General features: G+C 53.6%; 411 protein-coding genes, 2 tRNA genes, 1 riboswitch and 1 other annotated feature (1 of these 415 only partly in view). Of the genes, 218 read left to right on the top strand and 195 right to left on the bottom strand.

The genetic code is table 11. The features are described from left to right. The first annotated feature begins 2 nt into the window (after positions 1 to 2). Entirely contained in the window at positions 3 to 752 is a 750-nt protein-coding gene (gene cutC / locus WN53_RS22725; RefSeq protein WP_037413230.1) for a copper homeostasis protein CutC, read from the top strand. A 230-nt stretch (positions 753 to 982) separates the two neighbouring features. Here cutC and WN53_RS29060 read toward each other — a convergent pair whose 3' ends face one another. Continuing rightward, positions 983 to 1,117 carry a hypothetical protein gene (locus tag WN53_RS29060; protein ID WP_261464878.1) on the bottom strand — a complete coding sequence of 45 codons (135 nt, stop codon included), beginning with the start codon at positions 1,115 to 1,117 and terminating at the stop codon, positions 983 to 985. Between the two features lie 359 nt (positions 1,118 to 1,476). Between WN53_RS29060 and WN53_RS22720 the strand changes: the two genes are divergently transcribed. Beyond that, positions 1,477 to 1,974 (top strand): hypothetical protein, encoded by a 498-nt coding sequence (locus WN53_RS22720; RefSeq protein WP_024486442.1) that lies wholly within the window; start codon positions 1,477 to 1,479, stop codon positions 1,972 to 1,974. Positions 1,975 to 2,032: 58 nt separating this feature from the next. Here WN53_RS22720 and cmoB read toward each other — a convergent pair whose 3' ends face one another. From cmoB to WN53_RS22695, 5 genes are all read right to left on the bottom strand, one after another. Continuing rightward, positions 2,033 to 3,004 (bottom strand): tRNA 5-methoxyuridine(34)/uridine 5-oxyacetic acid(34) synthase CmoB, encoded by a 972-nt coding sequence (cmoB, locus tag WN53_RS22715; RefSeq protein WP_024486443.1) that lies wholly within the window; start codon positions 3,002 to 3,004, stop codon positions 2,033 to 2,035. After that, positions 3,001 to 3,744, bottom strand: coding sequence for a carboxy-S-adenosyl-L-methionine synthase CmoA (cmoA, locus tag WN53_RS22710; protein ID WP_024486444.1), 744 nt, complete (start codon positions 3,742 to 3,744; stop codon positions 3,001 to 3,003). The genes cmoB and cmoA overlap by 4 nt, the downstream gene beginning before the upstream one ends. A 95-nt stretch (positions 3,745 to 3,839) precedes the next feature. After that, positions 3,840 to 4,235 (bottom strand): MAPEG family protein, encoded by a 396-nt coding sequence (locus WN53_RS22705; RefSeq protein WP_024486445.1) that lies wholly within the window; start codon positions 4,233 to 4,235, stop codon positions 3,840 to 3,842. A gap of 101 nt (positions 4,236 to 4,336) precedes the next feature. Beyond that, positions 4,337 to 5,152: a DUF72 domain-containing protein gene (locus WN53_RS22700; protein ID WP_024486446.1), complete on the bottom strand. Its 816-nt coding sequence runs from the start codon at positions 5,150 to 5,152 to the stop codon at positions 4,337 to 4,339. A gap of 246 nt (positions 5,153 to 5,398) precedes the next feature. Then, on the bottom strand, positions 5,399 to 5,971 hold the full coding sequence (locus tag WN53_RS22695) for a hydrolase (RefSeq protein WP_037413233.1): 573 nt from the start codon (positions 5,969 to 5,971) through the stop codon (positions 5,399 to 5,401). Between the two features lie 199 nt (positions 5,972 to 6,170). Between WN53_RS22695 and WN53_RS27710 the strand changes: the two genes are divergently transcribed. The 7 genes from WN53_RS27710 to ruvB all read left to right on the top strand — a co-directional run bounded on the left by WN53_RS27710 (position 6,171) and on the right by ruvB (position 11,868). Then, positions 6,171 to 6,401 carry an FmdB family zinc ribbon protein gene (locus WN53_RS27710; protein WP_021181142.1) on the top strand — a complete coding sequence of 77 codons (231 nt, stop codon included), beginning with the start codon at positions 6,171 to 6,173 and terminating at the stop codon, positions 6,399 to 6,401. A gap of 82 nt (positions 6,402 to 6,483) precedes the next feature. After that, a complete protein-coding gene (aspS, locus tag WN53_RS22690) occupies positions 6,484 to 8,268 on the top strand; it encodes an aspartate--tRNA ligase (RefSeq protein WP_046808306.1) in 1,785 nt (594 codons plus the stop codon). Beyond that, on the top strand, positions 8,268 to 8,714 hold the full coding sequence (gene nudB / locus WN53_RS22685; RefSeq protein WP_024486545.1) for a dihydroneopterin triphosphate diphosphatase: 447 nt from the start codon (positions 8,268 to 8,270) through the stop codon (positions 8,712 to 8,714). The genes aspS and nudB overlap by 1 nt, the downstream gene beginning before the upstream one ends. Before the next feature lie 21 nt (positions 8,715 to 8,735). Beyond that, positions 8,736 to 9,479, top strand: coding sequence for a YebC/PmpR family DNA-binding transcriptional regulator (locus WN53_RS22680; RefSeq protein ID WP_024486544.1), 744 nt, complete (start codon positions 8,736 to 8,738; stop codon positions 9,477 to 9,479). 67 nt (positions 9,480 to 9,546) lie between these two features. Next, positions 9,547 to 10,068: a crossover junction endodeoxyribonuclease RuvC gene (gene ruvC, locus WN53_RS22675; protein WP_021181146.1), complete on the top strand. Its 522-nt coding sequence runs from the start codon at positions 9,547 to 9,549 to the stop codon at positions 10,066 to 10,068. A gap of 159 nt (positions 10,069 to 10,227) precedes the next feature. After that, complete coding sequence (gene ruvA / locus WN53_RS22670) at positions 10,228 to 10,842, top strand: Holliday junction branch migration protein RuvA (protein ID WP_021806658.1); 615 nt, start codon at positions 10,228 to 10,230, stop codon at positions 10,840 to 10,842. Positions 10,843 to 10,860: 18 nt separating this feature from the next. Next, entirely contained in the window at positions 10,861 to 11,868 is a 1,008-nt protein-coding gene (ruvB, locus tag WN53_RS22665; protein WP_024486543.1) for a Holliday junction branch migration DNA helicase RuvB, read from the top strand. A gap of 42 nt (positions 11,869 to 11,910) precedes the next feature. Here ruvB and znuB read toward each other — a convergent pair whose 3' ends face one another. Beyond that, entirely contained in the window at positions 11,911 to 12,696 is a 786-nt protein-coding gene (znuB, locus tag WN53_RS22660) for a zinc ABC transporter permease subunit ZnuB (protein WP_024486542.1), read from the bottom strand. Next, positions 12,693 to 13,451: a zinc ABC transporter ATP-binding protein ZnuC gene (gene znuC, locus WN53_RS22655; protein ID WP_021181151.1), complete on the bottom strand. Its 759-nt coding sequence runs from the start codon at positions 13,449 to 13,451 to the stop codon at positions 12,693 to 12,695. Before znuC ends, znuB begins: the two co-directional genes overlap by 4 nt. A 78-nt stretch (positions 13,452 to 13,529) precedes the next feature. Here znuC and znuA point away from each other — a divergent pair, with 78 nt between their 5' ends. The 3 genes from znuA to lpxM all read left to right on the top strand — a co-directional run bounded on the left by znuA (position 13,530) and on the right by lpxM (position 17,098). Then, complete coding sequence (znuA, locus tag WN53_RS22650; RefSeq protein WP_024486541.1) at positions 13,530 to 14,471, top strand: zinc ABC transporter substrate-binding protein ZnuA; 942 nt, start codon at positions 13,530 to 13,532, stop codon at positions 14,469 to 14,471. Between the two features lie 21 nt (positions 14,472 to 14,492). Further along, positions 14,493 to 15,815 carry a murein DD-endopeptidase MepM gene (mepM, locus tag WN53_RS22645; protein ID WP_037376005.1) on the top strand — a complete coding sequence of 441 codons (1,323 nt, stop codon included), beginning with the start codon at positions 14,493 to 14,495 and terminating at the stop codon, positions 15,813 to 15,815. A 314-nt stretch (positions 15,816 to 16,129) separates the two neighbouring features. Beyond that, a complete protein-coding gene (gene lpxM, locus WN53_RS22640; RefSeq protein WP_024486540.1) occupies positions 16,130 to 17,098 on the top strand; it encodes a lauroyl-Kdo(2)-lipid IV(A) myristoyltransferase in 969 nt (322 codons plus the stop codon). A gap of 222 nt (positions 17,099 to 17,320) precedes the next feature. Here lpxM and WN53_RS22635 read toward each other — a convergent pair whose 3' ends face one another. The 7 genes from WN53_RS22635 to WN53_RS22610 form a co-directional block, all read right to left on the bottom strand. Further along, on the bottom strand, positions 17,321 to 17,473 hold the full coding sequence (locus tag WN53_RS22635; RefSeq protein ID WP_046808305.1) for a Hok/Gef family protein: 153 nt from the start codon (positions 17,471 to 17,473) through the stop codon (positions 17,321 to 17,323). Between the two features lie 419 nt (positions 17,474 to 17,892). Then, entirely contained in the window at positions 17,893 to 18,018 is a 126-nt protein-coding gene (locus WN53_RS27700; protein WP_071845661.1) for a Hok/Gef family protein, read from the bottom strand. A 318-nt stretch (positions 18,019 to 18,336) separates the two neighbouring features. Next, complete coding sequence (locus tag WN53_RS22630) at positions 18,337 to 19,218, bottom strand: leucine-rich repeat domain-containing protein (protein WP_024486461.1); 882 nt, start codon at positions 19,216 to 19,218, stop codon at positions 18,337 to 18,339. A gap of 127 nt (positions 19,219 to 19,345) precedes the next feature. Then, positions 19,346 to 21,328, bottom strand: coding sequence for a YadA-like family protein (locus tag WN53_RS26925; RefSeq protein ID WP_052754328.1), 1,983 nt, complete (start codon positions 21,326 to 21,328; stop codon positions 19,346 to 19,348). Positions 21,329 to 21,766: 438 nt separating this feature from the next. After that, complete coding sequence (locus WN53_RS22620; RefSeq protein WP_024486463.1) at positions 21,767 to 22,618, bottom strand: hypothetical protein; 852 nt, start codon at positions 22,616 to 22,618, stop codon at positions 21,767 to 21,769. Between the two features lie 258 nt (positions 22,619 to 22,876). After that, on the bottom strand, positions 22,877 to 24,319 hold the full coding sequence (gene pyk / locus WN53_RS22615; protein WP_024486464.1) for a pyruvate kinase: 1,443 nt from the start codon (positions 24,317 to 24,319) through the stop codon (positions 22,877 to 22,879). Between the two features lie 189 nt (positions 24,320 to 24,508). Next, on the bottom strand, positions 24,509 to 25,375 hold the full coding sequence (locus tag WN53_RS22610; protein WP_024486465.1) for a MurR/RpiR family transcriptional regulator: 867 nt from the start codon (positions 25,373 to 25,375) through the stop codon (positions 24,509 to 24,511). Positions 25,376 to 25,767: 392 nt separating this feature from the next. Here WN53_RS22610 and zwf point away from each other — a divergent pair, with 392 nt between their 5' ends. From zwf to mdtI, 11 genes are all read left to right on the top strand, one after another. After that, the gene (gene zwf, locus WN53_RS22605; RefSeq protein ID WP_024486466.1) at positions 25,768 to 27,243 is read left to right on the top strand and encodes a glucose-6-phosphate dehydrogenase; all 1,476 of its coding nucleotides are present in this window, start codon (positions 25,768 to 25,770) and stop codon (positions 27,241 to 27,243) included. A 334-nt stretch (positions 27,244 to 27,577) separates the two neighbouring features. Continuing rightward, entirely contained in the window at positions 27,578 to 28,219 is a 642-nt protein-coding gene (locus tag WN53_RS22600) for a bifunctional 4-hydroxy-2-oxoglutarate aldolase/2-dehydro-3-deoxy-phosphogluconate aldolase (RefSeq protein WP_021181159.1), read from the top strand. Positions 28,220 to 28,411: 192 nt separating this feature from the next. Further along, positions 28,412 to 31,222, top strand: coding sequence for a transcriptional regulator DagR (gene dagR, locus WN53_RS22595; protein WP_046808304.1), 2,811 nt, complete (start codon positions 28,412 to 28,414; stop codon positions 31,220 to 31,222). Positions 31,223 to 31,359: 137 nt separating this feature from the next. Next, complete coding sequence (locus tag WN53_RS22590) at positions 31,360 to 31,776, top strand: PTS sugar transporter subunit IIA (protein ID WP_024486791.1); 417 nt, start codon at positions 31,360 to 31,362, stop codon at positions 31,774 to 31,776. 5 nt (positions 31,777 to 31,781) lie between these two features. Beyond that, positions 31,782 to 32,267 (top strand): PTS sugar transporter subunit IIB, encoded by a 486-nt coding sequence (locus WN53_RS22585; protein ID WP_021806650.1) that lies wholly within the window; start codon positions 31,782 to 31,784, stop codon positions 32,265 to 32,267. A 32-nt stretch (positions 32,268 to 32,299) separates the two neighbouring features. Continuing rightward, positions 32,300 to 33,046: a PTS mannose/fructose/sorbose/N-acetylgalactosamine transporter subunit IIC gene (locus WN53_RS22580; protein WP_021806649.1), complete on the top strand. Its 747-nt coding sequence runs from the start codon at positions 32,300 to 32,302 to the stop codon at positions 33,044 to 33,046. Then, entirely contained in the window at positions 33,046 to 33,906 is an 861-nt protein-coding gene (locus WN53_RS22575) for a PTS system mannose/fructose/sorbose family transporter subunit IID (protein WP_161629439.1), read from the top strand. The genes WN53_RS22580 and WN53_RS22575 overlap by 1 nt, the downstream gene beginning before the upstream one ends. A 10-nt stretch (positions 33,907 to 33,916) precedes the next feature. Beyond that, positions 33,917 to 35,041 carry a D-glucosaminate-6-phosphate ammonia lyase gene (dgaE, locus tag WN53_RS22570; RefSeq protein ID WP_024486792.1) on the top strand — a complete coding sequence of 375 codons (1,125 nt, stop codon included), beginning with the start codon at positions 33,917 to 33,919 and terminating at the stop codon, positions 35,039 to 35,041. Further along, the gene (dagF, locus tag WN53_RS22565; RefSeq protein WP_024486793.1) at positions 35,028 to 35,774 is read left to right on the top strand and encodes a 2-dehydro-3-deoxy-phosphogluconate aldolase; all 747 of its coding nucleotides are present in this window, start codon (positions 35,028 to 35,030) and stop codon (positions 35,772 to 35,774) included. Before dgaE ends, dagF begins: the two co-directional genes overlap by 14 nt. 553 nt (positions 35,775 to 36,327) lie before the next feature. Continuing rightward, positions 36,328 to 36,696 carry a multidrug/spermidine efflux SMR transporter subunit MdtJ gene (mdtJ, locus tag WN53_RS22560; protein ID WP_021181165.1) on the top strand — a complete coding sequence of 123 codons (369 nt, stop codon included), beginning with the start codon at positions 36,328 to 36,330 and terminating at the stop codon, positions 36,694 to 36,696. Beyond that, a complete protein-coding gene (mdtI, locus tag WN53_RS22555; protein WP_021181166.1) occupies positions 36,683 to 37,012 on the top strand; it encodes a multidrug/spermidine efflux SMR transporter subunit MdtI in 330 nt (109 codons plus the stop codon). Before mdtJ ends, mdtI begins: the two co-directional genes overlap by 14 nt. Positions 37,013 to 37,075: 63 nt before the next feature. On the opposite strand, the gene WN53_RS22550 is transcribed toward mdtI, so the two are convergent. After that, complete coding sequence (locus WN53_RS22550; RefSeq protein WP_021181167.1) at positions 37,076 to 37,420, bottom strand: RidA family protein; 345 nt, start codon at positions 37,418 to 37,420, stop codon at positions 37,076 to 37,078. Positions 37,421 to 37,553: 133 nt separating this feature from the next. Between WN53_RS22550 and yoaA the strand changes: the two genes are divergently transcribed. From yoaA to rnd, 5 genes are all read left to right on the top strand, one after another. Further along, on the top strand, positions 37,554 to 39,455 hold the full coding sequence (gene yoaA / locus WN53_RS22545) for a DNA repair helicase YoaA (protein WP_021181168.1): 1,902 nt from the start codon (positions 37,554 to 37,556) through the stop codon (positions 39,453 to 39,455). A 72-nt stretch (positions 39,456 to 39,527) separates the two neighbouring features. Further along, entirely contained in the window at positions 39,528 to 40,229 is a 702-nt protein-coding gene (tsaB, locus tag WN53_RS22540; protein ID WP_024487104.1) for a tRNA (adenosine(37)-N6)-threonylcarbamoyltransferase complex dimerization subunit type 1 TsaB, read from the top strand. A gap of 105 nt (positions 40,230 to 40,334) precedes the next feature. Next, complete coding sequence (locus WN53_RS22535; protein ID WP_046808505.1) at positions 40,335 to 40,925, top strand: Slp family lipoprotein; 591 nt, start codon at positions 40,335 to 40,337, stop codon at positions 40,923 to 40,925. Between the two features lie 230 nt (positions 40,926 to 41,155). After that, entirely contained in the window at positions 41,156 to 42,844 is a 1,689-nt protein-coding gene (gene fadD, locus WN53_RS22530) for a long-chain-fatty-acid--CoA ligase FadD (protein ID WP_046808303.1), read from the top strand. An 89-nt stretch (positions 42,845 to 42,933) separates the two neighbouring features. After that, positions 42,934 to 44,055, top strand: coding sequence for a ribonuclease D (rnd, locus tag WN53_RS22525; protein ID WP_024486630.1), 1,122 nt, complete (start codon positions 42,934 to 42,936; stop codon positions 44,053 to 44,055). Between the two features lie 233 nt (positions 44,056 to 44,288). Here the strand turns inward: rnd and minE are convergent, their stop codons facing one another. The 3 genes from minE to minC are packed head-to-tail and all read right to left on the bottom strand — an operon-like array spanning position 44,289 to position 46,080. Further along, positions 44,289 to 44,558 carry a cell division topological specificity factor MinE gene (gene minE, locus WN53_RS22520; protein WP_021181173.1) on the bottom strand — a complete coding sequence of 90 codons (270 nt, stop codon included), beginning with the start codon at positions 44,556 to 44,558 and terminating at the stop codon, positions 44,289 to 44,291. A gap of 3 nt (positions 44,559 to 44,561) precedes the next feature. Next, the gene (gene minD, locus WN53_RS22515; protein WP_024486629.1) at positions 44,562 to 45,374 is read right to left on the bottom strand and encodes a septum site-determining protein MinD; all 813 of its coding nucleotides are present in this window, start codon (positions 45,372 to 45,374) and stop codon (positions 44,562 to 44,564) included. 25 nt (positions 45,375 to 45,399) lie between these two features. Next, on the bottom strand, positions 45,400 to 46,080 hold the full coding sequence (gene minC, locus WN53_RS22510) for a septum site-determining protein MinC (RefSeq protein ID WP_024486628.1): 681 nt from the start codon (positions 46,078 to 46,080) through the stop codon (positions 45,400 to 45,402). Positions 46,081 to 46,215: 135 nt separating this feature from the next. Between minC and WN53_RS22505 the strand changes: the two genes are divergently transcribed. From WN53_RS22505 to WN53_RS22490, 4 genes are all read left to right on the top strand, one after another. Next, positions 46,216 to 46,488 (top strand): YcgL domain-containing protein, encoded by a 273-nt coding sequence (locus tag WN53_RS22505; protein WP_021181176.1) that lies wholly within the window; start codon positions 46,216 to 46,218, stop codon positions 46,486 to 46,488. 96 nt (positions 46,489 to 46,584) lie between these two features. Further along, complete coding sequence (locus WN53_RS22500; protein ID WP_235167066.1) at positions 46,585 to 47,604, top strand: lytic murein transglycosylase; 1,020 nt, start codon at positions 46,585 to 46,587, stop codon at positions 47,602 to 47,604. A gap of 90 nt (positions 47,605 to 47,694) precedes the next feature. After that, on the top strand, positions 47,695 to 48,351 hold the full coding sequence (locus WN53_RS22495) for a fumarylacetoacetate hydrolase family protein (protein ID WP_024486626.1): 657 nt from the start codon (positions 47,695 to 47,697) through the stop codon (positions 48,349 to 48,351). A gap of 212 nt (positions 48,352 to 48,563) precedes the next feature. Then, positions 48,564 to 49,010, top strand: coding sequence for a YcgN family cysteine cluster protein (locus tag WN53_RS22490; RefSeq protein ID WP_021181179.1), 447 nt, complete (start codon positions 48,564 to 48,566; stop codon positions 49,008 to 49,010). A gap of 203 nt (positions 49,011 to 49,213) precedes the next feature. Here the strand turns inward: WN53_RS22490 and WN53_RS22485 are convergent, their stop codons facing one another. The 4 genes from WN53_RS22485 to nhaB form a co-directional block, all read right to left on the bottom strand. Further along, positions 49,214 to 49,651, bottom strand: a complete 438-nt coding sequence (locus tag WN53_RS22485) for a universal stress protein (protein WP_024486625.1) — start codon at positions 49,649 to 49,651, stop codon at positions 49,214 to 49,216. Between the two features lie 140 nt (positions 49,652 to 49,791). Next, complete coding sequence (gene kdoO / locus WN53_RS22480) at positions 49,792 to 50,691, bottom strand: Kdo hydroxylase KdoO (RefSeq protein ID WP_024486624.1); 900 nt, start codon at positions 50,689 to 50,691, stop codon at positions 49,792 to 49,794. Between the two features lie 656 nt (positions 50,692 to 51,347). Continuing rightward, positions 51,348 to 51,878 carry a disulfide bond formation protein DsbB gene (gene dsbB / locus WN53_RS22475; RefSeq protein WP_021181182.1) on the bottom strand — a complete coding sequence of 177 codons (531 nt, stop codon included), beginning with the start codon at positions 51,876 to 51,878 and terminating at the stop codon, positions 51,348 to 51,350. Between the two features lie 122 nt (positions 51,879 to 52,000). Beyond that, positions 52,001 to 53,575 (bottom strand): sodium/proton antiporter NhaB, encoded by a 1,575-nt coding sequence (nhaB, locus tag WN53_RS22470; protein WP_046808302.1) that lies wholly within the window; start codon positions 53,573 to 53,575, stop codon positions 52,001 to 52,003. A gap of 243 nt (positions 53,576 to 53,818) precedes the next feature. Here nhaB and fadR point away from each other — a divergent pair, with 243 nt between their 5' ends. Beyond that, a complete protein-coding gene (fadR, locus tag WN53_RS22465) occupies positions 53,819 to 54,538 on the top strand; it encodes a fatty acid metabolism transcriptional regulator FadR (protein WP_021181184.1) in 720 nt (239 codons plus the stop codon). Between the two features lie 67 nt (positions 54,539 to 54,605). On the opposite strand, the gene WN53_RS22460 is transcribed toward fadR, so the two are convergent. Continuing rightward, the gene (locus WN53_RS22460) at positions 54,606 to 56,141 is read right to left on the bottom strand and encodes a SpoVR family protein (protein WP_046808301.1); all 1,536 of its coding nucleotides are present in this window, start codon (positions 56,139 to 56,141) and stop codon (positions 54,606 to 54,608) included. 526 nt (positions 56,142 to 56,667) lie between these two features. Here WN53_RS22460 and WN53_RS22455 point away from each other — a divergent pair. Both WN53_RS22455 and dadX read left to right on the top strand, forming a co-directional pair. Next, positions 56,668 to 57,972, top strand: a complete 1,305-nt coding sequence (locus tag WN53_RS22455; RefSeq protein ID WP_024485408.1) for a D-amino acid dehydrogenase — start codon at positions 56,668 to 56,670, stop codon at positions 57,970 to 57,972. Between the two features lie 23 nt (positions 57,973 to 57,995). Next, the gene (dadX, locus tag WN53_RS22450) at positions 57,996 to 59,072 is read left to right on the top strand and encodes a catabolic alanine racemase DadX (RefSeq protein ID WP_024485407.1); all 1,077 of its coding nucleotides are present in this window, start codon (positions 57,996 to 57,998) and stop codon (positions 59,070 to 59,072) included. A gap of 2 nt (positions 59,073 to 59,074) precedes the next feature. On the opposite strand, the gene WN53_RS22445 is transcribed toward dadX, so the two are convergent. The 3 genes from WN53_RS22445 to WN53_RS22430 all read right to left on the bottom strand — a co-directional run bounded on the left by WN53_RS22445 (position 59,075) and on the right by WN53_RS22430 (position 61,729). Continuing rightward, positions 59,075 to 60,268, bottom strand: a complete 1,194-nt coding sequence (locus WN53_RS22445) for a multidrug effflux MFS transporter (RefSeq protein ID WP_024485406.1) — start codon at positions 60,266 to 60,268, stop codon at positions 59,075 to 59,077. Positions 60,269 to 60,390: 122 nt separating this feature from the next. Continuing rightward, positions 60,391 to 60,951 (bottom strand): 3'-5' exonuclease, encoded by a 561-nt coding sequence (locus WN53_RS22440; protein WP_024485405.1) that lies wholly within the window; start codon positions 60,949 to 60,951, stop codon positions 60,391 to 60,393. A gap of 295 nt (positions 60,952 to 61,246) precedes the next feature. Further along, entirely contained in the window at positions 61,247 to 61,729 is a 483-nt protein-coding gene (locus WN53_RS22430) for a hypothetical protein (RefSeq protein ID WP_024485403.1), read from the bottom strand. A gap of 324 nt (positions 61,730 to 62,053) precedes the next feature. Between WN53_RS22430 and WN53_RS22425 the strand changes: the two genes are divergently transcribed. Continuing rightward, positions 62,054 to 64,171, top strand: a complete 2,118-nt coding sequence (locus tag WN53_RS22425; protein ID WP_024485402.1) for a TonB-dependent siderophore receptor — start codon at positions 62,054 to 62,056, stop codon at positions 64,169 to 64,171. Between the two features lie 45 nt (positions 64,172 to 64,216). On the opposite strand, the gene WN53_RS27695 is transcribed toward WN53_RS22425, so the two are convergent. Then, positions 64,217 to 64,393, bottom strand: a complete 177-nt coding sequence (locus WN53_RS27695; RefSeq protein ID WP_021181193.1) for a GhoT/OrtT family toxin — start codon at positions 64,391 to 64,393, stop codon at positions 64,217 to 64,219. Positions 64,394 to 64,752: 359 nt separating this feature from the next. Between WN53_RS27695 and cspE the strand changes: the two genes are divergently transcribed. From cspE to lysC (WN53_RS29175), 7 genes are all read left to right on the top strand, one after another. Next, a complete protein-coding gene (gene cspE / locus WN53_RS22415) occupies positions 64,753 to 64,965 on the top strand; it encodes a transcription antiterminator/RNA stability regulator CspE (protein ID WP_024485401.1) in 213 nt (70 codons plus the stop codon). Between the two features lie 411 nt (positions 64,966 to 65,376). Next, entirely contained in the window at positions 65,377 to 65,937 is a 561-nt protein-coding gene (locus tag WN53_RS22410; protein WP_021181194.1) for a fasciclin domain-containing protein, read from the top strand. Between the two features lie 60 nt (positions 65,938 to 65,997). After that, on the top strand, positions 65,998 to 66,552 hold the full coding sequence (locus WN53_RS22405) for a sigma-70 family RNA polymerase sigma factor (protein ID WP_024485399.1): 555 nt from the start codon (positions 65,998 to 66,000) through the stop codon (positions 66,550 to 66,552). Further along, the gene (locus WN53_RS22400) at positions 66,549 to 67,211 is read left to right on the top strand and encodes an anti-sigma factor (protein ID WP_024485398.1); all 663 of its coding nucleotides are present in this window, start codon (positions 66,549 to 66,551) and stop codon (positions 67,209 to 67,211) included. Before WN53_RS22405 ends, WN53_RS22400 begins: the two co-directional genes overlap by 4 nt. Before the next feature lie 97 nt (positions 67,212 to 67,308). Further along, positions 67,309 to 67,560, top strand: coding sequence for a hypothetical protein (locus WN53_RS22395; RefSeq protein WP_024485397.1), 252 nt, complete (start codon positions 67,309 to 67,311; stop codon positions 67,558 to 67,560). Between the two features lie 363 nt (positions 67,561 to 67,923). Beyond that, positions 67,924 to 68,358, top strand: coding sequence for a DUF2570 family protein (locus WN53_RS22390; RefSeq protein ID WP_024485396.1), 435 nt, complete (start codon positions 67,924 to 67,926; stop codon positions 68,356 to 68,358). Beyond that, positions 68,261 to 68,479, top strand: coding sequence for an Rz1-like lysis system protein LysC (lysC, locus tag WN53_RS29175; protein WP_071784983.1), 219 nt, complete (start codon positions 68,261 to 68,263; stop codon positions 68,477 to 68,479). Before WN53_RS22390 ends, lysC (WN53_RS29175) begins: the two co-directional genes overlap by 98 nt. Before the next feature lie 93 nt (positions 68,480 to 68,572). Here the strand turns inward: lysC (WN53_RS29175) and WN53_RS22385 are convergent, their stop codons facing one another. After that, positions 68,573 to 69,841 carry a YeaH/YhbH family protein gene (locus WN53_RS22385; RefSeq protein ID WP_024485395.1) on the bottom strand — a complete coding sequence of 423 codons (1,269 nt, stop codon included), beginning with the start codon at positions 69,839 to 69,841 and terminating at the stop codon, positions 68,573 to 68,575. A 117-nt stretch (positions 69,842 to 69,958) separates the two neighbouring features. Further along, entirely contained in the window at positions 69,959 to 71,893 is a 1,935-nt protein-coding gene (yeaG, locus tag WN53_RS22380) for a protein kinase YeaG (protein ID WP_024485394.1), read from the bottom strand. A gap of 493 nt (positions 71,894 to 72,386) precedes the next feature. Between yeaG and WN53_RS22375 the strand changes: the two genes are divergently transcribed. After that, positions 72,387 to 73,091, top strand: a complete 705-nt coding sequence (locus tag WN53_RS22375; RefSeq protein WP_037412700.1) for a MipA/OmpV family protein — start codon at positions 72,387 to 72,389, stop codon at positions 73,089 to 73,091. Between the two features lie 125 nt (positions 73,092 to 73,216). Here WN53_RS22375 and WN53_RS22370 read toward each other — a convergent pair whose 3' ends face one another. Further along, positions 73,217 to 74,092 carry a D-hexose-6-phosphate mutarotase gene (locus WN53_RS22370; RefSeq protein ID WP_046808300.1) on the bottom strand — a complete coding sequence of 292 codons (876 nt, stop codon included), beginning with the start codon at positions 74,090 to 74,092 and terminating at the stop codon, positions 73,217 to 73,219. Positions 74,093 to 74,175: 83 nt separating this feature from the next. Continuing rightward, on the bottom strand, positions 74,176 to 75,171 hold the full coding sequence (gapA, locus tag WN53_RS22365; RefSeq protein WP_029987603.1) for a glyceraldehyde-3-phosphate dehydrogenase: 996 nt from the start codon (positions 75,169 to 75,171) through the stop codon (positions 74,176 to 74,178). A gap of 347 nt (positions 75,172 to 75,518) precedes the next feature. On the opposite strand from gapA, the gene msrB reads away from it, so the two are divergent. Continuing rightward, positions 75,519 to 75,932 (top strand): peptide-methionine (R)-S-oxide reductase MsrB, encoded by a 414-nt coding sequence (gene msrB, locus WN53_RS22360; protein WP_024485390.1) that lies wholly within the window; start codon positions 75,519 to 75,521, stop codon positions 75,930 to 75,932. 64 nt (positions 75,933 to 75,996) lie between these two features. Next, the gene (locus tag WN53_RS22355; RefSeq protein ID WP_021181206.1) at positions 75,997 to 76,269 is read left to right on the top strand and encodes a YeaC family protein; all 273 of its coding nucleotides are present in this window, start codon (positions 75,997 to 75,999) and stop codon (positions 76,267 to 76,269) included. Positions 76,270 to 76,310: 41 nt separating this feature from the next. Here WN53_RS22355 and chiD read toward each other — a convergent pair whose 3' ends face one another. The 4 genes from chiD to sppA all read right to left on the bottom strand — a co-directional run bounded on the left by chiD (position 76,311) and on the right by sppA (position 81,447). Further along, on the bottom strand, positions 76,311 to 77,591 hold the full coding sequence (gene chiD / locus WN53_RS22350) for a chitinase ChiD (RefSeq protein WP_024485389.1): 1,281 nt from the start codon (positions 77,589 to 77,591) through the stop codon (positions 76,311 to 76,313). Between the two features lie 242 nt (positions 77,592 to 77,833). Next, positions 77,834 to 78,466 carry a bifunctional nicotinamidase/pyrazinamidase gene (gene pncA, locus WN53_RS22345; protein ID WP_024485388.1) on the bottom strand — a complete coding sequence of 211 codons (633 nt, stop codon included), beginning with the start codon at positions 78,464 to 78,466 and terminating at the stop codon, positions 77,834 to 77,836. Positions 78,467 to 78,484: 18 nt separating this feature from the next. Continuing rightward, positions 78,485 to 79,501, bottom strand: a complete 1,017-nt coding sequence (gene ansA, locus WN53_RS22340) for an asparaginase (protein ID WP_024485387.1) — start codon at positions 79,499 to 79,501, stop codon at positions 78,485 to 78,487. A 92-nt stretch (positions 79,502 to 79,593) separates the two neighbouring features. Next, positions 79,594 to 81,447 carry a signal peptide peptidase SppA gene (gene sppA / locus WN53_RS22335; protein WP_024485386.1) on the bottom strand — a complete coding sequence of 618 codons (1,854 nt, stop codon included), beginning with the start codon at positions 81,445 to 81,447 and terminating at the stop codon, positions 79,594 to 79,596. Positions 81,448 to 81,628: 181 nt separating this feature from the next. Between sppA and WN53_RS22330 the strand changes: the two genes are divergently transcribed. The 5 genes from WN53_RS22330 (at position 81,629) to WN53_RS22310 (ending at position 86,717) form a co-directional block, all read left to right on the top strand. Next, positions 81,629 to 82,180 (top strand): NAD(P)H nitroreductase, encoded by a 552-nt coding sequence (locus WN53_RS22330; RefSeq protein WP_024485385.1) that lies wholly within the window; start codon positions 81,629 to 81,631, stop codon positions 82,178 to 82,180. Between the two features lie 172 nt (positions 82,181 to 82,352). Then, positions 82,353 to 83,396 carry a selenide, water dikinase SelD gene (gene selD, locus WN53_RS22325; RefSeq protein ID WP_021806611.1) on the top strand — a complete coding sequence of 348 codons (1,044 nt, stop codon included), beginning with the start codon at positions 82,353 to 82,355 and terminating at the stop codon, positions 83,394 to 83,396. Beyond that, complete coding sequence (mnmH, locus tag WN53_RS22320; RefSeq protein ID WP_046808299.1) at positions 83,396 to 84,514, top strand: tRNA 2-selenouridine(34) synthase MnmH; 1,119 nt, start codon at positions 83,396 to 83,398, stop codon at positions 84,512 to 84,514. The genes selD and mnmH overlap by 1 nt, the downstream gene beginning before the upstream one ends. Then, on the top strand, positions 84,514 to 86,439 hold the full coding sequence (locus WN53_RS22315) for a DNA topoisomerase III (protein ID WP_024486969.1): 1,926 nt from the start codon (positions 84,514 to 84,516) through the stop codon (positions 86,437 to 86,439). Before mnmH ends, WN53_RS22315 begins: the two co-directional genes overlap by 1 nt. Next, on the top strand, positions 86,436 to 86,717 hold the full coding sequence (locus WN53_RS22310; protein WP_024486970.1) for a DUF1496 domain-containing protein: 282 nt from the start codon (positions 86,436 to 86,438) through the stop codon (positions 86,715 to 86,717). Before WN53_RS22315 ends, WN53_RS22310 begins: the two co-directional genes overlap by 4 nt. A gap of 50 nt (positions 86,718 to 86,767) precedes the next feature. On the opposite strand, the gene WN53_RS22305 is transcribed toward WN53_RS22310, so the two are convergent. From WN53_RS22305 to WN53_RS22275, 7 genes are all read right to left on the bottom strand, one after another. Further along, on the bottom strand, positions 86,768 to 87,220 hold the full coding sequence (locus WN53_RS22305; protein WP_024486971.1) for a pyrimidine (deoxy)nucleoside triphosphate diphosphatase: 453 nt from the start codon (positions 87,218 to 87,220) through the stop codon (positions 86,768 to 86,770). A gap of 44 nt (positions 87,221 to 87,264) precedes the next feature. Continuing rightward, the gene (gene xthA / locus WN53_RS22300; RefSeq protein WP_046808298.1) at positions 87,265 to 88,068 is read right to left on the bottom strand and encodes an exodeoxyribonuclease III; all 804 of its coding nucleotides are present in this window, start codon (positions 88,066 to 88,068) and stop codon (positions 87,265 to 87,267) included. 102 nt (positions 88,069 to 88,170) lie between these two features. Continuing rightward, positions 88,171 to 88,743 (bottom strand): LOG family protein, encoded by a 573-nt coding sequence (locus WN53_RS22295; protein ID WP_024486669.1) that lies wholly within the window; start codon positions 88,741 to 88,743, stop codon positions 88,171 to 88,173. Positions 88,744 to 89,385: 642 nt separating this feature from the next. After that, positions 89,386 to 89,470 (bottom strand) — tRNA-Tyr (locus tag WN53_RS22290). Positions 89,471 to 89,696: 226 nt separating this feature from the next. After that, positions 89,697 to 89,781, bottom strand: a tRNA-Tyr gene (locus tag WN53_RS22285). Positions 89,782 to 89,993: 212 nt separating this feature from the next. After that, positions 89,994 to 90,842: a formyltetrahydrofolate deformylase gene (gene purU / locus WN53_RS22280; RefSeq protein ID WP_024486670.1), complete on the bottom strand. Its 849-nt coding sequence runs from the start codon at positions 90,840 to 90,842 to the stop codon at positions 89,994 to 89,996. Positions 90,843 to 90,879: 37 nt separating this feature from the next. Continuing rightward, positions 90,880 to 91,338 carry a YchJ family protein gene (locus WN53_RS22275; RefSeq protein WP_024486671.1) on the bottom strand — a complete coding sequence of 153 codons (459 nt, stop codon included), beginning with the start codon at positions 91,336 to 91,338 and terminating at the stop codon, positions 90,880 to 90,882. A 146-nt stretch (positions 91,339 to 91,484) separates the two neighbouring features. On the opposite strand from WN53_RS22275, the gene rssA reads away from it, so the two are divergent. The 4 genes from rssA to WN53_RS22255 all read left to right on the top strand — a co-directional run bounded on the left by rssA (position 91,485) and on the right by WN53_RS22255 (position 96,262). After that, positions 91,485 to 92,396: a patatin-like phospholipase RssA gene (rssA, locus tag WN53_RS22270; protein WP_024486672.1), complete on the top strand. Its 912-nt coding sequence runs from the start codon at positions 91,485 to 91,487 to the stop codon at positions 92,394 to 92,396. Between the two features lie 105 nt (positions 92,397 to 92,501). Further along, positions 92,502 to 93,515 carry a two-component system response regulator RssB gene (rssB, locus tag WN53_RS22265; protein ID WP_024486673.1) on the top strand — a complete coding sequence of 338 codons (1,014 nt, stop codon included), beginning with the start codon at positions 92,502 to 92,504 and terminating at the stop codon, positions 93,513 to 93,515. 383 nt (positions 93,516 to 93,898) lie between these two features. Continuing rightward, positions 93,899 to 95,242 (top strand): UDP-glucose dehydrogenase family protein, encoded by a 1,344-nt coding sequence (locus tag WN53_RS22260; RefSeq protein ID WP_046808297.1) that lies wholly within the window; start codon positions 93,899 to 93,901, stop codon positions 95,240 to 95,242. Positions 95,243 to 95,251: 9 nt separating this feature from the next. Then, the gene (locus WN53_RS22255; RefSeq protein WP_024486693.1) at positions 95,252 to 96,262 is read left to right on the top strand and encodes an NAD-dependent epimerase; all 1,011 of its coding nucleotides are present in this window, start codon (positions 95,252 to 95,254) and stop codon (positions 96,260 to 96,262) included. Between the two features lie 169 nt (positions 96,263 to 96,431). On the opposite strand, the gene hns is transcribed toward WN53_RS22255, so the two are convergent. Continuing rightward, positions 96,432 to 96,839, bottom strand: a complete 408-nt coding sequence (hns, locus tag WN53_RS22250) for a histone-like nucleoid-structuring protein H-NS (protein WP_024486694.1) — start codon at positions 96,837 to 96,839, stop codon at positions 96,432 to 96,434. Between the two features lie 878 nt (positions 96,840 to 97,717). Between hns and WN53_RS22245 the strand changes: the two genes are divergently transcribed. Then, positions 97,718 to 98,302, top strand: coding sequence for a thymidine kinase (locus WN53_RS22245; protein WP_024486695.1), 585 nt, complete (start codon positions 97,718 to 97,720; stop codon positions 98,300 to 98,302). 164 nt (positions 98,303 to 98,466) lie between these two features. Here the strand turns inward: WN53_RS22245 and adhE are convergent, their stop codons facing one another. Then, positions 98,467 to 101,142: a bifunctional acetaldehyde-CoA/alcohol dehydrogenase gene (adhE, locus tag WN53_RS22240; RefSeq protein WP_046808296.1), complete on the bottom strand. Its 2,676-nt coding sequence runs from the start codon at positions 101,140 to 101,142 to the stop codon at positions 98,467 to 98,469. A gap of 519 nt (positions 101,143 to 101,661) precedes the next feature. Between adhE and WN53_RS22235 the strand changes: the two genes are divergently transcribed. The 7 genes from WN53_RS22235 (at position 101,662) to oppF (ending at position 110,338) form a co-directional block, all read left to right on the top strand. Then, positions 101,662 to 102,306, top strand: a complete 645-nt coding sequence (locus WN53_RS22235) for a YchE family NAAT transporter (RefSeq protein WP_021181228.1) — start codon at positions 101,662 to 101,664, stop codon at positions 102,304 to 102,306. A 680-nt stretch (positions 102,307 to 102,986) separates the two neighbouring features. After that, the gene (locus WN53_RS22230; protein ID WP_024486729.1) at positions 102,987 to 104,624 is read left to right on the top strand and encodes an ABC transporter substrate-binding protein; all 1,638 of its coding nucleotides are present in this window, start codon (positions 102,987 to 102,989) and stop codon (positions 104,622 to 104,624) included. 153 nt (positions 104,625 to 104,777) lie between these two features. Continuing rightward, positions 104,778 to 106,415 carry an oligopeptide ABC transporter substrate-binding protein OppA gene (gene oppA, locus WN53_RS22225; protein WP_024486728.1) on the top strand — a complete coding sequence of 546 codons (1,638 nt, stop codon included), beginning with the start codon at positions 104,778 to 104,780 and terminating at the stop codon, positions 106,413 to 106,415. 82 nt (positions 106,416 to 106,497) lie between these two features. Beyond that, the gene (gene oppB / locus WN53_RS22220) at positions 106,498 to 107,418 is read left to right on the top strand and encodes an oligopeptide ABC transporter permease OppB (protein WP_021181231.1); all 921 of its coding nucleotides are present in this window, start codon (positions 106,498 to 106,500) and stop codon (positions 107,416 to 107,418) included. A gap of 15 nt (positions 107,419 to 107,433) precedes the next feature. Continuing rightward, positions 107,434 to 108,339: an oligopeptide ABC transporter permease OppC gene (gene oppC, locus WN53_RS22215; RefSeq protein ID WP_021181232.1), complete on the top strand. Its 906-nt coding sequence runs from the start codon at positions 107,434 to 107,436 to the stop codon at positions 108,337 to 108,339. An 11-nt stretch (positions 108,340 to 108,350) separates the two neighbouring features. Beyond that, positions 108,351 to 109,343 (top strand): ABC transporter ATP-binding protein, encoded by a 993-nt coding sequence (gene oppD, locus WN53_RS22210; protein ID WP_046808295.1) that lies wholly within the window; start codon positions 108,351 to 108,353, stop codon positions 109,341 to 109,343. Continuing rightward, complete coding sequence (gene oppF / locus WN53_RS22205) at positions 109,340 to 110,338, top strand: murein tripeptide/oligopeptide ABC transporter ATP binding protein OppF (RefSeq protein WP_046808294.1); 999 nt, start codon at positions 109,340 to 109,342, stop codon at positions 110,336 to 110,338. Before oppD ends, oppF begins: the two co-directional genes overlap by 4 nt. Positions 110,339 to 110,399: 61 nt before the next feature. Here the strand turns inward: oppF and WN53_RS22200 are convergent, their stop codons facing one another. Both WN53_RS22200 and cls read right to left on the bottom strand, forming a co-directional pair. Then, positions 110,400 to 110,723, bottom strand: a complete 324-nt coding sequence (locus WN53_RS22200) for an HI1450 family dsDNA-mimic protein (RefSeq protein WP_021181235.1) — start codon at positions 110,721 to 110,723, stop codon at positions 110,400 to 110,402. Between the two features lie 56 nt (positions 110,724 to 110,779). Continuing rightward, positions 110,780 to 112,240, bottom strand: a complete 1,461-nt coding sequence (gene cls, locus WN53_RS22195; protein WP_024487022.1) for a cardiolipin synthase — start codon at positions 112,238 to 112,240, stop codon at positions 110,780 to 110,782. A 236-nt stretch (positions 112,241 to 112,476) separates the two neighbouring features. Between cls and WN53_RS27680 the strand changes: the two genes are divergently transcribed. Further along, positions 112,477 to 112,653, top strand: coding sequence for a YciY family protein (locus WN53_RS27680; protein ID WP_004945296.1), 177 nt, complete (start codon positions 112,477 to 112,479; stop codon positions 112,651 to 112,653). A gap of 48 nt (positions 112,654 to 112,701) precedes the next feature. Here the strand turns inward: WN53_RS27680 and WN53_RS22190 are convergent, their stop codons facing one another. Continuing rightward, complete coding sequence (locus WN53_RS22190) at positions 112,702 to 113,193, bottom strand: Dps family protein (protein ID WP_021181236.1); 492 nt, start codon at positions 113,191 to 113,193, stop codon at positions 112,702 to 112,704. A gap of 604 nt (positions 113,194 to 113,797) precedes the next feature. Between WN53_RS22190 and ltrA the strand changes: the two genes are divergently transcribed. Beyond that, on the top strand, positions 113,798 to 115,150 hold the full coding sequence (gene ltrA / locus WN53_RS22185; RefSeq protein ID WP_024487021.1) for a group II intron reverse transcriptase/maturase: 1,353 nt from the start codon (positions 113,798 to 113,800) through the stop codon (positions 115,148 to 115,150). A 109-nt stretch (positions 115,151 to 115,259) separates the two neighbouring features. Here the strand turns inward: ltrA and WN53_RS22180 are convergent, their stop codons facing one another. Next, complete coding sequence (locus WN53_RS22180) at positions 115,260 to 116,744, bottom strand: MFS transporter (protein WP_046808293.1); 1,485 nt, start codon at positions 116,742 to 116,744, stop codon at positions 115,260 to 115,262. 121 nt (positions 116,745 to 116,865) lie between these two features. Between WN53_RS22180 and WN53_RS22175 the strand changes: the two genes are divergently transcribed. Further along, positions 116,866 to 117,423: a TetR/AcrR family transcriptional regulator gene (locus WN53_RS22175; protein WP_024486856.1), complete on the top strand. Its 558-nt coding sequence runs from the start codon at positions 116,866 to 116,868 to the stop codon at positions 117,421 to 117,423. A gap of 115 nt (positions 117,424 to 117,538) precedes the next feature. On the opposite strand, the gene WN53_RS22170 is transcribed toward WN53_RS22175, so the two are convergent. Then, entirely contained in the window at positions 117,539 to 117,835 is a 297-nt protein-coding gene (locus WN53_RS22170) for a YciI family protein (protein WP_024486857.1), read from the bottom strand. A 319-nt stretch (positions 117,836 to 118,154) separates the two neighbouring features. Between WN53_RS22170 and tonB the strand changes: the two genes are divergently transcribed. Then, entirely contained in the window at positions 118,155 to 118,901 is a 747-nt protein-coding gene (gene tonB, locus WN53_RS22165; RefSeq protein WP_024486858.1) for a TonB system transport protein TonB, read from the top strand. A 48-nt stretch (positions 118,902 to 118,949) separates the two neighbouring features. On the opposite strand, the gene yciA is transcribed toward tonB, so the two are convergent. Both yciA and WN53_RS22155 read right to left on the bottom strand, forming a co-directional pair. Further along, positions 118,950 to 119,372: an acyl-CoA thioester hydrolase YciA gene (yciA, locus tag WN53_RS22160; protein WP_021181241.1), complete on the bottom strand. Its 423-nt coding sequence runs from the start codon at positions 119,370 to 119,372 to the stop codon at positions 118,950 to 118,952. Beyond that, positions 119,372 to 119,911, bottom strand: a complete 540-nt coding sequence (locus WN53_RS22155; RefSeq protein WP_024486859.1) for a septation protein A — start codon at positions 119,909 to 119,911, stop codon at positions 119,372 to 119,374. Before WN53_RS22155 ends, yciA begins: the two co-directional genes overlap by 1 nt. 222 nt (positions 119,912 to 120,133) lie before the next feature. Here WN53_RS22155 and WN53_RS22150 point away from each other — a divergent pair, with 222 nt between their 5' ends. Further along, entirely contained in the window at positions 120,134 to 121,837 is a 1,704-nt protein-coding gene (locus tag WN53_RS22150; RefSeq protein ID WP_046808292.1) for a SulP family inorganic anion transporter, read from the top strand. A gap of 49 nt (positions 121,838 to 121,886) precedes the next feature. On the opposite strand, the gene WN53_RS22145 is transcribed toward WN53_RS22150, so the two are convergent. Together WN53_RS22145 and WN53_RS22140 are read right to left on the bottom strand one after the other, a co-directional pair. Next, the gene (locus WN53_RS22145; protein ID WP_024486831.1) at positions 121,887 to 122,681 is read right to left on the bottom strand and encodes a YciC family protein; all 795 of its coding nucleotides are present in this window, start codon (positions 122,679 to 122,681) and stop codon (positions 121,887 to 121,889) included. A 41-nt stretch (positions 122,682 to 122,722) separates the two neighbouring features. Continuing rightward, complete coding sequence (locus tag WN53_RS22140; RefSeq protein ID WP_024486832.1) at positions 122,723 to 123,163, bottom strand: YkgJ family cysteine cluster protein; 441 nt, start codon at positions 123,161 to 123,163, stop codon at positions 122,723 to 122,725. A gap of 295 nt (positions 123,164 to 123,458) precedes the next feature. On the opposite strand from WN53_RS22140, the gene ompW reads away from it, so the two are divergent. After that, complete coding sequence (gene ompW, locus WN53_RS22135) at positions 123,459 to 124,091, top strand: outer membrane protein OmpW (protein ID WP_024486833.1); 633 nt, start codon at positions 123,459 to 123,461, stop codon at positions 124,089 to 124,091. 45 nt (positions 124,092 to 124,136) lie between these two features. Here ompW and WN53_RS22130 read toward each other — a convergent pair whose 3' ends face one another. From WN53_RS22130 to WN53_RS22100, 7 genes are all read right to left on the bottom strand, one after another. Next, positions 124,137 to 124,451 (bottom strand): BON domain-containing protein, encoded by a 315-nt coding sequence (locus WN53_RS22130; RefSeq protein ID WP_024486834.1) that lies wholly within the window; start codon positions 124,449 to 124,451, stop codon positions 124,137 to 124,139. A gap of 224 nt (positions 124,452 to 124,675) precedes the next feature. Beyond that, on the bottom strand, positions 124,676 to 125,482 hold the full coding sequence (gene trpA / locus WN53_RS22125) for a tryptophan synthase subunit alpha (RefSeq protein WP_021806584.1): 807 nt from the start codon (positions 125,480 to 125,482) through the stop codon (positions 124,676 to 124,678). Continuing rightward, positions 125,482 to 126,672 (bottom strand): tryptophan synthase subunit beta, encoded by a 1,191-nt coding sequence (gene trpB, locus WN53_RS22120; protein ID WP_024486835.1) that lies wholly within the window; start codon positions 126,670 to 126,672, stop codon positions 125,482 to 125,484. The genes trpA and trpB overlap by 1 nt, the downstream gene beginning before the upstream one ends. 38 nt (positions 126,673 to 126,710) lie before the next feature. Then, on the bottom strand, positions 126,711 to 128,072 hold the full coding sequence (trpCF, locus tag WN53_RS22115) for a bifunctional indole-3-glycerol-phosphate synthase TrpC/phosphoribosylanthranilate isomerase TrpF (protein ID WP_174469091.1): 1,362 nt from the start codon (positions 128,070 to 128,072) through the stop codon (positions 126,711 to 126,713). 3 nt (positions 128,073 to 128,075) lie between these two features. Further along, entirely contained in the window at positions 128,076 to 129,074 is a 999-nt protein-coding gene (gene trpD / locus WN53_RS22110) for an anthranilate phosphoribosyltransferase (protein ID WP_021181251.1), read from the bottom strand. A gap of 16 nt (positions 129,075 to 129,090) precedes the next feature. Then, positions 129,091 to 129,672, bottom strand: a complete 582-nt coding sequence (locus tag WN53_RS22105) for a glutamine amidotransferase-related protein (protein WP_024486391.1) — start codon at positions 129,670 to 129,672, stop codon at positions 129,091 to 129,093. After that, on the bottom strand, positions 129,672 to 131,231 hold the full coding sequence (locus WN53_RS22100) for an anthranilate synthase component 1 (RefSeq protein WP_024486390.1): 1,560 nt from the start codon (positions 131,229 to 131,231) through the stop codon (positions 129,672 to 129,674). Before WN53_RS22100 ends, WN53_RS22105 begins: the two co-directional genes overlap by 1 nt. A 28-nt stretch (positions 131,232 to 131,259) precedes the next feature. Next, positions 131,260 to 131,364 (bottom strand) — a sequence feature (Trp leader region). Between the two features lie 240 nt (positions 131,365 to 131,604). On the opposite strand from WN53_RS22100, the gene rnm reads away from it, so the two are divergent. From rnm to rluB, 3 genes are all read left to right on the top strand, one after another. After that, a complete protein-coding gene (gene rnm, locus WN53_RS22095) occupies positions 131,605 to 132,492 on the top strand; it encodes an RNase RNM (RefSeq protein WP_024486389.1) in 888 nt (295 codons plus the stop codon). Between the two features lie 48 nt (positions 132,493 to 132,540). Further along, positions 132,541 to 133,161 carry an L-threonylcarbamoyladenylate synthase gene (locus WN53_RS22090; protein WP_021181255.1) on the top strand — a complete coding sequence of 207 codons (621 nt, stop codon included), beginning with the start codon at positions 132,541 to 132,543 and terminating at the stop codon, positions 133,159 to 133,161. Positions 133,162 to 133,314: 153 nt separating this feature from the next. Next, positions 133,315 to 134,223 carry a 23S rRNA pseudouridine(2605) synthase RluB gene (gene rluB / locus WN53_RS22085; RefSeq protein WP_024486388.1) on the top strand — a complete coding sequence of 303 codons (909 nt, stop codon included), beginning with the start codon at positions 133,315 to 133,317 and terminating at the stop codon, positions 134,221 to 134,223. A 47-nt stretch (positions 134,224 to 134,270) separates the two neighbouring features. Here rluB and cobO read toward each other — a convergent pair whose 3' ends face one another. Further along, positions 134,271 to 134,861 (bottom strand): cob(I)yrinic acid a,c-diamide adenosyltransferase, encoded by a 591-nt coding sequence (gene cobO, locus WN53_RS22080; RefSeq protein WP_024486387.1) that lies wholly within the window; start codon positions 134,859 to 134,861, stop codon positions 134,271 to 134,273. Between the two features lie 13 nt (positions 134,862 to 134,874). Continuing rightward, on the bottom strand, positions 134,875 to 135,636 hold the full coding sequence (locus tag WN53_RS22075) for a YciK family oxidoreductase (protein WP_024486386.1): 762 nt from the start codon (positions 135,634 to 135,636) through the stop codon (positions 134,875 to 134,877). 382 nt (positions 135,637 to 136,018) lie between these two features. On the opposite strand from WN53_RS22075, the gene sohB reads away from it, so the two are divergent. Further along, positions 136,019 to 137,065 carry a protease SohB gene (gene sohB / locus WN53_RS22070; RefSeq protein ID WP_024486385.1) on the top strand — a complete coding sequence of 349 codons (1,047 nt, stop codon included), beginning with the start codon at positions 136,019 to 136,021 and terminating at the stop codon, positions 137,063 to 137,065. Between the two features lie 49 nt (positions 137,066 to 137,114). Here sohB and WN53_RS22065 read toward each other — a convergent pair whose 3' ends face one another. Further along, complete coding sequence (locus tag WN53_RS22065; RefSeq protein WP_021806572.1) at positions 137,115 to 137,366, bottom strand: YciN family protein; 252 nt, start codon at positions 137,364 to 137,366, stop codon at positions 137,115 to 137,117. Between the two features lie 426 nt (positions 137,367 to 137,792). On the opposite strand from WN53_RS22065, the gene topA reads away from it, so the two are divergent. The 3 genes from topA to acnA all read left to right on the top strand — a co-directional run bounded on the left by topA (position 137,793) and on the right by acnA (position 144,641). After that, on the top strand, positions 137,793 to 140,402 hold the full coding sequence (gene topA / locus WN53_RS22060) for a type I DNA topoisomerase (RefSeq protein WP_046808290.1): 2,610 nt from the start codon (positions 137,793 to 137,795) through the stop codon (positions 140,400 to 140,402). A 363-nt stretch (positions 140,403 to 140,765) separates the two neighbouring features. Further along, positions 140,766 to 141,740, top strand: a complete 975-nt coding sequence (gene cysB, locus WN53_RS22055; protein ID WP_021181263.1) for an HTH-type transcriptional regulator CysB — start codon at positions 140,766 to 140,768, stop codon at positions 141,738 to 141,740. A gap of 228 nt (positions 141,741 to 141,968) precedes the next feature. Further along, on the top strand, positions 141,969 to 144,641 hold the full coding sequence (acnA, locus tag WN53_RS22050; RefSeq protein ID WP_046808289.1) for an aconitate hydratase AcnA: 2,673 nt from the start codon (positions 141,969 to 141,971) through the stop codon (positions 144,639 to 144,641). A 33-nt stretch (positions 144,642 to 144,674) separates the two neighbouring features. Here acnA and ribA read toward each other — a convergent pair whose 3' ends face one another. Next, the gene (ribA, locus tag WN53_RS22045) at positions 144,675 to 145,268 is read right to left on the bottom strand and encodes a GTP cyclohydrolase II (protein WP_024486958.1); all 594 of its coding nucleotides are present in this window, start codon (positions 145,266 to 145,268) and stop codon (positions 144,675 to 144,677) included. A gap of 277 nt (positions 145,269 to 145,545) precedes the next feature. Here ribA and pgpB point away from each other — a divergent pair, with 277 nt between their 5' ends. Then, positions 145,546 to 146,310, top strand: coding sequence for a phosphatidylglycerophosphatase B (pgpB, locus tag WN53_RS22040; protein WP_024486959.1), 765 nt, complete (start codon positions 145,546 to 145,548; stop codon positions 146,308 to 146,310). 42 nt (positions 146,311 to 146,352) lie between these two features. On the opposite strand, the gene WN53_RS22035 is transcribed toward pgpB, so the two are convergent. The 8 genes from WN53_RS22035 to WN53_RS22000 form a co-directional block, all read right to left on the bottom strand. Continuing rightward, positions 146,353 to 147,771, bottom strand: coding sequence for an L-fucose/L-arabinose isomerase family protein (locus WN53_RS22035; protein ID WP_024486960.1), 1,419 nt, complete (start codon positions 147,769 to 147,771; stop codon positions 146,353 to 146,355). A 20-nt stretch (positions 147,772 to 147,791) separates the two neighbouring features. Beyond that, on the bottom strand, positions 147,792 to 149,282 hold the full coding sequence (locus WN53_RS22030; protein WP_046808288.1) for an FGGY family carbohydrate kinase: 1,491 nt from the start codon (positions 149,280 to 149,282) through the stop codon (positions 147,792 to 147,794). Between the two features lie 2 nt (positions 149,283 to 149,284). Continuing rightward, entirely contained in the window at positions 149,285 to 150,229 is a 945-nt protein-coding gene (locus WN53_RS22025; protein ID WP_024486495.1) for a transketolase family protein, read from the bottom strand. Beyond that, positions 150,222 to 151,052: a transketolase gene (locus WN53_RS22020; protein WP_024486496.1), complete on the bottom strand. Its 831-nt coding sequence runs from the start codon at positions 151,050 to 151,052 to the stop codon at positions 150,222 to 150,224. Before WN53_RS22020 ends, WN53_RS22025 begins: the two co-directional genes overlap by 8 nt. 86 nt (positions 151,053 to 151,138) lie before the next feature. Further along, a complete protein-coding gene (locus tag WN53_RS22015; protein ID WP_024486497.1) occupies positions 151,139 to 152,239 on the bottom strand; it encodes an ABC transporter permease in 1,101 nt (366 codons plus the stop codon). Between the two features lies 1 nt (position 152,240). Next, positions 152,241 to 153,761, bottom strand: a complete 1,521-nt coding sequence (locus WN53_RS22010) for a sugar ABC transporter ATP-binding protein (protein ID WP_024486498.1) — start codon at positions 153,759 to 153,761, stop codon at positions 152,241 to 152,243. After that, complete coding sequence (locus WN53_RS22005) at positions 153,758 to 154,360, bottom strand: DUF2291 family protein (protein ID WP_024486499.1); 603 nt, start codon at positions 154,358 to 154,360, stop codon at positions 153,758 to 153,760. The genes WN53_RS22010 and WN53_RS22005 overlap by 4 nt, the downstream gene beginning before the upstream one ends. 13 nt (positions 154,361 to 154,373) lie before the next feature. After that, positions 154,374 to 155,315 carry a D-ribose ABC transporter substrate-binding protein gene (locus WN53_RS22000; protein ID WP_024486500.1) on the bottom strand — a complete coding sequence of 314 codons (942 nt, stop codon included), beginning with the start codon at positions 155,313 to 155,315 and terminating at the stop codon, positions 154,374 to 154,376. Between the two features lie 209 nt (positions 155,316 to 155,524). Between WN53_RS22000 and WN53_RS21995 the strand changes: the two genes are divergently transcribed. From WN53_RS21995 to lapB, 3 genes are all read left to right on the top strand, one after another. Beyond that, on the top strand, positions 155,525 to 156,469 hold the full coding sequence (locus tag WN53_RS21995; protein WP_046808287.1) for a sugar-binding transcriptional regulator: 945 nt from the start codon (positions 155,525 to 155,527) through the stop codon (positions 156,467 to 156,469). A 367-nt stretch (positions 156,470 to 156,836) separates the two neighbouring features. Then, entirely contained in the window at positions 156,837 to 157,139 is a 303-nt protein-coding gene (locus WN53_RS21990) for a LapA family protein (protein WP_024486501.1), read from the top strand. A gap of 6 nt (positions 157,140 to 157,145) precedes the next feature. Continuing rightward, positions 157,146 to 158,318 (top strand): lipopolysaccharide assembly protein LapB, encoded by a 1,173-nt coding sequence (lapB, locus tag WN53_RS21985; RefSeq protein ID WP_046808286.1) that lies wholly within the window; start codon positions 157,146 to 157,148, stop codon positions 158,316 to 158,318. A 466-nt stretch (positions 158,319 to 158,784) separates the two neighbouring features. Here lapB and WN53_RS21980 read toward each other — a convergent pair whose 3' ends face one another. Further along, positions 158,785 to 159,072 (bottom strand): Arc family DNA-binding protein, encoded by a 288-nt coding sequence (locus WN53_RS21980; protein WP_024487006.1) that lies wholly within the window; start codon positions 159,070 to 159,072, stop codon positions 158,785 to 158,787. Positions 159,073 to 159,225: 153 nt separating this feature from the next. On the opposite strand from WN53_RS21980, the gene WN53_RS21975 reads away from it, so the two are divergent. Then, on the top strand, positions 159,226 to 160,155 hold the full coding sequence (locus tag WN53_RS21975; protein WP_024487005.1) for a LysR family transcriptional regulator: 930 nt from the start codon (positions 159,226 to 159,228) through the stop codon (positions 160,153 to 160,155). Between the two features lie 79 nt (positions 160,156 to 160,234). Here WN53_RS21975 and bhsA (WN53_RS21970) read toward each other — a convergent pair whose 3' ends face one another. Then, positions 160,235 to 160,495, bottom strand: coding sequence for a multiple stress resistance protein BhsA (gene bhsA, locus WN53_RS21970; protein WP_024487004.1), 261 nt, complete (start codon positions 160,493 to 160,495; stop codon positions 160,235 to 160,237). Positions 160,496 to 160,822: 327 nt separating this feature from the next. Between bhsA (WN53_RS21970) and pyrF the strand changes: the two genes are divergently transcribed. Further along, positions 160,823 to 161,551, top strand: coding sequence for an orotidine-5'-phosphate decarboxylase (gene pyrF, locus WN53_RS21965; protein ID WP_024487003.1), 729 nt, complete (start codon positions 160,823 to 160,825; stop codon positions 161,549 to 161,551). Positions 161,552 to 161,561: 10 nt separating this feature from the next. Next, positions 161,562 to 161,888 carry a stress response translation initiation inhibitor YciH gene (gene yciH, locus WN53_RS21960; protein ID WP_024529279.1) on the top strand — a complete coding sequence of 109 codons (327 nt, stop codon included), beginning with the start codon at positions 161,562 to 161,564 and terminating at the stop codon, positions 161,886 to 161,888. A 152-nt stretch (positions 161,889 to 162,040) separates the two neighbouring features. Here the strand turns inward: yciH and osmB are convergent, their stop codons facing one another. Continuing rightward, positions 162,041 to 162,259: an osmotically-inducible lipoprotein OsmB gene (gene osmB / locus WN53_RS21955; RefSeq protein WP_024487131.1), complete on the bottom strand. Its 219-nt coding sequence runs from the start codon at positions 162,257 to 162,259 to the stop codon at positions 162,041 to 162,043. Positions 162,260 to 162,635: 376 nt separating this feature from the next. Here osmB and araD (WN53_RS21950) point away from each other — a divergent pair, with 376 nt between their 5' ends. Further along, positions 162,636 to 163,331: an L-ribulose-5-phosphate 4-epimerase gene (gene araD, locus WN53_RS21950; protein ID WP_046808285.1), complete on the top strand. Its 696-nt coding sequence runs from the start codon at positions 162,636 to 162,638 to the stop codon at positions 163,329 to 163,331. Positions 163,332 to 163,363: 32 nt separating this feature from the next. On the opposite strand, the gene WN53_RS21945 is transcribed toward araD (WN53_RS21950), so the two are convergent. Genes WN53_RS21945 through WN53_RS21935 form a run of 3 tightly spaced genes read right to left on the bottom strand, consistent with a single transcriptional unit; the run spans position 163,364 to position 167,498 of the window. Next, on the bottom strand, positions 163,364 to 164,110 hold the full coding sequence (locus WN53_RS21945; protein ID WP_024486514.1) for a DeoR/GlpR family DNA-binding transcription regulator: 747 nt from the start codon (positions 164,108 to 164,110) through the stop codon (positions 163,364 to 163,366). 48 nt (positions 164,111 to 164,158) lie between these two features. Continuing rightward, positions 164,159 to 166,591, bottom strand: coding sequence for a formate C-acetyltransferase/glycerol dehydratase family glycyl radical enzyme (locus WN53_RS21940; RefSeq protein WP_024486515.1), 2,433 nt, complete (start codon positions 166,589 to 166,591; stop codon positions 164,159 to 164,161). 4 nt (positions 166,592 to 166,595) lie between these two features. Continuing rightward, complete coding sequence (locus tag WN53_RS21935) at positions 166,596 to 167,498, bottom strand: glycyl-radical enzyme activating protein (RefSeq protein ID WP_024486516.1); 903 nt, start codon at positions 167,496 to 167,498, stop codon at positions 166,596 to 166,598. A 146-nt stretch (positions 167,499 to 167,644) separates the two neighbouring features. On the opposite strand from WN53_RS21935, the gene fsa reads away from it, so the two are divergent. Then, positions 167,645 to 168,310: a fructose-6-phosphate aldolase gene (gene fsa / locus WN53_RS21930; RefSeq protein ID WP_021806558.1), complete on the top strand. Its 666-nt coding sequence runs from the start codon at positions 167,645 to 167,647 to the stop codon at positions 168,308 to 168,310. An 88-nt stretch (positions 168,311 to 168,398) separates the two neighbouring features. Here fsa and WN53_RS21925 read toward each other — a convergent pair whose 3' ends face one another. Both WN53_RS21925 and WN53_RS21920 read right to left on the bottom strand, forming a co-directional pair. Beyond that, complete coding sequence (locus WN53_RS21925) at positions 168,399 to 170,465, bottom strand: carbon starvation CstA family protein (RefSeq protein WP_024486517.1); 2,067 nt, start codon at positions 170,463 to 170,465, stop codon at positions 168,399 to 168,401. Between the two features lie 240 nt (positions 170,466 to 170,705). Then, the gene (locus tag WN53_RS21920) at positions 170,706 to 172,640 is read right to left on the bottom strand and encodes an exoribonuclease II (RefSeq protein WP_046808504.1); all 1,935 of its coding nucleotides are present in this window, start codon (positions 172,638 to 172,640) and stop codon (positions 170,706 to 170,708) included. Positions 172,641 to 172,833: 193 nt separating this feature from the next. Here WN53_RS21920 and WN53_RS21915 point away from each other — a divergent pair, with 193 nt between their 5' ends. Beyond that, positions 172,834 to 173,793 (top strand): SDR family NAD(P)-dependent oxidoreductase, encoded by a 960-nt coding sequence (locus WN53_RS21915; RefSeq protein ID WP_024486893.1) that lies wholly within the window; start codon positions 172,834 to 172,836, stop codon positions 173,791 to 173,793. A gap of 91 nt (positions 173,794 to 173,884) precedes the next feature. Here the strand turns inward: WN53_RS21915 and WN53_RS21910 are convergent, their stop codons facing one another. Then, positions 173,885 to 176,191 carry an FdhF/YdeP family oxidoreductase gene (locus WN53_RS21910; RefSeq protein WP_024486892.1) on the bottom strand — a complete coding sequence of 769 codons (2,307 nt, stop codon included), beginning with the start codon at positions 176,189 to 176,191 and terminating at the stop codon, positions 173,885 to 173,887. A 204-nt stretch (positions 176,192 to 176,395) separates the two neighbouring features. Here WN53_RS21910 and WN53_RS21905 point away from each other — a divergent pair, with 204 nt between their 5' ends. Continuing rightward, positions 176,396 to 177,292 carry a LysR family transcriptional regulator gene (locus WN53_RS21905; RefSeq protein WP_046808284.1) on the top strand — a complete coding sequence of 299 codons (897 nt, stop codon included), beginning with the start codon at positions 176,396 to 176,398 and terminating at the stop codon, positions 177,290 to 177,292. On the opposite strand, the gene WN53_RS21900 is transcribed toward WN53_RS21905, so the two are convergent. After that, complete coding sequence (locus WN53_RS21900) at positions 177,281 to 178,459, bottom strand: CMD domain-containing protein (RefSeq protein ID WP_046808283.1); 1,179 nt, start codon at positions 178,457 to 178,459, stop codon at positions 177,281 to 177,283. The genes WN53_RS21905 and WN53_RS21900 overlap by 12 nt on opposite strands. A 102-nt stretch (positions 178,460 to 178,561) precedes the next feature. Between WN53_RS21900 and WN53_RS28735 the strand changes: the two genes are divergently transcribed. After that, the gene (locus WN53_RS28735) at positions 178,562 to 178,711 is read left to right on the top strand and encodes a hypothetical protein (protein WP_158645292.1); all 150 of its coding nucleotides are present in this window, start codon (positions 178,562 to 178,564) and stop codon (positions 178,709 to 178,711) included. 1,036 nt (positions 178,712 to 179,747) lie between these two features. Here the strand turns inward: WN53_RS28735 and sapF are convergent. From sapF to WN53_RS21870, 6 genes are all read right to left on the bottom strand, one after another. Further along, positions 179,748 to 180,560, bottom strand: coding sequence for a putrescine export ABC transporter ATP-binding protein SapF (gene sapF, locus WN53_RS21895; RefSeq protein WP_046808282.1), 813 nt, complete (start codon positions 180,558 to 180,560; stop codon positions 179,748 to 179,750). Position 180,561: 1 nt separating this feature from the next. Then, a complete protein-coding gene (gene sapD, locus WN53_RS21890) occupies positions 180,562 to 181,554 on the bottom strand; it encodes a putrescine export ABC transporter ATP-binding protein SapD (RefSeq protein ID WP_021806551.1) in 993 nt (330 codons plus the stop codon). Then, positions 181,554 to 182,444, bottom strand: a complete 891-nt coding sequence (gene sapC / locus WN53_RS21885) for a putrescine export ABC transporter permease SapC (RefSeq protein ID WP_024486758.1) — start codon at positions 182,442 to 182,444, stop codon at positions 181,554 to 181,556. The genes sapD and sapC overlap by 1 nt, the downstream gene beginning before the upstream one ends. After that, positions 182,431 to 183,396 (bottom strand): putrescine export ABC transporter permease SapB, encoded by a 966-nt coding sequence (sapB, locus tag WN53_RS21880; RefSeq protein WP_021806550.1) that lies wholly within the window; start codon positions 183,394 to 183,396, stop codon positions 182,431 to 182,433. Before sapB ends, sapC begins: the two co-directional genes overlap by 14 nt. Continuing rightward, the gene (gene sapA / locus WN53_RS21875) at positions 183,393 to 185,045 is read right to left on the bottom strand and encodes an ABC transporter substrate-binding protein SapA (protein WP_024486759.1); all 1,653 of its coding nucleotides are present in this window, start codon (positions 185,043 to 185,045) and stop codon (positions 183,393 to 183,395) included. Before sapA ends, sapB begins: the two co-directional genes overlap by 4 nt. Positions 185,046 to 185,395: 350 nt before the next feature. After that, complete coding sequence (locus tag WN53_RS21870) at positions 185,396 to 186,172, bottom strand: NAD(P)H-dependent oxidoreductase (RefSeq protein ID WP_046808281.1); 777 nt, start codon at positions 186,170 to 186,172, stop codon at positions 185,396 to 185,398. An 88-nt stretch (positions 186,173 to 186,260) separates the two neighbouring features. Between WN53_RS21870 and WN53_RS21865 the strand changes: the two genes are divergently transcribed. After that, positions 186,261 to 187,154, top strand: a complete 894-nt coding sequence (locus WN53_RS21865; protein ID WP_046808280.1) for a LysR family transcriptional regulator — start codon at positions 186,261 to 186,263, stop codon at positions 187,152 to 187,154. On the opposite strand, the gene pspF is transcribed toward WN53_RS21865, so the two are convergent. After that, the gene (gene pspF / locus WN53_RS21860) at positions 187,151 to 188,158 is read right to left on the bottom strand and encodes a phage shock protein operon transcriptional activator (RefSeq protein ID WP_024487049.1); all 1,008 of its coding nucleotides are present in this window, start codon (positions 188,156 to 188,158) and stop codon (positions 187,151 to 187,153) included. The two genes, WN53_RS21865 and pspF, sit on opposite strands and share 4 nt — an antisense overlap. Positions 188,159 to 188,342: 184 nt before the next feature. Here pspF and pspA point away from each other — a divergent pair, with 184 nt between their 5' ends. The 8 genes from pspA to WN53_RS21820 all read left to right on the top strand — a co-directional run bounded on the left by pspA (position 188,343) and on the right by WN53_RS21820 (position 195,403). Next, positions 188,343 to 189,008, top strand: coding sequence for a phage shock protein PspA (gene pspA / locus WN53_RS21855; protein ID WP_021182065.1), 666 nt, complete (start codon positions 188,343 to 188,345; stop codon positions 189,006 to 189,008). Positions 189,009 to 189,065: 57 nt separating this feature from the next. After that, entirely contained in the window at positions 189,066 to 189,293 is a 228-nt protein-coding gene (gene pspB / locus WN53_RS21850) for an envelope stress response membrane protein PspB (protein ID WP_046808279.1), read from the top strand. A gap of 128 nt (positions 189,294 to 189,421) precedes the next feature. Beyond that, on the top strand, positions 189,422 to 189,730 hold the full coding sequence (pspC, locus tag WN53_RS21845; RefSeq protein WP_046808503.1) for an envelope stress response membrane protein PspC: 309 nt from the start codon (positions 189,422 to 189,424) through the stop codon (positions 189,728 to 189,730). Between the two features lie 88 nt (positions 189,731 to 189,818). Then, entirely contained in the window at positions 189,819 to 190,085 is a 267-nt protein-coding gene (gene pspD / locus WN53_RS21840) for a phage shock protein PspD (protein ID WP_024487070.1), read from the top strand. Next, on the top strand, positions 190,066 to 191,463 hold the full coding sequence (locus WN53_RS21835) for a YcjX family GTP-binding protein (protein ID WP_021806545.1): 1,398 nt from the start codon (positions 190,066 to 190,068) through the stop codon (positions 191,461 to 191,463). Before pspD ends, WN53_RS21835 begins: the two co-directional genes overlap by 20 nt. Next, positions 191,460 to 192,518 carry a YcjF family protein gene (locus WN53_RS21830; RefSeq protein ID WP_024529301.1) on the top strand — a complete coding sequence of 353 codons (1,059 nt, stop codon included), beginning with the start codon at positions 191,460 to 191,462 and terminating at the stop codon, positions 192,516 to 192,518. Before WN53_RS21835 ends, WN53_RS21830 begins: the two co-directional genes overlap by 4 nt. Before the next feature lie 276 nt (positions 192,519 to 192,794). Next, positions 192,795 to 193,988, top strand: coding sequence for a M20 aminoacylase family protein (locus WN53_RS21825; protein ID WP_037412976.1), 1,194 nt, complete (start codon positions 192,795 to 192,797; stop codon positions 193,986 to 193,988). Positions 193,989 to 194,119: 131 nt separating this feature from the next. Continuing rightward, positions 194,120 to 195,403 carry an MFS transporter gene (locus tag WN53_RS21820; RefSeq protein ID WP_024486017.1) on the top strand — a complete coding sequence of 428 codons (1,284 nt, stop codon included), beginning with the start codon at positions 194,120 to 194,122 and terminating at the stop codon, positions 195,401 to 195,403. A 123-nt stretch (positions 195,404 to 195,526) separates the two neighbouring features. Here WN53_RS21820 and WN53_RS21815 read toward each other — a convergent pair whose 3' ends face one another. Next, the gene (locus tag WN53_RS21815; RefSeq protein ID WP_024486018.1) at positions 195,527 to 195,892 is read right to left on the bottom strand and encodes a hypothetical protein; all 366 of its coding nucleotides are present in this window, start codon (positions 195,890 to 195,892) and stop codon (positions 195,527 to 195,529) included. Between the two features lie 357 nt (positions 195,893 to 196,249). Between WN53_RS21815 and tyrR the strand changes: the two genes are divergently transcribed. Further along, positions 196,250 to 197,821 (top strand): transcriptional regulator TyrR, encoded by a 1,572-nt coding sequence (gene tyrR, locus WN53_RS21810; RefSeq protein ID WP_024486019.1) that lies wholly within the window; start codon positions 196,250 to 196,252, stop codon positions 197,819 to 197,821. 65 nt (positions 197,822 to 197,886) lie between these two features. Here tyrR and tpx read toward each other — a convergent pair whose 3' ends face one another. Then, complete coding sequence (tpx, locus tag WN53_RS21805; protein ID WP_021806539.1) at positions 197,887 to 198,390, bottom strand: thiol peroxidase; 504 nt, start codon at positions 198,388 to 198,390, stop codon at positions 197,887 to 197,889. Between the two features lie 167 nt (positions 198,391 to 198,557). Between tpx and ycjG the strand changes: the two genes are divergently transcribed. Beyond that, positions 198,558 to 199,529, top strand: coding sequence for an L-Ala-D/L-Glu epimerase (gene ycjG, locus WN53_RS21800; RefSeq protein ID WP_024486020.1), 972 nt, complete (start codon positions 198,558 to 198,560; stop codon positions 199,527 to 199,529). Here the strand turns inward: ycjG and mpaA are convergent. Continuing rightward, a complete protein-coding gene (gene mpaA / locus WN53_RS21795) occupies positions 199,526 to 200,233 on the bottom strand; it encodes a murein tripeptide amidase MpaA (RefSeq protein ID WP_024486021.1) in 708 nt (235 codons plus the stop codon). The genes ycjG and mpaA overlap by 4 nt on opposite strands. Before the next feature lie 148 nt (positions 200,234 to 200,381). Here mpaA and WN53_RS21790 point away from each other — a divergent pair, with 148 nt between their 5' ends. The 3 genes from WN53_RS21790 (at position 200,382) to zntB (ending at position 203,652) form a co-directional block, all read left to right on the top strand. Continuing rightward, the gene (locus tag WN53_RS21790) at positions 200,382 to 200,732 is read left to right on the top strand and encodes a hypothetical protein (RefSeq protein ID WP_024486022.1); all 351 of its coding nucleotides are present in this window, start codon (positions 200,382 to 200,384) and stop codon (positions 200,730 to 200,732) included. A 160-nt stretch (positions 200,733 to 200,892) separates the two neighbouring features. Beyond that, on the top strand, positions 200,893 to 202,527 hold the full coding sequence (locus tag WN53_RS21785) for a peptide ABC transporter substrate-binding protein (RefSeq protein WP_021806536.1): 1,635 nt from the start codon (positions 200,893 to 200,895) through the stop codon (positions 202,525 to 202,527). Positions 202,528 to 202,668: 141 nt separating this feature from the next. Next, positions 202,669 to 203,652 carry a zinc transporter ZntB gene (gene zntB, locus WN53_RS21780; protein WP_024486024.1) on the top strand — a complete coding sequence of 328 codons (984 nt, stop codon included), beginning with the start codon at positions 202,669 to 202,671 and terminating at the stop codon, positions 203,650 to 203,652. A 328-nt stretch (positions 203,653 to 203,980) separates the two neighbouring features. On the opposite strand, the gene WN53_RS21775 is transcribed toward zntB, so the two are convergent. Both WN53_RS21775 and ttcA read right to left on the bottom strand, forming a co-directional pair. Then, positions 203,981 to 204,379: a VOC family protein gene (locus tag WN53_RS21775; protein ID WP_024486025.1), complete on the bottom strand. Its 399-nt coding sequence runs from the start codon at positions 204,377 to 204,379 to the stop codon at positions 203,981 to 203,983. A gap of 140 nt (positions 204,380 to 204,519) precedes the next feature. Then, positions 204,520 to 205,461, bottom strand: coding sequence for a tRNA 2-thiocytidine(32) synthetase TtcA (gene ttcA, locus WN53_RS21770; protein WP_024486026.1), 942 nt, complete (start codon positions 205,459 to 205,461; stop codon positions 204,520 to 204,522). Between the two features lie 148 nt (positions 205,462 to 205,609). Here ttcA and WN53_RS21765 point away from each other — a divergent pair, with 148 nt between their 5' ends. Beyond that, entirely contained in the window at positions 205,610 to 206,185 is a 576-nt protein-coding gene (locus WN53_RS21765; RefSeq protein WP_024486027.1) for a hypothetical protein, read from the top strand. Between the two features lie 94 nt (positions 206,186 to 206,279). On the opposite strand, the gene nifJ is transcribed toward WN53_RS21765, so the two are convergent. After that, positions 206,280 to 209,813: a pyruvate:ferredoxin (flavodoxin) oxidoreductase gene (gene nifJ / locus WN53_RS21760; RefSeq protein ID WP_046808278.1), complete on the bottom strand. Its 3,534-nt coding sequence runs from the start codon at positions 209,811 to 209,813 to the stop codon at positions 206,280 to 206,282. A gap of 250 nt (positions 209,814 to 210,063) precedes the next feature. Between nifJ and WN53_RS21755 the strand changes: the two genes are divergently transcribed. Together WN53_RS21755 and WN53_RS21750 are read left to right on the top strand one after the other, a co-directional pair. Further along, the gene (locus WN53_RS21755) at positions 210,064 to 210,396 is read left to right on the top strand and encodes an SMR family transporter (protein ID WP_021806525.1); all 333 of its coding nucleotides are present in this window, start codon (positions 210,064 to 210,066) and stop codon (positions 210,394 to 210,396) included. Positions 210,397 to 210,648: 252 nt separating this feature from the next. After that, positions 210,649 to 210,906 carry a putative hemolysin gene (locus WN53_RS21750; protein ID WP_024486552.1) on the top strand — a complete coding sequence of 86 codons (258 nt, stop codon included), beginning with the start codon at positions 210,649 to 210,651 and terminating at the stop codon, positions 210,904 to 210,906. A 110-nt stretch (positions 210,907 to 211,016) separates the two neighbouring features. Here WN53_RS21750 and hslJ read toward each other — a convergent pair whose 3' ends face one another. Both hslJ and WN53_RS21740 read right to left on the bottom strand, forming a co-directional pair. Continuing rightward, positions 211,017 to 211,448, bottom strand: coding sequence for a heat shock protein HslJ (gene hslJ, locus WN53_RS21745; RefSeq protein ID WP_024486551.1), 432 nt, complete (start codon positions 211,446 to 211,448; stop codon positions 211,017 to 211,019). An 86-nt stretch (positions 211,449 to 211,534) separates the two neighbouring features. Then, positions 211,535 to 212,527, bottom strand: coding sequence for a 2-hydroxyacid dehydrogenase (locus tag WN53_RS21740; RefSeq protein ID WP_024486550.1), 993 nt, complete (start codon positions 212,525 to 212,527; stop codon positions 211,535 to 211,537). Between the two features lie 267 nt (positions 212,528 to 212,794). Between WN53_RS21740 and WN53_RS21735 the strand changes: the two genes are divergently transcribed. Genes WN53_RS21735 through WN53_RS21725 form a run of 3 tightly spaced genes read left to right on the top strand, consistent with a single transcriptional unit; the run spans position 212,795 to position 215,933 of the window. Next, entirely contained in the window at positions 212,795 to 215,407 is a 2,613-nt protein-coding gene (locus WN53_RS21735) for a YdbH family protein (RefSeq protein WP_024486549.1), read from the top strand. After that, on the top strand, positions 215,404 to 215,601 hold the full coding sequence (locus tag WN53_RS21730) for a YnbE family lipoprotein (RefSeq protein ID WP_024486548.1): 198 nt from the start codon (positions 215,404 to 215,406) through the stop codon (positions 215,599 to 215,601). Before WN53_RS21735 ends, WN53_RS21730 begins: the two co-directional genes overlap by 4 nt. Before the next feature lie 8 nt (positions 215,602 to 215,609). Continuing rightward, positions 215,610 to 215,933, top strand: coding sequence for a YdbL family probable chaperone protein (locus WN53_RS21725; RefSeq protein ID WP_024486547.1), 324 nt, complete (start codon positions 215,610 to 215,612; stop codon positions 215,931 to 215,933). 118 nt (positions 215,934 to 216,051) lie between these two features. Here WN53_RS21725 and azoR read toward each other — a convergent pair whose 3' ends face one another. After that, positions 216,052 to 216,657, bottom strand: a complete 606-nt coding sequence (gene azoR / locus WN53_RS21720; RefSeq protein WP_024486546.1) for an FMN-dependent NADH-azoreductase — start codon at positions 216,655 to 216,657, stop codon at positions 216,052 to 216,054. Positions 216,658 to 216,970: 313 nt separating this feature from the next. Here azoR and hrpA point away from each other — a divergent pair, with 313 nt between their 5' ends. Continuing rightward, entirely contained in the window at positions 216,971 to 220,858 is a 3,888-nt protein-coding gene (hrpA, locus tag WN53_RS21715) for an ATP-dependent RNA helicase HrpA (RefSeq protein WP_071845660.1), read from the top strand. On the opposite strand, the gene WN53_RS21710 is transcribed toward hrpA, so the two are convergent. Continuing rightward, complete coding sequence (locus WN53_RS21710) at positions 220,843 to 221,979, bottom strand: MFS transporter (protein WP_024486538.1); 1,137 nt, start codon at positions 221,977 to 221,979, stop codon at positions 220,843 to 220,845. The two genes, hrpA and WN53_RS21710, sit on opposite strands and share 16 nt — an antisense overlap. A gap of 94 nt (positions 221,980 to 222,073) precedes the next feature. Between WN53_RS21710 and WN53_RS21705 the strand changes: the two genes are divergently transcribed. The 7 genes from WN53_RS21705 (at position 222,074) to WN53_RS21675 (ending at position 228,505) form a co-directional block, all read left to right on the top strand. Beyond that, complete coding sequence (locus tag WN53_RS21705; RefSeq protein ID WP_024486537.1) at positions 222,074 to 222,862, top strand: AraC family transcriptional regulator; 789 nt, start codon at positions 222,074 to 222,076, stop codon at positions 222,860 to 222,862. 286 nt (positions 222,863 to 223,148) lie between these two features. After that, complete coding sequence (locus tag WN53_RS21700; protein WP_024486536.1) at positions 223,149 to 223,595, top strand: PTS sugar transporter subunit IIA; 447 nt, start codon at positions 223,149 to 223,151, stop codon at positions 223,593 to 223,595. A gap of 25 nt (positions 223,596 to 223,620) precedes the next feature. After that, the gene (locus WN53_RS21695; RefSeq protein ID WP_024486535.1) at positions 223,621 to 225,015 is read left to right on the top strand and encodes a PTS mannitol transporter subunit IIBC; all 1,395 of its coding nucleotides are present in this window, start codon (positions 223,621 to 223,623) and stop codon (positions 225,013 to 225,015) included. Then, entirely contained in the window at positions 225,012 to 226,280 is a 1,269-nt protein-coding gene (locus tag WN53_RS21690) for a zinc-binding dehydrogenase (RefSeq protein WP_024486534.1), read from the top strand. Before WN53_RS21695 ends, WN53_RS21690 begins: the two co-directional genes overlap by 4 nt. 6 nt (positions 226,281 to 226,286) lie before the next feature. Beyond that, the gene (glpX, locus tag WN53_RS21685; RefSeq protein ID WP_046808277.1) at positions 226,287 to 227,258 is read left to right on the top strand and encodes a class II fructose-bisphosphatase; all 972 of its coding nucleotides are present in this window, start codon (positions 226,287 to 226,289) and stop codon (positions 227,256 to 227,258) included. 16 nt (positions 227,259 to 227,274) lie between these two features. Beyond that, on the top strand, positions 227,275 to 227,802 hold the full coding sequence (locus tag WN53_RS21680; protein WP_024487034.1) for an MltR family transcriptional regulator: 528 nt from the start codon (positions 227,275 to 227,277) through the stop codon (positions 227,800 to 227,802). Continuing rightward, on the top strand, positions 227,780 to 228,505 hold the full coding sequence (locus tag WN53_RS21675; RefSeq protein WP_024487033.1) for a nucleoside/nucleotide kinase family protein: 726 nt from the start codon (positions 227,780 to 227,782) through the stop codon (positions 228,503 to 228,505). The genes WN53_RS21680 and WN53_RS21675 overlap by 23 nt, the downstream gene beginning before the upstream one ends. On the opposite strand, the gene WN53_RS21670 is transcribed toward WN53_RS21675, so the two are convergent. The 8 genes from WN53_RS21670 to folM all read right to left on the bottom strand — a co-directional run bounded on the left by WN53_RS21670 (position 228,488) and on the right by folM (position 235,548). Further along, positions 228,488 to 229,309 carry a trypsin-like serine peptidase gene (locus tag WN53_RS21670; RefSeq protein WP_024487032.1) on the bottom strand — a complete coding sequence of 274 codons (822 nt, stop codon included), beginning with the start codon at positions 229,307 to 229,309 and terminating at the stop codon, positions 228,488 to 228,490. The genes WN53_RS21675 and WN53_RS21670 overlap by 18 nt on opposite strands. Positions 229,310 to 229,434: 125 nt before the next feature. After that, positions 229,435 to 229,515, bottom strand: a complete 81-nt coding sequence (ydgU, locus tag WN53_RS29210; protein ID WP_455567118.1) for a small membrane protein YdgU — start codon at positions 229,513 to 229,515, stop codon at positions 229,435 to 229,437. 91 nt (positions 229,516 to 229,606) lie between these two features. Next, on the bottom strand, positions 229,607 to 229,897 hold the full coding sequence (gene asr, locus WN53_RS21665; RefSeq protein WP_046808276.1) for an acid resistance repetitive basic protein Asr: 291 nt from the start codon (positions 229,895 to 229,897) through the stop codon (positions 229,607 to 229,609). A 412-nt stretch (positions 229,898 to 230,309) separates the two neighbouring features. Next, positions 230,310 to 231,110, bottom strand: coding sequence for an MBL fold metallo-hydrolase (locus tag WN53_RS21660; RefSeq protein ID WP_024486878.1), 801 nt, complete (start codon positions 231,108 to 231,110; stop codon positions 230,310 to 230,312). Positions 231,111 to 231,181: 71 nt separating this feature from the next. Then, positions 231,182 to 232,678, bottom strand: a complete 1,497-nt coding sequence (locus WN53_RS21655; RefSeq protein WP_024486877.1) for a carboxypeptidase M32 — start codon at positions 232,676 to 232,678, stop codon at positions 231,182 to 231,184. A gap of 46 nt (positions 232,679 to 232,724) precedes the next feature. Further along, entirely contained in the window at positions 232,725 to 234,029 is a 1,305-nt protein-coding gene (gene rstB / locus WN53_RS21650; RefSeq protein WP_021806503.1) for a two-component system sensor histidine kinase RstB, read from the bottom strand. Next, positions 234,026 to 234,754 (bottom strand): two-component system response regulator RstA, encoded by a 729-nt coding sequence (gene rstA, locus WN53_RS21645; RefSeq protein ID WP_046808275.1) that lies wholly within the window; start codon positions 234,752 to 234,754, stop codon positions 234,026 to 234,028. The genes rstB and rstA overlap by 4 nt, the downstream gene beginning before the upstream one ends. 71 nt (positions 234,755 to 234,825) lie before the next feature. After that, positions 234,826 to 235,548, bottom strand: a complete 723-nt coding sequence (folM, locus tag WN53_RS21640; RefSeq protein WP_024486780.1) for a dihydromonapterin reductase — start codon at positions 235,546 to 235,548, stop codon at positions 234,826 to 234,828. 120 nt (positions 235,549 to 235,668) lie between these two features. Between folM and WN53_RS21635 the strand changes: the two genes are divergently transcribed. Continuing rightward, a complete protein-coding gene (locus tag WN53_RS21635; protein WP_024486779.1) occupies positions 235,669 to 236,085 on the top strand; it encodes a hypothetical protein in 417 nt (138 codons plus the stop codon). A 123-nt stretch (positions 236,086 to 236,208) separates the two neighbouring features. Here the strand turns inward: WN53_RS21635 and WN53_RS21630 are convergent, their stop codons facing one another. Then, a complete protein-coding gene (locus tag WN53_RS21630) occupies positions 236,209 to 237,600 on the bottom strand; it encodes an amino acid permease (protein ID WP_024486778.1) in 1,392 nt (463 codons plus the stop codon). Between the two features lie 229 nt (positions 237,601 to 237,829). Beyond that, positions 237,830 to 238,780, bottom strand: coding sequence for a DUF1471 family protein YdgH (ydgH, locus tag WN53_RS21625; RefSeq protein ID WP_024486777.1), 951 nt, complete (start codon positions 238,778 to 238,780; stop codon positions 237,830 to 237,832). Positions 238,781 to 239,318: 538 nt separating this feature from the next. Here ydgH and pntA point away from each other — a divergent pair. Next, positions 239,319 to 240,845: a Re/Si-specific NAD(P)(+) transhydrogenase subunit alpha gene (gene pntA / locus WN53_RS21620; RefSeq protein ID WP_024486776.1), complete on the top strand. Its 1,527-nt coding sequence runs from the start codon at positions 239,319 to 239,321 to the stop codon at positions 240,843 to 240,845. A gap of 12 nt (positions 240,846 to 240,857) precedes the next feature. Further along, positions 240,858 to 242,249 carry a Re/Si-specific NAD(P)(+) transhydrogenase subunit beta gene (gene pntB / locus WN53_RS21615; RefSeq protein WP_046808274.1) on the top strand — a complete coding sequence of 464 codons (1,392 nt, stop codon included), beginning with the start codon at positions 240,858 to 240,860 and terminating at the stop codon, positions 242,247 to 242,249. A 118-nt stretch (positions 242,250 to 242,367) separates the two neighbouring features. On the opposite strand, the gene araD (WN53_RS21610) is transcribed toward pntB, so the two are convergent. From araD (WN53_RS21610) to WN53_RS21555, 12 genes are all read right to left on the bottom strand, one after another. Continuing rightward, the gene (gene araD, locus WN53_RS21610) at positions 242,368 to 243,069 is read right to left on the bottom strand and encodes an L-ribulose-5-phosphate 4-epimerase (RefSeq protein ID WP_021177868.1); all 702 of its coding nucleotides are present in this window, start codon (positions 243,067 to 243,069) and stop codon (positions 242,368 to 242,370) included. Next, positions 243,063 to 243,923, bottom strand: a complete 861-nt coding sequence (locus WN53_RS21605; RefSeq protein ID WP_046808273.1) for an L-ribulose-5-phosphate 3-epimerase — start codon at positions 243,921 to 243,923, stop codon at positions 243,063 to 243,065. The genes araD (WN53_RS21610) and WN53_RS21605 overlap by 7 nt, the downstream gene beginning before the upstream one ends. 1 nt (position 243,924) lies before the next feature. Beyond that, positions 243,925 to 244,581, bottom strand: coding sequence for a 3-keto-L-gulonate-6-phosphate decarboxylase UlaD (ulaD, locus tag WN53_RS21600; RefSeq protein WP_024486653.1), 657 nt, complete (start codon positions 244,579 to 244,581; stop codon positions 243,925 to 243,927). Continuing rightward, a complete protein-coding gene (locus WN53_RS21595; protein ID WP_024486652.1) occupies positions 244,578 to 246,071 on the bottom strand; it encodes an FGGY-family carbohydrate kinase in 1,494 nt (497 codons plus the stop codon). The genes ulaD and WN53_RS21595 overlap by 4 nt, the downstream gene beginning before the upstream one ends. Beyond that, positions 246,068 to 247,366 (bottom strand): MFS transporter, encoded by a 1,299-nt coding sequence (locus WN53_RS21590; RefSeq protein WP_024486651.1) that lies wholly within the window; start codon positions 247,364 to 247,366, stop codon positions 246,068 to 246,070. The genes WN53_RS21595 and WN53_RS21590 overlap by 4 nt, the downstream gene beginning before the upstream one ends. Positions 247,367 to 247,448: 82 nt before the next feature. Further along, positions 247,449 to 248,441, bottom strand: a complete 993-nt coding sequence (locus tag WN53_RS21585; RefSeq protein WP_024486650.1) for a DUF4862 family protein — start codon at positions 248,439 to 248,441, stop codon at positions 247,449 to 247,451. Between the two features lie 61 nt (positions 248,442 to 248,502). Then, positions 248,503 to 248,982, bottom strand: coding sequence for a NanQ anomerase/TabA/YiaL family protein (locus WN53_RS21580; protein ID WP_024486649.1), 480 nt, complete (start codon positions 248,980 to 248,982; stop codon positions 248,503 to 248,505). 9 nt (positions 248,983 to 248,991) lie between these two features. After that, complete coding sequence (gene yiaK, locus WN53_RS21575) at positions 248,992 to 249,990, bottom strand: 3-dehydro-L-gulonate 2-dehydrogenase (RefSeq protein ID WP_046808272.1); 999 nt, start codon at positions 249,988 to 249,990, stop codon at positions 248,992 to 248,994. Between the two features lie 256 nt (positions 249,991 to 250,246). After that, positions 250,247 to 251,095: an SMP-30/gluconolactonase/LRE family protein gene (locus tag WN53_RS21570; protein ID WP_037412982.1), complete on the bottom strand. Its 849-nt coding sequence runs from the start codon at positions 251,093 to 251,095 to the stop codon at positions 250,247 to 250,249. A 13-nt stretch (positions 251,096 to 251,108) separates the two neighbouring features. Continuing rightward, on the bottom strand, positions 251,109 to 252,209 hold the full coding sequence (locus tag WN53_RS21565) for an ABC transporter substrate-binding protein (protein WP_024486031.1): 1,101 nt from the start codon (positions 252,207 to 252,209) through the stop codon (positions 251,109 to 251,111). A gap of 14 nt (positions 252,210 to 252,223) precedes the next feature. Next, positions 252,224 to 253,309, bottom strand: a complete 1,086-nt coding sequence (locus WN53_RS21560; RefSeq protein WP_024486032.1) for an ABC transporter permease — start codon at positions 253,307 to 253,309, stop codon at positions 252,224 to 252,226. Further along, entirely contained in the window at positions 253,299 to 254,840 is a 1,542-nt protein-coding gene (locus WN53_RS21555) for a sugar ABC transporter ATP-binding protein (protein WP_024486033.1), read from the bottom strand. Before WN53_RS21555 ends, WN53_RS21560 begins: the two co-directional genes overlap by 11 nt. A 373-nt stretch (positions 254,841 to 255,213) precedes the next feature. On the opposite strand from WN53_RS21555, the gene WN53_RS21550 reads away from it, so the two are divergent. After that, positions 255,214 to 256,032 (top strand): IclR family transcriptional regulator, encoded by an 819-nt coding sequence (locus WN53_RS21550; protein WP_024530145.1) that lies wholly within the window; start codon positions 255,214 to 255,216, stop codon positions 256,030 to 256,032. Between the two features lie 155 nt (positions 256,033 to 256,187). After that, complete coding sequence (fabV, locus tag WN53_RS21545) at positions 256,188 to 257,381, top strand: enoyl-ACP reductase FabV (protein ID WP_024486034.1); 1,194 nt, start codon at positions 256,188 to 256,190, stop codon at positions 257,379 to 257,381. A 64-nt stretch (positions 257,382 to 257,445) separates the two neighbouring features. Here the strand turns inward: fabV and uspE are convergent, their stop codons facing one another. The 5 genes from uspE to dalD all read right to left on the bottom strand — a co-directional run bounded on the left by uspE (position 257,446) and on the right by dalD (position 263,917). Continuing rightward, complete coding sequence (uspE, locus tag WN53_RS21540) at positions 257,446 to 258,408, bottom strand: universal stress protein UspE (RefSeq protein WP_024486035.1); 963 nt, start codon at positions 258,406 to 258,408, stop codon at positions 257,446 to 257,448. Positions 258,409 to 258,534: 126 nt separating this feature from the next. Further along, positions 258,535 to 259,299 carry a fumarate/nitrate reduction transcriptional regulator Fnr gene (locus WN53_RS21535; RefSeq protein WP_024486036.1) on the bottom strand — a complete coding sequence of 255 codons (765 nt, stop codon included), beginning with the start codon at positions 259,297 to 259,299 and terminating at the stop codon, positions 258,535 to 258,537. A 409-nt stretch (positions 259,300 to 259,708) separates the two neighbouring features. Beyond that, positions 259,709 to 260,998, bottom strand: coding sequence for an MFS transporter (locus WN53_RS21530; RefSeq protein ID WP_024486037.1), 1,290 nt, complete (start codon positions 260,996 to 260,998; stop codon positions 259,709 to 259,711). A gap of 57 nt (positions 260,999 to 261,055) precedes the next feature. Continuing rightward, positions 261,056 to 262,519, bottom strand: coding sequence for a xylulokinase (gene xylB, locus WN53_RS21525; protein ID WP_024486038.1), 1,464 nt, complete (start codon positions 262,517 to 262,519; stop codon positions 261,056 to 261,058). A 12-nt stretch (positions 262,520 to 262,531) separates the two neighbouring features. Continuing rightward, positions 262,532 to 263,917, bottom strand: a complete 1,386-nt coding sequence (gene dalD, locus WN53_RS21520) for a D-arabinitol 4-dehydrogenase (protein ID WP_024486039.1) — start codon at positions 263,915 to 263,917, stop codon at positions 262,532 to 262,534. A gap of 188 nt (positions 263,918 to 264,105) precedes the next feature. Here dalD and WN53_RS21515 point away from each other — a divergent pair, with 188 nt between their 5' ends. Continuing rightward, positions 264,106 to 265,053, top strand: coding sequence for a sugar-binding transcriptional regulator (locus WN53_RS21515; protein WP_021177886.1), 948 nt, complete (start codon positions 264,106 to 264,108; stop codon positions 265,051 to 265,053). Here WN53_RS21515 and ogt read toward each other — a convergent pair. The 11 genes from ogt to WN53_RS21460 form a co-directional block, all read right to left on the bottom strand. Then, the gene (ogt, locus tag WN53_RS21510) at positions 265,050 to 265,574 is read right to left on the bottom strand and encodes a methylated-DNA--[protein]-cysteine S-methyltransferase (RefSeq protein WP_046808271.1); all 525 of its coding nucleotides are present in this window, start codon (positions 265,572 to 265,574) and stop codon (positions 265,050 to 265,052) included. The two genes, WN53_RS21515 and ogt, sit on opposite strands and share 4 nt — an antisense overlap. 212 nt (positions 265,575 to 265,786) lie before the next feature. Further along, positions 265,787 to 266,098 carry a hypothetical protein gene (locus WN53_RS21505; RefSeq protein ID WP_024487000.1) on the bottom strand — a complete coding sequence of 104 codons (312 nt, stop codon included), beginning with the start codon at positions 266,096 to 266,098 and terminating at the stop codon, positions 265,787 to 265,789. A 341-nt stretch (positions 266,099 to 266,439) separates the two neighbouring features. After that, a complete protein-coding gene (locus WN53_RS21500; RefSeq protein ID WP_024486999.1) occupies positions 266,440 to 267,294 on the bottom strand; it encodes a tagatose bisphosphate family class II aldolase in 855 nt (284 codons plus the stop codon). 9 nt (positions 267,295 to 267,303) lie between these two features. Then, positions 267,304 to 268,467 (bottom strand): SIS domain-containing protein, encoded by a 1,164-nt coding sequence (locus WN53_RS21495; protein ID WP_024486998.1) that lies wholly within the window; start codon positions 268,465 to 268,467, stop codon positions 267,304 to 267,306. Between the two features lie 885 nt (positions 268,468 to 269,352). Next, complete coding sequence (gene agaR / locus WN53_RS21490; RefSeq protein ID WP_024486608.1) at positions 269,353 to 270,123, bottom strand: transcriptional repressor AgaR; 771 nt, start codon at positions 270,121 to 270,123, stop codon at positions 269,353 to 269,355. Between the two features lie 333 nt (positions 270,124 to 270,456). After that, a complete protein-coding gene (locus WN53_RS21485) occupies positions 270,457 to 271,365 on the bottom strand; it encodes an ROK family protein (RefSeq protein WP_024486607.1) in 909 nt (302 codons plus the stop codon). An 18-nt stretch (positions 271,366 to 271,383) separates the two neighbouring features. Continuing rightward, the gene (locus WN53_RS21480; RefSeq protein ID WP_024486606.1) at positions 271,384 to 272,667 is read right to left on the bottom strand and encodes a Gfo/Idh/MocA family protein; all 1,284 of its coding nucleotides are present in this window, start codon (positions 272,665 to 272,667) and stop codon (positions 271,384 to 271,386) included. Between the two features lie 17 nt (positions 272,668 to 272,684). After that, complete coding sequence (locus WN53_RS21475) at positions 272,685 to 273,821, bottom strand: ABC transporter ATP-binding protein (protein WP_024486605.1); 1,137 nt, start codon at positions 273,819 to 273,821, stop codon at positions 272,685 to 272,687. A gap of 24 nt (positions 273,822 to 273,845) precedes the next feature. Next, positions 273,846 to 274,664: a carbohydrate ABC transporter permease gene (locus WN53_RS21470; RefSeq protein ID WP_021806473.1), complete on the bottom strand. Its 819-nt coding sequence runs from the start codon at positions 274,662 to 274,664 to the stop codon at positions 273,846 to 273,848. Between the two features lie 10 nt (positions 274,665 to 274,674). Next, on the bottom strand, positions 274,675 to 275,616 hold the full coding sequence (locus WN53_RS21465) for a carbohydrate ABC transporter permease (RefSeq protein ID WP_024486604.1): 942 nt from the start codon (positions 275,614 to 275,616) through the stop codon (positions 274,675 to 274,677). Between the two features lie 78 nt (positions 275,617 to 275,694). Next, positions 275,695 to 276,948, bottom strand: a complete 1,254-nt coding sequence (locus WN53_RS21460) for an ABC transporter substrate-binding protein (protein WP_024486603.1) — start codon at positions 276,946 to 276,948, stop codon at positions 275,695 to 275,697. Between the two features lie 461 nt (positions 276,949 to 277,409). On the opposite strand from WN53_RS21460, the gene WN53_RS21455 reads away from it, so the two are divergent. The 4 genes from WN53_RS21455 to WN53_RS21440 all read left to right on the top strand — a co-directional run bounded on the left by WN53_RS21455 (position 277,410) and on the right by WN53_RS21440 (position 282,628). Continuing rightward, complete coding sequence (locus WN53_RS21455) at positions 277,410 to 279,071, top strand: DUF4091 domain-containing protein (RefSeq protein ID WP_046808270.1); 1,662 nt, start codon at positions 277,410 to 277,412, stop codon at positions 279,069 to 279,071. Between the two features lie 126 nt (positions 279,072 to 279,197). Beyond that, positions 279,198 to 280,898, top strand: coding sequence for a bifunctional ornithine lipid synthase OlsF (olsF, locus tag WN53_RS21450; RefSeq protein WP_046808269.1), 1,701 nt, complete (start codon positions 279,198 to 279,200; stop codon positions 280,896 to 280,898). 164 nt (positions 280,899 to 281,062) lie between these two features. Continuing rightward, entirely contained in the window at positions 281,063 to 281,845 is a 783-nt protein-coding gene (locus WN53_RS21445; RefSeq protein ID WP_024486615.1) for an N-formylglutamate amidohydrolase, read from the top strand. Positions 281,846 to 281,917: 72 nt separating this feature from the next. Further along, positions 281,918 to 282,628 (top strand): flagellar brake protein, encoded by a 711-nt coding sequence (locus WN53_RS21440; RefSeq protein WP_046808268.1) that lies wholly within the window; start codon positions 281,918 to 281,920, stop codon positions 282,626 to 282,628. 37 nt (positions 282,629 to 282,665) lie between these two features. On the opposite strand, the gene WN53_RS21435 is transcribed toward WN53_RS21440, so the two are convergent. Further along, positions 282,666 to 283,505: a PfkB family carbohydrate kinase gene (locus WN53_RS21435; protein ID WP_024486613.1), complete on the bottom strand. Its 840-nt coding sequence runs from the start codon at positions 283,503 to 283,505 to the stop codon at positions 282,666 to 282,668. 373 nt (positions 283,506 to 283,878) lie between these two features. Between WN53_RS21435 and WN53_RS21430 the strand changes: the two genes are divergently transcribed. From WN53_RS21430 to licT, 3 genes are read left to right on the top strand one after another with little or no spacing between them, the layout of a single operon-like run. Further along, positions 283,879 to 285,747, top strand: coding sequence for a beta-glucoside-specific PTS transporter subunit IIABC (locus WN53_RS21430; RefSeq protein ID WP_024486612.1), 1,869 nt, complete (start codon positions 283,879 to 283,881; stop codon positions 285,745 to 285,747). Beyond that, positions 285,744 to 287,159, top strand: a complete 1,416-nt coding sequence (locus WN53_RS21425) for a glycoside hydrolase family 1 protein (protein ID WP_024486611.1) — start codon at positions 285,744 to 285,746, stop codon at positions 287,157 to 287,159. The genes WN53_RS21430 and WN53_RS21425 overlap by 4 nt, the downstream gene beginning before the upstream one ends. A gap of 12 nt (positions 287,160 to 287,171) precedes the next feature. Beyond that, complete coding sequence (gene licT, locus WN53_RS21420; protein ID WP_024486610.1) at positions 287,172 to 288,011, top strand: BglG family transcription antiterminator LicT; 840 nt, start codon at positions 287,172 to 287,174, stop codon at positions 288,009 to 288,011. Positions 288,012 to 288,018: 7 nt separating this feature from the next. Here the strand turns inward: licT and WN53_RS21415 are convergent, their stop codons facing one another. Next, complete coding sequence (locus WN53_RS21415) at positions 288,019 to 288,930, bottom strand: LysR family transcriptional regulator (protein WP_046808267.1); 912 nt, start codon at positions 288,928 to 288,930, stop codon at positions 288,019 to 288,021. 99 nt (positions 288,931 to 289,029) lie between these two features. Between WN53_RS21415 and WN53_RS21410 the strand changes: the two genes are divergently transcribed. Then, on the top strand, positions 289,030 to 289,599 hold the full coding sequence (locus WN53_RS21410) for a chromate transporter (protein ID WP_024486659.1): 570 nt from the start codon (positions 289,030 to 289,032) through the stop codon (positions 289,597 to 289,599). Beyond that, entirely contained in the window at positions 289,596 to 290,117 is a 522-nt protein-coding gene (locus WN53_RS21405) for a chromate transporter (RefSeq protein ID WP_024486660.1), read from the top strand. The genes WN53_RS21410 and WN53_RS21405 overlap by 4 nt, the downstream gene beginning before the upstream one ends. A 732-nt stretch (positions 290,118 to 290,849) precedes the next feature. Here the strand turns inward: WN53_RS21405 and WN53_RS21400 are convergent. After that, positions 290,850 to 291,257 (bottom strand): cupin domain-containing protein, encoded by a 408-nt coding sequence (locus tag WN53_RS21400; protein ID WP_024486661.1) that lies wholly within the window; start codon positions 291,255 to 291,257, stop codon positions 290,850 to 290,852. Positions 291,258 to 291,475: 218 nt separating this feature from the next. On the opposite strand from WN53_RS21400, the gene WN53_RS21395 reads away from it, so the two are divergent. Next, positions 291,476 to 292,072, top strand: a complete 597-nt coding sequence (locus tag WN53_RS21395) for a histidine phosphatase family protein (RefSeq protein ID WP_024486662.1) — start codon at positions 291,476 to 291,478, stop codon at positions 292,070 to 292,072. A gap of 92 nt (positions 292,073 to 292,164) precedes the next feature. On the opposite strand, the gene WN53_RS21390 is transcribed toward WN53_RS21395, so the two are convergent. Beyond that, entirely contained in the window at positions 292,165 to 292,938 is a 774-nt protein-coding gene (locus WN53_RS21390) for an AraC family transcriptional regulator (protein ID WP_024486663.1), read from the bottom strand. A 61-nt stretch (positions 292,939 to 292,999) separates the two neighbouring features. Between WN53_RS21390 and WN53_RS21385 the strand changes: the two genes are divergently transcribed. After that, complete coding sequence (locus WN53_RS21385; RefSeq protein ID WP_200865481.1) at positions 293,000 to 293,809, top strand: alpha/beta fold hydrolase; 810 nt, start codon at positions 293,000 to 293,002, stop codon at positions 293,807 to 293,809. Between the two features lie 549 nt (positions 293,810 to 294,358). After that, a complete protein-coding gene (locus WN53_RS21380; protein WP_024486665.1) occupies positions 294,359 to 294,667 on the top strand; it encodes a colicin V family bacteriocin in 309 nt (102 codons plus the stop codon). 109 nt (positions 294,668 to 294,776) lie between these two features. Here WN53_RS21380 and WN53_RS21375 read toward each other — a convergent pair whose 3' ends face one another. Continuing rightward, on the bottom strand, positions 294,777 to 295,682 hold the full coding sequence (locus WN53_RS21375; RefSeq protein ID WP_024486666.1) for a DMT family transporter: 906 nt from the start codon (positions 295,680 to 295,682) through the stop codon (positions 294,777 to 294,779). A gap of 178 nt (positions 295,683 to 295,860) precedes the next feature. On the opposite strand from WN53_RS21375, the gene WN53_RS21370 reads away from it, so the two are divergent. Together WN53_RS21370 and WN53_RS21365 are read left to right on the top strand one after the other, a co-directional pair. After that, positions 295,861 to 296,730: a helix-turn-helix domain-containing protein gene (locus tag WN53_RS21370; RefSeq protein ID WP_046808266.1), complete on the top strand. Its 870-nt coding sequence runs from the start codon at positions 295,861 to 295,863 to the stop codon at positions 296,728 to 296,730. Between the two features lie 18 nt (positions 296,731 to 296,748). Further along, on the top strand, positions 296,749 to 297,192 hold the full coding sequence (locus WN53_RS21365) for a VOC family protein (RefSeq protein WP_024487095.1): 444 nt from the start codon (positions 296,749 to 296,751) through the stop codon (positions 297,190 to 297,192). Positions 297,193 to 297,246: 54 nt separating this feature from the next. Here the strand turns inward: WN53_RS21365 and WN53_RS21360 are convergent, their stop codons facing one another. Then, positions 297,247 to 297,528, bottom strand: coding sequence for a YjcB family protein (locus WN53_RS21360; protein ID WP_024487094.1), 282 nt, complete (start codon positions 297,526 to 297,528; stop codon positions 297,247 to 297,249). Positions 297,529 to 297,835: 307 nt separating this feature from the next. Between WN53_RS21360 and mrdA the strand changes: the two genes are divergently transcribed. Both mrdA and WN53_RS21350 read left to right on the top strand, forming a co-directional pair. Continuing rightward, entirely contained in the window at positions 297,836 to 299,761 is a 1,926-nt protein-coding gene (mrdA, locus tag WN53_RS21355) for a penicillin-binding protein 2 (protein WP_046808265.1), read from the top strand. 101 nt (positions 299,762 to 299,862) lie between these two features. After that, on the top strand, positions 299,863 to 301,581 hold the full coding sequence (locus WN53_RS21350) for a penicillin-binding transpeptidase domain-containing protein (RefSeq protein WP_046808264.1): 1,719 nt from the start codon (positions 299,863 to 299,865) through the stop codon (positions 301,579 to 301,581). Positions 301,582 to 301,588: 7 nt separating this feature from the next. Here the strand turns inward: WN53_RS21350 and WN53_RS26920 are convergent, their stop codons facing one another. Next, positions 301,589 to 302,707, bottom strand: a complete 1,119-nt coding sequence (locus WN53_RS26920) for an OmpA family protein (protein WP_052754327.1) — start codon at positions 302,705 to 302,707, stop codon at positions 301,589 to 301,591. Between the two features lie 881 nt (positions 302,708 to 303,588). Between WN53_RS26920 and acpS the strand changes: the two genes are divergently transcribed. The 16 genes from acpS to WN53_RS21260 all read left to right on the top strand — a co-directional run bounded on the left by acpS (position 303,589) and on the right by WN53_RS21260 (position 319,534). Beyond that, a complete protein-coding gene (acpS, locus tag WN53_RS21335; protein ID WP_024486291.1) occupies positions 303,589 to 303,957 on the top strand; it encodes a holo-ACP synthase in 369 nt (122 codons plus the stop codon). 21 nt (positions 303,958 to 303,978) lie between these two features. Next, positions 303,979 to 304,734 carry an SDR family oxidoreductase gene (locus tag WN53_RS21330; RefSeq protein ID WP_024486292.1) on the top strand — a complete coding sequence of 252 codons (756 nt, stop codon included), beginning with the start codon at positions 303,979 to 303,981 and terminating at the stop codon, positions 304,732 to 304,734. Between the two features lie 16 nt (positions 304,735 to 304,750). Continuing rightward, on the top strand, positions 304,751 to 305,338 hold the full coding sequence (locus WN53_RS21325) for a 3-hydroxyacyl-ACP dehydratase FabZ family protein (RefSeq protein ID WP_024486293.1): 588 nt from the start codon (positions 304,751 to 304,753) through the stop codon (positions 305,336 to 305,338). A gap of 21 nt (positions 305,339 to 305,359) precedes the next feature. Continuing rightward, positions 305,360 to 305,683: an acyl carrier protein gene (locus WN53_RS21320; protein WP_024486294.1), complete on the top strand. Its 324-nt coding sequence runs from the start codon at positions 305,360 to 305,362 to the stop codon at positions 305,681 to 305,683. Continuing rightward, positions 305,680 to 306,876: an aminomethyl transferase family protein gene (locus tag WN53_RS21315; protein ID WP_024486295.1), complete on the top strand. Its 1,197-nt coding sequence runs from the start codon at positions 305,680 to 305,682 to the stop codon at positions 306,874 to 306,876. Before WN53_RS21320 ends, WN53_RS21315 begins: the two co-directional genes overlap by 4 nt. 92 nt (positions 306,877 to 306,968) lie before the next feature. After that, positions 306,969 to 309,527, top strand: a complete 2,559-nt coding sequence (locus WN53_RS21310; protein ID WP_024486296.1) for a beta-ketoacyl-[acyl-carrier-protein] synthase family protein — start codon at positions 306,969 to 306,971, stop codon at positions 309,525 to 309,527. Then, positions 309,524 to 310,759, top strand: coding sequence for a beta-ketoacyl synthase N-terminal-like domain-containing protein (locus WN53_RS21305; protein WP_024486297.1), 1,236 nt, complete (start codon positions 309,524 to 309,526; stop codon positions 310,757 to 310,759). Before WN53_RS21310 ends, WN53_RS21305 begins: the two co-directional genes overlap by 4 nt. Next, entirely contained in the window at positions 310,746 to 311,825 is a 1,080-nt protein-coding gene (locus WN53_RS21300) for a hypothetical protein (RefSeq protein WP_024486298.1), read from the top strand. Before WN53_RS21305 ends, WN53_RS21300 begins: the two co-directional genes overlap by 14 nt. After that, the gene (locus tag WN53_RS21295; RefSeq protein WP_037413124.1) at positions 311,822 to 312,535 is read left to right on the top strand and encodes an ABC transporter ATP-binding protein; all 714 of its coding nucleotides are present in this window, start codon (positions 311,822 to 311,824) and stop codon (positions 312,533 to 312,535) included. Before WN53_RS21300 ends, WN53_RS21295 begins: the two co-directional genes overlap by 4 nt. Next, entirely contained in the window at positions 312,516 to 313,178 is a 663-nt protein-coding gene (locus tag WN53_RS21290; protein WP_024486300.1) for a hypothetical protein, read from the top strand. Before WN53_RS21295 ends, WN53_RS21290 begins: the two co-directional genes overlap by 20 nt. Further along, the gene (locus WN53_RS21285) at positions 313,175 to 314,500 is read left to right on the top strand and encodes an ABC transporter permease (RefSeq protein WP_080949249.1); all 1,326 of its coding nucleotides are present in this window, start codon (positions 313,175 to 313,177) and stop codon (positions 314,498 to 314,500) included. Before WN53_RS21290 ends, WN53_RS21285 begins: the two co-directional genes overlap by 4 nt. A gap of 21 nt (positions 314,501 to 314,521) precedes the next feature. Beyond that, the gene (locus WN53_RS21280) at positions 314,522 to 315,274 is read left to right on the top strand and encodes an SDR family oxidoreductase (RefSeq protein WP_046808263.1); all 753 of its coding nucleotides are present in this window, start codon (positions 314,522 to 314,524) and stop codon (positions 315,272 to 315,274) included. Between the two features lie 23 nt (positions 315,275 to 315,297). Next, on the top strand, positions 315,298 to 316,116 hold the full coding sequence (locus WN53_RS21275) for an outer membrane lipoprotein-sorting protein (RefSeq protein WP_080949248.1): 819 nt from the start codon (positions 315,298 to 315,300) through the stop codon (positions 316,114 to 316,116). Next, the gene (locus WN53_RS21270) at positions 316,116 to 317,522 is read left to right on the top strand and encodes a hypothetical protein (RefSeq protein WP_046808262.1); all 1,407 of its coding nucleotides are present in this window, start codon (positions 316,116 to 316,118) and stop codon (positions 317,520 to 317,522) included. The genes WN53_RS21275 and WN53_RS21270 overlap by 1 nt, the downstream gene beginning before the upstream one ends. Continuing rightward, positions 317,497 to 318,480 (top strand): ACP S-malonyltransferase, encoded by a 984-nt coding sequence (locus WN53_RS21265; RefSeq protein WP_052754326.1) that lies wholly within the window; start codon positions 317,497 to 317,499, stop codon positions 318,478 to 318,480. The genes WN53_RS21270 and WN53_RS21265 overlap by 26 nt, the downstream gene beginning before the upstream one ends. A 7-nt stretch (positions 318,481 to 318,487) precedes the next feature. After that, complete coding sequence (locus WN53_RS21260) at positions 318,488 to 319,534, top strand: hypothetical protein (RefSeq protein ID WP_152526638.1); 1,047 nt, start codon at positions 318,488 to 318,490, stop codon at positions 319,532 to 319,534. Between the two features lie 47 nt (positions 319,535 to 319,581). Here the strand turns inward: WN53_RS21260 and WN53_RS21255 are convergent, their stop codons facing one another. After that, on the bottom strand, positions 319,582 to 319,872 hold the full coding sequence (locus WN53_RS21255) for a hypothetical protein (protein ID WP_024486950.1): 291 nt from the start codon (positions 319,870 to 319,872) through the stop codon (positions 319,582 to 319,584). Positions 319,873 to 320,096: 224 nt separating this feature from the next. Here WN53_RS21255 and WN53_RS27675 point away from each other — a divergent pair, with 224 nt between their 5' ends. The 3 genes from WN53_RS27675 (at position 320,097) to WN53_RS21245 (ending at position 321,830) form a co-directional block, all read left to right on the top strand. After that, positions 320,097 to 320,954: a hypothetical protein gene (locus WN53_RS27675; protein WP_024486949.1), complete on the top strand. Its 858-nt coding sequence runs from the start codon at positions 320,097 to 320,099 to the stop codon at positions 320,952 to 320,954. After that, positions 320,947 to 321,348, top strand: a complete 402-nt coding sequence (locus WN53_RS27670) for a DUF1240 domain-containing protein (protein WP_071845659.1) — start codon at positions 320,947 to 320,949, stop codon at positions 321,346 to 321,348. Before WN53_RS27675 ends, WN53_RS27670 begins: the two co-directional genes overlap by 8 nt. A gap of 74 nt (positions 321,349 to 321,422) precedes the next feature. Beyond that, positions 321,423 to 321,830 carry a DUF1240 domain-containing protein gene (locus tag WN53_RS21245; RefSeq protein ID WP_024486947.1) on the top strand — a complete coding sequence of 136 codons (408 nt, stop codon included), beginning with the start codon at positions 321,423 to 321,425 and terminating at the stop codon, positions 321,828 to 321,830. A gap of 37 nt (positions 321,831 to 321,867) precedes the next feature. On the opposite strand, the gene WN53_RS21240 is transcribed toward WN53_RS21245, so the two are convergent. Next, a complete protein-coding gene (locus tag WN53_RS21240) occupies positions 321,868 to 322,347 on the bottom strand; it encodes an Hcp family type VI secretion system effector (RefSeq protein WP_046808260.1) in 480 nt (159 codons plus the stop codon). Positions 322,348 to 322,766: 419 nt separating this feature from the next. Between WN53_RS21240 and WN53_RS21235 the strand changes: the two genes are divergently transcribed. Continuing rightward, positions 322,767 to 323,372, top strand: coding sequence for a nitroreductase family protein (locus tag WN53_RS21235; protein ID WP_024486460.1), 606 nt, complete (start codon positions 322,767 to 322,769; stop codon positions 323,370 to 323,372). 97 nt (positions 323,373 to 323,469) lie between these two features. Here the strand turns inward: WN53_RS21235 and WN53_RS21230 are convergent, their stop codons facing one another. Genes WN53_RS21230 through WN53_RS21220 form a run of 3 tightly spaced genes read right to left on the bottom strand, consistent with a single transcriptional unit; the run spans position 323,470 to position 329,812 of the window. Beyond that, positions 323,470 to 325,692, bottom strand: a complete 2,223-nt coding sequence (locus WN53_RS21230) for a virulence factor SrfC family protein (RefSeq protein WP_024486459.1) — start codon at positions 325,690 to 325,692, stop codon at positions 323,470 to 323,472. Continuing rightward, entirely contained in the window at positions 325,689 to 328,619 is a 2,931-nt protein-coding gene (locus tag WN53_RS21225) for a virulence factor SrfB (protein WP_024486458.1), read from the bottom strand. The genes WN53_RS21230 and WN53_RS21225 overlap by 4 nt, the downstream gene beginning before the upstream one ends. Further along, positions 328,619 to 329,812: an SrfA family protein gene (locus tag WN53_RS21220; RefSeq protein ID WP_024486457.1), complete on the bottom strand. Its 1,194-nt coding sequence runs from the start codon at positions 329,810 to 329,812 to the stop codon at positions 328,619 to 328,621. The genes WN53_RS21225 and WN53_RS21220 overlap by 1 nt, the downstream gene beginning before the upstream one ends. A gap of 316 nt (positions 329,813 to 330,128) precedes the next feature. Here WN53_RS21220 and WN53_RS21215 point away from each other — a divergent pair, with 316 nt between their 5' ends. Beyond that, the gene (locus WN53_RS21215) at positions 330,129 to 331,100 is read left to right on the top strand and encodes a GGDEF domain-containing protein (protein ID WP_046808259.1); all 972 of its coding nucleotides are present in this window, start codon (positions 330,129 to 330,131) and stop codon (positions 331,098 to 331,100) included. Between the two features lie 371 nt (positions 331,101 to 331,471). After that, positions 331,472 to 333,451 carry an alkyl/aryl-sulfatase gene (locus tag WN53_RS21210; protein WP_046808258.1) on the top strand — a complete coding sequence of 660 codons (1,980 nt, stop codon included), beginning with the start codon at positions 331,472 to 331,474 and terminating at the stop codon, positions 333,449 to 333,451. Positions 333,452 to 333,562: 111 nt separating this feature from the next. Here WN53_RS21210 and WN53_RS21205 read toward each other — a convergent pair whose 3' ends face one another. Next, a complete protein-coding gene (locus WN53_RS21205) occupies positions 333,563 to 334,579 on the bottom strand; it encodes a LacI family DNA-binding transcriptional regulator (RefSeq protein ID WP_024487057.1) in 1,017 nt (338 codons plus the stop codon). A 577-nt stretch (positions 334,580 to 335,156) separates the two neighbouring features. Between WN53_RS21205 and WN53_RS21200 the strand changes: the two genes are divergently transcribed. Further along, on the top strand, positions 335,157 to 335,903 hold the full coding sequence (locus tag WN53_RS21200) for an SDR family oxidoreductase (protein ID WP_046808257.1): 747 nt from the start codon (positions 335,157 to 335,159) through the stop codon (positions 335,901 to 335,903). A gap of 12 nt (positions 335,904 to 335,915) precedes the next feature. Next, positions 335,916 to 337,532, top strand: a complete 1,617-nt coding sequence (locus tag WN53_RS21195; RefSeq protein WP_046808256.1) for an FGGY-family carbohydrate kinase — start codon at positions 335,916 to 335,918, stop codon at positions 337,530 to 337,532. 35 nt (positions 337,533 to 337,567) lie between these two features. Here WN53_RS21195 and WN53_RS21190 read toward each other — a convergent pair whose 3' ends face one another. Beyond that, positions 337,568 to 338,443 carry a LysR family transcriptional regulator gene (locus WN53_RS21190; protein ID WP_024487129.1) on the bottom strand — a complete coding sequence of 292 codons (876 nt, stop codon included), beginning with the start codon at positions 338,441 to 338,443 and terminating at the stop codon, positions 337,568 to 337,570. A gap of 132 nt (positions 338,444 to 338,575) precedes the next feature. Between WN53_RS21190 and WN53_RS21185 the strand changes: the two genes are divergently transcribed. Further along, entirely contained in the window at positions 338,576 to 339,463 is an 888-nt protein-coding gene (locus WN53_RS21185) for a class A beta-lactamase FONA-1 (protein ID WP_046808255.1), read from the top strand. A gap of 187 nt (positions 339,464 to 339,650) precedes the next feature. Here WN53_RS21185 and WN53_RS21180 read toward each other — a convergent pair whose 3' ends face one another. The 3 genes from WN53_RS21180 to WN53_RS21170 form a co-directional block, all read right to left on the bottom strand. Continuing rightward, positions 339,651 to 340,754 carry a baeRF11 domain-containing protein gene (locus WN53_RS21180; protein WP_024487064.1) on the bottom strand — a complete coding sequence of 368 codons (1,104 nt, stop codon included), beginning with the start codon at positions 340,752 to 340,754 and terminating at the stop codon, positions 339,651 to 339,653. Positions 340,755 to 340,910: 156 nt separating this feature from the next. Then, positions 340,911 to 342,185: an arginine deiminase gene (gene arcA / locus WN53_RS21175; RefSeq protein WP_046808254.1), complete on the bottom strand. Its 1,275-nt coding sequence runs from the start codon at positions 342,183 to 342,185 to the stop codon at positions 340,911 to 340,913. 15 nt (positions 342,186 to 342,200) lie between these two features. Beyond that, positions 342,201 to 343,721, bottom strand: coding sequence for an amino acid permease (locus WN53_RS21170; protein ID WP_046808253.1), 1,521 nt, complete (start codon positions 343,719 to 343,721; stop codon positions 342,201 to 342,203). Positions 343,722 to 344,287: 566 nt separating this feature from the next. Between WN53_RS21170 and WN53_RS21165 the strand changes: the two genes are divergently transcribed. Continuing rightward, on the top strand, positions 344,288 to 345,256 hold the full coding sequence (locus WN53_RS21165; RefSeq protein WP_051346400.1) for an acyltransferase family protein: 969 nt from the start codon (positions 344,288 to 344,290) through the stop codon (positions 345,254 to 345,256). Here the strand turns inward: WN53_RS21165 and WN53_RS21160 are convergent. The 4 genes from WN53_RS21160 to WN53_RS21145 all read right to left on the bottom strand — a co-directional run bounded on the left by WN53_RS21160 (position 345,218) and on the right by WN53_RS21145 (position 351,845). Next, positions 345,218 to 346,723, bottom strand: a complete 1,506-nt coding sequence (locus WN53_RS21160) for a Na+/H+ antiporter NhaC family protein (RefSeq protein ID WP_046808252.1) — start codon at positions 346,721 to 346,723, stop codon at positions 345,218 to 345,220. The genes WN53_RS21165 and WN53_RS21160 overlap by 39 nt on opposite strands. A 111-nt stretch (positions 346,724 to 346,834) precedes the next feature. After that, positions 346,835 to 347,809, bottom strand: coding sequence for a helix-turn-helix transcriptional regulator (locus WN53_RS21155; protein ID WP_024487053.1), 975 nt, complete (start codon positions 347,807 to 347,809; stop codon positions 346,835 to 346,837). A 307-nt stretch (positions 347,810 to 348,116) separates the two neighbouring features. After that, positions 348,117 to 350,468 carry a beta-glucosidase family protein gene (locus WN53_RS21150; protein WP_024486989.1) on the bottom strand — a complete coding sequence of 784 codons (2,352 nt, stop codon included), beginning with the start codon at positions 350,466 to 350,468 and terminating at the stop codon, positions 348,117 to 348,119. A 15-nt stretch (positions 350,469 to 350,483) separates the two neighbouring features. Further along, the gene (locus WN53_RS21145) at positions 350,484 to 351,845 is read right to left on the bottom strand and encodes an MFS transporter (RefSeq protein WP_046808251.1); all 1,362 of its coding nucleotides are present in this window, start codon (positions 351,843 to 351,845) and stop codon (positions 350,484 to 350,486) included. A 287-nt stretch (positions 351,846 to 352,132) separates the two neighbouring features. Here WN53_RS21145 and WN53_RS21140 point away from each other — a divergent pair, with 287 nt between their 5' ends. From WN53_RS21140 to WN53_RS21130, 3 genes are all read left to right on the top strand, one after another. Then, entirely contained in the window at positions 352,133 to 353,554 is a 1,422-nt protein-coding gene (locus tag WN53_RS21140; protein ID WP_024486276.1) for an MFS transporter, read from the top strand. A 100-nt stretch (positions 353,555 to 353,654) separates the two neighbouring features. Further along, entirely contained in the window at positions 353,655 to 354,236 is a 582-nt protein-coding gene (locus WN53_RS21135) for a flavin reductase family protein (RefSeq protein ID WP_046808250.1), read from the top strand. 94 nt (positions 354,237 to 354,330) lie between these two features. Beyond that, entirely contained in the window at positions 354,331 to 355,647 is a 1,317-nt protein-coding gene (locus tag WN53_RS21130; protein ID WP_046808249.1) for a ferredoxin reductase family protein, read from the top strand. A gap of 100 nt (positions 355,648 to 355,747) precedes the next feature. On the opposite strand, the gene WN53_RS21125 is transcribed toward WN53_RS21130, so the two are convergent. Continuing rightward, entirely contained in the window at positions 355,748 to 356,626 is an 879-nt protein-coding gene (locus tag WN53_RS21125) for a DMT family transporter (RefSeq protein ID WP_024486433.1), read from the bottom strand. A 95-nt stretch (positions 356,627 to 356,721) separates the two neighbouring features. Here WN53_RS21125 and WN53_RS21120 point away from each other — a divergent pair, with 95 nt between their 5' ends. The 14 genes from WN53_RS21120 (at position 356,722) to bhsA (WN53_RS21055) (ending at position 380,181) form a co-directional block, all read left to right on the top strand. Beyond that, complete coding sequence (locus WN53_RS21120) at positions 356,722 to 358,059, top strand: aminotransferase-like domain-containing protein (protein WP_024486432.1); 1,338 nt, start codon at positions 356,722 to 356,724, stop codon at positions 358,057 to 358,059. A 304-nt stretch (positions 358,060 to 358,363) separates the two neighbouring features. Continuing rightward, positions 358,364 to 362,239, top strand: a complete 3,876-nt coding sequence (locus WN53_RS21115) for a DUF4132 domain-containing protein (RefSeq protein WP_046808248.1) — start codon at positions 358,364 to 358,366, stop codon at positions 362,237 to 362,239. A gap of 59 nt (positions 362,240 to 362,298) precedes the next feature. Then, entirely contained in the window at positions 362,299 to 363,399 is a 1,101-nt protein-coding gene (locus WN53_RS21110) for an ATP-binding protein (protein WP_024486431.1), read from the top strand. Between the two features lie 12 nt (positions 363,400 to 363,411). Further along, entirely contained in the window at positions 363,412 to 365,796 is a 2,385-nt protein-coding gene (locus WN53_RS21105) for a DUF5682 family protein (RefSeq protein WP_046808247.1), read from the top strand. Next, positions 365,796 to 366,920 carry a VWA domain-containing protein gene (locus WN53_RS21100; RefSeq protein ID WP_046808246.1) on the top strand — a complete coding sequence of 375 codons (1,125 nt, stop codon included), beginning with the start codon at positions 365,796 to 365,798 and terminating at the stop codon, positions 366,918 to 366,920. Before WN53_RS21105 ends, WN53_RS21100 begins: the two co-directional genes overlap by 1 nt. Next, positions 366,917 to 368,971 (top strand): SWIM zinc finger family protein, encoded by a 2,055-nt coding sequence (locus WN53_RS21095; RefSeq protein WP_046808245.1) that lies wholly within the window; start codon positions 366,917 to 366,919, stop codon positions 368,969 to 368,971. Before WN53_RS21100 ends, WN53_RS21095 begins: the two co-directional genes overlap by 4 nt. A 33-nt stretch (positions 368,972 to 369,004) precedes the next feature. Continuing rightward, positions 369,005 to 369,101: riboswitch (yybP-ykoY riboswitch) on the top strand. A 150-nt stretch (positions 369,102 to 369,251) separates the two neighbouring features. Further along, a complete protein-coding gene (locus WN53_RS21090) occupies positions 369,252 to 370,268 on the top strand; it encodes a sodium:calcium antiporter (protein ID WP_024486815.1) in 1,017 nt (338 codons plus the stop codon). A 232-nt stretch (positions 370,269 to 370,500) separates the two neighbouring features. Further along, positions 370,501 to 371,616 (top strand): efflux RND transporter periplasmic adaptor subunit, encoded by a 1,116-nt coding sequence (locus tag WN53_RS21085; protein ID WP_280513693.1) that lies wholly within the window; start codon positions 370,501 to 370,503, stop codon positions 371,614 to 371,616. Then, positions 371,613 to 374,789, top strand: a complete 3,177-nt coding sequence (locus WN53_RS21080; protein WP_024486817.1) for an efflux RND transporter permease subunit — start codon at positions 371,613 to 371,615, stop codon at positions 374,787 to 374,789. The genes WN53_RS21085 and WN53_RS21080 overlap by 4 nt, the downstream gene beginning before the upstream one ends. Continuing rightward, on the top strand, positions 374,786 to 376,255 hold the full coding sequence (locus WN53_RS21075; RefSeq protein WP_046808244.1) for an efflux transporter outer membrane subunit: 1,470 nt from the start codon (positions 374,786 to 374,788) through the stop codon (positions 376,253 to 376,255). Before WN53_RS21080 ends, WN53_RS21075 begins: the two co-directional genes overlap by 4 nt. A gap of 76 nt (positions 376,256 to 376,331) precedes the next feature. Then, complete coding sequence (locus WN53_RS21070; protein WP_046808243.1) at positions 376,332 to 378,887, top strand: heavy metal translocating P-type ATPase; 2,556 nt, start codon at positions 376,332 to 376,334, stop codon at positions 378,885 to 378,887. Between the two features lie 249 nt (positions 378,888 to 379,136). Then, the gene (cueR, locus tag WN53_RS21065) at positions 379,137 to 379,646 is read left to right on the top strand and encodes a Cu(I)-responsive transcriptional regulator (RefSeq protein WP_024486781.1); all 510 of its coding nucleotides are present in this window, start codon (positions 379,137 to 379,139) and stop codon (positions 379,644 to 379,646) included. Between the two features lie 56 nt (positions 379,647 to 379,702). Next, complete coding sequence (locus WN53_RS21060) at positions 379,703 to 379,900, top strand: heavy-metal-associated domain-containing protein (RefSeq protein ID WP_024486782.1); 198 nt, start codon at positions 379,703 to 379,705, stop codon at positions 379,898 to 379,900. A gap of 20 nt (positions 379,901 to 379,920) precedes the next feature. After that, on the top strand, positions 379,921 to 380,181 hold the full coding sequence (gene bhsA / locus WN53_RS21055; RefSeq protein WP_024486783.1) for a multiple stress resistance protein BhsA: 261 nt from the start codon (positions 379,921 to 379,923) through the stop codon (positions 380,179 to 380,181). Positions 380,182 to 380,254: 73 nt separating this feature from the next. Here the strand turns inward: bhsA (WN53_RS21055) and WN53_RS21050 are convergent, their stop codons facing one another. Together WN53_RS21050 and WN53_RS21045 are read right to left on the bottom strand one after the other, a co-directional pair. Next, entirely contained in the window at positions 380,255 to 380,791 is a 537-nt protein-coding gene (locus WN53_RS21050; protein ID WP_024486784.1) for a dihydrofolate reductase family protein, read from the bottom strand. A gap of 128 nt (positions 380,792 to 380,919) precedes the next feature. Beyond that, a complete protein-coding gene (locus WN53_RS21045) occupies positions 380,920 to 382,098 on the bottom strand; it encodes a hypothetical protein (RefSeq protein WP_024486785.1) in 1,179 nt (392 codons plus the stop codon). A gap of 297 nt (positions 382,099 to 382,395) precedes the next feature. Here WN53_RS21045 and WN53_RS21040 point away from each other — a divergent pair, with 297 nt between their 5' ends. Further along, positions 382,396 to 383,286, top strand: coding sequence for a hypothetical protein (locus WN53_RS21040; RefSeq protein ID WP_390901739.1), 891 nt, complete (start codon positions 382,396 to 382,398; stop codon positions 383,284 to 383,286). 71 nt (positions 383,287 to 383,357) lie between these two features. Here the strand turns inward: WN53_RS21040 and WN53_RS21035 are convergent, their stop codons facing one another. Both WN53_RS21035 and WN53_RS21030 read right to left on the bottom strand, forming a co-directional pair. Beyond that, a complete protein-coding gene (locus WN53_RS21035; RefSeq protein ID WP_024486787.1) occupies positions 383,358 to 383,879 on the bottom strand; it encodes a DUF4240 domain-containing protein in 522 nt (173 codons plus the stop codon). Further along, entirely contained in the window at positions 383,876 to 384,136 is a 261-nt protein-coding gene (locus tag WN53_RS21030; RefSeq protein WP_152526630.1) for a hypothetical protein, read from the bottom strand. The genes WN53_RS21035 and WN53_RS21030 overlap by 4 nt, the downstream gene beginning before the upstream one ends. A gap of 688 nt (positions 384,137 to 384,824) precedes the next feature. On the opposite strand from WN53_RS21030, the gene WN53_RS21025 reads away from it, so the two are divergent. The 3 genes from WN53_RS21025 to WN53_RS21015 all read left to right on the top strand — a co-directional run bounded on the left by WN53_RS21025 (position 384,825) and on the right by WN53_RS21015 (position 387,993). Then, complete coding sequence (locus tag WN53_RS21025) at positions 384,825 to 386,555, top strand: anti-phage dCTP deaminase (RefSeq protein ID WP_046808497.1); 1,731 nt, start codon at positions 384,825 to 384,827, stop codon at positions 386,553 to 386,555. Between the two features lie 156 nt (positions 386,556 to 386,711). Then, positions 386,712 to 387,485, top strand: a complete 774-nt coding sequence (locus tag WN53_RS21020) for a DUF5677 domain-containing protein (protein ID WP_046808242.1) — start codon at positions 386,712 to 386,714, stop codon at positions 387,483 to 387,485. 40 nt (positions 387,486 to 387,525) lie between these two features. Then, on the top strand, positions 387,526 to 387,993 hold the full coding sequence (locus WN53_RS21015) for a GrpB family protein (protein ID WP_024486768.1): 468 nt from the start codon (positions 387,526 to 387,528) through the stop codon (positions 387,991 to 387,993). A 69-nt stretch (positions 387,994 to 388,062) separates the two neighbouring features. Here the strand turns inward: WN53_RS21015 and WN53_RS21010 are convergent, their stop codons facing one another. The 3 genes from WN53_RS21010 to WN53_RS21000 are packed head-to-tail and all read right to left on the bottom strand — an operon-like array spanning position 388,063 to position 390,187. Continuing rightward, positions 388,063 to 389,109 (bottom strand): NAD(P)/FAD-dependent oxidoreductase, encoded by a 1,047-nt coding sequence (locus tag WN53_RS21010; RefSeq protein ID WP_024486767.1) that lies wholly within the window; start codon positions 389,107 to 389,109, stop codon positions 388,063 to 388,065. Positions 389,110 to 389,168: 59 nt separating this feature from the next. Next, a complete protein-coding gene (locus WN53_RS21005) occupies positions 389,169 to 389,723 on the bottom strand; it encodes a GNAT family N-acetyltransferase (RefSeq protein ID WP_024486766.1) in 555 nt (184 codons plus the stop codon). A gap of 59 nt (positions 389,724 to 389,782) precedes the next feature. Next, positions 389,783 to 390,187: an NUDIX hydrolase gene (locus tag WN53_RS21000; protein WP_071785018.1), complete on the bottom strand. Its 405-nt coding sequence runs from the start codon at positions 390,185 to 390,187 to the stop codon at positions 389,783 to 389,785. 149 nt (positions 390,188 to 390,336) lie between these two features. On the opposite strand from WN53_RS21000, the gene WN53_RS20995 reads away from it, so the two are divergent. After that, positions 390,337 to 390,720: a VOC family protein gene (locus WN53_RS20995; protein ID WP_200865484.1), complete on the top strand. Its 384-nt coding sequence runs from the start codon at positions 390,337 to 390,339 to the stop codon at positions 390,718 to 390,720. A 320-nt stretch (positions 390,721 to 391,040) separates the two neighbouring features. Here the strand turns inward: WN53_RS20995 and WN53_RS20990 are convergent, their stop codons facing one another. Together WN53_RS20990 and WN53_RS20985 are read right to left on the bottom strand one after the other, a co-directional pair. Continuing rightward, on the bottom strand, positions 391,041 to 391,361 hold the full coding sequence (locus tag WN53_RS20990) for a hypothetical protein (RefSeq protein WP_024486763.1): 321 nt from the start codon (positions 391,359 to 391,361) through the stop codon (positions 391,041 to 391,043). Between the two features lie 181 nt (positions 391,362 to 391,542). After that, complete coding sequence (locus tag WN53_RS20985) at positions 391,543 to 392,241, bottom strand: RluA family pseudouridine synthase (protein ID WP_024486762.1); 699 nt, start codon at positions 392,239 to 392,241, stop codon at positions 391,543 to 391,545. A gap of 95 nt (positions 392,242 to 392,336) precedes the next feature. On the opposite strand from WN53_RS20985, the gene WN53_RS20980 reads away from it, so the two are divergent. Next, positions 392,337 to 392,954 (top strand): histidine phosphatase family protein, encoded by a 618-nt coding sequence (locus WN53_RS20980; RefSeq protein WP_046808241.1) that lies wholly within the window; start codon positions 392,337 to 392,339, stop codon positions 392,952 to 392,954. 76 nt (positions 392,955 to 393,030) lie between these two features. Here WN53_RS20980 and WN53_RS20975 read toward each other — a convergent pair whose 3' ends face one another. Then, positions 393,031 to 393,927, bottom strand: coding sequence for a PhzF family phenazine biosynthesis protein (locus tag WN53_RS20975; protein ID WP_046808240.1), 897 nt, complete (start codon positions 393,925 to 393,927; stop codon positions 393,031 to 393,033). Positions 393,928 to 394,183: 256 nt separating this feature from the next. Between WN53_RS20975 and blaSFDC the strand changes: the two genes are divergently transcribed. After that, positions 394,184 to 395,332 carry an SFDC family class C beta-lactamase gene (gene blaSFDC / locus WN53_RS20970; protein ID WP_024486825.1) on the top strand — a complete coding sequence of 383 codons (1,149 nt, stop codon included), beginning with the start codon at positions 394,184 to 394,186 and terminating at the stop codon, positions 395,330 to 395,332. A gap of 33 nt (positions 395,333 to 395,365) precedes the next feature. On the opposite strand, the gene WN53_RS20965 is transcribed toward blaSFDC, so the two are convergent. Further along, positions 395,366 to 396,691 carry a glycoside hydrolase family 10-like protein gene (locus tag WN53_RS20965; protein WP_046808239.1) on the bottom strand — a complete coding sequence of 442 codons (1,326 nt, stop codon included), beginning with the start codon at positions 396,689 to 396,691 and terminating at the stop codon, positions 395,366 to 395,368. 121 nt (positions 396,692 to 396,812) lie between these two features. Here WN53_RS20965 and WN53_RS29170 point away from each other — a divergent pair, with 121 nt between their 5' ends. Both WN53_RS29170 and WN53_RS20960 read left to right on the top strand, forming a co-directional pair. Next, complete coding sequence (locus WN53_RS29170; protein WP_261464887.1) at positions 396,813 to 397,007, top strand: DUF4354 family protein; 195 nt, start codon at positions 396,813 to 396,815, stop codon at positions 397,005 to 397,007. A gap of 14 nt (positions 397,008 to 397,021) precedes the next feature. Next, a complete protein-coding gene (locus WN53_RS20960) occupies positions 397,022 to 397,372 on the top strand; it encodes a hypothetical protein (protein ID WP_024486823.1) in 351 nt (116 codons plus the stop codon). Between the two features lie 132 nt (positions 397,373 to 397,504). Here the strand turns inward: WN53_RS20960 and WN53_RS20955 are convergent, their stop codons facing one another. The 4 genes from WN53_RS20955 to WN53_RS20940 are packed head-to-tail and all read right to left on the bottom strand — an operon-like array spanning position 397,505 to position 401,161. After that, on the bottom strand, positions 397,505 to 398,854 hold the full coding sequence (locus WN53_RS20955) for an NAD(P)/FAD-dependent oxidoreductase (RefSeq protein WP_080949247.1): 1,350 nt from the start codon (positions 398,852 to 398,854) through the stop codon (positions 397,505 to 397,507). Continuing rightward, the gene (locus WN53_RS20950) at positions 398,851 to 399,099 is read right to left on the bottom strand and encodes a (2Fe-2S)-binding protein (protein WP_024487116.1); all 249 of its coding nucleotides are present in this window, start codon (positions 399,097 to 399,099) and stop codon (positions 398,851 to 398,853) included. Before WN53_RS20950 ends, WN53_RS20955 begins: the two co-directional genes overlap by 4 nt. Then, positions 399,096 to 400,211 carry an NAD(P)/FAD-dependent oxidoreductase gene (locus tag WN53_RS20945; RefSeq protein ID WP_024487115.1) on the bottom strand — a complete coding sequence of 372 codons (1,116 nt, stop codon included), beginning with the start codon at positions 400,209 to 400,211 and terminating at the stop codon, positions 399,096 to 399,098. Before WN53_RS20945 ends, WN53_RS20950 begins: the two co-directional genes overlap by 4 nt. Beyond that, complete coding sequence (locus tag WN53_RS20940) at positions 400,211 to 401,161, bottom strand: 4-hydroxyproline epimerase (protein WP_046808238.1); 951 nt, start codon at positions 401,159 to 401,161, stop codon at positions 400,211 to 400,213. The genes WN53_RS20945 and WN53_RS20940 overlap by 1 nt, the downstream gene beginning before the upstream one ends. Before the next feature lie 352 nt (positions 401,162 to 401,513). On the opposite strand from WN53_RS20940, the gene WN53_RS20935 reads away from it, so the two are divergent. The 6 genes from WN53_RS20935 (at position 401,514) to WN53_RS20910 (ending at position 409,181) form a co-directional block, all read left to right on the top strand. After that, a complete protein-coding gene (locus tag WN53_RS20935) occupies positions 401,514 to 402,359 on the top strand; it encodes an AraC family transcriptional regulator (protein WP_046808237.1) in 846 nt (281 codons plus the stop codon). 197 nt (positions 402,360 to 402,556) lie between these two features. Next, on the top strand, positions 402,557 to 403,477 hold the full coding sequence (locus tag WN53_RS20930) for a dihydrodipicolinate synthase family protein (protein ID WP_024487071.1): 921 nt from the start codon (positions 402,557 to 402,559) through the stop codon (positions 403,475 to 403,477). 60 nt (positions 403,478 to 403,537) lie between these two features. Next, the gene (locus WN53_RS20925; protein WP_046808236.1) at positions 403,538 to 405,157 is read left to right on the top strand and encodes an aldehyde dehydrogenase (NADP(+)); all 1,620 of its coding nucleotides are present in this window, start codon (positions 403,538 to 403,540) and stop codon (positions 405,155 to 405,157) included. A gap of 16 nt (positions 405,158 to 405,173) precedes the next feature. Next, positions 405,174 to 406,739 carry an APC family permease gene (locus WN53_RS20920; protein ID WP_046808235.1) on the top strand — a complete coding sequence of 522 codons (1,566 nt, stop codon included), beginning with the start codon at positions 405,174 to 405,176 and terminating at the stop codon, positions 406,737 to 406,739. Positions 406,740 to 406,759: 20 nt separating this feature from the next. After that, positions 406,760 to 407,773 carry an Ldh family oxidoreductase gene (locus WN53_RS20915; protein WP_046808495.1) on the top strand — a complete coding sequence of 338 codons (1,014 nt, stop codon included), beginning with the start codon at positions 406,760 to 406,762 and terminating at the stop codon, positions 407,771 to 407,773. Positions 407,774 to 407,945: 172 nt separating this feature from the next. After that, entirely contained in the window at positions 407,946 to 409,181 is a 1,236-nt protein-coding gene (locus WN53_RS20910; RefSeq protein WP_024487010.1) for an MFS transporter, read from the top strand. A 19-nt stretch (positions 409,182 to 409,200) separates the two neighbouring features. Here WN53_RS20910 and WN53_RS20905 read toward each other — a convergent pair whose 3' ends face one another. Further along, a complete protein-coding gene (locus WN53_RS20905; RefSeq protein WP_024487009.1) occupies positions 409,201 to 410,109 on the bottom strand; it encodes a LysR family transcriptional regulator in 909 nt (302 codons plus the stop codon). A gap of 119 nt (positions 410,110 to 410,228) precedes the next feature. On the opposite strand from WN53_RS20905, the gene WN53_RS20900 reads away from it, so the two are divergent. Both WN53_RS20900 and WN53_RS20895 read left to right on the top strand, forming a co-directional pair. Further along, entirely contained in the window at positions 410,229 to 411,422 is a 1,194-nt protein-coding gene (locus WN53_RS20900; protein ID WP_046808234.1) for an MFS transporter, read from the top strand. Positions 411,423 to 411,499: 77 nt separating this feature from the next. Continuing rightward, entirely contained in the window at positions 411,500 to 411,904 is a 405-nt protein-coding gene (locus WN53_RS20895; protein WP_024486747.1) for an ASCH domain-containing protein, read from the top strand. 168 nt (positions 411,905 to 412,072) lie between these two features. On the opposite strand, the gene lysC (WN53_RS20890) is transcribed toward WN53_RS20895, so the two are convergent. Beyond that, positions 412,073 to 413,434 carry a lysine-sensitive aspartokinase 3 gene (gene lysC / locus WN53_RS20890; protein ID WP_024486748.1) on the bottom strand — a complete coding sequence of 454 codons (1,362 nt, stop codon included), beginning with the start codon at positions 413,432 to 413,434 and terminating at the stop codon, positions 412,073 to 412,075. Positions 413,435 to 414,037: 603 nt separating this feature from the next. On the opposite strand from lysC (WN53_RS20890), the gene WN53_RS20885 reads away from it, so the two are divergent. From WN53_RS20885 to WN53_RS20870, 4 genes are all read left to right on the top strand, one after another. Next, positions 414,038 to 415,423 (top strand): diaminobutyrate--2-oxoglutarate transaminase, encoded by a 1,386-nt coding sequence (locus WN53_RS20885; RefSeq protein ID WP_024486749.1) that lies wholly within the window; start codon positions 414,038 to 414,040, stop codon positions 415,421 to 415,423. A 15-nt stretch (positions 415,424 to 415,438) separates the two neighbouring features. Then, positions 415,439 to 416,902, top strand: coding sequence for a pyridoxal phosphate-dependent decarboxylase family protein (locus WN53_RS20880; protein WP_046808233.1), 1,464 nt, complete (start codon positions 415,439 to 415,441; stop codon positions 416,900 to 416,902). A 124-nt stretch (positions 416,903 to 417,026) separates the two neighbouring features. Then, positions 417,027 to 417,416 carry a nuclear transport factor 2 family protein gene (locus WN53_RS20875; protein ID WP_024487156.1) on the top strand — a complete coding sequence of 130 codons (390 nt, stop codon included), beginning with the start codon at positions 417,027 to 417,029 and terminating at the stop codon, positions 417,414 to 417,416. Between the two features lie 285 nt (positions 417,417 to 417,701). Then, the gene (locus WN53_RS20870; RefSeq protein ID WP_046808232.1) at positions 417,702 to 419,105 is read left to right on the top strand and encodes an ISNCY family transposase; all 1,404 of its coding nucleotides are present in this window, start codon (positions 417,702 to 417,704) and stop codon (positions 419,103 to 419,105) included. 32 nt (positions 419,106 to 419,137) lie between these two features. On the opposite strand, the gene WN53_RS20865 is transcribed toward WN53_RS20870, so the two are convergent. The 3 genes from WN53_RS20865 to WN53_RS20855 form a co-directional block, all read right to left on the bottom strand. Further along, positions 419,138 to 419,770, bottom strand: a complete 633-nt coding sequence (locus WN53_RS20865) for a DUF6904 family protein (RefSeq protein ID WP_024486527.1) — start codon at positions 419,768 to 419,770, stop codon at positions 419,138 to 419,140. Between the two features lie 386 nt (positions 419,771 to 420,156). Further along, the gene (locus tag WN53_RS20860; protein WP_037413284.1) at positions 420,157 to 421,899 is read right to left on the bottom strand and encodes a UvrD-helicase domain-containing protein; all 1,743 of its coding nucleotides are present in this window, start codon (positions 421,897 to 421,899) and stop codon (positions 420,157 to 420,159) included. Beyond that, positions 421,896 to 423,803 (bottom strand): ATP-dependent nuclease, encoded by a 1,908-nt coding sequence (locus WN53_RS20855; RefSeq protein WP_024486529.1) that lies wholly within the window; start codon positions 423,801 to 423,803, stop codon positions 421,896 to 421,898. The genes WN53_RS20860 and WN53_RS20855 overlap by 4 nt, the downstream gene beginning before the upstream one ends. Before the next feature lie 251 nt (positions 423,804 to 424,054). On the opposite strand from WN53_RS20855, the gene WN53_RS20850 reads away from it, so the two are divergent. The 5 genes from WN53_RS20850 to WN53_RS28715 all read left to right on the top strand — a co-directional run bounded on the left by WN53_RS20850 (position 424,055) and on the right by WN53_RS28715 (position 426,424). Further along, positions 424,055 to 424,270, top strand: coding sequence for a hypothetical protein (locus WN53_RS20850; protein ID WP_024486530.1), 216 nt, complete (start codon positions 424,055 to 424,057; stop codon positions 424,268 to 424,270). A 360-nt stretch (positions 424,271 to 424,630) separates the two neighbouring features. After that, positions 424,631 to 424,873, top strand: coding sequence for a hypothetical protein (locus tag WN53_RS28720; RefSeq protein WP_152526629.1), 243 nt, complete (start codon positions 424,631 to 424,633; stop codon positions 424,871 to 424,873). A 30-nt stretch (positions 424,874 to 424,903) separates the two neighbouring features. Further along, positions 424,904 to 425,647, top strand: a complete 744-nt coding sequence (locus tag WN53_RS20840) for a hypothetical protein (protein WP_024486532.1) — start codon at positions 424,904 to 424,906, stop codon at positions 425,645 to 425,647. Positions 425,648 to 425,692: 45 nt separating this feature from the next. Beyond that, complete coding sequence (locus WN53_RS27665; protein ID WP_071785012.1) at positions 425,693 to 425,956, top strand: protein L; 264 nt, start codon at positions 425,693 to 425,695, stop codon at positions 425,954 to 425,956. Positions 425,957 to 426,250: 294 nt separating this feature from the next. Further along, positions 426,251 to 426,424 (top strand): hypothetical protein, encoded by a 174-nt coding sequence (locus WN53_RS28715; RefSeq protein WP_158645290.1) that lies wholly within the window; start codon positions 426,251 to 426,253, stop codon positions 426,422 to 426,424. Between the two features lie 774 nt (positions 426,425 to 427,198). Here the strand turns inward: WN53_RS28715 and WN53_RS20835 are convergent. From WN53_RS20835 to WN53_RS20815, 5 genes are all read right to left on the bottom strand, one after another. Next, positions 427,199 to 427,858 (bottom strand): DUF2931 family protein, encoded by a 660-nt coding sequence (locus WN53_RS20835; RefSeq protein WP_046808231.1) that lies wholly within the window; start codon positions 427,856 to 427,858, stop codon positions 427,199 to 427,201. Between the two features lie 6 nt (positions 427,859 to 427,864). Further along, entirely contained in the window at positions 427,865 to 428,527 is a 663-nt protein-coding gene (locus WN53_RS20830; protein ID WP_024486794.1) for a DUF2931 family protein, read from the bottom strand. 6 nt (positions 428,528 to 428,533) lie between these two features. Then, positions 428,534 to 429,199 carry a DUF2931 family protein gene (locus WN53_RS20825; RefSeq protein WP_024486795.1) on the bottom strand — a complete coding sequence of 222 codons (666 nt, stop codon included), beginning with the start codon at positions 429,197 to 429,199 and terminating at the stop codon, positions 428,534 to 428,536. Beyond that, positions 429,196 to 431,094: a PAAR domain-containing protein gene (locus WN53_RS20820; protein WP_024486796.1), complete on the bottom strand. Its 1,899-nt coding sequence runs from the start codon at positions 431,092 to 431,094 to the stop codon at positions 429,196 to 429,198. The genes WN53_RS20825 and WN53_RS20820 overlap by 4 nt, the downstream gene beginning before the upstream one ends. A gap of 368 nt (positions 431,095 to 431,462) precedes the next feature. Beyond that, positions 431,463 to 431,885 (bottom strand): DoxX family protein, encoded by a 423-nt coding sequence (locus WN53_RS20815; protein WP_024486797.1) that lies wholly within the window; start codon positions 431,883 to 431,885, stop codon positions 431,463 to 431,465. Between the two features lie 828 nt (positions 431,886 to 432,713). Between WN53_RS20815 and WN53_RS20810 the strand changes: the two genes are divergently transcribed. The 7 genes from WN53_RS20810 (at position 432,714) to WN53_RS20780 (ending at position 442,603) form a co-directional block, all read left to right on the top strand. Beyond that, positions 432,714 to 433,172 (top strand): sugar dehydrogenase complex small subunit, encoded by a 459-nt coding sequence (locus WN53_RS20810; protein WP_046808230.1) that lies wholly within the window; start codon positions 432,714 to 432,716, stop codon positions 433,170 to 433,172. Beyond that, positions 433,169 to 435,004 (top strand): GMC family oxidoreductase, encoded by a 1,836-nt coding sequence (locus tag WN53_RS20805; protein WP_046808229.1) that lies wholly within the window; start codon positions 433,169 to 433,171, stop codon positions 435,002 to 435,004. Before WN53_RS20810 ends, WN53_RS20805 begins: the two co-directional genes overlap by 4 nt. Continuing rightward, positions 434,991 to 436,775, top strand: a complete 1,785-nt coding sequence (locus tag WN53_RS20800) for a GMC family oxidoreductase (RefSeq protein WP_046808228.1) — start codon at positions 434,991 to 434,993, stop codon at positions 436,773 to 436,775. Before WN53_RS20805 ends, WN53_RS20800 begins: the two co-directional genes overlap by 14 nt. A 1-nt stretch (position 436,776) precedes the next feature. Further along, complete coding sequence (locus WN53_RS20795) at positions 436,777 to 438,429, top strand: ferritin-like domain-containing protein (protein WP_046808227.1); 1,653 nt, start codon at positions 436,777 to 436,779, stop codon at positions 438,427 to 438,429. A gap of 11 nt (positions 438,430 to 438,440) precedes the next feature. Beyond that, on the top strand, positions 438,441 to 439,319 hold the full coding sequence (locus tag WN53_RS26910) for a hypothetical protein (RefSeq protein ID WP_024486706.1): 879 nt from the start codon (positions 438,441 to 438,443) through the stop codon (positions 439,317 to 439,319). A gap of 66 nt (positions 439,320 to 439,385) precedes the next feature. Further along, on the top strand, positions 439,386 to 440,960 hold the full coding sequence (locus WN53_RS20785; RefSeq protein WP_024486705.1) for a GMC oxidoreductase: 1,575 nt from the start codon (positions 439,386 to 439,388) through the stop codon (positions 440,958 to 440,960). Continuing rightward, the gene (locus WN53_RS20780; RefSeq protein WP_024486704.1) at positions 440,957 to 442,603 is read left to right on the top strand and encodes a UbiD family decarboxylase; all 1,647 of its coding nucleotides are present in this window, start codon (positions 440,957 to 440,959) and stop codon (positions 442,601 to 442,603) included. Before WN53_RS20785 ends, WN53_RS20780 begins: the two co-directional genes overlap by 4 nt. A 42-nt stretch (positions 442,604 to 442,645) precedes the next feature. Here the strand turns inward: WN53_RS20780 and kch are convergent, their stop codons facing one another. From kch to WN53_RS20765, 3 genes are all read right to left on the bottom strand, one after another. Next, entirely contained in the window at positions 442,646 to 443,830 is a 1,185-nt protein-coding gene (gene kch / locus WN53_RS20775) for a voltage-gated potassium channel protein (protein ID WP_024486703.1), read from the bottom strand. Positions 443,831 to 443,906: 76 nt separating this feature from the next. Next, on the bottom strand, positions 443,907 to 444,515 hold the full coding sequence (locus WN53_RS20770; protein WP_046808226.1) for a class I SAM-dependent DNA methyltransferase: 609 nt from the start codon (positions 444,513 to 444,515) through the stop codon (positions 443,907 to 443,909). Positions 444,516 to 444,528: 13 nt separating this feature from the next. Continuing rightward, complete coding sequence (locus WN53_RS20765; protein WP_024486827.1) at positions 444,529 to 446,955, bottom strand: DUF3772 domain-containing protein; 2,427 nt, start codon at positions 446,953 to 446,955, stop codon at positions 444,529 to 444,531. 554 nt (positions 446,956 to 447,509) lie between these two features. Here WN53_RS20765 and WN53_RS20760 point away from each other — a divergent pair. Both WN53_RS20760 and WN53_RS20755 read left to right on the top strand, forming a co-directional pair. Further along, on the top strand, positions 447,510 to 449,237 hold the full coding sequence (locus WN53_RS20760; protein ID WP_024486828.1) for an ABC-F family ATP-binding cassette domain-containing protein: 1,728 nt from the start codon (positions 447,510 to 447,512) through the stop codon (positions 449,235 to 449,237). A 970-nt stretch (positions 449,238 to 450,207) separates the two neighbouring features. Continuing rightward, the gene (locus tag WN53_RS20755) at positions 450,208 to 450,651 is read left to right on the top strand and encodes a GNAT family N-acetyltransferase (RefSeq protein WP_046808225.1); all 444 of its coding nucleotides are present in this window, start codon (positions 450,208 to 450,210) and stop codon (positions 450,649 to 450,651) included. 226 nt (positions 450,652 to 450,877) lie between these two features. On the opposite strand, the gene WN53_RS20750 is transcribed toward WN53_RS20755, so the two are convergent. Then, entirely contained in the window at positions 450,878 to 452,341 is a 1,464-nt protein-coding gene (locus WN53_RS20750) for an alpha/beta hydrolase (protein WP_046808224.1), read from the bottom strand. Between the two features lie 262 nt (positions 452,342 to 452,603). Further along, positions 452,604 to 453,149 carry an Ail/Lom family outer membrane beta-barrel protein gene (locus WN53_RS20745; RefSeq protein WP_024487065.1) on the bottom strand — a complete coding sequence of 182 codons (546 nt, stop codon included), beginning with the start codon at positions 453,147 to 453,149 and terminating at the stop codon, positions 452,604 to 452,606. 467 nt (positions 453,150 to 453,616) lie between these two features. Between WN53_RS20745 and fusA the strand changes: the two genes are divergently transcribed. Beyond that, positions 453,617 to 455,722 (top strand): elongation factor G, encoded by a 2,106-nt coding sequence (fusA, locus tag WN53_RS20740; protein ID WP_046808223.1) that lies wholly within the window; start codon positions 453,617 to 453,619, stop codon positions 455,720 to 455,722. Between the two features lie 223 nt (positions 455,723 to 455,945). Here fusA and WN53_RS20735 read toward each other — a convergent pair whose 3' ends face one another. The 5 genes from WN53_RS20735 to WN53_RS20715 form a co-directional block, all read right to left on the bottom strand. After that, positions 455,946 to 456,911: a DMT family transporter gene (locus WN53_RS20735; RefSeq protein WP_024486739.1), complete on the bottom strand. Its 966-nt coding sequence runs from the start codon at positions 456,909 to 456,911 to the stop codon at positions 455,946 to 455,948. Between the two features lie 107 nt (positions 456,912 to 457,018). Next, positions 457,019 to 457,843, bottom strand: a complete 825-nt coding sequence (locus tag WN53_RS20730) for an AraC family transcriptional regulator (RefSeq protein ID WP_024486738.1) — start codon at positions 457,841 to 457,843, stop codon at positions 457,019 to 457,021. Between the two features lie 129 nt (positions 457,844 to 457,972). Beyond that, complete coding sequence (locus tag WN53_RS20725; protein ID WP_024486737.1) at positions 457,973 to 458,890, bottom strand: alpha/beta hydrolase; 918 nt, start codon at positions 458,888 to 458,890, stop codon at positions 457,973 to 457,975. Beyond that, a complete protein-coding gene (locus tag WN53_RS20720; protein ID WP_024486736.1) occupies positions 458,877 to 459,776 on the bottom strand; it encodes an alpha/beta fold hydrolase in 900 nt (299 codons plus the stop codon). The genes WN53_RS20725 and WN53_RS20720 overlap by 14 nt, the downstream gene beginning before the upstream one ends. Positions 459,777 to 459,791: 15 nt before the next feature. After that, positions 459,792 to 460,847, bottom strand: a complete 1,056-nt coding sequence (locus WN53_RS20715; RefSeq protein ID WP_024486735.1) for a sugar phosphate isomerase/epimerase family protein — start codon at positions 460,845 to 460,847, stop codon at positions 459,792 to 459,794. Positions 460,848 to 460,985: 138 nt separating this feature from the next. On the opposite strand from WN53_RS20715, the gene WN53_RS20710 reads away from it, so the two are divergent. Next, positions 460,986 to 461,373, top strand: the 5' portion of a protein-coding gene (locus WN53_RS20710) for a TetR/AcrR family transcriptional regulator (protein ID WP_046808222.1). The gene runs 209 nt beyond the window's last position; the window shows 388 of its 597 coding nt (coding positions 1-388); it begins with the start codon at positions 460,986 to 460,988; its stop codon lies off the right edge, out of view.

Here is a 461,373-nt window from a genome sequence, read left to right as displayed (position 1 = left end):
CAATAATGAAGCTGGAAGTTTGTTGCTATAGCGTCGACTGTGCCATGACAGCAGAGCATGCGGGCGCTGACCGCATAGAATTGTGTGCCAGCCAGAGTGAGGGCGGGTTGACGCCGAGCTTTGGATCGTTGCGGCTGGCTCGGGAGCGGGTAACGATACCCGTTCATCCAATAGTACGACCACGCGGGGGCGATTTCTGTTACAGCTCCGTCGATTTTGAGATTATGAAGAACGACGTGGCGCAAATCCGCGAGATGGGTTTTGCCGGTGTAGTCATCGGCATGCTGGACGACGAAGGGCATATCGATCTTGCGCGGATGCGCGAGGTGATGAAATTAAGCGGTAATATGGCGGTGACCTTCCATCGTGCGTTCGATATGTGTCAAAACCCGATGGTGGCGCTGGAACAACTGACCCAACTCGGCGTGGCGCGCATTCTGACCTCTGGGCAGCAGCAAAATGCCGAGTTGGGCTTACCGCTGTTGCGCGACTTGGTACATGCCAGCAAGGGGCCGGTGATTATGGCCGGTGCAGGTGTCCGTTTGAGCAATATGCATAAGTTTGTGGATATCGGTATTCAGGAATTGCATAGCTCGGCCGGGCATACGGTGCCTTCCACCATGCGTTACCGTAAGGCGGGTGTCACCATGTGTGCCGATAATGAGTTTGACGAATTCAGCCACTACTGCGTGGATGGTGAAACGGTCGAGGCGATGAAGAACGCGTTGGCCATGCTGACTCCTGCCGAGTGAGTTCGTAGGGGCCGCATGCTGCGCCCGGTTGCGAGACCAGTCTGAAGCCCCGAATCTTCGGGGCTTTTTTCATCTGTGCGCAAAAAAAGCCCTGAACAGGGTAGAGGTGCTCAGGGCAAACAGGTTCATACTTCTCTGGTGTTGGCGCGATACCAACACTTTAACTTTAGTTAACGATGAGCCACTGCCTTAAATTTAAATATTGATAAAATGTAACCGGCAGCCGTGGCTTATCGCAGACCCTCCACCCAGTGAAAAATGGCCGAGAGCATTTGCACGGTGCCGCCGATATTGAATATGACGGCAATCCCTATGCCGGTCATGATGGTAAGCAAGGTCATCAACAGCCTGTCCATACCTCGCATTAACCACCCTTATGAATTTATCCAATCTACCACGTCAGAGAAAGTGTTCAATCCTCAGTGCTGAGCCCCGATTGGGTTCCCCACGATTGTATTGCCAGCGCTGACACACCTGACAGGAAGCGACATCTTGATGTGGAGAAGATACCGTTTGATGGTGCTGTTACTAAACAAGTTCAACCGCTTTTGGTCAGGAGGATACATGAGAGTTTATGTTGTGTGGTTAATGTTGGTTTGTTGTTCATTATCGGGCTGTGTTGCAGCCTATTATCGTTAACGGAGGAGGGGCGATGCGTTATTTACTGATTGTCGGCCTTGTTATGTCGTTAACGGCCTGTGCCACGCTGTATTACAGGTGAGCGATGAGACATTTTATTATTTTGCTGGCATTGGCATTGAGTGGTTGCGTCTCGGTGTATGGGCCAACCAAAACCGGTAACCAGCCCGGCAGTGCGGCTGAAACTGCCACTGGTGAACCGACGGCTGCTGAGAAGCCCACCTTGATAGGCAACCGTAAGCCGGATGAGCTGTTAACCCGTGCCGAGGCAATTTTTGCGCAGAAAGGGTTAAAGGCCACGGTTGTCGACCCACATCTTGGGATTGTTGGCACGACGGGCAATGATACTGAACTGGCCAGTCTGTATCTGACTTGTTCAGACCAGCCTGGGCCGTCTAATCTGAATGTTACCTACCGGATCCTGGTGCAGATTTTTAGCGCCGGAGAAGGGACTAACGTGATGGTGCAAGTCAATGGCGTTGCGGGGCTAGTCGCGGGGGATGGCAACGATAAGGTCAAGCCTTTCGAGTGTTCATCCAGCGGGGTGTTTGAAAAGGATCTGCTAGAGGCTTTGAGAAAATAACAAGGCAACTAAAAGGGCGTAGAATTGCTACGCCCTTACATAATAAGTCGGTTAAGGCTTACGGTTTTTTGGCGATCAGCACGGCGCGGATTGGTGCCGGGTAGCCTTCAATCGTTTTGGTTGGATCCTGAGGATCGAGAAACTCAGCCAGTGACTCGCTGGTCATCCAGTCAGTCCGGCGCTGCTCTTCAGTGCTGGTCGGGCAGATATCGGCAATTCTAACGTCCACAAATCCGCATTTCTCCAGCCAGCACTTCAGCGCTTCGGCAGACGGAATAAAGTAGACGTTACGCATCTGCGCATAGCGGTCGCCCGGCACCAATACCTGATGACGATCGCCTGGCACTACAAGCGTTTCCAACACTAGCTCACCCTCGGAAACCAGCTGGTTTTTCAACTGATACAGGTGGTCCAGCGGGGAGCGGCGGTGATAAAGCACGCCCATCGAGAAAACGGTGTCGAAAGCGGCCAGCTCGGGCAGTTGTTCGATACCCAGCGGCAACACATGGGCGCGTTGATCGCCACCCAGCAATTTACGCACCGCTTCAAACTGGCACAGGAACAGCTGCATCGGATCGATACCGACCGCCAGATGCGCTCCGGCACCGACCATGCGCCACAGATGGTAACCGCTGCCGCAACCCACATCCAGAATGGTACGGCCGGCCAGTGGGGAAATATGCGGCAGCACTCGATCCCACTTCCAGTCGGAATGCCATTCGGTATCGATATCAATGCCGTAAAGCGAGAAGGGCCCTTTGCGCCACGGCATCAGCGTACGCAGCATTTTCTCAATGCCTTCGAGCTGGCCAGGTGACAGCGGTTGTTCCATCTCGGCACGTACGCCATGCAATAAATCCAACTGGGTCGGCGTCAGGGAAGGTAGGTGCTCTACCGAATTGAACCACTGCTTGAATTTGCCATGCAGCGATTCGCGCTGCCAGGCGGTGATTTGCGCCGGCAGCGTATCCAGCCAGTGGCTCAGCGGGCTTTTGGCAATGCGCTGGTAGAAGTCTCCAAACTCGATCATGCGGTTTCTCCTGATTTCAGGGCGATCAACGAGCCGAAGTTGAAACATTGGAACCAGACTTCTGCATGTTCAAAACCGGCTTGCCGGAGGCGCGCTTTATGCGCCTCGACCGAATCGGTCAGCATCACGTTTTCCAACATGCTGCGCTTTTGGCTGATTTCCAATTCGCTGTAGCCGTTGGCGCGTTTGAAGTCGTGGTGCATGTTGAACAACAGTTCACCGACGTCCGCATCCTCAAAGCTGAATTTCTCTGACAGCACCAGGGCGCCGCCCGGACGTAGCCCGCGATAAACCTGTTCGAGCAGGCGCAGCCGATCGGTCGGTTCAAGAAACTGTAGGGTGAAGTTCAGCACCACCATCGAGGCGTTTTCGATGGTAATGTCTAAAATGTCCGCCTCAATGACATCGACCGGCGTATCGGCACGGAACGCATCAAGATGGCGGCGGCAGCGCTCTACCATCGCGGGGGAATTATCGACCGCAATAATCTGACAACCTTCGACGCTGATGTTCCTGCGCATCGATAGCGTGGCCGCGCCGAGCGAGCACCCCAGGTCATACACCCGGCTGTGTGGCTGGACAAAACGTTCGGCCAGCATGCCAATCATCGAAATGATATTGGAGTAGCCCGGAACGGAACGCTGGATCATGTCTGGGAAGACTTCAGCAACGCGCTCGTCGAAGGTCCAGTCGCCCAGTTTGGCGATCGGGGCGGAAAAAAGAGTATCGCGGTTTGGCATAGCGGCAAATCAGGTCAGAATTCGAAGGGGCGTATACTAACAGAAAAGCGACGCAGGCAGAAGCAGGCGGCGTGGCCGCCTGAACAGAGGGGATATCAGTGCAAACTGAAGATAATGTCCCACGGCAGATAAACGATATTAGCTATCACCATCAGTATCAAAGAAAGATAGGTAGCCGCCATACCCGAACGGCGCCAGCGGACTTCACGGTTACGTAAACCGTAGTAGTGAACCAGCCGGCCTGCCATCAGCAGCAAACCACACAGATGCACCATCCAGACTTCGGCACCGTTCATCTCCATGATCACCAACAGGATGGCGGCGATCGGGATGTATTCCACGGCGTTACCATGTACGCGGATCGCGGTTTGCAGCTCGTAGAACCCGCCGTCACCGTAGGCGACCCGGTACTGCATCCTCAACCTGACCACGTCATAAGAGAGTTTGATCAACAACAATGCGCCAAGCACCACATAGAGCGCGCTTACCATTTTTAACTCCATTCGTAACCAAATCTGGCAACGAGCATCATAACTGCCATCATCGCGACTGTCGCGAGGAAATATCCGATAGGACCCATCAGATTAATAGGTTAAAACAAGGTTTCTTGCTCTGGCCAGTCTGGAGGCATCGCTAAATTCGGAATTATGCCGTGTAGCCCTTGCCAGATTTTCTGTGCCTGCTGCGGTGAATCGCTGTTATCTGGCGTGTGAATAAACAGATAAGGCTGATGTTGCTGCGACCAGTCAGGCAACCTCTGTTGCCATGACTCAAACCAGCGCTGATTGTCCGCCAGCACGTCACCGCCGATAAAGCGGATCAGCGGGTTGTTAGCCGTTACCACTGCATGCACCGGCAGTTTGGGCTTTTTCTGTTGTGCATCGCGGATCGCTGGGCTGTGCGGTTTGGCATGGTGCAGCGGGCGGCTATCGAGGATGGTCCGGTTAATGCCGCGTTGGTGCAAACCCTGATTCAGTTGACGTTCTGCCTCACCCTTGGCGAAAAATTCCAGATGACGGACCTCGACTCCGTAGGTGAACTCCGGTGGTAACGCATCAAGAAATGCCCACAGAATGCCCAGATGCTCGGGTGCAAAGGCGGCGGGCAACTGCAACCACAGCTGCCCGATACGCCCTTCAAGGGGGCGCAGGCAGTCATAAAACGCCTTGATATCGACTTCACAGCCGCGCAGTGCTGCTTTATGGCTGATCGCTGAGGGGAATTTAAAGCAAAAACGGAAATCATCTCCGGTCATGTCGCGCCAGCGATGCACAATTTCCGCCTTCGGCAAAGCGTAGAAGGTGGTGTTACCTTCCACACAGTTGAAATAGCGGCTGTAGTCCGCCAGATCGCGCAGGCCGATGCGGTTCCAGGCCGGATGTTGCCATTGCGGTAGTCCGATATACATCAAACGCTCATCTTCCCTGTTTTACATTTTGGCAACAACGGTAGCGTCATACTGCCTTGCTTTCAAGTGCCTAAAACTGCGTTTACCGCCGCAACACCTGAGCTTGAGGCGGGGGGAGGTCAATGCAGGTTAGCCGACCGTTGAGCGTAGGGATGCGCGATACGAGCCTCCATGGACGGATTTACGGCGTGTCGGCGTTCTGCATGACTTCCACCTGTTACTCTTTATCAACAGCTAGATGAGATTTTACAGCGCAGCAAGGATCTCACTGGTGCTGCGCACACGGGCAATACGCGGGAAGATATTGTCGAAGGCGAATTGGTGCGCCTCGGCGCTGTAAGTGCTGCACATGTCTTCGGCGATCACCAACTCGTAGCCATGTTCCCAGGCCGCACGAGCGGTAGACTCCACGCCTATATTGGTGGCGATACCGCCCAATACCACCGATTTGATACCCCGACGGCGCAGTTGCAGGTCCAGATCGGTGCCATAGAATGCGCCCCATTGACGTTTGGTGATCAACACATCGCTGTCTTGTACCGCCAGTTCTTCGGGGAATTCCCACCAGGACTCTGGCAGCCCGCCGACCGGAGACGGTGAAGGTTTATCTACCGGCTGCTTGAGCGCTTCGGCAAAGGAATCAGACCAACCGACGCGAACCAGAAACACGGGGGCATTCAGCGCGCGAAAGCGCCCTGCCAGATGGGCTGCATGGGTGACGACTTGGCTAGCACTATGCGGGCCAGCGGCGTAAGGTAAAATGCCGTGTTGCAGATCGATCAGGACCAGGGCGGTAGTTTGGGCATCAAGTTTCAGCATTGGGAGCGTCTCTGGGTTAAAGTGGATTAGGTTGCGTCACTAGCATTTGAAAGACGACGGGTATACAGGCTACGTGATAAAACTGCTGCTGGTTAATGGGAAATTTGTTAACCGATGTGTTGTTTCTTGGCGCTTGGCACCATTTAGCATTGCAACAATGCCGTGTTCGCTCTTATCTGGCGCATGAATTTCCTTTATAATGACCGCCTTTTTTCACCAATCTTTAATCCAGCGATCTATGCCGATTTATGAATATGCATGTGGCTCATGCCAACATCGATTAGAGAAACTACAAAAATTTTCCGACGCGCCGTTGACTCAATGTCCGGCGTGTGGGCAGCCCGCATTGACCAAGTTGATCTCTGCCAGCGGTTTCCAGTTAAAGGGCACCGGCTGGTATGCAACAGACTTCAAACCGGGTGATAAATAACAATTCGTCAGATAATAGCCGTGCGGAAACAGCAACTGCTGCCAACCTCCGGCCGAATCGGCTTAAGTCAAAAGGATAGCGTATGCGTACTGAATATTGCGGGCAGTTGAATCTGGCCCACGTCGGCCAGGAAGTCACTTTGTGTGGTTGGGTCAACCGCCGCCGCGATCTGGGTGGCCTGATCTTTATTGATATGCGTGACCGCGAAGGCATCGTGCAGGTGTTCTTCGATCCGGATCAGAAAGCGGCCTTCGACAAAGCCTTCGAACTGCGTAACGAGTTCTGCATCCAGATCGTCGGTACCGTGCGTGCGCGCCCGGAAAGCCAGACCAACAAGGATATGGCGACTGGCGAAGTTGAGGTGTTTGCTCATCAGCTTGAGATCATCAACCGCTCCGAACCGCTGCCGTTGGACTCTAACCAGACCAACAGCGAAGAAGCGCGTCTGAAATATCGCTACCTGGATTTGCGTCGCCCGGAAATGGCCGACCGCCTGAAAACCCGTGCCAAGATCACCAGCTTTGTGCGCCGCTTTATGGACAGCCACGGTTTCCTGGATATCGAAACCCCAATGCTGACCAAAGCTACGCCGGAAGGTGCCCGTGACTATCTGGTACCAAGCCGCGTACATAAAGGTAAGTTCTACGCATTGCCGCAGTCCCCACAGTTGTTCAAACAGCTGCTGATGATGTCTGGCTTCGACCGTTACTACCAGATCGTCAAGTGCTTCCGTGACGAAGACCTGCGCGCGGATCGTCAGCCGGAATTCACCCAGATAGACGTGGAAACCTCTTTCATGAGCGCCGAGCAAGTGCGTGAAGTGATGGAGCAACTGGTGCATGAACTGTGGCTGGACGTGAAGGGCGTCGATCTGGGTAAATTCCCGATCATGACCTTTGCCGAAGCGATGCGCCGTTACGGTTCCGATAAGCCAGACCTGCGTAACCCGCTGGAACTGGTGGACGTTGCCGACCTGGTTAAAGACGTTGAGTTTAAAGTGTTCTCTGGCCCGGCGAACGATGCCAAAGGCCGCGTGGCCGCGATTTGTGTTCCGGGTGGTGCACAGCTGACCCGTAAACAGATCGATGAATACGGCGCTTTCGTTAATATCTACGGTGCCAAAGGTTTGGCATGGTTGAAGGTTAACGATCGTGCTGCAGGTATGGAAGGCGTGCAAAGCCCGATTGCCAAATTCCTCAGTGCCGAAGTGCTGGAAGCGATCCTGGCGCGCACCAATGCGCAAACCGGTGACATTTTGTTCTTCGGTGCCGACAGCTTTAAAATCGTTACCGACGCCATGGGCGCGCTGCGCTTGAAAATCGGCCGCGATCTGGGCCTGACCAAACTCGACAGCTGGGCACCGCTGTGGGTGGTCGATTTCCCAATGTTCGAAGAAGATGGCGAAGGTGGCCTGGCGGCGATGCACCATCCGTTTACCGCTCCGCGCGATATGAGCCCGGAAGAGCTGCAAAAGGATCCTACCTCGGCCATCGCCAATGCCTACGATATGGTGCTGAACGGCTATGAAGTGGGTGGCGGTTCCGTGCGTATTCACCGCAGTGAAATGCAGCAAACCGTTTTCGGTATTCTTGGCATCAATGAGCAAGAACAACGCGAGAAGTTTGGCTTCCTGCTGGATGCGCTGAAGTACGGCACTCCTCCGCACGCCGGTTTGGCCTTCGGTCTGGATCGTCTGGTAATGCTGGTAACCGGTACCGAGAACATCCGTGACGTTATCGCCTTCCCGAAAACCACCGCGGCAGCCTGTCTGATGACCGATGCACCAAGCTTCGCCAACCCGGCTTCGTTGCAGGAACTGGCGATCAGCGTAGTGAAGAAAGCCTCAGCCGAACAAGAGAGCGAGTGATGAATTACAAGCGGCCCGAGTCTATTCTGGTGGTGATTTATGCAAAATCCAGTGGCCGGGTGCTGATGTTACAGCGGCGTGACGATACGGAGTTCTGGCAGTCGGTCACCGGCAGCCTTGAAGACGCTGAATCGCCGCCGCATGCCGCACAGCGCGAAGTCATGGAAGAGATTGGCATCGATATCGCAGCAGAGGGTCTGCCGTTGCTCGATTGTCAGCGCTGTGTGGAATTTGAACTCTTTGTCCATTTGCGACACCGCTATGCGCCGGGAACCACGCGTAATAAAGAGCACTGGTTCTGTCTGGCGTTACCTGATGAGCGCGATCCGGTCTTGACCGAACATCATGCTTACCAATGGCTTGAGGCGTCCGAGGCGGTCAAACTGACCAAGTCCTGGAGTAATCAGCAGGCGATTGAAGAGTTTGTGATCCATTCTGTCCAGTAGTTCTTTTTGGAGATATTTTTTATGGCAGGTCATAGTAAATGGGCCAACACCAAACACCGCAAAGCTGCACAAGATTCTAAACGCGGTAAGATTTTCACTAAAATTATCCGTGAGTTGGTGACTGCCGCCAAATTGGGCGGCGGCGATCCGGGTTCGAACCCGCGTCTGCGTGCGGCTATCGATAAAGCGCTGTCCAACAACATGACGCGCGATACCCTGAACCGTGCTATCGCCCGTGGTGTAGGCGGCGATGATGATACCAATATGGAAACCATCATCTATGAAGGTTACGGCCCTGGCGGCACTGCGGTAATGATCGAGTGCCTGAGTGACAACCGTAACCGTACCGTGGCAGAAGTGCGCCATGCCTTCACCAAGTGTGGTGGCAACCTGGGTACCGACGGTTCCGTGGCCTATCTGTTCACCAAAAAAGGCGTGATCACCTATGCACCGGGCCTGGATGAAGACACGGTGATGGAAGCCGCGCTGGAAGCGGGTGCCGAAGACATCCAGACCTATGACGACGGTGCTATTGACGTCTTCACCGCCTGGGAAAATCTGGGTGAAGTGAAAGACGCGTTGACCGCCGCAGGCTTTGAGGCAGACTCGGCCGAGGTTTCCATGATCCCGTCCACCAAAGCGGATATGGATGCGGAAACTGCGCCTAAGTTACTGCGCTTGATCGACATGCTGGAAGACTGTGACGACGTGCAGGAGGTTTACCATAACGGTGAGATCTCCGACGAGATCGCTGTAACGCTGTAATGCGGCTGAACGATGGCGTTGCCAACCGGCAACGCCAGGCAACAATCAATGCAGGGTGGTGGTAGCAATGGCGATCATACTGGGTATCGATCCCGGCTCGCGCGTCACCGGCTATGGCCTGATCCGCCAGCAGGGCCGCCAACTGACCTATGTTGCCAGCGGTTGTATTCGTACCGTGGTGGATGATATGCCAACGCGCCTGAAGCTGATTTATGCCGGCGTGAGCGAAATCATCACCCAGTTTCAACCGGACTTCTTCGCCATCGAACAGGTGTTTATGGCCAAGAACCCGGACTCGGCGCTGAAGCTGGGGCAGGCGCGGGGGGTGGCGATCGTTGCCGCCGTCAATCAAAACCTGGAAGTGTTTGAGTACGCGGCGCGTCAGGTGAAACAGACGGTGGTCGGTACCGGTGCGGCGGAAAAGTCTCAGGTGCAGCATATGGTTCGCTCACTGCTGAAGCTGTCTGCCAATCCACAGGCGGATGCCGCGGATGCGTTGGCTATCGCCATTACTCACTGCCATCTCAGCCAGAACGTGCTGCGTATGAGTGAAGGGCGGTTGAATTTGGCGCGCGGGCGTTTGCGTTAGGGATCTGTAACGTAGGGGCGCTGCATGCTGCGCCCACCGAGGCATGGCCATTTTGTTATCAATGGGAGGCTGGATATTCATCCAGCCTTTTTTATGGTATAAGCTGTATCAATACTGCGTGGCAGTGCGCCGCGTACAGGGATCCATTCAGGAGGGGTAATGATAGGTCGTCTCAGAGGAATTATTCTGGAAAAGCAGCCACCGCTGGTGTTACTTGAAACCAATGGCGTCGGGTATGAAGTGCATATGCCGATGACCTGCTTTTACGAGCTGCCGGAGCTGGGGCAAGAGGCTATCGTGTTTACCCAATTCGTGGTGCGTGAAGATGCACAGCTGCTGTATGGGTTCAATGATAAGCAAGAGCGAGCGCTGTTCCGTGAGCTGATTAAAGTGAACGGCGTAGGGCCAAAACTGGCGTTGGCGATCCTTTCAGGCATGTCTGCCCAGCAGTTTGTCAGCGCGGTAGAACGTGAAGAGATTACTACGTTGATCAAATTACCAGGCGTGGGCAAGAAAACCGCCGAGCGTCTGGTCGTCGAAATGAAAGACCGCTTCAAAGGCCTGAACGGCGATCTGTTCAACAACAGCAGCGAAATCCCTCTGCCGGCCAGTGCGGCCAAAGCGGCGGAGATGGATATTGAAGCCGAAGCGGCCTCTGCGCTGGTGGCCTTGGGCTATAAGCCGCAGGAAGCCAGCCGGATGGTCAGCAAGGTTGCCAAGCCGGGTGCGGATTGCGAGGCATTAATCCGCGAAGCATTACGTGCCGCACTGTAGACCGGAAAGGGGTAGACCATGATTGAAGCCGACCGCCTGATCTCTGCCGAGCCGTTCAATGAAGAAGAGGTGCTGGATCGTGCGATCCGCCCCAAGCTGCTGACGGAGTATGTTGGCCAGCCGCACGTGCGTGAGCAGATGGAAATCTTTATTCAGGCTGCCAAACAGCGCGGCGATGCACTGGACCATCTGTTGATTTTCGGGCCGCCTGGGCTGGGTAAAACCACCTTGGCCAACATCGTGGCCAATGAGATGGGCGTTAACCTACGTACCACTTCTGGTCCTGTGCTGGAAAAGGCTGGGGATTTGGCGGCAATGCTGACCAACCTGGAGCCCCATGACGTCCTGTTTATCGACGAAATCCACCGTCTTTCACCGGTGGTGGAAGAGATCCTGTATCCAGCGATGGAAGACTATCAGCTGGATATCATGATCGGTGAAGGTCCGGCGGCACGTTCGATCAAGCTCGACTTGCCACCGTTCACTCTGGTTGGGGCAACCACCCGTGCTGGCTCCTTGACCTCCCCGTTACGCGATCGTTTCGGTATTGTGCAGCGTCTGGAGTTCTATCAGGTGGCCGATCTGGAACATATCGTTTCCCGCAGTGCCAACTGCCTGGGTCTTGATCTGTCTACCGATGGGGCGCATGAAGTGGCACGTCGCGCCCGCGGTACGCCACGTATTGCCAACCGCCTGCTGCGCCGCGTGCGCGACTTTGCCGAAGTACGTGCCAACGGGGTGATCAATGGCGAAGTGGCCATGCAGGCGTTGGATATGCTGAACGTCGATGCGGAAGGTTTCGACTATATGGACCGCAAGCTGTTGCTGGCGATCATCGACAAATTTACCGGTGGCCCGGTGGGGTTGGATAACCTGGCGGCGGCGATCGGTGAAGAGCGTGAAACGATAGAAGACGTGATCGAACCCTTCCTGATCCAACAAGGGTTTATTCAGCGAACTCCGCGTGGGCGAATGGCGACCAATCATGCCTATAAGCACTTTGGTATCGAGCGGGAAGAGAAGTAGCAATCCAGGAGTTACGCCAGGGGAGACCCTGGCGTAATGAGATCAAGCCTGCTGCTTTTTCGACAGGCTCAGTACAAACAGCACCGCAGCGCTTAACACTACCGAAGGCCCAGCTGGCGTATCGTAGAACGCTGAGAAGGTTAGCCCGCCGGTGACCGCAATTATCCCTATCAATACCGCATAACCGGCCATTTGTTCAGGAGTGCGGGCAAAACGCCGTGCGGTTGCCGCCGGGATAATCAGTAGCGACGTAATAATCAGCGCGCCAACAAACTTCATGGACAGCCCGATGGTCAAGGCGGTCACCAGCATCAAAATGGTACGTGCGCGGGGCAGGTTAACGCCATCGACATGCGCCATCTCCGGGCTGATGGTCATCGACAGCAGATCGCGCCATTGCCACCAGAGCACCAACAGCACAATCACCACGCCAGCACCGATCATCCAGATATCGCTGATCGTCACCGACAGCAAATCCCCAAACAGATAAGCCATCAGATCTACGCGCACGTTGGACATCAGTGCGACCACCACCAGACCCAGTGATAGCGCACTATGCGCCATAATGCCGAGCAGCGTATCGATCGACAACTGTGGACGGCGCTCCAGCCAAACCAGCACCAAGGCCAACAGCAGCGTAACGGCAATCACTGCATAAAACGGATTCACGTCCAGCAATAAGCCGAAGGCCACGCCAAGCAACGAAGCATGTGCCAGCGTATCGCCAAAGTAAGACATCCGGCGCCAGACCACAAATGAACCCAGCGGGCCCGCCGCCGCAGCCAACAGCACACCGGCCAGCCAGCCGGGCAATAACAGTTCAATCATGCCTCACGGCCCCCGGTTTTTTTCAGCACAATTCTGCCTTGCAGGTCGTGACGGTGATTATGGTGATGGCGATAGATCGCCAACTGCTCAGCGCCCCGGTTACCGAACATGGCGATAAACTCCGGGTGCATTGACACCACTTCTGGCGTGCCGGAACAGCAGATATGTTGATTCAGGCACAGGACGTCGTCGGTTTTGGCCATCACCAGATGCAGGTCATGGGAAACCATCAGTACCGCGCAGCCCAGCTCTTTGCGTAATTGGTCGATCAAGTCGTATAACGCCAACTGGCCATTAACGTCTACCCCTTGCGTGGGCTCATCCAGTACCAGCAACTGCGGTTGATTCAACAGCGCTCGCGCCAGTAACACCCGTTGGTTTTCGCCGCCGGACAGCTTTTGCATGGGCTGATCCAACAGGTGCGCAGCATGTACGCGTTTGAGCGCGGGCAGGATGTCTGCCTTTTTCACCCCAGGCTTGAGCCGCATAAAGCGGTTGACGGTCAAGGGCAGGGTGGCATCGAGATGCAGCTTTTGCGGCACATAGCCAATGCGCAACCCTGGCAGGCGTTCCAGCGTACCTTCAGTAGGGGCAATCAGGCCTAGCACCACACGAACCAGCGTTGACTTGCCAGCCCCGTTAGGCCCGAGGAGCGTCAGAATACGACCCGGTTGCAGGTTGAGAGAGATATTTGTCAGTACCCGCCGGGTACCAAAAGAAACAGAGATATTTTTTAGCGTTGCCAGTGTAGACATATCGTGATTACATTTTGCAGAACTAACCGAATGTTATAATATCACGCTTCTTTGCTGAAAACGACGGGATTACTGATGATGGTACAGAAAAATAAATGGCTGCAACGCACTCTGCTGGCGGCGGCTTTGGTAATGGCTGGCAATGCGACGGCCGCCGTAGTGACCTCTATACGCCCGCTGGGATTTATCGCCTCCGCAATTGCTGATGGGGTAACGCCTACCGAGATATTACTGCCGGACGGTGCTTCACCTCACGACTTCGCCTTGCGCCCGTCGGACATTCAGCGGCTGCGTAGCGCCGACCTGGTACTGTGGGTAGGGCCAGATATGGAGGCTTTTCTGACCAAATCCCTGACGCAGTTGCCCGCCAATAAGCAGCTTGCGATTAGTGAACTGCCTGCGGTACAGCCGTTATTGATGAAAGGCGATGACGATCATGACCATGATCATGCAGCCGAAGCGCATAGTCATGCGGATGGTGACGATGGACATGACCATCATCACGGTGACTATAATATGCACGTTTGGCTGTCGCCAGAGGTGGCAAAAGTGACCGCGATCGCGATTCACGACAGATTATTGGAACTTATGCCGCAAAAGAAGGACAAATTAGACGCAAACCTGCGCCAGTTCGAGGATCAGCTAGCGCAAACTGATAAAAATCTTGTTAAGATGCTAACGCCTGTGCAAGGTAAGGGATATTTTGTTTTTCATGACGCTTATGGCTACTTTGAAAAACACTTCGGCTTGAGCCCACTGGGTCATTTTACCGTTAATCCCGAAATTCAACCTGGCGCACAGCGTTTACACCAAATTCGAACACAGTTGGTTGAGCAGAAAGCAGTCTGCGTTTTTGCTGAGCCACAATTCAGACCGGCCGTAATTAATGCCGTTGCCAAGGGTACCAATGTGCGTTCTGGAACGTTGGACCCGCTGGGCACCGGCATCGAACTGGGGAAAGACAGCTACGGGAACTTCCTGACAGCGCTGTCCAACCAGTACGTGAGCTGCCTGAAGTAAAGATTATGAGGATATTATTGAGTGCAGAAGATAGTCCGAACTATCACTCTGGCGTATAACAACCTGCCTCGGCCCCATCGCGTAATGCTAGGGTCGTTGACAGTCGTTACGTTGGCCGTCGCTGTTTGGCGGCCTTCCGTTTATCACCCAGAACATAACCCTATTGTTAAAAGCGTCGAGTTGGAAGCCAACCAGTTAAGGGCATTGCAGCCCGAAGCCAGTGAACCTATTGATGCCGACCAACCTACCCCCGATGATGACATCCCTGAGGATGAGCTGGACCAGAAGGTCGCCGGAGAGGAAGGTGTGCATGAATATGTGGTTTCTACCGGTGACACGCTCGGCAGTATTCTGACCCAGTACGGCATCGAAATGTCGGATGTTTCGCTGCTGGCTTCGCAGAACCGCGATTTGCGTAACCTGAAAATTGGCCAGCAACTCTCCTGGACACTTACCGAAGATGGCGATCTTAAGCGCCTGACCTGGGAGGTTTCACGCCGTGAAACCCGCACCTATGATCGTGTGGGCAACTCCTTTAAAGAAACCAAGGAAACCCAGAAGGGTGAATGGCGCAACAGTGTACTGACCGGCAAGCTGAATGGCAGCTTTGTCAGCAGCGCCTCGGCGGCTGGCCTGAGCCGTGCCGAGATCAATGCGGTGATCAAAGCCCTGCAATGGCAGCTTGATTTTCGCAAGCTGCGCAAAGGCGATCAGTTCGCGGTGTTGATGTCGCGCGAAGAGTTTGACGGCAAGAGCGAGCAAAGCCAACTGTTGGGCGTACGTATGCGCAGCAGCGGCAAAGACTACTTCGCCATCCGCGCCGATGACGGCAAGTTCTACGATCGTCAGGGTTCCGGGCTGGCACGTGGCTTTATGCGTTTCCCGACCATGAAGCAGTTCCGTATTTCTTCCAACTTTAATCCACGCCGCGTAAATCCGGTGACCGGGCGCATTGCACCGCATAAAGGCGTCGACTTTGCCATGCCGGTCGGCACGCCAGTGTTGGCGGTGGGTGACGGTGAAGTGGTGATCGCCAAGCGCAGTGGCGCGGCAGGTAACTATGTGGCGATCCGCCATGGCCGCCAATACACCACGCGCTATATGCACTTGAAAAAGCTGTTGGTCAAGCCAGGGCAGAAGGTGAAACGTGGCGATCGCATTGCGCTTTCCGGTAACACCGGCCGCTCTACCGGCCCACATTTGCATTATGAAATGTGGACTAACCAGCAAGCGGTAAACCCATTGACGGCTAAGTTGCCTCGCTCTGAAGGGCTGATGGGGAAAGATCGTAGCGATTACCTGGCACAGGTGAAGGAAGTGGTGCCACAGCTGCAGCTGGATTAACCATCGCTATCCCTTATGACTTCCCATCGGCCTGATTTCGGGCCGATGTTTTTATTAGTGTCTGCTCGAGGCAACAAATACCTTATGTTGTCAGCGTACGGTTGCGGTTCTAACCTGGCACGTTGCTTGACAGTAATTAGGTGTATAGTTTTATACCCTATGGATTTCAAGTTGCAGCTAGGCGACAAGCTTGTTCATCCCAGGAGCTTACTTTTAGTAAGTGACTGGGGTGAACAAGCGCAGGTAACAACGCTGCAGCTTGAAAGACGACGGGTATATATTTTGCGAGCAGATGCGTTGAATGAGAGCAGCTCATGCAAAACGAGAAGAAATCGAACGTAGAGTTCATTCCACAATTTGATAAAGCCTTCTATCATCCGCGCTACTGGGGCGTTTGGTTGGGAACCGGGCTGATGGCCGGTATTTCTCTGGTCCCTGCTCGAATGCGAGATCCATTACTGGGTGCGATTGGTAAACTGGCTGGCAAGGTTGCGAAAGGGGCACGACGCCGCGCCCGTATCAATCTGCTCTATTGCATGCCGGAACTGCCGGAACAGCAACGCGAACAAATTATCGATGAGATGTTTGCCACCGCACCGCAATCGATGATCCTGATGGCGGAACTGGCCTGTACCAAACCGGAGAAAGTACTCAAGCGCGTACGTTGGCACGGTGAAGACGTGCTGGATAAAATCCGTGAGGAAGGCCGCAACGTGATTTTCCTGGTGCCGCACGGCTGGGCCGTCGATGTGCCAGCGATGCTGATGGCTGCGCGCGGGCAACCCATGGCAGCGATGTTCCATAACCAGAGCAACCCACTGGTCGACTATCTGTGGAATAGCGTGCGCCGCAAGTTTGGTGGCCGTATGCACGCCCGCAACGATGGCATCAAGCCTTTTATCAGTTCGGTGCGCCATGGTTATTGGGGCTATTATCTGCCTGACCAGGATCACGGTGCCGAGCACAGTGAATTCGTGGATTTCTTTGCGACCTATAAAGCCACATTGCCTGCGGTCGGCCGCTTGATGAAAGTCTGCAAAGCGGCGATCGTGCCGCTATTCCCGGTTTATGACGGTAAAACCAGCATGCTGGACATTTATATCCGTGAGCCGATGGATGATCTGGCCGAAGCCGACGACCTTCGCATTGCGCGCCGCATGAACGAAGAGGTGGAAAACCTGGTGGGTCCTAATCCGGAACAATATACCTGGATTTTGAAGCTGCTGAAAACACGCAAAGAAGGTGAGATTGAACCTTACTCGCGGGACGATTTATATCGTTAAGGTCGCTTATCAACTCTCTACCGGGCGTTACACGCTGCTAAATGGGCGCAGCATGCAGCACCACTATTCTCTAACCTGTTCTTTTCCTAAAATTTCAGCAGCTTTTAACAAACTGTAACGACGGGCTATAACCCGTCGTTTTTTATTGGTAGGAGAAGGGTGCTCGTAGATCTACACGCCAACAACCAACGGGCGGGAGCAGGCCCCCGCCGTTGGGTTGCCTTACCGTTCGGATTCGTAGGCCAAAATGGCCGCAACCTCCGTGTTGCCCGATCGAATACGCAGCTCACAAAGTTTGCTGCGCGTTAGCCATACCAGCAAGATAACGGTGGTACAGATAACGACCAGTTTGACGGTGTTTCCTTTATTCAACATTGCGTTTCCTTCTCCTTGCCTCTCGGCAGGTAAGAAGCTAACCTAACGTTGTCTGGCGTTAGAGTTGGCCTCGGGTTGATGTTATCGACTCGGGGCTTTTCTCTTTGTATCCATCACCTTGGCTTTTGGCTCCAGATACAAAGATCCAGAGCACCCACGCGTAGTATATTCTTCACACCCATCTGGCTCGTGTCTGTTTTAACCCCAACTATCGACTTTGCGCAGCGTTACGCAATGCTCTGCAACAGCCTGAAAAGCAGCTATGACGGATTTGGCTAAGAAATAGCAAGCCAGGCGTGGCTAATAAAGTAAAAACGACGGGCTATAACCCGTCGTTTTTTATTGGTAGGAGAAGGGTGCTCGTAGATCTACACGCCAACAACCAACGGGCGGGAGCAGGCCCCCGCCGTTGGGTTGCCTTACCGTTCGGATTCGTAGGCCAAAATGGCCGCAACCTCCGTGTTGCCCGATCGAATACGCAGCTCACAAAGTTTGCTGCGCGTTAGCCATACCAGCAAAATAACGGTGGTACAGATAACGACCAGTTTGCGATGTTTCCTTTATTCAACATTGCGTTTCCTTCTCCTTGCCTCTCGGCAGGTAAGAAGCTAACCTAACGTTGTGTGGCGTTAGAGTTGGCCTCGGGTTGATGTTATCGACTCGGGGCTTTTCTCTTTGTATCCATCACCTTGGCTTTTGGCTCCAGATACAAAGATCCAGAGCACCCACGCGTAGTATATTCATCACACCCGTCTGCCTCGTGTCTGTTTTATTCCCAAATACCAACTCTGCGCAGCGTTACGCAATGCTCTGCAACGGCTTGAAAAACCAACTGTTCACCATTGCAGATTTTAGTCAGGCAATTAGCAATGAACCATACAGCCCTGCTGGATTAGCGTTTCAAGCACCGCTGGATAATGGTCGAAGTCATTCCAACGCAGGTCCAGTCGCCGTAGGTTTTTCATTTGCGCCATGCTTGTCGGTAATTCACTTAATCGGTTTGCACGTAAGTCCAATGAAACCAGTGAACTCAATGCCCCAAAGTCATCAGGCAGCCGGGATAACTGGTTGAAACGTAGATTGAGGGTGCTCAGCTTGGGCAATTGGCAGAATTGATCGGGTAAGTACGCAATGGCGTTGTTTTCCAAATCCATCACCTGTAACTCTGACAGTTGAACGATCTCATTGGGCAGGGTTGTGAGACGGTTTTTCATCAGGTGTAATTCACGCAACTGGCCTAACAAACCGATCTCGGAGGGTAATGCGGTGATGGCGTTATTGTAGAGACGCAACTCTTGTAGCGCCGCCATGGCGCAAAGCGCTGAGGGGAGTTCTACTAGCTGATTATCCGTCAGATTCAGATAACACAACGCCTGCAACTGACGAAGTGAATCGGGTAGCTGGCTGAAGCCGTTATCACTTAAATACAGATACTTTAATTCACGCAATTCCCCGATTTCGGCAGGAATTGATGCTGCTTGGTTGTGGCCAAAATCGAACATCTGCAACTGGCTTAGCAAGCCGATTTCCCTTGGCAGTTCGGCGATCTGGTTGCAGGAGATATTGAGTACTTTCAGCTTACGATGGTGAAAAATCTTCTCGGGGAAGCGGGGCAGGCAATTATTGTACAGGCTGATTTTTTGCAGGGAGGTGCCGCTCAAGCTTGCTTCGTTCAGGCTGTCCAGTTGCTGGTTATCTAGGTCCAGCGAATCCTGAGTATGTTGCCGATGATGCTGGTGTAGCATGCATGGTGCTCCAAAAAATGGGGGATATCGGCCGATGGTACGCAAGCGGGGAAGGTAGGGGAATACAAATCTGGCGGAGCTGACCCCGAGAGCTAAATGCTCCCGAGGTTTTGGTAAAGGCTATGGCTTAAAAGTTTGAATGGAAACCAACTCCGGCGCCCGTGGCATTGCCATCCCAGCTGACCTGAACGGTGACGGCACTGTCTTGTGACGTACGGAATTGCATACCGCCAGCGATGGAGGCTTCACTATCATATTCTCCGGCGGCAACGGCGTAGCCTGATTCATTGCGGTTGTAATGCAGCGAACTTACCGCTTGAGCCATGGCGCCTACGCGCTTGATATCTTTGCTGTTCTCATCAATATCTTTGCGGTTGGCGGCAATATCATGTGAGTTCTGATTGATTGCGGCGCTGTTGCTGGCAATACGTGCGCGGTTAAGGGCAACGTTGGCGCTGTTTTGTTGGACGTAAGCACCCTGTACGGCCTGTTCGTTACGTACGCTGCGCAGAGCAAAAACATTGGCATTCACCAGCGTCATATCCGCATCTTTGCCTTTGGCACCTGTTTTACCGGTGATGGATTGTCCGTCTTTACCATCGACACCGTTCTTGCCGTCAATACCGTTATGGGGGGCGGCATTAGCGTCGGCATATTTCTCTGCGGTCAATACGCGCTGCTCGCTTTGGCGGGGACCGGTCGGAGTTAACGTTTGAGCGACATTGTGCTCTCCATCCAGATGGGGGGCAGGGGCAGTCTGGTGAGTCGGGTTCCCTTCTGGATTGTTGTGCTGGTAAGCGGCATCGCGTACGGCATTACGCTCGGCGTCGGTGACGTTACTGTCGAGATGGGCAGAGCGATCAATCACCGGCGCATCGAGATGGGGGGTAACCAGTGGCTGATGGGTGCCATCCAGATGCGTGGCAGGCCCAGTCTGATGTGTCGGGTTGCCTTCGGGATTGTTATGGTGATAGGCAGCGAGCTCCTGTGCGGCAGCTTTGGCGGAATCGCGTTGTTCCTGCGTCACGTTGCTGTCCAGATGTGAGGAGCGATCAATCACCGGCGCATCGAGATGGGGGGTAACTAGCGGCTGATGGGTGCCATCCAGATGCGTGGCAGGCCCAGTCTGATGTGTCGGGTTGCCTTCGGGATTGTTATGGTGATAGGCAGCGAGCTCCTGTGCGGCAGCTTTGGCGGTATCGCGCTGTTCCTGCGTCACGTTGCTGTCCAGATGTGAGGAGCGATCAATCACTGGCGCGTCCAGATGGGGGGTAACCAGCGCCGGGTGGGTGCCATCCAGATGCGTGGCAGGCCCAGTCTGATGTGTCGGGTTGCCTTCGGGATTGTTGTGGTGATAGGCAGCGAGCTCCTCTGCGGCAGCTTTGGCGGTATCGCGCTGTTCCTGCGTCACGTTGCTGTCCAGATGTGAGGAGCGATCAATCACCGGTGCATCGAGATGGGGGGGTACCGTGTCCTGATGAGTACCATCCAGATGGGTAGCCGGACCGGTCTGGTGAGTCGGGTTGCCTTCGGGATTGTTGTGGTGATAGGCAGCGAGCTCCTGTGCGGCAGCTTTGGCGGAATCGCGTTGTTCCTGCGTCACGTTGCTGTCCAGATGTGAGGAGCGATCAATCACTGGTGCATCGAGATGGGGGGTTACCGTGTCCTGATGAGTACCATCCAGATGGGTAGCCGGACCGGTCTGGTGAGTCGGGTTGCCTTCGGGATTGTTGTGGTGATAGGCAGCGAGCTCCTGTGCGGCAGCTTTGGCGGTATCGCGCTGTTCCTGCGTCACGTTGCTGTCCAGATGTGAGGAGCGATCAATTACTGGCGCATCAAGAGGGAGCGTGATCATAGCCTGATGGGGTGAGGTATCTACCGTCGGGCCGGTGTAGGTTAAGCCGAAGTCTGCTAACACTCCTTTGATATTTGTGCCATCAGGAGCACGCTCGATGAAGCGTTGAATTTTCTGGTTTATTTCTTGCTGACTCATGCCAGATTGGATGGTTTGCAGCTCGGTCAGCGCACCCGCTAAACTATCCGCATGGGCGATACCGCTAATCGCGGCCAGCGTGATTAAAGAAGCAAGCAGGGTTTTCTGGATGGTCATTTTTACTACCTATCATTAAGTCATTAAGGTTGGGAGCTTGATATGACCATCCATAGTCTTTCTTGCTTCTATAGACTTCGCATAAACAATCACAGTCTTTGTGTTGTGTTTGCAGTCTTTGTTTTTAGCCATTCTATGTTTTTGTTCAGTCTTTTTATTGACTATTGTCAATTTTAAATGACTTATCAAGTAGTGTTGTTTTGATGACTTTCAATCGAAGACTTAAGGTGTTTCAAGTGAGGTGGATCACGCTGGGATGGTGATTGCTAGCAGGTGTGGAGTGTATCCATGAGCAATGAATTTTGTGAAGGTCTGGCAGATTAGGTGTATTAGGGACGGAAGCAGTGCGAGATGAGAGAGGTAGGGTGGAGACTAGTAGGTTAAGTTGCGCCGGACCGTTTTCAAAACCTCGGGCAGCGCAACTGACTATGTTATGACTTACTGATAGTGAAAATCAAAGTCTGCGATGGTGCAGTCACCGGCCAGGCCGATCGCGGCTGATAATTTGGCATAGTAGCTATCAAGCCCAACGGCTTCAACCGCTTCAATCGCGGGTTTGATCCGCATGCAGTAGAGCTCAGGGTAACCCTTTTCAACCACCTTGTTGTTAGGGATCTGCTCGCCACACACCGCTTTATAGTAGGTTCTAACGGCCTGCTTGACGCTGGCTGGGGCCTGATTAACCGACACCTGCTCGCCAAGATCCATCAGTTTTTGCAGCGTGGGGAAGGTGTCTGTGGTTACGCATTCGCGTAGTCTGGCGAAGAAGTTAAGGAAATACTCCACCGAACCCAAGTCCGAAATCTTGGGTTTGGTTGATTTACCATTGCGGTTGCCTGCAGTTGATCTTGTACCTACTGAGGGTATCAGCTTGTCTAGATCAAGATTAAACAGATTGTCGGCAATCTCGCGCCGCTCTTTTAGCGGTATTTCCAGCATTTTGGCTATCAGTGCCTTAGCGGGGGCATCGAGCAGACCATGGTTGGTGAGCCATTGTGTGCGTGAATATTCTCTTTTGGTCCGCGCCCAATCTGGCGGGTTATCTGAGTGGAACAGCGTGGATTTACCTTTGCTGTCAAAGGCGATATAGGTGCCATCGGCAAACTGAAAACGGGTGTTTTTAAAGCTGCCGATAGTGGTGTTAATGACCAGTGCGTCTTTGACAAATTTGGCGACTTCAGGGGCCATGACAAAACTTGTCGAGCTATCACTGTTGATGACTTCCTTCAGTTTGCTGACGTCGGTCACCTTGGCTGGCAGTAAGGGGAATTCAAAAAATGCGTGTATCATTTATCTGATTGTCCTTTGATTAACCTTTGTCTAATCCAATACTTATTGGAGTTTATCACCTCTTTAGGCTGTCTGTTGCTACTAATTATGATAGCTAGCGCACAGATGGCTTGATTAACCGTTTTTTAGTCTAGGGAAAGGAAGGGAAGAAAAGCTGAAAGGTCAGTTACAAGGAGGCGGAAAGCGTTATCCAGGCATTAAAAAAGCCAGCCGATAGAGTAACCGGCTGGCCTATAACAGCGTGTCGAAATGACTAAATCAGTCTACACGCAGGATACGGTTGGTATTGGTAGTGCCCACGGTGCCCATAACGTCACCTTGGGTAACCAGCACCAGATCGCCAGACACCAGATAGCCTTTATCACGTAGACGGGCTATTGCATCATTAGCGGCGACTACGCCATCACTGTGGCTACCGAAGTAGACCGGGGTGACACCACGATACAGCGCTGTCAGGTTCAGCGTGTGTTCATGGCGTGACATAGCGAAGATCGGCAAACCGGAGCTGATACGTGACATCATTAGCGCGGTGCGGCCAGATTCGGTCATGGCGATGATGGCGGTAACCCCTTTAAGGTGGTTAGCGGCATACATGGTCGACATGGCGATGGCTTCTTCGATATTGTCGAACTGCACGTCCAGACGGTGCTTGGACACGTTGATGCTTGGGATTTTCTCTGCGCCCAGGCAAACACGCGCCATGGCGGCTACCGTTTCGGCAGGGTACTGGCCCGCAGCGGTTTCGGCAGACAGCATGACCGCATCGGTACCATCCAGCACGGCGTTCGCCACGTCCATCACTTCGGCGCGAGTCGGCATTGGGTTGGTGATCATCGATTCCATCATCTGCGTGGCGGTGATCACCGCACGGTTCAGCGTACGGGCGCGACGGATCAGTTTCTTCTGGATGCCCACCAGCTCCGGATCGCCGATTTCGACGCCCAGATCGCCACGGGCAACCATGACCACGTCGGAGGCCAGGATGATGTCATCCATCGCTTCGTCGCTGCATACGGCTTCGGCACGTTCTACTTTTGATACGATTTTGGCGTTGCAGCCTGCGTCACGTGCCAAGCGGCGAGCATAGTTCAGGTCTTCGCCGGTTCGCGGGAAGGAGACGGCCAGGTAGTCGACGCCAATTTTGGCGGCGATCAGGATATCGGCTTTGTCTTTCTCGGTCAGGGCTTCGGCAGAGAGGCCACCGCCCAGTTTGTTGATGCCTTTATTGTTCGACAGCGGGCCACCTACGGTGACTTCGGTGAACACTTTCATGCCCTGAACTTCCAGCACTTTCAGCTGTACGCGGCCATCGTCCAGCAGCAGTACATCGCCAGGAACCACGTCAGCAGGCAGGCCTTTATAGTCGATACCGACTTTTTCTTTATCGCCTTCACCCTTGGTCAGGTTGGCATCCAGCAGGAATTTATCGCCGATGTTAAGGAAAATCTTGCCTTCCTTAAAGGTGGAAACGCGGATTTTTGGCCCTTGAAGATCGCCCAGGATAGCGACATGACGCCCCAGCTTGGCCGCAATCTCACGCACTTTATCTGCCCGTGCCTGATGGTCTTCTGCATTGCCGTGGGAAAAGTTAAGCCGAACTACGTTCGCACCAGCAGCAATAATCTTTTCCAGATTATTGTCGCGGTCGGTAGCCGGACCCAGTGTGGTAACGATTTTGGTTCTTCTGAGCCGTCTGGTCATGTATTACTCCGTTGACTTGTGACGCAAGTATTGGTGTTGCTGAACGTCAGATAACGAAACCGGATGAGGGGGCCGACGCTTTTCGCCTACCCAATTTTCATCTGGGTTATCTGTATGAACGAGCTATCAGGGTACAACTATAATCCCGTGGGTCACTTGTGATCTGACCGGCGGTTTTTAAATCCGTTTTCAGTCGAAACTATTGGGGACGATCCCTTTATCAAAGCGCGATTCTTTCAACGCTTCCTTGACCCGCTTCAAGTTATCTCTGAATTTAGCCCCTCGACGCAAGGTAAATCCGGTAGCCAGTACGTCAATCAGGGTTAACTGTGCAATTCGGGACACCATGGGCATGTAAACATCGGTATCTTCCGGCACGTCCAGCAGTAGGGGGAGGGTCGCAGCCTGGGCCAGTGGTGTATCTTTCGAGGTGATGGCGATGACCGTGGCGTCATTCTCTCGTGCCAGATGCGCCATCTCGACCAGATTCTTGGTGCGCCCGGTATGGGAGATCAGCACTACGACATCCCCCTCGACAGAATTCATGCAGCTCATGCGTTGCATGACGATATCGTCAAAATAGACCACAGGAATATTGAAGCGGAAAAATTTGTTCATGGCATCGTGCGCTACGGCGGCAGAGGCCCCGAGCCCGAAGAACGAGATTTTTTTTGCCTGGGTAAGCAGATCAACCGCACGATTGATTGCGGTAATGTCGAGATTTGCCTTTACTGTATCCAGGTTGGCCATCACCGACTCAAAGATCTTACTGGTGTAAGCGGCAACGGTGTCGTTTTCTTCGACATTGCGGTTTACATAGGGTGTACCGTTGGCCAGGCTTTGTGCCAGATGCAGTTTGAAGTCGGGGAACCCTTTGGTTTCCAGGCGGCGGCAAAAGCGGTTAACGGTCGGCTCACTGACATCGGCCAGTTTGGCCAGCCGGGCGATGCTGGAGTGAATAGCGGTTTGTGGGGAGGCCAGGATCACCTCGGCGACTTTCCTTTCCGATTTGCTCAGGAGCTCCAGATGGCTCTGGATTTTTTCCAGCGTATTCATATAACGAGAGTCACTCATGGTTTATACCTGCCGGACACCGGCTGTCACTGGCGATCCATAGGGTATGTCGATTTCAATCAAAGGAGAAATCAATCCGGTTTAATGAAAATATACTACGTGCTGGTAAGCGTTGGCAGTGTCGACAAGGGATAAGCTGGCTTTTTTCACCAGAACATGACCTGTGTCTAACTTTCATAATGGTAAAAGAGTGTCAAAAAAGACAGAAAATTACAGTTTCCCCCGTTGCCAGCAGCGTTAGCGCCGCGCCAGGGATAACGCTGTAGTTTCTGGGGCTTTTTTTCTGCTTTTGATCCGGGTTTACTGGCTGTAGCGAAAGAGAGTACATTAGTAATGTAAGAAAATTACAAATATCCTGCATCGAGGAGATGAACATGGCGGTAACCTCTACAGCCCAGGCCTGTGACCTGGTTATTTTCGGCGCAAAAGGCGATCTGGCGCGTCGTAAACTGCTGCCTTCCCTGTACCAGTTAGAGAAAGCCGGTCACATCCACCCGGATACCCGTATCATCGGGGTAGGCCGTGCCGAGTGGGATAAAGAAGCTTATACCAAGGTGGTCAAGGAAGCCTTGGGCACCTTTATGAAAGAAAAGCTGGACGATGAGCTTTGGGCCACGCTGAGCGCACGCCTGGACTTCTGCAATCTGGACGTCAACGACAGCAAGCACTTCGCCGAGTTAGGCAAGATGCTGGACCAGAAACATCGTACCACCATCAACTATTTCGCCATGCCGCCAAGCACCTTTGGCGCCATCTGCAAGGGTCTGGGCGAGGCCAAGCTGAATAAAGATCCGGCGCGCGTGGTGATGGAAAAGCCACTTGGTACTGACCTGGCATCCTCACGGGTGATCAACGATCAGGTTGCTGAGTACTTTAACGAATCCCAGGTTTACCGCATCGACCACTATCTGGGCAAAGAGACGGTACTGAACCTGCTGGCACTGCGCTTTGCCAACTCCCTGTTTGCTTCCAACTGGGATAACCGCACCATCGATCACGTGCAGATCACCGTGGCGGAAGAAGTGGGTATTGAAGGGCGTTGGGGTTACTTCGATCAGGCCGGGCAGATGCGCGACATGATCCAGAACCACCTGTTGCAGATCCTGACCATGATCGCCATGTCACCTCCGGCGGATTTGACCACTGACCGTATCCGTGATGAGAAAGTGAAAGTGCTGCGCTCGCTGCGCCGTATCGATCAGACCAATGTCCGGGAAACCACCGTGCGCGGCCAGTACACCGCAGGCTTCGTGCAGGGTAAAAAAGTGCCGGGCTACCTGGAAGAGGAAGGGGCAAACAAGAGCAGCAACACCGAGACTTTTGTGTCCATCCGCGTCGATATCGACAACTGGCAATGGGCCGGGGTGCCGTTCTATCTGCGCACCGGTAAGCGTTTGCCGACCAAATGTTCAGAAGTGGTGGTGTACTTTAAAAACCCACCGCTGAACCTGTTCCGTGACTCCTATCAACAGCTGCCGCAGAACAAACTGACCATTCGCCTGCAGCCGGACGAAGGGATCGAAATCCAGGTACTGAACAAGGTGCCGGGTCTGGATCACAAGCATCGTTTGCAAACCACCAAGCTGGACCTGAGCTTCTCGGAAACCTTCAATCAGGAGCACGTGGCCGACGCCTATGAGCGCCTGCTGCTGGAAACCATGCGTGGCATCCAGGCGTTGTTCGTGCGCCGTGACGAAGTTGAGGAAGCCTGGAAGTGGGTTGACTCAATCATGGATGCCTGGAAAGCGGACAACGAAGCACCTAAGCCTTACCAGTCTGGGACTTGGGGGCCGGTGGCTTCCGTCGCGATGATCACACGCGATGGCCGTTCGTGGAACGAATTCGAATAAGCAGTATTAACCTGTTCCCTCACCCTAACCCTCTCCTAAAAGGAGAGGGAACCGATCGAGTTCGCCGCTACCCTGGTGTTTTTCTGGGGCCAGAGGTCGATTGAGACCGATTTATCATCGGAGCGGTAGAGGCTTATTGAGATCACCGTTTAGCTCCCTCTCCCTTTGAGAGAGGGCTGGGTGAGGGGCTGGTAACCAGTCAACAGAATTAGCCTAGGTGACCGGCGTCAGCCTGTCTGCTGGCTTTTAGCGGTGCGATCGGAATCTGCAGCGATGCGGAGCCCTGTGGCAGGGGCGTGCCATACACCAACCGAAAGTAATGGAGAGAATGACGATGAAAAACTGGAAAACCAGTGCAGAGCAGATCCTGACGGCAGGCCCCGTAGTTCCGGTGATTGTGATTAACAAACTGGAACACGCCGTGCCGTTGGCGAAAGCACTGGTTGCGGGTGGCGTGCGCGTGCTGGAAGTGACGCTGCGTACCGCCTGTGCGATGGACGCGATTCGTGCGATCGCCAAAGAAGTTCCTGATGCCATCATTGGTGCTGGCACGGTGATCAATCCACAACAGCTGCAGGAAGTGACCGAGGCTGGCGCTCAGTTTGCCATCAGCCCTGGCCTGACCGCCGATTTGCTGAAAGCCGCCACCGCAGGCAGCATTCCGTTGATCCCGGGTATCAGCACCGTTTCCGAGCTGATGTTGGGGATGGATTATGGCCTGCGCGAGTTTAAATTCTTCCCTGCGGAAGCCAACGGCGGCGTCAAGGCGCTGCAAGCCATTGCTGGGCCGTTCTCACAGGTGCGCTTCTGCCCAACCGGTGGCATCACGCCGAACAACTACCGTGACTATCTGGCACTGAAAAGCGTGCTGTGCATCGGCGGTTCCTGGTTAGTGCCTGCGGATGCGTTGGAAAGCGGCGACTATGCTCGTATCACCGAATTGGCGCGTGAAGCCGTCAAGGGTGCTACCGCCTAAACCCGCGTTCGCTCCTGCTGATGCCAATCCTCTGTGATTGGCATTTTTTTTGCCTGTAAATACCACAGCTTCACATTTTGCGGTGGTTGTTTTCCCTAACCCTGTATTAGGATGACTTTTGTTTAGATTGGTTGCCCGCTTGCCAATCACCCTCTTTTTCTTCTTTATAATCAATAATAACAACAGGTTAAAATGAAACGTAAAGATGCAGTTCGCCAGGAGCTGGAACGTCTTACCCTTACGCTTAGCCGGGAAACGCTTGAACAAAGCGCTGGCGGTTTCGCCGCGGAAACCATCGCTTTCAACCTGGGATTGGCACGTAACTCCGTCAGTAAAGATCTCAACGAGCTGCACGGTGAGCGGTTGGTCATCAAGATTAAATCCCGTCCCGTGCTGTTTTTGCACCGGGCAGTCTGCGAGCAGTTGATTGAGCAGTCGCTGCCAGATGACAGGCTGGAAGCCAAAGATTTGCTGGATCTATTACCCGCCAAATCCTTGCCGCAGCCAGCCAGTGATGACCCTTTTCATACGGTAATTGGTTATGACCGCAGTCTGCGGTTGTCAGTAGAGAAGGGCAAGGCGGCGGTGCTTTATCCCGGTGGATTGCATGTGTTGCTTACCGGGCCTTCCGGGGTGGGGAAAACCTTCTTTGCCGAGGTGATGCACCAATTCGCCACGGTGCAACAGCCACAGCGCCAAATCCCGTTAGTGTATTTCAACTGCGCCGAGTATGCCCATAACCCGGAGCTGCTTTCATCCCATCTGTTTGGTCACAAACAGGGCGCGTTTACCGGTGCGATTGAAAGCAAACGTGGTCTGATCGAACAGGCGGACGGCGGCTTTCTGTTGCTCGATGAAGTTCACCGCTTGCCCTACGAAGGGCAGGAGAAACTGTTTTCGATCCTCGATAAAGGTGAATATCGGCCACTGGGTTCAAGCGATAAAGCCCGACCCATCAGCGTACGGCTGATTTGCGCCACCACCGAAAGCCCAGACTCAACGCTGCTACGCACTTTCCTGCGACGTATTCAGGTGTCGATTGCCATACCGGCACTGCGGGAACGATCGCTGGAGGAACAGGTAGAAATCATTACCGGTTTCTTACAGCTCGAGAGCCGCAAAATTGGCCGTATTATCCGCCTGGATAAGGGATTACTGCTCTATCTGTTGGAGAAACCGCTGAGCGGCAACATCGGCCAACTCAAAAGCGATATCCAATTCCTCTGTGCCCAGGCTTGGGCCAGCGGGATGGGACACAGTAGCCCAAGGCTGTTGCTGGATAAGCGGCTGATGGATGTCCCGCACTCTGCCAGCGCAAGCAGCCGCCTGCTGGTGGATGCGCTATTTGGTCAGCAGGAGTATCTGGACATCAGTTCACAGCCGCTGGAGCAACTCAAGCAGCATCTGAGCGCCTTAAGCAGCGAGCAGGACAGCGATCTGTTTTATACCTATCTGACGCGCGAATACGTCAACCTGCGCAACAGCAACGTGCCGCCGCAGGAAACCCTGTCGATCCTGAAGAACAAGCTACGCACCATTTTTGAATATGGGCTGTACAGCCGCAACGGTGGGGAAAGTGAGGAACGCTATTATGGCGGCCAGGTTGAGCAACGCATCACCCTGTTGATCGGCTGTATCGAACAGGTGTTGGGATTCCCGCTGCCGCAGAATATGGCAGGCCATCTGCGTAAACACCTACTGGCGCTGCTTTCCTACGTGCAGAAAGGGCTGATCCCTAACCTGTACTCCTCCAGCCTGATCCTGGATTACTGTAAGGATGAGTACGATAACGCCAACCAGCTATGCCGCAAAATCAATGAAATCTTCCACATCCAATGCCCATCGACGGAAATCGTCTACCTGTGTCTGTTTTTGAAGGAGTGCCGTAGCTTCCGCCAGCGCAAGGAGGTTAATCCTGACTGCGGTGCCATGTTGATCGGCCATGGCACCACCACGGCCAGCAGCATGGCGCACTATGTCAATCGTGTGCTGGAATGTGAGCTGTTTACCGCCATCGATATGCCGTTTGAGCAGTCGGTGCATGACACATTGGAATTACTGATCGCCACACTGCGGGAAAAGCGCTATCAGCGCTTGATCCTGATTGTGGATATCGGCTCGTTGGTGCACTTTGCCAGCACCGTCAGCAAACTGTTCCACATCGATGTGCTGCTGATCCAGAACATCACCATGGGGGCGTTGCTGGAGATTGGGCTGGATTTGACCTATGAAACCAGTGATTTCGCCCCCTTGATGCAACTGATGGCCAGCAAAGGGATAGCCCATCAGCTTTACGACCAGCGTGAAGATGAGACCGGCAAGGTGTTGGCAATCTCCTGTATCACCGGGATGGGCACGGCGGTGAAGATCAAGAAAGTGCTGGAGGAAAGCTTCGGTGAGCTGATGGCGGAAGACACCCGTATGGTATTGGTGGATTACAACGAAGTGCGCAGCCTGGAGCGGTTGCGTCAGGCGATAGGCGGTAACGAGCGGCTGGTGGGGATCGTGGGCACCTTCCAGCCTGGCTTGCCGGATATTCCGTTTATCGCGTTGGAAGAGCTGTTCTCCGAACAGGGGCCGGAACTGGTGCTCAGCCTGTTGAACCCGGACCTTGGCAGCGCAGAACGGCAGTTGCAGGTGGAGCGCTGTTCAATGCGCTTTATCAGCGCGCTGACGCTGGAGAGCATCATCAACCATATTTCCGTACTCAATCCCCAACGTATCCTGCAAGAGATCCAAGCGGTGTTGCATCAGATTTGCCGCACGCTGGATCTGCAGCCCTCAAGGCAGGTGACACTTCGCTTCCTGATCCACTGCTGTTGCATGGTGGAGCGTATCGTTTTAAGCCACAAACCGTTACAGATTGCCCTGGATGCCCAGCAGGATATCGACCAACAGGCGTTTTCTGTCATCAAAGACGCGTTTTCGCCGATTGAACGTGCCTATTCTATCCGCCTGTCCGATGCGGAATATTTTTATATCTACGAGCTACTCTACCGCTAAACCCCTCCCTGGCGGGCCTTGAAGGCCCGCTCTCCACAGACCTCCTCCCGGCGTGCCACAAAGTTGGCACAGGCATTGCTATATCTCTAGGGAACGGAAATTTTCGATGACTTTCAATAGATTGCCAGGAGGCCATTTTGGCTGCATTACCACAGATTTTACTACTGACCCACGGCGGCTGGGGCCAACAACTGCGTGAAAGCGTCCGCATGGTGATTGGCGAAACCAGCGGGGTGTTCGATATCGCGCTGATGCCGGTCGACACGCTGGCGGAGTTCCATGAGCGTGTTGAACAACAGGTGAAAACCATGCCGGAGGGCTCATTGATCCTCACCGACTTTATCGGCGGCACCACCTCCAACGTGGCGGCACGCTTGAGCCGCGACTACGCCATTGGCGTGATTTCCGGCCTGAACGCCACCTTGCTGCTGGCCGCCATCGATTTACGCGAACAGGGCAATCTTCTCAACCATCTCGATGAGTTGGTTGAACTGGGGCGCAACAGCTGCCTCGACGTAGTTAAACAAATCAAATCAATAACATCAGGGGAATAATCATTATGGCCAATATCGTTTTATGTCGCATTGACAGCCGTTTGATCCACGGCCAGGTCGTTACCAAGTGGGTTGGGCAGTCGCAGGCTAACCGTATCGCGGTAGTGAGTGATGAGCTGGAAGCCGATCCGTTTATGAAAAGCATCTATCTGATGGCTGCTCCGCCGAATGTGAAAGTGGATTGCTATGGCAACCAGAGCTTTGCGGCGGCTTGGCGGGAGAATCAACTAGGGGAGGGCAACGTATTGGTTCTGTTCCCGAACCTGGTTACGGTGCAACAGGCGGTAGTCGACGGGTTTGACGTCAAAAATATCCAGGTAGGTGGCCTAGGCGGAGGGCCGAACCGTAAAGCGGTATTCCAGAACATCACGCTGGATGAGGCTGATGTGGCGATCCTGCGAGACCTACAGCAACGCGGTGTGACGGTGTTCTTCCAGACCATCCCGGAAGACAAGCCGCAGGCACTGGCAGATATTTTGAAGAAGTTCTGATATTCGGCATCTGATCGATTAGGAGCAATACCATGGATAACTTGACCGTTGCCATTTGTATGGGGCTGTATTACTGGTTTGCCCGCCTGCGCTTGGGCTACACCCTCTCGGGGATGTTGGTGCAACCCATCGCCATCGCGGTATTTGTCGGCTTCCTGCTGGGGGATATGAAGACGGCGATGATTATCGGCGCCGGGATGCAGTTGGTGTATCTGGGCGTCACCTCTACGCCGGGTGGGAACGTCCCTTCAGATCCGGCGCTGGCGGCCTGTATCGCGCTGCCGATCGCCGTGAAAGCGGGGATGGATCCTAACCTGGCGATCGCGTTGGCAATCCCGTTTGGGGTGATTGGCGTGTTCGTTGACCAGTTACGCCGTACCGTGAATGCCGTTTGGGTGCATATGGCCGATAAGCATGCGGAAGAGGCTAATATCAGCGGGATCATGCGCTGTGCCTTCCTGTATCCGGCACTGCTTGGCCTGGTGATCCGCTTCCCGGTGGTGTTTGCCGCCAACTATTTCGGCCAGGGCGTGGTCGAGAAATTCCTGGCGCTGATGCCACATTGGCTGACCCACTCGTTCGAAATCATGGGCGGCATCCTGCCTGCGCTGGGCTTTGCGATCACCATCATGGTTATCGGCAAGAAAAGCCTGCTGCCTTACTTCATTGCCGGGTTCTTCGCGGTGCTATACCTCAAGGTCGACATCATGGCGATGGCCATCTTCGGTACCTGCGCGGCATTCCTGGTTAAAAACATGGCCAAAGGTGAGGGAGCCTGATCATGAGCAGCGACATCATGCAACACGAACTGGTGGAAAGAGCACGGCAAACCAACGTGCTGACCAAGCGGGACATCACCAAGGCCTGGTTTATTTACTGGCTGGGAGCCGAAGTTTCCAACTCTTATGAACGTTTACAGAGCCTGATTTTCTGCGCCTCAATGACGCCGATTATTAAAAAGCTCTATCCGCAGAAAGAAGAGCAGGTTGAGGCGCTGAAACGCCACCTGAACTTCTTCAACAGCGAACAGACCTTCGGTGCGGTGATCCAGGGCGTTGCCATTGCCATGGAAGAGCAGAAGACCCGTGGCGAGCCAATTTCCGATTCGTCCATCACCGGGATCAAAACCGGCCTGATGGGACCGCTGGCCGGGATTGGTGACTCGGTGGTTTGGGCGGCAATCATGCCGCTGTTGATCGCCATCTTCATTCCCTTTGCGGCCAACGGCAGCGCCATGGGTGGCATCATGCCGGTGGTGTTGTATACCGTGATCACCATGGCGATCAGCTACGGTTTAGCCCACAAAGGGTACACGCTGGGACGGGAATCGATCATCGGTCTGCTGCAAGGGGGCAAGATAAAAGAGCTGATCTACGGGGCCAACGTGCTCGGGCTGATCATGATGGGGGCGTTGTCTGCCAGCTACGTCAAGATCACCTCACCGCTGAAAATCAGCGCGTTGGAAGGTTCCGAGGTGGTGGTGCAACAGATCCTGGACTCCATCGCCCCCGGCCTGTTGCCGCTGGCTGCGGTGTTCTCGATCTACTTCTATCTGGTCAAAAAAGGGCCGCGCTATACCACCATTCTGCTTTCGGTAGTGGTACTGAGCGTGGTGTGTTCCCTGTTGGGTATTCTGTAACGGAGCAGCGATGAATATTTATCAACGGCTCGGATTGAAACGGGTGATCAACGCCAGCGGCAAGATGACCATCCTTGGTGTTTCTTCGGTGCCGCATGAGGTGATGGCGGCTACGGCCGAGGCGGCGTCAGCCTTTGTGGAAATTGATGCGCTGGTGGATCGCGTTGGCGAGCTCATCTCTCAGCATACCGGTGCGCAAGACAGCTATGTGACCTCCTGCGCCTCCGCCGGGGTGGCTATTGCGGTCGCGGCAGCCATTACCCGTGGGGAGCCGGAACGGGTGGCTCAGATGCCGTGCAGTGAAGGTTTGGCGAATGAAATCGTCATGCTGCGTGGCCACAATATTGACTATGGTGCGCCGATCACCACCGCTATCCGGCTGGGTGGCGGTAAAGTGGTTGAGGTAGGGCAAAGCAATCTGGCGGCCCGCTGGCAATTAGCCAAGGCCATCACGGCGCAGACGGCGGCACTGTTTTACGTCAAGTCGCATCACTGCGTACAAAAGGGCATGGTTGCGCTGAGCGATTTTGTCGCCGTGGCCCGTGATGCCGGGCTGCCGCTGATTGTGGATGCGGCCGCAGAGGAAGATTTGCGGGCCTATGTGGCAGCCGGGGCCAACATGGTGGTGTATAGCGGGGCTAAAGCGCTGGACGCACCGACCTCCGGTTTTGTCACCGGCGATCGGCAATGGATCGCCTGCTGCAAGGCCCAGCATAACGGTATTGCGCGAGCGATGAAGATCGGTAAAGAGAACATGGTGGGGCTGGTGATGGCGCTGGATCATTATCAGCAACATCAGCCGGACTGGAGCCGCCAATTACCCGCGTTGCGCGATCTGGCACAGCAGATATCCGCGTTGCCTGGTCTACAGGCTGAAATCGAACAGGATGAGGCCGGGCGAGCGATTTATCGGGTGCGGGTAAGCGTGGACGCCTCCCGATTAGGATTAACCGCCTATCAGGTGGAAGAGCAACTGCGCACTGGCGAGGTGGCGATTTACACCCGCCATTACTGGCTGAATCAGGGCGTCTTCAGCTTCGATCCACGAGCGCTGCGCGACGACGATTTTGCGTTGATCGTGGCGCGGTTGACGGAAATTGTGCAACAGGCCAGGGGGCAACATGCAACAGCTTGATTTTTACCAGGGACGCGTGGCCATCAACGTGCTGGCCAAAGATATCCCCAATGCGTTACAGGTACACCATGCCGCCGAAGGGCATGCCGCAATTGGGGTGATCTCGGCGCAGTTCACCAACGTTGAGCAGGGCGTGGCCGAGGTGAAACGCTGGATGGAGCAAATCCCGGCAATTTCCGTTGGCTTGGGGGCGGGGTCGGCGGCACAGTTTTATAAGGCGGCAATGATTGCGGCAGCCACCGCACCCGCACACGTTAACCAGACCTTCACCGGCTGTGGTTTTGCCGCGGGTGCATTGGCAGCCCGAGGTATCAGCAATACCTGCATTAATGCCTTGATCTCGCCCACCGGAACGCCAGGGAAGGTGATCATTTCCACCGGAGTTCACAGTAGCCAGGGCGAGCCCGCCGTGGTGAGTTGTGACAGCGCGGTGCGTATGATCCTCGATCTGGGGGGGCATGCGGCCAAATTCTTCCCAATGGGGGGCTTGTCGTCGCTGGCAGAACTGCGCGCATTGGCGGAAAGTTGCGTACGCAATGGCATGACCATGATCGAACCCACCGGCGGGATCGATACGCGAAATTTCCTGCCAATACTGGAAACCTGCCTTGACGCCGGAGTCGCAAAGGTGATGCCGCACGTTTACAGTTCCATCATCGATCCACACAGCGGAGAGACCCGTGCCGAAGAGGTCGCGTTGCTGCTGGAAGGCATCAAACAGATCCTGCGCTAAGGCGCGTGGCGCCTGAATCTGCCGCACTTACCGGCTAGCGAAATTCTCACAAGGCTCAGGTGTAAATCCGAGCCTTTTTTTAATTTTTAAAAACATTAAGGCTCTTATTTATAACTCATTTTTTTTCGCTAAATGTGAAAACAGCGGTTTGCTTTCTGATTTTCGCTATGGTAAAACTAATGCAGTTGAAAATTTTACATTCATGAGGATATTGGGCAAATCGCACGGTGTGCGGCTGAAGATAGAGAATAATTATGATGAAACTTAATGGAACGCCTCTCAGAACATCTTGTTGCCAACTTTTCCTTTCTGCCATTCTTGCCAGTGAGCATCACTGGTGCAGCGAGCTATAGCGTCTTTCTCCCTTAACCGGTGCTGATGACTGGGTTCACTTCCCGTCGTTTGGCGTTGCCGGGCAAACTTCTTTAATACGTTTGGGTAGGTTTATCCCCAGAGATTTCTATATCTCAAGCGCCACCGTGCGCCTGTTTGATGAGATAGATTGGGATAAATACGCCTTAGCGTGCGTGATTCGCCGTTTGGGAGAAAAATTATGATTTATTGGATCTTTTTAGGCTTTGCCATTACCGCCGAAATTATCGGCACCCTGTCCATGAAATACGCTAGCGTCAGCGGCGGTATGACCGGACACATCGTCATGTACGTGATGATCACCCTGTCTTACATTATGCTGTCATTAGCGGTAAAACGCGTGGCCTTGGGCGTTGCTTACGCCCTATGGGAAGGGATCGGCATCCTGTTTATTACCCTGTTCAGCGTGATGCTGTTTGATGAGCCAATCTCTGCGCTGAAAGTGCTGGGCTTGGTAGCGTTGATTGCCGGGATCCTGCTGGTGAAATCCGGTACCCGCAAGCCACGAAAACAGGTCAGCCCGCGAGGTAACAACCATGCAACAGCTTGAGTTGTACCACATTGGGTTTCTGGCCTTGGCCATTGTACTGGAGATTGTGGCCAACATCTTTCTGAAGATGTCGAACGGTTTTAGCCGAGTTTGGCTGGGGCTGTTGTCTCTGGTGTCGGTATTAGGGGCGTTCAGCGCGCTGGCGCAGGCGGTGAAGGGGATCGATCTTTCAGTCGCTTATGCGTTGTGGGGCGGTTTCGGTATTGCTGCCACTATCGCTGCCGGTTGGATCCTGTTCGGTCAACGGCTCAATGCCAAAGGCTGGATGGGGCTGGCCCTGTTATTGACGGGTATGGTCATCATCAAACTGGCTTAACGGCCAAATAAAAACCGCAGGTTTCTACTCTTGGATTAAGGGTATGACCTGCGGTTTTTTGTTTTACAGTGCCGCGATGATCTTGATTTCAACTTTGTATTTAGGATTCATCAGACGTGCTTCTACGGTACAACGTACCGGCGCGCTGCCTGCAACAACCCAGGCATCCCAGGCGGCATTCATGGCGGCAAAATCATCGCCGTTGGCCAGGAAAATGGTGGCGTCTAAAATCCGGCTCTTGTCCGAACCCACTCGCTCCAACAGCACATCGATAGCGGCCAAGGTGTTGGCGGTTTGCGCCGTAGCGTCATCGTCCAGATTTTCCGGGACGCTGGTGTAATAAACGGTGTCATTGTGGATCACCGCTTCTGACCAGCGCTGTGCCGGATCAATACGTTCGATATTCATGCAATTATCTCCTTATCATCAACGTCATAAGCGTATCACAGCCGGGAACGGAAGTGTGTGCGGATAAAGTCGGTGGTAGCGGCGTGGCAGGCTTGGCATAATCACCGCTGAATGATACCGGCAGAGAGATAGCGTGGCAGACGATTTCGCACCAGAAGGCGCATTGGCGCAGGCAATTAAAGGGTTCAAACCCCGTGAACCGCAAAGATTGATGGCAGAGGCGGTAACGGAAGCCATCAATTTCAAACAGGAACTGGTCGTCGAGGCAGGAACCGGCACCGGTAAAACCTACGCCTATCTGGCACCGGCGCTGCGTTCAAAGCGCAAGGTAATTATTTCCACCGGCTCCAAGGCCTTGCAGGATCAGCTTTACGCCCGCGATCTGCCCACCGTGGCCAAGGCATTAAAATATAAAGGCAAGCTGGCGCTGCTGAAGGGGCGTTCCAACTATCTGTGCCTGGAACGTCTGGAGCAGCAATCCATGGCCGGTGGCGATCTGGCTGGCCAGACGCTGATCGATCTGGTGCGGCTGCGCAGCTGGTCAACCCTGACGGAAGAAGGGGATATCAGCTCCTGCAGCGATGTGGCGGAAGACAGCTTTGTCTGGCCATTGGTGACCAGCACCAACGATAACTGTCTGGGAAGCGATTGCCCGCTGTATAAAGAGTGCTTCGTGGTCAAGGCACGGCGCCGGGCAATGGATGCCGACGTGGTGGTGGTTAACCATCATCTGTTTCTGGCGGATATGGTGGTCAAGGAGGGCGGCTTTGCCGAACTGATCCCGGAAGCGGACGTGATGATCTTCGACGAAGCGCATCAGATCCCTGATATCGCCAGCCAATATTTCGGCAAGCAGCTCACCAGCCGCCAACTGATGGATCTGGCTAAAGACATCACCATTGCCTACCGTACCGAGGTGCGCGATAGCGCACAGTTGCAAAAGAGTGCCGATCGCCTCAGCCAGAGCACGCAGGATTTCCGTTTAGCGCTGGGGGAACCGGGTTTTCGCGGTAACCTTCGTGAGGTGCTAACTCAGCCTAACGTCCAGCGCGCCTTGCTGTTGCTCGATGATGCTTTGGAACTGTGTTACGACGTGGTCAAGCTTTCCCTGGGCCGTTCGGCGTTGCTGGATGCTGCCTTTGAACGTGCTACGCAGTTCCGCGCTCGCCTGAAACGGCTTAAAGAGGTCAACGAACCTGGCTTCAGCTATTGGTATGAATGCAACTCACGCAGTTTTGTGTTGGCGCTAACGCCATTGACGGTATCAGACCGCTTCCGCGAAATGCTGGATGAAAAACCGGGTAGCTGGATTTTCACCTCGGCAACGCTGTCGGTGAATGAGCAAATGGGTCACTTTACCGACCGCTTGGGGCTGAATAAGGCCAAAACTCTACTGCTACCCAGCCCGTTTGACTATGCCAATCAGGCGCTCCTATGCGTGCCACGTTTCCTGCCTTCGCCGAATCAACCCGGTGGGGCACGACAGCTGGCCCGAATGCTGCGGCCAATGATTGAGGCCAACCAGGGCCGCTGTTTCTTCCTCTGCACCTCGCATCAGATGATGCGTGAACTGGCCGAAGAGTTCCGCGCCACCTTGACGCTGCCGGTGCTGCTGCAAGGGGAAACCAGCAAGGGTCAACTGTTGGCGCAGTTTGTCGAAGCGGGCAATGCGTTACTGGTGGCAACCAGCAGCTTCTGGGAAGGGGTTGACGTGCGCGGTGATGCGCTCTCTTGCGTGATTATCGATAAGCTGCCGTTTACCTCGCCGGACGATCCGTTGCTGAAGGCGCGCATTGAAGATTGCCGTTTACGCGGTGGTGACCCGTTCAACGATGTGCAACTGCCTGATGCAGTGATTACGCTCAAGCAGGGCGTTGGCCGTCTGATCCGCGATACCGACGATCGGGGTGTGCTGGTGATTTGTGATAACCGCCTGGTGATGCGCCCTTACGGTGAAGTATTCCTTAACAGCTTGCCGCCAACGCCACGTACCCGCGATCTGGCACAGGCTATTGCCTTCCTCAAGGGTGAATAGGCGCGACTTCTGGGGTGTGCTACAATGCGCGCCCTGTATGAAACCACTGATATTTCCCGCCTGAGGTTTGGCATGTCCACGCGAATTTTAGCGATCGATACGGCGACGGAAGCATGTTCTGTCGCTATCTGGAATCAAGGCGAAGTTCACGCCCTGTTTGAGCTGTGCCCGCGCGAGCACACACAGCGCATTTTACCGCTGGTGCAGCAGGTGCTGGCCGAATCCGGATTATCCCTTTCACAACTCGATGCCTTGGCCTTTGGCCGTGGCCCAGGGAGCTTTACCGGCGTGCGTATCGGCATTGGTATTGCCCAAGGGCTGGCGCTCGGCGCCGAACTGCCGATGCTTGGGATCTCCACGCTGCAAACCATGGCGCAAGGTGCCTGGCGCATGACCGGCGCGCAGCGAGTGTTGGCAGCGATCGATGCCCGCATGGGTGAGGTCTATTGGGGCCAGTTTGAACGCCAGCTTGATGGCCAGTGGCTGGAAAGTGCAGGGGAAGCGGTGCTGTCTCCACAGCAGGCTCTGGAGCGTGCGCAACACTTGCAAGGTGATTGGGCCCATGTGGGGACCGGTTGGCAAACCTACCCAGATTTGGTTGCTGGTTCCTCACTGAACGTTACCGACGGGCAAATGCTGTTGCCACAGGCTGAGGATATGCTGCCTCTGGCACTACAGGCCTGGCAACAAGGCCTGGCGGTTAGCGTGGAAAATGCCGAGCCGACCTATTTGCGTAACGAAGTCACCTGGAAGAAGCTACCGGGACGCGAATAGTTTCCTATAGTTAATCTAAAGTTGCCGCCGATAGAAAACAGCTCCGCCTGCAACTTGCACTGATGAACGTTGTCGAAGTTACAGCTAATTCAGGAGATTGCGATGATCTTAACCCGTACTGTGAGTAAAAAGCTGTTAACGCTGGCAATCGCAAGCAGCGTATTGGCACTCTCTGGCTGTGTGACCATTCCTGATGCCATCCAAGGCACCAGCCCCACGCCGGTCGATCGACTGTCGGTGGTGCAAAACGCGCCGAAACAGTTTACCGGCGCGGAGGCACGCTTCGGCGGTACCGTGGTTGCGGTGGCTAATGAACGTGGGCGTACCATTCTGGAGATTGCGGCGGTGCCGCTGGATTCTGGCGCTCGCCCGATATTGGGGGAACCTTCGCAAGGCCGTTTGCTGGCTTCGGTTAACGGCTTCCTCGACCCGGTCGACTTCAGAGGGCAACTGGTCACCGTAGTTGGGCCGATCACCGGCCTACGGGACGGTAAGATTGGCATGACGCCTTACCGCTTTGTCACCATGGATGCGACCGGTTTCAAGCGTTGGCGCATCGCTCAGCAGATTGTGATGCCACCACAGCCGATGGGGCCGTGGGGCTGGCATAATGGCCCATGGGGCCCAGGTTGGGGCGGGGGTTATGGCTGGTATAATCCAGGTCCGGCGCAGGTGCAAACTTTCGTTACGGAGTAAGGACGCAGATCTGAGGCTTCGGCAAGTAGGATAGTTTTTATACTTTAGGGCGGCTTAATGGCCGCCTTAACTTTTTTTGTTGTGCGGTTGCGTCGGCAATTAGTGACGCACATCGCAACCTGAATATTGTTTAAAACCCAAACTGGTACGCTGAGTTAAAATATTGTTAAAGTTTGGCTGCAATTTTGGGGGCTGCGATGATAATTAGTAATGATTTCAGGAGTAATAGCTTGGAAAAGGTCTGGTTAAAACGTTACCCGGCGGATGTTCCGGCAGAAATCGATGCCGATCAATACTCATCCCTGATCGAAATGTTTGAGAATGCGGTTGCCCGTTACGCGGATCAACCCGCTTTTATCAACATGGGTGAGGTGATGACCTTCCGCAAGCTGGAAGAGCGCAGCCGAGCGTTTGCCGCCTACCTGCAAAACGAGTTGGGGCTGAAAAAAGGCGACCGTGTGGCGCTGATGATGCCCAACCTGTTGCAATACCCGATCGCCCTGTTCGGTATTTTACGGGCGGGGATGGTGGTGGTTAACGTCAACCCGCTGTATACCCCTCGCGAGTTGGAACATCAACTGAACGACAGCGGTGCCAGCGCGATTGTCATCGTTTCCAATTTTGCCCACACCTTGGAAAAGGTGGTGTTCAAAACCCAGGTTAAACACGTTATCCTGACCCGCATGGGCGACCAGCTCTCCACCGCCAAAGGCACGTTGGTCAACTTTGTGGTGAAGTACATCAAGCGACTGGTGCCCAAGTACGACCTGCCGGACGCCATCTCGTTTCGCAGCGCGTTGCAGCGTGGACGCCGCCTGCAATACGTGAAGCCAGATATTATCAATACCGATCTGGCGTTCCTGCAGTATACCGGTGGTACTACCGGCGTGGCGAAAGGCGCGATGCTGACCCACCGCAACATGCAGGCCAACCTGGTACAAGCCAAGGCGGCCTATGCTCCGTTGCTGCGTGATGGGCAAGAGCTGGTGGTCACCGCCTTGCCGCTGTATCACATCTTTGCGTTGACGGTGAACTGCCTACTGTTTATCGAGTTGGGTGGCCGTAGCCTGCTGATCACCAACCCACGTGATATTCCGGGCTTGGTGAAGGAGCTGGCAAAATACCCGTTCAGTGCCATGACCGGGGTAAATACCCTGTTTAATGCGCTATTGAACAATGAAGATTTCCAGAAGCTCGACTTCTCCACATTGCGGCTTTCGGTTGGCGGTGGGATGTCGGTACAGAGATCGGTGGCGGAAAAGTGGGAAAAGCTGACCGGCCATCATTTGCTGGAAGGTTACGGGCTGACGGAGTGCTCTCCGCTGGTCTCTGGCAACCCGCATGATTTGAATCACTACAGCGGCAGCATCGGCCTGCCGGTGCCGTCTACCGATATCCGGCTGGTGGATGATGACGGCAAAGAGGTGCCGGTCGGTCAACCCGGTGAACTTTGGGTGAAAGGGCCGCAAGTTATGTTAGGCTATTGGCAACGTCCTGAAGCGACGGACGAAGTGTTGCGCGATGGCTGGCTGGCGACTGGGGATGTGGTTACCGTGGATGAAGAGGGCTTTATCCGCATCGTTGACCGTAAGAAAGATATGATCCTGGTTTCTGGTTTTAACGTCTATCCGAACGAGATCGAAGAGGTTGTCAGCCAGCATCCGAAAGTGCTGGAATGTGCGGCCATCGGGGTACCCAGCGATGCTTCGGGTGAAGCGGTGAAGATTTGTGTGGTGAAGAAAGATCAGACACTCACCAAAGAAGAGTTGCTAACCCATTGCCGTCGGCACCTGACAGGGTATAAAGTGCCAAAAATTGTTGAGTTCCGTGACGAGTTGCCGAAGTCGAACGTCGGCAAGATCTTACGACGGGAACTGCGTGACGAACAGAAAAAGCCCAAGGCTGACGATGCCGCCTAGGCCAATCGTTGCTCCCCTTTTCAACAGCGCCGGTGAATAAGCCGGCGTTGTTGTGTTTGAATCCTAAAAATGACCAAGAGAATGATGTTTTGAATTATCAGTTGATCACTACCGACGCCGGATTGCAGCAGGTCTGCGAGCAGGCAAGAAACTACGCCCAGGTGGCGCTGGATACCGAGTTCGTTCGCACGCGTACCTATTATCCGCAGTTAGGCCTGATCCAGTTATATGATGGTGAACAACTTTCCCTGATCGATCCGCTCCCCATCAAGCAGTGGCAACCCTTTATCGACCTGCTGGCCGATACCGCCGTAGTGAAATTTCTGCACGCCGGTAGCGAAGATCTGGAGGTGTTTCTGAATGCCTTCAAGACGCTGCCGACACCGATGGTCGACACCCAAATCCTGGCGGCCTTCAGCGGCCATACGCTGTCCTGTGGCTTTGCCAAGTTGGTGACGGAGTATATGCAGGTCGATCTCGATAAGAGTGAATCGCGTACCGACTGGCTGGCGCGGCCATTGACCGAGCGCCAATGCGTTTATGCCGCGGCTGATGTGTTCTACCTGTTGCCGATGGCCAAGCAACTGGTGCAGGAGACCGAGGAGGCGGGTTGGACCGCTGCAGCCGATAACGAGTGCCGTTTGCTCTGCCAACGGCGCAGTGAAGCGCTGGCGCCGGAATTGGCCTATCGCGAAATCACCAATGCCTGGCAGTTACGTCCGCGCCAGTTGGCTTGCCTGCAAAAACTGGCCGAGTGGCGTTTACGTCTGGCGCGTGAACGCGATCTGGCGGTGAACTTTGTCGTGCGTGAAGAGAACCTATGGGCCGTGGCGCGCTATATGCCGGGTTCGCTGGGTGAACTGGAGGCGCTGGGGCTGAGTGGCCCGGAGATCCGCTATCATGGTAAAACCCTGGTGGCGCTGGTGGCGGAAGCGAATGCTCTCGAAGAATCAGCCTTGCCAGCACCGTTGAGTAACCTGGTCGATCATCCTGGCTATAAGAAAGTGTTCAAGGAGATTAAGGCTGCCATTACGTTGGTGAGTGAGCAGAGTGGCCTTAGCGTCGAACTGCTAGCTTCGCGGCGGCAGATTAACCAGTTGCTGAATTGGCACTGGAAATTGAAAGAGAGCGAGTCACAGCCTGAGTTAATCAGTGGTTGGCGTGGTGAGCTATTGGCCGCGCCGTTGCAGGCGATCCTACAGGATTATTAATCGTTAAGATCGGGCGGGGCAGTTTAAATCAAACTGTTCCGTTTTATCTCGCTAAAAATAAGGCGAAGAAAATATTAATCGCCAGCCTTCATCATAAAGAAAGTGGTGTCAAAAAGAACTGAGAGTAGTCTCAATAGCGCGGAGTTTTTATTTTTGCGCGCGCGTTTATAACTGGACGAATATACAGTTGCCCCCTGTATAAAAATATACAGGGGGCACTCATTGCATCGCAATCATTTAGGCGTTTCTTCCGATTCCGGTAGCGTCACGTTAAGTTCAAGTACCGAAATATCGTCCCCTTTCTGCTCGAATTGCACGTGCAGCATTTCGGGGTCGATCTGAATGTATTTACAAATTACCGCTAGAATATCGCGCTTTAAATCAGGCAGATAGTGGGGTTCGCTGTCCCCACGACGACGTTCTGCGACGATAATCTGCAGCCGTTCCTTGGCTACACTGGCTGTTGATTTTTTGCGGGACAGAAAGAAGTCTAACAGAGCCATGGTTTATCCCCCAAAAAGGCGTTTCAGGAAGCCCTTTTTCTCTTCTTCGATGAAGCGGAACGGGCGTTCTTCCCCTAACAGGCGGTGAACGGTATCGTCATAGGCCTTACCGGCATCGGACTCACTATCAAGAATAACAGGTTCACCCTGGTTAGAGGCACGTAATACCGACTGATCTTCCGGGATCACGCCAAGTAGCGGGATACGCAGGATTTCCAGCACGTCTTCCATGCTCAACATATCGCCACGGCTGACGCGGCCCGGGTTGTAACGGGTTAGCAGCAGATGTTCCTTGATCGGGGATTCCCCTCTCTCGGCACGGCGCGATTTGGAAGCCAGAATGCCCAGGATACGGTCGGAGTCACGTACTGAGGACACTTCCGGGTTGGTGGTGATGATGGCTTCATCGGCAAAATACAGCGCCATCAAAGCACCGGATTCGATCCCTGCGGGTGAGTCGCAAACCACAAATTCGAAGGCCATCTCGTCAAGATCGCCGAGGATTTTTTCCACGCCTTCACGGGTCAGTGCGTCTTTGTCACGGGTTTGCGAAGCGGGCAGAATGTAGAGGTTGTCGGTGCGCTTGTCTTTGATTAACGCCTGGTTCAGCGTGGCGTCACCTTGGATAACGTTCACGAAGTCGTAAACGACCCGGCGTTCACATCCCATGATGAGGTCAAGATTACGCAGACCGATATCAAAGTCGATCACCACGGTTTTCTTGCCTTTCTGGGCCAAGCCGGTCGCAATGGCCGCACTTGATGTGGTCTTGCCAACGCCCCCTTTACCCGATGTAACAACAATAATGCGTGCCATGAAATGGATTCCTTGTCAAAAGGGCTTAATTTAAAGGTTGTATGGTTAAAGCATTATCCAACAGGCTGAGCCTTGCTGCCTGCCCGAGGTACTCGGACGGGATCTGATCGCTCAACCAGTACTGCCCTGCGATAGAGACTAGCTCAGCACCCAGGTGCGTGCAAAAAATCTGACACTGGGTATCGCCAGAGGCGCCAGCCAGTGCGCGGCCACGCATGTTACCGTAAATATGAATATTGCCGTCGGCTATCAGTTCGGCACCGGCACTGACGCTGCTGGTGACGATCAAATCGCTGTTACGGGCGTAAATCTGTTGGCCTGAACGGACAGGAGTACTGATGATGCGCGTTTTGGCTGGGGCATTATCAGGTACCGGCGCCTGCGGGGCCGCCTTCTGGCCTTTACCTTCATTGAGCAGTGGCAAACCGGCGCGGGCGATGGACCGTTTCTGCCGCTCATCTTTGCAACCGCTGATGCCGACCACGCGCAGCCCAGCCGCAGTGACAGCCCGTTGAATTTCTTTCCAGTCTGCGTCGCCGTTCAGCGTAGCAACATTAATAACAACAGGGGCATTTTTGAGAAAAGCTGGCGCTTGTTCCACCTTTTCTTGCAGTGCCTGGCGTATTACCTCGGGGTCGCAATTATGTAAATGAACCACCGATAGGGTAAAACTGCTGCCTTTTAGCTCAATTGGCGATTGTGACATCTATCCTGACTCAGTCTCAGCAACTTAAATCCCCGGAATACCACTCGGGGTGCGATATTCCGAAGTACTATAAGCATGTTATAGTCAGAGTTATATCCAGGCAAGACGCTGCCTCAATTAAATAGAGTTTTAAAAATGTTTTGTGTCATCTATAGAAGTGCCAAGCGCGACCAGACTTATCTTTATGTCGAAAAAAAAGACGATTTCTCTCGGGTGCCGGAAGATCTGATGAAAAGTTTTGGCACTCCGCAGTATGCCATGATGCTGTCGCTCGACGGGCGTAAGAAATTGGCCTCAGCGGATATCGAGAAGGTGAAAGAAGCCCTAAAGCAGGAAGGGTTTTATCTGCAGTTCCCACCGCCGGTGGAAAACCTATTAAACCTTCATTTGTCTGACGCCAAAAAATAACCGGGCGTCGATTTTCAACCCTGTGTTAACGCCAGCTTTTAAGCATCATCTGCATCTGGCGACAGGTCGTCACAGGTAGGGAAAATCATGAAGAAGATGTCGATGATGCTAACGCTGCTCCTTTTGGCTGGCTGCGTTAAACAGGTGGGGGCAGCTCCCGCGCCAGCTACGCAGCCAACCGGGAGCACGCTGGCAGAAACCGGGCGTGATCCGGCGGAGTTCCCGGCCTATGTGGAACAACTGAAGCGGCAGGCCATCAAGCAGGGTATACCTGCGGCTACCGTTGAGGCAGCCTTTGCCAACGCGCATTTTGTCGATCGGGTGATTAATGCCGATCGCAATCAGTTGGAAAAGAAGATCACGCTGGATGATTACCTCAGCCGTGTGCTGCCCGCGTGGAAGATCCAGCGGGGCCGCGAGATGCTTCAGCAATATCAGCCACAGCTGGCGCGAGTGACGGCGCGTTATGGCGTTCCGGAACAATACATTGTCGCGCTATGGGGTATGGAAAGCGCCTTTGGCAAGATACAGGGTAAGGAAGATGTTGTTTCTTCGTTGGCGACGCTGGCATTTGAAGGCCGGCGCGAAGCGTTCTTTACCAAACAGCTGATGGCGGCCTTACAGATTATTGACCAGGGCCACGTTGATGCGGGCAACCTGAAAGGGTCCTGGGCGGGGGCGATGGGGCAGAGCCAGTTTATGCCAACCTCGTTTTTGACCTATGCCGCAGATGGAGATGGAGACGGTAAAATCGATATCTGGAATAATCTCGACGATGTGTTTGCCTCTACGGCCAACTATTTGGCTACCGAGGGTTGGCAGGCTGGGGTTGGCTGGGGCCGTGAAGTCAAACTGCCCGCGCAATTCAATGTTGACCAACTGGGGCTGAAAGACGCCCAGGGGCATCGCGAGGAACGGTGGGCGGCAAAAGGAGTGGTGTTAGCGGATGGTTCACCCTTACCGGCCTCTGGTTTGCGTAGTTGGGTGATCGCTCCAGATGATATGCAAGGACGCGCATTCTTGGTTTATGATAACTTCCGTACTCTCATGCACTGGAATCGTTCGTATTATTTCGCGATCAGCGTGGGAATGATGGCCGACGATATCGGTCAATAGGTCGGTAACTACCAGGTGCCTGGAATGGCACCCCGTACGTATCATGGGCTGAGGTTATCTGGCCCCTACACTGTGGTTGGGAGAGGCGGTATGTATCAACATAGAGACTGGCAAGGAGCGTTGCTTGATTTCCCGGTAAGCAAAGTGGTTTGCGTAGGCAGCAACTACAGCGATCACATCAAGGAGATGGGGAGTGTCACCCCGCCTGAGCCGGTGTTGTTTATCAAACCTGAAACAGCATTGTGTGATATTCGTCAACCGGTAGCGATCCCCAAGGGGCTGGGGTCGATTCATCATGAAGTCGAGTTGGCGGTGCTGATTGGTACCCCGTTAAAGCAGGCCAATGAAGATCGCGTGGCCCGTGCCATTGCGGGCTATGGCGTGGCACTGGATTTGACCTTGCGCGATCTGCAGGCCGGGTTCAAGAAGGCGGGTCAACCTTGGGAAAAAGCCAAGGCATTTGATGGCTCTTGCCCGATCTCCGGCTTTATTCCGGTGGCTGAGTTTGGCGATCCGCAAAATGCCGAGCTGTCTTTGTCGATCAATGACGAACTGCGCCAGCAGGGCAATACCCGCGATATGATCAACCCCATTTTGCCGCTGATTGCCTATATGAGCCGTTTCTTTACGCTGCGTGCGGGCGACATCATTCTGACCGGTACTCCTCAAGGGGTCGGGCCAATGGTTTCCGGCGATATGCTGAAAATCTCGCTTAACGGTAAGACCCTGAGCACCCGAGTGATTTAATCCCGCTTTATTTTTCTGCCTGTCGGGCCTTCTGAGGGTTGCAGGCAGAAACCTCTTTGGTACCTTACACTGTTATTATCCACGCTGGATGTCGTTGCGGCAGGCAGGGGCAGCCGGGGAAACGTTTCCTTTTGCGCTGAGTGTCTATATAGTGTGCCCCCTTGAACCTGCTTGCAGGTGGTTTGTTCATTTACCTATTTTCGGAAGTCGATATGTCACAACTCCCTTTTTGGCAACAGAAGACGCTGGACGAAATGTCTGAGGCAGAGTGGGAATCGCTGTGCGACGGATGTGGGCAATGCTGTCTGAACAAGCTGATCGATGAAGATACCGATGAGATTTACTTCACCAACGTGGCCTGCGATCAGCTCAATATCAAATCCTGCCAGTGCCGCAACTACGAGCGCCGCTTTGAGCTGGAAGAAGACTGCATCAAGCTGACGCGCGAAAACCTCACCACGTTCGACTGGCTGCCGCCAACCTGCGCCTATCGCCTGATCGGCGAGGGTAAACCCTTGTTTGACTGGCACCCGTTGGTCAGCGGATCAAAAGCGGCAATGCACGGTGAGCGTATTACCGTACGCCATATCGCGGTGCGTGAAAGCGAAGTCGTAGATTGGCAGGACCATATCCTCAACAAACCTAGCTGGGCCAGGTAAGCGATGGTATGTGGGAATAAACTAAGTAGCTGTATCGAATAGTGTTACAGGTGGGAGTCATGCAGAACGCCGACACGCCGTGAACCCGTCCATGGGGGCTCGTATCGCGCATCCCTGCGCTCAACGGTCGGCTAACCTGCAATGACTCCCACCTGTCTCAAGCTTAAGGTGTCGCGGTATTAAAGGCCGTCTGGGCAGTAGGCTTATCGCACCACCAAAACCGAGGTTTTGGCATACCTGACGACCGATGATGCCGTTGTGCCAAGCAAGTAAGTAGTGATACTGGGTCTGCGCGAACCGACAACGATCAGATCGGCGTTGATCTCATCAGCAAAATTCAAAATCCGATCCCGTGGCGCGCCGATCTCTACCGAACAGTGCACTCGGCCTTCCGGAATATCAAATGCCGTAACGGCTTTCTTTAACTCCGCTAGCGCAATCTGTATCCGCTCATCATCGCTGGGCAGTAACCGCTCGGGGTGCGACAGCCCATATTCATAATAAGAGAGCATAGGGGAGAGTACGGCGAGGAAATGGATATGCGGGTAATCGATGTTTGCCAATGAATTAATCGTGGGAATGACTTTCTGTGTTAACTCGATTTCAGCCAAATCAATGGGCGCTAAGATAGTCTTGTACATACAACCTCCATAATGAGTAGGTGATGTGCATACTACTGCGTGATTAATATACCAAATTTGCTGCCCCAATGGGGTGACACAGATCGAAGTTATGGCCGACCCAGCGATTAACCCGCGGATCGGCTGAAAAGCCAGGCTTTCTATATCAATGGCTTGTGTAACAACTCTTGCAAGACGTTCAGCGGCGCATGCTGCGGGGTTTTCATGGCGCTCACCGGTAAAATAAAGGTCTGTTCCAGCATATATTGGCCAGCCATAGCAGCATGGGGAGTTTGATCGGAAAAACAGATCCAGCTGCTTCCAGGGGGGAATTCCACTGCCTGCTGGGGGCCGCTTTCCTGGTAGTCTTTGTCTGCCTTCATCGCATCGTGCATTTGCAGCATCAGATGATCGTAGTGACTACGGCGCGTTTTGGTAATACCCACTTTATCCAGCAACCAACTGGCAAAGGGCGAATAACGTTTCAGGCGTGGCAGAAAACGTTGCGCCAATTGAGGGAACGGCTCCCCGACGCGCCACTGGCGGCTTTCACCATGAGGGTTGATGTTGGTGAAAATGCGTAAAATACGGTTGCCATAATTGGGGCGCGAAGGGAACGCATCGACATGCAGGCGGCTGTCGTCCTTGCGCCATGAAGTCGAGGCTGTCCATGCAGCGATCGGGTGCAGACGCAGGCTATTGGTGGGCATTTGCACTGCGTGCCGATATTCGGGCAGGACGGAATCGATTAAATGCTGGCAGGCTTGATAGTGCCGAGCCATTAATTTATGTACCGCTTCGAGTTTGGCCTCAAGGGCAACCCCGGTCAGCTTTTGCTGTTCTGGCTGATAGCTAATATTTTTGCGTTTGGGATCGACCAACTCTGGGGTGAGTAAGGTTTTTTCCGCGTCGGTCAGATTAAAGGCCAGATGAGGGAAATAGAGCACCTTGCCGCTTTCCAACTCGGCTACGGCATCCAGAGTAGCAGAGGAGGTAGCATTCCAGTCTAAATAGGGCAGCGTCGTGATGGCCGATTGCAGATTGATTTTATTTTCTGACATAGTGATCCCTTGCTCAAAATACCCTGTCTATCTTATTGGCTGCGACTGTTCATTGGTTGAGCGCCTGAGGCCTTGGTTGACGTAGGCGTTTTATCATGCAGAGCATAGCCGAAATCGCGTGCTAACCGGGCGGTCAGGTTAAACAAAAGCTAAACGAGGGGGGAAATAAATCAGGGCGGATGAGGGGAGTGGCTTATATACGTCATCATTTTATTAATATCTGCCCTAAAGTATTAATACGGTGAATGAAAAACGGCCAGTCAATGATTAAGTGTAGCCAAAATATCGGTGCTTGAAAGGGGAGGATTGCCAAAGATTGGGCGGTATATCGGCGGGGAACCGCAACAAAACTTAATGTTATGTAAATTACGTCGTAATCGCCTGGTGGACGCTTCTTTTTAAACAAAATCTTAGGTAGCTTGTCGGCACCTCCGCCTGTGATGAGAATGTGATGATGAAAATGGTACGCCTATTTGCCGTGGCCGGAGTACTGATCGTGCTCGTGTATTACTTTACCCATACTTGATGTTGCTTGCCTACTACACACGATGCCATTGATTACCCAAACGGACGCAGCATGTAGCGGCCCTACTCGGTAAGCCTCAGTAGCAATAAAAAACGGCGCCCTCAGGCGCCGTTTTTGCGATGTTTTAGCGTTAGCGGCCAAACAGATCGCGTTTACGTTGGCGGACAAATTGGCTGAGCAGAACCACAATCCCGATCAGCAAATAGGCAGCAAAAATCCCCACCAACCACTGAGGCATTTCCAACGACAGGAACTGCCACTGGCGCACCGAGCAGTCACCTGAAGCGTGGAACACCGCAGGCGCCCATTTGTCTAACGGCAGCCAGGATGGGAAGCTGACAAAGAAATCACAGGTATTAAACGGCGATGGATGCAGCTGGATCATCGTGTGTTTCCAGGCTAACTGCAGGCCTTCCCAGGCACTGTAAATCCACAGCAGGATCGCCACATAGCGTAGCGGCGACTTCGGCGCCAATGCACCAAGCAGTGACGCTCCCAAAATCCCGAACAGCGCGACACGTTCGTAGATACACATTACGCAAGGCTGTAACAGCATCACGTGCTGAAAATAGAGGGCCGCCAACTCCAGTACCAATGCAGTCAGAGCCAACAACAGCCAAGCACCGCGCCCCTGCGAGCAGCGGTTAAAGAATTGCAACATATCTATATTCTTCCATGCAGTAAGCAATTGAACCGGCAGTGTAAACCAATTCATCCCCGCTGCCAGCTATCTAACGACGATTCAGTGAAAAATATCGTCGTTTGCAGGGACGGTTATGGCGGCTAATGTGCAGCGATTGGGGCCGTTGCGTCAAGCGGTAGCGGCATTAACCACTGCCATTGGGTAAACAGGTCCGTTACCGGTGCCAGAGTATGCTGCACACACAGCAGACCAACCAGGGTCAACACTACCGTGTAAGGCAACGCCATCCAGACCATACGGCCATAAGACAGACGTACCAACGGTGCCAGGGCAGAGGTCAGCAGGAACAGGAAAGCAGCCTGCCCGTTGGGTGTAGCCACCGAAGGCAGATTGGTACCGGTGTTAATCGCTACCGCCAACAGTTCGAACTGTTGCAGTGAAATTGCTCCGTCCGCCAGTGCCGCCCGAGCTTCGTTAATGTAAACCGTACCGACAAAAACGTTATCAGAAACGGAAGAGAGCAGACCGTTGAACAGATAAAACAGGGAAAGCTGTGAGCTCGGCGGTGCTTGTAGCACATAGTGGATCACCGGAGAAAACAGCTGCTGTTCAATGATCACCGCCACGACGGTGAAGAACACCGTCAGCAGCGCGGTAAAGGGCAGGGCTTCCTGGAAAGCCTTACCGATCGCATGCTCATCGGTTACGCCGCACAGAGAGGTTGCCAAAATGATCACTGAGAGGCCAATCAGGCCCACTTCCGCCAGGTGGAAGGCCAAGGCAATCACCAACCAGAGGCCGATTAACGCCTGTACCACCAACTTCATTTTTTCCTGGCGGCTACGCTTGGCCGTTGCCTGGCGATCGAACTCTTTTAGGACGCTACGCACCTGGTCCGGCAGTTTGGTGCCGTAGCCAAATACCGCAAAACGTTCAACCAGCAGACAAACCAACAGACCGCAAACGAACACCGGTAGCGTGACGGGGGTCATGCGCAGGAAAAATTCGCCAAAGCCCCACCCGGCGCTTTTGGCGATGATCAGGTTCTGCGGCTCGCCTACCATGGTCATCACGCCCCCGAGAGCGGTGCCGACGCCCGCATGCATCAGCAGGCTGCGCAGAAAGCCGCGGAACTGTTCCAGCGTCTGTTTATGGTCGGCATCTTCCAGGTGACTATCGTCACTAATATCGATTTTCTGATTGGAGGCGACGTTATGGTAGATCGAATAAAAACCCGTGCCGACGCTGATCACCACCGCGACCACGGTCAGGGCATCCAGGAAGGCAGAGAGCAGTGCAGCGGCAACGCAGAAGGACAACGATAGCAGCATCTTTGAGCGGATGTTCAGCAGCAGTTTGGTAAACACAAACAGCAGCAATTGCTTCATAAAGTAGATGCCTGCCACCATAAACACCAGCAGCAATAACACCTCAAGATTACTGGCAATTTCCGCGCTGACGTGTGCGGGGCTGGTCATGCCGATCAACACTGCCTCAATGGCCAGTAGTCCGCCGGGCTGTAGCGGGTAGCATTTCAGCGCCATCGCCAGCGTAAAGATAAACTCGATAACCAGGAGCCAGCCTGCCACGAAAGGGCTGACCAGGAAAAATACCAAGGGATTGATCACCAGAAAACTGATGATGGCCAGTTTGTACCAATCGGGGGACGCCCCGAGAAAGTTCTTTACCAATGCCGAGCGTATTGTCATATCCATGCTTGTTTTTGCGAAACCTTAAAGTGAGTTGGCTCGTCATACCCTAACAACGGCAGTGGGGCTGATGCAAACAAGGAAGCCCTAATAGCCTGAAATTTCGGCGAAGTGGTTTTTTTCATCTTTTTGCCAGCTTATGCACACTTTCGTTTATTGTTTTTGGCTCGCGCTATGTGATGCCCCGGCGATCTGGTATGATCTGCCGATTACAATTACTGATTATCGTCGTTACGGAACATCAAACACATGGTTATAAAGGCGCAGAGTCCTGCCGGTTTCGCGGAAGAGTATATTATTGAAAGTATTTGGAATAACCGCTTCCCTCCCGGCTCTATTTTGCCCGCGGAACGTGAGCTTTCAGAACTGATTGGCGTCACGCGCACCACATTACGTGAGGTTCTACAGCGACTGGCCCGTGACGGCTGGCTGACTATTCAGCACGGCAAGCCGACCAAGGTGAACAATTTTTGGGAAACCTCCGGCCTTAATATTCTGGAAACCCTGGCCCGGCTCGATCATAACAGCGTACCGCAGCTGATCGATAATCTGCTGTCAGTGCGGACCAATATTGCCTCGATCTTTATCCGTGCGGCGGTGCGTAACCACCCGGAGCAGGCGCAGGAAGTGTTGGCGAAAGCGGCGTTGGTTGACGATCAGGCGGATGCCTTCAACCAGCTCGACTATGAAATTTTCCGTGGCTTGGCCTTTGCCTCGGGCAACCCGATTTACGGCCTGATCCTCAATGGCTTGAAAGGGCTGTATACCCGTGTTGGCCGTTATTACTTCTCCAACCCGGAAGCGCGCAAACTCGCACTGACCTTCTACAACAAGCTGTCTAGCCTGTGTCATGAGAAGATGTATGATCAGGTGATGGATTGCGTGCGTAACTACGGTAAAGAGAGTGGGGCTATTTGGCAGAGCATGCAGGGCACTATGCCAAGCGATCTGACCGAAGCGCGTCGTTAATTCGCGTTATTCCCGTAATCAGATAGTTGAAGGGGCGCTGCATGCGCCCCTTTGTCATATTGCCGCTTTATAACGCGTTGGGTCTTGGTGGGCAGCGGTCCAGCAACTCAACGCTGCCATCTTCGTTTTGCTGCTCCAGAATAATGTCGAACCCCCATAGACGATGCAGATGTTTCATCACTTCTCTGCGGCTTTTATCCAATGGAGCCCGGTCCTGCGGAATGTAGCGCAGCGTTAATGAACGGTCGCCACGCAGATCCACATTCCAGATCTGAATATTGGGCTCGTGGTTACTCAGGTTGTACTGAGCCGACAGCTCCTGACGTATCGCCCGATAGCCCGCTTCGTTATGGATCGCTGAAATCTCCAGATAATTGTTGCGATCGTCATCCAGCACGGTAAACAAGCGGAAATCACGCATCACCTTCGGTGACAGGAACTGGCTGATAAAGCTCTCATCCTTGAAGTCACGCATGGCGAAGTGCAGGGTGTCCAACCAGTCTTTGCCGGCGAAATCCGGGAACCAGTAGCGATCTTCTTCGGTCGGCGACTGGCAGATCCGTTTGATGTCCTGGAACATGGCAAAGCCCAGCGCGTACGGGTTGATGCCGCTGTAATATTGGCTGTTGTACGGTGGTTGGTAGACCACATTGGTATGGCTGTGCAAGAACTCGAGCATAAAGCGATCCGTCACGCGCCCTTCGTCATACAGGTGGTTAAGGATGCTGTAGTGCCAGAAGGTGGCCCAGCCCTCGTTCATCACCTGCGTCTGTTTTTGCGGGTAGAAATACTGGCTTACCTTACGCACTATGCGCAGCACTTCACGCTGCCAGGATTCCAGCAACGGGGCGTTTTTCTCCATAAAATAGAGAATGTTTTCCTGCGGCTCCCGAGGAAAACGCACGGCCTGTTCCGGCAGGGCTTCGCGATCGACTCGCGGCAGGGTTTTCCATAGCGAGTTGACTTGGCTTTGCAGATACTCCTCACGGCTCTTTTGGCGGGCTTTTTCTTCCACCAGCGAGATTTTTTGTGGCCGTTTGTAGCGATCGACCCCGTAATTCATCAGCGCATGGCAGGAGTCCAGCAGCTTTTCTACTTCTTCCACGCCATAGCGTTCCTCACATTCACTGATGTAATGGCGGGCAAACAGCAGATAATCGACAATCGAACTGGCGTCGGTCCAACTGCGGAAGAGATAGTTATTTTTGAAAAACGAGTTGTGCCCATAGCAGGCATGAGCCATAACCAGTGCTTGCATGGTGATGGTATTTTCTTCCATCAGATAGGCAATACACGGGTTGGAGTTGATCACGATCTCATAGGCCAACCCCTGCTGACCATGCTTATAGCGCTGCTCGGTTTCGATGAACTTTTTACCGAATGACCAGTGGGTATAGTTGATCGGCATCCCGACGCTTGAATAGGCATCCATCATCTGTTCGGAGGTAATGACCTCGATCTGATGCGGATAGGTGTCGAGCCGGTAATGTTTGGCAACCCGGTCGATCTGTTCCAGATACACCTGCAACAGGTCGAATGTCCAGTCCGGTCCATCGCTCAGACGTTTATCTTCCTTAACCTTTTTCTGTGTCGAAGTAGTCATCAGCGCACCCTCGTTATGAACGGCGTCGGCTCTTTTGGCAGACCCTTTAACAATGATAGTCCAAGTCGTAATAAATCGTTTGGAATCATCCGTGCTGAGCACTGATAACCACTTGGGGTAGCTACGCTTAAACCCGCTTTGCGGCCTGTGGCGGTACTCAACCTGGCATTCGGACCGTGAGGCAGAGGAAACTGATGTGCAATGGGCGTGGCTGGAATTATTAGCCTGAAATATTTAATTAAACAGATTTATATTCCAGATTGTGAAGATTGTTATTCCATATGGCGCTGGTTGTTTTCGCTGATGTTTTTGGCGGGTGAATAGCCTGATTTTTCGTCAAAATGCGCTTTAACAGCATCTTATCGTTATTTTTTAACCACTATTGCCAAAGCCTGGCGCATCAACGATAAAATAATTGTGAATATTGTCACGATTAATAAACGATTTGTTGAGTAGTTTTTTCCACTGAGTTAATTTCCTGTTATTGGTAGATTGTGCTTTATCGATCCTTGGGCTGGAGTCAGCGATGAGAGTGGTTATTTTAGGTAGCGGAGTGGTAGGGGTTGCCAGTGCATGGTACTTGGCAAAAGCGGGCCATGAGGTGACGGTGATCGATCGTCAACCCGGGCCAGCCTTGGAAACCAGTGCGGCCAATGCCGGGCAAATATCTCCGGGTTACGCCGCACCTTGGGCAGCACCTGGGGTACCGTTGAAGGCGATTAAATGGATGTTCCAGCGTCACGCGCCGTTGGCAGTCCGCCTAGACGGCAGCAGTTTCCAACTGCGATGGATGTGGCAGATGCTGAAAAACTGCGATACCGCCCACTATATGACCAATAAAGGCCGTATGGTGCGTCTGGCGGAATACAGCCGCGACTGCATTAAAGCTCTGCGTCAGGAAACCGGCATCCAGTACGAAGGCCGTCAAGGCGGCACGCTGCAACTGTTCCGCACCCAGCAGCAGTTTGACAGCGCGGCCAAGGACATCGCCGTGCTGGAGGACGCCGGAGTGCCTTACAAACTGCTGGAGGCCAGCCAGTTGGCGACGGTTGAACCGGCGTTGTCGCAGGTTGCCCATAAGCTGACTGGCGGTTTACAGCTGCCGAATGATGAAACCGGGGACTGCCAACTGTTCACCCAGCAGTTGGCCAAGCTGGCTAAGCAGGCCGGAGTCAACTTCCTGTTTAACCGCAACGTTGAACGCTTGCTGGTGGAAGGAGATAAAATTACCGGCGTGCAGTGTGATGGTGAAATCATTACTGCCGATAGCTATGTTGTGGCGTTCGGCGCCTATTCTACCGCGCTACTGCGCGATCTGGTGTCCATTCCGGTTTATCCGTTGAAAGGTTACTCATTAACCATCCCGATAACCGATGAAGCGGCCGCGCCATTCTCTACCGTGCTGGACGAAACCTATAAAATTGCCATTACTCGCTTCGATAAGCGCATCCGCGTGGGCGGTATGGCGGAGATTGTTGGCTTCAATACCCAGTTGGAGCAGAAGCGGCGTGAAACGCTGGAAATGGTGGTACGCGATCTGTATCCGAACGGTGGGTGTGTTGAGGAGGCAACATTCTGGACGGGGCTGCGCCCGATGACACCAGATGGCACGCCAATCGTGGGGCGCACTCCGCTGAAAAATCTCTATTTGAATACCGGCCATGGCACCTTAGGTTGGACGATGGCCTGCGGCTCCGGGCAGTTGCTTGCCGACTTGATCTCTGGGGTCACTCCGGCCATTGCTTCAGACGATCTGGCGGTGGCGCGTTACCGCGCAGACTTTCGGCAGGGACCTGTTGTTCCCTTGAATGACGTGCACCCGGCACGCTGAAACCCAATCTGATAGGAGAGCTCATGCCTCGCCCGATTACCGCTACGCTGCATTTGGCCGCGTTGACCAATAACCTGCAGGTAGTTCGTCGTTTTGCGCCTACGGCTAAAATCTGGGCCGTTGTTAAGGCCAATGCCTATGGCCATGGTTTGCAGCACGTCTGGCGCAGCCTGGGCGAGAATAGTGATGGTTTTGCCTTGCTCGATCTTAACGAGGCAGTGTTACTACGCGAATCTGGCTGGCAGGGGCCGATTCTGTTGCTGGAGGGCTTTTTCCAGCCAGCAGACCTGATGCTGATCGATCGTTACCGGTTAACCACTGCGGTGAACAGCGACTGGCAACTACAGGCGATTGCCGAAGCGCGTTTACAGGCACCGCTGGATGTTTATCTCAAATTGAACAGTGGTATGAACCGCCTAGGGTTTGCCCCGGAGCGGTTGCACAGCGCTTGGCTAGCCGCAAAGGAGCTGCGTAATATTGGTTCGATAACGCTAATGAGCCACTTCGCCACCGCCGACGGTGCTGAAGGCGTAACGGAGCAAATGGCCGTGATTGAACGCGCGACTGCTGCGATTGATCTGCCTCGTTGTCTGGCCAACTCGGCGGCCACCTTGTGGCACCCACAGACGCAGGGGGAATGGGTGAGGCCGGGGGTTATACTTTATGGCGCATCACCCAGCGGCCACTGGCAGGACATCGCCGCTACTGGTTTGCAACCGGCGATGACGCTGAGCAGCAAGATCATTGGCATCCAACAGCTGCAAGCGGGAGACCGGGTAGGGTATGGCTGGCGCTATGCCGCTGGTGGGGCGCAGCGTATCGGCGTCGTAGCCTGTGGTTATGCGGACGGCTATCCTCGTCATGCGCCCACCGGGACTCCAGTCTGGGTGGACGGTGTGCTGACGCACACGGTAGGTTCGGTTTCCATGGATATGATGACGGTGGATTTGACGCCGTGCCCGCAGGCAACCATTGGTACTGATGTCGAACTCTGGGGAAGGAAACTGCCGGTCGATGATGTGGCTGCCGCAGCCGGAACCTTGGGTTACGAACTGCTGACAGCCTTGGCGGCACGGGTGCCTATTGTTGTAGAAGAATAGACTCAGCCGATCTTTTTCAACTGCCCTTTGATTTGCTTGCTGCGCTGCCGTGCGTGTAGCGCCAGCAGGCAACCTACCAGCATCACCAACGCCAGCGACATTTTCGGTTGCAGTGGTAACGCCATCGCGATCAGGCCCAGCGCGGCACCCCCGGCCATCTGAATAAAACCTACCAGTGCCGAAGCCACACCAGCTTCGTTAGAATAAGGCTCCAACGCATAGCTGGTTGACGGCCCCATGACAAAAGCCAATCCGGCACAGGCGCAGGCCACGGGCAGGATATACGCCAACCAATGGCTTTGTGCAGCGTCACCCAGTAGTGCCACGCCCAACACTAACGCGAGACAGCCTAACCCCATTAGTATGCCGCCGGTTGCCAGGCAGAAAGGGCGGCCAATCTTGTGAATGATGCGGTTGGCGACAAAGCTGACCAGCATGATCCAGAAACCGTTGGCACCAAATACCAAAGAGAACTGGAGCGGTGATAGCCCGGCAGTGCCCATCAGCACGTTAGGTGCCAATGAAACATAAGTTAGCGCCATCCCCATCGCCCCTGCATTGACCACAGCAAAGGAGATAAAGCGGCGATCGCCAAGAATGCGCAGATACTGTCGTACCGGCAGCCCTTTGACGGCTACGGTAGTAGCGGGGCGGGTTTCCGGCAGGAAGAAGATGACCAGCAATAACACCACCGCGGCATAACCGACCAGGAACCAGAATGGGGCGCGCCAGCCGAAGGCTTCTGCCAGCAAGCCACCGAGCAGCGGGGCCAGTGCAGGAATGATATTCAGCGTGCCGTTGAGGAAACCGAAAGCGCGTGCGGCGTCATCGCCATTCATCCGATCGCGCACGCCACTGAATGCTACAACGGCGGTACAGCAAACGGCCACGCCTTGCATCAGGCGTGAAGCGACAAAGATATCCGCCGTTGTCGCCAGCGCGGCCATGGCTGCGCCCACCATATAAATCAGGATCCCGGCGATAGCCACCGGCTTACGACCGTAGTTATCCACCAGCGGACCGGCGATCACCTGGCCAAGACCCAACACCAGAATAAACAGCGAAATGGTGGATTGGATCAAGGCTTCGCTGCTGTTAAGGCCCAGGGCAATGGCAGGAATGGTGGGCAGATAGAGATCAATTCCCAGAGGGCCAAGCAACACCAGGCTGAGCAGGAGAAAGAGAAATTTTTGCATAACAAAAATGGCACATCCGAATGACAAAGAGGACTAGAGTAGAGCTCCCAACCGCAAATGGGAAGCGATAACGTATTGATGACAGACAGGAAACCGTTTGCGCTTGATTTTCCCTGGCGCGATCATTTTACCGCGGGTTGGCGGTAATAAAGCGCTGAAATGGTATCTGCAACGTAGCGCGCCTGGTGTTTGGCATCATCCAGCGCCCGGTGTGGTGTGCCTTCAAACGGACGCTGTTTCTTGGGATTGAAACCATGCAACTCAGCCAGCGTAATGATAGTGCGGGCGTCTTGGGTATCCCAGAACTTCCAGGGGCAAGGCATTGCCAACTGGTGGTAGGCATGTTCCAGGATCGAGCAATCAAACTCTTTGCCATTGCCCCAGACTTTCACCGTGTCGGTGCTGTGCATGTGAATAAAACGGCTCAGGTTGGTTAATACCCGCTTGAGACTTTCGCTGCCTCCGAAGGCCTGTTTACGAGCTTCGTCTGACTGTTTTGCCCACCACGTCACGGTATCCAGACTGATTGTCCGGCCCGGTTGTTCCTGCTGGCTGTTCACTGCTGCTTCAAATTCTGCCCCTAACTCACCGGTCTTGGGGTTAAAAAACACGCCGGCAACCACCAGGATCACCGCGCTCGGGGTAATATCCAGTGTTTCAATATCTAGCATCAAATGGTTCATGGGGTCTCCAGGCTGAACAAGCTCGTGATGGTACTGCATACAGTCTGGCAGAATATCCAGTTACTTTGAAATAGGCGAAAACGGTCTGTTCACGGTATGATGACTTTAGTCATGTTGCAGAGTTGGTAGCTAGCGTTGAGAACACTTATTTTTATTCTATGTATGATCGGCTATCTGCTGGTATTAGGCTATTTTGGCGTTTACGTTACCGATAAAATCTGCGAAAACGCGCAAAACTTAAGTAAAATCTGCCGCATGGTGGATATCTCTGAACCTCACATCCCACAGTCACACGTCACCCCAGATAGTCGCGGGTGACTAATAGCGTCAATATCGCCGTTATCCCGATTAACACGGCCCATTGGCGCCAACCAAAGCGCGCCAACCCTTCCTGTTGCACCTTGTTAGTGTTGAATTGCCTAACGGTTAGAGTACCAGCCAGTAACATTGTTATGACGATCCAAACCAGGCTCAGGCTGGCGGTGGAGAACTCAGTGTGCAAAATATTGGCGTAATACAGTCGCATGGTCATAAAGTAGATCAGCAATACCCAGCTGAACCCTGTTCGTTTCTTCAGGATCTGGCTGAGCAGAAAAGCGATAAACAGGCTATGAGCCATGGAGATTAACGGTGATTCAAAGGGGTGGCGGACGCAAGTGTTGTATACCGCCAGATAGAGATTAAAGATCAGTAACGCATACACCGTATAAACATACCAGCCATAGACCACTTTCAGTCTTCTGGAGGGGGCAGGGATAGGATTTGCTGTTTGAGTCATGCACACTCCTTGAGTTATCCAGATTTATAGCATTTAACAGCTAAATGAAAACTAAACGGCTCAGGAGCATAAGCTGCTGAGGTAAAGGTTTTCTCCAGGATGACGTACCAATCATAAACCCATAAACTCGCCTGAAACGCCCATCACCAGAGTGCATTTTGCTACTTGAATTCATTGATGGTAAAGATAATAATTATCATTGTTATTAGTATTTATTATCTAACAACATCAGAGCACCGTGACCTCTGTACGCCAAACTGGCCAGCGTTGCCGGCGCGGTACGTTTTCGGTGCAATTTCAATAGATCCCATGGGGAATACAGGTATGCCTGCGTTTTTTCCTGCCAGTCGTTCTTATCTTTACTGCTCGCTAGCGATTTTCCTGCCATTGACCTCTTTTGCTGAAGATACCCTCGTGGTCACGGCCAAACCCGCCGATACGGCGGAAACGGCAACGCATGGCTATGAGGCCAGCACCAGCCAGGGGGCCACTAAAACGGATCGGCCCCTGGTGCTCACCGCGCAATCCGTCTCAGTCGTAACACGCCAACAGATGAGCGACCAAGGGGCTTTGACGGTTAACGATGCGCTGAAATATACCCCAGGCGTTTTCACTAACTTTTCTGGTGGCGCGACGCGTTACGATACTATCGCTCTGCGCGGTTTCCACGGTGGCGACGTCAATAACACCTTCCTGAACGGCCTGCGCCTGCTTAGCGACGGCGGCAGTTATAACGCTTTGCAGATCGACCCTTGGTTCCTGGAACGCATTGACGTGATTAAGGGCCCGTCTTCCGTGATGTATGGGCAAAGTATCCCTGGTGGGTTAGTGGCGATGACCAGCAAACGGCCGCAGTTTGCCACTGAAAACCACGTTAATGTCATGGCCGGCAACAACAATACCAAAGGCGGTGCGTTTGATTCGACTGGGGCATTGAACGAGCAGTGGGCATACCGTTTGACCGGTATTACCCGCAGCAGCGACACCATGTATGACCATCAGCGTGAAGAGCGCTATGCGATTTCGCCTTCGTTGCTGTGGCAACCGGATGAAAATACCTCATTATTGTTGCAGGCCAATCTGCAAAAAGATCCTTCCGGTGGCTACCACAGCGCGGTGCCGTCAGACGGCAGCATTTATACCACCAGTGGGGACAAACTGGGCCGGGGATTTTTTGACGGCGAAAGCAGCCGCAATGTGTTCAAACGTTGGCAGCAAATCTACAGTTATGACTTCTCGCATAGTTTTAACGACGTCTGGTCATTCCGTCAAAACGCCAGCTACACCCACTCCAACGTAGAGCTGGAGCAGGTTTACCAGATTGGCTGGAACGCCGACCGCAGCGAGTTGAACCGTTGGTACAGCGGCTCCAATACGTCGTTGGATGCTTATGCCGTGGATAACCAACTGGCGGCGGAGTTCGCGACTGGTGCGCTGGAACACAAGGTGATGCTGGGGCTGGATTATCAACGTTTTACCAATAACCTGTGGGAAGAGTCTGGTTCGGCCACGCCGTTGAACCCGTTCACCGGCGTTTCCGGCGGGCCAGATATCACTATTCTCAGTCACACCGACTCTAAACGGCGTTATGAGCAGACCGGCGTCTATCTGCAGGACGAAGTCAGCCTCTACAACTGGTATCTCAACCTTTCCGGGCGTGTTGACCGTTTGGAAACCAAGAATACCGTGCTGAATACCGATTCTACCGATGCCCGTACTGACGACCACTTTACGGGCCGAGCCTCTTTGCTGTACCACTTTGACAGCGGTTTCTCGCCGTATATGAGTTACAGCTCCGCGGTGACGCCAGCGGTCCTGGCCGATAAAGAGGGGCATCTGCTTAAACCCACCACCAGCGAGCAATATGAGGCCGGGCTGAAGTATCAGCCTCCAGGCAGTAGCTCGATCTACAGCATTGCCCTCTACGATCTGACGCAGAATGACGTAGCCAACCGCGTGGTGAAGGACAGTTACTATGTGCCTGCCGGTAAGGTACATTCACAAGGGATTGAGCTGGAGGCTCGTAGCCAGGTGAGCGAGCGCCTGAATGTCATTGCCGGTTACAGCTACAACAAAGTGAAATTCAAGGATGCCGTTGACGGTAACGATGGCAATACGCCATACCTGGCGCCTAATCAGATGGCTTCTTTATGGGGGCAATACAAGGCGGGGCTGGGTATCAATCTGGGGGCTGGCGTGCGTTATATTGGCAAACAGTGGGCGGATAATGAGAATACCCTGCGCATTCCTTCGGTCACGCTGCTGGATGCTTCGGTGCGCATGGATCTGGACAGCGTAAAACCGTCGTTAAAAGGGGCTTATGTGCAGCTGAACGCCAATAACCTGACGGACCGGGAATATGTTGCTGGCTGCTATGGCACTGGCTACTGCTATTGGGGAGCGGGGCGTTCAGTTATCGCTACCGTGGGGTATAACTTTTAACGGCTAAACCGTACTCATCCCGCTGAACGTGAGCGGGATGAGGCGCTAAAACAGCGAAAACAACAGCACTACGGGTAGGCTGAGTGGCCAGGTCAGGCCGATGATCAGCGCACTAAGCAGGCGGATGGGGAGGGTATCGCGGCTGACCAGAAAAGTGACAATCATCGAAACCAACAGGCCAATAAAATAAACGTATTGCGTGACTTCCCACAGCGATAACATGAAAACCATCCCGGTAATTTTTACCGCTCATTCTAGGCGGCTCCCCACAAGTAATCAATGTGTTAATGCGGTGTAAAAGGGCGGAAAGGGCGGCTTGTCGCACGGCTGAAAGAGCGCCTTATCGAAATTAATTATAAATAGCCCTTGCTAATAACTCTGGGTTATGAGTAAATAGCGTCATCGGTTTGAAGTACAGACCTTATGAAAGCAGTTTTAGTAAAGTAGTTCTCAGTATTAGCGATATCCGACAGATACCTCTTCTTCCGCGAATTTCCTTCTAGTGCCCCCATAAGTTTCCACTGAATTGCAGACCTCATTCGCCATTATGGCGGCCTAAAAAAACAATGAAGGAAGTATCTATGTCTAATAAAATGACTGGTTTAGTAAAATGGTTTGACGCTGGTAAAGGTTTTGGTTTCATTTCTCCTGCTGATGGCAGCAAAGACGTGTTCGTACACTTCTCTGCAATCCAGGGTAATGATTACAAGACGCTTGATGAAGGCCAGCAGGTTGAATTCAGCATCGAAAATGGCGCCAAAGGCCCATCAGCAGTTAACGTTACAGCAATGTAATGTGACTGGGTAGTGTGGTTGAAACTTGCAATAGCGATGATGGTGTAGACCGGAGCAGACAAGCGATATCGACACTACCACATCAATCCCGGCCTGGTGCCGGGGTTGCATATATCCTCCTAGCCATGAGGGTAGACAGAAAAGCCAATTTCACCAAAGTTTGCTTTTCTGTTGTGAAAAGGCCGTGCTTAGGCTGTGCAATGCTGGAGTGTTCGATGGACGCTTGCACCGCATCATGACAGCCGGGAAAGTGACCGGCACTACTTTTAACCCTGGCGTTTACGCCGGGGTTTTTTACATCCATTTTCCCGCTCGAAAAATATTTTCTGATTACTGCATCCAATATTCTCGTTCACTACGTATATGGCTATGTGAGGACATCTTCCCACATCACCCTTCGAGGATATGACCATGAAAAAGCTTCTCTGTACTGCCCTGTGTTCATCACTGTTGTTCAGTAGCGTCTCAATGGCTGCCATGATGTCCGATACGGTAATGGTAGGCGGTGCCGCCATGTACCCCAGCAAAAATATTGTCGAGAATGCCCTCAACTCCAAAGATCACACCACGCTGGTTGCTGCGGTGAAGGCCGCAGGTTTGGTTGATACTCTGCAAGGCGCTGGCCCGTTTACGGTGTTTGCTCCGACCAATGAAGCCTTTGCCAAACTGCCTGCCGGAACGGTCGATACCTTGCTCAAACCTGAAAATAAGGCGGCACTGACCGGAGTGCTGACCTACCATGTGGTTGCTGGCCGCTATGATATGAAACAGCTGGAGAAGAAAATCAAGGAAGGGCACGGCACGGCCGAGCTGAAAACGGTCAATGGCCAACCTCTGTGGATTATGAATAATGGCCCCCACAATATTCAGCTCAAAGATGGCCAAGGTCATATTGCCAACATCAGCACCTATGATGTCTATCAGAAAAATGGCGTGATCAACGTTATCGACAGCGTTCTGTTGCCAAAATAAATCCCGTCTATACTAGGTGCAGGCTGCCAAAAGGCTGCCCGCACCTTGATAGGACAGGACATGACCAAAGCACTTCCTGAACAACATGTCGAATTGATGCAAGCCGTTGCGCTTGGCGACCGCAACGCGTTTGAACAGCTTTATCGACAGACGTCGCCCCGCTTGTTTGACGTTGCTCTGCGTTTACTGCGTCGCCAATCCTGGGCTGAAGAGGTGCTGCATGAAAGCTTTATCAGCGTGTGGAATCGCGCTGCCAGCTATGACCCCAATCTCAGCTCCCCATTGACCTGGCTGACGCACATTGTGCGCAATAAGGCTATTGATTGGCTGCGCGGTGCTGGTGGCCGGGCGGGGCAAACGGAAGAGGAGTGGCTGGATGACTTGGGGGCGAGCGCGGAAGAACCTGTCAGTCACTTGCTGCTGGGTGAGGAGGCTGAAAAACTGGCCGAGTGCCTGAACCATCTGAACGTTGAACAACGGCAGAGCATTGTGTTGGCTTACTACCAAGGTATGTCTCATGGCGAGGTTTCGGCACATTTGCAACAACCGCTTGGCACGATCAAAAGCTGGATCCGCCGGGCGTTGGATCATTTGAAAAACTGTGTGGGCCTATGAAAAGCAAAGGTGAGTATGACTCGGCTTTAGCAGCGGAATATGCCTTGGGCACGTTGCGCGGGCCCGCACGGTTGCACTTTGAACGGCGTATCCAGCGGGAACCGACGCTGGCCGCCTTGGTTGCACGTTGGCAAACGCTGCTGGCTCCGTTGGATCTGGCATTGACCCCGGTATTGCCACCGGAACGCGTGTGGAAGAAGATCCAACTTGGTTTGCCCATTGAGGCCACGCCACGACGTAAACGCTGGGACTATCTTGGCTGGGCGCTGGCTGCCGGTTTGGCCGCATTGTTGCTGGTGCCGCGTTTTATCACCCAGCCGCAGGATTTTGCTCCGGCAGTGGTGCTCAATGCAGGTCAGCAGGGCAGTGGGCAATGGATTGTCAGCATGGACAGTGGCAAACGCCATCTGAGACTAACCCCGCTTAACCCGCAAACGTTAGCCGTAGCCAATAGCCTGCAACTGTGGGCGATCTCGCCGGGTGAAAAGCCGCGTTCCTTAGGATTGGTTGCTGCAGAGAAGCCGACCGAGCTGGCAGTGAACTCGATGGCGCTGGCGCAGGGCATGACCATTGCCATCAGCCTGGAGCCAGCGGGTGGCTCACATACAGGGCTCCCTACCGGCCCGGTGCTTTACAGCGGCCAGTTAACTTCACTGTGATCTGATTGATATTATTGCTGATGATTTTCCCCCGACGGTGACGATAATCCTATTTACGACCATACTAAAGTTATCAAAAATCGTTACAGGTGACTTTATGATATGGATCGAGCAAGGGCTGTACTTGAGAGTGGTGCAGATGGACAATGCGCCCAAGCCTTATCCGTTGGATAGCGGATTTAGCCCGCATACTGCCTATCGTGCGCTAGGAATGTACAATCCTTCGGAAACCGCCGATGCTTATTTTATCCTCTCGAACGACCGGGATGAGATCTGGTTTATCTGCAACCGCCATCTTAGGACGGTGGGCCTGTTCCCCGATATCCGCGATTTTAGATATTTGTTGTGACTTGGCAACAATCCTCGCAAGCAACCTAGCCATTGAGTGATACGCCACATCTGCCAGCAATAAGTTGAGTTATCCAATGCAAAAATCTCGCTTCGGGGGGATTTTTTCATTGCTAATGCTGACTTCACTATCGGCAGAGAGCGAGTTGTGACATGGCTGGTACAACCCCTTCGAATATCCCGAATCTTTCCTCCTTGAGATACTGTTCATCCAAACAGGTATTTGGATTCGTTCAGGGGTATCTCAAATGCAGACAAGTATACAAAGTGCTGGCGGTCGCTCTCTTCATTGGAGATTTACCAAGGATCACAAGCTGCGGGGCTTGGTGAATCGCCAGCCTGCCGAGTGTGGGGTATTTCTATCATGAGCCTGGCAGGGTTGATCCAGTTTTCCAAAGGCCATTGGCCGCTACTGATGATCTTAGGCTTCGCTGCCCTGTTGTTTGGCATGAGTCAGCGTATTGATGCGTTGAATGCCGACATAGGCCTGTACCAGAAAGATAACGAGGAGTTGGGCAGGGCATTGAATGGAAGAGACGAAACCATCAATGCGCTGAAAGGTGCCGCGGATGCCGACCGTCGTGCTACTGAACAACAGCTCAAGATTGAACAGCAAAAGAGAGTAAAGGCCGATGATGAAAATAAAACGCTACGCAAAGCGCTGGAGGATAACGACTGCGGTCATCAGCGGTTGCCTGCTGATGCTCTCGATATCCTGCGCGGAGCAACCAAAACCGGTGCCACCAGCTCCGCAACTGATCTACGTGTATCCGCCAGCGGTATTGCTACAGAAGTGTGAGAAGACACCATTTATCGGGGAGACTTTCGGGGATGCCGTCATAGCTTTACAGGTGAGCCAGAGTGAGCTTGATATCTGCGCTTCACGGGTCGAAGCGTTGATTAAGTGGCAATGTTGCTGAATTTATAGCGGTTGCGGCTGGCTGGCGAGTATGTCGCGCCCCTATGAGCTAAAACGGCCAGCTAACTTTCGTTGCTGGCCGTTTTCTATTAGATCACGCCGTTTGCTTGTGGAAGAGTTCCCTGAACACCGGATAGATATCATCCGGCTCGCGGATATGCTGCATGGCAAAGTTTTCAAACGTCGCCTGCAGATGCTCATATTCACGCCACAGCGTCTGGTGAGCACGGCGGGTAATTTCGATATAGCTGTAGTAACGCACCATCGGCAGAATGTTTTTTGACAACAGTTCATGGCACAGTGGTGAATCATCAGCCCAGTTATCCCCGTCCGAAGCCTGAGCGGCATAGATATTCCACTGTGCAGGATCGTAACGCTCTTCGACCACTTCGTTCATCAGCTTCAGGGCGCTGGAAACGATGGTGCCGCCGGTTTCCTGTGAGTAGAAGAACTCCTGCTCATCCACTTCTTTTGCCTGGGTATGGTGACGGATATAGACCACCTCAACGTTCTTATAGGTTCGGCTGAGGAACAGATACAGCAGAATATAAAAGCGTTTGGCCATGTCTTTGGTTGCCTGATCCATCGAGCCAGAGACGTCCATCAGGCAGAACATAACCGCCTGGCTGGAGGGTTCAGGCCGACGTTCGTAGTTCTTGTAGCGCAGGTCGAAGGTGTCGATAAACGGCACGCTGTCGATTTTCTTGCGCAACTCGGCAATCTCCTTACGCATGCGTTCTTCTTCCAGCAGTTGCACCGGTTCGGTGTTTTCCAACTGGGCAAGGCTGTCTTCAAGCTCATGCAAAGCGCGCCGCTTACCAGCGGTCATGGCGGTTCGACGTGCCAGTGAGTTTTGCAGCGAACGCACCACGCTGATATTGGCCGGTACGCCATTGGCGGTGTAGCCAGCACGATGGGTTTTGTATTCGGTCAACTGCTTGTACTGATTTTTCTTCAGGTTAGGCAGCGCCAGATCCTCGAACAACAGGTCGAGATACTCATCTTTGGAGATCTGGAAGACAAATTCATCCTGGCCATCTCCATCCTGGCTGGCATTGCCTTGGCCGCCACCACCACCGCCGCCGCCTTGTGGACGTTCAACGCGGTCATTTTGTACGAAGTGATCGTTACCGGGATGAACGCGATGGCGTTTACCGCCGCGCCCTTGATGGAACATTGGCTCGTTGATATCGCCACCGGGGATCGATACCGATTCCCCGCTGTCCACGTCGGTGACCGAACGCTTGTTGATGGCTTCGGCAATCGACTGTTTGATTTGCGACTTATAGCGACGCAAGAAGCGCTGGCGGTTCACCATGCTCTTGTTTTTGCCATTCAGCCGTCGGTCAATGAAATACGCCATACATCCCCCAAACAACGTTGCCAACTTTCTCTACCTTGGGTCTTTCAGGCTGTAGCCGCCAGGCTACAACCCGAAATCCCCAGGTATAGGCTATCTATGACGTCAGCGGTCGTCGGTTTATGAAGATTTTCTCACCCGCAGATACCATTCGCACAGTAGGCGAACCTGCTTGCGGGTGTAGCCTTTCTCCATCATCCGGTCGACGAAGTCATCGTGTTTTTTCTGCTCATCCGTTGAGGTTTTAGCATTAAAGGAAATGACTGGCAGCAGCTCTTCAGTGTTCGAGAACATTTTCTTCTCGATAACCGTACGCAGCTTCTCGTAACTGGTCCAGTTCGGGTTCCGGCCGCTGTTATTGGCACGGGCACGCAGGACAAAGTTGACGATTTCGTTGCGGAAATCTTTCGGGTTGCTGATACCCGCAGGCTTCTCGATTTTCTCCAGTTCAGCGTTCAATGACTCACGGTCAAACAGCTGTCCGGTATCTGGATCACGGTACTCCTGATCCTGGATCCAGAAGTCTGCATAGGTCACGTAGCGGTCAAAAATGTTCTGACCGTATTCCGAGTAGGATTCCAGATAGGCGGTCTGGATCTCTTTGCCGATAAACTCGGCGTATTTCGGGATCAGGTAGCCTTTCAGGTGCTCCAGGTATTTCTCCGCCAGATCCTGCGGGAACTGCTCACGCTCGATCTGCTGTTCCAGGATATAGAACAGGTGTACCGGGTTAGCCGCGACTTCGGCATGGTCAAAGTTGAACACCCGAGACAGAATTTTGAAGGCGAAACGGGTCGAGAGGCCGTTCATACCTTCATCCACACCGGCATAGTCACGATACTCCTGATACGACTTGGCCTTCGGATCGGTGTCTTTCAGGCTTTCACCATCGTAGACACGCATCTTCGAATAGATGCTGGAGTTGTCTGGCTCTTTCATACGCGACAGCACGGTAAAGCGAGCCAGCGTTTCCAACGTGCCAGGGGCGCAAGGCGCATGGGTCAGTTCGCTGTTATCCAGCAGTTTGTCGTAGATTTTAATCTCTTCCGACACCCGCAGGCAGTAAGGCACCTTGACGATGTAAACACGGTCGAGGAAGGCCTCGTTATTTTTGTTGTTGCGGAAGGTCACCCATTCCGATTCGTTAGAGTGCGCCAGGATAATACCGCTGAACGGCAGGGCAGAAATCCCCTCGGTACCGTTGTAGTTACCTTCCTGGGTGGCGGTCAACAGAGGATGTAGCACCTTGATTGGCGCTTTGAACATCTCCACGAACTCCATGATCCCCTGGTTGGCGCGGCACAGTGCGCCGGAGTAGCCATAGGCATCCGGATCGTTCTGCGCATGGTTTTCCAACTTGCGGATATCCACTTTACCCACCAACGCAGAAATATCCTGGTTGTTTTCGTCGCCCGGTTCGGTTTTGGCGATGGCAATTTGTTCAAGTATTGAAGGACGTACCTTCACCACTTTGAATTTGGTAATGTCCCCGCCGAACTCATGCAGGCGTTTAGCGGCCCACGGCGACATAATGGTGCCAAGATAGCGCGTCGGGATGTTGTATTCTTTTTCCAGAATAGTGGCATCCTCCTGCGGGTTGAACAGGCACAGCGGATGGTCATTGACCGGGCTGCGCTCGCCGTTGGCGCTCAGGGTGTAAATCGGCACACGCTGCATTAAGGCTTTCAGCCGTTCTGCCAGCGAGGATTTACCGCCACCCACCGGGCCCAACAGATAAAGGATTTGTTTCTTCTCCTCGAGGCCCTGGGCAGCGTGTTTCAGGTAAGAAACTATCTGTTCGATAGCTTCTTCCATGCCATAGAACTCCTCGAATGCCGGATAGCGTGCGATCACGCGGTTGGAGAACAGGCGAGACATACGCGACTCAAGCGCGGTATCGATCATAACTGGTTCACCGATAGCCATGAGTAGACGTTCTGCCGCATTGGCATAGGCACTGCGATCTTGCCGGCAGATGGAAAGAAATTCCTGCAGTGTGAACTCTTCGTCCTTGGCAGCTTCGTAGCGCTGGCGATAGTGGTCAAATATGTTCATGGCGATGCCCGTCCTTTCGTTATTAGCACAGGTTAAAAAAGGAGCTGGTGTTGGTATTCTGGCTCCCGAAAGCGTGAAGCTATGACTGAGTACAGCAACCCGTATGCCAACTTGGTGCGCTTATTCTCGCGAGTTGCGCTGTATTGCCACTGGGCTCAGCCTAAATTCACCTTCTGATTTTAAGCTTAGTTGCATACTGGAAAATTTCCTGCAAGAGAAAGGGTCTTTTTTAAGTCATTTCAATGACTCAGTTATGGCGAGCGGCGGCAAATGCCTTGTCTGGCGCGGGTTGCAGCAAAAAACGTCATCTTTTTGCCATCAATAATTCATCTTTGGGTTCTAAGTTATTCGATCTTGGTTGTTTTCTATTGTAAAGATCCGGCAGGCTGGTCGGTTTTCACATAAACTATAGCGGTTAATTACATCTTGTTATTTATGGAAAAAACCAGTGAAGATATCTAAACTCAAAACGCTAGCAATTATCGCTTCCGCAATGGTTTGTGCGCACAGTGCTCAGGCAGGAAGCTGGTCACTCGGTGCTTCAGCGCTGGTCAGCCCCGACCCTTATCGTGGTTATCAGGATCGTGTCTATCCCGTTCCTATCATCAATTACGATGGCGATGATTTTTACTTCCATACGCTGTTGGCTGGTTACAACCTGTGGAAAGATCAGCAAAATCAGCTGAGCCTGATCGCCTATTACTCGCCGTTGCACTATAAGCCAGGCGACAGTGACGACGACCGCATGAAGCAGTTGGACAAGCGCCGTAGCACCATGATGGCCGGTGTGGCCTTTACACATAATGCCGAGTGGGGAACGATCCGTACGGCCTTCTCTGGCGATACGCTGAACAACAGTAACGGCCTGGTGGGCGATATCGCCTATCTCTATAAGTTCCAGGTGGACTCCTGGAGCTTTGCTCCTGGCATCGGGGTAAACTGGAACAGCTCAAACCAGAACCAATACTACTATGGCATCAATGGTGATGAGTCCCGCCGTAGTACCTTCAACACCTATAAGCCGAGCGATAGCTGGTCGCCATACGTCGAGTTGACCACCAACTATAATATCAACGCTAACTGGAATGCCTTCTTCACGGGCCGTTATTTGCGCCTGGACAGCGAAGTTAAAGACAGCCCAATGGTTGATAAATCTTATACCGGCATGCTGTGGACGGGTGTGACTTACACCTTCTAAGCGTACGGAGCATTATCTTGGTGCAGTGAGTGCATCGAAAAGGGGCGGAAACGCTCCTTTTGCACATCTGTGGTGCGGTGGATGATCAAGAGAGGAGGGGCGAAGTTGGATTCGCCCCAGTTTGATCAGCTATTTTTTATGCTGCGGATTTTCATCGCCAAGCGGGCAGGTTGCTCCCCAGAGGCGATCAGCGGCTTGCTTACGCGCCCGGTTTCCACACAGACCATGGTTTTGTAACCGTCGTTTGGCATGTCGGCCATGCTGCAGGAAAGCTCGACACCTGGGTTCCAGGCGATCACATCACTCATATAGTGATGATTGACCTCGATGGTGCGTTGCAACACCGGGTCCTTGATCAGGCTGCAAGGCGTAGCCTGGGTGTAGACGCGATCGGTTTGCCCTGTAAACTCCAGCTCGCCAACCTGACGAGCCTCGATCCCCTTCGCCACCTTATCGATATAATGCTCGCCTAAACCGGCAACTTTCACCTTGTCGATGTCGCCGATCTGGAAATAGCTGTGCAGAGCAGCGGTAGCCTGGTAGTCACCGTGTGATTCCAGCTCCATCTCACACTCTTCACCCAGCTTGAAGCGGGCGATCAGGGTGAAAGCATGTGGCCACAATTTGCGGGTTTGTTCGTTGTCTTGCAGCGTGAAGGTCAGGATCACGCCGTTTTCATCTTCATCGTGCGCGGTAAGCTGCCACGGCTGATTACGGGCAAAGCCGTGGGATGGGCTACCTGCCGGGCCAAACCACGGCCAGCAGATCGGTACGCCGCCGCGGATCGCCACGCCGTTTTTGAATGGCGTATTGTTGCTCAGCCAAAGCACCGGTTTATCACCGCTTGGCTGCCAGGCCAGCAGATGGGCCCCTTGCAGAGTAATGGCCGCACGGACTTTGGGGTGAGAAACCACCACCACTGGCAGTTCGTCCAGTTGGCGTTGGCTGATAAAAGGGGTGATTTGTTCGCTAACGGGTAGGGTGAAGATTTTTTCGTTCATGTTGTTGCCTTCTTTTCGCCGCAAAAACAAATAAAAAGGGCGACACTAGTGTCGCCCTTGATAATCAACTGCGCATCAAGCCATTACTTGGAGATGTGAGCGATCAGGTCCAGTACTTTGTTTGAGTAGCCAGTTTCGTTATCGTACCAAGAAACCAGTTTCACAAAGGTGTCGCTCAGCGCGATACCGGCTTTAGCATCGAACACAGAAGTCAGTTTCTCGCCGTTGAAATCGGTAGAAACCACTTCGTCTTCGGTGTAGCCCAGCACGCCTTTCAGCTCGCCTTCTGAAGCAGCTTTGATAGCAGCACAGATTTCTTTGTAAGAAGCTGGTTTTGCCAGACGGGCAGTCAGGTCAACCACAGACACGTTCGGAGTAGGAACGCGGAACGCCATACCGGTCAGTTTGCCGTTCAGTTCTGGGATGACTTTACCTACTGCTTTAGCAGCACCGGTAGAAGAAGGGATGATGTTCTGGGATGCGCCGCGGCCGCCGCGCCAGTCTTTGTGAGACGGGCCATCAACGGTTTTCTGAGTTGCGGTAGTAGCATGCACGGTGGTCATCAGAGCTTCAACGATGCCGAACTTGTCGTTGATTACTTTAGCCAGTGGTGCCAGGCAGTTGGTGGTACAAGAAGCGTTGGAAACGATTTCTTGGCCAGCGTAAGACTTGTGGTTCACGCCCATAACGAACATAGGGGTGTCATCTTTAGATGGGCCAGTCAGAACAACTTTCTTAGCACCTGCAGCGATGTGTTTACGTGCAGTTTCGTCAGTCAGGAACAGGCCAGTTGCTTCAGCAACGATGTCAACGTTGACTTCGTTCCACTTCAGGTTAGCCGGATCTCTTTCTGAGGTACAACGGATGGTTTTGCCGTTAACAACCAGGTGGCCGTCTTTAACTTCTACAGTACCGTCGAAACGGCCATGAGTAGAGTCATACTTCAGCATGTAAGCCATGTACTCTGCGTCTAACAGGTCGTTGATTGCAACGATTTCGATGTCAGAACGTTCCTGAGCAGCACGGAAAACAATGCGACCGATACGGCCAAAACCGTTGATACCTACTTTGATAGTCATATATTCCACCAGCTATTTGTTAGTGAATAAAAGGTTGGTTGTAAAATTACAAAAACCTTACCGAGCGTCAAGCGGAATCGTGTCAATTCTTGCTGCAAGTCAAACCAGAGGCCCGGTTTTGCACACAAATCGCACATTCCATTTACGTTTGTCCTCCCATCCATATGGGGGCAAACCGCCAAGTATAAAGTCAGTACGTGCAAGATATGTGATCAAAGTCACATATGGCGGCAGCGTAACCTTTATGCCGTACAGTTTAGGCTAAAAAGCCCTGCAGCGTTGTTAATTTTTTGTTATTATTACTCATTGTTTTCGTTGACATTATCCACATTGCGGGAATAGCACAAATGGCTAAAGAGATAACCCCTAAGACACCGCTCACGGAACTGAATGAAATCCAACGTTATGTGACGCAAGAGCGTGGCACCGAAGCCCCCTATAGCGGTAAATTACTGCATAACCAGCGTGAGGGCGTGTACCATTGCCTGTGCTGTAACGCGCCATTGTTCTTCTCCGCCAGCAAGTTTGATTCTGGCTGCGGCTGGCCCAGCTTCTATCAACCGGTTTCGGACGATGCTATTCGTTATCTTGATGATAATTCACATAATATGCATAGAGTCGAGATCCGCTGTGGCAGCTGCGACGCGCATTTGGGACACGTGTTTCCCGATGGTCCGCAGCCGACTGGCGAACGCTACTGTGTCAACTCCGCGTCACTGAATTTCACCGACGACGAGAATGGCGAGCAAACGGCAGGTTAAGCTGTAACTAAACCAACAAAATCGATTCAGCTAATTATTCATCCGTGGGTGAGGACATGCTCTGATGGAAGTAAAAGATCTGATTGCGGCCATGACGCCGGAAATCTACCAGCGGCTGGTGCTGGCAGTAGAACTGGGTAAGTGGCCGGATGGTGTGGCACTGACTCCAGAGCAGAAAGAACACAGCCTGCAGGCGGTGATGCTGTGGCAGTCGATGAACAATGCGGACCCACAACATATGAGCATTGGCACCGACGGGCAAATCGTGATGAAAAGCAAACAGGAGCTGAAGCAGCAGTTTATGGCCGAGCCGTTGGCCAAGCTGAAGCCGCAGTAACCTGTTGCTGGCAGGGCGATGTTGCCATCGCCCTGAAGGTTTTACTGCTTCTGCGGGCTCAAGCCTAAGCTTTCGGCTAGCTGATGGGCCAGGCGGTTGTTATCGTCCGCACCATACTCCCAGAACATCGCCCCTCCCAATCCTTTGCTCTTGATGTACTCGGCCTTGATGGCTACCGAGCGTGGGTTCTCATAGCTTATCGCGAACAGTGGTTTGCCTTCGGTTGACTTCATCATCAGATAGGGCACCTTGGCCTCGTTATCCCAATGCGCGGTGAAGCGCCGCTGTGGGTCTTTCAGCATCTTGTTCACGATATCGTTGTATTTGATGTAGCTGTCTTTATCCAAATCCACACCCAGCGATTTAAAGACGTCTTTTTCACGTGCGGTGAAATAGGGCTGGGTGACAGGGTGCTTGGCCGCATCAGCTACATCCCAATCAATACCCGGCTCGGTGGCGCGTTTAGGTACCCGGCCATAGAAACCGATCCCCAGATTGAGTTGAGCAGGCTTCAGCCCGGCGGCCAGATAGTTGTTGACCACGTAGTCGGCGCTGTACTTGTCGGCGGCGGCCACGGTTGGCCATTGTTTGGAGTCATAGAGATTGGAGTTGAAATACTGGGTACCGTACGCCATGTCGTAGGTCATCAGATTGATGTAGTCCAGATAGGGCGCGATAGCCTTAACGTCTACCCATTCCTGCGGACTTTTGACGTTGGCGCCTACGGCGATGGTCAGCAGTTTTTCTTTGCCTAGCTCCTGATGCAGTTCGCTCAGTAGGGTGGTGAAATTGGCTTTGTCGGCCGGTTGGCTTTCCACTAATCCCCAGGCACCGTTAACCGGATATTCCCAATCCAGATCGATACCATCGAGCTGATACTTGGCAATCACCTCCTGCACCGAACGGATAAACACCGCCCGGCTTTCCGGTGTGGCTGCCGCGCCGGAGAACCCACGGGCTCCCCAGCCGCCAACGGACAGCAAAACCTTCAGCGCCGGATTTTGTTGGCGCAATACGGGTAAGCGCTTTAAGTCTGCTTCGACTTTTGGGGAGAGATAGATTTGGTGCAGGCGGGAGGGATCTTTCAGTGCCGGGTTAGTTTCCTCTTTTTCAGCGTTATAAATCAGGCCAAAAGAGTAGTTGAGGTGGGTGATCTGGCTGACGTCCAACTGGTTGATATCACCGCCAGGCCCGGCGGTCACGTCGCCACCGCCGTTAAAGTAGCCGACAGAAAGATAAGGTGCGGCGTGCGCGATGCTCGCGCCAGCCATACCGAGTTGCACCGCTACCAGCAAGGGCAGCAGTTTACGGGTTAAAGCCATGTTGTCTCCTTTGGTCAGCAAGGCCGACCTGAACCGCCTATGGCGGTATCAATAAAGCCGGGCTCGGCAGGCCCCGGATGCGTATAACTTATTGATGCCAATGCATCAGCAGCCATAACAGCAAAAGAGACGGGAGGGAACAAGGTGAGCGCGCAGAAGAATGGTGGGAATGTGAGCAGCGTCGAAAATAAAGCGGTTGGTGGGGAATATGGGGCGCTAAGGTCAAGCAGCCCCAAAAACCGTTAGCGCTGAATAAACTGTGACAGTGTAACTAACTGTGCGCCAGCCGACTGCATTTCTGCCAATGCCTGCTCGCTGTCATCGGGGCTTAAATTGACACCGCGGCAGCCATCGGTGATGACTTGAGTCTGATAACCCAAACGCAAGGCATCTAACACGCTGAACTTGACGCAATAATCGGTGGCCAGCCCCATCACGGCGAGATGAGTGATGCCGCGCTCCTTCAGCCAGCCATCGAGCGCCGTTTGCGCCCGATGCCCGTTATCAAAGAAAGCACTATAGCTATCGATATCCGAGTTCTCGCCCTTACGGAATATCGCCGCGATGTGCTGCTTATCAAGCTGTGGATGAAGCTCTGCGCCAGGACTGTCCTGAACGCAGTGCACTGGCCACCAAACCTGAGGCAGGCCTTCCAGTTCCCCAAGCGTACCAATCTGTGCGTTGGAGTTAATCGCAAAACTGCGATGATCCGCCGGGTGCCAGTCCTGGCTGGCGATCACCGCTTCATTACGGGCCAGGCTGGCTGCGATAGCCTGATTGGCGACGTCAATGGTGGCATCACCTTCTGCCACGCCTAAAGCGCCGCCGGGGCAAAAGTCGTTTTGTAAATCAATCAGCAACAGAGCAGTTTTCATCAGAGTTCCCACTTCGGGTTAGCCCGCAGCGCTTAATTCGCCACGTAGGTCTTGTTGCATCAGGCTGCGGATTTCTTCTGGGGTTAACGGCTGGCTCAACAGGTAATGCAGCTTGGTCAGCGCGGCCTCCACCGTCATATCAAAACCGCTGATGACGCCAGCATGAGCCAGGGCATTACCGGTCGCATAGCCTTCCATATTGACCCGGCCAGAGATACATTGTGTCAGGTTGACAACTACGATGCCACGCTCGGAAGCATCACGCAATTCATCCACCAATTCGGCCTTTTGCGGCGCGTTACCGACGCCGTAAGAGCGCAGGATCAGGGCTTTGACCGGTTGCAGCAGGAAGTTACGCACCACGGCACCGGAAATCCCCGGATAAATCGTCACCACGCCGATGGGCTGTGGCGTGATGTTATGCACGATCAATTCCCCGTTGCACACCGGGGAGGCGATGCCGGTCTGGCGGCGTATGTGGATACCCGCTTCCAGCAAGGGCGGCAGGTTGGGTGAGGCGAAGGCATCAAAGCCGTCGGCATGTGCCTTGGTGGTACGGTTGCCACGAAACAGCTTATTGTTGAAAAACAGGCTGACCTCGTTCACCGGATGATTAGCGGCCAGATAGAGGGCATTCAACAGATTGGTTTGGCCGTCGGAGCGCAATTCTGCCAGCGGGATTTGCGACCCAGTGACGATCACCGGCTTATCCAGGTTCTCCAGCATGAAGGACAGGGCGGAAGCGGTAAACGCCATGGTGTCGGTGCCGTGCAGAATAACAAAGCCGTCATAGCTTGAGTAATTCTGTTTGATGTCGTCGGCGATATGCTGCCAGTCCTCGGGTGTCATATCCGAAGAGTCGATCAACGGGGCATATTCATGAATGGTGAAATCCGGCATCTCGGGGCGATGGAACTCGGGCATCAGTGCCAGCTGGCGCTGTAGGTGGCCGGAAACCGGGATGTACCCTTGTTCGGAACGCTGCATACCGATAGTGCCACCGGTATAGGCGACGTAAATGGATTTCTTTTGCATGGCTTTGATCTTGTGGCTGTCAGATAGGCTGAATTATAGGGAGATAGCAGGAGAAAAAAAGCCCGGCGGGTGCCGGGCTAGAGATTTATTTGTTAACGGACCTCTCCGCAAGTCAGGCATATGGCATAACGATGTTGCGGATCGTTCAGGTTATTAAACAGGCCAGGCTGTTCTTTCACCGCCAGCGCCACCGATGCCAACGGGGCTGGCAGCATTGACTGGATCGCCGCAGGCAGCATGGCGTGGATAGAGACGCCAAACTGGCTGAGCAGCATATCCGTCATGCTAGGGGCATCGATAAACCAGTTGAGTTGCCACTGTGGCAGCTTGGCCAGCTCTGCCGCTTTCTTCACGGCGTCGTCAAAGTCACCCAGCTGGTCGATCAGGCCATTTTTCTTGGCGTCGCTACCGATCCAGACATGACCCTGAGCAATGTGATCGACCTGCTCTGGCGTCATTTTCCGGGCGGTTGCCACCAGGTTGATGAAGTTCTTGTAACCGTTCTCGATGTTCAACTGCATCATCTGCGAGAACTCTGGAGGCAGTGCTTTCGTCACTGCCAGATCGGCCAGTGGTGATGTCGCGACGCCGTCGGTATGTACCCCAACGCTATCCAGCGTGTTCTCGTAAGTGTTGATCACGCCGAAGATACCGATGGAGCCGGTGAGGGTGCTCGGGCTGGCGATAATGTAATCTGCCGGGGTCGACACCCAGTAACCGCCAGACGCGGCCATTCCACCCATGGAAACCACCACCGGTTTACCTGCGGCGCGAACCGCGGCCAGCTCGGAGCGGATCACTTCTGAAGCGCTGACGCTACCGCCAGGGCTATTAACGCGCAGGATGACGGCTTTGATTTTCGGATCCAGACGTGCCTGACGCAGTTGTGAGGCCGTGGTATCGCCACCGACCGATCCTGGCGTCTGTGGGCCATCCATGATCGCGCCATTGACGAAGATAACGGCGATCTCACCGCCCTGATCCGGTGACGGCTGCGGTTGGTAATCGTAGATGCTGACCGCATTGAAGTCATTGCTCTGCTTGTCCCAACCGAAGGTTTTCACCAACTGTGTTTCTATAGCAGTGCGAGATGCCAATTCATCGACCAGTTTGCTGTTCAGGGCGAACTGCGCAGTGTCGCCACCCGCTGCCTTCAAGCCACTGAGAATATCTGCTGCGCCAGGGAACAACTGATCTGGTGTGAGTTGACGGTTAGCCGCCACCGTATCCAGATAGTTTTGCCACAGCCCGCCGACCCAGCGGCTATCGGCTTCCCGCGCTGCCGGTGACATATCGTCACGGATCAGCGGTTCTACAGCAGATTTATAGGTGCCCACGCGGAAAATATTGGTGGTGACCTTCAGCTTCTCCAACAGGGATTTGTAGTAAAGGTTGTTGGTGGCGAAACCATGCAGATCGACGGCACCCTGAGGTGACAGGTAGATCTTGTTGGCATAGCTGGCCAGGTAGTATTGCGTTTGGTTATAGCTATCGCCGATGGCATAGATCGGTTTACCGCTGTCGCGGAATTCACGCAGTGCTTTACCGATGTATTGCAGGGAAGGCTGATCCGCCCCGGCAAAATCATTCAGCTGCAATACCATACCGGTGATGTTTTTATCATCTTTGGCTTTGCGAATGGTATCCACCAGGTCAAACAGTGAGTTTTCCTGTAGACGGTTGCTAGAAGCACCCAGCAGTTCGCGGCCCCACTGACGAACCCGGTTGTTCACCGAAGGTTGATCAACCACCACGCCGCTGAGATCGACCAGCAGTGCGCCATGCGGTGCTACTGCCGAAGAATTGCCTTGGAGTGAAAGATAAATACCGACCCCGACCAGGATCAAGAAAATCAGGAACAAGTTCAGGATAAGTTCCCTGACAAAATTCAGCAGACGCCATGTCCATCTGAAAATACCTGCAATAATTCGCCCCAATGTGCGCATGTGCTCTCCAACAAGAGTCTAGAATGTTCCGCTATCCTAATGAGCGGCCGAAGAAAAGTCAGCTTTAAATCTCCCCATGCAGCTTGAATGGCAATGGGTATAGACAGTATTACAGAGGCTGTAACTCTATGTAGAGCTATGTTAACGTGATTTAAATGCAAATTGTTATCAGGAGTTAATGATGGATGCACTGGATCTTTTACTCAATCGCCGTTCTGCGTCACGCCTGACTGCCCCGGCACCCACAGGTGAAGTGCGCCAGAATATCATCAACGCCGGGCTGCGCGCGCCGGATCACGGGGCGTTACAGCCGTGGCGTTTTATCCTGATCGAGGATCAGGGTCTGCAGCGTTTCAGTGAATTACTGCAAGCGGCCGCCAGACACGATGAGCTGGATGAGAGTGCGGTAGAAAAGGCCAAACAGGCACCTTTTCGTGCGCCTCTGATTATCACGGTGGTTGCTCATTGCAGTGAAAATCCGAAAGTGCCGCGCTGGGAGCAGGTGGTCTCTGCCGGTTGCGCGGTGCAGGCGATGCAAATGGCCGCCTTGGCGCAAGGCTTTAATGGTATCTGGCGCAGCGGTGCCTGGACAGAGCATCCGTTAGTGCGAGAAGCCTTCGCCTGCCGCGAGCAGGACGAGATCGTCGGTTTCCTCTATTTAGGCACGCCGCAGTTAAAAGGCTCGACAAAAGTGGTCGCTCCAGACAGTACGCCTTTCGTCCGTTACTTCTGATCCGCTATGCGGGAACTCGCTCGATAATGCGCGATAACCCGCAGTTTTGTACTGTTTCTGAGCAGGTCGCACGCATAATGCCAACCTGCTCTTATCAATCCCCTCGGCAAGCGCTACCCTATATCCCATTGTGATATCCTTACGTTCGTTTGTTACCCAGAGGGAGTGGACTATGACATCGCCGGCCATTCGTTTGACCCAGTACAGCCACGGCGCTGGCTGCGGCTGTAAAATCTCACCCAAAGTGCTTGAAACGATACTGCATAGCGAGCAGGAAAAGTTTATCGATCCCCATCTGCTGGTGGGCAATGAAACGCGTGATGATGCCGCGGTGTATGACATCGGTAACGGCGTGGGCATTATCAGCACCACCGATTTCTTTATGCCGATCGTCGACGATCCGTTTGATTTTGGCCGTATTGCGGCAGCCAACGCCATCAGCGACGTGTATGCCATGGGCGGAAAACCGATCATGGCCATCGCTATTCTCGGCTGGCCGATTGCCAAGTTGCCCGCAGAGGTTGCCCAACAGGTGATCGACGGTGGCCGCTATGCTTGCCAGCAGGCGGGGATTGCATTGGCTGGTGGCCATTCTATTGATGCCCCAGAGCCGATTTTTGGCTTGGCCGTGACCGGCATCGTCAAAACCGAGCTGGTGAAGAAAAACAGTGCGGCGCAGGCAGGCACCAAGCTATTCCTGACCAAACCACTGGGCATTGGCGTGCTGACCACTGCAGAGAAGAAAAGCAAACTGCTGGCCGAACACCAAGGCCTGGCTACAGAGGTCATGTGCCAGTTGAACAAGCCTGGGGCGGACTTTGCCGAAGTAGCTGGCGTTACGGCGATGACCGATGTCACCGGCTTTGGCCTGCTTGGCCACCTTAGCGAGATGTGCCAGGGTTCCGATCTGCAGGCAACCGTATGGTTCGAATGCGTACCGAAATTGCCTGATGTCGAACGGTATATCAGCGAAGGCTGCGTACCGGGTGGTACCGGGCGTAACTTTGAAAGCTATGGTCACCTGGTTGGCGCCATGAGCGATCTGCAACGTCAATTACTGTGCGATCCGCAAACCTCCGGCGGTTTGCTGCTGGCGGTATTGCCGGAAGCCGAAGCCGAAGTGCAGGCGATAGCGGCACGTCATGGCATCACGCTGAACGCGATTGGTGAATTGCAGGCCGCACAGGCGGGCAAACCACTGATCGAGGTTGTCTAGTGTCAACGATACAGACTCGACAGGATACGCAAGACTACCAGCGCCTTTTTCTTCAGGATGTGCCGCTGATTGACGTGCGCGCGCCGATAGAGTTTACGCAGGGGGCATTCCCCTGTTCAGTTAACCTGCCGCTGATGAGCGACAGTGAACGTCAGGCGGTGGGCACCTGCTACAAGCAGCATGGTCAACAAGCTGCGATCGCTCTTGGGCACAGCCTGGTCAACGGTAAACTGCGTGAGCAGCGCACGCAGGCCTGGATCGAACAGTGTGCCCGGCAACCAGAAGGTTATATCTACTGTTTCCGCGGTGGTCTACGTTCACAATTGGTACAACAGTGGCTGCGAGAGGCCGGTGTTGACTATCCACGCGTGGTAGGCGGCTACAAGGCGCTGCGCAATTTTTTGCTCGGTGCGCTTGAGGACGCCGCTGCGTTGCCTATGCTGATCGTTGGCGGTAACACCGGCTGTGGCAAGACGCTACTGATTAATGAGTTGGCGGCCGGTATCGATCTGGAAGGGATCGCCCATCATCGCGGCTCCTCCTTTGGCCGTACGCTGGTGAAACAGCCTACCCAGATAGATTTCGAAAATCATCTGGCCATACGCATGCTGAAAAAGCAGCATGCTGGTTGCCGGCATTGGGTGTTGGAAGATGAAAGCCGGATTATCGGTTCTACCAATCTGCCTTTAAGCTTGTTCAATGGCATGCAGCAGGCTGCCCTGGTGGTGATTGACGATCCGTTTGATGTGCGTGTGGCACGCCTGCAAGATGAGTACATCGACCGGATGCGCATTGCCTTTGAGCAAGTCTATGGCGAACAAGACGGCTGGCAGCAATATGATGAATATCTGCACCATGGCCTGTTTGCCATCCGCCGCCGCCTGGGGCTGGAACTGTTCCAGCAATTGACGCTGCGTCTCGAATCGGCGCTGCAGGTACAACGGCTCACTGGCCAAAGCGAAGCGCATCAACAATGGCTGGTGCCGCTGCTGCAACACTATTACGACCCGATGTATCGCTACCAATTAGAGAAGAAAACCCAACGTGTGATCTTTCGCGGTAATTACGCGCAAGTCAGAGAGTTCCTGATGACGTATAGCCAGAATAACGGTGAATAATGCGACTGTTTATAGCCGAAAAACCGAGTTTGGCCCGCGCCATTGCTGATGTATTACCCAAGCCCCATCGTCGGGGTGACGGCTTTATTGCCTGTGGCAGCAACGATGTGGTGACCTGGTGCGTTGGGCACCTGTTAGAACAGGCCCAGCCGGATGCTTACGACAGCCGTTACGCGCGCTGGTCGTTGGCGGACTTACCGATAATCCCGCAGAAGTGGCTGTTGCAGCCGCGCCCTTCGGTCAGCAAGCAGCTGAACGCGATCAAAAAGCTGCTGGCAGAGGCCGACGAAGTGATCCACGCGGGTGACCCGGATCGGGAAGGGCAGTTGCTGGTGGATGAGGTGCTGGATTATCTGGCACTGACGCAGGAAAAGCGCCAGAACGTGCGGCGTTGCCTGATTAACGATCTTAACCCACAGGCGGTGGAGCGTGCGGTACAGCGCCTGCGTGATAACCGTGATTTTATCCCGCTGTGCGTTTCCGCGTTAGCGCGTGCGCGTGCAGACTGGCTTTACGGCATCAACATGACCCGCGCCTATACGCTGCTAGGGCGTAACGCGGGCTACGACGGTGTGCTGTCGGTGGGGCGGGTACAGACGCCCGTGTTGGGGCTGGTGGTGCGGCGCGATGAAGAGATCGAAAACTTCGTTTCGAAAGACTTCTTTGAGGTGAAAGCGCATATCGTCACGCCGAAGGAGGAGCGCTTTGTCGCCCTGTGGCAGCCGAGTGAATCCTGCGAACCTTACCAGGATGAGGAAGGGCGTTTACTGCACCGGCCATTGGCCGAACATGTGGTTAAACGCATCGAGGGCGCACCGGCACTGGTCACCTCGTATAATGATAAACGGGAATCAGATACCGCTCCGCTGCCGTTTTCCCTTTCCACGCTGCAGATTGAGGCGTCGAAACGCTTTAACCTCAGTGCCCAGCAGGTGTTGGACGTTTGCCAACGGCTGTATGAAACCCACAAGCTGATCACTTACCCGCGTTCTGACTGCCGTTATCTGCCAGAGGAACACTTTGCCGGACGCCATGCGGTGTTGAACGCCATCAGCGTACATCAGCCGGATCTCTATCCACAGCCGATTATCGATAGCGAGCGCCGTAACCGCTGTTGGGACGATAAAAAGGTCGATGCTCACCACGCGATTATTCCTACGGCGCGTGCTAGCAAGGCCAGCCTGAGCCAGGATGAACTGAACGTTTACGGTTTGGTGGCACGCCAGTATCTGATGCAGTTTTGCCCGGATGCGATGTTCCGCAAGTGCGTCATCGAGCTGGATATCGCCGGCGGCAAGTTTATCGCCAAGGCGCGTTTCCTGGCCGAAGCAGGCTGGCGCACCCTGCTGGGTAGTAAAGAGCGTGATGAGGAAAACGAAGGTGCACCACTGCCCGTTGTCGCCAAAGACGATGAGTTGCTGTGCGAGCGTGGCGAAGTGGTAGAACGCCAGACTCAACCGCCGCGACCCTTTACCGATGCCAGCCTATTGTCGGCCATGACCGGGATCGCGCGTTTTGTGCAGGATAAAGCGCTAAAGAAAATCCTGCGAGCGACCGATGGTTTAGGGACAGAGGCAACGCGCGCAGGTATTATCGAGCTGCTCTTCAAGCGGGCGTTTCTCTACAAGAAAGGGCGCTATATTCATTCCAGCGAAACCGGGCGGGCACTGATCCATTCATTGCCGGACCTGGCGGCTCGCCCTGATATGACGGCGCAGTGGGAGTCTACGTTGACGCAAATCAGCGAAAAATCCTGCCGTTATCAGGACTTTATGCAACCGCTGGAGGGCACACTGCAACAGCTGATCTATCAGGCTAAGCAGAGCCGGGCCAGTATAGCGTTTCGTGGCTTGTCGCCTGCACCGTCAGCCGGGGCGAAAAAGCGTAAAAAGAGTGCCGGTAAGGCACGGGAGAAAAGTGAATGAGCCGCATACCCTTGTTGATTGGTTGTTTGGCACTGTTTTCCACCAGCGTATTGGCCAATCGCGGTAACGTCGATGTCGTCGTGCCGGTTTCCCCTGAAATATGGGGTACCGCACGTACCACGACAACGCCGCCGCCTTGCAACCGTTGCTGCATTTATCAGAATCAAAACTATTCTGAAGGTGCGTTGCTGAAAGTGGGCGACGAGATGATGCAGTGCGCGCGTGACCCTAACGTCACGGGCACCAATCCGTTAATCTGGATCCGCCTCAAGCGGTGATTGCAACTATCTGATTTCTTTACTCACCTTAGCCGTGCCACCAATTGATTTCAATTCCTGACAACGGCTCTATTACAGCTCCCTCTCACTAAAGGAGAGGGTTTGGGTGAGGGGGATAATAAGCGGATATAACTTTCCAGCAGTGGGATATCGGCGGGGGGTAGCGGGTAATCTCTGGCCTGCTCGGGTGTAACCCAAGCAAATGCGCTATGGCAATGTAGCTGTAACTCCCCGCTGAAGGAGTTAACTTGCCAGGCATGTAGCCGAATGACCCTCTCGCTTTGTTGCCACTGATTGCTGGCCACAAAACTCCCCACTTTAGCAATAATGCCCAACTCTTCCCTCAGCTCACGAGCGAGCGCCTGGGGCTGGCTCTCAGCCATTTCGACCTTACCGCCGGGAAACTCCCATAGGCCAGCCTGATCGCTGCTGCTATCGCGTTGGGCGAGCAGGATCTTGCCGTCTTGTTCGATAATGGCGGCAACGACATCAATGATTTTCATAGCTTGGATTCGATATTGCCCCGACGTGCATCGGGGCAGGGAGATTACAGTGCGAACTCGGCCCAGACAGGAGCATGGTCTGAAGGCTTCTCCATGGCACGGATCTGATAATCAATGCCGGTGGCGGTACAGCGCGCAGCCAATGAGGTGTTAGCCAGCAGCAGATCGATGCGTAGGCCACGGTTTTCATCAAAACCGCGTGAACGATAGTCAAACCATGAGAACTCATCGTTACGCTCAGGGTTGGCATGACGGTAAGTATCTACCAGACCCCAGTCCAGCAGGCGGCCCATCCACTCACGCTCTTCCGGCAGGAAGGAGCATTTGCCGGTGCGCAACCAACGTTTGCGACTCTCTTCACCAATACCGATGTCCAGATCGCTTGGGCTGATGTTCATATCGCCCATGATCAACACTTGCGACTCTGCCGGCAGTTGTTGCAGATAATTTTGCAGATCTTGATAAAAGCGGGTTTTGGCCGGAAATTTGATAGGGTGGTCGCGGCTTTCTCCTTGCGGGAAGTACCCATTAATCACCGTCAATGTGCCTTGTGGCGTCGCCAGATCGGCCATGATGATACGACGCTGCGCATCTTCTTCATCAGTAGGAAAACCGCGGCGTACGGCAAGAGGTTCATCTTTAGTCAGCAACGCCACGCCGTAATGGCCTTTCTGCCCATGATAGAACACGTGATAGCCGTGTTGGCTGACTTCTTCCAGCGGGAACATATCGTCGTGGACTTTGGTTTCCTGCAGGCCGATCACATCCGGCTGATGCTGCTCGATAATTGCTGCCAGTTGATGCGGACGTGCACGCAGTCCATTGATATTAAAAGAAACAAACTTCATGAGCGCTGCCGTTTTTATCCGAAAAAATGTGTTCAGATAGTAGCAGAGTTTGGCCGAAAATGTAACGCGGACCAGCGGCGGTTTGCCGCTGGTAGTCAGGGATTATTTCGCCCAACGGTCGTAATTCTGCGGCTGATAGTCATCAAACAGCTGGATTAAGGCTGCCGGAGAATCGCTGATATGCAGGGTCTTGAGGTAATCATGTCGCATAAAACCTTGATCGGCGACGTGCTGTAAAAACTGGCTTAGCGGGTGGTAAAAACCGTTAACATCCAGCAGCCCGACCGGCTTGCTGTGGTAACCGATCTGCCCCCAGGTCCAGATTTCGAACAGCTCTTCCAGCGTACCGATGCCGCCAGGCAAGGCAATAAAACCGTCGGCCAGTTCGGCCATCCGCGCCTTACGGGTGTGCATGTCGGGGACGATTTCCAGCTCGGTCAGGCCACGGTGCGCCGTTTCGGCCTCGACCAGCCGTTGGGGAATGATGCCTATTGCTTCACCACCAGCCTCTAGTACCGCGTCTGCTACCACACCCATTAACCCTTTTTTACCACCGCCATACACCAGACGCCGCCCTTGGGTGGCAAGCAGATGACCTAGTTGGCGGGCATGTTCGACATAGGCTGGATTATTACCCTCGCTGGCACCACAAAAGATACAAATGTTGTTACGCATGACTTTCCCTTGCTGCTTTTAACGAAGCCAGTGGTATAGCGAATTGCGGGATTTAGTTCAAGGGGAATTGATGTTGCGATGGTGGTGAGGAGGAGGACTTCATAGAGATGAAACCAGGTAGTGTTTTATACCGCGACTTCCACCTGTAGCACAATAAGGAGCAGCTATTTGGTTCGGTGGTACATGATGATTTGACGGAAATATTTAGTCTGTGAAGGGTATGCAAGGATGGTGGCGGGGAGGATGACTTCGTAAAGATGAGGCTAGTTGTCTGAGTCATAGTGTTTTATACCGCGACACCTAAGCTTGAGACCGGTGGGAGTCAATGCAGGTTAGCCGACCGTTGAGCGCATGGATGCGCGATTGCGAGCCCCCAGGGACGGGTTTACGGCGTGTCGGCGTTCTGTATGACTTCCACCTGTAGCACAATAAGGGGCAGCTATTTGGTTCGGTGGTACATGGGAATGAGATGATGATTTAAAACTGGGAGGCTTATAAGAAGATGGTGGTGGGGAGGATGACCGCGCAAGCGCGTTGTCCACTGTGTGGACTCGAACCTTGGTCGACGCTTCTCATCCTTCCCTGCTCAGTGCTGTATGGGAATGAGATGACGACTTAAAACTGAGGAGGTCTATAAGAAGATGGTGGTGGGGGAAGGATTCGAACCTTCGAAGTCTGTGACGGCAGATTTACAGTCTGCTCCCTTTGGCCGCTCGGGAACCCCACCATGGTATTCATGGTTGCTAATTTTGAACAGAAAGTTGGCAAATCCTCTCTGGTACTACTGAGTCATCCATCTCTCTTGCCACAGTTGCGGTGGTGGTGAGAAGGATTACCGCGCAAGCGCGTTGTCCGCTATGTGGACTCGAACCTTGGTCGAAGCTTCTCATCCTTCCCCTTCAGTGCTAAATGAAACTCTGAACAACATTTCATTTTAGTGGCTGAAGAGAAGATGGTGGTGGGGGAAGGATTCGAACCTTCGAAGTCTGTGACGGCAGATTTACAGTCTGCTCCCTTTGGCCGCTCGGGAACCCCACCATGATGATCATGGTTCACTACTATTTACTGGGAATCGGCTAGATCCCTTCGTACTACATCATTGCTTGCGAAACGTCTGTCTCGGTAAGCGGGGCGCATCATATCAAATGAAGCGCTTGTGTAAAGCATTGAAATGCAGAAAATGAATTGTTTGTCGCTTTTTTATTCTCAGCGGTGCTTCCGTGAACGAAAGACACCGCTTTGTTAACCAATTACAGGATCACCGTGCGGTTACCGTAGACGAACACGCGTTGAGCCAGCACACGATACAGTGCGCGGCTAAGCACGTTTTTCTCCACGTCACGCCCGGCACGCATCATATCTTCTGCCGAATAGGTGTGATCGACATGAATAACGTCCTGCATAATGATTGGGCCTTCATCCAGACTGTCGTTCACGTAGTGCGCCGTTGCCCCGATGATCTTCACGCCACGCTCATAAGCCTGGTGATAAGGTCTTGCACCGATAAAGGCTGGCAGGAACGAATGGTGAATATTGATCACCTGGTTCGGGTAATGCTGAACGAAAGCCGGGGTCAGCACGCGCATATACTTGGCCAAGACTACGTAATCAGGCTGGTATTGGTCGATCTGCGCGATCATCTGTTGATCATGCTGCTCACGCGTCAGCCCTTCGTGGCTGACCAGATGGAACGGAATGTCAAAACGTTCAACCAGCGTCTGCAACGTGGTGTGGTTGCCAATGACGGCGGCAATCTCAACATCCAAGCCGCCATAGGCGCTTTTCATCAGCAGATCGCCCAGGCAGTGGGCTTCTTTGGTGACTAGCACCACAATACGGCGGCGGCCTGCGCTGTGCAGTTCGCGCTCTGAACCCTCTGGTAACGCGCCGTCCAGATCGGCCAACAGCGTCGTATCATTGAAGATCCCTTCCAGCTCGGTACGCATAAAGAAACGACCGGTGAGGTGATCGACAAACTCATTGTTCTGCACAATGTTCAATTCGTGCTTGTAACAAATGTTGGTGATCTTGGCGATCAGCCCTTTGGCATCGGGGCAGATGGTGCGTAAAATTTTTCTTTGTATGTTTTGCTGTGGCATGAGTGTGTCGATTCCGTCTGATTCTGAACCCGCAGGCTTATTGCCCGCAGCACTTTTTATATTTTTTGCCTGAACCGCAGGGGCAAACGGCATTTCTGCCCGGTTGAGGTTTGGTTCCGTCGATATAGTACCAGCGTTGTTCAAGGCGAAGGAAGCGGGAACGCTCATGCATGGCACTCTCGCTTTCTCCATCGCGCGAGCGGGCGATGAATTCCACGAACCCCTCATTGGCGCTATTGCCAGCGGTTTCCGCAACCACCGTCAACCCAAGCCATTCGGTATTGCCAAAGCTACTGCTGATGGCGCTGCGCCACTCTTCAGGGTTGCAGTCTGGGTGCCAGGTCGCAATAAGATAATCTACATCCCGTTTTACATAGGCGGAATATCTCGAACGCATTAAAATGCCCGGCGACATAGCGTATTGAGTACCTGTTATATAGGGCGCACAGCAAGCGCTGTAGTCCTGCCCGCTGCCGCAGGGGCATAGCTCAGTCAAAATAACGCCTCTCAGTGGTTAGCTCGCGTGATGTAAAGCCGCAGCTAAAATGAATTTAACGCATATGTTACCTAACATCATTCGTTGATGACAATGTACCCTGCGATTGGGTTGAGTGAATTCACCGAGCAAAGGATAGGCGAAGCATGCGGAAAGTTAAAATCGGGTTGGCATTAGGGGCCGGTGCCGCCAAGGGGTGGGCGCATATCGGCGTGATTAACGCACTGCGTAAGCTGGGTATCGAAGCAGATATTGTTGCAGGATGTTCCGTGGGAGCACTGGTTGGGGCGGCGTTTGCCAGCCATCGTTTGCCAGCGATGGAGAAGTGGGTACGCTCATTCAGCTACTGGGACGTGATCAGGCTGATGGATCTCTCTTGGCAGCGCGGTGGATTATTACGCGGCGAACGCGTATTTAACGTCGTTGGCCAAATACTGAAAATTAACGACTTTACCGACTGCTCACTGAAATTCGGTGCGGTGACCACCAACCTCAGTACCGGCCGTGAGCTGTGGATGACTAAAGGGGATATCCACCAGGCCATTCGTGCTTCCTGCAGCATGCCGGGCTTGTTGGCACCGGTCTGGTTTGATGGATATTGGTTGGTGGATGGCGCCTTGGTCAACCCGGTTCCTATTTCATTGGCCAGGGCGATGGGGGCAGACATAGTGATTGCCGTGGATTTGCAACATGACGCGCACCTGATGCAGCAGGATCTGTTTTCGGTACGCAATGATGCTGGCGAGCAGAGTGAAACAAGCATTAGCGATGCCAATAACTGGCGTGACCGCCTGCGGGAACGCATGAATAAAATGATGCTGAAGAAAACCACCTTCACCCCCACGGCGATGGAAATCATGAGCACCTCGATTCAGATGCTGGAGAATCGGGTGAAGCGAACCCGTATGGCCAGTGACCCGCCAGACGTGCTGATCCAGCCGTATTGCCCACAGATATCTACCCTGGATTTCCATCGCGCCAGCGAGGCGATAGAGGCGGGCCGCTTGGCAGTCGAAAAACAGATAGATGTTTTGGCTCCATTGATAAAAAATAAATGATTACCATTTGTTAGGGTGGAATGATGCTATTGGGCGTGTTTTCGACAAGCACAAGTGCTCATTATGAGCCACTATTACAACATCAAAAGGGAAGAGGCTGGGTCGATGGCATTACCACTGATAAGCAAGCGCATCTTAATCGTTGAGGACGAACAGGTTTTCCGTTCTGTGCTTGTAGGTTATCTTGCATCCTTGGGAGCACAAACCAGCGAGGCGGCCAATGGCCTTGTGGCGTTGAGTGCGGTTGAAGAGTTCGCTCCCGATCTGATCCTGTGCGATCTCGCCATGCCGGAAATGGACGGCATCGAGTTTGTTGAGCATCTGCGCTTGCAAGGGATAAAGATCCCGGTATTGGTGATCTCCGCGACCGATAAGATGGCGGATATCGCCAAGGTGCTACGGCTCGGCGTGCAGGATGTGCTGCTGAAACCGTTGAGCGATCTCAATCGGCTGCGTGAAGCGGTACTGGCTTGCCTCTATCCAAATATGTTTACTTCGCAGGCGATCGAAGAGGCCGAGTTGTTCCAGGATTGGCAGGCATTAAGCCAAAACCCCTCCGAGGCCGTGAGATTACTCAAGCAGTTACAACCACCCGTGCAGCAGTCTATTGCCGGTTGCCGTATTAATTATCGGCAATTAACCACCAGCGAAAATCCGGGGTTGGTGTTGGATATCGCGGCGCTATCGGATAAAGACCTGGCGTTTTATTGCCTGGATGTCACCCGTGCGGGAGAAAATGGCGTGATGGCTGCCTTGCTATTGCGTGCGTTATTCAACGGCTTACTGCAAGATCATTTAGCCAATCAACAACATCGCCTGCCGCAAATGTCCGCATTGTTAAAACAAGTTAACCAATTATTGCGCCAAGGCAAGTTAGAAGGCCAATTTCCGCTGTTGGTGGGTTATTATCATGCCGAATATAAGAATTTGGTGCTGGCCTCTGCCGGTTTGCATGCCAATGTAAATACAGGGGATAACCTGATTCAATTAAGTAATGGCGTACCCTTGGGAACGCTTGGCACCACTTACATGAATCAAATTAGCCAACGCTGTGATGCTTGGCAGTGCCAGGTCTGGGGTAGCGGCGGCCGGTTACGTCTGATGCTGAGTGCTGAATAAATCATCAATGGAACTCCAGCAATTGCCCCTGCCTATTCTCCATTAACGTCGTTTCCATAGGTAGTTGTCCTAATTTATTGCTATTTGAGCTTGGGGTAATACTCAGCGGTTTTAAGCTGGTATACTTTGCGGGTTTTTCGTATGGCGGCGTAAGTGCGCAATTTGAGAGCGAAAAAATAGAGCTACTTAGATAGATCGTCAGGATCTCAGTAGCCATTTTCGGGTGACAAGCCCGTTTGTGAGCTCTTTGACCCATAGCGTGTCGAGACGAAAAGACCACCCAACACGGGTAAAGAATTGTTGGTTTGGCTGCTGCCTAGGGCGGCAGACAAACAGAAGTAGCTTGATAACTTTTTGTTAAATTTGAAAATTAGGACTTCCCGATGAAAGTAACCGTTTTCGGTATTGGCTATGTTGGCCTGGTACAGGCAGCCGTGTTGGCTGATGTGGGTCATGATGTCATGTGTATCGACATCGATGAACAGAAGGTCGAAAACCTCAAAAAAGGCAATATTCCGATCTTTGAACCGGGCCTGACTTCGTTGGTACAGCAAAACTATGAAGCCGGTCGCCTACATTTCACTACCGATGCGAAAGCCGGTGTTGCTCATGGCGCGATCCAGTTTATCGCCGTGGGAACGCCACCGGACGAAGATGGTTCTGCCGATCTGAAATATGTCACCGCCGTGGCACGCACCATCGCCGAACATATGACAGACCGCAAAGTGGTGATCGATAAGTCAACCGTACCGGTAGGTACCGCTGATAAAGTTCGTGAAGTGATGACTGAAACGCTGCGCAAGCGCGGCAGCGACTTGGCGTTTGATGTCGTCTCCAACCCGGAGTTCCTCAAGGAAGGGGCTGCTGTTGCCGATTGTATGCGCCCTGAGCGTATCGTGCTGGGCACCGATAACAAAGACGTCATTGAGCCGCTGCGTGAGCTGTATGAGCCGTTCAACCGCAATCACGACCGCATGATCCTGATGGATATCCGCAGCGCAGAGCTGACCAAATATGCCGCCAACTGCATGCTGGCGACCAAAATCAGCTTTATGAACGAAATCTCCAATCTGGCAGAGATGCTGGGTGCGGACATTGAAAAAGTGCGTCAGGGGATCGGTTCGGATTCACGTATTGGCTATCACTTCATTTATCCAGGCTGTGGCTACGGCGGCTCCTGCTTCCCGAAAGACGTTCAGGCGCTAATCCGTACGGCAGAGCATATCGGTTATCAACCGAAACTGTTGCAGGCGGTAGAGCAGGTGAACAACCAGCAGAAATATAAGCTGACCCAGTTCATCAAGCATCATTTTGCTAATGATGTAAAAGGGAAAACCTTCGCGCTGTGGGGCCTGGCGTTTAAACCTAATACTGACGATATGCGTGAAGCTTCCAGCCGCGTGCTGATGGAGACCTTGTGGGAATTAGGCGCCAGCGTGCAAGCCTATGACCCGGAAGCCATGGCAGAAGCGCAGCGTATCTATGGGCAACGTGCCGATCTGAAACTGATGGGTACCAAAGAAGCTGCGTTACAGGGAGCCGATGCGTTGGTGATCTGTACCGAATGGCAGAATTTCCGTGCTCCGGATTTTGATGCGATTAAGGCAGCCTTGAAGCAGCCCGTCATTTTTGATGGCCGTAACCTGTTTGATCCAGAACGTCTGCAAGCTCGCGGCTTTACTTATTATGGTATTGGTCGTGGCGCATCGATTAAGCCGGTCATCTAAGAGGTGAGCATGAAATTCCTGGTTACAGGCGCTGCAGGATTTATTGGTTATCACGTAACGGAGCGCCTGCTAGCCATGGGGCATCAGGTTGTCGGTATCGACAACCTGAATGATTATTACGCTGTCAGCCTGAAACAGGCACGGCTCGACATGCTGGCTAATCGGCCAGCATTTCAGTTTATCAAACTGGATTTGGCCGATCGCAATGGAATTGCCGAGCTGTTTGCTGAACATCAGTTTGAGCGGGTCATTCACCTTGGCGCCCAGGCCGGGGTGCGTTATTCGCTGGATAACCCCTTGGCTTATGCGGATTCCAACCTGATTGGCCATTTGAACATTCTTGAAGGGTGTCGGCATAATAAAGTTGGGCATTTGCTGTACGCGTCCTCCAGCTCGGTTTATGGCCTGAATCGCAAGCTACCGTTTTCGACGGATGACTCGGTCGATCACCCAATATCCCTGTATGCGGCGACGAAAAAAGCCAATGAGCTTATGTCGCACAGCTATTCGCATTTATATGGTCTGCCAACCACCGGCCTGCGTTTTTTCACCGTATATGGTCCTTGGGGGCGTCCTGACATGGCGCTGTTTAAATTCACCAAGGCGATATTGGCCGGTGAGAGCATTGATGTATATAACCACGGTGAGATGCATCGTGACTTTACTTACATTGATGATATTGCCGAGGCGGTAGTGCGCTTGCAGGCCATTGTTCCTCAACCCAATGCCAATTGGACGGTGGAACAAGGGTCTCCAGCCAGCAGTTCTGCGCCTTACCATGTCTATAATATCGGCAATAGTAGCCCTATTAAGTTAATGGAATATATTCATGCTCTGGAGGCTGCGTTAGGTATCACGGCGCACAAAAATATGCTGCCGATGCAGCCTGGTGACGTTTTGGATACCAGCGCGGATACCGAGGAGCTGTACCAGACTATCGCGTTTAAACCTGAGACCAGCGTTGATGAAGGGGTTAAACGGTTTGTTGATTGGTATCGGGCGTTTTATAACGTTCAGTAACCGAACGATAGACGGGTAAAATAAAGGGGCTTTGGCCCCTTTTTCTTTTCCAGTACATGAGAATTTTGCTAGTCAACCGGGATAACGCGCGTGAAGGGCAGGGTGATTACCGTGGGTGCAAAGCAAAAAGGCTCCCATAGGGAGCCTTTTGAAGGTAACTAAAATGCTATTACAGCAGGAAATCGTCCAGAGATTTGCCTTGCTCTTCGATAGCTTTTTTAATCACGGCTGGAGTACGGCCCTGGCCAGTCCAGGTTTTCATTTCGCCGTTTTCATCTTTATAGTGGTATTTAGCTGGGCGTGCAGCACGCTTTGCTTTACCAGCGGCTTTGGTAGCAGCCATAGTTTGCAGCAGTTCGTTTGGATCAATACCGTCTGCAATCAGCATTTCGCGGTATTGTTGCAGTTTACGAGTGCGCTCTTCAATTTCTGCTTGAGCCTGGCTGTCTTCTTCGCGGCGTTCGTTAACAACAACTTCCAGCTTCTCCAGCATCTCTTCCAGTGTTTCCAGGCTGCATTCTCTTGCCTGTGCACGTAGAGTACGGATGTTGTTCAAAATCTTCAATGCTTCGCTCATTGTTCTAGCTCTCAAATTATATTGGTGGGGGGGCGTGACGATAATAATAGAGTGCTCCTTTCTTTTCTGCAATAGCCAAATTGAAAGAGTGACTAAATTTATCTTTAAAAAACCGATATTGAGAACTGTCCGACTAATAACATAGGGGAATCAGGCTTTAATCCCCCCCGGTTTTTATGCCGAATTGTCCAGCCGGAAGGCATAATCGCCGAGCTTAAAGTCATTTTGGTCCGCTTGACATAATTATGCTCTATAACAGTATCGGGAAGGATTTGTGTCCATAATCACTTCCCCAAAAGGACTAGTACTGTAAAGAATGGGGGTATAGCGGTAAAACAGTCTGTCAGGAGCGAGTAAGTTGTTAAGCGTTCCAATTAACCGGGGAGCCATCGCTCAAAACACATTTAATTGCATTGCTGTCGGGAGGGGCAGGGCTGGCTGTTTGCTCACTGGCAGGACTTATCCGTTTGAGCATTAATGAATTTAGTTAATCATTAACAATAATTAATTGTGCTTGAGAAACCACAGTAATCTGTAAATAGATGTAAAAGTGTCCGCTGCGCATGTAAAATGTTTCACATGAAACTTGGCTTATGGCTATTTTCTTAGGCCAAGATAATGTCAGCCCGCTTGCTGTGTCTGACCACGGTCTATGCTACACTGTCAACCTGCACCTTCCGACAGTATATACCCGTTGTCTCTCAGGCCGCAGCGTTGTTAACCGCAACAGACTCATCAACCGGGGGGAATATATTCGCCCTGATTGGCAAGGGCGCAGTGAAGCGCGCCAGCAAGACCAGAGGATGAGTCTGCGGGGGGCTCAGCTACAACCAGAAAGTCTTAGGGTATATATTTTAAACCATTGGAGTCGCGGCCACATGGCTCAGCTTTATTTTTATTATTCCGCTATGAATGCGGGGAAATCGACGGCGCTGTTACAATCTTCATATAATTATCAAGAACGTGGTATGCGCACGCTGGTGTTCACCGCGGAGGTCGACCACCGCTTCGGCGTTGGCAAAGTGAGTTCGCGGATTGGGTTGTCGTCGCAGGCCCAGCTTTATAATAGCGCCACTCAACTGTACGCCATGATTAATCAGGAGCATCAGCAGCAGCCCGTGCATTGCGTGCTGGTGGATGAGAGCCAGTTTCTGACCAAAGAGCAGGTTGAAGAACTTTGCGAGGTGGTCGACCAACTGGATATTCCGGTGCTGTGTTATGGCTTACGCACGGATTTTCTTGGGGAACTGTTTGTTGGCAGCCATCATCTGCTGGCCTGGGCCGATAAACTGGTCGAACTGAAGACCATTTGTCATTGCGGGCGTAAAGCCAATATGGTGCTGCGCCTGGGAGAGGATGGCAAGGCGATGCATATGGGGGAGCAAGTGGTGATTGGGGGTAACGAAAGCTATGTTTCGGTATGCCGCAAGCACTACAAGGAAGCGATCAAGGTTCCAGAGTGATATTGTGCCAGAAGCGCCGCAGAAGGCTTGTGCGGCGTTTTTTTGATGCCACCCTGTAGGTAGGCTGGTATTGCTGTCCAAATAGCGTGGTGCTCATTGAGTGCAATTTATCTCACGCATAAAAAAACCCGCCTTTCGGCGGGTTTTGACCATTCAGAGAACGGTTATTTCTTGGACTTTTTTTCCGCTTTGGCTGCAACAGGTGCTGCAACTACCACTTCTTCTTCAGTCGCTTCGCTGAATTCGCGACCGTAGTAAGTATCCATCAAGATTTGCTTGAGTTCGGCAATCAGCGGATAACGTGGGTTAGCACCGGTACATTGGTCATCAAACGCATCTTCAGACAGTTTGTCGACCTTGGCCAGGAAGTCGGCTTCTTGTACGCCAGCTTCGCGGATCGAGGTTGGAATACCCAACTCTGCCTTGATTTCGTCCAGCCATTTCAGCAGTTTTTCGATCTTCTGTGCAGTACGGTCACCGGCAGCGCTCAGACCGAGGTGGTCTGCGATTTCTGCGTAGCGACGACGTGCCTGAGGACGGTCATACTGGCTGAAGGCGGTCTGCTTGGTCGGGTTGTCGTTGGCGTTATAACGGATAACGTTAGAGATCAACATGGCGTTAGCCAGACCGTGCGGGATGTGGAACTCAGAACCCAGCTTGTGGGCCATTGAGTGACAGACACCCAGGAAGGCGTTGGCAAACGCGATACCGGCGATGGTAGCGGCGTTGTGCACACGCTCACGAGCAACCGGGTTTTTCGCCCCTTCATGGTAGCTGGCTGGCAGATATTCTTTCAGCAGTTTCAGCGCTTGCAGCGCCTGGCCGTCTGAATATTCGTTGGCCAGTACGGAAACGTAGGCTTCCAGGGCATGAGTAACCGCATCCAGGCCGCCGAAGGCGCACAGGGATTTAGGCATGTTCATCACCAGGTTGGCATCGACAATCGCCATGTCCGGGGTCAGAGCATAGTCAGCCAGTGGGTATTTCTGGCCGGTGGCATCATCGGTCACAACGGCAAACGGAGTCACTTCTGAACCGGTACCTGAAGTGGTGGTGACGGCGATCATTTTCGCTTTCACGCCCATTTTCGGGAACTTGTAGATACGCTTACGGATATCCATAAAGCGCAGTGCCAGATCTTCGAAGTGAGTTTCAGGATGTTCGTACAGCACCCACATGATTTTCGCGGCGTCCATTGGTGAACCACCACCCAGCGCGATGATCACGTCTGGTTTGAAGGAGTTCATCTGCTCGGCACCTTTACGTACGATGCTCAGCGTTGGGTCAGCTTCAACCTCAAAGAACACTTCGGTTTCAATACCGTGCGATTTCAGAACTTTGGTGATCTGATCGGCATAACCGTTATTGAACAGGTAGCGGTCGGTAACGATGAAGGCGCGTTTTGCCCCGTCGGTAGCCACTTCTTCCAGCGCGATTGGCAGTGAGCCACGGCGGAAGTAGATTGATTTCGGAAGTTTGTGCCACAACATGTTTTCTGCTCGCTTCGCTACAGTTTTCTTGTTGATCAAATGTTTTGGACCGACGTTTTCAGAGATGGAGTTACCACCCCAGGAACCGCAGCCCAACGTCAGTGACGGAGCGAGTTTAAAGTTGTACAGGTCACCGATACCCCCCTGAGAAGCCGGGGTATTAATCAGAATACGTGCGGTTTTCATTTTGTCGCCAAAATACTCTACACGTGCAGTCTGGTTATCTTGATCGGTGTACAGGCAAGAGGTGTGACCGATACCGCCCATGGCGACCAGTTTCTCTGCTTTGCTGACGGCGTCTTCAAAGTCTTTGGCACGGTACATCGCCAGGGTAGGTGACAGTTTTTCGTGAGCAAACGGCTCAGATTCGTCAACCAGTTTCACTTCACCGATCAGGATTTTAGTGTTGGCTGGCACTTTGATACCGGCCATTTCAGCGATTTTTGGTGCAGACTGGCCAACGATAGCGGCGTTCAGACCACCGTTTTTCAGGATGATGTCCTGAACGGCTTTCAGCTCTTTGCCCTGCAGCATGTAGCCACCGTGGGTAGCGAAGCGTGCGCGCACTGCATCGTATGCGGAATCTACTACGATCACGGACTGTTCAGACGCACAGATCACACCGCTGTCGAAGGTTTTTGACATCAGGATAGAAGCGACTACGCGTTTGATGTCGGCAGTTTCGTCAACCACCACTGGAGTGTTACCAGCACCAACGCCGATTGCAGGTTTACCTGAGCTGTAAGCTGCTTTAACCATGCCTGGGCCACCGGTTGCCAGGATCAGGTTGATGTCTGGGTGATGCATCAACTGATTGGACAGGTCTACCGTTGGCTGGTCGATCCAACCGATGATGTCTTTCGGTGCGCCAGCAGCAATGGCAGCCTGCAGCACGATATCTGCGGCCTTGTTGGTGGCGTTCTTGGCACGTGGGTGCGGGGAGAAAATGATGCCGTTACGGGTCTTCAGGCTGATCAGCGCTTTGAAGATTGCGGTAGAAGTCGGGTTGGTGGTTGGCACGATACCGCACAGCAGACCAATTGGCTCAGCTATAGTAATGGTACCGAAAGTTTCATCTTCGGAGAGGATCCCGCAGGTCTTTTCGTCTTTATAGGCGTTATAGATGTATTCGGAAGCGAAGTGGTTTTTGATGACTTTGTCTTCAACGATACCCATGCCTGATTCTTCAACGGCCAGTTTAGCCAGAGGAATACGGGCATCTGCGGCGGCGAGGGCAGCGGCGCGGAAGATCTTATCAACTTGCTCTTGTGAGAAGTTGGCATACTCGCGCTGGGCTTTTTTGACACGTGCAACTAGCTCGTTCAATTCAGCGACATTCGTTACAGCCATGATGCTCTCCTGATAAATGTTAAACTCTTTCAGTAAATAAGCCGTTCGAGGAACTAGTATAGACATCTGTCAGGAAGGCGTCTGTTAGATCATGAGACTTTTCCCGCAGTTAGCGACCCATACTGCTGATTTACTTAAAGAGCTTTACCAAGTGCAAGTTGGTAGTAGGCAAGCGAGACAGAAATCGGTATCCATACCTCGTACTCCCTTTTGACTACGACTAAGAGCTTAACTATTCCTGAGTAGATATTTTGTGATGTACATCATAAAAATTGCAAGCTGACACCTTTCAGCTTGCGTTTGTTGAGAGTAATTATCAACAAGGTGTTTGGCCATGCCGTGATGATACTGAATAACAGCAGGCAGCACACAAAGCATTAACAATAGCGAATTGTTTTGTAACATTCTGTTGGGGTAGGGAAAAATGCTGGCCGGGTGGATGGATTAGCTGGCGCAATTCTATTACATTAGCGCGCATCGGCAGTGTCTCTTTTTACAGCTATTTATGCGGAGTTTTTCGTGGGCCAATCTCTGTTGGATTTTTCCGGCTACATCAAGTTCTTTGTCGGCCTGTTTGCGCTGGTCAACCCGGTAGGTATTCTGCCGGTGTTTATCAGCATGACCAGCTACCAGGCCGAGGTCGGGCGTAACAAAACCAACCTGACGGCTAACCTGTCGGTGGCGATTATTTTGTGGACCTCGCTGTTCCTGGGTGAGGGCATATTGCGTATGTTTGGTATCTCCATCGATTCTTTCCGTATTGCCGGCGGCATTCTGGTGGTGACCATCGCCATGTCGATGATCAGCGGCAAGCTGGGTGAAGACAAACAGAACAAGCAGGAAAAATCAGAGAGCGCGATCCGTGAAAGCATCGGCGTCGTTCCCTTGGCGCTGCCGCTGATGGCCGGGCCGGGTGCTATCAGTTCTACCATCGTCTGGAGCTCTCGTTACCACAGCTGGCAGAACCTGTTAGGTTTTACCGTGGCGATCGCCTTGTTCGCTTTCTGTTGTTGGCTATTGTTCCGGGCAGCTCCGCTGCTGGTGCGTTTGCTGGGGCAAACCGGCATCAACGTCATTACCCGTATCATGGGGCTATTGTTGATGGCGCTGGGGATCGAATTTATTGTCACCGGCATTAAAGCCATTTTCCCTGGGTTGTTATAACCCTAATAAAGCCGCGGATAATCCTGTTTGCGGCTTAAGTTATTTTTAATTTTTCAAATTATCTCAGTTGATGCATTATTAAAGTGCATAACCTGCCTGCTTTTCATTCTATTGCCCCACCCTGTGGCACAAATCTCACTTTATCGGTTGATAAAGCACCAAGATGTTATTTTCTCCACTTTTAAAATCCGCGTGACGGGGGTTTTTGTCTCCCAATGGGTAAAATTGTTGTTAATTTAATCACATCATTCTGTAGGGCTTGTCTCCGTTTCACACAGGTGTTATTAGTGATTAACCACCCATAGGCAGGTGTTTATTCTCTGAACGGCATTTTTGTTAACTGAATGTTTCTTTTGAGTGGTTTTTTTCATCTGGGATGAAAAGGTTAAAAGTGAAGTCGTTATTTATCCAATAAAATCATGGTGCTAATCTCTCCCTGGGCGTGTGGGAAGGCTAGGTGTCTGTAGGGCTATGGGATAATAAAAGAGAAATGCTTAACATTTCTGTAAAAATTATTGGCTATGAATTTTTGCTTCTGCTAATTTCCGAGCAACTTATCAGAAGGAAAAATCTTATCTTTGGCGCGCCAGATAGGAATGATTTTTGCTGGGATCCGTTTATTTAGCATGCTTGATAACTATTTCACAATTATTGCTTAGCAGCGAAAAGGAGCCTGTACTATGCCGCAAACCACGAAGCATCAACCGTTGGCCGTTATCATCGCCGCCGTGTTGGGGATGATCGCCAGCCAAAACCTGCAGGCCGTTGAGGTTCCGGCCGGTGTGCAATTAGCACCACTGCAGCGCATGGTGATCAACAACGGTTCAGAAGTCGCTTCGTTGGATCCGCATAAAGTCGAAGGAACGCCTGAAAGCAATATTATCCTCAACCTGCTGGAAGGGTTGGTCAGCACCGATGCCAATGGTCATCTGGCTCCTGCGGTGGCGGAAAGCTGGGAAAATACCGATTACCAGACGTGGACCTTCCACCTGCGTCCAGGGGCAGTATGGAGTGATGGCTCTCCGGTGACCGCGCAGGATTTCGTTTACAGCTGGCAGCGGCTGGCGGATCCCAAGACCGGTTCCCCTTATGCCAGCTACTTGCAATACGCCCGAATTGAGAATATTGACGCTATTCTTGCCGGTAAGAAACCGCCTGAATCCCTTGGCGTCAGCGCCATTGATGATAAAACGTTGAAGGTGACGCTCAGCGAGCCGGTGCCCTATTTTGTCAGCATGCTTTCCCATACCTCAATGAAACCGGTGAAACAGTCCGTGGTTGAGAAATTTGGCGATAAGTGGACACTGCCACAGAACTACGTGGGCAACGGGGCATATCGCTTATCCGAGTGGGTCGTCAACGAACGTATCGTGCTCGAACGCAACCCGAGCTACTGGAATAACAGCAAGACGGTGATCGAGCAGGCTACGTTCCTGCCGTTGTCTTCCGAGGTCAGCGATATTAACCGCTACCGCAGCGGTGAAATCGATATCACCAACAGTGCCATCCCGCCGAATCTGTATGCCAAAATGAAGCGCGAGATCCCGGAACAGCTGCACGTTAACCCTTACCTGTGCACCTTCTATTATGAGATCAACAATCTGCGTGCGCCGTTCACCGACGAGCGCGTACGTGCGGCAGTCAAATTGACGCTGGATCGCGATATTATTGCCAACAAGATCATGGGCCAGGGCCAAATCCCCGCCTACAGCTTTACGCCAACCTTTACCGAGGGAGGCAACTTCAGCCAGCCGGAATGGGCTGGGTGGACGCAGGAAAAACGCAACGAAGAAGCGAAGAAACTGCTGGCACAGGCCGGGTTCACCGCTGAAAAACCGCTCAAGTTTACCTTGTTGTACAACACCTCCGATCAAAATAAGCAGCAGGCCATCGCTGCTGCCTCAATGTGGAAGAAGAACCTTGGCGCACAGGTCACATTGCAAAATCAGGAATGGAAAACCTCGCTGCAGAGCCGTCATGAAGGGCAGTTTGACGTGGCCCGTGCCACCTGGTGCGGCGATTACAATGAGCCGAGTGCGTTTCTGAATATGCTGCTTTCCAACAGCAGCAATAACACCTTCTTCTATAAAAGCCCGGCCTTCGATGCTCTTATGGCCAGCACCTTGAAAGCATCGGACGCTACTGCACGCAGTGCCATTTATCAGCAGGCCGAGACCTTGCTGGACAAAGATTCTGCGCTGATCCCGGTCTATTATCGGGTCAGTGCACGCCTGGTCAAACCTACGGTTGGCGGTTTCACCGGCAAAGACCCGCTTGACTACATCGATGTGAAAAACTTTTACATCATCAAACAGTAATGAAGGGTATCACCGGCGGTGATAGTGGCCGGTGATACACAGGAAAGGCAGCGCCGTTTCGTTCCACGGCGTCCAGCCGTAACAACCACCCGGTTAACGGGCTACGCAGCTCCCACGACGGAGTTGTGATAATAAAAACTGGAGTTTATACACATGACCAACATCACGAAGAAGTCCCTGCTGGCAGCAGGCATTATTGCGGCGCTAGGCTTGACGGCGGCAGGAACTGCTTTTGCGGCCGATGTGCCAGCGGGCGTACAGCTGGCAGACAAGCAGGAAATCGTTAAGAACAACGGTTCCGAAGTACAATCCCTTGACCCACACAAGATCGAAGGCGTGCCTGAAAACAACGTCACTCGCGATCTGATTGAAGGTCTGGCGAATAACAGCCTGGACGGTTCTGTGGTGCCGGGTGTCGCAGAAAGCTGGGATAACAAAGATTTTAAAGTGTGGACCTTCCACCTGCGCAAAGACGCCAAATGGTCGAACGGTGAGCCGGTAACGGCACAAGATTTCGTGTATAGCTGGCAGCGTTTGGTCGATCCGAAAACCGCCTCTCCTTATGCCAGCTATCTACAGTATGCCCACGTGGAAAACGTGGATGACATCATCGCGGGTAAAAAAGACAAATCGACGCTGGGCGTGAAGGCCATCGACGATCATACCTTCCAGGTGACGCTGACCGAACCGGTGCCGTATCTGGTAGAAATGACCCCGCACTACGCCATGAAGCCGGTGAATAAAGAAGCGGTAGAGAAGTTTGGTGAGAAGTGGACTCTGCCACAGAACTACGTCAGCAACGGCGCCTACAAGCTGAAAGACTGGGTGGTTAACGAACGTATCGTGTTGGAACGCAACCCGCAATACTGGGATAACGCTAAAACTATCATTAATAAAGTCACCTTCCTGCCGATCGCTTCAGAAGTCACTGACGTTAACCGCTACCGCACCGGTGAAATCGACATGACCTATAACAACATGCCGATCGAACTGTTCCAGAAGCTGAAAAAAGAGATCCCGAACGAAGTGCACGTCGATCCTTACCTGTGTACTTATTACTATGAAATCAACAACCAGAAAGCACCGTTCACCGATGCTCGCGTGCGCGAAGCGCTGAAGCTGGGGATGGATCGCGACATTATCGTCAACAAGGTGAAGAACCAGGGCGATCTGCCTGCTTACAGCTTTACTCCTCCTTACACTGACGGTGCCAAGTTGACCCCGCCAGAGTGGTTTGGCTGGACGCAGGAAAAGCGTAACGAAGAAGCCAAGAAACTGCTGGCCGAAGCCGGTTATGGCCCGGGTAAACCGCTGACCTTCTCGCTGCTGTACAACACCTCCGATCTGCACAAGAAGCTGGCCATTGCCGCTGCGTCTATCTGGAAGAAAAACCTGGGTGTGGACGTGAAGCTGGTGAACCAGGAGTGGAAAACTTTCCTGGATACCCGCCATCAGGGCACCTATGACGTGTCACGTGCTGGCTGGTGTGCGGACTACAACGAACCAAGCTCCTTCCTGAACATGATGCTGTCCGACAGCAGCAGTAACACCCCACACTATAAGAGCGCAGAATTCGACAAGCTGATGGGCAACGTCTTGACGGCGAAAACCAAAGAAGAGCGTGCCGATCTGTATCAGAAAGCCGAAGTCCAACTGGATAAAGACTCTGCTATCGTTCCGCTTTATTACTATGTGAATGCTCGCCTGGTGAAACCTTACGTGGGTGGTTACTCAGGCAAAGATCCACTTGATAACGTTTACGACAAAAACCTGTACATCATCAAACATTGATGCGGCAAGGGCTGGCGGCACAGGTCGCCGGCCCATTTCAAGACAATAAGCCGTTATCAGGCTGAAGCACAGGGCTAGGGCAATGCTTAAATTTATCTTTCGTCGCCTGCTAGAGGCGATCCCGACACTATTTATCCTTATCACCATCTCTTTCTTTATGATGCGCCTCGCACCCGGCAGCCCGTTTACCGGTGAGCGCGCGCTGCCACCCGAAGTGTTGGCCAACATTGAAGCCAAATATCACCTTAACGATCCGATCTGGAAACAGTACGGGCACTATTTGGTGCAGCTGTCGCAGGGCGATTTTGGCCCTTCATTCAAATACAAAGATTATTCGGTTAATGACCTGGTCAAGGCCTCGTTCCCCGTTTCAGCCAAACTGGGTTTTGCCGCTTTTGTTCTGGCGGTGGTGCTGGGAGTGAGCGCAGGGGTTATTGCCGCGTTGAATCAGAACACCAAGTGGGACTATACGGTGATGGGGTTCGCCATGACCGGTGTGGTGATCCCCAGCTTTGTTGTCGCCCCCTTACTGGTGCTGATTTTCGCCATTACCTTGAAGTGGTTGCCCGGTGGAGGCTGGAACGGTGGGGCGCTGAAGTTCATGATCCTGCCGATGGTGGCGCTGTCTTTGGCCTATATCGCCAGCATCGCGCGTATTACCCGTGGCTCGATGATTGAGGTGTTGCACTCCAACTTTATCCGTACCGCCCGTGCCAAAGGTTTGCCGATGCGCCGCATCATTCTGCGCCACGCATTAAAACCTGCGTTGCTGCCGGTGCTGTCGTATATGGGGCCAGCGTTTGTTGGGATTATCACCGGTTCGATGGTGATTGAGACTATTTACGGCCTGCCAGGAATTGGCCAGCTGTTCGTTAACGGTGCATTGAACCGTGACTATTCGCTGGTGTTGAGCCTGACCATTCTGGTTGGCGGCTTGACCATCCTGTTTAACGCGATCGTCGACGTGCTGTATGCCGTGATCGATCCGAAAATCCGTTACTAAGCTGGAGCACGCAAGATGTTGACGAAAAAGAACAGCGAAGCTCTGGAAAACTTCAGCGAACAGCTGGAAGTTGAAGGGCGCAGTCTGTGGCAGGACGCTCGCCGCCGCTTTATGCACAACCGTGCGGCGGTGACCAGCCTGTTTGTGTTAGCGCTGATCACCCTGTTTGTGATCTGTGCCCCCTGGCTGTCGCAGTTTGCTTATGATGACACCGATTGGGCAATGATGTCAGCCGCGCCTAACCTAGAGTCCGGGCACTATTTCGGTACCGACTCCTCAGGGCGTGACTTGCTGGTACGCGTGGCCATTGGTGGGCGAATCTCGCTGATGGTGGGGGTCGCTGCGGCGCTGGTGGCCGTGGTCTTGGGTACTTTGTACGGTTCACTTTCTGGCTATCTGGGCGGCAAGACCGACTCGGTGATGATGCGTTTGCTGGAGATTCTGAACTCCTTCCCGTTCATGTTCTTTGTGATCCTGCTGGTGACCTTCTTTGGGCAAAACATCCTGCTGATCTTTGTGGCGATCGGCATGGTGTCGTGGCTGGATATGGCACGTATTGTGCGCGGGCAGACGCTCAGCCTGAAACGTAAAGAGTTTATCGAAGCGGCGCTGGTGTGCGGCGTATCGACTCGCAATATCGTCCTGCGGCATATCGTGCCGAACGTACTGGGCGTGGTGGTGGTATACGCCTCGCTGCTGGTGCCGAGCATGATCCTGTTTGAATCCTTCCTCAGCTTCCTGGGGCTGGGAACTCAGGAGCCGTTGAGCAGTTGGGGCGCATTGTTGAGCGATGGTGCCAACTCGATGGAAGTATCACCGTGGTTGCTGCTGTTCCCAGCCTGTTTCCTGGTTATCACTCTGTTTTGTTTCAACTTTATCGGCGATGGCCTGCGTGATGCCCTCGACCCGAAAGATCGTTAAGGAGTGCAACCATGAGCATTAATTCTCAACCACAAACCGGGCTGCTGCTGGACGTCAAAGATCTGCGTGTGACGTTCGGTACGCCAGACGGCGATGTTACCGCGGTGAACGATCTCAACTTCGATCTGCGCGCGGGTGAAACCTTGGGCATCGTCGGGGAGTCAGGTTCCGGCAAGTCACAGACGGCATTTGCGTTGATGGGCCTGCTAGCTAGCAATGGCCGCATCGGCGGCTCGGCAAAATTCAACGGCCGTGAAATTCTCAACCTGCCAGAAAGCCAGCTCAACAAGCTGCGGGCCGAAGAGATCTCGATGATCTTCCAGGACCCTATGACCTCATTGAACCCTTATATGCGGGTTGGCGAGCAGTTGATGGAAGTGCTGATGCTGCATAAAAAAATGAGCAAAAGCGAGGCGTTTGAAGAGTCGGTCCGCATGCTGGATGCGGTCAAAATGCCGGAAGCCCGTAAGCGTATGCGTATGTATCCGCATGAGTTTTCCGGCGGGATGCGCCAACGCGTGATGATCGCCATGGCGTTGCTGTGTCGGCCAAAGCTGTTGATTGCCGATGAGCCAACCACCGCGCTGGACGTTACCGTGCAGGCACAGATCATGACGCTGCTTAACGAACTGAAGCGTGAGTTCAATACGGCGATCATCATGATCACCCATGATTTGGGCGTGGTTGCCGGGATCTGTAACAAGGTCTTGGTGATGTACGCAGGCCGCACCATGGAATACGGCAGCGCCCGCGATGTGTTTTATCATCCGAGCCACCCATATTCTATCGGGCTGCTCAATGCGGTGCCGCGTCTGGATGCCGAAGGTGACGCGTTGATGACCATCCCTGGTAACCCGCCGAACCTGCTGCGTTTGCCAAAGGGCTGTCCGTTCCAACCGCGTTGTCCGTATGCGATGGAACAGTGCGCGAGTGCTCCGCCATTGGAGCAGTTTGGTGAGGGGCGCCTGCGCGCCTGTTTCAAGCCGGTGGAGGCGTTGGTATGACCGCAACCGATAAAAGAGTGCTGCTGGAAGTCGCAGACCTGAAAGTTCACTTTGATATTCATGATGACAAGCAGTGGTTCTGGCAGGCACCGAAAACGCTGAAAGCGGTGGACGGTGTCACCGTGCGCCTGTTTGAAGGCGAAACGCTAGGGGTGGTAGGGGAGTCAGGCTGCGGTAAATCCACCTTCGCACGGGCAATTATCGGCCTGGTGAAGGCGACCAGTGGCCGCGTTGCCTGGTTGGGCAAAGATCTGCTGGGCATGAATGATGCCGATTGGCGCAAGACGCGCAGCGATATTCAGATGATTTTCCAGGATCCGCTGGCCTCGCTGAACCCGCGTATGACCATCGGTGAGATCATCGCCGAACCGCTGCGTACCTACAATCCGAAAATGCCGCGCCAGGAAGTGAAGGATAAGGTCAAAGCGATGATGTTGAAGGTGGGCCTGTTGCCGAACCTGATCAACCGTTATCCGCATGAATTCTCCGGCGGGCAGTGTCAGCGTATCGGTATCGCCCGCGCCTTGATCCTGGAGCCGAAACTGGTGATTTGTGATGAGCCGGTCTCCGCCTTGGACGTGTCTATCCAGGCGCAGGTGGTGAATCTGTTGCAGCAGTTGCAGCGTGAGATGGGGTTATCGTTAATCTTTATCGCCCACGATCTGGCGGTGGTTAAACACATATCCGATCGGGTGCTGGTGATGTATCTGGGCCATGCGGTGGAACTGGGAACCTATGATGAGGTCTATCATAACCCGCAGCATCCGTATACCAAGGCGCTGATGTCGGCGGTTCCGGTGCCGGATCCTGACAAGGAGAAGGAAAAGCAGATCCAACTGCTGGAAGGGGAATTGCCATCGCCGATCAATCCGCCTTCGGGCTGTGTGTTCCGCACCCGTTGCCCGATTGCCGGGCCGGAATGCGCTAAAACGCGCCCATTGCTGGAAGGCAGCTTCCGACATGCGGTATCGTGCCTGAAAGTTGATCCGTTATAATGTGTTGATTAACAATAAAAAAACCTGCCATCTGGCAGGTTTTTTTATACCGTTAACCGGCTTATTCTTTCCACAAAATGTGGCACAGCTTGTTATCTTTCTCGCGGCAGATCAGCACGCGGGCAAAGACATCGTTGATAGGCTCGCCATCGCTGTCCGCCAGGCCGATCACCACCTCGGCAAAGAAGTCCGGATTCAGATCGTAATCCACGTGTTCCTGCCAGTCCTCTGCCGGATCGTACAGCTCGGCACCACCGCGCTCTTCAAACTGTAAATTGAACAGCAGAATATCCGCGGGATCCAGATTGTCGCCAGCCAGCTCAAGGAAGATGTCGTAGGCTTGTTCCAGCGTTTCATCTTCGGTAAGGCGATTATTCAAGTCCATATAAAAATCCTGATAACAAATGATTTGAGGTTATTAAACCATGCTCGTTGCCGCTTTTACAGCAACGGGCTGAAAAAGTAAAACAGGCGTTCGACCAGGCGGTGCCAGTACGGGCGCTTCAACCATTGCTTGGCGTCCAACAGCTGCGAGCGGGCGATGTAATCATCTTGCACACAGGCTAGATCGGCACCAAAGCCGCTGTCGTCAATCACCAGGGTGATTTCAAAGTTCAGCCACAGGCTGCGCATATCCAGATTGACCGTGCCGACCAGGCTGAGCTGGCCATCGACCAACACGCTCTTGGTGTGCAACAGCCCGCCTTCAAACTGATAAATCTTCACGCCCGCTTCCAGCAGCTCCGAGAAGAAGGCACGGCTGGCCCAGCGCACCATCATTGAGTCGTTGTCGCGCGGAACGATAATGCTGACGTCAACGCCACGCAGCGCTGCCGTGCAGATGGCGTGCAGCAGATCGTCGCTCGGCACCAGATAGGGGGTGGTCATGATCAACTGCTCACGCGCGGAATAGACCGCCGTCAACAGCGCCTGATGGATCATCTCTTCCGGGAATCCCGGGCCGGAAGCAATAACCTGGATGGTGTGGCCGCTTTCCTGTTCAAACGGCATGATATTCACGTCTGGCGGCGGTGGTAGAATGCGCTTTCCGGTTTCGATCTCCCAGTCACAGGCGTAAACGATACCCATCGTGGTTGCCACTGGGCCTTCCATACGTGCCATCAGGTCGATCCATTGACCCACCCCGGCATCCTGCTTGAAGAAGCGCGGATCGACCATATTCATACTGCCGGTGTAGGCGATGTAATTGTCGATCAGCACCACTTTGCGATGTTGCCTCAGGTCCATGCGCCGCAGGAATACGCGGAACAGGTTCACCTTGAGTGACTCAACCACTTCAATACCGGCGTTACGCATCATGCTGGGATAAGGGCTGCGGAAGAACTGTACGCTGCCAGCCGAGTCCAGCATCAAACGGCAATGTACGCCACGGCGTGCGGCGGCCATCAATGATTCGGCGACCTGATCGACCAGCCCACCGGGCTGCCAGATATAAAACACCATCTCGATATTATGGCGTGCCAGTTCGATATCCCGCACCAGGGCATTCATCGTTGAATCGGTGGTCGTCAGCAGCTGTAGCTGGTTGCCTTTGACGCCATCGATGCCCTGGCGGTGGTGGCAAAGCTGGAACAGCGGGCGGGCCACTTCACTGTACTCGGTAGCAAAAATCCGGCTACTTCCTTTAAGCTCATTCAGCCAGCGAGCGGTTGAGGGCCACATAGCCTTGGCTCTCTCTGCGCGGCGTTTGCCGAGGTGCAGTTCACCAAAGGATAAATAAGCAACGATACCGACCAAGGGCAGAATATAGATCACCAGCAGCCAGGCCATGGCCGAAGGCACGGTGCGTCGTTTCATCAGAATACGCAATGTGACCCCGGCGATAAGCAGCCAATAGCCAAACACCAAGAGCCAACTAATTACGGTATAAAAGGTTGTCATAAAGGCAAAAATTTCCGTTCGTAAGCCACCAATAATGAGTGTACGCACAGAACAACAAAGGTGAAACCTTTTCTCGGTAGTTAAGTTACATAAAAATGATTGACTAAAGGGACTTGCTGAAAATAAAAACCGTACTTTTTGTCGCCTGTGAGAGGGTGACGGCAGTGAACGCACGACTTGGATCGCGCGTTGAAAGGGCTATAATGCCCGCGGTTGGCATTGATGGGTAACGTAAAATGAGACGCAGTAGAAATGAAGTGGGCCGCTGGAGGATGTTACGGCAGAGCCAGCGGCGCAGGCACCGTTGGCTGGAGCGCCAGTCGTGCAGCAATCGGCATATCATTCGTGTTCGCCGTCGTTTGGACGATCAACACCGCAGAGCCTTATTGTTCGTTGTGGCTTACGAGTGGTAAAACAAGAACAGCCCGTTATGGGCTGTTCTGCTATTGGCTGGACCTGGGTTATTTACCCAGATAGGCGTTCAACATCCACACCTGTTTTTCCTGCTCTTTGATGTAATCACTCATCAGCGAAGAGGTACCCTCATCACCGGCCTCTGCGGCCAGCGTCAGCAGTTCGCGCTGCTGTTGCAACAAAATGGCGTAACCTTCCAGCAAGCCGCGCAGGGTGCCTTTATCGTCGGTGACATTGGTGTCTTCCTTGATATCCGCCGTTTTCAGATAGTCACTGAAGGCGTGGCGAGGCTGTGAACCCAGAGTCAGAATACGCTCTGCCAGTTCATCTACCTTGGTCAGCAGGTCATTGTAGGTTTCTTCAAACTTGACGTGCAGTTCAAAGAAGTGCGGGCCGGAAATATTCCAATGGTAGCCACGCACGTTCATATACAACACTTGGTAGTTAGCCAGTAGGGCGTTCAGTGCTTCAGAGAGTTTTGCTGATTGTTTGGTGTCCAGGCCGATATGAGTCTTGGTCGCTTTCTTTGCCGTTGCCATAATAATCTTCTCCTGATTATTTGTTTCGATTATCTAGATTGATATCCATACAAAACAGGTTAACCGGATCTATCATAAGGTTAAAGTTGCTACTAAGCATCAATTCAATCGTTCAAACCAATTTACCCGTGCTTACATTCATCAATTGGCTAATCGGGTAGGGGCGCTGCATGCTGCGCCCACTTAACGTGTGCCGGGCATGCTCAGCAGCTCGGGGGTGAAAGTCCCCTGTCCAGCCTGATGGTGGCGAAGGACTAGTGAAGCGCAAGGGCGTCGTCGTGAGGCGGGGTCTGAAGGAAGCGTGGAGCAAAACCATGACCTGACGAACAGAAATCAGATATGAGGCCTACCCGGCTGGCGGAGCAAGCGTTTGATTGCAAAGGCCATAACCATCAAGAGTCGGGGGGGTAGATCTGGCAGGTGTGTGGTGAAAGCGGCTGAGCTTACCCCGGGAGGCCTGTCCGGCGTTCTGCATTCAGAACTGAGCGCACCGTAAGGTGCGCTGATCGGCGGACAGGAGTCAGCAGAGGGCATAGTAGGACAGGACTGTCCGAAGGCCCGAACGGTAATGAGTGACAAGTATCAGCGGAGGTTCTGAACGGTCATGCAGCAGAAAACGCATCGCGGCCCTGAAGCAGAAAGACGGGGTGAAGCCCCGAACGTCGGCTCTCAGGGGGCTGAAACCGTACAGGCACCGACGACCAGAGAAAGTCCGTCGTCAGCAGAATGGCTGATGGAAGCCATCTGTGAACCCGTCAATCTCAAGCAAGCCCTGAAAAGAGTGAAAGCCAATAAAGGTGCGGCGGGAAGTGACGGCATGAGCGTAAGCGATCTGCCGGACTACCTGAAACGCCACTGGCCGGAACTGAAAGCGCAACTGCTGTCCGGCAGTTACTGCCCATCCCCTGTGAGAAGAGTGAGCATCCCGAAACCCGGGGGCGGCGAACGCCTGTTGGGTATCCCGACGGTAGTCGATCGCTTTATCCAGCAGGCGGTGATGCAGGAACTGCAACGGCAGTGGGATGCGTCGTTCAGCGATAACAGCTATGGGTTCCGGCCCGGACGCTCGGCCCATCAGGCAGTGAAACAGGCTCAGGACTATATCGGTTCTGGGTATCACTGGGTAGTCGATCTCGATCTGGAGAAGTTCTTTGATCGGGTAAATCACGACGTGCTGATGAGCCGGATAGCGAAACGGGTAACGGATAAACGGGCGCTGTCACTTATCCGCCGGTTCCTGAACGCAGGTGTGATGGAGGCCGGTCTGGTAAGGCCGGTGACAGAAGGGACGCCGCAGGGCGGCCCACTGTCGCCGTTGTTATCGAATGTGCTACTGGACGACTTCGATAAGGAACTGGAGAAACGTGGCCTGAAGTTCGTGCGTTACGCAGATGACTGCAATATCTACGTGAAAAGCGAACGGGCAGGCCGCCGTGTGATGGAGGGGCTGACACATTGGCTGAGCCGAAAACTGAAACTGAAGGTGAACGCGAAGAAGAGCGCGGTAGCGCAGCCGGAAACGCGTAAGTTCCTGGGTTACAGCTTCAGAAGGGGCAGAAAGGTCAGGTGCGTGGTGTCGCCGGACGCAGTGAAACGGTTCAAAGTGCGGGTAAGGGAACTGACGGGGCGCAACACAGGGAGAAGTCTTGAGCAGCTAATCCAGCCATTAAAGCGGTATCTGATGGGATGGAAAAGTTACTACGGGATGAACGAGTGGCCGTCGATAATGCGAGAGCTGAACGGATGGATAAGACGCAGGCTGCGAAGTGTACTCTGGAAACAGTGGAAAACAGGCAGCAAGCGTTATAAAGAGCTGCGGCGGCGGGATGTAAGGAAAGACCTGGCGGCGCGGACGGTGGGAAGCAGCCATAAACAGTGGCGGATAAGTAATAGCCCGGCGCTGAGCATAGCCCTTCCCAACCAGCTGTTCATCAAACTGGGCCTGCCAGAACTGTAAGCAGGCGGCGATAAACATAACCGAACCGCCGTATACGGACCCGTATGTACGGTGGTGTGGGAGGAGGCTGATCGTGAGGTCAGCCCCTATCCCGATTTCATCGATTAAATTACACCTGCGCCCTTTTGCGCAAGGCAAATTTTAGCACACCGGCGCTCAGGCTGGTGAGCAATGCGGCGGCGATCAGCACGGCAATAAAGGCCTGGTCGAAGGCGCCTCTAGCCAACTGAATCAGCCTTTCTGCGCTGTCCGCGCCCATATTTCCGGCTAATCGTAACGCCTCATCAATGCTGTCATAAGCGAGATCGCCTACGGGCAGATTGGCAGGCAATACCAGGCTGTGGCTATAAACCGCCGTCATCAACCCCCCCAGCAGCGTGACGCCTAACACGCCACCCAACTCCCATGAGACGTCTTCAATAGCGGCGACCATGCCCGCCTTGTCTTCGGGGGCGTTGAGCATAATGGCCGTTGAGGCAGCGGTGATGGCACCACCGAGGCCAAAGCCCACCACAAACAGGCAGACCAACTGCATAATGACGTTGCCTTGATACCACAGGGCGACACCGGCGATGCCTAAGGCGGTGAGAATAAATCCGCCCACCAGCATGTAGCGTTCGCCATAACGAGGTAGCAAAGCTCCGGCCAACGGGCCAGCCAGGGCAGAGGCTACCGGAATGGGTAAAATAAACAATGCGGCCAGCAGCGGCGTCATGCCGAGCACCAACTGTAAGCGCTGGCTTAACACCAGTTCGATCCCGATCAGCGCGATCATTGAAACGATCGCCACACCGACACCACTGGCAAACAGGCGATTGCGGAACAGTGAGAAATCGATCATGGGGTATTGCGCCCGCTGCTGACGGCGGACAAACAGGGTCAGGAACAGCGTACCGAGCGCCGCCGCAATGGCGAAGTCACTCAGGGAGAACGCGGGTTTGCTCAGCTCTTTCAGCGCATAGATCGACGCCACCAGGCCGAACATGATCTGTAGCGAGCTGATAAAGTCGCAGGGGCGTTGACTGTCTCCACCGCAACGAGGGATCAGATAGACCGCCAGCGGCAGAACCAGCATCACCACCGGCACGTTGATCAAAAATACCGAGCCCCACCAGAAATAGGACAGGAGAACGCCGCCTACCACCGGGCCAAGCGCGGCGGCACCGGAGGCCACAGCGGCCCAGATGCCAATCGCCAGCGCACGTTCACGCTCATCGGTAAAGACGTGGCGCACGATGGATAGCGTGGCCGGCATCATCATCGCGGCCCCGATGGCCAGGAAAGCGCGTGATGCAATCAGCAGCTCGGCACTGGGGGAGAACGCGGCGCACAGTGAGGCCAAGGCAAAGACCGGCAAACCGGCGATAAACATTTTCTTGTGGCCAAGACGGTCGCTTAACATGCCAGCGCCGGGAAGTAGGCCAGCAACCACCAACGGGTAGGCGTTAACGATCCACAGTTTTTGTGAGGCTGTGGCATCCAATGCCTGGGTCAGGCGCGGCAACGCGGTGTAAAGCACCGTCATATCGGTAATGATTAAAAATAGCGCACTGGAGATCATTGCCAGGATCAACCAGCGGTTTTGGGCGTGCATAAAGAGTATCCTAGTAAACCGATGACGCGGCTGCGTCACCTTACGGTAACCACCCGGAAGCACCGGTGGTATACTGCTATAATATAAATCCATACGTACGTATTGAAAAGGGGCTTTCTCAATGGGGCGTCAACGGAGTATCGATCGTGACAAGGTGCTGGATACCGCAGAAGAGATTGTGGCGACCCAAGGTGCGGCAGGGTTAACCATCGATTCGGTGGCCAAAGCCATGGGGATCTCCAAGGGGGGAGTGCAATATTGCTTTGGTAGCAAAGATGCGCTCATCGATGCGATGTTTGACCGTTGGGGCAAGGTTTATGAGCAGGTGTTTGACGATATCGCGGGCAGCGATCCGGACCCGTTAACCATCGTCCAGGCGCATATGCAGGCTACCCGCAGTTCGGATCAGGCTTCCAGCGCCAAGGCAGCCGGGTTGATGGCGACGTTAATTCAGACGCCAGAACACCTGGACAGTACGCGAGAATGGTATCGCAGCCGCATAGCCGGTTTGGATCTGACCACCGAGGCGGGGAGAAAGGCGCGATTGGCCTTCCTGGCCACCGAGGGAGCCTTCATGCTGCGGTTCTTCGGCTTTATGGATATCACTCAGCAGGAATGGGAAGCAATGTTTACCGATCTGCAAAAGTGGGTTCTTACCGATACGGCTCGCAATGGTTGACCTATCACACTGATAGATGGCGATCGCTCCGCGTGGCGAGTATGTTTAGCGAATAAAGATATTCCCTCGAAGAACCCACTTTTAGCCAGCCACCTCCGTGCTGGCTTTTTTTTGCTTAAAATACCTGTTTAAACGGTTTCACCGTGACTTCGCCGTATACGCCAGCGTCCACGTACGGGTCTTGTGCTGCCCAGGATTTTGCCACCTCCAGCGAAGGGAACTCGGCGATCACGGTAGAACCGGTAAATCCAGCCTGGCCTGGATCGTTGCTATCGATAGCCGGGTTAGGGCCAGCGACCACCAAGCGGCCTTCATCACGCAGCGCCTGCAGGCGAGCCAGATGGGCGGGGCGAACGGCCATGCGCTGTTCCAGCGTGCCAGGTACGTCTTGTGCGTAGATCAGATAAAGCATATTTCACCTTTAAAATCATTGCCATACAACGGTAATCACAAAGTAGCGCAAAACCTGTGACAAGGGAATGCCAATCCAGATAAAAATTCATTACCGTGCTGAGGATAGCTGCGTGAGCTGCGATTGACGAGTGAGGGAACACATTGGTTAACAATCCGTATGCAAAGCTCAATAAAAGGCTAATTAAAAGTTAATATCCCTATGAGTTTGCTGGTTTTAGCGCCTAATGATGCCGATTAAAGCGATAGTTTGTCTTTCGTTATTGAATATGATTGCTATTTGCATTTAAACTTGGCGCACCAGAGGAAACAGAATCATTATGCCGCTAAACAAAATGTTCCTTATTCGCCGAATTTCCGTGCCAATTGTCCTCTCCGTTGGTTTGCACAGTGCCCTGGTGGCCGCCTTGCTCTACGCTTCCGTCAACGAAGTGTTGGAGCTGCCTAAGCAGGAAGATGCCCCTATCAGCGTCATGATGGTGAATATGACCGCGTTGGCAGAACCGCCACCGCCGGCTGCGGCGGAACCGGAGCCACAGGTAGAGCCTGAGCCTGAGCCAGAACCGATCCCGGAGCCCGAGCCGCCACCGCCGGTACCGGTAGCCATTCCTAAACCGGAGCCGGAGAAACCCAAGCCGAAGCCAAAACCGAAGCCGAAGGTAGAGAAGTCGGTCAAGCGTGAAGTGAAGAAGACCGAACCGCGTGAACCTTCGCCGTTCGACAATCAATCCGAAGCCAAACCGATCGACAAGGCACCGGTTAAACAGGCACCATCTGCACCCGCGCCGGGAACTTCTCGTGAGTTGGGGCCGAAAGCCCTGAGCATCGGCAAGCCGATGTATCCACCGCGCGCCCAGGCATTGCAGATCGAAGGCAAGGTCAAGGTTCAGTTCGATGTCGATAGCGACGGGCGGGTCACAAACGTGCGTATTCTGTCCGCAGAACCACGTAATATGTTCGAACGTGAGGTGAAACAGGCAATGCGTAAATGGCGCTATGAAGCCAAAACCGCGCAGAACCTGACGAAGACCATCGTCTTCAAAATGGAAGGTTCGACGGTTGAGTAAGCAATAAAAAAGGTCGCGTTTGCGACCTTTTTGCTATCTGGCGTAGGCTTACTCGCCAACGCGGAAGTTCATCTTACCGTCTGGCAGGGCGCGAGGGCTGCCGCCGTCATCTACCGCTACATAGGTAAAGACCGCTTCCGTGGCACGGTAGCGCTGGCCGATGGGGGCAGAAGACACCTTCTTGACCCAAACTTCCACATTGATGGTAATCGAGCTGCGGCCACTGCGGATACAGTTGGCATAGCAGCACACCACGTCACCCACGGCCACCGGCTTGAGAAAGGTCATGCCGTCTACCCGCACGGTCACCACGCGCCCTTCGGCTATCTCTTTGGCCAGGATCGCGCCGCCGATGTCCATTTGCGACATCAGCCAGCCGCCAAAGATATCGCCGTTGGCATTGGTATCTGCTGGCATGGCCAGCGTGCGCAGCACCAGCTCACCGCTAGGCAAAGGTCGTTGCTCGGTCATTATTTCTTCTGCTCTTCTGGCATATGACGGTAAATATAGATACCGCTCAACAGGGTGAAGACCAGCGTCAGCACGGTCAGGCCAAATACCTTGAAGTTAACCCAAACGTCCTGCGGCATCCAGAATGCCACATAGATATTGGCCAAGCCGCAGGCCAGGAAGAACAGGGCCCAGGCAATGTTAAGGTGGTTCCAGACGCTGTCCGGCAGGGTCAGCTCTTTACCCAGCATGCGTTGGATCAGCGGCTTTTTCAGTATCAGTTGGCTGATCAGCAACGCCAGAGCGAACAGGGTGTAGATGGCCGTGACCTTCCATTTGATAAACAGGTCGTTGTGGAACACCAGGGTCAAGGTACCGAATACGGCGACCATGGCAAAGGTGATCAGCGTCATCTTCTCTACCTTGCGATATTTCAGCCAGGTAAAGACCAGTGCCAGGGCGGTAGCGACGATCAAGGCACCTGAGGCGACGTAGATATCGTAAAGCTTATAAAAGGCAAAAAAGACAATCAGGGGTAGAAAATCAAGAAACTGCTTCATAAATCAATCCATCATAGGTTCATCGGGCGACTATACCGGATTTGGCGCGTTCTGTGTATCGCACTAAAGGGCAGATTATCGGTGTTCGTCCGGTAGATTGCTGCTGTAAACACCAGAATTTGCATAAACTTACGATTGTTACCGTCGGTTATTTGCAAGCGCTGGGTGTACCACGCATATTAAGCATAATAATAGCCGCATAATTTACCATGGAAAATAGCTATGCAATGGAAGTCTCTGCGGGCGTGGACGCCCGGTTTGACGCATTTGTTAGGATATGAACGCAGTTGGTTGAAGCCGGATATTCGTGCGGGGTTATCGGTTGCAGCGGTAGCTTTGCCGGTGGCGATCGCCTATGCCGAATTGGCCGGTGTCAGTCCGGTGGTCGGGCTTTACTCCTGTATTTTACCGATGATCGCCTATGCCATTTTTGGCTCGTCGCGGCAGTTGATTGTTGGGCCGGATGCGGCCACCTGTGCGGTGATCGCTGCTGTGGTGACTCCGCTGGCCGCAGGAAGTATGGAGCTGCACTGGCAGCTCACCATCATGATGACCGCCATGACGGGAGCTTGGTGTTTGCTGGCCAGCCGCTTCCGGCTAGGGGCCTTGGCAGACCTGCTTTCGCGCCCAATCCTCAGCGGATTGCTGAATGGCGTGGCGGTGACCATCATCGTCGATCAGATTGGTAAAGTGCTGGGGTTCGGTACGCCACCGGCGCAGCTGATTGAACGTATTTATGCCTTGCCCGGTAACATTCTGCATAGCGATTGGCCGACGATGGGCATTTCATTGCTTACACTGGCAATGCTGGTGGGGGTTAAAAAGCTGCGGCCTAACTGGCCTGCGCCGTTGTTTGCCATCGTGCTGGTCGCCTTCATCACCTGGGCGGCTAATTTGCAGCAGCACGGTATTATTACCGTAGGGGGCTTCAGCGGCATGCTGCCTATCGTTCAATGGCCGGATTTTCAGCCGGGCTTACTGCGTGACATGGTGATACCGGCGCTCAACCTGGCGGTGGTCAGCTTTGTCAGCATGATGCTTACGGCGCGCAGCTTCGCGGCGAAAAATGGCTACGAAGTTAATGCCGATGCGGAGTTCCGTGCGCTTGGGCTGGTAAACATTGTTTCCGCTCTGTCGCAAGGTTTTGCCATCAGCGGAGCCGATTCGCGTACGGCGGTAAACGATGCCAATGGCGGCAAAAGCCAGCTGGTATCAATTATTGCCGCCATTGTCATTGGCATTGTGCTGCTGTTCCTGACTTCGCCGCTGCAATTTATTCCGGTGGCCGGATTAGGCGTGGTGCTGATGTACGCCGCCTGGTCGTTGATCGACATTCGCGGCATCTGGATCCTGCGCAAGCGCAACGCCCAGGCGTTCAGGCTGGCGGCCTTCACCTTCGTCAGCGTGCTGCTGGTGGGGGTGATCAGCGGCATTGGCTTGGCGGTATTGCTTGGCCTGATGCAGTTTCTCCGCACCGTGTTCCGCCCCACGGAGCAACTGCTGGGGGTCAATGAGGAAGGCATGATCCACTCAATGGGCAACAACAACGGGGTGAAGGCGGTGCAGGGCGTGATGATGTACCGCTTTAACTCCCCGTTGACCTATTTTAACGTGGCCTACTTCAAACGGCGCATCCTCAATCTGGTCGACAGTACGCCGTTCCAACCACGTTGGGTGGTGGTGGATGCGGTAGCCAGTTTTACCCATGCGGATATCAGCGTGCTGGCGGCCATTGATGAGCTAAAACGTGATTTGTTACAGCGTAACGTAAAGCTGGTGCTGGCCGGACGGCGCACCGAGTTAACACGCTGGTTCCGTATCAATCAGGTGGGGCGCGATAAGGATCTGATCCTGGTACCCGACCTTTATCTGGCACTCAAGCTGATACAAAGTAAGGAACAGGCCGAACCGGGCACGGCACAGTAAATAAAAAGGGCACGCTAAAAGCGTGCCCTTAAACGTCAACCGACCCTGTTTATCTTTTATCTAAGGACACGCCAGAAGCGGGCGCCGTGTCACGCAGTAACATATATAGACGGAACAGATAAATCAGCAGCAGGGCAGAAACCAGGTTGCTCAATGCGGTCAGCACCACGCTGGCAACGTGTGGCGTCAACACCGACAAGTGGCTGACCATAAACAACACCAGCAGTTTGGCCGCCAACCACAGCATCATCGCCGGTACGATCACCCGCGCGTTAGCAAAGGCCAGCTTGCAGCTCAACTTCAGTGAGGCAAACATGCCTTTCCCATCGGCCACGGAAATCACCGGGGCCAACGAGAACGAGATCGCCATGATCACACCGGGCACGACGAACAGCGTCAGGCCAAGCTGGGTCAGCAAGGTGCAGACAAACAGCAGCAACAGTAAACGCGGTAATAGCGGGGCAGATATCCCGATAGCCCGCAGCGCACTGGTACGCTGGCCTTCAGAAACCAGGCGGATCAGCGTCAACATGCCCCCCACCAGCAGCACGTTACCCACTAAAGCGGAAATCGTGGCGGCGGCGGATACTTTCAACAGCACCATCTGCTGTTCAGGCGTCATTTGCTGAATGATTTCCTGGATCCCCATGCCGGCACCGGCGTTGGAGGCCAAATCACTTTCCGTCGCGGTCAGGATCTTCAACTGCTCGATATCGGGGCTAAATGCCTGATTAAGCAGCACAGAAATGAATGCGGTCAGCAATGCCAACAGCACAATGCTGGCAACCTGATTACGGAAAAAGTTAAAACTGTCACGGTACAACGTGTTGGCCGTAATTGGCATGCTTGGCATGCAGACTCCTTGGCGTCGGGAACATAGTTAAATCAGTGGGCGATTGTACCTTGTTCCGCTCCGCTGTGGCACCCCGCGAATGGCACTGTGCTGATTTCTTGGGCGATTATGGTCTCTGACAATGATAATGGTAGGGGAACCGGCAAGGGCAGCAGGCCGTAGCGCTCACGGGCCCGATCGCAGGCTTCATTGCGCAGGCCATTTTCCCCGGATTGATCGAATTCGCGGCAGGGGCTAGGGCGATTGGGGTAGATCGAACAGGATACCGCCTGACCAATTTCACCCACTAGCGAAGTGCAGCGTGGGGACTTGCTGTTGGTTCCCTGCATACAGCGCAGAAAGGGGCTCAAGGGTTCAGTTAAGGATATAGGTACCACGCCGCCGCCATCTTCCGCTTCGGCCCAATAGAATGATACTCGGAAATAACCGCAGCAGGCGCCGCAGCTGGTGCAGGGATTTTGAATTTCGCTCATCTTGATTGCCACCGACTCCTTACCGGCCCAACCAAAACCAACAGGAATGATGAAATTACGCAGCGGCATTTTTTTTAGCAACTTTTTTCGGTAACAGAAATGTAAACATGCATAAAATTTGCAACAAAAGGCGTTTATTGATTCAGATCAATTATCGATTTATTAACACCTTAGGTGGCTTTGTTTTTGGTGGGAATTTAAATTTTTACACTTAAGATGTGATCTCGATGGGATCATAAATACCTGTTAATAGGTATATTCATCGGGACTGTAAACCACACAAATGGAATGGATAATGAAAAAGACAACTCTGGTGGTGTTAGGGGCTCTGATGGCTCCTATGGTAGCAAGCGCGCATCAAGCGGGTGATTTCCTGTTCCGTGCAGGGACTGCAACAGTTCGTCCTAATGCAGGTTCGGACAACGTTTTAGGGCTGGGGACGCTCGATGCTAAAAACAACACTCAGCTCGGCCTGACGTTCGGTTATATGGTGACGGACAATATCGGGGTTGAACTGCTGGCTGCGACCCCATTCCGCCATAAAGTTACCTTGGCGGGCCAGGATATTGCAACAGTGCACCAACTGCCACCAACGCTGATGGCACAGTACTACTTTGGTGACAAGCAGGACAAACTACGCCCTTATCTGGGCGTTGGCGTAAACTACACCACGTTCTTTGATGAGAAGTTCAACGACTACGGTAAAAGCGCGGGTTTAAGCAACCTGGATCTGAAAGATTCTTGGGGTGTTGCTGCCCAGGCGGGGATGGATTACAACCTGGATGAGCACTGGATGCTGAACATGTCGGTCTGGTGGATGAATATCGAAACCAAGACCCGATTTGATGTTGCTGGTGGCCCAAGTCAGAGCATTGATACACGGCTGGATCCATTTGTGTTTATGTTTGGTGCGGGCTACCGCTTCTAAGCTACGCTGCAATAAGGAGGCGCTGTTCGGCGCCTCCCTCTTTAGTTATTTAATGCGCATATCATTTTCGACCGATTTAACACCCGCTACGCCGCGAGTCACCTGAACGGCGCGATTGGCATCGGCGCTAGAGCTGACGAAACCGCTTAACTGAACCTTGCCTTTAAAGGTCTCGACGCTGATTTCGGTTGATTTGATGGTTTTATCCGCCAGCAGAGCTGACTTCACCTTGGTAGTGACGACCGTATCGTCGATATAGCCGCCAGTCCCTTCAGATTTTGCCGTTGGAGCACAGGCAGAAACTGCCATAGCCAAAATAGCCGCCATGCACAGCGCCGAAAGGGTTTTAAATAGCTTCATAAGTGACTCTCCTTGCAAATGTTATTGTTGAAACTACAGGCTGATTTCAATCAGCTAACGGGAACGTATGCACTGAACCACCGAATAAATAGCGGTAAGTATGATTGTGGGGCAGGATGCGGGTTTGTTCAAACTGTTTGCAAAAAATATCTGTAGCAAGAATGAGGGTAAACAAAGTGTTATCACCGGATACCTTTGCAGTATCCGGTGATTGAGGGGAGAGATTAAACGCGGGTAGCGGCTTTCATTTCACGGACAAACTTGCCTAGCTTTGCCAACATTTCTGCTGGTTGAGCCAGATTCTGTTCGATGATTTTAACAATTGCCGAACCGGAGATTGCCCCGGCAGCCCCGGCTTGCAACGCATCCTTGACCTGTGATGGTTCAGAGATGCCAAAGCCTTGCAGCGGTGGTGCCGCATGATACTCGCGCAGCTTATTGACCAGGTGGTGCAGCGGTAACTGTGCCCGGCTTTCCGTTCCGGTTACTCCGGCGCGTGACAGCAGGTAAGTGTAACCCCGGCCGTGGGACGAGATTTCACGCAGTAAATCTTCATCCGCATTTGGCGGACAAATATAGATTGGCGCAATACCGTGGCGAGTTGCCGCCGCGCGGAAAGGCGCGGACTCTTCGAAAGGCACGTCCGCGATCAACACGGAATCTACACCGGCCTGCGCACAGCGCTGATAAAATGCGTCAATACCGCCGTGGAACACCAGGTTGGCGTACATCAGCAGGCCAATCGGAATATCAGGGTGCTTCTGACGGATCGCCGCCAGCATTTCGAAACAGTGCGTTGGCGTAACCCCAGAAGCGAAAGCACGCAGAGCTGCACTTTGAATGGTTGGGCCATCGGCCAGAGGATCCGAGAAAGGGATCCCCAACTCCAAGGCATCTGCACCGTTCTCCACCAGCGTATCAATGATCTGTAACGATAGCGTCGGGTTTGGGTCGCCGAGGGTGACAAACGGCACAAAGGCGCCTTCTTTATTATTTTCCAACCGTTTGAACAGTTGCTGATAACGTTCCATCAGATTTCTCCCCGTGCTTTCAGAATGTCGTGAACGGTAAATATGTCTTTGTCGCCGCGGCCGGACAGGTTAACCACCAGGATCTGTTCTTTCTGCGGCTCTTCACGGATCATTTTCAACGCGTGTGCGAGGGCATGGGAAGACTCCAACGCCGGGATAATCCCTTCGTGGCGGGAAAGCTCCTTGAAAGCCTCCAGCGCTTCATCATCGGTGATCGACACGTATTCTGCACGGCCGATGCTGTTGAGATAGGCGTGCTGCGGGCCAACGGAAGGGAAGTCCAAACCGGCGGAAATCGAGTAAGACTCCTCGATCTGGCCTTCAGAGGTTTGCATCATGGGTGATTTCATACCGAAGTAGATCCCCACCTTGCCATGTTTCAGCGGCGCACCATGCTGGCCGGTTTCGATCCCCAGGCCCGCGGGTTCAACGCCGATCAGGCCAACGCTGGTATCATCGATAAAGTCGGCAAACATGCCGATGGCGTTGGAACCGCCGCCAACGCAGGCCAATACGGCATCCGGCAGACGGCCTTCACGCTCCAGCACCTGAGCTTTGGTTTCTTCGCCGATCATGCGTTGGAATTCACGCACGATGGTCGGGAACGGGTGCGGGCCTGCGGCAGTGCCCAGCATGTAGTGGGCCTTTTCGTAAGAGCCAGACCAGTCGCGCAGCGCTTCGTTACAGGCATCTTTCAGCGTGGAAGAGCCGCTGTGCACCGGGATCACTTCTGCTCCCATCAGGCGCATACGAAATACGTTAGGTGACTGGCGTTCGATGTCCTTGGCGCCCATGTAGATACGGCATTTCAGACCGAGCAGGGCACAGGCCAGCGCAGAGGCCACACCGTGTTGGCCTGCGCCGGTTTCCGCGATGATCTCGGTTTTGCCCATGCGTTTGGCAAGCAGCGCCTGGCCCAATACCTGGTTGGTCTTATGGGCACCGCCGTGCAGCAGATCTTCACGCTTCAGGTAGAGCTTGGTTTTGCTACCGGCAGTCAGGTTTTTGCACAGCGTCAGTGCTGTTGGGCGACCCGCATAGTTTTTCAGCAGATCGATAAACTCTGCCTGGAACTCTGGGTCACGCTGGGCGCTGACGAAGGCCTCTTCCAGTTGTTTCAGGGCTGGCATCAAAATTTGCGGCACGTACTGACCGCCAAATTCGCCGAAGTAAGGGTTAAGCAGCGTCATTATTTTTCCCGTTATTATCCGTTAAATGAGGTTCGCAATCAGTAGGCGCGCAGGGTTTGGAACACCGCCGCCAGACGCTCGGCATCTTTGATGCCGGGTTGGCTCTCTACGCCAGAGTTAAAATCGAGGCCCGCACAGCCCAGTTGGGCTGCATCTACGCAGTTGTCTGCACTCAGGCCGCCAGCCAGCATCACGTTGTCCAGCGTTTGGCCCTGCAACACTGACCAGTCAAAGCGAACTCCGGTACCGCCAGCGCCGTTATCCAGCAGGTAACGATCGACCTGTTGCAGATCGCGAGCGGGTAGGCTGTCTTTTACGCTCAAGGCTTTCCAGATCTGACAGGTGGCTGGCAGCTCGGCGCGCAGGGCGTTGATATAAGCCTGGTCTTCCGCGCCGTGCATTTGCACCGCATGCAGACCAAGGAGCTCGGCAGTTTGCGCTACCGTAGCGATCGGCGCATCACAGAAAACGCCCACATATTTCAACGGCGCTCCGGCGATCACTTCCCTGGAGTGGGCAATGTCCACGTTACGCGGGGAACGGCCAACGAAGATCAGACCGCCGTAGTTGGCACCTGCCTGATAAGCGGCTGCAGCATCTTGCGGCCGGGTCAGGCCGCAGACCTTGTTGTCGCCCAGGATCACGCGGCGTACCGCGCTGCGCAGGTTGGTTTCCGACATCAAGGCGCTGCCGATCAGAAAACCGTTGGCATAGCGGCTGAGTTCACGGATCTGGCGATAGTTATTGATGCCGGACTCGCTGATCACCGTCACGCCATGTGGCACTTTAGGAGCCAGGGTGCGGGTGCGATCCAGATCGATAGACAGATCGCGCAGATCGCGGTTGTTGATGCCAATCACTTTGGCTTCGAGCTGTACCGCGCGCTGTAATTCCTCTTCGCTGATCACCTCGGTCAGCACGCCCATATTCAGGCTGTGTGCCACCGCGGCAAGTTGGCGGTACTGTTCGTCATCGAGCACTGACAGCATCAACAGAATGGCGTCGGCCTGGTAGTGACGTGCCAGATAGATTTGGTAAGGGTCGATCATAAAGTCCTTACACAGTACCGGCTGGGTCACGGTTTTACTCACCAGCGGCAGAAAATCGAAGCTGCCCTGGAAGTATTGCTCATCAGTCAGCACCGAGATCGCCGAGGCGAAGTCTTTATACACCGAGGCGATTTCCACCGGGTCAAAATTCTCGCGGATCAGCCCCTTGGAAGGAGAGGCTTTCTTGCATTCGAGAATAAATGCCGTTCTGGCGCCTTGTAGCGCATGATAAAAGCTACGCTCGCTTGGCACGATTTCGTTTTGAAAGCTGGCTAATGGCTGTTGTTGCTTACGTGCCGCGACCCACTGCGCCTTGTCACGAACAATCTTGTTGAGCACGGTTTCCTGCATCATTTATCCTCTTGCTGCCAAAGCAGTGACACGCTGGTAAGCCTGCCCACTGTGGATCATTTCCAATGCCTGCTGCGCGTTCTGGCGCAGGTCTTCCTGTCCGAATAGTTTCAGCAACAGTGCGACGTTGGCGGCGACTGCCGCGGCGTGCGCTGGCTCGCCTTTACCTTGTAACAACCTTGCCAGAATGTCACGATTTTCTTCCGGCGACCCGCCCAGCAGAGAGCCCAGCGGGTAGCTGTCCAACCCAAAAGATTTAGGCGTCAGCTGATAACTTTCAATTTCGCCGTCATTCAGCTCGGCTACGTGAGTGGTGGTGTGGATCGCCACTTCATCCATACCGCCACCGTGCACGACGGCGGCGCGCTGATAACCCAATACGCGCAGGGTTTGGGCGATTGGCAACACCAGCTCCGGGCTATAGACCCCAATCAACGCCAACGGTGGGCGAGCCGGGTTAATCAACGGGCCGAGTACGTTGAACACCGTGCGGGTCTTCAACTGTTGGCGTACCGGCATCGCATGGCGAAAACCGGTGTGATACTGCGGTGCAAACAGGAAACACACGCCCAGTTCATCCAATGCCTTGCGAGATTCTTCCGCAGGCAGATCCAGGCGGATCCCGAAGGCGGCCAACAGATCGGATGAACCGGAACGGCTGGAGACGCTGCGGTTGCCGTGCTTGGCCACCTTGACCCCACAGGCCGCGGCGACAAAGGCGCTGGCCGTGGAGATATTGATGCTGTTGGTGCCGTCACCGCCGGTGCCGACGATATCCGCGAAGGCATAGTCCGGGCGTGGGAACGGTAAAGCATCGGCCAAGAGCGCCTTGGCTGCTCCGGCGATTTCTTCCGGGTGCTCACCGCGGATCTTCATGCTGATCAAGGCCGCCGCCAGTTGGCTAGGTTCCAGCTCACCGCGCACGATAGCGCTGAATAACTGCTGGCTTTCTTCCTGGCTCATCGACTCCGAGCGATACAGTTTTTCAAGAATAGGTTGCATAGTCGGTTCCCCTTGATTATTTCGCCAGCGCCCAGGCCAACGTCTGCTCAAGCAAACGCGCGCCTTGGGTGGTCAGAATGGATTCTGGATGGAATTGGAAACCACATACGCGGTGTTCATCGTGACGCACTGCCATCACCATGTCGCCGAAGCGAGCATTGACGGTCAGTCCTTCAGGGATATTGCTGCCGACCAGCGAGTGATAGCGGGCGACCGGCAGCGGGTTGGCCATACCGGCAAACATCCCCTGGTTATCGTGAGTAATGGAAGACGCCTTGCCGTGCAAGATCTCACCGGCCTGGCCAACGTGGCCGCCATAGGCTTCCACAATCGCCTGATGGCCGAGACAGATCCCGATGATTGGCATCTGGCCGCACAGGCGTTGCAACAGCTCTGGCATACAACCAGCGTCGGCTGGAGTACCAGGGCCTGGGGACAGCATTAAAATAGGCTGCTCCATCTGTTGCAGGCGCGCGATGATGATCTCGGCGGCAATCTGGTTACGGTAAATCACGACCTGATGGCCGCTGGCACGCAGTTGATCGACCAGGTTGTAGGTAAAGGAGTCGACGTTGTCGAGCAGTAAGATATCGGCCATTAGAAAATCTCCTTGGCCTGGTGCGCGCTGGCGATGGCACGCAGCACGGCACGTGCCTTGTTACGGGTTTCATCGGCTTCTGCCTGCGGAACGGAGTCCAGCACCACACCGGCACCGGCCTGCACGGTGGCAACACCGTCCTCAACATACGCGGAACGAATGACAATACAGGTATCGAGATCGCCGTGAGCGGTAAAGTAACCCACTGCGCCGCCGTAGCTGCCACGACGGGTGCCTTCAGAGGCGGCAATCAGTTGCATGGCGCGTACTTTAGGTGCACCGCTCAACGTGCCCATATTCATACAGGCCTGATAGGCATGCAGCACGTCGAGATCGCTACGCAGCTTGCCGACCACGCGGGAAACCAGGTGCATCACGAATGAGTAACGGTCTACCTTGGTCAGGTCGGCCACGTAGCGGCTGCCAGCTTCACAGATGCGGGCCAGATCGTTGCGGGCCAGATCGACCAGCATCAGGTGTTCCGCCAGCTCTTTATGGTCGGTACGCATTTCCAGTTCGATGCGGCTGTCGAGATCCAGATCCAGCGAACCGTCGGCGCGGCGTCCGCGAGGACGAGTACCGGCGATCGGATAGATTTCGATCTGGCGGCTGGTAGCTTCATATTTCAGCGCGCTTTCCGGCGAAGCACCGAACAGCGTGAACTCGTTGTCCTGCATAAAGAACATGTAAGGGCTTGGATTGTTTTCCTTCAGCGTCTGGTAAGCCGCCAGCGGGTTAGGGCAAGGCAGAGAGAAGCGACGAGAAGGCACCACCTGGAAAATCTCACCGTGGCGGATGGCCTGCTGCAACTGGCTGACTACCGCGCCGTACTCTTCATCGCTCTGATTGCAGCTTAGCTGCATGTCTTCCAGTTTCTGATGAGGAATGGCGATCGGAGTTTGCTGCAATTGCACCTGAAGCTGTTCGAGACGCTGCTGCAAACGCAGGGTTTCAGCGTTGTCACCGTTAAATACGCTGGCTTGTAAACGAGCTACGCCGCGTTGGTGATCCAGCACCAACAGCGTTTCCGCCAGATAGAAACAGAAGTCCGGGCAACGTTGGTCTTGGCGCAGCTCTGGCAGGTCTTCAAAGCCAGCAACCAGGTCATAGGCAAACAGGCCACCGAGCAACATCGCTTCGCGTTCATCGGCTGGCGCATCGACCAACGTCAGCATCGTGCGCAATGCATCAAACACCGACAGTGAACGCAGGCGGGCATCTTCGTCTTGTACCGCATCAATTGCCGGGAAGGTCAGCTCACGGCCATTAGGGCGAACCTGGATTTGTACGTCGGTAGGCAAGGCTTCATCCAACAGTGGCAGCAGGGCTGCACCGTTAGCAGTCAACGCCCGAAGGCTGACTTTACGGCCCAAGGCGGTAATGCGCAGGGCACTGTCGACAATCAGCAGGCTTTTCAGGTTTTGCTTGCTGTTGATTTCCGCCGAGTCCAGCAACAGGGTGGCAGGGCGAGCGCCGCACAGCTGATGAAAAATCGCCGTCGGATCGCTGCGGTAACCGGCCTGTGCCGTGAGTAGTTTGAGCTGTGGTTTGATGTTCATCTTCGGTAGTTCCAGTCAAATCTTGTCCATAAAAAAGCCCGCTGTAATGAGCGGGCCTAGGGAATCTGCAGTGTCAGATGACAGGTATGCGTGATTACTCGACCCTTGATTGGGAAGTACGCCACCAGCGAAGAAGAGAAGTGTGCTTAGTCATCATGTTGCTCTCTGTATTTTCATCCAACACGGTCATTGCCGTGAACTTGTGTACTAGTTAACTGGAACAAAGGGGCAATGTCAACTCTCTTTTTGCACAATATGTTAGCGGCTAATGTAAAATCGTTAATCTGGCGGGAGCGCCATCGGCAGAATAGATTTCCGTCCGGCCAACCATAACGGGTATGATAGAAAGCCAAGCCATAGCAGGATATCCCTTTTGACAGACAGCAGCCCACAATCCTCCGCTTTTACCCTGTACGATCTCCACAGCCACACCACCGCTTCGGACGGTTACTTAACGCCGACACAATTGGTGCAGCGAGCCGTTGAGATGCGCGTTGGCGTGCTGGCTATTACCGATCACGACACCACTAATGGATTGGCAGAGGCCGTGGCCGCGATAGCCGATCTTGCCTTGCCCTTGCAGCTGGTTAACGGCGTCGAGATTTCTACGCTGTGGGAAAACCATGAGATCCACATTGTTGGGCTGGGGCTCGATATCACCCATCCGGCGCTGTTACAACTGCTGGTCGAACAGACCGAGCGCCGTAATCTACGTGCGCAAGAAATCGGCGTTCGGTTAGCGAAAGCACGTATTCCCGATGCCTATGCCGGAGCACAACAGTTGGCGGGGGATGGGGCGGTCACCAGAGGGCATTTTGCCCGTTTTCTGGTGCAGCAGGGCATGGCCGACAACATGGCGCAGGTGTTCAAGAAGTATCTCGCCAAAGGGAAAATCGGCTATGTTCCGCCACAGTGGTGTACAATAGAACAAGCCATTGATGTCATTCATCAATCCGGTGGCCAAGCGGTGATGGCGCATCCGGGCCGTTACGATCTGACGGCAAAATGGCTGAAACGCCTGCTGGCCTATTTTGCCGAACACGGCGGCGATGCGATGGAGGTGGCGCAGTGTCAGCAAGCCCCCCATGAGCGTACGGTGTTGGCTAAATATGCGCAGGACTATCAATTATTGGCGTCTCAGGGTTCGGATTTCCATCAGCCCTGTTCGTGGATTGAGTTGGGGCGCAAACTGTGGTTACCCGGCGGTGTTGAACCGGTGTGGCGAGATTGGCCACAGCCCCAAGAGAGCAACGTAAATTGATTTAACGCGGGCGTTGTCGTTCGCGTGCATCATTTTCAGGAGTTACAGATGAGCCAGCTATTTTATATTCACCCGGACAACCCGCAGCCGCGCTTGGTCAATCAGGCCGTAGAGGTGCTGCGCAAGGGCGGTGTGATCGTCTATCCAACAGACTCTGGCTACGCGCTGGGCTGCAAACTTGAAGAGAAGACGGCCTTGGAGCGTATCTGCCGTATTCGCCAATTGGACGGCAACCACAACTTTACGCTGATGTGCCGCGATCTGTCCGAGCTGTCGACCTATGCTTATGTGGACAATTCGTCGTTTCGCCTGATCAAGAACAATACGCCGGGCAATTACACCTTCATCCTGAAAGCGACCAAAGAAGTCCCTCGCCGCCTGATGAATGACAAGCGTAAAACCATCGGCCTGCGTGTGCCATCCAACCCGATTGCTCTGGCATTGCTGGAAGTGCTCAATGAGCCGATGATGTCGACCACGCTGATGCTGCCAGGCAATGACTTTGCCGAATCCGATCCGGAAGAGATCAGCGAACACCTTGGTAAGCAGGTGGATCTGGTGATCCACGGCGGTTTCCTGGGCCAGCAGCCAACCACGGTTATCGACCTGACCGAATCCTCCCCGGAAGTGATCCGTGAAGGGGCGGGCGATCCAGCGCCTTTCCGCTAAACTGCCGGACGAAGTCAGTGCCAAGGAGGGATAAAGCCTGTATAATAAGCGGTTGGTTTTGACCAAGTGCTAATCTTTGCGGCCTCCTCTTCTTGGTGAGAGTGGCGGCAAAGTCCCCCCGACGCCTGTGAAGGCGACATTAGAGGTTGCTCAATGAGCGAAAAGTTACAGAAAGTATTAGCGAATGCTGGCCATGGCTCGCGTCGTGAAATAGAAACCATGATTGAGGCAGGTCGCATCAGCGTCGACGGCAAGATCGCCAAACTGGGCGACCGCGTTGAAGTGGTCGCCGGGATGAAAATTCGTCTGGACGGTCATGTTGTCTCGATCAAAGAATCCGAAGAAGCGGTTTGCCGCGTGCTGGCTTATTACAAGCCGGAAGGTGAACTCTGTACCCGTAGCGATCCAGAAGGTCGCCCAACGGTCTTCGATCGCCTGCCAAAACTGCGTGGCTCTCGCTGGGTAGCGGTAGGGCGTTTGGACGTGAATACCTCAGGCTTGCTGCTGTTTACCACTGACGGTGAACTGGCTAACCGCCTGATGCACCCAAGCCGCGAAGTTGAACGCGAATACGCCGTGCGCGTGTTCGGCCAGATCGACGACGAAAAGCTCAAGCAACTGAGCAAAGGTGTCCAACTGGAAGATGGTCCAGCGGCATTCCGCACCATCACCTTCCAGGGTGGCGAAGGGATCAACCAGTGGTACAACGTCACGCTGACCGAAGGCCGTAACCGTGAGGTGCGTCGCCTGTGGGAAGCCGTTGGCGTGCAGGTAAGCCGTTTGATCCGCGTACGTTACGGCGATATCGATCTGCCAAAAGGCCTGCCTCGTGGCGGCTATACCGAGCTGGATCTCAAGGCGATCAACTATCTGCGTGAGCTGGTGGAACTGCAACCGGAAACCGTCAGCAAACTGCCGGTGGAACGCGATCGCCGCCGTGTGAAAGCCAACCAGATCCGCCGTGCGGTAAAACGTCACAGCCAGGTTGCTCCCGGTAGCCGTCGTGGCGCACCAGGCAGCAGCAAACCGGGTAAACCGGCCAAGTCTTCCAAGCGTAGCTAAATTTATCACCGTGGCCTTGCCTTCTGGCTTGGCCACGGGTTATTCAGTTACCAGTCAATGCCCTGCTGAGCCTTGATCCCTGCTTCAAACGCGTGCTTCACCGGCCGCATCTCCGTCACGGTATCCGCCAGCTCCAGCAAATCGCGATGACAGCCACGCCCCGTGATAATCACCGTCTGGTGCGCAGGACGCTGCTCAAGCGCCTCCAGCAGCTCTGCCAGCTCTAAATAGCCGTAGCTCACCATATAGGTCAACTCGTCCATCAGCACCATATCCAGGCTGCTGTCGGCCAACATCCGCTTACCGTGTTGCCAGACGGCCTGACAGGCGGCGGTATCACTTTCCCGATCCTGAGTTTCCCAGGTAAAGCCGGTTGCCATCACCTGAAATTCCACGCCGTGCTGTTGCAGCAGGTTTTTCTCGCCGTTGGGCCATTGGCCTTTGATAAACTGGATCACTCCAGCCTTCATCCCGTGGCCGACGGCGCGGGTGACGGTGCCAAATGCAGCGGTGGTCTTGCCTTTGCCATTGCCGGTAAAGACCAGCAACAGACCGCGGGTTTCCTGCGCGGCGGCAATGCGGGCATCCACCTGTTCTTTCAGCCGTTGCTGGCGTTGTTGGTGACGATCTTCAGCCATGTTAAAAGCTTCCTTATTCGGCGGCGCCGGGTTTACGGTTGGGCTGAGCGTCGAAGCTCATGCCAGTTTTACGGCGGCTGTCATCGCCCATCAAATACAGATACAACGGCATGATATCGGCCGGTGTTTTCAGCTTGTTTTTATCTTCCTGCGGGAATGCAGATGCACGCATTTTAGTGCGAGTTCCGCCCGGATTGATGCAGTTTACCCGCAAGTTACGGTTTTTATACTCATCGGCCAATACCTGCATCATCCCTTCGGTAGCAAACTTGGAAACGGCATAGGCCCCCCAGCCAGCACGGCCGGTGCGGCCGACGCTGGAACTGGTGAACACCAACGATCCTGCATTGGATTTCAGCAGCAACGGCAGCAGCGCCTGGGTAAGCATGAAGGTGGCATTCACGTTGACCTGCATCACTTCGTTCCACATGGTCATCGAAAGTTCGGCCATTGGGGCGATGTCACCCAACAGGCCGGCGTTTTGCAATACGCCGTCCAGACGTGGCACCTTGGTGGCCAAGTCGGCCGCCAGGGTTTGGCACTGTTCTGGCGTGGTGTGTAACAAATCCAGCGTAACGATATGCGTCGGGGCGCTGGAGATGGCGGCAATTTCGGCCTGAACGGCCTGCAGTTTGCTTTCCGTGCGGCCAAGCAGCACTAGCTGTGCGCCGTAGCGAGCGTAAGTCAGCGCCGCTTCTCGGCCAATGCCGTCGCCCGCCCCGGTCACCAGAATAATTCGTTGTTCGAGCAGATCCTGCTTAGGTTGGTAATGCACAATAGTTCCTCGCGCCTGGTTGGCGGCTCCCGCGCTATGGCTGGGAGCTTGGGTGGATTGCGGATCGCTGGCAGGAGCAGGGTTGCTCAACCACAATGGCGATCCGCTGCGAATTTTTGTCAGTAATTTAATGAATAATGTCTGTTATATGCCTGAAATGGATCGCATTTTCAATGAGTAACCTACAGAAACGGCATTCTTTTGTAACAAAAACGGTACAATAGCGGCTTGGTTATCGATGCGGGCAACCCCATAGCACGTAGGTGCGCAGCATGCTGAGCCGTTCATCCATCTGAATTTTCATTTAGGCGCGACAGCCTTGGTGGCGATTGGCTAAAATGAACGGGATCACACTAACAAACTGTAAATAAAGGCGGTATCTGTGGAGTTTATATCTGTTTATGGCCTTTTTCTGGCCAAAGTCGCCACGGTGGTGATTGCTATTGCCGCGCTGGCGTTACTGGCGGTGAGCCTTGGGCAGCGCAAGAGCCAGCAGAAAGGGGAACTACAGCTTACCGACCTGGGTGAGCAATATCGTGAAATGCAACGGGAAATGCGCCTTGCCCGCATGGGGGAGGCTGAGCAGAAGGCCTGGAGCAAGCAGTTCAAAAAGCAGAACAAGGCCGATGACAAGCTGAAAAAGCAGCGTGCCAAGGCCGGTGCGGTAGAGGCAGTCAAACCTTGCCTGTATGTGTTGGATTTCAAGGGCAGCATGGATGCCCATGAGGTCAGCTCACTGCGTGAAGAAATCTCTGCCGTGTTGGCGGTAGCGACGGCCAAAGACGAGGTGTTGCTGCGTTTGGAGAGCCCTGGTGGGGTGGTGCACGGTTATGGTCTGGCAGCGTCGCAACTGGAGCGCCTGCGCAAGGGCGGTATCCGCCTGACGGTGGCGGTGGATAAGGTCGCGGCTAGCGGCGGTTACATGATGGCCTGCGTTGCCGACCGCATTGTGGCAGCCCCGTTTGCCATCATTGGGTCGATCGGCGTGGTTGCGCAGATCCCCAACTTCCATCGCTTGCTGCAAAAGAGCAACATCGATGTGGAATTGCACACCGCTGGCCAGTTCAAACGCACCTTGACCCTGTTTGGTGAGAATACCGAACAAGGGCGGGAAAAATTCCGTGAAGATCTGAACGAAACCCACGAGTTGTTCAAACAGTTTGTTCATCAGCAACGCCCTTCATTAGCTATCGAAGAGGTCGCGACCGGTGAGCATTGGTATGGCACTCAGGCGAAAGATAAAGGGCTGGTTGACGCGGTCGGCACCAGTGACGATCTGCTGATTGCCGAGATGGAAAATCATGAGGTGGTAGGGGTGCGCTATGCTCGCCGTAAACGCCTGATCGACCGCTTTACCGGCAGTGCGGCGGAGAGCGCCGATCGTCTGCTGTTACGCTGGTGGCAACGCGGTGAGAAACCGCTGTTGTAAGCCAGCAAGGCTATGATTACACGGGGCCAGATGGCCCCGTTTTTAATGGTTAACCCACCAGATGATATTTCTCGGAAAGCACATGGGCCAGGTGCTTAAACATATTAAATACGGCGGTGGTTTTTGCCGTTGGCAGCCCCTCGGGATCTAAAAAGAACTCGCCGCGGAAAACCAACACGCTGCCTTTCTGCTCAACGTCGGTGGCCACCATGCCGTGCATATAATCTTCGTGTTGGCGGATGATGTTATTTGCTTCAGTAAGCAGATCTGCTCGTTCGATGGGTTGAGTGTTGTTACGCATTTATTTCTCCTGCAAGCGAAAATTCTGAACGTATTCTAGCGCGGGTTCGCGTTTGTCCGCAAACCAGCTAAGGTTTAATTGCCGTCTGGACGGCCAGTGATTTGACCGTCCGAGGTGAAATGAGGTTTTCCGCGCTAATTAAGTTGCGTCGCGTTTGTTATCAGGTAGAGTGTGGGATTTTGCGGCTTCCGGTGGAAGGATTTGTTTACGCTCAACGCAGGTCATAGCTGGCCTGGCCTCTGGGGTTCGGCGTGAACAGGTTAGGCTGGCTAAATGCGTTCAGGTTGACCAGTTAGGCAACCATTAGAAAAAAACAGGTTGATCTCTTGCCAGAGTACCGCAATATAAATAAGAGATACGAATTGCCGCGGTACGGCGAGACAAATGGCTTCTTTTTAGAAGTATTAAATTCAGGTAAAGGTAATTATGGGCAAAGCTCTCGTAATAGTTGAGTCCCCGGCAAAAGCCAAAACTATTAATAAATATTTAGGTAATGACTACGTGGTGAAGTCCAGCGTCGGTCATATCCGTGATTTGCCGACCAGTGGCTCAGCTAGCAAAAAGAGCGCTGAGTCAACCGAAGACAAAACCAAAGACAAAGCCAAAAAGAAAGTCAAGAAAGATGAAAAGACCGCGCTGGTCAATCGCATGGGCGTCGATCCTTACCACGGGTGGGAAGCGCAATATGAGATTTTGCCCGGTAAGGAAAAAGTGGTCGCCGAGTTAAAGTCGTTAGCCGAAAATGCTGACCACATTTACCTCGCAACCGACCTTGACCGCGAAGGGGAAGCCATCGCCTGGCACCTGCGGGAAGTGATCGGTGGTGACGACAAGCGCTTTAGCCGCGTGGTGTTTAACGAAATCACCAAAAACGCGATCCAGCAGGCGTTCCAAGCGCCAGGCGAGCTGAATATCGATCGTGTCAACGCACAGCAGGCGCGTCGCTTTATGGACCGCGTAGTGGGCTACATGGTGTCGCCACTGCTGTGGAAAAAAATTGCTCGTGGCCTGTCCGCTGGCAGGGTGCAGTCCGTTGCGGTACGGCTGGTGGTGGAGCGTGAGCGCGACATCAAGGCGTTCGTACCCGAAGAGTACTGGGAACTGCATGCCGATCTGCTGGCGAAAGGCGAAATCGCGCTGCAGATGGAAGTCACCCATGCCCACGATAAGCCGTTCAAACCGGTTAACCGTGAGCAGACCCATGCCGCGCTTAACCTGCTGGAAAAAGCCCGTTATACGGTGCTGGATCGTGAAGACAAGCCAACCAGCAGCAAACCGGGTGCACCATTCATCACCTCCACGCTGCAACAGGCTGCCAGTACCCGCCTGAGCTTCGGCGTGAAGAAAACCATGATGATGGCGCAGCGTTTGTATGAAGCCGGTCATATCACCTACATGCGTACCGACTCCACCAACCTGAGCCAGGATGCGGTCAACATGGTGCGCGGTTATATCGGTGACAACTTCGGCGACAAGTACCTGCCGAAGGCGCCTAACCAATACAGCAGCAAAGAAAACTCTCAGGAAGCGCACGAAGCGATCCGTCCTTCCGATGTCAGCGTATTGGCTGAACAGTTGAAAGATATGGAAGCGGATGCGCAGAAACTGTATCAGCTGATCTGGCGTCAGTTTGTCGCCTGTCAGATGACACCAGCGCAATACGACTCCACCACGCTGACGGTGAAAGCCGACGACTTCCTGCTGCGTGCCAAAGGTCGTACTCTGCGTTTCGATGGCTGGACCAAGGTGATGCCTGCGCTGCGTAAGGGCGATGAAGATCGCACTCTGCCGTTTGTGGAAGTGGGCAGCGAGCTGGATCTGCAAAAGCTGATCCCGAGCCAGCACTTTACCAAGCCACCGGCACGTTACAGTGAAGCTTCACTGGTTAAAGAGTTGGAAAAACGCGGAATTGGCCGTCCATCTACCTACGCCTCGATCATCTCGACCATTCAGGATCGTGGTTATGTGCGGGTAGAGAGCCGCCGGTTCTACGCGGAAAAAATGGGTGAGATCGTCACCGATCGCCTGGAAGAAAACTTCCGTGAGCTGATGAATTACGACTTCACCGCACGCATGGAAAATGGCCTGGACCAGGTCGCCAACAATCAGGCGGAATGGAAAGCAGTGCTGGACGAATTCTTTGCCGAATTCAGCGAGCAGTTGGAAACCGCCGAGAAAGACCCTGAAGAGGGCGGTATGCGCCCGAACCAGATGGTGATGACCAGCATTGACTGCCCGACCTGTGGCCGCAAGATGGGCATCCGCACCGCCAGTACCGGCGTGTTCCTTGGTTGTTCCGGTTATGCGTTGACGCCGAAAGAGCGCTGCAAAACCACCATCAACCTGGTGCCGGAAGCGGAAGTGCTGAACATCCTGGAAGGGGATGATGCAGAAACCAACGCCCTGCGTGCCCGTAAGCGCTGCCAGAAGTGCGGCACCGCGATGGACAGCTACCTGATCGACAACCAGCGCAAGCTGCACGTGTGCGGTAACAACCCGGCTTGTGACGGCTACGAAATCGAGCAGGGCGAATTCCGCCTGAAAGGTTACGACGGCCCGATCGTTGAGTGTGAGAAATGTGGTTCCGAAATGCACCTGAAAATGGGGCGCTTTGGTAAGTACATGGGCTGCACCAACGAAAACTGCAAGAACACCCGTAAGATCCTGCGCAGCGGTGAAGTTGCGCCGCCGAAAGAGGATCCGGTCCCGCTGCCTGAGTTGCCGTGCGAGAAATCGGACGCCTACTTTGTGTTGCGTGATGGGGCGGCAGGCGTGTTCCTGGCGGCCAACACCTTCCCTAAATCGCGCGAAACCCGTGCGCCGTTAGTGGAAGAGTTGCTGCGCTTCAAAGATCGTTTGCCGGAGAAATTGAGCTATCTGGCCGATGCGCCGGTGGCCGATCCCGAAGGCAACAAGACGATGGTGCGCTTCAGCCGTAAAACCAAGCAGCAGTATGTCTCATCAGAGAAAGACGGCAAGGCCACCGGCTGGTCCGCATTCTTCGTTGATGGCAAATGGGTTGAAGGCAAGAAGTAACCCGGCTGCAAGGCAGCACCAAAAAAACCAGCTCACTGAGCTGGTTTTTTATTGGCGAAAATCGGCTGGCGGATCTATTCTTCTCTGCTTTTTCTTATTTTTATCGGCAAGGCTCGGCGTTGATAATCATGCGAAAAGATCGTTATCATCTTGTGAAGCGGCTCTATACTTGGTAGCGCGACATGATATAATGGTTATATAAAAACGTTTTTTATGATTAAAGCTTATTAGCAACGGCGTTTTCATCAGCATCTGGGCGAAATCACTGTGTTTAAGGCTTGTGAGAATTAAGCATACCGGGGCAACACCGAGATACCTGGCTGCGGCAGGCCGCAGTGTTTTAACCTAGGATGGTATTCAAATATGAAATTGCAGCAGCTTCGTTACATCGTAGAAGTGGTGAATCATAACCTCAACGTCTCTTCCACGGCTGAAGGTCTCTATACCTCGCAACCGGGTATCAGCAAGCAGGTGAGGATGCTGGAGGATGAGCTAGGCATCCAGATTTTCGCCCGTAGCGGCAAGCACCTTACCCAGGTGACGCCTGCTGGCCAGGAAATTATCCGCATTGCTCGCGAAGTGCTGTCCAAAGTGGAGGCCATCAAGGCCGTTGCCGGGGAACATACTTACCCGGACAAAGGCTCGCTGTATGTGGCAACCACCCATACCCAGGCACGCTATGCCTTGCCCAATGTGATTAAAGGCTTTATCGAGCGTTACCCGCGCGTGTCGCTGCATATGCACCAGGGCTCGCCAACGCAGATTGCCGAAGCGGTTTCCAAAGGCTCTGCAGACTTTGCCATCGCTACCGAAGCGCTGCACCTGTATGACGATTTAATCATGCTGCCGTGCTACCACTGGAACCGGGCGGTAGTAGTGAAACCCGATCATCCTTTAGCGGGCAAGAGCCACATCACCATTGAAGAACTGGCAGAGTATCCTATCGTCACCTATACCTTCGGCTTTACGGGGCGCTCGGAGCTGGATACGGCGTTTAACCGGGCGGGGTTGACGCCGCGCATCGTGTTTACCGCCACCGATGCTGACGTGATCAAGACTTATGTACGCCTGGGGCTGGGTGTTGGCGTGATCGCCAGCATGGCGGTCGATCCGGTACAGGATCCGGATTTGGTGATGGTGGATGCCCGCGATATCTTCACCTATAGCACCACCAAGATCGGTTTCCGCCGCAGTACCTTCCTGCGCAGCTATATGTACGACTTTATCCAGCGTTTCGCACCGCATCTGACGCGCGACGTGGTCGATACCGCTGTGGCTTTACGCACTAATGACGAGATCGAAGCCATGTTCAAGGACATCAAACTGCCGACCAAATAGGCCGTTAACTTGAACCGCATTAAATCATTTAAACCGCCGAAGGGCGGTTTTTCACTATCTGATACCTGCTAACTCATTGACCTACCTGTAGCTTCCCGCCTTTGATTGCTCTTGCCTATCGTTATGATCAATACGTGTTGTTATCAAAACGTTACATGGCGTTTGTGTTATCTTTAAATAACACCTCAGAAATCACCCTGTTTTGACATAATAAAAAATGGAGGAGCTATGTCGTCCGATCTTCGTAAAACGAGTATGGATAAGCTGGTAGCACTGGGTAGTGAGTATCACTATTACAGTTTGCCACTGGCGGCCAGACAGTTAGGGGATATTGACCGGCTGCCGAAATCGATGAAAGTGTTACTGGAAAACCTGTTGCGCCATGTGGATGGTGATACGGTACAGGTTGACGATCTGAAGGCGATCGTAGGTTGGTTGCAAACCGGCCATGCCGATCGCGAAATTGCTTATCGCCCGGCGCGGGTGTTGATGCAGGACTTCACCGGTGTGCCTGCCGTGGTGGATTTGGCGGCAATGCGTGAGGCAGTTCTGCGCCTGGGAGGGAACGTCGATCAGGTGAATCCGCTGTCACCGGTCGATCTGGTTATTGACCACTCGGTCACTGTCGATGAGTTTGGCGACGATGACGCCTTTGGCGAAAACGTGCGTATCGAAATGGAGCGTAACCACGAACGCTACACCTTCCTGCGCTGGGGGCAAAAGGCCTTCAACCGCTTCCGCGTGGTGCCACCCGGCACCGGCATCTGCCATCAGGTAAACCTGGAGTATCTGGGGCAAACCGTTTGGCATACCGAAGAGAATGGCCAACGCATTGCTTACCCCGATACCCTGGTGGGGACCGACTCCCACACCACTATGATTAACGGTCTTGGTATCCTAGGCTGGGGCGTTGGCGGTATTGAGGCCGAAGCTGCCATGCTGGGCCAGCCAGTCTCCATGCTGATCCCGGATGTGGTGGGTTTTAAACTCAGCGGTAAGTTATCCGAGGGTATTACGGCCACCGACCTGGTGCTGACCGTCACCCAAATGCTGCGTAAGCACGGCGTCGTCGGCAAGTTTGTTGAGTTTTATGGTGATGGACTGGCTGATTTGCCGTTGGCGGATCGGGCAACCATTGCCAACATGTCGCCAGAGTTCGGGGCAACCTGTGGCTTCTTCCCGGTGGATGACGTGACGTTGGGCTACCTGCAGTTAAGTGGCCGTAGCGCTGAGCAGATCGCATTGGTGGAAGCCTATGCCAAGGCACAGGGGATGTGGCGTAATCCAGGCGATGAACCGGTGTTTACCAGCACGCTGTCGCTGGATATGTCAACGGTTGAGGCCAGCCTGGCAGGGCCGAAACGCCCGCAGGACCGCGTCGCGCTACCGCAGGTGCCAACCGCATTCACCGCCGCGACCGAGTTGGAGATTGGCGGTCAAAAAGATAAGCAGGAAGTGAAAAGTTTCACGCTGGGTGGCAAAAGCTTGGAGCTAAATACCGGCGCGGTGGTGATCGCAGCCATTACCTCCTGTACCAACACCTCCAACCCGAGCGTGATGATGGCCGCTGGCCTGTTGGCCAAAAAAGCCGTTGAAAAGGGTTTGAAGACCAAGCCTTGGGTGAAAACCTCACTGGCACCGGGTTCCAAGGTGGTGACCGAATACTTTGACCGCGCCAAACTGACGCCGTATCTGGAGCAATTGGGCTTTAACCTGGTTGGCTACGGTTGTACGACCTGTATTGGTAACTCTGGCCCGTTGCCCGAGCCGATTGAGCAAGCGATCAAGGAAGGGGATCTTACCGTAGGCGCTGTGCTGTCCGGTAACCGTAACTTTGAAGGGCGTATCCACCCGCTGGTAAAAACCAACTGGCTGGCTTCGCCGCCACTGGTGGTTGCCTATGCGCTGGCAGGTAACATGAAGGTTGATCTGACCAAAGATGCGTTGGGCGTAGGTCGCGACGGGAAACCGGTTTATCTGAAGGATATCTGGCCTACCAGCCAGGAGATTGCCCAAGCCGTGGCCGAGGTCAGCACCGAAATGTTCCATAAGGAATACGGTGCCGTGTTTGATGGCGACGCCAGTTGGCAAGCGATCCAGGTGACCGGTTCCGCGACCTACGAATGGCAAGCTGACTCTACCTATATTCGCCATCCGCCATTCTTCAGTACCATGAAAGCGCAACCGGATCCGGTGCAGGACATTCACGGCGCGCGTATTCTGGCAATCCTGGCAGACTCGGTGACCACTGACCATATCTCGCCTGCGGGCAACATCAAGCGTGACAGCCCGGCGGGGCGCTACCTGAGTGAACGTGGTGTCGAGGTGAAAGAGTTCAACTCTTACGGTTCGCGCCGCGGTAACCATGAAGTGATGATGCGGGGCACCTTCGCCAACATCCGTATCCGTAACGAAATGGTTCCGGGTGTGGAGGGCGGCTATACCCGCCATCTGCCTTCGCAGAATCAGATGGCGATCTATGATGCCGCCATGCAGTATCAGCAGGAGCAGGTGCCACTGGCGGTGATCGCTGGTAAAGAGTATGGCTCCGGCTCCAGCCGTGACTGGGCAGCCAAAGGCCCGCGTTTATTGGGGGTGCGAGTGGTGATCGCCGAATCCTTTGAGCGCATCCACCGTTCCAACCTTATCGGTATGGGTATCTTGCCGCTGGAATTCCCGCAGGGTATAACGCGCAAAACGCTGGGTTTGACGGGGGAGGAACTGATCGACGTGAGTGGTTTGCAGGCGTTGCAACCCGGCCAGACGGTACCGGTCAATATCACCTATGCCGATGGCCGGCAGGTGGTGGTGAACACCCGTTGCCGCATTGATACCGGCAATGAGCTGACTTATTACCAGAACGATGGCATCCTGCACTACGTTATCCGTAAAATGCTGTAGAGAAAACGAGGGCGCCAAAAGGCGCCCTTATTCTTATTTTTTGTCCAGCAAGTGGCCCATTTTAGCGGCCTTGGTGGCCAGATAACGTTCGTTCTTCGGATTACGGCCAACGATCAACGGCACGCGCTCGGAGATATTAATGCCCGCTTCGCTCAGGATCTCGACCTTCTTCGGGTTATTGGTCAGCAGGCGCACCGCATCTACCCCCAGCAGTTTGAACATATCGGCGCACAGGGTGAAGTCTCGCTCATCGGCGGCAAAGCCTAGCTGATGGTTGGCTTCCACCGTATCCGCCCCTTTATCCTGCAAGGCATAGGCGCGTATCTTGTTCAACAGACCGATATTACGGCCTTCCTGGCGGTGATACAGCAGAATGCCACGGCCTTCCTCGGCGATCTGTTCCAATGCGGCTTCCAGTTGAAAACCGCAGTCACAGCGCAGGCTGAACAGCGCATCACCGGTCAGACATTCGGAATGAACCCGTGAGAGGACCGGTGTTTCACCGGTAATATCGCCGAAAACCAGTGCCAGATGATCCTGCCCGGTGGCCAGTTCTTCGAACCCCACCATCAGAAAATCACCCCATGGTGTTGGCAGTTTGGCTTCCGCCACACGTTTAAGCTGCATGTCACTCTCCAAAAACACTACCTGTCAAATCGCTGCGTGCATCCTACGACTGGAACAGGGGACTGACCAGCATTAAAACAGACGGCGACGATCGCTATTTCATTCTTTACCGGCTATTTTGCCATAACTTGTCGCCGAGCGGTGCTCAGCAAAGCAGCATATGGCGTTTTACCGCTCCTATTGTTGCAATAGGCCAGTTATCTATCTAATTTCTCTTGTTTTGCTGAGTTCGCAAGATTGTTACACTGCGGGTTAACCACAGTGGAAGGATAATGGGATGTTAAAGATAGCAAAACGCACGGCGGGCGGAGCGATTGTGCTGATGTTGTTGCCGCTGGCGGTCTGGCTTTTTGGCTGGCACTGGCAACCCGGTGGTAATGACGGCCTGTTAAAAGCGCTGTTCTGGGTGACGGAGACTGTCACTGCGCCCTGGGGTATCCTCACTAGCCTGATCCTGTCGGCCTGGTTTCTGTGGTGTCTGCGTTTTCGGCTGAAACCGGCGGTGGGGTTGTTCATCCTGTTGTCTGCGGCGATCGGGATTGGCCAGGCGGTCAAATCTTCCATCAAAGAGCAGGTCCAGGCACCGCGGCCGTTTGTCGTGTGGCTGGAGTCGACCCATCAGATTGATGAAAAATACTTCTACTCGTTGGACAGGAAGCAACGTAGCGCTCTGGTCAAAGAGCAGTTGCTGGACCAGGCGCTGGTGCCTGAATGGTTGAGCAAACACTGGCAGTTTGAAACCGGCTTCTCGTTCCCTTCAGGCCACACGATGTTTGCCGCTATGTGGGCATTGCTGGGGGTCGGGCTGTTGTGGCCGCGGCGGCATTATAAAACCGTAGCGGTGTTGATGATTTGGGCGTTTGGCGTGATGGCGAGCCGCCTGATGCTCGGTATGCATTGGCCGCGGGATCTGGCGATGGCGATTGTCATTAGCTGGCTGCTGGTTACCCTGGCCAGTTGGCTGACTCAGCGTTGGTTTGGGCCACTTACCATTCCACCGCAGGAGCAGCAGGAAATCGGCGAGCGAGAACGCGAGCAGTAATTTTCAGGTGCCTGTATTCAGGCACCTGTATTGATTACTTGATTAGCGATGCTGATAACAATTTACGCCCAGATATTTGTTGAATGCCTCATGTAGCACCGCACCGGTTGCCGAATGATTCATTGCCACATGATGTTCAAAACCATTGTTGCAGATCCACGCCAGCAGATTTTCGAGATGCGGTACTTCAATAACGGCACGACAGCCTACGGTATCGAGAGGATCGTCCACCGATTGGCCTTCGCCCACGTAGGCTTTGACTTCGCCGGTAAAATCATCGGATGACAGACGGAAATAGGTGAGCGGGCCGCTTTTCATCCTGCCATGCACGGCACCACAGGTATTTTCTTTACCGACCGTGGTGCCGATGATATCGGCGGTGCCCATCGCCGGTGATTCAAGGCTGCTGCTGGCAAAGTTACCGCAGTGGAACAGCACACATTTGTTACGGTCGTCGCCGAAGTTATTGTTCCAGTCGGCAATTGAGGCCGGATTCAACGAAGCACTGGCCAACGCGTACATGGAAAGTGCGCCCATGACATCCACTTCACAGGCGCTAGGCATTAACTGCCCGGACATCACGCTCATGATCGAACAAACGTTGATCCCCAGATTTTCCTGCAACGAGGTCCAGCACTGGATTGCGGTGGTATCAATATCATTCGCCGCCACCCATTCGCTGATCACCACGAACAATTTGGCCATGGTGTTGAGCTTGTCGCTGGGAATGCCTTTGGCGTCCGCATTCTCCACCAACAGCTCAAGTTTTTCCTGTACTCGCAGATCGCTGTCACTGATGTGCTTAATGCGGGTGAATATTTCAGACAGATCGAGGGTTTCTACCGCCACGCCCATCTTCTCCAGCAGCTTTTCGCTGTAGCGGACGGTATTAAAGCTGGCAGGACGTGCGCCTATCGCGCCGATGCGCACGCCTTGCATGGATTTCACGACGCGGCAGATCTGAGCGAAACGTTGCAGATCGGCGGCAAAAATCTCGCTATTCAATGCGCAGACATGTTGTGTGGTTAGCGTAAAGGGAATGCCGTATTGGCGCAGGTTGTTGCACAGTGAGATCTTGCCGCAGAAGCTATCGCGGCGGGTCGCCAGGCCCATCTTATCAAGATTATCTTCTTGCGCCTGGATTAACACCGGAACGTCCAGACCGGATAAACGCAGGGTTTCCGCGACGGCCTTTTCATCGCCGAAGTTGGGTAGCAGGATAACCACTCCGTGGATAGCATCGCGATGCTGGCGGAAAAGTTCGGCACAGACTTTGGCATCCTGGCGGGTTTCTACACCTCCCAGATGCGTCTGTCCGTCGGTTAACATGATGGTGTTGATCCCCTGGCGGGAGAACAGGGCTTCAGCCTGTTTGCGAGCCTCTGCGACTAAATAACTCGGGAAAAACCCACGGTTGCCAATGATTACGCCAAACGTTAATTGTTGTGGAATACGAGACATGACATCACTCCAATATCAGGTTATTTGGGCTGAAAGCGGCAGCGCGCCACGGCTTCTAGCCACTGTTTATAGTTGTCTTGCATGGTTTGTTGCCGACCGCTTTGTGGCAATAGACGTTCGCCACCGTTTGCCAGTTCTGCCAAGGTTTCCCCGTCTTGCCACCAGCCGATGAATTTACCCGCCAACAGTGAGGCTCCCAAAGCTGAAACCTCGGTGGCGGAGTGAATGACCAATGGACGTTGCAAAACATCGGCCTGCAGTTGCATCAACCAGCGGTTTTTGGTGGCGCTGCCGTCAACGCTCAGGGTCTCCAGTGGTTTGCCACAGGCTTGCTCCATGGCGAAGAAGACGTCGGCAATTTGGTACACCACGGATTCCAGTGCGGCACGGGCCAATACGGCGGGCGTGGCAGCATCCGTCAGGCCACAAACCATGCCACGTGCCTGGATATCCCACCAAGGTGCCCCTAACCCAGAGAGGGCCGGGACGTAATACACGCCTTGGTTGTTTTCCACCGATTGCGCCATGGCCGTTAATTGCAGCGGATCGTTGACGCCCAACATTCCCCCTAACCAGGCCGCACCCGAGCCGGTATGGGTAATGTTGCCCTCCAGCGCGTAATTCAGCCTGCCGTCGTGCCAGGCTAGGGTGGTGCTTAGCGGGGTATCACGATTGACCGGTTCGGCTAATGAGTACATTAACGATGAACCGGTGCCATAAGTGGCTTTTACCACCTGGCCACAGGCGTTTTGTTGCGCGTAAAGCGCGGCGTGAGAGTCACCAATCAGCGCCAGGATGGGGGTACCAACCGGTAATCCCGCAATGTCGGCAATCTGCACTTCGCCGTGGAGAGAGGAAGAAGGGCGGACCTGTGCCAATGCGGCTTGCGGTATACCAAACAGGGCCAGCAGTTCATTATCCCATTGGGCTCGATAAATATTGAACAACTGGGTACGGGCTGCATTGGAGTAGTCGGTGGTAAACGAACGGCCAGCGGTTAGCTGCCAGTTCAGCCAACTGTCGAGAGTACCGATGCATAGCTCACCCTGCTCAGCCCGCCGCATACCGTCGGGGATCCCCGCTAACAAGGCTCGGATCTTGGCGGCCGGGAACAGAGGGTCTACAGGCAAACCGGTAAGCCGAGTGATCAGTTCACTGTAACCCTGAGAGCACAGTGTTCGACAATAGGTTTCCGATCGCCGGTCCTGCCAACTGACGACGGGCGTCAGCGGCTTGCCGTCCAAACGCTGCCATACCAGCACGGATTCACGCTGGTTACTGATGGCGATCCCGGCTACCGTCACCGTGCCCAACTGTCGCAGGCAACCCCCAAGTGCTTGGCAAACGGCTTGCCAGATGGCTAGCGGATCCTGTTCGGCCAGGCCCGGGAGTGGATGGTTCATCGCCACACCCACGCTACAACGGGCGACTATCTGCCCATGGCGATCTACCGCGACCACCTTGGCATTAGTAGTACCTTCATCAATAGCCAGAATAATCGGGCTGGACATGGTTATGCTCCTTTACAAAGCACCGTTGCGTTTCGTATCACACCTGCCGCATCAATACCGTGATGGGCTCGCATATCCTCGCGGCCTGCGGCAATAGCGTAGCCACCGTCAGCGATACCAAGCCTGATCAGGGGTATCGCGCAGCCCGCTTCTGCCAGCACTTCAGCCACCAGGCTCCCGACACCGCCGTTGATGTTGTGCTCTTCAACGGTAATGACGTGGCGGGATTTTTGCAGGATGGCCAAAAGCTGTGCGGTGTCACAAGGGCGGATGGAGGGGACGTTAATCACGGCTGCGCTAATGCCACGGTCGGCAAGCTGTGCAGCGGCGTTGACGATTTCATACACCGTTGAGCCCATGGCCACCAATGCAACGTCCGCACCCTCGCGCAACACGTCGATGGCACCTGGCGTAAAATGATAATTCTCGTCGTGTAACTCAGGCAGAGACTTACCATCAAGGCGGATATACACCGGCCCGACATGTTGCAAAGCGTAGTCAATGATCTGACGGCATTCCACCGGGCAGGAAGGGGCATAAATCTCGATGTTGCCGAAACCGCGCAACACGGCAATGTCATCAATACTGTGATGGGTACTGGCCAGCGGGCCATAACTGGCCCCAGAATTAAGCCCGAACAGTTTGACGTTGCTGTTGTTGTAGCAAACATCCACTTTGATCTGCTCGTTAGCCCGTGAAATCAGGAAGGGGGCAGCGTTGCAGGTAACGGCAATTTTACCGCCCATAGACAGACCGACAGCCGTGCCGACCAGTGTCTGCTCTGCAATACCAACGTTAACCAATCTGTCGGGAAACTGTTTCACAAACGGCGATATTTTTGCCGTAGAGGTTGAGTCTGCCACTACTGGCACCAGATCTATGCCGCGGTTAACGGCGTCTATAAAGGCATTCACCATCACGGTGGCCAGGTGTTCGCTATTACTCATCTTTCAGTTCCTCCAGGGCCAGTTCTACTTCGTCACCTTTAGGTATCCGGTGATGCCATTCTGCGCGCCCCTGTATAAAGGAGATGCCCGCGCCTTTGGTAGTATTGGCGATCACGACCTGGGGTTTCCCCTGGGGTTGTAATCCTTCCAACGTAGTGACTACGTCCTGCATGTCGTTACCACGGCATTGCGTCACAGCCAGACCAAACGCCCGCCATTTCTCATCCAGTGGATCGGTATTGAGGATGTCTTTGGTCGCGCCCGCTAGTTGCAGATTGTTTTTATCATTGATGATGATCAGGTTGTCGAGCTGATAGTGGGCGGCGACCAGCGCGGCCTCCCAGTTGCTACCTTCGGCCAGTTCACCATCACCGGTGACCACAAAGACCCGGCGCTTGCTGTTGCTACGTTTTGCTGCCAAAGCGATACCTACCGCGACGGGTAAGCCATGCCCCAGGGCTCCGGTGTTCAGCTCAACCCCGGGGGTTTTATGTTTCACCGGATGCCCCGGCAGATGCGAATCGGCGTGCTGATAGGTCGGCAGCCACTCTGGCGGGATGAAACCTGCTTCGGCCAGCACGCAGTAATAACCGCCAGCCGCATGGCCTTTTGACTGGATGTAGATGTCCCTCTCATCGCTGTTAACCAGCTCGGGGGAACAGTTCATTACCCGAAAATAGAGCGCCGTCAGAATTTCAACCTGTGACAGATCGGCTCCGGTATGCCCACCCGCCGGGCTATTGGCATTGAGCACAATGATGCGTCGACGGATGGCTCGCGCGGTTTTTTCGAGATCCGTAACGGACAGTGAGAACGGATTCATAGTGTTACCTCTGCATTAAAAATCATAATTGAATATATATTCAGGAGGGGCAAAAAAAATCGCTGATAAACAGACATAGTGACGTCCTACACCTTTCCAGCGCCTTCCATTAACGTTTTCTGAGCGACCACGGCCGCCTTCTGCTGCATACGGTTTTGCATTTGGTCAATGATGACCGCGACGATGATCACGATGCCCTTGATCACCATTTGCCAGAACTCACTTACGCCCATCATCACCAATCCGTCGGCCAGGAAACCAATGACAAAGGCGCCGACCAGCGTACCGAGGATGGTGCCTCGTCCACCTGCCAGGGAGGTGCCACCCAGGACCACGGCGGCGATGGCATTCATCTCAAAGGCAGTCCCATTTGCCGGGTGGCTGGCAACCAACTGGGCGGAGACGACGATCCCGGCGATAGCGGCGCAGAAGCCTGACAAGGTATAAACCCAGACTTTGACCTGCCGCACTTTGACACCGGAAAGCTCGGCGGCTCGTTCGTTATCTCCTATCGCGTAGACGTGCCGGCCAAAAGGCAGACGGCGTGCGACGTAGGCGATGACAATGGCCAGCACGATCATGATCCAGATAGCCCACGGAATACCGAATAGCGTGCCGGACCCAATGAGATCGAAGCCGGTATTACCCAACTGAGGATTGCCGGACAGCCCTGGGAAGGTTTCGCCGCCAGAAGTCAGCATCGCGGCGCCTCGCAGGATGTACATGGTGCCGAGCGTGCAGATAAAGGGGGCGACGTTGTAACGGGTAATAATCCAGCCGTTAACCGAGCCAATCAGCCCGCCAATCACCAGCACCACCGGAACAACCACCCAGACGCTGGGGAAAATGGCGATACCGAACATCGGCAGGACAATGCCCTTGGTGATTAGCCAACCCGCGATCATGCCGCACAGGCCGAGCGTGGCGCCGATAGAGAGATCGATACCGGCGGTGATAATGACAAAGGTAATGCCCAGCGCCAGGAAGGCGTTGATGGCAATGTGCTTGATCATGATCACCATGCTACCCGCAGCAAGAAAGCCCGGTACCATGGCGGCAAAGAAACCCACGATCAGAAACAGCGCGATAAAGGTGCGTAGTTTCAACAGCAGGAGTAACAGGTTTTCACGCGAACCGAATAGCGGGGACGGCCTGACGGTGAGCGCGATGGTATCATTCGTTTTCATATTAAAACCCTTGTGCACTAGCGGAAACCAACGCCGACTCTTCGGCCTGTTCACGGGCAATATCAGCGGTTACTTTACCTACGGACATCACCAGGATGCGGTCTGACACCGCCATAATCTCTTTCAGATCCGAGGTGGAAAAGACGACCGCAATGCCTTGCTCTGAAAGTTGCACCATCATGCGAAAGACATCGGCTTTGGCGCCCACATCAATACCGCGTGTCGGTTCATCCAGTAGCAATAACTTTGGGTTAGTCAGCAGCGAGCGGCCAATCACCACTTTCTGCTGATTGCCACCGCTCAGCGCCTGGATCTCCACCTCCGGTGACGAGACTTTGATCGACAGGTTGCCGATGGTGCTCGCTACAACGGCGGTTTCATCCGCGCGCGAAATGGCCAAACCGCGCTGTAGCCGCCGCCATAAGCTGGCGATGGTCAGGTTGTTGGCGACCGAAGAGATGGGGAAAATGCCGGTACGTTTGCGATCTTCTGGGACCAGACTCATCCCCATACGAATGCGCTCGGCGGTGGAGAGGCGGGCTGGAACCGGCTTGCTGTCAAGCCACAGCTTGCCAAGATAATTGCGTTGAGTACCCAGAAGACACTCGAACAGCTCGGTACGCCCGGCGCCCATCAACCCATAAATGCCGACAATTTCCCCGGCCCGTACCTGAAAACTCACGTCGTCCACCACGGCATTTCCGGCGGCATTGACGCAGGTGAGATGTTCCGCTTCAAGAATAGGGGCACCAAACTGGCGGCCTGGCTGGAGAAAGCTCGATACCGGTTCACTGCCCAACATTTCCCGCACGATCCACGGCACGTCAATGTCACTGACCTGGGCCTCGGCTTGAAACTTGCCGTCGCGCAGAATGGTGATGACATCGCCAATCGCCATCAGCTCTTCCAGGCGATGAGAGATATAAATGATCGACACGCCCTGGCGGGTCAGTTCGCGGATAACGCGAAACAGGATGTCCACTTCGGTTTTGCTTAATGCCGATGTCGGTTCGTCCAGAATCAAAATATCCGCGTCTTCGGCCAACGCTTTGGCAATCTCGACCAACTGCTGTTGCCCAACCTTGAGATTGGCGACCAACTCTTTCGGTGAGATCGGCTGATCAAGTCTGGTTAATAGCTCAGCGGTACGCAGCTGCTGTGTGGTCTCATCGATGGGGCTGATACCGTGCTGAAGTTCTCGGCCAAGAAAAATATTCTCGGATACCGAGAGGTTTTCAAACAGGTTCAACTCCTGATGAACCATACCGATCCCCAGCGCTGCCGCTTCACGAGTGTTGGCAAATTGCACGGTTTCCCCGTTTAGCTGGATCTCACCCAAGCTGGGTTGCTGCACACCGGCGAGGATCTTCATCAAGGTTGATTTGCCGGCACCGTTCTCACCGATGATGACGTTGACCTTGCCACGCCAAACGTTGTAATCAACATTGTCTAGCGCCACCGTGCCGGGGAACAGCATCGAAATACCTCGGGTACGCAAGACGATAGGATCTTGTTCTATCATGGTGCCCCCTGCTGTAAATCGAGCGCGATAGCTTCACTGATGGCGCCATTGTTGAGCGTGACAGCCATTAGGATAGTCACCGGTTTCTGACGCCAGCTTTCGTCGACGGCAGGCAGTTGCTTGGCGGCTTCCCGGTTATAGGCTTTGGCAAGCTGGGCAAACTGCACCTGGTTGGTGAAGTCTTCGAACTTAAAGCCTGCGGCGTCACGAATCGCGTTGCCACGCATGACCGGGCCAACTTGCACTACTACGGACTGGTTATTCAGCTTAAAGGTCAGGGTATGTTCCCGCGGGTTGCTGAGATCGACTTTCTCCACGTTGCTCTGGGCTTTGACAAACACACTCTCATCTTTCGTGCCGGTAGCTCGGTCACTTAAGGCACTGGCCTCAAGGGCATGATTACGTGCTTGAGTCATGACTCTATCGTTCCAGGTTTGTTGCGCTATCTGCGCGGGCGTCTGGTTGGCGAAACTGACTTTCGCGTTGGGATCTGGCGGAATTACAGGGTTGCCAGACTCATCCAGATCGACCACCCGGCAGGCAGTCAGCAACAGGGTGCTACAGCACAAGAGTCCAACACCCCATTGTTTTAACGACATAGCCCCTCCGGGATCATTTGGTCAGGTTGAAGGTTTTCAGCTTCGATGCGTTGTTTTCATCGATGAGGACGCAGTCCATAAGCTGTTTTTCCTGCTCCTTCGCTTTACCGTTTTGCAAGAAATAGTCTGCCTGCACGACCGCCATCTGCGCCTGTTGCCAACCCGGTTGCAGCACGGTGGCTTTGATATTGCTTTTAGCAATGATGGAATCGCGGACATAGTCACTGCCGTCAAACCCCACCACGATAACGTTGGTTTTACCGGCGGCTTTCAGCGCGGCTTCTGCACCCAGTGCCATGGTGTCGTTGCCGGAGATGACGCCGACAATATCAGGCTGAGTTTGCAAAATGGCTTCCATACGGTTGAAGGCTTCGGTCTGGCTCCAGTTGGCGGTTTGCTGCGCTACCATTTTCAGGTCGGGATAGTCGTCCAACACATCGTGATATCCTTGAGAACGCACGTGGGCGTTGGTGTCGGACTGGCGACCCAGAAGCTCGACGTACTTCCCTTTACCATTGAGTAACTTGGCAAATTTCTCTGCACCCAACTGCGCCCCTTGATAGTTATTGGAGACGATCTGTGCCACGGCGACGCCGGTTTTATTGATTTCACGGTCGATCAGAAAAGCGGGCACGCCAGCCGCTTTGGCTTTCTCTAATGGCCCGAGAGTGGCATCGGCTCCCGCATTATCCAGGATGATGGCTTTTGCTTTGCGTGCAATAGCGGTTTCGATCAGCTGGTTTTGCTTGTTCACATCATCATCATGGGATGCCACCAGAGTGCTGTAGCCCAGCTCTTTGGCTTTTGCCGCAGCGCCATCCGCTTCGGCTTTGAAGAACGGATTATCGTGTGAAGGGGTGATGATGGCGATCAGCCCTTTATCCGTGGCGTAAAGGCTGGCAGAAGTGGCCAGCAGAGCGGCCAGAAGCGAGGTTTTCAGTAGGGTATATTTCATTCGTTATCTCCACATTGAATATATATTCAAGCATGATTTATTATTCAATGTAACGATATGCCCGATCCATCGGTCTGTCCATGAGGAATTCAGGGAAATGTTGAAAAGGCGAAACCGATCACAAATCGTTCGAATGATCGACAAAAAGTGACTTTTCTTGTTATTCATTCAAACTTGAATAAAAATACGGGGGTCACTCAGGAGGCGCTATGTCAAAGCAGGATGAACAACGGCTATTAGTTAAGATCGCGACGCTATATTACGTCGACGGCATGAAGCAATCCGAGATTGCCGGGCTGTTGAACCTATCGCAGTCGTTTGTCTCTCGCTCGATCACGCGCTGTCAGAAAGAAGGGGTGGTGAAGATCAGCGTTATCCAACCCGCCAATATCTTCCTGTCCCTGGAACAGGCCATCGAGAAGCAATACGGCATTCGTCAGGCGATCGTGGTAGACGTTGATGAGCCCGCTTCCGGGGCGCAAATCAAACACGCCATTGGCCGTGCCGCTGCGCACTACGTGGAAACTCGATTGCGGGTGAACGATCTGGTCGGAATATCTTCCTGGAGCAGTACCATTCGTGCGATGGTCGACGAGCTTCACCCACAAAGCATTAAGGCGCGGGGCGTGATTCAACTGTTGGGGGGGGTGGGGCCAAACGGTAACGTACAGGCGACCATTCTGACGCAAAACCTGGCCGCACAGCTAGATTGCCCGGCTTGGTTGCTCCCTTCCCAGAGTATCGAACACTCAGTGGAGGAACGTGCCAAACTGGTTGCCAGCCAAGACGTGGCCGAAGTTGTCGGCAAGTTTGCCGAAGTGGACGTGGCTATCGTGGGGATTGGCGATCTCGAACCTTCACAGTTGCTGAAAAATTCGGGCAACTACTACGGTGAAGCCATGCTGCAAACGCTGGCGGAGCGCGGGGCGGTTGGGGACATCTGCCTGCATTATTTCAATGCGCAAGGGGAGCCAGTACTTGGTAAAGAAGAAGACCCGGTGATTGGCATGGAACTGAGCCAGGTGCGGGAATGCTCGCATGTTGTTGCTTTAGCTGGTGGTGTCGATAAAACTAACGCCATACGCGGTGCGCTGAAAGGGGGATACATTGACGTGCTAATTACCGATTATCCGACAGCGCGGCAGTTGATTTAATCGCGGGGCTGATTCTGTCTTAGCGTGACGTTGTCACTAATTGCGGCTCCAACCCGGGGCCGCATCAACGCTGGTTTTTACCCTGCATTGCAATCTGTTCTTTCGCCCCCATATCTTATCAAACCCGTGATTTTGAGAAGCTTTCTCATTAATTTGCTCGTGCGCTGCATTTCTTGCTGAATATCCCAGCAGATCTACGGTTTTATCGTCTGCCAGGGTTTCCCTGCTACGATGGGAAATGCTAACTTAAGTCATAGGGACGCCACTTAGCGGCAATTACCCGTGGGCGGCAAACCCTGTATTGGGTTCCGGTTTGTGGCCTTGAGGGTAGAGTTCATCCGATTCACTCGGCATTGCGGGAAAGAATGTGAAATATTTACTGATTTTTTTACTGGTTCTGGTGATTTTCGTGGCTTCAGTCACGCTGGGCGCGCATAACGACCAGGTGGTGACGTTTAACTATTTGGTTGCTCAGGGCGAATATCCTGTATCTACCCTGTTGGCCACCCTGTTTGGTGCTGGCTTTGTGTTGGGGTGGATTATTTGTGGGTTATTTTATCTGCGCACACGCATCGCTCTTGGGCGTGCAGAGCGGAAAATCAAAAGGCTGGAACTGCAGCTCGAAGCACCTGTCGAGCCGGCACCGTTGCCCGCAGTCAGCAAGGAATAATCTGTTATGTTAGAGCTGCTGTTTCTGTTGCTGCCTGTAGCTGCCGCGTACGGTTGGTACATGGGGCGCAGAAGTGCTCAGCAGGATAAACAACAGGAAGCCAACCGCCTGTCGCGTGAATACGTGGCTGGGGTTAACTTCCTGCTTTCCAACCAACAGGATAAAGCGGTCGATCTGTTTCTCGACATGTTGAAAGAGGACAGCAATACCGTTGAAGCCCATCTGACGTTGGGCAATCTGTTCCGTTCTCGTGGTGAGGTCGATCGCGCCATCCGCATCCATCAGGCCTTGATGGAAAGCGCTTCTCTAACCTTCGAACAGCGCCTGCTGGCGATACAGCAACTGGGGCGTGACTATATGGCCGCCGGGTTGTATGACCGCGCCGAGGACATGTTCAGCCAGTTAATCAATGAAGAAGACTTCCGTATTTCCGCGCTGCAGCAATTACTGGTGATCCATCAGGCCACCAGCGACTGGCAGAAAGCCATCGAAGTGGCAGAAAAGCTGGTCAAGCTGGGTAAGGAAAAGCAGCGCGTCGAGATCGCGCATTTTTATTGTGAGCTGGCCCTGCAGGCGATGGGCAGCGACGATCTGGACAAGGCGATGGGCCTGCTCAAGCGCGCGGCCTCGGCGGATAAACAGTGCGCTCGCGTGTCGATCATGGTTGGGCGTATCTTCATGGCGCAAGAGGAGTATGCCAAGGCGGTAGAAACCCTGACGCGCGTATTGGATCAAGACAAGGAGCTGGTCAGCGAAGCGTTACCGATGCTGCAGGAATGCTACCAGCACTTGCCTCAACAACAGCAAGATTGGGCAGACTTCCTCAAACGTTGTGTGGCGGAGAATACCGGTGCCACGGCGGAATTGATGCTGGCGGAAGTGATCGAGCAGCGGGAAGGGAGCGATGTGGTGCAGGTGTACATCAATCGCCAGTTGCAGCGCCATCCGACCATGCGCGTGTTTTATCGCCTGATGGATTATCATCTGGCAGATGCAGAAGACGGGCGCGCCAAAGAAAGCCTGCTGTTGCTACGGGATATGGTGGGCGAGCAGATCCGTACCAAACCGCGCTACCGCTGCCACAAATGCGGTTTTACCGCCCATTCACTTTACTGGCATTGTCCTTCGTGCCGGGCCTGGTCTTCGGTTAAACCGATACGCGGGCTGGACGGACAATAATTTCCCCTCACCCCAACCCTCTCCCAAAGGGAGAGGGAGCTATTAGCCCCTGCTTTTTGGAAGTAAGGAGGTAATCTCAACCAACTCGATCACCCACCTAATCCAAGGTGCATCACCGAATTATCAGGTTTACTCGACCGATGTCCCAAAGGGAGAGGGAGCTATTAGCCCCTGCTTTTTTGGAAGTAAGGAGGTAATCTCACCCAACTCGATCGCCCACCTAATCCAAGGTGCATCACCGAATTTTCAGGTTTACTCGACCGATGTCCCGCAGGGAGAGGGAGCTATTAGCCCCTGCTTTTTGGAAGTAAGGAGGTAATCTCACCTAACTCGATCGCCCACCTAATCCAAGGTGCATCACCGAATTTTCAGGTTTACTCGATCGGTTCCCTCTCCCTGTGGGAGAGGGTTAGGGTGAGGGGCATGGCACTGAGTTAATGCCCATCGCCCACAAATTCAATTAGCCTTATTTCTTCTTGCCGCTTTTCGCGCCGCCTTTCAGCAGTTGGCGCAGCTTCTTCAGCTCTTTCTGGCTAAGAGGTTGTTCAACCTCCTCTTCGGTACCCTGATTATCGATATCGTCATGATGCAGCGGAGCCGCTTTCTTGCTGGCTTTGGCCGGGACTTCGAAGCTATGCTCCAGCCGTTGGCACACCTCTGCACTCAATGAAAGCTGGTTCTCCAAGGCCATTGCCTTGATTTGCTCTTTCAGTGCCAGAGGGATCTTAATGGTAAGTGTCGATATCTCGCTCATTTTGCTGCCTTTTACGCGGGAGGTTACCATCAAGCTAAGTCAGCCGTGCAGATCTGTCTAGTGCGTAATAAAAATTTAATAATTTTGTAACATAAGTGGGCTACACAAACGCGCCACGCTTTCCTCATTTTTCTGGTCGAGCTACTATGAGCCATGACTGAACCCGATCTTAATTTACTTATCGCCCTTGATGCGCTGCTTGCTGAAGTTAGCGTGGCTGGTGCTGCGCGTCGTCTTGGCCTCAGCGCTTCGGCCATGAGCCGCACGCTCACCCGGTTACGCACCGTTACCGAAGATCCCTTGTTGGTGCGCGCTGGCCGCCACATGGTGCTGACGCCTTATGCCGAAGAGCTTCGGGAACGTACGCAAAATGCCGTATTTGCGGCGCGTTCGGTGCTGCGCCCTTCGGCCACAGAATTGAACCTCGCCACGCTGGAACGAACCTTTATCATTCGTGCCAATGAGGGGTTTGTGGAGGCATTTGGAGCTTCACTGATTGCGGCAGCGGCGAAGGCAGCGCCTTTGGTGCGCCTGCGCTTTTCGACCAAACCAGAGAAAACCTCAAAGCATCTGCGTGAAGGTCTGGTCGATCTTGAGATTGGCGTCTTGGGGATCATGGGGCCGGAAATACGATTGCAGGCGTTGTTCAGGGATCGCTTCGTGGGTGTGGTAAGAGCGGGGCATCCGCTGACGCAGGAACCAGAGGTGACGGCCAGCCAGTATGCCGCGTTGGGCCATGTTGTCGCTTCCCGGCGGGAGCGCACCGACGGGCCGGTAGACGAAGCATTGGCTGAACTAGGTTTGCGGCGCAACATTGCCGCCGTGGTGCCGAGTTTCCCGGCAGCCTTGGCCGTAACTCAGGAGTCCGATTTGGTGGCGTTGGTGCCTGCCTCATTCTTGATCAATCAACCGGTGGCCAATATTGATGGGGGCGTAGGGACACTCTGGGCTTTTGAACTGCCGGTAACCACCAGGGCGATTACGATATCGCAGCTGTGGCACCCCCGCTCAGAGGCGGATCCGGCTCATCGCTGGTTGCGGCAATTGGTACTGAATGTCTGCCGCAAGTTGGTACCAGAATAAAAACATGTGGGCTGTTGTGTCGTAGGGGATGGGCGCCGAATGCAGCGCCCGTTCAGATAATCTAGAGGGGGGTTCGAACTTATTTATAGATGACCGCGTTGCCGTGCAGCATGTTGTTGCCACCGGCGGCGACAATGCGGTAGCTGCTAGCGCCTTGGGCTTCGGCTTTGGCCGCCAGCTTGGCTTCCAGGCTGCTCAGGGTGGTAACGCCACCGGCAGAAACTACGCCAACTTCGGTCAGGCTCTGTGCCTGTTGCTGGCTGACCGGCTCAGCGGCAACGCTGGCAAATGAGGTTAGGGCCAGAACGGTAGCTGCTGCAAAATATTTGATGCCTTTCATGAGTATCTCCAATTTGGTTTTGAGGGTGAAAGTGTTTCCGCTTTCGATGTGTTGAATGATAAAGCATTTATAAACGGATGAAATCGGATAGGCTTGAGCATGTTAATCAAATTATTTGATTAAGAATTTACGCTTCTTTACCGCGTTTTACTCACCCTGGGGTAAGGGCGCAGGGTGTTATTGACAGTCGATGACCAACGCTGCGTTAACATTACGTAACGGCAACGGGTTGCTTGACTGGGATTTCCGCTGTCTGGCATGTAGAATGCGGCGGTCAGTTTTGCTGGCGGCTCACTCAACATATCCATTTCACACAAGGTAGAAGCTATGAAGTCTGAAAATAACTCAAATAACAATGACTTAAAATCATCGCCCATCATCGTGGCATTGGATTACGCCGACCGTTCCGCCGCATTGGCCTTTGCTGACCGCATCGATCCGCAAGATTGCCGGCTAAAAGTGGGTAAAGAGATGTTCACCCTGTTCGGGCCTGAGATTGTGCGCGATCTGCATCAGCGTGGATTTGAGGTGTTCCTTGATTTGAAATTCCACGATATTCCTAACACCACGGCGCATGCCGTAGCCGCTGCGGCGGAGTTGGGCGTATGGATGGTGAACGTACATGCCAGCGGTGGTGCTCGCATGATGAACGCTGCCAAAGAGGCGCTGCTGCCTTATGGCGCGGATGCACCGCTATTGATTGCCGTCACCGTTCTCACCAGCATGGAGGCGGAAGATCTGCGCGCCATTGGTATCGAACTCAGCCCGGCAGAGCAGGCGGAAAGATTGGCTCGCCTGACGCGCGACTGTGGCCTGGACGGCGTGGTCTGTTCTGCACAGGAAGCTTCACGCCTGAAAGCTGCCTGTGGCAACCAATTCCAACTGGTTACCCCAGGTATTCGCCCGGAAGGCAGTGCCGCAGGCGATCAGCGCCGTGTGATGACGCCGGTGCAGGCTTTGGCCGCCGGAGTTGATTATATGGTGATCGGCCGCCCAATTACGCAATCCGCCGATCCAGCGGCAGCGCTCAGCGCTATTCGAGCCTCACTGGCTTAAGGAACCCAACATGAATGATGATAATAGCCGCCTGGTGTACTCCACCGACAGCGGGCGTATCAAGCAGGAAGAAGCCAAGCCAGAGCGCGCCAAAGGCGATGGCATCGTACGTATTCAACGCCAGACCAGCGGCAGAAAAGGCAAGGGGGTTTGCCTGATCACCGGTGTCGATCTGGATGATGCGGCACTGGATAAACTGGCTGCCGAACTGAAAAAGAAATGCGGCTGTGGTGGCTCGGTGAAGGATGGCGTGATCGAGATCCAGGGCGACAAACGCGACCTGCTTAAGCAATTGCTGGAAGCCAAGGGCATGAAGGTTAAGCTGGCAGGCGGTTGAGCAGCTAAATGAAATATGCCGCAGTGTGTCACTGCGGCTGCATTCATCGAAATGATAAACGTAAAAATAGACCTGAAAGATTTTTTTCAATTAGACGTCAAAGCGTGAACGCTTTTGTCAGCCTATCGGCAGAGGTATCAGCAAGCCGTGGCTTATTTTCCTACCTGGTGACCGATGATGCCACCAACGGCGGCCCCACCCAGGGTTCCCAGTGCGCTTCCGTCGGTCAGTACTGCACCGCCTACCGCACCTGCACCAGCACCAATCGCCGTGTTGCGGTCACGTTTAGACATATTCGAACAGGCACTCAGCGACAGGGCCAGGGTAATCACCACGGCGGCGGTGGCAAAACGTTGATTAATGATCATAATGAGTTCTCCTTAGCATCGGCTATATGGAACTACTTTGCTGGCATAGTACAGCTTAAGTATAGGCAGTAATCAGCAAACTGGCCTGACGCAGCCTTCCAGACAACCTTGAAATAAAAAATGGCATTTATTGCACAAAACAGGGCAATAAAAAAATCAGGGCGGTTTTTTCGCCTTAATTCAGTATAAATGTCTAGTGCGGGATAAATAGGGAAATAGTCTTAATTTAGCCCGGCTCGGCAGGCGATTATTCCGAATCCACCGCCGCACATCTTGGTGTATCCAGCAGAACTCTACGTGGTATTTAGCGATCTATCCCATACCGGCTTGTAGCTCACCTGCTGACAATAGTCGCAGACCAAGCCACAAGGACAAGATCATGCTCAACGAACTGAAACAACAGGTGCTGGAAGCCAACCTTCAACTTCCGCGCCATCATCTGGTGACCTTTACCTGGGGCAATGTCAGCGCCGTAGACCGCCAGCAGGGGCTGATGGTGATCAAACCTTCCGGCGTTGAGTATGATGCCATGACCCGTGAGGATATGGTGGTGGTGGAACTGGAGAGCGGCAAGGTGGTGGAGGGGAGTAAAAAGCCTTCTTCCGATACGGATACCCACCGGGTGCTGTACCTGAACTTTGCTGCCGCGGGTGGGATCGTTCACACCCACTCGCGCCATGCCACCATTTGGGCACAGGCCGGATTAGCCATCCCCGCCTGGGGAACGACACATGCAGACTACTTCTATGGTGATATTCCCTGCACTAGGCTAATGCGGGACGAAGAGATCAACGGCCGTTATGAATGGGAAACCGGGCAGGTGATCGTCGAAACTTTCAAAGAGCGCGGGTTGGATGCTGCCCAGATACCTGCGGTGCTGGTGCATTCCCACGGTCCATTTGCCTGGGGTAAAGATGCTGACAGCGCGGTGCATAACGCCGTCGTGTTGGAAGAGTTGGCCTATATGGGGATCTTCTCGCGCCAGTTAGCGCCAGGTCTCGGCAATATGCAGCAGACCCTGCTGGACAAGCACTATCTGCGCAAGCATGGTGCGCATGCTTACTACGGGCAGTAACCTCACCACGGGGCCGAACGGCCCCGCAGCCGTTATTCGTTAACCAGATCCAACTTGATACCTTGGCGTTTGAGCAATTGCTGGTAGTCGTTGGCGATACGTGAATCGGTGATCACCCGCCCAATCTGGCTCATTGGCTCCAATGGATTAGGTTGGATCTGACCAAATTTTGACGAGTCGGTCAGCACTATGTTCTCTACGCCTTTGGCTAACACCGCATTGACCACGTCGGCACGCATCATATCGCGGCCGGTGAAGCCAGTTTCCGCGTGATAGCCATCCACCCCGATAAACGCCTTGCTGAAGTGCACCTGTTGGATACACATGCGGGTTAACGGGCCAACCACGGTTTCACTCTTCTTCTGATACATGCCGCCGAGTACGATCACATCGCAGTCGGTCTCTTTAAGCAGATGGGCGATGTAATGGCTGACGGTGATCAGCGTGACGCGCTTGCGCTCGGCCAGATAGCGGGCCAGTAAGGCGTTGGCACTACCGCTCTCGATAAAGATGGTTTCGCCATCGTTGACCAGCGATGCAGCATATTGTGCCAGCTTCTGCTTAAGCGTGAAGTTGGACATCATGCGGGCATCAACGTCGTCGCTTTCCAGCGCAACGGCAGAACCGTGAACGCGTTTCAGATAGCTGCGCTTTTCCAACAGATTGAGATCCTGGCGGATCGTCACCTCAGAAACGCCAGAGGCGCGCGCCAACTCGCCAACGCTGATGCGCCTGCGGTCATTCACCAACTGCAAAATGGTTTGTTGTCTTGAATTCATAGCAGCCTGATAGGCGGCCACCAAAGGGTGACCGCAACGATTCACTGATTAAAGAGTATGTTCGGTACGCGCGATAATGTCATCCTGCGCATCTGGGGATAATGCGGTAAAGAAGGCAGAATATCCAGCTACGCGTACCACTAAATCGCGATATTGGTCAGGATGTTGCTTCGCGGCCAGCAGCGTTTCCCGTGACACAATATTATACTGCACGTGCCAGCCATGGTAAGCCTCGAAGAAAGTGCGCAGCATCAGCATCAGTTTTTCGCGATCACGCGGGTTCTCCAGCGTGGACGGGTTCAGCTTCTGGTTCAGCAACACGCCACCCAGAATCGACTCGGTGGGCAGTTTGCTCAGCGAGTTGAACACCGCCGTTGGGCCTAGATGGTCGGTGCCGGAGGCCGGGCTAGCCCCTTCTGCCAATGGCGTATGCGCTTTACGGCCGTCTGGAGTAGCCATGGTGGCAGCACCAAACGGGACGTTGGCCGAAATGGAGGAGGTGCCCGCATAGTAGGTACCTCCGATCGGGCCACGGCCAAAGCGGGTGTTGTGATACTGCTTCAGTTCGTCGATATAGGTCTGATAGGCACGTACCAGCAGCTGATCGACATCATCCACGTCGTTGCCGTATTTTGGCGCCGCATTGATCAAGCGTTGGCGTAACTGCTCGCCGTCCAGGCCAGCAAAGTCGTTAGCAAGGGCCTGAGCCAACTGTTGCTGACCAATGATCCCCTGATCGAACACCAGCTTGCGTACCGCTTCCAGGCTGTTACCCAGGTTGGCGATCCCGACCTGCAGACCGGATACCCAGTCATATTTCGCACCGCCTTGTTTGACACTCTTACCGCGCTCGATGCAATCATCCACCAAGGCCGAGCACACAATGTCGTGGGCATTTTCTTCCAGTACGGTATCGACTACGCACTCAATCTCTATCGATTTGCGGGTGTAATAGCGGATCTGTGTATCCCAGGCATCCAGCACCTGGTCAAACTGGCTAAAGTTGCCCTGAGACAGCCCCAACTCCTGCGGTAGGAAAATCTTGCCGGAGGTGGCGTCGCGCCCTTGCTCCAGTGCTGCCAACATCACGCGGGCAAAGTTGATAAAGCTCATCCCGGTACAGCGATAGCCCCATTTGCCACCAACGGCGGTTTCGATACAGCCGATAGCGGCATAATCGTAGGCATCCTGCGGTTCGACACCCAGCTTGATAAACTCGGGGATCACGATCTCATCGTTGTTAAACGCCGGCATGCCAAAGCCGCAGCGGATCACCTGCACGCAGGCGTCAAGGAAATCATTACTGATCCCGGCGTGATAGCGCACGCTGAGGTTGGGCTGCGTAGAACGCAGACGGCCACAGGATTCCAGAATGGTGTAAGAGAGTGGGTTGACGGCGTCACAAGGTTGGCCATTGACCAGCTTCTGGCCGCCGATGGTAACGTTCTGATACAGCGGGCTACCGGCGGAAGCTTTGGAGTGCGAGCCGGAGCGGATCTTGTTCACTTCCAGCAGTTTCAACCAGCAGCTGTGCAGCATCTCGATGGCTTTTTCGCGCGGCAGGCTTTGCTCCAACTCCACGTCACGGCGATACCAAGGATACAGATATTGGTCGAGGCGGCCAAAGGACACCGAGTGGCCGTTAGATTCGATCTGCAGGAACAGCTGAATGAAGTAACACAGTTGCAGCGCCTGCCAGAAGGTCTGTGGTGGTTGATGAGCGATCAGTTCGCAGTTGGCTGCCATGGTCAACAGCTCTTCACGCCGCCAGATGCGTTGCTCTTCCTGGGCCATTTCACGAGCCAACTGGGCAAAGCGCAGGATATGCTCGCTGAGAGCGTCTAGCGAGATGTCGATAGCCTTGAGGAACTGTTCCTTATGCAGGTCGTCCCAGTCCGTCAGGTGCAGGCGTTCACGGCGCTCAGACACTTTCTCACGCAGGCCGTCCAGACCTTTTTCCAGCAACAGCGGGAAGTTGACCGCCAGGTGCGCATCGCCAGACGTCATGTTGCCTTCGGCCTTGATGATCCCGGTAGCCAGCAGGGCTTTTTGCTCATCGGTGAACATACCGTAGCAGCGATCCTGCACGGTCTGACCACGCCACCATGGGCACAGGGTATGCAATACCTTTTTATCCTGTTCGCTGACGGAGAAGCCAGCGCCGGGGCGATCGGCCAACTCGTCAATTTCGCTTTCGATCCAACTGACGGTGTATTCCGGGAAGATCGGCGCGGCGCGTAGCTGGCTAGCCTGGTTACCGATAATCAGCTCATCATTCTTGATCCAGATGCTCCGTTTGGCCAAGTGGTTAGCCAGCGCCATGGCACGCCTTACCGGCAGCGGTTTATCCTGATGCTGCTGGTAAGTTTCGGTGTAGTGCTGGGCGCGTTCGGTACAGACCGGTGGCTTGACGATATGGATCAGCGCGTTCTTGTGCGCTAGCGTGCGTTCGGTCAGGGTAGTCAGATCCAGCGTTGTCATGGTGTTATCCTCGCAAAATGGCGGTCAGACCTTTGACGCTGGCGTAATCTTCGGCATAGGCCAGCAGTTCGGGGTCGTCTAGTGGGGTACGGGAAGCGTAATAAGGCGCGCCAAGCAGATGGTATTTATTCATCCCCAGCGTGTGGTACGGTAAAAAATGGATCTCTTTGACGCCGATCTCATCGGCGGCAAAGTCGGTAATGGCGCGGATCGAGTCGCGATCGGCGTTAAATTCGGGGATTAACGGCACCCGCACGGTGATCTGAGTGCCAGCGGCGGCCAAACGGCGGAAGTTATCCATCACCCGTTTGGCGGAGCCTTCGGTCCATTGCTTGAAGCGAACTGGGTCGACGTGTTTCAGATCCGCCAGCATCAGGTCTAGCCAGGGCAGAGATGGCTCGATATAGGACCAAGGCGTATGCAGGCAAGATTCTACGGCGGTATGGATACCGGCCTCGCGCCCGCGTTTGAGCAGTTCAGCCGCAACCTCTGGCTGCATGAACGGTTCACCGCCGGACAGCGTCAGGCCTCCGCCGGTACGCAGATAGTAAGGCTTATCGCGCATCACTTCGGCCATCACCGCATCAAGGTCGAGCGCCGTGCCGCAGACGCTCAGCGCGCCGGTTGGGCAACAGCCGTTTAATGCGTCATAATCGGCGGCAGTCAGTAACGAACGTTGCAGGGTTAGGGTGTTGTCGTCAACGCGGGTGATAGCGTGCGGGCAACTCTCACTGCACAGGGTACAGGCCGCCAGACACAGGCGCTCATCAAACAGCAGCTCCTGCTGGCGCGAACGGCTTTCCGGGTTCTGGCACCAGCGGCAGCCAAGTGAGCAGCCCTTAAGGAACACCACGCTGCGGATGCCTGGGCCGTCATGTGTTGAGTAGCGCTGTAGATTGAAAAGCATTCGTCACCTGTGAAGTCTAAATCTTCTTACGTAAATTAAATAGGTTTCGAATGAAAGTTGATTTGATTTTAATCAAATGATGGCGGCTTTTTTCGCTTATTATGTTCAGAGTTTGAATCTGCCCACAAAAGAATCAGGAGAAGGTTATGGAACTGTATCTCGATACTGCCGACGTCAGCGCAGTGAAACGTTTGGCGCGCGTCTTGCCGCTGCACGGCGTGACCACCAACCCAAGCATTGTTGCCAAAGAAGGCAAGCCGATCTGGGAGGTTCTGCCGGCCTTGCGTGATGCGTTAGGCGGCACCGGCAAGCTGTTTGCCCAGGTGATGGCCAACGACGCGGAACGTATGGTTGCCGAAGCCGTCCTGCTGAGTCAACGCGTGCCGGGCCTGGTAGTGAAGATCCCCACCACCGCAGAGGGGCTGGCGGCAATCAAGAAGCTGAAATCCATGTCGATCCCTACCTTGGGTACCGCCGTTTATGGCGCTGGTCAGGGGCTGCTGGCTGCGTTGGCCGGGGCAGAGTATGTGGCACCTTACGTTAACCGTCTGGACGCACAGGGTGGCGACGGCGTTGAAATGGTGCACGAGCTGCAACAGCTGTTATCGCTGCATGCTCCTCACGCCAAGGTGCTGGCGGCCAGCTTCAAAACGCCACGTCAGGCGTTGGAGTGTCTGTTGGCGGGCTGTCAGTCGATCACTTTACCGGTGGACGTGGCAGAACAGTTTATTTCTACCCCGGCGGTTCAGGCGGCGGTAGAGAAGTTTGAACAGGATTGGCAGGGAGCTTTCGGCACGACGCTGATAAGCTAAAATGCATTGAAAAGGGCGGCACCTGGCCGCCCTTGTAGGGATTCGATGAGCCAGTTTCACCGGCTCATCCTGTAGAGCGCCCGTTCAGTTAGATACGCCCGGTTTCCTCACGCAGTACAATCGTGCTTTCACGTACCGTAGGCGTTTTGGAACTCAACGCCCGGCGCACCACGAAGAAGGCCGAAACCAGCATCGTCACCGCAACCAGCATAAAGAAGGCGCACAACGCGGCGTTAATCTGATTGGCAAACACGATGGTCTGCATATCCGCAATGGATTTGGCCGGGGCGATAACCGTGTTCGATTCAATCCCGGCAGAGAATTTCTTCGCCTGCGCCAGGAAGCCGATGCTCGGTTTCTCATGGAAAATCTTCTGCCAGCCCGCCGTCATTGAGGTGATAAACAGCCAGATGGTCGGCAGAATGGTCACCCAGGCGTAACGCTGTTTCTTCATTTTGAACAGCACCACGGTGCCCAGGATCAGCGCCATTGAAGCCAACATCTGGTTACCAATGCCGAACAGCGGCCACAGCGTATTGATCCCACCTAACGGATCCACGACGCCTTGATAAACGAAGAAGCCCCAACCGGCCACGGCCACGGTAGTGCCAGCCAGGTTACCGAACCAGGAGCGGTTGTTCGCCAGCCGTGGAATGGCTACGCCAACCAGATCCTGCACCATAAAGCGACAGGCGCGGGTGCCCGCATCCACCGCAGTGAGGATAAACAGGGCTTCAAACAGGATGGCAAAGTGATACCAGAAGGCCATCATCGCGCGGCTGTTAAACACCTCGCTGATGATATGTGCCATGCCAACGGCAAAGGTTGGCGCGCCACCGGCTCTGGACAGCACCGACTTCTCGCCCACATCATGGGCAATCTGCGTCAGCGTTTCCGGGGTGACCATAAAGCCCCAGCTGTTAATTGCCTGTGAAGCACTTTCCACCGTGGTGCCGATCAGCGCTGCCGGTGAGTTCATGGCAAAGTAGACGCCTGGGTCGATCACCGAAGCGCAAATCAGCGCCATGATGGCCACGAAGGATTCCATCAGCATGCCGCCGTAGCCGATGAAGCGGATATGGCTCTCACGCTCAACCAGCTTCGGCGTGGTGCCACTGGAGACCAGGGCATGGAACCCGGAGATTGCGCCACAGGCAATGGTAATAAACAGGAACGGGAACAGTGAACCGGCAAACACCGGGCCGCTGCCATCGATAAAGCGTGACACCGCTGGCATTCTCATTTCCGGCATCGCGAACACAATGCCCACCGCCAGCCCCACGATCACACCGATTTTCAAGAAGGTAGAAAGATAGTCACGCGGAGCCAGCAGCAACCACACCGGCAACACCGAGGCGACAAAACCATAAATCACCAGCACCCAGGTCAGGGTGGTGCCGTGCAGGGTAAAGAACGGCCCCCAGTATGGGTGCATGGCGATGTTGCCACCGTAGATGATCGCCATCATCATCAGCACAAAGCCGATCAGCGAAACCTCGGCAATCTTGCCCGGACGGATAAAGCGCATGTAAACGCCCATAAACAGCGCAATCGGGATGGTGGCAGCAATGGTGAACAGACCCCAAGGGCTGTCTGCCAGCGCTTTAACGACCACCAACGCCAGCGCCGAGAGGATGATGATCATCACCCCAAGTGCCCCCAGCATGGTTACCACACCGGCAAAGGCACCCAACTCCTGCTTGGCCATTTCCCCCAGCGAGCGTCCGTCGCGGCGGGTGGAGATAAACAGGATCAGGAAATCTTGCACCGCACCAGCCAGCATCACCCCAACCAATATCCAGATGGTGCCAGGCAGGAAGCCCATCTGCGCCGCCAGGATCGGTCCTACCAGCGGGCCAGCACCGGCAATGGCGGCAAAGTGGTGACCAAACAGCACCCATTTGTTGGTGGGTACGTAGTCCAGGCCATCGTTATGGCGCTCCGCTGGCGTTAACCGACGGTCATCGAGTTCAAAGACGTTCTTGGCAATAAACCGGCTATAGAAGCGGTAGGCAATGCTGTAGCAGGCGACGGAAGCCACCACTAGCCAGACAGCGTTGACGTGCTCTCCGCGGCTCAAAGCCAGCATGCCGAAAGCGAAGGCACCGACCAGCGCCACCGCGAGCCAGATGATGGCTGACTTGACGTTTTTCATGTTCCGCAACTCCTTGTTGTGCAGAGGTAGAAAGGTGATTTTTTTAGTTTGTGAGTACGTCAAAAAGTTAACGACTCATTAAACGTAGGAGGTTTAAACGCGGACGGTGGCTGGTCGGATCAGAAATGTGAGCTCAGTTGGAGTTTGCTGAAAGAAGCGTGCCATGCGGGGGCAGAATAGGTAGGTGCGGGCATAAAAAAAGGCGATACCGAAGTATCGCCTTGATCGAACGAGATAACGTTAGGCTACGGGCCTGGCTATCACGCTGCGGGTTTCCATGCGCACTTCGGCAATGTTCACCTGCAAACTATCGCTCTGGCGATAAACCACTTCACCCTTCACCTGCACGGTGCCGGTCTCTTGGCTACACACCATCTCGTCGCGAACCGCGTGGATGAACGGGGCAGGGATAAAGGCCATCGCGCCGTTGTCCAGCAGGCGTACGCGCAGGCCGCCACGGGTAACGTCGATGATCTCGGCGTTGAAGCGCTCATCGGTTCCGGCCTTATCCTTGAGGAAACGGGCATACAACCAGTCACCAACGTCGCGCTCAGCCATGCGGTTCAAACGGCGACGTTCGGCCAACTGTACGGTGACGTCGTCCTGCGGTTTTTCCGCCGCTTGCTCGCTGATAATGGCTTTCAGCAGACGATGGTTGACCATATCGCCATACTTACGGATCGGAGAGGTCCAGGTGGCATATGCCTCCAGCCCCAGACCGAAGTGCGGGCCAGGCGTGGTGCTGATCTCGGCAAAGGTCTGGAAGCGGCGGATACGGCTGTCCAGGAACTGGGTTGGCTGCGAGTCGAGGTGACGGCGCAGTTCGCAGAATCCTTCCAGGGTCAGCAGCTTCTCGGCATCGGCTTCAACGCCGTTGGCCTGCAATACGGTGACCGCTTGCTCAACCAGGGCCGGATCAAAGCCGTTATGCACGTTATAGATGCCAAAGCCCAAACGATCGCGCAGCACCAGGGCGGCACAGACGTTGGCAGCGATCATGCATTCTTCAACAATACGGTTGGCGGTGCGACGCTGTTCGGTAACGATGTCCAGCACTTCGCCTTTCTCGCCGAGGACAAAGCGGTAGTCCGGGCGATCCTTGAATACCAGCGCATGCTGATGGCGCCAGGCGCTGCGTGCATCGCAAACCTGTTTAAGCAAGGTGATCTGCTGTGCGATGCTCTCGCTCGGTGGCTGCCAGCCAGCGATGCCGTCCAGCCAGTCAGATACCTCGTCATAAACCAGTTTGGCTTTGGACTCGATTTCGGCTGCGAAGAAATGGATATCGTTGCCCAGCGCACCGTCTGCGGCGATAGTCACGCGGCAAGCCAGCACCGAGCGGCGTTCATTCGGGCGCAGCGAGCACAGGTTGTCGGACAGATCGCGCGGCAACATCGGAATATTGAAGCCCGGCAGGTAGTTGGTGAACGCGCGCTTGCGGGCGATTTCATCCAGATTGCTGCCTTGCTCGACATAGGCGGTAGGATCGGCAATGGCGATGGTCAACAACAGCGAGCCGTCACCGTTGTCTTGCACGTGCAGCGCATCGTCCATATCTTCGGTGCTGGCGCTATCGATGGTGACGAAGTCCAGTGCGGTCAGGTCCTCACGGACCAGAGCGGTCTCTTGTTCGGAGATCGCGACCATGTCTGGCGCTTCTTTTTCAAGATTATGACGAGCCAGCGTGACCCACCACGGCGCGAAGTGATCTTCACCGTCGGTGATGAACTGGGTCAGATCGGCATTGAAAGTGCGATCGCCTTTCAGCGGATGACGGCGCATTTCTGCGACGGCCCAGTCACCGGCCTGGAAATTATGGGTCACTTCACGCGCCGGACGGCATGGGATCGCGTCTTTCAGCAACGGATGATCGGGGATAATCGACAGGCGATCGTCTTTTTTCTGCACCCGGCCAACAAAGCGCGACAGGAAAGGCTCAACCAGGGTTTCCGGTTCAGCGATTTCGCGCTCTTTTTCGGTATGCAGGGTGGCGACGATACGATCCCCATGCATGACTTTTTTCATGTACGGCGGCGGAATGAAGTAACTTTTCTGCCCGTCGACTTCTAAAAAGCCAAAACCTTTCTCAGTCCCTTTTACTACGCCTTCAACACGCGGGGTTTGAGAGTGAAGTTGCTGTTTAAGCTGCGCCAGCAGCGGGTTATCTTGAAACATATCGTCCAGTGAATGGGTTGTGAGTGGCAAGATTTGCGGCTGACAGTTTTACGCGAATCACTCCTTGCGGGCAAGCCAAACGTCACGCTTTTCCGACGATGGCTCGCGATAATTATGCAGTCCGCAAGAAAAAGCCGTAGTGCAAAGGCCTTGGGTGTTACCTTCATCAGACTACTAAGGGTAAGGGGGGATCATGAGAGTACAAGAATCAATCCAATCAGGGTTCGGTAAGTTAACCAACGCTGTTGATGTTCTTTCCGGTCTTAATCTCAAGGGTAAGACGGCGCTAATTACAGGCGGGCACTCAGGCTTGGGTTTGGAAGCGACAAAAGCGCTTTCTTCCGCAGGTGTGCACGTTTTTGTTGCTGCTCGCAACGTCGAGAGCGCCGCAAAAGCGCTAAATGAGCTTGCCAATATTACACTATTGCCGATCGAGCTTTCAGACCTTTTATCGGTTAGAAATCTGGCCTCTATCATTGCTGCTAACGGCTATGCCTTTGACTATGTCATTTGCAATGCAGGTATTATGGCCTGTCCAGAACGTCGAGTCGGCCCGGGGTGGGAATGCCAGTTTGCAACCAACCACGTTGGACACTATGTTCTGGTAAATCTTATTTGGAATAACATACGTCCCGGCGGCAGAGTGGTTTGCGTTTCATCCGCTGGCCATCATAATTCACCCATCCGATGGGACGATATTCAGTTTACTAAAGGTTACGACAAATGGCTCGCATATGGTCAGTCAAAAACGGCCAATATTCTATTTGCGCTTCAACTGGATAATTATGGTAAAAGTCGGGATATTCACGCTTTCTCACTGCACCCGGGTAAAATATTTACCCCACTGCAGCGTCACCTGACAAATGAGGAAATGATCGGGGAAGGTTGGCTAGATTTGGAGGGTAACCCCATCGATCCCAGCTTTAAATCCCCAGCCCAAGGGGCTGCCACTGAGATTTGGGCTGCAACAAGTCCTTTGCTGGACGGCCTCGGAGGGCTTTATTGCGAGGATTGCGATGTAGCCGGTCTGGCGTCTGATTATGATGAGCCATTTGTAGGCGTTTGCGAATATGCGATTGATCCTGCAGAGGCATTAAAATTATGGTCTTTCACGGCCAAGCTTACCGGCGTGAATGCATTCCCTGAGAGCTAGCTATTGTTGCCATTTAAAAGTGAACATTCTCAGTCTCAACCACCTGATGAAGTAGGGTTGAGACTGAATATCTAGAGCTTCTCTTAATAGACTAAACAATACGCAACGTAGGGGGTTGAGCGCAGCGGCGGATGGCGACGGGAACCGATTTGGAAGTCGGCGTGCCGGTGCCATCACCAAAACTGGCCAGCGGCACCAGCGGGTTGGTTTCTGGATAGTAGGCCGCCAGATTACCGCGTGGGATATCGTAGCTAACCAGCTTGAAGCCGCTGACCTTTCTGGTTATGCCATCGTTCCATAAGGTTTCGATTTCCACCAACTCCCCATCCTGCAGGCCAAGATCGGCCAAATCTTCCGGATGAATAAACAGCACCTCGCGCTGGCCGTAAACGCCACGATAGCGATCGTCCAGTCCATAGATGGTGGTGTTGTACTGATCGTGTGAACGCAGGGTTTGCAGCACGAACGGCGCTTTTTCCGCCCCGATTTGCGGGAACAACGTATCGGGTAGCGGAGCGGCACAGAACTCGGCTTTGCCGCTCTGAGTTGCAAAGCGCAATTCGGCAGCGGCGTTGCCCAGATAGAACCCCCCAGGTAGCTCGCAACGTTGGTTAAAATCGTCAAAACCGGGAATGGTGGCCTGAATATGCTGGCGGATCAGTGAATAATCGTCGGCCAGCTCCAACCAGTCCAGCTGTTGGTTGCCCAGTACCGCGTCGGCAATGCCGCAGACAATCGCAGTTTCAGAACGCTGGGTATCTGCCAGCGGTTTGCCGATGCCTTCAGAGGCGTGCACCATGCTGAATGAGTCCTCCACCGTGATGTATTGCGGGCCGCTGGCCTGCATATCCAGTTCGGTACGCCCCAGCGTCGGCAGGATCAGTGCGTCTTTGCCGGTGATCAGATGGCTGCGGTTCAGCTTGGTGCTGATATGCACCGTCAAGTCACAGCGGCGCAGGGCTTGAGCGGTACGCTCGGTATCCGGAGCTGCTGCTGCCAGATTACCTCCCAGCGCAATCAGCACCTTGACCTCACCACGCAGCATCGCTTCAATGGCTTCGACCGTATTGTGGCCCATCTCGCGGCGGGGGCTAAAGCCAAAGTGTTGCTCCAGGCTATCCAGCAGCGCCTTGGGCGCTTTCTCATCGATGCCCATGGTGCGGTTGCCTTGCACGTTGCTGTGGCCGCGTACCGGGCACAGGCCCGCGCCTGGCTTGCCTAACTGGCCGAACAACAACTGCAGGTTGGTGATCTCGCGCACCGTCGGTACGGAATGCTTATGCTGTGTGACGCCCATCGCCCAGGTGCAGATAACACGCTCTGCGCCTTGGTAAATCGTGGCCGCATGGCGCAGTTGGGATTCACTCAACCCGGATTGCGTGGTGATCTGTTGCCATGAGGTGGCATCCACCTGAGCCAGATAATCTTCGATGCCCACGCAATGCCAATCGATAAACGACTGATCGAACAACCCTGTCTCGTTGGCGGCTAACCGCTGGCGGTGGGTTTCCAGTAGCGCCTTCACCATGCCGCGCACCGCCGCCATATCGCCACCCAGGTTGGGCTGGAAGTAGGCCGAACTGATGGGGGAGGACTTAGGTGTCAGCATCTGGATCGGGTTTTGTGGATCGGCAAACCGTTCCAACCCGCGTTCGCGTAGGGTATTGAAACTGACGATGCGCGCGCCGCGGCTGGCCGCGTGTTTCAGGCTGTGCAGCATGCGTGGATGGTTGGTACCGGGATTTTGGCCAAACACAAAAATCGCATCGGCCTGTTCGAAGTCATCCATACGGATGGTGCCTTTACCGACGCCGATGCTCTGCTTGAGGCCAACGCCACTGGCTTCGTGGCACATATTGGAACAATCCGGGAAGTTGCTGGTGCCCAGCATCCGACCAAACAGCTGATAAAGGTAGGAGGCTTCATTGCTGGCGCGCCCTGAGGTGTACAGCTCAATCTGGTTGGGGTTATCCATTGCCTGGATATGGCTGGCGATCAGTTTTAGGGCATCCGGCCAGGTGATGGGCTGATAGCGATCGGTCTTGGCGTCGTAGCGCATCGGGTGCGTCAAACGGCCTTGATACTCCAGAAAGTAGTCGCTCTGCTCGCGCAGGGTGCTGACGCTGTGGGCAGCAAAGAATGCCGGTTCAACCGCATTGCGGGTTGCCTCCCAACTGACCGCCTTGGCCCCGTTCTCGCAGAAGCTGAAGGTGCTGTGGTTGTCATCGCCCCAGGCGCAGCCGGGGCAGTCAAAACCGCGCGCTTTGTTAACGCGCATCAGGTTGCGCAGATTTTTCAGCGCCTGTTTGCTATCGAACACATAGCGGGTGGTGGCTTCCAATGAGCCCCAGCCGCCCGCCGCGCCGCGATAAGGCTTGATTGACGGTTTAAATTTCATGATTTTCTTCGCAGGTGATTAATGTAGCTAAAAGGTAAATGCCTTTTTAAGCATTTTGAGTATTTATGTGGCAAGTCTAGGGGCGTGAGGCCTTGGCGTCTAATCGAATAGAGCAATGATGGGATAGACGACACTTATCGCAACTGCCAGCAAGGCCGTAGCAAATGATATACTTCACGCAGAAATCATTTTCCGAGCCAATACATGGATATTAAGCAACTGATCTACCTGTGTAATCTTGAGCGGGAACGCCACTTTGGCCGTGCCGCTGAGGCCAGCTTTGTCAGCCAGCCGACCCTATCCATGCGGCTGAAAAACCTGGAAAAAGAGCTCGGGGTCTCGTTGATCAACCGTGGCAACAACTTTGAAGGCTTCACTGCCGAAGGCGAGAGGGTCTTGGCTTGGGCGCGGGAAATTGTTTCCGTTTACCAGGGGCTGAAGCTGGAAGTGGAATCGCTTAAACACGGGCTGAACGGGACGTTGCGTATCGGCACCGTGCCCCAGTGCAGCATTTCGTTAGCGCAGATGTTAAAGGCGGTCAGCGAGCGTTACCCGCAGTTAGACTATCGCGTAGCGGTATTGAGCGCCGATCAGTTGCTGGAAGCGCTAACTGCGCACACGGTGGATATCGGCATTGGTTTCTTTGAGCTGCCAACGCTCAAGGAGCTGCATTTTCAGTCGCAGTCTTTGGCTGACAGCGGTATCGACCTGGTATTTCATCCGCAGCATTTCCCCGAGCTGGTGGGGGAAAGTCCACTAACGCTGGCAACCGTGGCGGAGTTGCCATTATGCCTGGCAGAGCCGACGCGTTACTTCCGTCGTTATCTGGATCAACAGTTTCGTGAGGCGGGCTTGACGCTGCATACCCGGATGGAAACCACCTCGATCTTCCAACTGTTACAGGGGATTTTTGTCGGCTTGGGGTGCGGGTTGTTCCCCGGCGGTAACTTGCAGATGGAAATGATGCCGCAACTGCAACGGCGCAGTGTTGCCATTGCGCCGATGTCTCGTCATGCCGCCTTGGTAATCGCCGAGCCAGCAAGGGCCACGCCGCTGGCACAGCACTTTTTTGATGCGGCTCAGGCATGGTTATTGCGCTAAATCGGCTGCCACCGTATCGCCAAGACTGTAACGCAGCCGGTTTTCCCAGGCGTACAGCGCGCTGGTTAAAATCACGTCCAATGCCTGCGACCGATCCAGCCCGCCGTTGAACAGCGGCTGCACGCTTTGTGCCGTGAATTTCTCAGGCGTTCGCGTCAGTTCGGCCGTCACGCCTATCACGGCAGCGGTTACCGGATCGTCGGCCACCTCAAGTGCGTGATCAATCCCAGCCACTAATGCTCGTGCCAACTCCCGATCGGCAATGTTATGGGCTAGCGTGGCTGCACAGTAATGGCTGCCATTAATACGTGATGTCACCAGGGCAACCAAAGCCTTCAGGCGTGGAGATAGCCCATCAGCGTGGCGGGTAATGTTGTTAAATACCGCATTGCGCTCATGTAGAGCTGGCGCGTCGTGGGCCAACAGCAGGTAATAAGACTCGCTGCGGGCGTCCGGGTGGCTTTGGTCCAGAATGTCGAGCTGCCTAGCTTGGGCCTGCTCGACAACGATCTCCGGCAGGCGAGTTTGCCATGACCGTTCCGTACAGGAAAATCCCGCCGGTTCGGCATCTTCGATTTGAGGAAAACCGGGTAACACCACGGCGGGCCTGCCTGCCAGCGCGGCAATACCAGCGACCACCCGTGCCTGATAGCTAACGAAACCGATGATTTGCGAAAAGGTCACAATATCTTGCGTGCTCAGGCCAACTTCGCCGAGCTGTTGTATAGCCTTGGAGCAAATCAGAGTAGGTTGGCTGGCGAGTTGGCGGGCGTATTGGGTGATTTGTGCCAGACGGACATTACTTTCTCGTGAGGCATCCGGGCTGTCCAGAGGGGCGAGGCGAGCGGCGTAATGGCTACAAAGCGATTGCACGCCAGTGACCTGTGCCACCGTCAAGGCCGTCGACAGGCGATCGTAAGGTGACAATGTCACTTCACGCGAAACGTTGACTCGATCGGGGAACAGTACCGGATAGCAGGCCGAAGATGCAGTAAAAACGTCAATGCGATGGCTGAGGGCGGCATTCAATCCCTCGTCGCTAAACGTGCCCAGGCCTAACAAAAAACGTTCCCTTAGGCTTGCAGCGGCAGGCTCGAGTGGAGAACTGTCGCCAGAACTACGCTGGGTTTCGTGGTACCACTGGAAAGGGGTTAGGCGATGTTCCATCGGATAAAATCCTTCATCAATACAACAAGCCACCGTTACAGTTGGCAACGGCGGCAGGGTAAAAAAACCACGGAGCAGGCGTCAGTCATGGCCGCATAGGCCATGACCATAAATAGCGAAACCGGCGGCAAGGATAAGCATCAGTTGCGAGAAGCGTTGGGGGTGGGCGTTGTTCATCAGCGCGATATCCTGTTGTTTGCATGGCTCAACGTAGCGGATATCCTCACCGATTCGATTGGCGAGATAAAATAATGTTAAGTGCTAATTAATAACGTAAAGGAATAAAATATATTGCGGTAGGGTAGATGAGTGCCAAGATGCCATCCCCCGAGCTTCGACTATCGATGCCCTAGAACATGGCTAGTAATTAAGCGTTTACAGGAATTATGTGGCCTTGACGATGTGCATAACGGCACGGCATAACTATGCCGTGCCAAGGAAGTGATGACTTTAGATTAGAGCCACCCACTGCCAATTATCACGGATTTTGGCAAATAATAGCGATGCGAGTAAGATCTCTAGTATTACCGTTCTTGTCTTTGCACGTCTTTACGCGATAACAAAGTTCTGATGTATAGGCTACATCATGAGTGATACAAATATAGTTAGCGCCACCAATAATCTTTGACGCTTTTGAGGTATTGAGTTTTTTCACAACATATCCTTGATGGAAGTTGAAGAGAACTAATCAAATTATTAAAAGTAAATTATTATAATATCAGGAGTGTAGTGATGGCACGAGATCCGTACCCAGCAGAAACCATTATTTTGGGTTTTCGCAACTGACACGACTATGTGCAATATCTTCGCCATAACCGAACTTGTCTTTACAATGCTCTACGCGGAAACATTTCCCTGGACCCCATTGTTCATAGTGAGTAGTGCAAATGTATTGATGGCCACCGACAATGTTTGACGCTTCCGAGGTATTGAGCTTTTTCACAGTATATCCTTATGGTAATTAATGAGAGTAAATCTGTGCTTACTGATATTTAATCAATTTCCTAAGCGCTGATATTATAATAACAGACTGACTTTATAATCAATTGGATGCTTCTTGATATAAATTAAGAAAGTACCGGTAATGTTTGTGAGGGGCGGAAATAATTCCCACCTAAAATGAATGAAATAATGTTTTTATTTTACTGTATGATGAGTGATTGGTTTAGTCTGCCTGAGCGTTAATTATTCCTGGTTAAGCAGGTGCAGATTAACGCTAACAACCGATGCTGACGAGCTGGTAGGTGGGAAACGGGCGCAGTTGCGCGCCCGGAGGATGTCAGCGAAATTAAAACCTGCCGCCGTCACGTCGCCAGGCATCGGCAGTGAGCGCTTCGCCAAAGTGGCTGGCGATCAGCCGCTTGGTGAGGTCATGCAGCGGTGCGGCCAGCACTTCGGCGGTGCTGCCGCGCTCCACGATTTCCCCTTCATGCATCACCATCACCTGGTCGCTGATATGCTTCATCATCCCCAGATGCTGAGTCACATAAATATAGGCAATGCCATGCTTTTCCTGGAGCTCCAGCATTAGGTTGATGATCTGCGAACGCATCGACATATCCAACGATGCTAGCGCCTCGTCGGCAACAATCACCTTGGGTTGCAGGATCAACGCCCGTGCTAGCGCGACACGTTGTTTCTGCCCAGAGGCCAGCATATGCGGGTAATAATAAGCGTGGTCCGGCAACATCCCCACCTGGCGCAGGGTCTGATTGATCCGCACCTCGCGCTCTGCGGCTTCCAGATCGGTATTCAAACGTAGCGGTGCATCAAGCAACTGACCGATGCGCTGACGTGGGTTGAGCGAGGTGCTCGGATCCTGGAAAATCATGCGGATACGCTGGCTACGGTAGCGGTAATCGCCATAGACCAGCGGATGGTCGTCAATCAGTACCTCACCCGAGGAGGGTTCCACCATACCGGAAAGCATCTTCGCCAAGGTTGACTTACCCGAGCCGTTTTCACCGATGATCGCCAGTGTCTGGCCCTCACGCAGGGTAAAACTGACTGACTTGACCGCCTCCACATGCTGGCGGCGGAACAGCCCGGTGCGATAGCGGTAGGTTTTGGTCAGGTTGCGCACTTCCAGCAGCGTTTCCATGTTATTGCTCCTCCATGTTCAGCGGGAAGTGGCAGGCGAACAGGTGATTCTTCACCGGGCGCAGGCGAGGGGTTTCAATACATTGCTTTTGCGCATACGGGCAGCGTGGCCCCAGGCGGCAGCCGATCGGCAGATGCTCCAATGAGGGGATCGCTCCCGGCAGCGTATTCAGGCGGCTTTTATGCGGCAGTGAACGGCCAAAGTCCGGCATGGCGCGGATCAGCGCCTGGGTATAAGGATGATGAGGGGCGGCAAGCAGGTCTTCACATTGCGCACTCTCCACCGTCTGGCCGCAGTACAGCACGTTAACCCGGTCGGCCCACTTGCTCATCATCTGCAAATCGTGGCTGATCAGCAGGATGGTGGTGTTATTGTTTTGGTTCAGACGCGCCAGCAGACGGAAGATCTGCGCCTGCGTGGTGGGTTCCATGGCGTTGGTTGGCTCATCGGCGATCAGCAATCTTGGCTGATTAGCCAACGCAATGGCGATCATCACTTTCTGGCATTCCCCTTCGGTGAGTTCGTAAGGGAAGCTGCCCATGATATCGAGATGGTCCTTGATACCGACGCGGTGCAACAGCTCAATCGCCCGCCGTTTACGCCAGTTAAAGCGCTGCCACCAACGGCCCTTGTAAGTCCAGCCGGGAATGGCCTGGGCCAACTGGCGACCAATGCTTTCGGAAGGATCAAGACAGGACTGAGGCTCCTGGAAGATCATCGAAACGTTGTGGCCCACCAGTTTGCGCCGTTCACGCGGGCTGAGCTGCAACAGGTCGATATCGTCAAAGCGGAAGCGGTCGGCGGTGACGCGCCAGTTATCTTTGGTCACGCCGCATATGGCTTTGGCGATCAGGCTTTTTCCTGAGCCGGATTCGCCTACCAGACCACGCACTTCACCTTCTGTCAGCGTCATACTGACGCGATCGACGGCCTTCACCGGCCCTTCGGCGGTCATAAATTCAATCGTCAGATTGCGGATATCGAGTAACGGCATTATTCCACTCCCGCATTGATCGCGCGGCGTATTCCGTCGCCCAACAGGTTAACCAGCAATACGCTGATCAGAATAGCGGCACCGGGCAGCATCACGGTCCAAGGTGCGACATACACCAACTCCAACGAGTCTCCTAACATGGCTCCCCATTCCGGGGAAGGCAACTGCGCTCCCAGATCGAGGAAGCCCAACGCCGCGATGTCGAGAATGGCCATCGACAACGCACGGGTGAATTCGGTGATCAGTACGGCGGCAATGTTCGGCACCACGGCGTACCACAGGATCTGCATCGTCGAAGCTCCATCCAGACGGGCTGCGACCACATACTCTTTTTCCAGCTCATCGTGCACTGCGCTGTAGATGGTACGCACCATCCGTGGCAACAGTGCCAGCCAAACGGCCAGCATGGCGTGTTCCAGCTTCGGCCCAAGGAATGCCACCACGATAATCGCCAGCAGCAGTGAAGGGATGGAGAGCAGGGTATCGAGAATATGGTTGAGCATCGCAGACAGCAGGCCATGGGTGACCCCGGCAAATACCCCCAGGATCACGCCACATAGGGCGGCGGCGATGGTCACAATCAGTGCCGAACCGTAGGTGGCGGCGGTGCCGGTCAGCAAACGGCTAAGGATATCGCGGCCCAGATCGTCGGTGCCCAGGAAGAACGACACGTTGCCGTAGCGTGACCAGGACGGTGGTAGCAACTGATATCCCAGGAATTGCTGATCGAGGGCGTAAGGTGCCAGCAGGCTGCCGAACAGGGAAAGCAGCAGCAGGCCGATCACCCCATAAAAACCAATCATCGCCAAAGTGTCGCCATAGAAAATCCGCCAGGTATAAAGCAGCGGGCTAGGCATTTTCTTTTCGCGGTATACGTTATCGAAGGGCATACCATTCCTTATGTTTCAGCGGGTTGGTCGCCGCACCCAGAATGTCGGCCAGCACGTTAATGGTGATCACCAGCGTGCCGATCACCATCACGCCTGCGGAGATGGCCGCGTAGTCCTGTTGGCGGATGGCATTGATCAGCCAGCGCCCCAACCCTGGCCAACTGAACACCACCTCGGTGATCATGGCCAGCGTGAGCATGGTAGAAAATTGCAGACCGAGTTTTGGAATGATCGGCGGTAACGCGTTGTGCAACACGTGACGGCGGATAATGGTGAAGCGTGACAGGCCACGTGTAGCGGCAGCCTTGATGTAGTTCTGGCTGAGGACATCGTCGGTGCTGATGCGCATCAAGCGGATCACCTCGGTGATCGGGGCCACCGCCAGAGCGGCAATCGGCAGCACCATATGGCGCAGCGCACTGGCTATCATCTCATTGCGATAAGGCGAATCAGACAGCCAGGCGTCAACCAGTGCCAGACCGGTGACCTGCTTGACCTGATACAGCAGATCGAAACGGCCTGACACCGGCAGCCAGCCAAGATGCAGTGAAAAATAGAGCATCAATAGCAGCGCCAGCCAGAACACCGGAATGGAAAAGCCCAGCAGGGCAAAGGTACTGATGGCGGTATCCTGCCACTTGCCGCGCATCACACCGGCAATAATGCCCAGCGGAATGCCGATAAACAGGGCCAGCGTGAAGGCTAAAATGCACAGTTCCATGGTGGCCGGGAACACTTCGCGCAGCTGTTCGCTGATCGCCTGGCCGTTGATGCTGGAAACGCCAAAGTCCCAGTGCAGCAGGCTGACGAAATAGAACTGGTAGGCATCCAGCAAGGCGGCACCGTTTAATGGCGCGCGCGGGGTAAAGTAGCTCAGGCTGAAGCTGACCAGCGTCAGGAAGAACAGCGTGATCAGCAGCAACAGAATGCGGCGTAAGGTAAAGATAATCACTTTTTCGCGGCCTCCGCCGGTTCACGGTACACCCCGGCAAATGATGAGTTGCCGAACGGGCTCAACACCAGTCCTTTAATATCATAACGGTAGGCCTGCAAACGCAAAGAGGAGGCCAGCGGCAATACCGGCAACTGCTGTTCGAGGATCTTCTGCGCCTGCTGATAATGCTCGATACGCTGTGATAACTGCTGTGACAACAAGGCATCCTGCAACTGTTCATCAAAAGCGGGATCACACCAGTGAGCATAGTTGGTTTGCGAACGGATTGCCGCACAGCTCAGCAGCGGGCGGAAGAAGCTATCTGGATCGTTACTGTCGGTTGACCAACCGGTGAGCGTCAGATCGTGGTTCATCTCCATCAGCCGGGCTTCCTGGAAGCGGCCCTCTACCGGCACGATGGTGACATTAATGCCGACCTGAGCCAAATCTGCCTGTAACAGCTCCGCCGTTTTCAACGGGCTAGGGTTATAGGATTGCGATGCGGTTGGTACCCACAGCTTCAGATCCAGTGGCCCCACACCGGCTTCGCGTAGCATCTCTCTCGCCTTGGCCGGATCGTATTCGGTAACGTGGGCATCATTATCATAGGCCCAGGAGGCGCGCGGCAGGATCGAGGCGGCGGTCTCTGCGGTGCCGTAATAGATCGACTGCATCAGGCGTTGGTTGTTAATAGCTAACGCAATGGCCTGGCGCACCTTCAGGTTATCCAGCGGCGGCTTGCGGGTGTTGAAGGCCAGATAGGCGATATTCATCCCTGGGCGCAGCGTCAGGCGTAAACGCGGATCGTCGCGCAGGATCGAAAGCTGGCTGGCAGCGGGGTAGGCCAATACGTCGCACTCGCCGGTCAGCAATTTGGACAAGCGGCCCGTACCCCCGGCCCCCATGTCGATCACCACCTGCGGCATGCGCGGTTTCCCTTTCCAGTAAACGTCATTGCGTGCCAGACGGATATATTGTCCGGAACGGTATTCGTTCAACAAGAATGGGCCGGTGCCGACCGGTTCACGATCGATCATTTCCTGGGTGCCATCCAGCGTCAGATTGTCGGCATATTCTGCCGATAGCACCGGCGCATAATGGGTTGCCAGATGCCATAGGAAGGACGCATCCGGTGCCTGCAAGCGGAACTCGACGGTGTATTGGTCCAGCTTTCTCACGCTTTGCACAGAGTCGGCAAACTGCAAACTATCGAAGTACGGGTATTCACCGCCGTTGACATTGTGGAACGGATGCTTCTGGTCAAACACCCGCTGAAAGCTGAACACCACATCGTCGGCGTTCATTTTGCGGTTGGGTTGGAACCAGGCGGTGGTCTGGAAAGGCACATCCCGGCGCAGGTGGAAACGGTAGGTAGCGCCGTTGTCCAGTACTTCCCAGCTTTCCGCCAGTTCCGGGATCAGGCGGTAAGTGTAGGGGTCGACATCCAGTAGCCGATCGTAAAGCTGGGCGGCGAGGGTATCGACCGTCAGACCGCTGCTGGCCATCTGCGGATTGAAGGTGTTCAGAATGCCGCTGACGCAATAGACAAAGCCGCTCTGGCGGATGTCTGCTGGCGGTGGTGCTGCGCTGGGCACAGCCGGTGTCGCGGCCAGGGCAGACGTTGCCAGGCAGCCGAGCGACATTATCCAAAGAGGTAAACCACGCATAGACGCTTCATGGGTTATTAAGCAATAACGTTAGTGTATCGCACTCTGACCAACAGCCCAATTCCTTGAGCAAAATGACTGAAATTTCGGCGGTTTGGTTAAGCTTGCCGCTGTTTTTTGGCGTGTCGGCCTCAGCCCGAAATCCGTGCCGGTGGATAATTACCCAAGCTTAGTGTGGTAATGAGAAAAATTCTCAACAAAGTGCTTTACAGATGATACTGAGAACCATTATCATCATTTGGCAGTTCACGGAAGGCCACACCTTGTGGCCCTTTGTGGAAGGCACGACATTGCTCACATTGCTTCCAGTGTTTACTTAGCCAGCTCGGGTGCTGGCTTTTTTTTTGCCTCTATTTCAGGTGAACGGCAAAACCGGAGCGGCCAGGGACAATGTCTTCTCTCAGCGTTAACTGTGGGATCGCATAATCACCAAAGTTTTGCTTACGAAATGGCAAAGGCTCGGTACTGGCCAGCGTATCCAGTCGTTCCCCCAGCGCCGCACAAAGCTCTGGGAATTTCGCCTCGTCGAAGCGATCGGTGCGGTACGCCACAAACGGTGGCAGCACGTCAAAGCCGGGGTAATACAGAATGCCATGGTGAATGGGGAACAAAATATCCTCTATCGGGCCGTTGATACCGCGCGGGCTGTAATGAGACTCCCAACCGCCAGCGGTAACCAGCAACATAGCCCGTTTTCCTGCCAGCGTACCTTCGCCATAACGATCCCCCCAATGCGTATCGGAATGCTCGCCAACGCCGTACGCGAAGCCATAGGCATACACGCGTTCTACCCAACCTTTGAGGATGGCTGGCATGGAGAACCACCACAGTGGAAACTGGAGGATCACGGTATCCGCCCAGAGTAACTTCTCTTGTTCCAGCGCAATATCTGCACTTTGCGTTCCTCGTTCCAGAGCGATCCGGGAATCCAGTACCGGGTTGAAGCGGTTGGCTCGATCCCGATCCGTACGGTCTTCGCCATCCAAAGAGGCTTTCCATTTCATGGCGTACAGATCGGAAACCTGTACCTGATGCCCAGCGTCCTGCAGATGTTTGACCGCAAAGTTTTTTAGTGAGCCATTAAGCGATTGGGCTTCAGGGTGAGCGTAGACCAGCAGAATATTCATCATTAAGTTCCATTGCTGTAAAGAGAGCAACAGAGTAGGTTAGCGCCAGGTATAGTTAAAATTGATTTAGATGATTACAGGTATTTGCATGAGTAATTTCGGCAGGTTGGATCTCAATCTCCTGGTGACGTTGGATGTGTTACTGATGGAATTGAATGTTACGCGCGCGGCGGAGCGGTTGTCGCTGTCGCAACCTTCGGTAAGCGCTCATCTGGCCAAGCTGAGAGCGTTTTTCGACGATCCGCTGCTGCTGCCGGGCCCCAGAGGTATGCGGCCAACGGCCAGAGCGGAGGCTTTACGTGAACCTTTGCGGCAGGCGCTGGAAGTGCTGGAACACACCGTTTCACCCATCAGCCCGTTTGAGGCGGCCAGTGCGAATATCACCTGGCGCGTTGCCGCATCCGATTATGGCGAATCCACGGTGCTGTTGCCCGCATTGGCACGGCTTCGTCAGGCCGCTCCCAACAGCCGGTTGGCAGTGTTGGAACTGGCACCAACCAGGATTGCCCGGCAGGCGGAGATGGGGGAGATCGATCTGGCCTTTCACACTCAGGACTGCGCACCATCAGGGATGCGTCAACGCGTGTTATTCAAGGAGAAGTATGTGTTGGTGGGCCGCATTGGTCACCCTGCGTTGACGGCTCGCCCGACGCTGGCGCAATTTAGCCAACTGGAGCACGTGGTGGTTTCGCCAAACGGCGGGGGATTTAGCGGCATCACCGATCACACGCTGGAGCAGGTTGGGCTTTCGCGGCGGGTAGTCCTTTCCGTCCCGCATTTTCTGTTTGTGAAATCGGTGATCGGCAAGACGGATCTGGTGGCGATGCTACCCGAACGCCTGGTACGGGACAGCCCTGAAGTACAGATTGCCGAGCCACCAGTGGAGATCCCGGGCTATGAGCTGGCAATGCTGTGGGATGAGCGTTCGCATCGAGATCCCGCCCATCAATGGTTACGTGAATTGATCGCCCAGTCGGTTTAACTTCCCTCTGGGTCGCTACCTTGCAGCAACGCATGCTTTTTCAACATGCCGCGTAGCTGATGATAGGTCAGCCCCAGCAAATCGGCAGCTTTGCGCTGATTGAAGCGGCCCTGTTTCAATGCCATTTCCAGCAGGGTTTTCTCCTGCTGATGCTGCCAGCTTTTAAAATCCAGCGGCAACGCAGGTAAATCACTGGCTGGCGCGGTTACCTCATCATCAAGCGGCTCTGAACGCTTGGCAAAGGGGTTAATGATGATCTCATCCAGCTCATCCTGGTCTGAACCATGGCGGTAAACGGAGCGCTCCACCACGTTTTTCAGCTCACGTACGTTACCCGGCCAGGAGTAGCCGAGCAGCGTCGCTCGCGCATGTTCACTGAAGCCGGGGAACAACGGCAGTGACAGCTCGCGGCACATCTGAATGGCGAAATGCTCGGCCAATAGCATGATGTCTTGCTGGCGTTGGCGCAGCGGCGGCAGTTGCACCACGTCGAAGGCCAGGCGGTCCAGCAGATCGGCGCGGAATTTACCGGCGGCGGCCAGCGCGGGCAAATCATCATTGGTGGCGCACACCAGCCGGACATCCACCCGCAGCGGTTGGCTGCCACCCACGCGCTCCAGATGGCCATATTCAATCACCCGCAGTAGCTTTTCCTGCACCAGCATCGGCGCGGTTGCCAATTCGTCCAGAAACAGGGTGCCGCCATCGGCACGCTCAAAGCGGCCAAGATGGCGTTTCTGTGCGCCGGTAAACGCGCCAGCCTCATGGCCAAACAGCTCCGAGTCCAGCAGGTTTTCATTCAGCGCCGCACAGTTGAGGGAGATAAACGGCCCTTGCCAACGGTTGGAAAGATAGTGCAACCGGTGGGCAATCAGCTCTTTACCGGTGCCGCGCTCACCGATCACCAGCACCGGTTTATTGAGCTTGGCCAACTGTGAAACTTGTTCCAGCACCTCGACAAAGGCGTTGGCCTCGCCCAACAGGTTCTCTAACGGTTCGCTCATGATGAAATTCGCCAATGTTTGGTGAAAACACTCACTCTACAGCAAGCGTGGCGAGAGTCAAAAACAAATAATCTTTGTATTTCAATGAAATAAAAGTTGGCACGCTTCTTGATTAACTCTTAGGGCAAGTTGTATAACTTAACTCGGCGCTTCAGACGCCTTCAGAACCAAGAGGAAGTAAATTATGGGTATCTTTTCTCGTTTTGCCGACATCGTGAACGCCAACATCAATACTCTGCTCGATAAAGCAGAAGACCCGCAAAAGCTGGTGCGTTTGATGATCCAGGAAATGGAAGACACGCTGGTTGAAGTGCGCTCCACCTCAGCGCGTGCCCTGGCGGAGAAAAAACAGCTGCTGCGCCGCATTGAGCAGGGTGAAAACCAGATCAATGACTGGCAGGACAAAGCCGAACTGGCGCTGCGTAAAGATAAAGAAGACCTGGCCCGTGCCGCGTTGATCGAAAAACAGAAAGTGGCCGACCTGCTTGCTACGCTGAGCCAGGAAGTGGCTACAGTAGAAGAGACGCTGGCCCGCATGAAGAGTGAAATCGGCGAGCTGGAAAACAAGCTGACCGAAACTCGTGCACGCCAGCAAGCATTAACGCTGCGCCATCAGGCGGCTTCTTCTTCACGGGATGTGCGTCGCCAACTGGACAGCGGTAAACTGGATGAGGCGATGGCGCGTTTTGAACAGTTTGAGCGCCGTATCGACCATATGGAAGCCGAAGCGGAAAGCGTCAGCATTGGCAAAAAGAAAAGCCTGCATCAGGAGTTTGCCGAACTGCAGGCGGACGATGCCATCAGTGAGCAACTGGCGGCAATGAAAGCCAAGATGAACCGCCCGGAATAATGCTTAAGCGGCCACCCAGCGTGGCCGCCACACTACGGCCAATAAGAAGGAATTGAAATGAGTGCTCTATTACTTGCCATCCCGTTGACAATCTTTGTGTTGTTTGTCGCACCGATTTGGCTTTGGTTGCATTACAGCAATCGGCAACAGAGCGGCGTTCAACTGAGTCATCAGGAGATGCAACGTCTGACGCAGCTGGCGGAGCAGGCCACACGCATGCGCGATCGTATTCAGGCGTTGGAAGACATTCTTGATGCGGAACACCCGAATTGGAGGCAGTCGTAATGCGTAGAGACCAGGACAGAGGAAAGTTTGGCGATCGTCGCGATCGTTCCTACTACAACGACGACAGCGGTTCATACAAGGGCAACACGTTAGGCAGTAAAAAACTGTACCGTGTACCTGAAGAAGGCATGCTGAAGGGCGTTTGCGCTGGCCTTGCCCACTATTTTGACGTGCCCGTGCGTTTGATCCGGGTGATTGCCGTGCTGTCGCTGTTCTTCGGGCTGTTTTTCATTACGGTGGTCGCCTATATCGCCTTGGTCTTCGTGCTTGAGGAGGCTCCAGCCAGCCGTTATCAGGATGAACATCAGGCCACACCGCGCCAGTTGCTCGATAAGCTGGAATACGAATTGAGCAGCGGGGAGCAGCAGTTGCGCAAGGTTGAGCGCTACGTCACGTCTGACACCTTTGGCGTGCAGAGCCGCTTTCGCCAACTGTAACCTCTCTTAACGATGCACGGGCCTGCGTACGCCGCAGGTCAGGCATTGCACCGACTTTTTCCCCAACATTTGCCGGAGGGCAGCAACCATGAGTAAAACCTATGCGATTAATGCCCCAAAAACCGCTTCACCAAAATGGGGAGTAGGTGCATTGTTGAAGACCTTGTCGAAAGTCATCATCATAGCGCTAATGAGTTATGGCCCGGCGGGGGCAACCGCGTGGTTGCTGAAAACCGTCAGCCGCAAACCGCTGCGTTACGTGTTGGCCCTGTTGCTGGAACCGCTGTTTCGCAAAGGGCTGAACAAGGCGTTCGGGCGCTATGCCAAGGAGAACAATGAAACGACTGCAAAATGAGTTAACTTCGCTGGTCAATCGCGGGATGGATCGTCATCTGCGGCTGGCAGTCACCGGCTTGAGCCGCAGCGGTAAGACGGCGTTTATCACCGGATTGGTCAATCAGTTACTCCATGTTCACAGCGGCGCGCGTATGCCGCTGTTTTCCCCTGTGCGGGAAGAAAGACTGTTGGGGGTGAAACGCATTCCTCAACGCGACCTCGGTATCCAACGTTTCACCTACGACGAAGGCCTGGCGCAGCTGTATGGCAATCCGCCAAGCTGGCCAACGCCAACCCGTGGCGTCAGCGAAATCCGCTTGGCGCTGCGCTACCGTTCCAATGATTCACTGCTACGCCATTTTAAAGAAACCTCCACGCTGTATCTGGAGATCGTCGACTATCCGGGCGAATGGCTGCTGGATTTGCCGATGCTGGAACAGGACTACCTGGCCTGGTCACGTCAGATGGCTGGGTTGTTGCAGGGCGACCGCGCGCGCTGGGCCGAGCCTTGGCTAGCATTGTGCAAAGATCTCGATCCATTGGCCCCAGCGGATGAAAACAAGCTGGCGGCGATCGCCCAGGCTTATACCGACTACCTGCTGCGCTGTAAGGCTGAAGGGCTGCACTTTATTCAACCTGGGCGCTTTGTGCTGCCTGGTGATATGGCCGGTGCGCCTGCGCTGCAGTTTTTCCCGTGGCCGAACGTCGATGCGGCAGGGGAATCGCGCCTGGCACAGGCGGACAAACATACCAATGCGGGCATGTTGCGCGCCCGTTTTAACTATTATTGCCAGTCGATCGTCAAGGCGTTTTATAAAGAGCACTTTGTGCGTTTCGATCGCCAGATCGTGCTGGTGGACTGCCTGCAACCGCTCAACAGCGGGCCGCAGGCATTTAATGATATGCGTTTGGCGCTGACCCAGTTAATGCAAAGCTTCCACTACGGCAAGCGCACGCTGTTCCGCCGCCTGTTTTCGCCAACCATCGACAAACTGATGTTTGCGGCAACCAAGGCGGACCATATCACCGCCGATCAGCACGCCAATCTGGTTTCGCTGTTACAGCAACTGGTGCAGGAAGCCTGGCAGAACGCTGCGTTTGAAGGCATCAGCATGGACTGCGTCGGCCTGGCTTCGGTACAGGCGACCGAAAGCGGCATTGTCGATCATCATGGGCAGCCGATCCCGGCATTGAAAGGCCACCGTCTGGACGATGGCGCACCGCTGACGGTCTTCCCTGGCGAAGTGCCTGCGCGCCTGCCTGGCCCGGCGTTCTGGCAGCAACAAGGGTTCCATTTTGACCAGTTCCGCCCACGTATGATGAGCGTTGACAGTCCGTTACCGCATATCCGTCTGGACGCGGTGATGGAGTTTTTATTGGGAGATAAATTACGATGAGCGAGCCGTTAAAACCGCGTATCGATTTTGCCGAGCCGTTGCAGCCGCCACAGGAACCGGTGTTGCGCGCAGGCTTGGAATTTGACGAACAGCAAGCCGAGAAATTCTATCCGGCAGCGCCAGAGATGGAGCAGGAAGAAGAGGAAGGGCGCGCGGAAGGTATCGTTAACGCCGCGTTGAAACCCAAGCGCAGCCTGTGGCGTAAAATGGTTAACGCTGGGCTGATGCTGTTTGGCGTCAGCGTGGTGGCTCAAGGTGTCCAGTGGGTACATACCTCCTGGGTGCAACAGGATTGGATCGCGCTGGGTGGCGGGATTGCCGGTGGATTGATCGTCTTCGCTGGTATTGGTTCGGTGGTGGGGGAATGGCGCAGGCTATACCGCCTACGCCAACGTGCAGAAGAGCGTGACGAAGCTCGGGAACTGCTGCACAGTCACGGCCTGGGGAGAGGGCGCGAGTTTTGTGAAAAGCTGGCGCGTCAGGCCGGGTTGGATCAAGGGCACCCCGCATTGCAACGCTGGCAGGCTTCATTACATGAAACCCAGAACGACCGTGAAGTGGTTGCGCTGTATGCCAAGCTGGTGCAGCCGGTGCTGGATAATCAGGCGCGGCGCGAAATCAGCCGCTCGGCGGCAGAGTCGACGCTGATGATCGCCGTCAGTCCGTTGGCCTTGGTGGACATGGCCTTTATCGCCTGGCGCAATATCCGCCTGATTAACCGCATTGCGGCCCTGTATGGCATCGAACTGGGCTATTTCAGCCGCATCCGTCTGTTCCGCCTGGTGTTGCTGAATATCGCCTTTGCCGGCGCTTCCGAACTGGTGCGGGAAGTGGGCATGGATTGGATGTCGCAGGATATTGCGGCGCGGTTGTCTGCGCGGGCCGCGCAGGGGATAGGGGCCGGTTTGTTGACGGCGCGATTGGGCATCAAGGCGATGGAACTGTGCCGCCCGTTACCTTGGTTAGAAGGCGATAAGCCAAAACTGGGTGATTTCCGTGGTCAATTGATTAACCAGTTGAAAGACACCATGAAAAAAGGTCAAAGCAAAGTCTGACTTCAGCAGGCTGCGTCAATCAGACGCAGCCTTATGGCTGCACCGCCAAAAACTCCCTTCTTTTTGTACACCTCTGCAATACCCATTAATTGTTAATGATAAGTTAATGAAATGTTTGTTTTGCGGTCTTGGTCACGAAAAATCCCACGGACAGCGGCAAAGAAGACGGTATATTTGACCAACAATTAATCTGAATATCTGACTGCGCCAGCGGAAGATCCGCGATATTAGCTCGCCGCTTTAGCACCAAGACATCAATCCCAAGGACAGGAGGTAATGAACATGCCGCACCGTGAGCCGAACTTAGAGACCTTCCAACCCTATGCCGACGAAAGCCAAATCCTCCGTCGACATATTCATCAGTACCCTGAACTGGGATTCGAGGAACGACAAACCGCCGATCTGGTAGCGAGAAAGCTTGAGGAGTGGGGGTATCAGGTGACACGAGGGCTCGGTATCACCGGCCTGGTTGGGACATTGAAAAGAGGCAACAGCCCCCGCACGTTAGGCATTCGGGCAGATATGGATGCTTTGCCGATCCTGGAAAATACGCAACTCCCTTACAGCAGCCAGCATGAAGGCATCATGCATGCCTGCGGGCATGACGGCCACACCGCGATGCTGCTTGGCGCGGCACATTATCTGGCCGATCACGCCTGTTTCGATGGCACCTTGCACCTCATTTTTCAACCCGCAGAAGAGGGGTTGGCCGGTGCCCAGAAGATGATCGATGACGGCCTGTTTAAACGCTTCCCCTGTGATGCCGTTTTTGCCATGCACAACATGCCGGGCTTCCCGCAGGGGCAATTTGTCTTTGGCGAGGGGGCGTTTATGGCCTCCAGTGATACGGTCACCATCACCATTCACGGCAAAGGGGGACATGGCGCGATGCCGAAGGGCACCGTTGATGCCGTGGTCGTCGGGGCCAGTATTGTGATGGCATTGCAGACGATTGTCGCGCGTAATCTGGGGGCGCAAGAACCGGGTGTGATCACCGTAGGTTCATTCCAGTCAGGCATGGCCAGTAATGTCATCGCCGACTCAGCGGTATTAAAGTTAAGCGTGCGCGCGTTGGATCCGCAAGTCAGGGAGTTGTTGGAAGAGCGCATCAAGACGTTAGTGACGGCCCAGGCGGCCTCATACGGTGCCAGGATCGATATTGACTATGATCACACCTATCCCGTGTTGGTCAACCAACCGGAGATGACCCGTTTTGCCAAGCAGGTAGCGCAAAATTTAATGGGTGATAGCCATCCTCAGCAGGTCATTGATATCCCGGAACCGTTGATGGGCAGCGAAGACTTTGCCTTTATGCTGAACCAGTGCCCGGGCAGTTATTTATTATTAGGTAACGGCCAAGGTGAAAATAGCTGCATGGTACACAACCCTGGCTATGATTTTAATGATGAAATCATACTCAGAGGGATCGCCTATTGGTCTGCGTTGACGCAGGAATTCCTGAAGGAATAAACCTCGGTCTTTAATAAGTTGGTGATACTCCTGAATTTGTCGGGGTCGAAAATGTTCGATCCTGGCATAACATCGATTATCTGTACGGGCGAAGCATGCTGCGCCCCTGCAAATTAAATTAAGGACAGGCCATGGATAGCGTCAAGGAAAGAAAGTCCCCGGCTAGGGCCATTGTGGCTACCACGTTAGGCAATGGCTTAGAGTTTTTTGATTTGGTGCTTTACGCATTTTTTGCGACCTACATTGCAAAAGCTTATTTCCCCGCGACAGATCCTTTGGTGAGCATGACGATGACCTTCCTGATCTTTGGGATGGGTTATCTTGCCAGGCCGCTGGGGGCACTGGTCATCGGCCATTATGCCGATAAAAAAGGGCGCAAGCCCGCCATGACGCTGACGTTCCTGCTGATGGGGCTCAGTACCCTGACGATTGGTATCACCCCGTCATATGAAAGCATCGGGACTGCGGCCCCGATCATTATTACCCTGGCCAGGCTGATGCAAGGCTTCTCCGCAGGCGGTGAGTTAGGCGCATCAACGACCCTGCTGGTGGAGTATGCCAAACCCCATAATCGCGGGTTTTACGGGGGATGGCAGGTAGCGAGCCAAGGTGCGGGCAACGTATTTGCCGCCATGACGTTGGTGATCCTGGTAAATTGCATGCCAGAGGCGAGTGTGGAAGCCTGGGGCTGGCGTATCCCGTTCCTGTTTGGCATCGTGATTGTTCCGGTGGGGCTGTATATTCGCTTTAAGCTGGAAGAAACCGCCACTCACACCTTACCAACGGCCACCGAAAGCGTTAGCAAAATACCCTTGCTGGAAGTGATAACTACCTATTATAAAGAAACTTTGGCGGGAATTTTGCTGACGATGGGGGGAACCATCCCACATATGATCATCATGTTTTATATTCCCAACTACGCCATCAGCATATTAAAACTGGATACCAGCTATAGCATGTTAATCGGTGCCATCGCCGGTTTGATTACTCTGATTGGTGGGCCGCTAGCGGGAATGTGGTCAGATAAAGTGGGCAGGGTCCGGTTGATTGCCTGGGCGAGAATAGCGATAGTTGTGCTGATTTATCCGGCCTTTTATTTACTCAGCACCCACCCCAGTATTGAAATGCTGTTTGCGGTAATGATTGTGCTGAGCATTATCAATATTATCGGTGCTTCGCCGTCCATCACCATTTTGCCGGAAATATTCCCAAGGCGGGTAAGAACCACCGGGTTATCGCTGGTTTATAGCGTTGCCGTGGGGATCTTTGGCGGCTTCTCATTATCGGTGGCTTCCTATCTGATCAAGCTAACCGGTAATACCACGGCCCCGGCGTTTTACGTGATTGCCGGTTGTGTCTTATCGTTGTTCGCCTTCCTGTACATCAAGGAAACCAGCCAGGCACCGCTCAATTAATTACCCCTCACTCCAACCCTCTCATATAGTGAGAGGGCTTGCTCTTTTGGGTAATTCTGGTCGCTTCGTCACCCATGAACTTGCGGCTAAGCACGTCTTCTATCAGAGATTCTTAAAGCGTCATTACCACTTATAACCCATGTTCACGCTGTAATCGGGATCCTGATTGGTGGAGTAGGGATCGGACTGGCGCAGGCGATCGGTTTTTTTCACAGGGCGATTAAGTGTCGAATACGATTTGTCGCGTGGGCGGCTGCAGCTGGGATGGTCGCATTCAAGATTGGCACTGAAGCCGGTCTTATCTTCTGATTCTGACCAGACCACTGGCGCCTTGGCGGTTTTTTCCGCGGGCCCAGGTACAGCTTTGGGGGCGGGGGCGGCTTTAATGCTGGGCTCCGGCGCCTTATAGGATAGGTCCAGCGCTTGAGTTGGGGCGCTCAACAACAGCGTGGTGCAGCAAAATGCTGCCAGTGAATGCTTTCTAAGCATGGTCATCTCTCTTTCTTTATAGTTACGCAGCGCAACTATAAAATACTCAGACGAGAATTACTATCATTTGTAACCGGAGAGGGCTCATTTCTCAGTTTGTAACCACAGATTGACGAAAGAATATCCCCCTGTGAGCGCGTGATAATCCGCTGCCAAAATAATGCTGAATATGATAACTCTCTAGAAATAAGCTAAAATTACGCCGATGGTGTTATTGGCTGGCGTTTAAAACCGCTAATAGCAGTGATAAACTGGAGCTCTGTCAACTTTTGCTGACAGATCGCTTCTTCCTTCCGGGGGGAGAGGTTATCATCATCACCAGACATCCCCGCACCTGCAGAGATAAGGCCAATACTGATGCGTTTGGAAGTATTTTGCGAAGACCGTCTCGGTCTCACTCGAGAATTACTCGATCTTTTGGTATCGCGCGGTATCGACCTGCGCGGCATCGAAATTGATCCTATCGGCCGTATTTACCTCAATTTTTCCCAGCTGGATTTTGATACCTTCCGCGCGCTGATGGCGGAGATCCGGCGCATCAGCGGTGTGACCGATGTGCGCACCGTTAACTTTATGCCTTCCGAACGTGAACACCGTGCGTTACGTGCGTTGCTGGAGTCGATGCCGGAACCGGTGTTTTCCATCGATATGAAAGGCAAGGTGGAACTGACTAACCCGGCGGCTCAGACGCTGTTCAACTTCAGCGAAGACAAGATCCGCAATCAAACGGCGAGCCAACTGATTGGCGGCTATAACTTCAGCCGCTGGCTGGAGAGTGAAGACACTAAGCCGCATTCCGAGCGGGTGGTGATCCGCAGCCAGGATTTCCTGATGGATATCACCCCGATCTATCTGGAAGATGAGCAACAGCAGAATGCTCCCGTGGGCGCCGTGGTAATGCTCAAATCCACTGCCCGCATGGGCCGCCAGCTGCAGAACCTGTCGGTGAATGACGATACTGAGTTTGACCATATTGTCGCCGTCAGCCCGAAAATGCGCCACGTGCTGGAGCAGGCGCGTAAACTGGCCATGCTGGATGCCCCATTGCTGATTGTGGGCGATACCGGCACGGGGAAAGATATTCTGGCGCGGGCCTGCCACCTGCGCAGCCCACGTGGCAAACAGCCGTTCCTGGCGCTGAACTGTGCCGCCTTGCCGGACGATGTGGTAGAGAGCGAACTTTTTGGCCATGCGCCGGGCGCTTATCCGAATGCGTTGGAAGGTAAGAAGGGCTTCTTTGAGCAGGCCAACGGTGGCTCGGTATTGCTGGATGAGATTGGCGAGATGTCGCCACGCATGCAAACCAAACTGCTGCGTTTCCTCAACGACGGTACGTTCCGCCGGGTAGGGGAAGAGCATGAGGTGCATGTGGACGTGCGGGTGATCTGCGCCACGCAGAAAAACCTGACCGAACTGGTGCAGCGCGGTGAATTCCGTGAAGATCTCTATTACCGTTTGAACGTGCTGACCATCACCATCCCGCCGCTGCGCGAACGCCCGCAGGATATCATGCCACTCACCGAGCTGTTTGTGGCGCGCTTTGCCGATGAACAAGGGGTCGCCAGGCCGAAACTGGCCAACGATCTCAGTAGCTTCCTGTGCAAGTACGGCTGGCCTGGCAACGTGCGACAGCTGAAGAACGCCATCTATCGTGCCCTGACCCAAACGGACGGCTACGAGCTGCGCCCGCAAGATATCATTCTGCCGGATTTTGAGGTGGAGATAGCGTTAGGGGATGAAGTGATGGAAGGCTCGCTGGATGATATCAGCAAGCGTTTTGAACGCTCGGTGCTGACTCGTCTGTATCGCACTTATCCCAGCACCCGCAAACTGGCCAAGCGTTTGGGCGTCTCACATACGGCAATTGCCAATAAGCTGCGGGAATACGGGCTGAGCAATCGCAAGCTCACCGACGACAGCGAAGAATAACAGTCCCTCATTTTCAGGCATAAAAAAGCCCGGCTTAAAAACCGGGCTTTTTGCTATCTACAGGCTTATTTCAGCGCGGCAAGCGCTGCATCATAGTCTGGCTCGGTGGTAATTTCGTTTACCAGCTCGCTATACAGCACGTTGTCCTGGCCATCCAGCACCACCACGGCGCGCGCGGTCAGACCGGCCAATGGACCTTCGGCGATCTCTACACCATACGCCTGCTTGAAATCACCGCCGCGCAGGGTAGACAGGGTAACCACGTTGTTCAGGCCTTCTGCACCGCAGAAGCGTGACTGGGCGAACGGCAGGTCGGAAGAGATACACAGGACCATGGTGTTATCCAGGCCACTCGCCAACTGGTTGAATTTACGCACCGATGCGGCACAGACGCCGGTATCAATGCTTGGGAAGATGTTCAGGACTTTGCGTTTACCCACGAAGCTGCTCAGGGCAACGTCTGACAGGTCTTTGGCAACCAGGGTAAAGCTTTTTGCCTGCTCGCCCTGCTGTGGCAGTTTGCCTGCTACAGTGACAGGGTTGCCTTGAAAATGTACGGTCTGAGTCATTGCTCGGTTCCTTTCAACGATGTTTATACAAAGATGTGAAGCCGATTAACACCGGGTTCACAATCTCGAAGCAGTTTAAGGCAACAATCGCACCTTGGATAGATAAAGTTTATAAACTGCAGGTATAGTGGACTGACTTTATATGCTTTTTTCGCTCGGGAGCCGTTATGAGAAGCATGCGTTTTTACCCTGAAGCCTGGCCATTGCACACCGCCTTTGTGATCGCACGCGGTAGCCGGACCGAAGCCAAAGTCGTGGTGGTAGAGATTGAACAGCAGGGTATGCGCGGTGTCGGTGAATGCACCCCTTATCCGCGCTATGGCGAGAGCGAAACCTCAGTGATGGAGCAGTTGGCCGAAGTGTCCACGGCCATCGCGCAAGGGGTGACCCGGCAGGAGTTGCAACACCTGATGCCCGCGGGGGCGGCTCGTAACGCGGTCGATTCGGCACTGTGGGATTTGGAATGCCGCCTTGCTGGCAAAGATCTGTGGCAATTGAGCGGCGTTACCGCACCGGAACGGGTAGTGATGGCGCAAACGCTCAGCATCGGCTCGCCGGAAGCGATGGCGTTTGCCGCTAAAGAGCTGGAACAACAGGGCGCGACGCTGCTGAAAATCAAGCTCGACGATCACCTGATCAGCGAAAGGCTGGTGGCGATCCGCACGGCGGTGCCGCAGATGACGTTGATCGTTGATGCCAATGAATCCTGGCAGGCGGAAGGCTTGGCATCGCGTTGCCAACTGCTGGCGGATTTAGGCGTGGCGATGCTGGAGCAACCTTTACCGGCCAGCGACGACAGCGCCCTGGAAAACTTCATCCATCCATTACCGATTTGCGCCGACGAGAGTTGCCACACCAGCGGCGATCTGCCTCGGTTGGCGGGGCGCTATCAGATGGTCAACATTAAATTGGATAAAACGGGTGGGCTGACAGAAGGGTTACAGCTTGCCGCACAGGCACGCGCGCAGGGCTTCGAAATCATGCTCGGCTGTATGCTCTGCACTTCAAGAGCCATAACTGCGGCGTTGCCGTTGGTGCCTGGCGCCCGTTTTGTGGATCTCGATGGCCCAACCTGGCTGGCAAAAGACGTAGTGCCAGGTTTGGCCTTTGAGTGCGGAGCTATTGAGCTTTCACGCTAGTCAGCGTAGGTCAGCAACTCGACCATGGCGGCAAGGTAGTTTTCACTGGCGGCGTCGGCTGAGATCGGCGGGAACTCGGCGGTGATGCAGGGCAAGGACAAGTCTGCACACCAACTGCCGAATGAACCCGGCGTTTCATAGCCGACGCTGGTCACCAGCGGCAGGGCAAACTTATGCGCCAGCCAAACCCCCAGCGCGGAGCTTTCCGGATCTTCTATACAGGCCAATGGCTCATGGAAGGAAACCACCCAGCGTGGCTTCAGGCGATGGATCAAATGGCACAATCCCTGGGTTTCCGGTTCGGAACCGGGCCTTCCGCCGGTAGAGAGCCGCACGTCACGAGCCTCCGCTGCACTGTTCCAACGGTACACCGTATCGCCTGAGCGCCAGTTGGCCGCCGGGAAATTGCGGTTGAGATCGACGCCGTTGGCATTGGAGCGCAACCCAAGCTGGCAACCATCCGGATTGACCGCCAGGATCACATGATGGCGCAGTTGGGCGGGGGCGATACTGCGTAATGCGCAGGATAACGTCACCACCGCGGCAGTTTCGTCACCGTGGGTGCCTGCAATCACCAGCCCGGTTTCCGGGCCACTTTTGGCCGCCGGGAAATACAGCAGCGGGGCGCCTAACATCGATTTACCGTAAGTTTCACCTGCAACTGCCAGCTGGCCACGCTCACTGCGCGGTCTGTGTTGGGTCATGGGGTTTCCCTTTAAGCCAAAGTCAGAAATAATTGCGATGTTATTGAGTGTATTACGCTTTCGCTCATCTTTCCCAGTCTGTTAAGCGAATAAAGTGATGTCTATTGTTATACTATCGGCAGAGTGCTAACGACAAAGAGGATTTATCATGCCAGTTGCCAGAATAGTCGCGCGTTACAGCGAAAACGAAAAAGACACCATCACCCTACTGTGCGGCGTGGATGCAGAAAACCAGATTCGCCAGGGTGAGTGGTTTGGCGTAGTGAAAAATGACGATGGGCGTGGGGACGAATCCAACTATCCGTTCACCCTGCACGTGGATCATCAGAAAGGGGAGTTCTTCCTCGACTATGGTTTTGACGACGCCGAATCACGCCAGTTGCAAAAGACCGATATCCAGCTCAACCCGCTGGTAGAGAAAGGCTATTTCACCATCTTCGATGAAGAAGAAGGGGAAGAGTTCAGCTATAAGATCGCCAGTATTCATCTTTACGACTGATCCTGCCTAAGCAAACAGCCCGCATTGCCGATAATGGCTGCGGGCTTTTTTTTGGATCAAACATCCACTTTTTACATTCTTGTTACGCGTGGCTATAGGTGGCGGGCATCTTTGTGCTATATGATAAAAAATTCATGGGGTTAACTGGGGCATATCTAACATGACGAGAAGAAAAATTCTGGCGAGTTTTCGTTTAACGCTTTGCGCGGTCACCATCAGCGCGGGTATTAGTGGTGCTATGGCAGCTCAGGTTCCCCCAGGTACCGCTCTGGCGGAGAAACAGGAGATCGTGCGGCACATCAAAGATGAGCCGGCGTCGCTCGATCCGATTAAAGCCGTGGGCCTGCCAGAAGCGCAGGTGGCACGCGATCTGTTTGAAGGGCTGGTGAATCAGGACGCGCATGGCAAAGTGATCCCCGGTGTCGCCACGCGCTGGCAGACCTCGGATAACCAGACCTATATCTTCACGCTACGCAAAGATGCCCGCTGGTCCAACGGTGACCCTGTCACGGCGAAAGACTTCGTTTATAGCTGGCAACGGCTGGTCGATCCGAAAAGCCTGTCGCCGTTTGCCTGGTTTGCTCAGCTTGCCGGGATCCAGAATGCCGAAGAAATTATCGCCGGTAAGCTGCCCATCGATAAGCTTGGCGTTGTGGCGGTGGATGACCACACGTTAAAAGTACAACTGAACAAACCGGTGCCCTATTTTGTCAGCCTGACGGCGAATTTCAGCCTGTTCCCGGTTCCTAAAGCCGTGGTTGAGCAATACGGCAATGACTGGACCAAAGTGGGCAATCTGGTAGGCAACGGCGCATTCAAACTGCAAGAGCGAGTGGTTAACGAGAAACTGGTACTGGTGCCGAACAACCATTATTGGGATCATAAACACACGGTGTTGACCAAGGTGACCTTTGTACCGATCAACCAGGAATCTAACGCCACCAAGCGTTATCAGGCTGGTGATATCGATATTACCGAATCCTTCCCGAAAAACATGTATCAGAAGCTGTTGAAGGATATCCCAGACCAGGTCTACACACCGGACCAACTCGGCACTTATTACTACGCGTTCAATACCCAGCGTGCGCCAACTAATGATGTTCGGGTGCGTAAAGCCTTGTCTTACGCTATCGATCGCAAGATCATTGCCGAAAAAGTGCTGGGCACCGGTGAGAAACCAGCCTACCACTTCACGCCGGATGTCACTGCGGGCTTTAAGCCGGAAACCAGCCTGCTGCAGCAACAGTCCCAGGAAGAGTTGAACGAGCAAGCCAAGGCGTTGATGCAGGCAGCGGGTTATGGTCCGAACCATCCCCTGAAATTGACCCTGCTGTATAACACCTCAGAGAGCCACCAAAAGATTGCCATTGCCGTGGCGTCAATGTGGAAGCAAACCTTGGGCGTTGACGTTAAACTGCAAAATCAGGAGTGGAAAACCTATATCGACAGCCGTAACACCGGCAATTTCGACGTGGTTCGCGCCTCCTGGGTGGGGGATTACAACGAGGCCTCGACCTTCCTGTCGCTGCTGACCTCTTCACACAGCGGGAATATCGCCAAATTTAACAGCCCGCAATACGACCGCCTGTTGGCCGATGCCAGTCGCGAGACTAATCCAACGGCGTTAACCGCCGACTATAACAAGGCCGAGCAGATGATTGCGGCCGAGGCCCCGATCGCCCCGATCTATCAATATACCAACGGGCGTCTGATCAAACCTTGGGTGAAGGGCTACCCAATCACTAACCCAGAAGATGTCGCCTACAGCCAGGAAATGTATATTCTGAAACATTGATGTTCAGAGTCCTGACGCCTGCCCAAGCCCTCGCCAACACGGGGGCTTTTTACTTTCAGATCCCGTTACGGCGTTGCCACTTTGATCCCTAAGGCAATAACGCTAGACTCTGTATCAACGGCAAAATAATGAGGGTTTTGAATGGATGTCATTGAGGGGCGCGAACTGCAGGTGCCCGACGCGGTCTATGCCTATCAACTCGACGGCAAGGGTGGCACCACGCCAATTGAGGATGACGATAAGATCACCAGCGAGGAGCCATGCTGGCTGCATCTGGACTATGCCCATCCGGCCAGCGCCGAGTGGATTGCCAACACGCCGCTGCTGCCAGATCTGGTAAGACAAGCGCTGGCAGGGGAAAGCACCCGGCCACGCGTCACCCGATTGGGCGACGGCACGCTGATCACGCTACGCGGCATCAATTTCAATACGGACTCACGGCCCGATCAACTGGTGACGTTCCGCGTCTATATCACTGATAAGATGATTATCTCCACCCGCCATCGTAAGGTCTACTCGATCGATGAAGTGGTTAATGAATTACGCAATGGCCAGGGGCCGATTAATAGCGGTAACTGGCTGGTAGAAATCGCTGATGCGCTGACCGACCACACCAGTGAATTCATCGAAGATCTGCACGACAAGATCATCGATCTGGAAGATGCGTTATTGGAACAGCAAACCCCTGAGCGTGGGCAGTTGGCGCTAATCCGCAAACAGTTGATTGTATTACGCCGCTACATGGCCCCGCAGCGCGATGTATTTTCGCGTTTGGCCAGCGAACGACTGCCGTGGATGAATGACGATGAACGCCGACGCATGCAGGACATTGCCGATCGCCTGGGGCGCGGATTAGATGACCTGGATGGCAGCATTGCCCGCACGGCGATCCTGTCCGATGAGATCACTACCGTGATGGCTGATGCCATGAACCGCCGTACTTACACCATGTCGCTGATGGCGATGGTCTTCCTGCCAACCACTTTCTTGACCGGGCTGTTCGGGGTCAACCTGGGGGGGATCCCAGGCAGCGGCAGCCCACTGGCGTTTGCCTCTTTCTGCTTCATGTTGGTGGCATTGGTCGGGGGGGTTGCCTGGTGGCTGAGACGGAGCCGCTGGCTATAGCGACAAATAGTGGCGAAAACGCGAGTAAAGTTGAGCAGTATCAACATTTGCCTACGCGAACTACGGCATTCTTGCTCATGCAGGTGAATGCAACGTCAAGCGATGGGCGTTGCGCTCCATAATTGTTTTATTTACTTATTTTTAGAATTATTGCATAGCACATTTAATTCAATACGATGCCGGTTTAATCACCGGCATTTTTTTATGCTTTTTTCCCTTAGGCGAATCTCAAACAACCGGCTCACTCCGTAGGGGCGCTGCATGCTGCGCCCAGTTAGCGACATGCCGTCCAAGATCGCCCCATTAACAACACGCCGCCTCGATTAGGCTAAGCCGCGCTTTCGTCCCAGAAGCTGGCCTCTATCTTGTGGCCATCCAGATCGCGGACGAAACAGCCGTAATAGGCGGCACCGTAATGTGGCCGTGAGCCCGGTGCACCGTCTCCTTGCGCCCCAGCGGCGACCGCCTGCTGATAAAACTCATCAACCTGCTGCTTGCTGGTGGCGAAGAAGCCAACATGCACACCGTTTGCGATGCCTGCGGGTTTGCCGTCTATCGGTAGTTGCAACCAAAATTCGGGATAGTCACGACCATAGCCGATAGCGCCAGGGTGTTCCAGCACGCGTCGGCAGCCTAACGCACCGAGAACCTGGTCGTAAAACTGTGCGGCGGCATCGAAATTGTTGGTTCCCAGCGAGACGTGGGAAAGGCAGGGGGTGATATTCATCGTTGGTCTCCTTTGACTGTATAAATAAACAGTATAAGGTAAAAACCGCACTGTCAGGCACTTTATGCGTGAATTGTGAACAGGATCTAAAATTAAGCGGGGAAAAAACCTCCGCCTGCGGGCACAGGCGGAGAGAGGGACTATTTGATTTCCAGCACGTTCAGGCGTTCAAACGCGGGTGAGCCGTTGTCATCCGAGTCTTCCGGCTGCCAACCCACCGGTTGCAGTGGAATATCTTCACGGTCAAACGCCAAATCGCCACCATCGACCACTTCGCTGCCGTGGTGAATGCCTTTGAAGTCAAACAGTTCGGTATCGCACAGATGTGAAGGCACCACGTTCTGCATGGCGCTGAACATGGTTTCGATGCGGCCTGGGTAGCGTTTGTCCCAGTCGCGCAGCATATCGCCAATCACCTGGCGTTGCAGGTTTGGCTGTGAGCCACACAGGTTGCACGGGATAATCGGGAATTCTTTCGCTACCGAGAAACGCTCGATGTCTTTCTCGCGGCAATAGGCCAGCGGGCGGATCACCACGTGTTTACCATCGTCGCTCATCAACTTGGGTGGCATACCTTTCAGCTTGCCGCCGTAGAACATGTTGAGGAACAGCGTTTGCAGGATATCGTCACGGTGGTGGCCAAGGGCAATCTTGGTGGCACCCAGCTCGGTGGCGGTACGGTAAAGGATACCGCGGCGCAGGCGTGAGCACAGGGAGCAGGTGGTTTTGCCTTCCGGGATCTTATCCTTCACGATGCTGTAGGTGTTTTCTTCAACGATCTTATATTCCACCCCCAGGCTTTCCAGATAGGCTGGCAGGATGTGCTCGGGGAAGCCGGGCTGTTTCTGATCGAGATTCACCGCGACCAGTGAGAAGTTCACCGGAGCGCTTTTTTGCAGATTGCGCAGGATCTCCAGCATGGTGTAGCTGTCTTTCCCGCCGGACAGGCAAACCATGATGCGATCGCCTTCCTCAATCATGTTGTAGGCGGCGATAGCTTCACCCACGTTGCGGCGCAGGCGTTTTTGCAGTTTGTTGAGGTTGTACTGCTCTTTTTGGCTAATTGTTTGATTTTCTGACATTTAAATCGTGCTCGTTCTCATTTGGGTGCGCTACGGCGGTATGACACTTTTAGCGGGCAAGTTTAGCATTCTCTGGGAGGATTTGGTCATTATTCGTTTGAGCTATGGTAATGTCAGGTCAAGGTTCATAGCCATTCAAGGATAGACTGTGGTTGGCAATGCAACAGATTTAAAGGATCTCCTCGCAAAGACGAGACCTGATTTTACCATTCAAAACTTACGTGACTTCACTGACTGGGCTGAACAGAGGGTATTGGCTGGTGATCCTTCTAGCAATTTGCTGATATTGGCTTCGCTAGGGCTGGACAAGGATTTAGTCAGGGAAGAGGTACAAACTTATTTTGCAGCATACCTCAAAGATATCGGTAAGCCCTATCCAGATAGTTTGGAGGCCACGGTCTACTATTTTCGACGATGCTTTAAGATTTTGGCCTGGTCTGAGGATGAAAACGTCGTTTGGGGCACGTTAATCGACACGTTCGATCGCTGGTATGAATTTGATAGCGCAATGTTAAGTCGAGTTGTTAACTATTGGAATGGAGTCCGAAGCGATTTCGTTGATTGCTTTGATGAGGAGTATGGTTATTTACATGTTATGTTCCCAAGACACTTTGACATTCCACGTCAAAAACAGTGTGATTACATAAGAGAAACCGCAAAGCGCTTTTTCTGGCTCTTAGAGTGTGAATATACTTGCTCACTGATATTAAAAAACAGCTCGTAAGTGTTCAGGTGGCCACGATCATTTGGCTGGGCGCAGCATGCAGTACATAGTGAACCAGAGCAAAAAAGGGCGCGAAACCGCGCCCTCAACAGAGTTACTCCGAAGCTGCCTTCTCTGACTTTCCAGCCAGCAAGCTAAGGAAATCGTATTTCTCTTTCAGCTCTTTTTCTGCTGCTTCATACAACGCGGCGGCAACCTCAGGCTGCTGCGTATTAAGGCGGCGGAAACGCTGTTCCTTGTTCAAGGTCGCCGTCAGCTCACTGTTCGGTGGCCGGGAGTCCAGCGCCAACGCGGCTTTGCCTTCCGCAGTACGACGCGGATCGAAGCGATACAGCGGCCAGAAGCCGGTCGCGGTTAGCTGCCGCATCTGGTCGTGGCTGAGCGCCAGATCGTAACCGTGTTCCTCACAAGGGCTGTAGGCGATGATCAGGGAAGGGCCAGGGTAGGCTTCTGCCTCCTGAATCGCTTTCACCGTCTGGTTAAGCTGCGCGCCCAACGAGATCTGCGCAACATACACATGGCCGTACATCATCATGCTGACGCCAAGATCTTTACGGGCCTTGCGTTTGCCGTGCTCACCAAACTTGGTCACGGCCCCTAGCGGAGTGGCCTTGGATTGCTGCCCGCCGGTATTGGAGTAGCACTGCGTATCCAGCACCAGCACGTTGACGTTTTCCGTCAGGCTCAGCACATGATCCAGACCGCCGAAGCCGATATCGTAGGCCCAGCCGTCACCGCCGATCAGCCAGATAGACTTATCTACCAGATAGTCGGCATCGGTAGCTAGCTGACGGGCGTCGTTACCTGCCACGTTAGCCAACAGGCTACGTAATTCGGCGATCTGCTGGCGGCGCGGGCCGGTGGCGATCTCTTCTGCCTGCAATGAGGCTACCAACTGGGCAGGTAATTGCGGTGCCAACGTGTCGAGCAGACGCAATACGCGGCGGCGGTGCTGATCCACCGTCAGGCGGAAGCCCAGACCAAATTCGGCATTATCCTCAAACAGCGAGTTTGCCCAGGCTGGTCCACGGCCGTCGGCGTTGGTGGTGTAAGGCGTGGTGGGTAGGTTACCGCCATAGATCGAAGAACAGCCGGTGGCGTTGGCGATCAGCAACCGGTCTCCATACAGCTGGGTCAGCAGCTTGATATACGGCGTTTCGCCACAGCCGGAACAGGCACCCGAATATTCAAACAGCGGAGAGATCAGCTGCGAGGTGCGGATATCGATGCGTTCCAACTGCGAAGCGTCGATCTCTGGTAATTGCAGGAAGAAGTCGTAATGGGCCTTTTCCTCTGCCAGATGATCGAGGCGGGATGCCATATTGATCGCCTTGATTTCCGGGTTCTGGCGATCTTTCGCCGGGCAAACCTCTACGCACAGGTTACAGCCGGTACAGTCCTCTGGGGCGACCTGCAATACGTATTTCTGGCCGCGCATATCACGGGATTTTACATCCAGCGATTGCAGCGTGGCAGGGGCGTACTCCATGGCTTCTGGCGGAACCACCTTGGCACGAATGGCTGAATGCGGACAGGCGGCGACGCAGTGGTTGCACTGAGTACACAGGTCCGGCTGCCAGATCGGTACTTCCTCGGCGATATTGCGTTTTTCCCATTGGGTGGTGCCCACAGGCCAGGTGCCGTCCGGTGGGAATGCAGAAACCGGCAGGGTATCGCCCAGCCCGGCCAGCATCACGGCGGTAACGGTTTTGACAAAATACGGTGCGGCGTCGGAAACCACCGGTGGACGTATCGGGCTGTTGCTGTCGAGTGGGCGCAGCGGGATTTCCGTCAGCTCACTCAACGTGGCACCCAAGGCCTGCCAGTTACGTTCGACCACCTCTTGGCCCTTGTTGCTGTAGCTGCGGGCAATTGCTCCCTGTAGCTCCTGCAACGCCACTTCACCCGGCAGGATCTTGGTCAGATGGAAGAAGGCCATCTGCATCACGGTATTGATACGGGCACCCAAATGACATTCGCGCGCCAGCTTGGCCGCGTTGATGATATACAGTTTTGCCTGGCGCTGATGTAGGATCGCCTGGACCTCCTGCGGCAGGCGTGACCAGACTTCATCCGCGCTATAAGGGGTGTTGAGCAGGAAAATGCCGCCAGGTTTTAGCCGCTCCACCATTTGATACTTGTCGATAAACTGCCACTGGTGGCAACCGACAAAGTCGGCGCGGTCGATAAGGTACGCCGAATTGATCGGCTTATCGCTAACCCGCAGGTGTGACACAGTCAGGCCGCCGGCCTTTTTCGAGTCGTAGACAAAGTAGCCTTGAGCAAACATCGGCGTGCTGTTACCGATGATTTTGATGTTGTTCTTGGTGGCAGAGACTGAACCATCGCTGCCCAAACCGTAAAATAATGCCTCCAGCGAAGCCCGCTGAGGTAGGGTTTCTTCGTGGAGCGGTAGTGAAAGACCGGTAATATCGTCGAAAATACCCACGGTAAAGCGTGGGCGGGGCTTATCCAGCATCAACTCGCGGAAAATGGCCAGCGCACAGTCCGGGCCAAACTCCTTGGAAGACAGCCCATAGCGCCCGCCAATCACCATCGGCATGCTGGTGCGTTCGCCACGGCTAAAGCCTTCTGCCAGCGCGGTCATCACATCCAGGTATAAAGGCTCGGCCAGAGCACCCGGCTCTTTGGTGCGGTCAAGCACCGCAATTTTTTGTGCGCTTTCCGGCAGTACGGCGAGCAGATGTTTGGCGGAGAAGGGACGATAAAGTCGGACTTTAAGGACGCCCACTTTTTCACCGCGCGTCAGCAGGTGGTCGATCGCTTCTTCACAGGTGCCGATAGCGGACCCCATCAGGATCACCACGCGTTCGGCCTGCGGGTGGCCGTAATACTCAAATGGCTGATAGCTGCGGCCGGTGATGGCAGCAAACTTGTCCATCGCCTGCTGCACATGCTGGTAAGTATTGTCGTACCACGGATTGGTCGCTTCCCGCGATTGGAAGTAGGTATCCGGGTTGGCTGACGTACCGCGTATGACGGGATGATCCGGTGAGAGAGCCCGGCTACGGTGGGCGTCGATGGCGTCCTGCGGCATCATCTGCTGTAGCGTTTCGTCGCTCAGCGGGGCGATCTTGTTGATTTCATGCGAGGTGCGGAAACCATCGAAGAAATGAATGAACGGCAGGCGGCTGTTTAGCGTGGCCGTCTGGGCGATCAACGCGAAATCCTGCGCTTCTTGCACGTTGCTGGCGCACAGCATGGCGCAACCGGTCTGGCGTACGGCCATCACGTCGGAGTGATCGCCAAAGATGGATAATGCATGGGTTGCGACGGTGCGAGCGGCAACGTGGAGGACGAATGGCGTCAGCTCCCCGGCCAGCTTATACAGCGAAGGGATCATCAACAACAATCCCTGGGACGAGGTGAAGGAGGTGGAAAGCGCGCCGGTTTGCAACGCGCCGTGCACGGTAGCAATAGCTCCGCCTTCGGACTGCATCTCCACCACGTTGGGTACGTCGCCCCAAATGTTTTTCCTGCCGTCACTGGACCAGGCAGCGGTTTGTTCCGCCATGGTCGAACTCGGGGTAATTGGGTAAATGGCAATCACTTCACTGGTGCGATAAGCCACGGAAGCGACAGCGTTATTACCATCTGTAGTAATCATCTGCAGTACCTTTCTGTGCTCACAAAGCTGCAAAAGTCAGCTTCTTATAATCATCAGTAAAGTCTAACAGAGGGGGTTATTTGTGCTTTATCGCATTTGTGTGACGCACAAAATCCGGATGTAAGGTGATATTTCGTTAAAAAATAATTACTATTTGCAGCGTAATGGTAAAGCGTTGCCGCGATGTAACGCTAATTTAATCTCCGCGTTTCATATTGATGTGACGCGAAACAGAAAGAAGAAGTTGAAAATGACCGCATTTATCTATTTAGCTATGGCGATTATCGCCGAAGTGATCGCCACCACCTTGCTGAAAGCCTCTGAAGGGTTTACCCGCTTGTGGCCATCGGTGTTTGTCGTGTTGGGTTACGCGGTAGCATTTTGGGGGCTTTCGATGGTGGTAAAAACCATGCCGCTGGGGATTGTCTATGCCATCTGGTCCGGATTGGGGATCGTGCTGGTGTCTATTGCCGCGGTGTTTATTTACCAGCAGAAGCTGGATTTGCCTGCGGTGGTTGGTATGGGGCTGATTATTGCCGGGGTGCTGGTGATCAATCTGCTCTCCAAGTCGGCAGGGCACTGATCGGGAGCTAAAATGCTTTCAGGTCAAAAAAAAGCCAAATTAATGGCTAATCATATTTCTATTATTAAGCTAACAAGCTAGATTACTAAAGTTGTCTTTCCGGTTGCCGCTTGTTGATGAGATGAATAGGCGGCAACTTGAAGCTCAACGGGTGGACATCAAAGATAACCAAACGGGCCCATCGTTCCAGTGGCTCGGGTTATCAGCAATGGCAAAATTACACAGCATCGTTTCGGTTCAGGGGTACGAATAATGATCTCAGCAAAATGGCTGCTTGCCGGCGCCATACTCTCTTTGGCTGCCTGCAGCAGTAATAACAACCAAGAACCACAGCAGATCGCCACCAGTGCCAATATTGGTGCGATACCTACCAGCGAAAGCTGTGCCAGCGTGGGCGGAGTAACCACCATTGCTCATTCGCTCAACGGCGATACGCTCAGAATGTGTCAGATGCCGAACGGCAAACAGTGCGAAGAGTCGGCGCTGGGCGGTGGAGCCTGTGCCCGGTAAGGCCATTTTATCCCGGACGTAAGGTTGCTACAGGTTGGCAACCATTGTTACCTACATCACCGTACCAGCTCCCTCTCCCTGTGGGAGAGGGTTGGGGTGAGGGGGGATAATTAGTTAACCCAGTCTTTCAGGGTATACACCAGTTGGTGATCGCTGCCGCTCAGGGTCAGCTGTTGGCCATTGAGTGAGACTTTTGCACCGTTAGCCAGCAGCGTCCCGATGGTTTGATCCCATTGGTTACGTTGTGGATCCGCGCACATCATGCGGGTAGTGGCGAGGTTTTTCACCGTTAGCACGCCGTTCTCTAACTGGCCCTGGCCGAAGAAACGGTTGCACATAGACCCGGAAATATTCATTTTCTCGCCGAACTCAATGCTCGGGCCGCTGCCTTGTTTCGCCTCAACCGCCACACCATCCACGCTTTGCAACACAAAGTTATGATGCAGCAAATCGCTTTCTACTACGGTTTGTTGTTTGGTTTGCGCGGAACCACAACCAGCCAATAGCGCACAGGCCATTGCTAAAGGGATCAGTTTTTTCATTATTGTTTCCAGAAGATAAACGGGCGCAGCATGTGCGCCCCTACAAAAGGTTGAGAGAGTTAGGGACGTAAAGTACGCCCAAAGCATCAGGCATTAAGCTGATTGGGGCAGGCTTCACCCCGTGCAAGCTGTTCAATATTTTTCAACGTGGTTTGCGAGATACTGGTCAACGCCTCTTCCGTCAGGAACGCCTGGTGGCCGGTAAACAACACGTTATGGCAGGCGGACAGGCGGCGGAAAACGTCGTCCTGGATCACATCGTTGGATTTGTCTTCAAAGAACAGGTCGCGTTCGTTCTCGTATACGTCCATCCCCAGCGCACCAATCTTTTGCTGTTTGAGGGCATCGATGGCGGCGGAGGAGTCGATCAAGGCACCGCGGCTGGTGTTAATCACCATCACGCCGTCCTTCATCATGGAAAACGCGTCCGCATTCAGCAGGTGATGGTTTTCCGGCGTTAACGGACAGTGCAGGGTGATCACGTCCGCCTGGGCATACAGCGTTTTAAGATCGACATATTCGGCACCCAGTTCTAACGCCTGCGCGCTTGGGTAGGGGTCGTAGGCCAAGAGCTTCATGCCAAAGCCTTTCAGAATACGCATGGTGGCTACGCCGATCTTACCGGTGCCAATCACCCCGGCGGTGCGGTTATGCATATTGAAGCCGATCAGTCCTTCCAGCGAGAAGTTGGCATCGCGGGTGCGCTGATAAGCACGATGAATGCGGCGGTTCAGGCACATCATCATGCCCACGGCGTGTTCGGCTACGGCTTCAGGTGAATAAGCCGGAACGCGCACCACCTTGATACCCAGCTCTTTCGCCGCATCCAGATCGACGTTATTGAACCCGGCACAACGCAGGGCGAGGATCTCGACCCCAAGCGCAGCCAGCTCTTCCAGCACTTCCCGGCTACCGTCGTCATTGACGAAGATGCACACGGCCTTACAGCCGATGGCCGTTTTGGCGGTTTTCTTGCTTAGCAGAAAGTCGAAAAACTCCAGCTCATAACCAAACTGCTGATTTACCAATTCAAGATACTTACGGTCATACTGTTTGGTGCTGTAAATCGCCATTTTCATCGTGGTTTCTCCCGCGTGATTATGTGATCAAATTAACATATTTTGCCAAATACGACAATGGTTTAGCACCCTGTGGCGGCGCAGGTCTTTTAGGGTTTTATGCAGATAATCAGTGTATTAGCCATTTTCTATATTCACTGGGTAAATATCAAAATTGCGAAACCTGCTCTATAAATGATGAGATGGGTTCACCTTCACCTGCCAGGGGATCCGTGTCATCATTGCACCTGGCTAATCGATGTTTATCAGGAACTAAACCTGCGCTTAATGACCAAGAGATTAAAAGTATTCGTAGCGATCGTGGCGGGCATCATCCTGTTGATCATCGCGCTGTGGCAAACCCTACCTCGTTGGTTGCCGCGTGCGATAGCGCCTTGGTTACCGCAGGGTAGCCAGCTGGTTTTGCAAGGGCCCTTGCGTTGGCAGCAGGGGGCTTTGCATCTTGATGGGCTGAAGTTCAGCGCCCAAGACTGCGCCATCGCCAATGTCAGTGAACTGCAACTCGCCTACCAAATGGGAAGTTGGCATTTAAAGGGTGAACGAGCGGACGTAGATACCGCCTGCCTGTCAAAATTGCCCGCCTCCGAGGGGGACAGCACGCCATTGGCGCTAGACCAACTGCAAGCGATGCTGCCGCCGTTTGACCTGAACATCAATCTTCTCACGCTTACCCCATGGCAAGCCTATGCCGGTAAACTGCAGCTGTCGTCTGTGGCCACTGGCCAACGGCTGCATTATCAAGGCAAGAACGTCACCGCCGAGGCGCAGTTGGATGAACATCAGCAACTGACGTTAAGCAAGCTTAGCATCACGCCACCCAACAGCACGGTTCCTGTGCAACTGACAGGCAAAGTCACCATACCGCTGGATATGGACAGTTTACCAACCCAAGGGGCGTTGCAAGGTGAAATACAAACTGCCTATCTGGAAAAACCCTTGTTGCTGGATTTGCATTGGCAACAGCAGCAGGGGGTGTTGACCCTGACGGAAAAGGGCAGCGACCAACCGTTGGCTACGCTCCCCTGGGCATTAACGCCAAAACAGATCAGCATCGAAAAAGGGGAATGGCGCTGGCCTTACCTGGAGCAACCGCTCAGTGGTGGATTGAATGTGGCGTTGCATGACTGGAGCCGGGGGTTTGACGAAACCCAAATTACCGCACGTTTGAACGTGATCACCGCCGGGCACAACGGCAAGGGCAACGCGGTGCTGACGTTGGGGCCGGGTAGCCTGAGCCTGACCAACAGCGATCTGGGATTCCAGCTTACCGGGCAGGCAAACCTGGCCAATCTCTCGCTTACGGCGTCAATCCCCGGCATTATCAGCGGCTCGATCCTTAACCCAACGCTGGTGCTACAGCCGGGATCATTACTGCGCGCCTGGGGCAGCCCGGCACCGGATATGAAGCTGGAAGAGGCTCGGCTGCCGCTGGCTGGGGTAAAAGTCACCGCTCTTGGGATCACTGGCCGTTTGCAGGCGATTATCAGCGCCAGCGAAAGTTACTGGGGGCGCTTCAAGCTGCATCTGGACGGTCAGGCACAAGATTTCTGGCCAGACCATGGTCAGTGGCAATGGCGTTCTTGGGGTAACGGCAAGTTACCACCGCTACAAGCTGCATGGGATGTCGCAGGCAGTGGGCGTTGGCAGGACACCAGCATCACCCTGGATCGTCTTTCTACCGGTTTTGATCGGTTGAAATACGGCATGGTCACGGTCGCGACGCCGCGCATGACGCTAAGCCAGCCGATCCAGTGGCAGCGGGATGTCAAAGCACCGAGCCTTACCGGCGGTGTGCAACTGGTGGCTGACAAAACCAGTTTTGGTGCAGGCAGTTATTTGCCAGCTTCGGTGCTGGATTTGCAGTTGCAAGGTACGGGGCCAGACAGTTTTCAATGGCAAGGCGCGTTGCAGGCCGAGCAGATTGGGCCAATCAAGTTGCGTGGCCGCTGGGATGGCGAGCGTCTGCGCGGGGAAGGCTGGTGGCCAAAACAGTCGTTAACGGTATTCCAACCGCTGATTTCACCCGATCTGAACATCAAACTGCGCGCGGGTGAGTTCTATGCACAGTCGGCATTCTCGGCGGCACGAGTGCAGGGGTTTGAAGCTGGTGGCCACTGGGTGGTACGCAACGGTGGCATGTGGCTGCAAGACGGCGAATTGAGCGGGCTGGATTTTGTCTTGCCCTATCGGTTTAAGAACCACCTGTGGCAGCTTGGGGCCAAAAGGCCGATCATGCTGCGCATCAAATCCATCAAGACGCTGTTTGAGATGCAGAATATTACCGCCGATCTGCAAGGCACCTATCCGTACAGCGAGGCGTATCCGTTGACGTTGAGCAATATCGGTGTAGATATGCTCAACGGTCATATCAGCCTTTCGGCATTACGTATGCCGCAGCATGATGCGGCGGTGCTCAAACTGGATCAAATCGACCTCAGCGCGCTGTTTACCGCGCTCAAGCCAAAGCAGTTCGCCATGTCTGGCCGCATCAACGGTGAGTTACCTCTGTTCCTCAACCACCCCAAATGGCTGGTGAAAAATGGCTGGATCGCCAATGCGGGGGTCATGACGTTGCGGCTGGATAAAGATATGGCCGATGCCATTGGCAGCAATAACCTGGCCACCGGTGCTGCCATCGACTGGCTACGCTACATGGAGATCAACCGCTCAAAGGCGCGGGTCGATCTCGATAACCTGGGCGAACTGACGCTAAAGGCGCATATCGATGGCGTAAATCCGCAGAAAAATGCCAAGCGTGAGGTTATCCTTAACTATAGCCATCAGGAAAACGTGTTTCAGCTGTGGCGCAGCCTGCGCTTTGGCGACAATTTACAAGAGTGGCTGGAGCAGGCGCTCTCTAAACCCGAGGAACAACAATGAAGAACGCGACAGGGCCATTGCTGGCAGCCGTGTTGGGCGCATCCTTGCTGAGCGGTTGTGTACCGCGCATTGAGGTGGCGACGCCTAAAGATCCCATCACCATCAATATGAACGTCAAAATTGAGCATGAGATCCATATCAAAGTGGATAAGGACGTTGAGAACCTGCTGAAAGACCAAAGCGGTCTGTTCTAGGAGCCAGCATGAAAAAGCATTATCTGTGGTTGATTGCCGCCGGTTGGTTATTCAGCGGGATGGCTCAGGCGTTGACGCTGGATGAGGCCAAGCAGCAGGGGCGGGTGGGCGAAACGCTCAGTGGTTATATCGCTCCGGTGAAGCAGGACGCGGAGACTCAGGCGTTGGTGAAAAAAATCAATGCCGGGCGCGCCGAGAAATATCAGCAGGTGGCCGCCAGCAATCATATCGCCATCGATGAAGTCGCGCGGATGGCCGGGCAGAAGCTGGTGACACGAGCGCCAGCAGGGGAATATGTCCGTGGCATTAACGGTCAGTGGTTGCAGAAATAAAAAAGCGCGCCTTAGGCGCGCAACGGAATTTAAACGACTTATTGTTCTGAGGGTAAAACGGATTTTGCAGGTGTGTTTCACTTCCCAGAGCGCAATCTTTGCGCCCTGGTATCGCTATTTAAGCGGCGATCACTTCGGCCAGTAACGCTTTGGCATCGGCCTGGGCTTTGGTCGCAACGTCTGGACCGTAGGCAATCCCTTCGGCAAAGACGAACTCAACCTCGGTAATACCGATAAAGCCCAGGAACAGACGCAGGTAAGGTTCTACCAGGTCGGTTGGGGTGCCTTTATGGATGCCGCCACGGCTGGTCAGAATGATGGCGCGTTTGTTTTTCACCAAGCCTTCCGGGCCGTTCTCGGTGTAACGGAAGGTGACGCCGGCACGGGCAATCAGGTCAAAATAATTCTTCAACTGAGTTGGGATGTTGAAGTTGTACATCGGCGCGGCGATAACGATAGTATCGTTGGCTTGCAGCTCGGCAATCAGTTCGTCTGACAGGGCCAGTGCTTCTTTCTGGCGTGGGGTCAGCGGGGCATCTGAAGGGCGCATTGCGCCAACCAGTTCGCCATCCAGCACAGGGATCGGTTGTGCAGCCAGGTCACGTACGGTGATGGTATCGTTGCTGTGAGTATTGGCCCACTGCTCAACGAAGAAATCAGCCAGTTGGTTAGATTGAGAATAAGTTGCCAGGATGCTGGATTTTAGAACCAATACTTTGCTCATCGAAAATTCCTTTCATGTTGACTGTGACATCAGGGCTGGTTGCCCGTTGCATGAGGTACACTCTATTCACATTGTTCCAACAGGGATAGCGGAATATTTCGAGATCTACGTTCGATTTTATTGAACAAGAAAATCCAGGCTAAACGGATGGATTATGGGGAGAAATGCCATTGTGGTATCCTGCTGCGCTAAGTCAAAAAATCGATAAACCTAATTTAATAAACGCAGTTATTGGCACCGACACGTCAGCTATAACATCAAACCTAGTCCCTGACGTTAACCAGTAGCTGCGAAGAAACAAGGAACACCGAACGTGAAATCTACGCTCGCGGCATTGTCATCCCAACTGGGTGACTTGATGCTCCGTGATCAGCAGCGCCTGCAACGCCGGTTGCAAGGTGCGCGCAAAGTCAAAAGCCCCGAAGCTCAACAGGCGGTTGCCACAGAAATAGCGGGTGATATCGAGCAAGCCTTGCAGAAGGTGCGCTCCCGCGCGGCCTCGTGCCCGAAAATCACTTACCCTGAAAGCCTGCCTGTCAGCCAGAAGAAGCAGGACATTCTTGCCGCCATCCGCGATCATCAAGTGGTGATCGTGGCGGGTGAAACCGGCTCCGGCAAGACCACGCAGCTACCGAAAATCTGCCTGGAGTTAGGGCGCGGCGTCAAAGGCCTGATTGGCCACACGCAACCGCGCCGCCTGGCTGCACGCACCGTTGCCAACCGCATTGCCGATGAGCTGGAAACCCCGCTGGGTGGCAGCGTCGGCTACAAGGTGCGCTTCAACGATCAGGTAGGTGAAAATACCCTGGTCAAACTGATGACCGACGGGATCTTGCTGGCCGAAATACAGCAGGATCGCCTGCTGATGCAGTACGACACCTTGATCATCGATGAGGCGCACGAGCGCAGTCTGAACATCGATTTCATCCTGGGTTACCTGCGGGAGCTGTTGCCAAAACGCCCGGATCTGAAGGTGATTATCACTTCGGCCACCATCGATCCGCAGCGCTTTTCTCGCCACTTCAACAATGCGCCGATCATTGAGGTTTCTGGCCGTACCTATCCCGTGGAGGTGCGTTATCGGCCGGTGGTAGACGACGCCGACGATACCGAACGCGATCAGCTTCAGGCCATCTTCGACGCGGTAGACGAATTGGGGCGTGAAGGGCCTGGCGATATCCTGATCTTTATGAGCGGTGAGCGTGAAATCCGTGACACCGCCGATGCGCTGACCAAGCTCAACCTGCCGCACACCGAGGTGCTGCCGCTGTATGCCCGCCTGTCCAACAGTGAACAGAATCGGGTGTTCCAGTCGCACCACGGCCGCCGCATCGTGCTGGCGACCAACGTGGCAGAAACCTCGCTGACCGTGCCGGGTATTAAATACGTTATCGACCCAGGTACGGCGCGTATCAGCCGCTACAGTTTCCGTACCAAAGTGCAGCGTTTGCCGATCGAACCGGTTTCGCAGGCTTCTGCTAACCAGCGTAAGGGCCGCTGTGGGCGTGTTTCGGACGGTATCTGTATCCGCCTGTTCTCGGAGCAGGATTTCCTGTCTCGCCCGGCGTTTACCGACCCGGAAATTCTGCGAACCAACCTGGCCTCGGTCATTTTGCAGATGACCTCGCTGGGATTGGGCGATATTGCCGCCTTCCCGTTTGTCGAAGCACCTGATAACCGCAATATTCAGGACGGCGTGCGCCTGTTGGAAGAGTTGGGGGCGATCAAAACTGCGGAAAACGGCCACTATCAACTGACCCCACAGGGCCGTCAGTTGGCGCAGTTGCCGATCGACCCACGCTTGGCGCGAATGGTGTTGGAAGCCCAGAAGAGTGGCAGCGTGCGTGAGATGATGATCATCACCTCGGCGTTGTCGATCCAGGATCCGCGTGAGCGGCCAATGGATAAGCAACAGGCCTCCGATGAAAAACACCGCCGCTTCGCCGACAAAGACTCCGATTTTATGGCGTTCGTCAACCTGTGGGATTACCTGAAAGAGCAGCAGAAGGAAAACTCTTCCAGCCAGTTCCGCCGCCTGTGCCGCAACGATTTCCTCAACTATCTGCGGGTACGTGAATGGCAGGATATCTACACCCAACTGCGCCAGGTAGTGAAAGAGCTGGGCCTGCCGGTCAACAGCGTGCCTTCGGATTATCGCAGCGTGCATACCGCGCTGCTGAGCGGCCTGCTTTCGCACATTGGCCAGAAGGATGCGGATAAGCAAGAGTTTACCGGTGCGCGCAACGCCCGTTTCTCCATCTTCCCTGGTTCCGGGCTGTTCAAGAAGCCGCCGAAATGGACGATGGTGGCAGAACTGGTGGAAACCAGCCGCCTGTGGGGCCGTATAGCCGCGCGTATCGAACCAGAATGGATTGAGCCGATGGCTCAGCACCTGGTCAAGCATCATTACAGCGAACCGCACTGGTCCAAATCCCAGGGCGCGGTGATGGCCAGCGAAAAGGTCACTCTGTTTGGGTTGCCGATCGTCGCAGCTCGCCCGGTGAATTACAGCACCATCGATCCGCTGCTGTGCCGTGAACTGTTTATCCGCCATGCGCTGGTGGAAGGTGACTGGCAAACGCGGCACCCGTTCTTCGCCGCCAACCTGAAGCTGCGTGCCGAAGTAGAAGAGCTGGAACACAAATCGCGCCGCCGCGACATTCTGGTGGATGACGAGACGCTGTTCAGTTTCTACGATCAGCGTATTCCGAGCGACGTGGTGTCCGGGCGTCATTTTGACCAGTGGTGGAAAACCGCCGGGAAGCAGAACGCTGAGCTGCTCAACTTCGAAAAAGAGATGTTGATCAAGGACGGAGCCAATAAGGTCAGCGCGCTGGATTATCCGAACTACTGGTATCAGGGCAACCTCAAGTTGCGTCTGACTTACCAGTTTGAGCCGGGTACCGACGCCGATGGCGTGACAGTGCACATCCCGTTACCGATCCTCAATCAGGTGGAAGAGGCCGGTTTTGAGTGGCAAATCCCCGGTATCCGCCGTGAACTGGTGATCGCGCTGATCAAATCGTTGCCTAAGCCGATGCGCCGCAATTTTGTGCCAGCACCGAACTACGCTGAAGCTTTCCTTGGCCGGGCAACGCCGTTGGAAATGCCGCTGCTGGATTCGCTGGAACGCGAGCTACGTCGCATGACCGGCGTGACGGTGTCACGTGAGGATTGGCAGTGGGATCAGGTGCCCGATCATCTGAAAATGACCTTCCGCGTGGTGGGTGAGAAACACAAAACCCTGCGCGAAGGCAAAGATCTGGCCGCGTTGCGGGCCCAGCTCAAAGATAAGGTGCAAGAGACGCTGTCGGCCGTGGCTGATGATGGCCTGGAACAGAGCAATCTGCATATCTGGAGCTTTGGCAAACTGCCTGAGTTTTATGAGCAGAAGCGTGGCGGTTACTCGGTCAAGGCTTACCCGGCGCTGGTGGACGAAAAAGACAGCGTAGCCATCCGCCTGTTTGACAGCGAACAGGAGCAGCAGCAGGCCATGTGGCAAGGTACGCGCCGTTTGTTGCTGTTGAACATCCCTTCGCCGATCAAATATCTGCATGAGAAGTTGCCGAACAAGGCCAAGCTTGGGCTGTATTTTAACCCGTATGGCAAGGTATTGGATCTGATCGACGACTGTATCTCCTGCGGCATCGACAAGCTGATTGCCGAACACGGCGGGCCGGTGTGGGCGGAAGAGAACTTTGCCCGGCTGCAAGAGTTGGTACGGGCCGAGCTGAATGAAACCGTGGTAGGCGTGGCCAAACAGGTGGAACAGATCCTGACGACGGTGTTCAATATCAACAAGCGCCTGAAAGGGCGCGTTGATATCTCGTTGGCGTTGGCGCTGTCCGACATCAAGGCCCAGCTTAATGGCCTGGTTTACCGTGGCTTTGTCACCAATAATGGTTGGAGCCGCCTGCCGGACACCTTGCGTTATCTGCAAGCGATTGAGCGCCGCCTGGAGAAACTGGCGATCGATCCGCACCGCGATCGCGCTCAGATGATCCGGGTGGAGCAGGTCCAACAGGCGTGGCAGCAGTGGCTGAACAAGCTGCCGCCAAAACGCCAGCAGGATGAAGAGGTGAAGGGGGTACGCTGGATGATCGAGGAGTTGCGCGTCAGCCTGTTCGCGCAGCAGTTGGGTACGCCTTACCCGATTTCTGAGAAGCGTATCTTGCAGACTATCGATCAGCTTTCTGCGTAACCTTTAAGCCTTGCTGAACAGGCGAGGCTTAACAAGCTACATCCCAGCAGCGTTAACGGCAGGTGCTGGCCCATGGCGGCCAGTGCCAGGCCGCCAGCGATCAGCAGATAATAGAGTAACCCCAATATCGCACCGGCAGCACCCAGCCGGTTGCGGTAATGCTTTAGCGCCTGGCTGAGAATATTGGGAATGGCCAAGCCAAAGGCCACGGTCACCATCATACAGGGCAGCAGGATCATCAGACTTGCCTGCCAATACCATGCAGCAACAGCGGCCAACAGGGCTAACAGACTGGCAATTTGGATCTGTCGGTAAGCGCATAATCCTTTTTGCAGAAGGTAGCGGTTTGCTGCTGCGCCGCACAGGCTGCCAAAGGCCAAAACAATCCCCGAATAACCAAACTGCTCGCTGGTCAGCCCCAAGGTCTCAAAAATAAACGGGGCCAGACTGAAGTAGCTGAACGCCATGATGTTAAAACTGGCAACCAGCAACGCCGAGCACCAGATTTGCCTATCGCGCAGCATCTCCTGCAAACAGGGGAGTAAAGCGATACCGGCGGTTTGCTGGCGGGTTTCTGGCAGCGCTCGCCAACACCAGATCAGCAGCAACAGCGCCAATCCTGCTTGCGCGGAGAAAATGGCCATGCGACCGCCCCAAAACACCAGCATTCCGCCGCTAAACATACCCAACACCGGGCTTATCGACAATGCCATGCCAATTATCGCAAACATCTTTCCTAACGCCTGCCCCTGATAGACATCGCGCAGCATGGTCTGCGTCACCACAGAACCAACGGCGGCACCAAAGGCGATAACGGCGCGTGAGACGATGAGCAACGTGAAAGAGCTGCTCAGCAACGCCAGCAAGGCTCCGGCCGTATACAGCACCAAACCGGCGAGCATGGCGGTTCTACGGCCATATTGGTCACTTATCATTCCCCAAAACGCCACGCCGAAAGCGAAGGCGAAAAAATAGACCGACAGGGTGTGGCTGGCCTGCGTGGCATCGATCTGGTAATCAAAGCGGATAGCGGTTAACGCCGGGCTGTAGAGCGTTTCCAGGATTTGTGGTGCCATGATCATCACGATGATCAGTGGCAGAGGTAGATTTTTGATGGACATGACATTCTCCCTAAAAAGTATCGCCAGTATAGGGAGATAGTGATTGTTCGATTACAATCATCAGGACAAAAAACAATGAAAATAGGACTGTGGCATGGCGCTGATTCTGCAACATCAGGTGTTTGATCCGGATAGTTACTCCGCTCCGGTGGTGGGAATTAGTGCCGAGCTGGCGGATCATGATTCTGGCGAACATCAGCATCAACGGGCCCAGATCCTCTATGCACCACGTGGCTGTATGACGGTGACATTAGCTGAACGCTGGCTGATCCTGCCGCCAACGCGCATTATCTGGATACCGAGCGGGGTGCGACACCGCGTGCAACTGCGTGGGCAGGTGGCTTACCGATCGCTCTATTTTGCGGATGCCGCGATGCTGGCAATGCCGCACAGTGCGGTGTTGGCCGCCAATCCGTTACTGGCAGCGGTGATAGAACGCATCGCACATTGGCCGTTTGACTATGCGCAGCAGAACCCACATGCGGAAGATTTATTACTAGTCTTGCGCAATGAACTGAGCGTGGCGGAGCAGGAAAATACCAGTTTGATGCTACCGAGCGATCCGCGAGTTGCGGCCTGGGTTGACGGTTTAAACGGCGTTGATCAACTACCCGGGCTGGTGGTATTGGCGAAGGCGATCAATCTGCATCCTAAAACGCTAACGCGAATTTTCCTGCGGGAAACCGGGCTGAGCTATCAGCAGTGGTGCCAGCAATGGCGTTTGATGCACGCCATTGAGTTACTGGCGCAATTGCCTTCCGTAAGTGCGGTTGCGCAGCGGCTGGCCTTCTCTAGCGACAGCGCGTTTATCGCCTTTTTCCGCCAGTATACCGGCACCACGCCAAAGCGGTTTATGGCGGGTGGGGAACGGGGTGTTGAGTAATTTTTGTTGTTTTGATTGATTGGCAATACCATTAAAGTGATTTAAATCACAATATTGTGATTATTATAAAATTAATTAAATGCAACTTGAATCACATTTTCAATATTGACAAATCTATAATTAAAAAATGTCCATCATTTTTTTGTGAACCAGATCTTCAATTGCAATGTATTTCACATTAAAAGTGATTTCAATCACAAAATGGCATCGGATTGCGTTTCCCATTATTACTCCATAAGCTGCAAAGCAATTCCCAATCCTCTTGGAATAACGATAGGAAAAACACATGAATGGATTGATAGATTACTTCCCGGAAAATGCATTTACCGTTCACCAGCATGATTGCGACTGGCAGCAGGCTATTGATTTATCGATGAGCTGTCTGCTGCAAAATAATATCGTTGAGCCACGCTATGTGGCGGCTATAAAACACAGCACGCAAAATAATGGCGCATATTATATTCTTACGCCGGAAGTGGCTATGCCCCATGCACGTCCGGAAGAAGGGGCTTTGGGCACGGCATTAACCCTAACGGTATTGCCGCAGGGGGTATATTTCAATGATGACAATCCGCAGGTGAAAGTGTTAATTGGCCTGGCGGCGAAAGATGCCGACAGTCATATCAATGCCATCCAGTTATTGAGTGAAATGTTCTGCGATGACCAGGCAATTGAACAGCTTACTCAGGCAACTAAAGTATCAGAAATAAAAGAAATCATTCAGCGCTTCTGATTTTACACACTCAAGGATCAATATAATGGCCAATAAAACAATGCGAGCCAGAGTGCAAGCTTTTGGCGGGTTCCTGACGGCTATGGTAATCCCTAATATCGGCGCATTTATTGCGTGGGGATTTATTACGGCACTGTTTATTCCCACCGGCTGGATGCCTAACGCCCACTTTGGGCAACTGGTCGGGCCGATGATCACCTATTTGCTGCCGCTGATGATCGGTTCCACCGGTGGCTACCTGATCGCGGAAAAACGTGGCGCGGTGATGGGGGGGATTGGCACCATCGGCGTGATTGTAGGAGCTGATATTCCCATGTTCATCGGTGCAATGGTAATGGGTCCGCTGGGCGGGGTGATCATCAAATATATCGACACCAAGCTGGATAAGCGTATCCCCGCTGGCTTTGAGATGGTGGTCAATAACTTCTCTCTGGGGATTGTCGGCATGTTCTTGTGCCTGTTTGCCTACGAGGTGATTGGCCCAGCGGTACAGCAGGCTAACCATTTGGTACGTGCTGGCATTGAATCTCTGGTAGCCACGGGATACCTACCGCTGTTGTCGATTATCAACGAACCGGCGAAGGTGTTATTCCTGAATAACGCCATCGACCAGGGGGTGTATTACCCGCTGGGTATGCAGGATACGGCGGTGAACGGCCGCTCGGTGTTCTTTATGGTGGCCTCTAACCCTGGGCCAGGGCTTGGTATCCTGCTGGCTTTTTCGCTATTTGGCCAGGGTATGAGCAAAAAGTCGGCACCGGGCGCGATGATTATCCACTTCCTCGGGGGTATTCACGAACTCTACTTCCCGTATGTGCTGATGAAGCCGCTGATGATCATTGCCATGATTGCTGGCGGCATGGCGGGGATCTACGTGTTTGATCTGATGGGTGCAGGTTTGGTTGCCGGGCCAAGCCCGGGTTCAATCTTTGCCTATCTGGCTCTGACGCCGCGTGGTGGCTTTGCTGGTACATTGGCGGGCGTCGCCGCCGGGACACTGGTTTCGTTCCTGATTGCCGCACTGATCCTGAAAACCGAGAAAAAGCAGGTGACCGAAGATAGTTTTGATGACTCACAGCGGCAGGTGAAAGCCTTGAAAGCTGCGGGCAAAGGGCAAACACAACCGATCCGCCACATCGCATTTGTTTGTGATGCAGGCATGGGTTCCAGCGCGATGGGGGCAACCACCTTCCGTAAACGTTTGGAGAAAGCCGGGGTGCCGATCAGCGTGAAGCACTACGCCATTGAAAATATTCCGCCGGAAGCCGACCTGATTGTGACGCACTCTAGCCTGGAAGGGCGAGCCGAACGGGTGAGCGATAAACCCAAAGTATTGATCAGCAATTATCTCGGTGACAGCAATCTCGATCGTTTGTTGGAACAACTGGTTGCCACACACTCAGAAAAGGAAGCCGTATGAAAACCCAAGCCGCCGCTATTTATGGCCAAAACGACGTTCGCCTGCGTGAGTTTGAATTACCGCCACTAGGTGATGATGAACTGTTGGTTAAGGTCATTTCCGACAGTGTGTGCCTGTCTACCTGGAAGGCCGCCAAATTGGGGGCTAACCACAAGCGGGTACCTGATGATGTTGCCGAACACCCGGCGATCACTGGCCATGAATGTGCCGGGATCATTGAGCAGGTGGGCAAAAACCTACAGCAACGCTACCGGGCTGGGCAACGTTTTGTGCTGCAACCGGCGATGGGATTACCGAGTGGTTATTCGGCGGGTTATAGCTACGAGTTTTTCGGCGGCAATGCCACCTATATGATTATTCCACAGCAGGCTGTGGAGCTAGGTTGTGTATTACCGTATGAAGGCAGCTATTTTGCGGCGGCCTCTTTGGCAGAGCCGATGTGTTGCATCATAGGTGCCTACCATGCCAATTACCATACGACGCAATATGTCTATGAGCATCGCATGGGGATCAAACCCGGCGGCAACGTGGCGTTATTGGCCAGTGCCGGGCCGATGGGTATTGGTGCGATCGATTATGCCATCAACGGTAACATCCGCCCTGCGCGGGTAGTGGTCGTGGATATCGACGAGGCGCGTTTGGCGCGGGCCAGGTTGCTATTGCCGGAAAGCGTAGCGCGTGAAAAAGGCGTTGAACTGGTGTATTTCAACAGCAGCAAGGTTACCGACCCGGTGGCTGCCTTACGTGACCTGACGCAGGGCCACGGCTTTGACGATGTCTTCGTTTATGCCGCGGTGGCCGATGTGCTGATGCTGGGGGATGATCTGCTGGCTGAAGACGGTTGCCTGAATTTCTTTGCGGGCCCAACCGACAGTGAATTCAAAGTGCCGTTTAACTTTTACAACGTGCATTATGCATCCACACATGTCGTGGGCACTTCGGGGGGCTCGACGGGAGATATGTTGGAGGCGCTGCAACTGACCGCTGAAGGCCGCATTAATCCTTCGGTGATGATCACCCATATAGGTGGGCTGGATGCCGTGCCGGAAACCATCATCAATCTGCCTTCGATCCCCGGCGGGAAAAAGCTGATCTATAACTTTGCCACCATGCCGTTAACCGCAATTGCCGACTTCCCAGAACTCGGGAAAACAGACCCATTCTATGCCCGCCTGGCGGAACTGGTGGCTGAAAGCCACGGCGTGTGGAACGAACAGGCCGAGCGTTTCCTGCTGCAACATTTTGGCGTGGAAACAGGAGTATAACTGCCGATGAAATCGCTGGCTTATGACATTGTACGCACCACTCAACAGGCTGCATTGGCTGCCTGGCCGCTGCTGGGCTGTGGTGATAAAAATCAAATTGATGGGGTGGCCGTCGCAGCCATGCGTCAGCAACTGAGCGGTATGGCCATGCAGGGGCAGATTGTGATCGGTGAAGGCGAAATCGATCAGGCCCCCATGCTGTATATCGGTGAGCGGTTGGGGAGCGGGAATGGTCCGGCAGTGGGCATTGCTGTTGATCCTATCGAAGGCACGCGGATGGTGGCCATGGGCCAATATAATGCGCTGGCCGTGATCGCCTTTGCCCCACACAATGCTTTGTTGCATGCCCCAGACATGTATATGCGCAAGATGGTGGTGGGGCCAGGAGCTAAAGGGGCTATCGATTTACGGTTGCCTCTGGAGCAAAATCTGCGGCAAGTCGCGCAGGCATTGGGTAAGCCATTGCATCAACTGCGAATGATCACGCTGGATAAACCGCGCCATGAACTGATCCGCCAACAGGCGCAGGCGCTGGGGGTGAAGATTTTTGCCATTCCTGACGGTGACGTGGCCGCCAGCCTGATGACCTGCCTACCAGGTGGTGAAGCCGACATCATGTATACCTTGGGGGGCGCGCCGGAAGGGGTCATATCGGCCTGTGCGGTGCGTCTGCTGGGCGGAGATATGCAAGCCGAGTTGATCGATTTCTGCCAGGCGAAAGGCGATACGCCAGAGCACAGAATACTGGCGCAGGAAGAACGGCGGCGCTGCAGCAACATGGGAATTGAGATTAACACCATTTTGCCGCTCAATGCCCTGATCGCCAGTGATGAGGTGATTTTTTCGGCAACCGGGATAACCAAAGGTGACATTATCGGCGGAATAAAACAAAAAGAGGGGTACTTGAGCACAGAAACCCTTATGATTAATGGTACCGACGGATCGTGTAATAGAATTCATACATTACACTTGCATTGATGGTATCGCAGGACGAATGAAAACGTTGACAGAAGATGAAATAATTGAACAACTGGACGAGCAGGAACAATTGCTTAGTTGGTTACAGAAGGCAAATGAGATTTTATTTTCTGCTGTCAAAACCTATTTGCCACAGGTGTTTGTCAATAACGATCCCGACATACTCGAATATGCGGTAAAGCCATTGTTGGCAAAATCCGGCCCATTGGACAATATGGATGTCTCCCTACGCTTATTGTACGCATTAGGAAAAATCAAAAAAACCGTTTATGCCGATATCATCTGTCTTTCACAATTTAGCCAGCATGTGCAGGCGGAAAATAGCTCGCTGAGCTTTCATGATGAAATGACCTTTGATTTTATTGCCAACCTTAACGCCATTACGGAAAACGAACAGCTTTTCAGTGCGATAAGAAAGATGAAGTTTTCCAGCTTTGAGGTTTTTAATACCGAGCGCTACGGCAACATGATTAAAACCGGATTAACGCTGGCAGTGACTTCGCTGTTAAAGGAACTGACCAATGAAAATAGCGCTAACTGTTAATGGGCTGACGATCGATGCCTTTTTTACCGATGAGGAGGTCGAGCTGGTGCACTTACCTTTGCTGCGCCTGTTGGCCCAAAAGCAGCAGCAAAAGGGCAGGCGCCTGGTGGTATTCCTGGCGGCACCTCCCGGCAGTGGTAAATCGACGCTGACGGCCTTCTGGCAGCATTTATCGGCACAGCATGATGAATTACCGGCATTGCAAACTCTGCCGATGGACGGCTTTCACCGTCCTAACTCCTGGCTTGATGCACAAGGGTTGCGCAACAAGAAAGGAATGCCAGAAACCTTTGATCGTCAGCAGCTCGAGTTGGCGTTGGCTTCACTCGATCAACCACGGCCATTCTGGCCTACCTACGATCGCGTATTGCACGATCCGGTGCCCAACGCGATAGAGGTGACCGCACCGGTAACGATCGTAGAAGGTAACTGGTTGTTACTTGATGAGCCAGGTTGGCGCGATCTGGCACGCCACAGCGACTTAACGCTATTTATTCAGGCACCAGCACAGCAACTGCGGGCAAGGCTGATCGAGCGTAAAATGCGAGGTGGTTCATCACTGGAGCAGGCCAGCACCTTTTATCAGCAAACCGATGGGCCAAACGTTGATAGGGTATTGCAGCACAGTTTGCCCGCCACCATTACCCTCCGGTGGGATAACGGTGGCCTGCGCTGTTTGGAGGAGTCACTTACCGGCGGCTAAGAGATCCAATGCATCGCGAATGCCGGTAACTGACAGCGCGCGGTTATCGGCCCGGTAGCGGTCTTGTGCTGCGGGTGCAGAACTCTGGATAGCGATAAGTCGCCAGCCTTCGGCGGTCTTCAAGATCAATGGGGAGCCGCTGTCACCGGGTAAGGTGTCGCACTGGTGTGATAACACGCCTTGTTGCGCCCAACCGGTGACTTTACAATTTTGATGGCTGTAAAGATCGTCCAGATGATCTTCTGGATAACCGGCCTGAGTGACCAGGCGCTTTGCCAGCTTTAAGGTTTGTGTTAACGCTTTTCCGTCACCTTGCCATAATGGCAACGGTTTAATCGCCAGCGGCTTGTTATCTTTTAACCTGATCAACGCAAAATCATACGCTGCCGCCGCCGGTGGCACGATCCAGCCGTCACCATCCGCCTTCAGCTTTTCACCTAATGACTTATCGACCAGCGTTTCGATATTTTCCGTCTGGTATTGCCAGCCTTTGCTACCGGAAATAAAGCGCAGCGCCACGGCCTTATCAAGATTGCCGGGAGGGGCCAGTACGCAGTGGCCAGCGGTGAGCGCCAGATGGGGAGAGATCAGCGTAGCGGTACACAGGTTGCCACTGGCGGTTTCTACCTGACCAATGGCCTGCCACGGCCAACCGCTGGTTTCGGTGACTTTAATACGGTCGTCTTTGCCAAAAAACAGACGGGTTTGATCGGCCGCAGACGCCTCGGAAGGGCTATCAGCATGCGCAGAATGGGATAAAGCCAAAGGAAATGAGCACAACAACAGTAAAACAGAGATGCGCATAGGTTTCTTGCCTGACAAATTCGGATCATCCATAGACACACTGAATGCTAACTATAGACTGATTTAGCCGCTGTGTAGATGGTCGGTGATTGATATTCCGATAATTTCCTGAGAAAAATCGGAGATTACAGATAAAAAAAGCTGGCGATAAGCCCGCAAACGATCAGGGTGCCAAGGATGATTTCGAACCGATAGCGACGCAGCATAGACAACCCCCCGATGAAAAAACACCCGGCGAACCGGGTGTTGGACAACACTTACCAGAACAGGTGAGGGGTGCCTCACGCCGGTTGACTATCAGGCAGCCGGAGTTGCTGCTTTCTTGCTGGATTTTTTGTGATGCTTTTTAGCTGCTTGAGCTTTCTGGGCCGGGGCTTTATTGCCGCTGGCTTTGTGATGCTTCTTGGCTGCCTGAGCTTTTTGCTCGGTGGTTTTCTTGGCGTGATGCTTTTTCGCGTGAGTGGCTTTAGCCGGTGCTGTCTGAGTAGTGGCAACTGGTGCAGCAGCAGGAGCGGCAGCTTCAGCTGCGAACGCGATAGATGACAAGCCCATTGCAGCGGCAACAACCAGAGCTAATACTTTTTTCATCGGTAGATCCTCAAATATCTGTTGGTTTGTAACCCCACTGCGGGGCCGTTGAAATAATCTTATGCAAACCGAAGAGTACTTTCCGTGAGTGATTGGTTTCGGCGTGTAACTCAATGTACGAGTGTCTGGGCGGGGGAGTGTTGCTGCCGTTGTGCGATCGTTTGCAGGCTGTGAAAGCTAGCATATTTGTACGGCTGTCACGGATGATGCAGAGAACATCGACGCGCCGCGAACGCATCAAAACAAACTAATTTAGTTACAACATACATTGATGGTTGTGCAAACCAGTATCCCTTGACCCCGGAGCTCCAGGAAAGAACTTACACTATGGAACATCGCTGAGCTTATTAGGTGGAAATAGGGCGGGACGCTATTAGAGAGACCATTTAGGGGCGTAATGCCCCCGGAAAATTTACGCTAATGTGATCCTATCCCCCGTCGCCGGGCTAATCGTATTAGGCAACCACAATTGCCCCCAAGGGCCAGTGCAGTGGCAGCCCATCACTTTCTCGGGTTTGATTTGTTTGAGAAAACGCTGTACCTGCAATAATCGCAGCGGTGAGGCATATCTCAGGTGAAAGCCGCCAATCAGCGCGTGGATCTTATCGATACCGGTGATCTTCTGGCAGTGCCGCACAATATTGATTATTCCGCGGTGGCCGCAGCCAGTGATGATAATCAAACCTCGATCGGATTTATAAATCAGCACTCCTTCATCGGCGATGTAATCAGGGGACTGTTGGGCATTTTCAATAATGCCGTAGGCTTTTGGGGCTGCTACCTCGATTTCACCAGACCAGATGAATCGCTCACTGATTTGCACCGGGGTTCGGGTCAGTTCCATGGCGTGGCGCGAGTAATCCACTTCCGGCGATAGACGTTTGATTTTCTTTACGCGGCCCAGAAGATTAACGGCGGCATAGCGCACGTCTTGCACGCCGGGGTGGCAAATTATTCTGCTGTTATCGGGCAACCAGGGTACGCCACCACTGTGATCGTAATGGCCATGAGAGAGCACGGTAGCGGTCAGGTTGTCGAGGCTGATCCCCATTTGAGCCGCATTTTTTAAAAAACTGCCGTCCGGCCCGGTATCAAAAAGTACGCTGTGGGATTCATCCCGCACTAACAGGCTCAATCCAGCTTTGGCGATTAACGCTTCATCTGCATCGGCAGCCAGGCGATTTTCAAGTAACACATTGATGGTTAAGGTCATGTGGACTCTATTTTTCAAATCCGTACGTTAAGCTATACCAGCAACACCTTAACGTACGGAGGGGGCGGAGATTACAGGTAACGGCTTTCCAGATGCCGGCGGAAATAGCTTGGGTCTAACGTCTTACCCGTGGCGTTGGTGATCAACGTATCGGTAGGGTAACGGCTGGCATGACGCCAGATATTTTGCTGTAACCAATGGAATAGCTCGGTTAAATTACCGGCAGCAATATCTTCGCTCAGTTTTGGCATTGAGCTGCGTGCACTGTCAAACAGTTGGGCCGCATACATGGCACCCAAGGTGTAAGTTGGGAAGTAACCAAAGGCACCGTCCGTCCAGTGGATGTCCTGCATACAACCGTTGCGATAATCGCCCACGGTATCCAGGCCAAGGTAGCTGTGCATCTTCTCATTCCACAGCGCCGGAATATCTTCTACCTCGATCTCGCCCTCAATCAACACACGCTCGATTTCATAGCGCAATATCACATGGGCAGGGTAGCTGACCTCGTCGGCATCGACGCGGATCAGGCCAGGCTTCACCCGCTGATTAAGGCGAATAAAGTTGCTTTCTTCCAGGGCCGGTTGTTCACCAAACTGATTGACGATCAGCGGCCGCAGAACTTTCAGGAAGTCACTCCCGCGAGCCAGCTGCATTTCAAAGAACAGACTTTGTGATTCGTGGATCGCCGTCGACCGAGCTTGCGCCACGGGCTGGCCCAGCCACTCACGCGGCAGGTTCTGTTCGTAACGGGCGTGCCCGGTTTCATGCACGATGCCAAGCAGCGCGGTAAGGAACTCTTTCTCGTTGTAGCGAGTGGTGATACGTACGTCCTCCGGCACGCCGCCGCAGAACGGATGAGCACTAACGTCAACCCGGCCGCCGTCGAAGTCAAAGCCGAGCAGCTTCATCACGCTCAGGCTCAGCTTACGCTGGGTGTCGACATCGAACGGACCTTGCGGGATCAGGCAAGGCTCCTGCTGCTGTTTGGCGACCACCTTTTGCAATAGGTCGGGCAACCAGGTTTTCAGATCGCCAAAGATACGGTCCAGATCGCTGCTGCGCATGCCAGGTTCATACAGATTGAGCAACGCATCATAACGGCTGACACCCGCCGCCTGTGCGCGGATCTGCGCTTCTTCACGGCTCAGTTTGACCACCTGACGTAGGTTATCGCTAAAGCCTTCCCAGTCATTGGCCGGACGTTGTACTCGCCAGGCATGTTCGCAGCGCGCACCTGCAAGGGATTTGGCTTCGACCAGCGCTTCTGGCACCAGCACGGCATTATCATATTGGCGGCGCATTTCGAGCAGGTTGGCACGGTCAAATTCATCTAGCGCTTCTTGTTGCGCGCGGTCGAGCAGTTCACCCGTTTTCTGTGCCGTCAGGATTTGATGCTTCAACACGCTCAATTCCGCCAGGGCTTCGGAACGCGCCTTATTGCCACCTGGCGGCATCATGGTTTGCATGTCCCAGCCGCTGATGGCCGAGAGATGGTCAAAACGTGAAAGGCGGGTGAATAGGGCGCGAAGTTGGCCGTAGGCCGTAGAGGATGATGCAGATGTCATTTGTTCAACTCCATAGTGGATCCGTTGAGCCAACGGGGCCGGATCGTTATGCCGGCTCTGTTTTGGTATCTAAAGGGGGTTTAATCGGCCAGCAGAAGCGGAAACTGGCGCCGCCCAAAGAGCTCGCCTCCACAAAGACCTGGCCTTGATAAGCTACGGCGATGGAATGCACGATCGCCAATCCAAGCCCGCAGCCGCCGGTAGCGCGATCGCGGCTGGGATCGAGGCGGACGAAGGGTTCGAATACCCGTTCGCGTTCTTCTGGGGGAATGCCTGGGCCATCGTCTTCCACTTGCAGGCATGCGGCGTCACCGTCAAACCACAGGCCGACGCGTAAACGCCGTTCGCTATAGCGCAGGCCATTGTTGACCAGGTTGTCTAACACGCGTTCCATCAGCCGCAGATCGACACCGCCAAAGTCACCGACATGTGGGATATTCAGCTCAATGTCACGCTCTGGGTGGATCAACTGGATATCGGCCACCTTATCCTGTAGCCAGCCGGGCAAATCGATAGGCTCAATATTCAAGGCTACCTGAGGACGATCCAGACGCGCATAGGTCAATAGCTCGTCGATCAGGGACTCTAGCTGGCCGATATCCCGATTCAACGCCTGTTGCTCGCCGTCGGTCAGGTTATCGCTCATGGCCAACCGGTAGCGCAGGCGTACCAGCGGAGTCCTCAGTTCATGGGCAATACCGTCAATCAGCTGTTTTTTACTGACGATCAGCGTGTTGACGTTATCGGCCATCTGATTAAAGGCGACGCCAAGCCGGTAAAGGCTCGAGGTGGGTACAAAGTGGGTACGTTCATCGAGATGTCCGGCCCCCAGACGTTGGGCGGCATTTTCCAGTTTCAGCAAGTCTTGCCAATGCGGGCGCATCCACAGGAATACCGGCAGGGCCAGCGACAAGCCGATAAAAATCAGCAGCACCAAATCCAGAATGCGCATCTGGTGCAGATAAAACAGATAAGGGATGGGGCCAACGACCAGCACGTAGTGGCTACGGGGAATGCGCTGCATAAAGGTGTAGCGATCGTCCAGCGCAATAATCTCTCCCATGTGCAGACGCTTGGTGAGATCTTCATTCAGGTTCTGCTTACCGAGCGGCTCGATATGCAGTTTGAACGACAGGTTTAAATCCAGGGTGGCGATGGTTTTGTTCCAGTCCTTTAGCGGGATCTCCCGCAGCTCGCTGCGCATCAGATACAGCGAACTCTTCATCAGGTCGTCCATTGATTGGCGCCCGGCACGTTCGGCGGTGACCTTGTAAACCAGGCCAACCAGCATCGCCATCACCAGAAAGCAGACGAACAGCAGTAAAAAGAACTGTACGAACAGTTTTCTCATTGTTGCACCGATGCCCAGGCGTTGGGGGCAAACAGATAGCCTTTGTTGCGCACCGTCTTGATGCGAAACGGCTCCAGGGCATTGTCATACAGCTTGCGGCGCAGGCGTGAGATGGCCACATCGATGCTGCGGTCCATACCGTCGTAGCTGACGCCGCGCAGGTTTTGCAGCAACGCTTCACGGGCCATGATCTGCCCAGCATGGGTCGCCAACTCCCACAGCAGATCGAAATCCGAGGTAGAAAGGGTGACGATCTCTTCCCCCAGTGTCACCTGGCGGTTGACCGGATCGATGCACAGCAAACCAAAATGCACGGCATTATGTTGGGTGATGTTCTGGGTTTGTTCTTCTTTTGGCTGGTTGCTACCGTGTTGGCGCAGGTGTAAACGCAGGCGAGCCAGCAGCACAGCAGGCGGCGTGGTCTTGAGGATGTAGTCATGCGCACCCATTTCCAATGACAGGATGTGATTCATATCGCTGTCCAGTGAGGTGAGCAGCACGATCGGGCCAGGATAAACCGGGCGCAGATCGCGGCATAGCGTCATGCCGTCCTTGCCGGGCAGCATGATATCCAACAGCACCAGGTCTGGCTGTTCCCGCTCAATACAGGCCTGTGCCGTATCGCCACGGGGTTCGATGATGACGTCAATGTCATGTTTGCCCAGATAGGCGGCAATCAGTTTGCCCACTTCAGGATCGTCTTCTACAAAAACAATTTTAGTCATAATAGGGTGGTTTTATAGGAAAAACGGCATCCAGCATAGCGCGCTGCTCGGTGTTGCGCCATGCCCATTATTCAGCGCAGCGGTCGCCCGCCATCCACGCCGTGAGTGCGCCCGGTGACGTAGCGGCTGCCCATCAGATAATCCACCAGATTGACCACTTCACTTTCCCCTGGGGCGATCTGCATCAGGGATTTGGTCAGTGCCTGCTGGCGATAGGCTTCATCATCGCCGGTGTTGAACATAATCAGTGCCGGGGCGATGGCATTGACTTTGACGTCGGGGGCCAGTTTGCGGGCAAAGGAACGGGTCATATTGTCCAGCGCGGCCTTGCTGGCTGCATAGGCAATGTGCTTGTCGCTGCCTTTCTCCACCACATAATCTGTCAGGTGGATGATATCGGCACCGGCTTGCCCTTGGCCAAGCAGGCAGGGTTCGAGCAGTTGGTTTAACAGGTAGGGCGTGTAAACGTGGATCTGGAGCATCGAAGCCATTACCTGTTCAGGCGGAGTCTCGGCCGATTCTGCCAACCAGGCACTGGCGTTATGGATCACGGCACGCAGCTTGGGAGCAACCTGTTTTACCTGATCGGCAAAACGATAAATCCCTTCGTGGGCAGAGAAATCGCCCTGCAGGCAGATTGCGCCAAGGTCTTGGAGTTCGGCTAAAGCCGGATATTCACTGCGATAGGCAATAATGACCGGAACGCCTCGCTGTAAGAACGACTTGGCCAGAGCCAGCCCAATTCTACGGGCACCGCCGGTGATCAGCACAGGGGCCGAGTTGTGAGAGACCATCGAGTAAAGCTCCTGAGCAAACTGGTAAACATTAAGGTAATTATGCCATTATACGTTAGAAAGCGGATAACGCTTGCCATCGATGACATTTCAGCACTGGCCACCAGAAGGGTAACGAAGATGAACAACGATCATCTTGCATTCGTCGCGCGCAGTGAGAGAGTCTGTTTTGACTACACCCATTTTTTATCTGCCTCCTGCAAGAAGCAGTGGCGCTTTATTGATGCAATCTATGGCGTGATGCCCATTTTTGGTATGGTCGTGAAATCGCGCGTGGCAGACTCACGCTCACGTCAGGATCAGTTGAAAGAGTTGGCGTTACAGGTGGTTTCGACGCAGGTCAGCGATGAGGTCAACATTGTTCGCCTGATCGATCTGGCCCGGCAGCAGCAGTTGGTGGTGTTTGATATTCAACTGCCGTATCCGCTGGCGGCGGAGCAGTTGGTCGCCATTGAGAAAGAGTGCGGCGAATCGGTGATAGTGACGCAGGTGGGTGAGCGGATCACCATTAACGCCAAACCGGTGGCGGGCAATTAACCGGGTGAGTCAGACACAGGCTCAAAACGTAGGGGCGCTGCATGCTGCGCCCGTCTGAATAATCAGTAGGTTAGCCGTATGCAGTGCCCCCTATGGTCAATCCAGTAATTCGTTAATGGTCGATCAATGCAACATAAACCATCCGGCCGGCAGGGTTGCGGCCAACAGCAGCATAACGGTGCTTTTCTCTAGTCGGTTGAGCAATTTCACATCCTGATGTCCACTGCGGGCATACATAAACACCAGCAAGCCAGGTGCATACAGCAGCACCGACATCAACAGGTGCATCAGACCTGAAGCATAGAGTAGCCACAGCCCATACAGGCAGGCACCGCTGGCGGCGAAAATCAGCCGCTTGTCCTGCCGCTGACGGGCCACCTTGAACAGGAAGGCTCCCACCAGGAAATACGGCACCAGGATCATCTCGGAAGCGATGGTCAGCAGCGAGTTGTAGTTGCTGCCGGTCAGCCAGATAATCACCAGCGCAATTTGCACCGCACCATTGGTCAACCACAAAGAGGCTGACGGGGCGTGGTTCTGGTTTTGCTTGCGAAAAATTTTGGGGAATGCGCCGTGTTGAGCGGCCAGCAGAGGCACTTCGGCCGCCATGATGGTCCAGCTGAGGTAGGCCCCGCACACCGAAACGATCAGGCCAGTGGCGATGATCACATCACCCCAAGGGCCGATCAGATCAACCATCAGCACCGCCATTGACGGGTTACGCATTTCAGCTAACTCACTGCGTGGCACCACGCCGAGCGACAGCAGGGTGATCACCAGATACACCGCCAAAGCGGAAATCACGGCCAGCATGGTGGCGCGGCCAACGTCCTTTTTCTGCCGGGCACGGGCGGAAACGACCACAGCACCTTCAACACCGATAAACACCCACAGGGTGATCAACATGGTGTCTTTAACCTGCTGCCAGACTGGCGTACCAAGAGCAACGCCGTGGAAATCCAGGGTGAAGGTCTCCATGCGGAACGCGATAGCGGCCAGCACGGCAAACAGGCCGAGGGGCAGCAATTTGGCGAGGGTGGCCACCAGATTGATGCTGGCCGCCGTTTGCACGCCGCGCAATACCAAGGCATGGACGATCCACAGCAACAAGGATTCGGCGATCAGCGCCTGCCAGGTATTGCCATCCCCCAGGATCACCGTGCCGCTGCGGTCAGTAAACAGGCTCAGTGCGGCAAACACGATCACCAGATAAGAGACGTTGGCGATCACCGCACACAGCCAGTAACCCCACGCAGAGCAAAAGCCCACCAGTTCGCCAAAGCCTTCTTTGGCGTAGGTGAAGATGCCACCATCCAGGTCGGGGCGCAGGCGTGTCAGCAGCAACATGGCAAAGGCCAGGAACAGAATACCGACGCCGGTGATGGCCCAACCAATCAGCAAGGCTGCCGGGCTGGCAACCTCGGCCATATTCTGCGGCAGGCTAAAGACACCTGCGCCCAGCATTGAGCTGAGCACCAAGGCGGTTAACGCGGTAAGACCAAGTTTTCTTTCCAATGATGGATCCCGAGACAGAATAAACAACTATGCGTTCCGTGCAGGCCAGCCATAACGTCATGGCAATTACCGCAAGGGCAGGCAATGGAGCTAAAAATTGGCGCAAATTCTAAGGGGAGATGCTTGCGGATGCAATGATTGGTTATGCGCGATGGATAAAAACTTATTCAGCAGCGGCATAAAAAAAGGCTGCACGGTGGCAGCCCTTCGATCAAGGTGACAGCAGGGATTATTTGAACAGATCGGCGCTGACGGTCAGGTTGCCGCCGCTCTTGTTCTGCCACTGGCGGGTCACATGGTAGTACTTGGCGCCTTTCTCTGCGGCACGTTTGGCCACTTCGGTAGAGACGTCGGTCATGCTGTTGAAGTGGCCGGTAAAGGTCACGGAATCAAACGGCACCATCTGCGCGGCGGTGACGTTATTCACTTCCTGGATCTTGGTGCCGTTCGGCAGGGTTACAGTGTAACGCTGGCCGGTAGAGGTCTGAGTTTCGAAGAAGCGGCCAACGTCGCGGGCTGGTGAGCCGGAAGAGGCAACGCCTGGGATCTCGACCTTGGCGGCTTCTGCACCACCAGCAGCCAGCATGGCTTTACCGGCTTCAGAATCGGCAGGCACGGCATCCGGGCTCTGCACCATACGTTTCGGCGCATCGGCTTTATAGATATAAGCGGTGATGAACTGGTTGCCGCCCTGGTTGGCATCCACCTGACGCACGATAAAGAACGAGGCAGCGCCTTTCTTCTGTGCGGCTTTGGAGATGGCGTCGTTGATGTCTGGCTGACTGCGGTAGAAGCCGCTGACGGTCACGGTATCGTAAGGTTCAAGCAGGAAGGCTTCATCTTTCGGCAGCTCTTTAACGCCGTTAATCACGCGGTACTTGGTCTCTTTGCTGACTTCTGGGGCATCTTTATGATAGACGTCTGCGGTGACGCGCCAGTTGCCGCCATTGTTACTGTTGTTGATGTCCTGGATATAGAAGGCATCGGCCCCCATTTTATCTGCACGGCGGGATACGGCATCGGCAGCTTCGTTGATGGCAATAAAACGGCCGGTAATGGTGATGCGATCAAACGGCTTGATGGCCGCTGCTTTCTCAGGAGTTAACTCTTGCGCGGCATGCACAGACAGCGCAGTAAGTGATAACAAGGCTGATGCGATGATCGTGGTCTTCAGCTTCATAAAAAATCCTTTCGCCAAGCGCAGTAACGTTTATAACGTGCTGAACAGTTTAGGTGTAATTCAGCCGCAGATTATGCCATGTAACCTTGGCAGGTGTCTCAGCATTTTATGTGATGCGATGCGACAAAGCCGAGCCACACTAGATGAGCCACGTTGGGACAACAGTTTATAAGTTTCAATAATAAAGCGTTTAATCTCATTAATGTTAATTATTCACAATTTTATAACTTTTATGCTCGCTGTCCGCGGCTGACAGGAAATGGCCTAGGGCTGGTTCTGCACAATAGTGCGTTGAAAAGGGCCTTCCAGGCAGTTTTTGCATCCAGATTTGAGATTTGTCATAGCCTTAGCTGCATTTTTATGTAAAAACTGACGGGTAAACGTAAGCAATTATGGATCATCGATCACATTTTCAGTAGGTTATAGGTGGCACCTTAATTTGCTGACAGGCAAGGCTGATAAAAAACTTGCCAGCCGGTGCTATCGCTATGGGTAAGACGATAATAAACATCATCAGAACAGGTGAGAAGGGAACATTATGCGTATTGGTGTACCAAGAGAACGGTTGGCCAATGAAGCCCGAGTTGCAGCAACGCCGAAAACGGTAGAACAGCTGCTGAAACTGGGCTTTACCGTCGCGATCGAAAGCGCGGCGGGAAAACTGGCAAGCTTTGAAGATGCAGCTTATCAAGCCGCAGGGGCGACAATTACCGATACAGCCGATGTGTGGCAATCGGATCTGATCCTGAAGGTTAACGCACCTCTTGAGGAAGAAATTGCGTTAATGCGAGAAGGCAGTACGTTAGTCAGCTTTATCTGGCCTGCACAAAACCCAGAATTGATGGCGAAGCTGGCGGCCCGCAACGTGACCGCTATGGCCATGGATTCTGTGCCACGTATTTCACGTGCGCAGTCCCTGGATGCGCTGAGCTCAATGGCCAATATCGCAGGCTATCGCGCTATCGTTGAGGCAGCGCACGAGTTCGGGCGTTTCTTCACCGGCCAGATCACCGCCGCCGGTAAAGTTCCCCCGGCCAAAGTGATGATCATTGGTGCTGGGGTTGCTGGCTTGGCCGCTATCGGTGCGGCTGGTAGCCTGGGGGCGATCGTTCGCGCCTTCGACACCCGCCCGGAAGTGAAAGAGCAAGTGCAGAGTATGGGCGCAGAATTCCTCGAGCTGGACTTTGAGGAAGAAGCAGGCAGCGGCGATGGCTATGCCAAAGTGATGTCGGAAGCCTTTATCAAAGCGGAAATGGCGCTGTTTGCCGCTCAGGCAGAGGAAGTGGACATTATCGTGACCACGGCGCTGATCCCTGGCCGCCCGGCACCAAAGCTTATTACCAAAGAGATGGTGGCTTCCATGAAGCCGGGCAGCGTGATTGTCGATCTGGCCGCGCAAACCGGTGGCAACTGTGAGCTGACCGTAGCCGACCAGGTGACCATCACCGAAAACGGCGTGAAGATTATCGGCTATACCGATCTGCCAAGCCGCTTGCCGACGCAGTCCTCACAGCTTTACGGCACCAACCTGGTGAACCTGCTGAAGCTGTTGTCGAAAGAGAAAAACGGCGAAATCGATATCGACTTCGAAGACACCGTGATCCGCGGCGTGACCGTGGTTCGCGATGGCGAAGTCACCTGGCCGGCACCGCCAATCCAGGTATCTGCCCAGCCGAAGCAGGCTGCCGCCGCACCAATCGAGAAAGTTGAAAAGAAACCAACCTCACCAATGGTGAAATACGGCCTGATCGCACTGGCGATCATCCTGTTTGGCTGGTTTGCCAATTCGGCACCGAAAGAGTTCCTGTCTCACTTTACCGTGTTTGCGCTGGCCTGCGTGGTGGGTTACTACGTGGTCTGGAACGTCAGCCATGCATTGCATACCCCGTTGATGTCGGTCACTAACGCGATCTCAGGGATTATCGTGGTCGGTGCGTTGTTGCAGATTGGTCATGGCGGCTGGGTGAGTTTCCTCTCCTTTGTCGCGGTACTGATCGCCAGCATCAACATTTTTGGTGGATTCACCGTCACTCAGCGCATGCTGAAGATGTTCCGCAAAAACTAAGGGGTAGCAAAAATGTCTGGTGGATTAGTTACAGCTGCATACATTGTTGCCGCTATTCTGTTTATTTTCAGCCTGGCCGGTCTTTCGCGCCATGAAACGTCCAAGCAGGGTAACCTGTTCGGCGTGGCTGGGATGGCGATCGCGCTGATCGCCACCATCCTCGGGCCGGATTCCGGTAACGTGGGCTGGATCATTATCGCGATGATCATCGGTGGTTCCATCGGCGTGTATCTGGCCAAGAAGGTCGAAATGACCGAAATGCCAGAGTTGGTGGCGGTGCTGCACAGCTTCGTGGGTCTGGCTGCGGTGCTGGTCGGCTTCAACAGCTACCTGGATCACGGTACGATCGCCATGGAACCGGTGATGGAAAACATCCATCTTACCGAAGTGTTCCTCGGTATCTTCATCGGTGCAGTGACCTTTACCGGTTCTATCGTGGCCTTTGGCAAACTGCGCGGCATTATCTCTTCCAAGCCGCTGATGTTGCCTAACCGTCACAAGCTGAACCTGGCTGCCCTGGTGGTTTCCTTCCTGCTGATGGTGCTGTTCGTTCGTACCAACAGCGTTGGTTGGGAAGTGTTCGCACTGTTGATCATGACCGTGATTGCTCTTGGCTTCGGCTGGCATCTGGTGGCGTCAATCGGTGGGGCAGACATGCCGGTGGTGGTGTCGATGCTGAACTCCTACTCCGGTTGGGCAGCGGCGGCGGCAGGCTTTATGCTGAGCAACGACCTGCTGATCGTGACCGGTGCGCTGGTCGGTTCTTCCGGTGCGATCCTGTCGTACATCATGTGTAAAGCGATGAACCGTTCGTTTATCAGCGTGATTGCCGGTGGTTTTGGTACCGATGGTTCCTCAACCGGCGACGCAGAAGAGATGGGCGAATACCGCGAAACCACGGCGGAAGAAGTGGCTGAACAGCTGCGTAACTCCACCTCGGTGATCATCACTCCAGGCTACGGCATGGCGGTGGCACAGGCGCAGTATCCGGTCGCGGAAATTACCGAGAAGCTGCGCGCGCGCGGTATCAAGGTGCGCTTTGGTATTCACCCGGTGGCGGGTCGTTTACCAGGCCACATGAACGTGCTGCTGGCGGAAGCCCGTGTGCCGTACGATGTGGTGCTGGAAATGGACGAAATCAACGATGACTTCCCGGACACCGATACCGTCCTGGTCATTGGTGCCAACGACACGGTGAACCCGGCGGCGTTGGAAGATCCGCGCAGCCCAATTGCTGGTATGCCAGTGCTGGAAGTGTGGAAAGCGCAAAACGTTATCGCGTTCAAACGCTCGATGAATACCGGCTATGCCGGTGTGCAGAACCCGCTGTTCTTTAAAGAGAACACCCAGATGCTGTTTGGCGATGCCAAGGCCAGCGTGGAAGCGATCCTGCGCGCGCTGTAATATCACTGTTGGAAAAACACAATGCCAGCCACTTCACAGTGGCTGGCATTTTTTTAGCTAGAGCTCTCACATATTCGACCGTAGGGGCGCCGCATGCTGCGCCCATTTACTCAACCTGCTATTGGCCGTAATAGGCGTTCTTGCCGTGCTTGCGCAGGTAATGCTTATCCAACAACACCTGCTGCATGTTGCCAATCCCCGGCGTCAACTGCCGTGAAAAAATCCCCATATAGGCAATCTCTTCCAGCACGACTGCGTTGTGAACTGCGTCATGCGCATCCTTGCCCCAGGCAAACGGCCCGTGGGCGTTGACCAGTACCGCCGGAATGGCGCTTGGGCTGATGCCGCGCTGGCGGAAGGTTTCAATAATCACCTTGCCGGTATCCAGTTCATAATCGTGCTCGATCTCATCTGCGGTCATCAACCGGGTACAAGGGATCGCACCGTAGAAATAGTCGGCATGAGTGGTGCCCCAGGCAGGGATATCCAACCCGGCCTGCGCCCAGATGGTGGCATGGCGTGAATGGGTATGCACGATGCCGCCGATGTCGGCAAATTCGCGGTACAGCGCCAGATGGGTAGCGGTATCCGAAGAGGGTTTCTTACTGCCCTCAATGCGTTGGCCATCAGCCAGATTGACCACCACCATATCCTCCACCTGCATATGCGCATATTCCACGCCGGAAGGTTTGATCACCACCAACCCGCGTTCACGGTCAACGGCGCTGACGTTACCCCAGGTAAAGGTCACCAGCTTGTGGCGCGGGAGGTCGAGGTTGGCCTCCAATACCTGCTGTTTAAGCTGTGGCAGAGTTAGCATGTCATTCCTCCTTGCTGCATTTGCTGTTCAATCCAACGGCGGGCTTGCACGATCTCGGCAACCGGTTCGTCGGCCTTTTCGGTCCACATCTCTATCAGGAATGCACCGCGATAGTTGAGCTGTTTCAGCGTGCGGAACAGGGCGACAAAATCCACACAGCCTTCACCGAATGGCACATCGCGGAACTGGCCCGGTGACGTCTCAGTGACCGGGAAGGTGTCTTTGAGATGAATGGCCGCGATGCGGTCAATACCGAGATGCAATTCTTCCGCTACGTCGTTACCCCAGGCGCTGAGGTTGCCAACGTCTGGATATACCGTGAACCATGGGGAAGCCAGCAGGGCATCCCAGCTTTTCCACTTGCTGATGGAACTCATGAATTCGGTATCCATAATTTCGACCGCCAGCATCACCTGCGCGGCAGCGGCACGTTCCACCGCCCATTGCATACCCTCGGCAAAGCGGGCGAGGGTTCCTTCATCCTGCTGTTCGTAATACACGTCATAACCCGCCAACTGAATGGTGCGGATGCCAACGTCTTTGGCCAACTGGATCGCCTGTTCCATGATCAGATAAGCCTGTTGCCGCGTGGCCTCATCATGGCTGCCGAAAGGGAAGCGGCGATGGCCAGAAAGGCACATGGAGGGGATATTGATGCCGGTTTCCAACATGGCGCTGACCAGCGAAAGTCGCTGCTCTTTGCTCCAGCTCAGTCGTGCCAGCCGTTCATCACTTTCATCAACCGACATCTCGACAAAATCAAAGCCGCAGGCCTTGGCCAATGCCAGCCGCTCCGGCCAGCTCAGGTGTTTCGGCAGCGCTTTTTCGTAAATTCCCAACGGATGCTGGCGCATATCAAGATCTCCAAATGTCATCAATGGCGGTATGGAACTGACGTGCGGCCACCACCGGATCGGCAGCCTCGGCCAGCGCACGCCCGGCAATAAACGCCGTCACGGCGATGTCTTTAAACAGCGGCAAATCGGCCGGGACAATCCCGCCGGTAACCGAAAGCTCAATCCCCAGATCGGACAGCGCCTTCATGGTGTCAAGATCCTGTTGGCCCCAGGTTTGCCCGCTGGCCTGTGCATCGCGGCCCCGGTGGTAAATCGCCTGTTTGATACCCAGATCGCGCCAGGCTTTGGCATCTTCCAACGTCCAGCGGCCAAACAGTTCGATCTGGATTTCGCCCCGGTAGCGTTCGGCCACCTCCAGCGCGCTAGCCATGGTGGCCAGGGGGGCTGCGCATATCACTGTCATCCAGTTGGCCCCCTGCGAAAAAGCCTGTTCGGCCAGGGTAGCTCCAGCATCGGCCACCTTCAGATCGGCGACCAGCGTATGTTGTGGGCAACGTTCACGCAGGGCGCCCACTGCCTGGATCCCGGCGCTGATACATAAAATGGTCCCCGCTTCGATGATGTCGACGTACGGATGCAGGCGGTCGACCGTTTGCAGAGCGGCATCTAACCGGGTGTGATCGAGCGCCAATTGCAGGCGCGGTTTGATGGTCATAAAGCCTCCTGAAAGTCGCCGTGTTGCAGCGTTTGTAGCGTGGCAACCAGCGCCTGATAACGTTGGTATTTACGGTGGTAAGCATCCTGAGCGGCGGGATCTGGCAGAACGGTTTCGATGCGTGGAGCCAATGCCCGCTGCGCGGCGGCAAAGTCGCTGAAAGCGCCGGTGCCCACCATGGCAGCCATTGCTGCACCTAAACAGCCGGTTTCCTCCACCTGCGGGAGCTCAACCGGTAAGCCGCTGACGTCGGCAAACATTTGCATCCAGGGAGCCGATTTAGCAGGCCCCCCGGTGACGCGCAGCGCCTTGGCCTGGGGGAAACGTTGCCGCATACGGTTCAGATGGGTCATATGGCAGAACACCACGCCCTCGAAAATCGCCTGTACCAGGTGTTCTCTTTGATGGAAGGCCTGGATGCCGTAGAAGCTGGCACTCAATCCCAGTCCGGCGTTGGAGCCATAAAGGAAGGGGGCAAACAGCAACTGGCTGCCAGCCTTGGGTAGGTCAGCCACCCAACGGTTGAGCTGCGCGTAATCTTGCAAGCCCCATTGCTGGCAAAACCACTCCAGATTGGCTGCGGAGGTAGGGCTGGCTTCGTGGACGATGTATTTGCCTTGCTCGGCATGGCGGCCATAAACGAACGGATAGCCGGAGTCGGAAGCGATCGTTGCGGTGATCCCGCTGGTGACCGACCAGGTGCCCATCACTGCGTTGAGTCGGGTTTCATCCTGCAGCCCGGCACAGAGTGCGGTGGATACCACGTCAAACAAACCGCCTACCACCGGGGTGCCGACTTGCAAGCCGGTCAACGCCGCGGCTTCAGCACTAACGCGCCCGGCGATCTCGGCAGAACCGACAATCGGCGGTAGGGCTGACATGATCTCGCCGATGCCAAGCAGCTGTGCCAGCGCCGGGTCATAACAGCCGCGCTCCATCTGATACAGATTGGATTCGGAGATATTGGTTTCTTCACAGGCCAGTTCGTCCGTTAGGCAGTAACGCAGGTAGTCATGCGCCATCAGCACGCTGCCGATCTTGGCGTAACGCTCGGGTTGATGCTGCTTGATCCAGCGCAGCAGCGAAACCGGATGGCCGGTCCATAGGGTTTGGCGAGTTTGCTCGTACAGGTCTTGCGGCATGCCCGCTTGTTGCCAGGCCATCACCTGAGCCAGTGCCCGCTGATCGGAAGACAGAATAGCGTTACCCAGCGGTTGCCCCTGTTTATCTAACAGGAACACGCCTTTGCCCTGGGCCGAAATCCCCAGCCCCTGAACGGCTGCCGCAGCGATACCGTTGTGTTCCAACACCTCACGGATCACGCTGGCGGCGGTTTGCCATAGCGCGGGCATATCCCGCTCCGCCCAACCAGGCTGTGGGGCAACAATTGCCAGATTACGGCGGGCAATGCCCAGTTCTTTACCCTCGGCGTCATACAATCCGGCCTTGATAAAGGTGCCGCCGCAATCGAGCCCTAGCCAGTATTTCATTGCTCGCTCCCGGCGACCTGGTCGCATTTGTTGGGTAACATCAGCGCCAGCAGTGCGGCGATCGCCAGTGAGGCAGCCAGGCTATAAACGCCAACGTCCTTGTTGAACAGAGTGATCAGCACGCCGACCATATAGGGGCCGCAGAAGCCACCGAGGTTGCCCAAGGCATTGATCACGCCGCGTGCGCCACCGGCCACTTCGGCGTTGAATAATTTGGGGGGAATAGTCCAGAACACGCCTGCGGCCGCCTGAATAAACACGCCGCAGCCGACTAACGCGGCATAAGACCACCAGATGTGATCTTTCAGCAGCACGGAAAGCGCCATGCAAATAGCAAAGCAGGCCAGCGGCAGGGCAACGAAGACTTTGCGTTTACCGGTACGATCGGACAAGGTGGAAACGATCAGCATGCCGAAAATGGCACCAATGTAGGGCAGCACGGCAAGCCAGCCTACCTGTTCCATATTGCCGTTGGTCAGGCCCTTCAGAATGGTGGGCAGCCACAGGGTGTAGCCGTAGATCCCGGTTTGGTAGAAGAAGTTAACCAGGATCAGTTGCCACATGATCCGGTCGCCCAGCACGCGCCGCAGCGAAGCATTGCGCACCGTTTTACCTTTGATCAGCAGTTGTTCGTCATGCAGGGTTTTGATCAGGTAGTCTTTTTCGGCCTGCGAAATCCACTTCGCTTCCTGCGGGCGGTTGCTGATTGTGAAGCACCACAACGCCATTACCACCAGTGACAGGCCACCTTCCACCAGGAACAGCATGCGCCAGTCCCAGGCGGTGATGATCCAGCCGGATAGCGGGGCGGTGAGGATACCGGCGATCGGCACGAACATGATCACGATAGCGTTGGCACGGCCCCGTTCCTTGTCCGGGAACCAGTTGCTGATCATGGTCAGCACTACCGGCAGCATACCGCCCTCGGAAACACCCAAGGCAAAACGTAGGAACAGCAGTTGGTATTGATTGGTCACCAAACCGGTCAGCACCGAGATCACCGCCCAGGCCAGCAGCGACCAGCCAATAAACTTCTTGCCGTTACCGTTAACCGCCAGCTTGCCGCCGGGCACTTGCAGGAACAGATAACCGATAAAGAAGATGCCGCCTGCCAATCCGGCCATTGAGGCGGTGATCCCCAATTCGGCGTCCATGCCGCCAGGCATGGCGAAGGCGATATTAACGCGGTCCATATAAGAAATAATGCAGGTAATCAGAATAGGCGGCACAATTCTCAGCCAGCGTAATTTGGGTATGGTCTGACTTTGGTTAACAGCAACAGAAGCAGTATTCATGTTATTGATACCTTCGCATAAGTAGGGGGCTCGGAATAAATCCGTATTATTGTTTACCGTTTCATAGGTATTATTTGATGTTCTATTTTATTGGTGTCGTGATCAGGCCACTGCTTAGCGCCAGGGCGTTGAGACCATCCTTGATAATAGCAATCCTTTGCTCGACACTCTCTTGTGCCGAGGTGGACAGTAATTTGATACCGGCATAGTTTAATTCTGCCAGCGGAGCCTGATTAAATAATTGCCGCGCACTGTCCAGCGTCATTAATGATTCATGGCAAACATAATGGCTGCCATCGAATGGGGCAAAGGGCGCATGAGTATCCTCCCATTCGCCATAAGCACCTTGGCTGGCGGTGCCGGAGAACATCAGGGCGCTTAATAACCCTGCCTGTTGGCACTGTTTAACCTGTTGCAAAGGCAGATGGTTATTATGCCCTTCAATAGCAGAACGGCCCCAGTTGATGGCCAGGGTTAGCGTATCGCCAAAGTGGCGGTTAATCGCCTGCGCCGCGATGATCTCATCTTCCAGCGTCAGGAAACCCTTGCGTGGCATGGGCCCGGTCAGCGCATCGCAGTGCTCAATTACCAAATCGCATTCCCAGTGCCAACCGGCAATGTCTTCCAATGAGGCAATGAAGGCCTGCCGCGCCGCCGCACTGTCTTTTTCCTGCCGGTTGGGGGCCGATTGAAGCTCCAGGGCTACCACCTGTTGGCGACCGGCGCGATCGTTGGTTCGCTTAACTTTGTCATGTATTGAACGGATATAATCCACCGCTGCCTGGCGCTCTTCCTCATTACGGGCGGCGAGGCCAAAATCCCGCCCACTGCCGCGTCGTTGCATAGTCCCCATTACCGCGGTAAGCACCAGTTGCCAGTGGTTGGGGATCTGCTTAAGCAAGAAATCGTCACCATAAGGATGCAGATCGTCCAGACAAGGTTGCTCCAGCCCACGGATCAGCGGCAGTTCAGCCAGCCGATCCCAGAATTGAACTTCCTTTTCACGTTCGAGCTGATGAAATGAAGGTGCACAAGGATAAGCACCAATAATAAAGCCCGGCGTTGTGTTTTCCATATTTTTCACCTGATATTATCGCAATCAATGAAACGGCTAAATTCACGTTATGAGACAGTCTTTATTTCATCGTACTGGAAAGTAATGTTATCGGTATTTTCACCACCACCTTTCTGATATCGCAGGGCGTTTGATTAATGCAGGCAGGGCGATGGACATCTTGCGGATAAAATACCGCAAAATTACCGGGCTGCATGGTTAACCAGGATTCGTCTTCCACATCCTGATAGAAAATAATGTCGCGCTGCGCTAATAATTCCTGATGAATAACGTTGTTTCCTCTGTCCGCCGCAACGCCTATTAATTCAGTACCACTTACCAGGAACTGCACGTCGATATTTTTGCGGTGTACTTCAGGGCGCAACTCATCTTTATGTTGCGTGTGAAGATCCAGAACCTGTACCACATAACCGGTTTCAGGATCCTCATAACGCCCGGCAGACAGGGCGGTAAAGTCGGTGTTCTGCAAATAGGCCACGGCTTTGGCAATCGCCGGGGGATAGTGTTCTGCTGCCGTATGGGCAATATGGCCGAAGATCATAACTGCTCCTTAAAGTGCCTGAATGCGGGCCCAGACACGATCGTCTACCGGGATGCCATCGCGTTGATTTTCGGCGCGGAGGTGCGGGAAGCGGTGGCCCGGCAAGCGAATGGCGACTTCTGGGTTATCACGCTCGGCGCTGGTAACGTAATCCATAATGCGCTGCAGTTTTTCATCACGGGTTTTGCCGTCGATCAGGCGGTCGATCTCAATGGCGATAAACACCTGCGAAATGCCGTATTCATCGCGGTTATCTTCGGTAACTTCAGCGACCGATGAACCGCCAGAGAGCAGGGTAGCGATCATATCCAGCACGATCGACAGCGCAGACCCCTTCCAATAGCCCATCGGCAAGATACGCCGATTTTCCTCGATGATGGCCGGATCGCGCGTCAGGTTGCCGTCGTTATCGAAACCGCCGTCTACCGCCAGTTTTTTGCCCGCCAGGCGATTCATTTCCAGCGCGCCGTAGGAGAACATCGACATCGACATATCTACCATGGTGATGGGATTACTCGGCACGGCGACGATCAGCGGGTTAGTGCCGATACGGCACTCTTTAGCCCCCCAAGGTGGCATGACGGCGATCGAGTTGGTCCAGCAAATGCCGATATAGCCTTTTTCTGCCGCTTGCCAGCCGTAACCTCCGCCACGCATCCAGTGGTTGGCATTACGCAACGCCACCAGGCCAATCCCGTGTTGATCTGCTAACTGCATGGCGCGATCCATCATCTTGCGGGCGGTCAGGTTGCCAATGCCCTGATGGGCATCCCACTGTTCGATTGCGCCTAACGACAGCAGCTTGCTCGGTTCGGCGTCAGGCACGATATCACCCGCGTCCAACTGCTGAATAAAGCGTGGGAAGCGGTTGACCCCGTGGGAATAGACGCCGCTTTCGGTGGTATCGGCGAACAGGGTGGCACACTCATCTGCCGTGGGTTCCGCCAGGCCCCGTGCCAGCAACACGCGTTTGAATTGCTGTTTTAACTCGGTATAGCTCACTCTCATACTGCTTCTCCCTTATGGTGAACTGCATGTTTTGTGTTCTTTTAATTTCAATATGCGAAATTGCATTTCAAATAAATGCTATACCCCTGCTGGGACGAAGTCAAAGCCGGAGTCTAGGAAATTATCGCGTAAAAACAGTTAGTTAAATTAACCTGACGATTATGTGATCGGCAACACAGTTTGAGGGGTTTGGCGTGCTACAGACGTGACAAAGCAGGGAGAGGCAAGCTCCCCCTGCGTGATTGCCAGCCCATGATTACCCGTGGGTATTCAGGACAATGCGGTACAACGATGCGGTGGCGGTAATGTAGAGTTCATTGCCTTCCGGCCCGCCGAAGGTGCAGTTGGAAACGCACTCCGGTACCGGAATTTTGCCAACTTGCTCCCCGCGCGGATTAAAGATAATCACGCCGTCGGCACAGCTGCAAAACAGGTTACCGGCGCTATCCAGGCAGAAGCCGTCCGGGATCCCCGGTGTGACCTGAGCAAAATGCCTGCCAGTCTTTAACTCCCGTCCTTCCACCTGATAGACCCGCAACTCGCGACGCCCAAGGGTAGGGAAGTCAATAATCGACATATCGGCCACGTACAGCTGGCTTTCATCTGGCGAGAAGGCCAGGCCGTTAGGCCGTTGCAGATCGCTGGCGGCAATGTTCAACGAGCCATCACGGGGATCGAAGCAATACAGATAACAGCCGATCACCTGGCTTTCCGACTTGTAGCCCTCTTCATCGCCGATGATGCCGTAAGGCGGATCGGTAAACCATAATGTGCCGTCGGAACGCACCACGATGTCATTCGGTGAGTTGAAGCGCTTGCCATCCACCCGGTCGACCAGCAGTTGGACACTGCCGTCGTGCTGGGTGCGGCTGATACCCCGCCGCCCGTGTTCACAGCTGATGACGCGCCCCTCGGCGTCTCGGGCATTACCGTTGGCATAGTTGGATGCGGCACGCCATACGCTGAGCTCGCCATTGCGTTCCCAGCGGAACATGCGATTGCCTTTCACATCACTGAATACCACGGCGTCCTGCTGTGGTAGCCATACCGGGCCTTCGGCCCAGATGGCGGGGGAACACAAACGTTCCAGTCGTTGTTCGATCATCTCAGCCTCCCGATTACTTCACGCCCCAAATCGTTTTGTAATGGCCCTGATAGTCATTTTGCGGGTCATACAGGTTATTCGGGCCACCGTCATTGGCGATGTTCTCGCGGGTGACCAGATGGGCCGGAGTCACGTAACCGGAAGGAGCCTGCTTGGCGAAGGCACGGTTAAACTCATCCAGCAACTGCCAGCCGTGCAGCTTCAGCGGCTCGGGCACGGTGGCAGACTGGCTGTCACCGGAACGAATGCGTTGGTAGGCAGAAATGGAGCCGTCACCGGCCGAGATATTAAACGGCGCATTGCTGCCGCCTTTGCCGGCTGTTTTCAGCGCCGGGGCCATAAAATCGAAATACAGATCGTTGATCGCCAGCGCGTACTGGAACTTGTCGCCGTATTTCTGCAACAGGCTGAAGGTCATGGCTGGCATGCGGCTGGCGGTATCTGCCAGCGGGGTGTCGATAAACTCCACCAGCTTACAGCCGCTGCATTTAGCCACTTCCTCTTTCATCACGTTGGCTTTGTCCAGGGCGATTTGGTACAGCGAATCGGTAAAGATCAGCACGTTGGCCTGCCCACCGGATTTCACGACCGCGTACTGTGCGGCGATGCGTGCTACCTCGTTGGAATCGGAGGTCACGTTATAAAACACATCGTATTTGGCGATGGGGCCAGGTTCCGGCACTGCATGCCAGGCTGTCAGAACGATCCCCTGAGCCACCGCCTTTTTCAGCGGGATTTTAGCCACGTTAGGGTTCCAGCCGCCGATCACGATCCCGTCTGGCTTTTGGGCAATAGCTTGATTCAGCGATGACAGTTGGTCTTTCACCGAACCGCCACCGTCCAGCGTTTCCAACTGCCAGCCCGCCACCTTGGCCGCTTCGCTCAGACCTTGTTGCACACCCTGCACGCCGCCGTTCTTCATGTCGGAGGCAATAAAGATGATTTTCTTGTTCGCCTGCAGCTGCGGCCCGCTGGTAGGGCCATCCCATTGGGTACTGCTGGCAGTGGCTTTGGCTACCGCTGCGGTGGCCTGATCGAGATAGGTATCTGCCCAGGCCGGTGAGGTGGCCAACAGCAGAGTGGTGATCCCGGGCAAAATCCAACAATGTTTCATGGCTGTGCTCCTGATTAAGGATTGATCGCTTTTTGGTTGTTGTTGTCGGCAGATGCCGCCTGACTGCGTTGTACTGCTTTCTGATTGAGTAACCGACGGCGTTGGGCATAACCGGCCAATGTGATGGACAGCAGCAGCGTTGCGCCGTTGAATAACGGTTCGACCCAGAACTCTCCACCAAACTGTTGGATCCCCGCGATGCCGATCGCCAGAATGGCAATGCCGACCACGGTGCCCCAGACGTTCACCCGCCCTGGGCGAATGGTGGTACTGCCGAGAAATGCGCCCACCAGGGCGGGTAACAGGTAATCCATCCCGACGCTGGCCTGGCCTACGCCCTGTTCGGCAGCGATCAGCACGCCGCTGAAACCGGTGAGCACGCTTGAGGCGATAAAGGCGCCAATGGTGAAGCGATTGACCGAAATACCATTAAGCCGCGCCGCAGCCGGATTGCCGCCTACCGCGTACATGCAGCGGCCCAGCGGAGTATGTTCGGTGATCAGCCACAGGATGACGGCGACGATCAGCACGTAGAAGGCCACAATCGGGATCCCGGCAATTTCGGTGTGATGCAGGGCGATAAAGGCATCGGGCAGGTCGCCGACAATCTGCCGCCCGCCGGAGTGCCACAGCGCCACCGCATACAGCACGGTGCCGGAACCCAGGGTGGCCACGAAGCTGTCTATATCCGCCAGCGCTACCAAAATGCCGTTAAGCAGGCCATAAAGCGCGGAAACGACCAGCACGGTCAACACCGCCATCTGCCAGGAGAAGCCATATTCCACCTGTAAGGTGATCGCCAGGATGTGCCACAGCACGATACCGAAACCGACGTTCAGGTCGATCTTGCCGACGATCATCGGAATGGTGGCCGCCAGCGCCAGCAGGGCGATCTTGGCCTTGCTGGAGAGGATCGCCTGTACCGTCAGCATTGAGGCGAACGACGGCGTGGTAAGCGAAAAGACGATCACCAGCGCAATACACAGCAGCAGCAGGCCATAGCGGGTGATGATTTGCATCAGCCACGGCCCGAAGCCGTCCTGCCCCAGGCTGACACGCTGTTCCAGCGCCGTTGATTTGACGGACGTTTTATTCGACATGGTATTCCTCCACAACGGCTTCCCCGGTGCTGGCCGAGGCCAGCTCCAATAAATTGGCGAACGAGACCTGCTGGTTCTTCAACTCGCCCACCACTTTTCCCCGGTTAAACACCAGGGCGCGGTTACAGATATGCGCGATCTCTTCAAAATCGTTGGAGATCACCAATACCGCCACGCCGGCTGCCAGGGATTTATTTAACAGATGATAGATTTCAGCGCGGGCGCCCACGTCAACCCCGGCTGTGGGGTCTTCCAGGATCAGTAACGGTGCTGCAAGGTGCATCCAGCGGGCCATCACCACTTTTTGCTGATTGCCGCCGGACAGGGCGCTGATATCGATATTGACGTCCTTGGGGCGTACGTCGAACAGTTGCACCTTCCACCAGCTGGCACCGATTTCAGCGCGGCGGCTATAGCGCGAGAACAGTTTTTGGCCGCTGGCACAGGGGTTGATAAACAGGTTTTCCCGCACGCTCATCGACATCACCAGGCTTTCGCCGGTACGATCGCCTGCGACCAGAGACACGCCACAAGCCATCGCCTGTTGTGGGGTACTGGCGGCGTAAGGTTTATCGCGGAACTGGATTTCGCCGCTGTCTCGCTGGCGCAGGCCAAACAGCAGGCGGCCAATCTCTTCCTGGCCAGCACCGCGCAGCCCGGCAAGAGCGAGCATTTCACCCGGTTGTAAATCGAAGCTGACTGGGCCGATATCCCCGACGCTGACGTTATGCAGTTGCAACACCGGCGGCTGGTGCTGCGGCAGCGGTTCACGCTGATCTTCCGCCATCGCTTCACCCACGATCATCTGCACCAGATCGCGCAGGGAATAATCGGTAGTGTTGCCCCCGGCAACGTAGCGCCCGTCACGCATCACGCAAACCCGATCGGCTATTTCAATCACTTCATCCAGACGATGGGTGACGTAAATCATGCCGACTTTTTTGGCGCGCAGCCGGTTGATCACCGCAAACAGGTGGCGTACGTCGTTGGCGGGTAGGGAAGCGGTAGGTTCATCCAACACCAGCAGTTCGGCATTCACCGCCACCGCTCTGGCAATGGCCAGCAACGACTTCTCCGTGCGGGAAAGCTCAAATACGCGCGCGTCTGGGTCCAGGGCAATCCCAACATCCTGTAGGGCTTCCAGCGCACGGCGGCGAATGGCACGCCAGTCTATCAGCCCGAAACGGCGGGGAAACCCCATTACCAGCGCCATATTCTCCGCTACCGTCATCCATTCAATCAGACCTAGATCCTGATGGATAAAGGCAATCGGCTGACGGCTATCACTTTTAATCGCCGCCGCCGAGGCAATGCTGTTACCTTGAAAGTGGATATCGCCGCCATCGCGCGGATACACTCCTGCCAGGACTTTGATCAACGTGGATTTACCCGCGCCGTTTTCTCCTAGCAGCGCCAGCACTTCGCCGGGCATCACCTGCAGGCTGACGTCGTTAACCGCGATGTTGCCGCCAAAACGCTTGACGATATGGCTGAGCGTAAGAATGGGTTGATCCGCATTGCCTTGAGTCATGTGATGCGCCCCTGTGTCGGTTCGCGCCATCAGCGCGATGCCAATAAATGAACTAATGCTGTTTAAATCAACCTTAAATTTCAACATGCGAAATCAGATTTCAAAAATGATATGCCTAACGTCGAGCTAAAGCAAAGCCGGGACGCTTTTAATTCTCCTTAATAAACAATGGATTATTTTTAATTTTGTCAATTTGTGACGCACAACTCACTTATAAGGTTGCCGGAATGTTGCGGGTTTTAACCTCGCTACTGAAAATGATACGGCGTTCCAACTTCACCTGATGCGGTCCTTGGAGTAACATTCTCCCCCAGTAGGTCCGCTTCTTACGCCGTGGCAACGGCTGGCGGCTCAACAATGGAGAGACTTCGCTATGAGCCTGAAAGCTGTTGACGAAAAAGATGATAAAAAAGACAAACCCCTGGGCAGCCAAAGCCTGTTTCGTGGTTTGCAGCTAATTGAAATACTGAGCAATTTCCCTAATGGTTGCCCACTGGCGCACCTGTCCGAGCTGGCAGAGATGAACAAAAGCACCGTGCACCGTCTGTTACAAGGGCTGCATACCAGTGGCTATGTCACGCAGGCGCCTTCCCCAGGCAGTTACCGCCTGACCACCAAATTTATTTCTATTGGTCAAAAGGCGCTTTCCTCATTGAACATCATCCACGTGGCTGCGCCGCATTTGGAGCAGTTGAACCTGGAAGTGGGGGAAACGGTCAACTTCTCCAGCCGGGAAGACGATCACGTGATCCTGATCTACAAGCTGGAGCCGACCACCGGCATGATGCGCACCCGCGCTTACATCGGCCAGCATATGCCGTTGTACTGTTCGGCGATGGGCAAAATTTTCATGGCCTATGGCAAGAGCGACTATCCGGATCACTATTGGCAAACCCACCAGCAGGAGATCCAGGTGCTGACGCGTAACACCATTACCGAATTGCCGAAGATGTATGAGGAGTTGGCGGATATCCGCAAGCAGGGCGTGGCGATGGATCGCGAAGAAAACGAGCTGGGCGTGTCCTGTATTGCTGCCCCGGTGTTCGATATTCAGCAACGGGTGCCTTATTCCGTTTCGGTTTCGCTGCCTACGGCCAAGCTGCAACAGGTTGGCGTGCAGTCGTTGATGAAGCCGCTGCTGGAGACCACGCGGCGCATCTCTCAGGAATTGGGGTTTGTGACGCAGGGGTGATTTTGCTTAACAAGGCAGATCCCTGACGGAGTTTGTGCTTAATTTAACAAGATTTGCGCAACATTTGTGCAATCTAACACATCAGATCACAAAAAAGGGACACAATGAGTTATCTTATGTCCCGATTTCATCCCTTTAACGGATCCTAGACCCATATGATTATCAAACCTAAGGTTCGCGGCTTTATCTGTACCACCACTCATCCGGTCGGTTGTGAAGCCAATGTTCGTCGTCAGATTGCCTACACCAAAGCACAGGGCAAGATTGCCAATGGCCCTAAACGTGTGCTGGTGATCGGTGCATCTACCGGTTATGGTCTGGCTTCCCGTATTGCCACCGCCTTTGGCAGCGACGCTGCGACCATCGGCGTATTCTTTGAGAAAGCGGGCAGCGAAGGCAAAACCGCCACCGCTGGCTGGTACAATTCGGCCGCTTTCGATAAAGCCGCTAAAGAAGCTGGCCTGTACGCCAAAAGCGTCAATGGCGATGCCTTCTCCAACGAATGCCGTGCCAAGGTGATTGAGCTGATCAAAGCCGACCTGGGCCAGATCGATTTGGTGGTTTACTCGCTGGCTTCGCCGGTGCGTAAAATGCCAGATACCGGCGAAGTAGTGCGTTCCGCGCTGAAGCCAATCGGTGAGGTTTACACCACCACCGCTATTGACACCAACAAAGACCAAATCATCACCGCCACTGTTGAACCGGCGAGCGAAGAAGAGATCCAGAACACCATCACCGTGATGGGCGGCCAGGATTGGGAACTGTGGATGTCGGCGCTGGAAGAAGCGGGCGTGCTGGCCGAAGGTGCCAAGTCTGTTGCCTACTCCTACATCGGTACCGACCTGACCTGGCCAATCTACTGGCACGGTACTTTGGGCCGCGCCAAAGAAGATTTGGATCGCGCAGCAACCGCCATCCGTGGCGATCTGGCTGCCAAGGGCGGCACCGCTCACGTTGCCGTGCTGAAATCCGTGGTCACCCAGGCTTCTTCAGCCATTCCGGTAATGCCGCTGTATATCTCCATGGCCTTCAAGATCATGAAAGAGAAGGGCATTCACGAAGGCTGCATGGAACAGGTTTCCCGTTTGATGCACACCCGTCTGTACGGCGAAGAGATGCCGCTGGACGATCATGCCCGTATCCGTATGGATGACTGGGAACTGCGTGATGATGTGCAGCAGGCCTGCCGCGATCTGTGGCCGTCAATCACTTCCGAAAACCTGAGCGAGCTGACCGACTACACTGGCTACAAGCAGGAGTTCCTGCGCCTGTTCGGCTTTGGTCTGGAAGAAGTGGATTATGACGCGGACGTTAATCCAGACGTACGTTTCGATGTGGTAGAGCTTTAATTTCCTACCCCAGAATGTCAAACAGGGCCCAATTGGGCCCTGTTTGTTTTATAACGTACCGAAATCAATCTTCATCGTCGTGCTCGTCGTCTTCATCCATCACGATCGGGCAGTCGAAGTCATCCGGTTTGAGCACTAGCAGGTCGCATTTCAGATGGTCGATCACCTGTTCCGCGGTATTGCCGATAAACGCGGCAGAAATACCGGTGCGGCCCAAGCTACCTAACACCACTACGCCCGCTTGCAAATGCTCGGCCAAATCCGGGATCACTTCCTCCGGCAGGCCTTTCTCCACGTGGGTGAATTCTTCGTTGATGTGGAATTTTTGCCTTAACGCCTTCATGGCGATCAGGTGCTGCCCGCGGATCGCATCGTTATAGATGCTGGGGTCAAAATCGGGCAGTTCGATGGCGATATTGATCGGGGTAACCGGGTAGGCACCTACCAGGTGCACTTCGGTTTGATCTACGTTTTGCGCCAGTTCGAGCGTTTCTTTCACCAGCCGGATATTGAGTGGGTCATGATAAGGCTCTTCGCTGGATAGATTAACCGCCACCAGCGCTTTACCCCCTTCAGGCCAGGGTTGGTCTTTCACCATCCACACCGGGCAAGGGCATTTGCGCAGCAGATGCCAGTCTGTCGGGGTGAAGATCACCGATTCCAGCCTGTCGTGCTGATGGGCCATTTTCAACAGCAAATCGTGCTTGCCGCTCAGCACTTCCTGAATGATCGCCTCATAGGGGCGATTGTGCCAGACCACTTTGATTTCAATGGGGACACCGTCTTCAAGATAGAAGCGGCATTGCTCTTTAATCCACGCCGCCCGTTGGCTGATCACCCCTTGCCGCATCGCCGTTCTTTCGTCAGGGGAAAGCAGGGTGGTCATTTCGTAAGAGAAATCATAGATAGGAAGGAAGGCCTTAATCCGCCCGCCGTTCCGCTTGATCAGGTAAACTGCCCGGCGCAGCGCCGGTTGATCGTCCTGATTGGGGTCAATAGCCACCAGTAGATTCTGATACTTCGCCATAGGGCCTCCTTACAGCTGTAGATCAACAGTCTGTTTACATACAGAGTAACCCAACATTGAAAAACAGAACAGCGGCAGAGAGGGGCTAGGCCAACAATTTCAGCGAATCATTGGCCCAGTAGGGGATCAGGCGCTTACGGAGACGTTGATGCGTGCGACACCCGCCAGTTGTGACAGGGCGTCTGCGTTTTCGATGGTGATGTATTTGCCTTTCACGCTGAGGATTTCACTTTTCTGGAAACGCCCCAACAGGCGGCTGATGGTTTCCACCGTCAGGCCCAGATAGTTGCCGATATCGCCACGGGTCATGGTCAAACGGAACTCACGCGGTGAGAAGCCACGTTCGGCAAAGCGGTGCGACAGGTTATACACGAAAGCGGCCAGGCGCTCTTCGGCGTTCTTCTTCGACAGCAGCAGGATCATATCCTGGTCGCCTTTGATCTCACCGCTCATCAAACGCATGATTTGCTGGCGCAGATTAGGCATTTTGCCTGAGAGGTCGTCCAGCGTTTCAAACGGGATTTCACAGACCATGGAGGTTTCCAGCGCCTGAGCGAAGCTTGGATGCTTCAGGCCACCGATGGCGTCAAAGCCCACCAGATCGCCCGCCAGGTGGAAGCCGGTAATTTGTTCATCACCCTGTTCGGTGATGGTGTAGCTTTTGATGGTCCCGGAGCGGATGGCGTACAGTGATTTCAGTTCGTCACCGGCTTTAAACAGCGTTTGGCCTTTCTGGATCGGCTTTTTCCTCTCGATGATGTTGTCGAGTTGGTCCAGCTCATGCGTATTCAGCGTAAAAGGAATACACAATTGGCTGATGCTACAGTCTTGGCAATGGATCGCACAACCACCAGACTGGATACGACGAATCACGCGTTTTTCCGGGATCATAGATTAAGCTCACGCAATAATTGATATGAGTCAATTTTAACATCTTTTGCGGCAGGTGATAAGTACAGCAAGAACAACAATAGCGACATTTTGTGTGATTTTTAAACACAGCTGTTACTCATCATTCCGTAGCATACTGATGTTTAGTGATTTATTGACTTCGGAAAAGCCTGGCTGATATTGACTAAAACCATATGAAAAACGAATAAATCTCGCATTATCATCGGCTTTCTGCGATTAGTCTTATCGATTATGTGGGCATTAATGGGCGGATAGCTTTCATCCGTGATGGTAACGTAGGATAACGAGTAAATATTTCTACACAAATCTGTGCGGTGAATGAGCCCGCCAGTGATGACGGTACTGTGCAGGAGCGAATGGGCGCAGCATGCTGCGCCCAGCTTTAAAGTCAGGCGCTATTTTTAGCCAAAGCGTCATTAGCCGGAACATAGCGCGGGACGTTGTTATGTCCTGGCTGGTCGACTTTGACGATCAGCGTCAACACCGCCGCCACCAGATACAAACCGGTATACACCCACACTACGCCTTCGATATCAAAGAAGGGCAGCACAATAGAAGCGATGGCCGGGGCCGCGAAGTTGCTCAGGCCAGCGGAAAGGTTATAGATAGAGATGGCAGCGCCTTTGTGGTTGGGTTCCAGCACCGGGAATACTGCGGTCATGGGGACGAAGGCCGCAACGGTGATCCCAAGCATCACTGCGGGCACCAGCGCGATCCAGAAGTTATGGCCAAAATGCACCGGCAGGTAGTAAAACGCCAGGCTGGAGATGGCGCAACCGATGCAGCCAAACCAGCGTACCTGGCGCAGCCAACCGATTTTCTCCCCCAGAATGCCCCACATGATGTTGGTGAATATGGTGACAAAGAAGAACACCGCCCAAATTTGTAGCCACTCGGACATGCTAAAGCCCAGCCGGCCTACGTACAGCATCGGCATAATCACCGCAAAGCCAAACAGCGACAGCGTGTTGATGATGCGGATCAGGCAGGAGAGGAAGATATTGCGGTTGGTGAACAGGATCGTCACCGCACGGGAAAGCTCTTTGAGTTTCTCCTGCGGTGACAGATCGGCCTTGGGGCTGGCCTCACCCACGTTGCGCAGCAGGAACATCGCCATCAAGCCACCGGCAGCCACCCAGGCAATGGCAAACCACAGGGTGCCGGTTTCGCCCATCAACGGAATGGTAAAGCTGGGCAGATAGCTGCCGACACAGCCGATGCCGATCGAGTACATCGCCCAGAACCAGCCCATCGCGGAAGAGAGCTGCTGTTTAGGGACGTTCTGCACCACCAACATCACAAACGAATAGATAAACAGCGGATAGGCCAGGCCACGAATGCCGTAAAACAGCAACATCAATGGGTAGTTACGCATCCCCAGGCCAAACAGCATAAACAGCACGTGCATCACCAGCCACAGGATAAAGCCGATGCGCATGGCTTTTTGTGGCGTGATGATTTCGGCCACCACGCCGGAGCTCCAGGCCGCTAGCGCCGCTGCCAGGCCATACACGGTAAACACCAGCGCCGACTGTGCCGGTGTGAACCCCATATCGGTGATGTGTTTAGACAGAAAAGCCATCTCAAAGCCGTCGCCGCTCATGAAAATGGCGATGGCGATGTAGCCCCAGAACAGGTTCATCGGCAGGCCGAACCAGTGTTTATGTGTTTGTGGCATAACAAACTCCAGGATAGGTGTAAGGGTACAGTCTTATTATTTTTTACCGCGCCGGGATCATGCCCGGCGCAGGGCCAATTGTTGTTGATAGAGCTGGCGGTAGGTGGCCAGACGTTCCGCGAGCAGAGGTTGGCGTTCGCCGTCCGGCAGGAAGCGCCGATCGATGGCGGGTTTGTGGCAAACCTGCTCCACCGTTCCGCCCGCTGCCAGCCATCCCAACCGCGCCGCGCCCAAAGCGCCACCGGCTTCGCCGCCAAGATGGGTGACCACCGGCAGATCGAGCACGTCGGCCATCAGTTGCGCCCAATGTTCGCTACGAGCGCCGCCGCCAATCAGTGAGCATTGCTCCAGTCGGGTCCCCGCCTGCGAAAGCACCTCAAGGCCGTCCGCCATGCCGAAGGCCACGCCTTCCAGTACCGCATAGCCCATTGCCGCACGCTGATGGCTGTGGGTCAGGCCGTGGAACGCACCGGTCGCCAGCGGATCGTTGTGCGGCGTCCGTTCGCCGGACAGGTAGGGCAGAAAGACCGGGGCCAGGCGCTGTTCCGCCAGGTTCATCTGGGCGATTTCGGCCAACAGCGTGGGTTCATTGCTGCCCACCAGTTGGCAGAACCAGCGCAGGGCACTGGCGGCGGTAAGCATCACGCTCATCTGATGCCAGCGCTCAGGCAAGGCATGGCAAAACGCATGGACGGCGGATTGTGGATTGGGGCGGAAGCGATCGTTAACGGCAAACAGCACGCCGGACGTTCCCAGCGAGATAAACGCATCACCTGGATTAACCGCGCCAATGCCCACCGCGCTGGCTGCGTTATCTCCACCGCCACCGGCGATGATAATATTGTCAGCAAGGCCCCAGGAGCGGGCAATATCGCCTTTCAACTGGCCGGAGACTTCGCTGCCTTCTACCAGACGCGGCATTTGATCGCGGTTGAGGCCACAGGCAGCGAGCAAGGAATCTGACCAGTCCCGCTTGCCCACGTCGAGCCACAGCGTGCCAGCCGCGTCCGACATATCCGAAACCTTGTCGCCACTCATCATCCAGCGCAGGAAGTCCTTGGGCAGCAGGACGGTGGATATTTGCGAGAAGATTTCCGGTTCATGCCTGGCAACCCATAACAGCTTGGGCGCGGTGAATCCCGGCATCGCCAGGTTACCGGCAATGTCATGTAACTCCGGTGCGTTCTGCGTCAACTGTTTGCACTGTTCGGCGCTGCGAGTGTCATTCCATAAAATCGCCGGGCGCAAAACCTGATTATCACGGTTGAGCAGCACCGCACCGTGCATTTGGCCGGAAAGCCCCAGCGAGCGGATTTGCGGCCACTGTTGCGGAATCTTGGCGCGCAAACGGCTCACCACCGCCTGCGTTGCCCGCCACCAATCGGCCGGATCCTGCTCGGCCCAGTGAGGATGCGGGCGTTGTACTTCCAGCGGTTCACCGGCGCTGGCGATCAGGGTGCCGTGGTCATCAATCACCACGGCTTTGATTTCTGAGGTGCCTAAATCGAGTCCTAGATACATGGTTCGCTCCCTTTATTGCGCCAGCCAGTGGTTAACCCGCTCGATGGATTGGCGCAGCAGCTGGCTAAAGGCACTGCTGTGGGCCAAGGTGCTGAACAATTTCTCATCTGAGGCAAATACCGCCACCGGATCGGCCGCTGCGAACATCTGGTGGACAGCGGCGGCGTCCAGAATACCGTCCTGATATTCATAAGGCAGTTGGCCTTGGTGCCAGCGCTGCATAAAGACAAAGAACAGGGCAGGCAGTATGGCCGTGGCTTTCGGCTCCTGGCCGCGCTGATAACACTCTTGCAGCGTTGGGGTAATGAAACCGGGGATTTTGGAAAAACCGTCGGCGGCGACGCGCTGGTTGGTATCGCGAATATAGGGGTTGCTAAAGCGTTCCAGAACCACGTCACGGTAGGCGGCCAAGTCGAGCGGGCTAGGCGTCAGGGAAGGGATCACGTCCTGGGTCACATAGTCATAAGCCAACTGGTGGATGGCTGGGGTGCCGGTGCTTTCATGAATATAGCTTTGGCCAATCAGCGTACCGGCCCAGGCAATGCAGCTATGGCTGGCGTTGAGGATGCGGATCTTGGCTTCTTCATAGGGCAGCACTGATTCAACCATCTCGACGCCGACGTTTTCCAACGCTGGCCGCCCGTTGATGAAATCATCTTCGATCACCCATTGGATAAAGGCTTCCCCCATTACTGGCGCACGGTCCTGGAAGCCGGTGGCTTCGGCAACGCGCTCGGCAACTTCCGGCGCTGGCCGTGGCGTGATGCGGTCAACCATGGTGTTGGGGCAGCGGGTGTGGCTATCGATCCAGGCGATCAGCTCCGGTTCTTTACGCAGTTGCAGGAACTGCATCAGGCCGTGACGGAAGCGTTCACCGTTATGGCGCAGGTTATCGCAGTTCAATAACGTGACAGGGTCACCATTAAGCTGCTTTCTGCGTGCCAACAGTTGGGCCATGGTGCCGTAAATGGTGCGGCAGGCGCCCAGCAGATCGGCCTGAATATCGGCGTTAGCGCGATCCAGGTTGAACTGATTATCCAGATAATAGCCGCCTTCGGTGACGGTGAAGGAGATGACGCGGGTTTCTGGCTTGGCCCCCTGTGCGGTCAACGCGGCCAGTTCGTTATCCCAGGGAATGACCTTGCTGATGGAGGTAATGGTTTCATACTGACGTACGCCCTGTGGGGTGACGGTCTCCAGCACGTATTGGCCTTGTTGCTCAGCCAGCGTATTCAGTAACGGCGTGGCGTCATCGCGAATGTTGGCAAGCGCAATCGACCAGCGGCTATCGCCTGTTGCAATCAGCCGATGCAGATACCACGCCTGATGAGCACGATGGAAAGATCCGGCGCCGATATGCAGCCAAATGGCTTGAGAAGAGTTCACTGGTTTGCTCATAACGTTCTCCACTAAAGGTTATTTTAGGGCATCCGCCCTTTTGTGGGGCATTTGCTCTGTTAATGGCGATAGAGTAAATAAACTTTTGCCCTTTAAATGGGCTTTAGCTCACAAATGTGCAAATCGACCTCTGCGGGCAGGTGGAATGCCGGTAAAATGGGGCCATCAGGGGTAGCGAGTGAAACAACATGGTCAAACACGATAAGAAGCTGGATCAGGCGGCGCGCGCCGCCTGGATGTATTACGTGGCCGGACAGACTCAGAATGAAATTGCCGAAGCGTTGGGCGTATCGCGCCAGGTTGCGCAGCGGCTGGTGGCATTGGCGATCGACAGCGGTCTGATCAGCGTCAACATTTCCCACCCGGTAGGGCGCTGCATGGAATTATCGGCCCGTCTTAGCGCACGCTATGGCTTAACGCTGTGTCAGGTGGTGCCTAGCCAGGGAATGGAGAGCGCTGGAATAAACCGCGCGGTGGCGGTGGCCGGGGCTGAAGTGATGGCGCAGTTTTTGCGCAGTGAACAGCCATTGAACATTGGGGTTGGTTCAGGCCGTAGCCTGAAGGCGGCGATTGATGAACTGCCTGAATTGGAGCGGCCACAGCATAGCTGCGTCTCACTGATTGGTGCGATCGCGGCTGATGGCTCCTGTACCCGGTATGATGTACCGCTGTGGATGGCGGAGAAAACCCAGGGCCGCTACTTTATCCTGCCCGCACCGCTGTTTGCCGATAGCGAACAGGATCGCGCCTTGTGGTGCAACCACCGCATTTACCGCACGGTTAACGACAAGGCCAGCCAGGCCGATGTGACCTTTATCGGCATTGGCACCATCGAATATCACTGCCCGCTGCACAAGGATGGATTTATCACCGCAGAAGATGTTGATCGGCTGTGCGAATCTAACGCGGTGGCAGAAATGCTGGGCCATTTTATCGATCCGCAGGGCCAGCGGGTGGCCAGCGAACTCGATCGGCGGCTGACCAGCGTCAATCTGCACCAACGGCCGGAAAAACCGGTGATTGCGCTGGCCGGTGGCGCAGAAAAGCATCAGGCCATTCGTGCCGCCTTGCTAGGCCGCTGGATCAACGGCCTAGTGACGGATGAGGAGAGCGCCTTGGCGCTACTGGCCGATTAAATCAGATCCTGGGGCAGGAAACCTTCATGTTTCAGCAGCCATTGTTTGCGCTGCACCCCTCCGGCGTAACCGGTCAGCGCACCCTGTGAGCCGATCACTCGGTGGCAGGGAACCACGATACTGATCGGGTTCGTGCCGTTAGCCATGCCAACTGCGCGCGAAGCGGTTGGCCTGCCAATGCGCTTGGCCAATTCCCCGTAGGTGATGATCTCCCCACAGGGAATTTGCCGCAGTTGTTGCCAGACGGTGCGCTGGAACTCGGTGCCCGCAGTCATCACCGGCACAGTGTCGATGGCTGCCAACTCGCCAGCAAAATAGCGTTGCATCACTTCCGTCAGGCCGCCTGGGTTGGCTTGTTCCTGAATGATGAAAGGAGAGGCTCGATAATGGCTGTTGAGCAGCTTCATCAGGCGAGCCTCATGATCGGTCCAGTCCAGCGCGCGCATCCGTCCTTGCTCATCTCCGATCAACACCAGTTCACCGACCGGCGTCGGCATACGATCAATAAAAAAGGTCAGCATGTTGTTCACTCCTTGCGTTTGATAGGGCGATTATTACATGAAAGAGCCGGATGTGATGGCGGATTTCGGACATGCTGATGGGGCGGGGGCTAAAGGAAAAAACAGGGTACACCCAAGTGGGTATACCCCGAGAGGCGAAACGCCAAGATGTTAATAAAACCACAAAATCATTTTCTATGGCTAATTGTATGACATAATTCCGTCGATTAGGATTAATTGTAAATTAACGTAATTCGTTGTAGAGAAGGGTCATTAAACACCGATTCACGAATGGGTTTGCCCATTAATTCCGAACCCATATTATCCAATGGCATTTTGATAAATTCATTGGTGTTGAAGGCGGTTTCACGATAGCAACTGGATATATATTGACCATCATTGCGCGCAATTTCGCAGGTTGGGGCGCTGATTTTGCCGGAAAACTGGATGCTCCCGGAGATGGTGTTGTGGCTAACTTCTTGTTTTGAATGGGCTGAAAGTGGCAGGGCTGCCAGTATGGCCAAAGCCGTAATAATAGATTTCATAAGCTATTCCTATTAGCATAAAGTAAAACCATCCATTAACAAAAAAGTCGATTATTGTCTAAAAAATAAACTTCCATTGTCTGATGATTTAATTTCCAACGTTACTATAATGTATTGAGTAAATAATAATAACAGCAATCGTTCGTTAATTGAATTTAATAGTAGGGATGGGCAGGCAGTAAAACCATGATTTAGATCATAGTGGGAGAATTTAGGGGGCGATGTGAGAATTATTACTTTTAATGCTGCTTATAATAACGGGTGTGACTTTAAATAGCGATATTAATGTTAAGGCCGCATAGTCATCGTTATTCTGCGGCCCTTAACCTTACTCTTTAGAGTTACAGCATCCCCGCACTGCCACAGATACGGATCTTTTCTGCTACCACTTCTTTCATCGCCAATTTGCCCGGGACGATGTATTTACGCGGATCGTTGGCCTCCGGATGTTGGGAGAAATAGCTCTTCACCGCATCGGCAAAGGCGATTTTGAGTTCGGTAGCCACGTTGACCTTACACACCCCCAGCGAAATGGCTCGCTTGACCATCGCTTCCGGGATACCGGAGGCACCGTGCAGCACCAACGGGATCTCCAACTGTTCGCGGATTAGCGCCAGCCGGTCAAAATCCAGCTTGGGCTCCCCGTGGTACAGCCCATGAGCCGAACCTATGGCGACGGCGAGGGAGTCGATCCCGGTAGCCGCGACAAACTCGCGGGCGGCTTTTGGGTCGGTATAAAAGCCGTCTGCGGCATCGACAATCAGATCGTCTTCCTGGCCACCCAGGCGGCCCAGCTCCGCCTCTACGCTAGCCCCATAGCGATGGCATAACGCGACGGCCTGCGCAACCAGTGCGATGTTCTGCTCAAAAGGCAGGTGCGAGCCATCGATCATCACCGAGCGGATCCCGGCTCTGACCTTGGTGGCGATATCCTCGAGTTCTTCGTGATGGTCCAGATGCAACGCCAGCGGCAGGTCATGGCGCTGGGCTGCCGAGCGGCAAATTCCCACCAGATAGTCGGTACCCGCATAGCTAAAGGTGCCCGGGGTCCCGGCCATGATCACCGGGGATTGCAGTTCGGCGGCGGTTTCTGCCACGACCTGCACCGTTTCAAGATTGTGTACGTTGAACGCTGGCACGGCATAGCCCTGCCTTTGTGCTTTCAACAGCATTTCACGGTTGGATATCAGGTACATAACGGCTCCTTACAGCTCGGTAGCAGAGTAGGGATAAATGGTCACGCCTTTTACCACGCGGTTGACTTCCCCGGTTGGGCAAGGGTTATCCGGCGTCAGGCCGCGCGCCAGCGAGCTTTCAAACGCCAGCATTTGGGCGAACAGCAGATAGGGGAATAACAGCCAGATATCGTCGTCGGCATGATGCAAATCGGACTGGCCCGTTTTCTCCGTTGGCGAGTTACCCAGGCCAACCAGCTGCTTGGCCAAACCGTCGCGCTGGAGTTCGTCCCACAGATCCTGCTCATAACGCTCGGTATAGCGGTTGCTGGAGAGCATCAGCAGCACCAACGTCTGTGGATCGACCATAAATTTAGGGCCGTGACGCAGGCCCAGAGGCGAGTCGTAGCGGGTGACGATTTGCCCGGCGGTCAGTTCCAACATTTTCAGCGAGGCTTCCTCCGCCAGGCCGGTGAAACAGCTACTGCCGAGCACGATGTAACGGCTAAAGCCACTGCTGGCCAGGGTTTTTACTTGGGATTGCAGCGTTTCACGCAGTTCTCTACAGCGCTCGATCATCTGCGCTAGTGGTTGCTGGGCTGCATCCAGGGAATAGGGGCCTAACAGCAGCGCGGTGCTCAGCATCATGCAACTGAAGCTGGAGGTCATGGCAAAGCTCTGGTCGTTTGAGCCCTGTGGCATCACCAGGGCACAAACGTTCTTACGGCCGTGCGCGTAGTTGGCCAACTGGCTGTCCGGGTTGCACACTAGCATCAGGTGATAGCACTGGGGGAGCAGTTGATCTGCCAGCGCTACCGAAGCGACGCTTTCCGGGCTGTTGCCGGAACGGGCGAAAGAGACCAGCAGCGTCGGGCGTGACGGGTCGAGAAACTGCTGCGGATTGGCGACGATATCGGTGGTGCCATAGGCCGCAACATCCCGGCCGGTTTTCTCCCTCAGCCATGGGGCCAGCGCCCGACCGGCAAAGGCTGAGCTGCCAGCACCGCACAGCACAATCTGCAGGCGCGGGTTTTGCAGCAGCGGCGTCAGGAAAGCGGAGCATTGCTCCTGTTGTGCGACCAACTGCTGGTGCAAGGCAGCCCAAAGGTCCGGCTGCTGCCAAATCTCACGGGCGGTATGCAGCGCATGATGTTGCTCCAGCCAGTCCGCATCGTAAGAAAAATAACCTGTCATGATGGTAACTCCTTAAAAAATAAAACGGTTAATACCTAATAAATGCCTGTTGATGCGGTGCTGAGCCAGGTTAGGGTCTGGTGCTGTGAGTTGCCCCTCACCCTAACCCTCTCCCAAAGGGAGAGGGGATCGAACCGTGCCACCGGCCAACTCCTGCGCTCGCCACTAATTAGCTTCTGTACCTGGCTATTTCTCCGTACCCACTCTTAGGATTCCGGAGTTGCTATGTACCTGACTGCTGCTTCGTACCAGCCCCCTCTCCCAAAGGGAGAGGGAATCGAACCGTGCCACCGGCCAACTCCTGCGCTCGCCACTAATTAGCTTCTGTACCTGGCTATTTGTCCGTACCCACCCCTTTGATTCCGGAGTTGCTATATACCTGACTGCTGCTCCGTACCAGCCCCCTCTCCCTTGAGGGAGAGGGGATCGAACCGTGGCACCGGCCAACTCCTGCGCTCGCCACTAATTAGCTTCTGTACCTGGCTATTTCTCCGTACCCACCCCTTTGATTCCGGAGTTGCTATGTACCTGACTGCTGCTCCGTACCAGCCCCCTCTCCCTTGAGGGAGAGGGGATTGAACCGTGCCACCGGCCAACTCCTGCGCTCGCCACTAATTAGCTTCTGTACCTGGCTATTTCTCCGTACCCACTCTTTTGATTCCGGAGTTGCTATGTACCTGACTGCTGCTCCGTACCAGCTCCCTCTCCCTTGAGGGAGAGGGTTGGGGTGAGGGGGCGATCCCAGATGCCTAATACGCCTGAACCTGACCGCCGTTCCGTTTAGTGCCTGCTTTCGAAGTAGCCTCTGTACCTGACTGCTGCTCTGCACTAGCTCCCTCTCCCTTGAGGGAGAGGGTTGGGGTGAGGGGGCCAGCGGAAACCCATTCATTGGTCGGCGATAATCACCTGGACCCCCAGATTTTGCAGCGCATGCAGGTAATTGGTCGGAATGCGGCTGTCGGTCACCAATCGGTGGATCTGGCCGATCTCGCGGATCATGCAGAAGCTGCTACGGCCAAACTTGCTGGCGTCAACCACCGCAATCACTTCGCGGGCCACTTCGCACATGGCGCGGTTGAGCTGTGCTTCACCGGGATCTGGCGTGGTGATGCCGCCCACCAAATCAAAGCCATCAACGCCGAGGAAAAATTTATCAAAGCGATATTGGCGAATGTGCTGCTCGGCAGCGGGGCCATACAGCGACCAAGACTTGCGCCGCACGCTGCCGCCGACCACCATCAAATCCACCTGCTCATTACTGGCCAATTCAAAGGCGATATTCAGGGCGTTGGTCATCACCACCAGGTCTTTCTTACCTGCTAACTGGGTAGCCATCTGGCTAGTGGTGGAGCCCGAGTCGAGAATGATCGCGTCACCGTCGTTAACCAACGCGGCGGCGGCACAGGCAATGGTGAATTTCACATCGCGGTTGATGCGCCCCTTGTCTTGTAGCGGGCGATCGAAGGCGAACTGTTTATTGAGCATCGCGCCGCCGTAGGCCCGTACCGCACAGCCACTTTTTTCCAGATGGCGCAGATCGCTGCGAATGGTGACGGTAGAGACGGCAAACTGGCTGCTCAACTGTTCCACGCGCACCGTGCCCTCACGGCATAGCTGGTCGATAATTAATTCCCGCCGTTTTACGGTATTGATCATGAATAGCTGACTCCTGATTTACCCGTAGCAAACCCCGGCCGTGGCATAGGGGCCACAGCAACCGTTACAGGCGTATTTTCAGTCTTTCGTTGCAAATTACAGCAAACGAAACCACGCAACGCAATCGAAAAATTTAAATATAATCTTATATTTCAACCGGTTATTACCGTGGCGTCTTTCGGTTGGTCATCAAATGAAAGCCGCGTGGAAATAAACTGAAAACCGGTAATGCCTTATTTATTCGGCTAATATCTCCGTGACCACGCCAATTAATTCCGCCGTGGATGAAAGCTACCCACGGTGATTAATGCGGGTGAGCTTTCCTTAATTTTTTTATTGCCAGCTTTGGCGCAACAGTGCCGCACCGCGTACGCCGCTGCTGTCGCCATACACTGGGGGATAAACCATCGCCGGTTCCGTCCCTGGCAGTAGCCAGCGGCTCATGGCGGCAGGCAACTGTGCATAGAGTTCGCTCACGTTAGAAAGCCCGCCCCCTAGCACGAAAGCGTCCACATCCAGCAACAGTTGCAGGCTGGCCAACGCGCTGGCCAGGATATCGATGTAGATCCCCATCAGGTGCTGCGCTAACGGATCGCCCTGACGGTAACTGGCGATCAGCGCCGGAACGTTGGCCGCGCTATGGCCAAAGTGTTGGCTCAGGGCCAACAGGCCGCTACCGGAGACATAACGCTCAAAGCAACCGGTTAGGCCGCAATTGCAGACAAACAGCGGCAGATCGTAACGCTGCGCCAATTGGGCCGAGATAGGCGTATGCCCCCATTCACCAGCCAGTCCATTGCGACCCTTGTGGAGCCGTTTGTTCATCACCAGCCCGCCGCCAGCGCCGGTACCGATGATGGCACCAAACACCACCTCCAACCGTTCGGTCTGGGGCGTGCTGGCCTCCGAAAGTGCAAAACAGCGGCAATCGTTTTCAATCTCTACCGGTCGCGATAGCTCCTGGGTCAGATCGTCTGCCAGACAGTGGCCCGTCAGGCAGGGCACGTTTACCGCCAACTGCTTGCGGCTGCGTGGGTCGGTGATCCCCGGTAAGCCAATGCCGATGCTGCCTTGGGTGTGCAGGCTGCGATCGGCCTGGCTGACCAGTTGCGCGATGCAGGCGAGAAACTCGCGGTAGTCGCCGGTGGGCGTACTGACGCGCTGGCACAGCACCTGATTCAACTGGGCATCGTAGGCGGCCATTTCGATTTTGGTGCCGCCAATATCAAAACCGTAACGCATAGCATGAGTAGCCACGGTTTACTCCTCGCCCAAGGTGATGACGGCGTTTTCCCGGCGGGCGCGTTCGGCGGCAAAGACCATCAGGTGACTCTGCAAAGTTTCCTGCGGGCCAGACAACACTTGCGAAGGATCGTTGGCACGCACGGCAGCGATAAAGTGCTGCATCAGATAATAATCGCCGCCGCCGTGGCCAGACATGGTGTGCAGGTCTTCGGCCTCGTCCACGTCATACAGCGTTTCGCGGTCGTCAAGGAAGGAGGTGATGCGGATGTAGCGGCCATCGCCCTCCAGGCATCCCTGGCTGCCAAAAATGCGCGTTTTGCGATCTTCCATTTTGGTAAAGGCGGTCATGGTAAAGGCGGCGGTGCGGCCACCGCTAAACTGCATATTCACCACCTGATGATCCACCACGTTGTTATCACAACGGTAGACACAGCGGCCATAAGGGCCGTTGCGCAGCGCGGCGACCAGTTGCTCCTGGTCGACTTCCGGCGTCAGCACCCGCAGGAAGCCCGGCGTTGCCTTGTGAATATCGCCAAGGTAGATACGTTTGGCGGAATAGGGGCATTCGGCCTCAACGCTGCAGTCCAGGCAGTTATCCGCAGCGCCCTGTGGCTGGTTTTCCTGGCGGAAGTGGCGTAACCCACCAAATGAGCTGACCTGCTCACAAGGGGTATCCATCACGTAACGGATCCAGTCGATATCGTGACAGGATTTTTGCAACAGCATAAAGGCCGCCTGCTGGTCATTGCGCCAGTTGCCGCGCACGAAAGAGTGGGCCTGATGCCAATAGCCCACCGGCTCCAGATGTTGCAGGCTAACGATGTCGCCAATGACCTTATCGCGCAGCAGTTGTTTGAGTTTCTGGGTATAGCGGGTATAGCGCAGCACGTGCCCGACGGAGAAGATGATCCCTTGGCGTTCCACTTCTTCCACGATGGTGCGGCACTCACTCGCGTCCGGCGACAGCGGCTTTTCCAGCAGCATGTGATAGCCCTGTTTGGCGAAGGCCAGAGCCGGTGCCAGGTGCAGAGTGTCCTGGGTACAAATCATCACCGCATCGGCCAGCTTGCCCGCTGTTACGGCCTGCTGCCAGTCGGTAAACACGTTTTCGGGGGAAATGCCGTGCTGGGCTACAAACTGCTGGCGATAGGTATCGCGCGGTTCAGCGACTGCCACCACTTGCATCAATTCTGGATGGGCGAGCGCATAGCGGGAATAAATTTCCCCACGAGCACCGGCACCAATCACCAACACGCGCACCGGGCGTCCGGTATAGTCATTAGATTGAGCTGACGACATTGCAAAGTACTCCCAAATTATCCCAGTGACTGGGTAGAGTTATTATTCAGGTTGTCACCGCTGGCCTGATCGAACAGGTGGGCGCGGGCCAAATCAAACGTCAAATGGATCTGTTCGCCGATGCTCGGTTCCCAGTCTGGCTGAGACGCAATCCGCAGCACGAAGCGTAATCCGGCCAGTTCGCAGTGCAGCAACTCTTCGTTACCCATGCGTTCAATGGTGGCGATGCGGGCCGGGAAACAGTTTTGGGTACCGGCAGCGCACAGGCGCAGCGCTTCAGGGCGAATACCCAGGCAAACGCGCTGGTGCGGATAGTTTTCCAACTGCTTTTCCAGCGCGGGCGGCAGAGTCAGCAGATAGCGATCGTCGATACGCAGCTGTGTTCCCTGAGCATTACGCAGCAAGTCCAGATCGTGCAGGTTCATCGACGGGCTGCCGATAAACTCGGCGACAAAACGGTTGGCGGGGTGGTGATACAGGTTGATCGGCTTGTCTACCTGCATGATGGTGCCCCGATTCATTACGCAGATGCGGTCGCCCATGGTCATCGCCTCGACCTGATCGTGCGTCACGTACACCATGGTGGCAGCGGCGCCTTCCTGTTTCAGTCGGTTGTGCAGTTCGATGAGCTGCACGCGCATGGAAACGCGTAGCTTGGCATCCAGGTTGGAGAGCGGTTCGTCGAACAGGAACACCTTCGGTTTACGCACGATGGCACGTCCAACTGCCACGCGCTGGCACTGGCCACCGGAGAGCTGGCCAGGCTTGCGATGCAGCAAGTTGGTGATTTCCAGCTTCTCGGCGGCATCCTGCACCCGCCGGTCGATCTCGGCCTTACTCTCTTTACCAATCAGCCCAAAGGCCATGTTCTTGTAGACGGTCATATGCGGATAGAGCGCATAGTTCTGAAACACCATAGCGATGCCGCGATCTTTGGGCATGGTGTCGTTAACGCAGCGGTCGTGGATCATGATTTGGCCTTCACTGACGCTTTCCAGCCCGGCGATCATGCGCAGCAGGGTGGATTTGGCGCAGCCGGACGGGCCGACAAACACCATAAACTCTCCGTCCTTGATATCCAGATCCACGCCATGCAACGCCCGGAAACCGTTGGGATAGACCTTTTTCACACTGTTTAATTGAATACCGGCCATGTCTGTTTACCTTATTGTTCGCGGTTAGCCTTTAACGCCAGCGCTGGCGATGCCCTGGATGAAATAGCGTTGGAAAAGAATGAACAGCATCAGCATCGGGATCACCGCCATCAGCGCCCCCGCCATCAGCAGCGGGTATTCCACTCCGGCACGGCTGGACAGCGAAGCCAGGCCCACCGGCAGCGTCAATTTCTCGGTCGTGGTGTTGACGATCAGTGGCCACATCAGGTTATTCCAGCTCCACAAACCGTTAATGATGATGCAGGCGATGATGCCGGGGCGGATCAGCGGCAGCATGATGCGCCAGAAGATGGCGAAGTAGCTGTAACCGTCGATCAGCGCCGCTTCCTCCATTTCCTTAGGTACCGCCAGGAAGAACTGCCGCAGCAGGAAGGTGGCGTAAATACTGAAGATCCCCGGCAGCACCAGGCCGGTAATGCTGTTAACCAGCCCCATTTTCTGCACCACCAGGAACTGCGGGATTAGAAATGCCTGGCCGGGCACCATCAGGATCGAGATGCACACCAGGAACACCGCGTCACGGCCACGAAAGTGCAGGCGGGAGAAGCCATACGCGGCCATGGTGGCGATCACCATTTGCAGCGTCACGGTGGAGAAGGTGGCCAGCAGCGAGTTGATATAAAAATCCGCGAAAGGGATCTCGCGCATGATCTTGCCGTAGGCCTGCAAGCTGGGGTTTTCCGGCAGCAGGGTCAGCGGGATCTGAATGCTTTCGGCCTGGGTTTTCAGCGAGGTCACCAACATCCAGATAAAAGGCACCACCGAGGCCAGCGCCGCCAGCGTCATAAACAGATAGACCAGGGCTCGTTTGCTTATCGTCATCAATGGCTCCTCAGCTCACTCTCAGGCGTTTGCCAATCGCCATCTGCACCAGTGTGATCACCAGCGTCACGGCGAACAGCACCACGGTAATGGCAGAGGCGTAGCCTTTCTCTTGCAGATAGAAGGCGTATTTGTAGAACAGGTTGGTGATGGTCATCACGTCACCTTCCACCAGGGCGCGGTCGAACATCAGGAACACCACGTCAAAGATTTGCAGGATCTCGATAAAGCTCATCACCGACACAAAGAACAGCGTCGGCACCATCATCGGCAGCGTGATAAAGAAGAAACGGCGCAGGGTGCTGATACCGTCGATATCGGCGGCTTCATACAACTGGCGGGGGATACTTTGCAAACCGGCCAGCAGGATGATGATTTTCAGCGCCAGCGACGACCAGATAATGATGATGGACACGCTGATGCGTACCACGTCCGGATCGGAGAGCCAGGCGACCGGCGCAATGTGCAGCAGGTTTAGCCCCTGGTTAATCAGGCCAAAATCCTTGTTGAACAACCACTGCCACACCATTGCCACTGCGGCAGGCATGGTCACCGCCGGTAGAAACAGCAGGGTGCGCAACAACGCTTTGCCGCGAATGTTCTGGTTCAGCCCAATCGCCAGCAGCAACGACAGCAGCAAGATCACCGGTACGCACACCACCACATAAAACAGGGTGTTGAAGGCGGCGGTATAGAAGTCATCGTCCTCAAACAGGTTGATGTAGTTGTCAAAGCTGATGGTCGTCCAGCTCATAAACTGGTTGAGGTCGGTAAAGCTGTAAACAATGTTCTGTAAAAACGGGATGAAGTAAAACACCGTCAGGCCGATCACCAGCGGCAGGATCATCACCCAGCCCCAGAAGCGTTCGGCTCGCTCCAGGCGGCTTAATGCGGCACGAGGTTTGCTCTTTGCCTGTTTTATGTTGGCCGTAGCCGTTTCTGCCAGCGACATGTCGCCATTCCTCACCTTTGACTGCTCAGTGTTTCCGCTACGGCCTGCCTTCGGGTAGGCAGGCCGTAGCGCGGGGAATTACTGCTCCATGATGCGTTCGATCTTCTTGATCGATTTATCCATTTCCGTACGGGCATCCGCGCCCATAAAGATTTTCTTCAGGCTGCCGATCCACATGTTTTGCCACTTCGGTGTGTTGGTGCCTGCGGTTGGATAGGCCTCGGTCACTTCCAGCGTTTGGATGTACGGAGTGACGTCAACCTTTTTGACTTCCTCCGCCCAGGCTTTAGCCGCGATCTTGTTGGCCGGGATCACTACCTTCGCCAGGGTGGCTTGCGAGGCTTCGCTGCTCATAAACTCGATGTACTTCCAGGCTTCCTGCTTGTGGTCGCTCTTGGCGGACATGGCATAGGCCAGACTGTGGGCCACGCCAGACTGGCGCTCGATCTTCGGCATCATCACCACGCCGATGTGCTCGTTGATCAGCGGATTGTTGGCGAACGGTGCGGCCAGCCAGGAACCGGCATACACCATGGCGGCGCGGTTGGACTGGAAGATGTTTTCGGTCTTCACTTCGCTCATCTGCTGGGCGGTTGGCATCAGGCCGTCTTTCATCATCCCTTGTAGCTGCTGGTAGACCCAGATGGCGTTGTCGTTGGCGATATCGGTCGGTTGGCCATCTTTTGGCACGATATGATTGCCTTTCTGGAACAGCAGGTTCATATAGCTGTCCTGGCCGTCGATACTGAGATCCATCACCAGCGGGAAGGCGCTGCCCTTCAGGCCGGTTTGCAATTCGGCGGCCTTTTTCTTCATGTCGTCCCAGGTCCAGTCGCTGGTGGGATAGCTGACGCCGGCCTGATCGAACAGTTTTTTGTTGTACCACACGGCAATGGAATCGACGTCGCGCGGGATGGCCATCTGTTGGCCGTCGTATTGATAAGCCTTAACGGAGCTGGCAACGATATTATCCAGATTGACCGTGCCGTCTTTTAAATAATCGCCCAGCGGTTGCATAATGCCGTTTTTGGCATATTGCACAAAATAGGGCATGTTAATCCAGAATATATCCGGCGCGACACCGCCGGCGGCGGCAGAATCTAATTTAACAAAGTATTGTGCAGCGGGGGTTAATTCTATTTCCACTTTGATATTCGGGTTGGCCTGTTCAAATCGTTTGGCAATTTCCTGTTCGGCAGGTAATTGGTTTCGATCCCAAACTGCATAACGTAATGTTATCTGATCGGCGGCATATAACATGGTCGGCAACAATAAAGCGGCTGCAACAGCGGAATGCAACAGAAAACGTCCGGCGTTTTTTCTAGGTGACATTGCTTTACCCTCGGTGTCGGCGAATACATTTTTTGTGAACGTGATTTCTTTCTATCCCTTAACTTTCAATGTGTCAATGCGGCCATTTTGCCCAAAAATGGGGCATGTATCTTTCACTGTTGTTAACAACGAAAGGTCAAAGCCACCAACCGAAAGCCTTTTTTGTTGATGAATTGTTAATGTCGAAGGGCGAAAATCCGTTGTCGGGCGGCAGTTATGGCTTGCTGGGGTCATAGGATTAACTGATAACCCTTGCACCATAATGGGGATTAAAAACGTTTTTATTGTGCAGGCCGCGGCATCTTTCATTTTTGTGATGCAAATAAACAAAAAAATTAATTTTTTGCCGGGTGAGAGGGTGTTCGCTGGCTTTTTTTGTTGGCCTATATTGCCTGTGGTGAAAAAACACGCTAGCCTGAAATTAATTCAATCCTACCGTAAAATAAAACAGGGCAGCTATTATGCGTCTCACGCTACTATTTACCCATTGCCTGGAGAAGATATTTCATCGCCAAGCCGCACCGCAGGTGGAACAGCAAAACCAATTCAGCTGTCTGAATAATGAGACCCTCTCATGGCAAGGCGTGTATTGTCTGTACCGCGAGGATAATGAAACCCGTCGGGAATTACGCTATCAACTTGAGGGGGAATTGGCCGATGATATCAGCGTGCGCCATGTGCAGTCGGTGCCCAGCCACTTTCCCTGTTATGCCGAGGCCGATGAGAACTATCTGACGACCGAGCCTGGCCTATTTCCCGACCCGCTGATGCCCATTCAGGATCGGCGTTTTTTTGCCGCCTGCCGTTATTACGCCAGCCTGTGGCTGACCTTTACGCCGCCAGCGCAGGGTATTGCCGGTGGCGACTATCCGCTAACGCTGCGGTTGTTCGATCAAGAGACGGGGGAAGAGCTGGCCGCAGCCAGCATGACGCTGCATGTAGTGCCCGCCGCCTTGCCAAAGCAGAGGTTGCTACATACCGAATGGTTACATACCGACTGTTTGGCGGACTATTATCAGATTGCAGTGTTCAGCCCGCAATACTGGCAGGCGGTGCGTAACTTGGTACGCAACGCGGTGGCAAATGGCGTGAATATGCTGCTAACGCCGATCTTTACGCCGCCGCTGGATACCGCCATCGGTGGCGAACGCACCAGCGTGCAGCTGGTTGGGGTGAAACGCAGCGCAGCGGGTTATCAATTCGATTTTGAACGGTTGGCGCAGTGGGTAGCGCTGGCGCAGGAGGAGGGGATCGAACACTTCGAAATTGCCCACCTGTTTACCCAATGGGGCGCAGCGCATGCGCCCAAAATTATGGTTGAGGTCGCGGGGGAATTGCAGCTGTTGTTTGGTTGGCATACCGATGCCCACGGCAGCGAATATCAGCAGTTTCTGCAGGCATTGATGCCAGCGTTGACCGGTTGGTTCCGGGCCCGGGATCTGCAACGGCAGGTGTGGTTCCACATCTCGGATGAGCCCAAATTGGAAAATATCGCCGCTTACCAACGCGCCAGCGATTCACTGCGGCCTTTGCTGGAGGGGTTCCGCACTTTCGATGCGCTCTCGGACTTTGACTTCTATCAGCGCGGGTTGGTAGAAACCCCAGTAGTAGCCACCGATCATATCGAGCCGTTCCTTGAGCATCAAACCCCGCAGCTGTGGGCCTATTACTGCTGCGTGCAAAGAACCGAGGTGGCCAACCGCTTCTTTGCTCAGCCTTCGGCCCGCAACCGCATTCTGGGTATCCAGCTTTACCTCTATAACATCAGCGGTTTCCTCCACTGGGGCTACAACTTCTATAACAGCAGCCATTCCCGGGAGAAACTGAATCCCTATGCGGTAACCGACAGCGGCAACGCCTTCCCCTCTGGCGATCCTTTTGTGGTTTACCCTGGGCCGGATTTCATGCCGATAGAATCGCTGCGCTTGCGGGTGTTCCATCAGGGGTTGCAGGATCTGCGGGCGTTGCAGTTGTTGGAGAGCCTGACCGATCGCGCCACGGTGGAGCAGTTGATCGATCAACAACTGGGTATGCGCATCACCTTCAAACGTTACCCTCATCAAGCCTCTGTGCTACTGCGGCTGCGCGAACAGGTTAACGCCCGTATAGAGGCGGCTCTGTAAAGCAGAGGATAGAGGGGCGAGCATTCTCGCCCCTGACGCCTGATTTCATCTTTTCGTCATCAAACGATCATGTTCAGGTCATGACGCTGGCTTAAGTTTTCAGCGACTAGGCCAGGAGATGACCCGATGTTTACTTTGGATAGCCTGCTGCAAGATGTCTTCCCACAGCATTCTCCCCCTGCCTGGCAGCGAAGCCTGCTAAGAACCTTACTGCGTGAAAAAGAATTCAGACAGTTTGCCGCCGACTATCCGCACCTGAAAGGGTTGGATCTGATCGAGCAGGTGGTGGACTACTTTCATTTGAGTTGTGAACTGGTTGATGGGGATTTGGAAAACATCCCCAGCCAAGGCCCAGTGGTGTTGGTTGCCAACCATCCCATTGGTTCGCTGGATGGCTTGGTGCTGTTGCGGACGGTGGCGGCGGTACGGCCAGACGTCAAGGTAGTGGCCAACCAGCTACTGAGCTGTATCGAACCCTTACGTAATCTGTTTGTACCGGTTGATAACCTGGGCAATCGTACCAACCGCCAGCAGATCGCAGCCATGCAGGCCCAGTTGGATAATCAGGGTGTGCTGATCCTGTTCCCGGCGGGGGAAGTGTCCCGCATGAGTCCCAAAGGGATACGCGATGGCCACTGGCATACCGGATTTCTGCGGTTGGCTGCCAAGGCGCGGGCACCGATCGTACCCATCCATATCAGCGCCAGAAACAGCGGCCTGTTCTATTTGACCTCGCTGATTTATCGCCCTTTATCCACCTTGCTGTTGGTGCGCGAGATGTTCAAACAGCAGGGCGGACGGATCAAAATCCGCATCGGCGGGCGCATTCCGTTTGCCCATTGGCATGATGGCCATACTCAAGCACGCGATCTCGCCGAGCGTTTCCGTCGCCATGTCTATCGGCTTGGTCAGGGGAGGCCGGGACTGTTTACCAGCGAATCGGCCATCGCCTTGGCGGAAGATCGCCTTGAGCTGAAAAAAGCGTTGGCGGCCTGCGAGCGACTGGGTGTTACGCCGGATGGCAAAACCATTTTCCTTTATCGCCGTCAGGGGGAGGCCAGAGCACCGATCCTGCGGGAGCTTGGCCGCCTGCGTGAGATCGCTTTCCGTGCCGTGGGCGAAGGCTCGGGGCGGCGGCGTGATTTGGACAGCTATGACGACGACTATTATCACCTGGTGCTGTGGGATGAGGAAGAGCTGGAGATTGTCGGTGCCTACCGCTTTATCCCCACGGCACCGCAGTTGGCCAGCAAAGGACTGGCAGGCATCTACAGCAACAGCCTGTTCCATTACGATCGTGATATGACGCCGATCCTTGAACAGGGGATTGAGCTGGGTCGTAGCTTTATTCAACCGGCCTATTGGGGGAAGCGCGGTCTGGATTACCTGTGGCTCGGCATTGGCGCCTATCTGGCCAAATATCCGCAGTATCGCTATCTGTTCGGCCCGGTATCCATTTCAGGCGGTATGCCGGTTGCCGCTCGCGATTTGTTGATTGCCTTCTATCGCCTCTATTTCTCTCCAGACCATGTTATGGCTCAGTCACGGCAACCTTATCCGGCCTCCTTGCCGCAGGTATTGGCCCAGTTCGCCGGTGATGATTATCAGCAAGACTTGCTGCGCCTGAAAAGCCTGTTGAGCAACCTCGGCTGTTCGATCCCGACCTTGTACAAGCAATACACCGAGCTGTGTGAACCTGGCGGCGTGCAGTTTATCGACTTCGGTACCGATCCGGCGTTCAACCACTGTATCGATGGTTTGGTGTTGGTGGATCTGACGCGGCTGAAGCCTGCCCGCTATCAGCGCTATATTGCCGCTCATCTTTAGCTTGGCTAACAATGTAGGGTTGCGCCTATTCATAATATCAATGGGTCATGAGATGCAGGCTCCGTTTTGACCGAAAGTGCGGCCACGCCAGATTCTCCCATGGGATATTGGTAGCCGGTGAGAGGATCGCCTAGAATTAGCGCTTTCTCGCGCCGGAGTGCCCTATGTATCACCCTTATACCCCAACCTTGTTGTCTGCCGATGAGCCTGCGGCCGTGAGCGTTGAGCTGCCACAGGCGACTTCTCCTTTCTTACTGCTGTGCGATCACGCGGGGCAGGCCATCCCAAAACGTTTGGGCGATCTTGGGCTGGCCAGCGGCGATATCGATCGGCATATCGGTTGGGATATCGGTGCGCTGGCGGTTTCCCGCCTGCTGGCCCAACAGTTGGATGCAACATTAATCCATCAGCACTACTCGCGTTTGGTGATCGACTGTAACCGTACGCCGGGTATTGCCAGTTCGATCCCACCGTTATCGGAAGTTACGCCAATACCTGGCAACCAAGGGATCAGCGCGGCCGAAGCGGGCGCCCGTGAACAGGAAATTTTTCAACCTTATCACCAGGCCATCAATCACACGCTGGAAGCTCGCCGCGCCAATAACCAACCCTGCGCGGTGATCGCCATGCACAGCTTTACGCCGGTGTTTAAAGGCGATGCGCGGCCGTGGCAGGTTGGGCTACTGTTTAACCGCCATCCACAATTTGCCCTGCTGTTGGCGGAGTTGCTGCGTGCAGAAGGGGATTTACAGGTCGGTATCAATGAGCCTTATGCGATGACTGATGCGACCGACTACACGCTGCCGGTGCATGCGGAACGCCATGAATTACCTTATGTTGGCATTGAGATCCGCCAGGATTTAATCGGGGATAGTGCGGGCCAGGCAGCATGGGCAGCCCGTTTTGCCCGGCTATTGCCATTATTATGGCAACGCTGGGAAATTTGACTTTAGTATTGATGGCGGTGATGATTGCGTAAGGAAAGCGTTAGCGTCGATGGACAATGCTGGGAGTGACGGGTGGAACATATTGATAACGGACGGTTTATCAAGCAGGAGCGTTTTGAAGTTCTGGCAATCTTGCGCGACATTTATAAGCAAAGAACGCCGCTGCGTGTCGTCAATCAACAACATGAATTCATTGGCCAATTATTGAGCGTTGGCGCTGATAACATCGTCTTTGATTGCGATGCTCCAGAGCAGATCCCCGGTGGGAAATTCAGCATTGTGATTGAAAACCATGATGCAAAAATCGAATTCTCCGTCGACCAGGCGCAGCTGACCGAGCATAACGACATGCCGGTTTACGAGGCGTGCCTGCCGAAACAATTGGTTTATATCCAGCGTCGCCGCCAGTTACGTATCACCACGCCTTATTGGCGTGAGTTCTTCTGTAACGGTGAACACAGCGATGGCACCCCTTATCAACTGCGAATTCACGATCTTTCGCCGGGTGGCGTTGGTTTGCGTATTGATGGCGCGGTACCCGACTATATGCAGCCGGGGCTGGTGTTTAATAAGGCGCAATTGGATTTGGGGGATTACGGCAAGTTCAAGGTGAATATGGAACTGATCGCCGTGAATCAAGATCATGATATTGATGAAGACCAAACGCATCATTTCATGCGCCTGTCCTGCCGTTTTCTCAAGATGGGAATGCTGACCGAACGCAAAATTCAAAGCGCGGTGTTTGCTTTTGAATTGGATTTCAACAAGAAGAAAAAACGGTGAGTGGCCATGGCGCAGGGGCTACCTGCGCCGTCTGCCGTTATTTCAGCGCCCGCAGGTGGCCGATCTCCTGCCAGCCGTGACGCGCTGCATCTTCCAATACCGCACACACCTCATGGATCGCCGTCGGCACTGCCTTGCTGAAAGGTTCCCCCTGCAGCAAATGGGCAATTAACAGCGCGGTGAACATGTCACCCGTCCCCTTCACCGGCGAATCGATTTTGGCATGGGTGAAGCTTTGCGCCTCGTCGGCGGTGACCAGCAACAGGCCAACTTCTTGAGCGCTGTTGGCCACGCCTGGCGCGCTGGTGACCAGTACCCACTGCGTATTGCCTTTGAGTAGCGCCCGTGCAGCCTGTTCGGTTTGCTCACGCATGCTCAACGCCATGCCGCACAGCTGCTCCAGTTCGAAACCGTTCGGCGTCAGGCCATGGGCCAGATTGAGGTATGGCGAGCGATAACGCTCAACCAGACGTTTATCGACGTAAACCCCTTCGCCATAGTCTCCCATCACCGGATCGATATAGATCTTGATACCCGGGTTGAGGGCAATCACCCGCGGCAGCCAGTCGGCCAGAATATGGCACTGCGCCACGTCACCCAGGTAACCGATAATGATGGCCCGCGCGCGGCAGACGACTTCACGGGCGATCAGATCTTCCAGAAAACCGCTGAACCATTCGCTGGAGATCGCTCCCCCGTGCGGCGCGCCGTAATAGGGCGGGCAACCAAACAACACGCTCGGTACCTGCAACACCTCCAGGTTTTTCTTCAACAACGTGCGGTAGGCAATGCCATTCCCCACGCTACCGTAGACCACCTGCGACTGAATGGTGATCACATCAATGGGTGGTGGCCGCAGTTTAGAGCCTTGTTGCATGTGGACTTCCTTGGTTCATTGTTATTCAAGCGCAACGGTCGGCAGAGGTAACTCGCCGAGGTAGAGAAGTTTAACCTATTGAAGGGGATGGCTACAGTAGGTCGCGGGAGAGTTTGATGATTTTTCGTTGGATCGCTTGCGATTTTTCCTGCGGCTAATCGTGATGCGAATCACAAAGCTTGCCGTTGCCGGTTGCCTGGCGATCGCGTTCGCGGTATTACTTGCGCCGTAGCCTAATCAGCTACTCAATCATTTTTATGATGGCGTGTTACTGCGCAAGCAGGCAAGACCAAAATAGAAATGCACTTCTTCTGTTGAAGGGGAGCATTTTCATTTTGGTCTTTTTTTTTGCTTTTTTTGCCGGGGAAAACCTATGGATTATAACAAGTTGGGCTTGGACATATTGGCACTGGTCGGGGGGAAGGATAACGTCAGTAAGCTGACGCACTGCGCCACCCGCCTGCGGATGGAGTTTAACGACGATAGTCGGGTCGATGCGAAAGCGATCGAAGCTTTGCCCGGTGTGATCAGCGTGGTCGAGCGCGGTGGCCAGTTCCAGATTGTGGTGGGCAACAACGTGCAACAGACTTTCCGCGCGTTGCAAAAAGCGATCGGCCAACCGCAGGGCAAACCGGGCGGACAGCAAAAGAACAAGGCCAAGGGCGGTGTCTTTACGCAGATTATCAGCGTGATTTCGACCACCTTTACGCCGGTGATCCCGGCTATTACCGGTGCGGGGATGATCAAGGCGCTGCTGGCGATCCTCAAGTTAACTGGGGCGATCAGCGCGGCCAGCCCAACTTACCATCTGCTGGATACCATCGCCGATGCCGCCTTCTTTTTCCTGCCGGTGCTGCTGGCCTATGGCGCCTCGATCAAGTTTGAATGTAACCCTATTCTGGCCATGACCATCGCGGGAGCCTTGCTGCACCCTAATCTTGCCCAGATGCTGGCCGCCGGATCGCCAATCGATTTTATTGGCATCCCGGTGCGGTTGGCCGATTATGCCGGTTCGGTGCTGCCGATCATCTTCACGGTATGGTTGATGTCCTATATCGAGCGCTTTGCCGAGAAAGTCTCACCGACCATGATTAAATTCTTCACCAAGCCGATGATCATCCTGCTGGTTACCACGCCGCTAGCCTTGGTGGCGGTGGGGCCGTTCGGCATTTTCCTCAACGATCTGGTGGCCAGCGGCGCGGCGATTATCGATGGCAAGGCCAGTTGGCTGATCCCGATGTTAATGGGCGGGCTGCAACCGTTCCTGGTGATCACCGGCACCGCGTGGGCGATGACACCTATCGCTACCGGCCAGTTGAGCAAAAACGGCTTTGAGATGATTAATGGCCCCGGCATGTTGGCTTCCAACATCGCCCAGGGCGCGGCCACCCTGTGCGTAGCGTTCCGCACCAAGAACAAAAACCTGCGTCAATTGGCCTCATCCGCCGGTTTCACCGCGCTGTTGGGGATCACCGAACCTTCACTTTACGGCGTCACGCTGAAACTGCGTAAACCGCTGATCGCGGCCATGATCGGTGGCGGCTGTGCCGGTGTCTACGCGGGTGTCAGCGGTTTGGTGCGCTATGCCTTTGTTTCGCCAGGATTAGCGGCATTACCGGCCTTTATCGGCGAAAACCCGATGAATATCGTGCACGCTCTTATCACCTGCGTCATCGCTATCGTCGTGACCTTTGCCTTGACCTGGATCCTGGGCTTTGAGGATCCGGTTGATGAAGAAGAGGCAACAGCCACAGACAGCGCACCGTCTGGTAACGACGCATTGCTACACAGCCCGTTGGCAGGCCAACTGGTGGCGCTGGAACAGGTGAATGACGACGTATTCTCGCAAGGGTTGTTGGGCAAGGGTGTGGCGATAGTGCCTGAGCAAGGCGTGCTGCGTGCACCTGTGGACGGGGAAATCGTGACTTTCCTGCCTTCAAAGCATGCCGTGGGCATTAAGGCCGATAACGGTATGGAAGTGCTGATGCATATCGGCATCGATACCGTCAATCTTAACGGTGAGCATTTCAGCTCTCAACTGCAGGTGGGCGATCGGGTGAAAATCGGTGATGAGCTGGTGCGCTTTGATATTGCCGCCATTACCGCGCTGGGTTACGACATTATCACCCCAGTGCTGGTGGTCAACAGTGAGCAGTATCCGCACCTGAGCTGTCGGCAGCCTGGCCCGGTGAACTTTGGTGAGCAAATTGTCGCGCTGCATACTGAGGAGCACAACGCATGATTTACCAACAGCTGAACGATTTTCCACCAGGCTTCCTGTGGGGGGCCTCAACCTCGGCTTATCAGGTTGAGGGGGCATGGGACGAAGACGGCAAAAGTCCTTCAATTGTGGATATGCTCGATCATCCCACCGACACGGCAGATTTTAAGGTGGCCAGCGATCATTACCACCGTTTTCGTGAGGACGTTAAGCTGTTCGCCGAATTAGGGCTGAAGGCGTACCGTTTCTCCGTAGCCTGGACGCGCATTTTGCCCAACGGCACGGGCGAGGTGAATCAGCCTGGCCTGGCGTTCTATCGTGACCTGATCGATGAACTGCTCAAGCACGGCATTGAACCGGTGGTCACGCTCTACCACTTCGATCTGCCCTATGTGCTGGAACAACAGGGGGGTTGGAGCAACCGGCAGACCATTGATGCCTTTGTCGAGTATGCGGACGTGCTGTTCACTGCCTTTGGCGATAAGGTCAAATATTGGCTGACCATCAACGAGCAGAACACCATGATCCTGCACCCTGGCGCCATCGGGGTGCCAAAGGGCGGCGAACTGCCTACCAAGCCGGTACTTTATCAACAAAGCCACCATATGCTGGTGGCGCAGGCGCGGGTTATGGCTTTGTGCCATCAGCGCTGCCCCAAGGGGAAAATCGGCCCGGCGATCAATACCACTGCCATGTATCAGGAAACCTGCCATCCGTTGGATGCCATCGCGGCCCATAACTGGGAAACGCTGCGCTGCTGGAGCTTTCTGGATGTTGCGGTACATGGTCGATACAATGCGTTGGCCTGGCGATATTTGCAGGATCGCGGCCTTGCCCCGGTGATTGAAGATGGAGATGCGGAGCTATTGCTGCAAGGGCGGCCGGATTATGTGGCGATTAACTACTATTCCACCGCCACCATCGCTGCCAGCCGTGGGGATGCCTCAGATATCACGGCTCGTGCGGGGGACCAGCAAATCATGCTGGGCGAACCGGGCGTGTATCGGGCAGCGGAAAATCCGTATGTCGACAAAACGCGTTATGGTTGGGTGATCGACCCCGTGGGCCTGCGGCTGACGCTGCGCAAGGTTTATGAACGTTATCATCTGCCGATTTTAATTACTGAAAATGGCATCGGCGCGCCGGACCAGCTATTGTCTGGGGATATCATCAATGATGATTACCGCATCGATTTTATGCGTGCGCATATCGAACAGATGCAGTTGGCGATTAACGATGGTGTCGATCTGCTGGGTTACTGCCCGTGGGCTGCTATCGATCTGGTCAGCACGCATCAGGGCTACGCCAAGCGCTACGGTTTTATCTATGTCAACCGTGGCGAACAGGATCTGCACGATCTGCGGCGTATCAAGAAGAACAGTTTCGCCTGGTATCAGCGCCTGATTGCCTCGAACGGCCAACAACGTGGATAACACAGTTTAATGATGAAAGTCGTCAAGGTGCTCAATAACAGCCTGGTGCTGTCCACCGACAACGATAACCGCGAAGTTATCGTGATGGGCAAGGGCATCGGGTTTAACAGCAAAGTGGGAGATGTGCTGGCTGCGGCCAGCATAGAAAAAGTCTATGTGGTGCAGAATGGTCAAACCGGCCACGACCATCTACGCCTGATAGAAGCCACGCCGGAGCAGCATATCGAGCTGGTGCAGATGATCCTCAGGCTGGCCAACAGCCAGCTTGGCGGCCGGGTCAACGAACAGATCTTTTTTACCCTGGTGGATCATCTCAGTTTTGCGATTGAGCGCTGCCGTAAAGGCATCATCATTCAGAACCGGCTGTTGCATGAGGTAAAACGCTTTTATCCGCAGGAGTTTGCCGTGGCGTTACAGGCGCTGGCGCAGATCAACGAGCGTTTGGATATCCTGTTGCCGGAAGCGGAGGCGGGGAATATTGCCTTTCATCTGGTCAATGGCCAGACCGACGTACAGAGTATGGAGCACACGCTGTTGGCGGTGAAGATGCTGAAGGATATCTTCAACATCATCAAATACCATTTCCGCATTGATATCGCCACGGACTCGCTCAATTACTCGCGTTTCCTGCTGCATATGCAGTTTTTCATTCAACGCATGATCGATAACAAACAGGTGAAGTCGAAAGACGATTTCCTGTTCTCGCAGGCGACGAAAGAGTATCCCGATGCCTATCGTTGCGCACTGGTGATCCGTGACTATGTGAAAAATCTGCTGCAAATGGAGATGTCCAACGACGAGCTGCTGTACTTGGTCATCCACCTGACGCGGATTGTCGATCGGGACGATTAGGCCCGGTCTACAGCGCGTTCACCGTTTCTGCCACCAACTGCCGCAACCGGGTAATCAGCGGTGACTGACTGTTTTCGCGCAGCGCCAGATACAGCGGGGCGCTCAGTTGAGCCTCCTCGGCAATGTTGCGAAAAACGATCCCGTCGCCGCCTAGACGCCGCATGGATGCCGGTACGATTGACAATCCCAGGCCAGCACCGACCAGATTCAGCGTGGCGGGCAGGCGTGGTGCCTCTTGCACAATGCGCGGGCTGAAACCGGCTCGGTGGCAGGCGGCCAGAATGGCATCATACAAACCTTGGCCCGCCGGGCGGCGATACAGGATCAGCGGTTCGTGGATCAGTTCGGTCAGGGGGACCTTTTCGCTGCTGTCTATCGCCAAACGATGGCCAACAGGCAAGGCGATCAGCATGGGTTCAAGCAGTACAGGTTCGATCAACAACCCTGGTATCCCGCTCACCGGCGAGCGTACGAAAGCCACATCCAGGCGTTCATCTACCAAGGCTTCCATTAGCTCTCCGCTGCCAGCCTCTTCCAGCAATGTGGTGATCCCGGGCAGAATATCGCGGTAACGGCGTAACAGATTGGGCACAAACGGATGCAGCGCCGCCGAACTGGTAAAGCCGATCGCCAAATGACCTTGCTCACCCCGTGCCGCACGATGGACCGCTTCGGTCAACTTCTCGGCTCTTGTCAGTAAAGCTCTTGCCTCGTTAAACAGCACGCTTCCTGCCTCTGTGGTGCGCACTCCACGCGGTAATCGTTGTAACAATTTTACGCCCAGTTCTTCCTCCAACCCTTGCAGCAAACGGGTCAGCGGCGGTTGCTGAATGTGCAACCGAGCCGCGGCACGGGTGATATTTCCTTCTTCAACCACGGTAACGAACGCCCGCAGGCGGCGTAGCTCAATCATATTCATACCTTATAGGTATCGAAACTGGTTTAGAAATGCATTAGACATCATGACATGGCCGCGCGCATCATGCGAGATAACAACTCGGGTGATGTAGGAAATGCAATGTCTGACTCTAACGCGGTACAGGATCATGAAGTCAATCAGCCACCGAGCAATGGTCAACTGTTTTCAGGTTTTCTTATGCTTGGTTTGATTGGTTTTGGCGGAGTGCTGCCGCTGGCGCGCAGCATGTTGGTGGAACAACGCCGTTGGTTAACCGCTGAGCAGTTCACCGAACTGTTGGGATTGTGCCAGTTCCTGCCGGGTGGCAACGTCATTAACCTTTCCGTGGCGGTGGGGATGGAGTTTCGCGGGCTGCGTGGTGCGCTATGTGCTTTGCTGGGGCTGATTTGCGCCCCAACGGCAATTGTGGTTGGCCTGGGCGTGATTTATGCCCGCTACCAAGACGATGCCCATGTGCAACACGTGTTCGCCGGGTTGGCCGCAGCGGCGGCGGGTTTGTTGCTCTCTACCGCGTTGAAAATGTTGTTGCCACTGTGGGGGAAATGGTTGCCGTTAGCGATTGTCGCCATTGCTTTGGTGGCGATTGCCTGGTTACGCCTGCCATTGCTGCCTACCATGCTGGTGCTGGCCCCGCTAAGTATTCTGCTGGCCTGGAGGAAACCTTCATGATGGCGGTGTTAATCTCGTTGGCGATTATTTTTACCGAGCTTTCGCTGATGGCGTTCGGCGGCGGCTATACCATCCTGCCGGAAATGCAGCGCCAGGTAGTGGAGGTGCATCAATGGATGAGCGCCCAGGAATTTAGCGCGCTGTTCGCCATGGCACAGGCGGCACCGGGGCCGAATATGATGATCGTGCCGCTGATTGGCTGGCACGTAGCGGGCTGGGCCGGGCTGTTGGTTTCCTCCGTGGCTAAGTTTGGGCCGTCGTCTATTGTCACCATTCTGGTGATGGGGGCTTGGCGGCGTTTTAAAGATAAGCCCTGGCGGCGTATCGTGCAGGTTGGGCTGGTACCGGTCACGGTCGGGCTGGTTGCCGCCAGCGGCGTGCTGATTGCCCAGGCTTCAGCGACCAATTGGCGGTTGGCGATATTAATAGTGTTAGCGACATTACTAAGTATGAGTAAGCGCATCCATCCGTTATGGATCCTGGCGGGCGGGGCGGTGCTGGGATTAGTGATGGGTTAAACACTTAATTATCTAGAGGGCGCAGCATGCAGCGCCCTGCGTAGCGATGTAGATCATTATAGTTATTTTAATTAATCGGCGGAGTAATTAAATTAATTTAATTATCCGAGTAAAAGACTAATAACATTTAATGATTTTGTGATTAGACTCTGGAAATTAAAAATTCCGCTTTTATTTTACATTGATCACTTTATGGTGATTGGGTAATAATCAATTCGTTGTACTCTCTTACATTATCTATGACAAGGGGATTGTCTATGGAACGCTTAGGTCTTGCATTTTTTGGCCAGATGTCTGGTGGGTGAGGGGATAATCGCGGTGACCGTACCGATTACTGTGGCAAAAATTCATGTTCATGGTAATCGGCTAAAGTTAACCTTTTAAATAAAGCACACAGGTTATATCTTTCTGGCCCTACTTCATGAAAATACTGGTACGTATACTTGCCTCTTTGGTTAGCTTTTATCTGGCTGCAGCTTTATTAAAAGGGGCCTGCGTGTGGTCGTTAGGTTGGTATGCTGCACCAGCCAATATTTCTCACTTACTGGTTTCTCTCTCGTGCTGTTATGTAGTGGCGAAATTGGTTTTTTGTGTAGTGGACTATTTCTACCCGAAGTAGTGGGTTGAAATTACGATACCAAAGATATTAACCGGCTCAGCACGTAGGGGCGCTGCATGCTGCGCCCTTGGTCATTAATCTCAAGCCACCCGTTTTGGCAGGTGGCTTTTTCATCAAGGCAGCTGACGATAATCTTCGTCGGATACCGGCTCCAACCACTCGTTGGAGGAACCTTCGGCCGGAACCGCCACGGCAATATGCGCAAACCAGCTATCCTGGGCTGCACCATGCCAGTGTTTGGCTCCTGCCGGGATATTGACCACGTCTCCGGCGGTAAGTTGGCGAGCCGGTTTATTCCACTCCTGATACCAGCCGCGCCCCCCGGTGACCAGCAGGATCTGGCCGCCCTGATGGTGAATATGCCAGTTATTCCGACAGCCTGGTTCAAACACCACATTGCCAATGGCTACCCCTTCGGTGGTCAACATGTTCAGGTAGCTGGTGCCGGTGAAATATTGCGCATAGGCATCATTTTTCGGCCCTTTGGGGAAAATACCGTTACCGTCAAATTTCTCGTTCATTTTGTCTCCGCCGTCAAATTACGCCTGCTTTCAGGAAGCAACCAAAAAGGGTGGCCGAAGTGCTTATGGCCGACAGAGGGAAGTGTATTACAGGGCCAATTCAATGATAAGGTAGCCAAATATGCATACACCTATGCAAATAATTCATCAGTCATAACCTGCAAGCACGCGGCCTTAGCTGGCGGCATTCTTAAGAGCAAATTTTGGTGGAAAGTACCATGAAGCAAGCGTTTAAAAATGGCGTATTGGCGTTACTGTTGTCCTGCGTGGCAGGGGCCGCCTGGAGTGAGCAAACCCTGGTTTTCGTTCGCCACGGCGAGAAGCCAGACAACAATAGTGGTCAACTGACCTGCAAAGGTTTTAACCGCGCCTTGGCACTGCCGGAGGTCTTGATCTCCCGCTTCGGTAAGCCGGAGGCCATTTATGCCGCTGGCCCCAAGAAAAATAAGCTGGGCAGCTCCATGCGGGCATTGACCACCATCACCCCAACGGCCATTCGGCTTTCGCTGCCGGTGAATATCCAGTATCACGCCGATGACATCGCTGATTTGCAGACGGCTCTGCTGGACGATCGTTTCCGCAATGCCGTGGTGTATGTTTCTTGGGAACATCACAACCTAGTGCAGGTGGTAAAAAATATTATCACCGCCGAAGGGGGCGATCCCCAACTGGCGGCCAAATGGCCGGGGAGTGATTTTGACGGTATCTATGTTCTGACCATTAACCACGATGCACCCGTCAACAAGATCCGATTCGAGCGTCAAACCGAAGGGCTTAACGACGTCGCGGATACTTGCCCAAGCGGAATGAAGTGACAATATCAGTGCAGAAATTCAGTCACCGGAGTCACTAGGGGCACGGTACGGTGCTCCTATCTATCCAGCAATATTACCCCTTTGATTTTTCGCTATTTCTCAAGGTATAGGCTGGGTGGCACGCCAAGTACCCGACGGAATAGTGCAGTGAAGGCACTTGAACTCCCATAGCCAAGGTCCAGCGCAACGCGAGTAACCGATTCCCCATTGTTGAGGCGGGTGATAGCCGCCAGCAAACAGGCTTGTTGGCGCCACTCGCTAAAACTCACCCCAGTTTGAGCTCGGAACACTCTGGTGAAAGTGCGCCGACTCATGCCTGCTTCAGTAGCCATTTTGTTGATATCGATAGAAAGCGAGGGATTTTCAATCAGTTGACGGCACAGTCTGGCTAAACGAGGCTCGTCGGGCAACGGAGTATTTAGCAACAGCGACGGCATAGTGGCAATTTCATCAAGCAACAGAGACATAATCTTGCCTTCTCTATTATTCAGGTCATAGAGTGCTGGCAAATCCACTGCCTGTACTAACAGGTTTTGTAGCAGGGGGGACACTCCAATGACCCGACAGTCATCGGGTAGTCCTGCGGCACGGGCAGCGTCCGGGGTAAAAAATGCGTTCAACATGGTGACAGGGCCACGCATATGCATCTCATGGTCGATGCCGGCAGGTATCCAGCATGCCCGCTGTGGTGGAACAACCAAGTTTTCGCGCGCCGTGAACACGCTGATCGTCCCAGAGGCGGCATAGGCAAACTGGCTGCGACGATGTGTATGGGAGGGAAAAGTCGAAGACGCCGGGTAGTCATTTGCGGTGACTACGGCAATTCGTGGGATGTCTTCGTAGGGGTCGAGTAACGTATTACGCATGGCCCAAACTCTATAATAATTGACTCAATATTGAAAGCGAGCTGGTACTGCGGATCCTACAATGGCCACGGTAACGAAATCATCTGGCACATTCAGTTTATTAGGAGTCGATATGTCCAACACGTTTCACCGAGTAGGTAGTGGTCCGCATCCTGTCATCGTTCTTCACGGGTGGTTTGGCGATTGTCATGCTTTCACGCCAATGGAGGACGCCCTTAGCCGCGACGAATTTACTTATATCTTTATGAACTACCGTGGATACGGGAGCATGAGCTCCGCAACTGGCACTTATAGCATGGATGAAATTGCGATGGATACCTTATCCCTTGCTGATGAGCTTGGATTCGACACGTTTAGCTTGGTAGGCCACTCGATGGGCGGAATGGCAATTGAACGTGTAGCGACTTTGGCTCCTGAGCGCGTGCGTATGTTAGTGCCTGTCGCACCGGTTCCTTCCTGCGGTGTGGTTTTCGACCCTGTAGGGCAAGCATTGTTTAATGGTGCGGCTGATAGCATCGAGAATAGAAGGATCATCATCAATCGTAGTACTGGACAGCGCCTTTCACGATCGTGGATCGACTGGAAAGCTGAGTATTCCATGGAGCGTTCGTCCAGAGCCGCTTTTGCCGCTTACTTGAATGCATGGAGTAACACCGATTTCAGCGCGGAGGTACAGGGTTTACCACACAGGGTTAAGGTGCTGATCGGGGAGTATGATCCGACATTCAATACGGATCTGATGCGTTCTACCTACCTTGCATGGTATCCAAGGGCTGAACTGGAAATACTTGAGAATGCAGGCCATTACCCAATGAATGAAGTACCGCTTGCCCTGGCAACGAGCATAGAGAGCTTCCTGCGACAGGCCTGAATTTTGAGCGCAGCTAAAAAGCCTTCGGGGATGACAAGGTTTTAGACCATGGCTATCGATTTATTTTTCGCTGCTTACTTTGACTGTTGCTAATAAAATTAGTATATCGCTTTAACGGTTTTAATTATAGGAATGATGAATAGGCATTTACTGTCGAATAAAAATAACTTGACCTTGATAAAATAATTTAGAATGATAGTCATTATCAACTTCCGGATGGTTATTCTGTGATGACATCATTTGAGAAATGAGTTGGTAGGTTATATCACAAACCTTAGCACCTTCAGGCATTTTTATAATGCCTGAACAATCTCTCTTGTTTTTATGATTTATTGAAATCAATATTGTAATTTTAAAAAAGTTCATTACTTACATTTTAGGGGGGTTAATGAAAAACATTCTATTTATCTTTTTTTGTGTTTTTCTTGGGGTGGCCATAGGTTCTATTGCGAGAAGCTTTAACGCGTCTCCGTTATTTCAGTCCTTGGCTATTTCTACTGGCATAGCAATCGTGATGTTTATTTATTATCAAGTAACAGGAGTTTTTAAATGAAAGTCTTAAGCTTTGATGAAATTAATTTGGTTTCAGGTGCAGGAAATGTAAACTGGGAACAAGCAGGTAGAGAGGTTGCCGTTGGCGGAGCCACAATCGCTGGCACGGCATTCGGAACGGGTTTGGCTGGCCCATTAGGGCCGGCAATTGGACTAGCCGCAGGGGTTGCCGTGGGCGCATTATATGATGCTGCAGGAAACCCAAAAGCCAGTGGGCCAGCCGGGAATGGAATTTGTCGACCTAATAAGCCATTAATATGCATGAGTAAACAAGGTCAATACGAATCCTACTGCAATGGGCTGTAATCTTTCGTGATAGTGGGGCAATCATTGAGGTGGTTTACATCACACCTCAATGATTTTTGTGGATTATCTTAAGTGGGCAACGGTATCTCCACGCTTATCTTTAATACCGTCACTGAAACCCACGTTTCCATCGATATAGATTGAACATCCCCGGCTTGGAGAACATCACCAGGTTACCCAACAGGATCAGGCACAGGCCAATCACCGCATTCAGATGCCACTGGTAACCCTCATACAGAGTGGAGATTGTCAGCGCCACCAATGGGAACAGCAAGGTGCTGTAGGCAGCGGCGCCCGAACCGATGCGGCCTAACAGGGTGAAATAGGCGGCAAAGGCGATCACCGAGCCAAAGATCGCCAGATAGAACAACGATCCCAGATAGCGAGTGGTGAATTCGAGCTGCAATGAAGCGCCCTGTGCCAGTGCGATGGCAAACATCAGCAGTGCGCCGTAGCTCATGGCGTAGGTGTTGGTGGAAAGCATATCCAGCCCACGGCGTTGGTGGCGAGTGCTGAGCATATTCCCCAGCGAAAAACCGTAGGTGCCCAGGGCGCTTAACCCGATCCCTTTAAGCAATTCTGGCGCCATCTGGGTCGCCATCAGATCCTGCCAAAACAGTGCCACGATGCCGATCATGCCTAACAGCGCTGCAGGAAGCAGGTTGGGGCTGGGGCGTTGGCGGAAGAAAATCATGCTGTTAACCGCGTTGAACAACACCGCCATCGAGAAAATCACCGATTCCAGCCCGCTGCTGATATAGGCCGCCGCCAGGTAGAAACAGTAAAAGTTAAAGCCAAACACACAGCAGCCCTGCAACATGCAGAACAAGTGGTCCCGCAGGCTAATGGCCCGCAGACGGCGTAGCACCAGCATGGCCAGCCACATCACTGCGGCAGCCAGCAGGAAGCGGTAACCGATCGAAACGGGGATCGCCACCGTGCCTTGTTGCAGGGTAATCGCAATCCAGGTGGTGCCCCAAATCAGCACCACGGCAAGATACAACAGCGTATTCATAAATTCTCCTGTGAATGATGACGGGAGTATTCATCTTTCAGCGCCGTAACGCTTTCAGCCTTTTGCGGCCAATTGCATATTCTTGCGCTTTTTTTGTTAAAAGCGCCCGGTGGCAACTGGTATCCCGCGCCATCACTCTTTAAACTGAGACGGCTTGGATCACAGGAATAGGGCAGCTATGGCATACCTGGCATTTGAAACACTGCACCAACATAAAGCCCGGTTGCACAACAGCGTGCAACTGGGCTCTGGCGTGCAACTGGCGGCCTGGTCCAACTGCAACGACCGTATCACCCAGGAAAGTGCCGATCACCACACCCTCAGCCTGTACGTGGCGGATGGTTATGAGTGCTATCAGAAGGTGCCCGGGGGGTGGCAGAACGGCGGCGGCCCGGATCGTTTTTGCATCATGCCGCGTCATTACGAATCCACCTGGGATGTCCGCAGCAATCTCTCCTTTGTTCATCTGTATTGTACCGACCAGCATTTGCGCCATTTGGTGGAGCAGACTTGGGATCGCAGCCCGGCGTCCATCAACGTAGAGCCGCTGTCGTTTGCGGAAGATCCGCAGATCACGTTGCTGTATCGCCAGTTTTTACTTAATCACAATTGGCAAGACACCGCCAACCAGCTGGCACTGAGCAGCGCCTCCACGCTGTTGATGTCGCATATGCTTCAGCGCTACACCCAGTTGCAATGGCGGCTGCCTAGCGTGCGTGGTGGGCTGGCACCGGCCGTGCTTAAGCGGGTACAAGAGTTTATTTATCACCATCTCGATCAACCGCTGGTGCTGGCCGATCTGGCCGCTCAGGCGGAATTGAGTGAGTTTCATTTTGCCCGCATGTTTAAACACAGCACCGGGCAGGCACCGCATCAGTATGTGATGCAGGTGCGTTTGCAACAGGCGGAGAAATTACTGCGCAACACGCTGATGCCGCTAACCCAGATTGCGCTGGATTGCGGCTTTAGCTCGGCCAGCCATTTCAGCCACCGTTTCAAGGCATTCTATGGCCATACGCCGATATGGCTGCGGCAGCAAAGCCGTTAATCCCTGAGGAGAAAGGATATGGAACAACCATTTTGTGGTGTTGAGGTACTTTTTGTCGCGGGTTTTGGCCCGATCACCCAAAACACCAGCCAAAGTGCTGCGTTTTATCAGCAAGCGCTGGGGTTGCCGCTAAAGCCAATGGAAGGGAATGAGGACTATCTGCTGACCGAGCACGATGCCTTGAACGGCGTGAAGCACTTTGCGCTGTGGCCTTTGGCGCAGGCTGCCCAATCCTGCTTTGGTCAGGATCAATGGCCACAAGATTTACCGGTGCCGCAGGCGTGGATGGAGTTTGACGTGGCAGATATGGCGAAGGCCACCCAAACGCTGCTGGATCAGGGCTATCAACTGCTGGTAGCCAACCGTCTGGAGCCGTGGGGCCAGAGCGTCACCCGTCTGCTAAGCCCGGAAGGTTTGCTGGTCGGCGTGACTTTAACGCCCTGGATGCGGGCTAACCCATAACCTACTGGCTACCTATGGCGCAGCACCATCGGCGGATGGTGCCAGGAACGGTGGTTATGGCAGGGGGAAGGCGGTCGGGTTTTGGCTCATGACATCAATGAAAACGTCCTTGAATGACGCCCAGAACTGCATAATGCCAGCCAGGTTGAAGGACATGCCCATCAGCCCCATCACAAACCAGCAGCTAGTGAACAGCCCCAGGCTGCTGAACACAAACGCCATGCCGTTACGGCTGGCCTTACGGCACACCACATTCAGTTGGCTGGCCAGAAACATCATCACTGCGCTCAGCAATTCCCAGCGCATCATAATAAAGCCAGTGGCTATGGTACTCATCGGAGGTGATCCTTTGCTACAAATGCCGCAGCCGGCTCCAGGTATCAGACCTTGGGGCAGAATGCGCATTGGATAGACGGTGGTTTAGGTTGTTAGTGTGATCTGCGTCACATTGTAGCATTGGAATAATTGGCGTCTCAATAGTCGTTATGGCCTGTCTGACAAATCACAGCAACATTCCAATATGTTGAAACATTTATGCCAAATCATTAGCAACCTTTTAATGTGGCGCCAGGGCTATTAACGCTATGCTTGCCGGCTTTTCGCACCCTTTTTAGCAATCAGTCAGGCAGGTAAGACCCCACGCATGGCCCAATTAAAAGATCCTTTCCGTGACCATCCCGCCGAAGAAACGTTGTTCATTCGCCGTGCCTGCGTGGCGATGGTGCTGGTCGTCGCCTGTTTTGGCTTGCTGGTTTTCAACCTGTATCAGTTGCAGATCAAACAGCATGCGTTTTACCAGACGCGCTCTAATCAGAACGACATCAAAATGTTGCCCATCGCCCCTCATCGTGGCCTGATCTTCGATCGCAACGGCATCCCGCTGGTGCGCAACATACAGCTGTATCAGATTGAAGTGACCCCCAGCAAGATTGCCGATATGGCAGGGCTGCTGCAAAACCTGACGCCCATTGTTGATCTGACGCCGGATGACATCGCCGCCTTTCGTGATGATATGCACCACAATAGTCGCTATAAGCCCGTTACCCTCAAGACCGGGCTTAGTGAAACCGAGGTGGCTCGTTTTGCGGTAAACCAGTATCGCTTTGACGGTGTGACCATCGATACCTACCAGCAGCGGCAATATCCTTACGGGGCACAGTTGGCGCACGTGGTGGGGTATGTCTCGCGAATTAATGATAACGACGTCAAAAAGCTGGAGCAGCAGGGCCAGGCGCAAAACTATGCGGCCGACCACAATATTGGCAAACAGGGGTTGGAAGCCTATTACGAGAAACAGCTACACGGTACCACTGGCTATCAGGAAGTGGAGGTGGATAACCACGGGCGTATCGTTCGCCTGCTGAAGGAACAACCGCCCCAGGCGGGTAAAGATATTTATCTGACGCTCGATCTGCACCTGCAACAGTACATCGAAGGCTTGCTCAAAGGGCAACGGGCGGCGGTGGTGGTTGCCGATCCGCGCGACGGAGGCATTCTGGCGATGGTCTCCAGCCCTAGCTACGATCCCAACCCGTTCGTCAGAGGTATTGGCTATCAGGCCTACAAGTCGCTGCTCAGCAACCCGGATTTACCTCTGATTAACCGCGTGACGCAGGGGTTATACCCACCGGCTTCAACGGTAAAACCTTATATGGCGGTATCGGCACTGTTCGCTGGTGTCATCACCCCAACCACCACTTTCTTTGGCGCACCCACCTGGACTTTGCCGGGAACGCAGCGCCGCTATCGCGACTGGTTGAAAACCGGGCACGGCCTGCTGAACGTCACCAAGGCGATCGAGGAGTCGGCCGATACCTTCTTCTATCAGGTTGCCTATGAGATGGGGATCGACCGGATCCATCAGTGGCTCAGCCAGTTTGGTTATGGCAAGGCGACGGGGATCGATCTGAACGAGGAATATCGCGGCGTGCTGCCGAGCCGGGAATGGAAGCAGCGAGTACATAAAAAAGGGTGGTACCAAGGTGATACCATCTCGGTGGGTATTGGCCAGGGGTATTGGGTCGCTACGCCGATCCAGATGGTGAAAGCGCTGACCACGCTGATCAACAGCGGCAGGGTGAAAACGCCGCATCTGCTGTATTCGATGAAACAGGGCCGGGAAGTCGAACGCTACCAGCCACCAGAGCAGGCCGTGCAGATTGGCGAGCCCAAATCGCCATATTGGGGGATCGTACGCAACGGTATGTATGGCATGGCGAACCTGCCTAACGGCACCGGGTATAAGCTGTTCCATACCGCGCCCTACCAGATAGCGGCCAAATCGGGGACTTCACAGGTTTTCAGCCTGAAGGAAAACCAGACTTACAATGCCAAAATGACCCCGGTACGCCTGCGTGACCACATTTTCTACACCCTGTTTGCGCCGTATAAAAACCCGCGGGTGGCGATGGCGCTAATTCTGGAAAACGGCGGTGGGGATGGCGTAGTTGCAGGGCCGACGGCCAGGGCAATCCTGGACCACATTTTCGACCCGGCCAATGTGCCAGCGCCGGGGCATAACGACGGTAGCCAGACGTTGTTTGGAGACAGTGACGATGTGCAACATTAAACGCGTTTGTTTTTACTTTCTTACAAACTGCAACCTTCTGGCAATCTGACTCAGGTTAGACTGAGCGGATAAATAATCAGTTTAAAAACGTAGGCTTAACAGTGGCTCCTCCAACCAAGAAAAACGGTAAAAACTACTCGACGGCGCGTTTTGGCTGGATTTGCGCAGGCATCTTGGTCTGCTTTTTTCTCTTGATGTTCCGGGTCGGTTATTTACAGTTGCTGGAACACCAACAGTTGGCCGACCAGGCTGACCAGCGTTCCATTCGTACCCAGGTGGTGCCCACCAACCGAGCGATGATCACCGACCGTAACGATGCGGCGCTGGCGGTCAGCGTCTCTTCCAAAGATATCGTGTTGGATCCCAAACATATCCTCGATACCCAAACCGATACCAGCACCGAGCGCTGGCAGAGTTTGGCCAACGTGTTGAAAATGCCGCTTGCTGATGTTCAGCACCTGATCCAGGCCAACGCCCGTAAGCGCTTTGTCTATCTGGCCCGCAAGGTGGAGGATGACAATGCGGCCTATATCAGCAAGCTGCACCTGACCGGCGTTAGCACCGAGCAGGACTTCAGCCGTTTCTATCCCATGGGGCAAGACGCCGCCGGGCTGATTGGCATTGTGGGGCAGGATAATCAGGGGCTGGAAGGGATTGAGCTGGGTTTCAACCCGTTGTTGCAGGGTAAAAACGGCCTGCGTGTCTATCAGAAAGACGGCAGCGGTGCGGTTATCGGCGTGATCAAAAGCGTTGATCCAGTGCCGCCACCGAACGTGACGTTAAGCATCGACAAATTTATTCAGTACGTGCTGTTTTCCCAGATCCGCGATGGGGTGATCGCCAACCAGGCCGACTCCGGCTGTGCGGTGCTGGTGAAGGTGAATACCGGTGAGATCCTCGGCATGGCCAGCTATCCCTCTTTCAACCCCAACAACTACGCCAATACGCCGGTGAAAGACATACATAATGTCTGCAGCAGCGACAGTTTTGAACCTGGCTCGACGGTTAAACCGGTGGTGGTGATGGTGGGGTTGGATCACAAGCTGATCCGGCCAGATACCGTGCTGGATACTACGCCTTATACGGTGAACGGCCATCTGATCAAAGACGTGGGCCATTGGTCGAAACTGACCATTACCGGCGTGCTGCAAAAATCCAGCGATATTGCGGTTTCGCATATTGCGTTGGCACTGCCTGCCACGGTGTTGCCTGCCGTTTATCGCAGTTTTGGCCTTGGTCGGCCAACCGATCTGGGGATTGGCAACGAAAGTAGTGGCTATCTGCCCGCTCACCGCGCGCGCTGGGCCGATATTGAACGAGCCACCTTCTCCTTTGGCTACGGTTTACGCGTCACGCCGCTGCAGATGGTGCGTGAATATGCCACCATCGGTTCATTCGGTGTTTATCGTCCGCTTTCCATCACTAAAGTCACTCCGCCGGTCATGGGTCAGCAAGTCATGTCCGCTGAGGTGGTAAAAACCGTGGTGCACATGATGGAGAGCGATGCGTTGCCTGGGGGGAGCGGCCTCAGTGCCGCAGTGCCTGGCTATCGCTTGGCAATCAAGACGGGAACTGCTGAAAAGATGGGACCAAACGGCAAGTACGATGGTGGTTATATCAACTACACCGCAGGCGTGGCACCGGCCAGCGATCCGCAGGTGGCCCTGGTGGTGATGGTCAATAACCCCAAGGCAGGCAAACACTTTGGTGGCTCGGTGGCGGGGCCGGTATTTGGCAAGATTATGGCCCAGGTGCTGGAGCATATGAATATCTTGCCGGATGCCCAGCCGTTGAAAGTGGTAGCGGTAGCCAAGGGCTGAGTGGCAATTACTTCTCAACCACCCGCAGATCGATTCTGCGGTTTTTCGCGCGATTGGCTTCGCTATCGTTAGGCACCAAGGGGTAAGCCGAGCCGTAACCTTCGGCGCTGATACGGCTTTCCCCAATCCCCATTTTTACCAACGCCATGCGTACCGCATCGGCGCGATCCTGCGATAAACGCCGGTCCATCTGCTCGTTGGTGGACTTATCGGTATATCCCCCCAACTGGATCTCCACATCCGGGTAAGCACGCAGAATATCGACGATATTCCTCAGCTGTTCTTGTGATGCTGGGGTTAACTCGGTGCGGTTGGTGTCGAACTGCATGCGATCCAGCGTAAACCAACGCTTTTCGCTAGTGGGGGCATTGCTCTCAATATAGGTGATCAGCAGGTTCTCGACGCTACGCTGTGACAGCAGGAGCTGCTTGCCATCGGCCAACCTGCGGTAGGTCACATCGCTCTGACCGCTAGCCTGCATGGGTTGTAACACGCTAAAACCGCGCAGTGAGAACAGCAGCGATACCAATAGCAGCGCCAGCATTAACCACGGCCAGATACGGCGTTTGGGGGGCGCTAGCGATCCGGTGCGGGAAACGGCCGGATCGGCTGGGATAAGAGCAGGTAGCTGGTTGAGTACCGCCGTTGGCTGGGCTGCGGCAATCTGCGGCAACTGCCACTCGAGCCAGCCTTTTAACGACGGTGATTGTAGGGAACGCTGGCGCAGATATTGGCCCAACAGGCCAAATACCACCGCGGAGGCCACGGAAAACAGCCGCTCGGCGACCTGTTTTTCCAGCACATAAAAGCTCACAAACAGCTGGGTGAGGCGCTTCACTTTGTGGCCAAGCACCATCGTCAGCAACGCTGGGCTGAATTTGCCCAGAGCTTCATCCAGAAAGCCCAATTCAAAGGGGGGAGTGCGCCCGACCAACTGGCGGAAACGGAGGGAGTTGTCATTGCGATGCAGGTAGTCGCGGGTCTTTTGCAGGATCAAGGCCCCCATACCGTTAAGGCACAACGCGATCTTTTCTTTAGCCGTTACCAGCTTTTGTTCCAACACCGTCAGCACCTGGGGCGAGATCGCCGCCATCTGCTGGTTAATGACATTTCCCATCTGGTACATCCGAACCTCCATTTCATCTGCGCGTATTCTGCACCGCAGAGTATGGTCAGTTCAACTTGTTAAACTACGAAACTAACATGGATAAGTCTGATATTTCAGCCTGATTACGGTATTTTTCATCGTCTGGCCGATTCTGCTGCTGAATCTGGGCTCTAGCACTGTCGCAGAGTAACAGACTGGCCTGCTATGCCGAAGAGAATATTGATTAAAAAATGAGTAGCGAAGCGGAAAGGAAGGTTGCGTCTCCCGAAGCTCTGGCCTGCCAAAGGTGATGTTCGCTTGATAGTGGCTCTTTTTGAGACGGAATTTGAATTTCAGCGGTGCATTATTGTCTGAAAACGCTTCCTGTTTAAAAATCATGCGCCAACTCCATGAAGGACATGATGCAAAATCCTTCGGCATTTACCGATCACCAAGATAAATCAGAGAGGGTGGAAATTTAATAATGGCCATTTTTTTAAATAGGGTGAAAGATAAAAATACTTTAAAATAGGTTATTTCTTGAATTAATCTCAATTAAATCCCTTATTATTTTGAATACTCCTAACAAGCAGGGTTATTCTTGCAAAAATAAATCCCGTTTAAATAATAAAAAAATGACATATCCGACCAGTCAAAATGATGTTGTGGGTTTTTGTTCTGCATTTTAACTTCATAATTAGAATAATGTTCTATTTTATTTGTTGATGGTGTTTTTTACTGAGGCTTTATTGATTGTTTTAAACATTTCGCGATAACATTCTCGTTAAGCAATGCAGACAATTCCCTATTGCAATTTTATTGCGTTATAGGTTCTGCCATTGTTGCCATATTGTATTTTGGTATTATGTCGCTTTCACACGAAGCTGCTTCAATGGATTTGACGATGGGAGTCAGAAAGGATGAATCTTGGTGTGGACATTATTGAGATCGCACGGGTAAACACCGCGTTAATGCGAAGTGGCGATAGGCTGTCACAACGTTTGTTAACCCCGCTAGAGCAGCAGGCACTGGGGGATTTGGCCGAAAACGTCGAACGACTGGCTGGCTTCTGGGCGGCCAAAGAGGCGGCGGTGAAAGCGCTCGGTACCGGGTTCCGCCTGGGGATCCTATTCCACGACATCGAAATAAGACACGATGATTTGGGCTGCCCTTATTATTTCTTCAGCGGTGAATTTGCCAGATTGATGCAGGAGAAAAAATTGACTCACGCCACGCTGAGCATTTCTCATTGTCAGTCACATGCCATTGCCGCAGCGGCATTGGGTTAATTATAAAGTAAGGGAATATCTATGTCTCACTATCCCGATATCGGGGGTAAAAATGTAGTTATCACCGGCGCCAGTGGTGATATTGGCTTGGCCATTTGTGAGAAGTATCTCGAACAGCAGGCTAAGGTATTCGCTATTTACCATCACGATAATAGCGGTCTGGAAAAATTAAAATCCGCCCATCCGCAGGGTGAAAATCTGCATATCCTGCAGTGCAATGTTGCCGATGTCAGCGAGGTGTCCAGCCTGGCCGATGAGCTTGAGAAACAGGCTCATGAGGTGCATGTGTTGATTAATAATGCCGGGATCTACAAAGACAACGTATTTTCTGCGCTGACGTATGAAGAGTTTGATCAGGTTATCAAGGTCAATCTGTATGGCACCTTTACCATGACCAAACGGTTGCTGCCATTATTGCGTCACGCCCGCAATTCAACGGTGGTGAATATATCTTCGATATCCGGCATCACCTCCAGCTTTGGCCAGAGCAATTACAGCGCCGCCAAGGCCGGCATTATTGGCCTTACCCGCACCCTGGCCAGCGAAATGGCCTCGAAGGGGATCCGCGTCAATGCCGTGGCACCGGGGATGATTGAATCCAGAATGGTGAAAAAGGTGCCGCGCCAGATAGTGCGCAACGTAATGTCCGCTATCCCGTTGAAACGTCTTGGTCGTGTCGACGAGATCGCCAACGTGGTGGCTTTCTTAAGTTCAGACGCATCCAGCTATATCGTTGGTCAGACCTTGGTGGCCGATGGCGGCCTGGTGATGCGTTAACCGACAGGAATGTTGTATGGCGAATTATAACAAGAGCTTAGTCCAGCCCAATCTGCTGCTGAAAATGGGGTCCTGGCGTGCACCGATATTTATGGTCGACCGCATCGTGGACTTTTCACCGGGAGAAAGAGGGTCGATTACCGTGATCAAGCACGTCACCTTTAATGAATCCTATATTCCGGGGCATTTTCCAGACAATCCGGTAATGCCTGGCGTGATGATCGCCGAGATCTTCGGCCAGTCTAGTGAATACCTGAGTCTGCTGAACGATTTTTGCCAGTTGCATGAACGAGAAACCCAGCAACCCTTGAAGAAATTTGATGAGGTATCGCGGGCGCTGCAGACGCCAGAGGGCACGGCACGAGTGATAGCCGAGCGGGCGCGCGTGTTAGGCGTGCTGGCCTCTCAGGACGTCAAGTACAAAAGCATGGTCGCGCCGGGCGACACCATTGAAGTCAATAGCCGCCTGGCGTTCGCCGATATGAACGGGTTCCACCACTACGAAGTGGAGGCGCGGGTTGGCCGGAATGTGGCGTGCGCCGGGCGGATTGTCAATTTTCGCACCGATCGCATTCTGGCTGAAGGCAAAGGTATGTACGTTTAACTAACAGGGAGTAATGCCGCTATGAGTAACATCGCGCTTATTGCAAGGATTGAACAGCGCAAGTCTGTGCTGGAGAAAATCAAAACGGGGCTAATAGAACGCCTGAACCTCTATCAGAAAGTCAGTCAGATTGACGATGACACGCCGCTGTTTGGTAGTGGGTTGAAGCTGGATTCGGTGGATGCCACCGAGGTCGTCGTGTTGCTCGATGAAATCTTCGGCATCCGTGTGACAGAAGGTGACGATCCTTCCTACATGCGTAGCGTCAACACCCTGACTTCGTTTGTTATTGCCAAGCAGGGGGAAACCACCAACGGATCAGCAACAGGAGCGGACAAGGAATGACCAAACTCACTGACATTCATCGGCAGCACGGGGCGGTAATGGGGGAGCGTAACGGCGCTGCCATTCCCCTGAGTTATTTTGCAGCGGAAGAGGAGCACAAGGCGGTACGTCAACACATTCTGTTGTCCGACTACTCCCATTTTGGCATCGCGGCCATCAACGGTGACAGCGCCTGGTCGTTGCTTAACCAGCTGGTTTCCGGCGATGTTTCATCGATCCGGGATGAGCAAGCCATGTACAGTCTGATCCTCGATGAGGCTGGCAATATCATTACCGACCTGTATATCGCCTGTGATGACGAACGTTTTCTGTTGCTGTCGGAGTGGGTCAGCGGTGAAACGCTGTGCGAGATGCTGCGTGCCAAGCTGGCTGGCAATGAAGACGAGTTTGAGGAAATCGACTCGATCGAATCGCTGACGCCAGAGTGGGGCATGTTGCACTTTGAAGGGCCGTACGCCTGGGAACTGCTTGCTGAAGTTTATGGGATGGATGTGATTGGCTTGCCATACCAGGAACATATGCACGTTGAGGACGATCTGATCCTGCTGCGCAGCGGCAAACACGGCGAGTACTCTTACAAACTGATGGGGCCACAGGATCTGCTGGCCGATGTTTGGACCCAGATGCTGGAGGCTGGCGAAAAGTACGACATGCGTACCGGTGGGCTGAACTACCAGCGGAAAGTGCGCCTGGAAAACCCTTGCTGGGAACCTGGCATGTTCAATGCCTACACCGGCTGCCCGATCGCATTGCAAATGCAGTGGGCAGTGCGTTACGACAAAGACGCTTTCACCGGCCTGGCAAGTTTGAACGAACGCGTAGAGCAGGGCATCAGCCACCGTATCGTGGGGATGAGCATTGCCGGGAAACCGGACGCCATCCCGCAGCGCGGCGACAAAGTGATGTTTGACGGTAACTGCATCGGTGAAGTGATCGTCTGCGATTACTCGGCAGATCTGCAAGCCTGCCTTGGCCGTTTGTTCCTGACCGATGCCTGGGCTTGGGCAGACATTGATGGCTACCACGTGGTGACGGCTAATGGCCCGGTGGCGGTGACTACGTCGGCGGTGCCTTTTGCCCGTAACTACAGCTTCCTGATTAATCCTTCTGAACACAGTTATGTCGACAGCTCGCGCCCACGCGATTTGTTGCAACAGCTTGAATGGCAAAAGCTGAGAGAAGAGAACGAGTAAGCCGAACACTCCCTAAAGCATCACGTTATTTTGCGCCATGGCAGCATGGCGCACTCACATTCGATTTCTGGTTTGCTGACACGGAAGACACTATGACAGTCACGCGTAAACGAGTGGTGATCACCGGTATGGGTCACCTCTCTTCCATTGCCACTAACGTTGCCGAGTTCAAACAGGCACTGCTGAATAAAACCTGTGGGATCAAGCCCAGTAAAAAGTACCTGGAATGGTTCGAGGATGCGAACGCCTCCGAGGTATTACAGCCTCTGAGTTGGCCCGATCTCCCTGCTGATACCGTTGCCTCTTTGGATAATGCTTCGTTGTGGGCCTATAAGGTTGGCCATGAGGCTTTGCAGCAAGGGCAGTTACCACGCGGAGAACTACGGGATAGAACCGGGCTGATCATCGGCGTTTCCTCTGCCGGTACCGAGCCTTTTATGCCGCTGATCGAACGTCAAACGGAGCGCTTCTCGTTGAAGAAGGCCATGGTCTCCGGCAGTTTTTCTTCCTGTAGCGCCATTGTCTCTTCACTGCTGGGGCTGAAAGGGGGCTTTGAACTGGTCGCTACCGCCTGTACGGCCAGTACCAATGCGATGGGGATTGGTTATGACCTGATCCAGAACGGCAAGAATGCCACGGTGTTGGTGATTGGTACCGAGCCTGTCTATCTGCCGACCTTTGCCGGATTTTACGCTCTCCATGCCATGAAACGTACGCCGTCCAGCCCGTTCTCCGGTGCTCCAGGGATGTCGGTTGGTGAAGGTGCTGGCGCTTTGTTGCTGGAGGAATATGAACATGCCGTCGCTCGTGGCGCGACGATCTATGGCGAGATGGTCTCTTACGCCACCTCTTGCGATGCCTATCACGAGACTGCCCCAGACCCTCGGGCCGAAGGGGCAGTACAGGTGATGCGCCATGCGATGCAGAATGCCGAGATTGGGCCGCAGGATATTGATTATATCAACGCCCACGGTACCGGCACAGATGCTAACGATCGCTGCGAAACGCTGGCCATGAAGAAGGTCTTCCCGAATATCATGGCTATTCCGGTGAGTTCAACCAAGGCTTATGTGGGGCACAATATCGGCGCCGCCGGGATCATTGAGCTGACCGCCTGCTTCCTGACCTTGCCGGAAAACAAGATCCTGCCAACGCTCAACTTCACTACGCCGCGCGCAAACTGCGATCTCAACTACGTGCCCAACGAGTTCCAGGAAGCCGAAGTCAAGATGTTCATGAAGAACAACTATGCCTTTGGCGGTAATAACTGCTGTGTGATTGCCAGCGTCAAGCCTGAGCAAAGTCCGGTAACGCATTATCAACCCAAACGCGTCGCGATCACCGGCATGGGGGCCGTCAATTCGGTGGGCCACACCTTGCAAAGCATGCTGGAAACAATGTGGGCGCAGAAGCCACTGTCACAACTTTTCTCACCGGAGCTCGATGACGATACACGCCATGGATTTCGTGAATTACTCAATGTCATGCTGAAAAACCAGGGTGTGGCTAACTACATGAGTAACCGCTTCGGCGCACAGGATGTGGAATATGAGCTGAACAAACCGGGCGGGGTGCATCAGGTGCAAGGGTTGGATGCCCGTAAGACACTACGCCGCTTTGACCCGCGTAAAGCCAATACCATCAGTACCTTTGCGTTACTGGCTCTTACCCAAGCCATGAATGACGCCGGGCGTAAGATCAAACGGGACGGTCAGTCGATTGGCATGATCCTTGGCATGTCCAAAGGGCCGCATTCGACGGTGGATCGTTACCTGCAAAGCCTGTTCCCTGACCCAACCAAAGTGCGGACCTCCGAATTTCCAGGTGCGCTGATGAATGCCATTTCGACCTTCTGTTCCATTTCTGAAGGGATCAAGGGCTATAACACCTCACTGGCCACAGGTATCAATGCCGGTTTGGGCGCATTGACTTACGGCTACGAGTTGGTCCGCCAGGATCTGCAACCGCAGATGATTGTAGGGGGGGCGGATGAAAATATGAACACCTTCGTCATCTGCCTGCAGGCGCTGAACAGCGATCTGCTGCTGACTCACGACCCAGCTGATTTCCAGATCTACAGCAAGGACGCCAAAGGCTATATCCCAGGTGAAGGTGCGGGCATGCTGCTGATTGAAGATTTACAGCATGCCCAGGATCGTGGCGCCCACATTCACGCCGAGATTGTCGGCTATGGCAAATCCAGCGATGGCTGCTACTTCGCCAAGGATGATATGCCAGCGCGGATCGAGTCCATGGCGGTGGCCATTCGTCAGGCATTGCACGAAGCCGACATTGAGCCGCAAGAGGTGGATCTGATCTGTGGCACCAGTGATGGTACTGCCGCCCGTGATGCCGTTGAGATTGGGGCGATCCGTAGCGCCTTCGGTGAGGCTCGCCGTAACCTGCCGTTTGTTAACTACAACGCCTGGTTTGGTCTGGTGGAGTCCTGCGTCGGTATCCTCAATATCGCGGTGGTCACGGAGATTATGAAGCGGGGTGAAATCCTGCCGATCCCTTACACCGAAAACTTCTGTGCGGAGGATATCGCCTTTGTCACCCAACCGCTGAAGAAAATCGTCCGTAACGCTCTGGTGCTCGGCGCAACGGAAGGCGGCAATCACTATGCCGTGGTGCTGAGGAGTCTGGCGTGATTCAGAATGTCGTCCTGAGTGGTTGGGGCGTCACCAGTGCTTATGCGCCGGATTGTCCGGCGCTGATCAAGGGCCTGAGCGAAAACAGGTTGGCCAGCACACAGCCCTGGTTCGCCACCGAAAGCGAATGGCAGGATCTGCGTTTGAGTTGCAACCCGCACCATGTTGCTGACCCTCAGCCAGCCGGTACGACGTTTACCCGCCTGCAACCGGTTATCAATCAGGCGCTTGCCGGAGCTGGGATGACAACGGATCAATTGCAGGGAAAGCGGGTTCGAGTTTATCTGGTTGGCCATGGTGAACGGCCCGACATTGCTGATTTTATGGGGTATCAGGAGCGCAACGACCAGGAAGAGCTGCGGTTATTTCCAAAAATCAAACGGCTGCATGCCAAGAGTTACGGTCAGGATCGGCTGGCGCGACAGCTGACGCAAAGTTATCAGCTCAGTTGGCCACCGGTTTCACTTTATTGCGCCAGCAACTCTTCTTTAGCGGCGGTCCATTTGGCCCACTCGGCCATTGCTGCCAATGAGGTTGATTTGGTGCTGGTCGTTGGCTGGTTTGAAACGATGACGCAGGACATTGTCTTCCTGGGGGGCCAGGACATGCTGGGGGAAGAGGGTTCACAACCGTTTAGCAGCCATAACAGCTGCATTCTACCCACCAACGGTGTCGTGGCGCTGATCGTTGAAAGCGAGCAACACGCTCGTCAGCGCAACTTTACTTCGCCTGTTAATTTGCGCAGCTCAGTGTTTTGCCAGAGCAGCGGTGCCAGGGGTAGCAGTTCCTTCACGGCGGATTTCCGCACCATCGCCCAGACGTTTGAGCGGGCACTGCTGGAAGCCGGGCTCACCGCGCAAGATATCGCCTGCGTTTTCCCTCATGCCAATGGGGTGATCGCCAGCGACAAGGCAGAAGCCATGGCGCTGCAAAAAGTCTGGGGGAAATGCGGGGTTCCGGTGGTCAGTTACAAGGGGCAGGTCGGTTATATGGAGAGCTGCTGTGGTTTGCTGGATCTGATGCTGGCGGCGGATGCGCTACAACAACGTCGTCTGCTGGCGCTGACCACGCGTTACCCGATTAACGACAGTCTGCAAATTCATGTTCATGCCGATAGCCCGCCGTTGGCACTGAAACGGCAGCACATCCTCAAGTCTGGCATCGGGCTCGATGGCTCGGCCATCGCCATGGTGATCTCCGCTAACAGTGAGGATGTAGATGAACACGGTTAAACAAGTGATACCGGCGGCAGCCATCAATCTGGTGGGGTTTTCCCTGCTGGAACCCTGCACGCCGATGCAACGGTTTTTTCCTAGCTGGTACAACGTGTGGGAAGCCTGGTTGCATAAAAAAGCCAACGCCAAAGCGGGCAGCGACCAGTGGTTGTTCCGTCGTTTCGGCATTGACAGTGAAATGCTGCCTGAAGAGGCGCTGCGTAAAGCCAATTATCGTGGCTGGTTGAACGATATGAGTGCGGCCTGTGCTCAGGCGGTGGCTCAGTTGGGGAGTAAAGGGGAGTTTCGCCTGCGCAATGAGCGTAATGCGTTGATTTATTGTGATTCCTGGGGCGAGGCATCGGTATTTGAAGGGGTCAATAGCTGGCGAGACTCATTGAGCGTCGATATTCTGCCCAAAGGTATCGTGAGGGATTACGGTATCAAGGATTTCACCTGCAAATTGCGCGGTGAGCGTAACGGTTTGGTGAGTGCGTTGCGGATGGCGCAAGACTGCCTGAACAGTAATATGGCCGATAACGTCATCATCTGTGGCCAATTCCGTAGCTTCCCAGCGTTGGTTTTCTCTGAGGCCGAACACTTTCCTTCATCCAGCAAACGGGGGCCGATCCCTGCCAACAGTCAGTTCAGCGTTGAGCGTGTCGGTTGCCTGATCCTCAAAAAGCAACCAGGCCAGGGCGTTGCTCTGCATTTGAGTGACTATCAAGCCTTGTCGGGTTCTACCCAGCGGCGCGCGCTGCAGCTGGCCGACCACTGTAAGCGGTATCTGGCTACGGATACCCAGGCCGTGTTGGGCGTAACACCACCGGCACTGTCATTTCGCGCCGTGCAGCGGCAAGCGTTTGAACAGTTGCCTGCCGGTCTGGCTTGCGTCTCGCTCAGTGAACTCTACGGCGACAGCGGCTGCATGAATCCGGCGTTGGCCTGGCAGTATCTACTGCAAAGCAATATCACCGGGCACAGCTTGTTGAGTGTGCTCGACGGTGAGGGAGGAGCCTGGTTGCTGGAGAACTGGGTACCGCAAGCCTGTCACTTACCGTCAAATCAGCGGGGAACATCATGACCACCCTACGTATTGCACAACCTCTGCCTGTGGTGTCGATGCAACAGGCAGGCAAACGCTTTGGTAAAGGGCCGGGTGCCATTGTGGCGCTGGGATCGATTACCACCGAAATCCATGACGGCGAATTTATCGCGTTATGTGGGCCATCCGGCAGTGGTAAAAGCACGCTGCTCAATCTGATGGGCGGTATCGATTATCCCACCAGTGGCCATGTCTATTTGCTGGGTAACGACCTTTCCACGCTCAATGACCAACAAACCGCTCGCCTGCGTGCTGATGCTATCGGCTTCGTATTCCAGTTCTTTAACCTGCTGCCGGTACTGAGCGTGTTCGATAACGTTTATTACCCACTGATGCTTAACGGCTTCAGCCGCCGCGTGGCGCAGGACCAGGTGATGGACATGATCGAAAAAGTGGGGTTGGCGGCGCACTACAAACGCACGCCCGGCGAGCTTTCCGGCGGGCAGCAGCAGCGCGTGGCGATCGCCCGTGCGCTGGTGAAACGCCCACGTTTGATCGTTGCCGATGAACCCACCGGCAATCTGGATACCCGTACCGGGCAGGAGATCGTCGATCTGCTGCTTACCATGAATCAGGAACTGAAAACCACGTTTGTTATTTCCACCCATTCATTGACGCTGCGCGATCGGGCCAAACGGGTGTTGGAAATCAGGGATGGAGAGTTGGAAAATGATTTTGTCATCGCTTAAGCGTTACGCTGTCACTTTATTGGTGTTGGCCAGTGGGCTGTCGCAGGCCACTGGTTTGCCGGAAGCGCAGGACAACCCCAGCTTAAAGGCGATCCTGACGGTTAATTCCCAAGCACCAATGAGTACGTTGACCCGTGCGGCCAACCAGTTGCAAGCCTTGTATCAACAGCACCCGGAACGCCACATTGCCAAAATGTTTTATGGCTACGCGCAACTGTTTATGGCCACGGATTTTCTGGCCAAGAAGAATTATATGCGTGCGGCAGAAACCTCAAAACTGGGCTTTTTCTACATAGATGAAGCGGCGGAAAGCGAAGGGAGCGACTGGCAGATGCGCTTTCTGCGTGTGCGGATGGATGCATTTGTTCCAGCTACCCATGGCCGTTGCGTCGTGGCCTTGAAAGACCTGGACTATTTGCAGCAGAACCCGGCGGTGCCCGCTGATTTGAAACCGATGATCACGCTGATGTCCGCGCATGCGCTGGCCAGTTGCCAACGTGTGGCCGATGCCAAGGCGGCCTGGGCGGCGTTGGCACAGCAGGGCGCAGAGGGGAAACGTCTGTCCGAGCAAAGTACGGCACCTGAATGGACGCCTGCTGAACTCAAAGCCATCATCCAGCCGCTGTCGGAGGTGCCGCTATGATGAATATCCTGTTCTGGGTTGCCAACATAATTATCATTTACGCCTTGTTGGTGGTGATCGTGACGGCGATCCGTAAACCTACCGATATCCGTTACACCTTCCTCAATCTGTTTCGCCAGCGCCGTCGTTCCGGGGTGACGCTACTGGCGATCACTCTGGGAGGGGTGGCGGTCTTTATCTTTGGCGGGTTTGTCGATTACTCGTTCTGGGCGCTGCGAGAACAAACCATCCGCACCAACCTGGGGCATATTCAACTTTATCAGCAAGGCTACCTCAGCAGTGGAGCCAACAATTCGCTGCAGTACACCATCGATAATTACGATGAGGTGAAACAGCTCCTGCAGGCCGATCCGGTGATTGCCCCGAAGATCGCCACCATTACCGGGCAACTGGCGTTTACCGGCATCATTTCCCAGTATGACAAGGGGGCTTCCACCTTCTTTACCGGCGTGGGGATCGAACCTCTAACCTCGTTGGTATTGGGCTCGCTGGATAAAATCATTTCTGGTAGCGACCTGTCGCGGGTTGAGCAGCAGGACATCACCCTGGGTTCTGGTATCGCCAATGCCTTGTCGGCGGGCTATGGCGACTGGGTCGATATGTTGGTGGTCAACCCGCAAGGTGGGCAAAACGCCATGTCTTCTCAGGTGCGCGGCGTCTTCCAGTCCGGCATCAAAGAATACGACGATACGGCGATCAAGATGCCGCTGCAAACGGCCCAGCGTCTGTTGCAGACCCAGGATGTCAGTAAAATCATCATCATGCTGCAGGACACCAACCAAACCGAAGAAGTGTTAGCGCGGATCAACCAGCTTATTGACCAGCATCAGCTCAAGCTGGAGGCGCGCTCATGGGATGAGTTGGCCATTTTCTATCATCAGGTGGTGAATCTGTTTGAAGGGATCTTCCTGTTTATCAAATCCATCGTCAGCGTCATCGTGGTGTTCATGATTGGCAACACGTTGATGATGAACGTCATTGAGCGTACCCGCGAAATCGCTACGCTGCGCGCACTCGGTCTTAACCAAGCCTATATTGGCCGCTTGTTTGTGTTGGAAGGGATCATCATTGGCATTATTGGCTCGGCGCTGAGCGTCAGCTTCGGCATTCTTATCGCTGCACTGATCAATATCAACGGCATACCGATGCCGCCTTCGCCTGGTTATACCCAGGGCTATCTGGCCTTTGTGCTGTGGGATCAGGACTTCAATCTGTTCTGGTTCTCCTGCGCGTTGCCGCTGGTGACGGCATTGATAGCGTCCATTATCCCGGCACGCCGGGCATCGAAACTGGTTATAGCGCAAGCGTTCCGCTTTGTTTAACCCCTCAGGGAGAGAAGAGACATGTCAAAGGGACAAACCGTACTCATTACCGGCGCAGGCCGTGGCATTGGTATGGCGATCGCCGAAAAACTGGCGCAAGAGGGCTATGACCTGATCCTCAACTACCGCAAGGATCAGGGGAAAAGTGCGGCCAATCTGCAACGCTTTGTCGCAGCAGAAACCCGCGTGAAGGTGACTTTGGCCAAAGCGGATATCGCCGAACCGCGCGATATCAGTGAAATGATGAAAAAGCTCAGACAGCAGGGGATCGAACGTATCGATCATCTGGTGCTGAATGCCGCCGCCGCGCCGTTCAAAGCCTTTATGGACATGACGCGCAGCGACTGGAAGCTGTTGCTCAATACCAACCTGATCGGCAACACCGCCTGCGTACAAGAAGTGGTACCGATGATGCCCCAGGGCGGTACGATCTGCGTGATTTCCAGTCTAGGCAGCCAGCGCGTATTGGAAAAATACCCGCTCGGCATCGCTAAATCGGCACTGGAAAATCTGGTGAGCTACCTGGAGGTGGAACTGTATGACCGCAATATCCGGGTCAACGGCATCTGCGCCGGGGTGGTGAACACCGATATGCTGCCGTACCTGGACGAGCTGTGGTCAGCAATGTTCGAACGTTGGAATAACGCGCCGCGCCGCTGGAAGGTGGAGCCGGAAGAAGTGGCCAACATTACCGCGTTTCTGGTCTCTGAGCAGTCGAGCGCCATACGTGGCTCCACCCTTATTGCCGATCTTGGCATGATGCTGGATATATAGCCCCATAAACAAGGACCGTTCCCATGAAATATCAATTAGCTGGATGCCTGGTGTTACTGGGTCTGTCGGGTGTGGCTCAGGCGGCAGATCTGTTGGATCGTCATCAACTGAACAGCCTGACCCAGGAAGATCAGCAGGCCCGTGAGATTATCCGTCGTGCCGATCGCGTGAGGGCACCCGACCGGCCTTTCCGCTATACGCTGACACTGCTGGAACATAAGGGAGGGCGTGATGTCACGGAAAACCAGCAGGTACTGGATATTTCCATGCGCTTCTATAAGCCTTCGGAGCAGGTAGAGAAAGGGGATGCGCGTGCGTTGGTGCGTTTTATCTCCCCGGTACGCGACAAAGGCAAAGCCTTACTCTCCGATCTGGACAAAATGTGGTATTACGCTCCAGACCTGCGGCGTCCGATCCCCATTTCCCGCCAGCAACGCCTGGTGGGGCAGATCTCCAACGGTGACGTGGTTGCCGCAGACTTTGATTACTCCTATATCTCCCGGCTGGTGGGTGAAGAGGCCTGTGGCCAGACGATCTGCTACAAACTTTCGTTACAGCGCCGTTGGCCCTATGTCACTTATCCAGCGATCAGTTACTGGGTGGAAAAAGATACCGGTTTCCCTAGCCGGGCCGACTTCCTTTCCGCCGACGGTGTGCCGATCAAGCGCTCGTACTATCGCGATTATCAGCAGGTGTTAGGCCAGATGCGGCCCACCACCATCGTGGTGGAAGACGCGCTGCGCAAGGATAACTACACCACCATGCGTTACAGCGACATCCGGTTGGAATCGTTGCCGGAAAGTAACTTCCAGAAAGAGTATCTGCTGAGGTTGAACGGTTGATGGCGAGCAGGCGATCCCCGATTAGCGGGGTTCTGCTGCTGGTGGGCGCCTATAGTAGCAGCAGCTGGGCGGTTGACTGTCTTATCCAACGCGGTTACGCGGGTATGGAGGGGATATCGTCCCATACCTCGGACTCATTATGGCAGTTTGACGACCCGGCATTTCGTAACAACGCTATTGCCAATCTGTACCTTTCCGGCGTGGCCCGCTGTACGTTGACCGAGACCCTCAGCGTCAAGGCGCAGGCCAGTGGTGAATACGCTCTCCAGGCAGGTCAGCCGGGAGCCCTGGAAGATCAGCGCCGCCAGGGGCTGGGCATACTCAACGAAGCCACTGCCAGTTGGGCGGTCAGCGACAGTGGGTATATTGATGCCGGTAAGGTACGTAAAACCAGTGGTTATCTGTTCTCGGTTGCGCCGCTCGACCTGCTGCGCAATATCAACGGCAATATGCGTAGCGTACGGGTATTTGGCTTGGGGGAGCGCGGGCGCAATTTCTATGATGAAGGGGCGTATGGCATCAGCAGCTCATGGTACCGCAACGAAGGGACCTTCACGTTAGCGGCCTTTCCGCGCCTCAAGCGCAACCACCAGCGTCAGGAAGCCGCCTCGGAATGGGACGCGATCCTGCGCACCAACAGTACCGACAGATACTATGCCAGTTATACCGCGACAGGTCTGAAGGCCTTCAACCCGACTTTTTCGCTACTGGCTGGCGATCGGAAAACCGTGGCGCTAGGCACTAGTGGCAACCTGACGGATATGCTGATCCTCAGCGTTGAGGGGTCGATTTCCCATGGGCAGACCTGGCGTCACCTGGACATGGCTTCCGCACGTGCCATGCGCCAACTTGCCAATGTGCAGGAGCCGTACAAGGTGCGCGCCAATGGTGCGCAAGCGGATATCGGTGTTGGCCTGCGTTACACCACTGGCGATCAAAGTGAATACGGCGCGGAATATTATGGTCAGAGCCAGGGCTACAGCCGCAGTGAGTGGCAGGACAACGTCGACACCATTCGCTTCGTCAATGGGGGTTACGGTCAGTCATTGCCACCGCTACCGCCATCGTTCATGGCGGATATCCGTAACGGCTATCAGCAGTACTCCCGCATGATGGCGGCAGAAACCGATAACGTCGGGCGGGGCGGCGACCTGCTCGGCAAACACTACCTCACCCTCTATACGCGTACCAATAAAGAGCAGGTCGGCAGTATCGACTGGTCGGTCTCCGGCATGGTCAACCTGGTGGATGGCAGCAACGTGCTGAATCTGCACCTGAGCACGCCGCTCAAAAACAACATTGAGGCTTATAGCGGCGTTGCCGCCAGCTTCGGCAGTAAAGAGAGTGAGTTTGGCACCTTCGGAGAAAAAGGAAATATCTATGCAGGTATGCGAATCAATTGGTAATACACCGGCCGCAACTAACGTCGCGGACGGTTGGATGATGATTTTCCCAGGACAAGGATCCCCGGCGCTCGGCATGGGCAGCGATGTCTGTGATGTTTCACCGGGCACCAAGGCGGTGTGGGATTGTGCCAGCGATGTTTCCGGGCTGGATGTACGCAAGCTGTGCCAGAAAGGGCCGATGACACGCCTGACTAAAACCCTTTATCAGCAGTTGGCCGTCACCACCGTTAACGCCGCCATGCTGACGTTGTTACGCGAACGGACTCCCGTGTTGGAAACCGGTTATGCCGGGCATAGCGCAGGTGAATATACCGCGCTGTATGCCGCCGGGGTGATGGATCTGGAAACGCTGTTCCGTGCGATCACGCTGCGCGCGACCATCATGCAAAACCTGGCCGAACAGCGCAAAGGGGCGATGTATGTGGTCAAGCCCTACAGCCATGATGCGCTGCGCGAGCAGATCGACAATCTTGGGTTGGGAACCGTACTCAACGTGTGCTGTGACAACGGGCACCAACAGCAAGTGGTAGGAGGGGAACTGACCGCCGTTAAAACCCTGGTTAATCATCTGGCGCGCCTTGGGGTAAATACCATCAAGTTGGGCGTCAATGGTGCCTGGCATACACCGTTGATGCAGGATGGGGTGGCACAGATGCGCCAGGCATTGGCCGACCTACCATTCTCTTCGCCGGTTTGCCCGCTGATCATGAACAGCAGTGGTAAAGCGGAATACGACGTGGCACAGATCAAGGAAAATTTGGCGTTGCACCTTATCCATACCGTGCGCTGGCGTGAAAGTATGGATCGGTGGGCCCAGATGGGACATCGCCGCTATCTGGAGATCAGCAACAAGAAAATCCTCAGCCACCTGTTGGCGGAGCACTACGGGGCTGACGAGGATTACCATATCCAACACTATTACCATCTCGTTGGCAGCAGTGTTAAGCATGCGGGATAAGGGCGATATGATGCCAACATTGACTACTTTCAGCCAAAGATACATGCGAGGAGCCGTGATCCCCGTGGTATTGGTCTCGGCTATTCTCACCTCGTCACTGATCCGCAACGTCATTGATATTACTCTGCCGGAGATGATCGCCGGGTTGGGGGCAATCTGTCTGTCGATTGTCTGGAGTATGATGCGCGATGGTCAAGGCTACTGGGCGTACAGCGTATTTACCTTGAGGGTGTTTAAAAACCCGCAAGCGATCGCGGGGCAGTATAAAGAGCGTAAAATAGCAGGAATGGCGAAATTGCTGTACCAGCCTGGCTGGGCTTCTTTGGTCATACTGTGCCTCGCGGCAGCACTGAGCGGGCTGATATGGCTATGCGGCCCAAACTGGCATTATCCCTTGATTGGGCTGCTTGGTGTCTTGGTGCTGCCAGCATTAATGGTGGTTCAGCTAGGCAAATCAACGCCGTTCAATATCCTGCTGGCCTTGAAGTCCTATAGTGAGCCCGAAACCTATCGACCTCGGCAGCGCCGTTTGCCAAGATTGGTGGCCGAAGATTTGCTATTGAATCTGTTAACCAATTTCGCCCTGGTCTTGCCGATTGCCCGTAAGCCTGCATTTAGCCTGGCTCCCGGCTACGCCGATCCTGCCTTTATCGTCGCGTTTATGATCCTGATGGGGGCGGTGACGCTGTTTATGCTGGCGTTTGCCAGCCGGACGCGGCGCTATGTGTTGTTTGGGGAGTTACTCAATGGCACGCTGGACGCCAACTCTGCGCCTGCTGCTCCCTGGGCGTTCACCGGCAAGCTGACACGTTGGCAGCGTGGTCTGCTCTGGTTGCTGGCTTCGCAGCTGTGGGCTATTGCGATCTGCCTGGTGTTTGCGGTATTGCAGATCACTCCGCAATTTATCCCGCTATACCTTTGTGCATTGTTGCCGCTACTGGTCGTTTACTGCCTGGAGCGCTATCAGACCTTGTATAGCAACTACAACGACGCGCTGGAAATGCACAAACGCCATCAGGTGTATGCCAATAACGATGCCAAAACGATGAAGTAATTCATAGGGGGCTCCTGGCGCCCCCATGTGACTAGAGAAGTCTGCAGTTATTGGATATTGAAGAAGCCAACGCGCAGCAGCACTTCAGCGACCACAATCAACCCGCTGCCCAAGGTAAGCAACCGCTTGTTGATACGTTGGGAACGCCAGCAGAGTGCCAGCGCGCACACGCCAGCGATCAATACGACCCACGAGGCTAAACGCAGGCTGGCCAACTGAGCAAAGGCGTCCAACGGTTGATGAGGGAAGGTGACAACGTCACTATTCCACACCGAGGTCAGATACTCCGTATACACGGGTTGTACCAGCAGACGGCACAGCGTGATGGCTGCCGCCAAATACAGTGCTATTCATTCACTTTATGAATGTAATGGAAAACGTAAATTGACTGCAAAATCCTATTTCCCGTTATGTAACCCACTAACGTGCAACTATATAGCATGGTTTCCACCACGCTGAGAAAAACTGACGTCTCTCGCATTGGTGAGAGAAATTTATGGGATTGTGACAAACAAACTCATATACTGTGTTGACTTAGGCTAAATCGAGGGACTGAAGGCTTATGAGATACGATCCGGTTTCGCAAACTTTTGTTGAAGATGACTACCGCCTGCAAGATCACCTTGATTTTAAGCGGCAACACGCGGATATCAACTATCAAAAGTTGCACGCTCAGCTCAACGAAATGAAAGATGAGAATATGTATGCCTTACTCACGGTAGAGGAGGCACAGTATTTCTTAAAAACCTTATGCGATCCCAATGCCAACCAGTCGTGGAAGGACGCGATGTTTTCCTGCACCGACCCGATGTCGTCTTTTGCTGGCAATATCGCCGAGTCACTGTCCGTGGGCAGGATCGCGATGGAGCTGAGAGGGTTTGGCGTCACGGCAACCGAATACGTGGGGAGGAATGGCAATCGCTACATCCGTTTGTCGGGATACCCTGGTATCAGAAGGTATTTAAATGCTACCCGCTACCTGATTGATAACCAGAGAATATTAGATATAGGCATCGGGACCAGAGGTATAGAGAATGGCATTATTGGTGGGGCAAGATTCTGTATTGTGTTTGCCGCAGCTTATCGAGCCGTTGAGCTATTGCTAAAAGATGAGTATGGTTTAACCGATTTTTTTGTGAATTTAACCATGGATATGGCTAAATTGGCGGTATCTGTGGGGATTGCTTGGGGAGCAAAAACGATAGCTACCAGTCTTATGATTACTGGAGGCAGTGTTATTGCTATAGCTGGTGGTATATTTTTACTTGGGCTTGGTATTAGTTATGGTTTATACCGGTTGGATAGCGAATTAAAAATAAGTGAAAGAATTATTAAGCATCTGAAATCATATAAAGAGCATAACGCCCCGTATCATCCAGATCAATTTTTTAACACTTGGGGGAGATATAGCCGTGGTTAAAATAAATAGACCGCTAGTTGGATTATTTGGAGTCTTTGTTTTTTTACTATCATGCTGGCTTAGCTGGGTTTCGCTAAGTGGGTATTTGTCTTTTTTTAAATTAAGCGATGTCATTATTTTCTCTTGGAAAGTAGGTGTGTTCATATTCGGAACCCCTTTGCTGTTCTACTTTTCATATTTGGCGGTTTTGTGCGTAATAAAAAACAAGGTTCCAGCCATGAATAACAAACTCGCTAATTCATTAACTTTATTCGCTGTATTTGGCGCTATAATAAGCTTATTTTCCTCCATATACATTGGGCATAATCTCAAAGAGAGAGGGTATAAAGTATGCTCAAAAGCGTCTTGGGTAGCGCCTAATGAATACGTAAGAGATCTAAAGCTCTGTCCGTAGTGAAATTGTTATTTCTTCAGTAGTTAAAGGGACTTAGTCATGGATGATATTGGTTTTTAACGCAAGGGGAAAACATGGATGACGTAACTAGAGGGCTATATGGTTTTTTTGCAGCCTTTCTTTTACTCTTTGCTTTTTTAGGGTGCTGGATACCTTTAAGTGGATTTATAGAATTTTTCACATTAAATGATGTCGTGAACTACTCTTGGAAGTCTGGGTTCATGATATTTGTAGTTCCTTTCATTTTGTATTTTGTATATTTGATAGTTTGTAGTGTGGTAAAAAACGAGTTTGTAAAAATGAATACTAAACTAGGTAATACCTTGGGCATTCTTCCAGTGCTTGGCATTGTATTTGGCATGCTCTCATCTACATATATAGATCAAAACCTAATAAATAACGATTATAAGGTTTGCCCAAGTAAATCGCTGATGCTCCCTAATAAGTATGTAAAAGACATAAAACTATGCGGACAATCATAAACCAGACACTCCAATAAAGAGTGCCTGGTCTTTAGGATCAGTATACCCTGTCATCCCAGATGCTATAACCCGAAGTGCCCGCGCTCTTATGGCTCCAGCTAATGGACTTATACTTTACCTGCACCTTTTCAAACGGCATTTTGTCACCCTCATCGATGGAATGGGGGTAGATACAGGTGATGTCGACAAGGGTTGCTTCGGTCAATTTAACTTCGTAGTAAAGCTCTAACTGGCCAGCGGGATTGACGCGGTAAAAGTAAAAAATGATGTCTATCGGTTCATTTTCCGTTATTGCCACACCTAGTAAAGGAGATGACTTATCGATTGGTTTAATAAAATGTACCGGGTGGTGGGAGACGTTCTGTTCGCGGCTGATGCTATGATTTAAGCCTAATACCTGCACCTGATTTTCATGGCCAGCCTGGCACCGGTTGCCAATAGAGTCCAGCGATGAGCATCCGGCGGAGATTAGGCCCTGTCTCTTGCCGTTAATACTTGCGTAAATCAAATTAGACATATCGCTTCCTTATGTAGTCCATACCTTCATTAAAAACACGATCAGTGTCGCTATGGCGGCGCTGAGGGCACCGTAAGTTGGAGCGTAAACCGAAAATGTTCACCGCTTGAATCCGTAAATTTCACCTCGGTAATAATGCAGATTACCTATAAATAACTGGGGTTGTCTATAAAAACGCATGTGTTGCAGTTTCTATTATTCAAAATTAAAATGTCAGTCCATTGTTTCATTATAAAAATATATGTTATTGACGCTTTTATCTGTGCCTGATTAGTGCAGGTTAAATTGCGAAAACAGAAGTCGCTATTTACTTGAAGGCGGCAGAGGATGCCTGACGCGAATGGATCACAAATCCCGGTGGACAGAGGCTGCGAAAAAGCGACAATAAGCGGGTTAACTTAATCAAAGGACATGAAGTAATGCATACACTTGACGCTATTGAGCAACGCCGCGCGACCAAACAGTTTGATACCCAGCATGTGATGACGCTGGATGAGAAGAAGGCGCTACTCAATATTGCCCTGCAAAACACCCCTAGTGCTTTCAACCTGCAACATTGGCGCCCGCTGCTGATTGAAGATCGTGCCCAGCGTGAACATATCCGCGAAGTGGCTTGGGGCCAGGCGCAGGTAACCGATGCCTCTATGCTGGTTGTGCTGTGTGGCGATCTGTCCAGCTGGGAATCCCAGGTGAAAAACATCTGGCGTGAAGCGGCAGAGCCGGTGCAACAGTTTATGTTGCCTGCTGTTGACCAATATTACCGCGGCAAGGCCCAGGTACAGCGTGATGAAGTGATGCGCAGCAGCGGTCTGTTTGCTCAGACGTTGATGCTGGCGGCCAAGGCTCAAGGTTATGACTCTTGCCCAATGGACGGCTTTGATTTTGACGCCGTGGGCAAGATCATCAATAAGCCAGAGCACTACCAGATTGCGCTGATGGTGGCGATTGGCAAAGGTATCAGCCAGCCTTACCCACGCATTGGTAAACTGCCGGTTGATGAGATTGTACAGATTGACCGTTTTTAATTGAATTGCCTCTCTCCTCGTTGGGAGAGAGGTTCTTATAGTTGCTGACTGCTGAATTCACATGTTCGACCGTAGGGCCGCCGCATGCTGCGCCCGTTTAACCCATCTCTTGAATAATCCGACCCAACTTTTCACGCTGCTGTTCACTGAGTGTTTGCGCACCGCCGTGGCCCGCATTCTCAGCAATTAATTGATATAACCCCACCAGCCAATCGTAGATGTACAACGCCGTATTATTGATCGGTTCGACAGGTAATGCGGTCATGCGTAGATCGGCGCTCTGGCTGGGTTTGGTAAAGATCTTATGGCCACGGTTAATGCGGCTTTCTGGCCGTTGCGCCTGCGGACGCAGTTGGAAGCCAAGCCAGGCGACAAAATCCCCCAGCACCGTCAAGGTACAGGCGATCTGCCGCTCGACGTGATTTTCTCTGTTGTGACCCGCGTGTCCCGGGTCGGCCAGGGCATTCCCTAGGCGTTGCCAGATATCCAACCGGAAACTGGCGGTGATCAACTCATCGGCCAGCGTGGTCAAGGTGGCTGTTTCCACCGCCAGCAGGTCGATTAACGCACGATGTTCAGCCAGATTACGCAATTGGGTGATCCATAGCTGTTGCACCTGCAAAACCACGTTAGCGCCAGACTCCAGTGGAGATACCACAGTAGGTTGCTCGTCAAACAGATCTAACGCGATCGCCAAGGGATCGTCGTTGTGCGGGCGATCTTGCTGCTGTTGGCAAAAGAGTGGCAGTAGGGCGTCGCGGTCTGGCAACAGGTGCTCCAGTAGTTCACCGTGCAGAGTGGTGCGGTCTTGCAACGCTTTTACCGTGGCCTTGGCGAGAGGCGCTTTATCCTCGGTTGCTACGTTGAGCCAGCGGCCAAGCAGGTTGTGCCGTAACTCTTGCTCATGACGATCGAAACGTTGTTGCAGGCGATTATGACGGGCGGCAACATTCACCGAAGTGAGCAGGTAGTCGGTCATACGCCGGACTTCATCTTCATTCATCGCCAGCAGCGTTCCCCAAACCTCGCCGGGATGGCCAACGTAACGTTGTACGGCTTGGTCAAAATGGGCCGACGAACGCCGATCGTACGGGGTAAATGCCCAGATCAACTCGGGATGGCCACGGCTATCGGCTTCCTGATGTTGTTGTGCCCAATGATCCAGCGCCTGGCCGACCATTGTTGCTTCTTCACGGCAGGCCGCAGCATGGCAGACGATCAAAGCTTGCATAGCTTGTTGGTCGCTATAACGTTGTAGCAACGTGAGGCTTTTGGCCTGTTGCAGACTCTCGTCGTCTGTCGTATAGGCAGGCAGATCCAGATAATCGGTTGACGCAAAGCCGCTGTGGGCCGGGTGGCTCTGTAAAGGGATCAGCAACTCTGCGGCCAATAACCTCAGCTCTGCCAAGGGCATCGTCATCACGCCGTTATTGAGTTTGAGCTGAACCTTGTCACCGGTCTCTTCCAGCATTGCTGGCGTCAGGATACCGTAGCTGGGCTGCTGATTTTCATCCGTCAGCAGGCTGAGCGGAGCCAGCACGCTTGCTGCGCCCCCCAACTGCTCCAGCCGGTAAGCCAGACGGCGATAACATGCGGTTAATGCCGGTTCTTCCCCCCACAGCGGAGCAAACAGATCCGCCCGGTCATCAATGGAAAGATAGGGAGCGATAGCCAAGGCGTTTGGCCAGTATTCGCTGTCCCAGCACTGTTGTAACCGAGGGTCGTCTGTGCGCAAGCTATCCCAGAGGGTGACGATATCATCGGCACCGATACCCGGCACCGCCTGAGGTTGGCAACGTTTTGTCAACGAGGCGATAAGTTCTTCGAACTCTGTTTTTTCTATTGCCTGTTGCGTATGACTGCTACGCGCCAGCATGCACACTAACTCCACCGCCGTCAGCAGCTGAAGCTGCACCGGATAATCAGGATCTTGTTGAGGTACGGCGTGGCTAAAGCGGATCGCTATCCCTACGGCGGAGTGCCCTGGGCGGATATGCGTCAGGTAATCAAGCGTTTTACCGGCGAAGGTGGTCGCCAGACAGCCCGCTTCTGCCGAGGCCAGTGAGGCGATCAGATAATCTTTTGCCGCTTGCGAACGGCCATAAAAGCCCAGCGCTCCCCGTTGGGTGGCGGCAACCGCCAACCGCTGAAGCCGGATACGACATCGGCGCAGGTTAAGCATTAAGGTAGGCGCTTCCATTGCAAAACGGGGCGTCTGCAGGCGGGTATTATCCGCCCAGGCCAGTGCCTGAGCGATACCTTGATTTAATAACGGCCAGCGCTGGGTAAGCGGGGAGATTGGGGGAATGGCTGACTTCATGCAAAAATGCTCCCGCTGTCGATCCAATAGTGGGTAGCCCCGGTGGCACTGTCGATCAGCGTATTCAATTTGAGTTGCAGATGTTCGGTGGGCACCGGGGTACCGTCTTCCAGTTCGGCGCTGGTGATGCTCCAGCGAGCGGGAGAGCCCGGCTGCGGAGCAATTTTAACCCGTAACAGGTTATCGCCAGCCAGGTTACGCGCCAGCTGCGGATCGATAATCGTCAGGGTAAACAGCGGCGCGGCGGGCCAGTGTTCGTTATCTAACTGACGGAATCCCAGGCACAACGCACCGTTGAGGGCAAAGCTGACGCTGCTGTCCAAGCCGCCATCTGGGGTATCCAGATCGAGATCTGCATAGAAAACCTGATTGGCAGGCAGGCGGTTGTCTGCATCCAGGCGCCCCAGATAACGCACCGTTGAATAAGGGCGGAAATCGGCCGCTTTGAAGTAAACGCCCGGTAAGCGCAACTCCAATGCTAACAGACACAGCATTGCACCCACCGCCGCAGTGGATTTGGGATTGTCGATCCGCCCTTGTTGGCTGAAAGGATACCAGCCGCTGGTGTGATAACCATCCAGCGAAACGATGCGGTTGATCGGCACCGGCTGTAGCTGCCGGAACAGGGCCTGAATGCCAGGGAAACGAGAAGGGCGGCCAGTGAGCAACAGCACGTCGCAGTTGTGCAGGGCGATCACCTCGGTCAGCAACCGCAGATTGCGGGTAAGCGCCATGCGCGGTGAAAGGAATTCGGCGTGCAAGTCGCTCAGCCGCAGGATTAGCGGCGTCTGCAAAACGTCGAACAGTTCTGCCTCTGCCGGTAAACCGCGTTGCACCGCCGCATTGATATATTTCAATACGTTATCGGTGGGTTTTTGCGTCAACAGTTCGCCCAGCACGGCGTCGATCTCGCTGCGAGTCTGCACCGGGGTGAAGCTTTCATAGCGTTCCAGGATCGCCTGAGCGAGTGGGATGAAAAGTTGCAGTGTCACTTGTTGCTGCAATACTGGGCTCTCTTCCTGGCCAAACAGTTCGGCCATCAGTGCTGCCGGTTCTGACACGCCGACGCGTTTGAATTCGGCCTGTAGGGCGGGCAGCAGATACAGGCGGATCACCTCCAGCAGAATGTCATCGCCCGCCACCTTGAAGCCTTCACGGAATAACAGATGCGGGGTCACCTTGACGTTGTTGCCAGCCGTCTCTTCCAGACGGTACTGGGTAATTGCCAGATCGGTGGTGCCGCCGCCGATATCCACTGAGGCAATACGCAACGTTTTCCCCGGCTCAGCGGAGTCCGGACGTGCCATGGCGCTAAAGAACGCCTCAGCCTGGCCCGCGAAGTTGACCTGGATTTCGTTATACAGATAGACCATCTGGCCGCAGGTGGCCTCATCCCACTCCATCTGTACGGCGGGGACCGGCACCGAACTGGCTATGCCGTTCAAATCTTCATCTGCCGAATGCCACCCCATGCCTTGCCACACTAGCGCGATCGCCTCATGCATCCGCAGGCGGAAGATTTCACGTTCCGGTACCGGCATAGCGGAAGGCAGGGTCAGAATGATATTACGCAAACGGCGAGGTGCTGCCCCGTCACGCAAAGAGAGGCGCTGGGCAACGCTGTTGATCTGCATCAGCGCCTGAGCCAACAGCTCGCTAAGCATTAAAGCCATCAGCGAACTGCGGCTGTAGTTTGGGGTGAAAACCGGCAGGCGCTCTTCCGGTGGCAGGCTGGATAACGGCTGCCCTTGGTCATTGATTAACTGAGCCAGCGGAGTCGCGAATGCAGGCGGTTCTTGTAGGCTATGCTCTGCCGTACGGTTGAAACGCCAGCCGGGGGCATAACTCTCCTCATCCCACAGATAGCGCCGTGGGCTGGACAGGCCGGTAGATGCCGTATCGCCTTGCCTCTGAAGTGCCAAGCGGCAGGCTTCATGGCCCACCCGGGTCATCGAGGGCCAGAGGAACGCATCGTCGCGGCCACTTTCAAACGAGTAATTTGCCTTGCCAAAGTTGGCGGGGGCGAACTCAGTGCGGCTGGAAAACAGGCCTTGGTGCAGATAATGCGGTTCGCTGAGATCGCGCAGTTGTAGTTCATAGCTGTGTTTCAAGCCGTTGCGTTCCGCCGGGTGATCTTCTACCAGGATGCCGCAGGTATGGGAGTTGCCGACATCGAGGATCAAATCCACATTCACTGCGGGTTGCTGCACATCGCTGCCTAGGGTGATATTCGGCACGTTTAGCTGGCTGGCCAGCAGTTCCAGCAGGTTCAGGTAGTGTGCCTGATATTCAAATTCACGCAGTGAAGCGTTGATGTTGCGTTCCGGGCGCTGCTCCAGGGCGATGGCCTGTTGGGTAAAAGCCTCGCGTAGCCAGCCGTCCACCCAGGTGGCATCCAGGAAATCACCCAAATCCTGGCTATGGTGCGCTAGCGCAAAGCTCAGCCCGGTGGCGATGTCCTGCTGATTAGGAGCCAACTGTTGGTTTTCATGTCCTGCTGGATAGACTTGGGTATCAAATGCCAGCGTGATGCGCAGCGTGTGGCCTTGCCGATCCGGCTGATCCAAACGTATGATTTGTATACGCGCCCAGTTGTCCGGCCCGCTGAGAAAACTGTTTGGCGGGTTGAAGCGCAAGAACGGCAGCGGTAACCAAACGCGATCTAGCAGCCGCAATGACTGCTCCAAAGGAAAGCTGAATTCCGGGCGCACCATTTCGGCCGGTTCGCCTGGGGCTACCGGCAGGAAATAGCGATCTTTGGCCGCGTGATAGTTCAGCCGCAGCAGTGGGCCGTTGGCAGTCTGGCGGACAAATTTGCCTGGGCGCTCAGCATCCATTACCGGCGTAAGGGAGAAGTCCAGAAATTGGACCCCGCTGTTGGGTATCAGCGTAACGCGCTGCGGATATGCGATGGGGGTCGCCAACATTATTTACTCTCGCGCTTGATCGTCATAGGGAATACCGTTTCGTTGTTGCCGTAACGACCGGTGCATTCTGCGGCGGTGCCAGCTTCACCTTGCTTACACACCAGTTCCGGCATTTGATAACGGGAGCCGTCGCTGCAACGGGCCTTGGTACGGCTGTTGATCACCAGATTGCCGGACTGCATCAGACCGGCGTTGACCTCGACCCGACAGGTGACTTTGTCACCTTGAACGATCCTGGCGGTGCCCTTGCCACGGTTAAACTGATACAGCAGGCTCGGTGGTTTGCCGGTCAGCGGATCCTTGATCGCCAAGGTGACGCGCCATTTACCGTTGAGGAAGGCGGTAGAACCGATCTTTACCGCTTCGGCGGGTAGCGTCAGCGCCAGTTTATCCACCACCACCGGCGTGATGACCGGCGGAGGCAGCACCTCCGCATAGCCTAATGGCAACTGTAGAGCGGCGGGAGTAATAACCGGCTTGGGTTGTACCTTGACCGGCTCAACCGTTTTTATTGCTTCCTGAGGGGTTGGCTTCGGGAGCAACAACCAGATCGCGGCGGCCAGAATGAAAGCAGCAGGCAGTAGCAGCAGCCACCAGACGTGGTGAGACTTGTCCTCCGCGACGGGTGGCAGAGGTGCAGGCGGTTGCGGTTCAGCAATGGGCTCAGCAACGGGTTCAATAATGGGTGGTGCGATGGGGGGAGCAGGGCGATCTTTCGGGCGCAGGCAATCCAAAGGCGCGGTGCGGATCTTGCCATCGGCTTTCACGCAGCCCCAGAAGGTGATCACCGGTTTGCCATCCACCAGGAAAACGGCGTTCTGATCCGGGAACTGCATGGCCTTGCTGAGCAGCGTCGCAAACATTTGCAGGTTGGCTTTACCGCTGTGGCGAGCGCGTAGACTGATGGCTTCTGCGGTGATCTGGAAATGTTCCAAAAGCGGCAAGGCGGCTGCCCGTGCATCGTCATCGGCCGCATGCCAGGAGATCGCCCGTCCAGCAATGGGCGCATACCAGTCAATGCGGTCGCCTTGCGCGTTGGGGATCGGGATCGCCAGGCAATCCGCTACGGCTGGCTGTTGCTGGAGGCGCAACGCCTCACGTAACTGCGACGCCAACGCATAAACAGGTTGCCCATTTTCGCCCAATGTAAGAACGTCATCTAGATTGCCACTGCGTAAAAAGGGTTTTGCCACACCGGATGCCTTGCTTGTTAGCGATACCCTATGGATTTCAAGCTGCAGCTAGGCAACAAACTTACTCATCCCCAGGAGCTTACTTTTGGTAAGTGACTGGGGTGGGTAAGTGCAGTTAACACCGCTGCAGCTTGAAAGACGACGGGTAAAACGCCTAGTTTAAGTGGCTATAGCCTAATCAAACGGCTGAAAACAGGGGCAAAGTGGCATCTGTTTTGTGCATCGGATTGCCAGCGGTGGCGAACGCTATTATCCTGCAACTTGCTGTTTTGCTTTCCCGAGAAAGACCTTGGGTTTAATTGGAGTGGATGTAGTCATGAAAACGCCAGAGATACCTGCGAATGAAGTACAGCGATTGAAGGCTCTGCGTTCCCTGCATCTGTTGGATACTCTGCCAGAAGAGCGCTTCGATCGGGTGACACGTATGGCCCGCCGGCTGTTTGGTGTCCCCATTGCCTTGGTGAGCCTGATCGATGAAAATCGCCAATGGTTCAAATCCAGCTGTGGATTGGGGGCGGCTACCGAAACGCCAAGGGATCTCTCATTGTGCGGTCACGCGATCCTGGGCAACGATATTCTTTTGGTTCCTGATACATTGCAGGATGCGCGCTTTGCGGATAACCCGTTTGTCAAAGATGCGCCACACGTCCGATTCTATGCCGGTTGTCCACTGAGTTTCTCCGGCAATCTCAAGATGGGTACCCTGTGTCTGATTGATGATAAACCTCGGCTGTTTGATGCCGAAGATGCGGTGGCGCTGCGCGATCTGGCCTCGATGGTGGAGGATGAACTACGTGCCTTTCAGGCATCAACCTCTGACGAACTGACGCAAATATCCAATCGCCGTGGCTTTATCTCTCTGGCAGGTCATATGCTGCACCATTGTCAGATGAAAGGGGTTAAGGCCAGCCTGGTATTTATCGACCTCGACAAATTCAAGTTGATTAACGACACCTACGGCCATGGGGAAGGTGACCGGGCGTTAGTCTACTTTTCCGAGCTGATGAAACAGGTGTTTGGCTATTTTGACGTGATAGCCCGGTTGGGCGGTGACGAGTTTGTCGCGCTGATGGGCAACCGGACCAAAAGCGAAGCCGAACAGGGGATTTTAGCCCTGCAACGCTACGTGGATGAACATAATGCCTCTCAGATCACCCCTTACCAACTGGCGTTCTCCTACGGCATTGTCGAGTTTGATCCCGCCGCACCTCATAGCCTGGAAACCTTGCTGGCAGAGGGGGACTCCACCATGTACCGGATCAAGAAATCCAAGTGTATGCGGAGTTAATCGGCAAGTTATTCATCACACCAGACTCATGTACAACCGGGGGCATGGTAGACAAGTGTTCAAAGACATGGTGAACACTTCTTAACATCCTTTACCCAAGATGATCGATCTATTCTCAAGTCGAACGCCCCCACTTTCGTGCTGTACTATCCTACCTCGTAGTACCCCCTCTCACTCTCAGCAACTTCGAATCGGCAAAAATTTAAATTATCAATTTTTGTATGCCAACATGGCGAAATGTAACTCTTTGGTTATATTTAAAAACGATAACGCATCAAGGTTATTATCGTTATTTGATCCATTGAATAATTACTAGATGTAACTATTTGGATAGTCTGAGTAGTTTGAGGGGTTACATATGAGGAATAGAAATGAGGCTTAAGTTAATCGTCAAGAGTCTTGCTCTGGCAGGGCTGCTTTCATCCACGGCACTGACTCCGCTGTTTGCGCAGGAAGCCCCCAAAGAGGCGACGGCTTCAACCAAACAAGCCAACGACGCACTCTATAACCAACTTCCCTTCTCTGATAACACTGATTTTACCAACGCGCACAAAGGCTTTATTGCTGCAATCCCCACTGATGTCATAAAAGGTGAGCAGGGGAATGTGGTCTGGGATCCGCAGAAATATGCCTTTATCAAAGAGGGTGATAAATCGCCGGATAGTGTGAACCCTAGCCTGTGGCGTCAGTCCCAATTAATCAACATCAGCGGCCTTTTTGAAGTGACCGAGGGTGTATACCAGATCCGTAATCTCGACTTATCCAATATGACCATTATTGAGGGTAAAGAGGGGATTACTGTTGTTGATCCCCTCGTTTCTGCAGAAACAGCAAAAGTCGGCATGGATTTATACTTCAAAAATCGTGGCAATAAACCCGTTGTCGCGGTGATTTACACCCACAGTCACGTTGACCATTACGGTGGCGTTCGCGGAGTCGTCGACGAAGCAGATGTGAAATCAGGCAAAGTGAAGATTTACGCCCCGGCGGGCTTTATGGACGAAGCCGTGTCCGAGAACATTATGGCGGGTAACGTCATGAGCCGCCGCGCCAGTTACATGTACGGCAACCTGCTGAAGCCTGATGAAAAAGGCCAGGTTGGTGCCGGTCTTGGGACAACGACTTCTGCAGGGACGGTGACATTAATCGCCCCGACTAACTACATCACCAAAACCGGACAAAAAGAGACTATTGATGGCCTGACCTACGATTTCATGATGGCGCCAGGCTCTGAAGCACCGTCCGAAATGCTGTGGTATATCGAAGAGAAAAAACTCATCGAAGCTGCGGAAGATGTGACTCACACTCTGCACAATACTTACTCGCTGCGCGGGGCGAAAATTCGTGATCCGCTGGCATGGTCGAAATATATCAACGATGCCATTAACCGCTGGGGTGATAAGGCCGAAATCATTATGGCTCAACACCACTGGCCAACGTGGGGCAATGAAAACGTTGTTAACCTGATGAAAGGTCAGCGTGATATGTATCGCTATATCAACGACCAGACATTACGTCTTGCTAATACCGGTCTGACACGTGATGAAATTGCTGCCAACTTCAAACTTCCAGACGGCCTGGCAAAAACCTGGGCAAGCCGTGGCTATTACGGTTCGGTGAGCCACGATGTTAAAGCTACCTACGTGCTTTACCTCGGCTGGTTCGATGGCAACCCGGCAACCCTGGATGAACTGCCGCCAGAAGAGGCAGCGAAGAAATTCGTCGAGTACATGGGCGGTGCCGATAACATCCTGCAAAAAGCGAAAACTGATTTTGATCAGGGGAACTATCGCTGGGTTGCCCAGGTTGTCAGTAAAGTCGTGTTTGCCGACCCCAACAACGAGGCGGCACGTCATCTGGAAGCGGATGCACTCGAGCAATTGGGGTACCAGGCTGAATCTGGACCATGGCGTAACTTCTACCTGACCGGCGCGCAGGAGTTGCGTAATGGGGTTCAGAAATTACCTACGCCAAATACCGCAAGTCCAGATACGGTGAAAGCCATGTCACCTGAGATGTTCTTCGACTACCTCGGAGTACATATCGACGGTGAAAAAGCGGCAAACGCCAAAGCGGTATTCAATATCGACCTCGGCAGCGACGGCGGTAAGTACAAGCTGGAGCTGGAAAATGGCGTACTGAACCATACTGCTGGTGCTGAAGCGAAAGACGCGGATGCGACCATTACGCTCAACCGCGAAACGCTGAATAAGATCATCCTGAAAGAAGAAACCCTGAAGCAGGCTGTAGATAAAGGCGAAGTGAAAGTAACCGGTAACGGTGCGAAACTCGATGAGATGCTGGGCTACATGGACAAGTTTGAGTTCTGGTTCAACATCGTTACACCGTAAATAGTTCCCCTGCGGCTTCAGAGCTGCAGGGGATTTACTTTTGTTTATGTCGAAAGGACGGCCAAAACGTTTATCTGAAGCCCCGGATCGAACAATACCGGCGTAGTTAACTCAAATCATCTCTGGGAAGATCGGCGGTATTTCAATCAGTTGCTTTTCTTGCGAGTTGGCATCGATCAGCGCAAACGCCGCCTGCAACATCTTGTTGACGTCCTGCTTCACCATCACGATGTCATGGCCTAACAGCAGTACGAAAGGGTCCCAGTCAAAACAGCCCATCGCCGGCTGTTTATCACCGCGATAGCCAGACGCCACCAACCAGCGCATCACGCCTTCAAGCGAGATCGTCGAGTTGACGAACAGCCCGGTTTGCAGATCGCCGCCTTGAGCAATAAACGTTTTCATCGCCAGCTCGGCCTTGTCTGGGGAATAGCCGCAGGCCAACAGGTTCTCTTCAATGACCTCAAGGCCTAACTGCCGGTGGGCATCTCTGAAGCCGCGCAGGCGTTCCGTGGTGTTATGGTCAACCCCGCGTCCCCCCACGAAGATCAGCGGCTTGAGGTAGCCCAGCCGTTTTTCACAGTTGGCCAGAATTCTTAACGTCAGCTCTTTGGCCCCGGCATAGTTATCGGTGATCACCGAAGGGGCGAGGGTGCCAGGCAGATCGAGATTTAGCGTTGAAATACCGGAGGCGGCGCAGATCTCGGTGATATTGTCGGGGGCGGTAGCACCGGTAGAGATGATCCAGTCAACCTGATAGGAAAGCATGGTGCGCGCCGCTTCGATTTCCAGTTCAGGATCGCGGCTGGTACAGGTGATCACCGGGAACAGGCCGCGTTCACGGGCCATAGACTCGAACAGCTCGACGATCGAACCAAAGTAACGGTTGTCATACTTGGGGACGATCATGCCGATCATCGTCGATTTGCGGCGGCGCAGCAGGCTGGCCTGCTGATTGACGGTATAGCCTTGTTCTTCGGCCAGGCGCAGGATTTTTTCTGCCAGTTGGGCGCCGATGCGGCGTTTTTTCCAACTGCCATTGAGCACGGCGCTGACCGCGCTTGAGGAGGCTCCGGCCAGTTCGGCCAGATCGTAAATCGTCGTTTTTTTTGCTTTGAACCCAGTCACAAATTTCGCTCCCCAATTTTCTATATCTTGACAGTAAAAATAAAAAGTAGCAATTATGCTCAATCGATTGAGCGTTGTGAGCAAAGGGTGTGATAGGGGGCGTAAACTTCCCCTCACCCCAACCCTCTCCCACAGGGAGAGGGGGCTGGCACGGCGTTGAGGTCAGGTGCGGTGGTGCGTTTCCAACCCTTGCAAATATAAAGCTGAGGTCAGGAACAGCTGCACGCTTTAGCCCTTGCGAATTTGGTGCTTAAGCCATGCTTGGGAGCTAATCCGTGGCACGCTTGGTTCCCACAGGGAGAGAGGCTGGTACGGCGTTGAGGTCAGGTGCGGTGGTGCGTTTCCAACCCTTGCAAATATAAAGCTGGGTCAGGAACAGTTGCACGCTTTAGCCCTTGCGAATTCGGTGCTTAAGTCAGGATCGGGAGCTAATCCGTGGCACGCTCGGTTCCCTCTCCCTTTGGGAGAGGGTTAGGGTGAGGGGCAATATCGACAGCCAAATTCTTAACGCGATGAACTCACACTCAGTGACTTCATCGGGACGATTTGATCTCTTGTTTAATAAAGGAACCCAACCATGACAGATTTCACCCAATTGAATTTCTCTCTCAAAGGTAAGGTCGCGGCGATCACCGGTGCGGCCTCGGGTATCGGCCTGGAGTGCGCGCGTATTTTCCTGCAGGCCGGGGCTAAAGTGGTGCTGATCGACCGTAACCAGGAAAAGCTGCGGCGCCTGACCGATGAACTTGGTGAAAACGCCTATCCACTAGTCATCGATTTGCTCAACCCACAGCAGGTTTCCGGCATGCTGTCCGGCATTCTGGCTGCTGCCGGACGCCTCGATATTTTTCACGCCAATGCCGGCGCCTATATTGGCGGCCCGGTGGCTGAAGGGGATCCGGACGTTTGGGATCGCGTACTTAATCTCAATATTAACGCCGCGTTTCGTTCGGTACAGGCGGTACTGCCGCATCTGATCGAGCAAAAATCCGGTGATATTCTGTTTACTAGCTCGATTGCCGGGGTCGTTCCGGTGATCTGGGAGCCGATTTATACCGCCTCAAAATTTGCCGTTCAGGCGTTTGTGCACTCCACGCGCCGCCAGGTAGCGCAGTATGGCGTGCGGGTGGGTGCCGTGTTGCCAGGGCCGGTGGTTACCGCGCTGCTGGACGATTGGCCAAAAGCCAAGATGGATGAGGCTTTGGCCAACGGCAGCCTAATGCAGCCAAGGGAAGTGGCCGAAGCGGTGTTGTTTATGGTAACGCGCTCGAAGCATGTCACCGTACGTGACCTGGTGATCCTGCCAAACAGTGTCGATCTCTGATAGGTGAAAATGATGAACAATCAACAACAGGTCGTTATCGGTGTCGATGTAGGTTCAGGCAGCGCACGGGCAGGGGTTTTTGATCTCTCCGGTACTATGTTGGCGCATGCCAGCCAAGAGATTACCCTGTTCCGCGGCCCAGAAAATTATGTTGAACAATCCAGCCGTGAGATATGGCAAGCGGTGTGCACCAGCATCAAGCAGGCGGTTGCCGCATCCGGCATTTCCCCAAGTAACGTGGCAGGCATCGGCTTTGATGCCACCTGCTCCCTGGTGGTACTCGATGCAGACGGCAACCCCCTGGCAGTAGGGCCATCTGAAGATCCCGACCGAAACATTATCGTGTGGATGGACCATCGGGCAACGGAGCAGGCCGAGCGAATCAACGCTACCGGGCATCCTGTACTTAACTACGTTGGCGGAAAAATCTCCCCAGAAATGGAAACGCCCAAGCTGCTTTGGCTGAAGGAGAACCGTCGTGCGGTCTACGATAGCGCCTGGCAGTTCTTCGACCTGGCCGATTTCCTGACCTGGCGCGCCACAGGGGATCTGGCTCGTTCCGTCTGTACGGTGACCTGCAAATGGACCTATCTGGCCCATGAGAAACGTTGGGACCCGGACTATTTCCGTACCATCGGCCTTGAAGAGTTGGCAGACGAAGCGTTCCGCCGCATTGGGGAACATATCAAAGAACCTGGTACGCCTTGTGGCAATGGCCTGACGGCAGAAGCGGCCAAAGAAATGGGATTAGTAGTGGGCACGCCTGTCGCCGTGGGCTTGATTGATGCCCATGCTGGCGGGATTGGTACTGTCGGTGTTGGCGGTGGCGTCACCAATAACCTGGCTTACGTGTTTGGCACGTCGTCCTGCACGATGACCACCACGCAAAACCCGGCGTTTGTCCCAGGCGTTTGGGGGCCATATTACTCTGCAATGGTGCCGGGATTTTGGTTGAATGAAGGTGGGCAGAGCGCGGCGGGGGCGGCGATCAAGCAGTTGGTCTCGTTCCACCCCGCGGCACCAGAGGCTGCGGAGCAGGCTAAGGCATTGGGTATTTCACTGCCAACCTTGTTGGCCGATTTGGCGCTGGCCAAAATGGTTTCTGCGTCGGAAGCGGCAAAACTCGCCAATGGTCTGCATGTGGTTCCCGAGTTCCTTGGTAACCGCGCCCCGTTTGCCGATCCTCATTCCCGTGCCGTGGTTGCCGGGTTGGGTATGGAGAGCAACCTCGATAACCTGGTGGCCCTGTATGTTGCCGGAATTTGCGGGATTGGCTATGGGCTCAGGCAAATCCTCGATGCCCAGTCCCAGATGGGCGTCACCGTTGAGCAGATCGTGATCAGCGGCGGGGCTGGCCGTCATCCGTTGGTACGGCAGTTGCTGGCGGATAGCTGTGGCTGCACGGTAGTGACAACCAAGGCGGAGGAGCCGGTATTGCTGGGGTCGGCGATCCTGGGTGCAGTGGCGGGGAAGGTTGCCACCTCGGTGGAGCAGGCGATGGCGCAGTTTTCCGAGTTGGATAGCCAATACCAACCGAATGCGGATTTCCGCCAGTTGCACGCCAATCGCTATGAGGCCTATAAGCTGTTGCAAAGTGCGGCCAAACGGATCCGTGAGGAGCTGCAATAAGTCTGGAAACTCGAGGGGCGCAGCATGCTGTGCCCCTACGTATTATCTTCTGCTGCTTCCTTCAGTAGCCACTCGCTAAATATTTCCATCGCCGGGGTCATTGCCTTCGATTTTAAATGGGTTAACCAGTAACTGCCCATGTTGATTTCGGTAGCAAAAGGGCGCACCAGCTGCGCGGTAGCGAGTTCCCGGGTAAACATTTTCGCTGGGGCTAATGCCACACCACCGGAATGGATAGCGCTCTCGATCATCAGACGGGATGAATCAAAGATGGCGCCATTAACTCTCACTGCCTGCAGGCCAGCGGCAGCAAACCAGTTTTCCCACTCTTCAGCACGGTAAGAACGCAGTAAATCCTCTTGCAGCAGATCGGCTGGAGTAACGAGCCGTTTAGCCGTAGCGGGCGTACACAACACGGTCAGCGGCGCCTCAAACAGCATTTCGTTATGGGTTGATGGCCACAAACCCGTACCAAAACGGATGGCGAAATCCAGCCCTTCGGCGGCCAGATTGACGACGTTATTGTTGGTGCGCAGCCGCAGTTCGACAAAAGGATGCTCTTGCCTGAACCGCTCAAGACGCGGCAACAGCCAACCCACGGCAAAGGTGCCAACGGCGGCAACGGTGAGCACCTCCTGAAATTGCCCCCCTTCAAACTGCCGAAAGGCTTTTTCAATATGGCCAAAGGCGTCGGTTAACACGGCAAACAGCGCCCGCGATTCCTCCGTCATTTCTAAACCACGGGGTAAGCGTTTAAACAGCACCATACCCAGGCGCTCTTCAAGCAGCCGAACCTGTTGGCTAACGGCGGCCTGGGTAACATAGAGCTCCAGCGCTGCCCGTGTGAAACTCAAATGTCTGGCAGAGGCTTCAAAAGCACGTAGGGCATTCAGGGGAAGATTAGAGCGCATGGGTGTTATCCAAAAGATTTTCTTTATGCTAGAGAAAATTCTTGTCGCTTGTCAATCACGGCCTAACAGAGGATATTTCCCGCCAACTGAAGGACGACCTACTGCGTTAATCCATTTTATGTGAGGCAAAACATGATTAAAAATACACTACGTAAAACCACCCTGATGGTGGCTACGGTTATGCCGTTGCTGTTCGGTAGCGCACCGCTATGGGCGCAAACTGCTAATGCCAAGGCGAATATTCAGCAGCAACTGTCTGAGCTGGAGAAAAGCTCCGGTGGCCGCCTGGGCGTGGCGCTGATCGATACCGCCGATAATTCGCAGATCCTGTATCGCGGGGATGAACGTTTTCCTATGTGCAGCACCAGCAAGGTGATGGCGGTGTCGGCGTTGTTAAAACAGAGCGAGACGGATAAAAATCTTTTGGCTAAGCGGATGGAAATCAAGCAATCCGATCTGGTCAACTACAACCCGATCGCCGAAAAACACCTGGATACCGGGATGACCCTGGCCGAGTTCAGCGCCGCCACCATCCAGTACAGTGACAACACGGCGATGAACAAAATCCTTGAGCATCTTGGCGGCCCGGCAAAAGTAACAGAATTTGCGCGTACCATCGGCGATAAAACCTTCCGTCTTGATCGTACCGAGCCCACCTTGAATACCGCCATTCCGGGTGATGAACGTGACACGAGTTCGCCGCTGGCGATGGCAAAAAGCCTGCAAAACCTGACCTTGGGCAAGGCGCTGGGTGAACCACAGCGTGCTCAACTGGTTGAATGGATGAAGGGGAATACTACCGGCGGAGCCAGCATTCGCGCAGGTCTGCCAACCACGTGGATAGTCGGTGATAAAACCGGCAGCGGTGATTACGGTACCACTAACGATATCGCCGTGATTTGGCCAGCTAACCACGCACCGTTGGTGTTGGTGACCTATTTCACGCAGCCACAGCAGAATGCCGAAGCCCGCAAAGACGTGTTGGCTGCGGCTGCTAAAATTGTTACCGAAGGTCTTTAAATCGGGGATGTCACTGTGTATGGGTACCTGTTTAGAGCGCTGTTGCTTATCAAGATGGGCGCACATGTTGCGCCCTACCACTTGATTTTATTACACTATTTAGCATCTAAAGTTGCAACTGAGCATAGCAGCAGTGACAACCCTCAATAAGCACTGGTCTTCGACAAGTTCACCGGCCAGTGCTTCCCTATAGTGGGTAACGTAATATGGCGTTAAGATCGGCACCTGGCGGCAAATCTTCACTGCGTACAGCGAAAATTCTGGCACCACTAACCATCGCGCGCTTTGCAATTTCGTCAACCAGGCTATAGGTATTCTCATTATTGCTGCCACTAAACGTGATTAATCCTTGCTCATCGATGGTACCGCTTTGCGTACTGTCGAGGTTAACAAGTAACAGGTCAATGGCTCCAAATGAGGCTGCTCTTGCCGCATCGGACAGATCCTGCGTAACACGACGCTCCCCTGAGCGTGTTTCAAAGCGTGATGCCAATGCGTTCAATTGTGCCTGATAATAGTTATCCATTAATGGCCGCACCAAAGAGACTAACTCAGAGGTACCAAGGTGTTCGGCATTCTTGAATAACGCCTCCTCTGTCAGGTTAGGCAACGAATTGGTTAAACGATAGATAGAGACAAGAGGTTCGGTACCGACAAGGATCAGAGGAGATTCATGTCTGGCAAATAGTGGGCGTAACGCCTGGTCAATTTTGCGTGTATATTGTGCCAATCTTACTTTATGATGAACTGCCCCATGATGGCGATCATTCAATGCTGCATCTCCCATCGCGTCCTTTAAGCGCGCAGGCATGTTGGGTACTTTCATCTCTTCTGCTGGTGCATCGGCAAAAAATTCGATCAGGCGTGTCTGGTTTTCAGACAGCGCCAAGATGTAGGCTGAATGTGGGAAGGTTAACGCACGCAATAATGGCTTAAGGTAGAAACGATCTCCGACCTCGAGTCGATTAGATAATTCATTTGCCAGTCGGTAAGTCCTGATGCTGTCTGGTGTTGCAAACACTGCCAGGCTGCGGGCATGCAAATCCCAAAATGATTCATCTTCCAACACGGAATAAAGCTCTTCTTCCAACAACGCGATACGTCGTTTATCGACACCGCTGTCGTTCACCAGCAACAAGGCTTCCTTGATGAAATTACCCAGTTGAATTTTGCTGGCTTCTAATTGTTGGTGTAAAGGGGAGGTCTGAATATAAATCGAGATACATGCATCCGCACGAATATCGGTTAAGTAACAGTATTCTTCACGGCTAGGAATGTCTACATAGAGCATGTGAACCTCTCAGGTTAACTATATGACTTGATTATGGTTTTCTTTAAACTGTACCTCTGGCTCATTTTCCTGTGCGCACACGTAATCGCACAAACGGCAAGAAATTATGCGAAAGATATAAAAGGGCACCAAAGGCGTGCCCTTTTATCGTAAGTATTAATAGTCTATCGCATCGCGGATAATCGGGCAGGTCATACAGTGGCCGCCGCCACGGCCACGGCCCAGCTCACTACCGACAATCTCAATCACCTCAACCCCTTCTTTGCGCAGTTGGGTATTGGTTTTGGTATTACGGTCGTAAGCCAGCACCACCCCAGGAGAGAGCGCCACCATGTTGTTGCCGCTGTCCCACTGTTGGCGTTCGGTGTCGTAGTCATTGCCTTCGGTTTCCACCACCCGCAGTTTTTTCAGGTTCAGTGCTCCGGCAATGGCTTCAACAAAGGTGCCTTTATCGCGGCTCAGCTTCATGCCGGTTGGGCCATCATCCGGGCGCAGTGAGAAGGTTTTGATCTGATTGACGATAGCCGGGTAGAGCGTCACCACATCACGGTCGCAGAAGGTAAATACCGTATCCAGGTGCATGGCGGCACGCAGTTTCGGCATGGCGGCAATCATCACCCGTTCAACGCCGGAATGTTTGTTGGCAAACAGCGCGGCGGCCAGTTGGGTGATCGCCTGATGCGAAGTACGCTCACTCATCCCAATCAGCACCGTTTTGTTGCCGATCGGCATCACGTCCCCGCCTTCGAGCGTGGCAGTACCGTGGTGTACGGTTGGATCCCCCCACCAGACGTTAACATTGGCTTCGCCAAAGTCTGGGTGGAACTTATAGATCGCCGTGGTCAAAATGGTCTCTTCGTGACGGGCAGGCCAATACAGTGGGTTCAAGGTCACGCCGCCGTAGATCCAGCAGGTGGTATCACGGGTATATAAGGTATTCGGCAGCGGTGGCAGCAGATATTCGGTAATGCCTACCGCTTCACGGATCAGCTTCAGCTCTTCGTGGTCGGCATAACCTTCTTTAGCCAGCTCGGTAGTGGAAAGGCCACCGATCAGTACCTCCGCCAACGCCCGTGGTGCCAGGCCATCCAGGAAGCTGCGGGTTTCATTCAAGATCCCCAGCGACACTTCATTAGGCACAATCTGCTGATCCAGTATCCACTTTCTGGCTTCGGGCAACGCCAGGGTTTCCGCCAGCAGGTTGTGCATTTCAACCACGTCTACGCCGTGTTCGCGCATCTTGGTCATAAAGTCAAAATGGTCACGTTTGGCGCGCTCAACCCACAGCACGTCATCAAACAACAGCTCATCACAATTACTCGGCGTCAGCCGGTTATGCGCCTTGCCAGGGGCGCAGACCATGACTTTATGCAATTTCCCTACTTCTGAATGAACACCAAACTTGGACTGCGTCTTTTTTTTAGTCGACATAATGACTTGCCTCGATCAGATTGTGATAACGCCAGTGGCAATGCTGTAGATTGCAGCAACGGCGGCGACCATAACGATTACAAAGAGCCCCATCTCGGCCGGGGTGAACACTTTTGCGTGCTGTTCACGTTTGGCCATAATGTAAAGCAGCGTACCTGGGCCATAGATGATGGCGGAGAGCAGCAGATATTTCATACCACCGGCATACAGCATCAGCAGTGCGTAGAAGGTGGCGATCAGCGCGAAGATCAGATCCTTTTTATGATCGCGTTTATCGGTTTCGTAGGTTTCGCCGGTCAGGGCCAGCTTCAGCCCATAGGCACCTACCAACAGATAAGGGATCAACGTCAGGGAGCTGGTCAGTTCGAGCGCCAGCTGGAAGGCGTAATCACTAAACAGCGTCAGGATTAAGAACACCTGAATGGTGATGTTGGTCAGCCAGACGGCGGAAGAGGGCACCGCATTGCTGTTTTCGGTGGCGAACACCTTCGGCATACTCTTGCTTTTCGCGGCGGAAAACAGCACTTCTGCCGCCAGCAAAGACCAGGAGAGATAGGCACCCAGCACCGAAACAATCAGGCCCACGCTGATGAAGATTGCCCCCCAGCGCCCCACGATAGCTTCCAACACGCCCGCCATCGAAGGTTGGCGCAACGCCGCCAGATCGGGACGGAGCAGCACGCCGTAAGACAGCATGGTGATCAGCACCAACAGGCACAGCACCCCGATGAACCCCAGCACCGTGGCAATCCCCACGTGGCTGCGTTCTTTGGCATAGCGGGAATAGACGCTGGCACCTTCAATCCCCAGGAACACGAATACCGTCACCAGCATGGTGCTGCGCACCTGGCTGAACAGGGATTCAGGTTCCGCGGTAGGGACGATAGCGGCAGCCGCATGGCCAACATAACCGTAATCGTTAAGATGAGAGAGATCCCCCACGCTAGCCAAAGAGGCTGCGGTCTCTGGCGTTCCCCAGAAGTTGAGTGCAAACACGTCACTTTTGAAGGCAAAGATCAGCACAATGACAAAGATGAGGATCGGCAGGATTTTGGCGATGGTGGCAATGGTGTTGATAGCTGCGGCGCTTTTCACCCCGCGCAGTACCAGAATGTGGAATCCCCAAAGAATAACCGAGGCGAACAACACCGCGGGAATGGTATTACCGTCGCCAAATATCGGGAAGAAGGCCCCCAGAGTAGATTTTATCAGCACAAAGTAAGAGACGTTACCAATACAGGTCCCGGCCCAGAAGCCAAGTGCAGCGGCAAAGCCCAGATAATCACCGAATCCGGCTTTGGCATAGATAAATACGCCGGAATCGAGATCGGGTTTACGTTGCGCCAGCGTTTGAAACACAAAGGCCAGCATTAGCATCCCGCCGCCCGCAATACACCAGGCGATAATGGCACCAAACCCTCCCGTAGCGCGCCCAAAGGTGGCCGGTAAAGAAAATATACCAGCCCCTATCATGGAGCCCACTACCAGTGCGGTGAGTGACCATAGGGACAGTTTATTCGTTGATGAGCTCGTCATGGTTTTCCTTACTGACACCGAGTCAAATAAAGTATTGCGTAATTAAAGGATAACGTTACCAACCGACTTACGATTAAATCATAGTCACAACCGGAAAATTTGCCTGTCGCAAATAACTTTTTCTTCAACACCTGCACAGTTGATTGCAAACAGGAGAGAAATACCGTTGCCTAACGGAATAAAAAACTACGCATGGGAATATTCTTGATTAACAATCCTTTAAAGATAATGAAATCAGCGGCAATGCTTGATTTTGGCGTTTTTCAATTTGCATATAGAGTGGTTTCTTTTTCTTTGTTAAATTAAATCAATAGGTTATAAAAAGACAGCAGACTGTTGCTGGCTAGTGGGAATCACTTGCTTTAAGCATAAAAACGCAGGTTGCATAAAAATAGTTAATATATAAAAAACTTGCCCATTGGCTTCTAAGAATACTCTTATGATATGAATAATCGTTCGGCTTAGGGTTAAATATGCGCGTTGTGCAGTGGGTGTTAATGTACTAAGATTATTTTTATAAAAAACAGTAGGGTGTGTTACATCAACCCGGTGATGGATGGAAAACCATGATCAACAGTGTCAACCAGCAGGCATTAAAGAGTTTGAGTTGTTTTGCCGCCGTCACCTTCTTCTCGACCAGTCAAATGTGCGATTTCGAGTGTTTCCTCCATGCGAATACCATGGGGGTATTGTACTTTGTGTCTATTATCGCCAAACCGTTGTTTTTTATCATTATCGGCTATATGGATGAGGTGGAAAAACTCACCAGGCGGGAGATTGTGGTGAAAATCAAATCCATTATCCTGATCATGATTTTCTGGAACATTGTTTCATCCTTGATTAAAACCCAATACATTCATCAGGGATATATTCTACAAAACGGCATCTTATTGAATATGGGGATCATTTATTTAATTTACCCCATCATCCTCAAGGGCATTAAACATTTGAAAATCACTGCGGCCGTGTTTGCCGGGTTGGTTGCCGTGATTGCCCTGTTGGATATTTTCAGCCCGCTCGATACCCAAGATGATCCGCTGTTTATCTCCAGCTATTCGTTTATTTGGGTCTGGGGCGGCTACTACATTATTGGCCATGTTCTGGGGGAGGCTCCGGGTCGCAGGTTCACCAAAAAAACCAGCGTGCTGTGGGCCGCCAGGCTGCTGGTGATCCCCATCGGTATCTCCATGTATTTCTACGAGCTTTATCTATCAACCCATACCCAGATCAGCGTCGCCGGCTGGTTTGTGTTGGAGCATTTGCACTTGCTTGGCATGAGCCTGGCGCTGTTTATCCTGTTTGATAATATCGCCATCAAGAGCCGATTGCTGACCCGCGTCGTGGAGTTTATTAGCCCGGCGATGGTGGGCGTCTATATCGTTCACTACAGCGTGTTCTATTTCATTACTACGCTGTATGACTTCAACGACGCCACGCTTAAATTTACCTTACTGGTCCTGGTCTTTATCGCCTCGGTATTGGTTTCACGGTTGTTACTACTCAACCGCTTTACGGCTCGGATTATCTCCTTCTGACGGGGCAGCCACCGGGATATGTCGAACATTAAAACCGGTAATGCCTAGTGCCAGAGTGATCAGCGGGGCGGCAATATTAAAGATGGCAAATGGCATGTAGGCCATAGTCGAGACACCCAGTACCGCAGCCATATAAGCTCCGCAAGAGTTCCAGGGGATCAGCGGGGAGGTGACAATCCCAGCATCCGAAACGATGCGCGACAGGTTCTCTGGCGCCAGCCCTCGCTTGGCAAATTCGGCACGGTACAGCCGGGTGGGGAGCAGCAGCGCAATATACTGATCGCCCGCGGCAATATTCAGCCCAATCGCGGTAGCAACCACCGAGGTAAACAGCTTGCCCACGGTTCTGGCCCGCAGCAGCAGCGGGGTTACCAGTTTGTTCAGCAGGCCGAAGTCATCCACCATAATGCCAAACGTCACCGCTCCGATGATCAGCCAGATCGTCAGCAACATGCTGTCCATACCGCCGCGTGACAGCAGGGCGTCGATCTGCTCGATACCGGAGTTCTCCTGGAAACCGGTCGCCATCGCAATCCAGACCGCCTTGATGGCCAACAGTGGGCTGGCAAGATCGGGCTCGACAATAAAGCGATCGATCACCTGCGGCTGCATGAAGGAGGTCATGATCCCAGCCATTAGGGCCGAGCACATGATAGCCAATGATGCAGGCACCTTGGCGACCGATAACGCCAACAGGAAAATCAGTGGCAACAGGTTCCACGGTGTGATGTGGAACAGTTCGTTAAAGCGTGTCAGTTCGTTGTTGGTGACGGTGGCATCAAAGGCACTATGCTGATTGAGTCCTAGCAGGATGAAAGCGAGCAGGGCAATGACCGCCGCTGGAACGGTGGTCCAAAGCTGGGTGCGGATATGTTTATACAATTCAACGCCGTTAAGCTGAGCGGCCAATACGGTGCTTTCAGACAGCGGCGAGATTTTGTCACCAACGTAAGCCCCTGAAATCACGGCCCCAGCCGTAATTTCTGGTGATAACCCCAGCATATTGGCCAGCCCGACCAATCCGACTCCCAAGGTGCCCGCCGTGGTCCAGGAACTGCCAATACTTAAAGAAACGCCAACGCAGACCAAAAAGGCTATCGGATAAAACCAGTTGGGGGTGATCAATATAATACCGTAATACACCATGGTAGGAATGGTACCGGACATGTTCCAGGTGCCAATCAACGCCCCGACGGAAAACAGGATAAAAATGGCCCCCGAGATGGTGGCAATGCCTTTGCGGCCGGACTCGGAAACCTCCTCCCAGCTATGGCCATTCTTCAGGATGACCATAGCGGTGATCATGGTGCTGAGGATGATGGCCACCTGCAGAGGGCCGTTGACGGCTTCAAGGCCAAACAGAGCAACGGAAGATCCAACCAGCAAAATCAACGTGACTATTGGCAGTAGAGCATCCAGATAGCTTGGGGCTTTAACAGGGCGGGGCGTTTTAGCTGGTTTGCTCATGGGCACTGCTCCACAGACAGTTAAGACAGGAGAGTTCAGGCAACGGCGATACCTGCGGTAGCTACTGCGGTAAGTATAGCCATGGGCGGCATAGGGTAATGATTATTTTCACTATTGCGGGTCAGCGTTGAAGCTCTGTAAACGTGCAACGATCTGCCGATCCAGTGGCAGACAGCGGAAATCGGTCATGATCTGCAGCTCGGCCGCCGAATTGATGGCGGTGACGTAGCTTTTCCGGAACTCGGTTGGCGTCATGCGGCAATATTTGTTAAAGGCAAAGATCAGCTGTTTGTGGCCGCTGAAACCGCAGGTGTAGCTGATGTCGGTGATCGGGATGTTGGTATCTTTCAGCAGCAGTTTGGCCTTATTAATTCTGATCATGGTCAGATATTCTTTAAAGTTGTAGCCGCTGATCTTTTTGAAGATACGGGAAAAGTGGTGGTAGCTGACGCCAGCGTGCTCGGCAATGGTGGCCAGGTTGAGCTCATCGTCAAAATGCTGGTTGATAAACTCAATGCCGTATTTGACCAACTGTTGGTCTTTTTTCCGGACGCTAACCTGCTGTTGGTCGGCCTGGTTTGGCGCAGCGGCGGCAAGCGTGCCCAACAGGTGATAAACCAGGGCTATGCGGGTAAACGAAGGTTGTGCGGTGACCAGGTTATCGAGCAGGGCGATCACGGCGTTGCTAATCTGCTGCTCTGCTGCGCGATCGCGCTGATTAAACATCAGCGGGGCCGGATGGGTTTCATCAAACAGATGGGGGGAAAACTGGATGGTCAGCAGTTGGCTGTTTGGGGCGCGAGCTTCAAGGGAATGAATTTCTTCCGGGTTGATATACAGCATGCTGCCCGCGCTGGCCACCGAGGTGGCATGGCCTAGTGTCACGGAAAATTCGCCGGACAAGATGCAGATCAGCTCAGGGGCCGAGTGCCAATGGGGCTCGCAGTAGTAAACCTCGGCGGCGAAGACGTTGAGCTTTTCGGCGTCAAACGAGATCAGCTCATAGCCGCTGCCTTCATGGATCGCTGCTTGCGCCTGCCGATGGGATTGCGGCTTGAGTTGTCGCGTAACAGAGAAAGGAAACATCGGCTTATTTATCCCCAGAGGTTGGTGATGAAAATACGGGTGTGGGATCTTTCTCCCTCACCCTAACCCTCTCCCCAAGGAGAGGGGACAGCCCGTTCCACCTGTAAGCTCAGCATCAATCTGATCTCAGGTGAATGCGACAATCTGGCCTAACTACATCGCCATACCGCTCCCTAAGAAAAGGGGACTGTCCGTGCTACAACTTTATACCTGTGCCTAAATTTAAAATGCCATAAATTGAATTACGTACTTATTCACATCACCGTACCAGCTCCCTCTCCCTGTGGGAGAGGGTTGGGGTGAGGGGTCACACGGTGGCAGGTTCCGCCAATGCAGCCTCTAACTCCTGCTGAGTAATATCAATAGCCAAGAACTCCGTCAGGGCGATAAACAGGCCGCAGAACAGATCTGGAGCAATCGCGATGAGCTTTTCGCGCATCAGCGCCTCCGGCAAGCCGTTTTTGCTGACCAATAGCTTCACCACTCGGTCAAAAGCCGGTGGGGTAGCGATCAACTGCTGCAGCGAATTGTCCGCCTTTAGCGGTAAATAATAGGGCGTGGCGCACAGCTTGACCACCGTGCTCAGCGCGATATCCCGCGAAGAACGCGCCACGTGAAGCTGATACTCGCCAGGATCGACCACCCAATCGGCCATGCCTGGGTGGAAACAGGCAAAATCCTGCCATTCCAGCGTCATGGTCACCGTTTTGCTTTCACCCGCCTCAAGGTGCACTTTGGCGAAGGCTTTCAACGCCAGCACTTCACGTGCCAGATCTCCCCGTGGTGCAGTCAGGTAAAGCTGTACGATCTCTTTACCGGCCCGATCGCCACGGTTGGTCACCTCAACGCTGACGGTTAAGGGTTGCCCCTCCTCAAGTTCAGTGACCGAAGTCGCCAGCTTGGCATAGCTAAACTGGCTATAGCTCAGGCCAAAACCGAATGGGAACTGCGGCGTCAACTTACGTCGGTCGTAGTAGCGATAACCTACATACAATCCTTCGCTGTAGTGATGGCGCAGGTTTTCCCCTGGGTAATCGAGCCAGGCCGGAGTTTCTTCCAGAGTGTTGGGCACCGTTACCGTCAGCTTGCCACAGGGGTTGGCCCGGCCAAACAGAATATCCGCCACCGCGCGGCCCATACCTTGGCCCGCAAAGAAGGTCTCCAGCAGGGCTTTGCAGTCTGATAGCCAAGGCATCACCACCGCATCGCTGTTAGCCAACACCACCACCACATTGGGCTGTCGTTTGGCTACCGCGCGGATCAGCGCTTCATGGCTAGGCAAGATATTCAAATCCCGGCGATCGCCATTTTCGCCATCTTCGCCAATGGCGGTGCTGACGAACACCACGGCAACGTCTGCCTTGCTGGCTAGCTCAACCGCATGTGCCTGCGCTTGCGGATCTACGTGATTATCATCCGGGGTGCCGATGGCATAATCGATCTGGAAGTCGTTACCGGCCACCTCGAAAATTTCGTCCAGCGGACGATCGAGCATGTAAGGTACGGTGGTAGCACAACCTGAGCCCTGGATCACCGGCTCCTGCGCCGGTTTGCCCAATACGGCGATGGTGGTTTTCTTGCCGGCTTGCAGCGGCAGGATATTACCTTCGTTTTTCAATAACACTATCGATTCGGCGGCCAGTTGCTGTGCTAACCGGTGATGTTGCGGGTAATTGGCCTTGGTCCCTGGCTTGCGGTGGCGCTGCACCTTGTCGATCAGGGTTAACATCCGCAAGCAGGCAGTATCGAGAACCTCTGAAGGGATCTCTCCGCGTTCGATCGCCTGCAACAGCTCCTGTTTATCACGCTGGGTTTCCGGCATGGCCAGATCGTTACCCGCCAGCAAGGAAGCGGGGCGGTCTTTGATGCCGTACCAGTCGGACATCACCAGCCCATCATAGCGCCACTCATTGCGCAGCACTTCGGTCAGCAGCCAGTGGTGTTGCGACGTTTGCACCCCATTGAGCCGGTTATAGGACGACATCACCGTCCAGGGGTTGGATTTGTCGATCGCTCGCTTGAATCCCGAGAGGTAAATCTCGCGCAGCGCCCGTTCTTCCACCACCGAGTCCATCTCGGTGCGGCGGTATTCTGAATTGTTGGCGGCAAAGTGCTTCAGGCTGGCCCCCACGCCACCGTCCTGCAGCCCGTTGATCAAGGCTGCGGCCACGTCACCGCTGACTACCGGATCTTCCGAGTAATATTCATAACCACGGCCTGCCAAAGGCGTGCGGCGAATATTGATCCCTGGCCCAAGCAGAATGCCGACGCCCAACTCCTGGCACTCTTTGGCCAACGCCTCGCCCATTTGATACACCAGATCTACGTCCCAGCTACAGGCCAGGGTGGAACCATTCGGGAAGCAGGTGGCCGGTTTGGATTTGCTGAACAGCGCCTCAGAGCCGCCTTTTTGTTCTTCCTGCTCCACCTCGCCTGCGCTTTGGCCAATCACGGCCAGAAAATCGCTAATGTGCCAATTTTCCCCCTGTTCGATCTGGCTGGTGCTGTAACGGACGCCGTAGGTGCCATCCGTCATCACAATGTCGCTAATACCATGCTGCGGGAAGCTGGCCGTGCGCCACAAACCGCTACCGCTGAGTAACGCCACTTTCTCTTCGGCAGTCATGGTGGCAATGATGGCGTGGAAATCTTTTTTCATATTGATACCTGCTGGTTACTGCGCGCTAGCTTTGCGCAATTCAATGTCTTTGATGATATTTCGGTAGGTGTGCTCATCCAGCTTGTAGAAGAAGATAAACAGCATCCCCAGGGCAAACATCAGGCCAGGGAACAGCGTCATCATCATATTGATGCCGTTGAGCGCATTGGCGCTGATATGCTCGGACGAATAGTCAAAGTAATCGAGCATCAGGCCAGCACAGCCGCCGCCAATCGCCATGGCAATTTTGGTGATGAAATTAAAGAAGCCGTAAATGGCCCCTTCGGTACGTACGCCGTGTTTCCATTCGGCATACTCAACGGTATCGGCAATCATCGACCACATCGCGACAAAGCCCATCCCCAGGGTAATGCTGTACAGGCACACGCCGGTCATAATCAGGTAGGCGTTATCTCCCGCCAGGAAGTATTGGAACAGTAAGCCGACAATCCCGATCAGCAGCCCCAACAGGACCATTTTCTTTTTGCCCATCAGGCTGATGATCTTTTCTGAGATCACCGTACCCGCCACATAGGCCGCAGATTGGATCATGAAGAACTTGGCGGTAAAGCTTTCATCCCCCAGGGTGTATTTGATGAAGTAGATCGCAATAGCCATCCATACCGTATAGGCGATATAGAAAAACACCGTGAACAGGGAAAGATGGATTAACGGCAGGTTGCCGGAAACGGCGGTGATCATCTCTTTTAGCGTGGGGGCCTTTTGATCTGGCAGGCTTTTCACTCGCTCTTTGGTCATGCCAAAGCAGGCCAGGAAGAAGAAGGTGGCCAACAGGCTAAAGCAGCTGACGGCAAACACATAGCCCATCTTCTGATCGGTGAACTGTGAAATCAGCACGTCGGCAGTGGTCGAGACAATCAGGTAACCGACGATGGCCAACACAAAGCGGTAAACCGACAGCGAAGCCCGCGAGCCTTCGTGCTGGGTCAGCATATTGGTCATGGCTGAATAGGGCGTGTTGACCGCCGTGTAGGCCAGGCAATAGAGGGTGTAGGTGATCAGCGCGTAATAAAATTTATAGTCACTGTCGAAGGTGCTGAAACACAAGACCGTCAAGATCCCCAATGGCACCGCGCCGTACAGCAGGTAAGGGCGCAGCTTGCCGTGCCGGGTTTGGGTTTTATCGATAAAGTAACCGACAAAGATATTAAACACGGCATCCAGCACCCGGGCGATCACAAAAATCAGGCTCGCCTGTACCGCGCTGATGCCGTAAATATTGGTATAAAAAAACAGTAAGAACAGGGAGACAAAACCAAACGACAGGTTGGAGGCCAGATCGCCGAAGCCATAGCCAATCTTTTCCCGTACGCCGACCTTCACATAACTGTCTGAGACGATTTCTGTTGTTTTCATTTTACTTACTCACTCAGGTTGATTCGCCTTGAGTATACCGAGAGCGCCAAGGGTGGCTTGCCAGCGGTTGTTTATACAGTTCCTATTTTTTGCTCGCCCCCGGCTTTGTCGCGGAGTTGTGAGAAGGCTCACAGGTATTGCTAGATTCGACCGTAGGGGCGCTGCATGCTGCGCCCGATTCTGACATATGGCGTTTGATGCACTTATAAACTGCATGCCCTGCGTCTTCCGCCATGTCATGGTTTGCCATACGCTGACTGACAAGTTAATTCAGGAATCAGCCAACCATGAAATCCTCCGTACCCAATGTCTTGCCCACACCCCAATCGGCCCTGCGTGGCGGGCTAATCAGCCTGGCCTTGCCAACGCTGCTCTCCTCTCTGGGCAGCAGCATCACCAACGTCAGTCTACCTACATTAGCGCAGGTGTTCGGCGCTTCGTTTCAAGATGTGCAATGGGTGGTGATCGCTTATCTGCTGGCAATCACCACGCTAATTGTGGGCGTCGGACGGTTGGGGGATATCATCAGCCGTCGCACGCTGTTACTGGCCGGTCTCGGCCTGTTTATGCTCGCCTCACTGGGTTGTGCTGTCGCTCCTACCATCTGGTGGCTGATTGCGGCCCGTGCTGCGCAAGGGCTAGGGGGCGCAGTGATGATGGCCATCACTCTGGCGCTAGTTGGCGAAACCATCAGCAAGGATAAGGTCGGACGGGCGATGGGGCTGCTCGGCACCTTATCCGCAGTGGGGACCGCGCTTGGCCCTACGCTGGGTGGCGTCTTGATTGCCGGGTTTGGCTGGCAGTCAATTTTCCTGATCAACCTGCCGCTGGGGGGCGTCGCGCTGTTTTGCGTTTATCGCTATCTCCCGCAAACCGATCCGCAGCAGGTAACGAAACAGGGGAGTTTTGATTTCGTCGGAATGGCCTTACTCGGTTTGACGCTGGCGCTATTTTCGCTGGCCATGACGTTGGGGCAAGGTCATTTTGGCTCACTCAATAGCCTGCTGCTGCTGGGAACAGCCGTTGCGGCCAGCGCGTTCGTCTGGGTTGAGAGAAAAGTGGCGAGCCCGCTGGTCCAACTTACCCTATTGCGTCAGCCAATCCTGAGCAGCGGCCTGCTAACCAATATGTTGGTGAGTACGGTGATCATGACGTCCTTCGTAGTAGGGCCGTTCTATCTTGCTCATGGGCTAGGATTAGCGCCACAGCAGGTTGGCTTGGCAATGTCCGCTGGGCCGCTGATTGCCGCATTGGCGGGTGTGCCATCGGGATATCTGGTCGACCGCTTCGGGGCAGCGCAGATGATTAGCCTGGGATTACTGGGAGTTTGCCAGGGAGCATTAACCTTATCGATGATGTCACCTACGCAGGGCGTTTTGGGCTATATCTTGCCGATATGCCTGATCACCGCAGGCTATGCCTTGTTCCAGGCGGCCAACAACACGGCGGTGATCAAACAGGTTGGCATTGAGCGGCGTGGGGTGGCTTCTGGTCTGTTAAATCTGGCTCGCAACCTTGGTTTTATCATCGGGGCCTCCGCTATGGGGGGGATATTCGCTTTGGCCTCGGCAGCCAGCGATATACGGTTAGGGAGCGCGGCAGGTTTACAACTGACCTATCTGGTGGCCGCCGTTTTAGCGGGGCTGGGGTTGTTGATGGCGCTGTGGAGTCAGTTTTATCGCAGGGAGCAACCAGCCACACAAGAGTGACGTTGTCACAGATGCGGCTGCCACCGACATCTCTTTCACAATGGTTCGCGGCCGCGCTACGATGATGTATCTGGCCCAGCCTAACTTTAAGGGATAAATGATGAACCAACCTATTGCCACCGTGGCCTTGGAAAAAGCCTATCGCTTGCTTAATCACGGCCCAACGGTGCTGGTATCCGCCAGTCATGACGGTGTCAATGACGTGATGGCCGCCGCCTGGGCCTGTGCGCTGGACTTCTCGCCGCCGAAACTGACGGTAGTGCTGGATAAGATGACCAAAACCCGTGAGCTGATCGAGCAGAGTGGGTGCTTTGTGATCCAGGTACCGACTGCGGCTCAGCTACAGCTGACCTATGAGGTCGGTAACCGCAGCCTGCATACCGAACCCGACAAACTGGCAAACTGTGGCGTCGAGTTGTTTAGTTTTGACGATCGGCCACTGCCTTTTGTGGCCGGATGCTCCGCCTGGATGGCGTGTAGGCTGATCCCGGAGCCCCATAATCAGCAGGCCCACGATCTGTTTATTGGCGAAGTGACCGGTGCCTGGTCCGATACGCGGGTATTTAAAGATGGCCACTGGCATTTTGACTCAGCCGAACCTGCGCTGCGCAGTTTGCACTACGTTGCCGGTGGACAGTTCTACGCCATCGGTGAATCGCTGAAAGCGAAAACGGGGAGTTAAACCCTGGTGCGAGGTGGTAACCTTTCGCCATAAGACAGCAAATAGCTGATGCTGAATTATACTGAGATCAAGGCGTTCGGCACGGGGTATAGCCATGAATTACACAATGCGCAGTGCTGGCTGGCTGCTGATTTATTTGTTTTTCATTGTTGCTCCGCTGTTTGCTCTATTACTGGGTGCTATGCCGCCCGCGAGGGATTTCTGGACCGAGTTCTCAGTTGCCTTAGGTTATGCCGGGCTGGCAATCATGGGGTTGCAGTTCGGTCTGACCGCTCGTTTCCGCTATGTCACCGAACCATTGGGCGAAGATGTTATCTACCATTTTCACCGTCGTATCTCGCTGATCGCCGTAGGGCTGGTGATTGCCCACCCGATTATCTTGTTTGTCGTCCGCCCCGAACTGCTGGCATTACTCAACTTTATTGAAGCCCCTTGGCGCGCCCGTTTTGCCGCGCTATCAACCTATTCGCTGATTGCGTTGGTGGTCACCGCGCTTTGGCGCGTGCAATTGAATATCCGTTACGAAACCTGGCATCTTACTCATATCATCCTGGCGCTGATCGCGCTCGGGGCAGGGATCCTGCATATGATTGGCTGGAGTTTCTATCTGGATGATCCTTGGAAACGTGGGTTGTGGATTGCGCTGATCGCTTTTTGGCTCGCCTTGTTGCTGTATGTGCGGATCATCAAACCCCTGTTTATGCTACGCAAGCCTTATCGGATTGCGGCAGTCCGCCAAGAACGGGGAGACACCACCACGTTGCTGATGCAGCCAGAAGGGCATCCAGGCTTTCGCTTTTCACCCGGTCAGTTTGGTTGGCTGACCGTCTGGGGTAGCCCATTCAGCCTTACGGGTCACCCGTTCTCATTTTCCTCCAGTGCCGAAGTTGCGGATGGACAGGTCGAGATGTCCATTCGTAATCTGGGTGATTTCACCAGCACTATTGCTACATTGCAGGTTGGGCAACGCGTCTATCTTGACGGCCCCTATGGCGCGTTCACGCTGGGCAAACAGGCCGATCTGCGCGTGCTGATTGCTGGCGGTGTGGGCATTACGCCGATGATAAGCATGATCCGCACGCTGGCCGATCGTGGCGATCGCCAGCCTTTGATGCTGATTTATGGCAGCAAAGACTGGGAGTCGGTCACCTTTCGTGAGGAACTGGCCGCCTTGGAACAAAGAGTGAACCTGAAAGTTGTCCATGTGTTGACACAGCCCCCAGAGGACTGGCCTGGTGAGCGGGGCTTTATCACTGCGGAACTGTTTAAACGCCATCTGCCACCCGGTTATGCCGAACATGAGTACTTTATTTGTGGTCCGAACGTCATGATGGACGTCATAGAGCAGACGTTGGCCGAATTGCACGTGCCGATGTCGCGCTACCATTGCGAGCGTTATAACTTTGCCTGAGGAGAGAGCCGATGCGCCGTCTGTTTGCCGATCGCCTGGCCATTGCCACCATCGTCGTTGTGATCCTGCTAGCCCTGCTGTTTGCTTATTTGCGGGTCAGTTAACCGGCGAATCGGCGCGATCCCGCCACGCAGAGGATAATCCCCAACGTGGTGGCCAACATCAGCAGGCTGACGGGTTCATGCAGTAAGCCTGCTGCCAGCGCCAGGCCAAAAAAGGGCTGCAGCAATTGCAGTTGGCCGACGCTGGCAATACCGCCCTGGGCTAGGCCCCGGTACCAAAAGATAAACCCGATCAGCATGCTGAACAGCGAAACGTAGGCCAGACTTATCCAGGCTGGCAGGGGAATAGCCTCCAAGGATGAGGGTATCAGCAGCAGTGAGGTCGCCAGCATCACGGGTAATGCCAACAGCAAAGCCCAACAGATCACCTGCCAGCCTCCCAGCTCACGCGACAGTTTAGCCCCTTCGGCATAGCCCAACCCGCAAACCACCACCGCAGCCAGCATTAAGGAATCCCCGGTCAGCGAAGCGGAGACTCCCTGAGCAAACGCAAAACTCATCACCAACAGGCTGCCGATAATGGAAAAGAACCAGAAAGCGGGACGAGGGCGCTCACCACCCCGTAGCACGCCAAATATCGCGGTGGCCAAGGGCAGCAGGCCGAGAAAGACGATGGAATGGGCCGAAGTCACATGCTGCAACGCCAACGCGGTCAACAGTGGGAAGCCCACCACCACGCCTAATGCAACGATCATCAGGGAGAATACCTGATCGCCTCGTGGCCGCTGTTGTTTAAACAGCCCTAACAGCAGGAACGCGAACAGACCCGCGATAGAAGCACGAGCGACTGTAAGAAATAGAGGATCAAAACTGAGCACGGCGACTCTGGTGGCGGGGAGTGAACCACTGAAGATCACCATGCCCAAAAAGCCATTGAGCCAGCCGCTGGCGCTATTTTGCTCGATCTTCACCTGCATGGGACACCCTTATTTTCGACGCTGGAGGATTGTGGATCGGCATGTTATGCCGCAAAATCATGACAATCAAAAAATTGTCATGGATACAAGTTGCTATGGCACGAGCCCGTTACAAATCGCTGGTCGATAGTTTTGCCGCTGATATTCGCGCAGGGCGTCTTACGCCAGGGACACGTTTACCCACTCATCGCCAGCTTGCCGCCCAGGAACGCATGTCGTTGGTCACTGCCTCACGGGTGTATGCGGAACTTGAAGCGATGGGGTTAGTCAGCGGGGAAGCGGGCCGGGGGACCTTTGTCCGGGAGATTTCGTTGCCGCCGGGTTTGGGCATCGATCAGCAAGCCGTCGCCACGGACATGCTCGATCTGAACTTCAATTACCCAACGCTGTCGTCACAAAGCGAACTGCTGAGGGCTGCTTTACGTCAGTTGGCTTCCTCCGGCGATCTGGACGCATTGCTACGCTATCAACCCCATGCAGGTCGGCCACACGAGCGGGCGGTCGTAGCCAGACATCTGAACCACCGTGGCTTAAAGCTGGCGGCAGAGAACGTTTTGCTGGTAAATGGCGCTCAACAAGGGTTAGCCATCACCGTGATGGGGCTGTTGCAACCGGGCGACGTGGTCGCGGTTGATGCCTTGACCTATCCGGGTTTTAAAATCCTGGCCGAGAGCTACCATCTTGAGTTGGTCGCCATTCCCGCGTTGAGCGATGGCCCTGATTTGGCGGAACTTGAACGGCTATGCCAGCGCCGCCCGGTGCGAGCCGTTTACTGCATGCCAACGCTGCATAATCCGCTTGGCTGGGTGATGAGCGAGCCACAGAGGCACCAGTTGGTGGCGCTGGCTCGCGAACATGGGCTGCTAATCATCGAGGATGCCGCGTACGCCTATCTGGCAGAGCAACCGCCACTGCCGTTAGCAACTCTCGCCCCTGAATACACGGTATATATTTCCGGTTTTTCCAAGAATGTCGCGACCGGGTTGCGTGTTGGCATAGTGGCTGCCCCGGAAAAATGGATCCCCGCATTGGAACGAGCCATCAGGGCAACCACCTGGAATACCCCGGCGATCATGACCGCGATCCTGTGTGAGTGGATCGAAGACGGCACCGTTATGCGGCTTGAAGACGAAAAACGCCAAGATGCCCGGTTACGTCAGTCAATAGCTCGTGAAGCACTGAGCGAGCTGAACTATATTGGCCACCCTGATTCGTATTTTCTGTGGTTACCCTTGCCAGAGGAGGTTAGGGCGGATCGCATCGCCGCAGCCCTGCTAAAAGAGCGTATTTCGCTCTCTACTGCAGAACCTTTTGCTACCTCGGTTCATGTACCCCATGCCCTGCGTTTGGCGTTGGGTTCGCTGCCGCTGCCAACCCTGCGACAGGCATTAGAAGTGGTCAGCCGGGTGATCCAACTTCACTCTTATCTTTAACCATCTGCCAGCACTAAAGTGGGTGCTCATACTGATCAAGTGGTCCCAAATTGGGAGCCTTTGAACTGCTGATAAACGTCAACCTACTCAGTATGTAGGGGCGCTGCATGCTGCGCCCGTTAATAATTAGCTTGGGGTGAATAGTCCGCCTGTTACCAATTCTGCAGCATTGCCGCTTTGTCATCCATCTGACCGCATGGCGTTTTTCCCAAATTCCATGCGGCCCCTCTATTCATAGCCTAAATATCTGATAACTTAATCCCACGCGTTATTTTATGGATAATTGATCCCCAGGGAGACAACGGTGCGTCATTTCGAATTCAAAGATGATAAATCAAACAAATTTTGGCAAATCGAGCAGTCGGACAGTGACTTAAACCTGCGCTGGGGCAAGATTGGTACGCAAGGGCAAAGCCAGACCAAGAGTTTTGATAACGAAGCCAAGGCCTCGGCTGCCATGACCAAGCTGGTGAAGGAAAAAACCGGCAAAGGCTACGTTGAAATTGCCGTTGATGAAAACGCCACCATTGGCGCCACAGCGCCAAAACCGAAGGTTGAACCAGCTGAAAAACCCCGCGTAGAGCCAATAAGCGATACCCCGGCAGAAAGTGCGCCTCCGGTCTCTGCTGCCACCATACTCTCGCAATCCGTTATCTCTTCGGACATCGCCAAACCTGCTGGCGAAACACCACCGTGGTTAGCCAATGGTGAACCGATTTCCTTACCGAAGAATTTAAGCGTTCAGGCATTGGCCAACCGAGCCCATCCGGGCGAAAAACCGGAGCTAAACGATAAGCAGAGCTGGATCAAGCTTCGCAACCACCTCTATAAAAGTGACGATTTTCAGACTGACTTTGACTCCTCGTCTGCGGAGTTGCGCCAGACTTATGTTGCAAGCTGGCAACGGTTGGCCGATCAACAGATGGACGGCACCATTGAGTCAGATGCGGTGTTGTTTGCCCTGGCATGCAATGCCGGTAGCAACCGTTATTACGGCGATAACAAGACGGATATTACCGACTTTTTAGTAGCCAGAAAGGGATTGCCGTACGCGATTGATGTGCTGCTACTGGCGCAAGGGATCTGTGTTGAATCAAACTGGGATAGCGATGCGCAAAAGCACAGTTACTACCTCAATACAGATATCGCAGATCCGCTAAGCGGCTCGTGGATGTCCCCTTATAGCTGCGCTGAGCTGCATTTCCGTAAGTTCCTGGCTTGTGCCGATGAGGCCGAATGGCAGATTTGCGTGGATAAACTGCTCGCGGGCTTGCCGCAGTTGCATGTTAGCCGCCAGCCGTTGATTGCCTTGTTACTGCCTGAACGCCCAGATATCGCGAACCGGTTAGCCGGTGAGTTGCTCCAACAGGGGGATAGTGACGTCACGCCATGGCTACAGTTGGTTGCCACCGATGAGGCTGTTCTGAAGTCGTTAGGCGTAATGAGCCGTTCTACCTATCGCCACGCTGCATTCCTTAACTGTGAATTTAGTATCGCTACGCTGATTGCAGAGCGCGGCGTTAACGCAGTACCAATCCTGGCCTACCAGCCGGAAATCACCCTTACCGGTGATGCTCTCGCCTGTATTGGCACGCCAGCAGCAATTACCGCACTGGCGCAGGTTTCCGGTCAGGGTAAAGCGTTTCTGGCGCGGTTTATCGACGCCGCACACCGCTGGCCACTGGCATCGATCCCGGCGCTTGCCGAGCTGTTGGCCTCTAACAACAAAGATAGCGGCATGTTGAGCGCCTGCTTAAGCAATCTGCTGCTGGCCAATCCTGAACAAGTGGCCCAGTTACTGCCCTGGATGAGCGGGGCAGCGCAAACTCAAGTGCAAGATTTGATTGCCCGCGTATCTGGCCCGGTTGAATTAGCCGATGAGGCTGATTTACCCCTGGTGCTGGTCAGCCCACCTTGGCTACAGAAAAAGAAAAAACGCGAAGCGGCAGTCCTGGTACTTGAGCCACAGGTGCTGGCACCGGTACTCAATTTAACCGATGAAGAGAAAAAACGGTGGTTAGCGCTGAATGGCTGGGAAGAAAAACGCTATCAGGCTGCCGCAAAAAATATGAACACGCTGGCCAATGAGCTGGGTTTCCAGATTTATCAATCAGGTAACAGAAAGAGCCAGAACGAAACGGCAGCCATTGCCATTAGAAACAGGGATACCCAGGGCCTGATCGACGCCTGGAAGGCTCAGCTTGAACAAACCAGTTGGTCAAACTTTAGTATGCGCTTTACCTCGCTGTTGCCCGATGAGATGGCACTGGCCTTATGGAACAGTTTGTCTACTCACCAATGCAGCGGTGAGGAGTATATGGTGGCCAAATTTGGTGAAGCGGCGCTACCCGGCCTGATCAACGCGGTACGCTCTCGCCCAACAGAACTGACCAATGTCTGGAGCCACGTGGGTGCCAGCGAATTGGCCCCGCTGATTGCCCGTGCCTACCTCAAGCTGAAAACGCTGCGTAGCGAGGCCCAGCAGTGGCTGTGTAAATATCCGCAACACAGCGCTATCGGCCTGATCCCTGCGGCATTAGGCAAAAAAGGGGAAGCCAAAGATTGCGCTACCTCGGCGTTACGGATGCTGGCCACGCAGGGGCACGAAGCGTTGATTATGCAGACCGGTGAGGCTTACGGCAATCCAGAGGTAACCGACGCACTGCGCGCTATGCTGGATGAAGATCCGCTCGATCGCTTCCCGAGTAAAATCAGCAAATCGCCTGACTTTTATCAACCCGCTGGCTGGCGTCGTCCGTTACTGAAAGCGAGTAAAAAAGCCTTGCCGGACAGCGCGCTGGAACACTTGGGAACCATGCTGCGCTTCCCAGTAAGTGAAGGGCTGTATGAAGGGATCCATCAGGTAAAACAGGCTTGCGATCCAGACTCACTGGCGGATTTTGCCTGGGATATGTTCTCGGCATGGTTATTTGCTGCGGCACCGTCCAAAGAGGGTTGGGCATTTATGACTCTGGGCCTGTTTGGTACCGATGACACCGCACGCAAGCTTACGCCGTTTATTCGTGCCTGGCCGGGAGAGGCTCAGCATCAGCGGGCGGTTAACGGCCTGGAAGTGTTGAATCAGATCGGGTCTGACGTGGCGCTGATGCTGCTGAACGGCATCGCGCAGAAGGTCAAATTTAAAGGCTTGCAGGATCGGGCAAGGGAAAAGATTGCGGCCATTGCCGAAGCCCGCGAGTTAACCATTGAGGAGTTGGAAGACCGTTTAGCGCCGGATTTAGGGCTGGATGAAAACGGCTCGCTGCGGTTGGACTTCGGCGAACGCCAGTTTACCGTCAGCTTCGATGAAACACTCAAACCGTTCGTGCGCGATATGGATGGCACCCGCCTGAAAGATCTGCCGAAGCCGAAAAAGACCGATAATCAGGAACTGGCCAACGAAGCGGTGAACATCTTCAAGCTGCTGAAAAAAGATGCCCGCACTGTGGCCGCCCAGCAAGTGGTGCGCCTGGAAATTGCCATGTGCCAGCGCCGCCGTTGGACCCCTGAACTGTTCGAACTGTTCTTGGTGCGCCATCCTCTGGTACGCCACTTGGTGCAACGCCTGGCTTGGGGCGTGTATCTGGTGGACGATGATTCTACTCATGGCGGCAAATTGGTGGACTGTTTCCGCGTTGCCGAAGACGGCAGCCTGACCACCGCAGAAGATGACGAATACACCTTGCCGCAGGGCGATAACGTGCGCATTGGTATTCCGCATGCGTTGGAGTTGCCTGAGCACCAGGCGGCAGGCTTCGGCCAACTGTTTGCCGATTATGAACTGTTGCAACCGTTCGTGCAGTTGGGCCGCGATACCTACAGCCTGACCGAACAAGAGCGGGAAAGCCGTGAGCTGCTGCGCTGGAAAGGGGCCGTAGTCCCCACTGGCCGTATTCTTGGGCTGGCTAACAAAGGCTGGCGCCGTGGCGATGCCCAGGACGGCGGCGCGATCATGGACTTTATCAAACCTATCGATCGTCGGTTAGGGTTTAGCCTGTCGTTTGACCCCTGCATTATCGTGGGCATGGTCGATGAATACCCTGAACAGACGCTGGAGACGGTGGTGATCGACGACGGCCAGTATTACTGGCAGCGAACCGAAGAGCGCAAACCGTTCACTATTGTGGATGACATCGTCATTAGCGAACTGATCCGCGATATGGAAGCCCTGCGCGCCTAAGCTTGCCTTGATCCCGACGCATGTCGGGATCGTACCGCCTACCAAGAGAATCCATCCCTATGTCTGAACAACAAAAAATGCAGCGGCCACCAGCGGAAATTCAATACGCAGAACAACTTGCCCTGTTGGCAGAATTGGATAATCAGCCGCGCCCGCCGGGCTGGGCACTGAGCCTGAATGCCGCCCGGCGCTTTATTCTGGGTGACGAAAAGTTAGGCATTGAGCGCAAAATTGTCGCCGACGTGGCCTCGATTGAACGGATGCTGGTTACGCTGGCGACTGGCCGCGGCCTGATGTTGGTCGGTGAGCCGGGCACGGCCAAGTCCATGCTGTCTGAACTGCTGGCGACCGCCATCTCCGGCACCTCCAGCCTAACGATCCAGGGCGGGGCATCGATTACCGAAGATCAGATCAAGTATTCATGGAACTACGCCATGCTGATCAATGAAGGGCCATCGCTGAAGGCATTGGTGCCAGCACCGCTTTATCAGGGCATGCGCGACGGCAAAATCGTGCGTTTTGAAGAGATCACTCGTGCGCCGTTGGAAGTGCAGGACTGTCTACTAGGTATGTTGTCCGATCGCGTGATGACCATCCCCGAGCTGAATGATGACCATAACCTGCTGTATGCGCAGGAAGGATTCAACATTATCGGCACCGCCAACACCCGTGACCGTGGCGTGAATGAAATGAGTGCCGCCCTGAAGCGTCGCTTTGATTTTGAGACCGTATTTCCGATTATGGATTTCCAACAGGAACTGGATTTGGTGGCTACGGCGTCCAACCGGCTGTTGGAAAAGAGCGCCATTCCTCATACCGTCCCCGTTGAGGTGCTGGAACTGCTGGTCACCACCTTCCGCGATCTGCGCGGCGGTGAGAAATCAGCGGGTAAAGGCGGCGACAGCGCCATGGATCGGTTAACCGCCGTGATGTCGACCGCCGAGGCGGTGAACGTGGCCCATGCGGTGGGAGTGCGGGCATGGTTTCTTGAACAGCGCAGCGGTGAGCCTGCCGACCTGGTGGAGTGTATCGCCGGGACGGTGGTCAAAGACAATGCGGACGATCGGGCAAAACTCAGGCGCTATTTTGAGCAGAAAGTCGCGAAAAAGCCCGGTAACCACTGGCGGGCCTATTACCAAGCCAGATACCGTTTGCCTTAAAGGCGCTGCGTAATGAATAAATCACCGGAAATCATCGGTATCCGCCACCACAGCCCGGCCTGTGCCCGGCTGGTAGCGGCGAGAATTAACACGCTAAAACCGCGCTACGTGCTGATAGAAGGGCCGATGGACTTCAACTCCCGGCTTGATGAGCTATTTTTGCCCCATAAGCTGCCGCTGGCTATCTATAGCTATGGCGTGCCGCAACAGCCTGGGCAGGGCGTGCGCAGAGGTTCCTGGTCACCGTTTGCCGAACATTCTCCCGAGTGGCAGGCGCTGCAACAGGCGCGGGCGATCAAGGCGGAAATACGCTTTATGGATCTGCCGGCCTGGCATGCGGCGTTTGCCGATATTGCTAACCGCTACGCCGATTTAGCCGATGCCGAACAGCAGCAACGGGCAGAGGATTTTGAACAGGTACTGAGCCTGGAGCTGGGCATTCAGGGGAGCGATGCGCTTTGGGATCGGTTATTTGAAGATCAGTGCGATGTGCAGGAGTTGGAGCAACGTCTAAGCCACTATTTCGAACGGTTACGCGGAGAGGTTCCCGGTTCGCAGGGGAACCAGGATCGTGAAGCCATGATGGCCCGTTGGATCCGCTGGGCCATGGATCAACAGGACGGGGCCGTGTTAGTGGTGTGTGGCGGCTATCACGCACCCGCCTTGATGAAGCTGTGGCATAACCTCCCCAGTGAAGATCATGAGCCTGAACTGCCCGCTATAAGCCAATGTTTTGACGATTGGCAAGGCGACACTCAATACACCACCGGTTCTTATTTAGTGCCCTACAGCTATAAGCGGCTGGATGCTTTCACCGGCTATGCCTCGGGCATGCCGTCACCGGCGTTCCAGCAGTGGGTGTGGGAATTTGGCCTGGAGCAGGCCGGGTTATACGCTTTCCAGCGCATACTTGAACGGCTGCGCAAGCTAAACCTACCGGCGTCTACCGCCGATATGGGCGCGGTTTATCTACGGGTTCAGGCACTTGCGCGGCTGCGCGGCCACCAGTTGCCACTACGCAATGACTGGCTGGATGCCATGGCCGGTTCGCTGGTGAAAGAGGCGATGGATGTCCCGCTGCCGTGGACCTATCGCGGTCCTTTACGGCCAGGAACCGAGCCTATCCTGGTGCAGATGATGGCAGTTTTAGCTGGGGAGTCTCACGGCAAGCTGGCAGCCAATACGCCACGTCCGCCGTTGTTGATTTCACTGGAGCTCGAATTAGCGCGGTTGGCGATAACCATTCCCTCGGAGGTCAAACTCGACCTGCTTAAACCTGAAGATCGCCAGCGCAGCAGAGCCCTGCATCAGTTATCGCTATTGGCGATCCCGGGAATCCACTGCCTGAAGGGCGTTGGGCAAGCCATGTCTGGCGAGATGAGCGAACACTGGCAGCTTCGTGCGCCGCTTGAGCAGGTTGCTGCGCTGATTGAGGCGGCCTCCTACGGCGCTACGCTGGCCGATGCGGCACTGGCCAAGCTGGAAGAAGCCTTGCTGGAGCTGCACGGTAGCCAGGGGATGGTGGCAGCGCTGGTTAAATTACTGAATCAGGCAGCGTTGGCCGGTCTGGCGGATTTCAGTAGCCGAGTAGTAGAACAGCTTACTGCGGCGGTGAGCCAGGAAGGGAACTTTGAAGACCTGGGCTTGGCGCTGGAAGCGGCCCACACGCTCTATCGCCACGGTGAAAGCGTAGGTATGCAAGGATCGCCGATCTTGTTGACGGTGATCCAGATAACCTTCGACCGCGCGCTGTGGCTATGTGAAAGCTATGGCAACGTGAACCCCGCCGACAGCCATCGGCACATTGCGGCATTTCAGGCGATCCGCTTGGTGACGCGGGATCTGCTCGCGCTGCCTGATGCCGACCGCAATACATTATTTCCCGCGCTGGAAGCCGATCGCGCGCTCACCGTTTGGCAAAGAAAAGCCGCGTCTACCGATGCCGATCCGCTTAGCCGTGGTGCGGCATTGGGCGCATTACTCAGCCTGAATGACACCCAGCCTGATACCGCATCAGCGAACGCGCAGCCGTTAGCGCTGCTGGCCACCCTGGCAGCCAATAAAATGGGCGATGCGCTCAGCGGATTGATTGCGTTGGCGCGCCACCAGTTGACCCAGGATTTAACCTTTGTTGACGGCCTGAACCAGTTGGTTACCGCACTGGACGACGAAGACTTCCTGCTGGCCTTACCCGCGATGCGCGGTGCATTTGCCTGGCTGCCACCCAGGGAGCGCGGTGAGTTTGCCCGCCAGATACTGGAACTCCATCAGGCGAGCCATCTACCGGTTTCGTCATTAAATCGTGAAATTACTGCCGCAACGCCGCAGGAGATTGCCGCTATGCAACAGGCCGAAAAGCGGGCACTGGAAATCCTTGGCCAATGGGGGCTGGCGTAATGGCAAATCAATTAACTCCAGAGTTACAGCGCTGGCGCTTGCTGTTAGGCGAAGCCGCCGAGGCCTCGCTGGGTGAATTAGACGCTCACTATCGCTCCGTCGATAGCGCACTTGAATGGCTATATGGACGGGATCCGGAGCGTTTGGCCCGCGGTGAGCGCGGATCCAGCCTGGGTAAATCCAACCTGACCACGCCTGAGTGGATTAATGAGATCCACCAGTTGTTCCCCAAAGAGGTGATCGAACGGCTGGAAGTGGACGCGGTTGAGCGCTACGGCATTGACGATGTGGTCACCAATCTTGACGTGCTGGAACGTATTGAACCCTCGGAAGCGTTACTGAAAGCGGTATTACATACCAAACACTTGATGAACCCGCAGGTATTGGCCGCCGCACGCCGGTTGGTGGCGGAAGTGGTACGGCGGATCATGGAACGCCTGGCTCGTGACGTGCGCCAGTCGTTTTCCGGCAGCCGCGACCGGCGCCGTCCCTCGCAGGTCAAGGTGGCGCGTAACTTTGATTTTAAACGCACCGTTGCCGAAAACCTGCATCGCTGGAGCCCGCAGCACGGCAAGCTGTTTATCGAAACCCCGGCGTTTATGAGCCGGGTTAAACGCCATAGTGAACGTTGGGACATCATCCTGCTGGTAGACCAGAGTGGTTCCATGGTGGATTCGGTGATCCATGCCGCCGTGATGGCGGCCTGCCTGTGGAATTTACCGGGCATGCAAACGCGGTTGGTCGCTTTTGATACCGCAGTAGTGGACTTGACCGCAGACGTCAGCGATCCGGTTGAACTGCTGATGAAGGTGCAGCTCGGTGGCGGCACCAATATCGCCAAGGCGGTGGGCTATGCCCAATCCTGCATCACCAATCCCCAGCGCACGATCGTGGTGTTGCTGAGCGATTTCTTCGAGGGCGGCAGCGAAGGCGAACTGGTCCGGCGGGTGCGTACCTGCATTCAGACAGGAGCAAAAGTGCTGGGGTTGGCGGCGTTGGATCATCAGGCCAACCCACAATACGATCGTGACATGGCTAACCGACTGGTCGCGGTCGGCGCACAAATTGGCGCCATGACGCCCGGCGAACTGGCGGCCTGGCTGGCTGAAAAGGTACAAGGATGACTCAACGTTCCGATTTACTCGAACTCACGCCGGAAGCCCTGATGGCGTTAAGCAACGCGGGCTTCGTCAAGCGCGCACAGAAAGAGGTCGCCGAAGGAAAACTGCCTGAACTGACAGAGCGTGACGATGGCTGTATTGATGCCAAGTTTGGAGACGGCAACCAAGTCACTTTTCCGCCAGGAAAAACCTTGCGGGATGCGACCTGTAGCTGCCCGGCCAGCAGCATGTGCCGCCATCGGGTCACGCTGGTCCTGGCCTATCAGGCGTTACATGCTACCGGGTTGCCCCCAGAAGCTGACGATGCTCAGCCGCAAGAATCTGCACCGGCTTGGTCACCGGCCAGATTTAGTGAACAGCTTAGTGATGTCCCGCTCTCGGTCATTAGCCGGGCTAAAAAGCTGATCCAGGGCAGCGTAGTGGTGCAATTGAGCAAAGGCAGCGGGGCGCAAGCCACTCCGTCTGCGCGTTTACCGATGTGTGACGTGCGATTTTTCTCCCGCAACAGCCTGGCCCATGCGCGCTGTGACTGTATTCAGGAAACGATTTGCGAACATATTGTGATGGCGGTCTGGGGTTTTGAGCAGGCCGAGATCAGCCAGCCAGACTTTGAGCAGTTAACGCTGCAAATCCGTTTGCCCGACGGCGAACGGGCGCAGGCAAACGCCTTATTTGACCAGCCAGAGGCGGTGTTATTACAAACGTCGTTGGATAAATTGCTGCTCAAGCTGTGGTCGGACGGCAGCAGCCAGCCAGAGACGGCCATCAAACCGCTGATGGCGGAAGTGAGTCGCCATGCCCAGCAGCTTCAGTGGCGCTGGGTTAGCGAAAGCCTGGCGGATATTCAGCAAGGGATGGCCGATCAACATAATCGTTCAAGCCGCTATCATCCGGTCGAATTCTTGCAGCGCATCAGCGGGCTTTCCGCCCGGTTAGTCGCGGCCAGGTGCATGGACCAACAGGCGCAGCAGCAAGCCTTACCACGCCTTCCGGCGGCAGAAATTCTTGGCCTGGGTGTCAAAGGTGAAATCCAACTGGAACATCTGAAACTGGTATCACTCGGCGCGCGTTATTGGGCCGACGAGCTGCAGGAAGGGGTGGATCTGATCTACACCGACCCGGACTCCCAGGCGCTGATGGTCATTGAACGTCAGTGGCCTAAAAATAGCGATCCACAAGGCGTGGCGACGCCGATAGGCAGCCGCAGGATTGCCGGCCACCCGGTAAAAAAACTGGCGGCCTGCCAGGTGATCACCAATGCCGCCAAGCGCCGGGCAAACGGGGCGTTAGACATTGCCAGCGGTAAGCAATATACCAGCGTGTTGCCGCTCTCTTCCCGGGCGTGGGAGCTGCTGGGGGAACCGCTCAGGCAGCCTGATGCGGCAGCGCTGAAACGTCATCTCCAGCAGGCATTGCCGGATTTTGTACGCCCCAGACAGCCGATCGAACAGCTGCATATCTTACCGGTTAGCGAGGTGCTCGACTGGTGCTGGGACCCGGCCTTGCAGTGCCTGCAGATTGATATCTTAAGCGGAGAGGATCGTGATGACAATTTAGTGACGGTGTCACTAAATTACGATAGTGCCGCCCCTCAGGCTACCGAGGTATTGGCCAGGGCAATGCTCACGCCAGCAACTCCACCACGGTTGATTTCAGGCAGGGTGAAGATCGAATCAGACAAGCTGTTTATCGAGCCATTGGCCGTAGCCAGTGACACCCAGATATTCTCGCTGTGCGCTGATGAGGCTGAACCTTTCCCGATGGAGCGCCAGGCCGATCTGCAACAGCGTTCAGATATGCAGCAAGCGTTGGCAGACACCGAAACGTTGCTGGCTCAGTGGTTACAGCAGGGGATCCGGCATCAAGGGGCGCGTGGGATTGATAGGGTGGAAACGTTGGCCGAGGCGCTAAATGGCTACGGCCTGGTGCAGCTGTCTGCAGGGTTAAACGAGTTACCCGAGCGTATTCGTTCCAATAACCACACGGAATTAGTCCAGCGGTTGATGACGATTTATCAAACGCTGCGCCTGGTGAAAGACCGGCAGAGTCATTGACTTTGACAGCGCCATGACAGTTCGACTAAGCTTGCCCCACTCATTTGGGGAGTAGCCTTCCTTCATCAAGAAGGAGGATGTGTCAACATACTCAGCAAGTTGCTGTGGCACATCCGTCGATCAGATTGGCGAGACCATAGGGGTAATATTTCTTTTGGATTGGACGAGGAATATTACACCATGGTTTGCTACGTCCAGTCGGTATTTCCATAATGACCCTTTTTTCTGCTGTACTCTCAAATTACCTCACCAAAAAGCCGGGCAAACTGAGGGCTAAAGGATGACGCTGTCATTTTTCCAGCTCGCGATATCCTTAGTCATCATCTTGATTGCCTCTGAAATTTTCACCAATGCCCTGGAGCACCTTGGCGAAAGGTTGAAGATCTCTGAGGGGGTAACCGGTTCGCTTTTTGCCGCCATTGGCACCGCCTTACCTGAAACCATGGTACCCATTTTGGCCCTGGTTGCCGGCACGTCGGCGGCTAATGTTAACGAAGAGATTGGCGTGGGGGCGATATTGGGCGCGCCGCTGATGCTGTCTACGCTGTCGATCTTTTTGATGGCGCTGGCCGTGGTAAGACGGCGGGGTATTAACGGGTCTATCACCCCTGAGCCCACGGGGTTTATACGGGATACGCGTTTCTTCCTGATGGCTTTTGTATTGGCCGCAATCGCCTTGTTCATTCCCGTGGAGATGAAAATCGCCAGGATGGGCGTCAGCGTGTTGTTGGTCTTGCTTTACGTCACCTATATTGTAAAAACCTTACACGCGTCGAAAAAACTGGTGGCGGAGGGGAATGGAACCGCGGCAGATAACGTCATGTTCTTATCCCGAGTGGGATTGCCCACCACGCTATTTACCATCATCCTGCAAACCTTAATTGGTTTGGGCGTATTGGTGGCGGGGGCTTTAGGTTTTATAGACGGTGTGGCCGCAGTATCGGAAAAGCTTGGCATTTCTGTGTTGTTACTGTCATTGATTATCATTCCTATAGCTACCGAATTGCCAGAGAAGGTGAACAGCATTCTATGGATACGCAAAGGGAAGGATACTCTGGCATTAGGTAATATTACCGGCGCAATGGTTTTCCAAGGCACCATATTACCCGCTATCGGGATATTATTGACGCCATGGCAACCCCGGCATGAAGTGCTGATCGGGGTGTTTATTACGCTTTCATCGGCATTCTGGCTGTGGATCAACGCCAGAAACAAAAATCTGAAAGTGTGGATGCTATTTATTAATGGGGCTTTCTATTTCGCTTATATTATCGCCTCGATCTCATTTAGCGGCTAAAAATCAACCCTCCTGAAATGCTATTGCAGCGGCCGTTGGAGCCGCTGCAGTCAGCGTAACTCTGCTCCAATTTGGCTGCCCATAGCCCGCCGTAAAAAATACTTGACCTTCCAAACGTGACAAGCCGGATAAAGGCAGCCTGCCAAACCTACTGTCGACCCTCGTCGCGAAAGGTAAACCGATGCAAGTCAAAGCTATAACCCTGCTCACTGCGGCGATAAGCGCCGCGTTCATGATCTCCGGATGCGAAGAGGCGTTGCCCTCCGGCGCAGCTCCCAAACCGCCTAGCGTTCCGGTGGCCGAAGTTGTCGTGCGCCCGATAACGCCTTTTGTGGAGTTTACTGGCTCGCTTACTGCGGTCAAGCGGGTTGAACTCCGCCCACGAGTCGCTGGCTATCTCCAGGAGGTTAGCGTGCCCGAAGGGCGCTTGGTTAATCAGGGAGACCGGCTGTTTCTCATTGATCCTCGGGAGTTCGTAGCCGCTGTGAACGTTGCCAAAGCACGCCTACGCGAGGCTGAAGCGGCCTCGTTACTCGCCAAGGCGGAATATGCACGCGCCGAGAAGCTGTTTGCGCAAAAGGTCGTCGCTCGGGCGTTTCTTGATACCGCCACAGCCGCAGTAAACGCGGGAAAAGCTCAGGTTGATGCCGCCAAAGCCGCGCTGGATGCTGCGCAACTGGATTTGAGTTTCACCCGCGTCACCGCGCCCATCAGCGGACGTGTCGGCCAAACCCTGGTCACCGAAGGTAACTATGTTGCCAGTGGTGTGACGCCGTTGACGACCATCGTCTCGATCAATCCGCTGCATGTCTATTTTGATGTCGACGAACGTACTTATTTACGTTCGCTCGCCGCTGGCCGAACCCATGCAACTCCAGAGTCGGCAAAGGCAACCAAAGTCATGGTGGCGCTGATCGCCGACAAGACCTACTCGCGGTCCGGCCATGTCGATTTCCTCGCCAACGCTGCCGATCGCGGTACGGGAACGGTGCGGGTACGCGCGGTGGTGGACAATCCGGATGGGCAATTAACTCCCGGGCTGTTCGCCAAGGTCAAAATGGAGACCGGCACTCCACAGCCCAAGGTACTGATTTCTGACCTGTCGATTGGCACCGACCAGGGCAGCCGCTATGTGCTGGTCGTTGGCAAAGGCGATACAACAGAATACCGGCCGGTCGAACTTGGCCCGATGGCCGATGGAATGCGGGTAATCGAACAAGGTCTGCAAGCGGGTGAGCGCATCGTCGTCAAGGGATTGGTTCGCCCTGGGATGCAGATTACGCCACAGTCCGCAGCGATTGACGGTACGCCTATTGCGCTGCCGCAAACCTCAGGAGGCGCGCAATGAGCTTTCCACGTTTCTTCATCGATCGGCCAATCTTTGCCATCGTGCTCTCGGTGCTGATGGTGTTGGCTGGCACCGTTGCCTTCTTCCAATTACCGCTCAGCGAATATCCGGCCGTGACGCCGCCAACCGTGCAGGTGACGGCCTCCTACCCGGGCGCCAACCCCAAGGTGATCGCTGAAACGGTGGCCGCGCCGCTCGAACAGGCGATCACCGGGGTAGAGGGCATGTTGTACATGTCGTCGCAGTCGGCCACCGATGGCCGGATGATCCTGACCGTAACTTTCGCCCAGGGAACCAATGCCGATATGGCGCAGGTTCAGGTGCAAAACCGGGTCGCCCGTGCGTTGCCGCGTTTACCTGAAGAAATGCAACGCCAGGGCGTGATTACGCAGAAAACCTCGCCAGATATTCTGATGGTGGTGCACCTGCTATCGCCCGATAAGCGCTACGATCCGCTATATATTTCCAATTACGCCTACCTGCAGGTGCGCGACGAGCTGTCCCGTATTCCGGGGATCAGCGACGTACTGGTCTGGGGGGCGGGTGAATACAGCATGCGGCTGTGGCTCGATCCAAACCTGATCGCGGCACGTGGGCTGACGGCTGGCGACGTGATAGCCGCGGTACGCGAGCAGAACGTACAGGTGGCGGCGGGTTCGGTCGGCCAGGCTCCCAATTCTACCGCCGCCTTCCAGGTGACGGTGAACACCCTCGGGCGATTGACCGACGAAGAACAGTTCGGCGATATCATCATTCGCACTGGCGCGGATGGCCAGGTGACGCGCCTACGGGATGTCGCCCGCATCGAGATGGGCGCTGATGCCTACGCTTTACGCAGCCTGCTCGACGGTGAGCCCGCCGTGGCGCTGCAAATCATTCAAAGCCCGGGAGCCAACGCGCTGGACGTTTCGCAGGCGGTGCGGGCCACCATGCAGCGGCTTGAAGGCAACTTCCCGGCCGGACTCAGTTCGCGCATCGCCTATGATCCGACGGTGTTTGTCCGGGCCTCGCTGGAATCGGTAGCTACCACGCTGTTGGAGGCCATCTTCCTGGTGGTGATCGTGGTGGTGCTGTTCCTGCGCAACTGGCGGGCGTCGCTGATCCCTCTGATGGCCGTACCGGTATCACTTATCGGCACCTTCGCCGTGATGCATCTGATGGGGTTCTCGCTCAACACCTTGTCGCTGTTTGGTTTGGTGCTGTCGATTGGTATCGTGGTCGATGATGCGATCGTGGTGGTGGAGAACGTCGAGCGGCATATCGAAAATGGTGAAGATCCTCCGCAAGCCGCCAGGAAGGCGATGGACGAGGTCACCGGGCCGATTATCGCCATCACCTCGGTGCTGGCCGCGGTGTTTATCCCAACCGCCTTCCTCAGCGGTTTACAAGGCGAGTTTTATCAACAGTTTGCGCTCACCATTGCCATCTCGACCCTTCTGTCGGCGGTGAATTCGCTCACCCTCAGCCCGGCGCTTGCCGGTCTCCTGTTGCGGCCACGTAAGGTGGGGATCACTCACGATCCTCGTAGTCTACGTGGCCGTGCCGATCGGTGGTTGCAACGCTTGGGGCGCCCCTTCCAACGTGCCCCAGACGCCTATGGCAACACGGTCCGCAAGGTTGTGCGGGTCAGCGGCCTGGCCCTGGTGGTTTACGCTGGGCTGCTTGCGCTGACCTTCTTCGGCTTCAAGGCGGTACCACCGGGCTTTGTCCCCATGCAGGATAAATATTATCTGGTTGGCATTGCCCAACTTCCCAACTCCGCATCGCTGGATCGCACCGAGGCAGTGGTTAAGCAGATGTCGAAGATCGCACTGGCGGAACCCGGCGTTGAAAGCGTCGTGGCATTCCCGGGGCTTTCAATCAACGGCTTTGTTAACGTGCCAAATGCCGCAGTGATGTTCGTGATGCTTGACCCATTCAAAGATCGCACCACAGACGACCTCAGCGCGATGGCAATCGCCGGGCGCTTACAGGCCAAATTTGCCAGCATCCCCGACGGTTTCCTTGGCGTATTCCCGCCACCACCGGTGCCAGGGCTGGGTGCTACCGGCGGTTTCAAAATGCAGGTTGAAGATCGTGGGGGGGCCGGTCTGGATGCGCTGGTTCAGCAAACTCAACTCCTGATGCAGAAAGCCAGTGGCACGGGGCAGGTGGCCGGGCTGCTCACCAGCCTTGACGTCAATGCACCGCAGCTCGACGTCAGTATCGACCGCACCCAGGCGATGAGCCAAGGCGTTCGTCTAGCGGACGTCTTTGAGGCACTCCAGGTGTATCTCGGCTCGCTGTATGTCAACGACTTCAACCGCTTCGGCCGCACCTACAAAGTCACGGCTCAGGCCGATGCGGATCACCGCATGCAAGCTGAAGCCATTGGTCGGCTGCAAGTGCGCAATGCGGCCGGGGACATGCTGCCGCTGTCCGCGTTTGTCACCGTTACGCCAAGTTCCGGCCCCGATCGCGTGATGCATTATAACGGTTACCCCTCGGCGGATATTTCCGGCGGTGCCATGCCGGGCGTCAGTTCCGGACAGGCTGTGGCGCTGATGGAGCAACTGGCGCAGGAAGTGCTACCTGAGGGCATGAGCTTCGAATGGACCGATCTCACCTACCAGCAAAAGCTGGCCGGAGATTCGGCGCTGTTTATCTTCCCACTCTGTGTACTGCTCGCTTATCTGATCCTCGCCGCGCAGTACAACAGTTGGCTGCTTCCCCTGGCGGTATTGCTGATCGTACCGATGTGTCTGCTGAGTGCGATCGTGGGCGTCTGGTTGGTGGGGGGAGACAACAACGTGTTCGTTCAGATTGGGTTGATCGTGTTGGTGGGGCTGGCTGCCAAGAACGCCATTCTTATCGTTGAGTTTGCACGCAGCCTCGAAGCCAAAGGCTCAAGCGCACTTGAGGCGGTTATCGAGGCTTGTCGACTGCGGTTACGGCCGATCCTGATGACCTCGCTGGCCTTTATTGCTGGCGTGGTTCCGCTGGTGTTGGCCAGCGGCGCAGGGGCGGAAATGCGTCACTCCATGGGCATTGCGGTGTTTGCGGGCATGCTCGGCGTGACGCTGTTTGGCTTGTTCCTGACCCCGGCCTTTTACGTGGTGATGCGTGGTCTTGCCGCCCGCGTCGAGCATTATCGCTCTGCATCAAAACAACGCATCAAGGGGAGCCAGCCATGAGAGATCGCTATCAAGCTGTGTTACTTCCTCTGAGTGCGCTGTTGTTGCTGGCTGGATGCTCGGCGGTGGGGCCTGACTATGCACCGCCATCGCAGCCGCTGCCAATCAGCTTTGGTGAGCCAACTGCCGAGCTCGGTACGGGGGCCGTCGAGGTTGAGTGGTGGCGTACTTTCGACGATCCGGCGTTAACGGCCTTGGTCCAGCAGGCATTGGCCGCGAACCATGATATTGGCATCGCGGCCATGCGGCTGGAAGAGGCCAAGGCCATGCTGCGAGAGGATCGCCAGAGCTTCCTGCCCAGCGGCGGCCCCGCGCTTAGTTATGAGAACCGCCGTTGGGGAGAAGTGGAAATTTCACCTGACCAACCGCGTCAACGCGAAAGCTATCGCGGAGCCATCGATGCCGCTTGGGAACTCGATCTGTTTGGGCGCGTGCGGCGTTCGGTGGAAGCTGCACAGGCACAAACTGGCTCACGCGAGGCGTTACTACGTGAAGTGCAGGTGAGCGTCATTGCTACGGTGGCCGCTACCTGGTTCGAATTGCGCGGTATCGAGGCCGAAATTGCCGTTGTAACCGACATCAGCCAAAGCCAGCGTGAAAGTCTCAAGCTGGTTGAGCAGCAGGTCAACGCCGGTTCCGCCAGTGAGTTTGACCGACTGCGTGCCGAGGCGCTGTTACGTAATGTTGAGGTGGCCATGCCTGAGTTGGAACGCCGCCGCGCGGCAAGCATCAACGCACTGGCCATCCTCCTCGGCACAGTCCCTCAGTCGTTCAGGCCGCCAGCAATTGTGCCGTTGGATGATTCGTTGGCCGTGCGAACTATGGCCGTAGGCGATCCCGTATCGCTCCTCTCGCGGCGTGCTGACATCGCGGCGGCGGAACGGGACCTTGCTGCGGCTACCGCCCAGATTGGCGTCGAGACGGCCGCGCTCTATCCCGAGATCCAGGTGCAGGGATCGCTCGGCTTTGTGGCTGGGAGTCTTGATTCGCTGAACGGTGCCGAGGCGCTGTCGGGTTTTATCGTGCCGGTTATTCGCTGGTCGCTGCTGGATATTGGCCGCACGCGCGCCCGGATCGCCGCCAGTGAAGCCCGCAGCAAACAGGCCTTGATCGTCTATGACCAGGCCGTATTGCGCGCCTTGCAGGAAACGGACGATGCCTTTAAAGCCTATGGCGCTGCAGGCAGTACGCTTGAGCTGCGCCTGTTGGAGTCTGCGGCCAATCGCGAAGCTGCTCGTCTGCTCCAGGTGCGGTTTGCCGAAGGTGACGGTCTCTATCTGGAGGTGCTCGATGCCGAACGCGCTAACTTTGCCAGCCAGCGCGCGCTGGCCGTCGCACGGACTAACCAGCAGCTTGCCATTGTCAGCATCTATAAGGCGTTAGGTGGCGGTTGGGAAGTCTGTACCCAGACGGAACGCAATTGTAATGGGGCCAGCGGCATAGCCAATTCCCCCCCACAGAACTGATTGCTAACAGGCCTTGACCTTCCCCTGGTGGGAAGGTTTAAGCTTTTTGTTACCGAAACTTCCCAGGAGTAGAGCCATGGCTTCCGTTTCCCTCCCATCAGGTTCCAATCAAGCGGCTCGTCTGAGCCTGCCGGTCGAAGGAATGACCTGTGCATCGTGCGTTGGCCGTGTCGAGCGCGCACTAAAAGCCGTTCCCGGCGTGCAAACGGCCACGGTCAATCTTGCCACCGAGCGGGCAGATGTCACCTTTAGCGGCGTGGCCGATCCACAAGCGGCGGTTAGTGCTATCGAAAGCGCCGGTTACGCCGTCCGTGAAGAGACTACCGAACTGGCGATCGAAGAGATGACCTGCGCATCCTGCGTCGGAAGAGTTGAGAAGGCGCTGACGCAACTTCCAGGCGTCCTCTCAGCCAGCGTCAACCTGGCGACCGAGCGTGCGCGGGTACGGCACCTCGCCGGGGTTATCTCCACCGCTGACCTTGAAGCGGCGGTTGTGCAGGCGGGTTACAAGGCCCGTCGTTTGTCTGCCGAAACGCCGAATGTAAACGATCAGGATACTGAACGCCGCGAAAACGAAGCGCGCGGCTTACGCCGCTCTTTGCTGATTGCGGGCATTCTCACTTTGCCGGTCTTTATCCTTGAGATGGGCTCACACCTTATTCCCCCGATGCACCATTGGGTGCAGGGCGTTTTGGGTGAACAGACGAGCTGGTATATACAGTTTGTACTCGCCACCCTGGTGCTGTTCGGTCCAGGCCTGCGTTTTTTCCGCAAAGGTATCCCGGCGTTGTTGCGCGGGGCTCCCGATATGAACTCACTGGTGTCGGTGGGTACGGCAGCGGCGTACGGCTATTCGGTGGTGGCAACCTTCATTCCCAAGGTACTGCCACCGGGAACCGCTAACGTCTACTTCGAAGCCGCCGCCGTCATCGTGACCTTGATCCTGCTTGGGCGCACGTTGGAAGCTCGCGCCAAGGGGCGAACGTCGCAGGCCATCAAACGACTGGTCGGGCTTCAGGCCAAGACCGCGCGCGTTGAACGCAATGGCGAGACCGTTGAGATCCCGCTCGATCAGGTGACCACCGGTGATGTGGTGTTCGTTCGCCCAGGAGAGAAGATCCCTGTCGATGGCGAAGTCGTCGAGGGGGCATCTTATGTTGATGAGAGCATGATCACCGGCGAACCTTTGCCCGTATCGAAAGGCGTAGGCGCTGCCGTTGTGGGTGGTACCATCAACAAGACCGGTGCTTTCAGTTTCCGTGTTACCAAGGTTGGGGCCAATACGGTGCTGGCGCAGATCATCCGTCTGGTTGAGGAAGCACAAGGTTCCAAGCTGCCGATCCAGGCGCTGGTCGATAAGGTGACTATGTGGTTCGTACCGGCAGTGATGGCCGCCGCCGCGCTGACGTTCCTGGTCTGGCTGATCTTCGGCCCGGATCCGGCGCTGACCTTTGCGTTGGTGAATGCGGTTGCGGTGCTGATTATCGCTTGCCCATGCGCCATGGGGCTGGCTACGCCGACATCAATTATGGTCGGTACCGGACGCGCCGCTGAACTTGGCGTGTTGTTCCGTAAAGGGGAAGCCTTGCAGGCGCTGCGTGACGTGAGCGTTATCGCCCTCGACAAAACTGGCACCTTGACCAAAGGACGCCCAGAACTCACCGATCTCGTTCCCGCTAAAGGTTTTGAGTACAGCGAAGTGCTGGCTCTGGTTGCGGCGGTTGAAACCCGCTCCGAGCACCCGATCGCCGAAGCGATCGTGTTAGCCGCCAAACAGCAGGGCATCACGCTGGCCCCCGTTGAAGGCTTCGACGCCGTGCCGGGCTTTGGCGTAACGGCCAAGGTTGGTGGCAGGGTGGTCTCCGTCGGTGCAGACCGGTTCATGACGCAGCTTGGCCTTGATGTAGTGAGCTTCAAGTCTGCCGCCCAGCGTTTGGGTGAACAGGGTAAGAGCCCGCTCTATGCCGCTATCGATGGTCGCTTGGCGGCGGTGATTGCGGTTGCCGATCCGATCAAGGAAACCACGCCAGAGGCTATTAAGGCGCTGCACGCGCTGGGCCTCAAAGTGGCGATGATCACCGGCGACAATGCGGCAACGGCGGCGGCGATCGCCAAACAGCTCGGTATTGATGAAGTTGCGGCAGAGGTGTTGCCCGACGGCAAGGTTGCAGCGCTGAAAAAGTTCCGGGTCAACGGGGCGCGAGTGGCCTTTGTGGGGGACGGTATCAACGACGCCCCGGCGTTAGCGGAAGCGGACGTTGGGCTGGCTATCGGCACCGGTACCGATGTGGCTATCGAGGCGGCCGACGTGGTGCTGATGTCTGGCGACCTGCGCGGGGTGCCGAACGCTATCGCACTCAGCCAGGCGACGATCCGCAATATCAAACAGAACCTGTTCTGGGCCTTTGCCTACAACGCGGTGCTGATCCCGGTGGCGGCGGGCGCGCTTTATCCGTTAAACGGCACCTTGCTTTCGCCGATCTTCGCGGCGGCGGCGATGGCGCTCTCCAGTGTCTTTGTACTCGGCAACGCGCTGCGGCTTAAGCGTTTCCAGGCTCCGATGACGGTTGAGGCTTCTAGCGGGACGGCGGAAAGCGGGGCGGAGATTATCCCCGTTACCGCAAGTAAATGAACGATGTCGGGCCATGGTGATACCCCTCACCCTAACCCTCTCCCACAGGGAGAGGGGACCGACCGTGCTACAACTGGATTCAAGTGTTCACCTTAGCTCCGGAGCTTCGAGGCTGTGTAAGTTGGTCTCCACACCTGACCGCAGCTCCGTATCAGCTCCCTCTCCTTGGGGAGAGGGTTGGGGTGAGGGAGACCAGCGAGCTTAACCAGTAACAATAACGCTAACTGTAGCCCTATGAAGGAGTGAACGATGAATATCGGTCAAGCAGCCAAATCCTCCGGCGTTTCAGCCAAAATGATCCGCTACTACGAACAGATCGGCTTGATCCCCAAGGCCATACGCTCGGATGCGGGCTACCGCCATTACAGCTCTTCGGACGTACATAGCCTGCGCTTTATCCGCCGCTCACGCGACCTTGGGTTTTCTGTTGAGCAGATCTCAGCGCTGTTGGTGCTGTGGAACGACCGGGACCGCGCCAGCGCCGACGTCAAAGAAATGGCGCTTTCCCACGTCGCACGGCTAAAAGCCAAGATCGCCGAACTGCAGGCGATGGCAGAAACCCTCGAGTTCCTGGCCGATCACTGCCACGGTAATGACCGCCCAGACTGCCCGATCCTGGCTGATTTAGCCGAGCCAACCACAGCGACGTCAGTGCCAAATAAGGCACCAAAGTTCGGTATTGCGTCCGGTGTGCTAAAACGCGGGGAAAAGGGGTTTGCCGTTGTAACGAAAGAGAAAATTTTGCAGAAAAACCTTTGACCTTGCCACGCTGGCAAACCTCATAGTGATCTGACACCAACCCGATGGAGATCAATATGCATCATTTCACTGTTCCCAATATGACCTGTGGCGGCTGCGCTAAATCCGTCACCAAGGCGCTACTGAGCGTTGACCCACAGGCCCGTATCGAAACCAACCCGGCGGCAGGTGAGGTAAAGGTCGACAGCACTTTGGCAGCAAGCGAGTTACTTGCGGTACTTGGCAAAGCGGGTTACCCGGCCCGACATATCTGAATAGCAAAGGAGATCCTGGTATGAAACCTGTCAAAATGGCCATCGCCGCACTCGCGTTGGCAACGCTTTCATTCTCTGTCATGGCGGCTACGCTGGTTGATGTTGCGCCAGCCAATCAGCAGAAAATCGGCGTGATTAGCGCCTGTTCAAGCAGCAACAGCTTGAGCAGCCTCCAGCGTGAACTGGAGAATAAGGCTAAAGCAGCGGGGGCAAGTGCCTATCGTATTATCGGCGCTTCCGGCAACAACCGTATGTGCGGTACGGCCGAGATTTACCACTGATTGTTGTCCCTAGAGAAGCCGCTTGATGCGGCTTCTCTATCCTGCCTTTTTATTCCACGCTGACTAATCGCAACTATTTTCTTATAGTTAACACGCTTTCTAACGCACCGCTTTGTAAAAACTTGTTCGTCACTGGTGTCACAACCACACTACGGTTGACTGGCAGGATCTTGATTCCTTCCCCCAGAAATACGGGAATGGTTGTGATATATAATTGGTCTAACTCCCCTGCATCGGCGAAAAATGCAGCGGACTTACCCCCTCCAACGACCCAAACATCCTTACCTTTTGCCGCCAGTTTTGCATGCCGGGCAATATCATTAGCATTGCCACTCACTTTACTTATGCCTGTGCCTTGCGGTATTGCCAGATCCTGACTTGTCAAAATGAACGCCGGAACATCTTTATAAGGCCAGTTGCCATGGGCATTTTCCATTATCCAGCTGTAGGTTTTGCCTCCCATAATCACCGCACCAATACTCTGGTAGAAGTCATCATAAGGTGTAGCATCATCGCCTAAAATAAAATTAGTCAGCCAGTCAAGCTCATGATCCTGGGTGGCAATGTAGCCATCCATCGATGCTGCAACATAATAAATTAACTTCGACATTCGATATCCTTTATTTGCTAAGCGGGCGCAGCATGCAGCGCCCCTACGTTTTGAGCCTGTTGGGTGTTGTCAGCAGTCTTGCTACTTGCGTTTCTTCGGCGAACTTCACCACTTTATCATCAGGCGTATTAGGATGCAGGCAGGGCTGGATTCTGGGTAACCTCTTGCCTCAACGCCTCAAATGGGCACTGGCTGAATAAATGGAGGATCGCTACCGGAGTCAAAGGGTTGAGTGCCAGCGAACGGTTAAACTGAAACAGGCTGCTGGCAGTGTCGTACAAATTGGTTTCAGAAGCCGGAAATTGAGAATAGCCAAAGGTGCGGAACGGCGGCGTTTTATCGCGCACTTGAGGACACCTAACCGCAAGTTGTTCCACCCAACGAGAAAAGATTGGCCAATCTATCATGTCATCTTCCGCCAGTGCTGCCATACCGGCAAAGCACTCCTCGGTAAACACGTAGGGATGCTGCGCCAGCTTTTGCCATACGAGTCGGGCGTCTGTGCTCGGATTTGGATTAAGGAAAAACTGCCGGTTATGAGCCAGCCTGCTCAGAACAAACAGATCCATCGATTGGCTAAGCTGGGTCAATATAGGGCTGGATATCGCGCGTTCCGCCATTTCACCTCTGACCCAGACATTGACTTCGTCCAGTAGCTCCATCATCAACGCTTCATCTTCATGATAGCGAGAAACCAGACGGCACCTGACCAAATGAGAAGGATCTTTGGTCAGTGACTGCAACAGGGCCTGAGAAGGATTAACCAGCCGGAAAATCATATTTTCACGCACGGTTTCATCCGGATGATAAATAGCAATATTTGCCCAGCACGCTGGCCAACCTGGGTTGTTATCCAGCTTATCGAGGATCGGGCCAATCGGATCCATAAAATAGTCGGAGTAAACTTTGTCCGCAGCACTGTCTTGATCCGCTATCGATGCCATAGGCCGGCTGACAAGCCCCTCAACGAGGGTTGGATAGTGGGAACTCAACGCCTCCCATGCCAAAGTTTCGCTGGCATACTGCCATGGCTGCCAACGACAGACCAACTCTGGCCATATCATGCAGGGGACAATAAATGGCTGCTTGCTTTGCTGCGCCACCTGGATTTTCAGTTCCAGCGAAAGCGCAGGCAGCATATCAAGCAAGGTCTGCGTGGTGGTATCCTTCGAGTTAGCGACGGCTTTGAGAAAACGATCCGGGAACGCCGCCCAGCCGTGTTCAATCAGCAGGGCAGAAAAATCAGGCGCATTGAGGAGCTTACTGACGGTGTTACTGCGGGCTTGGCTTAAGTCTGAGATGTCCATGGATCGCTGCTTTTGATTATTCCTTCAGTGGGGGAATACTATCCGATTCGCGGTACGCTGGATAGGCTGCACCAGCCGCGGGAAGATGACTGCAGACAAACCCTCACCGGGCTCACAATGATGGGGAGGTGCAGGCATCTTCCGTAATAATAATCAAAAGGTTAGTATTACTTTACAGCTCAATACCTACAAATTCAGCAAACCGAACCTTCAAAAAGGGATAATCTCGTGACCATACGCATTAGGCTCACTGTCGCAATAACATTGCTTACTGCGACACTGCCCGTATTAGCTAAAATGCCAGAAAACTTTGTCTATACCAGCTCCGGCGATCTTGAAGCGGCGTCAGTCATTATGGCGCGTAGCGACATTGGTGGTGCGCAGATCGTTTACAATTGGCGCTCACTCGAACCAGAGAAGGACAAATACAACTTTTCGCAGATTGAGCAGGATCTGGCTCGTCTCAAGGGAGCCAAGAAAAAACTTTTCATTCAGATCCAGGATCGGTTTTTCGAACAGAATGCCCGATACGTTCCTGATTATCTGATGAATGATGTCAGGTACGGCGGTGGGATATCGCCACAATTTGACAATCCTGGCGAAGGAAAGCCGATTGGCTCGGGTTGGGTGGCACAGCAGTGGGATCCTGCTGTACGCCAACGTTATCAGGCTCTATTGGCAGCGCTTGCAGAGCGTTTCGATGGCCGAGTCTATGGTGTGAACTTACCCGAAACAGCCATTGATCTTGACGAGAAAAGGCCACCCAAGGGATTTACCTGCGATAACTATTTCGCAAGCGAAATGGAAAATCTCACCTTTGCGCGCAAGGTGTTCACCAAATCACATGTGGTGCAATATGTAAATTTCTGGCCGTGCGAATGGAACAACGACCACAATTACATGGGGCGACTGTTTGAGTTCGCCAGTGCCAATAATATTGGACTTGGCGGTCCAGATATTGTTCCCTACCGCAAAGCGCAAATGAAGAACTCATATCCGTTCTTCAACAAATACAAAAATAAGCTGGCACTCGTTGCCATGGCGGTGCAGGAGCCGACCTTGACCTACAGGAACCCCAATACGGGCAAGCCATTTAGCAAGGAGGAGTTTGTACAATTCGCAGAAGACTATCTCGGTGCAGATATCATTTTCTGGAGCACGACGTCCCACTGGTTGGCGAAGAAATAAACCCTCACCGAACTCACAGCGTAGGGGCGCTGCACGCTGCGCCCGTCAGAATAATCAATGGGTTATTAAGATTACCAGTACATTGCAAACAAGCGTGGGCAAAGTTTTGCCAGTGTTTCCTCATCATCTTCCCAGGCAGTACCGGATGGTTCACTCGGGAACTTAATGGTTTTATAAGAGGTTTGTTCAAATAACGCTTTTTCGTATTCAGGATGGAGCTCTTCAATGATTCGGCCTACCAGGTACGAGTAGCCTTCATGTTGTCCTTCCTCTTCGCCATCCACAATATCGGCCAGTGAGTCAGGATTTATCAGTGCGGCTTCATACACGCTTTGGCCACGCGAAATCAGCCAGTCTCTGAAATCCATAAACCCATCATCAGAACATCCACCACCCATGATGTAGGCCGCAGCCCATAAATCCCATCTGTAGGCTTGATTATGCAGTTCCGTGAAGCGCTTTTTAAATGCAATGAGCTCTTCTGGCGAAAGCTGACGCAGTGCGCTATCCAGCGCCTGCATATTCTCTGCTAGATCTTCAATCATTGCTGTTCTGGCCTGATCAATGAGTTGCCAGAAGACTTCATCATTCATTCGTTATCTTCCTTATAACGTGCCCCGCAAGTTGCGGTGGTTTGGGACGAGTGGGGGATGATATCTAGCGCAACCACCAAAATCCACGGCAGTTGGGATACCCCAAGCTGTTTTAAGATTTCCCCGACTAGCGGGTGGCTGGGGAGGGACTCGTTTTCGGGCCAAGCAACACGTGCGAATGGAGCGATTGTGAAACCTTCGTAAACAATAAATTTGTCATAGCTCATTGTTTTCAATCTTGATGCTTGATTTTCCATGCGTTAATGGCAATCTTGATACATTAGTAACATTGCAGGATTGGAAGCCGCGTGCAGGGTGCAGGGATCTGAGGGCGGTAGCGTGTGTGATTCAGCGCTATGCGACACGGTTATGGCTAATGTGTGGCCTTTTCGGGCAGTAATAGAGCAAAAAAAGCTGTGAAGTCAGTAAAGAAACAATTACTCAATGTACTAAGAAATTAAAGCTAAGCTGGTATTTGAAGAGCTAAAGTTCGCCTCTCGATCATCACGGACAATCTGCTTATCTGCCTACAAGTTATGTGTATATATAGGCAGCATAGTGCCAAAAGCGGGCACGAAACTTAGCAGTTAGAAAGGCTGTAAAGGCTCGATAGAAATGTCCGAGTATTTTCCTTAGAACCGACTTGCCTCCACACTAAAAGATCTTTGTCGCTAGAGCGGTTAACCCATTTTAATTATACCGCCACTGAGATCAATGATTAAGTAAGCTTGGGCGGCTCCCCTTCTGATGAAAGCGCTTACCAGTATGTCTATAGTCCATCTTCTTACGGATATTTACGTTAGCTTCGGAAGGGTATGCTCTCGGGAGTATTTTTTATTTCTCCCATATCATTAATATTTACTTTTTCAACCACGTATTTGTCAATTAATAACATTAGCGTTTATTATCATATAAATATTGTATCTTCAATTGTGAGTGATGATTATGAAGGAACAGAAATTCGTTAGTGAACTCTTTCTTGAAAATGAACAGTTTATTCTAATTGGGCTAACTGGCAGAACTGGCTCTGGATGTACAACAGCTGCGAAAATTCTCGAAGAGAAGAAACCCAATTTTCCCACATCTGATAACCTTTCAGGTTTTTATAGAAATCTAGATATTAATCGATATGAAATTGTCAAAAAATTTACAGATAATCACTGGGAAAACTTTTATTCGATAAAAGTAAGTGATTTGATATCTGTTTATATGTTAAGGATGAGTGATGCAGATATTTCAGAATTCATAGTTAATGCATCAGAAAAAGAAGTGCCAAAAACTAGTGTTGACAAAATAATTCTTGAAGGAGTTTTTAGTAAAAATTCACTTAAAAATAACTTCATGAAAATAATAGAAGATTTATTAAATCATGAGAATGATTTAGTCGTTGATGATAGCGATATCAATAAATTTATACGTATATTAACTTTGGTTAGGAAGTTCACAAAAGATTTTAAAGAAGAATTGAATAGAATAGATAGTAGTCTTTATGTTTCCACATATCAAGCGGCAGGGAAATCCATAAGGCGATTGAGCAAGGTGGAAGTAGGCTATGAAAAAAATACTTTTAATTCCAAATCTGTTTTTCATCTACCTGAAACCATAAATCGCGTCATTAAATTAATTAGGAAAAGTAAAAAAGGAAAGGCATTTATAGTGATTGACGCCATTAGAAATCCTTATGAAGCTAAGTTTTTTAAGGATAGATACTCTGCATTTCATTTGATTTCCATTAATGCACCTGATGATCATAGAACAAAATATCTACAAAAATTACACAAGTTTTCGTCAGAGCAAATAAAGAAGATTGAAGACATTGAATCTGGTGAAGGTGACGGAGAGTATAAACATCTTACCAATCCAGACATTAAGAAGTGCATAGAAATATCAGATATCCATATATTCAATCCTAAAAATGAGTTTGATAACAACAATATATTAAAAGCTCAAATAGCTTGGTATTTTGCTTTAATGAAACATCCCGGACTTATCACACCAACTGCAATGGAGAGGGTAATGCAAGTGGCATATAGTGTGAAATTAAATTCTGGATGTATATCAAGACAAGTAGGTGCTGTCGTAACTGATACCGATAACTCTTTAAAATCTGTAGGCTGGAATGATGTAGCCAAGGGACAGGTTCCTTGCTCAATGCGTTCTCTTGATGGTGTGATGGATGATTTTGATGCGAATAAATATAGTTCATATGAGAGGAATAACGAAAGATTTAGAGAGAAAGCAAAAGAACGACTGTTAAAATTTAAGTTGATTGATGGAACTCCTAATGCATTTTTAGGAAAAAATTTAGCTTATTGCTTCAAAGATATTCATAACAGTATTGACAAAAAAAGCAATCAGGTTCATACAAGAGCACTACATGCTGAAGAAAATGCCTTTCTTCAATTATCTAAATATGGTGGTTCAGGAATTATAGGGGGGAAGCTTTACACAACAGCAAGCCCATGTGAACTCTGCGCTAAAAAAGCTTATCAACTAGGCTTGTCTGAAATAATATTTATTGATCCTTACCCAGGAATAACCCGAGAGCACATTATAAATATAGGGAATAACCCACCTAAACTAATTCAATTTAGGGGTGCCATTGGCCGATCGTATCACAGACTTTATGAGCAAGTAATCCCTATTAAAGATGAACTTGACTATTTGTTGGAATGAGTGCTATCGCATTGTTATTATCAACCATTAGATAAGGAAAGGTTACATATTTTCAATCAACTCAGCCTCGTATAATGATGAATGGTCATCATAAGAGAAGATTAAGATGATGGCACAACCGGGATGATTACTAAGTGAATACAAAGGCAGATTACAATGTATAAAAAAATGATAAAAAAAAGTATAAAAGAAGCAAAAATAGAAAGGAATAAGCTGGAGCATGTTCCAGGCGTAAAGGCCGGTATCATTAACCCTTCAGATAAGGGTTTTTACCTTATTAATTATGCTAACTGCCTAGTTAACAGACAATTAGACATTTTCGATGATTCTTTGATGCTACTTGAGAAAGGCCGTATCCAATCAGCATGTGTGTTAAGTAGAGGGATGATAGAGACGCATGCCTTTGCTCGCATTCTTAACAAGAAGATAGAAAAGATTCTCACCGAGCAAAGAGAATTAGAGAGTGTAGATAATGCCCTTAATGTTCTAATGAAGTATATCAATAGTTCAAGATTTAAAGAGACAGAGCAAAAGAAAATCAAGAAAGGAATCTTTGACCCGAATGATTACATGTTTACTGAAGAAACAAAGTACCGATTTGAAAATATGCTTGCTGGTAGTGAGCATGTAATGGATGCACTGCGTGATCTGTATAAGGATGAAATGGAACAAACTAAACAAAAGGAAAGTCATTTTGAACAGGTTTATGATATTTTAAGTGAGTGGGTTCACCCTTCTCAAACAAGCATATATCATTATTATGTTCCTGAAACGCATTTGGTTCCAACGTCTATAGGTATGGTTCATGTTCATGATTCAGCAAGCTTGCATTGTGCGAGAGCATTGCATTTTATAGTTGATACGAAGAACCAATATAATTGGTCATTAATGTTAGCTGAAGAGATGAATAAAAGAGGATTGGCTAAATAGGTAAAAGCCTCGCTATAGGGCTTAACTGAAACTCTACACTATGCCAGAGACAGAAAGCTCTCTGTTGCAGATAACTCTTGGCAAGGTGATCTCGCGAATTCACCACGTTGGCAGCACGTCGGTACCGGGTTTGGCTGCAAAACCAGTCATAGATATATTGCTGGAGGTTGTGAGTCTGAATGCGTTGGATAGCTTAAACACTGTAATGGAACGAGCCGGATATACTGCGCGTGGTGAAAATGGTATCCCAAATCGCAGGTATTTCACCAAGGGCGGGGATCAACGTAGTCACCAAGTCCATGCTTTCGCTTTAGGCGATACGCAAATCGTAAAGCATCTGGCATTCCGTGATTACTTGATAAAAAACAAGAAAGCAGCAGAACAGTATGCCGAGGTAAAACGTGTTGCGTTGCTAGCAAGTGAAAACGATAATCATCGCTATAGCGCCTTTAAGGCGGACTTCATTGAACATCATATTCGTTTAGCGCTAAGTGGCCAAGCACGATAGAAAGAGCATCCCGCTCGAATGTTATGCCTAATCGTTTTAAATAATGAAAGTTTCAGATGTTATCTGAATTTAGCCATGAGTCGTTAAACGGGTAGGTCGATAGCTTTCAGGAATTTCCGGGTTTTTCCCGATGGTCAGTTCTTCACTCACCATCCTTCCGACCGTTGCCGCGCAGGTTACCCCAGGGTGCATGACCGCCACGTAAATGCCCGTTATATCATCAATAAACCCCATGACAGGATGTCCGTCCTGCGGTACAGGTCGTTGTCCTACCGACTGCTTGAGAAGATAGGCCGATGCCGTTCCTTGTAGCCTGCTTTTTATCGCCGTGAGGGTGTCAGACGCCACTGCTTCAGTATCACCCGTAACCGGATAATCCTCGGCTGCCAGGAGATCCCCGTTAAATGTATGGCGAACTTCAATGTCATCGCCCGATATTAGTGTATTAACAACGTGTTTTGTCACGCGGTAACGTAGGAGAATGGCTGGCGAAGCCACGATCGGGAGCGAAATCCCTATCATGCTCAGCAACGAAGTTATACCCGTCCCGCAGGCCAGAATGACACAATCCGCGTCTATTATGCCTTCCGCTGTTTCGATGCCAATTATTCTATTTCCCTCTTTCCTAAACCCGGTGATGAGCGTCTGTGTTTTCAACTCTGCGCCAAGACAGCAGGCCTTATCCAGCAGGGTTCGGGTGGCCTCTGTCGGATCCATTGCGCCATCCTGAACGGCATAATGCGCCCGTGAAGGTGGAGCATTCATCGCTGGCTCCAGCCGGGATATATCAGACTGCTGAAGCATTTTCGACTCATCTTGTTCGCAAGGCGAATCGGCCCCGTAACTTAGCGCACCAACCCAACGTATACAAAGCTCCGGGATTTCTTTTTCTAACCTGTGCCAGTCTTCCGCCGACGCTCGGCGAAGAAGTGCATCCGGGGCATCGTCACTCACAGTGGTGTGGATCCAGCCAAAAGCGCTGCCGGTGGCACCAGAAGCTGGATGCGCTTGGTCGATAACGGTCACTTTTATTCCACGGCTGGCCAAATGATAAGCGATTGAGGCCCCTATAATCCCCGCGCCCACAATAATCATACTTTTTTTAGTGGAACACATACCGTTTCCTCGCATAAAAGGGCCCAGGCATTAGCAAAATCCGCCGTAACCCCTCGACATTAGTTTTGTGGCCATTCTTGCTTCAGTAACGCATAAATCAGTTCATCACCCCATTGACCATCAAAGCGATCGTTCTGTCGTAAATGTGCTTCTTTACGCATGCCCAAACGTTCGACAACGCCGATAGAACCGCGATTGGCTGCATCAAGTCGGGCAAAAATGCGATGGAAACCCACTTCGGTGAAGCCGCGTTCCAGCACCGAATGTACAGCTTCTGCCGCATAGCCTTTACCGGCATAAACCGGGTTAAAGATATAACCGATTTCTCCTTGTAGCGCCGCGCTGCTGGCCAGTTTAAGCAACACTTCACCAATGAGTTCGCCGCTGTCCTGCAATGTGACGGCACAATAAAAAGTGTCACCATCTTCACTGAAACGTGAGGCTACGGCCTTTGCCAACCGGTTTTCCATTTGTGCCTGCTCTGGCGGTGGAGCATACAAGTAGCGGTAGACTTCAGGCAGGCGATGGTAAGCCGCATAGGCGTGGAGATCGTCAGGGGTAAAACGGCGTAGCCGCAGGCGCTCGGTGGAGAATGGCAGGGTAATCGAATGCAAGAAATTATCCTTTTCTAATGTGTTGTTATGGTGAAGGGGTCGATACTACCAATGACCTGTTAACGTTCCAGCATAGAAAGAATATGATTTTTGGTAAGCGGGGCCAGTTGCACCGGCTGGTTGCTAGAAGGTTCAAACCATATCACTTCTTCGATTTCTGCAGCGGGCAGAAAGTGGGTCTCTTCAGTGCTGACTCTGAACATGTCAGCAATCAGCATATGTCCAGGCTCATTGGCTGCGAGATCCGTAAACCGCCCTAGTGGGATCATCTCATCAGGGTTGAAGGAGGCATTCAGTTCCTCTTTCAATTCACGTGCAAGTGCCACCTCTGGCCGCTCACCGGATTCAATTTTTCCACCCGGTTGCATAAACCACTCCGTGTTGCGTTTTCTGACCAGAAGGACCCGACCAGCCCGATCGGTTATGACGGCCGCAGCTATATGAATTTGCTTACTCTCTGACATTCTGAATCCCGTTGTTTGGTAGAAAAGCACCCCGCGTGAAGGCATCAAATGTACCAGAGTGGGGAGGGTGATTCCTAGCCTAGTCAGGCAAAGCAGATCCTCTAACCTGTGCTACGCTCTGGTTCTACAAAATCTAGAAGTGGAACTACATGATGACTAAACCTGCTGCCAGCTTTAAGTCCAGTTCGTTTGTGATTGCAGTTCGCGATCTCAAGAAAAGTGCTGCTTATTTTTGCGATGTCCTGGGATTTGACCTGGCATGGCCGGAGGGGATGGGGTGGCAACTCGCCACCAGGGGATGCGTGCGTATCATGTTAGGTCATTCGCCGGATGCAATGCCACCCTCTGACACCGGCGATCACAACTATTTTGCTTATCTGTATGTCGATGATGCCCAGACACTTTATGAAGAGTTTGTCAGCAAGAGGGCGATCATACTGGCTCCACCCGTTGATAAACCGCATGGCATGCGTGAATTTACCGTAGGAACACCCGATGGCCACAGAATGGTGGTTGGCCAAGATCTCGATTAGCGTGTGTTTACCCGCTGTGAATTCTAGGAGGAAAGAGGGGGTTTTATACTTAATCTGACACTTTCTGCCTTGGGTTGTATAAGATCTGACCGTCCACTCAGTGCCAGGAGCGGACGTTACTAATAGCTCAAGCTTAGCCCTTAATGAAGAATGGAGGGATTGGTATTAATAGGTGAATATCGGAAGATCTCTAACAGGGAAAGGGCCGTTTTTAGGGGATAACTATATTGCTATCTAGTCACCGTAAGAATATGCACAGAGAGAGCATATTTCACAACAGCCCTCTCAGTTTTATGCAAAGTAATAAAACTTGGGGATATTTAAACGCATTTGAACGTCAGGCGAGCAACGCCATTAACAAGTAAGTGTGTATCAATATCAGTTTTGACTTCACTCATGGATTTATTTTGTACCCTACAAAAATCAGAAGCCTTTTTAGTTGCAGTGCCAATGGCTCCCTGTATACGACCTGCAGCAGGAGCTGCTTCTACCTCAGTGAGATAGTCCCCATTATCCAGTTTTTTGACATCAGACTGATATGTCAAACCCAGGCCTTGAAACTGTGTTTTATCATTTTGCACAGCGCAACCGCTTAAAAAAACACCAATTAAAATAGTGGTAGCAATTATTGATTTTTTCATGTGAAGAATAATCCTTATGTATTTGGTTAGCCTCTATTCTACAAGCTGGAATGAAACATTAATTAAACCAATTGCTATTTATAGATTTGCATAAGGTTATCGTACTGAATATTTGGAGAAATAAATCACACTAACCGACAAACAAGAACGTCAGGTGACACCGTGACAGATACCTTCACTTTCAGAACGGGCAGGCATTACCGGCTTTGATCAACTCTTCGCTAATAGGATGAACAAAATGCAACTCACTGGCATGCAGCATCAGCCGCGGTGTCCGTTCGGTGCCAGGTATCAGGAGACCGCCATATAGATCGCAGCCCAAAATAGGGTGGCCCAGTTGCTGGCAGTGAATGCGTAGTTGATGGGTGCGCCCAGTCTCCGGGGTTAGTTCTACACGCGTCAAAGGCAATAACGTCCCGTCTTCCAACTCGCGATAAAAGCGTCCAACAACACGATAGCGGGAGCGAGCGGGCTTGCCGTGGATTGAGCAAATCGACATCAGCGGGAACAGCGCCGGGTCTTTGGCAATCGCAGCGTCTATCACCCCGTTGCTGTCGAGCAGATGCCCGCAGAGCAGTGCGCTGTAAACTTTGGTCACGGTGCGCTGGCTGAACTGCTGGCAGAGGGCGGCGTTGATAGCCTTATTGCGTGCAACCACCATCAGCCCGGAAGTACCGAAATCAAGGCGGTGAACCAGAGTACAGCCGGGGAATATCTTTACCAGCCGATGATGTACCGAATCGAGATTTTGCGGATTCTTCCCCGAGAGGCTGAGCAGACCGGCGGGCTTATTGATCAGCACCAGGTGATCGTCCTGATAGAGGATCTCTATCTCGTCATGGCACGGTGGGGCAATAAAAGTATCGAAAATCGTAGACATCAGGCTGCCGGATGGAGAGTGGATGTGGATAATAGCGAATTTTCAGCTGGCTGGCGAATCTGGCCGTTAGCCTGATGGAGCAACGGTAATTTTTGATGAAAGTGATACTTGTACGACATGCGCAAACGGAATGGAATCAGCGCGGTATTATCCAGGGGCATATGGATAGTCCGTTGACTAAACGAGGTGTGCTCGAGACATCAGCTTTACTGGCAGCATTAACAGACGCTGCTTACCCTACAGACTGTGTCTACTCATCTCCTCTTGGTCGTGCCTGGCATATGGGTCAGGCACTAGCGGACCGTTTTCTCTGCCCGTTGGTTGCGGAACCCGCGCTGAAAGAGCAGGCATTCGGTCACTATGAAGGGATGACGCGGGAGCAAATACAATCTGACTATCCCAATGAAGCAGAGTCGCTATTTGCACGAGATGCGCAGTTTTGTCCCCCTGGCGGCGAGTCGCTGACGCAGGCTTCTCAGCGAGTTATCAATTTTTTGCACAACCAACAAGCAGTAGCTCCACACCAGACAATATGCATTGTATCTCATGGCCAAGTCAGCCAGGGCGTTCTGGCCTTGCTCAAAGAGGGAAGAATCGACAATTTTCCCCGTTATGCTCAACCGAACGCGAGCTACTCTGTTTTAGACCTGGCTGGGGATAAATGCGTCACTCTCCGATGGGGGATCGCAACACATTTACTTAAGCTGTTGTGATTCGTCATCATCAATCATTAAGACCGGGAAAGCGCACCCGGTCACGATGCCGATACTCCGTGAATTATCGCCACAGCTAAATGTGCAACTGACCATTAATCAGCGTGCAACTCTGCCCACCAACCCAAGGCTCACCGTCAATAAAACGAACGCTAACACGGCCATCGCGATGTAGTTGGGTGCCTTGACGAACCTGATACCCCTGTGCCGTCGAGCCACCGTCGGGGAAGTTATTGGCCTTCAACAAACGGGCCAGGCACGCATTGGCACTGCCAGTCACAGGGTCCTCAACCAACTTGTCCCATTCAACCAGAAACGCTCGCATTTCATAATCTGCTGGCTCACCCGATGAATAGGCACCATAAATCACCACGCCATCAACATGATGATCAGTTTGTAGCTTCTTAATCATGGCTTGATTCGGCGTCATCGTTAGGCAAGATTGAGCGCTTGGCATACGTACCATCAGCCAGCGAATGCCCATGTCGGCAATCACCGGCATCGTATCGGCTTCAATAACCGCAGGCAGAAAGGCGGCCATTAGCTGTTCTCTTTCCTCAGCAGTAAGCGTTCGAAGCGTTACCGCAGGTGCGGCAAACGCCAGCGTTCCTTCAGATAAGATATTAACCGCAACCAGACCAACCCCGCATTCTTGCATCACCACACCCGGCTGTTTGGTCACCAGCCCAGCCTCCAGTAATGCATGGGCCGTACCCAATGTCGGGTGTCCGGCAAAGGGTAGCTCTTTTTCGGGGGTAAAAATGCGCACCTGATAATCGGCTAGCGGATTAGTCGGTTTGAAAACAAACGTCGTTTCCGAAAGATTGGTCCAGCGAGCTAGTGAAAGCATCTGCATTTCATTCAAGCCCTCTGCTTCCAGGATCACCGCCAAGGGATTACCCTGCAATGGCGAAGTGGTAAATACATCCACCTGTTTGTAGGCGCGAGGTTTCACATCATCTTTTCTGAGCATTTGCCGTCATCCGCTAGATACAAGGCTTGATGATAGCGCTATTAAATGACGCACATCAATTGCTAATACCTTAAATTGGTTGGCTTTTGTGATACGTTTGCATTCATTGAGATTGATTTAACGCCAATGGTTATCATCCAAGCCAATAGAAAAACTTTCAACAGATGCTAAATTTTACCGTTTGCCGCCGATCATCAAGTTCTACAAACTAAGCGCGTCTGATAGAACCTTTAGCCCTCAATGATGGAAAATAGCAATGTTGAAGAAATCCCTATCCTGTGTGCTGTTGCTCGCCACCTCATGTTCAGTGTTTGCCGCACCGCAAACGGAAAAACAAATAGCCGACATTGTGAATCGCACCGTTGCGCCATTGATCAAAGAGCAGGGCATTCCCGGCATGGCGGTGGCGGTGATTTATCAGGGCCAACCTTACTACTTCACCTGGGGATTGGCAGACGTTGCCGGCAAGCAACCCGTCACGCAGCAGACCTTATTCGAGCTAGGTTCGGTCAGTAAAACGTTCACAGGAGTGCTGGGCGGTGATGCCATTGCTCGCGGTGAAATCAACCTTGGCGATCCGGCGAGCAAGTACTGGCCAGCGCTGTCGGGCAAGCAATGGCAAGGGATCACTTTGCTGCACCTGGCAACCTATGCCGCCGGTGGCTTACCGCTGCAGATACCGGACAATGTTACTGATGAAGCATCGCTGCAGAATTACTATCAAACCTGGCAACCGCAGTGGGCTCCGGGCACCAAGCGCCTTTACTCGAACGCCAGTATTGGTCTGTTTGGCGCACTGATGGTCAAACCGTCAGGCATGAGTTTTGAACAGGCGATGTCCAAACGCGTATTCCAACCGTTGAAGTTATCGCAAACCTGGATAAACGTGCCACAGCAGGAAGATAAGCACTACGCCTGGGGCTATCGCGATGGGAAGGCGGTTCGCGTTTCTCCGGGCATGTTTGATGCCGAAGCCTATGGCGTGAAGTCATCGATAGAGGATATGGCAAGCTGGGTGCAGGCCAACATGGCGCCTGCCAACGTGAAGGATGGCTCGCTGCAGAAGGGGATTACGCTTGCCCAGTCGCGCTACTGGCATGCCGGTGATATGTATCAAGGCCTGGGTTGGGAAATGCTGAACTGGCCGGTTAAAGAGAAAACCGTGGTCGAGGGTAGCGATAATAAAAACGCACTGGCAGCGTTGAGCGTCACAAAAATCACTCCGCCAGCGCCACCATCGAGCGCCTCTTGGGTACATAAAACCGGCTCGACCGGCGGGTTTGGCAGCTACGTGGCCTTCATTCCTCAACAGGATCTCGGCATCGTGATGCTGGCTAACAAAAATTATCCTAACCCTGTGCGGGTTGAGGCGGCTTACCGCATTCTTGAAGCGTTGCAGAAGTAATTGGCTCAGGGGGCATATTGCCCCCTAAATCTCTCAACTACCCCAGCGGCTTTTCAGGTAATTGACGGCCTGCTGGGTCTGTGGCTGATTAAGATAGTTCTCTCTGAACAGGATCGTGCCTTTAATTTGCGATACGGACTCGTTCAAATCCAGCTGCTTTTGTAGCTCCAGTACGCCACCGTTGACCATCCAATCTGGTTCGTTCTTTGACGGGATCCCAACTTTATACAGTGCAACACCGATATAAAGACGCGTATTGGTGGAGGTCACCACATTCGCCCACCATTTGGCGAGCACATCATAACGGGCCGCGTCACGCGCGAAGGGCCAATACAGCTGTGGGGCAATGTAATCCAGCAGCCCAAGCTGTACCCAGCTACGGGTGTCGGCATAAGATTCATCATATGCCGCTGCACCTCGCGTATTGGAACCTGCCACATCGTGCGAGTGGTTACGCCATACGCCAGAAGGGCTGACACCAAATTCAACGTCGGGTTTCAACTTCTTGATAGTACGAGAAACTTGCCCAACCAATTGCTTAGTATTGTCTCGCCGCCAGTCCGCTTTGGAGCCAAAATGTTGACCATACTTTTTGAAGGTCTGGTTGTCGTTAAGCACGGATGCAGGGGACTCAGCATAGAAGTAATCATCAAACTGCACGCCATCAATATCATAGTTGGCAACCACCTCCGCCACGATGCTGGTGATCCAGTCCCGGACCTCCGGGATACCTGGGTCGAGCACAAATCGGTCGCCTGCGGTGCGGATCCAGTCGGGGTGTAGTACATAGACGCTGGCTGGCTGCTGCGACAATGTGCGGTTCAGTTTATCAATGGTTACTGGTTTGGTGTTAACGGACACCCGGTAGGGGTTAAACCAGGCATGGACTTTCATACCGCGCTTGTGCGCTTCATCCAGCATAAACTGCAGCGGATCATAGCCTGGGTTGTCGCCAATATTCCCCGTCAGCACATCTGACCATGGCAAAATTTTTGATGCCCAGAGGGCAGTGCCATCTGGTTTAACCTGGAAAAAAACGGTGTTGATACCCAGCGTCTTCAGTTTATCCAGCTTGCCTTGCAATGCTTCCTGCTGTTGTTGAATGCGGATGGCTGGGCTGCTGGCATTGAGCGATGTCACTGGTGGCCAATCGAGGCGGGAAACGGTTGCCAGCCAAACGCCGCGCACCGGTTCCTGGCTTTGTCGTGATTTATCCGGGTGTGGCTGTTTTGCCACCGAAGGCAACGGAGTGACTAAGGATTTCGCAGGCTCGTTGGTGCAACTGGCTAGTAAAAGCACACCGGCAAGAAGTACGCCCAGTTGTTTAACTTTGGTAAAGCGATGAGAACAGGCGATGATTCGCTCCGGCTTCTATTGATTACTCACAGGGGATAGCCCCAACACAATCCTATCATTCTCTTATTATTAGAATTTTAGTCAATACCGCTAGGGCAGATTGATCGGACGCCGGCCTATTGTCGTGACCTGCTGCATCGATCCCTCTCAAGGAGTTGGAGTACGGCCGTTAATCTACCGTTTAAATCCGTTACACTATGATGTCTTCTATACCAAGGATTTCACCGTTGCCGTGACTAACCTGTCCGATAAAGGTCTCGATCTCAGTAAGTTATGTTTACAAGCGTCCTCTGCTAACAAAATAGCTCCTTCAATTTAACTAAAGAATCTTTTATGAACAAACGCCTATTTGCTGTTTTTCCCGCCATTATTCTTTCAGGCTGTGCTGCCACATGGGAACCGTTAGGTACGCCAACAATGACCCTGCAAGAGGCGAATAACCTTTGCGAAACTGAGTCATTAGCTCAGTACCCGGTTAAAAATGAGGTTGCTACCAGAAGCGTTGAAAAGCAGGTTTCATTGAAATGCAATAAAGATGACGATGGATGTAACAGCAGTGGTTATAAATATGAAAATAAACTAGGCGTTGAAAGCTATCCCTTGGACGTTAATATAAATAGCCGGAAAGCCGCATTTACTGCCTGCATGGCAAAACAGGGTTGGAAAAACACCAGTTGGCTATAAATAACAGGCCGCGTTTCTGAAGTCTGCATTTTTGATGCAAAGAGCTGTGCTCCAGGCTGATACAACGCCCGGAGCACAAAATGGGATTTTGCGAGTAACGAAATCTTTGGTGGGGACCGAAAATGCCACAATTTATTTAGTACACTCCTCTTCTGTATCAACTCTATCGCAGATCACCTCTACACCAGAAAACGACACCTTACCAGCTCCCTCTCCCTGTGGGAGAGGGTTGGGGTGAGGGGCCAGTAAAGCCAGTGTCTCAAGCCGTGCCGGGGTCAAAGGCACTCTTGGCTGCGGTATGGGCCAGTCAAACAGATGTCGAGCCGCTGTGGCACAGATTTTCCCCTGGCAGGCCCCCATACCGCAGCGGCTATGCAGTTTGGCGGCTGTCCAGCCCGTTGCGGCGTCAATCTCCCCCAGCGTTACATCCTCACAGCGGCACAGAAAGGTGTCGGCTGCGCCGAGGGTTTTCAGCGTTGGGTTTAGCACAAAGGTCTGGCTGACTGCGGCGGCAAAACGCTGCCATACGTTACGTTTTGCCAGCAATGCCTTAGCTCGCTCGATGTTACCGCTGGCGGCATACCCGGCAATCGCGCCTTCCGCCAAGGCCAGTTCACTTCCCCCCACACCGGTACATTCACCCGCCGCATACAGGTTGGCCACGCTGGTTTGTTGTAAAGCATCAACGGCAATGGCCGCATTCTCTATTCTGCACCCCAATAGCATGGCAAATTCGATATTTGCCACCAGCCAGAATCCACAGGCAAGTCGATCGCAGGCGATCGTACGAAGCTGATCCCCTTGTTGGACGCGAACTGCGGTCAGCCGCTGCTCGCCTAGCGCTTCCACTACATAGCTATTGTGACGATAGCGGCGGTTAATTAAACGTAATGACTGCCGTACTTTCGCTGGCCAATGCCACAATCCGCTGGCGAATTTCGCCAGGCGTTTCATCGGCGCTTGTTCGGCCAGCAGTATGACCTTGCCACCCGCTTTGGTGACGCTATCGGCAACCGCCAGTAGCAACGGTCCGCTGCCTGCAATGACAATCCGCTCGCCTTGCAGCGATAAGCCATTTTTGATCTGCGTCTGTAAACCGCCAGCCCCTGTCACGCCCGGCAGCGTCCAGCCAGGGAAGGGCAGTAACAGCTCGCGCGCGCCGCAACATAAGATTAAACGCTGATAGTCGATCGTCCCGCAACCCTGGGCATTTTCATACAGGAGTAGCTGCGGCCCGCTTTGTGCCACGACTTTTGTCGCACTGAGCAGGGTGAAGTTATCCAACACGTCAACGGCTTGCCGATAGCGTAGGGCGATCGCGGGTAAGGTGACCGCTGGCCCATCACGCCATATTTGCCCACCAGGCCGAGGATTATCATCAATCATGATTATGCGTTGCCGGCTTTCGCCTGCGGCCAGTGCTGCCGCCAATCCGGCAGGGCCAGCCCCAATGATCAACACTTCGCATTGCAGATTGTTCATTTCTGCCCGCTCCTTTCGATACTCATCTCGGGTTGGCACAAGGTTTGGCAGGCCAGCCGCTGTAAGCCATTGATGATCACTCGGCATTCCTGGCACACGCCCATGCCACAAAACGGCGCTCGTGGTTGCTGGCTGACGGAGATCCGGCAATGATCCTCTCCGCTTAAGCTGAGTGCGGCGGCCACGGTGATACCTTCCTGTACCTGATAAGGCTGCCCGGCAATGGTTAAAGCAATCAGTTTCATTGGTTGGCCTCGGCTGTGGTGAACATACGCGTGGCTTGATAAGGGGTGTCATCAATTGCTGTGCGCTGCTGTTGGATTTGTGCGGCGATCAATGCGGCGCTGCCCATTGCCGTGGTGACGCCCAGTCCTTCATGACCGAGGGCCAACCACAGCCATGGATAAGCCGGGTGGGGGCCTAACAGGGGTAAACCATCCGCCGATGCTGCCCGAAACCCCGCCCAGCAGCGGATGAGGTTCATGGTTGCCAATGTAGGCAGGAACTCTGCGGCACGCTTAAGCATGGTGGCGAGCAATGGCATGTCGATTGCCGGATCGAGCGAATCAAACTGGCGTGAGGAACCGATCAGCAACTGACCGGTTGGCCGAGCCTGCACGTTAAAGGCCACCGAGGTCCCATCAGAGGCATGCGCACTAGCCCCATAGCCCAACTCAACCAATTGGTGCCGAACCCGTTGCGGGTAACGATCGGTGATCGCCAGGTGGCCTTTTTTCGCTCTGAGCAGCGGGGCTGGCAACAGCTTGTCGGCGTGTAATCCACAGGCTAACGTTATCACCGGAGCGCTAAGCCGCTCCCCGTTGGCCAGTATCACTACCTGTTGTTCCAACGCGACCACTTCACCGTAAACCCGCCGTACTGCATCCCCCGCATCTTCAACCAACCAGCGCGCAGCATTAGGGGCATAAATAATGCCATCCCCCGGCACGCGCAATCCTCCGGCCAATCCGCTACGCAACATAGGTTCAAGCTGTGCGACCTGTTGTGAGTCCACCAGTTCACTGTTGACCCCAAGTGCTGCCATCCGCTGCTGCTTCACTTCGGCAATCGCCATTTCTTGCGGTTTTTCCGCCAACCACAGCGTACCGCAGCCGCGCCAGGCGCAGTTATCCGGCATACGGTCCAGCACGCGGCGCCACAAATGCAGGGAATAGGCACTCAGTGCCAGCTCTGCTGGGTTGTCATCCATACAAACCAAATGGCCCATGCCCGCAGCGGTAGCGCCAGGGCGGCGATCGTCAACCAGTAACACTCGTAACCCTTGTTGAGCTAGCTGCCACGCGCAGGCAGCACCGATAATGCCCGCGCCAATGACAATCACATCGGCGGTTGCCATTAACGTATCCCCCAGGCGAAAGCGTCACGTTCATCCAGCAAGAGTTGGCTATCGGCGCAGATAAAAGCCTCCCCGCGAATGAACGGCGTCACGCGGTTGCCTTCACTAGGCTGGTAATATCCGCTGAATTCACTGCCGATCACGCTGGCCTGTCGCCATACTTCACCTGGCTGCAGTTTTCCGTCTGCTGCCAGGCAAGCGAGTTTGGCGCTGGTCCCGGTGCCGCAGGGCGAGCGATCGTAAGCCTTGCCGGGGCATAACACGAAATTGCGGCTATCGGCCCGTTCATCGGCGGCGAAAAGCTCAATATGATCGATGATCCCACCGTCTTCACCGTAGATCCCCGTGTTTTCGAGCGCCTGCCGTACCGCCCAGCTAAAGGCCGTTAGCGCTTCCAGATTGTGGGTGTCGATCGCCAGGTGATGATTGCTGATGAGAAAGAACCAGTTGCCGCCCCAGGCGATATCGCCGGTTACCTCGCCATAGCCGTCAACGGTCACGGCTACCTGCTGGCGGTAGCGATAGGCGGGGACATTCTCAATGGTTACGCTGCCATCAGCGTGTAGCGTGGCGTTCACCGTCCCAACCGGGGTTTCGATCAGGTGTTCGCCAGCGCTGATGCGCCCCAGGTAAGCCAGGGATGTGATTAGCCCAATCGTGCCGTGGCCGCACATGCCCAGATAACCGGCGTTATTGAAAAAGATCACCCCGGCTGCGGCTTGCGGTGAGCAGGGCTGGCACAGTAACGCCCCCACCAGGACATCGTTGCCCCGGGGTTCCAGAATGATGGCGCTGCGCCAGTCATCATAGCGTTGTGCGAAAAGCGCCTTTCGCTCGGCCATACTGCCGCTGCCCAGGTCGGGAAAACCGTCGATAATCAGCCGGGTGGGTTCACCGCCGGTATGGGAATCGATCGCTCGTAATGTGATGAAGGGGGATGCAGGTATCATCGGAGTCTCTCAAGGTTAATTAATTGTTACCAATTACCTAAGACTGACCGAAAGCCCTCCTCGCGGCTTGACCTGTTTCGGCAAAGGCCATGCCGAAATCAGCACAGTGCCAAATTGCCTGAGCGAACCCATCATTCAAGGGGTAATAAAAAGTATTTATTTATCATAATATTAATTATTTTTCAGCGTCAAGATCTCGCTCGACAGCCTGAAATCGGCCGAAGGCATGACAAAAGTATGCGGTGATCCGCATATTGGAAACAACGCGCTTGATAAGTTACAGAAAAGTTAATACTGATCCAGGTGAGTTAAAAACAGCCAATTATGGCCACTTGCTGAAAAGGGTATTGCTATGCGATTAACCTCAAGCTTTCAGGCTCCTCCGCTCACTCCCTGCAATGTTGAGCAGCAACCTCAAGAATGCTTTGCTGTCGAACACCTCACCCAGTTCTGTGATGGCTTGGTGCAACAGCGTCCCCATTCGTTACATAGCGTATTGAATTCGCTGGCATTGATTGCGCCGTTGCTTAATGCCATTCCCAATGTGGTGTTTTTTATCAAGGATGCGCAGGCCCGCTATCTGCTGGCCAATCTCACCTTGGCCAAACGCTGTGGTTTTAAAACGGTGACGCCGCTGTTGGGTAAAACCTCGGCAGACGTTTTCCCGACCCAGTTGGGTTCAGGCTATACCGAGCAAGATCTGCGGGTGTTACACCAAGGGGTGCAAATCCAGGATCAGCTTGAAATGCACTTATACAGCGGCCGCGAAACGGGCTGGTGCCTGACGCAAAAGCTGGCGCTGTATGACCAGCAGGGCAAGATTATCGGCATGGCCGGGATCTCACATGATTTGCAGGAAGCGAAGGCTAACCACCCGGCCTATCAGCGATTGGCGGCGCTGGATGTTTATATCCGCCAGCATTACGGCAGGCCGATCGCGATGGAAGAGTTGAGGGCGCTGACCGGCCTTTCCGTGGCGCAAATCGAGCGCTACTGTAAACGTATTTTCCACCTGACGCCGCGCCAGATGATCCACAAAGTCCGGTTAGAGAAGGCCACAAAACTGCTGGCCGGTGATATGCCGATTACCGATATCGCATTGCAATGCGGTTATACCGATCACAGCGCTTTCAGCCGCCAGTTCAAGGCCATGACCGGTGCTAGCCCCCGCGATTTTCGCGCCACATTAGTTCCCTAATCACCTGAAATTATGACTTTTATGATGCAACTGCGTCACAGGCTCCGCTGCGCGCAATTCCCCCTCATTATGCCAATTTCGTCCTCGCATTCGGTGAAAACCGTCAAGCCGCTGCCGAGAATACCGGTCAATCTGTTATTGGATTTCACCAAAAATTAACCGTCATTTAACATTTCAAAGCAAAAGGGACCCATAAGATGAGCAATAAAGCGATTAACTGGAGTGGGGTATTTCCGGCAGTCAGTACGCAATTTCGCAGCGATTTTTCTCTGGATCTTGATGCTACCCATGCGGTGATCAAAAACCTGGTCAAAGACGGTGTCTCTGGCCTGGTGGTGTGCGGCACCGTGGGTGAAAACACCTCGCTGACCATGCAGGAGAAACTGGCGGTGATCGAGGTGGCGAAAGACGCCGCACAAGGCAAAATACCGGTGATCGCCGGGATTGCCGAATTCACCACCGCCTTTGCACAGAATATGGCGCGCGAAGCGGAAAAAGCCGGTATCGACGGTGTGATGGTGATGCCTGCGCTGGTTTACTCATCCAAACCGCACGAAACCGCAGCGCACTTCCGAAGCGTGGCCACCGCCACCGATCTGCCGATCATGGTCTACAACAATCCGCCGATTTATAAAAACGATGTCACACCTGACATTCTCACCACGTTGGTCGACTGCGACAACATCGTCTGTTTCAAAGACTCTTCTGGCGATACCCGCCGCTTTATCGATTTACGCAATGCGGTAGGCGATCGTTTCGTGTTGTTCGCTGGGTTGGATGACGTGGTGCTGGAAAGCCTCGCCGTGGGCGCAGAGGGGTGGATCTCTGGTATGTCCAACGCGTTCCCACGCGAAGGGGAAACCTTGTTCCGGCTGGCGAAGCAAAAGCGTTTCGAAGAAGCACTGGCCCTGTATAGCTGGTTTATGCCGTTGCTGCATCTGGATGCCCGCCCAGACCTGGTGCAGTGCATCAAGCTCTGTGAAGAACTGGTCGGCCGTGGCAGCGCAGTGACCCGTCCACCGCGTTTGGCACTGCAGGGGGAAACGCTGCAAGAGGTGACGACGATTATCAAAACCGCTCTGGCCAACCGTCCGACTCTGCCAGATGTCGGCCTGTGATCTCTCATGGAGGCCCGGCATTTAGCCGGGCAATAACAGGTAATCGAACAGGGGAAACCAATGCCAACTCACAACACATACGCCCTTAGCGGCAAACAGTTTATTGGCGGGCAGCGGATAGCTAGCGGTAACGCCGAACTCATCAGCCTGCGGGCCGATAATAATCAGCCAACAGGTTATCGCTTCCATCAGGCCAGCATTGCAGAGGTTGATGCCGCAGCACAGGCTGCTGCCCGAGCCTTTAGCGCCTATTGCCAAACCAGTGCCGAGCAGCGAGCGGATTTTCTTGCCGCCATCGCCGATGAACTGGATGCGTTAGGGGAGGAATTTTTTGCCTTTGCCACACAAGAAACCGCGCTGCCTCTTCCACGTCTGATTGGTGAGCGCGCTAGAACCAGCGGGCAGATGCGACTGTTTGCCGAACTGCTACGCAGTGGCCGCGTGCACGGGGCGAGAATTGATTGCGCATTACCAGAGCGCACACCGCTGCCAAGACCCGATTTACGCCAGTATCGCGTGGCCATCGGTCCTGTTGCGGTATTTGGTGCCAGTAATTTCCCGCTGGCGTTCTCTACCGCCGGAGGTGATACCGCTGCCGCGCTGGCCGCCGGTTGCCCCGTGGTGTTCAAGGCACATAGTGGCCATATGATCACAGCGGAATTGACCGCGCAGGCTATTGAACGTGCGGTGCAAAAACAGCAGATGCCTGCGGGTGTCTTCAATATGGTGTTCGGCAGCAGCATCGGCGCAGATTTGGTGCAACATCCGGCGATCCAGGCGGTAGGGTTCACCGGCTCATTGCAAGGTGGCCGGGCATTATTTGATTTGGCGATGCAACGTCCACAACCCATCCCGGTGTTTGCCGAAATGTCGAGCATCAACCCGGTGGTGGTCTTGCCACAGGCGTTGGCTCAGCGTGGCGCGCACCTTGCAAAAGAGTTGGTTGCCTCTTTCACGCTCGGTTGCGGCCAATTCTGCACCAAACCGGGGCTGATTATCGGCCAGCGCAGCGCGGCCTTCAGCCAGCTGATCGCCGATTTACAAACTCAGGTTAATGCCTGCCCGCCTCAAACCATGCTGAATGCCGGTACGCGGGATCATTATCTGAGTGGCTTGCAGAGATGGGATCAACATCCTCAGCTACGGCATCTGGCCGGAAGCAGGGCAGAACAACCCCATCTTGCGGTAGCTCAGCTCTATCAGGCCGACATTAGTTTGTTGATTAACGCAGATCCGCTGTTGCAGGAAGAGGTTTTTGGCCCCGTGGCGATAGTTGTTGAAGTCGCAGACCGGGCGCAACTGCTTGCCGCACTGGAAAACCTGCAAGGGCAACTCACCGCCACGCTTCTGGCTGAACAGGAAGACCTTGGCGAGGCGAATGAGTTGGCGCAATTACTGATCCACAAAGCGGGGCGTGTGCTGTTTAACGGCTACCCGACCGGCGTGGAAGTCTGCGAAGCCATGGTGCACGGCGGCCCTTATCCGGCGACCAGCGATCCCCGTGGTACCTCGGTCGGTACGCTGGCTATCGAGCGGTTTTTGCGCCCAGTCTGCCTACAAAACTACCCGGCAGCGCTATTGCCCCCCGCGCTGCAAGACAGCAATCCACTGAACCTGTTGCGCCTGGTCAACGGTGAATACACCCGCGCAGCCCTCCATTCACCTGTGGCAATGAAATAATTCGAAAGGTAATGCTATGACCATACAGGGAAAATTTAAAAAGCAGCTGACGCTAACCGATCTGACATTTATCGGCCTGGGCGCGATTTTTGGTTCTGGCTGGCTGTTCGCCGCCAGCCATGTTGCTTCTATCGCGGGGCCCGCGGGGATCTATTCGTGGCTGATCGGTGGGTTCGCCGTGCTGCTCCTGGGGATTGTTTATTGCGAGCTGGGTGCCGCACTTCCTCGCGCCGGTGGCATCATTCGTTACCCGGTGTTTTCCCACGGGGAACTGATGGGCTATCTGTTGGGGTTCATTACACTGATTGCGTTCTCCAGCCTGATCTCGATCGAGGTTGTCGCCGCCCGGCAATATGCAGCAGCCTGGTTCCCCGCGCTCAGCCAGCCTGGCTCGGGCGATCCCACGTTGATCGGTTGGCTGACGCAATTTATTTTGCTGTGCCTGTTCTTTACGCTGAATTACTACAGCGTGAAGACGTTTGCCAAATCCAATAACCTGATCAGCATACTCAAGTTCATCGTGCCGGTGCTGGTGATCGTGGTGCTGTTTACCTTCTTCAAACCTGAAAACCTGCACAGTCAAGGCTTTGCGCCCTTTGGTTCCGCCGGGGTGGAAGCGGCGATTTCAGCCGGTGGGATCATCTTCGCCTATCTGGGGCTGACGCCAATTATCTCGGTGGCCAGCGAAGTCCAAAAGCCGCAGCGAACCATCCCGATCGCACTGATCCTGTCGGTGGTGCTTTCCACCATTATCTATGTGCTACTGCAACTGGCTTTCCTCGGCAGTATTCCAAGCGAAATGCTGAGCGGTGGCTGGCAGGATATCAGCAAGCACTTTTCACTGCCGTACCGCGATATTGCCGTAACGTTGGGGATGGGGTGGTTGGCTTTTCTGGTGGTGAGCGACGCGATCGTTTCACCGAGCGGCACGGGCAATATCTATATGAATGCCACGCCGCGTGTAGTGTATGGTTGGGCGCGGGCGGGGACTTTCTTCAAAATTTTTACCCGCGTCGATGGTGAGTCGGGGATCCCGCGTCCGGCGCTGTGGCTGACTTTCGGGTTGGCTATCTTCTGGACGTTGCCTTTCCCTTCCTGGGAGAAGCTGATCGGGGTAGTTTCCGCCGCCTTGGTACTTAGCTATGCCATTGCCCCGGTTACCGCCGCCGGGCTACGCCGTAATGCACCGAATTTGCCGCGGCCGTTCTTTGTCTGGGGATTTAGCGTGTTAGGGCCGGTGTCATTCATCATTTCGGCATTGATCGTGTACTGGTCAGGCTGGAACACCGTCTCCTGGCTGCTTGGCCTGCAAATTCTGATGTTCTTTGTCTATATTCTTTTTAAAAACAAAGTACCGACTCACGCCGTCAGCCTGAAGCAGCAGATTTGGTCTTCGCTGTGGCTGATCGCTTTCTACGCCTTGATCATCGTAGCTTCCTATCTCGGCAGTTTTGGCGGTATCAATGCGATTGGTCACCCGTGGGACACCCTGTTGGTGGCGGCCATCGCGCTGCTGATTTATTACTGGGGAGCTTACACCTGTTTACCTCAGGCAAATTTTGTCGGGGACGAGGAAGAGTAATGCTAAAGGAGGAAACGACCATGACCAACACCGTTAATCTTACGTTGCCAGAGGCCTATCAACTGGCGTACCGAGCCTTGCACAGTAATGGTTTCAGCGCCAGACATGCAGATGCGGTGGCAAAGAACGTCGCCGCCGGTGAACGCGATGGCTGCCATTCCCATGGTTTGTATCGTGTACTGGGCTGTGTTCGATCGCTGCATGCCAGCAAAGTGATGGCAGATGCCGAACCGACGTTCACCGACAGCGCTCCGGCGATTTTACGCGTAGACGCGCATGGTGCGTTCTCGTTGGTTGCCTATCAAGCGGCGCTGCCTGCCTTTATCGCCAAGGTTCGTCACTGTGGTATTGCCGCATTGGCGATCAATCATTGCGTCCACTTCTCTGCGCTGTGGGCGGATATCGAGCCGCTTATCGAACAGGGATTGGTAGCGTTGGCTTGCACCCCAAGCCATGCCTGGGTAACGCCCGCCGGGGGAAGTCAGCCCTTGTTTGGCACCAACCCGATAGCCTTTGGTTGGCCACGTCAGGGACAAGCGCCGTTTGTGTTTGATATGGCGACCAGCGCAGCTGCACGCGGTGAGATTGAACTGCATCGCCGGGCAAATAAGCCACTGCCAGAAGGATGGGGAATCGATCGTCAAGGTAAACCTTCCACCGATGCTGCCAGCGTACTGCAAGGCGCAATGTTGACGTTTGGCGGCCATAAGGGCTCAGCATTGGCAGCTATGGTGGAGCTGATTGCCGGGCCGTTGATTGGTGATATGACCAGTAAAGAATCGTTAGCTTACGACCAATCAACAGGCTCTTCACCGTATGGCGGAGAACTGATTATTGCGATGGATCCCGAGCGTTTTCTGGGGGCGGATCAGGAAGAGCATTTCGCCAGAGCGGAAGGGCTTTTTAATGATATGGCAGAGCAAGGAGCCCGTATTCCTGGGGAGCGGCGTTTTAAGGCGCGTCAGCACAGTGAGCAGTTCGGTGTGACATTACCGCTGACGTTATATAAAGAGATTGTGGCGTTGTGTCTGTAACCCCCTAGCAGGCTCATCGTTTACCGATGGGCCGATGTGTTTCCCGTTAAATACTCTCTTGTCGCTGTGATATAGATCTGCGCGCAACAATGTGTTAACAATGTTGAAACAATTTATTCAGCGGTAATATCAAAGAGACCGTTTGGTAAACACATTTTTTAAGGGGAAGGGCATGAGACAACAACGCTGGTGGGGAGTCGTGGCGGCATTGCTGCTAATCGTGATCGCTTATGCTGACCGGGTAAATATCTCCGTCATGCTGGTTAACCCCGAATTTCTCCATCACTTTGGCCTGGCAGACAGTCGCGCCTATCAAGGCACGCTGATGACCGCCTTTCTGCTAGGTTATGGCCTTTCAGCCATGTTGTTGACCCCGTTTCTGGAAACGCTATTCGGTTATCGTAAAGGTTTGACCCTCAGTGTGGTTCTCTGGGCGCTCTTTACCGCGGCTTCTCCGTTGGTCGGATCGTTCATCATTTTACTGGTCGTACGGGCCTTCCTCGGTATTAGTGAAGGGCCACTTTTCTCGCTGAAAACCATGTACATCAGTGACCATTTCGCCGCCAATGAGCGGGGAAAGCCCAATGCGGTGTCGGCATTAGGCGTATCTTTAGGCTTGGTGATTGGTTTTCCGCTGGTGACTTTTCTGATGAGTCATCTCGGTTGGGCCCTTTCTTTTCATGTCCTGGCGTTTATCAATCTCCTGGTCGGCTTGCTTTTGGTACGTGTGTTTATCCATCCTAGAACAACCGGAGTGGTGCAACGCAGCAGTGAACCCATGATGCAACGTGTCTGCCAAACCTTCATTCTGGCTTGGAAAACGCCAATGCTCGGCTGGATCATGCTGGTTGAGATAGCCACGCTTAGTTATCTTTGGGGTTCCAGTTCCTGGCTGCCCGCTTACCTGACCAATGAACGTGGCTTTTCCATCAACCAAATGGGCTGGCTTGCATCGCTACCCTTTATTATCAGTATCTTCTCCAAGTATCTTGGCGGGGTGATCCTGGATCGTGTCAGACCACAACAGATGCCATTGATTTTTGCCTTTGGTGGTGCGGCAACGGCTATCTGCATGCTAGGGGTTATGCTGAGCTCGCAAAGTGGCTGGCTGGCCGTGTTCCTGTTATCGGCCAATGCTTGTTGGGGAGCTCAAGGTGCAGCAATTCCCACCTTGATCCAGCACCATGCCAAAGCAGAAAGCGTTGGTTCTGCTTATGGACTGATCAACGGTGTGGGTAATATCTTTTCGGCATTTATTCCCTTGCTGATGGGGTTGGTGATGATGTCGTTTGGCACCGTCTCATCAGGCTTTTCGGTGCTGGTGGCATCGCAGATTTTGACTATGTTCGCTGGTGGGATGCTGTTTGTTCGCATACAAGGTAACCGGCAATTCACCACGGCGTGGTGAGCGTGAAGGGCTTGGATTGCTAGTCGATCTGCAATTCGGCAGCGAGCAGCTCCAGTATGGCATCCACTTTTGGCTGCAGTTGTCGCCCAATGGGCCACACCAGATTGAGCGGCAGGCCATCAGTTGTCAGTTCCGGTAGGATTTGCACCAATTCACCACGTGCAATCTCATCGCAGACCAGCCACGTTGCCAACTGTGCGATGCCGCATCCAGCCTTGACCGCGGCAACCTGAGCCTCGCCGTTGCCGACAATAATGCGGCCTTCCATCGTGCGCCGCTCAATCATTCCTGCATCATGCGCGATCAGCCACGGGCCTGTGGTTCCATCGGCCTTGCCATAGAGCACGGCATCATGGCGAGACAGTTCGGCGGATGATGTCGGTGTGCCATTGCGAGCCAGGTAATCGGGCGAGGCGCAGAAAATGAGGCGTTCACAGCCCAGGTAGCGATGGCCAACTGAGCTAGGCCAATGATCCGGCCCACCGATACGCACCGCCACGTCAATGGCTTCTTCAAGCAAATCAACGAAGCGATCGGTCAAAGAGACATGCGGGCGTAAGTGCGGGTGCTGCTGCGAGAACTGGAGCAGCAGCGGCCAAACCCGAAGGCGGCCAAATGTCGCCGGAGCATCTAGCCGCAGACGACCCACTGGTTCGCTGTGCTGTGCGGCGAGCACGGCTTCAGCTTCTTCCAAGTCGACCAGTACTCGTACGCAAGTGCGGTAGAACGCTGCCCCTGCATCCGTCAGAGCCAAGCGGCGGGTGGTGCGCTCGAACAGCCGGGTCCCGAGACGTTCTTCAAGGCGCGCCACACTTTTGCTGACGGCAGAGCTGGTCAGGTGCAATTGCTCTGCTGCTGCCGTGAAACTGCCTGCATCGGCCGTCGCCACAAAGGTTTCGATACCCTTAAGTCTTTCCGATGGGATCATGCTGCTCTCGCCAATTGAGGAATTAAATTCATTAATACCGGTAAAATATATCAATAATAAGAATATATTTCTTAAATATACTAAGGGCAACAGAAAATCCCCATGTAGGAGCCTTTTTGATGTCTTGTATTACCGTACCGGGTACCGCCATTTCGGCGAGTCGTAGCCGCCTTTCCATCGTCATTCTTGCGGTGGCGGCTTTCGTCATCGTCACGACCGAATACCTGATCGTCGGACTATTGCCAGCACTGGCACGCGACTTGGATATTTCAATTTCGGCTGCCGGCCAGTTCGTTACCCTGTTCGCCTTCACGGTCATGCTGTTCGGCCCTGTGCTGACTGCGCTGTTGTCTCACATTGAACGTAAGCGCCTGTTTATCGCGATTCTGATGATCTTTAGCCTCTCAAACGCTCTGGCCGCAATCGCTCCGAACGTTTGTGTGCTTGCGATTGCCAGGTTCATTCCAGCGCTGGTGCTGCCCGTGTTCTGGGGGACGGCCAGCGAGACGGCCGGACAGATTGCCGGGCCGCATCGTGCCGGTCGAGCAGTATCTCAGGTGTATCTGGGGATCTCAGCCGCCTTACTGTTTGGCATTCCACTGGGTACGCTAGCGTCGGACCTCATCGGCTGGCGTGGCACCTTCTGGATACTGGCAGGGCTGTCGCTGGTTATGACATTGGCCCTGGCGATCTTCATGCCGACCCTGGCACGCCCCGAACGGTTGAGACTGGCAGAGCAGACACGCATCCTCAAAGACCCGTATTTTGTCGGTAACGTTGTGTTATCGGTCGTTGTGTTCACCGCAATGTTTACGGCTTACACTTATCTAGCCGACATGCTTGAGCGCATCGCCGGTGTGGCTCCGGCACAAGTCGGTTGGTGGCTCATGGGCTTCGGCGCTATCGGCCTGGTCGGTAACTGGCTTGGCGGGCGCTTTGTGGACCGCAGCCCACTGGGCGCTACCGCCATATTCTCGTTATTGCTGGGCATAGGCATGATGGCCAGCGTGCCAGCGGCAGACTCGCTCATTCTGTTATGGTTGGCTCTTGCGCTTTGGGGTATCGCCTATACTGCACTGTTTCCAATCTGTCAGGTAAGGGTGATGAAGTCCGCTTCACACGCTCAGGCGCTAGCCGGAACGTTGAACGTCTCTGCTGCCAATGCCGGTACGGGCCTTGGCGCCATTATCGGTGGCCTGGTGATCCCCCAATGGGGATTGGAAAACATCGGTTACGTTGCCACAGGCATCGCGATAACAGCCATTTTGCTGGCGGCTTGGCTTGTATGCTTTCGGCGGCAAAGAGCGGAATAACGAGCAAAAAACGGACAATTAGGTATCAGAAATCGTATTTTGTACATATGATACTTTCATGTATCAAAAAGGATTTAATAGTGACCATCATAAAGATAAGGTATCCAGGGGCCATTGCATGGCCATTTGGCGATTCCGCCGAAATGGCAGACGAGCTGGCAGACCTGGTTATTAAAGGGGTAAAAACCGCAACCTGCTGTTCGCTTTCATCTTTCAAAAATGAAGAAGAATCACCAACGATCGGCGGCTACAGCATTATCCTAAATGGCAAAGGTGATCCAGTCTGTGTCATTAGGACGATCGCTATGCGGATAATTCGTTTCTGTGATGTGACAGACGAACTTGCGAAAAAAGAAGGCGAGGGAGATCTCAGCCTCAGGTACTGGAGGCAAGGGCATAAACAGTTCTTCCAAAGAGAAGGGAGTTACTGCGACACAATGGAGCTTGTTGCAGAAGAGTTTGAACTGGTCGAGTTGTTGTAATATATGATCTCACGGTGCCGTAAATTAAATGGAATAGGGTCAGCTCCGGCTTATAGAGATCGGGGATGGGCAGGTATCCGACATCAAGAAATGGCCGGTTGAGCGTTTTGTCCGGATATTTATGGCGTCATAGGCGCGTTTCAGGGCGCGCAAACGCCCCGATTTAACTTACTCAAATAACCTACGGTGTAGCGCAATAACCGCACCATCAGCAACGTCGCTTGGCAGCAGGAAGCAAAGATTATCATTGGATGCGCCATGGAAAATCATGCGCACGGCATACTCATCCAGATCCACAAATGTATCCCGGCATACGCCCGCGCCACGATGGAGTTGATTGCCAATTACCGTGACCAAGGCCAGCCCGGTTTCAATCTCGACCCTGCAATGAGAAGAGAGTGCTGTAAGCAACGCGGTGGTCAGGGTGTGATCTTCTCCTGAAGTAGATCCCGTGGAATTCAGGGCTAGCGCTATACAGTTCTCGGAGGTAGTAACCAGATCCACATCAACCTGATGTGCTGCCAGAATCGCGAACATTTCGGCAAAGAATAGGTATGCTGGTTGCGCATGCAGGCTGTGCAATCTCAGCAACGTCTGTTTGCGGCGAACGGCAATGGCGCGATAAATTGGCGGATCCTCTGTCTCGCGGCGAACCAGCGTTCCACCGGCAGCGGTATTTTTGCTGGAGCCCACAAAGACCGGGATATTTTTCCGCATCGCGGGTAACAGGGTCGCCGGATGGAGCACTTTCGCACCAAAAGCAGCCATGTCGCTGGCTTCGGAAAAGGAGATGTGGTCGATACGCTGGGCCTGCGCCACAATGCGCGGATCGGTGGTGTAGATCCCGGCCACATCAGTCCAGATATCGACACGTGCGGCCTGCAATGCTTCCCCAAGCAGGGAGGCGGTGTAGTCGCTTCCGCCCCGGCCCAGCGTGGTGGTATGCCCGGCGTCATCACGGCCGATAAAACCCTGAGTGATAACAATTGCCTGCTCAATACGCGGCCGCAGATGGGCTTCTGCCTGATCTTCCACCAGGCTGATATTGGGTTCGGCGCAACCGTAAAGGTTGTTGGTTCGAATGACTTTACGGGCATCAAACCATTCTGCTTGCGCCTCACGTTCACGAAGCACTTCAGCAAATAACAGGCTCGACATCAGCTCGCCATGGCTGACCAGTTCATCACTCAGCGCCGTGGAAGACGTTGCCAATGCCGTCTCGGCAAGACGGGCAATATTTTCAAGGAGTTGATCGATTTCTTTGCTGATGACCAGCGGCGCTTTCAGGCGGGAAATAATGTTGTACTGGATAGTGCGAAGGGTATCAATTTTATCCATACGATCACGACTTTCCAGCCCTTCAGAAAGTTCGACCAATAGATTTGTGACCCCTGCGGAGGCAGACAAAACGACCAGCCGGACGTGGTCATCAGCAAGAACAATACCGGCACTGCGATTCATCGAGTCAAAGTCAGCAACGCTGGTGCCGCCAAACTTGGCAACGACGAATTGTGGATAAATGCGTGTCATAACAATCTCATATCAGGGCGCCATAAAAAATGGCAAGAAAATTTTCATTCTCGGCATAAGGGAAGCACGCTTCGCCTTACGAAATGTCCGCCCGCGAACATTTCTGATGACAACCCAGGAAAGCCTCCTGTTGTCGATAACGTGTATTGCCTCTTACGCGTTACCGGTGTGATGCGCATTAATTATTTATTTACGGATAGTAAAAATAAGCGCGCCATAGTAAGTGATTTATCTTAATGGATCGACATTTTTATTTTATTTGGCAATAAATCAGTGAAAAAGAATGCCTTACAGACCAGAACCTAACATTCTTAACGGTAAAATCGTGTAACAAAAGAATAAAACCATATCAAAACGATGGTTTTCATGACGTTGTATCCAATCTGGACATTCGTAACGCTTTGCGCGACATTGGTAACAAAAATTAATGCATCGAGAAATGTAAGTCATTGTTATAACTAGGCTTTAAAGGGGCTGTTGCATGCTAAAACAAATGATTGAGTACACCATTAAAATAATATATATTGGCCGCGTTTTTACAGGCAATCCCCTTAACCTTTTACTCAACCCGGCGTTAATAATACCCGAGGTTGTGGGAGTGATATGATGACGGATAAAGTCCGTATTGATACTTTAAGTGCTAGTTCATTACCACAAAGCAATGATACCTTTTTAGCAAGACAGGCCGAGTTTGAGTCTAACGTCAGAAGCTATCCACGAAAACTGCCATTGGCAATTGCCAAAGCGCAGGGCGTTTGGATTACTGATGTTGAAAATAATCAATATCTTGATTGTCTTGCAGGCGCCGGGACTCTGGCGTTGGGTCATAATCATCCTGACGTGCTTCAAAGCATTCAAAGTGTCATCAGCAGCGGCTTACCGTTACATACGCTGGACCTTACCACACCTCTGAAAGATGAATTTTCCTCTTATTTACTCTCTTTATTACCGAGCCAGGGCAAAGAGTATTGCCTGCAATTCACCGGTCCGTCTGGCGCTGATGCGGTTGAAGCCGCGCTCAAACTGGCCAAAAAAGTAACGGGCCGTTCAAGCATCATCAGTTTCTCCGGCGGCTACCATGGTATGACGCACGGCGCGCTCTCCGTAACCGGTAACCTGTCACCAAAAGAAGCCGTCAGCAACATGATGCCGGAAGTGCAGTTTATGCCTTATCCGAATCAGTACCGCTGCCCGCTGGGTATCGGTGGCGACGCAGGCGTTAAAGCGCTGACGTACTACTTCGATAACTTGATCAACGACGTGGAAAGCGGCGTACGCAAACCAGCGGCGGTGATCCTCGAAGCGGTGCAGGGCGAGGGCGGTGTGAACCCGGCTCCGGCCGAGTGGCTGCAGCGCATCCGTAAAGTCACGCAGGAGCATGGCATTCTGCTGATCATCGACGAAGTCCAGGCTGGTTTCGCACGCACCGGTAAGCTGTTCGCATTTGAACACGCAGGTATCGAGCCAGACATCATCGTTATGTCTAAAGCTGTCGGTGGCGGTTTGCCGTTGGCCGTACTGGGCATCAAAAAACAGTTTGATGCATGGGCGCCAGGCCACCATACCGGAACATTCCGCGGTAACCAGCTGGCAATGGCCACCGGCCTGACCACGCTTAAGCACCTTAAAGACAACGCCATTGCGGATAAAGTTGCCGCCCAGGGCGAGTGGCTGAAAGGCAAACTGGCCGAACTGCAAAAACGTTATCCGGTTATCGGTCACGTACGCGGCCTGGGCCTGATGATCGGCATTGAGATCGTGAAGCCTAACGAAGCACAGGATCACATGGGATGCTACCCGGCGGATGGTGAACTTTCGGCATTGCTGCAGAAAAAATGCTTCGAATCCGGTCTGATTCTGGAGCGTGGCGGCCGTCATGGTTGTGTACTGCGCCTGTTGCCATCACTGCTGATCACCGACGCTGAGCTGGAAATTTTCCTCGATAAATTTGAAAACGCCTTGCTGGCCACTGGCATGGAGCCGGTTTAATCGGAGTTAACGATCGTGTCTGATAACAACCCAATTCTCTCCGGTTCGGCGCAAAGTATCGCCGCCTATCAGGATGCCATTGAGCAGAGCAGCAAAGCCGTTATCGAATGGTTAAAGCAGCCAGAAATGTATCAGGGGAAAACCGTCGACCAGTTGCGCGAGCGCATCCAGTTGAACTTTACCTCACAGGGCCTGGGTAACCAGGCCGCCATTGAGCGCGCAGTTGAGTATTTCCTCAAGGACAGCCTCTCTGTACATCACGCACAATGCGTGGCGCATCTGCACTGCCCGAGCCTGGTGATTAGCCAGGCAGCAGAGGTGCTGATCAACGCCACTAACCAGAGTATGGACTCCTGGGATCAAAGCCCGTCAGCCACCATCATTGAGATCAAACTCATCGAGTGGCTGCGTGAGCAGATAGGATACAGCGCCGGTGATGCCGGCGTGTTCACCAGTGGCGGCACCCAGAGTAACCTTATGGGGCTGATGCTGGCGCGTGATGCTTTCTTCGCGCGTCAGGGGCACTCCGTTCAGCAGCATGGTTTAACGGGTGATCTGAGCAAAATCAAAGTGTTCTGCTCCGAAAGCGCACACTTCTCCGTGCAAAAAAACATGGCGTTGATGGGGCTGGGCTACCAGTCAGTCACTCAGGTGAAAACCGATGCGCTCTCGCGTATGGATATCGCTGACCTGAAAACCAAACTGGCGCAGGCAAAAGCCAACGGTGAGCAGGTGATGGCGATTGTGGCCACCGCCGGTACCACCGATGCAGGTGCGATTGATCCGTTAGAGGAAATCACCGCGCTGGCCGCACAGGAAAATATCTGGGTTCACGTTGATGCCGCATGGGGCGGAGCGCTGCTGCTTTCTGAGAAGTATCGCCACTACCTGAACGGCCTGGAATCCGCTGACTCCGTGACACTGGATTTCCACAAGCAGTTCTTCCAGACCATCAGCTGTGGTGCATTCCTGCTAAAAGACGCACGCCATTACGAGCTGATGCGTTATCAGGCGGCGTACCTGAACTCTGATTTTGACGAAGAGCAGGGCGTACCGAATCTGGTGTCAAAATCACTGCAAACCACACGTCGTTTTGATGCTCTGAAACTGTGGATGGGCCTTGAAGCGTTGGGTAAAAAGCAGTACGCCGAAATCATTGACAACGGCGTTACGTTGTCACAGAAAGTAGCTGAGTATATCTCTGCACAACCGCATCTGGAACTGGTTATGCAGCCACAGTTGGCAAGCGTACTGTTCCGATTCTGCCCGAAAAGCGACGATCGCGCGTTTATCGCGCTGTTGAACCAGCGTATCGGCGATGTTCTGTTGGCATCAGGTAGCGCCAACGTTGGGGTAACGGAAGCAGATGGCGTAACCTGTCTGAAGCTAACGCTGCTGAACCCAACGGTTTGCCTGGAGGACGTAAAAATCCTGCTGGCAAGCGTGAAAGAGACGGCTGAAAAATTGCTCAACGCGTAATCCTTTAGTAACCAAATCTGCGTCGAGTTGCTAGTCAATTCGGCGCAGCTAGGTGAAATCTGGTGGGTAATGATAGCCATTAGTTCTCAGATTTCACGTAGCGCGATCAAAAAAGGAGGGCGTTTTGAACGATATTGCACAGCTTTTGCCTGTGATCCAATCACTAGAGGTTCAACTCCATCAGTCGGCAACGCGCAACGATACCAATCTCGTCGGAGAATTGCTGCATGACGATTTTGAAGAGATCGGCTGTTCCGGGTTGCACTATGACAGACAGCAAACTATTGCGGCGCTAAAGTTGGAAAGCGGCCAGCCAGAGATCTTTGCCGAAGAGTTCAAACTGGTGAAGATTGCCGATGGAGCCGTATTGTTGAGGTATAAAAGTTTTCAACGTGATGCGGATGGCAGTATTGTTCGCCATGCCGAGCGTACTTCGATCTGGTTGCAATCGTCACAAGAGAGCGGATGCCATTGGCAAATGCGTTTTCATCAAGGAACACAGATCGAGGATTGAAGCCGACTGTGTATCAACTCGAATAATCGCCACTCATGAACCAACTTCTAGAAAACCAAGCAGACAAAGCGTGAAGGTGAGGTGTGATAAACATAGCTGGATAACCCGGTGCGTAATCGCCAATTCAATTTAACATAATATACATTATGCGCACCAAGATTGTAGAGGCTCAATGCTAATGTCTAATTCTGGCTCAATCCAAATGTCTGCGCTATGGTTGTCTTTCGGGGGTTAATTTTCTTTTTACTGTGGGGGTAAAAAAAGAAACTGCCTGGAGAAATGGCCATGAGTGCAGGAAGCTCAGGACTGTTTACTGTGAAAGAGATTAATCGCATCAAAACTCTACAGGATGTCATTGACCGCTGGCTCACGCCTGGCCGAGCCGCTGAGCATCTCGGGATCACGCCCCGTCACTGTAGTCGATTACTTAAACGCTACCGTGAACACGGTCCGCTTGGCATAAACAATCGTAGCCGAGGAAATCCTGGCAATCGCTTACTTCCCAAGGGGTTTACTGATCAGGCATTGGAGATCATAAGGAAAAACTACCCTGATTTTGGGCCAACGCTGGCGCGAGAAAAACTCGAAGAAATTCACGGGCTGGTCTTGGGGAAAGAGACTGTTCGAAGGCTGATGATCAACGCTGGTTTATGGGTTCCCAGAAAAATGCGTCCTCCGAAAATTCATCAGCCCAGATACCGGCGACCCTGCACTGGCGAGCTGATTCAGATTGACGGCTGTGACCATGACTGGTTTGAAGGACGCGGGCCGAAATGCACCGCGCTGGTGTATGTGGATGATGCAACGAGTAAAATCATGGAGTTGCGGTTCGTAAAATCGGAATCCACCTTCAGCTATTTCGAGGCAACCCGAAGCTATATCGAAAAACACGGCAAACCACTAACGTTATACAGTGACAAGGCCGGGATTTTTCGTGTTAATAACAAGAACGCCACCGGCGGCGACGGCCACACTCAGTTTGGTCGGGCTATGCACGAGCTAAATATCCAGACTCTCTGTGCAAATACCAGTGAAGCCAAAGGCCGTGTTGAGCGTGCACACTTGACGCTTCAGGATCGACTCGTCAAGGAATTACGGCTCAAGAATATCTGTTCGATGGACGAGGCAAATGACTTTGCTGAAGCGTATATGACCGACTATAACCGCCGTTTTGGCAAAGTACCGCGACATGACTTTGATGTACATCGTGCAGTTGAACATGATGAAGATCTGAACCTCATTTTTTCTGTTCGTGAAGGCCGTAGGGTATCCAAATCACTGACATTACAGTACGATAAAATGCTATATCTGATCGAGGATAGTGAGTTCAGTCGTCGCGCAATTGGTAAGTACATTGAGGTTTATCATTATCCTGATGATACTAAAGAACTGCGTCTGAATGGCTCTGCACTTCCCTACTCCACCTACGACCGGCTTTCAGAAATCGATCAGGGTGCGATTGTTGATAACAAACGCCTTGGCCGAACGCTGGAATTCATCAGCCTGGTGCAGAGTAAGCGGGATAATACCCGTTCACAATCCGTTCCTGCGGGAGATGGACCTTCCCGGCGACGCCCCAAAATTGCGGGGAAAAAATCTCAGCGTTCACTAGATCAAGATGACATGCTTGAGGCACTGAAACAGTTACAGACACGCTCAGAGGATATCTTTGGTAAAAAGCCCCGTTGACACCGACAGGATGGCTCTAATATTTTTGCTGCTCACCAGATGATATCGTCCGGCCAGAGCCATTCTGTACTGTTCATCTCACTCAGCATTTTTATGTCCTGCTTTTCACTGGCATATTTACCCCATAAGGCGTCAAAGGAATGCAGAATGTTTACCAATTGCTTTTTTCTTCGCTCAGGAGGCAAGTTAATAAAATAGCAGCACCTACTGTCAATGTTATCCTCAATGAAATTAAAATCAGATCCCGACGCAGATTTGGCTATTTTTATGATGTCATCATAAGTTGTCTGGCTTAACTCTTTTAAAGCCGTTTCCAAAAGATATTCAAAGGCATACATGACGGATAGCTGATTTTTATCCATCTGAATATAACCCATTGAGTTTCTGAGGATTGCTGACTGAAGTAATACCAGTGGCCACAAAATCTCAACGCCATAAAGTTTATACGTATCGTGATGTTCATGCTGATATTGCTCGACCCGACAGCAACCCTCCCGTGCTTTACGAATATCATAAGCCAGAGATAGCATAAAGCCATCTTTAACTCTGACCAGAGGACTTTCATCCACGATATAATGTATTAATTCGTACAATTCGCCCAGGGCTTCAGAATCGCCCCATAGAACAAACCCCGCATTATTTGGCGTCAACTCATATCGGAGCATAACTTTACTCATCCTGTTATTAAAGTCTGACAAAAGTCTACCACAACGCTCAGCCCATAGAAGTTAAATGTCGCAGTTACATAATGCTCAGCGTTGACAGTTTTGAGTCATTTTCGACTTTCTAAATCTTAAAAATTGATGGCTACTTTACGCCCAGAACTGTCAAAAGCTGTATTTGTGGCACGTTTATTTCTTCGCACTGTCTCGCCAAGGTGATTTCTCGGCGGATCTCAGCCGTACGTGTCTGGATGCGAGCACGACTCTCTAGTGAGCGTTCAGCCATCATTTTTTTCAGTGTCGCCATCCTCATTTACCTCCGGTGATTTCAGATGCGATTTAAACTCAGCGTCTACGATCTTCATTATACGATGGTTTGGAATTATAAATCATAAAATTTCAAACCCAAGTTCAATCAATCTTTTATGTTCCTTCGGTTTAAGTGCTTTAACTCCCCATATAAGCAGATGTCGAGGTCGAGAACTTGCTACATAGGCGAAACGCGCTGCCTCCTCGAGTGGGTCATTAAGCCAATCTTTCCAGTGAGACTGCTTACCTGATTTGAGGGAAGATATGAGCACTGTCGCATCATGTGTTTCCCCCTTTACTTGGTGGATAGTTGCATAACGATGCGATACTACGGGCTGTTGTTCTACACATGTTAAGCGAGTGGATAATTTTTCAGCCCCTAGACCTTTGGGTGCTATTAAATTAACTTCGTTCAAATCCGCCAACTTCTGTGCGATTTCTGCCAACATGAAGGGTTGGCAAGACAACTGACGTATGCCTTGTTTGGTTAAGGCAGCCCATTGCTTCCAAGTCAATTCAACATCTGAGGCACCACAAGTACTGAGAAACTTCAGGCAATTGAAAATGAACTGCCGCCAAACCAATGTTGAATCAATTTCGATGGGCCGGTGAAGACTCATCGGTACAACTTCTAGCGCTAACTTTGACGCAAGCCACCGGGCGAACGTATTAATGGCATTTCTCACTGCCTCTAGATTATTACTTTCTACCGACACACACGACATGGCTAACTCTTCAACTGGATTTAATACCCTACCGCGTGTTAAACGCTGGAGAGTGCGGTGACCACGGGCGACAACCACAACATTTTCATAGCCTTTGGTAAGTTCAGTGATTCGTTGCATCAGTTCAGAAGGACATTTCTGATATTGAATGAGCTTAGGCTTAAGCGGTTCAATTTCTGGGTTACCGTCCCCTCTTCGAATGTTTAATAAATCACTGCACAGATTAACAATGGTCTGACTACTGCGCCAGTTGGCGGTCAACGATAGCTCCCTGAAATTCAAATCATTCAATAGTTTCTGCACACGGGCTGGATCTGCCTTTCTGAAGCCATAAATGGATTGATTAAGATCGCCAACAAAATGAAATCGCATACCAAAACGATCTAGCCCCCTAATAATAGCTAACTGTTCGGCGGAGAGGTCCTGACATTCATCCACGACCACCACTGGAAACCGGCGTACTATCCTGGCAAAGTACTCCACGAACGCCTCGTCTCTAAGCGCCATTAGGGCGAGCATGTCTATATCTCTGTAGGTTGCAAATCCACTTCTCCAAAGCCTTTTTTTGGTATCAATTAAATCTTGTTTGTTCTCATCGCTCAATACAGCTGCGTTGAATACAGCATCTGTCAGTTCACCAGTTGAGAACACGAAACTATTACTGTCCAGATCGTAGTCATACCTACAAGCGGATATTTTCCTTTCACAGATTTTTGTTCTAGTGCGAAAGATATCAGCTGCTCTATCTAATAGCCGAATACGGAAATCCCCATCCTTTCCTTGATAACCTGTTATCTGGCTGGCGATCTTTGCTACTATATGCGTAAACAAGAAACTGTCGAATGTTGAGACGCAGTGAGGGTGTGAGACTGGCTCGCCAAGATATTCAACCAACCGTTCCTTCAACTCATCTGTGGCACTATTACTGAATGTTAATACAGCAATGCCAGACGGGAATTGTTTCCAATTTCGTATTGCCTGAGTTATCCGAGCAGCAACAACCTCCGTTTTACCACTTCCAGGACAAGCCCTCAGATACACATTTTCATTGAGTGGGGTGTTAATGTAGGCCTGTTGCTCCTCGGTCAGAATCATCATGTGACAATCTCAGGTTGGATGTTACAAGCCCATAGGATAGCCTCGCAAATGTACTCGGGTACTACAAAGTCCCCCAGATCCTCCCTTAAGACATCGGCCAAAACTTGGGCATATAGTCCCTTGCCCATCTCATCAGAATCTATACGTTGGAGAAGTTGCCAGGCATAATTGGCTTTATCAAAATTCGGCATTTCGGAGAAGTCCAGCTCTGCAGCAGCCTCCAAGGTTGCTTCTACTTGTCCCCCTTTTGTAGGCCAATTATTAGCTATAACCTTAAACATTTTGCTCAGATTATTACCTTCAAGTGCAATGTCGTATTCGAAGGTTTTGTACTTCCCTGCGTACAGTCGACCATGTTGCGACTGCGCAATAAGTGGAATCAATCTCAGAGCAGGATTGTTCCCCTCTTGAAAGCCATCAGCATGCGGAAGGTAAGGCACCGCTTTTTCCTTTCCTACCTCATCCACAATCTTCTCAATGGCTTTAGGAGGATCATTGTCAGTCAGCCCTGCACATCGGACTGGAATATTCGTCCCCTGCTGTCCCCCTTCAACATTACAAAAAAGTTGCATGAAATGGTTAAAGTAGATCCCGTTTAAGTTGATCACTGAAACCCCATAATCATCTAGGGAATCACGCCCTTTACCACAAGCTTGTAGCACGATGCGAGCCAGTTCAGGAACAACAATTGCCTCAGCAATACCTTCAACCAGAATGACTCCCCTCGAGAAAAGCAAATTCGACTTAGTCACATCCAGCCATCGGTCAATAAAACGGCGGCTTGCTTCAGGTAATCCACATTGATGTAAAGGGACTGCGACAGGCTGATCAACTCGTGAAAGATGAATGATACTGTCAACAGATACTGCTGATGAGATAACTGTCGAATGAGTGGTAATAATCACCTGAATTCCCCTAGTCTCTGCAACCGTCCTTAGATGCCTGAGCAAGCGGATTTGTAACTGTGGGTGCAGATGAGCCTCTGGCTCTTCGATTAGCAACAGGCGAAGGTAAGTCTTCTCACCTGTATCATCATCCACATCAATGATCAGTTCAGCCAAAATAGATGCAATATACAACATATTGTTGTAACCGAGGCTATTCTCCTCTAATGAACGGAATTGTGTTGCATCAGCACCTGAAAGATCGGGGTAATACAATAACCGGAGACCTTCAACGATCTTAGAAAAGTTAACCTCTGAAAATTGGATGAGTGTACCTTGGGACAAATGCATGCCAAGCGCTTCCTTGAGATTGTCCCCGATCCGTTGGTTGGCCTGCTTGATGGCAAAATCTTCACTCTCGGACAATTCTTGATTGAATTCCCCTACGCGCTGTTCGAGTGGATGAGCTGTCCCAGCCTTCTTACACTCCTCAAGCTCCTGACGGCACAATACCTTTAGAAGGCGTGCCAACCTAGATTGCCTTCCCTCACGGAGCTTGATTTCCGCATCTCGTAATGGAGGCAGATAGATGCAATGGATAAGATCGAGGACCTCGAAGTCTACGGGTTTAATGCGCTGGCGTCCTCCCCAAATCTGGTACCGGTAATGTCCACGTGATTCGCGATTCGTTGCTGTAAAGGTAAGTTTGGCCTCAGGTTCCTGTCCGCACCAGTCAATAAAGGCTGTAGTTTCATTCTGATTCAGTTCGGAGAACGTTGCCTCGATATGAATACTTTCAGACGTCATTGCGCCATGAGAAAAGCCGCGATAGAAATCCCTGTCCCGGATAGAACGTTTTCCCGACTCTGAATCAGTGAAGAGTTGACGGATAGCACTAATAATGCCTGTTTTACCAGCTCCATTCTCACCAACCAAAACATTTAGACCATCATTGAATTCGATTGAGAAACTTTTATCGAAGCATTTAAAGCCGTTGATTTCTAAGGTACTCAGATACATGATATTCCTTATCCATTCAGCGAAAAAATAGTGAAGCAGTTTCTATTAAAGCACGTTATAAGTATGGTTTATCATAGATGATGGTATATTGTACCTGACTTCATCAATCTGTTTCAGAAATAATCGATTATCCGTGGCCTAGCCCATCACCCCTGCATTTTTGTCAAGGTGACTGTTGCAGCTACCAACTTGCTTGGCCAAAGTATATACTGATCGTCATATCTTTAACCTCTGCTATCTGGAGAGACAAAATGAGTACCCGGCCAGCACGAGGCAGCTCTTCTGACAAGGTCACTGTGTACATTCGTGGTTTGAATGCCGGTTCCCGCTCCGTAAGCCGTCGTTCAATCGAAGAATCTGCTATGAACAATGCCAAAACCTCCTTTGAGATTGAAGGACACCGTTATAGTGACTCAGATTGGTCAAAAATCATGCGAATTGCTGATCAGCTTGATGCTGTCATCTAAAAGAGGAAGTGTAAGTACGACCTCAGGTGCGCATGACCCATTTTCAAACAGGCTATTATGCCCCTATAGTTTCTTTTCGTGCCTCTTCTGGCATGCAGCAGGCTTGTAGGCACCGGTAGTTCTGTTTCAGTCCGGCCAGAGTTATGCACAATACTGATGCATATCTATGATGAGCAGTTGTTCCTATTCGTAATTTCTGTTTTCACTCCGAACGTTCAACAGCAAAACTGTTTTGACCCAGAGTTGCCCATAACATTACTATGGCCTATCATACTAAAATCCGGGTGTCACAGAACCCGGAACCACTGTGTAGTCATTATTCACCCCAAAATGGCAGAGGTCGTAATGGTTGGTAGGTTTTTGGCGTACATCATCGCCAGAGGGGATCAAATCGCAATCTGCTATAACGAGTATGAAAAAAAGTGGTTCCATGACCCCGAAAAAGCCACGTACTATCAGAATGTTAACGATGCGAAAAACGCTCTTGAGGGCATGGCTAAATATCGGAATACTGCCCGCATTCAAGAACTCCATGTTATAAATGACCATCTTTTAAGCGTTAATGAGGTCGCCCGTGACCAGATCATTAAAGGGCATGAGTAACTATCAGGCAAAGTGAACAAGGATAGGACGATGGAAAAGGTTAAAATAAAATTAGCCACATTGGGGTATATTCCAGCAAGGTTTGATATAAAAAAAGTAAAGCATTGGAATTCTGAACTATTCGAAATATCCAGTATTGACATTCATAATTTAAATTGCGAATCAGATATTGATTATTATTGGGCATATTCTGATGAGTTAATAAATCAGCAAGTTCCTGAGTTGGATTCTTCTGATTTTTTAGTAGTGCTAACAAATGTTCCACTAGAAAACAACTGGTATTCACGCAGGCTTGGCGGCAATAAAATTGCATTTACTTTTCATGAGGTTAAAGATTACCTACTTTATGATAACATCCCTTTGGAAAATGTAATTTACAGAATTTTATATGCATACTCATTGGTTTATCTGAGGTCAGGGAGGAGAATCCCCAACTATGAAGAAACTCCTGGGTTTACTCATGATGAAACCAAAGGATGTTTGTTTGATATGAACGGAATAAAATCAGATCTTATTGAGTCATGCAACAAACCGATTATATGTAGAGAGTGCGAACATACGTTAGCTAGTGCCAAAGTTCCTATTAATTTGACTGAAAATATTAAGCTAGAACTAAAAAGCATTAAAAAAACATTATATTACAGATGGATAGACTTTGTTAAGCTACACCCAATAATTTCACTGACTATATCCTCCTTCACTGTGATAATTTTCGGTGTAATTAGCTCTCTAATTGCTACTAATATCTATGAGCATTTCAAAACATCAATTTAGGTAAGGTTTTTTACTGATGAAACATCTTAACCCAAGGAGAAGGAAATGGCAGCCTATACAAATGAGACAAAAAAACATCTAACACTAGTTTCAGGTGACAATAAACGCTGGAAATCCACATACGGACCAGGAAAAGAGGTACCTGTTTCAGGGATTTATCGCTGTACTGTATGTGGAAAAGAAATTACAAGTAATAAAAGTGATCCTTTCCCACCTCAAAATCATCACCAACATAGTTCCAATAAAGATATTTCATGGCAATTGATTATCAGAACTGATACTGCAGGTGATAACTTCGGTATTAAATAGCGAAGAAATAATGTTGGTTCGTATAATGACGTTTTGCTAAAAAGGCCGTTGCGAGTAAAATTTTTCGCAACGGCCTTTTCAACATAACGAGTCACACATTATGCGCACCAGTGTTGTTGCACCAAAGTTGTAATGTCCGTCCCCCCCGAAAGGACTTTCCCAGAGACGACGAAGAAATACAAATTTCAGAATATTAATGTTCAACACTATCCAGGCTAATCAGTATTTTGCCGATAGTTCCCCCCAACTCCAAATCTCATGAGCTATGGCAGTATCAGTAAGAGGAAGCGTGTAATGAATAACCCTAGAGATTTCACCAAGTGGTGGTGGAAAATTGCCGCGTCTGGCAGTCCGTGGACGCCGATATCTAACAGGAAGCCTAGCACCATCGCCATCTCTCACCTGATGGAGAAACTGGAATATCTCACGCCGTTCTGGATAAGAACACTGAACCATAGACATTTCTAATGAGCCAGCGTATAGACATTCCTATTGAGCCTTGACAAAGATAACGATACGTGGAATCTGGCTATCTGGTACTGTCATTGGTCTTCATTGGTCATAGTCAAAAATTCACTTGGCCAACCAACCCCATGCTCTTACCTGACTTTTCAGTACAAAACTCATCCAAGGCAATCCGCTGATACAACCGACAAAGCTTGTTCTTCATTTGCAGTTGGCCGGCAAGGATCGAACAAAATCGAGAGCTGAGTCTACCAGTTTCCGGCGTAGTACATTACGCCCAAAAAGTTGACGATCCTGCTCGCACCCATCCCTGGATTTTGCGACCTCGCGAAATCATTGTAACAATATCTGGTTGTTCGAATGCCCAACTGCCTCGACCTTTTCCAAGCCTGACCAGCATCCCATCATCACGAGCCGCAAAGATAAGCTTGCCATCAAGAAGCCAAAAGCCACCAAACATAGCTTTCTCGGTCAAGCCAGATAGAGCTTCAAGATCTTCACGTAAGATTTCCTCCAGTCCTTGTTATGCTAAAGAGACCGCTGTGTGACATATTTTCGCAGCGGCCTTTTCAACATAACACGTGATACACGAAATTATTGGAACAATGGATAGAGACAAAGTCACCATTCAGGCAGCGCGTGAAGCGTGAAAAAATTAAATTTCCACTCGGTTGGTTCATCGTTTTGGACAGAAGCCTCGGGCTGGCCCGCACCGTGGCACGCCATCAACACCAGTACCGGAAGAAGCCCCGCCAGACGAGTTAGGAACAATGTCTGCTACCAATTACCGTAGGGATAGGTTTTCCCTTTGATAAATTCAGGAGTATCTCCGTAATATTTATACCCATTGGGGTGTTTAGTTATCCTTTTACAAAGCTCTAATTTATCCCCGGACACAGTCTTTAAGACTGATGGCGTCACGCGATAATTAGGCTGACTACCGATACCTCGTAGCCAGACTGCAATCTTACCTTCCGGAGCCAGACCAATTTGTATGTTGTCGTAATAGCGGATATTACCCTGATAATCCTTATACACGCTGGGTTTGCGCATTTTATCCACAACGGCGTCAGACAGGGTCAGGCTAGTTTCATATACTCTTTTATCAATCACGGAGTCCCAGCAAAAAAGAATATGCCTAGGGGGATGTTTAACGTGGTTCCAGTGCCCTCCGGGTGCTCGATCGCTATCATTCCAATTACCGATGACTTTATCCAGGTCCGGGGTGCTATCCAGCGTATTAAACCGGTAATCAGTTCCGTTAGCATCAAGGATAGCGACAAACGTTACCCGTGCGGGTAGTGCATTGGGCGTGAAAAAATTAAATCTCCACTCGGTGGGCACATCGTTTTGGACAGAAGCCTCGGGCTGGCCCGCACCGTGGCACGCCATCAACACCAGTACCGGAAGAAGCCCCGCCAGACGAGTTAGGAACAATGTCTGCTACCAATTACCGTAGGGATAGGTTTTCCCTTTGATAAATTCAGGAGTATCTCCGTAATATTTATACCCATTGGGGTGTTTAGTTATCCTTTTACAAAGCTCTAATTTATCCCCGGACACAGTCTTTAAGACTGATGGCGTCACGCGATAATTAGGCTGACTACCGATACCTCGTAGCCAGACTGCAATCTTACCTTCCGGAGCCAGACCAATTTGTATGTTGTCGTAATAGCGGATATTACCCTGATAATCCTTATACACGCTGGGTTTGCGCATTTTATCCACAACGGCGTCAGACAGGGTCAGGCTAGTTTCATATACTCTTTTATCAATCACGGAGTCCCAGCAAAAAAGAATATGCCTAGGGGGATGTTTAACGTGGTTCCAGTGCCCTCCGGGTGCTCGATCGCTATCATTCCAATTACCGATGACTTTATCCAGGTCCGGGGTGCTATCCAGCGTATTAAACCGGTAATCAGTTCCGTTAGCATCAAGGATAGCGACAAACGTTACCCGTGCGGGTAGTGCATTGGGCGTGAAAAAATTAAATCTCCACTCGGTGGGCACATCGTTTTGGACAGAAACCTCCTGGGGCTGGCCCGCACCGTGGCACGCCATCAGCACCAGTACCGGAAGAAGTCCCGCCAAACGGATTAGGAACAATGTCTGCTACCAATTGCCGTAGGGATAGGTTTTCCCTTTGATAAAACTCTCAGTATTTTCCCCATATTCATAGCCGTTAGAAAACCGTGTTATCCCTTTGCAAAGCTCTAATTTATCCCCGGACACGGTCTTTAAGACTGATGGCGTCACGCGATAATTAGGCTGACTACCGATACCTCGTAGCCAGACTGCAACCTTACCTCCTGGAGCCAGACCAATTTGTATGTTGTCGTAATACCCGATATTACCCTGATAATCCTTATACACGCTGGGATTGCGCATCTTCTCCACAACGGCGTCAGACAAGGTCAGGCGAGTTTCATATACTCTTTTATCAATCACCGAGTCCCAGCAAAAAAGAATATGCCTAGGGGGATGTTTAATGTGATTCCAGTGCCCTCCGGGTGCTCGATCGCTATCATTCCAATTACCGATGACTTTATCCAGGTCCGGGGTGCTGTCCAGAGTATTAAACCGGTAATCAGTTCCGTTAGCATCAAGGATAGCGACAAACGTTACCAGTGCGGGTAGCGCCTTGGGCGTGAAAAAATTAAACTTCCACTCGGTGGGCACATCGTTTTGGACAGAAGCCTCGGGCTTGCCAGCACTGTGACTGTGGCACGCCGCCAGCAGCAGTACCGGAAGAAACCCTGCCAAACGGATTATTTTCATATTTTATTTCCATCCATATTGTATACCGTTCTCTGCCAGCTTTCGTCAGGACGGTTAGTAAAGGTTACCAGCTTCGCCGGTTTGACTGCCCCAGCTATCATCCCCTCACCGTCTCTGACCACGCTGTTCCAGTTGGCTGAACAATGGATATATTTCTCCGCCAGCATTTCGATTTCCCGACTAGTGAATCCGGGAGCAGATGCCCCATTCCTTACCGCGCGGCCCATCACAATTGCTTTTTCACACAGGCTGTTCAGATCAGCTCGCAGTGACAGATTATCGTCTTTAGGTAATATAGGATCGAATACCACGCCTGCATCCTGCGCAGCATCGATCATTACCCGCAGCACCACCCTCGACCAGTCGTTGCGCGTCGGGCGCTCAATGACCGCTGCCGCCCCGCTGCGTTTTTGCGGCATGCCGTAGCGATCGGCTGGCATCCGCTCGTCGTGCCAGGTATCAATGTTGATCTCCAATGCCTGCAATAAAGGGCCAATCGCTGGCCAGGTATCCATCGCACTGAGCTGCTCACAGGCCTGCTGATAAACTCGCGTTTTCGAATCGGGTGTGGAAAAGGGCACGGTTTCAAACTGCGGACGGGTAATGAAATAGGCTTCGTACTCGTCAGGGTTGTAACCGCCACCAATGTCAGAGTGCGCACCTGGCAAAGCCAGTTCCGGCCACGCAGGCTTCACGCTGTTCAATGCAAAGTTGAACCGGCACTCGTGCTGTGCGGTGATATGAAATACCTTCTCTGCCACCCCCGGACGCAGCACAATATTCACCTCGCCCGTATCGGCGCTGTGCGGATTGAACCCGTTGACCGGCGTACCGATGCCAGCCACCGTATCAAATATCCCCAGAAAACGGGTTTTACCGCCGGGCGTACCTGAGAACTCAATACTTCCCAGACCGGACTTGATAGCAGCGATAATCGCCTGCTCCTGACTGAAAACCCGGTTAGCAAAATGCCGTGCCGCAGCAGCTCCCCGGCTGAACCCGAAAATATCAAACTGCAATTCTTTGATAATACAGGAACTGGCGTCAGGCAGGTTATCCAGATAACCGTTGATAGCAGCAACCAGCATAGCGACTGCCTTATCGGTTTTCCTCACCACGCCGGTGTTACCCCTGCCGGTGCCCATCCCGTAAGTACTGTCGCCTTCCCCGCTTTCCGTACCAATCCCCTCGATATAAATTGCGCGCTGGCCGTATCCCGTATCGGCAGTGAGTTTTTGGTTATACAGAATATTGAGCCAGTGCACATTGGTGTAATATCCGAGATGACTACCTGCAGCGAAGCCGCTGTGTCCGCTTTTTAGCTGAACGCACTGGAAATAAGCTGATTGAGCATCGGCATTGTTCATCCCAAAATGCTCTCCGGAGCAGGCATCAAGGCTGGCGGCGGTATTATCCGCATTATTGCCGGTGCCGTCGAAAAATACCCCAATGGTCAGGGTAATTTCCCTCTTCTGCCTTTCCTTTTTGGCCGCCTGCGCGTGCTGCTCTGGCTCTGCTGCCTGTTTCTTCACACTCTTAGCATACTGCGCTGGCTCCGCTGCCTGTCCGTTATTCATCAGCATTGAGCTCGGAGATATGGATGGGGCAACCGAGAGCGGTTGACTGCTCGCAACTAGACGATGGCTACCAACCGGACAACCACAAGCCACAAGGTGGCCGTCAAGTGCCGTTGGTACACCATAAAAACTTAAGTTTGCTTCCCCTTCGGCAATAACCCCGATTTTCCCGCAAGCCGGACACGAAACCTTATGCCCTTTCAGCGCGACGGGAATACCATCACACGTGTAACGATTTCCCAGAACTCCCTCCAGTACCCGCCCCCCTGTGGTGGTGGTATCGCCCTGGCAAATGACAGATATTCCCTGGTAGTTCATTCCTCTGCTCATATCCTGCGAGCCTCTTTGTCAGCCTCTTCCATGACATTACTCCATGTTTTATTAAGGGTTGCATCCGGAACCAGACTAAACTCTCTACGACAAACTGTCAAAAATTGACCAATTTGAAGAAGCCAGTGGACACCAGCATGTTAAACGTCAACATCACGAAATCGGCGCCAATGCGTATCATCGGCCTGTCTCACACGGGTTCTTACAGAGAGAGCAATCGGGCTTTCACTGGAGCTATACCAGCTGGTGAATTGTGTTCGCGCTGAAAAGCCAAGTATTAATGTTGAGAAATATTGAAGTGGCATTCAGCACTGGAATGCCACGGTGTGCGTCCCTATCGATACCGGCTAGCTACCTCAACGCCAGTTCGGATCCTTCATTACCGAATAGCGACCACTGCCAAGGAAGGCGATGGCCAGCCCGGCAAAGAAATACACCGCCATATCTTCCGCCCCCCAGGCCCCAACCTTCGTCAGCATCAGCGCCTTGCCGGGGTCGATCAGCAGGTAAGCCGCCAGCATGGTAAATGAAAACACTAACGCCGCCGGGCGGGTAAAAATACCCAAAATGATCAACAGTGGAGCTACTAGCTCACCGACGAAAACGCCGTAACCGATAAAGCCTGGCAACCCATGTTGAGTCAGCAACTCCTGGATATAATCGATACCGCCGATCAGTTTATGCCACCCATGGAATATCATCATAATGCTGAACGCCAAGCGCAGGATCAGCTTGCCCAGATCTGGACGATCCATGACACGATTAAACCAATTCACCATGTTGCACCTATTGAAAGTTAATGATAATCACAATCAATCTAATCCTAAGTTGCATTTTTACAACGGAATTCGAAGTAAACCTTGATCTAACACATTAAACAACCTTTCATAAAAACCGACACCACCTGCATGCCTGCCTCCTTAGAGCGCGGCGTTATAGTAAGCACGTAAAGAATTATCTTTCTATCTATAGGAGCTAAATGTTAATAATTGGCATTTTATGCTGTTGTGCGTTTTTTTACAGCAAAACATCTTTCCTTCAGGGGAATTATATATCATTAAATACTTTATTAATGCTTAAGCTTGCGGAATATGGTCTCTCATACCATATTTATTACACTCCGAAGAATGTGGTGGATTAAGTGAAATAAAAACTTAACCACGTACTTTAACCCGTAACATTCTGAACGAGCTTTTATTTTAATGAGATACCACGTGCCTGCGCAATGCTGGCACGCTATGTGTATTTCATTTTATTTAGCATAGCAATTCACCGCCAATATAATTAGCCCGGGAAGTAAACATTGTGAATCTCACGTAAATTTTCGCCACCAGCGGTGGTATTGCTTGCGCGAGGCACACACTATTCGTTCAAATTCAAAAGGTTAACATGGGTTAAATTATCGTTATTGTTTTTACAATAGCGTACTTTTTAGTGCGCCTAAAGAACGAAAAATCATGAACATCCACGTTACTGGAGGCTCAGGGATTAATACGCCCTATTAATCCACAGCAATAAATAAAACGACTAATGCAACCTGTTTTATTGATTTTTCCCGGTGGCAGTAATAACGCCACCATAATAAAAACCTATACAGGCAGCACCTTATGAGCGATGAACAACTAGCATCCGATGCGGCACTACAGCAATTTATCGATCTTTCCCGTTTATTAACCGGTTTTGACCGTTTTGAGTTACTCGGTACTGGCCAAGCCGCCTTTTATTATGACTGGGTACAAACGCACGCGGCAGAACGTTTTGCCACATTGTTGGCGACCTACGGCGAACTTCCGGCAGATGCTGCACAGCACTCGTCCTTTGTAGAAACCCACCTGCTGCGTTCAGAAAAGTTGTCAACGTTGGTGCGCAGCATTATCAAACTGTGGTACCTGGGCCAGTGGTATTCACCAGACAACCCGAAGGAGACCCAGATCCCCAGTGCTAACAGCTATCAACAGGGCTTGGTGTGGGATGCGATCCATGCCCATCCACAGGGTGCCAAACAACAAGGCTTTGGTGCCTGGTCTGAACCACCGGTAACCTCCTCTACGGTGGTGAAACTATGAATATCATCACTCCTGAACAAGCAGAAAAAAACGAGTACGACGTGGTGATCGTGGGCGGAGGGATCTCCGGCGCCATCGTTGCCAAAACCCTGACGCAGGCGGGAAAACGCTGCCTGATCGTCGAAGCCGGTACCGGATTGGGGACGGACTATCAAGGCTATCTGGACTACCTCAACACCTTTTATACCGCCACCATCAAAATCCCCAATGCGCCCTACCCAAGCAACCCTAATGCCCCGGAACCGCTGGAAACCGAAGTCAGCAAAACGCCGAACGACGAGGGTTATTTCGTCCAGCGTGGCGAACTGCCCTTTAGTTCGACCTATACCCGCTATCTCGGCGGCACCACCCTGCACTGGCTGGGCACATCCTTACGTATGCTGCCCGAGGACTTTCGCACACATTCACTATATGGCGTCGGTATCGATTGGCCGATCGATTATCAACAGCTGGAACCCTGGTATCGCAAGGCCGAGCTGGAACTGGGGGTTTCCGCCAATGTGGAAGAACAGTCCTACCTTGGCGTCACCTTCCCGCCAGGTTATGTCTACCCGATGCACGGTCTGCCCGCCAGTTGGAGCGATAAGCAACTGGCTAGCCGTATTGACGGCATGAAAGTGATCGATGACGGCAAGACCTATATCCTGAAGGTGCGTGGCACGCCCGCCGCGCGCAATAGCGTGCCCAATAGCGCCTACGATCATGGCCGGGGTTATACGCCAAAAGGTGCCGTGGGTAACGACAAAGTGGGTCACCGTTGCATGGGTAACTCCAGTTGCGTGCCCATCTGCCCCATTCAGGCCAAATACAACGCCCTGAAGACGCTGGATACGGCCAACCACGAAAAGCTCGATATCGTGCTGCAGAGCGTGGCTTTTCAATTGGATATCGATCCGCACAGCAAGGCGATCTCCGGCGTTCAGTTCAAACACTACCAATATCCAGGAGACTTTACCCCCAGCCTGCATACGGTGAAGGGTAAACGCTATGTGCTCGCCGCCCACGCCGTCGCCAACGCGGTGCTACTGCTGGCCTCCGATGCCTGCAAAAGTAGCAAGGTGGTTGGTTGCCATTTGATGGATCACCCGGAACTGCTGACCTGGGGGTTAACCAAAGAAACACCGCTGTGGCCGCTACGTGGGCCATTGGCCACCTCCGGCATTGAAGATCTGCGCACTGGCAGCTTCCGCAAACACCATGCTCCGTATCGGTTCGAAATGGGCAACGACGGTTGGTTGTGGCCCGCTCAAGCACCGGCGAAGGATCTGAACGACCTGGTAGATGGCGGCAAATTCGGGACCGAATTACGTCAAGAGCTTAAAAAACAGGTCTCACGCCAGTTCCGCTTCGGCATTCTGGTAGAACAACTACCAGACCCCAAAAACCATGTCACCATCGATAAGCAATTTCTCGATAAAATGGGTAACTACCGTCCGATCATTAATTACACTTTATCGGACTATACTCGGGACGGTTTTGCCAGTGCGTTCGACGTATCGATGGGGATCTTTAAACAGACCGATATCGACAACCATTCCAGATATTCGGAGAAGGACCCCGGATACTTTCTCTGCAAAGACAAAAAAAGAGGCTTCACCTTTAACGGTGCCGGGCATTTTGCCGGAACCCACTGCATGGGGAGTTCACCGGAAAGCTCCGTGGTGAATAAATATCAGCGTACCTGGGAGCACCCCAATCTCTATCTGGTGGGCTGCGGCAACATGATCAACATGGGTACCTCAAACCCCACGTTGACGATGTCTGCACTCACCTTCTGGGCTGCGCATAACATCCTGCAGGATCTCAACGGGGTACCTTATGCGGCAGATTGATTGGCAGCAAGCCACCGCCCAACCCTATGATGCGGTGATCGTAGGCTCAGGATTTGCCGGTTGCATCATGGCCAAGCAGCTGACCCGCGCTGGCCGCCGGGTGCTGATCGTCGAAGCCGGGACGGGCAACGACAGCTTTGGCCAGCACCTTGATCATGTACAAACCTTTATGCAGGCCGTGGCAAAAACGCCTAACGCGCCCTATCCCGATTCACCCAACGCACCACAGCCAGAAGTGACTGACGTTGAACCCATCACGGCCGGTAAACCTTCCCACAAAGGGTATTTCGTGCAGATGGGCCCCTATCCCTTTGAAAGTAACTATACCCGCCGGCTGGGTGGCACGTCGCTGCACTGGTTCGGCAGCTGTCCACGGATGCTGCCAGAGGATTTTGCCATGGCCACGCTGTTTGGGCGTGGCGTGGATTGGCCGCTGAGCTATGAAGAGTTACTGCCGTATTATCAACGCGCTGAACTGGAAATTGGGGTTTCCGCCGACGTACAGGATCAGCAATACCACGGCATCTATTTTGCATCAGGCTATCAATACCCGATGCAGAAAATCCCGCAAAGCTATCTGGATCGCTGGATGATCGCCGGATTGGCCCAGGCCGAATTACCCGGTACGGCAGACAAAGCCCAGATCCGCTCTATCCCGCAAGGCAGAAACAGTGTGCCCAATGCAGGTTATACCCCGCGTGGTGCGGTGGGTAATCCGGCCGTGGGTCGTCGCTGTATGGGCAACTCCAGCTGTATTCCTATCTGCCCGATCCAGGCTCGTTACAACGCGTTAAAAACCCTGGTGGAAACGGATGCCGATTTGCTGATCCAGGCGGTTGCCTCTCGTCTGCATATCTCGCCAGAGACGGGGCAAATCAGCGCGTTGGACTGCAAGGTGTGGAAGAACGACAGCAGCCATGACTTTGAGCCGATCACCTTACACAGCGAGCTGTTTATTCTGGCCGCCAATGCTATCGAAAATGCCGTGTTATTACAGGCATCACAGGCCTGTCAGTCCAGCGGAGAGCTGGGGCGTAACCTGATGGATCACCCCGCCATCTTGTCTTGGGGGTTATCGCCGGAAGCGATAGGCGCATTTCGTGGGCCGGGTTTGACGTCAACGCTGGTGAACTACCGGGGTGGCGAATTCCGCCGCGACCGCGCCGCATTTGTGCTGGAGATCGGCAACTGGGGCTGGAGCTGGCCACGCAACGAACCGGTGGACAGCACGCTGGATATGGTGGATGACGAGCGATTGTATGGCAAGGAGTTACGCCAGCGGCTTGGGCAAGTACTACCCCGGCAAATCCGCCTGGACATGATGACCGAACAGCTGCCGGATGCCGCCAATCGCGTCACCATCGACGATCGCTGGCGTGATCCGCTCGGTAATTACCGGCCAGTGATCCACTACAACGTGGACGACTATAGCCAAGGCGGGATGGCGTTTGGCCGCGAAGTGGCCAGCAGCCTGTTCAGCCAACTGGGCATCAAGGATTTCACTCACTACCGATCAGACAACCCCGGTTATTTCACCTGGCAAGGTAACGGTTACATCTGGGCAGGCGTTGGCCATATTGCAGGCACCCACCGGATGGGAACGCGGCCAGAGAATTCGGTAGTCAACCGGCACCAGCAAAGCTGGGATCACCCCAACCTTTACGTTATTGGCTGCGGCAGCATGCCAACGCTGGGCACCTCAAATCCCACGCTCACCATGACGGCCCTGACCTTCGCCACTGCCGACCATATACTCGGACGGAAACATTGATATGAACATGACCGCAAAAGCCAAGACCTTCCAGCTTGCTGAAACCTCGTTTGCCCAACTCGGCTATGTGCAGTTTGCCGACGAAAAAAGCCTGGCGCAGGATCTGACCGAACTGCGCAATCTGCTGCAGAGCGCCATGCAGCTGGAACATGCCACCATTCCCCCCTATCTGATGATGCTCTATACCCTGGATGACGACGTTGACTGGCGCATCATCGAAACCCTGCGTTCGGTGGTGGTGGAGGAAATGCTGCACTTCACCCTGACGGCCAACCTGCTCAACGCCATCGGCGGGACACCCGCGGTCGATTCGCCCGACTTCCTGCCCCGTTATCCCGCACGTCTGCCTTACGATATTGATGATATTGAAGTGAATCTGTACGGCTTCTCCAAAAACGGTATCTTCCAGGGCATGGTGATCGAGCATCCGAAAGATGTCCGCCCGCGCGCCATCGCCAATGAAGTCCCCAGCGATATGACCATCGGGGAGTTTTATCTTTACGTTGAATCGCGGCTGCGGGCAGCGGTGGAAACCCATGGAGAACGGGCGATTTTCTGCGGCGATCCGCAGCGCCAGATCCCGCCGGATGTTTTCTACTACGGCGGCGGGGGCAACGTACTGAAAGTAAGCGATCTGAAATCCGCGGTAGCCGCCATGAAACTGATTACCGATCAGGGTGAAGGCACAGAAAACGATATCTGGGTGGTGGATGAAGATGAGTTGGCCCACTATTTCCGTTTTAGCCAGATCTACAATGAACGGCTGTATCAAAAAGGCGATACCGTGGCCAGTGGCCCTACCGGCGACCCATTCCCGGTGCCGTGGAACAAAAGCGTGCTGATCGACAGCAATGCCAAGGTCAGCGATTATCCACCCGGAGAGGTTCGTGACGCCATCACCCGGTTTAACCAGCGTTATTGTCAGTTACTCGGCGATCTGCAAACTGCATTTACCGGTGCCCCAGACAAGTTGATGGCCGCCGTGGTGGCGATGTGTGCGCTGCGGGATGATTTCCGCGCCATAACCGCCAACCCGTTCCCCGGTAAGGAGTTATTCCACTGCGCCCCTACGTTTGAATACAGCGTGGCTAACCGCCAGCCGCTGGGTAAACAGGTGTTAATGGCTGCTCCGGCCGCCGCAGCTGTAACCACAACCGAAAGTGCGGATGTCAGTGCCAGTGCCAGTGCCAGTGCCAGTGCCAGCAATGAGGCCACTCTGGATCAACTGCAGCAAGCCTATTCCAGCGGTAACCTGCAGTTGGCACTCTCCTGCATGAGTGACGGGGTGATCTGGGATATCTCCGGCCCCAGCGAATGCCCCTATCTGGGCGTGTTCTACGGCCACGAAGGGTTTACCCGTTTTTGGACGCTACTTGGTGCAACGGTGAATTTTGGCAGCGCTGGCGTCGAGAAATCCTTCTTCAGCGGCGATCAGGCAATGTCCTACGGAGGCGAACAAGGCACGACCAAATGCGGCCGCGTACCCTATCGCTACGACTGGGCGATCCGTTATCAATTCAATGAACAGCATCAAATCACCCTGATGCGTCAGTACTTCAACCCACTGAACATTCTTTCGGCGCTGAAGGCCGCGCCTTATCCGGTACCGGCGGCTTGCCCACACTCGGCCAAACCTCAATCCCAACAACAGTAGGAACCACGCACATGTCTAATCAGCAGAATGATTTACCCAGCATCCCGACGCCGTTCACCATGCCGTTCTACTACGCCTCACTGACCAACGTTGGCGTGTATTATCTGGTGCCGTTGAGCCGCGTGGAACCTTACTTGCAGGGAACCGGGCTTAGCCCAGCGCGGTTTGGCGACAAGGCGATGGTGAGCTTTAACTTCCAATTGTATGCCGGGCAGTTTGCCTCTGGCCTCAATACCCCGCCGGAACAATGGGGCAGCAGCGGTGCGGCGATCACCCAAGAGCTGGAGCTCAACATTGTCGCCTATCCCGAGCACCGTAAAGACCAGTTGGCCCCTATTGGCTATCAGGAGTTTATCCAGGACGGCGATCAGACCAAGCTGTACGGCAACCATCGCGTCTGGGTACCTTGCGATGCCCCCATCGCCATCGCCGCCGGTGAGCAGTTGTTTGGCGAGCCTAAATTCCAGACCACTTTCAAGGTCAATTTGGCCTCACAAAATCCGGTGCGGACCAACTCTGCGGTCTATCAACCCGAGTGGGTGGAAACCTGGGGCTTCCGGGTGGACGATCCAAAGGATGCCAAGACCGCGATCTTCACCTGCATCGTCAACACCTTGGGCATCAAGTCAATCCCGGGCAACATCTCGCCAATTACCGAATACGGCGTTCACGATAACAAACTGATCGGTTGCCGCTGGAACATCCTGCAGGCGATGGATACCTATTTCCTCAACGGCGGCCACGCTGAGGCGGTAAAACTGGTGCTGGGTACCAGCAGCCACCCCATGCGTAAAGATCTGGAACAGTTGATCGGCGGTTGCGCCCCTGTGGCAGTGCAAACCCTCAACTCAGCCCCTGCGGCCATTCAAAGCCGCGCCTATTACCCATAGCCGTTTGCCCCGCCGCCGGTTCGGGGCGGGGATGATTTTTCGCATGTCACGTTCCGGGAGCCAACTATGAGTGAAGTCGACAATATCTACTTTTCCCGCTTTGCCCAGATCAAGGGGCAGTCTTTTGACTATATCGTGATTGGTGGCGGTGCCTATGGCACCAGCTTTACCCACCGGGTGCTGCAACATAATCCCCAGGCCCGCATTCTGGTGCTGGAGAAAGGCGATTACCTGATCCCCGACCATATCCAGAACATTCCACCGGCCTACATCAAACTCAACACCAGCGTGGGTATCCGGCCATGGACCTACCATGGCTCTGCCGATATGAAACTCAGTCTCAACTTTATGCCGCAGATCCCTTATGTTGGTGGCCGCGCGCTGTTTTGGAACGCCTGGACCCCGCAACCCGATAGCAGCGAAATGCCGGACTGGCCAGCGCAGGCGATCGAGCGTCTGGATAATCAGTGGTATCCCACAGGCGAATTTATGGGGAGGCGCTACTCCCTGGACATCCCCGGCAATCGCAACCAGTCACTGAATCGCTTTATGGGTGAACGCCTGTTCTCGCAATTGGCCCATATCAGCGGAGCCAAGCCGCAGCCAAGCCCGAGCGCGTTGGACTCCGCCATGGCAACTGGCCAGGGAGTGGCACCAGAGGACTGGGCCAAGTTCTCGCCCATTTCGGTACTGGTGAATGATGTGCAGGCTTACGCCTCACTCAAGGTAGTGGTCAATGCCGAAGTGGAGCAACTGATTGCAGAAGGTGACGTTGTCACGGAAGTCATCACTAAAGAAGGCTCACTGCGAGTCGGCAATGCCAAGGTGATTATGGCCTGCAACACGCTGGAAGCCGGATTTATCCTCACCAAGTCTTTCCCGGACGATAAACTGGTGGGGAAAAACCTGTGTGGTCATATCCGTTCCTGGCTGGCCGCCCGTATCCCCGCTAGCAGCCTGCCAGCATTGACCAACCAGTTGCAAACCGTGGCCTATTACCTGCCCGGCATCGATAAAACCACCAACCGCCTGATGCACACCCACATCAGCGTGGTCCATAACCCGCAACCCGCAGAAAGCTACGACGTGCTGTACCGCATTCTGCCAGATGCTTCTTCACCAGAAGCCGTTGCCACCTATCAGGACCCTGACTACGTGGTGATCATGCTGCATTCCATGGGGGAGTTCCTCGGGGAACGCTCGGCAAACTCGTGGAATTACGTCACGACTAACCCGCAGGGCGAGGCCGAGGTGTATATCCAGATGAAGGAAACCGACCGTCGATTCTGGGATGCGATGGATAAAACCACCTATGACGTGATGTACGCTCTTGCCGGAGATGCTCCTCTTGAGTACCAGCACAATAACCCGGACGGCAGCTTCACCTGGGAACCTTCACCGCCAGACAATATTCGCAATCAGGGGTTGGTGCACGAAGCTGGCACCTTATGGATGGGTGATGATCCGGCCACCTCTGTCACCGCACTCAACGGTCAGATGCACCGTTACCCGAACGTTTATGGCCTGGGCAGCATGTTGTTCCCCCGCCCAGGCTCATGGAACCCAACGCTGACCGGCGTAGCCCAGTCTTTCGCCCTGGCCGATGAACTCAGTGGCCCACATCAGGATCAAAATCAATGAAGCGACGTAAACTGAAAATTGATGTGCAGAAAGTCCCCAAATCGTACCGCGCCTATCTGGAACTGTTGGCCAGCAAGGGGGAAGTGGTGGCGATACCTGACGAGGTGGATTGGTATCTGGAGATCGGCGCCATTCTGCGCCACGCCTGCGAAACAGAAAGCCCGATGCCGCTGTTTAGCAAGGTGAAGGGCGCACCCGGTTTCCGGGCGGCAGAAATGGGCCCGACGGTCAGCCGCGTACCTGGCAAACGCTGGCAGCGTCTTGCGCTGATGCTAGGCTTGCCGGATGATGCCCAGTTGCTGGAGATCCAGGATGCCTTTCTGGATGCCATCGGTCAGGAGCCGCATCCGCCAGTGATGGTCGATCCGGCCACCGCCCCGTGCAAACAAAACAAATGGGTGGGCGATCAGGTTGATATGACCAAAATCCCGGCACCTATCCTGCACGACGGCGACGGCGGCCGCTATTTCCAGACGGCCGGAGCCATCATGGTACGTACCCCGCCGGGTGAGCCTGTACCGGAAGATGCCTACACGGTAGATAAGGACGCCTGGACCAATTGGTCATTCAGCCGGGCGATGATCGCCGGTTCACGCCCGCAGAATAACCCAACGCCAAAACCACCTCACGCCAGTTCGGTCGGCGTACCTCACGGTAATGGCCCGCATTATTCGAAGAACAATATTGTCGGCCTGTGGCTGCCTTTCCAGCATAACGGCATGATCTACAATATGTGGACGGCCCAGGGGAAAGACTGCCCGTTTGTCATCGCCCTTGGGGTACCCCCGGCGGTCACCATGCTGCTTTCTGCGGCGCCGCCTGCCTGGCATGATGAGTACAACTATGCTTCGGCGTTCCTTGGGCACGGCATTGAGATGGTGAAAGCGGAAACCTGCGATGTGCTGGTGCCTGCCGAATGTGAAATCATCATCGAAGGCTACGTCAGCGCGGATAAATCCGTGGCTGAAGGCCCGTTTGGCGAGTTCCCCGGCTACCTTTCCAACCAGTCCAGCCTGAAACCACTGGCGAAAATCACCTGTGTCACCTTCCGCGATGAGGCTATCTTGCCGATCTGCATTCCGGGGATTCCGATCGACTCTACGCTGATGCTCGGCTGCTTCTGTTTATCTGCCACCGCCAGAGTGTATTTTGAAAAGTCCGGCCTGCCGATCATCGACTGTTTCAGCCCGCTGGAGGCCTCTTCCCATTGGCTGGTGATCCGGGTCCGTGACGACTGGCATAAAATCACCGGCATGACGGTCAAAGCCTTTATCGACAAGATTGCCGAAGTGTTCTGGACCAACCATATCGGTAAAACCACCGCCAAGCTGATCATCGTGGGCGAAGATATTCCCCCTGATGACAGCAACAAAGTGACCTGGGCATTAGCGACACGTAATAATCCGGTGCAGGGCGTGTTTCACTATCCGCAATATGACTCCGACGGTACCGGATTACAGATTTACCTGGATGTAGCCACCAAACTACGCGGGCGCGGCGGCTTGGTGGCCTACAGTTGCCTGCAGATCCAACAGCAGGTTAACCAGCCGTTGGAGCAGGTATTGAGCTTTGCCACCAATTATCCGCTGCCATTGCAGGAGAAAATCAAAAGCAAATGGTCTGAATGGGGATTTGATCGCTAAGAAATAGCCCCGCACCGCTTAGGTGGTGCGGGAACAACCCGGTTACCTGCCCTTGTTATCACCCTCACCGTTGCTGAAAAACGCATCAATATTGAGATCGTGATTAACCACCTCACCATTAAGCGAGCGCACCAGCAATTCACTACCTAACAGTTGCAGTGAGAGTACGGCATCGGGTTTGACGCGTTTGATCTTGTTCATATTCTGGCTTTCATTGACCAACGTGATGGTTTTGGTGTCTGCCCCACCCACCTCTTTGGCTGCCAATATGATGAAAGCGTTAACCGCGTCGCTTTCGGTCAAGGCAACAATATATTTCGCCTTTTCTGCCCCGGCTAATGCCAGCGTAGCAACGGCGGAAGGATCGCCTTCAACCACATCTGCATGACTAGGATAGTGTTGTTTATTACCAGGCTCACAAACAATGGTCACGTTACCGCCGCTTTCAATCAATCCCTGATAGACATTTTGTGCCAATGAAGAGGTACCAACAATAATATAATGATTTTTGCGAACCATGTGAGAGAACCGCCCTTTGATAATACGTTGAAGATTTTGGCTGATTAGCACGCCAGCAACCGATGCCAGAGAAGCGGCAAAAACCGTAATGCCAAAGATAATCACCGTGAGTGTGAACATCCGCGCAGCAGTGGTATGCGGAATGATATCGCCAAAGCCGACCGTAGACATGCAGACCACGGCAAAATAAAACGCCGTAGGCAGGTCGGTCACCGCGGGGGTGAATTGATCGCCAATGTACAGCGTTCCTAACATACTGTAGACAATCAATGAGGCTATGCTGGTGACGGCAAAAAAACTGGTACTCGCCAGCTTACGTTGGTCGAAACGGCGCCAGTAGATGATCATCCCCAATAGGGTAACCAGTGAATACCCTGCCAACACAGTGATTTGCTTATAGATAACGATATCAACGATGACGATACAGCTGAGCAACAGTAACGAGAAAAACCACGCAATACGCGTTTTTAACAGCAACATACCCGCCATAAAGAGCAGCACGGTGCCAATCATAAAGCGTGGAATATCCATGGCATCAAGAAAGCCCAGAGCCTGTTGCCAGGTGCTAAAATTTTCCACAAAATCATGAGAATGCTGCAACCCGTGCCACAGGATCGGGCTGAGTACCAAGTACCCATTATGCGCAACCATTAACGCCAGGATAAACGTTGGTGGTACGTATTTTTCTATTGTTCTCACGATTTTCATAACTTTCATCATTTCAACACCATGACTTGGCCGATGACCTATTTATAGTGGACTGTAGCTGAATGTGATGCAGGGATCATTCGCCAAGTTGCGCCAGCCAGACGGTACGCCCACCACAGTCGGGATCTTCGGCCACCATACTGACCACCTGGAACCCCTGCTCTTGCAATAATTGCTGGTATTCCTCCGGTGCCAGGCTGGAATGATAAAGGGCTTCGCCTTCGAACGTGCCGATAGCTTCGCCATTGCTGGTGCCGCTGGTAAACATTAATGCAGCCTTGCTCTGGGCATGTTGCCGGAAAATATTAAACATCTGGCGCTGATCTTCGCGCGTCAGATGGAAAAAACTGTCCCAGGCAATTAACCCATCAAATTTGTCTGTTAGCGCCAAGGTTCTCATATCGGCCACTCCCCAGCGTTGTTCCGGAAAGCGTTGGAGGCAACGGTCGATCATCGGTTGCGAACTGTCCACCCCCGTCACCTGAAAACCCTGGCGGATAAAATAGTCGGCGATCGGCATGCCGTTGCCACAGCCAATATCCAGGATCCGCCCGTTGTTGGGTAACAGGCTCAGGAAGCGCTCCAACCAGGGTTGCTCAAACAGAGTGGTTGACCGTTTCTGCTCAAACGCCCCGGCATGCCGTTGATAGATGCCGATGATGTTATCGGCCATTGAGTTACTCATCAGTGTGACCTCATCATGATGAATGTTCCTCTTCATCAACCAGACTTTTTTCCCGATGTTTCATAAACACCACCTCTTGCGGGCTGGACAGGTTGACATTATGGGCGCGCAGGAGCTTCAAAATATTGAACAGCAGATCGCTCTTGGTGGAGCCGACCATGCGTGGGCTGGCAACGTAACCGGTCACGCTGAGGATAATCCCGTCTGGCCCGAGCTGGCTGAAGCGAACGTATGGGGCTGGCGTTTCCAGAATGGATTCGTGTTCATGGTAGGCACTCAACAACACGTTGCGTACCTGCTCTGGGTCGATATCGGTAGGGAAAGTCAGCGCGACGGTGACCACCCCTTGGGCATTCCCCATGGTGGCGTTACGCACGTTCTGCGAGATTAGCTGAGAGTTAGGCACAATCATGGTCGAGCGATCGCTCAGCTGGATCTCGGTGGCGCGTACATTGATGCGCCGTACATCCCCTTCAACCCCGCCGATACCGATCATATCTCCGACTTTAACCGGGCGCTCCGTTAACAGGATCAGGCCAGAGATAAAGTTCTTCACGATTTCCTGCAGGCCAAAACCGATACCTACCGATAGCGCACTCACGATCCAGGCCAGGTTATTCCATTGGATACCCAACGTCGCCAGCGTGATCAGGATCAGCAGTACATAACCGACGTTGCTGAACAAGGTAACCAGCGAGGCGCGGATACCGATATCACTGATGGTTTTTGGCAGCAGCTCATGGCTTAGCCAACGTTGCGTGACCCGCAGCACATAGATACCGATCGCCAGGCAAACCACCGCATTGAGCAGGTTGCTTGGGACGATATTCAGCCGTTTCAGGCCTTCGCCGCTCAGGATGGCAACTATTTTTTGCAGTAAGGAGTTGGGCGTGGTGGTGCCAAAGGAGCCATTAATCAGGGCAACAATCATCAACAATATCAAAGAACATTTGGACAATGCCGTGAAGATGACGGTCAGTTGCTCAAGATGGCGATCTTTAAAGTGGAGCGATTTTTTCAGCGCCCGCCCGCTGGCAGTTTGGGGGGAGAAGATGGCCGTACAGAAATCGGTAGCAAAGATCACCAGGAAATAGAACGCCATCAATACCAGTGCCCCCCAAATCAACTGATAGGTCAGGAAGCGAGCGAAAGCCACATAGCCAATCAACAGTGATAACAGGATCACGGTTGCCGATACCACAATAACGATGTGGATTATCCCGGCAATTACCGAGCGTTTTTCCAGATGCATCCCCTGCTGCTCTAGCTTAAAGCGGATGCGGCGTGCCCGAACCGGGACTGCGAACAAGATTAATGCCATCAGTGCGGTAGCCAAGCCATTACCTAGCACCGTGCTGCCAAGACTGGCACCAATCACGTTATTAACCAGTTCCACGGTGCCAAAAGCCATAGCTAATCCGGCCAATAACGGCGACAGGAAACGCATACCGCTCGCAATGGCATCATCCATCTGCGCCAGACGCCATGATGGACGGCTCAGCGACAGGTAAGCCCTGCCTAATCCCGCGATCAGCGCGCAGAAAATCCCCAACTGCATAAATCCATCGGCGAAATCCTGAACCTGGGACGTCAGCGGCTGAACACGAGTAAACGCAGAAATAAGCAGATTTAGCGCCAGTGTGGTGGCAAACAGCGTGATCAGCACCGTCATTAATGCCATAAAACTGCGGCGCAAGCGGCCATCGGGTAAATAGCGGATACACACCCAGGCAAAAAACTGTTCCACGAAATAGCGCCCTAGAGACCAGCAAGCCGCAGCCAGGATCAGTAAAGCTATCGTCCCGTAGCGCCATTCCTCCTGCCAACTGGCATCCAGGGTTTGCTCCAACTGCTGCTTAAAGTCATTAAGACGAGCCAAATCCTCAACCTGTGAAGACGACTCTGGTAACCAGAATTGCGAACTAAGAATACTGCCGCTATTCAACGCCAGTTGGGATTTGAAGGCCACGCGGCGCAGATCGGTAATTTGTTGCCCTAAGTCGAGCGCCCCCGTTCTGATGGCTTGCGAACGTTTTAAGGCATCGTCCAACTGTTTTTTGGCATTATTGAGCGTATTGCGTTGCTGCACCACACTGGCGGTTTCGGTCATTACCCCAGGTTCGGGCTGCGGGCCAAGCACGTCTAACTGTGCCTGCAACTTCACCTGCATGGGTTGCAGGTCGGTGGTCAGCTTTTCTGCGTCCGTGGCTAAGACCTGCGTGGCTTCAAACAGCTTGTTCAACTGACCATCAGAGCTCGCCTTTGAGACCTGCTGTTTAATCGTATCCAGCTGTTTTTGATAATTTTTCAGTGAAGCCGCGATTTCCTGCGGGCTGAGTTCAACCGCAGCAGCACTCTGCTGCGCTGCATTGGCTAACGGGGCCAGTGGTAAGCCGAACAACAAAAAGGTGAACAGGAAAATCTGTAATGACTTGATCATAACGGTGAATGCTCAGCATGGGGTTGGCGATTAACGCAACAGGCGAAACGATGAATATCACTGCGCCTGATCAACAATAAGCGGTGAGTATAATAACAAGCTATTCAGTGAAAAAGCGCATTAATCCTAGAAGGTTAGTAGAAATTTTAACTAACGCATCACTTACCCTTATTTAACCCCCCTACACCAACCCATTGTTTCACCAAGCGGGCGCAGCATGCAGCGCCCCTACCTACTGAGCCGGTGGAGATCTGTTAGTCGTCTCACACTAACAGGTAGGCCAGTAGCAGAAACCGCAAATCCTCTTTATAATCCGTTCACCTATCAACCAAAAACTATGAAAAGGAGGTCCCCAATGCTGTCTTGTGAATTGTTTATACTTTCACATCACCTTGGCGATCGTCGCTGCTCAAGCATTACCGGTATCGTGCTCCGATAACCTAAGCTTGAGCGAAGTTTACTCACATCAAAGTTCTTCCCTCCGGCTTACCGGGTTATCGTCGGCAATTTTTTGACGATAGGCATCTGCATGCCTATAACCTTGAGTAAGCACCATGACAACATTACTTTCTGCACAATCTGTTGGTATTGATACCGCTTTCGGCCCGCTGCTGGCTGAGGTTTCCTTTAGCCTGAAAAAGGGCGACCGCATCGGTTTAATTGGCCATAACGGCTGTGGCAAAAGCACCCTGCTTAAAATTCTCAGCGGCGATCTGCCTGCCAGCGCAGGCACCGTCACCCCATCACACCAATGCCTGATGGCTCGAGTGGAACAACACCTGCCCGAAGCCTTGTATCACTGTACCCTGTTGGAAGCAGTGCTCACAGGCCTGGCAGATGGCCAACACCAGCCTGAACGTTGGCAAGGTGAAGTGTTACTCGCCGAACTGGGATTCGACCGAGCGGCATGGGATCTGACGGCCGGCACCCTGAGCGGCGGCCAACATACCCGGTTGTTGTTAGCCCGGGCGCTGATCCGCCAACCTGACTTGCTGCTGCTGGATGAACCCAGCAACCATCTGGATCTGCCGACGCTGCTGTGGCTGGAGCAATTCCTCAATGGCTGGAACGGTAGCTTCGTGCTGGTTTCCCACGATGGCCGGTTACTGGACAGCGTAACCAACTGTACCTGGATCCTACGTGATAAAACGCTGCAGTATTTCCGTTTACCCTGTTCGCAGGCGCGCATCGCACTCCAAGAGCAAGACTTGGTCGATGAGCACCGCCATCAGGCTGAACAAAAGGAAATTGACCGCGTAGAGAAAAGTGCCAAACGCCTGGCTGTTTGGGGCCAGGTATATGACAACGAAGACCTCTCGCGTAAAGCCAAGCAGATGGAGAAACAGGTGGTTCGATTAAAGGACCAGCAAACCACCTTGAGCGCTGGCAACCAGTGGCGGCTCCGGCTCAGTGGTGAAGCGCTGCCTGCCGATCGACTGCTGGCGTTGGAGCAATTAGCCATTCGCCCTGCTCCTACGGCGCCGGTGCTGTTCAGTCTGGATCATCTCCAGGTAAAAAGTGGCGATCGCATCGCGCTAGTAGGCCGTAACGGCTGTGGCAAGTCTTCATTGCTGCACTTCCTTTGGCAGCAATACCAGCAAGCAAGCTGCCAAGGAGCGGTTTTTCACCCTCGCGTACGTATTGGTTATTACGACCAAAATCTGCAACAGCTCTACGATGAGGACTCGTTAAGCGATGCCCTGAGCCATTTCGCGCCCCTGACCGAAGACCAACGGAAAATGGCGTTGATCGGTGCCGGTTTCCCCTACCTGCGCCATCAACAAAAAGTATCTACGCTGAGTGGCGGCGAACGTTCGCGGTTACTGTTTGTTGCGCTTACTCTGGCCAACTACTCACTGTTGCTGCTAGACGAACCGACCAACCATCTGGATATGGAAGGCAAAGAAGAGCTGGCCGCAACGTTGCAACAGTTTGCGGGAGCCGTGCTGCTGGTCACCCACGATCGGACGCTGATGGAGCAAAGCTGTAATCGCTACTGGTTGATAGACGATCGCCAACTGAGCGAATGGCACGATCTTTTACCCATCTATACCACCCTGAGTGGTGGCGGTAATGCTGAGCTGGTGATATCCCCTGAACGAGCTCCGCTCGCTGAACCTGCGATATCAACCAATGAAGATCACCTGCTGGCGACACTGGTTGCTCTGGAGCACAAGCTTGAGGAGGATATAACGCGTAAACCCAAGCATCAAAAGCCGCAGTTGCAGCAGCAATGGCGGCGCGAGATCGCGGAGATTAATGGCAAACTTGGGTTGATTTAACCCAACTATGGGCGTGACTAGCGTATGAACCAAATTGAGTTCGGTCATCTGCTGGTCGCGCCCATCCATTAACCTTTTGTCCGGGCACATGGAGTGTTAACAAATCACGATCAGGCTGATCATCAACCGCATCTTGATGGCAAAACTCAGATAAATCGTTGCTCCTCCCCTTACTGACTTTTATCTAGGAATAACCTTGGAAAACGCATTGTTATCCACAAATATACTCACCGCTCTATTAATTAAGATTATTCTCGATCGCATTGTCGTGTGTCATTAATGGCATTCAACACAAAAGGAAGTGCTGCCTTATTAATGAATCATGCCAATCATTAATCAATGCCAGTAAACTCCTCTCTAAACCCATAGTCTACATCACGACAATGGCACCCTAATACATTGATTACAAATGGTAATTTAAAACCATCACTTGTTTCCATCTGAATGCCGATTTATTAAACCCTAAGAATATTTAATTAAAAAACAGATCGCTAAAATAACGCATATAACAGTAAAGTTTAATTCCTGCTTTTAAATCTTTATGTTAATGTATCTCCTACAACAGCACTAATTTAATAATAGAGTCACACAACCCATTACCTAGGAAACCACACCTCATGGAGCGTTACACCTTGACCAGCGTCAGAGAGTTTATATATAGAAAACATGACGGAGATATTAAAACCTTCGCACAACTGCACCGAACCAGTGTCTATAAGGTTAATGAGTGGATCCGCCGGGATGCGCACATTATTAATGGAAAAATCTGTATCCCTACCAGACACTCAGCCTGATCCTACACTTCATCAAGGGGAAGAGTATTCTTATACCCGTAATCATTGAAACTGCTTGATTTCGGGTAGTTAGAAGATCATGCTCAGGTCATGAACTCTCCCCTGAACAGATTGCGGCCCTTATTGCCTTTCATTAGAGCAGCATCGCAGCTACTAACAAAAATGAGAGGCTAAATATGCTTGTTCGCCTGGCCATTGAAACCGATGCCACATCGCTGATTGCTATAGACACCGTTGCCTTGCACGAACCGAAACGCGCGGCGCAAATCCGCACCTGGTGTGCCCAGGCTGTCTGTTATATTGCCGAGGAGCAAGGTGTGGTGATGGGATATGGCGTGCTGAACTACCATTTCTTCGGCTGTGGTTTTATTGAAATGCTGATGGTGGGGGAACACTGCCGCCGTCGGGGCATCGGTCTGGCGTTGATTGCAGCGTTGAAGTCCCGCTGCCGGCACCCAAAGCTATTCACATCCACCAATCGTTCCAACCTGCCAATGCAGCGTCTGCTGTTGAACGCCGGATTCATCGCCAGCGGTCAGGTCGACAATCTCGATGACGGTGACCCGGAACAGGTGTTTTTTATCCCAGTTGGGAGCGAAAAAACAGACATAGTCCTTTAGGCGTAAGCAATGAACGTCAAGGTGAAGTACAGAATCTCATCATTATTGCGGTTACTGTAGTCTTGAGTGTTTATCCTGCAGCTTAAAGTTAAATGAGTGTATTTAAAATCCCAAACCTGCCCCTACTGACAAAACTTGAAATCCCCCGCCCAGAGCTAATAGTTTTTAGAGCGCCACCAGGTGCAGTGTTTTTGTCAGCCTGGTGAAGGTGTGCACCATTACCCGCTCAATGGCAGCTTTTATCCCGTCGTTGCTTTTTTGGACTCAACAGATAATCGACTACTGCATCATCCACACAGCTGTCTACGCCGGTCAACGCCAGCGTATGGCCATCCCCTTCGCGAGTAATCAGCGGGCTTTTAAAACTCGAAGCCATTTCACGGGCGTTACGATATGGCGTAACCGGGTCATAGCGCTGGGTAATGAACAACAACGACGGGAGAGCGGTAGAAAGCACTGGAGCATGCGGTTCCACATGGCCAGGGTATGGCCAGAAATCACAGGTCTCGAGTGGATACTCATGCAACGGTAAGTAATTGGGAAATGAGGCTGCGGTATTGATTTGTTGGCGCTGCCGACGTAACAGCTGCTGGTCGGCATCAGGCTTCGCCATATCTGCACAGGTGATCACCGTTCGCGCATCATCAGCGTCTGGGGTATAGCTTTCGTCGATAAGGTCGGTCACTGCATCATCGGCTTTGCCCTCATCAATTTTACGCAAGGCCGTGGCCAGCTCGGGCCAACGTTCCCGCCAGGGCAACAGGTTACGCGTAAGGGTGATCACGTCATCGGCAGAGATTTCATAACCCGAAGGAGTAACGAAAGGAGCATCGTGCAATTTGTGCAGCATCCTGTGGTACCGCTGGATCGCCCAGTTAGGTTCGCTGGTTAAAGGGCATGAGCCGTTTTTCTCGCAATCATCGGCAAAACGCAGGAAGCTTTGCTGAAAACCCCGCTCCTGATTGATGCGTTGGTTAAAATCATCTTCTTTCAGGTTCACTACGCCATCGAGCACTAACGCGCGGATTTTCTTAGGGAAACGCTCGGCATACAACTCCGCGACCTTGGTACCGTAAGAATACGCCACGGCGGTCAACGCGGGTTCACCCAACGCCCGGCGAAGGATATCAAGATCGTTAACGGCTTCGTGCGTGCCCATATGTTGCACCACGTCGGTTCCGGTCTGCTTGATGCAGGCCGCCACCATATCCCGTGCCTGTTGCTCTGCACCAGGAAGATCGTTTTCATCGGGTGACGGTGTTTCCTCACTGGCTGTCTGTTGACAGGAGATCTTGGGTGTCGATTGCCCCACACCACGCGGATCATAGCCAATGATGTCGTAAGATTTTTGCAACCGCCAGGCGGGCCCCTGCTCGGCAATTTTTGGATTGATCCCTGGCGAGCCAGGCCCATCCGCGATGATCACCACACTGCCTTTTTTTGGGCCTACCGCAGGTAACCGCGTGAGAGCCAGCCGAACGGTTTGTGCTGCATTCTGGTTACTCAGTGGCGCTTCGACATAGCCACATTGTAACCCGGCCGGAGGCGGCCCATCGCTGAACCAGTGCTGAAAGGCGGTGCTGTTACAGGGTTGCCATTGAATGGTACCTGGTGCGGTGCCAGATGGTTTGGCATAGGCTGGCAGTTGGACCGCAACGGCCAGCAAAAACAGAACACGAAACGCAGTCATGACGAGTCCTTTCAGCAAACGGTTATTCTGGATTTTAACGTCGATACATTAAACCGCCCGCCAACAGATCATGGAAGGGGTATAGAGGGAATACCGTATACCAAACGGCAGGAAAGGTTCATTGAAAAAGAACGCATTTGAAGGAGGATAAACCGGAACCGACGCGGGTAGCGGCGGCTCCGAGGTTGTGAGAAGGCCAGACCATTTTTATCGACAGTAATGACGTAGTACTGCGCCCTCAAAACCCTTTAGGACATTTCTATCAGAAACGATAGCCAGCACCAACGGTCCAGGTACCGACTTTAAAGTCACCCAGCTTTGAATACTCGTAATGAGCATCAAGAGCAATATTAGGGGTAACGTTAAACTGTAAGCCAGCACCGTAAGCGACGCTGGTCTTGCTTTCGTCTGTGTTAGCAGAGTACCCCAGCATAGAGACATTGGATGTCGCCTTGCCGTGGCCAAAACCGATTAAACCGTAGGCGCTGATATAGTCATTAAAGCGATAGGCTGGGCCAGCAGTCAGTGAGTAATATTTTAAATCACCATCGCCCACTTTGTTACTGCCATAATAATAATCATACGACTGTGTGGTGTAGGTGAATGAAGTGATAAAGCCTAAATTGTTATCCATTTCATAGCGATACTTGAGGTTGAAACCCTTAGGATTCTCATTCAGGCTGTTGCCATCAACCTTCACGTGGCTCTGAGCGTAACCTAAAGAAATGGTGCTTTCACCCGCAGCCTGAACGCCGAAAGACAACGCCATTGCGCCAGCCAGAAGTACTGATAAATATGTTTTTTGCATGTTAATCTCTTAATCCATGAGTAAATAAAATTCGCTCTGCAATAAAATAATGTGCTATTTGAGCGAATTCGGAATTTAACCATGAAGTTTGTGGGATGTCTCGCTCTACTTCACATAAATATCAATTTCTCTACGGGAAAATTTATAGCAACAAGCAAGTTAGCTTATTTTTTAGGCGACCTGAACATTATTTATATGGCTTGCTGGAAATTTCTTGTAGGGCAGTTCAGTTTGCCGCCCTTTCACACCCTAGCAAGTGCCATCCGCAGAACAACCTTGTGATCTATAATGTTTAATTTTTAAACGGCCTATCACAGTCATAGGTTAATAAAGTCCATACCATCAACTACGATTACTCTAAGGCCTCAGGACGTTGTTGTTCGGGGCCTGGCGGATAACCCATTGAGGGATATCATTTTTACGTAAACTGTTAAAGCCGCACGCCACAAGGCTAAGAAAGGTTGATTATGGCACGCACTACCCCCATCGAACGCTACCGCAATATCGGCATCTCGGCGCACATTGATGCCGGCAAAACCACGACGACCGAGCGGATTCTGTTTTACACCGGGGTCAGTCACAAGCTGGGCGAAGTCCACGACGGCGCCGCTACCATGGACTGGATGGCGCAGGAACAGGAGCGCGGGATCACCATTACTTCCGCCGCCACCACCTGCTTCTGGAACGGCATGGAGCATAATTATCCTCAGCACCGGATCAATATCATCGATACCCCCGGGCACGTCGATTTCACCATTGAGGTGGAACGTTCGATGCGCGTGCTGGACGGTGCCGTGATGGTGTACGACTCGGTCGGCGGCGTGCAACCGCAATCTGAAACCGTGTGGCGTCAGGCTAATAAGTACAAGGTGCCGCGGCTGGCCTTCGTCAACAAAATGGACCGCACTGGCGCGGACTTTTTCCGCGTGCGCAATATGATGATCGAGCGTCTGAAAGCCAATCCGGTGCCGGTGGTGATCCCCATCGGTGCTGAAGACCATTTTGCTGGCGTAGTGGATTTGATCCGCATGCAGGCCATCTTCTGGGATGAGGCGACTCAGGGTATGACCTACCGCTTTGAGGCGATCCCCGCAGAAATGCTCGAGCAGGCCCAAGAGTGGCGTGACAAGATGATTGAAGCTGCGGCGGAAGGCTCCGAAGCGCTAATGGACAAATACCTCAATCAGGTCGAATTAACCAATGAGGAGATCGTTCAGGGATTGCGCGCCCGCACCGTTGCCGGTGAGATCCAGCCAATGCTGTGCGGTTCGGCATTCCGCAACAAGGGTATCCAGCGCATGCTGGACGCAGTGATCGAACTTATGCCCTCTCCGCTGGATGTACCGCCGATGGAAGGCCATGACGAACGCGATAACATTATCACCCGTAAGGCCGATGATAATGAAAAATTCTCGGCGCTGGCATTCAAGCTGATGACCGACCCGTTCGTTGGCCAGTTGACCTTCGTGCGCGTCTATTCCGGCATCGTGGCCAAAGGCGATAGCGTCTATAACCCGGTAAAAGGCAAAAAAGAGCGTATTGGCCGTATCGTGCAGATGCACGCCAACGACCGTAAAGAAGTCGATGAGCTGCACGCCGGGGATATTGCCGCCTGCGTGGGCCTGAAAGATGTGACCACCGGCGATACGCTATGCGATCCCAATGCCATTATCACGTTGGAACGCATGGTGTTTCCGGAGCCGGTTATCGCACAGGCCATCGAGCCAAAGACCAAGGCCGACCAGGAGAAAATGGGGATTGCGCTACAACGCCTGACTTCGGAAGATCCTTCACTGCGCGTACGCACCGATGAAGACTCCGGCCAGACCATTATCTATGGCATGGGTGAATTGCACCTGGAGATCATAGTCGACCGGATGCGGCGCGAGTTTGGCGTTGAAACCAACACCGGCAAACCGCAGGTCTCTTACCGCGAAACCATCCGCCAGAAAGTGACCGACGTAGAAGGCAAATTTGTGCGTCAGTCCGGCGGTAAAGGCCAATATGGCCACGTGGTGTTGACGGTGGAACCCAATGAACCTGGTAAAGGCTTTGAGTTCTTTGATGAGATCAAAGGCGGCGTGATCCCCGGTGAATATATTCCGGCGGTGAAAAAAGGCATTCTGGAGGCGCTGAATAATGGCGTGCTGGCGGGTTATCAGATGGTCGATGTCAAAGTGCATCTGACCTTCGGTTCCTACCACGATGTGGATTCCTCCGAGCAGGCATTCCGTATGGCGGCGATCTTTGGGTTTAAGGAGGCCTGTCGCCTGGCCAGCCCGGTTATCCTCGAGCCGATCATGGCGGTAGAGGTGGAAACTCCGGAGGATTACGCGGGTAACGTGATGGGCGATCTGTCGTCACGGCGCGGTATGGTGCAAGGGATGGAGGATATCCCCGGTGGCGGAGGCAAAGAGATCCATGCCAAAGTGCCGCTGTCTGAGATGTTTGGTTATTCCACCACCCTGCGCTCCATGTCGCAAGGCCGTGCCACCTACACCATGGAGTTCAGCCACTACGCAGAGGCTCCACGCAATGTGGCCGAAGAGATTATCCACCACAGTAAACGTTAATTGATAACGGCTACGGGGAAACCCGTAGCCTCAGATTGATGGCAAAGCTGAATTTGCACTGGGCCAAGGGCGCAGCATGCAGCGCCCCTACGGTCAAACATGTGCGGCCTCTGCAAGTTCGGAGCTATTTTTTGCCAAACTGCATTGTTGCACCTGTGATAGCAGACACTCCCCCAATTCACTTCGTAGGGGCGCTGCATGCTGCGCCCATTAACCCACCTTGTTAGCGTGTCTCTTCCAACGCCATTACCATCGGTTCCAATTTAATACGCATGGCGTAAATCACTCCAATCATCAAACAGGCAATACCGCATAGCGTCAGCAGTGGTGGCCAGCTATGGCGCAGCATAAAGGTATAGGCCAATCCAGCCAGGATCTCAAACACGATCAACGGGCCTAGCAGCACCGTCGGTAAACGCTGGCTCGCCTCATTCCAACACAACGTACCTAGCCAGGAACACAAAACGCCAATAGCGATCATCAACGGGATAAACACCTGTGGCCGAGGGCCGAACGGCAGCGCGAATTGCGGCTGTGTCAGCGCCAATTGTCCGCAAACCAGCAAATAGCCCACCAACGCCAAAGGTAAGGTCACAATCCCCTGTGCTGTGGCCCAGGTCGCGGACCGTTTGTCCGGGTTATCGCGTAACCAACGCGCGTTACGCAGAGGGAACCAGGTCCAACACGCCACCGCTAACAGTGCCAATCCCAAGCCGCTGGTATAACGCCAAACATCAATAGGCTCGCTATTGCCCTGCAGTTCCGCAATGTTGACCAGCACCAGCCCGAGGGCAATCACCAGTAAGGCCGGAGTCAATTTTCGCCAGGAGAGACGGCCGTCGTGATGGCCATAAAACAGATTGGCAGCGACCGATATCACCACCGGTAACGTGCCGATAATCATGGTTGATACCGGCGCTCCGGTACGTTGGATCGCGCTGGCCAGGCACAGGTAATACAGTAGATTGCCGATCGCAGTCAGTTTTAACGCCTCTAGCCAATCTTTTGCCAGCAACTGACGTAAACGGCGGCGATCCAGCCAGGCCAACGGCAGCACGACAAGCCCAAAAGCCAGATAGCGCCCAGTGGACTGCAACGCGGCTGGATAGTCTGGCACCAATACCGGGCCAATAAAGATCAGGCCCCACATCAACCCGGCAATCAGGGCAAACATTACACCGACAAACATAGTGACTCCATCATCAACAGCCATTCTCAAGTGGCATCAGGATAGAGGGACGTGGGGGCAGAATATTGTACCAGGTTGCTGTTTTACGCCCGCTTTTGCGGCGGAAGTTAACGCATCACCTGCTTTTGGTAGCGCGCAGGCGTGACACCGTAACGATTAACCAGTGCTTTGGTGAGATGTGCCTGATCGGTTAACCCCACAGCTACGGCCACCTGGGCCGCAGGCATTCCCCGCCCGAGCATCTGCTTGGCTTTTTCGAGCCGGATCGCCATCAGCATCTGATGTGGGGTGACATGGAATTGCGCCTTGAATTTACGCTGGAAATGATACGGGCTGAGCGAGACCAGCGTCGCCAGATCGCTCAACGTGATTGGGGAGGAAAAGTTATCCCGCAGATACTCCTTCACTATCGCCATGCGATGGGCGGCTTCATTCTGCTGCGGTTGAGCAATACGCGCGTGAGGGCGCAAAATATCAACGACGGACAGCAGCAGGCTATCGAGCGCCAGCGTGTCCCGTGTTTGCCATAACGCCGCCAGCGTTTGCGAAAGCCGCTTGGCCGCCGCCGCATCATGGTGGATCACGTCGTGGAACCAGCAGCCCTTCTCACCGGAAATCCGCTCCAGCGCCGCAGGCTCCAGATAGATCATCCGATAGTTCCAACCGCCTGCCGTTTCCGCTTCGCCGGTATGCAACTCGTCCGGATTCATCAGCACCAAGGCACCCGGAGCGGCTAAATGTTGTGCCCCACGGTAGCGAAAGCGCTCCGCCCCGGCTTCCACCGTGCCGATACCAAACGCATCATGGGCGTGCGGCTCAAACGCATAGCGATCGATATGGGCCTGATAAAGCTCCACGCCCGGCAACTGCGGCAAATGCCGGAACTGGGCGCGATCTTTCTCAAACGGAAACTGTTCTGGCACACCTTGCAATTCCCTGGCTCCTGTTACGTTTTAGGGTTGGCATTAAGCAATTTAGCTCGCAGGACTGATAATAACGTGTCAGCACTAGATTTATCATTTTAATACCGCATTGTCCCGCCTTCCCTGGCGGGATGCTAATTAAGGCAATGCCTCCAACGCAGTAAACAGAACCTGGGCCGCCGGGGTCAACCCAGTCATATGTATGCAAGCGTGCACCATCCCAGGCAAACGCTGGCATTTCACGTTAACGCCAGCTTCTTGCAATCGCTGTGCATAGCGTTCACCTTCATCCCGCAGCGGATCGTATTCGCATACCAGGATCGTCGCTGGTGGTAAGTCTGCCAGCGTTGACGCATGCCAAGGAGAAGCGTAAGGCTCCTGAGGGTCGGTATCCGGCCCAAGGTAGTTTGCCCAGCACCACCCCATGATCTCCTGCGTCAGGTAGTAACCTTCACCATATGCGTCAAAGCTTGGCATCGCCATCCCGCTATCCAATGCAGGGTAAAGCAGGTATTGATGTTCTACGGCTGGCCCTGGCCGATCTCTGGCCATCAGAGCTGCCGCTGCCGCGAGGTTCCCACCCGCACTATCCCCGCCAAGCGCAATCCGCTGGGGATCAATGCCGATTTGCGCTGCTTGTTGCGAGGCCCAACATAGCGCCTGATAAACGTCATGCAACGGCGTCGGGAAAGGATATTCCGGAGCCAGGCGATAGTCGACAGACAGGATCACTCGCCCAGTGGCATTGGCCAACGCGCGACAAGGTGCATCGTAAACGTCAAGCGAGCCCAGACACCATCCGCCGCCGTGAGCGAACACCATCGCCGGAAGCGGCATATCCTCTGGCGCATTTAGGGGAATATAACCGCGCACGCTAATAGTTTGCCCGCCGCCAACCGGGATGTGGAACGCCATTATTTTTTTGACGGGCTGGGGTGCCCCCTGCAAGCGCTGTAACCCAACTGCCGTTTGCGCACGTAGTTCTTCCAGTGAGGATGGTGCGGGCGCATCCGCCTGTTGCTGCAAAAATAGCGCGATCTGCTTATCCAGCGGCATGGGCTTTACCCTCCTGTAAAAAAGGCAGGATCAGGGTGATAAATTCCTCGTGGCACTCCTCGGTAATGAAATGCCCACAGCCAGGCACCACTTCCCCTTGGAGTTGATGAGCCTTACCCTGCAAGGTAAGGAATGGCGCATCGCGGGTCGCATGTTCTGCGCCAATCGTCATCACCGGCATCGTTAGGGGCGTTTTAGCCCGTTGTTGGTTTTGTCGAATGGTCTCAGGAATGGCCCGGTAATAATCAAAACCGGCACGCAAGCTGCCAGGCACCGAGTAAGCCGCGATGTAGGTTTCCGCGGCGACGCGATCGCGCCGGTAAGACCAGCGGTTGAAAATGTACCCCAGATACTCAGCCTCTCGGCCGGTGGTCAGGGCTTCGGGCAGGTCGGTTAACTGGTTAAACATAAAATGCCACAGGAAGATGTTGTCCTCGGCGGGAACAAAGATCGGCGGGGCTTCTGCCAAACCGGGGATCACAGCTTCGGTCAGCACCAGCCTGCTCACCGCCTGAGGGTAATCGCTGGCCAACGCATAACCCACCCACATGCCAATATCATGGCCGATCACCGCATAGCGCTGATGCCCCAGTTGCGCCATGACCTGATGGAGTTTTTCGGCAACGCTGCCGGTGTCATAACCACCGAGGGGTTTGTCCGAGTCTCCTATACCAGGAGGATCTACAGCAATAGCCTGAAAGCCCGCATTGGCGAGCGCCTGCATTACGTAACGCCAGGTGTACCAGGTTTGTGGCCAGCCAGGGATCAGCAGCACCGGTTGCCCGCTACCGGCGATGGCGCAGTGAATACGCTGGCCGTTGATTTTAATATAGACGTGTTCGGCCTCGAGCCCATTGGATAATGGCCCGTGAGTCAGCATAGTCATAAGGTGCTCCAGAGGTTAGCGAATGCCCAGCAAGGCGTTGATTTGTTGTTGGTTGACCGGCGCACCGGCAAAGTCATCGAACACTTTATCCGTGACCGGAATAATATGGTTGCGGATAAACGCGGCGCCTTCTTCGGCCCCGGTTTGTGGATGCTTCAGGCAGCATTCCCATTCAAGCGTGGCCCAACCGGCATAATCGTACTGCGTCAATTTGGAGAAGATGCCTTTAAAGTCCACTTGCCCATCCCCTAATGAACGGAAACGCCCTGCACGATCCGCCCAGGACTGATAGCCACCGTAAATCCCCTGCCGACCACTCGGATTAAACTCTGCGTCCTTGACGTGAAACATGCGGATGTGATCTTTATAGATATCGATAAATTCCAGATAGTTGAGCTGTTGCAGCACGAAATGGCTGGGATCGAACAGCATTTGGCAGCGTGGATGAGCCGCAACGCGCTGATGGAACATTTCAAAAGTAATGCCATCATGCAGATCTTCGCTGGGATGGATCTCATAACACAGGTTGATGCCCTGCTCATCACAGGCATCGAGCACGGGTAACCACCGTTTGGCCAGCTCATCGAAGGCCGTTTCAATCAGCCCTGCTGGCCGTTGCGGAAATGGAAACAGGTAGGGCCAAGCCAGCGAACCGGAGAAGGTACCCATTTCAGTCAGACCTAGGCGGGCTGATGCTTTTGCCGCCAACAGCAGGTTTTCTTTGGCCCAAAGCGTTCGCCCTTGCGGATCGCCACGTAGTCCCTCCGGCACAAAACTGTCGCATAACGCATCATAGGCTGGATGCACCGCCATTAGTTGGCCGAAAATATGCGTGGTTAACTCGCTGATCACCAGGCCGTGCTGCGCCAGCATGCCGGTGATGTCATCGCAATAACTTTGGCTTTCCGCCGCCGTTTTCACATCAAACAAACGGCTATCCCACGCGGGGATCTGCAAAGCTTTAAAACCCGTCTCTTTTGCCCAGGCGGCAATCGCTGGCAGGCTATTGAACGGTGGAGCTGCATCACTAAATTGAGCAAGGTGCAGGCTGGGGCCTTTAATCGTTTTCATTGTCTTTCCCATTGTTTGTCGATTGACAAACAATAGGCTTAAATCGAATCATCGGCAAGCGGATTTTGAAATTCGTTGGCGTTATCCGCTATTTAAGCGATCCTGTACTCCGCAGCAAAATCACCGGAGAAGATGACGATGGCAGGTAGACCAAGAGAGTTCGATCGTGAACAGGCCCTATTGCAAGCACGGGACTTATTTTGGCGACAGGGATTTGAAGGCACCTCGATGTCCGACCTGGTGGCCGAACTGGGCATTGCCTCGGCCCGGATCTACAAGGCCTTCGGCTCGAAAGAATTACTGTTTCGTGAAGCGATAACACACTACGAAGCCCACGAAGGTGGCTTTGCCGAGCGTGCTTTCGAAGAACAGGCTAGCGTGCGTGAAGCCATCAAACAGATGTTGAACGACGCTGTTGCCCTCTACAGCCACGGTGAACTTCCTCAAGGGTGCATGGTGGTCTCTTCTGCGACCAGCGTCAGTGAAGATAATCAGGGCGTCATGCGCTGGTTGATGGAACACCGCC

Origin of the sequence: Serratia fonticola (genome assembly GCF_001006005.1) — a bacterium.
Lineage (GTDB): Bacteria > Pseudomonadota > Gammaproteobacteria > Enterobacterales > Enterobacteriaceae > Chania > Chania fonticola.
The sequence above is the reverse complement of the archived record's forward strand: the minus strand, read 5'-3'. Positions and strand labels throughout refer to the sequence as shown.

Bases quoted from the DNA above. Each gene is read 5' to 3' on its own strand.
- WN53_RS29060 (WP_261464878.1), bottom strand. From the start codon at position 1,117: ATGCGAGGTATGGACAGGCTGTTGATGACCTTGCTTACCATCATGACC.
- WN53_RS22720 (WP_024486442.1), top strand. From the start codon at position 1,477: ATGAGACATTTTATTATTTTGCTGGCATTGGCATTGAGTGGTTGCGTC.
- cmoB (WP_024486443.1), bottom strand. From the start codon at position 3,004: ATGATCGAGTTTGGAGACTTCTACCAGCGCATTGCCAAAAGCCCGCTG.
- cmoA (WP_024486444.1), bottom strand. From the start codon at position 3,744: ATGCCAAACCGCGATACTCTTTTTTCCGCCCCGATCGCCAAACTGGGC.
- WN53_RS22705 (WP_024486445.1), bottom strand. From the start codon at position 4,235: ATGGTAAGCGCGCTCTATGTGGTGCTTGGCGCATTGTTGTTGATCAAA.
- WN53_RS22700 (WP_024486446.1), bottom strand. From the start codon at position 5,152: ATGTATATCGGACTACCGCAATGGCAACATCCGGCCTGGAACCGCATC.
- WN53_RS22695 (WP_037413233.1), bottom strand. From the start codon at position 5,971: ATGCTGAAACTTGATGCCCAAACTACCGCCCTGGTCCTGATCGATCTG.
- WN53_RS27710 (WP_021181142.1), top strand. From the start codon at position 6,171: ATGACCGCCTTTTTTCACCAATCTTTAATCCAGCGATCTATGCCGATT.
- aspS (WP_046808306.1), top strand. From the start codon at position 6,484: ATGCGTACTGAATATTGCGGGCAGTTGAATCTGGCCCACGTCGGCCAG.
- nudB (WP_024486545.1), top strand. From the start codon at position 8,268: ATGAATTACAAGCGGCCCGAGTCTATTCTGGTGGTGATTTATGCAAAA.
- WN53_RS22680 (WP_024486544.1), top strand. From the start codon at position 8,736: ATGGCAGGTCATAGTAAATGGGCCAACACCAAACACCGCAAAGCTGCA.
- ruvC (WP_021181146.1), top strand. From the start codon at position 9,547: ATGGCGATCATACTGGGTATCGATCCCGGCTCGCGCGTCACCGGCTAT.
- ruvA (WP_021806658.1), top strand. From the start codon at position 10,228: ATGATAGGTCGTCTCAGAGGAATTATTCTGGAAAAGCAGCCACCGCTG.
- ruvB (WP_024486543.1), top strand. From the start codon at position 10,861: ATGATTGAAGCCGACCGCCTGATCTCTGCCGAGCCGTTCAATGAAGAA.
- znuB (WP_024486542.1), bottom strand. From the start codon at position 12,696: ATGATTGAACTGTTATTGCCCGGCTGGCTGGCCGGTGTGCTGTTGGCT.
- znuC (WP_021181151.1), bottom strand. From the start codon at position 13,451: ATGTCTACACTGGCAACGCTAAAAAATATCTCTGTTTCTTTTGGTACC.
- znuA (WP_024486541.1), top strand. From the start codon at position 13,530: ATGGTACAGAAAAATAAATGGCTGCAACGCACTCTGCTGGCGGCGGCT.
- lpxM (WP_024486540.1), top strand. From the start codon at position 16,130: ATGCAAAACGAGAAGAAATCGAACGTAGAGTTCATTCCACAATTTGAT.
- WN53_RS22635 (WP_046808305.1), bottom strand. From the start codon at position 17,473: ATGTTGAATAAAGGAAACACCGTCAAACTGGTCGTTATCTGTACCACC.
- WN53_RS22630 (WP_024486461.1), bottom strand. From the start codon at position 19,218: ATGCTACACCAGCATCATCGGCAACATACTCAGGATTCGCTGGACCTA.
- WN53_RS26925 (WP_052754328.1), bottom strand. From the start codon at position 21,328: ATGACCATCCAGAAAACCCTGCTTGCTTCTTTAATCACGCTGGCCGCG.
- WN53_RS22620 (WP_024486463.1), bottom strand. From the start codon at position 22,618: ATGATACACGCATTTTTTGAATTCCCCTTACTGCCAGCCAAGGTGACC.
- pyk (WP_024486464.1), bottom strand. From the start codon at position 24,319: ATGACCAGACGGCTCAGAAGAACCAAAATCGTTACCACACTGGGTCCG.
- WN53_RS22610 (WP_024486465.1), bottom strand. From the start codon at position 25,375: ATGAATACGCTGGAAAAAATCCAGAGCCATCTGGAGCTCCTGAGCAAA.
- zwf (WP_024486466.1), top strand. From the start codon at position 25,768: ATGGCGGTAACCTCTACAGCCCAGGCCTGTGACCTGGTTATTTTCGGC.
- WN53_RS22600 (WP_021181159.1), top strand. From the start codon at position 27,578: ATGAAAAACTGGAAAACCAGTGCAGAGCAGATCCTGACGGCAGGCCCC.
- dagR (WP_046808304.1), top strand. From the start codon at position 28,412: ATGAAACGTAAAGATGCAGTTCGCCAGGAGCTGGAACGTCTTACCCTT.
- WN53_RS22585 (WP_021806650.1), top strand. From the start codon at position 31,782: ATGGCCAATATCGTTTTATGTCGCATTGACAGCCGTTTGATCCACGGC.
- WN53_RS22580 (WP_021806649.1), top strand. From the start codon at position 32,300: ATGGATAACTTGACCGTTGCCATTTGTATGGGGCTGTATTACTGGTTT.
- dgaE (WP_024486792.1), top strand. From the start codon at position 33,917: ATGAATATTTATCAACGGCTCGGATTGAAACGGGTGATCAACGCCAGC.
- dagF (WP_024486793.1), top strand. From the start codon at position 35,028: ATGCAACAGCTTGATTTTTACCAGGGACGCGTGGCCATCAACGTGCTG.
- mdtJ (WP_021181165.1), top strand. From the start codon at position 36,328: ATGATTTATTGGATCTTTTTAGGCTTTGCCATTACCGCCGAAATTATC.
- mdtI (WP_021181166.1), top strand. From the start codon at position 36,683: ATGCAACAGCTTGAGTTGTACCACATTGGGTTTCTGGCCTTGGCCATT.
- WN53_RS22550 (WP_021181167.1), bottom strand. From the start codon at position 37,420: ATGAATATCGAACGTATTGATCCGGCACAGCGCTGGTCAGAAGCGGTG.
- tsaB (WP_024487104.1), top strand. From the start codon at position 39,528: ATGTCCACGCGAATTTTAGCGATCGATACGGCGACGGAAGCATGTTCT.
- minE (WP_021181173.1), bottom strand. From the start codon at position 44,558: ATGGCTCTGTTAGACTTCTTTCTGTCCCGCAAAAAATCAACAGCCAGT.
- minD (WP_024486629.1), bottom strand. From the start codon at position 45,374: ATGGCACGCATTATTGTTGTTACATCGGGTAAAGGGGGCGTTGGCAAG.
- minC (WP_024486628.1), bottom strand. From the start codon at position 46,080: ATGTCACAATCGCCAATTGAGCTAAAAGGCAGCAGTTTTACCCTATCG.
- WN53_RS22505 (WP_021181176.1), top strand. From the start codon at position 46,216: ATGTTTTGTGTCATCTATAGAAGTGCCAAGCGCGACCAGACTTATCTT.
- WN53_RS22500 (WP_235167066.1), top strand. From the start codon at position 46,585: ATGTCGATGATGCTAACGCTGCTCCTTTTGGCTGGCTGCGTTAAACAG.
- WN53_RS22495 (WP_024486626.1), top strand. From the start codon at position 47,695: ATGTATCAACATAGAGACTGGCAAGGAGCGTTGCTTGATTTCCCGGTA.
- WN53_RS22490 (WP_021181179.1), top strand. From the start codon at position 48,564: ATGTCACAACTCCCTTTTTGGCAACAGAAGACGCTGGACGAAATGTCT.
- WN53_RS22485 (WP_024486625.1), bottom strand. From the start codon at position 49,651: ATGTACAAGACTATCTTAGCGCCCATTGATTTGGCTGAAATCGAGTTA.
- kdoO (WP_024486624.1), bottom strand. From the start codon at position 50,691: ATGTCAGAAAATAAAATCAATCTGCAATCGGCCATCACGACGCTGCCC.
- dsbB (WP_021181182.1), bottom strand. From the start codon at position 51,878: ATGTTGCAATTCTTTAACCGCTGCTCGCAGGGGCGCGGTGCTTGGCTG.
- nhaB (WP_046808302.1), bottom strand. From the start codon at position 53,575: ATGGATATGACAATACGCTCGGCATTGGTAAAGAACTTTCTCGGGGCG.
- fadR (WP_021181184.1), top strand. From the start codon at position 53,819: ATGGTTATAAAGGCGCAGAGTCCTGCCGGTTTCGCGGAAGAGTATATT.
- WN53_RS22460 (WP_046808301.1), bottom strand. From the start codon at position 56,141: ATGACTACTTCGACACAGAAAAAGGTTAAGGAAGATAAACGTCTGAGC.
- WN53_RS22455 (WP_024485408.1), top strand. From the start codon at position 56,668: ATGAGAGTGGTTATTTTAGGTAGCGGAGTGGTAGGGGTTGCCAGTGCA.
- dadX (WP_024485407.1), top strand. From the start codon at position 57,996: ATGCCTCGCCCGATTACCGCTACGCTGCATTTGGCCGCGTTGACCAAT.
- WN53_RS22445 (WP_024485406.1), bottom strand. From the start codon at position 60,268: ATGCAAAAATTTCTCTTTCTCCTGCTCAGCCTGGTGTTGCTTGGCCCT.
- WN53_RS22440 (WP_024485405.1), bottom strand. From the start codon at position 60,951: ATGAACCATTTGATGCTAGATATTGAAACACTGGATATTACCCCGAGC.
- WN53_RS22430 (WP_024485403.1), bottom strand. From the start codon at position 61,729: ATGACTCAAACAGCAAATCCTATCCCTGCCCCCTCCAGAAGACTGAAA.
- WN53_RS22425 (WP_024485402.1), top strand. From the start codon at position 62,054: ATGCCTGCGTTTTTTCCTGCCAGTCGTTCTTATCTTTACTGCTCGCTA.
- WN53_RS27695 (WP_021181193.1), bottom strand. From the start codon at position 64,393: ATGTTATCGCTGTGGGAAGTCACGCAATACGTTTATTTTATTGGCCTG.
- cspE (WP_024485401.1), top strand. From the start codon at position 64,753: ATGTCTAATAAAATGACTGGTTTAGTAAAATGGTTTGACGCTGGTAAA.
- WN53_RS22410 (WP_021181194.1), top strand. From the start codon at position 65,377: ATGAAAAAGCTTCTCTGTACTGCCCTGTGTTCATCACTGTTGTTCAGT.
- WN53_RS22405 (WP_024485399.1), top strand. From the start codon at position 65,998: ATGACCAAAGCACTTCCTGAACAACATGTCGAATTGATGCAAGCCGTT.
- WN53_RS22400 (WP_024485398.1), top strand. From the start codon at position 66,549: ATGAAAAGCAAAGGTGAGTATGACTCGGCTTTAGCAGCGGAATATGCC.
- WN53_RS22395 (WP_024485397.1), top strand. From the start codon at position 67,309: ATGATATGGATCGAGCAAGGGCTGTACTTGAGAGTGGTGCAGATGGAC.
- WN53_RS22390 (WP_024485396.1), top strand. From the start codon at position 67,924: ATGAGCCTGGCAGGGTTGATCCAGTTTTCCAAAGGCCATTGGCCGCTA.
- lysC (WP_071784983.1), top strand. From the start codon at position 68,261: ATGCTCTCGATATCCTGCGCGGAGCAACCAAAACCGGTGCCACCAGCT.
- WN53_RS22385 (WP_024485395.1), bottom strand. From the start codon at position 69,841: ATGGCGTATTTCATTGACCGACGGCTGAATGGCAAAAACAAGAGCATG.
- yeaG (WP_024485394.1), bottom strand. From the start codon at position 71,893: ATGAACATATTTGACCACTATCGCCAGCGCTACGAAGCTGCCAAGGAC.
- WN53_RS22375 (WP_037412700.1), top strand. From the start codon at position 72,387: ATGGTTTGTGCGCACAGTGCTCAGGCAGGAAGCTGGTCACTCGGTGCT.
- WN53_RS22370 (WP_046808300.1), bottom strand. From the start codon at position 74,092: ATGAACGAAAAAATCTTCACCCTACCCGTTAGCGAACAAATCACCCCT.
- gapA (WP_029987603.1), bottom strand. From the start codon at position 75,171: ATGACTATCAAAGTAGGTATCAACGGTTTTGGCCGTATCGGTCGCATT.
- msrB (WP_024485390.1), top strand. From the start codon at position 75,519: ATGGCTAAAGAGATAACCCCTAAGACACCGCTCACGGAACTGAATGAA.
- WN53_RS22355 (WP_021181206.1), top strand. From the start codon at position 75,997: ATGGAAGTAAAAGATCTGATTGCGGCCATGACGCCGGAAATCTACCAG.
- chiD (WP_024485389.1), bottom strand. From the start codon at position 77,591: ATGGCTTTAACCCGTAAACTGCTGCCCTTGCTGGTAGCGGTGCAACTC.
- pncA (WP_024485388.1), bottom strand. From the start codon at position 78,466: ATGAAAACTGCTCTGTTGCTGATTGATTTACAAAACGACTTTTGCCCC.
- ansA (WP_024485387.1), bottom strand. From the start codon at position 79,501: ATGCAAAAGAAATCCATTTACGTCGCCTATACCGGTGGCACTATCGGT.
- sppA (WP_024485386.1), bottom strand. From the start codon at position 81,447: ATGCGCACATTGGGGCGAATTATTGCAGGTATTTTCAGATGGACATGG.
- WN53_RS22330 (WP_024485385.1), top strand. From the start codon at position 81,629: ATGGATGCACTGGATCTTTTACTCAATCGCCGTTCTGCGTCACGCCTG.
- selD (WP_021806611.1), top strand. From the start codon at position 82,353: ATGACATCGCCGGCCATTCGTTTGACCCAGTACAGCCACGGCGCTGGC.
- WN53_RS22315 (WP_024486969.1), top strand. From the start codon at position 84,514: ATGCGACTGTTTATAGCCGAAAAACCGAGTTTGGCCCGCGCCATTGCT.
- WN53_RS22310 (WP_024486970.1), top strand. From the start codon at position 86,436: ATGAGCCGCATACCCTTGTTGATTGGTTGTTTGGCACTGTTTTCCACC.
- WN53_RS22305 (WP_024486971.1), bottom strand. From the start codon at position 87,220: ATGAAAATCATTGATGTCGTTGCCGCCATTATCGAACAAGACGGCAAG.
- xthA (WP_046808298.1), bottom strand. From the start codon at position 88,068: ATGAAGTTTGTTTCTTTTAATATCAATGGACTGCGTGCACGTCCGCAT.
- WN53_RS22295 (WP_024486669.1), bottom strand. From the start codon at position 88,743: ATGCGTAACAACATTTGTATCTTTTGTGGTGCCAGCGAGGGTAATAAT.
- purU (WP_024486670.1), bottom strand. From the start codon at position 90,842: ATGCCACAGCAAAACATACAAAGAAAAATTTTACGCACCATCTGCCCC.
- rssA (WP_024486672.1), top strand. From the start codon at position 91,485: ATGCGGAAAGTTAAAATCGGGTTGGCATTAGGGGCCGGTGCCGCCAAG.
- rssB (WP_024486673.1), top strand. From the start codon at position 92,502: ATGGCATTACCACTGATAAGCAAGCGCATCTTAATCGTTGAGGACGAA.
- WN53_RS22260 (WP_046808297.1), top strand. From the start codon at position 93,899: ATGAAAGTAACCGTTTTCGGTATTGGCTATGTTGGCCTGGTACAGGCA.
- WN53_RS22255 (WP_024486693.1), top strand. From the start codon at position 95,252: ATGAAATTCCTGGTTACAGGCGCTGCAGGATTTATTGGTTATCACGTA.
- hns (WP_024486694.1), bottom strand. From the start codon at position 96,839: ATGAGCGAAGCATTGAAGATTTTGAACAACATCCGTACTCTACGTGCA.
- WN53_RS22245 (WP_024486695.1), top strand. From the start codon at position 97,718: ATGGCTCAGCTTTATTTTTATTATTCCGCTATGAATGCGGGGAAATCG.
- adhE (WP_046808296.1), bottom strand. From the start codon at position 101,142: ATGGCTGTAACGAATGTCGCTGAATTGAACGAGCTAGTTGCACGTGTC.
- WN53_RS22230 (WP_024486729.1), top strand. From the start codon at position 102,987: ATGCCGCAAACCACGAAGCATCAACCGTTGGCCGTTATCATCGCCGCC.
- oppA (WP_024486728.1), top strand. From the start codon at position 104,778: ATGACCAACATCACGAAGAAGTCCCTGCTGGCAGCAGGCATTATTGCG.
- oppB (WP_021181231.1), top strand. From the start codon at position 106,498: ATGCTTAAATTTATCTTTCGTCGCCTGCTAGAGGCGATCCCGACACTA.
- oppC (WP_021181232.1), top strand. From the start codon at position 107,434: ATGTTGACGAAAAAGAACAGCGAAGCTCTGGAAAACTTCAGCGAACAG.
- oppD (WP_046808295.1), top strand. From the start codon at position 108,351: ATGAGCATTAATTCTCAACCACAAACCGGGCTGCTGCTGGACGTCAAA.
- oppF (WP_046808294.1), top strand. From the start codon at position 109,340: ATGACCGCAACCGATAAAAGAGTGCTGCTGGAAGTCGCAGACCTGAAA.
- WN53_RS22200 (WP_021181235.1), bottom strand. From the start codon at position 110,723: ATGGACTTGAATAATCGCCTTACCGAAGATGAAACGCTGGAACAAGCC.
- cls (WP_024487022.1), bottom strand. From the start codon at position 112,240: ATGACAACCTTTTATACCGTAATTAGTTGGCTCTTGGTGTTTGGCTAT.
- WN53_RS27680 (WP_004945296.1), top strand. From the start codon at position 112,477: ATGAGACGCAGTAGAAATGAAGTGGGCCGCTGGAGGATGTTACGGCAG.
- WN53_RS22190 (WP_021181236.1), bottom strand. From the start codon at position 113,193: ATGGCAACGGCAAAGAAAGCGACCAAGACTCATATCGGCCTGGACACC.
- ltrA (WP_024487021.1), top strand. From the start codon at position 113,798: ATGCAGCAGAAAACGCATCGCGGCCCTGAAGCAGAAAGACGGGGTGAA.
- WN53_RS22180 (WP_046808293.1), bottom strand. From the start codon at position 116,744: ATGCACGCCCAAAACCGCTGGTTGATCCTGGCAATGATCTCCAGTGCG.
- WN53_RS22175 (WP_024486856.1), top strand. From the start codon at position 116,866: ATGGGGCGTCAACGGAGTATCGATCGTGACAAGGTGCTGGATACCGCA.
- WN53_RS22170 (WP_024486857.1), bottom strand. From the start codon at position 117,835: ATGCTTTATCTGATCTACGCACAAGACGTACCTGGCACGCTGGAACAG.
- tonB (WP_024486858.1), top strand. From the start codon at position 118,155: ATGCCGCTAAACAAAATGTTCCTTATTCGCCGAATTTCCGTGCCAATT.
- yciA (WP_021181241.1), bottom strand. From the start codon at position 119,372: ATGACCGAGCAACGACCTTTGCCTAGCGGTGAGCTGGTGCTGCGCACG.
- WN53_RS22155 (WP_024486859.1), bottom strand. From the start codon at position 119,911: ATGAAGCAGTTTCTTGATTTTCTACCCCTGATTGTCTTTTTTGCCTTT.
- WN53_RS22150 (WP_046808292.1), top strand. From the start codon at position 120,134: ATGCAATGGAAGTCTCTGCGGGCGTGGACGCCCGGTTTGACGCATTTG.
- WN53_RS22145 (WP_024486831.1), bottom strand. From the start codon at position 122,681: ATGCCAATTACGGCCAACACGTTGTACCGTGACAGTTTTAACTTTTTC.
- WN53_RS22140 (WP_024486832.1), bottom strand. From the start codon at position 123,163: ATGAGCGAAATTCAAAATCCCTGCACCAGCTGCGGCGCCTGCTGCGGT.
- ompW (WP_024486833.1), top strand. From the start codon at position 123,459: ATGAAAAAGACAACTCTGGTGGTGTTAGGGGCTCTGATGGCTCCTATG.
- WN53_RS22130 (WP_024486834.1), bottom strand. From the start codon at position 124,451: ATGAAGCTATTTAAAACCCTTTCGGCGCTGTGCATGGCGGCTATTTTG.
- trpA (WP_021806584.1), bottom strand. From the start codon at position 125,482: ATGGAACGTTATCAGCAACTGTTCAAACGGTTGGAAAATAATAAAGAA.
- trpB (WP_024486835.1), bottom strand. From the start codon at position 126,672: ATGACGCTGCTTAACCCTTACTTCGGCGAATTTGGCGGTCAGTACGTG.
- trpCF (WP_174469091.1), bottom strand. From the start codon at position 128,072: ATGCAGGAAACCGTGCTCAACAAGATTGTTCGTGACAAGGCGCAGTGG.
- trpD (WP_021181251.1), bottom strand. From the start codon at position 129,074: ATGCAACCTATTCTTGAAAAACTGTATCGCTCGGAGTCGATGAGCCAG.
- WN53_RS22105 (WP_024486391.1), bottom strand. From the start codon at position 129,672: ATGGCCGATATCTTACTGCTCGACAACGTCGACTCCTTTACCTACAAC.
- WN53_RS22100 (WP_024486390.1), bottom strand. From the start codon at position 131,231: ATGAACATCAAACCACAGCTCAAACTACTCACGGCACAGGCCGGTTAC.
- WN53_RS22090 (WP_021181255.1), top strand. From the start codon at position 132,541: ATGAGCCAGCTATTTTATATTCACCCGGACAACCCGCAGCCGCGCTTG.
- rluB (WP_024486388.1), top strand. From the start codon at position 133,315: ATGAGCGAAAAGTTACAGAAAGTATTAGCGAATGCTGGCCATGGCTCG.
- cobO (WP_024486387.1), bottom strand. From the start codon at position 134,861: ATGGCTGAAGATCGTCACCAACAACGCCAGCAACGGCTGAAAGAACAG.
- WN53_RS22065 (WP_021806572.1), bottom strand. From the start codon at position 137,366: ATGCGTAACAACACTCAACCCATCGAACGAGCAGATCTGCTTACTGAA.
- topA (WP_046808290.1), top strand. From the start codon at position 137,793: ATGGGCAAAGCTCTCGTAATAGTTGAGTCCCCGGCAAAAGCCAAAACT.
- cysB (WP_021181263.1), top strand. From the start codon at position 140,766: ATGAAATTGCAGCAGCTTCGTTACATCGTAGAAGTGGTGAATCATAAC.
- acnA (WP_046808289.1), top strand. From the start codon at position 141,969: ATGTCGTCCGATCTTCGTAAAACGAGTATGGATAAGCTGGTAGCACTG.
- ribA (WP_024486958.1), bottom strand. From the start codon at position 145,268: ATGCAGCTTAAACGTGTGGCGGAAGCCAAACTGCCAACACCATGGGGT.
- pgpB (WP_024486959.1), top strand. From the start codon at position 145,546: ATGTTAAAGATAGCAAAACGCACGGCGGGCGGAGCGATTGTGCTGATG.
- WN53_RS22035 (WP_024486960.1), bottom strand. From the start codon at position 147,771: ATGTCTCGTATTCCACAACAATTAACGTTTGGCGTAATCATTGGCAAC.
- WN53_RS22030 (WP_046808288.1), bottom strand. From the start codon at position 149,282: ATGTCCAGCCCGATTATTCTGGCTATTGATGAAGGTACTACTAATGCC.
- WN53_RS22025 (WP_024486495.1), bottom strand. From the start codon at position 150,229: ATGAGTAATAGCGAACACCTGGCCACCGTGATGGTGAATGCCTTTATA.
- WN53_RS22020 (WP_024486496.1), bottom strand. From the start codon at position 151,052: ATGAATCCGTTCTCACTGTCCGTTACGGATCTCGAAAAAACCGCGCGA.
- WN53_RS22015 (WP_024486497.1), bottom strand. From the start codon at position 152,239: ATGAAAACGAATGATACCATCGCGCTCACCGTCAGGCCGTCCCCGCTA.
- WN53_RS22010 (WP_024486498.1), bottom strand. From the start codon at position 153,761: ATGATAGAACAAGATCCTATCGTCTTGCGTACCCGAGGTATTTCGATG.
- WN53_RS22005 (WP_024486499.1), bottom strand. From the start codon at position 154,360: ATGTCGTTAAAACAATGGGGTGTTGGACTCTTGTGCTGTAGCACCCTG.
- WN53_RS22000 (WP_024486500.1), bottom strand. From the start codon at position 155,315: ATGAAATATACCCTACTGAAAACCTCGCTTCTGGCCGCTCTGCTGGCC.
- WN53_RS21995 (WP_046808287.1), top strand. From the start codon at position 155,525: ATGTCAAAGCAGGATGAACAACGGCTATTAGTTAAGATCGCGACGCTA.
- lapB (WP_046808286.1), top strand. From the start codon at position 157,146: ATGTTAGAGCTGCTGTTTCTGTTGCTGCCTGTAGCTGCCGCGTACGGT.
- WN53_RS21980 (WP_024487006.1), bottom strand. From the start codon at position 159,072: ATGAGCGAGATATCGACACTTACCATTAAGATCCCTCTGGCACTGAAA.
- WN53_RS21975 (WP_024487005.1), top strand. From the start codon at position 159,226: ATGACTGAACCCGATCTTAATTTACTTATCGCCCTTGATGCGCTGCTT.
- bhsA (WP_024487004.1), bottom strand. From the start codon at position 160,495: ATGAAAGGCATCAAATATTTTGCAGCAGCTACCGTTCTGGCCCTAACC.
- pyrF (WP_024487003.1), top strand. From the start codon at position 160,823: ATGAAGTCTGAAAATAACTCAAATAACAATGACTTAAAATCATCGCCC.
- yciH (WP_024529279.1), top strand. From the start codon at position 161,562: ATGAATGATGATAATAGCCGCCTGGTGTACTCCACCGACAGCGGGCGT.
- araD (WP_046808285.1), top strand. From the start codon at position 162,636: ATGCTCAACGAACTGAAACAACAGGTGCTGGAAGCCAACCTTCAACTT.
- WN53_RS21945 (WP_024486514.1), bottom strand. From the start codon at position 164,110: ATGAATTCAAGACAACAAACCATTTTGCAGTTGGTGAATGACCGCAGG.
- WN53_RS21940 (WP_024486515.1), bottom strand. From the start codon at position 166,591: ATGACAACGCTGGATCTGACTACCCTGACCGAACGCACGCTAGCGCAC.
- WN53_RS21935 (WP_024486516.1), bottom strand. From the start codon at position 167,498: ATGCTTTTCAATCTACAGCGCTACTCAACACATGACGGCCCAGGCATC.
- fsa (WP_021806558.1), top strand. From the start codon at position 167,645: ATGGAACTGTATCTCGATACTGCCGACGTCAGCGCAGTGAAACGTTTG.
- WN53_RS21925 (WP_024486517.1), bottom strand. From the start codon at position 170,465: ATGAAAAACGTCAAGTCAGCCATCATCTGGCTCGCGGTGGCGCTGGTC.
- WN53_RS21920 (WP_046808504.1), bottom strand. From the start codon at position 172,640: ATGTTTCAAGATAACCCGCTGCTGGCGCAGCTTAAACAGCAACTTCAC.
- WN53_RS21915 (WP_024486893.1), top strand. From the start codon at position 172,834: ATGAGAGTACAAGAATCAATCCAATCAGGGTTCGGTAAGTTAACCAAC.
- WN53_RS21910 (WP_024486892.1), bottom strand. From the start codon at position 176,191: ATGAAATTTAAACCGTCAATCAAGCCTTATCGCGGCGCGGCGGGCGGC.
- WN53_RS21905 (WP_046808284.1), top strand. From the start codon at position 176,396: ATGGATATTAAGCAACTGATCTACCTGTGTAATCTTGAGCGGGAACGC.
- WN53_RS21900 (WP_046808283.1), bottom strand. From the start codon at position 178,459: ATGGAACATCGCCTAACCCCTTTCCAGTGGTACCACGAAACCCAGCGT.
- WN53_RS28735 (WP_158645292.1), top strand. From the start codon at position 178,562: ATGACCATAAATAGCGAAACCGGCGGCAAGGATAAGCATCAGTTGCGA.
- sapF (WP_046808282.1), bottom strand. From the start codon at position 180,560: ATGGAAACGCTGCTGGAAGTGCGCAACCTGACCAAAACCTACCGCTAT.
- sapD (WP_021806551.1), bottom strand. From the start codon at position 181,554: ATGCCGTTACTCGATATCCGCAATCTGACGATTGAATTTATGACCGCC.
- sapC (WP_024486758.1), bottom strand. From the start codon at position 182,444: ATGCCCTTCGATAACGTATACCGCGAAAAGAAAATGCCTAGCCCGCTG.
- sapA (WP_024486759.1), bottom strand. From the start codon at position 185,045: ATGCGTGGTTTACCTCTTTGGATAATGTCGCTCGGCTGCCTGGCAACG.
- WN53_RS21870 (WP_046808281.1), bottom strand. From the start codon at position 186,172: ATGAATATTCTGCTGGTCTACGCTCACCCTGAAGCCCAATCGCTTAAT.
- WN53_RS21865 (WP_046808280.1), top strand. From the start codon at position 186,261: ATGAGTAATTTCGGCAGGTTGGATCTCAATCTCCTGGTGACGTTGGAT.
- pspF (WP_024487049.1), bottom strand. From the start codon at position 188,158: ATGAGCGAACCGTTAGAGAACCTGTTGGGCGAGGCCAACGCCTTTGTC.
- pspA (WP_021182065.1), top strand. From the start codon at position 188,343: ATGGGTATCTTTTCTCGTTTTGCCGACATCGTGAACGCCAACATCAAT.
- pspB (WP_046808279.1), top strand. From the start codon at position 189,066: ATGAGTGCTCTATTACTTGCCATCCCGTTGACAATCTTTGTGTTGTTT.
- pspC (WP_046808503.1), top strand. From the start codon at position 189,422: ATGCTGAAGGGCGTTTGCGCTGGCCTTGCCCACTATTTTGACGTGCCC.
- pspD (WP_024487070.1), top strand. From the start codon at position 189,819: ATGAGTAAAACCTATGCGATTAATGCCCCAAAAACCGCTTCACCAAAA.
- WN53_RS21835 (WP_021806545.1), top strand. From the start codon at position 190,066: ATGAAACGACTGCAAAATGAGTTAACTTCGCTGGTCAATCGCGGGATG.
- WN53_RS21830 (WP_024529301.1), top strand. From the start codon at position 191,460: ATGAGCGAGCCGTTAAAACCGCGTATCGATTTTGCCGAGCCGTTGCAG.
- WN53_RS21825 (WP_037412976.1), top strand. From the start codon at position 192,795: ATGAACATGCCGCACCGTGAGCCGAACTTAGAGACCTTCCAACCCTAT.
- WN53_RS21820 (WP_024486017.1), top strand. From the start codon at position 194,120: ATGGATAGCGTCAAGGAAAGAAAGTCCCCGGCTAGGGCCATTGTGGCT.
- WN53_RS21815 (WP_024486018.1), bottom strand. From the start codon at position 195,892: ATGCTTAGAAAGCATTCACTGGCAGCATTTTGCTGCACCACGCTGTTG.
- tyrR (WP_024486019.1), top strand. From the start codon at position 196,250: ATGCGTTTGGAAGTATTTTGCGAAGACCGTCTCGGTCTCACTCGAGAA.
- tpx (WP_021806539.1), bottom strand. From the start codon at position 198,390: ATGACTCAGACCGTACATTTTCAAGGCAACCCTGTCACTGTAGCAGGC.
- ycjG (WP_024486020.1), top strand. From the start codon at position 198,558: ATGAGAAGCATGCGTTTTTACCCTGAAGCCTGGCCATTGCACACCGCC.
- mpaA (WP_024486021.1), bottom strand. From the start codon at position 200,233: ATGACCCAACACAGACCGCGCAGTGAGCGTGGCCAGCTGGCAGTTGCA.
- WN53_RS21790 (WP_024486022.1), top strand. From the start codon at position 200,382: ATGCCAGTTGCCAGAATAGTCGCGCGTTACAGCGAAAACGAAAAAGAC.
- WN53_RS21785 (WP_021806536.1), top strand. From the start codon at position 200,893: ATGACGAGAAGAAAAATTCTGGCGAGTTTTCGTTTAACGCTTTGCGCG.
- zntB (WP_024486024.1), top strand. From the start codon at position 202,669: ATGGATGTCATTGAGGGGCGCGAACTGCAGGTGCCCGACGCGGTCTAT.
- WN53_RS21775 (WP_024486025.1), bottom strand. From the start codon at position 204,379: ATGAATATCACCCCCTGCCTTTCCCACGTCTCGCTGGGAACCAACAAT.
- ttcA (WP_024486026.1), bottom strand. From the start codon at position 205,461: ATGTCAGAAAATCAAACAATTAGCCAAAAAGAGCAGTACAACCTCAAC.
- nifJ (WP_046808278.1), bottom strand. From the start codon at position 209,813: ATGATTACTACAGATGGTAATAACGCTGTCGCTTCCGTGGCTTATCGC.
- WN53_RS21755 (WP_021806525.1), top strand. From the start codon at position 210,064: ATGACCGCATTTATCTATTTAGCTATGGCGATTATCGCCGAAGTGATC.
- WN53_RS21750 (WP_024486552.1), top strand. From the start codon at position 210,649: ATGATCTCAGCAAAATGGCTGCTTGCCGGCGCCATACTCTCTTTGGCT.
- hslJ (WP_024486551.1), bottom strand. From the start codon at position 211,448: ATGAAAAAACTGATCCCTTTAGCAATGGCCTGTGCGCTATTGGCTGGT.
- WN53_RS21740 (WP_024486550.1), bottom strand. From the start codon at position 212,527: ATGAAAATGGCGATTTACAGCACCAAACAGTATGACCGTAAGTATCTT.
- WN53_RS21735 (WP_024486549.1), top strand. From the start codon at position 212,795: ATGACCAAGAGATTAAAAGTATTCGTAGCGATCGTGGCGGGCATCATC.
- WN53_RS21730 (WP_024486548.1), top strand. From the start codon at position 215,404: ATGAAGAACGCGACAGGGCCATTGCTGGCAGCCGTGTTGGGCGCATCC.
- WN53_RS21725 (WP_024486547.1), top strand. From the start codon at position 215,610: ATGAAAAAGCATTATCTGTGGTTGATTGCCGCCGGTTGGTTATTCAGC.
- azoR (WP_024486546.1), bottom strand. From the start codon at position 216,657: ATGAGCAAAGTATTGGTTCTAAAATCCAGCATCCTGGCAACTTATTCT.
- WN53_RS21710 (WP_024486538.1), bottom strand. From the start codon at position 221,979: ATGTCCATCAAAAATCTACCTCTGCCACTGATCATCGTGATGATCATG.
- WN53_RS21705 (WP_024486537.1), top strand. From the start codon at position 222,074: ATGGCGCTGATTCTGCAACATCAGGTGTTTGATCCGGATAGTTACTCC.
- WN53_RS21700 (WP_024486536.1), top strand. From the start codon at position 223,149: ATGAATGGATTGATAGATTACTTCCCGGAAAATGCATTTACCGTTCAC.
- WN53_RS21695 (WP_024486535.1), top strand. From the start codon at position 223,621: ATGGCCAATAAAACAATGCGAGCCAGAGTGCAAGCTTTTGGCGGGTTC.
- WN53_RS21690 (WP_024486534.1), top strand. From the start codon at position 225,012: ATGAAAACCCAAGCCGCCGCTATTTATGGCCAAAACGACGTTCGCCTG.
- glpX (WP_046808277.1), top strand. From the start codon at position 226,287: ATGAAATCGCTGGCTTATGACATTGTACGCACCACTCAACAGGCTGCA.
- WN53_RS21680 (WP_024487034.1), top strand. From the start codon at position 227,275: ATGAAAACGTTGACAGAAGATGAAATAATTGAACAACTGGACGAGCAG.
- WN53_RS21675 (WP_024487033.1), top strand. From the start codon at position 227,780: ATGAAAATAGCGCTAACTGTTAATGGGCTGACGATCGATGCCTTTTTT.
- WN53_RS21670 (WP_024487032.1), bottom strand. From the start codon at position 229,309: ATGCGCATCTCTGTTTTACTGTTGTTGTGCTCATTTCCTTTGGCTTTA.
- ydgU (WP_455567118.1), bottom strand. From the start codon at position 229,515: ATGCTGCGTCGCTATCGGTTCGAAATCATCCTTGGCACCCTGATCGTT.
- asr (WP_046808276.1), bottom strand. From the start codon at position 229,897: ATGAAAAAAGTATTAGCTCTGGTTGTTGCCGCTGCAATGGGCTTGTCA.
- WN53_RS21660 (WP_024486878.1), bottom strand. From the start codon at position 231,110: ATGACCTTAACCATCAATGTGTTACTTGAAAATCGCCTGGCTGCCGAT.
- WN53_RS21655 (WP_024486877.1), bottom strand. From the start codon at position 232,678: ATGACATCTGCATCATCCTCTACGGCCTACGGCCAACTTCGCGCCCTA.
- rstB (WP_021806503.1), bottom strand. From the start codon at position 234,029: ATGAGAAAACTGTTCGTACAGTTCTTTTTACTGCTGTTCGTCTGCTTT.
- rstA (WP_046808275.1), bottom strand. From the start codon at position 234,754: ATGACTAAAATTGTTTTTGTAGAAGACGATCCTGAAGTGGGCAAACTG.
- folM (WP_024486780.1), bottom strand. From the start codon at position 235,548: ATGGTCTCTCACAACTCGGCCCCTGTGCTGATCACCGGCGGTGCCCGT.
- WN53_RS21635 (WP_024486779.1), top strand. From the start codon at position 235,669: ATGAACAACGATCATCTTGCATTCGTCGCGCGCAGTGAGAGAGTCTGT.
- ydgH (WP_024486777.1), bottom strand. From the start codon at position 238,780: ATGAAGCTGAAGACCACGATCATCGCATCAGCCTTGTTATCACTTACT.
- pntA (WP_024486776.1), top strand. From the start codon at position 239,319: ATGCGTATTGGTGTACCAAGAGAACGGTTGGCCAATGAAGCCCGAGTT.
- pntB (WP_046808274.1), top strand. From the start codon at position 240,858: ATGTCTGGTGGATTAGTTACAGCTGCATACATTGTTGCCGCTATTCTG.
- araD (WP_021177868.1), bottom strand. From the start codon at position 243,069: ATGCTAACTCTGCCACAGCTTAAACAGCAGGTATTGGAGGCCAACCTC.
- WN53_RS21605 (WP_046808273.1), bottom strand. From the start codon at position 243,923: ATGCGCCAGCATCCGTTGGGAATTTACGAAAAAGCGCTGCCGAAACAC.
- ulaD (WP_024486653.1), bottom strand. From the start codon at position 244,581: ATGACCATCAAACCGCGCCTGCAATTGGCGCTCGATCACACCCGGTTA.
- WN53_RS21595 (WP_024486652.1), bottom strand. From the start codon at position 246,071: ATGAAATACTGGCTAGGGCTCGATTGCGGCGGCACCTTTATCAAGGCC.
- WN53_RS21590 (WP_024486651.1), bottom strand. From the start codon at position 247,366: ATGAATACTGCTTCTGTTGCTGTTAACCAAAGTCAGACCATACCCAAA.
- WN53_RS21585 (WP_024486650.1), bottom strand. From the start codon at position 248,441: ATGGAAAACACAACGCCGGGCTTTATTATTGGTGCTTATCCTTGTGCA.
- WN53_RS21580 (WP_024486649.1), bottom strand. From the start codon at position 248,982: ATGATCTTCGGCCATATTGCCCATACGGCAGCAGAACACTATCCCCCG.
- yiaK (WP_046808272.1), bottom strand. From the start codon at position 249,990: ATGAGAGTGAGCTATACCGAGTTAAAACAGCAATTCAAACGCGTGTTG.
- WN53_RS21570 (WP_037412982.1), bottom strand. From the start codon at position 251,095: ATGATCGAACAACGACTGGAACGTTTGTGTTCCCCCGCCATCTGGGCC.
- WN53_RS21565 (WP_024486031.1), bottom strand. From the start codon at position 252,209: ATGAAACATTGTTGGATTTTGCCCGGGATCACCACTCTGCTGTTGGCC.
- WN53_RS21560 (WP_024486032.1), bottom strand. From the start codon at position 253,309: ATGTCGAATAAAACGTCCGTCAAATCAACGGCGCTGGAACAGCGTGTC.
- WN53_RS21555 (WP_024486033.1), bottom strand. From the start codon at position 254,840: ATGACTCAAGGCAATGCGGATCAACCCATTCTTACGCTCAGCCATATC.
- WN53_RS21550 (WP_024530145.1), top strand. From the start codon at position 255,214: ATGAGCCTGAAAGCTGTTGACGAAAAAGATGATAAAAAAGACAAACCC.
- fabV (WP_024486034.1), top strand. From the start codon at position 256,188: ATGATTATCAAACCTAAGGTTCGCGGCTTTATCTGTACCACCACTCAT.
- uspE (WP_024486035.1), bottom strand. From the start codon at position 258,408: ATGGCGAAGTATCAGAATCTACTGGTGGCTATTGACCCCAATCAGGAC.
- WN53_RS21535 (WP_024486036.1), bottom strand. From the start codon at position 259,299: ATGATCCCGGAAAAACGCGTGATTCGTCGTATCCAGTCTGGTGGTTGT.
- WN53_RS21530 (WP_024486037.1), bottom strand. From the start codon at position 260,998: ATGCCACAAACACATAAACACTGGTTCGGCCTGCCGATGAACCTGTTC.
- xylB (WP_024486038.1), bottom strand. From the start codon at position 262,519: ATGTATCTAGGACTCGATTTAGGCACCTCAGAAATCAAAGCCGTGGTG.
- dalD (WP_024486039.1), bottom strand. From the start codon at position 263,917: ATGAGCAAACCAGTGAACTCTTCTCAAGCCATTTGGCTGCATATCGGC.
- WN53_RS21515 (WP_021177886.1), top strand. From the start codon at position 264,106: ATGGTCAAACACGATAAGAAGCTGGATCAGGCGGCGCGCGCCGCCTGG.
- ogt (WP_046808271.1), bottom strand. From the start codon at position 265,574: ATGCTGACCTTTTTTATTGATCGTATGCCGACGCCGGTCGGTGAACTG.
- WN53_RS21505 (WP_024487000.1), bottom strand. From the start codon at position 266,098: ATGAAATCTATTATTACGGCTTTGGCCATACTGGCAGCCCTGCCACTT.
- WN53_RS21500 (WP_024486999.1), bottom strand. From the start codon at position 267,294: ATGTACCTGATATCCAACCGTGAAATGCTGTTGAAAGCACAAAGGCAG.
- WN53_RS21495 (WP_024486998.1), bottom strand. From the start codon at position 268,467: ATGACAGGTTATTTTTCTTACGATGCGGACTGGCTGGAGCAACATCAT.
- agaR (WP_024486608.1), bottom strand. From the start codon at position 270,123: ATGATCAATACCGTAAAACGGCGGGAATTAATTATCGACCAGCTATGC.
- WN53_RS21485 (WP_024486607.1), bottom strand. From the start codon at position 271,365: ATGCGTTACGGTTTTGATATTGGCGGCACCAAAATCGAAATGGCCGCC.
- WN53_RS21480 (WP_024486606.1), bottom strand. From the start codon at position 272,667: ATGTCGTCAGCTCAATCTAATGACTATACCGGACGCCCGGTGCGCGTG.
- WN53_RS21475 (WP_024486605.1), bottom strand. From the start codon at position 273,821: ATGGCCGGTATTCAATTAAACAGTGTGAAAAAGGTCTATCCCAACGGT.
- WN53_RS21470 (WP_021806473.1), bottom strand. From the start codon at position 274,664: ATGACGATAAGCAAACGAGCCCTGGTCTATCTGTTTATGACGCTGGCG.
- WN53_RS21465 (WP_024486604.1), bottom strand. From the start codon at position 275,616: ATGTCGCTGGCAGAAACGGCTACGGCCAACATAAAACAGGCAAAGAGC.
- WN53_RS21460 (WP_024486603.1), bottom strand. From the start codon at position 276,948: ATGTCACCTAGAAAAAACGCCGGACGTTTTCTGTTGCATTCCGCTGTT.
- WN53_RS21455 (WP_046808270.1), top strand. From the start codon at position 277,410: ATGCGTCTCACGCTACTATTTACCCATTGCCTGGAGAAGATATTTCAT.
- olsF (WP_046808269.1), top strand. From the start codon at position 279,198: ATGTTTACTTTGGATAGCCTGCTGCAAGATGTCTTCCCACAGCATTCT.
- WN53_RS21445 (WP_024486615.1), top strand. From the start codon at position 281,063: ATGTATCACCCTTATACCCCAACCTTGTTGTCTGCCGATGAGCCTGCG.
- WN53_RS21435 (WP_024486613.1), bottom strand. From the start codon at position 283,505: ATGCAACAAGGCTCTAAACTGCGGCCACCACCCATTGATGTGATCACC.
- WN53_RS21430 (WP_024486612.1), top strand. From the start codon at position 283,879: ATGGATTATAACAAGTTGGGCTTGGACATATTGGCACTGGTCGGGGGG.
- WN53_RS21425 (WP_024486611.1), top strand. From the start codon at position 285,744: ATGATTTACCAACAGCTGAACGATTTTCCACCAGGCTTCCTGTGGGGG.
- licT (WP_024486610.1), top strand. From the start codon at position 287,172: ATGAAAGTCGTCAAGGTGCTCAATAACAGCCTGGTGCTGTCCACCGAC.
- WN53_RS21415 (WP_046808267.1), bottom strand. From the start codon at position 288,930: ATGAATATGATTGAGCTACGCCGCCTGCGGGCGTTCGTTACCGTGGTT.
- WN53_RS21410 (WP_024486659.1), top strand. From the start codon at position 289,030: ATGTCTGACTCTAACGCGGTACAGGATCATGAAGTCAATCAGCCACCG.
- WN53_RS21405 (WP_024486660.1), top strand. From the start codon at position 289,596: ATGATGGCGGTGTTAATCTCGTTGGCGATTATTTTTACCGAGCTTTCG.
- WN53_RS21400 (WP_024486661.1), bottom strand. From the start codon at position 291,257: ATGAACGAGAAATTTGACGGTAACGGTATTTTCCCCAAAGGGCCGAAA.
- WN53_RS21395 (WP_024486662.1), top strand. From the start codon at position 291,476: ATGAAGCAAGCGTTTAAAAATGGCGTATTGGCGTTACTGTTGTCCTGC.
- WN53_RS21390 (WP_024486663.1), bottom strand. From the start codon at position 292,938: ATGCGTAATACGTTACTCGACCCCTACGAAGACATCCCACGAATTGCC.
- WN53_RS21385 (WP_200865481.1), top strand. From the start codon at position 293,000: ATGGCCACGGTAACGAAATCATCTGGCACATTCAGTTTATTAGGAGTC.
- WN53_RS21380 (WP_024486665.1), top strand. From the start codon at position 294,359: ATGAAAGTCTTAAGCTTTGATGAAATTAATTTGGTTTCAGGTGCAGGA.
- WN53_RS21375 (WP_024486666.1), bottom strand. From the start codon at position 295,682: ATGAATACGCTGTTGTATCTTGCCGTGGTGCTGATTTGGGGCACCACC.
- WN53_RS21370 (WP_046808266.1), top strand. From the start codon at position 295,861: ATGGCATACCTGGCATTTGAAACACTGCACCAACATAAAGCCCGGTTG.
- WN53_RS21365 (WP_024487095.1), top strand. From the start codon at position 296,749: ATGGAACAACCATTTTGTGGTGTTGAGGTACTTTTTGTCGCGGGTTTT.
- WN53_RS21360 (WP_024487094.1), bottom strand. From the start codon at position 297,528: ATGAGTACCATAGCCACTGGCTTTATTATGATGCGCTGGGAATTGCTG.
- mrdA (WP_046808265.1), top strand. From the start codon at position 297,836: ATGGCCCAATTAAAAGATCCTTTCCGTGACCATCCCGCCGAAGAAACG.
- WN53_RS26920 (WP_052754327.1), bottom strand. From the start codon at position 302,707: ATGTACCAGATGGGAAATGTCATTAACCAGCAGATGGCGGCGATCTCG.
- acpS (WP_024486291.1), top strand. From the start codon at position 303,589: ATGAATCTTGGTGTGGACATTATTGAGATCGCACGGGTAAACACCGCG.
- WN53_RS21330 (WP_024486292.1), top strand. From the start codon at position 303,979: ATGTCTCACTATCCCGATATCGGGGGTAAAAATGTAGTTATCACCGGC.
- WN53_RS21325 (WP_024486293.1), top strand. From the start codon at position 304,751: ATGGCGAATTATAACAAGAGCTTAGTCCAGCCCAATCTGCTGCTGAAA.
- WN53_RS21320 (WP_024486294.1), top strand. From the start codon at position 305,360: ATGAGTAACATCGCGCTTATTGCAAGGATTGAACAGCGCAAGTCTGTG.
- WN53_RS21315 (WP_024486295.1), top strand. From the start codon at position 305,680: ATGACCAAACTCACTGACATTCATCGGCAGCACGGGGCGGTAATGGGG.
- WN53_RS21310 (WP_024486296.1), top strand. From the start codon at position 306,969: ATGACAGTCACGCGTAAACGAGTGGTGATCACCGGTATGGGTCACCTC.
- WN53_RS21300 (WP_024486298.1), top strand. From the start codon at position 310,746: ATGAACACGGTTAAACAAGTGATACCGGCGGCAGCCATCAATCTGGTG.
- WN53_RS21295 (WP_037413124.1), top strand. From the start codon at position 311,822: ATGACCACCCTACGTATTGCACAACCTCTGCCTGTGGTGTCGATGCAA.
- WN53_RS21290 (WP_024486300.1), top strand. From the start codon at position 312,516: ATGATTTTGTCATCGCTTAAGCGTTACGCTGTCACTTTATTGGTGTTG.
- WN53_RS21285 (WP_080949249.1), top strand. From the start codon at position 313,175: ATGATGAATATCCTGTTCTGGGTTGCCAACATAATTATCATTTACGCC.
- WN53_RS21280 (WP_046808263.1), top strand. From the start codon at position 314,522: ATGTCAAAGGGACAAACCGTACTCATTACCGGCGCAGGCCGTGGCATT.
- WN53_RS21275 (WP_080949248.1), top strand. From the start codon at position 315,298: ATGAAATATCAATTAGCTGGATGCCTGGTGTTACTGGGTCTGTCGGGT.
- WN53_RS21270 (WP_046808262.1), top strand. From the start codon at position 316,116: ATGGCGAGCAGGCGATCCCCGATTAGCGGGGTTCTGCTGCTGGTGGGC.
- WN53_RS21265 (WP_052754326.1), top strand. From the start codon at position 317,497: ATGCAGGTATGCGAATCAATTGGTAATACACCGGCCGCAACTAACGTC.
- WN53_RS21260 (WP_152526638.1), top strand. From the start codon at position 318,488: ATGATGCCAACATTGACTACTTTCAGCCAAAGATACATGCGAGGAGCC.
- WN53_RS27675 (WP_024486949.1), top strand. From the start codon at position 320,097: ATGAGATACGATCCGGTTTCGCAAACTTTTGTTGAAGATGACTACCGC.
- WN53_RS21245 (WP_024486947.1), top strand. From the start codon at position 321,423: ATGGATGACGTAACTAGAGGGCTATATGGTTTTTTTGCAGCCTTTCTT.
- WN53_RS21240 (WP_046808260.1), bottom strand. From the start codon at position 322,347: ATGTCTAATTTGATTTACGCAAGTATTAACGGCAAGAGACAGGGCCTA.
- WN53_RS21235 (WP_024486460.1), top strand. From the start codon at position 322,767: ATGCATACACTTGACGCTATTGAGCAACGCCGCGCGACCAAACAGTTT.
- WN53_RS21230 (WP_024486459.1), bottom strand. From the start codon at position 325,692: ATGAAGTCAGCCATTCCCCCAATCTCCCCGCTTACCCAGCGCTGGCCG.
- WN53_RS21225 (WP_024486458.1), bottom strand. From the start codon at position 328,619: ATGTTGGCGACCCCCATCGCATATCCGCAGCGCGTTACGCTGATACCC.
- WN53_RS21215 (WP_046808259.1), top strand. From the start codon at position 330,129: ATGAAAACGCCAGAGATACCTGCGAATGAAGTACAGCGATTGAAGGCT.
- WN53_RS21210 (WP_046808258.1), top strand. From the start codon at position 331,472: ATGAGGCTTAAGTTAATCGTCAAGAGTCTTGCTCTGGCAGGGCTGCTT.
- WN53_RS21200 (WP_046808257.1), top strand. From the start codon at position 335,157: ATGACAGATTTCACCCAATTGAATTTCTCTCTCAAAGGTAAGGTCGCG.
- WN53_RS21195 (WP_046808256.1), top strand. From the start codon at position 335,916: ATGAACAATCAACAACAGGTCGTTATCGGTGTCGATGTAGGTTCAGGC.
- WN53_RS21190 (WP_024487129.1), bottom strand. From the start codon at position 338,443: ATGCGCTCTAATCTTCCCCTGAATGCCCTACGTGCTTTTGAAGCCTCT.
- WN53_RS21185 (WP_046808255.1), top strand. From the start codon at position 338,576: ATGATTAAAAATACACTACGTAAAACCACCCTGATGGTGGCTACGGTT.
- WN53_RS21180 (WP_024487064.1), bottom strand. From the start codon at position 340,754: ATGCTCTATGTAGACATTCCTAGCCGTGAAGAATACTGTTACTTAACC.
- arcA (WP_046808254.1), bottom strand. From the start codon at position 342,185: ATGTCGACTAAAAAAAAGACGCAGTCCAAGTTTGGTGTTCATTCAGAA.
- WN53_RS21170 (WP_046808253.1), bottom strand. From the start codon at position 343,721: ATGACGAGCTCATCAACGAATAAACTGTCCCTATGGTCACTCACCGCA.
- WN53_RS21165 (WP_051346400.1), top strand. From the start codon at position 344,288: ATGATCAACAGTGTCAACCAGCAGGCATTAAAGAGTTTGAGTTGTTTT.
- WN53_RS21160 (WP_046808252.1), bottom strand. From the start codon at position 346,723: ATGAGCAAACCAGCTAAAACGCCCCGCCCTGTTAAAGCCCCAAGCTAT.
- WN53_RS21155 (WP_024487053.1), bottom strand. From the start codon at position 347,809: ATGTTTCCTTTCTCTGTTACGCGACAACTCAAGCCGCAATCCCATCGG.
- WN53_RS21150 (WP_024486989.1), bottom strand. From the start codon at position 350,468: ATGAAAAAAGATTTCCACGCCATCATTGCCACCATGACTGCCGAAGAG.
- WN53_RS21145 (WP_046808251.1), bottom strand. From the start codon at position 351,845: ATGAAAACAACAGAAATCGTCTCAGACAGTTATGTGAAGGTCGGCGTA.
- WN53_RS21140 (WP_024486276.1), top strand. From the start codon at position 352,133: ATGAAATCCTCCGTACCCAATGTCTTGCCCACACCCCAATCGGCCCTG.
- WN53_RS21135 (WP_046808250.1), top strand. From the start codon at position 353,655: ATGAACCAACCTATTGCCACCGTGGCCTTGGAAAAAGCCTATCGCTTG.
- WN53_RS21130 (WP_046808249.1), top strand. From the start codon at position 354,331: ATGAATTACACAATGCGCAGTGCTGGCTGGCTGCTGATTTATTTGTTT.
- WN53_RS21125 (WP_024486433.1), bottom strand. From the start codon at position 356,626: ATGCAGGTGAAGATCGAGCAAAATAGCGCCAGCGGCTGGCTCAATGGC.
- WN53_RS21120 (WP_024486432.1), top strand. From the start codon at position 356,722: ATGGCACGAGCCCGTTACAAATCGCTGGTCGATAGTTTTGCCGCTGAT.
- WN53_RS21110 (WP_024486431.1), top strand. From the start codon at position 362,299: ATGTCTGAACAACAAAAAATGCAGCGGCCACCAGCGGAAATTCAATAC.
- WN53_RS21105 (WP_046808247.1), top strand. From the start codon at position 363,412: ATGAATAAATCACCGGAAATCATCGGTATCCGCCACCACAGCCCGGCC.
- WN53_RS21100 (WP_046808246.1), top strand. From the start codon at position 365,796: ATGGCAAATCAATTAACTCCAGAGTTACAGCGCTGGCGCTTGCTGTTA.
- WN53_RS21095 (WP_046808245.1), top strand. From the start codon at position 366,917: ATGACTCAACGTTCCGATTTACTCGAACTCACGCCGGAAGCCCTGATG.
- WN53_RS21090 (WP_024486815.1), top strand. From the start codon at position 369,252: ATGACGCTGTCATTTTTCCAGCTCGCGATATCCTTAGTCATCATCTTG.
- WN53_RS21085 (WP_280513693.1), top strand. From the start codon at position 370,501: ATGATCTCCGGATGCGAAGAGGCGTTGCCCTCCGGCGCAGCTCCCAAA.
- WN53_RS21080 (WP_024486817.1), top strand. From the start codon at position 371,613: ATGAGCTTTCCACGTTTCTTCATCGATCGGCCAATCTTTGCCATCGTG.
- WN53_RS21075 (WP_046808244.1), top strand. From the start codon at position 374,786: ATGAGAGATCGCTATCAAGCTGTGTTACTTCCTCTGAGTGCGCTGTTG.
- WN53_RS21070 (WP_046808243.1), top strand. From the start codon at position 376,332: ATGGCTTCCGTTTCCCTCCCATCAGGTTCCAATCAAGCGGCTCGTCTG.
- cueR (WP_024486781.1), top strand. From the start codon at position 379,137: ATGAATATCGGTCAAGCAGCCAAATCCTCCGGCGTTTCAGCCAAAATG.
- WN53_RS21060 (WP_024486782.1), top strand. From the start codon at position 379,703: ATGCATCATTTCACTGTTCCCAATATGACCTGTGGCGGCTGCGCTAAA.
- bhsA (WP_024486783.1), top strand. From the start codon at position 379,921: ATGAAACCTGTCAAAATGGCCATCGCCGCACTCGCGTTGGCAACGCTT.
- WN53_RS21050 (WP_024486784.1), bottom strand. From the start codon at position 380,791: ATGTCGAAGTTAATTTATTATGTTGCAGCATCGATGGATGGCTACATT.
- WN53_RS21045 (WP_024486785.1), bottom strand. From the start codon at position 382,098: ATGGACATCTCAGACTTAAGCCAAGCCCGCAGTAACACCGTCAGTAAG.
- WN53_RS21040 (WP_390901739.1), top strand. From the start codon at position 382,396: ATGCCAGAAAACTTTGTCTATACCAGCTCCGGCGATCTTGAAGCGGCG.
- WN53_RS21035 (WP_024486787.1), bottom strand. From the start codon at position 383,879: ATGAATGATGAAGTCTTCTGGCAACTCATTGATCAGGCCAGAACAGCA.
- WN53_RS21030 (WP_152526630.1), bottom strand. From the start codon at position 384,136: ATGGAAAATCAAGCATCAAGATTGAAAACAATGAGCTATGACAAATTT.
- WN53_RS21025 (WP_046808497.1), top strand. From the start codon at position 384,825: ATGAAGGAACAGAAATTCGTTAGTGAACTCTTTCTTGAAAATGAACAG.
- WN53_RS21020 (WP_046808242.1), top strand. From the start codon at position 386,712: ATGTATAAAAAAATGATAAAAAAAAGTATAAAAGAAGCAAAAATAGAA.
- WN53_RS21015 (WP_024486768.1), top strand. From the start codon at position 387,526: ATGCCAGAGACAGAAAGCTCTCTGTTGCAGATAACTCTTGGCAAGGTG.
- WN53_RS21010 (WP_024486767.1), bottom strand. From the start codon at position 389,109: ATGTGTTCCACTAAAAAAAGTATGATTATTGTGGGCGCGGGGATTATA.
- WN53_RS21000 (WP_071785018.1), bottom strand. From the start codon at position 390,187: ATGTCAGAGAGTAAGCAAATTCATATAGCTGCGGCCGTCATAACCGAT.
- WN53_RS20995 (WP_200865484.1), top strand. From the start codon at position 390,337: ATGATGACTAAACCTGCTGCCAGCTTTAAGTCCAGTTCGTTTGTGATT.
- WN53_RS20990 (WP_024486763.1), bottom strand. From the start codon at position 391,361: ATGAAAAAATCAATAATTGCTACCACTATTTTAATTGGTGTTTTTTTA.
- WN53_RS20985 (WP_024486762.1), bottom strand. From the start codon at position 392,241: ATGTCTACGATTTTCGATACTTTTATTGCCCCACCGTGCCATGACGAG.
- WN53_RS20980 (WP_046808241.1), top strand. From the start codon at position 392,337: ATGAAAGTGATACTTGTACGACATGCGCAAACGGAATGGAATCAGCGC.
- WN53_RS20975 (WP_046808240.1), bottom strand. From the start codon at position 393,927: ATGCTCAGAAAAGATGATGTGAAACCTCGCGCCTACAAACAGGTGGAT.
- blaSFDC (WP_024486825.1), top strand. From the start codon at position 394,184: ATGTTGAAGAAATCCCTATCCTGTGTGCTGTTGCTCGCCACCTCATGT.
- WN53_RS20960 (WP_024486823.1), top strand. From the start codon at position 397,022: ATGAACAAACGCCTATTTGCTGTTTTTCCCGCCATTATTCTTTCAGGC.
- WN53_RS20955 (WP_080949247.1), bottom strand. From the start codon at position 398,854: ATGAACAATCTGCAATGCGAAGTGTTGATCATTGGGGCTGGCCCTGCC.
- WN53_RS20950 (WP_024487116.1), bottom strand. From the start codon at position 399,099: ATGAAACTGATTGCTTTAACCATTGCCGGGCAGCCTTATCAGGTACAG.
- WN53_RS20945 (WP_024487115.1), bottom strand. From the start codon at position 400,211: ATGGCAACCGCCGATGTGATTGTCATTGGCGCGGGCATTATCGGTGCT.
- WN53_RS20940 (WP_046808238.1), bottom strand. From the start codon at position 401,161: ATGATACCTGCATCCCCCTTCATCACATTACGAGCGATCGATTCCCAT.
- WN53_RS20935 (WP_046808237.1), top strand. From the start codon at position 401,514: ATGCGATTAACCTCAAGCTTTCAGGCTCCTCCGCTCACTCCCTGCAAT.
- WN53_RS20930 (WP_024487071.1), top strand. From the start codon at position 402,557: ATGAGCAATAAAGCGATTAACTGGAGTGGGGTATTTCCGGCAGTCAGT.
- WN53_RS20925 (WP_046808236.1), top strand. From the start codon at position 403,538: ATGCCAACTCACAACACATACGCCCTTAGCGGCAAACAGTTTATTGGC.
- WN53_RS20920 (WP_046808235.1), top strand. From the start codon at position 405,174: ATGACCATACAGGGAAAATTTAAAAAGCAGCTGACGCTAACCGATCTG.
- WN53_RS20915 (WP_046808495.1), top strand. From the start codon at position 406,760: ATGACCAACACCGTTAATCTTACGTTGCCAGAGGCCTATCAACTGGCG.
- WN53_RS20910 (WP_024487010.1), top strand. From the start codon at position 407,946: ATGAGACAACAACGCTGGTGGGGAGTCGTGGCGGCATTGCTGCTAATC.
- WN53_RS20905 (WP_024487009.1), bottom strand. From the start codon at position 410,109: ATGATCCCATCGGAAAGACTTAAGGGTATCGAAACCTTTGTGGCGACG.
- WN53_RS20900 (WP_046808234.1), top strand. From the start codon at position 410,229: ATGTCTTGTATTACCGTACCGGGTACCGCCATTTCGGCGAGTCGTAGC.
- lysC (WP_024486748.1), bottom strand. From the start codon at position 413,434: ATGACACGCATTTATCCACAATTCGTCGTTGCCAAGTTTGGCGGCACC.
- WN53_RS20885 (WP_024486749.1), top strand. From the start codon at position 414,038: ATGATGACGGATAAAGTCCGTATTGATACTTTAAGTGCTAGTTCATTA.
- WN53_RS20870 (WP_046808232.1), top strand. From the start codon at position 417,702: ATGAGTGCAGGAAGCTCAGGACTGTTTACTGTGAAAGAGATTAATCGC.
- WN53_RS20865 (WP_024486527.1), bottom strand. From the start codon at position 419,770: ATGCTCCGATATGAGTTGACGCCAAATAATGCGGGGTTTGTTCTATGG.
- WN53_RS20860 (WP_037413284.1), bottom strand. From the start codon at position 421,899: ATGATGATTCTGACCGAGGAGCAACAGGCCTACATTAACACCCCACTC.
- WN53_RS20855 (WP_024486529.1), bottom strand. From the start codon at position 423,803: ATGTATCTGAGTACCTTAGAAATCAACGGCTTTAAATGCTTCGATAAA.
- WN53_RS20850 (WP_024486530.1), top strand. From the start codon at position 424,055: ATGAGTACCCGGCCAGCACGAGGCAGCTCTTCTGACAAGGTCACTGTG.
- WN53_RS20840 (WP_024486532.1), top strand. From the start codon at position 424,904: ATGGAAAAGGTTAAAATAAAATTAGCCACATTGGGGTATATTCCAGCA.
- WN53_RS27665 (WP_071785012.1), top strand. From the start codon at position 425,693: ATGGCAGCCTATACAAATGAGACAAAAAAACATCTAACACTAGTTTCA.
- WN53_RS28715 (WP_158645290.1), top strand. From the start codon at position 426,251: ATGAATAACCCTAGAGATTTCACCAAGTGGTGGTGGAAAATTGCCGCG.
- WN53_RS20825 (WP_024486795.1), bottom strand. From the start codon at position 429,199: ATGAAAATAATCCGTTTGGCAGGGTTTCTTCCGGTACTGCTGCTGGCG.
- WN53_RS20820 (WP_024486796.1), bottom strand. From the start codon at position 431,094: ATGAACTACCAGGGAATATCTGTCATTTGCCAGGGCGATACCACCACC.
- WN53_RS20815 (WP_024486797.1), bottom strand. From the start codon at position 431,885: ATGGTGAATTGGTTTAATCGTGTCATGGATCGTCCAGATCTGGGCAAG.
- WN53_RS20810 (WP_046808230.1), top strand. From the start codon at position 432,714: ATGAGCGATGAACAACTAGCATCCGATGCGGCACTACAGCAATTTATC.
- WN53_RS20805 (WP_046808229.1), top strand. From the start codon at position 433,169: ATGAATATCATCACTCCTGAACAAGCAGAAAAAAACGAGTACGACGTG.
- WN53_RS20800 (WP_046808228.1), top strand. From the start codon at position 434,991: ATGCGGCAGATTGATTGGCAGCAAGCCACCGCCCAACCCTATGATGCG.
- WN53_RS20795 (WP_046808227.1), top strand. From the start codon at position 436,777: ATGAACATGACCGCAAAAGCCAAGACCTTCCAGCTTGCTGAAACCTCG.
- WN53_RS26910 (WP_024486706.1), top strand. From the start codon at position 438,441: ATGTCTAATCAGCAGAATGATTTACCCAGCATCCCGACGCCGTTCACC.
- WN53_RS20785 (WP_024486705.1), top strand. From the start codon at position 439,386: ATGAGTGAAGTCGACAATATCTACTTTTCCCGCTTTGCCCAGATCAAG.
- WN53_RS20780 (WP_024486704.1), top strand. From the start codon at position 440,957: ATGAAGCGACGTAAACTGAAAATTGATGTGCAGAAAGTCCCCAAATCG.
- kch (WP_024486703.1), bottom strand. From the start codon at position 443,830: ATGAAAATCGTGAGAACAATAGAAAAATACGTACCACCAACGTTTATC.
- WN53_RS20770 (WP_046808226.1), bottom strand. From the start codon at position 444,515: ATGAGTAACTCAATGGCCGATAACATCATCGGCATCTATCAACGGCAT.
- WN53_RS20765 (WP_024486827.1), bottom strand. From the start codon at position 446,955: ATGATCAAGTCATTACAGATTTTCCTGTTCACCTTTTTGTTGTTCGGC.
- WN53_RS20760 (WP_024486828.1), top strand. From the start codon at position 447,510: ATGACAACATTACTTTCTGCACAATCTGTTGGTATTGATACCGCTTTC.
- WN53_RS20755 (WP_046808225.1), top strand. From the start codon at position 450,208: ATGCTTGTTCGCCTGGCCATTGAAACCGATGCCACATCGCTGATTGCT.
- WN53_RS20750 (WP_046808224.1), bottom strand. From the start codon at position 452,341: ATGACTGCGTTTCGTGTTCTGTTTTTGCTGGCCGTTGCGGTCCAACTG.
- WN53_RS20745 (WP_024487065.1), bottom strand. From the start codon at position 453,149: ATGCAAAAAACATATTTATCAGTACTTCTGGCTGGCGCAATGGCGTTG.
- fusA (WP_046808223.1), top strand. From the start codon at position 453,617: ATGGCACGCACTACCCCCATCGAACGCTACCGCAATATCGGCATCTCG.
- WN53_RS20735 (WP_024486739.1), bottom strand. From the start codon at position 456,911: ATGTTTGTCGGTGTAATGTTTGCCCTGATTGCCGGGTTGATGTGGGGC.
- WN53_RS20725 (WP_024486737.1), bottom strand. From the start codon at position 458,890: ATGCCGCTGGATAAGCAGATCGCGCTATTTTTGCAGCAACAGGCGGAT.
- WN53_RS20720 (WP_024486736.1), bottom strand. From the start codon at position 459,776: ATGACTATGCTGACTCACGGGCCATTATCCAATGGGCTCGAGGCCGAA.
- WN53_RS20715 (WP_024486735.1), bottom strand. From the start codon at position 460,847: ATGAAAACGATTAAAGGCCCCAGCCTGCACCTTGCTCAATTTAGTGAT.